Consider the following 328,735-nt stretch of genomic DNA (forward strand, 5'->3'; position numbering starts at 1 on the left):
TGAACTGCCGGCGCCTTTAATCGGAGCGGGCCGGGGCGCGTTCATTCCATCTTTTTGGCGCTCGGCCAAAAAGTGACTCGCCGGCTACGCCGGCGAAACAGCCGCGCCCGCCAAGAGCGATCCCAGCCCAAAATGCCGAAGATGGGCACCCTTACACCGTAGCAACCGGCGTAACCGGCGACCCAACCGCCCCGGGCAACCGCAACGGCGGCGCCGTCAACTGGAACCGCGTACGCCGATTCCCCCTCAGCCAGTCCGCCAGCTCCCGCAAGTACCACAGCTCTCCCAACGGCAACCCCAGCTTGAACAGGCAATGGTGATGCAGCGGCAGCAACGGATGGTGCGATTCGCCGTCGGGTGCCGGGCGGGCAGGGTAGCGCTCCACCGCATAGTTATCGGCGATCAGTGCCGCGATGCCAGCATCGGTGATCCAGTTCAGCAGCTTGTCATCACGCCCGTCGAGCGCGCAGCAACTGTGATGCAGCACGGCCTCGTCCGGCTCGCGCTGCATCGACAGCACCACTTCGGCAAAGCCGGTGCGCAGCAGCAGCATGTCGCCGCATTCGACTTCCACCCTGGCGGCCTCCATTGCGCGCATCAGGTCGTCGTAGCCGACATTGCGGAAGTCCATGCCGAAGACATGCGCCAGGTCCACCAGCACGCCGCGTCCCTGCATGCCCTTGACCGCGAAGTTCTCGATGCCGAGCGCGTGCGCCGCGCTGTGATCGTGGCCGCAGGGGTGCGCCGCGAAGTTGTCGTCCTCGGCATAGTCGACCGGGCCGACGATATGCTCGTTGGCGCGGTAGCCGTTGTAGTAGACCCGCTCGGCGCGGCCATCGCCGTCGGCGTCGAAGAGCGCGCCCACATGCGCCAGCGCGTCCCATTGCGTGCTGTACTGCAGGCACATCAGCACCTGGTCGTCGCTGATCACATCAGTGGCGGCAGGATCCATCTTTGCCAGCGGGAAGTTGGTGTACGGCGCGTCGTCACGGAAGGTCGGCCGCAGCACCGGCGGATGACGGCGCGGATTGAGCTTGTTGCCGCCAGGGTAGTCCAGCGGCAGCGACAGGCAGAAGCTCAGGCCGGCCTGCACCTCGCGCGCGCCCTTGATGACCTGCTCGGGCCCGATCAGGTTGATGCGGCCGAGCTGGTCGTCGGGGCCAAAATCTCCCCAGTTGGAACCTTGCGGACGTTGCTTCCAGCGCATGAGTCATGCCTCCTGTCGTGTATCTGGCCGTGCTGAACGACCAGCGATGCGGAATGGAACGGGGAGCCGGACCATACGTTGCGCATGGCCGGCGCGTCGATTCGCCGGCCTCGTATGCATGAAACCGGTTGCACCCTTATAGGCCATGCTGGCGGTGACGGTCATTATGCGGTGCAGCACAAGCCCCTCGCGTAGGGACGTGGTGCGCCTTCTCTTCATATGTTGTCATACAACATGACGCGCATGTGAGGAGGTCTTCCCCCGGAAATGCCGGGGAATTTAGGGATAACCCGCACCCAGATTGGAGTCGAACCGGATAGAATGTTGTCAGACAACGTAACACATGCTCTGATCACGTTTCGGGGCTGGAGAGAACATGGCAGCAGCACCTACAGTGGCCCCGCAGGCGGCGCGCCCCCTCTACATTGCGATGCACGCCGCCGACAACGTCGCCATCGTCGCCAATGACGGCGGCCTGCCGGCAGGCACCACGTTCCCGTGCGGCCTGGTGCTGGCCGAAGCCGTCCCGCAAGGCCACAAGGTCGCGCTGGCCGACCTGCGCGAAGGCGACGCGGTGTTCCGCTACAACGTGGTGATCGGCTACGCGCTCAAGTACCTGCCGCGCGGCAGCTGGGTCAATGAGCGCGTGATCCGCATGCCGGACGCGCCCGGGCTGGAGGACCTGCCGGTCGGCACGCGCGTGACGCCGCTGCCGCCGCTGGAGGGCTATACCTTCGAGGGCTATCGCAATGCCGACGGCTCGGTCGGCACGCGCAACATCCTGGGCATTACGACCACGGTGCAATGCGTCGAGGGCGTGGTCGAGTTCGCGGTGCGACGCATCAAGGAAGAACTGCTGCCGCAGTACCCCAACGTCGACGACGTGGTCGGCCTGGAACACACCTATGGCTGCGGCGTGGCCATCGACGCGCCCGACGCCGGCATCCCGATCCGCACCATCCGCAATATCGCGCTGAACCCCAACTTCGGCGGCGAGGTGATGATCGTCAGCCTGGGCTGCGAAAAGCTGCAGCCGGCGCGCCTGATCGGCGCCGGCACCATTCCGATCCAGAAGGCCGGCGAGCCCGACGTGGTCTGCCTGCAGGACGAGCAGCACGTGGGCTTCGCCTCGATGATCGAATCGATCATGGCCACGGCGGAAAAGCATCTCGCGCGCCTGAACGCGCGCCGGCGCGAGACCTGCCCGGCGTCGGACCTGGTGGTGGGGGTCCAGTGCGGCGGCAGCGATGCGTTCTCCGGCGTCACCGCCAACCCGGCGGTGGGTTTTGCCACCGACCTGCTGGTGCGCGCCGGCGCCACGGTGATGTTCTCCGAGGTGACCGAGGTGCGCGACGGCATCGACCAGCTCACCGCACGCGCCGCCACGCCCGAGGTGGCGCAGGCGCTGGTGCGCCAGATGGCCTGGTATGACCAATACCTGGAGCGAGGGCAGGTCGACCGCAGTGCCAACACCACGCCGGGCAACAAGAAGGGTGGCCTGTCCAACATCGTCGAAAAGGCGATGGGCTCGATCGTCAAGTCCGGTACCGGGCCGATCCACGGCGTCAGCGGCCCGGGGGAAAAGGTCACGCAGAAAGGCCTGATCTATGCCGCCACGCCCGCCGGCGACTTTGTCTGCGGCACGCTGCAACTGGCCGCCGGCATGAACCTGCACGTGTTCACCACCGGACGCGGTACGCCATACGGCCTGGCGGAAGTGCCGGTGGTCAAGGTCTCCACCCGCAATGACCTGGCGCGGCGCTGGCACGACCTGATGGATATCAACGCCGGCCGCATCGCCACCGGCGAAGCAACCATCGAGGAAGTGGGCTGGGAGCTGTTCCACACGCTGCTGGCCGTGGCCAGCGGCAAGAAGTCATGGGCGGAGCATTGGCAGATCCGCAATGCGCTGGTGTTGTTCAATCCGGCGCCGGTGACTTGAAGGCTGGATTTACTCGGGCGATGCGTGGCCCCGCAACGGCTTCAGCAAATACGCCAGCCCGTTGTGATCCAGTTCATGCATCAGCGCCAGCAGCGCGCCGATCTGTCCCGGCGGAAAGCCTTCGCGCGCGAACCAGTTCAGGTAATTGCCAGGCAGGTCGGCGATCAGCGTGCCTTTGTGCTTGCCAAAGGGCATGGTGACGGTGACCAGCCGTTTCAGGGCGTCGGCGTCGAAATCGGGCATGGGAGCAAGCCAGTCGGAAAGCGCCACGCTACCACAGTCGCGCCCGCGGTAGCCGGGCTCAGGAAGCGCGGGGGCGCGCACGGGCTGAGGCGGCGGTTGCCTCCGCCACGGCGGCGCGCACGCATTCGGCCAGCAGTTCCGACGCACGGGACCGCGTGGCGCGCGCCGCGCGGGCGATCACCAGCGGCTGGCGCACGGTCTCTTCGCGTATCGGTTTTTCCACCACGGCGGCGATCTGGGATGACGCGGGCGCCTGCGTGATCAGCAGCGCCACGCCCAGGCCATTGGCGACCATGCCGCGTGCCAGCTCCAGCGAGGTCGCGCGGTAGCGCACCTCGGGCTGCAGCCCGTATTGCCAGAACGGCGCCATCAGGAATTCGCGGCTGTGCGGCAGGTCGATCAGGATCAGCGGCTCCTGCGCCAGGTCGTGCAGCGAGATGCTGCCACGGCGCCGTGCCAGCCGCGAGCCGGCGGGCACCAGGCCGTAGGGCCGCAGCTCGGCCAGCCGTTCGCGCTCGAGGTCCTCGGGCATGCCGACGTCGTAGCTCAGCGCCAGTTCGATCTGCCCGCCAAGCAACCAGTCTTCCAGCTGGGCCAGGTCGCCCTCGACAAAACGCACCGCCAGGTTCGGATAACGCTCGCGCGCCATGCGCAGCACCACCGGCAGGTAGACCGGCGCCAGCGTGCGGAACACCCCGATCTGCACTTCGCCGGCCGCGCCGTCGCCGCGCTTGTCGACTTCAAACGCCGTGGCCGCGCCCAGGATGTGGCGCGCTTCCGCCAGCTTGCGCGCGCCGAAGCGGGTCAGGGTCATGCGCGCGCCGGCGTCGCGGGCGAACAGGGCTTCCTCGAACAGCGTCTCCAGCTCGCGGATGGCCACGGAGATGGACGGCTGCGACACGTTCAGCAGCCGCGCCGCCGCCGTGGTGCTGCCGGTTTCCGCGGTCGCGGCGAAGTAGCGCAACCGCCGCAGCGAGATGCGGGAGACAGGCATCAGGAAATCCTATAGGTGCTAGTCGAATTCCATATTTTACTTGATAGCTTGCGCTGCGCAGAATCTAGGCACTGAAACGCAAGCCCATGCGCTTGCAAGCCATCGAGGAGCAAGCCTTGGACCCTTCCAGCAATTCCAACCATTCCAACCTGCCGCTGGCCGGCATCCGTGTGATCGACTTTTCGCGGGTGCTGGCCGGCCCTTACTGCACGGCGCTGCTGGGCGACCTCGGCGCCGAGGTGATCAAGGTCGAGCCGCCGGGCGGCGACGACTACCGCGCCGTCGGGCCCTTCGTCGATGGCAGGAGCGGGTTGTTCTCGGCGATGAACCGCAACAAGCAGAGCATCGTCATCGACCTGAAGACCGCAGCGGGGCTGGAACTGGCGCGCAAGCTGTGCGAGCGCGCCGACGTGGTGGTGGAGAACTTCCGCCCTGGCGTGGCGGACAAGCTCGGCATCGGCTACGAGGCGCTGCGGGCCCTGAATCCGTCGCTGGTCTACGCCAGCGTGTCGGGCTTCGGCCAGACCGGGCCGGAATCGCACCGGCCGGCCTACGACATCATCCTGCAGGCGATGTGCGGGCTGATGGACGCCACCGGCGCGCCGGACGGCGCGCCGACCATGCTTGGCGAGGCGGTCTCCGATGCGGTCAGCGGGCTCTTCGCCTCATGGGGCGTGCTGGCCGCGCTGCTGGCGCGCGCAAAGAACGGGCGCGGCACGCATGTCGATGTGTCGATGTTCGACGCCACGCTGAGCCTGAGCGCGACGCTGGTGGCGCGCTATGCCGCCACCGGGCGGGCGCCGCAACGGGTGGGCAACCGCCATCCCTCGTCCGCGCCGTTCGGCGTGTACCGCGCCGCGGATGGCTTCTACGTGGTGGCGGTGCTCAACAACAAGCTGTTCCACACGCTGGCCGAGACCATCGGCTGTCCGGAGATGGCGCACGACCCGCGCTTTGCCGATGACGAATCGCGCTGCCGCTTCGAGCCCGCGCTGCGCGCGGGCCTGGAAGCATGGTCGTCAGGCCGCTCCGTCGCCGAGGTGAACCGCCTGCTGGGCGCGGCGGGCATTCCGGTCGCGCCGATCCGCAATGTCAGGCAGGCGCTGGAGAGCGAACAGGCCGTCCATCGCGGCCTGCTGACCGAAGTGGCCGGGCCGGATGGAAGCACGGTGCGGCTGCCGTCGCAGCCGGTGAAGTTCTCGGGCTATGGCCCCAACCGTGTCACGCCCGCGCCTGAGTTGGGGCAGCACACCGAGGCCATCCTGGCCGCGCACGATTTCAGCAAGGAGACACAACATGCTTAAACGTTTGGGCGTCGAGCCGGGCGACCTGGAAATCGCCGATGCCATCGGCCGCTTCGCGCAGAGCGAACTGGCGCCAAAGGCGGCCGAAGTGGACCGCGCGGAAACGTCCACCACGCGCTATGTGCCGCAACTGGCCGAACTCGGCCTGATGGGGATGAACCTGCCGGAACGCTGGGGCGGCACGGAAACTTCGCCGGTGGCGCTGATCCTGTCGCTGGTGGAGGTTGCCAAGGCCTGCGCGTCGACGTCATCGATGCTCGGCGCGCACTACCTGGCCACCGATTCCATCCTGATCGGCGGCGACGACAGCCAGCGTGCACGCTACCTGCCCGACGCGGCGGCCGGCACGCGGCTGGGCGCCTTCGCGCTGACCGAGCCGCGCGCCGGGTCCAACCCGGCCGACATGGCCACGCGCGCCACGCCGGAAGGCGATGGCTACCGGCTGCGCGGGGTCAAGCACTTTATTTCCAATGCCGAGGCGGCGGACTTTATCGTGGTCTATGCCAAGACCGATCCGGCCGCAGGCACGCGCGGCATCAGCGCCTTCGTGGTGGACCGCCGCAGCGACGGCGTACAGGTGGCGCCGGCCGAGAAACTGATGGGCATCCACGGCGCACCGGCCCATGAAGTTGCTCTCGACTGCTTCGTGCCCGCCGCCAACCGGCTCGGGCCGGAGGGCACGGGATTCCGCACCGCGATGAAGGTGCTGGACAACAGCCGGCTCGACGTCGCCGCCACCAGCCTGGGCATTGCCGAGGCGGCACTGGCCTGCGCAGTGGACTGGGCCCGGCAGCGCCTGGTGGGCGGCGAGCCGCTGGCGCGCAAGCAGGGCCTGCAATGGATGTTCGCGGACATGCGCACGCGGCTGGAGGCGGCCTGGCTGCTGACACTGCAGGCCGCGGCGCGGCGTCGCGACGGCGAGCCCTTTACCGAGCAGGCGTCGATGGCCAAGCTCTATGCCTCGGAGATGGTGGGATTCGTCACCGATGCCGCGCTGCAGATCCACGGCGGCTATGGCTTCACGCGCGAAATGCCGCTGGAGCGCCTGGTGCGCGATGCGCGCATCCTGCGCATCTACGAGGGCTCGTCGGAAATCCAGCGGACGGTGATCGCGCGCGCGGTGCTCGGATAGGCGCCGGCGGACGGCCGGCGGCGCGGATCAGGGCGTTTCCGGGGTATCAGGCGTAGCCGGCGTTGCCGGTGCCTGCGCCTCGCCAGGCGCCTCGTTCGACTCCGCCGCGGCCGGCGCGGCAGGAGCTGCAGGAGCGGCTGTCGCTGCAGCCTTGCCCTTCTGGCGCGCGGCGCCGGCGCGGCGCGCCTTCAGTTGCTGGGCGCGCTTGGCATCCGCCAGCGTGACCACGCCGGCCTCGTTGCCATCCAGGTCCAGCCGCTTGGCGCCTTCCACCATGCACGACCAGTAGCGCGCGCCGCTGCACCACGTGCGGATTGCCTCGCGCAGCTCGGCCTCGTCCAGGCCGAGCTTGCCGGCGTGCTGGGTCAGGTCTTCGAAGGTGCCGATCTTCAGCGGCACCTTGGGGGCCGGGTTCTTGGGGAAGGCCTTGGGGAAGTGCTTCTGCAGCCGGGCAATGGAATGCACCACCGGATCGACCTGCTTGGCCGGCGCCGCGGCAGGCGCCGCGCGGCGGCCCTTGGCGCCCGCGGGCGTGTCCGCGCCGGCGCCGGCACGCTCGCCGTCACGGGGGCGCTTCGGCGCGCCCTTGGATGCGCCCTTGGACGTGCCCTTCGATGCGTCGCCGGTGGCGCCGCCGGTCGCGCCTTGGCGCGGGCCCTTGCGCTCGCCCTTCCTGGATTCGGCGGCCGCCTTCTTGGCGAGTTGGTCCCTGAGTGCTGCCAGTTGTTCGAAGCCCATGATGTCTGCCGTTGTGTGAACCGGGATTGTATCAAGGCCGGGAGGCGGGCATGCCCGGCGGCGTCGGGCGGCTTTTGCAGCGGGCGCAGCACACGGCGCCTACGGCCTGGCGCGGGCTTGGGCCGCGAAGGTCCGCCACTCCCGGAACACGGCGTCCAGGCAGGCGGCCGTGTCGCAACGGTCACGCTTGTTCCGGAACGCGGCGATGTCTGCGTCGGTGATGGCGCCCGCCTTGAGCAGCCGTTGCTGGTCGGCGTAAATGCGTTGGTAGCCCATGGAAAACAGCGCGGATTCGCAGACCAGCCGCTGCGCCTGGGTGGCGACGGCCGGTCTGGCGGACGGGTCGCAATCGATATCGGTGGCCCGGGCGCTGCCCAGGCTGAGCAGACCGGCTGCGACCACGCAAAGGCGGGCGAGGGGGGAGAGGGAAGGACAGCGGTTCATGGCGGGCTTGCAGGAGTCGCCGGGCCACGCCCGGCGAGGTGCCCGCCATGTTACAGCGCAACCGGCCCCGCAGGCTTGCCGCGGGGCCGCCGGCATCACATCCTGCCCTTCCAGGGCACCAGCCACTTGGCCAGCTTGCGCATCAGCAGGTCGAACACATAGGCGATCAGCCCGATCAGCACGATGCCCATGATCACCACGTCGGTGCGCAGGAAGTTGGATGCATTGAGCACCATCTGGCCCAGCCCGGCCGTGGCCGCGACCATCTCGGCGGCGACCAGCGTGGTCCAGCCAAAGCCGATGGCGATGCGCATGCCGGTCAGGATATCGGGCAGCGCCGCCGGGATCACCACATGGCGCACCACCTGCCACGGGCTCGCGCCCATCGAATAGGCGGCGTTGATCTGCTCGATCGTAACCGAGCGCACCCCGGCCTGCGCCGACATCGCCAGCGGCGCGAAGCAGGCCAGGAAGATCAGCAGCACCTTGGAGGTCTCGTCGATGCCGAACCAGATCACGATCAGCGGCAGGTAGGCCAGCGGCGGCAGCGGGCGGTAGAACTCGATCGGCGGATCGAAGATGCCGCGGGCGATGCGCGACACGCCCATCATCACGCCGATCGGCACCGCGGTGGCGACCGCCAGCGCGAAGGCGCCGAACACGCGCAGCATGCTCGCGGCGAAATGCTCGGTCAGCGGCTGGCCGCCCTGCAGGTTGCCCTGCCAGGCATCGATAAAGGCGGTGAAGATCGACTCGGGCGTGGGCAGGAACAGCGGCGGCAGCCAGCGCAGGTGGCTGGCCAGCCACCACAGCGCCAGCAGCAGCACCACGGTGATGGTGGAAATGCGCGAGCTCGATCCTTCCCCAGGCAGGCGGTAGCCCGACACGGTCTTCATGGGGCGGCTTGGTGCGGCCGCGGACGCCGCGGGGGCATGCGGCGGCGGCTCGATGCGTTGGACGGTAGCGGACATCTGCTTCTCCTCAGGCGGTGGCATGGATCAGGTCGACGATCTCTTCGCGGTAGCGGATGAACTCGGGGTCGGACTTGACCGCGCGGGCGTCGCCGCATTCGATGAAGCGGCGTGCGAACGGCAGTTCATAGGTGTGGGCGATGCGTCCGGGCGAGGGCGTCATCACGATCAGCCGCGTGGCCAGGAACAGCGCCTCTTCCACGCTGTGCGTGATGAAGAAGACGATCTTCTGCTCGCGCGCCCACAGCTTCAGGATCAGCGCCTGGATCGACTCGCGCGTGAGCGCGTCGAGCGCGCCCAGCGGCTCGTCCATCAGCATCACCGCCGGATCGCAGGCGAGCGCGCGGGCAATGCCCACGCGCTGCTGCATGCCGCCCGAGAGCTGGTAGACCGGCTTGGCGGCGACGCTTTCCAGCCCCACCGCGGCCAGCTTCTCATGGGCGATGCGCAGCCGCTCGGCACGGTTGACGCCGCGCAGGCGCAGGCCCAGCGCGACGTTGTCCTCGACGCTGAGCCACGGCATCAACGCATGCTTCTGGAACACCACGCCGCGCTCGGCGCCGGGGCCGTGCACGGGCTTGCCGCTCAGCCGGATCTCGCCCTCCGACGGCTCCATGAAGCCTGCAATGCACGACAGCAGGGTGGTCTTGCCGCAGCCCGAGGCACCCAGCGCGACCACGAAATCGCCGCGCTCCATGGTGAGGTTGACCTGCGACAGTGCCAGCGTCTTCGCGCCGCCGGCCGTGCCGTAGTTGACACTGACATTATCGATTTCGAGTTGGTACATGATGGGCTTCCGCAACAGGATCTACGGGACCGCCGCATGCAACAGGGGGCGCGGCGGCCAGCTTCAGCGACTTGGGGGCCGGGGTCAGCGCAGCGCCCGCTTTGCCCATTCCGCGTTGACGCCGGGGCCGTAGTCCGGCAGCACGGTCTGGATGGTGCCCTGCTCCTTGAGGAACTGCGCCGCCGACTGCAGCGCGCGCGCCGCGCCGCCGCCGAGCCAGCGCTCCGAGACCTGCTCCTGCAGCGTGGGAAAGCTGTACAGCGCCATGCTGGCCGGCACGGTCTCGGGCTTGGCCCCGGAGACCTTGGCCACGGCCTTCACCATGGGCGAATCCGCGGTCCACGTCGCCTTGTTCTTGCGGTAGTTCTCATCCGCCGCGGCCAGCACGCGCACCAGCTTGACCATGAACTCGGGGTTCTCGCGCGCGAACTTCTTGTTGGCGATCATGCCGTCGAAGGTCGCCTTGCCGGTGTCGGCGGCAATCTGTCCCGAGGTGGTCAGCACCGTGCCGGACTGCTTGAGCTTGGCCAGCACCGGATCCCAGATAAAGGTGGCGTCGATATCGCCGCGCTCCCAGGCTGCGGCGACCTCGGGCGGGCGCATATTGACGATGCGCACGTCCTTCGGATTGATCTTCGCGCGCTCCAGCGCGACCAGCGTGTGGTAGTGCGTGGTCGACACGAACGGCACGCCGATGCGCTTGCCCTTCAGGTCGGCGACGCTGGCGATCTTGCTGCCGTTGCGCGCGACCATGGCCTCGGCCGCGTTGATATCGTCCAGGATCCAGAACAGCTCGACATCGAGTCCTTGCGACAGTGCCGAGGCGATCGGCGAGGTGCCGGCTTCGCCGATGGCGATCTGGCCCGAGGCCATGGCGCGGATCACATCGCCGCCGCCGCCGAACTGCCGGAACGAGACCGTGTAGCCGGTCTGCTTTTCCAGCTCCTTCATGTCCTGCGCATAGCGCCAGGGCACGACCATGTCCTGGTAAGCAATCACTACATTCTTGCTTTGGGCATGTGCGGCCGGCACCAGCGCCGCCGCCAGCGCGAAATACATCGCAATCTGCTTGATCCACCGCATGGTTGTGCTCCTCGGATGAGAAATGGGTTTGGGGGTCACGGCTTTATAGGTGAGCCCGATTCCGGGCCTATAGGACCAGTTGCCGGAATTCGGTGGGGCCAGAACCGGCCGCGCGCGCGCAGGCCGCGCCGGACCGCGGGGAGCGGTGGCGCGGGGCTGCGTCAATCATGGAATTCCTTTACCGGCCGGGGCCGGTGCCGGGATCGCGCCAGCGCCACTTGCGGCGTCAACGCGCCAGGCGCGGGCGCTCAGGCGCTCAGGGAGAACCCGGAGTCGAAGGTCTGGCGCACATCGAGCCGCTGCCTGAGCAGGCCGGCCTTCAGGTAGAAATCGGCGGTGCGCTGCTGCTCGGCGATCAGCTCTGCGTCGATGCCGCGCCACTGCGTGCGGCGCCGCTCGAACTGCAGCCGCGCCGCCTGCGGCGAGATGCCGATGATGCGGGCCAGCGTCGCCGAGAACTCCGGCACATGCTGGTAGGACCATTGCTGCGCGCGCACCACGCGGTGCAGGAAGTCCTGCAGCACCGCGCGCTTGTTTGCCAGCGCGGCATCGGTCGCGGCCAGGTAGCTGAGGCCGGACCACAGCCCGCGGCCGTTGACCAGCACGCGCGCGTGCTGGCTGGTTTCGGCCATCGCGGTATACGGCTCCCACGTGGCCCAGGCATCGATCGAGCCGCTGCTCAGCGCCAGCTTGGCATCCGCGGGCGGCAGGAAGCGCAGGTTGGCGTCTTCCGGCTTCAGTCCGGCCGATTCCAGCGCCTTGAGCGCGATCAGGTGCCCGATCGAGCCGCGGTTGGTGCCGATGCTCTTGCCTTTCAGGTCGACCGCCTGCCGCAGTGGCGAGTCGGGCCGCACCAGCACCGCGGTGCCGTAGGGGTCAGAGCGGTTTGCGCCGATCAGCCGGATGCGCGTGCCCGCGGCCAGCGCGAAGATGGCCGGCGCGTCGCCGATCGGGCCGCTGTCGACGGCGCCCGCATTGAGCGCCTCGGCCAGCGGTGCCGCGGCGGGAAATTCAGTCCATTGGATGTCGTAGCCCAGGCCCTCGAGCGCATTGGCGGACTCGAGCAGGGCGCGCAGGCCGCCCTTCTGGTCGCCGGCCTTCAGCACCCGGCGTCCCTGTGCGTGCGCGTGGCCGGCCGCGAAGGTGGTGAACTCAAGGAGAGGGCCGGCGGCAAGCGCCGCCGTGGTAGCGGCGCCGCGGCGCAGGAACTGGCGTCGGGAAGCGGTCATGGTGTTCGGGGCGTTCGAGGTCAGAACCCCCGAACGTACGCGGACCGCGCCCCTGCACCAACGAATAAATCCGCGCTTCGATATGCGGGCACACGGCGCGCCAGGGCCGCCGTGGATGGGCTCAATCGAGTCCGGTGGACTCCGCCGGATCCCGTTGCGAACGGATGTCCTCCGGACTGAGCAGGATGTAGCCCAGCGACTTGAGCAGCTGCACGGCCTCCAGTTCGGCGTCGAGATACACCGGGCGTTCCAGGGTGCGCGCGCGCTGCGCTGGCAGCGGCCCCGGGGCGCTGCCGTACGCGGCCAATGGCGCCAGTGGCGCCGAGTCCTGCAGCCAGCGCGCGGTCAGGATGCGGCAGTGCTCCAGGTTGGGTTTCCACGATACGTCGACGGCCGCATTGAACCGGCCGGTGCAAAGGCGCAGCCGCTTCAGCGCTTTCAGCCAGCCGACGAAGGCCTCGGGCTCGGCCGGCTGGTAGCCGCGCAGCAGGGTCGCGAGATAGTCCTGCGCGGTGCCGCCGTCCAGCGCCGGGTCGTCGTCGAGCAAGGCAATTTCAAGCGCCACGTGCTTGCGGCCGTCGTGGTCATAGATGGTGCATTCGCTATCGACCACGCCTTCGCGCAGCAGCTCGCACAAGAGCGCCCAGGCCCTGGGGTTCTTGTCGAGCCGGTTCTCCAGCGTGGGGTCGATGCGGGCGAGCAGTTCCGGCATGGCGCGCATCTCGCCGGACTGGGCTGCTGCCGCAAACGCCATCGCGTTGGCCGAAGGCTTGTCCCCGTGTGCAATCCGTTGCAGCGAGGCATCCTTGAGTTCGCCGATTTCCGCGGCGGTGTCCACCGCGTGCATCCACGCATAGTCTTCCAGGCTGGCGCACAGCTTGCGCGCGGCCCGCGCCAGCTGGCCGGCCAGCGACTGGACAAAACTGGTGCACAGCGCGCAGCGGCATTCGAGCCGGCCCGCGTGCAGGAAGCCGGCATAGAGCCGCTCCTGGTGTCCGCAATGCGCGCATTCGAGCGAAAAGCCGCCCTGGCGCACCGGCCGCTGCGATGCCAGCAAACCATCGACCTGATACTGCGCCCGGCCGCCGCAGCATGGACACAGCCATTGCAGCTTGTGCGCGCCGTCGCGCGCGGCGGCGGCGCGCTCGAACTGGCGCGCGATGGCGCTGCGCGGGATGCCCTGGGCGCGCCCGACCACATCGGCGCAATAGCCCCAGTAGCAGTACGAGTGGGCCAGCGCGGCCTGGTCCGCGGATAGCTGCCGCAAAGCCGGCAGCACGGCCGGGCTGCGGCGGATCTCGGGCGCGAGGGCGTCGATCAGCTCCGGCCCGCCCGGCATCGCGGCGTCCAGGGCGGCGCGGCTTTGCTCCAGGAAATCGGGCACGTAGACCCGACGGATGAAATCCTCGTTCTCCAGCCAGAACAGGTGGCCCGGAAGCGCTTCCAGTGCCTCGATGCCGTCCCTGACTTCTGTCATGCCGGCGCAGGCGAGAAACGTGAACGGCTTACTAAACAGGAATTGGTCTGTCATGTTGTCGTCAACGGCGCATCCCGCCCACGAGCCCCCACATGCTCGTGTGCGATCGATCCACCCCGTGACTCAGGCCAAGGCAATGCGCGGAAGGCGCCAGCCGTGCGGCGCGCTCCCCCGCTTGGGGGACTTGCCCCTTGTTGTTGTTCATTGTGCGAATGCGGTGCGGATTTCTCCCCGCCGCATTGGCAAGCATAGGCGACACCGCGGCTTCGACCCAAAGGAATCGAGAAGCGTTGCGCCATGGCCAGCCCCGCGCAGCCAGGGCGAGCAGTGATGATCTCGGCGCCCGGAGGCCCTGGCGACTCGGCCCGGCCGAGTCGCCGGCGCGCCGCTACAGCGGTGCAGGCTGGGGCGGTGCCGCGGTGGCCGCCGTGGCGGGCTGCTTGCCGCCGCCGCTGTAAGAGAAATACCGGGCCTTGGCGCCCCTGGCCCAGTAAGCCACGGTGAAATGCCTGCTGTCGCGCCCGTAGAGCAGTTCCAGGCTGCCATTGGCGGCACTCCATTCGGCATAGCCGTTCTCCGCCGCGCCTTCGGTCTTGCGCACGGCGGCATAGCGCTCGTCCAGTTTCCTGCGCACTTCTTCCATGGCGGGGCGCTCGAAGGTCATGGTGATCAGCGCCACCGCATCCTGCGCATCGCAGTTCAGCACTACGCGCGACAGGCCGGGTAGGTGGAAGCGCTCCAGGTGCTTCAGTTCCACCGTATCGCCGCCGGCCCATTCGGAGGTGCCGGTTTTTGCATGGTTGTGCGGCGGCGACAGGCGCGAGCACCTGGCCTTGCCCAACTCCAGGCCCAGTGGCGCTGCCGTATTGCCGGCGGCTTCGGGCTGAGCAGGGGAGGCTGCGTGGGTGGAAACGGACGCCAGCAGTGCGGCGCAGGCCAGGATGAACGGCTTCATGTTAAGGCGGGAAAGGACTTTCAAGGTCTTGATAAAAGTTGTCAGGGGGGATTCTAAGGCCTTCGTGCCGACGGCCGTCCACCGAGGCGCCTGCAAATGGCCTTGCACCTCCGGGGTGGCTGCCATATAGTTCTATACATAGAACTATAGAAACAAGACAGGAGCAAGGATGGAGACAGGCACAGGGGCGCTGGCTGGCGTCAAAGTCGTGGACATCACGGCGGTATTCATGGGGCCCTCCGCCACGCAGATGCTTGGCGACCTGGGTGCGGACGTGATCAAGGTGGAGCCGCCCGCAGGCGACAGCACCCGCGGCATCGGGCCCTGTGGCAAGGACAAGATGGGGCCGCTGTTTCTGGGACTGAACCGAAACAAGCGCAGCATCGTGCTGGACCTGAAGTCGCCGCAGGGGCGCGAAGCGCTGCTGCGGCTGGTCGAGAGCGCGGACGTGCTCGCCTACAACGTGCGACCGCAGGCCATGCAGCGCCTGGGCCTGGACTACGAGACGCTGGCGCAGGTCAATCCGCGCTTGCTCTATGTCGGCATGTTCGGTTTTTCGCAGCGCGGGCGCTATGCCGCCCACGCGGCGTTCGATGACCTGATCCAGGCGGCGACCGGCCTGCCGCAGGCCGTCGCGCTGGGAACCGGCGACATGCCGCGCTATCTCCCGCTGACCATCGCGGATCGTTCGGTGGGGCTCTATGCCTTCGGGGTGATCTGCGCCGCCCTCTATGCGCGCGAGCGCACCGGGCGCGGCCAGCGCGTCGACGTGCCGATGTTCGAAACCATGGTGCCCTACGTGATGGGCGACCATCTCTATGGCGAAACCTTCGTGCCGGCCAAGGGCGGATTCGGCTATCCGCGGCTGCTGTCGCCCGAGCGCCGGCCTTACCGGACGCTGGACGGACATGTCTGCTGCCTGATCTACCACGACCACCACTGGCGTGCCTTCCTGGAAGTCATCGGCAAGCCGCAGTTGTACGACAGCGATCCCCGCTTCGCCGACATCACCAGCCGCACGGCACACATTACCGAGCTCTACGGCATGGTCAGCGACGAACTGGCCAGGCGCACCACGCAGGAATGGCAGCAATTGCTGAAAGAAGCGGATATCCCGGTATTTCCCATGCATACCTTTGCATCGCTGCTCGATGACCCGCACCTGCATGATATTGGCTTCTTCCATGAAGCCGATCACCCGGCGGTGGGCCGCATCCGCGAAATGGCCGTGCCCAGCGAATGGCACGGCACGCCGCCGGCGCGGCGCCGCCACGCGCCCTCCCTCGGCGAGCATAGCCGCGAGGTGCTGCGCGAGGCCGGCTACAGCGAAGCCGAGATCGACGGCCTTATGGCGTGCGGCGCTTCCCGGCAAGCGCCGCCGGCAGCGGCGCCATCCGGAGCGGAACATGCATGAAGAACTCCTGAGCGAAGTCCGCGGGGAAGTACTCTGGCTGACGATCAACCGGCCCGAGCGCCGCAACGCCATCAATCCTGCGGTACTGGACGGGCTGCACGCCGGGATCGAGCGTGCCAATGATGACCCCGGCATCCGCGCCGTGGTCATCACCGGCGCGGGCGAGCAGGCTTTCTGTGCGGGCGCCGACCTGCAGAGTGGCAAGGCCTTTGCGTTCGACTACGCGCAGCCGGGCCAGCGGCTTGCCGACCTGCTGCGCCGTGCCAGGCGTTCCAATGTGCCGCTGGTCGCGCGCGTCAATGGTGCTTGCATGGCCGGCGGCATGGGCCTGATGGCCATGTGCGACCTGGCGGTCGCCAGCGATCGGGCGGTGTTCGGCCTGCCCGAGGTCAAGGTGGGCGTCTTCCCGGCGCAGGTGCTGAGCGTGCTGCAGCACCTGGTGCCGCGGCGCGTGCTCAATGAACTCTGCCTGTGTGGCGAGCCGCTGTCCGCGCAGGAAGCCCTGGCGGCCGGACTGGTCAACCATGTCAGCGCGGACCTCGACGGCAAGCTCGACTGGCTGCTGCGCCGGCTGATGGATAACTCGCCCGCGGCGATCCGGCGCGGCCTCTACACCCTCAAGCATATCGACACCATGTCGTTCGAGCAGTCGATGGCATTCACGGAAAGCCAGATCGGCCTGTTCGCCATGACCGAGGACGCGCGCGAGGGGCAGCTCGCCTTCCGCGAAAAGCGCAAGCCGAACTGGACTGGCAGGTAGGCAAGGAGAATGAACCATGCATGACAAGACCGTCCGCATCGGCGGTGCCTCTGGCTTCTGGGGGGACAGCAGCGTGGGCGCGCCGCAACTGGTGCGCCATGGGGACATCGATTACCTGGTGTTCGACTACCTGGCCGAGCTGACCATGTCGGTGCTGGCCGCGGCGCGGCTGCGCAAGCCGGAACTCGGCTATGCCACCGACTTCGTCACGGTGACGATGAAGAGCCTGCTGCGCGACATCGTCGCGCGCAATATCCGCGTCGTCAGCAACGCCGGCGGCATCAATCCGCAAGGCTGCGCGCAGGCGCTGGCGGCAATCGCCGCCGAGCAGGGCATCGACGTGCGCATTGCGGTGGTCGAGGGCGACGACGTCATGCCGTTGCTGCCGTCGCTGCGCCAGGCCGGCATTGCGGACCTGCAGAAGGGCCTGCCGCTGCCGGACCAGCTGGTCAGCGCCAATGCCTACCTTGGCGCGCTGCCGGTCCGCCAGGCGCTGGACCAGGGCGCGCAGATCGTCATTACCGGGCGCTGCGTGGACAGCGCCGTGACCCTGGGCGTGCTGATGCACGAGTTCGGCTGGCAGGCGCACGACTATGACCGGCTCGCGCAGGGCAGCCTGGCCGGCCATATCATCGAATGCGGCTGCCAGGCGACTGGCGGGCTGCATACCGACTGGGAGCAGGTGCCCGACTGGCCGAACATCGGCTATCCGGTGCTCGAGTGCCGGGCGGACGGCAGCTTCCTGGTGGGCAAGCCGCCGGCCACCGGCGGGCTGGTCAGTACCGCCACGGTGGGCGAGCAGGTGCTGTATGAGATCGGCGACCCCGCGGCCTACCTGCTGCCGGATGTGACCTGCGATTTCACGCAGGTGACGCTGCGCCAGGCCGGGCCGGACCTGGTCGAAGTGCGCGGGGCACGCGGGCGGGCCCCCAGCCACTGCTACAAGGTCAGCGCCACCTATCTGGACGGCTTCCGCTGCAATGCCCAGTTGACCATCGTCGGGATCGATGCCGTGGCCAAGGCGGAGCGCACGGCCGAGGCAATCCTTGCCCGCACGCGCCGGCTCTTCGCGGAAAACGGCTGGGGCGACTACACCCGGACCCGGGTCGAAGTCCTCGGCGCCGAATCCTGTTTCGGGCCCCATGCGGCCACGCGCCATACCCGCGAGGCCATCATGCGGCTGGCGGTCATGCATGCCGAGAAGGCGGCGCTGGAGCTGTTCGCGCGCGAGATCGCGGCAGCCGGCACCAGCTGGGCGCCGGGCACCACGGGATCGGGCGGCGGACGCGCCAGTCCATCGCCGTCGATCCGGCAATACGCATTCCTGCTGGACAAGGCCGCGTTGGCCCCCACAGTGGTGATGGATGGCGTGCGCACCGCCGTCGCCAGTCCCGCCGCGCGCATGCCGGAAGAGGATGCCGTGCCGGCAGCGGCGCAAGCGCCGGCTGCCAGCGCCGGGCCGGCCCGCGGCGACTGCATCGAGGTGCCGCTGATCCGGCTGGCCTACGGGCGCAGCGGCGACAAGGGCGATATCTCCAATATCGGCCTGATGGCACGCCGGCCGGAGTACCTGCCCGTGCTGCGCGCCGAAGTCACCGCCTGCCGGGTGGCGGACTGGCTGGGCCACCTGGTGAAGGGCAGCGTTGCACGCTACGACTTGCCGGGCCTTGACGCGATGAACTTCGTTTGCGAATCCGCGCTTGACGGCGGCGGCATGGCATCGCTGCGCAATGACCCGCTGGGCAAGGGAATGGCGCAGATCCTGCTGACCATGCCTGTGCGCGTACCGCGGAGCCTGCTGCCATGACGCGCGCCACGCAAAAGATCGCGGCCAATGACGGCGTTGCACTGGGCGACGACAATGCCGGCGGCGTGACCCGCTACCGCCAGCTGGCCAGCGTGCTGCGCCACAAGATCGTCTCGGGCGAGTATCCGGTCGGGCAGCAGCTGCCTACGGTGGAGCATCTTGCGCACACCTATGGCATTGCCAAGGTCACGGTAAGGCAGGCCTATGCCCTGCTGACCGAGGAAGGGCTGGTCAGTAGCCAGCGCGGGCGCGGCACCCACGTCATCAGCGCGCCGTCCGGACCCGGCGAAGGCATGCGCTCGGCGATCAACGATGTCTCGGTCGGCGCCAGCGATCTCGAAATCCGCATCCTGGAAAAGCGCAAGGGTGTGAGCCTGCCGCCCGGGCTCGCCACTTGCGGCGTGTTGATGGATCGCTACGTGATGCTGCGCAAGCTGCATGTGCATGACGGCGTGCCGTTCTGCCTGATCGACCTGTATGTGGCGGAACCCGTGTTCGCCAGGTTCCCGCGCGGCGCCGAGCAGCACCACAAGATCGCCCACCTGTTGCGGCAGCAGCTGGGCGACCGCCTTGGCATGATGCGCCAGACCCTGACCGTGGAACCCGCCGACGCCATGCTGGCGCGCGCGCTGGACTATGCCTTCGCGGCACCGGTGGCGCGCATGGTCCGCACCACGCTGGATATCGATGGCAACGTGCTGACGGCAGGCCGCTTCTGGTATCGCGGCGACCGCTTCATCCTGGACGTGGAAATGCCCGCCCAGCTCACCGAGCGCTACCCCGAGCTGGCCATACCGAAGGCCGCCGCCCGGGAAGAGGACTAGCCAGGAGACCAGCCATGACATCGTCATTCGTACGGCGCGCGGCCGATGTGCCCGCTTATTCCCCGGCGAACCATACCGGCACCGCCAACCAGCGCGTCATCGGCAGGGAGACCGTCGGCGCGCGGCGCGTCGAAGTGCTGCTGGGCACGATCTCTCGCGGCCACGGCGCCTTGCCTCATGCGCATCCGAACCTGGAGCAGGCGTCGTACCTGCTGCAGGGCGAGGGCATCGGGGAGAGCGCGGGCCGCTCGCACATGCTGCGCGCTGGAGACTGGAGCTTTAACCCGATGGGGGTATTCCACCGCTTCGAGGTGGTCAGCGAAGCGCCGGTTCGGGTCATGGTGGTCTACGCGCCGCCGTACAGCGAAAACCCCGACGCCGCCACGGTGGCCGATGGCGCGAACGACCCGCGCTGCCGCGTCCACGCGGACACCGTGCGCGAGGTGCCGATGCACGCCGCGGCGCGCAGCCTGCCTCACTACCACGGAGCGCTTGCCCGGCCCGTTATCACGCGCGAGACGGTCAATGCGCGTCACCTGGATATTTGCCAGCTTGGCGTGCAAGCCTCTGGCGGTGCCGAAGCCCATACGGTGCCGGGCACCGAGCAGGTGCTGTTCCTGCAGTCGGGGTCGATCAGCGGCGAGATCAACGGCCAGGGCTTCACCGCGGATTCCGGCGACTGGGTCTTTGTGCCGGAGGACGGGCGTTTCAGCTTCGCCGCGCTGGCTGGCGGGTGCGAAGCCATCCTGGTGCGCGCGCACGACGCCTCAGGCTGAGCCGGACCACGGCCAGCGCACCAACCATCAATAGATGCCAAAGGCACGAGGAGACAACCATGATGCATCCATGCATGCGCAAGGCGGCGGCCAGCCTGCTGCTGCCGCTGGCGGCCGCGACGGCAACGATCGGGGCCGCGCGGGCCGCCGACGCCGGCCAGTACCCTGAGAAGGCGATTCGCGTCGTCGTGCCGTTCCCGGCGGGCAGCGGCACCGATAGCAGCGCCCGCTTCATCGGCGAGCGGATCACTGCGCAGACCGGCAAGCCCGTCGTGGTCGACAACCGCCCGGGCGCCAACGGCTTCATTGCGGCCAAGGCGGTCGCCGGCGCGCCGGGCGACGGTTACACCATGCTGGTGACGACCAATACCACGCATGCCGCCAACGCGTCCTTGTTCAAGAAGCTTCCTTATGATCCGGTCAAGGACTTCGCGCCGGCATCGCTGATCGTCAAGAGCGGGCTGGTGCTGGTGGTGCCGTCCGACAGCCCGGTGCGCACGCTGGCGGACCTGACGGCGCTGGCGCGGGCCCGGCAAGGGGCACTCACGTTTGCCAGCGGCAGTTCGTCGACCCGTATCGCCAGTGAACTCTACAAGATGCTGGCCGGCGTGCAGGCCCTGCACGTGCCGTACAAGGGGGTGCCGCTGGCGCTCAACGACCTGATGGGACACCAGGTCGACTTCATGATCAGCGACGTCTCGCCAGCCATGCCGTTGATCCAGGGTGGCAAGCTGCGCGCCATCGCGGTGACCACGGCGCAACGCAATCCGGTGCTGAAGGAGGTGCCGACCATGGCCGAGAGCGGCCTGCCGGGCTATGAGATGGTGGCGTGGGCGGCAGCCTTTTTCCCGGCCGGGACGCCCAGGGCTGTGGTGGATCGCATGAGCGGCCTGATGCGCAACGGGCTGACCGGTCCGGCTGCCGCGGAATACTTTGCCCGCAGCGGCGGCGAACCCTCGCCGTCCACGCCCGAGGAACTGGCCGCCTTCGTCCGCAGCGAAACCCTGAAATGGGCCAAGGTGATCAAGGCCGCGGGCATCGAGCCAGAGTGAACTGGCCAGGCACTGCGCCCCCGCTGGCACTGGTCAGCAGCGCGCCGCCATCCATCGCCGCGTGCCGGCCCAGAACCACAGCGCCAGCAAGCTGACGCCCGCGCCCAGCAGGCAAACGCCGCGCCAGCCGGCGGCGTCATAGGTCGCCGTGGTGGCAAGCGCGCCCAGGCCGCTGCCGGTCGCATAGAACAGCATGTACGCGCCGACCAGCCGGCTGTGCGCGGTGGCGTCGGCGCGGAAGATCATGCTCTGGTTGGTGACATGGATGGCCTGGCCGCCCAGGTCGAGCAGCACGATGCCCAGCGCCAGCGGCCACAGCGAGCTGCCCAGCCATGACAGCGGCAGCCAGGCGGCCACCAGCAGCACCAGCGCCGCGCAGGTGGTGCGCTGGCCGAGGCCCTGGTCCGCCCAGCGCCCCGCGCGCGCCGCGGCCAGCGCACCGGCCGCGCCGACCAGCCCGAAGGCGCCGATGGCGGTGTGCGACAGCTGGTAGGGCGGGGCGCTCAGCGGCAGCACCAGCGCGCTCCAGAAGATATTGAACGCGGCGAACATCAGCAGCGCGATCATGCCGCGGATCTGCAGCACCCGGTCGCGGCGCAGCAGCGCGAACATCGACCACACCAGGCTGGCATAGCGCATCCGCTGCGCGGGGCCCGGCAGCGGCGGCAGCGAGCGCCACAGCAGCAAGGCCAGCACCAGCATGGCAGCGGCGGCGCAGACATAGACGCTGCGCCATCCGGCCAGGTCGCTGACGCCGCCGGCGACCACGCGCGCCAGCAGCAAGCCGGCGAACACGCCGCCCTGCGCGGTGCCGACCACGTGCCCGCGTTCCCGCGGCGCCGCCGCGGCGGCCGCGTAGGCAATCAGTCCCTGGGTCATGGCGGTGCCGAGCAGGCCGGTCAGCAGCATCCCCGCCAGCAGCATCGGCACCGATGGCGCCAGCGCCACCACGGCCAGCGCGCCGGCCAGCGCCAGCACCTGCGCCAGCATCAGGCGGCGGCGCGGCAGCAGGTCGCCGAGCGGCACCAGCAACAGCAGCGCCAGTGCACAGCCGGCCTGGGTGGCGGTGACCACGCCGCCGATGGCGGCGGCGCCGATGTGGAAATCCACCATCAGCGCGTCCAGCAGCGGCTGCGCGTAATAGACGTTGGCCACGCTCAGCCCGCTGGCGCAGGCGAACAGCAGCACCGCGGCGCGCGGCAGCGGTGCGGGCAAGGCCGCCGGGCAAGCGGTGGGGGCGGTGGGCGATGCCGTATCCGGCGCGCGCGAGCAGGTTTCCATATCGCTTCCAAGTGGTTGCAAATTAAAACCAGTTGAAGCGTAAGCCTGCCGGTTTTAAAATGCAACCACTTTTGACGGCGGGCGATGCGCCCAAGGCTTACCTGACATGGTCACCCGCAAGGACCCGAGCGAAGACACTTGCCCCGTGGCGCGCGCGCTGGCGCTGGTCGGCGACCGCTGGTCGCTGATGATCGTGCGCGATGCCTTCGACGGCATGCACCGCTTCAGCGACTTCCAGCGCAGCCTGGCGGTGGCGCGCAATATCCTGTCCGATCGCCTGCGCCGGCTGGTGGAAGCCGGCATCCTGGCGACGCGGCCGGCCTCGGACGGCAGTGCCTACCAGGAATACGTGCTGACGGAAATGGGAGAGAGCCTGTTCCCCATCGTGGTGGCGTTGCGCCAGTGGGGGGAACACCACCTGTTCGCGCGCGGCGAGCGCCGCTCGCAACTGGTGGAAAAGCGCACCGGCAAGCCGGTGCCGCCGATGATGCCGCGCGCCGGCGACGGCAAGGTGCTGTCGCACGACGAGGCGGAGGTGCGCAAGCCGCGGTAGGCGCGGCCTGTGCGCTGGTGCTCAACTGCCGCGATAGGTGCCGAAGCTCCACGGCGAACACAGCAGCGGCACATGGTAGTGCTGCGCGGCATCCGCGATGGTGAAGCGCACCGGCACGATGTCGGCGAACACGTCGGGGGTGCGGAAGTAATCCGCCACCCAGAAGCGCAGCTCGAACTCGCCGGTGCGCGCCTGCGCCGGCGGCAGCATCGGCGCGTCGGTGCGGCCGTCGTGGTTGGTGCGGGTGCGCGCCAGCAGCCGGGGCGGCTGCACCGCGACGTCGAACAGCTCGACCTGCATGCCGGCCACCGGGCGGCCCCGCGATACGTCGAGCACATGGGTGCTGATACCTGCCATGATGCGATCTCTCCGGGTTGGGCCGCGCGCTCAGCTGCCGCGGTAGTAGTTGTAGCTCCACGGCCCGAACAGCACGGGCAGGTGGATGCGCTGGCCGGCGTCGGTGACGCGCACGCGCAGCGGGATCTTCGACAGGAACGACGGTTGCGGCAGGCTGGCCTTGCGCGCGGCGAAGTACTCGTCGGCGTGCAGGATCAGCTCATAGGTGCCGGTGCGGTAGCTGTCGCCGATCAGCAGCGGCGGCTCGCTGCGGCCGTTGGCGGCCAGCGTGACGGTCGGCAGCGGCACGCGCTGGCCATTGTCGATGCGGAACATCTCCACGCGCATGCCGGCCGCGGGGGTGCCGTGGTAGGTGTCCAGCGCATGCAGCGTCAGGCGCGGGCTCAGGCCGCCTTGCTGCACCGGCGCCGCGGTCTGGTTCGGCGCCGGCGCATGCGGCGTGGCGCCCCAGCTGGCGCCGGCCAGCAGCGCGCCGCCGCCCAGCGTCATCGATTGCAGCGCGAAGCGCCGGCGCGCGGGATCAAAGGTATGGTCGTCCATCTCAGGCTCCTTAACGTACAGGTGCCGGTGCGGTCTTGCCGCGCAGCTGGCGGATGCCCACCAGCACCAGCACCGCGGCCAGCACTTCGATCACCGCCACCAGGTACAGCCCGGAGGTGAGCTTGCCGGTGGTGTTCTTGACCAGCCCCATCACGTACGGCGCGCCGAAGCCGGCCAGGTTGGCCACCGAGTTGATCAGTGCCACGCCCACCGCGGCGGCGCTGCCGGCCAGGTAGCGGTTGGGCAGTTGCCAGAACACCGGGATCGCGCTCATGGTGCCGACCAGCGCGGCGGTCATGGCCAGCAGCGCGATCACCGGCGACAGCACCTGCGCGCCCAGCAGCACCGCCAGCACGGCCATGGCACCGCCGCCGACCAGCGCCGCGCCGCTGAAGTGCCAGCGCACTTCATTGCGGCGATCGGAATGCGCGCCGTTGAGGATCATGCCGGCGGCGCCGCACAGGTACGCCACCGCGGCGATCCAGCCCACCGCCATCGGCGTGGTGAAGCCCACGTCCTTGATGATGGTCGGGATCCAGAAGGTCAGCGTCGAGTTGGCGCACAGCAGGCAGAAGAAGATCGCGATCAGCAGCCAGACCTTGGGGTTGGTGAAGAGCGTGCGCCAGTCGTGGCCGCGCTCGCCCATGGCGGCGTGGTCGCGCTTGAGCGCGTCCTGCACCACGCGCTTCTCGGCGTCGGACAGCCAGTGCGCCTGCTCGGGCTTGTCGGTCATGTAGAACCAGGCAAAGATGCCGGCCAGCACCGACGGGATGCCTTCCAGGATGAACAGCCACTGCCAGCCGTGCATGCCGCTGACGCCGGCCATGCCGGTCATGATCCAGCCGGCCAGCGGCCCGCCCAGCACGCCGGCGATGGCCGATGCCGACATGAAGGTGCCGAAGGCGCGCGCGCGGCGCTGCGACGGGTACCAGTAGGTCAGGTACAGGATCACGCCGGGGTAGAAGCCCGCTTCGAACGCGCCCAGCAGGAAGCGCAGGATGTAGAACTGCGTGGGCGTGGTGACGTAGCTCTGCAGCATGCAGATCACGCCCCAGCAGATGGTGATGCGCATGATCGTCTTCTTGGCGCCGATCTTCTGCAGCAGCATGTTCGACGGCACTTCGAAGAAGAAGTAGCCCAGGAAGAAGATGCCCGCGCCCAGCCCGTACACGGCCTCGCTGAAGCGCAGTGCATCCAGCATCTGCAGCTTGGCGAAGCCGATGTTGACGCGGTCCAGCCAAGCCAGCACCCACAGCACCCCGAGGAAGGGCAGCAGGCGCCAGGTAACCTTGCGGTAGACGCTGTCCTCGGCGTCCTCGGCGGTGCCGGCGAAGACCGGTACCCCTTGTTTCGTGATCGACATGATGTCTCCTGTCTTGTGGTGTTCTGCCAGGCCGCGGCCTGGTGGCGGTTTGCATGCGGTCCGCCGGGTTGGGAGCAAGTATATGAATGGCCCGCCGATGCGAAACGAGGGGGCTGGTATAGGCCCCATAGCAGCGTCGATATGGGCCGCCATCCCTTGCCTGGCGCGGCTTTGCGGGCATCGGCGACGGCTGCCGCCGGACCTATGGATTACCCTGATCGGCGCGCTGCGGCGATGCCGCGCGCGCGGCGCGGCGGCGCCTGTGCGGGTTCCACCGGTTGCCGTGCGGTGCGCGACACGCTACAAAGTCGCCATGGCCCGGCGTGCCGGCGCCGCCGCGAGCGGCGGCAGCCGCACCCGCCATGCATTCTTTGTTCCCTGCCTTTGTTCCCCTGCCACGGACCCAACATGATTCGCGCCGACGACCCGTTCGACACTTACCTGCTGCGCGTGCTGTGCATCCTGATTGCCGAGCAGAGCGTGTCGCGCACGGCGATCCGCCTGAACCAGTCGCAGCCGGCCATCAGCGCCGCGCTCAAGCGCCTGCGCGCGATCTTCAACGACCCGCTGCTGACGCGCGAAAAGAACGTGATGGTGCCGACCGAGCGGGCGCTGCAGCTGGCGCGCAACGCACAGGCCGCGCTCAGCGCGCTGGACAACCTGCTGGTCTCGGACGACCGCTTCGATCCGGCCACCACCGAGCAGAGCTTCGTGGTGGCGATGCCGGACTACCTGGCGCCGCCGTTCTTTGCGCATGTGGTGCGCGCCGTGCGCCGTGCCGCGCCGCATGCGCGGCTGTCGGCGCTGCCGCTAGGGGCCACCTTCGACTATGAGCAGGCGCTGTCGGCGGGCGCGGTCGATATCGTGATCGGCAACTGGCCCAATCCGCCCGAGCACCTGCACCTGTCGGTGCTGCTGGAGGACGAGGTGGTATGCGTGGTGGCGCAGGACAGCGTGCACGCGCAGCCCGGCAAGTTCACCGCGCAGGCCTACCTGGGCGCATCGCATATCGTGCCGACGCCGTACTCGCGCGACCAGCGCGGGCTGGTGGATGCGGGCCTGAGCACCATGCGCGTGCACCGCGACAACCGGGTCAGCTGCCCTTACTTCAACCTCGCGCCCAGCCTGATTCCCGGCACCGACCTGATCCTGACCACGGCGCGCCACTTCGCCAACTATCACGCGCAGCATGTGCCGCTGGCGGTGCTGGAGCCGCCGATCGAGTTCCCCTTCATGCGCTTCTACCAGCTGTGGCATCCGTCGCGCCATCGCTCGGCCGCGCACGTGTGGCTGCGCGGCATGCTGACCGCGGCCTCGCAGGAACTGCGCGACCTGCGCGACATGCACCGCTAGCGGTATCGGTTTCTGTTATCCGATCTATAGGGCGCCGGCTCTCGCCGCTGCGGCGGGGCGTTCCTATACTCGGCCCCGTATCCAACGATTGCCCTTGCGGGAATCCCTACGGGAGAAGCTTCCATGTCTCACCCCCTCGACCTGGCGTCGGTCAATGCGCTGGACGAAGCGGCCTTTGCCGAGGCCTTCGGCAGCGTGTTCGAACACTTTCCGCAGGCCGCGGCAGGCGCCTGGGCACAGCGGCCGTTCGCCTCGGTGGCGGCGCTGCATGGCGCGATGATGGACGTGGTGCGCAAGCTCGATGCGCCGCGCCAGTGCGATTTCCTGAACCTGCACCCGCAGCTGTCGGCGCGCAATATCCGCGCGGGCACCATGACGGCGGATTCCAACGCCGAGCAGAAGAGCGCCGGCCTGGATGCGATGTCGGTGCAGCAGGAAGCCGCGCTGGACCAGCTCAACGCGGACTACCAGGCGCGCCACGGCTTCCCCTTCATCATCTGCGTGCGCCACTACACCCGCGAAGGCATCTTTGCCGCGTTCGAGCGCCGCATCGGCCGCAGCACGCAGCAGGAACTGGACGAGGCGCTGGCCCAGATCGCGGCCATCACGCGCGGGCGGCTGGCGGCGCGGCTGGCCGGCTGAGCCTGGCGCCTAGCCAAAGGCTTCAAGCCCCAGCGCCAGCATCCCCATCAGGATGAGGCTGAGGGCCCAGACCGCCTCCAGGTTGAACCAGCTGCGCGAGACGAACTGCAGCCCCAGGTAGCGGTAAACCAGCCACGCCATGCCACCGCCCATGGCAAACATGGCCAGCGTATGCAGCAGCGCGACGGCCAGCGCCATGCCCAGGTTGGCGCCGGCAAGCGTGGCGGCCGCCTGGTGCCCCGGCTCGCTATCGGTGCGGCACAGGCCAAGATAGATCGGCACCAGCATCAGCCCGGCGCCATGCGCGATCGCCACCGCGAACGACCACAGTGCCAGGCGCGACGGCGCGATGCGCACCAGTGCGCGCGGATGGCCCCGCCTGAGCAGCAGCGCGATGCCGCCGGCGATCAGCAGCACGCTGGCGCCGATGCGGATCTGCGCCTGCCAGGCGACCAGCGCGGCCAGCACGCCGAACGGCAGCGTCACCGCCAGCACCGCCAGCGCGTGCCCGGCGGCCAGATACCCCAGCGCGGCAACGAGGGCCCGGCCGCTGTGCGCCAGCAGGCCGTTCGATACCGCCAGCGGCCATCCCATCGCCGGATTGACGCCGTGATAGAGCCCGCTGGCCAGCACCGCCGACCACAGGCCGAGTTGTTCCCAGTCGTGCCCGCTCAAGCCCTGGCCGAGGGATAGCAAAACGAATCGGTCGAGCAGTCGCCGCCTTCCAGCCGGATCTGGTGCGCGCGGTAGCCTTCGGGAAATTCGACCCAGTAGTCGTCGGCCAGCTCCAGGCCGCCGTCCGCTCCGGCGCGGGCCATGACCTGCGCGCCGGGAATGCCGTCGGGGTAGAACTGCTGGTCCCAGGTGGAATACAGCGAATTGGTCCAGTAGACGCGCTGGCCGTCGCGGCTGATCTCCACCATCTGCGGGCCGCCGGCGAAGGGCTTGCCGTTCGGGTGCGGGGTGCGGCGGACCATGCCGCCGAGATGGACCGAGCCCGCGAGCCTGGGCTTGCGCGGATCGGTGACGTCGTACTGGCGCATCTCGCCCGTGCCCCAGCACGACACATAGAGGAATTTGTCGTCCAGCGACAGGTCGATATCGGTCACCAGCGGCGGCACCGCGCCGAAGCCTTGCAGCAGCGGCGGCAACTGGCTTGCGTCGGCGGCTTCGGGCGGGATCGTCGCCGTCTTTTCGGCGTGGAACTTGCCGCCTTCGCGCCACCAGGTCCAGATCGAGCCTTCCAGGTTGGTGGTGTCGACCACCACGCCGACGAAGCCGTACTCGCGCACCGGATCATGCGCGGGCCGGACTTCCAGCGCCATCTGGTGATTGGCGCCCAGGTCGATGGTCTGCACGTTGCGCCGTGCGCGCAGGTCCCAGAAATGCAGCTTGTGGCCGTAGCGGTTTCCCAGCAAATCCTCGGGCACCAGCCCGTTCTCGAACTGCGGGGGCAGGGCCCATTCGCTCGACACCATGTAGTCGCGCGGCAGGTTCCACCAGAAGTCGTAGTGCTTCTGCTGCTCGCCGCGGTCGATCTCCCAGCGGCCCAGCACCTCGAAGGTTTCGCAGTCCATGATGAAGATGCCGGGCGCGCCGTCGGTGCCGTCCGGCCCGCCGCCGCCCAGCGTGCTGACATAGATGCCCTCGGGGCCGCAGTGCACGGTATGCGGCCGCGAATAGCCGGTCTTGCGGAAGATCTCGTCCGGCTCGACGATCTTGTGGATGCGCGCCTGGGTCGGATGCGGCTTGGTGTCGACGATATACAGGCGCGACGAGCGCATCCCCGGAATGATCAGGTAGCGCCGCTCCAGGAACGCATGTCCGGTCAGCGGCGACAGCGCCGACGAACACGCATTCCAGCCGAAGTGATGGAGTTCATCGCCCTTGTGCGTCATCGGCACGGTGTGCACCACCTGGCTGTAGGTCGGCGATCCGGGTTTGACGTCGATCACCGCGAGCGCGTCGGGCTGCGCGCCGCCGGGGCTGAGCAGCACCGTGTAGGCGAAGGATTCCGCGGGCGCGTGGATCGCAAGCTCCGGCGAGGCGTGAAACGTCGGATCTGGCCGCATGTTCATGGTGTGCCCTCCTGGTCCTGGCGGACCTCGCGACATCGCCGGTACGTCACTTGGCGGGTGGCCGAGTGCGCGCTAAGCCTACCTAGCCTAGGTCGTTCTGCAAGCCGAGTCAAAGCCGTGCGTGCCGCGCCGCATGCGCGGATTCATGCCGGCGGAAGGTCCGGTTTGCGAAATACAGATTGTCGGAAACACGCAGATCACGCAGAAAGGAGGCTTGATCAAGCAAAGGGAAATCCGGGCGATGGACGCGGCAAAGGCAGCAAGCAAGGGCGAGGCATACAGCCTCGACAATCCGGCACTGGAAAGCATCGGGGTCAGGATCACCCATTGGCGCGACGACCATGTCGAGCTGGAACTGCCGCTCGCGCCCAGCATGCTCAACCGCAGCCGCGTCGTGCATGGCGGCACGATCTGCACCTTGCTCGATGCCGCCACCGGCTATGCCGGCCTCTACGCCGCGCCGCACGAGAGCCCGCGGCATGCGGTCACGCTGTCGCTGACATCGAACTTCCTCAGCAACGGGACCGGAAAAATGCTGACGGCGAAGGGGATGGTCGACCGCCGCGGGCGTTCGATCTTCTTTTCGCGGGCCGAGGTGTGGCTGGATGGCGAGCTGCTGGTGGCCACCGGCGTGGCCACGATGAAGTACCTGAAGTAGGCGCCCCGCCTCAGGCGCCGTCCTGGCGCCAGCGCGTCGGCGACTTGCCGAACTGCGCCGCGAACCAGCGCGAGAATGCGCTCGGTTCCGAAAACCCGAGCAGCGTGGCGACCTGCGCCAGCGGCCGCCGCGGATCCTGCAGATGGCGTTGCGCCAGCTCGCGGCGCACTTCATTGACCAGTGCGGAGAACGTCAGGCCATCCTGTTCCAGCTGGCGCTGCAGCGTGCGCGGGCTGGTGCCCAGGCTTTGCGCGACCTGTTCCACCGCACCGCGTCCGCGCGGCAGCAACTGGCTGAGGGTGCGCCGCACGTCCGCGGCCAGGGATGGCTTGCCGGCCCCCGGCTGCAGGTCGAGGAAACCCCGCGCGTACCCGGCCAGGCTGGCATCGGCCAGGGGATTGACGCGATCCAGGTCGCCGCTGGCAAGCACCAGTCCGTCGAAGTCCGAACCGAATTCGATGCGCGGCCCGAACAGGCGCCGGTGGATGCGCAGGTCGGCCGGCGCCGCATGCGCGAAATGCACGCTGTGCGGCATCCACGACTCGCCCAGGATGGCGCGGATCAGGCTGTGCAATGCGGCCACGGTCAGTTCCATCGCCTGCCGGCCGGGCTGTTGCCGCCCGGTCTGCAGCGTCACGTGCAGCACCGCGACACCGCGATGCTCGGTGACCAGGATGGCGATGGAGTCGCTCAGCCAGTGGCGGTAGCGCTCGATCTCGGCCAGCGCGTCGCGCAGCGTGGGCTGGTGCTGCAACAGCAGGCTGACCGGGCCGAAGTCCGACAGGCGCCACGATTCCCCCACCATCAGGCCCAGCGAATGGCAACTGGTCTCGCGCGCCGAGGCCTCCAGCACTTGCGCAAGGCGCTGCTCGGGAATGCGCAGGTCGGGCGTGTACAGGCACGCCTGGTCCAGGCCGGCCCGGGCCACCATCTGCACCGGATCCAGGCCCGCGCCCCGGGCAATGCCCAGGTATTTGGTCAGCGATGCGCTGCGAACAAGGACGGTCATGGGGCTGCCGCGAGAGTGGGTGGGGGCGTCGGTCGTGTCCGTCGTCAAATGGCAAATCCTGGCGCGATCGGTCAAGGGCGCTGCGGCCCGGCTGTCTCACAATCGACTGCGCCGCGCCAATGATAGCGGCGCGGGCAGGACACCACAATCAGGAGACAGCCTTGGCCAAAGCCATTCGCATGTATGAGACCGGAGGCCCCGAAGTCCTCCGCTACGAGGACGCCGAGGTCGGCGATCCGGGCCCGGGCGAGGTACGGATCCGCCACGTCGCGGTCGGACTCAACTATGCCGACACTTACTTCCGCAACGGCACCTACCCGGTGCCGCTGCCCAGCGGCATGGGCGTTGAGGCTGCCGGGGTGGTGCAGGCGGTCGGGCCCGGCGTGACCCAGGTCGCGGAAGGCGACCGCGTCACATATACGGGCTTCACCAACACACTCGGCGCCTACAGCACCGAGCGCCTGGTGCCCGCCGCGCCGCTGATCCGCCTGCCGGATGCGATTTCCTTCGAGACCGCCGCGGCGATGACCATGCGCGGCCTGACCTCGGCCTACCTGATGCGCCGCATCTATCCGTTCCGCGGCGGCGAAACCATCCTGCTGCACGCGGCCGCCGGCGGGGTCGGTTTGATCGTCTCGCAATGGGCCAGGCTGCTCGGCCTGACCGTGATCGGCACGGTCTCGACCGAAGCCAAGGCCGAGCTGGCGCGCGCGCATGGCTGCGACCACATCATCGACTACAGCCGCGAGGACGTGGCAACGCGGGTGCGCGAACTGACCGACGGCACGGGCGTATCGGTGGTGTTCGACAGCGTCGGCCGCAGCACCTTCCAGGGCTCGCTGGATTCGCTCAAGCGGCGCGGGCTGATGGTCTGCGTCGGCACCGCCTCGGGCACGATCCCGCCGTTCGATCCGCAACTGCTGGCGCGGAAGGGCTCGCTCTACCTGACCCGTCCGGCGCTGGCCGACTACATTGCCGACCCCGCCGAGAAGGCCGAACTGGCCGCGGAAGTGTTCGGCCACGTGGCCGCCGGGCGACTACGCATCGGCATCAACCAGCGCTACGCGCTGCAGGATGCGGTCCAGGCCCACCGCGACCTGGAGTCGCGCAAGACCACCGGCTCATCGATCTTCGTGCTGTAAAGGAGCGTCCTCATGCGAGTCCAACAACTTACCTGCAGCATCGGCGCCGAATTGAGCGGCGTCAGCCTGGCCGATGCCGCGCGCGATGCGGCGCTGTTTGCCGAGATCAGGTCGCTGCTGCTCGAGCACAAGGTGCTGTTCCTGCGCGGCCAGGAGATCTCGCGCGCGGACCACGTGGCGTTCGCGCGGCGCTTCGGCGACCTGGAAGACCATCCGGTGGCGGGCAGCGATCCCGACCATCCCGGCCTGGTGCAGATCTATCGCAGCGACAAGCGCGAGAACTACGAGAACAGCTACCACACCGACGGCAGCTGGCGCGAATGCCCGCCGATGGGCTGCGTGCTGCGCTGCATCGAGTCGCCGCGCGTCGGTGGCGACACCATCTGGGTCAACATGGCCGCGGCGTATGAGCACTTGCCGCAGGAAATCAAGCAGCGCATCGCGGGCCTGCGCGCCAAGCATGGCATCGAGCATTCCTTCGGCGCGGCGATGAGCCCGGAGAACCGCGCCAAGCTGGCGGCGCAGTACCCCGCGGTCGAGCACCCGGTGGTGCGCACGCACCCGGAAACCGGCGAGAAGGTGCTCTATGTCTGCGGCTTCTCCACCCACTTCGTCAATTTCCACACGCCCGAGAACGTGCGCTACGGGCAGGACAAGACCCCGGGGGCGAGCCATCTGCTGAACTACCTGATCAGCCAGGCGGCGATTCCCGAATACCAGGTGCGCTTCCGCTGGCAGCCCAACAGCGTGGCGATCTGGGACAACCGCTGCACCCAGCACTACGCGGTGCAGGACTACTGGCCGGCGCCGCGCAAGATGGAGCGCGCCGCCATCATCGGCGACAAGCCGTTCTGAGCCGCGCCAGCGCCGCAGGCCTGGCCACGCCACGATCAATGGAGACATGCCGTGCACTACCTAGATGGATCCCTGTTCCCTGAAAACCAGCAGCCGCTGATCATCACCGCGGCCCCCTACGCGCCCGGCTGGCTGCCGTCTGACTTTCCGGAAGATATCCCGGTGACGATGGAGGACCAGATCCAGAAGGCCGTTGACTGCTACAACGCCGGCGCGACCGTGCTGCACCTGCACGTGCGCGAACTCGACGGCAAGGGCTCGAAGCGCCTGTCCAAGTTCAACGAACTGATCGCCGGCGTGCGCAAGGCGGTGCCTGAAATGGTCATCCAGGTCGGCGGATCGATCAGTTTCGCGCCGGAAAACGAGGGCGATGCCGCGAAGTGGCTGTCCGACGACACGCGCCACATGCTGGCCGAACTCGATCCGGTGCCGGACCAGGTCACCGTGACCGTGAACACCTCGCAGATGAACGTCACCGAGCATGCCGAACTGGCGGATTTCCGGGGTACCTCGCGCGAGAATCCCGCGATCTTCAACGCGTACAAGGAAATGACGGTGCCCGCGCAGCCCGGCTGGGTCGAGGAGCATATCCGCCGCCTGTCCGCCGCCGGCATCCAGAGCACATTCCAGTGCTACAACATCAATAGCTTCGAATCGGTCGAGCGGCTGATCCGGCGCGGCATCTACAAGGGCCCGCTGGTGATGAACTGGGTCGCCATCAGCGGCGGCATGGATGCGCCGAGCGTATTCAACCTGGCCAACATCGTCCGCGCGGTGCCGGATGGCGCGGTGCTGACCGTCGAAAGCTCGGTGCGCAACGTGCTGCCGGTGAACATGATGGGCATTGCGCTGGGGCTGCATGTGCGCTGCGGGACCGAGGACTGCCTGTGGAACCAGTCGCGCACGGCCAAGATGAGCACCGTGAAGCAGATCGAGCAGCTGGTGCGCATTGCCGGCGAATTCGGCCGCAAGGTGGCAAGCGCCGGGGAAGCGCGCGAGATCCAGAAGATCGGCGTGTTCTACGACACGGTCGAGGAGACGCTGGCGGCCAACGGCTTCGCGCCCAACCGCAACGGCGGCAACCAGGGCTTCCTGCGCAAGGCCGCCTGAACCGGGCCGGCTGCCACGGCTGGCGGCCCGCAGAAGGGCAGGGGCGGCGGCTGGCTGCCCCGAACCCTCGCACATTCGGAGACAAACATGAAGCAAGCACAACCGTCGGCGCGCCGCAGGGCGCTGCTGTCATGCATGCTCGGCCTGGCGCTGCCGGCCGCGTTCCCATCGGCTGCCCATGCCCATGCCCAGGCGTGGCCGGCCAAGGTGGTCAGGATCGTCGTCGGCGGTCCGGCCGGCGGCACCGCCGACATCCTCGCGCGCCTGCTCGCCGAGGGGCTGACGCAGTCGCTGGGCAAGCCGGTGATCGTCGAGCAGAAGCCCGGCGGCGCCGGCGCGATCGCGGTCGGCACGCTGCTGTCGACGCCGCACGACGGGCATACGCTGCTGCTGATCCAGGGCGGCATCGTCTCCGAGACCCCGCTGGCGCTGAAGGTCTCGTTCGATCCGTTCAAGGACCTGAAGCCCATTGCCCAGGTGGCACGCACCGGCCTGGTCCTGGTCGGCAACCCGAAACTGCCGGCGAAGAACTTCAGCGAGCTGCTGGCCTACATCAAGAGCAAGCCGGGGCAGATCGACTACGCCTCGTATGCCGCCGGCATGCGCGGCCAGACCCTTGGGGTCCAGTTCAACCGACTGGCGGGGGTGAACATGAGCCACGTCGGCTACAAGGGCTCGCCGCCCGCGCTGCAGGACGTGATGGGCGGACACGTGCCGCTGATGTTCGACGGGCTGGCCACCTCGCTGCCGCTGATCAAGGCCGGCAAGCTCAGGGCCTATGCCGTGGCCTACCCGAAGCGCATTCCCGCGCTGCCGGACGTGCCGACCTTCGCCGAGGTCGGCTTCCCGGCGATGACGGAGCCGGGCTGGATGGGCTTGTGGCTGCCGCCGGACGTGCCGGCGGCGGTGCAGGAGAAGATCCGCAACGCCACGCTGGCGGTCGTGCAGCAGCCGGGCTACCGCAAGCACGTGGAAGACATGGGCATGGACAACGGCCAGCCGCTCGGCAGCGAAGCGCTGTCAAAGGAGGCCCGCGCGGCCTATGAGCGGCAGGCGGAGCTGCTGCGGTCGATTGGCTTCGTGCCGGAGTAGCGGGCCACGAGCCGCTCGGGGGGGGCGGGCCGCGGCCTATCGCTTCCGGCGCCGGCGGGCGCCGGCGAACATCGACATGTCGCGCAGGATGCAGTCGAGCAGCGTATTGGCTGCCACGCCCATCGGCCGGCCCGCCTTGACCAGCAGGCGCGCCTTGGCGGCTTCGAACAGCGGATGCGCGATCGGCAAGGTCACCAGTTCGCCGGACTGTAATTCCCGGTAGGCCGCAAAGCCGCCGATCAGCGTGATGCCGTCATGGCGCTTCACGAAGTGGCGCAGCACCGCCAGCGAATTGGTGGTCAGCGTCGGGCGGATCTGGATGTTCTCCGCGTAGGCCAGCATCTGCACCACCTGTCCCAGCCCGAAAGCCGGCGGCATCATCGCCAGCGGATAGTCGGCCAGCTCCTGCACGCCGACCTTGCCGCCGCGGCGCGCCAGCGGATGCCCGGCATGCACCAGCAGCACCACCGGCTGCGATGACGTCGCCACCCAGGCGATGTCGGCATGGCCGGGCGGGTTGTAGGCCAGGCCGATATGGGCGCGGCTTTCGGCCACCTCCTGCAGCACGTTGTTGACCGGCAGGATGTCGACGGTCACGTCCAGCCGGGGATAGCGCGCGCAGAAATCCGTCAGCACTTCATCCATCAGGCCGTCGACATAGCCCTCGCTGGTGGCGATGCGCACCTGGCCATGCTGCAGCCCGCGCAAGGCCTGCAGGCGGTCTTCGAACAGTTCCTGCTGGGCGCGGCAGCCGCGCCAGTACTCCAGCAGGTGCTGCGCGGCTTCGGTCGGCTGCACGCCGCGCGCATGGCGGTCGAACAGCGGCGCGCCCACCTCTTCTTCGAGCAGGCGGATCTGGCGTGTGATGACCGACGGCGAGGTGTTGATGCTGTCGGCTGCGCCACGGATCGAGCCGTGCGTCAGTACCTCGTGAAAATAGCGCAGCCTGCGCTGGTTCAGTTCCCGCATGTCGGATCTCGCTGTCTGGCGTGAAGGGCGCCGCGTGCCGTGGCGTTGCCTAGAGGGCAACGATAGCCGACTTAAGTTGCTCTTGCTCTGTTTTTTCAGATGCCAGACGATCAACGCCTGCCATCGAAAGACATCGCGTCCACAAGAGCCGACCACCACGGGAGAGATCGACATGTCCGCAACCCTGCCCCCACGCCATCTCACGGAAGGCGCCGGCGCCGCGCAGCAGGCGCTGTACCGCAAGCTGAACTGGCGCCTGTTGCCGTTCCTGCTGCTGTGCTACACCTTTGCCTACCTGGATCGCGTCAACATCGGCTTCGCCAAGCTGCAGATGCAGAGCGACCTGGGCTTTTCCGACGCGGTGTACGGGCTGGGCGCGGGCATCTTCTTCTTTGGCTACGTACTGTTCGAGATCCCGAGCAACCTGTTGCTGCCCCGGATCGGCGCGCGCAAGACCATCAGCCGCATCCTGGTGCTGTGGGGCCTGACCTCGGCGGGCATGATGTTCGTGCGCGACGAAACCACGTTCTACGTGCTGCGTTTCCTGCTTGGCGTGTTCGAGGCCGGCTTCGCCCCCGGGATGATCTTCTACCTGACCTACTGGTACGGGCAGCAACGCATGGCCCGCGTGATGGCGGTGGTGATGCTGGCGGGCCCCATCGGCGGCATCTTTGGCTCGCCGCTGTCCACCTGGCTGATGACGGCGCTGTCCGGTGCGCACGGGCTGGCCGGGTGGCAATGGATGTTCCTGGTCGAAGGGCTGCCCTGCGTGCTGCTTGGCGCGCTGGCCCTGCGCGTGCTGGCCGACCGCCCGGCCGACGCAAGCTGGCTCAGCGACGCGGAAAAGCGCATGCTGGCCGCCGAACTGCAGGCGCCCGCGGGCGGGCATCACTCGTTCGGCCAGGTGGCGCGCGATCCGCGCGTGTACTTGCTGGCCTTTGCCTACTTCACCATGATCTGCGGCATCTACGCGGTGAGCTTCTGGCTGCCGTCTATCCTGAAGGCGGACGGCGTCACCGACACCATGCAGATCGGCCTGTATTCGATGATTCCCTATATTGCCGCGGCGATCGCGATGCTGGTGATCGGCCGCAGCTCGGACCGCCGCGGCGAGCGCCGCTGGCACAGCGCGGTGCCCGCGTTTACCGGCGCGGTGGCGCTGGCCCTGGCCACGCAGTCCAGCGGCAACCTGCCGGTGTCGCTGCTGTGCATGACCATTGCCACGGCGATGATGTGGGCCGCCTATACCGTGTTCTGGGCGATCCCGTCGCAATACCTGAAGGGCGATGCCGCGGCCGGCGGCATCGCGCTGATCAACACCATCGGCCTGATCGGCGGCTTTCTCAGCCCTACCATCATCGGCACCGTGCGCACCGCCACGGGCAGCATGCAGGCCGGGCTGCTGGTGATGGTGGCGCTGCTGCTGGCCGGCGCGGCAGTGCTGGTGGCCAACCGGATGCCGGCGCCGCAGGGCGCGGTGTCGCCGGCGTGACGCCGGACTTTTGTTTCACGGAGAAGAACCTTGGCAACACGGATCCTGGTCGCCGGCTTCCAGCACGAGACCAATACCTTTGCGCCGTCAAAGGCAACTTACGCCAGCTTCGAGCGCGGCGAGGGCTTTCCCGCGATGGTGCGCGGCGACGACATGCGCGCGCTGCGCGACGTCAACATCCCGGCCGGCGGCTTCATGGCCGCCGCCGAACGCTACGGCTGGACGCTGCTGCCGGTGATCTGGGCCGGCGCCAGCCCGTCGGCGCACGTGACCGAGGACGCGTACGAGCGCATCGCCGGCGAGATCGTCGGCGCGGCGCGCGCTGGCGGCTTCGACGCGGTCTATCTCGACCTGCACGGCGCCATGGTGGCCGAGCACACCGACGACGGCGAGGGCACGCTGCTCGAGCGTATCCGCGCGGCGGTGGGCCCCGGGGTGCCGGTGGTTGCCTCGCTCGACCTGCATGCCAACGTCACGCACGCCATGCTGCAGGCCGCCGATGCGCTGGTGGCCTACCGCACCTACCCGCACGTAGACATGGCCGAGACCGGCGCGCGCGCCGCGGCGCTGGTGCAGCGACTGCTGGCGCGCAAGGGGCCGTTGCACTGCGCGGTGCGACGGCTGCCGTTCCTGATCCCGATCAACGGCATGTGCACGATGCTGGAGCCGGCGCGCGGCATGTACGCGCTGTTGCAGCAGGGCGAACGCGGCGACGTGGTGTCGCTGTCGTTCGCGCCGGGCTTCCCGGCCGCCGATTTCCCGGAATGCGGTCCGGTGATCTGGGGCTATGGCGACGACGCCGGCGCGGCCGAAGCCGCGGTGCAGGCGCTGTACGACCGGATGCTGGCCGACGAGCCCGCCTGGGAGGTGCCGTTCCTCTCGCCCGACGAGGCCGTGCTCGAAGCCATGCGGCTGGCTGCGGGGGCCACGCGGCCGGTGGTCATCGCCGACACGCAGGACAACCCCGGCGCGGGCGGCGATTCGAACACCATGGGCATGCTGCGGGCCTTGCTGCGCCACGGCGCGCGGCAGGCGGCGATCGGGCTGATCTGGGACCCGGCCGCGGCGGCCGAGGCGCACCGCGCCGGCGTGGGCGCGACCATCGACGTCGCGCTCGGGGGCGTATCCGGGGTGCCCGGCGACGCGCCGCTGCGCGGTCGCTTCGAGGTGCTGAAGCTGTCCGATGGCGTATGCCGCTACGGCGGGCCGATGATGCACGGCATGCAGGCCGATGTCGGCCCGGTGGCACTGTTGCGCATCGACGATGTGCAGGTGGTGGTCAGTGCCGGCAAGGCCCAGATGCTCGACCGCAACCTGTTCCGCGTGGGCGGGGTCGAGCCCGAGGCGATGAAGATCCTGGTCAACAAGAGCTCGGTGCATTTCCGCGCGGATTTCCAGGGCATCGCGCATGCCGTGCTGGTGGCCAAGGCACCGGGCCCGATGACGGCCGATCCTGCGGACCTGCCCTGGACCCGGCTGGCGCCGGGCATCCGGCTCAAGCCGATGGGCAGGCCGTTCGAGCCGTAATGCCGGAGCCGGGCCGGCAGGAGGCCCGGCCCCTCATGCCTGGCGCCGCGCCAGCGCCAGGAAGGCGCCCAGCCCCACCATCGTGACGCCCGAGGCACGGGTCATCAGCCGCGCGCGCGCCGCGCTCGCGGCGCCCGACCTGAGCAGGCGATGCGCGGCGAAGACCACGACCACGTCCACCAGCGTGTTGAGCGCGACGCAGATGCAGCCCAGCGGCACCAGTTGCGACACGGCCGCCTGGCCCGGCGCGACGAACTGCGGCAGGAACGCGAGGAAGAACAGCGCGGTCTTGACGTTCAGCACCTCGACCACCACGCCTTCGGCCAGCGCGCGGCGCGCGCCCCGCGGCGGCACGGCGGCGACCGCGGCGGGCTGCTCCTTGCGCCGCAGCAGGCGAATGCCCAGGAACACCAGGTACGCCGCGCCCAGGTACTTGAGCAGGCTGAACGCCATCGCCGACTGGGCGATGACCAGTGACACGCCCGCGGCAGCGGCAAGCACATGGAGCAAGCCGCCGATGCCCGTGCCCAGGCATGAGGCGAGGCCCTCCGACCGTCCGCCGGCCGCAGTCCGCGCGACGACATAAGCAATGGCCGGGCCGGGGGTAATGGCGAGCACGACGGCGGCGATCAGGAAGGGAATCAGCGACATGGTCAGGCTCCTTGACGGTGAGGCAGGGTCGAGCGGCGCGGCGGCGTCCGGACCGGGCCGGCGCACGCGCGGATACAGGCGGGACCGGATCAGACCGCGTTGCGCATCGACTGCGCCAGCTCGGCGCAGCCGCGCGCGTGCAGCGTGTCGGCCGCGCCGAGGCGGTCCCGCGTGTCCTTGTTCTGGCCGAGCTTGCGCTTGCCCACCAGCGACGTCACGGCGATCTCGAGGCCGACGATGCCGCGCAGCATGGCGTCGAGGTAGTCGGGCGGGGCGTCGCCCATCTTCCACGGGCGCGGTTCGGCGGCCTCGTGCCGCCGCGTCAGGCGCGCTACCAGGCCGCGCACGAAGCGCTCGTCGTCGCGCACGGTGAGGATGCCGTGCGCGTGCACCAGCTCGTAGTTCCAGGTCGGCACCTGGCGATGCGTCTCATGCTTGCTCGGGTACCAGTTCGGCGAGACATAGGCCTCGGCGCCGCGGAACACCACCATCACCGGCGTGCCGGTCGGGCACCGCTGCCAGACCGGGTTGGCCCGCGCCACGTGCGCGGTGAGGACGCCGTTGGCACCGGCGCCGGGGTCGAATTCGAACGGCAGATGGTCGGCATCCAGGCCGTGCTGGCCGTGCGTGACCAGCATGCCCAGCGGGTGCGCATGGATGATGCGGGCAAGGGCGTCGGGGCGGGTTTCGGCGAAATGTTCGGGGAGGTACATCGTTGGGGCTCGGGGCGATCGGATGCTCGATACTGTCGCCGACAACTGGCACAATCGGAAGGTCCAGTTTCAAGGAATCTGAATGGGCCAGTTTGACGAACCCGCCGGCACCCGCCCCGGCGCCACGGGCGCCGGACGCCGCATCTATGACCTGCTGCGCGCCCAGATTGCCGACGGCACCCTGCTGCCGGGTGGGCCGGCGCCGTCCACGCGCGGCCTGGCGGCCGAGCTGGGGGTATCGCGCACCACCGTGACCGCCGCCTACGAACAGCTCGCGGCAGAGGGTTTCCTGGTCACGGCCAGGGGGCGGGCGGCCCGCATTGCCAGCCCGCTGGCGGCTGCCCCGCCGGCCCGGCCGGATGTCGCGCGGCACGCCAGGGAACCGGCGCTGTCGCAGTTCGGCCGCCGCGTGGCGGCACTGGGGCTGCCGGCAGCGCCGCCGGCCGAGCCGGTGCGCTTCGATTTCCTGTACGGCTCGGTGGCCTGGCGGGACTTCCCGGCGCTGGCGTGGCGGCGCGCCTGGCAGGCCGAGCTGCTGCGCCAGCACGACAGCCTGTGCTACGCCGCGCCGGAAGGCGAGGCAGCCCTGCGGCGCGCGCTGCAGGGCTACCTGCGCCGCGCGCGCGGGCTGGCCTGCGACGCCGGACAGATCGTGGTGGTGCATGGCTCGCAGCAGGGCATCGACCTGTGCGCGCGGCTGTTGCTGGATGACGGCGATACCTTCGCCTTTGAAGAGCCCGGCTACCTGATGGCCAGGCGCTGCTTCGAAGCCACCGGCGCCCGGTGCCTGTCCGTTCCGGTGGACGGGCAGGGCATGGATACCGCCAGCCTGCCGGCGGACGACCGGGTCCGGCTGGCCTACGTGACGCCGTCGCACCAGTTCCCGCTGGGGGGCGTGCTGCCGATCGGGCGCCGGCAGGCACTGCTGCAATGGGCCCGGCGCCACGACGCCTGGATCGTCGAGGACGACTATGACGGCGAATTCCGCTACGGCCAGCGGCCGATCGATACCCTGCGCGCGATCGACACCGATGGCCGCGTGATCTATGTCGGCACCTTCTCCAAGGCGCTGTCGCCGCAGCTGCGGCTGGGGTACCTGGTGCTGCCGCCGGAACTGGTGCCGGTGTTCGGCCAGGCCAAGCGGCTGGCCGACCGCCATGCCCCCGTGCTGGAACAGCGCGTGCTGGCCGCACTGATCGACAGCGGCGCCTACGAGCGCCACGTCCGTCGCATGCGCCGCGAGAACGAGCGCCGCCGCGCGGCGCTGCTCGATGGCATTGCGCGCCACCTGCCCGGCGATGCCGAGGTCAGCGGCACCGCCGCCGGGCTGCACGTGGTGCTGTGGCTGCCGTCGCTGCGGCCGCGGGACGAGCCGGCACTGGTGGCCGCCGCGCGCGGCGCCGGCGTGGGCGTCTACCCGGTCTCGGCGCTGTATGCCCGGCCACATGGGGCGGGCCGGCCCCGTGCGGCCGGCCTGGTGCTGGGCTACGCCAGCCTGACCAGCGCGCAGATAGAGCAGGGCGTGCGCGTGCTGGGCACGGTGGTCGCGGCGATGGCGGGTTGACCGGCGGCACGCCCGGCGCTGCGTGCCGGGCATTTCTGCCAATGACATTGAACAGAACGGCAATTGGCCCACCTGGCGCAACGCTCTAACGTCTGTCGAAAACGACCGCGGCCGGTACGCCGGGCGGCAACAGAACGACAACCAGGAGACAGCGCATGGCTATCACAAGGCGTGGCATGGGAGGGCGTTTGCTATCGGTCGTGGCAAGGGCCATGGCGGCAATGGCGATCTGCGCGGCGGCAGCGCCGGCCGCGACGGCAGCTGGCGATTTCCCGGCCAAGCCCATCGAGTTCTGGATTCCGTTCCCGCCCGGCGGTCCCACCGACGGCTCGCTGCGCACGCTGCTGGCAGCCGCCGGCAAGGAACTGGACCAGCGCGTGGTGCCGATCAACAAGCCCGGTGCGGGCGCCACGCTGGCGGCCCAGGTGATGTCCCAGACCGCGGCGCCGAACGGCTACACGCTGTCGATGGTCGCGGCCAATATCTTCCGCATGCCGCACCTGCAAAAGACGCCATACGACCCGCTCAGGGACTTTACCTACATCATCGGCCTGACCAACTACCGCTATGGCCTGGTGGTGCGCGCCGACGCGCGCTGGAAGACGCTGGAAGAATTCCTTGCCTACGCGAAGGCGAACCCTGGCAAAGTGACCTACGGTGCGGTCGGCATCGGCAGCTCGGGACATATCTCGATGGAGAAGCTGGGCCGGGCCGCCGGCGCCAAATTTACCTTCGTGCCTTACAAGGGCGGCGCCGAGGAAATGATGGCGTTGATGGGCGGCGACATCGATGCGGTGCTTGACCCGGGCTGGGGCCAATTCGCCGTCGCCGGCAAGGTGCGGCCGCTGGCTATCGTCGGCGACGCGCGCTTTGCTCGCTTCAAGGATGTGCCGACCCTGAAGGAGCGGGGCTACGACATTACCGCCAGCTCGCTGGTGGGCATCGTCGGCCCGCGCGGCATGGATCCGGCGGTAGTCAGGAAGCTGCACGATGCGTTCTTCCGCGCCGCGCAGGACCCCGCCTACCTGCGCTCGCTCGAGGCCATCGACCTGGAGCCCGTCCACCTCAACAGCGCGGACTACACCAGGTTCGCGGCCGAACAATTCGAGCGCGAAAAGCGCGTGGTGCAGCAGCTCGATATCAGCCTGCAGTGATCGGCGTGCGATCATCGCGCGACCGGCTGCACTGTCTCAGTGCAGCGGTTCATGCCGGGCCATCCGTGGCTCGGGTTAGCGCAACTTCTTTGGTACGCTGGTGGTATGCCTGCCGCTGCCATCGCTGCTTGCGCCCCGAGCGCGTGACTTCCGCACTCCTCCGGCTGGCAGCGGCCAAAGGAGTGATCATGCAAGAGCTGAGCTTTAGCGCCCTGCTGTACCGCTATTTCTTCTTCGGCTGGCTGTTCCGGGACGCCAGCCGCGGCAACCGCGCCGAACGCACGCGCGCCTGGCACTTCAACCAGGCGCGCGCGCATTGGCTGCTGACCTACATGCGGCGCTGGCTCTGGTGCGGCGTGTTGTTCTACGCGCTGGGCAGTGTGGTGGAGCTGATGCTGTCCGCGCCGGCGCTGTCGGCGCTCTTCTATGTGCCCGGCGCGCTGTGCGTGCCGGTCAACGTTGTCATCGGCGTGCTGTGGCTGGGCCTGAAGACGCTGCCCGGGCCGCTGTGAACATGACGGCCGTATTCCTGCCCGCGGCAATCGCGCAGCAAGTCCGCCTGGCCCATGCCGTGATTGCACGTCATCTGGACGGCACGCTGCTGGGTGTCCACCTGTTCGGTTCGGCACTCGATGGCGGGCTGCGGCCGCACAGCGATATCGACCTGCTGGTGACCACGCGCGGCGGGCCCGACGATGCCCTGCGGCAAGCGCTGCTGCGCGACCTGCTGGAGGTCTCGGCTCCGCCGGGCAGCGACGGGCCGTGGCGGCCGCTGGAAGTTACCGTGGTGGCGCGCGGCGAAGTGGTGCCATGGCGCTACCCGGTCACGCGCGAACTGCAGTTCGGCGAATGGCTGCGCCAGGACATCCAGGCCGGCATGTTCGAGGGCCGGATGCCGGACCACGATCTCGCCATCCTGCTGACCCAGGTGCGGCAGCACAGCATCGCGCTGCTGGGTCCGACGGCCACGACGTGCTTCGAACCTGTTCCCCGGCAGGACTTCATCGCCGCGCTCGCCGATACCGTCGCCCAATGGCAGACCGAAAGCGACTGGGCCGGCGACGAGCGCAATGTGGTGCTGGCAATGGCGCGGATCTGGTACAGCGCCGCCACCGGCCGGATCGCACCCAAGGACGTCGCCGCCGCCTGGGTGCTGGAGCGCCTGCCGGCCGCGCAACGGCCGGTGATGGCAGCGGCGCGGGCGGCGTACCTGTCGGGCGGGCCGGATGATCCGGTGCTGCGTGGCGCGGCGGTTGCGGTGTTCATGCGGTACGCCGCAGGCGTGGTCAGGGCGCTGCTGGCGCAGCCGGCCGGGCACAGTCCCATGCGGTGAGGACCGGTATCGCCCGCGCCAGTCGGCGGCCGCCAACGGCTTGCTGCTCTCTCTGCTATGGTTAACAGGCCTTTCCGTCACGCGTGCCCGCCCCTGGCCGGCATCGCACGGCGGTCCACGGCAACCTTGAAACCAGGGAGAACGGCATGAAACCCGGCAAGCTAATCGTGGCGGCGGCGCTTGCCGCCGCGTCCGCTACAGCGCTGGCGCAACCCGAGACCCGCGTCGACTCGGTTTCCGGCGTGGGCGCATCGCGCACCACCGGCACGGTCAAGGCCACGGCCACGGTGGCGGCCATCGATGCGGCCACCCGCACCGTTACGCTCAAGGACGAGCAGGGCAAGCTCACCGACGTGCAGGTGGGCGACGACGTGCGCAACTTCGGGCAGCTGCGCGTGGGCGATGCGGTCACGGCGGAATACACGCAGGCCTTGTCGGTCAGCCTGAACCGCCAGAGCGGCATCCGCTCCAGCAGCGAGCGCGAGATCACGCAGCGCGCCGCGCCGGGCGCGAAGCCGGGCGGCATGGTCGGGCGCGAGGTCACGGTCACCGCGGACGTGGTGGCGGTCGACACCAAGACCGGCATGGTGACGCTGAAGGGGCCGCAGGGCCGGATGGTGGACGTGCATGTCGCCGACCCGAAGCAGCTGAAGGCGGTGCGCGCCGGCGAGCAGGTGCAGGCGGTCTACACCGAGGCGATCGCGATCTCGGTCACGCCGCGCAATGCGCGCTGATTTGCCGTCGGCCGTCCGCTACATCACGCGCCCGAACCACCACAGCGACAACAGCCCCGCGCACGCCGCCAGCAGCGCGCCCAGCGCGGCGAACAGCGCGGTGATCTCGACCTGGCTGCGCTTGTCGAACGCCAGCCGCGCGTTGAGCGCGCGGTACACCCGCTTCAGTTCGGTGGCATCCTCCAGCCGAAAGTACTCGGCACTGGTGGCGTCGGCGACTTCCTTCAGCACCTTCTCGTCCAGCCTGACGCGGGCCGACCAGCCGTCGACCGAGAGCACCACGCCTTCAGGGGTGCCCACGCCCACGGTATAGATGCGCACGCCGTGCTCCGCGGCAAGCTGGGCCGCGCGCATCGCCGCCGGGCCGGCGTTGCTTTCGCCGTCGGAGAACAGCACGATCGCGCCGGCGGTATAGGAGCCCGGCTGCACCGGCTCGCTGTTGCCGGGCGGATTGGCCAGGCCCCGTGATCGCCTTGGCGGCGGCGTGTCGTCGTTCATCAGCCGCTCGGCATCGGGCGTGAGCTCCGGCAGCAGTGTGGTCAGCGCAATCAGCATGCCGTTGCCCAGCGCGGTGCCGCCCTGCGGCTGCAGGCGCTCGATCGCGGTGGCAACGGCCTCCCTGGCGCGGGTGGGCGCCTGCGCCACGGCGGCGGTGCCGGCCATCGCAACCACGCCGACGCTGACGCCTGCGGGTTGCGCCTCCAGCAGGGTGGTGGCGGCCTGCTGGGCGGCGCCCAGGCGGCTGGGCTTGACATCCTGGGCGCGCATGCTGCCGGACAGGTCCATCACCAGCACCACCGTCTCGATGCGCGAAGGCAGCATCATCACCGCCTGGGGCCGCGCAATCGCCGCGATCAGCGCGGCCAGCGCCAGCAGGATCAGCAACGGCGCCACGTGGCGGCGCCAGCCACTGCCGCCCCGCGTCGCAACGCCCGCTGTCTTCAGCGCCGGGTAATGCCCGGCCGCGTGCCGCCTGCGCCGGTCGAGCCAGACATAGCCCGCCGCCAGCCCTCCGACCAGCGCGAACAGCCACAGCATGCCTGGCCACAGGAAGCTGAACACGGGCAGGCGGCTGAGCGCGTCGATCATGCGGCCCCCCTCGCGATGTTGGCGGCCCTGGCGCTGCCTTGCTGGCGCCGGCGCTGGCGCGCGAAGCTCAGCAGCGCCAGGTCGAGCCGGGCGTAGGTCGACAGCGTCAGGCATGCCACACCGGCGCGCGCGAAGGCCTGGCGCAGCTCCGCCTCGCGCGCCTCGGCGGCGGCTGCGAAGCGCTTGCGGAAGGACGGGTCATGGGTATCGACGAACAACTGCTCGCCGGTCTCCGCATCCTGCAGCACCACCAGTCCCAGGTCTGGCAACGCGGTTTCGAGCGGATCGACCAGCCGCACCGCGACCACTTCATGGCGCCGCGCGAGCATGCCAAGCGACGCCTGCCAGCCCGGCGCGCTGATGAAATCCGACACCACGAACACCACCGAGCGCCGCCTTGCCACCGCGCGGGCGCGTTCGAGCAGGTCGCGCAGCCGGGTGTCGCCCGGCGATGCGGCCGGCGTGGCGCGCATGCGGTGCAGCAGGTGCAGCAGCTGCCGGCGCCCGGCGCGCGCCGGCACCACCGTGGCGTCGGCATTGGCGGCGGCGCCATAGAGCACGGCGCCCACCCGGTTGCCATAGCGCGTCAGCAGCAGCGCCATCACCGTGGTGAAGTCGCTCAGCAGGTCGCGCTTGCGCACGCTGCCCGAGCCGAAGTCGATCGAGCCGCTCAGGTCCAGCAAGAACCAGGCCGCGACCTCGCGGTCTTCCTGGTACTCGCGCACATGCGGCGTCTGCAGTCGCGCGGTCACGTTCCAGTCGATATGGCGCACGTCGTCGCCGGCGTGGTATTCGCGCAGGTCGGCAAAGTCCAGGCCGAAGCCGCGGAACAGCGTGCGGTAGTCGCCTTGCAGCAGCCCGTCGAGGCGGCGCACCACAGTCCATTCCAGGCGCCGCAGCAGGGCATCGGTCTGGTTTGCGCCGGCGCCGGCCAGCGCCACGCCGGATACAACGCCGGAAGCAATCCCGGGCGCGGTGTCCGGGGCGTCCCGGGGCTTAGTCCGCCGCCGCCCGAACATGGGATTCCATGGGCCGCTCGGGAACCGGCAGCGCCTGCGAGATGCGGGAGATGAGCTGGTCGGCGGTCACGCCGTCGGACATGGCCTCATACGAGAGCGACAGGCGATGGCGCAACACGTCCGGCACCAGGTCGGCCACGTCCTCGGGCAGGGCGTAGTGGCGGCCGCGCAGGTAGGCCAGCGCGCGCGCGCCTTCGACCAGGCCGATGGTGGCGCGCGGGCTGGCGCCGAACGACACGTAGCGGTCCAGGTCCGCCAGGCCGTAGTCGCCCGGCTTGCGCGTGGCCGCGACCACGCGCACCGCGTACTGGACCAGGCTGGGATCGACATACACCTTGCGGCAGGCCTCCTGCAGCGCGGTCAGGTGCTCGGGCGTGGCCACCGGGCTTACGCTGATGCGCGGGCCGGTGACGCGGTTGACGATCACCACTTCTTCCTCTTCCGACGGATAGCCCACCAGCACCTTCATCATGAAGCGGTCGACCTGCGCCTCGGGCAGCGGGTAGGTGCCCTCGGTCTCGATCGGGTTCTGCGTCGCCATGACCAGGAACGGCGCGGGCACGCGATGGGTCTCGCCGGCGATGGTGACCTGCTTCTCCTGCATCACTTCCAGCAGCGCGCTCTGCACCTTGGCCGGCGCGCGGTTGATCTCGTCGGCCAGCAGCAGGTTGGCAAAGACCGGGCCGCGCACCGTCGAGAACTCGCCCGTGCCCTGGTTGTACATGCGCGTGCCGACCAGGTCGGCCGGCAGCAGGTCCGGCGTGAACTGGATGCGCTTGAAGGTGCCGCTCATGGTCCGCGCCAGCGTGTTGACGGTCAGGGTCTTGGCCAGCCCCGGCACGCCCTCCACCAGCAGGTGGCCGCCGGACAGGATGGCCACCAGCACCCGTTCGAGAAAATGGTCCTGCCCGACCACCACGCGTTTTACCTCGTACAGCAGGCGTTCCATCAAGTTGGCGCTGTCGGCTGCGCCCCTGGCTTGGTCGTTCATAGGTCCCCGCGTCAGAAAGGAGAAGTTCCGATGGATACGCCGGCGCTTTCGATCGTGGTGGCGAAGCCGATGCCGATGAAGGTGCCGCTGTTGCCCGGGTTGAGGATGGCGGTGACGATGCCCACCACCTCGCCATTCATGTTCACCAGCGGGCCGCCCGAGTTGCCCGGATTGACCGCGGCGTCGAACTGGATCAGCTTGTCCAGGGTCCGCTTGTTGTCGGACGCGACGAACTCGCGGTCCAGCCCGGACACCACGCCGGCGGATACCGACGGCCCGATGCCGAACGGAAAGCCCACCGCGACCACTTCGGACCCGGGCAGCAGGTCCCGGCTGGAACCCAGCGTTGCCGCCGGCAGGTCGTCGGGTATCGACTTGGCCTGGATCACCGCCAGGTCCTTCTCGGGAATCGTCTGCAGCACGGTGGCCTCGGACGTGTGCCCGTCGTGGAAGGTCAGCTCGAGGCGCCGCGCTCCGGCAATCACGTGGAGGCTGGTAAGGATCACGCCGCGCTCGGTCACCACCACGCCCGAGCCGATGTGGCGGGATTCCGGCTTGTTCTCCGCGCTGTTGCCGGGCGGACGTTCGTTGGGCAGTGGCGGGGCGGTGGGGGCGGGGGGAGTCGACGGTGAGGCTTCGGGCGGCGTGGTCGGGGCGTCACGTCCGGCCTGCGGCGCGGAAGCCGCATCGGCGGTTTTTGCGGGCGCGGGGTAGTTGCGGATTTCGACCACCGATTCACGCACCGCCTCGGCCGCCATGGCGGTGCGCGAGGGCAGGGGCTTGGTCTCGAGCGTGTGCAGCACGGCCGCGTCGATGTCCTTCTGCGTCAGCGCGCGCGGCTTGGGCTGCAACAGCCACGCCGAGCCCACACTGGCGGCAAGAACCAGCGCGACGGTCGCCGAGACCCATCCGTAGATCGTCACCCGTTTCATCGCAGCCCCCGAGGTCCCGTCCCGCCTTAAAAAATACAGTACCATCCTCTTACCCACGCGCCAAGGAGCAGGGCATGCAGTTTCTCTGGCCGCAGATGCTCTGGTTGCTGCTTGCGCTTCCGGTGCTGGCAGCCGCCTACCTGTACCTGCTCGCGCGGCGCAAGAAGGCGGCGGTGCTGTATGCAAGCCTTGCATTGCCGCGCGCCGCGCTCGGCCCGCGCCAACGCCTGCGGCGCCACATTCCACCGTTGCTGTTCTTCTTCGCGCTGGCCGCGGCATTGCTGGCCTGCGCGCGTCCCAGCGCCACCATCACGCTGCCGGCCGATACCGTGACCCTGGTGCTGGCGATGGACACCTCGCGCAGCATGGAGGCCGCCGACGTGCCGCCCAACCGCATCAGCGCCGCCCAGCAGGCCGCGCGCGACCTCGTCGTGGGGCTGCCGGCCAGCGTGCGGCTGGGCATCGTTTCCTTCGCCGGCACCGCGGCGGTGGTGCTGCCGCCCACCGACAACCGGCAGGACATGCTCGACGCGATCGATCGCTTCCAGCTGCAGCGCGGCACCGCCACCGGCAGCGGCCTGTTCCAGGCGCTGGCGGTGCTGTTTCCGGAAGACGGCATCGACCTCGAAGTGATCCTGTTCGGCAGCCGCTCGGACCGCGCCGGACGCGGCACCTCGCTCGACGAGGCCGCCGCGGCCGACGCCGCGCGCCGGCGCGAACAGAACCAGCAGGCGGCGCAGCCCGGCTCGTACCCGCACGGCGCGGTGATCCTGCTCAGCGACGGCCGGCGCACCACCGGGCCAGACCCGCTCGACGCCGCGCGCATGGCCGCCCAGCGCGGCGTGCGCGTCTACACCGTCGGCTTCGGCTCGCAGCAGGTCACGTCCGCGCCGGAGTCCAGCCTGGCGTACTTCATGCAGCTGGACGAACCGGCGCTGCGCGCGGTCGCCGCCATCACCGGCGGCGAGTACTTCCACGCCGGCACGGCGGCCGACCTGAGCCAGGTCTACCGCCAGCTCAGCGCGCGCTTTGCGCTGGAGCGCAGGGAAACCGAATTGGGTGCCTTGTTCGCCGCAGGGGCGGTGGCGTTGCTGGCGCTGGCGTGTGGGTTGTCGATGTTGTGGTTCAGGCGGTGAGGTGGCAAGCGATGGCGGAGTCATGTGAGGAGGCGACGGCCGCCTCTATTGCCTACTGGTCTGCCTTCGCGCCCGAACGGCGCACGATTTCCGCCCATTTCCTGCCCTCAGCTGCGTTGTAGCGGGCAAAGTCGGCGGGCGACGAGCCCACAGGCTCAGCACCCATGTCCGCGTATTGCTGGCGCACATCGGGCCGTTTCAGCGCGGCAGCCGCATGCGTGGCAAGCTTCTCGACCACTGCTGCCGGCGTGCCTCGCGGCGCCCACAAGCCATACCAGGTACTGATGTCGAAGCCGGGCAAGCCGGACTCCGCAACGGTCGGGATGTCGGGCAACGCGCTCGCGCGGCGCGGGGTGGTAACAGCGATGGCACGTAGCTTGCCGGACTTGATAAACGGCATGGCGGACGGCATGGAATCGAACATCAGCTGGATCTGGCCGCCCATCAGATCCGTCAGCGCCGGCGCGCTGCCCTTGTATGGAACATGCTGCATCGGCACCCTGGCCGCCAGCTTGAACGATTCGCCGGCCAGGTGCTGGGCCGAGGCATTGCCCGCCGAGCCGAAGTTAAGCGCGCCGCCCTCGCGCCTGGCATAGGCAATCAGGTCCTGCACGGTCTTCACCGGCGAGGCGTTGTTGACCACCAGCACCAGCGGTACGTCGGCCAGCTGCGTGATTGGCACGAAATCCTTGAACGCGTCATAGCGCATCTTCGGCTGGATGCTGGGGTTGATCACATGCAGCGAGGCATTGGCGAGGATGGTGTAGCCGTCAGCGGCCGCGCGCGCCACGGCTTCGGCGCCAATCATGCCGCTGGCGCCGGGTTTGTTGTCGACCACCACGCCCTGGCCCAGGCTTTCGCCCATCTTGACCGCCACCACGCGCGCCAGCAGGTCGGTGGGTCCGCCGGCCGGGTAGGGCAGCACCATGCGCACCGGATGTTGCGGAAATTCCTGCGCGCCGGCGGCGGCGGGCAGCAGCGCGCTGGCGGCCGACAGCACCAGCGCCGCGCGCAGCCGCGTCCATATCGCATGTGGTTTCGGATATCGGGTGTTCACGTCTCTGTCTCCTTGATTTTTATCGCTACCTTGCCCACCACCTGGCGGGATTCCAGCGCGGCCAGGGCATCGCCCAGGCCGGTGATCGGATACGTCGCGGACACGGTCGGCGCCAGCTTGCCCTGCGCGGCCCAGTCGAACAGCGTTGCCATGACGTCCTGCAGCGCCGCGGCGTGCTGTGCGCGCTCGTTGGCGGGCGTCCAGCCGATATAGCGGCCAAAGAAGAACCCGTGCAGCGTCAGGTTCTTGACCAGTAGCAGGTTCACCGGTGCCTGTGGGATGGTGCCGCTGGCAAAGCCGATGCTGAGGATGCGGGCGTTGGCCGCCGCCGCGCGCAGCGCCTGCTGGAACAGCTCGCCACCGACGGGGTCCACCACCACGTCGGCACCGCGGCCGCCGGTCAGGGCCTTGACCGCGCTTGCCAGGTCCGCCGGCGCCACTGCGTGCGTGGCGCCGCGCCGCAGCGCGTCGGCACGCTTGGCCTCGGTGCTGGCGCAGGCGATCACGGCGGCGCCGAGCTCGCGCGCAATCTCCACGGCGGCCAGGCCCACGCCCGCGCCGGCCCCCAGCACCAGCACGGTATCGCCGGGGCGCAGCGCGCAGCGCCACACCAACCCGCAATAGGCCGTGCCGTACGAAATCGGAACCGGCAGCGCGACCGTCGAGGGCAGCGCGTCCGGCACGCCATAGACCGTGTATTCGGGCACCGTGACCCGTTCGGCAAAGCAGCCCCAGTCCGCGATCGCCACCACGCGGTCGCCCGGGCGCAGCCGCGTGACGGCATCGCCGCAGGCGACCACGCGGCCGACGGCCTCGGTCCCCGGCACGAAAGGCAGCAGCGGGCGCCTTTGGTACTGTCCGGCAATCATCAGGCCGGTGGCATGGCTTACGCTGGCATACTCGACCGCGATCGTGACCGCATGCGGGTCAGCCAGCGCCGGCTCGGGAATGGATTGCACGGAGACGTCGTGCACACTGCCAAATTGTTCGCACACCAGCGCCTTCATTGGACACCTGCCCTGGCCGCAGGGGCCTGTCGCGCCACGCCCTGGCGCAGCCAGTCGTCGATGGCCAGCTGGCTGAAGCCCGCCTCGCGCAGGATCTCGACGGTATGTTCGCCGTTGGCCGGCGCCGGGCCGGGATCCCGGCGCAAGCCGCGCGCCGGGATCCCGGCAAAGGGCAGCGGCCCCAGCCCGGGCTGCGCGATGGCCTGGAAAGTTTGCCGATGCGCGGCCTGCGGATGCGCGAGCACGTCGTCATAGGTGCGCACCGGGGCATGCAGCACGTCATGCCGGCTGAGGATTTCCTGCCATTGCGCGGTGGTGTGCGTGGCGATGCAGCGCGCCACCAGCTGGTTGAGCAGCGCGGCATGGGCCATGCGCGCGGCGTTGTCGGCAAAGCGCGGGTCTTCGAGCCAGTCGGAATGGTCCAGCGCCCGGCACAGCTTGCCAAACTGCGCGTCGTTCAGCGCCAGCAGCGTCAGGCTGCCGTCGCGGCTGGCATAGACGCCGTTGGGCGCGCTGACTGGCCCCGCGGCGGCCGGGCCGCCGATGGCATGCTCGAGCAGGTTGTTGGCCTGCAGCGCGCAGCAGGCCTCGAACAGGTTCAGCTCGACATGGCCGCCGCGCCCGGTGCGATAGCGCCGGCACAGTGCCGCGGCGCACGCCTGCGCGGCATAAAGGCCGGTGGCGGCATCGGCCAGCAGCATGCCGATGCGGCGCGCGCTGCCATCGGCGTCCCGGTTGGCGAACATCAGTCCGGAATCCGCCTGCATGACAGAGTCCGACGCCGGATAGTCGGCATACGGACCATCCGCGCCATAGCCGCTGATCGACACATAGACCAGCTCAGGGCGTTGCGCGGCCAGCGCGGCATAACCCACGCCCAGCCGTTCGGCCACCTGCGGGCGAAAGTTCTGCACCAGCACGTCGGCCTGCAGCGCCAGGTCCAGCAGCACGGCCTTGCCGGTGTCGGTGGTGGCATCGATGCAGGCGCTGCGCTTGCCGCCGTTATAGGCCAGTGCCAGCGCGCTGGTATCGCCGCGCACGACACCGACCTTGCGGCCCCAGTCGCCCGCGGGCGGCTCGATCTTGACGACTTCCGCGCCTTGCTGCCACAGGATGTGAGCGCAATACGGGCCGGCAATGCCCTGGCTGATGTCCAGCACGCGCAAGCCGGCAAAGGGCAGGTCGGTGTCGTCCGGTCTGGTGGTGGAGAGTGAGGGCATGAGCTCGTCGGCAGGGATAAACACGAGCTTTATGCTAGGGTTGGCCTTCCGCCGAAACAATCCCCCGATTTGTGCCAATGGTGTTGACTGATGATTGACAATGATTTCGATCTCAACCTGGTGCGGCTCTTCGTCACCATGGTCGAGTCGCGCACGCTGACGGCGGCGGCGCAGCGCAGCGGCATGACGCGCTCGAACGTGTCGCGCCGGCTGAAGCTGCTGGAGCAGCATCTGGGCGCGCAGCTGATGCGCCGGACCACGCGGCATGTCGAGCTGACCGAAGCGGGACAGCTGCTGTATGCGCATGGCTTGCGCATGCTGGATGAACTGCAGTCCGCCAATACCGCCATCGACAGCCTCGGCACGGTGGTGCGCGGCGATGTGCGGATCCGCCTGCCGACGGGGCTGGGCCACCTCTACCTGACGCCGCTGCTGCTGGAATTCGCGCGCAGCTATCCGCAGATTTCGCTGCGCGTGGTGATCAACGACAACATTGGCGACCTGATTCCGGCCGAGGTCGACGTGGCGCTGAAGATCACTTCGCAGCCGCCGGACGATCACGTGGCGCGGCGCATCTGCGAGGTGGGCTGGTGCCTGTGCGCATCGGCATCGTTTCTGGACCGCCACGGGCCGGTCCGCACCGTGGCCGACCTGGAGCGCTGCGACATGATTGCGCCGGCATCGCTCGGACGGCGCTTTACGCTGAAGGTATGGCTGGCCGGCACGCCGATGACACTGCGCGTGTCGCCGCGGATCCAGTCAGGCGACTATCCGTTCCTGTTCGAATCGGTAATGGGCGGACTGGGCGTGGCGCTGCTGCCGCGGTATGCGGTCTGGCGGCAATTGCAATCGGGACAGATGCGCGAGGTGCTGGCCGAGTGCGAAGCCGAGGGCGTGGGCGACAGCGTCTACATGCTGACCGCGCCCAACCGCTATCCGACCCTGGCCACGCGCACGCTGATGGACTTTATCCGCCAGCACCTGGAGCGGCAGGCCGAGAACTGGGGCAGCCGCCACGCCGCTGCGGCGACTGCCGGTTGAGCCAGGGTCGGCACGGGGGCGCCTTGCGGCGTGGCGGCAACGCGCCTATTTCTCCTGCATCTTCGCCGCCTTGACGATCTCGCCCAGGCGACGGCGTTCCGCGTCGACGAACTTGATGAAGTCCGCGCGCGTGCCGCCGATCGGTTCGATGCCCACTTGCTTGAGCTTGGCGGCGGCGGCGGGTTCTTTCATGGCGTTGTCGACCGCCGCGGCGACCTTGTCGAGGATGGCGTCGGGCGTGCCCTTGGGCGCATGGATGCCGGCCCAGTGCGCGATCTGCAGGTCCGGAAAGCCTTGCTCCACCGCGGTGGATAGTTGCGGGTAGGCAGAAATGCGCTGGGTCCAGGTGGTGGCCAGCGCCTTGAACTTGCCGTCGTGCAGGATATGCGGCAATGCGATGATGCTGGCCTCGGAGGTGCCTTCGACCTGGCCGCCCAGCACGGCCGTGGTGCTTTCCGATCCGCTCTTGTAAGGCACCGGCTGCAGCTTCGCGCCGTACTTCACGTTCAGGATCTCCGCCACGAAATGCGGGGTGCTGCCGGTGCCGGCGGTGGCGAAATTGAAGCCATTGCCTTTCTTCGAAGCCTCGACGAAGTCGCGCAGGTCCTTGTAGGGCGCGTTCTTCGGCACCACGATCACCGACGGCGCCAGTCCGATCATCGCCACCGGCACCAGCGCGTCGTCCTTGAACGGCATCGACTTCTTGATCATGCTGTTGGAGATCACGCCGGCGGCGCTGATCAGGAAGGTGTAGCCGTCCGGCGCGCTCCGCGCCACCAGGTCGGCGCCCACGGTGCCGCCCGCGCCCGGCCGGTTCTCGACCAGCACGGTCTGGCCCAGCGCCTTGCTGGCGCCTTCGGCGGCCGCGCGCGCCATCAGGTCATTGGCGCCGCCCGCGGCGAACGGCACGACGAAGCGGATGGTCTTTGCGGGCCAGGAGTCTTGTGCGTTGGCCGGGCTGGCAGCAACGAGGGCTGCCGCGGCAAGCAGGCCGAGCGTGAATCGGTATGGGATCGTCAAGTCATGTCTCCTCAGGGTTGTGCAAAGGCTGGCGCTGGCTCGCTGCGCCGGCACGGGTGAAACCGCGGCCAACCTAGGCTGGCTCGACCGGCGGCGCGGTGGTGCCGCGCTGTACCAGCGCGACCGGCATTTCCATCCGGCCCGGCTCGATGCCGTCCTGCAGCCAGCGCAGCAGCGCGAGCGCGGTCTGCCGGCCCAGTTCGCTGCTTTCCAGCGCAATGGTCGTCAACGCGGGCGTGACTTCGGCGGAGATCGGCAGGTCGTCGCAGCCGACGATGGACAACTGGCGCGGCACCTCCAGGCCCATGGCCGTGGCCTCGAACAGGCAGCCGAGTGCGAGCACGTCGTTGCCGCAGAAGATCGCCGTCGGCGTTGCCGGGGCATGGGCAAGCACCGCGCGCAAGCCGGCCCGGCCGCCGGCGAAGGTGTAGGGTTGCTCGCATACGGCGCCAGGAGGCAGCGGCGCGCGCAGCGCACGCAGCGTGCCGAGGAAGCCCTCGGTGCGAAGTCGCGCGCGGTCGTTATGGGCGCCGATGCCGGAAATCATGCCGAAGCGGCGGTGGCCCAGGTCGTACAGATGGCGCGCGGCCTGCGCGCCGATCTCGAAATTGTCGAAGCCAATGCAGGGATACTGGCTGGACAGGGACCAGGTCAGGATGGTGCGCGTGCCGGATTGGCGCAGCAGCGCCAGCGTGTCCGGCGCATGGTCGGCGCCGACCAGGACCATGGCATCGACCGCGCGCTCGGACAGGGCGCGTACCACGTCGGTCTCGGTGTCCGGATCGTAGTTGTGCGAGCCCAGCAGCAACTGGTAGCCGCCGGCCGCCAGTACCTGCTGCATGCCCTGGATCGCATGGGAGAAGATGGCGTTGTCCAGCGTCGGCACCACCGCGGCGACGGTGCGCGAACGCCCTGATGCTAGCGTGCGCGCCGACGCATCGGGGACATAGCCGAGCGCGTCGATCGCCTGGCGCACCCGCTGCAGGGTGTCTTCCCGCACCAGCGAGGGCGATGACAGGGCGCGCGACACCGTCGCCATCGATACTCCCGCTAGCTTCGCCACGTCTTCAAGTCTGGTCCGCCGCACGTTTGCTGTCCTGGTTGCCGTTGCGCCATTGTCACCGATCTGTGCGGTACACACGACTATGCCGGGGGACGGTGGCCCTGACTTGCAAGTCTGCCGAGGGAAAACCCTGCCTTGCACTCCGTGGTTCTCCGACTAATCTTGCGTGAAAGCGCTTTCATTTGAAAAATGCGAGGAAATTTGAGACTCGCAGTTTTACCTCGCACAGAAATGATAGCGCTTACATCCGAAATCAAAGCCGAGGACGCCCGATGATCACGTACCTGAAGCAAGCCGAGAAAACGCCGCAGACAGAGACCGCCACCGCGCAGAAAGTGGTAACCGACATGCTGGCCGAGATCCAGGCGCATGGCGAGGCGGCCGTGCGCCAGTACGCCAGCAAGCTCGACGGCTGGGACGGCGAGATCGTGCTGACCCCGGACCAGGTCCGGCAGCAGACCCGCGACGTGCCCGCGTCCGTGCGCGCCGACATCGATTTCGCGATCGCTCAGGTGCGGGAGTTCGCGCTGGCGCAGCGCGAATCGCTGCGCGAGTTCGCGGTCGAACTGCACCCGGGCGTGACGGCGGGGCAGCGCGTGATCCCGGTCAACGTAGTGGGCTGCTACGCCCCGGCCGGGCGCTATGCGCATATTGCCTCGGCCTACATGGGGGTGGCGACGGCGAAGGCCGCCGGCGTCGGCACCGTGGTGGCGTGCTCGAGCCCGTTCCGCGGCCAGGGCATCCACCCGCACGTGCTCTATGCCTTTCAGGCGGCCGGCGCGGACGTGATCATGACGCTCGGCGGCGTGCAGGCGATCGCTGCGATGGCCTATGGCCTGTTCAGCGGCAAGCCCGCCGACGTGGTGGTCGGTCCCGGCAACAAGTTTGTCGCCGAGGCCAAGCGGGCGCTGTACGGGCAGGTAGGCATCGACGTATTCGCGGGGCCGTCCGAAGTTGCCGTGATCGCCGACGACAGCGCCGATCCGGCCATCGTTGCCAGCGACCTGGTGGGTCAGGCCGAGCATGGCCACGAGTCGCCTGCCTGGCTCTTCACCACCTCGCGCGCGCTGGCGGAACAGGTAATGGCGCTGGTGCCGGCGCTGATTGCTGCATTGCCGCCGACCGCGCGCGACGCGGCCACGGCGGCATGGCGCGACTATGGCGAGGTCATCGTCTGCGACAGCCGCGAAGAAGTGGCCGCGGTATCGGACCGCTATGCCTCCGAGCATCTGGAGGTGCATGCGCGCGACCTCGACTGGTGGCTGGCCCACCTGACCTGCTACGGCTCGCTGTTCCTTGGCGAAGAGACCACGGTGGCCTTTGGCGACAAGACCAGCGGCCCCAACCATGTGCTGCCGACCAAGGGCGCGGCGCGCTATTCCGGCGGGCTCTCGGTGCACAAGTTCATGAAGACACTGACCTGGCAGAAGATGACGCGCGAGGCGACGCGGCAGATCGGGCAGGTGACCGCGCGCATTTCGCGCCTGGAGGGCATGGAGGCGCACGCGCGCACCGCGGACGACCGCATGGCAAAGTACTTTCCGAACGCCCGCTTCGAGATGGGCGCGCCGGTGGAGGTGTGACGATGGCGCCCATGCACAACGCGGCCGGCGCTGCCGGACCGGACCTGCGCGGCCGGCAGGCGCTGGTGACCGGCGGCAGTTCCGGTATCGGCGAAAGCCTTGCCGAGGCACTGGGCCGGGCCGGCGCCAGGGTGGTGCTGGCGGCGCGCCGCCAGCCGCAACTCGATGCGGCGGCTTCGCGGCTCGACGCGATCGGCATCGCGGTCGACACGCAGGCGCTGGACGTGTCCGACCTCGATGCGATTCCCGCCGCCGCAGCGGCCTTGCAGCGCCGCTGCGGCACCATCGATATCCTGGTGAATGCCGCGGGCATGAACCTGCGCCAGCCCTTTGACAGCGTCACGCCGGCGTCGTGGCGGTTGCAGCTGGACACGCATCTGGGCGCGCCGTTCTTCCTGACGCAGGCGCTGGCGCCCGCGATGCAGGCGCAAGGATGGGGGCGGGTGCTCAACCTCGCGTCGCTGCAGTCTTATCGCGCCTTCGCCAACAGTGCGCCCTATGGCGCGGCCAAGGGTGGCATCGTGCAGCTGACGCGTGCCTTCGCCGAGGCGTGGTCGCGGCACGGCATCACCTGCAATGCGATCGGACCCGGCTTTTTCCCGACCGCGCTGACCGGGCCCGTGTTCGCCGATGCCGCGCTGGCCGATTACCATGCCGGGCGCACCTGCATTGGCCGCAACGGCGCTTTGCCGGACTTGCATGGGCTGGCCGCGTTCCTGGCCAGCGACATGGCCGCGTATATCACCGGGCAGACCTTCATGGTCGACGGTGGCTACACGGCAAGATGATTCCCGCCGCGGGGCGCATCGATTCGCCCCGCGCGCCTTGACCGATATCCAGAGCGCCATACGCGCCGCCTCGGGACCAGACCCGACAGGAGACAAGCATGACGAGACAGGTAGCGGCGCAGCCGCCGGCACAAGACCCCGGACGCAAGCTGAGGAAGATCGTGACCTCGAGCACGATCGGCGCGATGGTGGAGTGGTACGACTTTTTCCTGTACGGCGTGGTCGCCGGACTCGTGTTCAACAAGCTGTACTTCCCGTCGACCGACCCGGTGGTCGGCACGCTGCTGGCCTACGCCACCTTCGCCGCCGGGTTTGTCGCGCGCCCGCTGGGCGGCGTGATCTTCGGCCATTTCGGCGATACGCTGGGACGCAAGCGCATGCTGGTGCTGACGCTGATGATCATGGGCATCGCCACCACGGCCATCGGCCTGATCCCGACCTACGACCAGATCGGCATCTGGGCCCCGGTGCTGCTGCTGTTGTGCCGCATCGCGCAAGGCATCGGCCTCGGCGGCGAATGGGGCGGCGCCGTGCTGATGACGTTCGAGAGCGCGCCGGCGGGCCGCCGCGGCTTCTTCGCCAGCCTGCCGCAGACCGGCATGTCGCTGGGCCTGGTGCTGGCCAGCGGCGTGATTGCGTTGCTGTCGGCGCTGCTGTCGGACCGGGACTTCCTGGCATGGGGCTGGCGCATCGCCTTCCTGCTGAGTGCGGTGATGGTCTTCATCGGCTCCTACATGCGCACCCATGTCGAAGAGTCGCCGGAATTTGCCGCGGCACAACGCCACCCGCCGCGCCAGCAGCCGGATGCCAGCGCCTTGCCGTTCCTGGCCATGCTGCGCCAGTACCCCCGCGTGGTGCTGGCGTGCATGGGCGCGCGCTTTATCGACGGCGTCTTCTTCAACGTGTTCGGGGTGTTCTCGCTTGCCTACCTGACCCAGACCCTGAAGCTGTCGCGCAACGAGGCGTTGCTGGGCGTGCTGCTGGGCGCCGGCGTGATGACGCTGTTCATCCCGCTGTGGGGCGCCGTGTCCGACCGCCTCGGCCGGCCGCTGGTGTATGGCACTGGCGCGCTGCTGGCGGGCCTGTCGGCGTTTCCCGCGTTCTGGCTGATGCAGCATTCGGGCGGCAATGTGCTGCTGGTATGGGCGGCAATCATCATCCCCTTCGGCATCTTCCATGCCGCCGTGTTCGGCACCATGTCGTCGATGTTCTCCGAGGTCTTCGATGCGCGCGTGCGCTATACCGGGATTTCCTTCGTCTACCAGTTCGCGGGCGTGTTCGCCGGCGGACTGACGCCGATCATCGCCACCTGGCTGAATGCGCAGGGCGGCGGCGAGCCCTGGTACCTGTGCGCCTACGTGCTGGCGATCGGCGTGCTCAGCGCGGCCTGCACGCTGTGGATCGGCCGGCGCCAGGGCCCGGCCGGCGCGCGTGCGCTGGCACCGTCAGAAGCCGGCGCCTGATTCCTTCCTTCGGGCGGCAATTGCGCCGCCCGTCCTTGTGGTTCCCCTCCCATGTCCACTACTGGCAAGGCCATGAAAGCGATCGTCTATACCGAACCCAACGCCGTCGCGGTCCTGGAGCGCGACATGCCGGCCCTGGCCCCCGGCGAAGCCCTGCTGCGCATCGATGCCAGCGGCATCTGCGGCTCCGACCTGCATGCCTACCACGGCCACGATCCGCGCCGCAAGCCGGGACTGGTGCTTGGCCACGAGTTCGCGGGCACGGTGGTGGCCTCGTCCGACCCGGCCCGGCTGGCCGTCGGACAGCGCGTGACCGCCAACCCGCTGGTGACCTGCGGGCATTGCGACTATTGCCTGCAAGGGCGCGATAACCTGTGCGCGCACCGGGGCATGGTCGGCATGAGCCGGCCCGGCGCGTTGTCCGAATACCTGGCGATTCCGATCCGCTGCGCGATCCCGCTTCCGGACGCGCTGCCCAGCGTCAGCGCGGCTCTGACCGAGCCCGCGGCGACCGCGCTGCATGCGGTGAACCTGACCATGCGTGCGCTGGCCAGGCCGCTGCCCGAGTCCCGCGTGCTGGTCATCGGCGGCGGCGCGATCGGCATGCTGGCCGCCGCGCTGGTGCGGTCCTATGGCTGCGGCGAAGCCCAGGTGGCCGAGACCAATGCGCTGCGCCGGGCTTCGGTGACGCGGCATCTCGGCTGCGAGGCGGTCGACCCGCTGGCCGGCCCGCTGCCGGAATCAGCCTTCGACGTGGTCATCGACGCGGTGGGCGCGGGTGCGACGCGCAAGCTCGCCATCGCCGCCGCGCGGCCCGGCGGCGTGGTCATGCATATCGGCCTGCAGGACTGGGCCAGCGAGATCGACATGCGCAAGCTGACCCTGGCCGAGCTGACCCTGCTGGGCACCTATACCTACACCATGGCCGACCTGCGTGCCACCGTGGCGGCGCTGGAGCGTGGCAGCTTCGGCACGCTGGAGTGGGTCGAGACGCGCGCGCTGAGCGATGGTCCGGCGGCCTTTGCCGATCTGGCCGCAGGCCGCGTGGCGGCCGCCAAGGTGGTGCTGATTCCCGAAACCGTCTGACTGCGCCGCGGCGCGCGACCGGCACGCTGACCAGGACGTCTATCGAAATTCATATATATGAGTTGGTTGACATGGATGAATTCAACGCCTACCATGATTTCACGCACGACCCACAGAGAGGAGACAACGATGATTCACGTAGTGCTTCATGACGCCAAGGACACCGTCGCGGTAGCCGTGGTGGAAGGGATCCAGCCCGGCACCCAGCTAAATGCATGGATCATGGACGAAGACAAGATCGTGACGGTGACCGCGCTGCAGCCGATTCCCATCGGCCACAAGGTGGCGCTGCGCGACATGGATGTGAACGAGACGGTCTACAAGTACGGCATCGACATTGGCAAGGTGGTGGCGCCGATCAAGGCCGGGCAGCACGCCCACGTCCACAACATCAAGACCAAGCGCTGGTAAGCGCCGCGCCTGCGTTCCATTTGCCTTCATTCCGCTTCAATTCCGCTTCCATCGCGCATCCAAGGATCCACGTCATGTCCGTGATCGACCAAAACACCACCTTCTGGGGCTACCGCCGCGACAACGGCCGCGTCGGCGTGCGTAACCACGTCATCATCCTGCCGCTGGACGACCTGTCCAATGCCGCCGCCGAGGCCGTCGCCGCCGCGATCAAGGGCACCATGGCGATTCCCCACCCATACGGCCGCCTGCAGTTCGGGCCGGACCTGGACCTGCATTTCCGCACGCTGATCGGCGCGGGCAGCAACCCGAACGTCGCCGCGGTGGTGGTGATCGGGATCGAGGAGGGCTGGACCAAGAAGGTGGTCGACGGCATCGCGCAGACCGGCAAGCCGGTGGTGGGCTTCGGCATCGAGGGCCACGGCGACCACGACACCATCATGCGTGCCTCCAGGGCCGCGCGCGAGTTCGTGCAGTACGCCACCGCGCTGCACCGCGTGGAGTGCCCGATCAACGAACTGTGGGTCTCGACCAAGTGCGGCGAATCGGATACCACCTCGGGCTGCGGCGCCAACCCGACTGTCGGCAACGCCTTCGACAAGCTGCATCCGCTGGGCACCACGCTGGTATTCGGCGAGACCTCGGAGCTGACCGGCGGTGAGCATATCGTCGCGGCGCGCTGCGCCAACGACGACGTGCGCCACCAGTTCATGGCGATGTTCGAGCGCTACCAGGGCATGATCGACCGCTGGAAGACCTCCGACCTGTCCGAGTCGCAGCCGACCAAGGGCAATATCGCGGGCGGCCTGACCACCATCGAAGAGAAGGCGCTGGGCAATATCCAGAAGATCGGCAAGAAGTGCACCGTCGACGGCGTGCTCGACAAGGCCGAGGCGCCGACGCATCCGGGGCTGTGGTTCATGGATTCGTCGTCGGCCGCGGCCGAGATGGTCACGCTGTGCGCGGCCGCCGGATATGTGGTCCATTTCTTCCCGACCGGGCAGGGCAACGTGATCGGCAACCCGATCGTGCCGGTGATCAAGCTGTGCGCCAACCCGCGCACCGTGCGCCTGATGAGCGAGCACATGGACGTCGACTGCTCGGGCCTGCTGCAGCGCGAGCAGACCCTGGACCAGACCGGCGACAAGCTGCTGGAATGCATGCTGGCCACCATCAACGGCCGCTGGACCGCGGCCGAGGCGCTCGGCCACCGCGAGTTCGTGCTGACCCGCATCCACGAGTCGGCATGATGAAGCGCATCTGCATCAGCGAGTTCATGGACCCGGCCGCGGTGCAGGCGCTGAGCGCCGGCTTCGACCTGCGCTACGAGCCGGGCTGGGTGGACAGGCGCGGCGAGCTGCTCGAGGTCCTGGACGGGGCGCACGCGCTGGTGGTGCGCAACCGCACCCAGGTGGACGCGGCGCTGCTGGCGAGCGCGCCGGCCTTGCGCGTGGTGGGGCGGCTTGGCGTGGGGCTGGACAATATCGACGTAGCCGCCTGCCGCGAGCGCGGCATCCGTGTGATTCCCGCGGCCGGGGCCAATGCACGCTCGGTGGCGGAGTACGTGGTGACCACGGCCGCCGTGCTGCTGCGCGGCGCCTACCTGTCCAGTGCCGAGGTGGCTGACGGCCAGTGGCCGCGAGCCAGGCTGTCCGAGGGCCGGGAAGCGCTGGGCAAGACGCTGGGCCTGATCGGTTTCGGCGACATCGGCCGGCAGACCGCGGCGCTGGCGCGCGCCTTCGGCATGCAAGTCATTGCCAGCGATCCGATGCTGCCCGCAGACGATCCGGTCTGGACCGCCACCGGGGTAGCCTGCGTGCCGCTCGACGCGCTGCTGGCGCAGGCCGACGCGGTCAGCCTGCATGTGCCGCTGGTGGCCGCCACGCGCAACCTGATCGATGTCGGCCGTCTGGCGGCGATGAAGTCGGGCGCGGTGCTGATCAATACCGCGCGCGGCGGCGTGGTCGACGAGGCGGCGCTTGCCGATGCGCTGCGGGCCGGGCATATGGCCGGCGCCGCGCTGGACGTGTTCGGCAGCGAGCCACTGCCCGCGGGCAGCGCGCTGCGGGGCGTGCCCAACCTGATCCTGACACCGCACGTTGGCGGCGTGACCCGCGAAGCCAATGCGCGCGTATCGATGATGATCGCCCGCGAGGTGCGGCAATCGCTGGAGCAGATGCCATGAGCCGGATCGCATTGCAGGAACTGGAACGAGTGGCCGCGGCGGGCCTGCGCCGGGCCGGGGCCAGCGCCTTGCAGGCGCAGGCGACGGCGGCGGCGCTGGTGCGGGCCGATGCCGCGGGGCTGCCGTCGCACGGGGTCTCGCGCGTGCCGATGTACGTGGCGCACCTGCGCCATGACCGGGTCGACGGCAATGCCAAGCCGACGGTACAGGGCACGCGCGCCAGCGCGGTGCTGGTCGACGCGCGCTGCGGCTTTGCCTTCGCGGCGTGCGAGCTGGCCATCGCCGAAGCCGTGGCACGCGCGCGCGCAACCGGCGTCGGCGTGGCCGCGGTTACCAACAGCCATCACTTCGGCGCCGCAGCGCTGCCGCTGGAGGCCGTGGCGCGCGCCGGCATGGTCGGCATCGCCATGGGCAATTCGCCCGCGGCCATGCCTGCGTGGGGCGGCAAGCGGCCGCTGTTCGGCACCAACCCGATTGCGGCGGTATTCCCGCGGCAGGGCCACGCGCCGGTGGTGATCGACCTGTCGCTGTCGGAAGTCGCGCGCGGCAAGATCATGGTGGCGGCGAAGCAGGGCAAGCCGATTCCGCCCGGATGGGCGCTGGATGACGCCGGCCAGCCCACCACCGACGCCCAGGCCGCGCTGCGCGGCTCGATGCTGCCGGCGGGCGGCGTCAAGGGTGCGATGCTGGCGCTGCTGGTGGAACTGCTGGTGACGTCGCTGGCCGGGGCGCAGTTCGGCGCCGAGGCCGATTCCTTTTTCAGAGATGCGGGCAACCGTCCGCGCATCGGCCAGCTGTTCTTCGTGCTGGACCCCGGCGCCTTCGCCGGCTCGCAGGTCTACGCCGCACGCGTGGAAGCGCTGCTCGCGGCGATGCTGGACGACGAAGGCACGCGCGTGCCGGGTGCCCGCCGCGAAACCGCGCAGGCGCAGGCGGCAGTGCACGGCGTCGACGTGCCCGACGCGCTCTGGCGCGAATTGCAATCGCTTGCGGGCGAGGAGGCTGGCGCGCCGCATTGATTTCCTCACAACGGACCCACGCTTAGATGGGCCGGCTACAACTACCGGAGACAAACCATGGATCGACGCTTGATGTGCGGCGCGCGCAGGCACCTGAACCGCGTGCTGCTAGCCTTGTCAGTTGTATCGGCCCTCGCGGCATTGGCGCCGCGGCCTGCCGCCGCGCAGGGCGGCAGCGATGCCGCGGCCGCGGACTTTCCGGGCAAGCCGATCCGGTACGTGGTGCCGTTCGCGGCCGGCGGCCTGACCGACATCATGGCGCGCATGGTCGGCCATCAGCTCTCGGAAGAGTGGAAGAAGCCCATCGTGGTGGAAAACCGGCCGGGCGGCAATGCCAATATCGGCGCCGAGCAGGTCGCCAAGGCGCCGCCCGACGGCTACACCTGGCTGGCGGTGACGCTGACGCACGCGTCTAACGTGACCTTGTTCCCCAAGCTGCCGTTCAGCATGCAGAAAGACCTGGTGCCGGTGGCGCGCATCGCCTCGTCGCCAATGATGGTAGTGGTGCCGGCGAGCTCGCCGATCATGTCGATGAAGGACCTGGCCGCGGCGGCGCAGAAATCCAAGCTGAACGCGGGCTCCAGCGGCAACGGCACGCCGCCGCACCTGACGCTGGCCCTGTTCGAAAGCCAGACCCGGACCAGCTTCACCCATGTGCCGTACAAGGGCGGCGCGCCGTCGATGACCGACCTGATCGGCGGCCAGATCGACGTGGTGTTCTCCAACTTCCCCGAGTCGCTCGCCTATGTGAAAGGCGGCAAGCTGCGCGCGCTGGCCGTGACCACGCGCGAGCGCCATCCGCTGCTGCCCGACGTGCCCACCGTGGCCGAGGCCGGCTATCCGGAACTGATCGTCGAGAACTGGACCGGCCTGATGATGCCGGCCGGCACGCCCCGGCCGATCGTCGACAAGGTGGCCGCCTCGGTCGCGCGCATGCTGGCCGCCGAGGCGGTGCGCGGACGCATCGTCAGCGCGGGCTTTGCCCCCGCGGCCGGAGGCCCCGCGTTTGCCGACTACTTCAGCGGCGAGGTGACGCGCTGGGCCCGGCTGATCGAGGAGAAGCACATCCGGGTCGAATAGCGGCGCGGCGCGCCGCCGCGCCCGGGAGGCCGGCGTGCGGGCGTGGCGGCCGGCTTTAGTATGATTCGTCTTATCTATATGAGTCAGTCATGGATCGGCCGGCCGCCCCGCAGGCGGCATTGCAAAGGACACTAACGTGGGTTCCAGATTCGATGCCGGCGCAGCCATCGGCGGCGTGCTGTACAAGGACGTCAAGCACGCCATCCTGGCAGCCCTGGCCGAGGGCGAGTGGAAGCCGGGCGAGGCGATTCCGTCGGAGCGCAAGCTGATCGAGCGCTTCGGCGTCTCCATCGGCACGCTGCGCAAGGCCATCGACGAACTGGTGGCCGAGAACATCATGATCCGCCACCAGGGGCGGGGAACCTTCGTCGCGACGCACCGGCAGGAAGACCATTTCTTCCGCTTCTTCCGCATCGTGCGCCAGGACGGGTACCGCGAGTTCCCCACGGTAAAGCTGGCAAAGTTCCGCCGCGCCAAGGCCGACAAGGAAGAAGCCGCGGCGCTGGGGCTGCCGCTCGGCGAAGCCGTGTTCCGCTTCACCAACGTGCTGTCGCTGGAGGGGCGCGCGGTCATGATCGACGCCATTACCGTGCCGGCGGAACGCTTCAGGACGCTCACCGAGAAGCTGCTGCGCGAGCGGCCGAACACGCTCTACAACTTCTACCAGGACGCCTTCGGCATCAACATCATCCGCACCGAAGAGCGCCTGCGCGCCGCGCTGGCCGACGAGGAGGACCACGAACTGCTGGGCGTCCCCGTCGGCACGGCGATGCTGAAGATCCTGCGGGTGGCTTCGTCGTACCAGAACGAGCGCGTCGAGTACCGCGTCTCCAGGCTGGATACATCGGATTACGAGTTCGCGCTGTCGCAGCCGTGAAAGGGGCTGCGACTCGCTGAATTGCGCTGCGATCCTGCGCCCGCTGCCTCAGGCCCGACCGATCATGCGCAACACCGCGGCGGCCAGGGCGCCCTCGGCGTTGCCCAGCAGGTCGACCGCATCGAAATGGTGGCCGCGCTCCTGCACCACCACCTGCACGTCGAACCCGCATTCGCCCAGCAGCGCCTGGTATTCGCGCTGCAGCCGGTGGTACTCCGGCGATTCATCGCCGCCGACGGTCAGGATCATGGGCAGTTTGGCTTTCGGGACATGATGGATCGGACTGTAGCGGGCAACGTCCGCTTCAGTCAGCCCAACCACCTGGTTGAGGTAGCACAGCCGGATCGGCTCCAGGTCATACAAGCCGCTGATCGCGCAACCTCCCTTGAGGATATCCGCCGGTACGCCGAAGGCAGGCCAGTCCGTTGCCGCCAGCGTGGCGGTGAGATGGCCGCCGGCTGAGTGGCCGGACAAGAAGATGCGATCCGGATCGAATCCCAGTTCGTTGGCATGCCGGTAGAGCCATGCCACTGCTTCCTGATTGTCGCGGACAATCTCGGCCATGCCCACATCCGGAGCCAGGCGGTAGTTCACCACCGCGACGTTGATATCGCGCTGCAGGTAGGGCGCGGCAATGAAGCTGAAGTCGGACTTGTCCAGCGATTGCCAATAACCGCCATGAATGAAGACCAGCAGAGGGCGCTTTGGGGTGGCCGCCGGGAAGAAGTCGAGCGCCTGCAAGGCGTGTGCGCCATACGCAAGATCCGGCTTGACCAGATGGTTCCGACGGAACGTGGCGCTGGTGTCGGCCCATCGCTTGAAGATGTCCTGGAACCCGGGGATTCCAGCCCTGACGTTGTACTGCTGGTCCAGTTTTTCCTGGTTGAAGTTTCGATACACTGACATTAAATTTGGCTCCAGACGTTGGGATCGATGCGTCGATTCCATTGGGTCGTTGCGACGCTTGTCGCGTCCGGCCAAAGATACGTATCCGCGTTTAGCAGCGCGCGCCGCGGGATGACAACCACTATCGCAAAGACGCCATGTTCGGAAAAAGCGAAAACCGCGATGACTACCAGGCGATAGCGCAGCCGGTCGGCGGCATGGCGCGCAAGCTGAAGGATGGCTTCTATATCGCCCCGCATTCGCATCCGCGCGCGCAGCTGATCTATGCCTATGTGGGGGCCATCCTGGTCACAACGGACTTCGGTTCGTGGGTGGTGCCGCCCCAGCGCGCCGTCTGGGTGCCTTGCAACGTCAAGCACGCCATGCAGGCGTGCGGCGATGTGGAGATGCGAACCGTCTACGTTCGCGAAGATGCCGTACCGGGCGAGTTGCACGGCTGTTGCGTGGTCGCGGTGCCACCGCTGCTGCGCGAGCTGATCTCGGCCGCCGTGCGCATGCCGCTGGCCTATGACGAAGGCAGCCGCGACGGCTTGGTGGTGCAGCTTCTGCTGCAGGAGTTGCGTCCGCTTTCGGTGGTCCCGCTGCATCTGCCAATGCCAAGGGACCCACGCCTGGGCAAGATCTGCGCGAAGATCCTCGACGATCCCTCGGACGAGACCTCGGTCCAGACGTGGAGCCGCTCGGTTGGCGCCAGCGAACGGACCATCATCCGTCTGTTTCCGGAAGAAACGGGGATGACATACAGCCGCTGGAAGCAGCAGGCGCGGCTGATGGCCGCGGTTCGCCTGCTTGCCGAGGGTTGCCATGTCACGGACATCGCGCTTCAGCTTGGATACGAGAGTCCAAGCGCATTCAGCGCCATGTTCAGACGAGCGCTTGGCATGACCCCCACCGAGTATTTCCGCGACCGCAGCGGCGACTAGGCCTCAGGCTGCCGGTTGGCATCTGCGCGACATCAACTGGCGTCAAGGCGCGAATCGAGGCCTGGGCCCTGCGGCACAGTCTAGGTGCCGCCGGATGGCCAGCACCGTGCTTGCTCCGTCGGCATTTGTCCAAGTCGAGGAGTGAGTATGTCAGTGATGGATCGTATCCAGGCAGCGGGCATCGTCCTGCCTGCCGCCGCAATGCCCAAGGCGCTTTATGTCCCGTACACGCTGCACCGGGGCTTGCTGACGATATCGGGACAGCTGCCGCTGCAGGACGGCAAGCCCGTATTCGTCGGCAAGGTTCCCGGCGCGGTCAGCGTCGAGGCAGCGCAGGCGGCGGCCCGGCTTTGCCTGGCCAACCTGCTGGGCTGGGTGGCCGCCGCGGTCGATGGCGATTTCGAACGGATCCGGGGCATCGTGCGGGTAGGCGGCTACGTTGCAGCGGATCCTGGTTTCGACGATGCGCCACTGGTGATCAACGCCGCGTCGGATCTTCTCAACCGGATTTTTGCCGAGCGCGGGCGCCACGCCCGCCTTGCGCTCGGCGTGGCGAGCCTTCCGTTCGGTGCCCCGGTTGAGATCGAGGCAACCTTCGCACTGGACGCCTAGGCGATGGGCGCCGCGACAAAGGCCGGCTATGCCGACGTCCTGGTAGGCCTGCAATTTGGCGACGAGGGCAAGGCCCGAATCGTTGATCACCTGGCTGCCGGGTATGACGTGATTGCGCGTTTCAATGGCGGGGCCAACGCCGGACATACCATCGCCACGCCCGCCGGTGCGCTGCGGCTGCGGCAAGTGCCTTCTGGCGTGCTGCACCCTGGCGTTGCGCTTTACATCGGCTCGGGCTGCGTGGTCGGGTTGCAGCAGCTGGCATCCGAGATTGCGATGCTGGCGGCCCAAGGTATCAGCCTGGAGGGACGGCTGACAATCAGCGACAGGTGTCCGCTGGTTCAGCCGCGGCATGTGCTGGCGGACCGCCGCGATGGCGCACGGATCGGCACCACCGGCAACGGCATCGGCCCGTGCTACGCCGATCTGGCGGCCCGGATGCGGGGCGCCGAGCGGGTGGCGTTCCAGTTGCGCGACCTGCGCCGCGACGAGGACCATGTGTTCGAGCGGATGACCCGGCTGGCTGCGCAGGCCGATGACGATAGCGAGGCTATCGCGGCGATGGTCGACGGTATGCGCCGCGCGTGGACAGTGGTTCGGCCGTTCGTGACGGACGATGCGGTCGCATTGCTACGTCGGGTCGAGGCCGGTGCAAGGGTACTGTTCGAGGGAGCGCAGTCGGTGATGCTGGATGTGGTGCATGGCGTCCAGCCGTGGGTCACGTCCAGCCATACGCTGCCCGCCTACGCCTACGTGGGAGGAGATCTGCCGTGCCGCTATCACCGCAAGACCATCGGCGTGGCCAAGGCCATCGTTTCCCGGGTCGGCAACGGCCCGCTGCCGACCGAACTGGGCGGGCAGCGTTCCGAAGCCTATTGCGCCGCGGCGGCACATGCGGGCCGCGGCCGCGCCGACGAAGCGGCAAACCACGATCCGCTGACGTTGCTCGCCGAAGCGGATGCATTCTCGACCGGCGTGGCCATCCGGATGCTGGCGAACGAGTACGGCACCGGCACCGGCCGGCCACGGCGCGTGGGCCTGCTTGACGTTGCGCAACTGCGGCTCGCGATACAGCAGGCCGGCGTCGACGAGGTGTATCTCAACAAATGCGACAGCCTGGCCGCCTTTTCCCATACGCCCGAGCGTTGCATTCCGGTAGTCGTCGCTGGCGAGGCCGGTAGCGCAAGCCAGCGCGTGCTGCAATTTCCCGCGTTCGCGCAGGGCGCCATACCGACGGATGCCGCCTCGCCGCTGCCCCCGCAGCTTGAAGCGCTGCTCGCATGGCTGGCGCAGGCGATCGGCCGGCCCCTGCGCGGCATCGGACTAGGACCGGAACGCGCGCAAATGCGGCTTCTTGAACCCAACCAGCAGACCACACCATGACAAGTTCAACCCCCGCCTACTTGCGCGGCGAGATGCGCAGGACCGACCTGGCCTGGACCGACTGGCCGGCCATCGAAGCCTTCCTGAAGGATGAGCTGATCTGCCGCGTGGCGGTGCATGACGAACCGTACCCCTATGTCACGGCGCAGAGTTTTACCTTCACCGGCGACGCGTTCCTGATCCACAGTTCCAGGTTCGGCAAGCTTGCCGCCGCGATCCGGGCGAACCCGCTGGTCACGATCGAAATCGATCGGCCCGTGGCCTTGCTGAAAGCGCCGAAGGGCCAGAACACCAGCCTCGAGTATTTCAGCGTCATCGCGCGCTGTGAAGTCCGGCTGCGTGACAGTACCGAAGAGGTGCGCGCGCATCAGTACCGGGCGCTGGACAAGTTCCGGCCCGAGAAGGACTACTCGCCGATCGAGGATGGCGCGGCCAGCCAGATCGTGGCCTATCGCTGCGAAATCCGCGAGTTGAGCGCGAAGAAGCGCATCCTCGCTGACGGACAGTATTCGCCGCCAGGGCAGCCGCGCGCGCCGTACCTGCGCTATCCGTTCCAGTCCGGCGCGACGCTGTCCGGCCTGCCGCCGGAAGCGTTCGATCCCCATCGGTTTGGGGAGAAGTAGGGCTCGCAATCGCATGACATGAAGAGGTGCTTCGGCACCTCTTTTTTATGCTCGGTGGCTCGACACAAGCTCCTCCAATGCATTGGCGCCTGCGAGACAGACCTTGGCGTTCCGGCGCGCGTCGCGCACTTGGCCGCAAGCGACAGTAGCGAGCGATAGCGCAACCACGCGTTATTGCTTGCGCCAGCGCCATAGAGCACTGGCACTAGAACGACTGGAGACAAGATGAAGCACACCCCTCTCGAGCTGATGCGCGTGCGCACCGGCGACCGCCTGGAACGGCTGCCCGTATGCGGGTATCACCGCCTTCTGTTTGCAATCATTGCGCTGGCCTTCTTCTTCGACAATCTCGACCTGGCCATGATGACGTATTTGCTGGGTTCGATACGCACGGAGTTTGGCTTGACCGCTGCGCAAGCGGGCATGCTCGGAAGCGCCAGCTTTGTCGGCATGGCCGTCGGCGCGCTCAGTTCGGGAGTGCTTGCCGACAGGTTCGGACGCAAGCCCGTGTTCCAGGTCAGCATGATCATCTGGGGCGTGGGCAGCTATCTCTGTTCGACCGCGAGCAACCCCATGGAACTGGGCGCATACCGGCTCTTGCTCGGCATCGGCATGGGCATGGAACTGCCACTGGCACAGACGCTGATGTCGGAGTTCATCCCGGCGCGGCAGCGCGGCAAGTACCTGGCATTGATGGACGGCAACTGGCCGATCGCGTTCATCTGCGCTGGCCTGATGTCGTACTACGTGCTGAGCGCCTATACCTGGCGCACGATGTTCCTGCTTGGCGCGGTGCCGGCGCTCTTCCTGATCGTGGTTCGGCGCTTCGTCCCCGAGTCTCCGCGCTGGCTGGAATCGCAGGGGCGCCATGCCGAAGCCGCAGCGATCGTCGAACGCATCGAGCAGTCGGTGATGCGGCGGATGAAGCTTGATGCATTGCCGGAAGTCACTCCGGCGGCTGCGGCGGCGGAGCCGGAGGCAACGGGATTGCGCGTGCTGTGGTCGCGCGCGTACCGCAGCCGGACCCTGACTGTCTGGGGGCTGTGGTTCTTTGCCCTGCTGGGGTTCTACGGCCTCAATACGTGGATCGGCGCGCTGCTGCAGCAATCGGGACTGGATGTGACCAAGTCCGTGTTGTACACGGTGTATATCTCGATCGGCGGGATTCCGGGCTTCCTTTGGGCGGCGTGGGTGGTGGAGCGCTGGGGACGCAAGCCCGCCTGCGTGGCGACGCTGGTCGGCGGGGCGTGCATGGTCTTTATCTATGGCCGGGTCGCTGGCTCGGCGTCGGAGCCGCTGGCGCTATTCCTCTCCGGCGGCATGATGCAGTTCTTCATGTTCGGCATGTGGGCGGTGCTCTATACCTATACCCCGGAGCTCTATCCCACGCGCGCTCGCGCTTCTGGCTGTGGCATGGCTTCGACGGTGGGGCGCATCGGCTCGCTGCTGGGGCCGACGCTGGTGGGCCTGGTGCTGCCCGTCGCGGGGCAAGCTGGCGTGTTCTGCCTGGGCGCGCTGTGTTTCCTTGCCGCGGCGGCAATCGTGCTCCGGTTCGGCATCGAAACCCGCGGCAGGGCGCTGGAAGCCATTGCCGACTAAGGTACTGCCGGCGCGTCGTGGCGGCAGGTATCGGACGAGCTGCGTCATTCCACCACCGCCACGACGCTGGCAATGCCTTGCCGGGCCATCTTCACATAGGGGCAGAAGCGCTCGGTATTGCGCACCAGTTCTTCGGCCAGCGCCCGGGCCACGCCCGGCATCCTGACGCGGAGCTCCGCGGACAGCGCATAGGCGCCGTCCACGGGGTCGCGGCCGAAGGCGACTTCGACTTCCACGGCGAGGTGGTCGATACGGAGGCGGGCGCGCCGGGCCAGCAGGTGCAGGGCGCCATGGAAGCACGCGGCATAGCCCGCGGCGAACAGCTGTTCCGGGTTGGTGCCGTGGCCCGGGCCTCCCAGCGCGGCCGGCAGCCGCAGGTCGATGACGAGGTTGCCGTCATCGGAGCGGGCCACGCCGGAGGCGCGCCCGTGTCCGGTTTCGCCACCCGTGACGGTGACGGTGGTGGTGTAGAGCGGATCGAAGCCGGGCCCGCGATATTTGTCGAGCAGGCTCAACGGCGGCGCTTGCAGCTTCCGGTTCGCCATGGGCCGGCCCTGGGGTCAGGCGCGCGCTTGCTGGCGCTGTCGCAGCCATGCCTCGAAACTGGTCCTGCCCAGCCGCGCGGGGCCCTCGGGAACCAGCGTGCCATCGTCCAGCTCGGCGCCGAAATAGCGGGCCCTGGCGTCGACGACCACCTTGCGCGGATCACCGGTGGCTTCGAGATAGCGTTGCACCAGGTCGCTCAGCGCAAAGCGCTGCGGCCCGGCGATTTCGACGATGCCGTTGGCGGGATCAGCAAGCGCATGGTCGGCCACGGCCTCGGCCACGTCGTCGGACGCAATCGGCTGGATCGACGCGGACGACAGGCGGATCGTATCGCCGTCCGTGCCCGATTGCGCGATGCCGCCAAGGAACTCGAGGAACTGCGTGGCGCGGACAATGGTGTAGGGGATGCCGGCGTTGCGGATCAGGGCTTCCTGCGCGATCTTGCCGCGGAAGTAGCCGCTCTGGGCGAGCTTGTCCGTGCCGACCACCGACAGCGCCACATGGTGCGCGACGCCGGCCGCCTTCTCCGCCGCCGCCAGGTTGCGGCCCGAGGTCTCGAAGAAATGCAGGACGGCATCGTCGGCGAACGACGGAGAATTGGCCACGTCGACGACCACCTGCGCGCCCGCCAGCGCCTGGTCGAGGCCGGCGCCGGTCAGTGTGTCCACGCCGGTCTTTGGCGATGCCGCCACCACTTCGTGGCCTTGCGCGGCAAGGCGGGACACGACCTTGCTGCCGATCAGCCCGGTACCGCCAATTACAACGATCTTCATCATGCACCTCGGGTTCAGTTGGATGGAATGGGCAGGCGACCCATGTCCCATGCTAGGTGAACGAGGCGCGACGCGGTAGCGCCGCTGGCGGATGCGCGGTGTTTCCCGTCCGGCACCAATCGCCCGGCCGCGCGGGCGATGCCCGTCAGCCGATGATCCCGGCGCGGTACGCGCTGGGCGAGACGCCCAGGTGGCGCTGGAAGGCCAGGCGCAACCGTTCCTCGCTGCCGAAGCCACATTGCCTGGCGATCTGGTCGACCGGCCGGTGCGGGTCCTGCAGCAGCCGCCGCGCGGCTTCCAGCCGGAAATGCTCCACCCCCTTGGCCGGCGTGCGGCCGGTCTGCTGCTTGTACACCCGTGCAAAGTTGCGCGGGCTCATGCCGGCCTGCTCGGCAAGCTGCTCCACCGACAGCGTTTCCCGCGACAGGTTCTCGACGATCCAGAGATGAAGGGCCTCGAACAACGGCACCTGCCGGCTCTGCGTCAGCAGCATTTCGCTGAGCTGGGGCTGGCCCCCGGGGCGCTTGATGAACACCGCCAGTTCCCGCGCCGCGCTCAGCGAGATGTCGTGGCCATAGTCCGCTTCGACCAGCGCCAGCGCCATGTCGATGCCGGTGGTCACACCGGCCGAGGTCCAGATCCGATCCTGGCGCACGAAGATGGCGTCCTGGTCCAGCGTGACCGCGGGAAAGCGCGCGCGGAACGCCGCATGCATGGCCCAGTGGGTAGCCGCGCGCTTGCCGTCGAGCAGGCCCGCCTGCGCCAGCAGGAAGGCGCCGCTGCAGACCGAGGCGACGCGGGGCACCTGGGCGGCGGCCTGCCGCAGCCAGGCGACCAGGGACGCGGCGCTGTCCAGCAGCGTGATCATCTCGGGCGCGCCGGGCAGGACGATGGTGTCGATGCGCCGCAGGTCGATGGCATCAAGCGGCAAAGTATCCACGGACGTGCCTTCGGCTGACGCGGTCAGGCCGCCATGCTCGCTGGCCAGGTAAATGCGGTAGCCGGCCAGGCCGCGTTCGCGCGCGTGGCGCGACGCCGCCCAGAACGCGGTTTGCGGCCCGGTGAGGTCAAGCACGCTCATGCCGGGAAAGGCGACGAACAGCAGGCCCCGCGGGTGGTGGTCGAACGGCAGGGCAGAGTCGTGTGCGGCGGGCGCAGATGCGGAACGGGCCATGGCAAGGATCGCGAAAGTCGGTCGATGTTATGCCAGGCGCGCGATCCGCTGCAAGGCGCGACGGCCGCTGTCGCGGGGCGTGCGACGCCTGCGCCACGAAGCGGCTGCGGCCTGGGTCTGGCGCATCGCCATGTCTGCATTGTTGCGTGCTGCAGCGGCCGGCTGGCAGAAATCGAGGGGCATCTGGCATTTACCCGGCCCGTGGCGGCTCATTAAGATCCCGGCATGGTCATGCGCCGCGCAGCGTGGACCCGAACCCCGGCATTGCGCCGAAAGGCATTGACATGGACATCGTCGTTCCCGATCTCCGTCCGGCGTCCCCCGCCAGGCGCGCCGGCCCGGACATGGGCACATCCGGCCAGTTGCAACGGGGGCAGCAGCACGGCCGGCGCGAGGGCGTGCCCGACCGCGCCCCCGACCGCGCCGACGGCTTGTCCGCCAGCTTCGCAGCCAGCTATGCCGGCATCATCGCCTTCATGGCGGTGGCCACCGAAGGCAGCTTCTCCAGGGCGGGCGAGCGGCTCGGCATCGGCCGCTCCGCGGTCAGCCGCAATGTGCAGAAGCTGGAAACGCAACTGAGCACACGGCTGTTCCTGCGCACCACGCGTTCCACCCGGCTGACGCGCGAGGGCGAGCGGTTCTTCGAGAACTGCCACCAGGGCGTGGCGCAAATCGTCGAAGCCATGAACGACATGCTCGCGCTGCGCCAGGGGCCGCCCCGCGGCCTGCTGCGCATCAGCGCGGCCACCGGCTTCGGGCGCAAGGTGGTGGCACCGCTGCTGACGCGGTTCTCGGCGGCCTATCCGGAGATCTCGCTCGACCTGCTGCTGGACGACCGCCCGCTGGACTTCGCGGCGGAGAAGATCGACGTGGCGTTCCGCAACGGGCGTATCGAGGATTCCAGCATCATCGCCAGGCAACTGATCCCGATGCAGATGGCGGTGTGCGCGTCGCCGGCGTATGCCGCGCGGCACGGCTTGCCGCTGACGCTGGACGATCTTGTCCGGCATCAATGCATCCATACCCGGGTCGGCGGCGCGCGCGTGCTGGAATGGGAGTTCAAGGTGGACGGCCACCTGCGCAAGCTGCTGCCTGCCGGCAGGCTGACCTTCAACGATCCGGATCTGGTGCTCGCGGCGGTGCTGGACGGGCTGGGCCTGGCGCAGATGGCAGGCTATCAGGTGTGCGAGCCGATCGCCCGCGGCGCGCTGGTCACCGCGCTGGGCCGGCATGCGCCGGACGATCGCGGCCATTATCTCTGCTACCTGAGCCGGCAGCACCTGCCGTCGCGCATCCGCGTGTTCGTCGACTTCATGACGGACGCGATCCGGTCGCAGAACCTGCACTGCCTGGCGGACTTCGGCATGGACTATGCGAAGGCGGGTCCGGGTGGCTGATGCCGGCAGCGGTGCCGGCGCATCAGGCTGAGCCTACGCCGCGCCATCGCGGTAGCGCCGCTGGAGCTCCTCGAACGACACCAGTTCCCCGCAGATCGCGCTGGCCGCCACCGTCGGCGGGCTGGCCAGCCAGACCTGTCCCGGACCGGAGCGCCCCGGGAAGTTGCGGTTGATCGAGCTGACCGTCACCTGCTCCGGCCGCTCCGACGACCCCGGGCCACAGTTGGCGCAGGCGCCGCACGACGGCTGGAGGATGCGCGCGCCGATGGCCTGGAACGTCTCCAGGTAGCCCTGGCGGATGCAATAGTCGCGCACGTCGGTGGTGCCGAACTGCAGGTAGAGCGTGACCTGCGGCGCAAGGCGCAGGCCGCGTTGCACGGCCCAGTGCAGCACTTCGTGGTACCGGTCGAAGTCCTCGCGCTTGCCCGCCGTGCACGAGCCGCCGTAGGCAATGTCGACGGCCACCCGCTGCGTCAGCGCGGCGAGCGGCATGCCGTTGCCCGGATCGCCGGGGCGGGCCACCATGGGCTCGAGCGTGCCGCAGTCGATGTCGAGGGTGGCGGCGAACGTGGCGTCGTCGTCGCTGCGCATCCAGGGCTCGATCTCGAAATCGATGCCTCGCCGTTCCTTCAGGAAGCGCACGGTCTGCGCATCGGGCGCGACGATGCCGGTGAAGCCGCCCAGTTCGGCGCACATATTGGTCAGCGTGGCGCGTTCGTCGATCGACATCGCGCTGACGACCGGTCCGCTGAACTCGAACACCTTGCCGACGCCGGCGCCGGCCTTGATGTCGGCCCGGGCCAGCAGGTGCAGCACCACGTCCTTGGCGGTGACGCCCGGCGCCAGCACGCCCTGCAGGCGCACCAGCAGGCATTGCGGCAGGGTCATGCGCACCGCGCCGGTGACGAAGGCGTTGGCCATGTCGGTGGTGCCGACGCCGAACGCCACGCAGCCCAGCGCGCCGCTGTGCGGGGTGTGGGAATCGGTGCCGACCACGACTTGCCCCGGCAGGGCATAGCGCTCGGCCATCATGGCGTGCGAGATGCCGGCCGCACGCGCGACCGCGGCGCCGCGGGACTCGGCCTCGGTCAGCGTGCGATGGCACCGGAGCTGGTAGTCGCGCACGAAGTCACGCTGCGCCGCGCACATGCGCGCGACGTTGTCGACCAGGCCGCCGCGCACGTGGGCCGGGCTTTCGCCGACATAGGAGGTGTGGTCCTCGAACACCACGATGCGGTCCGCATTCCTGAGCCGCAGCGGTTTGCCGAACGCCGCGTGCAGCATGTGGGCGCACATGCCGGTGTAGTACTCGTGGATAAAGCGCCAGTCGGCCCGCACGAAAATGCCGTCGCCCGCGACCGGGCGCTCCGGCGTCACCGGCGTTGCGAGCAGATGCCGTTGCACGATTTTCTCGAACAGGGTCTGCGGGCCGGTGGGGTGGCCGCAGGGCGCGGGTTCCACGTTGCTCAGGTACGCCTGGCCGAACCTGAGCAGGCCGCCATGCCGCAGGATGGCGGCGGCGAGGGCGTCGCGCCCGGCCACCAGCGTGTCCGCGTCGATGGGCTCGCCTTGCTCCAGCCGGGTGAGCAGGCTGAAGTTGGTCGAGGTGAACAGGCCGATGTTGTCGGCATTCTGGCGGTAGATGCGCTCGAAGCTGCGGGCGATGACGAGGCGGATGCCGGCCAGCTTCTCCGCTGCCGGACTATGCTCGCGCGACGAGCCCTTGCCGTAGCGGTTGCCGGCAACGGTTACGGCGAAGCCGCCTTCGCGGATCGCGCCGGCCGGGACCGGGCAGACACCTTCGACCTTGTAGCCGGTATAGGGAAAGCGGCCGAGCGCGTCGTCATAGTGCGTCAGGATCGGCACCGGCGTGATCTCGTCCGTGGAAACGTCGTCGCGCAGAGCGCCGGCGGTGACCAGCGTCATCGGCTGCCCCTGCAGCTGTGCCGTCATGGCCGACGCCGAGTCGGCGAGGAACAGGATGCGGGCCGTGGCCCCGATGGCGCTCATGCAGGATCTCCGAAGGCATTTCGGCGCAACTCTACCGGCCCTGGCGCGCGCGCACGAAGCGCTGATGCGGCATCGCGGCTATCTGCGCCAGGCATATCAGGGTAAACGCGGTGGTCATGCGTGACGCTCGCCGCAAGGTTAGTATCGGGCGACATTCCGGCCTGCCCACCCGGGCGCACTGACCCATGCACCGCATCGATCCCGTCAACATCCAGCTGTTCCTGGCCGCGGCCCGTGAAGGCTCGATCAAGCGCGCGGCTGAAACCGAGCATATCGCCCAGTCGGCGCTGAGCCGGCGCATCGCGGAACTGGAGCGCAGCCTGGGGGTGGTGCTGTTCGTGCGCTCGCCTGCCGGCGTGGTGCTGACCGATGCCGGCGCCCGCGCGCTGGAACTGGGGCGCAAGCTGAACGAGGACATCGCCAGCTTCGCGCGCGAGGTGCAGGACCTGGGCGACCGGGTCGCCGGCGTGGTGCGTGTGTCGGCCAGCCCATCGGCCATCATCGGTTTCCTGCCGGAGCGCCTGCATGCGTTCAAGGCGGCGCATCCGCTGGTCGAGATCGCGCTGTACGAGCGCTCCACCGCGGAAACGCTACGTGCCTGCCTCGATGACCGCGCCGACGTCGGCATCGGCGTCGCGGCCAAGACGCCGGGCGGGCTGGAATCATGGGCCTTCGCCAGCGATCCGCTCAATGTGGTGGTGCCGTCGTCGCATGCGCTGGCCCGGCGCAAGCGCATGCGCTATGCCGAGGTGCTGGAACATCCGCTGGTGGTGGTGCAGCCGGGCGGCGCGCTCGACCAGGACCTGCGCGAGCAGGCGGCCAACCTGCGGCTGCCGTTCAACCAGGGGGTGGCGGTGTCGAGTTTCGAGGCGGCCTGCCGCATGGTGGAGGCGGGACTGGGCATCGCCGTGCTGCCGGCCAGTGCCGGCGCGGCCTATGCCGGAACGCGGCGCTTTGTGCGCGTGCCGCTGGATGAACCGTGGCGCCAGCGCCAGTTGCGCATCTATGCGCCATACAAGCAGCCGCGGTTGCGTGCGATTGCCGCGATGATCGAGGCGCTGCAGCCAAAGGCTGGTACCGATGCTATGCCGGGCTGAGATACCCGGTGCAGCGGATTAGCACTCGGCCACCGCGGCGTCGCAACCCTACACTCCGTGCCAAAGCCACCGTCCACGGTGCGATTCGACCCACGGAGACAACACATGCAGACCTCGCTGTTTCGACAGGCGTGCAAGGCGCTTGCGGCCCTGATCACGCTCGCGGCACTGGCCGTCCAGGCCGTTCCAGTCCATGCGCAGGATGGCAAGCCGCTCAGGCTGATCGTGCCGACCCAGCCGGGGTCGCAGGCCGATGCCGTGGCCCGCGCGCTGAGCCAGCCGCTGGGCAAGCAGCTGGCCCAGTCGGTGGTGGTCGAGAATATCGCCGGCGCCGGCGGCGTGCCGGGCACCCAGCAGATCGTGCGCGCGCCGAAAGACGGCTCGACGCTGGGCCTGATCTCGTCGAACCACGTCATCAACCCGTTTATCTACAAGAGCCTGCCGTACGACGCGCTGCAGGACATCACGCCGATCACCGTGATCGGCACGCTGCCGCTGGTGCTGGTGGTCAATCCCGCGGTGAGCGCGCACAACACCAGGGACCTGCTCGCGCTGCTGAAGTCGAAGCCGGGCGAACTGAACTACGGCTCGTCGGGCAACGGCACGGTGCTGCACCTGGCCGGCCAGCTGCTGGCCAGCGAAGCCAAGGTGGATATCCGCCATGTGCCGTACAAGGGCGCCGGCAACTACACTACGGACCTGGTCGGCGGCCAGGTGCAGATGGGCTTCCTCACCGTGCAGGCGGTGCTGCCGCTGATCAAGGCGGGCAAGCTGCGGGCGATCGCCGTGTCCACCGCGCAGCGGGTGCCGGCGCTGCCCGAGGTGCCAACGCTGGCGGAGTCGGGCGTGCCGCGCTACAGCTTCGACGCGTGGCTGGCGATCGTCGGTCCCGCGGGCATGCCGAAGCCGGCTGTGCAGGACCTCCAGGCGAAGATCCAGGCCACGCTGCGCGAACGCGAGGTGCAGGAGCAGCTGTCGGCGCAAGGGCTGGTGGTGACAGGCACCGGCGCCGACGCGGCGGTGCCGTTCTTCAGGAGCGAACTGGACAAGCATGCGCGCATCGTCAAGCAGGCTGGCGCCACGCTGAATTAAAGGCTCCGGGCCGGGGCAAGCCGGCCCCCCACACGCTTGCCCGCTTCAGCTGCCGCAAGCGTGGATCAGGAATTCCCGCAGTGCATCGGCGGGTTTGCCCAGCTTGCGGCCGGGCTGCCACAGCATGCCGACCTCCATGTCGGGCACCGCATTGGCAATCGGCCGGGCCTCGATCTGCTTGCCTTCCAGCGACCACGGCCGATACACCATGTCGGACAGCACGGTGACGCCGAAGCCATGCGCCACCAGCCCGCGCAGTGCTTCCATCGAGCCGGTGCGGAAGGCGATATTGGGCGCGAGCCGGTGGCTGCGCCAGTAGCGCAGCGTCGAGTCCTCGGCCTCGTCGACGGTGATGAGCAAGTACGGATACGCCGCGATATCGCGCAGCGAGGGTCGCTCCACCTCAAGCAGCGGATGGCTGGCCGACGTCCACAGCTGGCGCCGCGAGCGCATCAGCGTATGGCGCTGGAAGCGCTGTGGCTTCTCCAGGTTGGACAGCAGCGCGATGCCGAACTCGATCTCGCCCGCCAGCACGGCGCGCTCGATGTCGGGGCGGTCCATGTCGAGCAGGTCCAGTTCGATATCCGGATAGTTGGTGCGGAAGCGCGCCAGCAATCCCGGCAAAAAGTATCCCAGCACGGTGTAGGACGCCGCCAGCCGCACGCTGCCCTGCAGCCCGTGCACCTGGAAACGCGGCTCGCGCAGCGCGTCTTCGACCGAATCCAGGATCTGGCGCGCATGCTGGAAGAACAGGTGGCCTTCGGCCGTCAGCGTCACGCCATGCGGCCGCCGCTCGAACAGGCGCACGCCCAGGCGCTGCTCCAGCGCCAGCACGGCATTGGTCACGGCCGACTGCGACACGTGCTCGGCGGTCGCCGCCATCGAGAACTGCCCGGTTTCCGCCGCCGCGACGAAATAGCGGAACTGCCGCAGCGTGACTTCCTTGGCCAGTCTTTCCGAACCTTCGCGCGCCTTGAACATGATGTCTCCGAGGTATCCGTTTTGCAGATATCAGGTGTTGGAATTCATGATTTTACGATGACCGCGCCGGTTTCTACACTCCTTCGGACAGCAAATAAAGCACCCAGAACAAAGCCCGGAGACCCACATCGTGAATGCCCCGCTCAATCCCGCCTTGCTCGAAGCCCTGGCCAGCGCCAGCCTGGACGACAAGTACACCCTGGACCAGGGCCGTGTCTACCTGAGCGGCGTGCAGGCGCTGGTGCGCCTGCCGATGCTGCAGAAGGCGCGTGACCGCGCCGCCGGGCTCAACACCGCCGGCTTTATCTCTGGCTACCGCGGCTCGCCGCTGGGCGGCGTCGACCAGGCGCTGTGGAAGGCCAAGCAGCATCTCGCGGCCAGCGACGTGGTGTTCCAGCCGGGCGTCAACGAAGACCTGGCCGCCACCGCGGTCTGGGGCAGCCAGCAGGTCAACCTGTTCCCCGGCGCCAAGCGCGATGGCGTGTTTTCGATGTGGTACGGCAAGGGCCCGGGCGTGGACCGCTCCATCGACGTGCTCAAGCACGCCAACTCGGCCGGATCGTCGCGCCATGGCGGCGTGCTGCTGCTGGCCGGCGACGACCATGCCGCCAAGTCCTCGACCGTGGCCCACCAGTCCGAGCACGTGCTGCAGGCGGCCGGCATTCCGGTGCTGTATCCCGCCAACGTGCAGGAATACCTGGACTACGGCCTGCATGGCTGGGCCATGAGCCGCTATTCCGGCCTGTGGGTGGCGATGAAGTGCGTCACCGACGTGGTCGAGTCGACCGCCTCGGTCGAGATCGACCCAAACCGCGTGCAGGTCGCGCTGCCGCAGGACTTCGCCATGCCGGCGGGCGGCCTCAATATCCGCTGGCCGGATTCCCCGCTGGAGCAGGAAGCGCGGCTGCTCGACCACAAGTGGTATGCGGCGCTCGCCTACGTGCGCGCCAACCGCCTGAACCGGGTGGTGCTCGATTCGCCCAACGCGCGCTTCGGCATCATGACCGCCGGCAAGGCGTACCTGGACGTGCGCCAGGCGCTGGTGGACCTGGGCCTGGATGACGACACCTGCGCCCGCATCGGCATCCGCGTCTACAAGGTCGGCTGCGTGTGGCCGCTGGAGGCCCACGGCGCGCGCGAATTCGCCACCGGCCTGGAAGAGATCCTGGTGGTCGAGGAAAAGCGCCAGATCCTCGAATACGCGCTGAAGGAAGAGCTGTACAACTGGCGCGAGGATGTGCGGCCCAAGGTGTTCGGCAAGTTCGACCAGCGCGGCAACGACGGCGGCGAGTGGTCGGTGCCGCGCGGCGACTGGCTGCTGCCCGCGCACTACGAGCTGTCGCCGGCGCTGATCGCCAAGGCCATCGCGCGCCGGCTGGAACGCTTCGACCTGCCGGCCGAGGTGCGCGCACGCATCGCCGCGCGCGTGGCGCTGATCGAGGCCAAGGAGCGCGAAGCGGCGCAGCCGCGCATCGCGGTGGAGCGCAAGCCGTGGTTCTGCTCGGGCTGCCCGCACAACACCTCGACGCGCGTACCGGAAGGCTCGCGCGCGCTGGCCGGCATCGGCTGCCACTACATGACCTTGTGGATGGACCGCAATACCGAGACCTTCAGCCAGATGGGCGGCGAGGGCGTGGCGTGGACGGGCCAGATGCATTTCACCGACGACAAGCACGTGTTCGCCAACCTGGGCGACGGCACGTACTTCCATTCCGGGCTGCTGGCGATCCGCGCGTCGATCGCGGCCCGGGCCAACATCACCTACAAGATCCTGTTCAACGATGCGGTGGCGATGACCGGCGGGCAGCCCATCGACGGCGTGCTGACGGTGCCGCAGATCGCGCACCAGGTGCTGGCCGAGGGCGCGAAGAAGCTGGTGGTGGTCACCGACGAGCCCGCCAAGTACGGCGATGGCGCGATGCTGCCGTCCGGCGTGGCGGTGCTGCATCGCGACCAGCTCGATGCCGTGCAGCTTGAGCTGCGCGACACCGAAGGCGTCACCATCCTGATCTACGACCAGACCTGCGCCACCGAGAAGCGCCGCCGCCGCAAGCGCGGCACCTATCCGGATCCGGCCAAGCGCGCCTTTATCAACGATGCGGTGTGCGAAGGCTGCGGCGACTGCTCGGCCAAGTCCAACTGCCTGTCGGTGGAGCCGCTCGAGACCGAGCTCGGCACCAAGCGGCGGATCAACCAGTCGTCGTGCAACAAGGACTTCTCCTGCGTCAACGGCTTCTGCCCCAGCTTCGTCACCGCCGAGGGCGCGCAGGTGCGCAAGCCCGCGGCGGCGGCTGGCAAGGGCAGCGGCGCCGACTTCGCGGCGCTGCCGCAGCCGCGGCTGCCGGCTTTGGAGCGGCCGTACGGGGTGCTGGTGACCGGCGTCGGCGGCACCGGCGTGGTCACCATCGGCGGGCTGCTGGGCATGGCCTCGCACCTGGAGCGCAAGGGCGTGACCGTGCTCGACATGGCCGGCCTGGCGCAGAAGGGCGGGGCGGTGATCAGCCACGTGCAGATCGCGCCGGTCCCGGAACACCTGCATGCGACCCGCATCGCCACCGGCGAGGCGCGCCTGGTGATCGGCGGCGACGCCATCGTCTCGGCCTCGGCCGAAGTGCTGTCCAAGGTCCGGCACGGGCTGACCGCCGCCGTGGTCAACAGCGCCAACACCCCCACCGCGGAGTTCATCAAGAACCCCAAATGGAAGTTCCCCGGCGCCAGCGCCGAGCAGGACCTGCGCGCCAGCGTGGGCGAGGCCTGCGCCTTCTTCGACGCCAGCGCCTGGGCCGTGACCCTGCTGGCCGACGCGATCTATTCCAACCCGCTGCTGCTGGGCTTTGCCTGGCAGAAGGGCTGGATCCCGCTGCAGCACGCCAGCCTGGTGCGCGCGATCGAACTCAATGGGGTGTCGGTCGACAAGAACCGTCTCGCCTTCGAATGGGGCCGTTACCTGGCCCACCACGGCGAGGCCGCGGTCAAGGCGCTGCTGCCGGCTGCGCCGGCCGCCGCCAGCGCGCAGGTGGTGGCGATGCCGCAGACGCTCGACGCGCTGATCCGCAAGCGCGAGGCGATGCTGACCGGTTACCAGAACGCCGCCTATGCCGCGCGCTATCGCGACGCCGTGGCCCGCATCCGCGCCGCGGAGCAGCAGCTGGGCATCGACCGCAAGCTGCCGCTGACCGAGGCCGTGGCCCGCAACCTGGCCAAGCTGATGGCGTACAAGGACGAGTACGAGGTGGCGCGCCTGTACACCGATCCCGCCTTCCTCGACAAGCTGCGCGCGCAGTTCGAAGGCGAGCCCGGCCGCGACTACCAGCTCAATTTCTGGCTGGCGCCGCCGCTGCTGGCCAAGGCTGACGCCAAGGGCCATCTGGTCAAGCGTCGCTTCGGTCCCCGCACCATGACGGCATTCCGCCTGCTGGCGCGCCTGAAGGGCCTGCGCGGCACCGCGCTGGATGTGTTCGGCAAGACCGCCGAGCGCCGCGCCGAGCGCGCGCTGGTCAGCGACTACCTGGCCATGGTCGAAGAGTTCGCGGGTTCGCTGAGCGCGGACAACTTCGACACCGCCCTGGCCCTGGCCACGCTGCCGGACGATATCCGTGGCTACGGTCACGTGAAGGAGGCCAGCATGGCCGCGGCGGCGGTGCGGCGCGAGGCGCTGCTGGCGCAATATCGCGGCGCGGCGCGGCGGAATGCGGCCTGACGCGGCAGCGCCTGCGGGGATCCCCGCCGCGACGTGAGGTCAAAGGCGGCGGGAAATTCTGCATGGGCGCCGCACCGGCGCCGCGGCGCGGTTGCGGCCAGGGCCACGCCCCATGCAGAATGGCAGCAAAACTACCTGCCCCCGACATGGAAACGCCAGACCGCCTGCTGCGCAGCTTCTTGCGTATTGCTTCGCTCAAGTCGCTGTCGAAGGCTGCGGATGACCTGAACCAGACGCAGTCCGGCGTCAGCAAGCAACTGGCCGCGCTCGAAACCCACCTTGGCAAGGCGTTGTTTACGCGAACGGGGCGTGGCGTTGCCCTGACCGAAGCCGGGCAAAAGCTGCAGGAAGCGATCGAAGGGCCCTATCGCGCCATCGATCACGCCGTGGACATAATCCGCGACGCGCATGGCAGTACCGAAGGGACAGTCAGGCTGGCCCTGGTCCATACGGTCAGCTATTACTTCATCGGCGATGTGGTGGCGAGTTTCGTCAGTGCGCATCCCGGGGTCAACCTGTCGATGATGGGGCGCAGTTCGCCGGAGGTCGTGGCCCTGGTGGAAAGCGGCAAGGCGGATCTGGGCGTGGCCTACGATACCGCGGTGGACACGGCCGCGCTGGTGGTTTATCCGCTCTTCGACGATACCATGTGCCTGGTGGAACGGGGCAGCACGGCCCCGGCTGCGGACGATCCCGGCGTCGACCTGGCCGGCCGCGACCTGCGCCTGGTTGCCTTCCCGCATGGCTATGCGCTGCGACGGATGCTCGATAGCGCCGGCCTGAAGGGCGCTTATGTCGCCGAGGCGGAAACGGTGGATGCCATGCTCAAGCTGGTTTCCGCCGGGGTAGGGTCCTGCATCCTGCCGAGCCGCCTGCCCGACAAGCTGCTGGCCGAGTATGGCCTGTGCAAGGTGAAGATCCATGCGCCGCTGTTGAAGCGGCGCATGGTGGCGGTGGCGCATCCCGAACGCCAGTCCTTGCCGCTGGCCGCCGCGCTGCTTTCATGTGCGCTCCAGGTTGCCAAGGCACTGGACACGTGAAGCCATGACATAGCTGCTATGAAGCCGGCTCCGTAGCTCGCCTGGAACCCCAATCCCATACTGGATCCCGATCCTTTCGACCTCTCGTCGCAGGGAAAACCCGGAGAAAACCAGTATGAACGCCCCCCTCAGAGACAAGTCGTACTTCGACCAGCGCGCGTCCAGCGACATGGCGAAGCACCTGCCGCGCCAGTCGCGCACCACGCAGGAGACCATGGCCTATGCCTGCCGGATCCTGGCCATGACGGAGCAGGAAGCCGGCCTGGCGGGCCAGATCAGTGTCCGTTCCGAACGTCCGGGCGCTTACTGGACGCTGCGTTTCGGCCTCGGCTTCGACGAAGCGACGCCGGCGGATTTTATCGAGGTCGATCGCGATCTCAACGCGCTCAGCGGCGGCGGCATGGCCAACCCGGCCACGCGCTTCCACCTGTGGGTCTACGACGCCCGGCCGGACGTCAACGCCATCATCCATACCCATTCGCCGTGGGCCAGCGCCCTTGCTGCCGCACGCCAGCCTCTGGTCATCGCGCAGATGGACATGACCCCCCTGCACAACGACTGCGCGTTCCTCGGCGACTGGCCAGGGGTCCCGATCGCAGACCAGGAAGGCGTGATCATCTCGGAAGCGCTGGGTGACAAGCGCGCGATCATCCTCGCGCACCACGGCTATCTGACCGCAGGCAAGACCTGCGAAGAGGCGACCTACCTCTCCGTCTATCTCGAGCGCGCTGCCCGGATGCAGATCCGCGCGCAGGCTTTCGGTCCGCTCACGCCGGTCGATGACGAGCTGGCCAGGGAGGCTCACGACTACTTGCTGAAGCCGTCCATCGTCAACTCCACGTTCGCGTACTGGGCGCGCCAGACGCACGGCATCGCGCCGTACGTCAAGCCGTGACGCGCTGGCAGCACGCATCAGAACAGACAAGGAGACAAGACGATGACCACGCAACAAGGCATGCGCTCGCGCCGCCACTACATCACGGCGGGCCTCGCCAGCATGATGGGCACGACCATCGAATGGTATGACTTCTTCCTCTACGGCACCGCCGCGGCCCTGATCTTCAACAAGATCTTCTTTCCCTCGTTCGATCCGCTGACCGGGACCCTGGCGGCTTTTGCCACTTACTCGGTCGGCTTCTTTGCGCGCCCGCTGGGTGGCATCGTCTTTGGCCATTTCGGCGACCGGGTCGGACGCAAGTCCATGCTGCTGATCACGCTGTTCATGATGGGCATCCCGACCATCCTGATCGGCCTGATCCCGTCCTATGACAGCATCGGCTACTGGGCCGCGGTCGCGCTCGTGCTGCTGCGCTTCCTGCAGGGCGTCGCGGTCGGGGGCGAGTGGGGCGGTGCGGTGCTGATGGCGGTCGAGCACGCGCCCGAAGGCAAGAAGGGTTTCTTTGGCAGCCTGCCGCAGGCCGGGGTGGCACCGGGCCTGATCCTGTCCTCGCTGGCGATGGGCATGGTCGCGACGCTGCCGGAGCAGGACATGCTGACGTGGGGATGGCGCGTGCCGTTCCTGGCGAGCGTGGTGCTGCTGGCGGTAGGCTGGTTCATCCGGGCGAAAGTGAGCGAATCCCCCGACTTCGAGCAAATGAAAAAGTCTGGCGACAAGGTCGAGATGCCGGCGCTGGTGGTGCTGCGCCGCTATCCGCGCCAGGTCCTGACCGTGGTCGGCGGCCGCCTGGCGGAAGTCACGTGGTTCTACACCGTGGTGACCTTTGCCCTGGCCTACGCCACCGGCACGCTCGGCATAGCCAAGACCGTGATGCTCGATGCCACGGTGTGGGGCGCCGCGGTCGCGATGTTCACCATGCCGCTGTTCGGCATCCTGGGTGACCGCTTCAGCTTCAAGTGGGTATTCATGGCCGGTACCGTGGGGATCCTGGTCTTTGCGCCGCAGTTCTTCGCGCTGCTGCAAACGCTCGATGCAGGCAATGTCACGATTGCCATGGCCGTCGCGATCGGCCTCGTCTATGCATGCCTGTACGGCCCTGAAGGCAGCCTGTTCTCCGCCCAGTTTCCGCCCGAGGTCCGCTATAGCGGCATCTCGATCGCGGTGCAGGTGTCCGGTGCGATCGGCGGAGGCCTGGCGCCCATCGTGGCCACGTCGCTGTTGAATCATGGCGGCGGCGACCCCGCGTACATCGTCTGGTACCTGGGTGCGCTCAGCGTGATCGCCTTTGTCAGTACGGCACTGATGCGCGATGTGAACCGGGCCAGGCACGCGGTCCCGCTGGCAAAGGGGGAGCGGGTATGAGCGCCGGTGCCTGTCCTTCACGCGTTACCCGGCGCGGCGACGCATAGCACCAGTTTGCTCGCCGCCTGGCCTGACCGCACCAGCTCGAGCGCGTGCCCGGCTTGTTCCAGCGGCAGGCATTCGATGCGAGGTGGCCGCAAACGGCCGTCGTTCATCAGCGCGGCGATTTCCGCGAGCCGTGCGCCGCTTGGCATCCTGCTGAACGCGACGGCGGTGCGCATGCCGCGCCGCGCGGCTTCGGCGGGATCGGGGCCGTGGTCGCCGCTGACCAGCGTCAGGATAGCCACAAGGATGCCGCCGGGCCGGAGCAGGTCCAGCCCCATCGGCAAGGTGCCGCATCCCACCGCGTCGAGCACCAGGTCGACGCCGTCCGGCGCCCAGGCCCGCACGGCGCCACCGATATCGCTTGCGCGGTAGTCGATGGCCAGGTCGCAGCCCAGCGCCAGCAGCGCGTCGCGGCGGGCCGCGCTGCAGGTGGCGGCGACGGCGGCGCCGGCGGCCCTGGCCAGTTGCACGGCGAACGTGCCGACCGCGCCCGCGCCCCCGTGCACCAGCACGGTCTGGCCCGGGCGCAGTCCGCCATCGTCGAACAGTCCGGTCCAGGCGGCCAGCGCCGGGGTCGGCACCGCCGCGGCTTCGGCGAATCCGACGTTGTCGGGAATCGGCACCACGCAATCCTGGCTGACAGCAACGTATTCCGCATACGATCCCCACTGGCCGGCGCCGACCCCGGTTTGCGCAAACACCCGCTGTCCACGCACGAAGCCCGTGACCCCGGCGCCGACCGCGGCCACCACGCCGCTGGCATCGAAGCCAAGCACGAAGGGAAAGCCGGCCTGCATGAAGTCGCTCAGATAACCCTCGCGGCATTTCCAGTCGGCGGGATTCACGCCGGCGCAAGCGACGCGGATCAGCACTTCGCCGGCTGCCGGCGCCGGCGTTGCGACCTCGCCAAGCCGGATGACCTCGGGGCCGCCGTGACGGTCGATCAGGAGCGCGCGCATGTTTTCTTGCATGAGGCTTACCTCGCCGACAGTTCGGGCTGGCCCAGCGCCGGATGCGCCCAGGCCGGGATGACGGGCGGCGGCAGCACGCCTTTGCCGTCGAGCGTGCGGACCTGCAGTCCATGCGCAACGGGAAAGTGCAGGCTATGGGCGATCTGGCCGGTGTGCAGTCGCGCCGGCACGCTGCATAGCGCCAGCGCGGTTTCCACCAGGTATTCCACAGGCTCGGTGGGATAGCCGTCGGGGATATAGCGCTCGCTGCCCGGTGTGAGGATCGCGGTGCTTGGCGCCACCGAATTGACGGCGATGCCGTCGGCCTCCAGTTCCGCGGCCAGGCCCTCGGTGAACCGGTTGACGGCGGCCTTGACGGCCGCGTAGGCCGTGACGCCGCCGGCGCGGTCAAAGTCCTGGTAGGGACGCGCCGGCGACAGCGCCGTGACCGAGCCCAGGTTCAGGATCCAGCCCGCGCCGCGCGCACGCATCAGCGGTATCGCGGCGCGGCTCAGCACGAACGGGATGCGCAGGTAGTGATCCACGGTACGGTCGAAGATGTCCAGCGGCATCGCGTCGATGGGGCTGTATTCGGCCAGGCCGGCGTTGTTGACCAGGATGTCCAGGCCACCCGCGGCCTCGGCGGCCCGCAGCACAAGCTGGTCGCGCTGCGCGGCATCCTCGAGATCCGCCGCCAGCGCCATGGCGCGGCCGCCTTGCCGCGTGATCAGCGCCACGGTCTCGGCCAGCGTGCCAGGATCTTCCCCGGAGTTGCCGGCGCGCCGTGCGCTGACCACCACCAGCGCGCCTTCCGCCGCGAAGCGCTGCGCGATGGCACGGCCGATGCCGCGGCTGGCGCCTGTCACTAGTGCGATCTTTCCTGTCAGTGTTCCGTGTGCGGTCATGATGCGCTTTCCTCCTTATGGTTGTGGCTGGCAATCTGGCTGACAATCAGGCTGGTCGCGAGCGGGCAGAAGGCATGGGAGATCGCCTCGACCGTCCATTCCGGAAACTCCGGGTCGAACCAGCGGTCGACCCGTCCCCAATGGAACGGGTGCATCAGGTATTCGCCCAGCAGGTCGTCCGCGCTGGCGAATTCCTGCTGCCAGACATGGGTCCATGTGGCCGGCGACAACACGCGGGCCAGCCGCCAGTTGCGGATCGCGGGCATGTACGTCGGCATCCGCAGCAGATCGTGCTCCAGTGCGTGGACCTGCCAGGGCGGCGCTTCAGGGCGGACCCGGAACATCAGCGTGCGCCAGGTGCCGTCACGCAGTTGCGGCGCACGCATGCCGTCCGCGATCGCCCGATAGGCGACGTGATCGACCGTTGCGATGCCGTCCAGCGCCGCGGCGAGACCGGCGCCATCGGCCTGCGCGCCGGACGAGCCGGTTTTGAATTGCAGGTCGAGCGTGTAGTCGCCGGCGCCCCAGCTTCCCGTCAGGTTGCGGCCGAGCGCCACCCGGTGCAGGCCAGGCAGCCTTTCAACGCGGTCGAGCAGGGCTGGCCCGGGGTCGGGCATCCCGTCGCAAATGCCGGTGTGCAGGCGCAGTTGCGCGGTCTCAAGGCGCATCGCAATGCTCCTTCGGCTGCGGCAGCACGGGTGTCGCGGCAGCCATCACATGGCGGCGGCGGGATTGGCACAGGGAGTCGACCGTCGACCAGAAGGCGAGGGCGGGACCGTCAATGCCGGCGCGCATGGCGTAATAGGCCGGCGCATCCGGCACTTGCCACAGCAGCCACAACGTATTGGGCGCATCTTGCAGCGCCACGGGTGGCGACACCCAGCAATGCAGCAGCGTCAGGCCCCTGGCGGCGCTGCCGGGCAGGTAGCGGGATTCCAGCAGGTCAAGCACCGCGGGCAGCTGGCCGGGCGCGAGCACGATTTCATCGAGTACGTGGATCATGGCTGTGTGGCGTCCTCTCATGGGTTGTCCCGTATAGGCATGGCGTTGCGCGCATGGCAACCTCCATGGCCGCCGGGACGATTATGGAAGCCCCGTTGGCCACGCACCCCTACCCGGACGATCAATCACCGTTACCGAAGCAATCACGACCAGCGCCCATGAATGCCCACATCCCGGGGAGTCCCGTCCCTGTTCCGCACGGCATGGTGCAGCGCTTGCTGGATGAGCTGAAACGGCAGGGCGTGGAGGTACCGGCCGCCGGCACGGAACCGCCGCGACCCGCACAGTTCACCGCGCTCTATCGCGCCGCGATCGAGCGGCTGGAAGCGCTGGTGGCCAAGGGCGACGGCCACCCGCCGATGTGCAGGCAGGAAGTGGATCTGCTGTGCCGCTGCGTGTTGAGTTGCCAGACGCTGCGCGAGGCGATCCACTGCGCGGCCGATTTCTGCGCGATGCTGTATCCGCGCGCCGGCGCGCTTAGCCTGGGCGAGCGCGCGGGCCAGGCGGTGTTTCGGATGGATTCGCTGCGGCGGGTGAAATCGTCGGCCGCCTGCCTGGTAGACCTGACCGGGCTGTTTTTCTACCTGCTGCTGTTCGGCTGGCTGGTGGGCCAGCCGATACGACCGACCCGGGTCAGCCTGGCGCATCCGCGGCGCGAGGACGCCTTGCCGTTCCTCGGCCTGTTCCATGCGCCGGTGACGTCCGGCAACCCGGCCTACGGCTTCGACTTCGACCAGGCCTTGCTCGACCGTCCGGTGGTGCGCCGGGCAGCGGAGCTTCAGGCATTCCTGAAGGACCTGCCTTACCGGCTGGTCGGGGCGCCGGTCGAAGTAGTGTCGCTGAGCCAGCAAGTGCGCGGCACGCTGCACGCGGCGCTGGTGCATGGCGCGCGGCTGCCGACGCTGGCCGAGCTGGCAGTGCGCTTCGATGTCAGCGAACCGACGCTGCGCCGCCGGCTCGCGGCGGACGGCAGCAGCTACCGGCAATTGCGCGAGCGCAGCCTGCAGGAATACGCCGAGCAATGCCTGCGGACCACCCGCTGGAGCATGGGCAGGATCGCCGAGCAGCTTGGCTTTGCCAGCGAGGAAGCCTTTCGCCGCGCCTTCCAGCGCTGGACCGGGCACGCGCCCACGCAGTTCAGGCGCGCCAGCCAGGGCAAGGCCACAGGGTAAGCCCACGACAGTGCGGTAATTCGTGCACGGCGCCGGCGGCAATATATGCAAAGCCGGCCGGGACGGCGGCACGCGCCGCTCGTCGGATGCGACGTGGTGAAGCCGGCGAAGCCTGATGGCATGACGCTTGCTGCCTTCGTTCCATTCCCCCACGAACATGACCCAGCGGAGGCGCCCATGGCACTGGAAGACCCGCTTGCTCCCCCGGCATCCCAGGCCGGCGCACTGCAACAGATCCCCACCACGCTGCACATCAACGGCATCACCCACGAGCTGCTGCTGGCGCCGTGGGTGATCCTGCTGGACCTGCTGCGCGAGCAACTGCAGCTCACCGGCACCAAGAAGGGCTGCGACCACGGCCAATGCGGCGCCTGCACGGTGCTGGCAGGCGACAGGCGCATCAAGTCGTGCCTGTGCCTGGCCGTGTCCTATGACGGCGCCGACATCACCACCGTGGAGGGGCTGGCCGATCGCGACACGGGTGCGCTGCATCCGCTGCAGCAGGCCTTTATCGACCACGACGCGTTCCAGTGCGGTTATTGCACGCCGGGGCAGCTGTGCTCCGCCGTGGGACTGCTGAACGAGCATCCGCCGGCAAGCCGAAAGGAGATCCGCGAGCGCATGAGCGGCAACCTGTGCCGCTGCGGCGCGTATGCGCAGATCGTCGAGGCGATCGCCGAGGTCGCCGGGCTGACTGACCACGACCAGGAGCCATCATGAACCCGTTCCGCTATGAGCGCGCGGCCACGGTGGAAGCGGCGCTGCAGTCGATCGCCGCCGCGCAGCGGGACGCCGGCGTGCAAAGCCTTGGCGACGACCACGCGCCGCACTTCCTGGCTTCCGGCACCAACCTGATCGACCTGGTGAAGGGCGGCATGATGCATCCGGCCGCGCTGGTCGATGTCAGGCAACTGCCGCTGCGGATGATCGAGGCCACGGCGGAGGGCGGGCTCAGGCTCGGTGCGCTGGCCAGCAACGCCGATACCGCGCAGCACCCGCTGGTGCGCGCGCAATATCCGCTGCTGCGCGCGGCAATCCTGGCCGGGGCCTCGGCGCAGATCCGCAATATGGCGACCAATGGCGGCAACCTGCTGCAGCGCACGCGCTGCTATTACTTCTACGATCCGGGCGTGCCCTGCAACAAGCGCGATCCCGGCAGCGGCTGCCCGGCGGCGACCGGGCTGGCGCGCCAGCATGCCATCCTGGGCGCGAGCGAGCATTGCGTCGCCACCCATCCGTCCGACATGTGCGTGGCACTGGCGGCGCTGGGCGCGGTGGTGCACGTGGCCTCGGCCAGCGGCCGCCGCGAGATTCCGTTCCATGAATTCCATCGGCTGCCGGAGGACCGCCCGCACATCGACACCACGCTGCGCCCCGACGAACTGATCACCCACATCGTGCTGCCTCCCGCCGCCGAGTTCGCGCGCCGTGCCTGTTACCTGAAGATCCGCGAGCGCGCGTCGTTTGCGTTCGCACTGGTGTCGGTGGCTGCCGCGCTGGACCTTGCCGACGATGGCACCGTGCGTGCCGCGCGGCTGGCACTGGGCGGCGTGGCCCACAAGCCGTGGCGCGATCCCGAGGCCGAGGCGCACCTGCAGGGCCGGCCCGCCACGGCCGAACACTTTGCCGCCGCGGCCCGCTTCCTGCTGCGCGATGCGCGCGCCTGGGGCGGCCCGGCCGTGCCCGAGAGCCTGCCGGGCAACAGCTTCAAGATTGCGCTGGCCGAGCGCGCGATCGTGCGCGCGCTGGAAATGGCGGTCGCCGGCGTGCTGAGCAATACCGGCGAAGACGCCTTCAGCGAGGAGGAGCAGCCATGAACGATCCGATCCCGCAATGCACGCCGCGCGCACGCCCCGGCACGGGCCCGGTCGGCATCGGCACGCCGGTCCCGCGCCTCGATGGCGTGGCCAAGGTCACCGGCACGGCGCGCTATGCCGCCGAGCATCCGGCCTTCGACCTTGCGCACGGGGTGGTGGTGAACAGCACCATTGCGCGCGGACGCATCGTGTCGATCGATTGCAGCGCGGCGCTGGCGGTGCCGGGCGTGCTCGAGGTGCTGACCCATGAGCGCCGCCCGCGCGTGCGTTCGCTCGACCTGTTCTACAAGGACATGGTCGCGCCCGCCGGTTCGCCGTTCAAGCCGCTGCACGACGCGCGCATCTGGTACAGCGGCCAGCCGGTCGCGCTGGTGGTGGCCGAGACCTTCGAGGCGGCACGCCATGCCGCGACGCTGGTGCGCGTGCGCTACCAGGCGTGGCCGCACGAGACCAGCCTGCTGGAGCACCTGGGCCGCGCCGGCAAGCCGATGCGCTTCAAGGCGGGCTATTCCGGCCCGCCCAGGGCGCGCGGCGATGCCGACGCCGCCTTCGCGCGCGCGCCTTTCCAGGTCGACGCGGAGTTCTACAGCGGCGTGGAACACCACAATCCGATGGAGATGCACGCCACCACGGTGATCCGCGGCGGCGACGGCCACCTGACCATCTACGACAAGACCCAGGGCTCGCAGAATTCGCGCTGGATGGTGTCGCGGGTGTTCGGGCTGCCCAAGCGCAAGGTCACGGTGCGCAATGAATACGTGGGCGGGGCGTTCGGCTCGGGGCTGCGGCCGCAGTACCAGCTGATCCTGGCGGTGATGGCGGCGCTGGCGCTGGAGCGCTCGGTGCGCGTGGTGCTGACACGGCCGCAGATGTTCACCTTCTGCCACCGGCCCGAGACCTGGCAGCGCGTCCGGCTGGGTGCCGACGCCGATGGGGGGCTGGTGAGCCTGATCCATGAAGCCGTGGCCGAGACCTCGCGCATGGAGCACTACGTCGAGGTGGTGGTCAACTGGTCCACGCAGCTCTATGCCTCCGAGAACAGCCGGCAGGACTATCGACTGGTCGACCTGGACCAGCCCACCCCGGCCGACATGCGCGCGCCGGGCGCCGCGCACGGCGTGCATGCGATCGAGGTGGCGATGGACGAGCTGTCCTATGCGGTGGGGATGGACCCGCTGGCGCTGCGGCTCAAAAACTACGCCGAGCGCGACGGCGCCAGCGGCCTGCCGTTCTCGAGCAAGGCACTGCGGGAATGCTACGCGCAGGGCGCGCAACGGTTCGGCTGGGCCGGACGGCCACCGCAGCCGCGTTCGATGCGCGCTGGCCACGAGCTGGTCGGCTGGGGCATGGCCAGCGGCACCTGGGACGCGCTGCAGATGTTCAGCCGCGCCCGCGCGGTGTTCCGCGCCGACGGCCGGCTCGAGGTAGCCAGTGCCGCCACCGACATCGGCACCGGCACGCTGACGGTGATGAGCCAGATCGCCGCCGCGTCGCTGGGCCTGCCGCTGGAGCAGGTGACGTTCGTGCTGGGCGATTCGGAGCTGCCGGTGGCGCCCGTGGAAGGCGGCTCGTCGCATGTGGCCACGGTCGGCAGCGCGGTCGACGGCGTGTGCGACAAGCTGCGCCGGATGCTGTGGCACATGGCGCGGCGCATGCAGGGCTCCGGCTTCGAGCGCGCGCGCTACGAGGACCTGGTGTTCGCGCACGGCCAGGTCAGCCTGCGCGGCGGCCCCGACCCCGACGCGTCGTTGCCGCTGACCGGCATCATGGCAGCGGCCCGGCGCGAGCAGATCGAGGCATCGTTCCTGCAATTGCCCAATTTGTTCAAGCAGAAGCAGTACACGCGCGCCGCGCACTCGGCCGTGTTCTGCGAGGTGCGCGTCGACGAGGCGCTGGGCACCGTGCGCGTGACGCGCGTGGTCAGCGCGGTGGCGGCCGGGCGCATCATCAACCCGAAGACCGCGCGCAGCCAGATCCTGGGCGGCATGGTGTGGGGCATCGGCCAGGCGCTGCACGAGGAAACGCACAGCGACCATGCGCTCGGCCGCTTCATGAACCGCAATATCGCCGAGTACCACATCGCCTCGCACGCCGATATCCAGGACCTGGACGTGATCTTCGTCGACGAGGACGACCGCGTGGTCAGCAGCCTCGGCGCCAAGGGCGTGGGCGAAATCGGGCTGGTCGGCGTTGCCGCCGCGATCAGCAATGCGATCTATCACGCCACCGGCAGGCGCTTGCGCAGCACGCCGATGACGCCGGACAAGGTCATGGCGCGCTGAACGGGGCTGGCCGCCGTCAGCGCCGCTGCGCCAGCCAGATGCCCGCCGCGATCGCGGCCAGGCCGACGCCGTGGTACCAGCGCGGCCAGTCGCCCAGCAGCACCGTCGACAGCAGCGCGGCGAAGACCGGCGTCAGCGTGATGAAGAACACCGGCAGCTGCGCGCCCGCGCGGGCGATGGCGCGGTCCCAGGCAAAGTAGGCCAGCAGCGACGGGATGGTCGCGACATAGAGCAGGATGCCCGCGACCTTGCCGTTCCATTGCAGCGGATGATCCAGCGTCAGCAGTTCCCATGCCGTCACCGGCGCGCTGGCCAGCACGCCGGTGACGATCTGTGCGAACAGCAGCACCGGCAGGGGCAGCGCGGGACGCTGCTTGCGCAGCAGCCAGGTGTAGGCGCTCCAGGCGATGGTGGCCGCCAGCATGAACAGGTCGCCGGGCACCAGGTCCAGCTGCGCCAGCCGCGCCAGTTCGCCGCGCACCAGCACGAAGGTCACGCCGACCATGCACAGCAGCGCGCCGGCGACATGCCAGGGCCGGACCCGTTCGCCGAAGCACAGCGCGCCGATCACGATCAGAAACAGCGGCGTGGAGGCGCCGATCAGGGTCACGTTGATCGGCGTCGAGCTGGTCAGCGCCAGGTACTGCAGCGCGTTATAGCTGGCGATCGACAGGATGCCCATGGCGGTGATCACGCCCGCGTGCCGGCGCAGCACCGCGCGGTGCTCGACCACGCCGCGCCAGGCAAACGGTGCCAGCAGCATGCCGGCCAGCACCCAGCGCGCCCAGTTCAGCGCGACCGGCGGCACCGTGCCGGCGGCAAGCCGGCCCACGATGGCATTGCCGGCCCAGCTCAGCGGGGGAAAGGTCAGCAGGAACAGGGTGGTCCAGTCGATGCGTCGGGGGCTGGGGCTGCTGGCGGACATGAGGCGAGGTCGATGGGTGGATGGCGCATTATCCGCGATGGCGATGCTTTAGGTGCCGCCACGCGGCGCGGGCACTCACCGGCGCTGGCGCGCGATGCGCGCCAGCGGCAGCGTCGCCAGGCGCGCGGTGACGACCTCGCGGATGGCCGGCGGGGCGTCGAGCTCGTCCAGCAGGCGCGGCCAGCGGGCATGCGCCAGCGCCACCGCTTCCCTGACCGCGGCGGTGGCGATGCGGCGCGGCACGCCGGCTTTCTCGGCGATCGCCTCGTACATGGCCAGGGTTTCCTCGCGCTGCAGCCGGTCGATGGCGACGTTCTGGCCGTACGAGGCAAAGCCGGGCAGCGCGGCCACGCAGACGATGTCGTACGCCGGCGACAGCACCGGCAGCACGCCGTTGGGGTAGATCACCGAGAAGTTCTTCAGGTGCGCGTCGCTGTTGCCGATCAGCGTATTGACCGCCTGGCGCAGGAAGAACTGCCGCACATGCTCGACCCCGCTCGGGCTTAGCCGGTACAGCGTGGCCACCAGCTGCACGTAGCCGTCGATGCTGGCGTACTTGCGGGCCGGCATCCGGCCCAGCATCTGGCAGCCGTCCTCGGCATGGACGCGCCCGGACGGGGTACGGTCGAAGCGGTCGACGGCAAGGTAGTGCAGGTCCTCGCCCAGGGCCTCGGCCAGTCCCTCCACCGCGATGGTCGACATGGGCAGCACGCGCGTGGCCGCGACATGCACGCCGGCGGCGGCCGCGAGCTGCATCGAGACCGATTCGTTGAACACCTGCGCGTCGTCGTTCCGGGCCGGCAGCTTGGCGATGATGTCGGACAGCTTGCCGTGGCTCGGCAGCGTGTAGCGCTTGCCATCCTGCACCGTCGACAGCGCCAGCTTGTTCTGCACGCCGGACACCGATGCGGCCCCTTGCGTGGCGCCCTCGACCACGGCGATCTCCAGGTTGTCGGCGCCGCCGGTCACGCCATAGGCGCGGGCATAGGCGGGCAGGGCGCCGATGTCCGCCGGCCGCACCACCACGGCCCCGGGCAGGTCGTTGCCGGCCGAGGCCAGGATGCCGAAGTCGTCCTTGTCTTCGGGCTGGCTGCGGGTGGCTTCCAGCCGCTTGCGCAGCTCGCCTTCGGGCAGCAGGCCGGCAAAGTAGGGCGGCAACTCATGGCCGGTGTTGTAGACCGCGGGATGGAAGGGGTTGTCCAGCACCTCGGCGGTGGCGCGGCGGCCGGCTTCGGTCGGCACCGTGATCGACAGGCTCAGCGTGGGGCGGTCGGTGTCGCCGCGGAATTCATCGGCGGGCACGAAGCGGACATTGCCGCCGGCCTCGCACAGGTAGCCGCAGAGCCGGTCATATAGCCGAACCTCCAGAAAGCGGGGATGCAGGGCGTAGCTCATTCCTGTTCCAGGAAGATGTCGAGCGCGGCGCGGGCGCCGCGGTCGGGGCCGCCGCCCTTGCCTTCCAGCACCTGGCGGACTTCGGCAAGGCGTTCGTTGGGCACCAGCACCCACTGCGCGTCGAGCGCGGCGGCCAGCGCTTCGAGCGTGGAAGCGCGGCTGTCCTTCTTGCCGAGCAGGATGGCCGACAGGTTTTGCGCCGCCATGCCGAGGATCCGGCCGAGTTCGCCCAGGCTCTTGCCCCTGGCTTCGCGCAGCTGGCGGCATTGGGAGATTAATGACATAGCATTAGTCAACGAGAAAAATCATTCTTTGGAATGATACCTGCCTTGATGGACCTCGTGCATATCATTCGATAGAAGCTTTTTTATAAGATAATCATTCTATGGAATGATAGTGCATGGCAACTTCAGTGGCCAAAGACCTGCGTGCGCGAGTGGACTTGGCGCCTCGTCGAGAGGCTCCGCAGTGCCGCTGCCTCCACCTCCTTCCGTTACCCCTTGCCTTGTCACCGATACTGTATAAATATACAGTCATCGTAAATATCCTAAATCCTCGCCCTGCCGGCGAGCGACGCTAACTTCATATGACTGCGCCATTGCATGCAGCCCCGCCCAGGGCGGCGGAGGGTCTGCCTTTCCCTGCGCCGGCGGCCTCAGGGCCCGCCTGGCCTGCTCCGGCCGAGCGCCAGCAGGCGCTGTCGGCGCTCGAGCAGCGCTATCCCGGGCTGTGGCGGGCCGGCCAGCTGGGCCGCGCCGGCGGGGCCGCGGTGTGCCCGACCGGGTATGACGCGCTGTCGGCGGAACTGCCCGGCGGCGGCTGGCCGGCCGGCGGCCTGACCGAACTGCTGACCACGCAGGGCGGCGCGGGGGAAATGCGCCTGCTGCTGCCAGCCCTGCGCACGCTGGCCGCGGCGGGGCGGCGCATTGCGCTGGTGGCGCCGCCTTACCTGCCCAATGCGATGGGGCTGGCCGCGGCCGGGCTGCCGGCGCGGCAGTGCTACTGGGTGCGTGCTCCGGCCGAAGCGGCCAGGGCCGCGCAGCAGGCCGACATGCTGTGGGCCGCCGAACAGGTGCTGCGCAGCCAGGCCTTTGGCGGCGTGCTGGTGTGGCTGCCGGCGGCGCGCCCCGAGGCGCTGCGGCGGCTGCAGGTGCTGGCGCAGGCCGGCGACGCGGTGGCCTGGGCATTGCGCCCGGCCACGGCGCTGCGCGAGTCGTCGCCCGCGGTGCTGCGGCTGCTGCTGGCGCCGCTGCCCGGCAACATGCTGTCGATCACCTTCCACAAGCGCCGCGGGCCGGTGCGGGACACGCCGCTGCTGCTGCGCCTGGACGGCATGGCGGCGGCCACGCGCGCGGCCGCCTGGCCGGTGCCGGCAGGGGCAACTGCGGCGGTGCCCGCCGGGCCCGAACCGCTGGCGCAGTCTTCTCAGCTTTCATCCGATGCCGTACTGGATCGCGGTGCACCTGCCGCGCCTGCCCCTGGACGCGCTGCAGCCCAACTGGCCTGAGCTGGCGCCCGCGAGCGTGTCCACCGCCACCCTGCACCATGCGCTGCCGGTGGCGGTGATGGCGCGCGAGCAGGTGGTGCTGGCCAATGGTCCGGCGATGCAGCTGGGCGTGCGCTATGGCATGCGCCGCGGTGGCGTGCAGGCCCTGTCGGCCGATATCGTGCAGCTGGAGCGCGACCCGGCCGCCGAAGCCGCGCTGATGGAAGCGGTGGCGCTGGCGCTGCTGCGTTTCACCCCGGGCGTGACCGTCGACGAGGAGCCGGAGTCGGCCACGCTGATGCTCGATGCCGGCGCCAGCCTGCGCCTGTTCGGCGGCCATCGCGCGCTGTGCCGCGCGGTGCGGGCCTGCGTGCGCCAGCTGGGCACCGTGGCCCAGGTGGGCTGCGGCCCGACCGCGCACGGCGCCGCCTGGCTGGCGCGCCAGCCGCTGCGGCGCACGCGGCGCGGCGTGGTGCGGCCCGGCCGCCGGGCGGTGGGCATGGCGCGCCTGCACCGGCTGCTCGACCGCCTGCCGGTGGAGGCGCTGCATACGCTGGCCGATCCGGCCTGGCTGGACGGCATCGGCTGCCGCACGCTGGGCGAGGTGCGGCGCCTGCCGCGCGCGGGCCTGACGCGCCGGCTGGGCCCGGCGCTGCTGGCGCGGCTGGACCAGGCCTATGGCGAGGCGCCGGCGCGCTTTGTCTGGTTCGTGGCGCCGCCCGCGTTTGCGCAGCGCATGGACCTGCCGGGCCGGATCGAATCCGCCGAAGCCGTGCTGGCCGGCGCGCAGCGGCTGCTGCTGGCGCTGGCGGGCTGGCTGGCGGTGCAGCAGGCCGGCGTCACGCGCTGCGTGCTGGTGCTGGAGCATGAGCGCTACCGGCGCGGCGCGGCGACCGAAGGCACCCCGGTGCCACTGGGCCTGGCCCAGCCCAGCCGCGATCCCGCGCACCTGTCGCGGCTGCTGCGCGAAAAGCTCGACCAGCTCAGCTTCCATGCCCCCGTGACCGGCCTGGCGCTGCGCGTGGAAGCCATGGCCGCGTGCGTGCCGCAAAGCGATGCGCTGTTCCCCGAGCCCGGCGGCACGCCGGAAGACCTGGGCCGCCTGCTCGATACGCTGATGGCGCGGCTGGGCCGCGACAACGTGCTGCAGCCGCGCCCGCTGGCCGACCACCGGCCCGAGCGCGCCAACCGCTGGTGCCCGGTCGACGAGCCCGCTGGCAAGCCCGCCAGCCTGCCCGAGCCGCAGCCGGAGCGCCCGCTGTGGCTGCTGCCGCAACCGCTGCCGCTGCCGGTGCAGCGCCACCGGCCCTGCCACGGCGGCCCGCTGGCGCTGCTGAGCCGGCCCGAGCGCATCGAGGCCGGCTGGTGGGACGGGGCCCTGGCCACGCGCGACTACTTTATCGCCGAGCGCGCCGACGGCCTGCGCTGCTGGATCTTCCGCGAGCGTCCGGGCCATGCCGCGCAGGACGATGGCGGCGAGTATCGCTGGTTCCTGCATGGGTTGTTCGCATGAGCGCGCCGCCCTTGCCCCCCTCGTTGCCTGCGTCCTTGCCGGGTTTGCTGCCGGCGCTGCCGGATTACGTGGAGCTGCACTGCATCTCCAACTTCACCTTCCTGAGCGGCGCCTCGCACCCGGGCGAACTGATCGAGCGCGCCTTCGGCCTGGGCTACCGCGGGCTGGCGCTGACCGATGAATGCTCGGTGGCCGGCACCGCGCGCGCGCACGATGCCATCGAGACCCTGCGCAAGCGCCTGCACGACGCGGTGGCGCGCAGCGCGGCACGGGTCGCTGAGGGCGTGGATGAAGGTGTCGATGACGGCGCCGATGACGGCATCGATGAACCGCTGCTCGACGACGCCGATGCCTTCGGCAGCGGCGACGACGATCCCGGCTTCCACGCCAGCCGCCACCAGCGGCTGCAGGCGCTGGCCCGCGCCGCCGATGCGTTCTCGCTGCTGATCGGCAGCCGCTTCAGCCTGATCCCGGCCAATGGACCGGAACAGGCGCCGCTGCGGCTGGTGCTGATCGCGCAGCACCGCGAGGGCTTCGGCAACCTGAGCGAGCTGATCACGCTGGGCCGCCGGCGCGCGCAGAAGGGCAGCTACCGGCTGCATCCCGAAGACCTCGCCGCGCCGGCCGGCGACATCGCCCACCTGCGCGGCATGCCCGGCTGCGTGGCGCTGCTGCTGCCCGACTATTGCGCCGAGCCGGAACGGCTGCTGGAGCAGGCCGAGTGGTGCCGCGCAGTGTTCGGCGAGCGCGCCTGGATCGCGCTGGAACAGTTGCAGGGCCATGCCGATGCCTTGCACCGCGCGCGCCTTGAAGCGGTATCGGCGCAGACCGGCGTGCCGCTGGCCGCGGCCGGCGCGGTCACCATGCATGTGCGCTCGCGCAAGCCGCTGTCCGACGTGCTGACCGCGATCCGGCTGGGCCAGCCGCTGGCCGAATGCGGCATGGCGCTGGCGCCCAATGCCGAGCAGCACCTGCGCATGCGCCAGGTGCTGTCGCGCCTGTACCCGCGCGAGGCGCTGGCGCAGACGCTGAAGATTGCCGAGACCTGCGATTTCTCGCTGGGCACGCTGCGTTACGAGTATCCCGAGGAACTGGTGCCGCCCGGCGAGACCCCGATCTCCTATCTGCGCAAGGAAGTCGAGCGTGGCAAGCGCGAGCGCTTTCCCAACGGCCTCAAGCCGGAGTGGGAAGCGCAGTTGAAGGAAGAGCTGGAGCTGATCGAGGAAAAGCACTACGAGCCGTTCTTCCTCACGGTGCACGACATCGTGCGCTTTGCGCGCTCGCGCGGCATCCTGTGCCAGGGGCGCGGCTCCGCCGCCAATTCGCTGGTGTGCTTCTGCCTGTATGTGACCGAGGTCAGCCCCGAACAGGCCAACCTGCTGTTCGGCCGCTTCCTGTCGCGCGAGCGCGACGAGCCGCCCGATATCGACGTGGATTTCGAGCACCAGCGGCGCGAAGAGGTGATTCAGTACATCTACGACAAATACGGCCGTCATCGCGCCGCGCTGGCGGCGTCGCTGATCACCTACCGTTCGCGCAGCGCCCTGCGCGACGTCGGCCGCGCGCTCGGCATCGACGCCAGCGTGGTGGAGCAGGTAGTCAAGGGCCAGGCATGGTGGGACGGCGGCCCGGGCTTTGTCGACAAGATCGCCCGCTACGGGCTCGATCCCGAGTCCCCGGCAGTGCAGCAGTGGGCCAGCCTGACGGCGCAGCTGCGTGGCTTTCCGCGCCACCTGTCGCAGCACGTGGGCGGCTTCGTGATCGCGCGCCACAAGCTGTCGCGGCTGGTGCCGATCGAGAACGCGGCCATGGCCGACCGCAGCGTGATCCAGTGGGACAAGGACGACCTGGAGTCGCTGGGCCTGCTCAAGGTCGACGTGCTGGCGCTGGGCATGCTGTCGGCGATCCGGCGCGCGCTGGAGATGATCCCCAACCCCAGCCGCGATCCGGCGCGCGCGGGCCTGCCGGCGCGCATGGAGGACATCCCGAAGGAGGACAAGCCGACCTACGACATGATCTGCCGGGCCGACACCATCGGCGTGTTCCAGATCGAGTCGCGCGCGCAGCAATCGATGCTGCCGCGGCTGCAGCCGCGCGAGTACTACGACCTGGTGGTGGAGGTGGCGATCGTGCGGCCCGGCCCGATCCAGGGGGGCATGGTCCATCCGTACCTGAAGCGGCGCGAGGCCTTTCGCCGCACGCAGAAGCCGCCGGTCTACTTCAACCAGGTAATCGAGAAAGTGCTGGGCCGCACCCTGGGCGTGCCGATCTTCCAGGAGCAGGTGATGCAGCTGGCCATCGACGCGGCGGGTTTTTCGCCGGGGCAGGCGGACCAGCTGCGCCGCTCGATGGCGGCATGGCGGCGGCGCGGCGACCTGCGCCAGCACCAGGACGCGCTGGTGCGGGCGCTGACCGGCAAGGGCTATCCGGAATCCTTCGCGCTGGCGATCTGCAAGCAGATCGAGGGGTTTGGCGAATACGGCTTTCCCGAAAGCCATGCGGCCAGCTTCGCCAAGCTGGTGTACGTGAGTTCGTGGCTCAAGTGCCACCATCCGGCGGCCTTCCTGTGCGCGCTGCTGAACAGCCAGCCGATGGGCTTCTATTCGCCCTCGCAGCTGGTGCAGGACGCGCGCCGCCATGATGTGGAGGTACTGCCGGTGGATGTCACCATCAGCCGCTGGGACAGCACGCTGGAGCCGGTGGCGGAGTCCGATGCGGCCATCATTCGGCAGGAGCGGCCGCCGCATCCGCGCGTGCGCCTGGGCCTGGGCCGGGTCAAGGGCATGCGCGAGGCCGCGGCGCTGCGCATCGAGGCCGCGCGCGCGCAGCGTGCCTTCGACAGTGTCGAAGACCTGGCGCTGCGCGCCGGCCTGGACCGCCACGACATCGACGTGCTGGCCGCCGCCGACGCGCTCGCGCCGCTCGCCGGCAACCGCCGCCAGGCCCGCTGGCAGGCGCGCGCCGCGGCCGCGCATGCCGCACACCGCGACCTGCTGTATGAAGCGCCGCCCGCCGAGGCCGCGCTCGCGCTGCCGGCGCCGCGCCTCGGCGAAGATGTGACCGCGGACTATGCCAGCCTGGGGTTGTCGCTCAAGTCGCACCCGCTGGCGCTGCTGCGGCACAAGCTGGCGGCGATGCGCTTCGTCACTGCCAGCCAGCTCGAACGCTGCGCCAACGGCCGCCGCGTGCGCGCCTGCGGCATCGTCACCGTGCGCCAGCGCCCGTCCACCGCCAGCGGCACCATCTTCGCCACCATCGAGGACGAGACCGGCAGCATCAACCTGATCCTGTGGCCCGACCTGGTCGAGCGCCAGCGCAAGGAGGTGCTGGGCGCCACGCTGCTGGGCGTGGTCGGCACCTGGCAGCGCCAGGGCGACGTGCGCCACCTGGTGGCCAAGGAACTGGTGGACCTGAGTCCGATGCTGGGACGGTTGATGGTGGGGAGCCGGGATTTTCATTGAGACGCACGGCGCCAATGAGGGGGATGCAAACGGCGCGAGACCAGTTGGCTCGCGCCGTTTGCTTTTCAGCGCTGCTCATCCGTCGGGCGGGTAAGCAGGCTCTCCCTGGTCAGACCAACGCCTGCAGGCGATCTGCGCTCTCGTCCAGCTGTTGCTTGAGCGGCAAAAGCAGGGCGTGGAGGCCGATGCCTTGGAGAATGGTGTCGCTCTGCAGGTCCAGCAAGGTCAGGAAGGACTGAAGGCCGGCGCTGACGCGGAGGATGTCGTCAGTGGCCTCGAGGATTTGCTCCTCCAGGGTGACGGCTTTGCTGGGTGGGGGCGGAGCGGCTTTGGCGCGGGGGCGGGCCTGGGCGCGGTCCACTTTGGCCACGTTTTCGGCCAGTTGAGCTTTTTGGGCGAGAGTGGGCTCCTGGGGAGCCGGGGTTGTGCTTTGCATTGCAACCTCCAAGTGTGAGTGACGGAGGCTCGCGGTCCGCTGCTAATCGGGTGGGCGAGCACAGGGCAGGGTTAGCAGACCGGGACACTCGGAAACCCGGCGAGCCCGAGGGCTCCCCAGCCAAGGCTCGCCCATTGTGCATGGGCGTGCGAAGGCGTGTAGAAGAGGGCTTGCTGCGCAAGCCCTCTTCTGTGAGTGTCCAAGCAGGCTGCTAAACCTGGTCGCCGTTGTCTGGCGACGAACCATTCTCAAACACCCGCACATGACCGGTCAACGAAACCGGTCGATCGGAAACGAATTTTGACATACTGGCCGGGTATGCAGGTCAGAGCGCGAGCGCAGGTTTGTCCGGAACGTTACCGAACCCGTGTCCCTGCGGGGCGTAGTCATGACGGCCATGAGAGCATTTAAGCTTAGGGCGACAAGAGCTGATCGAGTAGCGACCGGCGGAGGTCACCTCCCGGCCAAAAGCCGTCTGCCACAAATGAATTCAGCTCTGACCGAACATCGTCAATTTACAGACGTTCAACTAGCGCCCATCCTCCTGCGTAAGAGCAAACGCAAGGCCAGTCTCTCCAATGCGCGCTTCGTAATGGCCACTCCCGGTAACATCCACAGGGGCAGTCACCGTACCAGTGGTGACCATGGACCCTTCCTCAATCTTGTGACCCTGCTGGGCAAAACTCTTCCAAAGGAAGCCGAGGGATAGGAATGGCATTGTCCGGTCTGATCCCAACCAGGGAGTTGGCAATCCGCTCGCCATCGCGCCAGAGCGCGGCAACTTTCTCAAAGGCGGTGCTATCGGCCTGAGTGAGCTTGCCGCCGAGAACAGTGCGTGAAACCCAACGTTATCCGCGATAAAGCTGGGCTGACCCACCGCTTTCCGATCCAGGAATCTGCTACAGCCTACTTCGACAGCCAGGCTGCATACTCGATCATCGATGCCGCGTCGAACGCTTCGTCTCGTGGCGAAACCGTACGAGAAAAGCAAAAGGCCACCTCAACCTCCAAAGTAGCGCTTCGTCCAGCAGGTAGCTGCACGACGGCACCAGACTGGATTACACGAGAAGGAATCAAGACCCCAGTAGCCGGCGGGTTCGGCAACCGTTAAAGCTTGCGTCGCTCATTTTGCGATCAGCTTTGCAGAATATTGGGGTCCTTGTCGCGATCACTCGCCTCGGCGACCAGCAGCGCAGCGACATTGACAATGCGTCGTACCGTCGCGGACTCGGTGAGCACGTGAACTGGCCGGGCAGCGCCGAGGAGAATAGGACCAATCGCCACGTTGTTACCCGCGGCCGCCTTCAGGAAATTGTACGAGATGTTGGCGGCATCGATGTTCGGCAGGATGAGTACATTGGCATCACCTTCGAAACCAAGCTCGAAGCTACCCGTGCGCAGGCTGGCATCCAGCGCAATGTCACCATGCATTTCGCCGTCTGCCTGCAACTGCGGAGCGCGCTCACGCAATGCTTGAAGAGCCCTACGCATCTTCTGGGCCGATGCCGAGTCGCTGGTCCCGAAGTTGGAGTGGGAAACGAACGCAACCTTGGGTTCAATACCGAACCGGCGCACCTGCTCCGCTGCCATGACGGCGATGTCGGCCAGTTGTTCGGCAGAGGGATCGATATTGATGTGGGTGTCGGCCAGGAATATCTGCCGTCCGGGCAACACCAGGCCGGTCAATGCAGCGAACACATTGGCACCTGCTCTCTTGCCAATGACTTGATCGATGAAATGCAGGTGTCGATGCGGTGTGCTTACCGTTCCGCAGATCATGCCATCGGCTTCCCCTTTTTCGACAAGCATGGCGCCGATCAAGGTGGTGCGGCGCCGCATTTCCAGCTTCGCCATTTGTTCGCTGATGCCTCGTCGGGCCATGATCCGGTAATACGACTGCCAAAAATCCTTGTAGCGCGGGTCGTGTTCGGTATTGACCACGGCGAAGTCGCTGTCCGGGCGCAGGCGCAAGCCCAACTTCTCAATGCGCTTCGCAATGACATCCGGTCGCCCGACGAGGATTGGCGTTGCCAGTTGTTCGTCGACGACGATCTGTACCGCCCTCAGGACGCGCTCTTCCTCGCCTTCTGCAAACACGACGCGCTTTCTGGCAGAAGCGACGCTCTTCGCTTGCTGGAAGACCGGCTTCATCAGGTTGCCGCTGTGATAGACGAACTGTTGCAGATGCTGGCGATACGCTTCCATATCCTCGATGGGCCGCGTGGCAACCCCGGAATCCATGGCCGCCTGTGCTACCGCAGGGGCAATCTTCACGATCAGGCGCGGGTCGAACGGCTTCGGGATCAGATATTCGGGTCCGAAACTCAGCTCCTTGATGCCGTACGCTGTCGATACGATGTCGCTTTGTTCCTGCCTCGCCAGCTCCGCAATGGCGTTGACGGTGGCGATTTCCATTTCCCGCGTGATGGTCGTCGCCCCGGCATCCAGCGCCCCCCGGAAAATGAACGGGAAGCAAAGCACATTGTTGACCTGGTTGGGATAGTCGGCCCGGCCTGTTGCTAGCACGGCGTCGGGACGGGCGGCAGTCGCGATCTCCGGCGCAATCTCGGGTGTCGGATTGGCCAGGGCGAAGATCAAGGGCTGCGGTGCCATGGCCTTGACCATGTCTTCCTTCAACACGCCACCGGCTGACAGCCCAAGAAAGATGTCGGCGCCGTTAATGACTTCCCCTAGCCTGCGGGCGGGCGTGTCCTGTGCGAAGCGCTCCTTGTGCGGATCCATCAACTCCTTTCGTCCATGGTAGACGACGCCGGCGAGATCGGTCACGAAGATGTTCTCAAGCGGCATCCCCATGTCAACCAGCAGATCAAGACATGCCAGCGCCGCCGCCCCCGCGCCGGAAGCCACCAGCTTCACTTCGGCGATATGCTTGCCCACGACGCGCAAGCCATTCGTAATCGCCGCTGCCACGACGATGGCTGTACCATGCTGATCGTCGTGGAAGACGGGAATCTGCATGCGCGAGCGGCAGCCCTGCTCGACTGTAAAGCAGTCGGGGGCCTTGATATCCTCCAAGTTGATGCCGCCAAACGTCGGCTCCAGTGCGGCAATCACTTCTACCAGCTTTTCAGGGTCACTCTCGTTGAGCTCGATGTCAAAGACATCGATGCCGGCGAACTTCTTGAACAGCACAGCCTTCCCTTCCATCACGGGCTTGGCAGCCAAAGGGCCGATGTTGCCAAGTCCCAGCACGGCACTGCCGTTCGTGACCACGCCTACCAGATTGCTTCTGGCGGTATAGCGGGCAGCGTTGAGGGGGTCTGCGACGATCTCCTCACAGGGGTAAGCAACCCCCGGAGAGTAGGCAAGGGATAGGTCGCGTTGGTTAAGCAATTGCTTCGTCGGCGAGACGGTCAGTTTGCCCGGCGAAGGAAACTCGTGATATTCAAGCGCGGCTTCGCGCAAGCTCGGTGCAGCAGTCCTGGTGTTCATGTGAAGTTCCGGCAGTGCTTCGTTCCGACGGCGTTGGCGGCCGGGACCCAGCTATTAGTGGTTGGGACGTGGTGCAAGTGCGGGCTCGTTGGCCTCACTTGGAGCGTCGTCAAGTAGCTCATCTCGACGTCCGTCCAGGACGTCTCGTGCCTTCTGCATGTCAATGGCGCCTTCCCATCGTGCAACGGCAATCGTTGCCACGCCGTTTCCGATCAGGTTAGTGACTGCGCGCGCCTCGTTCAGGAAGCGATCAATACCGAGCAACAGCACAAGTCCCGACACAGGAATCTTGTTCATCGAAGCCAGTGTTGCAGCGAGCGCGACAAATCCGGCGCCAGCCACCCCCGCTGATCCTTTTGACGTCAGCAGCAGCACACCGAGGACGATCAGTTGGTCCCAGATGGTCAGGTCAATGTTCATGGCTTGTGCCACGAAGATCGTTGCCATCGTCAAATAGATCGCGGTACCGTCGGCGTTGAAGGTGTAGCCAGTGGGCAAGACCATCCCAACCACGGGCCGGGCGCATCCCAGCCTTTCAAGTTTGACCAGCATCTGCGGAAGAACCGCTTCAGTGGACGCGGTTCCCAGCGTCACGAAGATCTCATCCTTGATGTATCGGATGAATTTCCATAGCGACAGGCCCGACGCCCGCATCACCGCACCCAACGCCAGGACGATGAACGCGATGGACGTCAGGTAGAGGCAGAGCATCAACTCGCCGTAGGAGGCCAGCGTACCGATGCCGTACTTGGCAACCGTGAACGCCATGCCGCCGAACGCACCGATCGGGGCCACATGCATCACGATCCTGACCACGCCGAACATGGCGTGAAGGAACATATCAAGCATGTCGACGAAGGGGGCCGTGCGGGGACCCAGCCGTGCCAACGCAATGGCCAAGAGCATCGAGAAGAAGATGATCGGCAGCATCTCCCCATTCGCGAACGCGCCCACCACAGTGTTAGGTACGATGCTCATCAGGAAGTCGAGCATCGTGTGGTGCTCTGCCGCAGTCGTGTAGGCTTTGATCGCACCGCCATCGAGCTGTGTGGGATCGATATTCATGCCATGGCCGGGCTTGAACACATTGACGACGATGAGCCCGATGGCAAGCGCTACGGTCGACGCAATCTCAAAGTAAATGACCGCTTTCACGCCAACGCGACCGGCCTCATGGATATCGTTCATCCTCGCGATACCGACCACAACCGAGGCGAAGATGATGGGCGCCAACAGCATCCGGATCAGCTTGATGAAGATGTCGCCCAGTGGCTTCAGTTGTTCACCAAGATCCGGCATGAAGTGGCCGAGAAGAATCCCGGCAACGATGCCGATGAGAACCTGAACGTACAGCTTCGATAGGTGTTTCTTTAGAAATGAAGGCCGCACTGTTGTCTCCTGCAGGTGCGATTCGTGGTGCAACCGCCAAGCTTCGGACGCACGGGGCCCTATGGCAGCTCCAGTACATCGGAGCCGCCTGGCGATCAAGAATGTTGGGGAAAGACGGGACGGCACCGAACCAGGTGCCCCGTCCCGTGGGAAGCGCTATGCAGTCACTCCGGGTGAATGCCAGCGTCCGTGATGACTTTCGTCCACCGATTAACTTCTTCGTTGAAGAACTTCTTATGGCCTGCCGGTGAGAGACGATCGTCGGTGACAACCGTGATGCCCAAGGCCTCTTCACGTTTGATTAGCGCCGGATCCTTCAGCGCAGCGCGCAGGGCCTTGTTAATCTTCTCAAGTACGGCTGGCGGGGTACCGCGAGGCGCATACAAACCGTGCCAGACGGTGAAGTTGAATCCCGGCAAACCGGCTTCGTTGAGTGTCGGGATGTTCGCCAAAGCCGGTACGGTCGAGCGTTGGGCGCTTGTCACCCCAAACGCCTTGACCTTCTTGGCTTCAATCTGCGGCGTACTGTTGGTGGCCTGCTCGCACATCAAATCGACTTGCCCGCCCATGATGTCGGACATCGCGGGCGCCGTTCCCTTGTACGGTACGAAAGTCATGTCGCTTTTCAGCGTGCTTTGCAGCAGCAAGCTGCAGAGGTGCGACGCCGAGCCCACGCCTGCGTTGGCCAGGTTCAGCTTTCCGCCATTCGCCGCAATAAACTTCTTGAGTTCGGGCAGGTTGTTGGGCGGTAGCGCCGTCTTGCCGATCAGTGTCGACGGAGCCTCGTTGATTAGCCCGAGGAATTCCAGGTCCGAGGTCTTGTAGCCGAGCTTCTTGTACAACGCCGGCGCCGTCGCGAGACCGATATGGTGAACCAGCAGTGTATAGCCGTCCGGGGTCGCCCGGGCGACACGCGCCGTGCCGATGGTACCGCCGGCACCAGCGGTGTTCTCCACGACGACTGTGGTGCCGAGCGTTTTGCGCAGCGATTCGGCGACGTCGCGCGCGATCTTGTCGCTCGGGCCGCCAGCCACGAACGGGACAACCAGGGTGACAGGCTTCTCCGGATATTCGGCACGTGCGTAGCCGGATGTGACGAAGAGACCGCTAACAATGCATAGGGTGGCGGCGCGGATTGCCGCTTGCTTAATCCACATGGTTGTCTCCGTTTATGTTTTTGAAATGCTGTGGCTTACGCCGACAGTTGCTGCATCACGCTATACAGGTCCGACTTGCCTTCGAAGCCGATCCCGGGCAGGTCCGGCATCGTCAGGTAGCCCTTCTCGACCTTGACGCCATCGGGGAAGCCACCGAATGGCTGGAACAGGTCAGGGTAGCTCTCGTTGCCGCCCAGGCCCAAGCCCGCGGCAATGTTCAGCGACATCTGATGACCGCCGTGCGGAATGCAGCGGCTGGCTGACCAGCCGTGCTGCTTGAGCATGTCCAGTGTGCGCAGGTATTCCACCAGGCCATAGCTGAGGGCGCAGTCGAATTGTAGGTAGTCGCGATCCGGACGCATGCCGCCGTAGCGAATCAGGTTGCGGGCGTCCTGCATCGAGAACAGATCTTCGCCGGTGGCCATCGGTTTGTCGTAGTAGTTGCGCAACGTGGCTTGCAGTTCGAAGTCCAGCGGATCGCCCGGCTCCTCGTACCAGAACAGATCGTACTGGGAGAGCGCCTTGGCGTACTGGATGGCGGTATCGAGATCGAAGCGGCCATTGGCGTCGACGGCCAGCTTCTGACCATCCTGCAGCACGCTCAGGATCGAATCGATGCGGCGCAAATCCTCGTCCAGCGAAGCGCCGCCGATCTTCTTCTTGACCACGGTGTAGCCGCGGTCAATGTAGCTGCGCATCTCGTCCTTCAGCTTGCCGTGGTCCTGGCCGGGGTAGTAGTAGCCGCCGGCGGCGTAGACGAACACCTTGCGGTCGGGCTGCCCATTGCCGTAGCGGTCGGCCAGCAATTGGAACAGCGGCTTGCCTTCGATCTTGGCGACAGCATCCCAGACCGCCATGTCGATCGTGCCGATGGCCACCGAACGTTCGCCATGGCCGCCCGGCTTCTCGTTCTTGAACATGGTGTCCCAGATCTTGTGCGGATCCAGGTTGTTGCCGGTGGCGTCGATCAGCGACTCCGGATCGGCTTCCAGGATGCGGGGAATGAAGCGCTCGCGCATCAGGGTTCCCTGGCCATAGCGACCGTTGGAATTGAAGCCGTAGCCGACGACCGGCTTGCCGTCGCGGATCACGTCGGTGATCACGGCAACCAGGCTGAGGGTCATCTTGCTGAAGTCGATGTAGGCGTTACGGATGGGCGAGCTGATGGGGAAGGTCTTCTCGCGAATTTCTACGATTCTCACAATGTGTCTCCTGACTCATATGACATGAACGCTGGGGGCGTCGGAGTACGTAGCTTAGGCGCGGAATGGCGTACTACAATTGAACCACTTTCATTTCATTATTCTCCCAAAGTGAAGACTGAGATCGCGTCCGAACTGGAGTTCTTCGTTCTGATCGCTCGGCACGGCTCTTTAGCCGCAGCGGCGCGCGAACTCGATCTGACGCCTCCCGCAGCGACAAAAAGGCTGGCCCTGATGGAAAGCCGCCTTGGTGTACGCTTGGTGAACCGCACCACACGGCGCATCAGCCTGACGAACGAAGGCGAGACATATCTGGCGTATGCGCAAAGGATTCTGGCCGACCTCCGGGAGATGGAGAGCGTTGTGGCGAGCAGCGGCGCCGAACCGCGTGGACTGCTCCGCGTCAATGCGACCCTCGGCTTCGGACGGACCACCATTGCACCTCTGGTTTCCGAGTTTGCAAAGCGCTATACGCAGGTGGAGGTGCAGCTTGAAGTCACGGACCGCCCTGTAGACCTGGTGGACAGTGGTGTCGACCTGGCGATCCGGTTTGGGACGCTGCCGGATAATCGGTTGAGCGCTAGGCGCATCATGTCGAACCGTCGCTTTCTATGCGCGTCGCCGGTCTACCTGGACAAATTCGGGCCGCCGGCATCCCTGTCCGACCTTCACAATCATCGCTGCATCATTCACAGGCAGAACGACGAAGCGCATGCAATCTGGCGATTCGAGCATGATGGCCATCATGATAGTGTGAAGGTTGCTGGCGCGCTCTCCAGCAACGATGGGGACATCGTGCTCGGCTGGGCCCTCGATGGTCATGGCATCCTCATTCGTTCCGAATGGGATCTGACGAAGTACCTCGAGAGCGGCCGCTTGCGAGTCGTCTTGCCTCAATTTAAGTTACCGTCGGCAGATCTGTTCGTTTATTACTCACAGCGCCGAAATCAGACGGCCCGCGCGAGGGCCTTCATCGACTTCCTGGTTGAGAAGTTCCAGAAGCCGACCTAAGTTCAGCTCCATCCCATCGGCACGAACAATAGCCGGCATGAAGTTACTGCAGAACTGAACGCGGATCTAGCGACTAAGGCACGATCGAAGCGAACTCGCAAGGAGCCGTAGCGACTGGCGCGGGAGGCGGTTGCCGCGGCAATCGCGGCAAAAGCGGGAATGGGCACCGGCGCCTGCGCCAGTTCTGCTACTTCAGGTTACGCCTAGCCGATCTCGGGTGCGGCGCGCGACGTCCTGGGTCCACGGAAACGTAGACCAGTATTTGTCGGCAAACGCCTTGATCTCGGCGCGGTGCTTTAGCGACAGGCCGATCATGTCGAGCCCTTCGATAAACATGCGGCGATGCCGCTCAGACAACTCGAACGGATGCTCGCCGAGGGGCGTCTTGACGTGCATCGTTTCCACATCGATGAAAACGGTGTTATTGCTGTCAGCATCGATGGCGTTCATCAATGCTTCGATGACATCGCGCGGAAGCATCACTAGCAGCAGCCGATTGTTCATGGCATTGGAGTAGAAGATCTCGCCATAGCTGGGCGCGATAACGGCCCGCACACCGAACTGCTGCAAGCCCCAGACGGCGTGCTCGCGACTGGATCCGCAACCGAAATTCGCGCCACCCACTAGGATGCTCGTTCCCGCATACTCGGGCCGGTTCAGTACGAAGTCAGGGCGCAGATTGCCGTTTCCATCGAAGCGGTGGTCGTACAGAATGCCCTTGTCGAGACCCGCCTTGTCAATGCCGCGCAGAAACTGCTTCGGGATAATTTGGTCGGTATCGAGGTTCTCGAAGCGGATGGCGGCCGCCTTGCCGGCGATATAGGCGTATTCAGACATGATCGATCTCCAGCTTGCGGACGTCGGTGATCTTTCCCGTAATGGCCGCTGCTGCGGCCATGGCCGGGCTCATCAAATGCGTAATGGCGCCGCGCCCTTGCCTGCCTTCAAAGTTCCGGTTGGTGGTGGACGCACAGCGAACGCCCTCGGCCAGCACGTCGTCGTTCATGGCCAGGCACATGGAACAGCCGGGTTGTCGCCACTCGAATCCGGCCGCCGTGAGGATCTCCGCGATTCCTTCGCGCTCCGCTTGCGCCTTGACGGCGCCAGAGCCCGGAACGACCATTGCCCGGACGCCCTTCGCGACCTTCCTGCCCCTTGCGACCTCGGCCACGGCACGCAGATCTTCGATGCGGCCATTTGTGCATGAGCCAATAAAAACATGTTGAATCGCCGTGCCCGCCAGTACTGAGCCAGCAGTCAAATGTGTGTAAGAGAGAGCGCGCTCGACCGAGCGCTGGTCTGCTTCATCGATTTGATCTTCGGGAAACGGAATACGCCCTGAAACGGGCACGACCTGATCCGGGCTAGTGCCCCATGTCACGTAAGGTTCGATATCGCTGGCATCAAACACGAAGTCGAGATCGAATGTTGCTTCCGGATCGCTCTTCAACGTGTCCCAGTACGCCAGGGCGGCAATGCGCTGTGCATCGTCCATGTCGGGGGCACGGCGCAGCACGTAATCGATCGACGCGTCATCGGGTGCAATCAGGGCGCCCCGTGCCGCCGCTTCCACGGTCATGTTGCAAAGCGTGAAACGGGCTTCGACGCTCAGGTCCCGGATCGCCGACCCGCAGTACTCGACGACGTAGCCGCGCGCGCCCTGGGCGCCGATCCTGCCGATGATCATGAGGATCAGATCCTTGGCCGTCGTACCGACAGGCAGTTTGCCATCCACGCGGATGCGCATGGTCTTCGCCATCCGGTACACCAGCGTCTGCGTTGCCAGGACGTGCTCGACCTCCGACGTACCGATGCCGAAGCCCAGCGCACCGAGTGCGCCGTAGGTGGTCGTATGACTGTCACCACAGATCACGACCATACCCGGACGAATCATGCCGTGTTCGGGGGCAATGACGTGTTCGATGCCTTGGAGCGCATCGTTCGTATCGAACAGCGGGATGTTGTGCCGCTCACAGTTATCCCGCAGGTTCGTCGCCTGGAGCGACGAAGCCGGATCCGCGATCACGCGGATCTTCGTCGGATGCGTCGGAATGATGTGACTGACGACGGAAACATTCTGCCCCGGGATCAATACCCCGCGGTTCTGCTCGTGCAGCCCTGCAAAGGCCTGAGGACTCGTGTACTCGTTCATCAAGTGCAGGTCGCAGAAAAGCAGAACGTTGTCGTCGTCGATTCTGGTGACGGTGTGAGAGTCAACCAGCTTGTTGTAAATTGTTTTGGGGGGCATGGAGACTACCTGTTTTCACGATCACTCGGCGGTGATACCGCGCTGCTTGATTAAACCGGCCCACATCGGCATCTCTCTTTCAAGACGCTGGCGGGCTGCCTCCGGCGTCGAAGGCGTCGGTTCAAAACCTTCCTTCAGCATCCGGTCTTTTGTCGCCTGCGCCGTCAGGGTCGAATTGAGCGCGGCGTTCAACTTGTCGATGATGGGCTTCGGCGTGCCCGCCGGCGCAAAGACCATGAACCACGTCTCGAAGTTGTATCCGGGCAGACCAGCTTCGGTCGCGGTGGGCACGTTTGGCAGCAAGGATGAGCGTTTCGAGCCCGTCACGGCGAGCGCAGTCAATTTGCCTGCCAGCACGTGCTGCTGCGCGGCTGAAATCACCGGGAAGCTCATATCGACCTGTCCGGCGATGGTGTCGACCAGTGCGGGGCCGCCACCGCGATAGGGCACGTGGACGATTGATACATTGGCGACCGACTTGAACAGTTCGGCGGACATATGGAACGTACTGCCATTACCTGCCGAGCCATACGTCAGCTTGTCCGGCCTGGCCTTGGCAAGCGTGATGAGTTCTTGCAGGTTTTTGGCCGGGATCTTGTTGTTGATGACAAGGACGTGCTGTGAACCCGCCACCATCCCGATGGTCGCGAGATCCTTCAGCGTGTCGTAAGGCATGCGGGCGAACAGGCCGGGATTGATGGCCAGCGAAACCGTTTGCAGGCCAATGGTGTAGCCGTCCGCCGGCGACTTCGCGACGGCATCCACGCCGATGTTGCCACCCGCCCCGGCACGGTTCTCCACGACGATGGTGCCGCCAAGCGCTTTCGACCATGCGTCGGAAACGAGGCGTGCGGCGATATCGGCACTGCCGCCCGGCGCGTATGGCACGATCAGACGGATCGGGCGCTGCGGGTAGGTTTGCGCCGAAGCCGTTCCAAGAACGGCGGCGCAAGCGAGGAAGGCAACAAGGCGAGGCATTTTCATGGAGTCTCCTTCAGTGCGGTTTTTATGGAACGGATGCTAGCACTTGCCTACAGAAACATAATTTAGGCAGAATCACTTCTTTCTTGCCTACAATTCAGCAATGGACGGGTTCTCGGATGTGGCCTTTTTCATGGCCATCAACAAGCTCGGCAGTCTCGCTGCCGCGGCCCAGGAGTTGGGGGTCACCCCGTCCGCCGTCAGCAAACGGCTCATCGCCCTGGAGTCGAGACTTGGCGTCAGGCTACTGAACCGTACGACCCGACGCATCAGCCTCACGCCCGAAGGCGAGAATTACCTTGTGGAGGGCGCGCGCATTCTCGCTGAGCTCGAGACGCTGGAGCGATCCGTTGGCGGCAACAGTGGGACACCTCAAGGTCTCGTTAGAATTGGCGCAACGCTTGGCTTCGGCCGCCGACATATCGCACCTGCCTTGGCGGCGTTTTCGCGAGCATTCCCGAAAATCGAGATTCAGCTCTATCTCAGCGAGCGGCCGCTGAATCTGACCGAACTTGGGCTGGACGCCGTCGTTCATTTTGGCGAGTTACCTGACGTACGGCTGACGGCGCGCCTGCTGGCGAACAACCGTCGCGTGCTTTGCGCTGCCCCCTCGTACCTTGCACGGGCAGGGTTGCCGGCAAGTCCGCGCGATCTCGCCCGGCATAGCTGCATCTTCATTCGCGAAGCTGACGAGACCTTTGGCACCTGGCACATGCGCAATGGCTCTCAACACGAGACCGTAAAGGTGCGCGGAACCATGAGCACAAACGATGGCGAGTCCGCCGTTGCTTGGGCGCTGGAGGGCCAAGGACTCGTGGTCCGGTCCGAGTGGGACGTCGCAGAGCCACTGAGAAGCGGAGCGCTATGCAGGGTGCTTCCGCAATGGCAGTTCGCTCCGGCCGACATCTACCTGGTCTACCGCGGCAGCAAGACGCGTCCTGACAAGGTTGGTGTGCTCGTCGATTTCCTCCTTGCACACTTTGCCAATCATCGGCAGGCAAAGCCAGGCAGCGATGGTAGGTGGTAGCTGGCAGGCACGGTGATCGGGCACCAAATTAGAATTCGTCCTGAGTCCGCGGTAGGCATAGTAATCGAGGCGTGCCGGATGGCCGCTAAAGGCCTGAAAGCAGGCCCCCAAGGTGAGAAGAGCGAATGACGGCAGTGGGTCGGTCTGGGACATCGGCGATCGATGCCCGCGCAGGCCGCATCAATCGTGGTTGATGGAAGATTGGTCTATGCTCTCCAGTTCGTCAAAAGCCTCGCCATTCAATCAATTGGCATCTCGGCAACAGCGGGGCAGCCGATGAGAAAAGCGCCGCAAGAAGCATTCTGCTTGAGCGCCTCACGGGCTTCCTTCAGAAGCAGGGATTTCCAGTTCTTGCCCGCGCGCGGAAAGAGCCGGTTGACCGGCATCTGCTCGCCAGTATGAGCAGTATCTCGACCTCTGCCAAAACTGTTCGATAAGTTGTTGTGCCCGGGGCAGTGCACGAACTTCCGTAGACCGCGATCGGTAGGCCACTGGCATGCTTCCTGCTGCCTTGCAGCATCGGCACGCCGGCTGTGTCCCAAGGAGCATGCGATGAAGAACCCCTGGCTCAAAAAGAACCCGATGCTGAGCATGTGGCTCAGCGGCGCGAATGCGGTGGCCGGCGCGGCGCGTGGGCGCGCGGTGGCCGAGGGCAGGCGCCAGACAGCCACGGCCGCCGCGGCGATGACCAAGGCCGCAACGGACGCGTGGATTGCGGCGCTGACGCCGCCCAAGCCCGCCCGCAAGCGCGCGGCCAGGCGCCGCAGCAAGTAGCCGGATGTACATGGTCGCGGCCGGCAATTTGTGCAAGCGAAGGCGCGCATGAGCGCCGATATCCGGCCACCCCGGCGCAAGGACCGCGCGGGTCGGGAGGCGGACCAGGTCCCCACGGACTCGGACAACTTGGTCAGGGTGCGCGGCGCGCGCGAGCACAACCTCAAGGATGTCGATGTCGATATCCCGCGCAATGCGCTGGTGGTGTTCACCGGCGTGTCGGGCTCGGGCAAGTCGTCGCTCGCGTTCGGCACGCTCTACGCGGAAGCGCAGCGGCGCTATTTCGAATCCGTCGCCCCCTATGCAAGGCGGCTGATCGATCAGGTGGGCGTGCCCGAGGTCGACAGCATCGAGGGCCTGCCGCCCGCCGTGGCGCTGCAGCAGCAGCGCGGCACGCCGAACGCGCGGTCGACGGTGGGCAGCGTCACCACGCTGTCGAGCCTGGTGCGCATGCTGTACTCGCGCGCTGGCACCTATCCCGCGCGGCAGCCGATGCTTTACGCCGAGGATTTCTCGCCCAACACCGTGGAGGGCGCCTGCCCGGAATGCCATGGTCTCGGGCGTATCTACGATGTCACCGAGCAGTCGATGGTGCCCGACGATTCGCTCACCATCCGCGAACGCGCCGTGGCCGCGTGGCCGCCGGCCTGGCACGGGCAGAACCTGCGCGACATCCTCGTCACCCTCGGCTATGACGTCGATACGCCGTGGCGCGACCTGCCGAAGGAGGATCGCGACTGGATCCTCTTCACCGAGGAGCAGCCCACCGTGCCGGTTTACGCTGGCTTCACGCCGCGCGAGGTGCGCGCCGCGCTCAAGCGCAAGCTGGAGCCGAGCTACCAGGGCACCTTCACGGGGGCACGGCGCTACGTGCTGCAGACCTTCGCCACCACGCAGAGCGCGCTGATGAAGAAGCGCGTGGCGCAATACATGATCGGGCGCGAATGTCCGGCGTGCCACGGCAAGCGGCTCAAGAAGGCGGCGCTGTCCGTGACGTTCGCCGGGCTCGACATCGGCGAATTCACGCACCTGCCGTTGGCCCGCGTGGCCGAGATCATGCTGCCCATCGCGCAAGGCAAATCGCCCGGCCGGGCCGGTGCCGCCGGCGCCGTGCTAAGCCGCAAGGCGGCGCGTGCGGACACGGCGCGGCGCGTGGCGGCCGGCGGCTCGGCGCACAAGGCCGCCCCCGACGTGCGGCGCACACCCAACCTCTCCGAGGAGAAGCGGCTCGCCTCGCAACGCATCGCCGAGGAACTGATGGAGCGGTTGTCCACGCTGATCGACCTGGGCCTCGGCTATCTGTCGCTCGATCGCAGCACGCCAACGCTGTCCTCGGGCGAGCTGCAACGGCTGCGGCTGGCCACGCAGATCTCGTCGCAACTGTTCGGTGTGGTCTACGTCCTCGATGAACCCTCGGCCGGGCTGCATCCCGCCGATGGTGAGGCGCTGCTCGTGGCATTGCGCCGCCTGAACGCGGCCGGCAATTCGCTGTTCGTCGTGGAGCACGACACGCAGACCATGCGCCAGGCCGACTGGATCGTCGACGTGGGGCCCGCAGCCGGCGAGCACGGCGGGCGCGTGCTCTACAGCGGCCCGCCCGACGGCCTGGCCGAGATCGCGGCCTCGCGCACCGCGGCCTACCTGTTCGGGCCGCCGGAGATGCAGCAGCGCGCGCCGCGAGAGCCGGCCGGGTGGCTCAGGCTGGCCCATGTCTCGCGCAACAACCTGCATCGCGTGGATGCGGATATCCCGCTTGGCTGCTTCACCGCCGTAACCGGGGTTTCGGGTTCGGGCAAGTCGAGCCTGATAAGCCAGGCGCTGCCCGAACTCGTGAACCGGCACCTGGGCCGCGCCGACGACAGCGATTCCGAAGACGAGCGCGACCCGCTGTTCGCGGTGACCGATGCCCCGACCGAAGGCCGCATCGCTGGTGGCATGGAGTCAGTGCGCCGGCTGGTGCGCGTGGACCAGAAGCCGATTGGCCGCACGCCCCGTTCGAACCTGGCGACCTATACCGGATTCTTCGACCATGTACGCAAGCTGTTCGCCGCGACGCCCGCCGCGCGCAAGCGGCGCTACACGGCCGGCCGTTTCTCGTTCAACGTGGCGCAGGGACGCTGCCCGACGTGCGAAGGCGAGGGCTTCGTCAGCGTGGAGCTGCTGTTCCTGCCGAGCGTCTACGCGCCCTGTTCGGCGTGCAACGGCACGCGCTACCGGCCGCAGACGCTGGAAATCACCTGGAAGGGCCGGAACATCGCCGAGGTGCTGGACCTGACCGTCGACGCGGCCTGCGAGGTCTTCGCCGACGAGGCGCCGGCGATGCGAGCCCTGACGGCGTTGCGCGATATCGGGCTCGGCTATCTGCGGCTCGGGCAGCCGGCCACGGAACTGTCGGGCGGCGAGGCGCAGCGCATCAAGCTGGCCACCGAATTGCAGCGCGCGCAGCGCGGCGACTCGCTGTACGTGCTCGACGAGCCCACCAACGGCCTGCATCCCGCCGATGTGGATCGCCTGCTGGTGCAGTTGCAGGCGCTGGTGGACGCCGGCAACACCGTGGTCGTGGTCGAACACGACATGCGCGTGGTGGCGCAGGCGGATTGGGTTATCGACATCGGACCCGGCGCCGGCGACGAAGGGGGGCGCATCGTGGCAAGCGGCCGTCCGGCCGTCATCGCGGTCTCCATCGCAAGCGTGACGGCGGCCTACCTCGCGAAGGAGTTCGGCTGAGCCGATCCCGGAACGGCTTCGGGTTCGGTAATAGCCTGGCAATGCGGCGAACTGCGGCAGAACGGTCGAGGAAGAATTACGCGAGCTAGACAATATGGATGGAACCACCATTGGCCGAAGGCCCACGGTGATACGCAGTGAGTAGAAAGCGAGCTAATTTCCCGATGCTGGGTTGGGAGGTTGCAGGGTCAAGACCAGAGAGGGCCGAGACCGGCCAGAAGCAGACATTCGACGACCGCATGCATATTGTTGACAATCCCGCATGTACGACCTAGCGTAGGTATCCTTCCAAGGAGTCGTTTGCGAAAATGACAAGTTCGACGACGTCTGGCAGTGCAGAGCCTTCCACCGCGCATCGGCTTGTGATCGTCGAGGGCATTATGGGTTCAGGCAAGTCAACGACGATGCGCCTCATTGCGAAACATCTGCAAGAGGCCGCGCAGCCAGTGTTGCCGGTCCACGAGAGGACAGAGCCCCACCCGGTGCGCGCGACAGACGAACTTGAACACTGGTTTGAACCGTGGCGGGACACGACACCAAAGCATCTCGCGGACCGTGCCCTAGCTAATTGGAAAGCCTTTGTCGAGACGACACAGGCCGAGACCCCAATCCCAGTAATAGACGGCCAACTGTTTCATGGAGACCTGACTAACCTGCTGCTGATGGAAGCCGAGTCCGCGTTGATTTTCGACTACGTACAAGCGCTGACAGCAGTCACTGCTCCGCTCAATCCGTTCGTCCTCTACCTTTGGCAGGAGGATGTCGAAAAAGCTATACGGAGTGTCTGTGCGGAACGCGGCGATGAGTGGATCGAATATCAGGTGAACTGGAAGCTCGCGGCCCCTTATTGCGTGCGCAGGGGTTACAAGGGATTGGAGGGGCTTATTTGCCTATATCGCGATTACCGCCGAATCACCGATGATTTGTTTCGCCAGCTACCGTTAGCCAAGCTCGCGATTGAGAACTCTGCAAGGGACTGGCCAGCCTATGAGAGCCAAATTCTGCGTGAGTTGCGACTGCCGGGTGGATTAGCTCATGGTGTCGACGCCAATTGATACGGTTATTGTGCAGTCATTGTATGACTGTCGATGCCAAGTAGACTCTCCCAACGATCGCTTATCGTTGCGCTGGACTTGCCCCTGCGCGTGCTGGTGCGCGATGACTGCCAGGGCAGCACTTGGATGAGCAGCCACACCGCCGCGCCGCCGGCTGTGGCGCAGCGGCTGATTCTTGACACGGGTGGGCGCGCAAGGCGCCCCGCGGTGATTTACCCGGCCAGGCCCTTGTTGGGGTTGATCAGGTATTTCTCCCCCGTCGCGCGCTTGTTGTAGACGGCGATCAGCTCCAGGTCGAGCACCTCGGCCAGCGAGATCTCTTTCGAGTAGTGGCTGGCAAAGGTGGTCTTCAGCTCCGAAACCACGCGTTGCTTCAGCGCGTTGGCCCGCTCGCGCCCGATCTTCTGCAGGAACGGGAACAGCAGCCAGCCGCCCATGCCCCACGCCATGCCGAAGTTGCGGTTGAACTCGGTCGGGCTTGTGTCCAGGCCGCCGTAGAGGTAGACCTGCTTGTGGGTGGTCGAGCCATAGCGGCTGTACTCGCGGGCCGTCTTGTTCAAGGCCGCTTCCATGCAGGTGAGGATCTGGCCGGCGAGCTTGCCGCCGCCCGTGGCGTCGAACGCGATCGTTGCGCCAGTGGCGGCGAGTGCCTCGGTGAGCTCCTGCATGAACGTGGGCGACGCGGAGTTGCAGACGTGGACCGCGCCTTGTGCCTTGAGCAGGTCCACCTGCTCCTGCTTGCGCACGATGTTCACCAGCTTGATGCCATCCTTGAGACAGATCTGATTGAGCATCTGGCCCAGGTTGGAGGCCGCGGCGGTGTGCACCAGGGCGCTATGTCCTTCGAGCCGCATGGTCTCGACCATGCCCAGTGCGGTGAGCGGGTTGACGAATGACGACGCGCCGTCAGCAGGCGTGGCGCCTTCGGGCAAGACCAGGCACTGGTCCGCGGAGATGCAGCGGTACTGCGAGTACATCGCGCCGCCGATGGCGGCGACGGTCTTTCCCATCAAGGCTTGCGCCGCAGGGGACGAGCCTGCATCGACGACCACGCCCGCGCCCTCATTGCCAACCGGCATGGACACATTCAGGCGGCCCGCCATGCTGCGCATCGCGCCTTCCGGAACGCGCGCGGTGACTATGGGCCGCTCGGCCGTGCCGCTGGCCTTGGCCGTGCTCATGTCGGCCGCACCGAACAGCAGGCCGAGATCGGACGGGTTGAGAGGAGAGGCTTCAATGCGGATGAGCACTTCATCCGGGCCAGGATGCGGCGTGTCGATGCTGTCTAGCGATAGCTCGAGTTCACCGCTGCTCTTGATTTGCGAACGAAGTTGAAGTGCGGTGTGCATTCGATGTCTCCTTGGCCTGTCGGTTTGCGGTGAGCGGGGCAGCTGCCTGGGGCTGTTTTCGCCAGCAGTCAGCAATGTAGCAAGTTCCTGCGAATCCCGTACTGGCCGGAAATTCAGAGATGGCCGGGGCGGGATTTCCATTGACGTGCCGGCGGTGCGGGCGCTGGCGGTGCGCGGCGCATTCGTCAATCCATGGCACGGTGCCCTTTGTTGTTCACGCAACTGTCATCAAGCGCGGTTAAGGTAGCGTCCGTCCACCACGGATGACCCCAGGGCGCTGCGCCCGGCCCGCGCCACCTACATCGGCGCTGCCGGCGCATGCGCGCCGCCAGCCTCACCGGGCTGCCCGCAGTAACTTGCCTGCCGCGCGGGCACGCTTCGCCCGCATTCCTGACCCACTCAGACCTGCCACCGACATGAAATCCCGCCTGATCGCCGCGGCCTTGCTGGCCGCCACGGCGAGTCCTGCCTTCGCCCTGAACATCCTGCTGAGCAACGACGACGGCCTGACCAGCAACCTGAAGGCGCTGTACGACGCGCTCAAGGGCGCTGGCCACAACGTCATCGTCAGCGTACCCTGCACCGGCCAGAGCGGCCGCGGCGCCGGCATCGTGATGTACAGCACCACGGTCATCGTGCCGGACAACGACAAGACCCAGGTCGAGGCCGAAGGCGGCTGCCACAACGGCGCGGCCAAGACCGGCGAGCCGGCGGTCGGCCCCTTCACCAAGGCGGGCTACACCAATGGCGACTACCACTACGCCCACGGCACGCCGGTGATGGCGACCATGTACGGCCTGGACGTGCTGGCGCCGGCGCGCTGGGGCAAGGCCCCGGACCTGGTGCTGTCCGGTCCCAACGAAGGCCAGAACGTTGGCCGCATCGTCAACAGCTCGGGCACGGTCAGCAATGCGCAGTTCGGCGCAGCGCGCGGCATTCCATCCATCGCGTTGAGCGCGGGCACGGACTCGGTCGACAATGCCGGCCTGGCGAGCCCGGTGTCCGGCGTGGTGGCGCAGCTGACCATCAAGCTGCTCGGCACGCTGCAGGCCAAGGCCAACGGCGGCCCGCTGCTGCCGGCGGGGCTGGCGCTGAACGTCAACTTCCCGAATGCGCCGACGGCGGCCACGCCGTTTGCGTTCTCGCGGCATGGCACCTTCGACGCCTATGCGCTGAAGTTCAGCGGCACGGCGCCGTACGGCCTCGGCATCGGCGCCGGCGGCGGCACGCCGACGGCCGCGCAGGCCGAGGACGAGTCGGTGGTCTACAAGACCAAAACGGCCGTTACCGCCATGCAGATCGGCTTCGACCAGCGTCCCGCCGGCCAGCAATGGCTGCGCCTGCGCCTGGGTGAACTGTTCGGCCAGTGAGGCAGGTCCCGATGAAACGCCTCATTTCCCTGTTTCCCCTGGCAGTCGTGCTGGGGCTGGCCGCCTGCGGCGGCAACGACGCGCCCGGCAACGGCGCACCGCCCGCGACCGCGACCTTGTCCGTCACCGACCTGGATCCCGGCGCCTACGTCGTCAGCGTGGGCGATGCCGACAACCCGACCGTCGGCAAGTACTACGCCGGCACGGACGGCAGCCGCTACCTGGCCCTGGCCGATGCCGAAGACAAGGCCACGGCCATCTACCGCCGCGACAAGGGCGGCAGCTGGGTCGCAGCGCCTGGCGCGGACGCGTCCGCCAGCGTCAAGCTGCTGAGCCAGGCCGCGGTGTCGGCCGCGAGCGTCGATCCCGCCAGCGTGGCCGGCACCTACACCACGGTGCTGCCTACGGGCGCCAGCGCCATCTTCACCGTCACCGCGGAAGGCAAGATCGCGCCCGGCGCTTCGGCATGCCAGCTGTCGGGAACACTGGCTGCGCAGGCCATGCCGAATACGCTGAGCCTGAAGCTGTCGACGTCGGCCTGCGGCACGCTGCCTGCCAGTGCCAGCGGTGTGCTCGCCATCGATACGGACTACCAGCCGGCCGCATTCCGCCTGATCGCGGACGATGGCGGCCGCGTGGTGGACCTGTGGGCGTATCGCGACTGAGCGATGCAGCCTGGCGTGCTAGCGCATCGCCAGGCTGCCGGCCAGCATTTGCTGCTCTGCCGGGAGTTCGCGCATGGCCTGGTTCAGCGTTGCGGTGGTGGTGGTGATGGCGGCGCCCAGGCTGGCGATTTCCTGCTGCAGCACCGCGATGCGGATGCGCTTCTGGTCGGGCGTGCCGGTGGTGGCGTTCTTCGCCGCCTCCAGCTCCTGCAGCTTGCGCGCCAGCTGCGCGCGCAGTTCGCGCAGGCGCTTGATCGCATCCCTGGCCTGGTCCGGCAGGCCGCTGTCGTCGACATCGCTGTTGTCGCGCACTGAAGCGGCCTGGTTGCCGCCCGCCAGCGCGTGGCCAGGGGCCGAAATATGGATCTCGGCACTGGCCGCCGGCCGGGTACGAATCCCCGGCGCGTCGCTGGCGCTTTCGCTGGAGGCGGCGGGTGGTGCCGCAGGCGTATCCATCGACACGGCAGCCGCTGCCTTGGCTGCAATCGGTTCGATCATGGTCACGGTGGTACTTCTCCTGGTTCGCCGGCGATGGGCAATTCGTGCTCGGAAGCGGCCGGCTCCAGGCGGATATCGGCTGCCTAGAGCGCCGACTTGAGCTTGCCGCGCGGCCATCGAGCCACGGAAACCGGTGTCGAGACGCGCTGAAACGCTGACGCACAGACCGGATTTTTGCGAAAGGCACGATGACGCGCCGAGAGCGCGCCACCGCGCACGCACGGCTTCCGCCAGGCATGGATTGGCGGCATCCGTCCTGACTACTGTGCTGTTCATGACTTGATCATCCTCAGGCATCGTGGCGACCGGCTTGACCCCGGCGTGGCCGGCGCCGGGCTTGAGCCTGCCCGACGGGCATGGCAGGATACGCCGATGCCTGCCGCGACCCCCGATACCGTCCTGCGCGACCTGGCCCGCCTGCGCCGGGTCCGTGACCGCATTGACCGTGACTATGCCCAAGCCCTGGACGTCGAGGCGCTCGCACGCGACGTCCATATGTCGGCGGGCCATCTCAGCCGGCAGTTCCGGCTGGCCTATGGTGAGTCGGTCTATGCCTACCTGATGACCCGGCGCATCGAGCGCGCGATGGCGCTGCTGCGACGGGGCGACCTGAGTGTCACCGAGGTCTGCTTCGAGGTGGGGTGCTCGTCCCTGGGGTCCTTCAGTTCACGGTTTACCGAGCTGGTCGGCGTCTCGCCCAGCATTTACCGGCGCGACTGCGCGCGCCAGGCCGAGGGCATCCCGTCCTGCATCGCCAGGCAGGTGACGCGACCGATCAGGAATCGAGAAGCGCCGGAACCGTCGTCCGACTAGACTGGCTTCCATGCCTTCCGGGCCAACGCCGCGACGGCCGCGGCCACCGCTTTCTCACCCCTCACCCCTTACGGAGACTGATCATGGACCTCACCATTCACTCGACCTTTCTGCCGCATTCCGATCCGGCGGTGTCGCTGGCGTTCTACCGGGACGCCCTGGATTTCGAGATCCGCAAGGATGTCGCCTTTGGCGGCCACCGCTGGATTACCGTCGGCCCGAAGGACAAGCCCGACACTGCCATCGTCCTGTACCCGCCAAACGCTACCCCGGGCGTCACCGACGAGGAGAAGCGCACCATCGCCGAGATGATGGCCAAGGGCACGTTCGCCATGCTGCTGCTTGGCGCGAAAGACCTCGACGCCGTCTTCCAGCGCCTGCAGGACCGCGACGCCGAGATCGTGCAGGAGCCGACAGACCAGCCTTACGGCGTGCGCGATTTCGCGGTGCGCGATCCGGCCGGCAACATGATCCGGATCCAGCAACTCAAATAAGGGCGGCGCCGGCCGTGCGCCGGCCTCGGTTCGCATTGCACTTCATCTCTCGCGATCGGTTTATTCGATGGTGACTTTGCCATCCCTGACCAGGACGGCGAACTTGTCGGTCTCGTCGTGGATGCGCCGGGCAAACGCTTCGGGCGTGCTCGACATCGGCTCCGCGCCCGCGGCCAGCATGCGTTGCCGGAAGTCGGGCGAATTCACAATCTTGACGATCTCGGCATTCAGGCGCATGAGCACAGGCTTGGGTGTGGCGGCAGGGGCAAGCACGCCGAACCACGTGCCGATATCGAAGCCCTTGAGTCCGGCCTCCTCCATGGTCGGTACCTCGGGCAACGCGGTGGAGCGTTTTGCCGTGGTCACCGCCAGCGCCTTGAGCTTGCCGCCCTTGATGTGTGGCAGCACCGTGGTCAGGGTGTCGAAGGACATGGATACCTGGCCGCCAAGCAGGTCGGTGGTCAGGGGGCCGCTTCCCTTGTAGGGAACATGCAGCAACTTCACACCGGTGGTGCTCTGGAACTGGGTGCCGATCAGGTGCTGGGCGGTGCCGTTGCCATTGGAACCGTACGACAGTTCCGGCGAAGCCTTCCTTGCCAGCGCGATCAACTCGGCTACGTTCTTCGCCGGCGTCTTGGCGCTGTTGATGACCAGAACATTGGGCACCATCGCCAGCGTGGAGACCGGCGCCAGGTCCTTCTGGAAGCTGTAGGGCAGCTTCTTGTAGACGGAAGTGGCGATGGTATGGTGCACCGCGCCGATCAGCAGCGTATAGCCGTCGGGTTTCGCCTTGGCGACGTAGTCGGCGCCCACGGTGGCGCCTGCGCCGGGGCGGTTCTCGACGATGACCGGCTGGCCCAGGGTTTTCGTCAACTGGTCCCCGAGAGCGCGCGCCAGCACGTCGGTGGTGCCCCCCGATGGGAATGGCACCACCAGGCTGACGGGTTTGGTCGGCCAGTCCTGTGCCATCCCCGCGGTAGCGCCGCAAAGTCCGATTGCGCAGAGCGACAGGCCACAGATGCGGCGGATAGTCATGGTGAATCGATGCATGGTTGTCTCCTTGGTGTTTGGTGGCGTCAATGCGTGAGGGTGACTGTGTCGATAGCCGTCCCTCACTGAACCTGCGCGATGCGCAGCAGGTTGGTGGTGCCGGCCACCGTGAACGGCAGGCCGGCGGAAATCACGATCGACTGGCCGCGCTCGCCAAAGCGTTCCCTGACCACCGTCCGGCTCGCCAGCTCGGTCATTTCCAGCACGTCGACGACTTCATGGCACAGCACCGCGTGAACGCCCCACGCAAGCGCAAGCCGGCGTGCCGTGGCCATGCGCGGTGTCATGCCCAGGATCGGCACCCCGGGGCGCTCGCGCGCCATGCGCAGCGCGGAATAACCTGAGCTGGTGTAGGCCACCGCGGCTGGCATCTTGAGCAGTGCCGCCACGTGGCGCACCGCGTAGCCGATGGCGTCGGCGGCCTCGGCGCGCGGCGGCGTGTGCGAAGCCTGGATCGCTTCGTGATAGAGCGGATCGGACTCGGTGCGCGCGATGATGCCGTTCATCATCTTCACGGCCTCCACGGGATACCGGCCCGAGGCCGACTCGGCGGAGAGCATCACCGCATCGGTGCCGTCGTAGACGGCGGTGGCCACGTCGGAGGCTTCCGCGCGCGTGGGCACCGGCGCGGCGATCATCGACTCCAGCATCTGCGTGGCCACGATCACCGGCTTGCCCGCTTTGCGGCAGGCGCGCACGATGTGCTTCTGCAGCGACGGCACTTGCTCGGCGGGCATTTCCACGCCGAGATCGCCACGCGCCACCATCACCGCGTCGGCTTCGGCAACGATGGCATCCAGGCTCTGGATCGCGGCGGGCTTTTCCAGCTTGGCGACGATGCCGGCGCGGTCCTGCACGATGGCCTTGATCTCTTCTATGTCTTCGGGGCGCTGCACGAACGACAACGCAATCCAGTCCACGCCGAGCGCCAGGCCGAATTCGAGATCGCGGCGGTCCTTGTCGGTCATGGCCGAGAGCGGCAGCACCACGCCAGGCACGTTGACGCCCTTGCGGTCGGACAGTGCGCCGCCATTGACGACCGTGGTGTCGGCGAAGTCGCCGGCGCATCGGTTTACGCGCAGGCGTATCTTGCCGTCGTCCAGCAGCAGCTCGGACCCTTCGCGCAGCGCCGCGAAGATCTCCGGGTGGGGCAGGCTCACGCGGGCCGCGGAACCGGGAACCTCCTGGTCCAGGTCCAGCCGGAATGATGCCTGCGCCGCAAGCTGGACCGCCCCCCCGGCAAAGGTGCCGATGCGCAGCTTGGGGCCTTGCAGGTCGAGCAGCACCCCGATCGGGCGGCCGCGTTCCCGCTCGATGGCCCGGATCGTGTCAAGTCGCTGCCGGTGGTCGTCGTGACTGCCGTGGCTGAAGTTCAGGCGGAACACATCGGCACCGGCGTCGAACAGGGCTTCGATGATCTCGGATGAGGTGCTGGCGGGCCCCAGCGTGGCCACGATCTTCGCATTGCGAAGGCGTCTCATGGTGATGCTCCATCAGGGCGCGATCAGGATCGCGCGGAAATCGTTGACGTTGGTAAGGGTGGGGCCGGTGATGACGGCATCGCCCAGCGCTTCGAAAAAGCCGTGCCCGTTGTTGTTCGCCAGGGCATCCTGCGGACGCAGGCCCAGCGCCCAGGCGCGCTGCAAGGTATCGGGCGTGACCATGGCGCCCGCAATCTCTTCCTGGCCGTCGACGCCATCGGTGTCGCCCGCCAGCGCATGGATGCGGGCATCGCCGCGCAGTGCCAGCGCGAGTGCGAGCAGGAATTCCACATTGCGGCCGCCACGTCCCTGGCCCCGCACCGTGACGGTGGTCTCGCCGCCGGAAAGCAGCACGCATGGGGTGGGGAAGAGCTGGTGGCTGGCCGATTCGAGGGCAAGCGAGCCGAGTACCAGCCCGACATCGCGCGCCTCGCCTTCGATGGCATCGCCGAGGAGGTGCACGTGGAATCCTGCTTCACGCGCGACGCGGGCAGCCGCTTCCAACGCCATGCGCGGCGTGGCGATCAAGGTGGTGTCGATGCGCGGCAGCCGTGCATCGGCGGGCTTGATGGTTTCCGCCGCTTCGGACTCCAGCACGCGCATGACGTGCGCAGGTACCGCCAGGCCGTAGCGGCGCACGATGTCGAGCGCATCCTGGCGGGTGGTGGGGTCCGGCACGGTCGGACCCGATGCGATGTCGACGGGGTCATCGCCCGGCACGTCGGACAGCAGCAGGTTGCACACCCGGGCGGGGTGGCAGGCCGCTGCCAGGCGCCCGCCCTTGATCGCCGAGAGGTGGCGCCGGACGCAGTTCGTCTCTGCGATCGTGGCGCCGGACTTGAGCAGCGCGCGGTTGATGGCCTGCTTGTCCGCGAGCGCAATGCCGGCCAGCGGCAGCGGCAGCAGCGAAGACCCGCCGCCGGAAACAAGGCTGACCACCAGATCGTCCCCGGTCAGGCCGGACACCCGTTCCAGCATGCGCCGCGCCGCGTCATGCCCGGCGGCGTCTGGCACCGGATGCGCGGCTTCCACGACCTCGATGCGCTCGCACGGTACCGCATGGCCGTAGCGCGTGACGACCAGACCCTCCAGCGGCCACGGCCAGGCGGACTCGAAAGCCCGCGCCATGGCTGCCGATGCCTTGCCCGCACCGATCACGATGGTGCGGCCCCGCGGACGCAGGGGCAAGTGGCGCGCGATGGTCAGCGATGGCTGCGCCGCGGCAATGGCGGCGTCGAACATGCGGCGCAGCAGTGCCGACGCTTCGTTTGTCTGGATCTTCATCGTCATCGACCTCAGTGCATCGGTCCGGCGTGCGCATCGGCGGCCCGGTCGGAACCGGGACGCGAAGGTGCTGCAACGAAGGCGGGGGCTGCAAGGCAGCCGCGTGGCGGACCTCAGGCGGCCTTGGGCTGGCTGCTTTGCGCCAGGAACTTGCAGACGGCCCTGGTCACGTCGATGGTTTTCGCCTTGCCGCCCAGGTCCCCGGTATGCAGCAGCGGATTGGCGGTGACGGCTTCGATCGCCGCCATCACGCGCTGCGCGGCGGCATGCTCGCCCAGGTGTTCGAGCAGCATCACCACCGACCAGAACGTGCCCACGGGATTGGCCAGGCCCTGGCCCATGATGTCGAAGGCGGAGCCGTGGATCGGCTCGAACATCGACGGATAGCGGCGCTCCGGATCGATGTTGCCGGTGGGCGCAATGCCGAGGCTGCCGGCCAGCGCGGCGGCCAGGTCGCTCAGGATGTCGGCGTGCAGGTTGGTGGCGACAATGGTGTCGAGCGTTGCCGGACGGTTGACCATGCGCGCGGTGGCGGCATCGACCAGTTCCTTGTCCCAGGTGACATCGGGAAAGTCCTTCGCCACCTGCACCGCCACTTCATCCCACATCACCATGGCATGACGCTGGGCGTTGGATTTTGTGATCACCGTCAGCAGCCTGCGCGGCCGCGACTGCGCCAGCCTGAACGCGAAGCGCAGAATGCGCTCCACCCCGACCCGCGTCATCATCGACACATCGGTGGCGGCCTCGATCGGATGGCCCTGGTGCACGCGGCCGCCGACGCCGGAGTATTCGCCTTCCGAGTTCTCGCGCACGATCACCCAGTTCAGGTCTTCCGGCGCGCAGCGCTTGAGCGGGCCGTCGATGCCGGGCAGGATGCGGGTCGGCCGCACGTTGGCGTACTGGTCGAAGCCCTGGCAGATCTTCAGGCGCAGGCCCCAGAGCGTGATGTGGTCGGGGATCTGGTTGTCGCCGGCGGAGCCGAACAGGATCGCATCCTTGTCACGCAGCGCATCGAGACCGTCCGCCGGCATCATCACGCCATGCTGGCGGTAGTAGTCGCCGCCCCAGTCGAAGTTCTCGAACTCGAAGCGAAAGCCGGCGCCATGGGCAGCCAGCGCTTCCATGACCTCGCGGCCGGCGGGCACGACCTCCTTGCCGATACCGTCGCCGGGGATGGTTGCAATCTTGTACGTCTTCATCGTTCGTCTCCTGTCTGGTCTGGAAATGCTGTGGCGCGTCGCACCGCTGCCAAGCGCGTTGGACGAATTCTGGTGGATGGACGAGGTTTTTGATCGGGGCTAAAGTTAAACCATTCTTAACCTAAAGTTTAAGGTGTTGCATGGCGGCCAATAGTGCGATCCAGCCCGCGGAGCTGGGCTTTTTCACCGTGCTGGCGACGGCCGGCAGCCTGAGCGCGGCGGCACGCGACCTCGGTATCACCACCGCGGCGGTCAGCAAGCGGCTGGGCCAGATGGAGGCGCGCATCGGCATGCCGCTGGTGATCCGCACCACGCGGCGCATGAGCCTGACCCCGGAGGGCGAGGTGCTGCTCGAGCATGCGCGCCGCATCCTGGGCGAGCTGGACGACCTGGAGCAATTGCTGACCAGCGCCAAGGGCCGGCCCAGCGGGCTGCTGCGCGTCAATGCCACGCTCGGTTTCGGGCGCATGCACGTGGCCCCGGTCATCTCCGATTACAGCCGCATGTATCCCGAGGTCGACGTGCAACTGCAGCTGTCAGCCGACCCGCCACCGCTGTCGGAGGATGCGTTCGACGTTTGCGTGCGCTTCGGCGAGCCGCCGGACGCCCGCATCGTGGCGCGCAAACTGGCGCCGAATCGTCGTTTGCTGGTGGCGTCGCCGGGTTACCTGCGCAAGCACGGCACGCCCCAGGTGCCGGCAGACCTGCCGGGTCATAACTGCATCGGCATCCGCCAGGGCAGCGATGCCTATGGCGTCTGGCGACTGACGCCGGTCAAGGGAGCCCGGGCGCGCACCGAGGCTATCCACGTGCGCGGCAACCTGACCACCAACGATGGCGAGATCGCCGTGAACTGGGCGCTTGAGGGACACGGCATCGTCCTGCGCGCCGAATGGGATGTCGACCGCTATCTGCGCAGCGGAAGGCTGGTGCAGGTATTGCCGCAGTATGCGACCCCGGAAGCCAACATCTATGCCGTGTATCAACAGCGGCATCAGCTGTCGTCGCGGATCCGGCTGTTCGTGGAGTATCTGGCGGAGAAATTTGCCGCGTTTGGCAAGTAGGGCTGTGTAGCGCGCCATGTGGCTGGCACAGGCCAGCAGGGTCCGTCGGCAACCACGATTCAGCCGTAAGGTCGGAGACGCTCAGGGTCAGGCGCGACAATACGTTGCTGGAGGTTAGCTGTGTTGGTGCCTGACGATGAAGGCTTCTACGGCGTCGTGCAGTATGACCGGCTTCTCCAGGAAGATGAAGTGACCACCGTCCAGGATGGAAAACTCCGTCCCCGGAATCCGGCCTGCCAGTTCCTCGGAGAAATATGGCGGCGCGCAGAAGTCGCGTTCGCCCACCAGCACCAGCGTCGGCGTGGTGATCGACGGCAGGTCATCGAAGGCGTCATGCCCGGCGATCATGTCTATCCGGGCGAAGACGATCTCCGCTTCGAATGGACAGGCCGATGCAGTGTTCACCCAGGCCTGCACCTGCTCCGGGTGTTCGCGCTGGAATTCCGGATCGAAGAGGAATAGCGCGTTGGCCTCGGTAGACGCGCGCAGGCCGGAATCAGCTAGCATGCGTCGCCGCATGTCGAACTGGCGACGATAGAACGCATCCGCGCGTGCGATCGAAGAGAGGATTGTCGCGCTACGCAAGCGTTCGCGGTGATGGATCGCCAGCCACTGTACGATGGCCCCTCCCGTCGATGAGCCGATCGCATGAACCGGCCCGCAACCGACCGCCTCGATGACCCGCGCCATGTCAAGCGCGTGCTGCGCAATGGTCATGCCGTGGGCGGTGTGCTCGGAAGCTCCGGTGCCGCGATGATCCGGTACGATCACCTGGTGATGCGCGGCGAACAGATCGATCTGCGGACCCCAGGAGGCACCGACCCCCGCCAGCCCGGCCAGCAGCAGCACGGGCGATCCTTTGCCCTTGACCTCGTAATGGATCGAAACACCATCGGACGCTACGCACGGCATCTTGTTTCTCCGGCTTCAGGGCGACGCGAAGCAGCGCTGGGTCACGTCGACGGTCATGCCTGCGAGATGGATATTAGTGCCTGCAGGCCAACGTTACGAGCGCTGGCTCAGGCGAAGACACTACGTCCGTTAGAGTGCCCGATTGCCATGGCGTAATCCGAGAGTCATCGTCATCCGCTGTAGCCCAGGCACGGACGCGATGGCTGCGCAAGGTGGCGCTCGAACCAGTCCGCCGTGAGCGTCGCAACCTCTGCCAGGGCCTTGCGGTCATCGAAGCCGCAGCTACTGGCCGGCACCAGCCTCAGTTGCCGGGGACCATGCATCTGTTCGAAGGCAAGTTGATGGATCCGGATGCTCTGCGCATTGCCGCTTGCACAGATCAGCAAAGCAGGTGTCTCCAGCCGTCGCAGGATCGCGTCGCCGGCCAGGTCGGGCCGTCCGGCCATGCAGGCGATGGCGCCGGCTTGTGACGCGCTGTCCACGGCCGCGCGCAGCGCTGCCGCCGCGGCGGTACCGGCGCTGAGCAAGCCGACGGGCAAGCCCGCGAACGGCGTGCCGGCCCGCAGGAACTTCAGGGCCTGGACCAGTCTTGCGGTCAGCTCATCGACGTCCGATGCGGCCGCGTCGTCGACCTGGCTGTCAGGCTTGAGGTCTACCAGCATGGTCGCGAGTCCTCGCGCCCGGAGCTTGCGTGCCAGGTATTGGCTGCGGGCGGCGCGGCGCTGCGCGCCCCCGGCATGCGCCATTAACGCGACGCCGATCGGGTTGGGCGCGGATTCCAGCATGGCCCGCAGGCGCGTCGTGCCGTAGGGAATCAGCATGGCCTTGCTCAGCGATGGCACGCTTGCCACGGCGCCCGGTCCCGCGCGGAGCGGGGATGGCGCTGACGCCATGCCTGTCAACTGCCGGACCCGGTCATCGCTGACCAGCTGGAACTCATGATAGAAGTGCGCCAGGTTTTCAATGCGGTCCGGCGTGTCCAGGCAGACGATCTCGTCAGCCAGCGCACGCACTTGGTCCAGTCCGGCCCGGGTGGCGATCGGCAGCGCGCAGACCAGGCGGGCGGGGCGGCGCTTGCGCAGGCTGGCGAGCGCGGCGTGCATGGTCGCGCCGCTCACCAGGCCATCGTCCACCACGATCACCACGCGGCCGCCCGGGTCCATCGGCTTGCGAACCGGCCTATACACCGCGCGCTGCCGGCACAGCTGGTCGAAGTGGGGGTCGCGCAGGCTGCCGGCGCTACTGCCCGTCTGCGCGCCGTTCGTATGCCAGGTCCTGCCGGTGTCGTCCAGCGCCACCCCTGCATCGATCCTGCGCGCCATCACCAGGTCGAAGTCCGCGCCCAGGGCGTCGGCCACGACCCGTCCGACCGGCACGCCGCCACGCGGAATCGCCAGCACCAGCGCGCCGGTTGCGCGATAGGCGTGCAACGCCGAGGCCAGTTCCGCGCCGGCATGCGCGCGCGTCAGAAAACGAGTCTGGTATCGGCTCATCGGTGGGTTCTGGCGACGATCTATTGACGGATATTCAGCACGGCGGCGCCGGCCAGGCGGCCCTCGCGCAGCGCGGCCAGTGCCTGGTTGGCTTGCTCGAGCGGATAGGCGGTGGTATGCGTATGCAGCGGAGTCCGGGCGGCAATGTCCATTAGCGCGTGGCCATCGGCGCGCGTCAGGTTGGCCACGGAATACAGGCGCCTTTCTTCCCAGAGCCATTCGTAAGGCATGCTCGGGATATCGCTCATGTGAATCCCGCCGCAGACCACGACGCCACCCTTGTCCACGTCGCGCAGCGCCTTGGGAATCAGCGCGCCCACCGGAGCGAAAATCAGCGCCGCGTCCAGCGGCACGGGCGCCTGCAGGTCGCTCGAGCCGGCCCAGCATGCGCCCGTCTGAAAGGCGAGTTGCTGGGCGGCGGTATCGCCCGCGCGGGTGAAGGCGTAGACTTCGCGGCCTTGCGCCACGGCGATCTGCGTCACCAGGTGGGCCGCGGCGCCGAAGCCGTAGATGCCGATGCGGCGTGCCTGGCCGGCTGCGCCAGCCATGCGCAGTGTGCGATAGCCGATCAGGCCCGCGCAAAGCAGCGGCGCGGCGTGCTCGTCATCGTAGGCGGGCGGGATGCGGAAGCAGAAGTCGCTGTCGGCCACCGCATACTCGGCATAGCCGCCATCGCGGGTATAGCCGGTGAAAAGCGGCGCGCTGCACAGGTTCTCGCGATGCCGCAGGCAATAGCGGCACGCGCCGCACGCATGTCCCAGCCATGGCACGCCGACGCGTTCACCCGCGCTCAAGGCACTGACGCCGGCGCCGCAGGCATCCACCCGTCCGACGATTTCATGCCCCGGGACGAGTGCCGGCTTGGGATGGCGCAGTTCGCCATCGACGATATGCAGGTCGGTCCGGCACACGCCGCAGGCGGTCACGGCGATGCGGACCTGGCCGGGGCCGGGTTCCGGCACCGGCAACTGACGAAGGCGCAACGGCAGGCCGGCGCCCTCGAAGACCATCGCTCGCATGCTTTGGCTGGACATGGGGCAGGGCGGCGCAAGGGTTATCCTTCGATTTCGCTGCGGACCAGCAGCACGGGCTTGCTCGTTTTGGCGAGCACGCCTTCCGACACGCTGCCCATCAACAGGCGCCTGACGCCGCGGCGCCCATGCGTGCCGAGCACGATCAGGTCGGCATTCCACGCATCGGCGTCGGCAACAATGGTCGACGAGATCTTGCCCGGCGCCACCGGCTTTTCATCCAGTTGCACCAGGTTCGGCACGCCTGCCTCGCTGAGCCGGACCGAGGCCGCATCCAGCGCCTTGCGGCCATGCGCGATGATGCTGTCGACCAGCTCCTTCGGATTGAAATAGCTGGCCTCGAAGAAGACATCGGTGTCGTCCGCCACGAACAGGGCCTTGACCTCGGCGCCGGTCGCCTTGGCGATGATGATGGCCTGGCTTAGCGCCAGGTCCGAGGAGCGGCTGCCGTCGACGGCGAGCAGGATGCGCTTGTACATGATGGGTCTCCTGAAATCGATGTGCGGGATCGCATTGCGAGGCGTCGCATTCAGGGTAGATGCCGGCGTGGATACGCGTTTGACCTGCGTCAATTCGAAGCGGCAGGGCTGGCGCCTCTTTGAGGTAAACCGGGAGCGCGGTGCTGACAGCACGACATTGGCTCGGCGCGAGCATGCGATGCGGCACGCCGGCTACCCCTCGTGCCGGTGCCGGGCATACCCATCCGGCGCGATGGCGGCCCCGTTGCCATCGGGGAAGGGGGCGTCGTGACGGGGCTTACGCGCCAGGCGCGTGGCAAACCACTTCGATATTGTGCCCGTCAGGACCAATCACGAACGCCGCATAGTAGTCCGCGTGGTAGTGCGGTCGCAGACCCGGCGCACCGTTGTCCCTGGCGCCGGCGGAGAGCGCGGCGCGGTAGAAGGCGTCGACCTGCTGCCGGGTCGCGGCAGTAAACGCCAGGTGCAGGGGCGCAGGCTTTTCCCCGCTCTGGAACAGGCACAGCGAAGCCTTGCCGCCGGCGCTGAGCTCGACCCCATACGTCGGCGGCCCCTCGGACGCGACCGCTACGCCGAGCGGTGCCAGGGCCTCGAGGAAGAACGCCTTGCTGGCGGCATAGTCGCTGACACCGAATTTGACGTGGTCGAACATAGGGTTTCCTCAGTCGCTTGTGAGGCCGCGTCGCGCCGGGCCGCCTGGCATCGGGTGACGCTCAGGCAAGCAGGGCCAGGGCGTCGGCCAGCGACAGCACGGTCGTGCGCGAATCGAAGGCCGTGGCAAAAAGATGATCGTGCACGACCTCGTCAGGGTCATAGCAGCAATCCTTGACCGTGAACAGGCGGAAGTCCGCGTCACTCGCATACGCCACCGATGACAGCACCACGCCGGTCGACGCAATGCCCACCATGATCAGGGTATCGATCCCCTGCGCGGACAGCCGTACCTGCAGGTCGGTGCCAAAGAACACGCTGGCGCGATGCGCGGTGATCAGCGGCTCGCTGTCCTGCCGGCCAAGCTCGGGCGAGACCTGGTCGTCGACGAACAGGCCCAGCCGCTTGATGCCTTGTCCATTCCGGTTCAACGGGCTGACTTCCGGATAGCCCGGGCTGAAGTGGATCCTGGCGAAATAGACGCTGACGCCCGCGGCCCGCGCGGCGTCGCATAGCTTGCGCGTATTGGCAAGCAGGGTAGGGGCGACGCCGGGGAAGAGGGCCAGGATGTCGGTCTGGTAGTGCATCACGACCAGAGCCGTCTGCGACGGAACGAGTGGCGGGATCTGGGCGGTCATGCTGTGCGTGCGGCGGTGCCTTCCAGGCGTGGTGGGTGGCCGGCCGGATGGTCTGGTCCATGTGCAACGAGTGGCGACATCAGGCTGGGGCGACAGCGGATGAAAAGGGACTCTATCACGGCAATCCGCGCCAGGCGCGTTCGCGGTACAGGCTGCGAGCGCCGCGCCGTTTGCGTGGAAGACATGCTTGCTAACACAATCGCGAATCATTATCATTCCCGGTTTTGTTACAAATCATCAGGACGCTGCGCGCGCGCCTGCTGCCACCATGCAACCCCTTCCGGCCTTCTCTGCCCGTTCCGCTTTCCGTCCCCGCCCTTTGTCCGTGCTGATTTGTGCCATCGCGGGGACGATGCCGATGCTTGCCGTCGCCCAGGCGCAGGCCCCGGGGGCCTCGGTGGACGGGGGCAGCCTGAATGCCGTGGAGGTGCGGGTCGACCGTATCAAGAGCGACCTGGTCAACCCGATGCGGCAGGTCACGGTGATCGAGCGCGAGGAGCTGGACGAGCTGCGCACGGGTTCGACCAACCTTGCCACCATGCTGAGCAAGGTCATTCCGGGCATGGCCGATTCCAGCCGCACGGTGACGGATTTCGGCCAGACCCTGCGCGGGCGCAGCGCGCTGGTGCTGGTCGACGGCATCCCGCTGAATACCAACCGCGACTCGGCGCGCAACCTGGCCACCATCGATCCCAGCAATATCGAGCGCATCGAGGTGCTGCGCGGCAGCAGCGCGCTCTACGGGGCGGGCGCCAGCGGCGGCATCATCTCGATCACCACCCGCCAGGCCGGCGGGCCGCCGAGCGCGGATACCACGGTGACGCTGGGCACGCCGCTGACGCGGCTGAGCAGGGAAGGGCTGAGCGCCAACGTGCAGCAGCATTTTTCCGGCAGCCAGGGGCCGATCGACTATGCCTTCCACCTGGGCGCGCAGCGCATCGGCAGCCCCTACGATGCCGAAGGCCACCGCATTGCGCCGGAGCCCAGCCAGGGCGATCTGTTCGATTCCAACGTCTACAACCTGAGCGGCAAGCTGGGCTGGCGCATCGATGGCCAGCAGCGCCTGCAGCTGAGCGTCAGCCGGTACCAGGCCAAGCAGGACACCGACTATGCGTCCGATCCGTCGGTGGCCCGGGCGCCGGCCGGCTCCACCGCCGCGCGCGCGATTCGCGGCCTGCAGCTGGAGAACCAGAACGAGCTGCGCAATACCGTGGTCAACCTGGACTACCAGCACCAGGACCTGTTCGGCAGCACGGTATCGAGCCAGTTCTACTACCGCGACTACTTCACGCGTTTCCCGCCCTTCGACGCGCGCGCGGTGGCCACGCGCGGCGGCAATATCGACCAGATCAGCCAGAACAGCGATGTCTTCGGCGGCCGCCTGACCATCAGCACGCCGCTGGGCCAGGCCAAGGCCACCAAGCTGCTGTGGGGCGCCGACTACAACCAGGAGCGCAGCGACATGCCGCTGGACCTGTTCGATCCGCGCGCCTACGACAGCAGCGGGGGGCTGGTCTTCAACCGCATCGGCACGGCCACCTACATGCCGCCGCTGACCACGCGCAGTGGCGGCATCTTCGGCCAGCTGCAGCACAAGTTCAGCGAGCAGTGGTCGGCCGAGGGCGGCCTGCGCTATGAGCGCGCCAGCGCCAGCTTCGATGATTTCGTGCCGCTGTCGCAATCGCGCGTGAGCAACCCGGCCACGGTCAAGGGCGGCACGGTCAACTATGGCGCCTGGCTGTTCAACCTGGGCGCGGCCTATGCGCCGGTCAAGGGCCAGGAGTTCTATGCCTCGTTCAGCCAGGGCTTCCAGCTGCCGGACATCGGCCTGCAGATCCGCAATGCGCGCGCCGGCTTCGATATCAATTCGTCCAGCCTGGACCCGGTAAAGACCAACAACTATGAAGTGGGCTGGCGCGGCGCGCTGGGCAATACGCTGGCGAGCGTGGCGCTGTTCTACACCACCTCCAAGCTTGGCGACGTGCAGAGCTTCAACAACGGCCTGATCCTGACCCGCACCGAGGAGCGCATCGCGGGCGTGGAAGCGGCCGCCGACTACCGCTCGGACGACGAGCGCTGGGGCGCGGGCGGCACCATCACCTGGATCAACGGACGCGAGCGGCCGCAAGGCAGCGCGGACTTCCAGGACATGACCGGTTACCGCATTCCGCCGCTCAAGGTCACGGCGTACCTGCAGTTCCGTCCCGTGAGCCAGTGGAGCAACCGCGTGCAGCTGAGCTACTACGCCAGCCGCGACTACCGGCTCAACGGCCAGAACAGCTTTGGCCGGCGCGAGGTCAGCAGCTATACCACCGTGGACCTGATCAGCCGCTATGAACTGACGCGCAAGGATACGATCACGGTCGGCATCGAGAACCTGTTCAACCGCAACTACTACCCGCTGTACAGCCAGCTGCTGCGCAACAGCAACAACACCAGCCGGCTGCCGGCAGCGGGCATCACGCTGACGGCGATGTACCAGCACCGCTGGTAAGCGCGGTGCGGCGTGGCTGGCGGCGCCTGCCGCCGCCAGCCCGCGCTCTTTAGTCGAGCGTGATCTTGCCCGCCTTGACGATCTCCGCATAGCGCCTGGTATCGCGCTCGATCAGCTTGCGGAACTCCTCGGGCGTACCGCCCACCGGCACAAAGCCGAGGTCGGTCAGCTTCTTCGTGACTTCAGGGCTGCGCGTGGCCGCGGCGATTTCCCGGGCCATGCGCGCGACGATCGGCTGCGGCGTGCCGGCCGGCGCCAGCAGGCCCGTCCATGAACTCATGACGAAGCCGGGGAAGCCGGCTTCTTCCATGGTCGGGATATTGGGCTCGCCCGGCCAGCGTTTGGCCGAGGCGACGGCCAGCACGCTGATCTTGCCGGACTTGACGTGCGGCATCGGCACCAGCAGCGGGTCGAACGCCACCGAGACCTCGCCGGACACCAGTGCCGGCAGGATCGGCGCGCTGCCGTTGTAGGGCACGTGGGTGAGCTTGAGCTTCGATTCCATCGCCAGGCGCTCGCCGGTCAGGTGGGCGGAGCTGCCGACGCCGCTGGAGCCGAAGGTCAGCGTGTCGGGATGCTTCCTGCCGTAGTCGACCAGCTCGGCCACGGTCTTGACCGGCAGCTTCTTGCTGGCGAACAGGAACAGCGGCAGCTCGGCCATTTCCGCCACCGGCACCAGGTCGGCGGGTTTGTAGCTGAGTTTGGAATACAGCGACATGTTGGCGCTGTAGGCCGCCAGCACCGAGACAAAGGTGTAGCCGTCCGCGGCCGAGCGCGCGGCCACGCCGACGCCCAGGGTGCTGTTGGCACCGGGCTTGTTCTCGATGATGATGGGCTGGCCCAGCCGTTGCGAGACCTGCTCGAACACGACTCGCGAGACCGTGTCGGTGGAGCCGCCCGGGGTGTAGGGCACGATCACCTTGATCGGCTTGGCCGGCCATGCGTCGGCGGCGAGGGCGGTGGGGGCGGTGTGGAGGGCGGCCACGCCGGCAACGGCGATGGCGATGGAACGCGCGCGGCGCGCGGCGCGATGCTTGATGCTGGACTTCAACTACGTCTCCTTCTTTGGCATGCCTGGCAATCCCCTGGCGGGGCTGCGGCCGGGACTCCGGCCGGCCAATTATGCGGGACGCAGTCTGCGCGGTGCCGCGCCAACGGCAGCCGGAACACGGGCGCGGGCCATCCAATGTGCGATAGTCGAACCAGGCTGGCCGCGACGATCGTCAGAATTCGTAGTTGACCGACACGTCGAACACTGCATTGGTCCGCTTGCGCGTGATCGGGCTGTCGGCCGCGTCGCCAGCCAGCTGCGATACCGCCACGTCAGAGCTGGCAAACCAGTGTTTGGCGAAGTACCACACCGAGGTCACGCCGAAGCCGTATGACTTGATCCCGCCGCGCGCGTGGTACTGCGGCCGGCCGGCGCGCGCCTGCGCGGCGCTGACGCCGTACCAGGCGTTCATGTAGCGCGAGTCGGCCAGCGTGACGGTGGGGCCGGCGAACCAGAAGAATTTCTCCGAGCTGCCGGGCAGCGGCATATAGGCGCCGATATCGCCGACCCAGCCGTCGCTGCCGCCCAGGCTGCGGCGCGCGTCGATGCGCAGCACCAGCGGAAATTCCTTCGAGACCGCGTATTCGGCGAACAGCTTGCCTTCCGGCGCCGGGTTGATATTGCCCATGCCGTCCAGGTGCGGCGAGTCTTCCTGCCCGCGCCGGCCCAGGTTGTAGGTGAGCGCGATGCCGGCGCGCCAGTTCCTGCCGCGCAGCAGGTTCACGCCCAGCCCTTCGCCGATCGACGCAAAGGCAAGGTCGCGGTAGCGGATGTCGATGCTGGGGCCGCCGATCACGATGTACTCGGACGAACCGTCGTAGCGCGGCCGCAGCATCGCCGCGGCGCCAAGCCGGACCTGCCAGTCGGGGATGTCGTCCTGGAACAGCTTCTGCAGCGGAATGCCGGCGGAGAACTGCCATTCGGCCAGCGGTGCCGGCGTCTGGGCGCCGGCCCGGCCGGCGGCCAGCAGCGCGCCGGTGGCCAGCAGCAGGGCGATGCACGAGGAAGTACGCGGTGGAATTCGCTCGGTCATGGCAGCCTCCGTGCCCGCATGGCGGGCAGCCAGGTTGCGGGCGCTGGGCCCGTGGGCGACATCTTTCCACCGGATCGCGGCCGGCGCAACCACTGGCGCAGCCAGCGCGGTGCCTGCAGATCCCTGCCTGGTGACGAAAAGGCGTTTCAGTCGAGCAGCTTGTCCAGCGTGATCGGCAAGTCGCGCACGCGCCGGCCGGTGGCGTGGTATACGGCATTGGCAATGGCCGCGGCCACGCCCACGATGCCGATCTCGCCGATGCCCTTGGTGCCGAGCGCGTTGATATGCGGATCGTCCTCGTCCACCACCGTGATCTCGATGGTGCCGATGTCGGCATTGACCGGCACGTGGTACTCGGCCAGGTTGGCGTTGGCGACGCGCCCGGTGGCCAGGTCCAGCTCGGTCTTCTCGTGCAGCGCCATGCCGATGCCCCAGACGATGCCGCCCATCAGCTGGCTGTGCGCGGTCTTGCGGTTCAGCAGCCGGCCGGCGCCGTAGCTGGCAACGACGCGGTGAACGCGGATCTCGCCCAGGTCCGGATCGACGCGGACTTCGGCAAAGACCGCGCCGAAAGCATGCATGGAATACGCCTGGCGCTCCTTGCCGGGTTTGGTGCTGGCGCGGCCCTCGATTGCTCGCCCGCCCGCACGCCGGATCGGCGCGGACATCGGTTCGCGCTGTGCCGGATCCGAGCGGCGTTGCAGCCAGCCTTCGACGATTTCGACATCCTCCACCGGCGCGCCAGACAACGGCGAGGCGGTATCGGCCACAGCCTGGCGGACCAGGCGCAGCCGTGCCGCTTCGGCCGCCTGCTGCACGGCGGGCGCGACGCTGGCCACGGACTGCGAGCCGCCAGACACCGGGGCTTCCGGGAAGGCCGTGTCGCCCAGTTCAAAGCGTACGTGCTCCGGCGGCAGGCCCAGCGCATCGGCGGCGACCTGCGTCATCACCGTATAGGTGCCGGTGCCGAGGTCCTGCGAGCCCGAACGCACCAGCGCCGTACCGTCCGGCAGCAGGCGTACCATCGCGCTGGCCGGCGAGCGGTAGGTGGGGTAGGTGGCGGTGGCCATGCCCAGTCCGACCAACTTGCCGTCGGCCTGCATCGAGCGCGGGGCGGGATCGCGGCGGGCCCAGCCGAAGCGCTCGGCGGCGTCGCGATAGCATTGACGCAGCGACTTGCTCGAGAACGGCAGCTGCTTGTCCGGATCGGTGTCGGCGTGGTTGCGCAGGCGCAGTGCGAGCGGGTCGAGTCCCAGCCGCTCGGCCAGTTCGTCGAGCGCGCATTCCAGCGCAAAGCTGCCGGGCGCTTCACCCGGCGCGCGCATGAAGGTGGGCGTGCCGATGTCCAGCTCGACCAGCCGGTGGCTGGTCTGCACGTTGGCGCAGGCGTAGAGCCGGCGCGTGAGCAGCGCGGCGGATTCAACCCATTCCTCGATCATGGAAGTGCATGTGGTCACGTCATGGCGTAAGGCTTGCAGCGCGCCGTCGGCGGCCGCGGCGGCAACCACATGCTGCTCGGTAACAGGCCGCCCGCCCACCGGGCCGAACATCTGGGTCCGTTCCACCACCAGCCTGACCGGACGGCTGACCTGCCGCGCCGCCATCGCGGCCAGGACCACGTGCGACCACACCGAGCCCTTGCAGCCAAAGCCGCCGCCCACGTACGGGCAGATCACGCGCACCTTGTCGGCAGCGATGCCGAACGCGGCGGCGACGGCCTTGCGCACGCCGGTGACGTATTGCGTCGCGTCGTACAGGGTGAGCTGGTCGCCATCCCACGCCGCGAGGGTGGCATGCGGCTCCATCGGGTTGTGGGTTTCCATCGGCGTGGTGTAGACCGCGTCGATCACGGCGGCGGCGCCGCGCCGGCCCGCATCGGGATCGCCGCGGCGGCTGTCGGCGGATTCGTCCTCGTCAGGCTTGCGGGCCCGCGCGCGCGCCTGCGCGAAGTCCAGTACGGCATCGCCCTGCCGGTATTGCACCGGCACGCAGCGCGCGGCGTCGCGGGCCTGCTCGAGCGTATCGGCCACCACCACGGCGATGGGCTGGTTGTTGTAGTGGACCGTGGTGTCCTGCAGCAGGCTCATCACGTGGCCGGCGGTGGGGATGTCCGCGGCCGCCTTGCCGGCCCTGGGCAGGTGCGGGGCGTTGAACGGCGTCAGCACCAGCCGCACGCCCGGCATGCGTTCGCACGCGGCGGTGTCGATGGCGACGATCTCGCCGCGGGCGATGGCGCTGGTGACCATCACCGCATGGACCAGTCCCGGCAGCGTGTGGTCGGCGGTGTAGCGGGCGCGGCCGGTGACCTTGGAGATGCCGTCGACGCGGTCGAGCGGGGTGCCGGTTATGCTCATGCCGAAGCTCCTGACGGGCCGCTGGCAACCTTCAGCGCGAGGGCGACGGCGCGCTGCGCCAGGCCGATCTTGAACGCGTTGTGCGCATACGGGTGCGCGCCGTCGAGCAGCAGCCGCGCCGCGTCGGCCGCGCTGTGCGCGCTCAGCGGCCGGCCTGCCAGCGCGCGCTCCGCCGCGGGCACGCGCCACGGCTTGTGCGCCACGCCGCCCAGCGCCAGCCGCGCGCTGTGCACCAGCTTGCCGTCGAGTTCGAGCGCCGCGGCCACCGAGACCAGGGCGAAGGCAAAGCTGGAGCGGTCCCGCACCTTCAAGTAGTGCGCATGGGCGGCGTAGGGCGAGGGCGGCAGGTCGATGGCAACGATCAGCTCGCCGGGGGCCAGCATGGTGTCGCACTGCGGGGTATCGCCGGGCAGGCGGTGGAAGTCGCCGATTGGGATGCGGCGCTCGCCGGTGGTGGCGCGCACCACGATCACGGCCTCGAGCGCGGCCAGCGCCACGCACATGTCGGACGGATGCACAGCGATGCAATGCTCGCTGGCGCCGAGGATGGCATGGATGCGGTTGATGCCGTCGCGCGCGCCGCAGCCCGAGCCGGGCTTGCGCTTGTTGCAGGCCGGGAAGCCCAGGTCATAGAAGTAATGGCAGCGGGTACGCTGCAGCAGGTTGCCGCCCACCGTGGCCATATTGCGCAGCTGCCCGGACGCGCCCGACAGCAGCGCCTGCGCCAGCAGCGGATAGCGTTCGCGCACCAGCGCATGGTTGGCCGCATCGGTGTTGCTGGCCATCGCGCCCAGGCGCAGGCCGCCATCGGGCAGCGCCGCGATCTGGTCCAGCGGCAGCCGGCTGACGTCGACCAGCAGCCGCGGCGCTTCCACGCCGGCCTTGACCAGGTCCAGCAGGTTGGTGCCGCCGGCCACATAGCGCGCGCCCGGCTGGCTCCCCAGGCGCATGGCCTCGTCGACCGAGCCCGGCCGTTCATAAGCGAAAGGATTCATACCCAGCCTTAGCTGCCGCCCTTGCCGCAGGCGGCGCGGACCGCGGCGACGATATTGGGGTAAGCGCCGCAGCGGCACAGGTTGCCGCTCATGCGCTCGCGGATCTCGTCGTCGCCGAGCGGCAGCGGCGGCGCGCCCAGCGGCCGCACCGCGCTGGCATGGCCGGCCTGCGCCTCGGCCAGCATGCCTACCGCCGAGCAGATCTGGCCGGGGGTGCAGAAGCCGCACTGCAGCGCGTCGTGGGTGACGAAGGCCTGCTGCATCGGGTGCAGCGTATCGCCGCTGGCCAGGCCTTCGATGGTGGTGATGTGGCGGCCTTCCTGCATCACCGCAAGCGTCAGGCAGGCGTTGATGCGGCGGCCTTCGACCAGCACCGTGCAGGCGCCGCACTGGCCGCGGTCGCAGCCCTTCTTGGCGCCGGTCAGATGGAGGATTTCACGCAGCGCGTCGAGCAGCGTGCAGCGCGGTTCCAGCTGCAGCGTGCAGGGCTTGCCGTTGACATGGAGCGTCACTGCGCGGGTGGCCGCGCCTGGCGGGGCGGTGGTGCTGCAATGGGCCGGTACGTTGTCTTCGGACATGGGCGAGCCTTCTGTCGGCGTCCCGGCATGTCGTCGGAAGGCGCCGGGAATACCGGAAGGCTGCAAGTTCAGTGCCGGGCAGCGCCCCGGCCATGGCGCCGCAGGCGGTACGGCTACACGGGGGCGCAAGCGTCAAAAACGCCACGCGGTGCGTGTAGAAATTACGCTGGGTGAATCCGCGCGCCACAAAACAAAAACGGCGCCCGGAGGCGCCGCCATGAGGCCGTGTGGAACCGGGTTCAGCCCTTCAGCACGCTGCCGATGGCCTTGGCCACGATGCCGACATTGCCCTCGTTCAGCCCGGCCACGCACATGCGGCCCGAGCGCAGCAGGTACACGCCGTGCTGCTCGCGCAGGCGCCCGGCCTGGTCGGCGGTGAGGCCGGTGTAGGTGAACATGCCGCGCTGGGTCAGGTAGCGCGACAGCGCCTCGCCGCTGACATGGTCGCGCAGATTGTGGTGGATGGCCTCGCGCATGCGCGCGATGCGGCCGCACATCTGGGCCAGTTCCTGTTCCCACAGCTGGCGCAGCTCGGGCGTGGTCAGCACCTTGGCGACCACGCGCGCACCGTGCGTGGGCGGGTTGCTGTAGTTGGCGCGCACCGCGCCGGTCAGCTGGCCCAGCACGTTCGATGCTTCGGCCGCGGTGTTGCAGAACACGCTCAGGCCGCCGCAGCGCTCGCCGTACAGCGAGAAGTTCTTCGAGAACGAGTTGGCTACCAGGCAGGGCACGTCCTGCGCCACCAGTTCGCGGATGGCGAAGGCGTCGTCTTCCAGGCCGGCGCCAAAACCCTGGTAGGCCATGTCGACGAACGGCAGCAGCTGGTTGGCCTTGAGCAGCGCGATCAGCTGGCGCCACTGGTCCTGGTTCAGGTCGACACCGGTCGGGTTGTGGCAGCACGCGTGCAGCAGCACGATGCTGCCGGCCGGGATCGCGCGCAGCGCGTCCATCATGGCGTCGAACTTCAGGCCGCCGGTGGCGTCGTCATAGTACGGGTAGGTATTGACGGTAAATCCGGCGCGCTCGAACACCACGCGGTGGTTTTCCCAGCTGGGGTCGCTGATCCACACCTGCGCCTGCGGGTAGTAGCGCTTGAGGAAATCAGCGCCCACGCGCAGCGCGCCCGAGCCGCCCAGCGTCTGCAGCGTGGCGATGCGGCCGGCGGCGCGCGCCGGCGAGTCCTCGCCGAACACCAGCGCCTGCACGGCGTTGCGGTAGGCCGCCAGGCCCGACATCGGCAGGTAGGGGCGCGGACCCATGTCGGCCAGCAGCGCGGCCTCGGCCTGCGCCACCGCCTGCATCACCGGCAGGCGGCCGTCGTCGTCAAAGTAGATGCCGATGCTCAGGTTGACCTTGTCGGTGCGCGGGTCACGCTGGAAGTCCTCGTTGAGCGAGAGGATCGGATCGCCGGGAAAGGCCTCGATGTGTGCGAACATGGGATGCGATGGAGTTGGGTCGGGGGCGGCTGCCGCGGCGCAAGGCGCCGCGCAGCCTGGGATTTTAACCGGCGGCGCCCGCGGCCTGCAGGCGCCAGCCTGGCTGGGGGGCGGTCAGCGCAGTTGCTGCGCGGCCACACCGGCTTGCAGCGCGGCGCCGGCCTTCTTCTGGCGCACCAGGTAGCTCACGCCGAGCACCACCAGCCACACCGGGATCAGGTACACCGAGAGGCGCAGGCCTTCGGTCAGGTACATCACCACCAGGATGCCGGCCAGGAACACCAGGCACAGGTAGTTGGTCAGCGGATAGCCCCAGCTCTGGAACGCCGTGGCCTGGCCGGCCTTGCGCTTGTCGGCGCGGAACTTCAGGTGGATCAGGCTGATCATGGCCCAGTTGATGATCAGCGCCGACACCACCAGCCCCATCAGCAGCTCGAAGGCCTTGCCCGGCATGAAGTAGTTGATCACCACGCAGGCCGCGGTGGCCACCGCCGAGAACGCCAGTGCCGTCAGCGGGATGCCGCGCTGGTTGACCTTGAGCAGCGCCTTGGGTGCATTACCCTGCTTGGCCAGGCCGTACAGCATGCGGCTGTTGCAGTACACGCCGCTGTTGTAGACCGACAGCGCCGCGGTCAGCACCACCACGTTCAGCACGTTGGCCACCCAGTTGCTGTTCAGCGCGTGGAAGATCAGCACGAACGGGCTGCCGCCGGTGACCACGTTCTCCCACGGGTACAGCGATAGCAGCACCGCCAGCGCGCCCACATAGAAGATCAGGATACGGTAGATCACCTGGTTGGTGGCCTTGGGGATGGTCTTCTCGGGCGAGTCCGCCTCGGCCGCGGTGATTCCTACCAGTTCCAGGCCGCCGAACGAGAACATGATCACCGCCATGGCCATCACCAGGCCGCCCATGCCGTTGGGGAAGAAGCCGCCGTGCTGCCAAAGGTTGGCCACGCTGGCCTGCGGGCCGGCGTTGCCGGACAGCAGCAGGTAGCCGCCGAAGCCGATCATGCCGATGATCGCCGCGACCTTGATGATCGAGAACCAGAATTCCATCTCGCCGAAGGACTTCACGCTGGCCAGGTTGATCGCGTTGATGATGACGAAGAACGCCAGCGCCGAGACCCAGGTGGGAATCTCGGGCCACCAGTACTGCACGTAGATGCCGACGGCCGAAAGCTCGGCCATGCTCACCAGGATATACAGCACCCAGTAGTTCCAGCCCGACAGGAAGCCGGCGAAGTGGCCGCAGTACTTGTCGGCAAAGTAGCTGAACGAGCCGGCGACGGGCTCGTCCACCACCATCTCGCCGAGCTGGCGCATGATGAAGAACGCGACGATGCCGGCGATGGCATAGCCCAGCAGGACCGAAGGTCCCGCCATCTTGATGGTCTGGGCGATGCCCAGGAAAAGTCCGGTGCCGATGGCGCCACCCAGGGCGATCAGCTGGATGTGCCGGTTCTTCAGCCCGCGCTTGAGCGAGCCGTCATTGTTGCTGGAATGCATGCAGTGTTTCCTCTACCCATTCTCATGGAATGCGGGCCCGCGTCTCTGGCTATTGTCGGAGTCGGACGCTTGGGCCTGGGGGTCGTCGCCGCGCGCGCGGCAGGGTGTCTGCCGCGCGGGGCGTGCGCGTTGCCGGACCGGCGCGCCGACGAAGGCGGCCGGTCAGTGCTGGCCGATGCCGGTCAGGCCTCGACCTTGAGCGTGCCGCGTTCGATCTGGTCGCGTTCCAGCGACTCGAACAGTGCCTTGAAGTTGCCTTCGCCGAAGCCTTCGTCGCCCTGGCGCTGGATGAACTCGAAGAACACCGGGCCGAGCGCGGTCTTGGAGAAGATCTGCAGCAGCAGACGGGGCTTGCCGCCTTCGGTGGTGCCGTCCAGCAGGATGCCGCGCGACTTCAGTTGCTCGACGGGCTGGCCGTGGCCGGGCAGGCGGGTGTCGAGCGCCTCGTAGTAGTAGTCGTTCGGTGCGGTCATCAGCGGCACGCCGGCCAGTTGCAGGCGGTCGATGACTTCGATCAGGTTGTCGGTCAGGAAGGCGATGTGCTGGATGCCTTCGCCGTTGAAGGCCATCAGGAACTCTTCGATCTGCCCGGCGCCCTTAGACGATTCCTCGTTCAGCGGAATGCGGATTTTACCATCCGGCGCGGTCATGGCCTTGGAGGCCAGGCCGGTGTATTCGCCCTGGATGTCGAAGTAGCGGATTTCGCGGAAATTGAACAACTTTTCGTAGAAATTGGCCCAATACGCCATGCGGCCACGGTAGACGTTGTGGGTCAGGTGGTCGATCAGCTTGAGGCCGTGACCGACCGGATGGCGGTCGACGCCCTCGATGAACTCGAAGTCGATGTCATAGATCGACTTGCCTTCCTCGAAGCGGTCGATCAGGTACAGCGGCGCGCCGCCAATGCCCTTGATCGCCGGCAGGCGCAGCTCCATCGGGCCGGTCGGGATCTCGACCGGCTGCGCGCCCAGTGCCAGCGCGCGCGCATAGGCCTTGTGCGAATCCTTGACGCGGAAAGCCATGCCGCAGGCGCTGGGGCCGTGCTCGGCGGCAAAGTAGGCGGCGTGGCTGTGCGGCTCGCGGTTGACGATGAAGTTCACGTCGCCCTGGCGGTACAGCACCACATCCTTGGAACGGTGCTTTGCCACCAGCGTGAAACCCATCTGCTCGAACAGTGGCTCAAGCACGTTGGGGGTGGGCGAGGCGAATTCCACGAATTCGAAGCCCATCAGCTGCATCGGATTGTCAAACAGGTCGGCCATGGCTTTCTCGGTAAGAACGTAGGGGCGGGAAATAATATTGTGGCTTCAGCACTTGCTTGCGCAGTCGCGCCGGGGCCAGCCGGCTCGGCACCGGAGCCCTGTCTGCAGGGGTTTGCGGTGCGCTTGCTTGGGATGCAGTGTATATTCGGGGCGGCAAAATTGGATTTCGTAAAACAGGCAGGGAAACCCTAGATTATGAAATTTGATTTCCTGAATGCGTAAGATGAGGAAACCAAAGTGCAATCAATCGAGCTGGACCGCACCGATCGCCGCTTGCTCGGGGTGCTGCAGGAGCACGGGCGGGCATCCAACCTGGAACTGGCCGAGGCCATCGCGCTGTCGCCGGCGCAGACCTTGCGGCGCCACCGCCGGCTGGAAGAGGCCGGGCTGGTCAAGCGCTACGAGGCGCGGCTGGACGCCGCGGCGCTGGGCTTCGGCGTGGTGGCCTTTATCCATGTAACGATGGAGCGCGGGCATATCCGCGACCTGTCCAACTTCAAGCGGCTGGTGGCGGAACTGGCGCAGATCCAGGAGTGCTTCTCGGTGACGGGCGATATCGACTACGTGCTGAAGGTGGTCGCGCGCGACCTGAAATCGCTGTCGGATTTCCTGCTGGATACGCTGATGCGCATTCCGGGCGTCAGCGGCGTGAAGTCGAGCGTGTGCCTGGACGAGATCAAGTGCACCAGCGCGGTGCCGATGGAGTCCTGAAGCGGACCGGTCAGTCCTCGGGCAGATCGATGCGGTCGCACTGCACGTTCATCGCGCGGCAGACCGCACACCACGATGCCCGCGCGCCGGGGGCGGCTTCGTCGCGGGAACTGTCCTCGCTCACCATGCCGGCAGACGGCGCCAGGTCTTGCCCCTGGCCGGGGCCGGCTGGTTCCGGCTGCGGCGTCCTGGACGGCGGCGGCCGGCCGCCGCACGCCTGCGACACGGCGGCATCCAGGGCCTGCAGGCCCACCGGCTTGACCACCACGGCGTTCATGCCCGCGTCCAGGGCCGCGGCATGGTCGCTGGCGGCGGCACTGGCGGTGCAGCCGACGATGGGCACGCGGTGGTGGGCGTCGCCGCGGGCCCGCACCGCGCGCGTGAAGGCGAGGCCGTCCATCACCGGCATGGCGCAGTCGCAAACGATCACGTCGAATTTGTCGCGGTCCAGCGCGGCCAGCGCTTCGCAGCCATCGCACGCCGTGCTGACGCGGTGGCCCAGGTGTTCCAGCTGGCGTTGCAGCAGCAGGCGATTGGGGGCGTGGTCATCGATGACCAGGATGCAGGCGCCGCGCCGCGGACAACCCGCCACGGGCAATGGCGGCGCCGGCTCGGCCGGCTGCGGTGCGCTGGCGATTTGCAGCGGCAGCGACACCAGCACGCGCGTGCCCCGGCCCGGCTGGCTGGTGAGCGTGATGCCGCCGCCCATGGCAGTGGCCAGGCGCCGGCAGATGGCCAGTCCCAGCCCGGTGCCGCCGGCGTGGGTGCGCGCGCAGCCATGCACCTGCTCGAACGGCTGGAACAGCCGGACCTGGGCCTCGAAGGGAATGCCGACACCGCTGTCGGAGACCGTCAGCATGACGTGCTGGACGCCGTCGCAGGGCGCCTGCGCATCCAGGCGGACGTGGACCGTGCCGCTGTCGGTAAAGCGCACCGCATTGGACACCAGGTTGGCCAGGATCTGCCGGAAGCGCAGCGCGTCGACCTGATGCAGCGGCGCCAGCGCGGCGCTGACGCCGCTGGTCAGGGGCAAGCCCTTTTGCGCTGCCACGGGTCCGAAGATCAGCAGGGTATCGTCGACCAGCCCTGACAGCGACGCTGGCGCCGGGTGGATGCTGAACTTGCCGGCCTCCAGCTTGGACAGGTCGAGGAGGTCATCGATCAGCGCCAGCAGCCCCAGTGCCGACTTGTGCGCGGTGACCAGCTGCAGCCGCTGCTCGTCTGGCAACTGGCATTGCGCCAGCGTCAGCTCGAGCATGCCGGTGATGGCATTCATCGGCGTGCGGATCTCGTGGCTGACCGACGCCAGGAACGCGGACTTGGTGCGGTTGGCGGCTTCCGCCTCGGTCTTGGCCTGGGCCAGCTCGGCCAGCATCTGGTGGCGCTCGGTCAGGTCGACGCAGCCGCCAGCCAGGCCCTTGATGGAGCCGTCGGCGCCGCGCAGCGGGGTCAGCCAGTTCAGTACGTGCAGCGTGCGGTCGCCCAGGTGCAGGCACCGGTCCGCGTGCAGCGGTGCGCCGTCTTCGACGACCTGGCGGTAGTCGCGAGCCAGCTCGGCCATATCGGTGGCAAGGGGGTGTGCCGACAGCACGGCGTCCAGCGGCTGTCCCAGCAGGCTGCCGCGCGTGGCGCCAAGCAGTTCCTCATAGCTGCGGTTGCAGGCGATGAGCCGCAACGCCGCGTCGCGCAGGTAGACCGGCTGCGGAATGCCGTCAAGCAGCGCGGTCTGGATGGCAACGCAGTCTTGCAGGGCGGTTTCGGCGGCACGGCGTCGGCGCACCTCTCGGTACAGCGCGATGATCCACGCCAGCAGGCATGGCGTGATGACGCAGAGCACCCCGGTGGACCAGCCCAGCAGGTGCGCATGCGAATGCGCCGCTGGCGCGGACGCCGGCACGGTCGCCGCCAGCGCCGCGGTCAGCGCGCCATGCGACAGGCCGATGGCCACGGCCATGGCGCACGCGAGTCGCCGCGCACGCGCGCTCCGGCCGGCCCTTGCCGGGGCCGGGGCGGGTTGGGTGGAATCGACAGCAGCACGAAGCGGGCGCGTGGTGACGGGTGGCGAAGCAGAAGAGAGCGGACGGAGCGGCAAGCGGGTCGGCGAGGTCGGTGAAGTGCTTTCACTCTAGGGGCGCTGGCCCGCCATCTCATTAGGACGAATCTGAAATTGATACGGAAATTTCGAAATCGCGGGCACTTTGCCGTCGGCTGCGCCACATATAGAACACAATCTGGGCCCGCTTGCGGCGTGGTGGGAGGCATGTCGGCGGCACTGCAATGCCAGCACGTTTGCGGTGCATCACATGAACGGCACCGCCGCTATGGCAGGCGCGGCCTTTCGGAAGAAACCACCCGAGCCTCGGAAATTTCTGGTTTCGTAAGGCGCAAAGGCTTAGCACAATGATGTGCCCCCTCGCGCGGAAAACGCGATGTTTGCAACGGAGTACAGCTTGACCACAATCCTGATTGTCGATGACCACCCGCCCGTGCGTGCCGTACTCAAGACGCACTTTTCCCAGGTGCTGGGCATCACCCACGTGCTCGAGGCGGACAATGGCCAGGCGGCCATCGAGATCGTGCGGCAATACATGCCCGACGTGGTCATCCTGGATCTGGATATTCCCAAGATCAACGGGCTGGACGTGATTCCGCGCCTCAAGGCCAGCCATCCCACGGTGCGCATCCTGGTGATCTCGGGCCAGGACCAGAACGCCTTCGCCCCGCGCGCGCGCCATGCCGGCGCCCATGGCTTTGTCAGCAAGACGCAGGAGCTGGCCGAAATCGTGCGGTGCACGGAGTCGGTGCTGGCGGGCTATACGGTGATGCCGGAAATCGACCACGGCAAATCCGGGCTGGCCGACGAAGCCGAACGGCTGGCCTCGCTGTCGGACAAGGAACTGGTGGTCATGCAGATGCTGGCCAAGGGCATGTCGAACAAGGAAATTGGGCAGGTTTTGTTTATTTCCAACAAGACCGTCAGCACGCACAAGACCCGGGTGATGGAAAAACTGGGGGCAAAATCGATTGTCGATGTCATCGATTTTGCGCGGCGCCACCATATTGCGGTGGGATAGCGTGGACGCGGCCGAAGCGCAGTCCGGCCCCAGAGCCTTGCTCCTTGCACCCGCCGGCGCCCCGGGCCGGCTCGCGGATACCGCCCGGATCCTGCATGACCTCGGCTTTGTGGTGCGGATCGACGTGGGCGCGCCAGAGGCGGATATGGCCGCCGATGTCGAACTGGTGATGGCGAGTGCGGCTGCCGGGGTGCCTTCCTCGCTGATGCACACATGGCGCGCCCGCGGCGCGGTTTGCGCCGTGGTGTTGCCGCCGGGCGCGGTACCGGCGGCTGGCACAGACGCGGGCGTGGCCACTCTGCCCGCGCCGGTCACCGAAGCGTCCTTGCTCGCCATGCTGGCCGGCCAGCACTACGTGGCGCTGTCCCCGCGCGAGGGCGCCGGCATCGCCGGGGCCATTGCCGCGCAGACCTTCGGCAACCCGGCATTCGCCAGGGAACTGCTGCATGCGCTGGTGACCTCGACCCGCGATGACCTGGCGCAACTGCGCCGGGCCGGGCCGGACCTGGAGGCGGTGCGGGGCGTAGCGCACCGGCTCAAGGCCTCCGCCCACTATGTCGGTTGCCATGCGCTGCGGCTGACGGCGCAGCGGCTCGAGCATGCCGCCGGCGACGGCGATGCAGGCATGGCCACGGTGCTGGCAGCGATCGTGGCGCCAACGGCGGCACGGCTGCTCGCGCTGCTGGCCAGTCTGCCTCCCGCAAATCACTCCGATAACGCCCCGCAAAAATAGCACAGCGGGAATACACCGAATTGGCGCGATCCCGGCGCTTGATTATTCTGGTGGCTTGAATGGAAATAAGGCGTGCATTATTGATTATCGGGAATAAATCCCGCCGATTCATTTTGTTCGGGACTGGAATGCCGGATGCTGCTGGCCCTTGCCGGCCGTGGCTTCAGGCATTTACGGGGAGGAGGGCAGGGATGGCCCATATCATGGCGTCAATGCCGGATTCGGCGGTCTATTTCCACCTGGCCGCGGTGGCGCTGCTGTTGCTGGGACTGGCCGCGTTCCGCGCGGTGGCTTATGTCATGGCATCGCCGCATGGGCGCCCGGCGCGTGCCCGGCGCATGCTGCTGGTCAGCGCCGGCCGCGTGCTGGCGGTCGGCGCGATCTGGACCGCCATCGTCTACGGCCACGGCGTTACCGAGCGGGCCGGCGCGCACAACTGCCGCCGGGTGCCGATGGTAGATGCCGCGGCCCGCTACGCCGCCGAATACTGCTACCTGGGCGGCGAGCGGATCCTGCTGCGGATCTACGGCGCCGAACGCGACCGGGTGCTGGCCCATCGCACCTTCACCAGTACCGGGCCGGTGCGGCTCAGCTGGGACGGGCACGCCGTGGTGTTCGATCCGGCCGCGCCGGGCCGCAAGGGCAGGCTGGCATTGCCGCCCGCGCTGCACGACCGGCTGCTGGCGCGGCTGCCTTGAGCGTGCAGGTCAGCGTGCAGGTCAGCACGCTAGCGCGGCTGGGCCTGCATCCGGGCCAGCACCGCGTCCAGGCCGTCGGGCCGTGGCAGCTGCGCGATCAGCCAGCGCACGGCCTCCGACAGTTGCCGCGCATCGTAGTCCGGCGCGAAGCTGTGCAGGGTGGCGCCGTGCAGGAAACAGCGCAGTGCCAGCCATTCCGGCTGTGGCGGTGCGTCCGGCGGCTGGCCGAACAGCCGCTGCGGCACCGCCGCCAGCGGTTCGTGCACGGCGCGGGCAAGACGGATGTCGCCGCGCGTTGCCATCCACACCTCCAGAATCGCCAGCGAGGCATGCCGTTGCGGCCGGTGTGCCAGCACATGCAGCATCAGGTGCAGGCGCAGTGACGGGCCCAGCGGCCCGAGCGCAGCCAGGCGCTCGGCTTCGCGCTCGAGCAGCAACTTCAGCATGGCCGGCAGCAGGTCGTAGCGCCCTTCCGGAAAGTGGTGGCGCAGCGAGCCGCGGCTGGTGCCCGCCAGCTCGCACACGCGCGCTTCGGCAAAGGCCGCGTAGCCTTGCTCGATGAGCAGGGTCGCGGCGGCTTCGATCAGGGACTGGCGGGTACTGGCGCTGCGTTCGGCTTGGCTGGGCATGGGCCGGATTGTAGCAACGGCGCGGGGGGCGGCTTGCCATCCCCGCGGTACTTCGGCGCTTCGATCCATCCGGCAATGCAGGCCGGCGCAGTGGAGTCGCGGCGGTGAGCCCGCGCTTCAGTGCGGCGCCGCCGCCGGAATGTCGGCACTGCAGCTCGGTGCCGTCTCGTCATGCGAATGCGGGGCGAGGGCGCCGGGGATGCGTGGAGTGTCGAGGCCCTTGGCGCGCAGCCACTCGGCCGTGGTGGCTGCAGCGCGGTCGATCAGTTCGCCGCAGCGTGAGTAGTCGTAGGGCGAGATGTCGAGCGGGCACAGCGGCGGAACCACGCTGATCTGCGCCTGGCTGGAGAAGTGCTGCAGGTCGTGCACCAGCTGGCGCGCCACCAGCAGCGAGAGCGCGTTGAACGCATGCTCCAGCGCGCCGCGCGGCGGACGGCGCTCGGCGCAGGTAAAGCCCGCCGGCAGCACGATCACGCGGGTGGCGCCCAGGCGGATCGCGGTCGACACCGGCGTATTGTTGGCCACGCCGCCGTCGATCAGGGTACGGCCCCCGAACTGCACCGGCGGAAAGACGCCAGGGATGGCGGCGCTGGCCAGCACCGCGTCGACGATGCTGCCACTGGACAGCACCACCTCGTCGCCGCTCTGCATGTCGGTCGCCACCACGTGCAGCGGCAGTTCGGCGGCTTCCAGCTTGCGCGGCCCGAAATGCCGTGACAGCAGGCTGCGCAAACCCGTCGCCTCCACGAGATGGCCGCGGCTGCCGCCGAACATGTTCCAGACACTGCGCCAGCTCCACGGCAGGATGTCCGTGCGCCGGATCGCGCGCCACAGTTCCTCTAGTCGCTGCGCGCCGCCCAAGCCCGGGTTGCAGGCAAAGTAGGCACCGTTGATGGCCCCGGCCGACGCGCCGATCACGATATCGGGCGATACGCCCCAGGCCGCCAGTTCACGCAGCATCCCGACCTGGATCGCACCCAGGCTTCCGCCGCCGGCGAATACAAAGGCTGTCTTGTCCATGGCTGCGGCGGTCTCCCCTGGCTTGTCGGCTTCCTGTGCAAAAGGATAGGCGACGTACAGGCCATCCGACAGTTCGGCCCGCCACCGCGGCGGGCGCGTTCTTTTTTGTAATAGCGCAATTAACCGCCTTGAATTTACCCCAACCCGGAAGTGTGGGCCAGCAAGGGCGGGGGCGGAACTTCCGGCGGGATGGTCGGTACTCGGGATCAGCCGAGAAACTCGTCCGCGCAGATGCCTAGCTGCGCAGCCATATGTTCGACCAGGCCCTGCAGCCTGGCCACTTTTTCGGTGAGTGCCTGCTGCTCGGCGCGCAGCTGTTCCAGCTCCGCCGACGGTGCGGCGTCGCCGTCGGCGCCACGCCCGCTGTCTTCGGCCGCCGCGGCGGCGCTGGCTTCGCCGCTCAGCAGATGCATCCAGCGGTTTTCACGGGCGCCGGGGGCACGCGGCAGGCGCACCACGCGCGGCGGCGCCTGGCTGGCCAGCTCGTCGAGGAAGGCCTCGACCGAGGAAATGTCGGCAAAGCTGTGCAGGCGCGCGGTATTCAGGCGCAGTTCCGCGGCCGTCTGCGGGCCGCGCAGCAGCAGCATCGCCAGCAGCGCGACCGACTGGCTCGGCACGCCGAGCGCCCGCTGCATGTTGTGCTCGAAGCGCGGCACGCGGCTGCTGCTGCCTTCGAAGACCAGGCTCAGGCCCTTGAGGCCGTCGATGGCCTCAAGGATCTCGGCCTCGCTGACGTTCATCACCGGCGCGCGCGCGGTCTTCTGGTTGCAGCCCGAAGCCAGCGCGTTGAGCGACAGCGGGTAGGTATCGGGTACGGTGTGCTGCTTTTCGACCAGCACGCCCAGCACGCGTCCTTCGACTGGCGTGAGGGCGCGCAATGCCGCGCGCGCGGGACGGTCGTTGGACGGGGTCGGATCGGATTCAGGGGTGGATGGCATCAAGTCTTCAGTGTTCTGACAGTGGCGGCGCCGGTACAGGCTTGCCGGAGCGCCGAGGCGAACATTCAATCCCAAGCCGGCGCAATGCGCAACTGTCGGCGCCCATGGCCTCGCATTCCTGGTCGTGCCGTCTACTATCGATAAGCCGCGCCGCGGCAGCCGGGATATGGGCGATCCGGCAAGTACCGATGTCATCAGGGGGCAGCATGACGAACTTGCAGGCGGAGGCAGTGGCGGCCGAAACGGAGCCGGGCGCGGAAGCCGGTGGCGGCCTGGACGCACCGTACTCCACGCTGGAATCACGCTGGCACCAGATGTTCCCGCAACTCACTGCCGACGAGATGGCGCGCGTGCGGCGTTTCGGCACGCCGCAGAGCTGGCACGCGGGCGAAAAGCTGTTTGCCATCGGCCAGTCCGGGCGCGGTATGTATCTGGTCACCAGCGGCCGCGTACGCGTGATGCGGCGCGACGGCCTGGGACGCGAACACCAGATCACCGAGCAGGGCGCCGGGCACTTCCTGGCCGAGGTCGGCACCCTGGCCGGCCGCCCCGCTCTGGTCGACGGCGTCGCCGTCACCGAGACCCACGGCTACGTGATCATGCCGGACCGGCTGCGCGCGCTGCTGGTGGCCGAGGCCGAACTGGGCGAGCGCATCATGCGCGCCCTGATCCTGCGCCGCGTGGGGCTGATCGAGTTCGGCAGCGGCCCGGTGCTGGTTGGCCACGGCACCGAGCCGCAGCTGCTGGCGCTGCAGGCGTTCCTGCGGCGCAACGGCTACCCGCATACGGTCATCGATATCGACGCCGACCGCGACTGTTCCCTATTGCTCGACTACGCCAACGCGCCCGCGAGCGACTTTCCGCTGGTGATCTGCGCCGACGGCCGCGTGCTGCGCGCCCCGGACGAGGGGCAACTGGCGTCGTGCCTCGGACTGCTGCCGGAGTTCGACCCCGACCACGTCTATGACGTGGTGGTGGTCGGTGCCGGGCCGGCAGGGCTGGCCACGGCGGTCTATGCCGCCTCCGAAGGCCTGTCGGTGGCGGTGATCGATTGCCGCTCGCCGGGCGGGCAGGCGGGCGCGAGCGCGCGCATCGAGAACTACCTGGGCTTTCCGACCGGCATCTCCGGACAGGCGCTGGCCGGGCGCGCGTTCGTGCAGGCGCTCAAGTTCGGCGCGCACATCGCGATTCCGCTTGAGGTCAAAGCATTGCACTGCGGCGCCGACCCGATACGACTGGAGCTGACCGACGGCCGCATGGTGCCGACCCATACCGTGGTGATCGCCACCGGCGCGCAGTACCGCCGCCCCGACATCGCAGCGCTCGAGCATTTCGAAGGCCGCGGGGTCTACTACTGGGCCTCGCCGGTGGAGGCCAAGCTGTGCAAGAACGAGCCGGCGATGCTGGTGGGCGGCGGCAATTCGGCCGGGCAGGCGGCGGTGTTTCTGGCTTCGCATGCGGCACACGTGCATATGCTGGTGCGCGGCCCGGGCCTGGCCGCCACCATGTCGCGCTACCTGATCGACCGCATCGCAGCGCTGCCCAATATCACGCTGCATACCCACGCACAGATCAGCGCGCTCGACGGCGACGGCTGGCTCAGCGCGGTGCACTACGATTGCCGCGCCGAGCATCCCGCGCCGGTCACCATGGCGGTGCGGCACCTGTTCCTGTTCATCGGCGCCGACCCGAATGCGGCGTGGCTGCGCACCTGCCATGTCGAGGTCGATGACAAGGGCTTCGTGCGCACCGGCGGCGGCTCGCTGGGGTGCGCGTCGGCGGTGCCGTATCCGCTGCAGACCAGCGTGCCGGGGGTGTTCGCCATCGGCGACGTGCGGGCGGGATCGACCAAGCGCGTTGCCGCCGCGGTTGGCGAAGGCGCGGCGGTGGTGGCGCAGATCCACGATTACCTGGCAAAGATCCAGGCGCCCGCTATGGGCTGAGCGGCGCGCGGCTTCAGCCCTGCGCCTCGCGCTCCAGCAGTTCGCGCTTGCGCGCCACGCCCCAGCGATAGCCCGACAGGTCGCCGTCGCTGCGCACCACGCGATGGCAGGGAATCGCCACCGCCAGGTGGTTGGCCGCGCAGGCCTGCGCCACCGCGCGCACCGCGCGCGGCGCGCCGATGCGGGCCGCGATCTCGGCGTAGCTGGCGGTGCTGCCGGCGGGGATTTCACGCAACGCTTGCCATACGCGCTGCTGGAAGGCGGTGCCGCGCACGTCCAGCGGCAGTGCCAGGCCGATCGAAGGCGCTTCGATCAGGCCCACCACCTGCGCCACCAACTGCTCGAACTGCGCGTCGCCGCCGATCAGGTTGGCACGCGGGAAGCGGTCCTGCAGGTCTTGCAGCAGCGCTTGCGGATCGTCGCCCAGCAGGATCGCGCAGACGCCGCGCTGGCTCTGCGCCACCAGGATCGCGCCCAGCGAGCATTCCCCGATGGCAAAGCGGATATCGATGTCGGCGCCGCCGGCGCGGTAGTGCGATGGGGTCATGCCGAGCACGGCGTCGGCGCTCTCGTAGAAGCGGCTGTTGGAGCCGAACCCGGCGTCGTAGATGGCTTCGGTCACGGAGTCGCTGGAGCCCAGTTGCTCGCGCAGTTTCCTGGCCCGATGCGCGGCAGCGTACGCGCGTGGGGTCAGGCCGGTAGCGCTCTTGAACAGGCGGTGGAAGTGATAGGGGCTGATGCCCGCGGCGCTGGCCAGCTGCGGCAGCGTGGGCACGGCGTCGGCGGCCTCGATCCGGCGGCAGGCCTCGGCCACCATGGCCGCGTGCCGTGTCGCCAGCGCCGGCTGCGCGGCACGGCGGCTGGGCCGGTAGCCGGCGGCTTCGGCCGCGGCGGCGTTGTCGAAGAATTCGACATTGGCCGGATGCGGCAGGCGCGACGGGCTGCTCGGCAGGCAATACACGCCGGTGGTCCTGACCGCATAGACGAAGTCGCCGTCGGCGCCGGGGTCGCGCGCCAGCACGCGCGCCCAGCGCGGATCCTGTTCGACCAGGGCCGCTTCGGCTGCTTGTGCGGAACGGATGGATCGGGTCATGGCTGCCTCACGTAGCGTCGTGAAAGATGATGCCGAGCGTGTAGCGCTGTCCGGCATGCAGCCGGCTGACGCCATGCCGCAGGTTCACGCGATAGCTGCCGCGGCTGCCCTGCACCGGCCGCTGGCTGACCGCGAACACCACGGCATCGCCCTGGCGCAGCGTCACCACCTCGGCGCGCGACTGCATGCGCGGGCGCTGCTCGGTCAGCACGAACTCGCCGCCGGTGAAGTCGCGGCCGGGCTCGGAAAGCAGCACCGCCACCTGCAGCGGGAACACGTGCTCGCCGTACAGGTCCTGGTGCAGGCAGTTGTAGTCGCCCGGGCCGTAGCGCAGCAGCAAGGGCGTCGGCCGCGACTGGCCGGCGTGGTGACAGCGGGCGATGAAGTCCGGGTGCGTGGTGGGGTAGCGGACGTCGATGCCCATGGCGGCATTCCAGCGGTTGGCCACCGGCACCAGGTGCGGGTAGAGCGCCGTGCGCAGTGCCGCGACCAGGCCGGGCAGGGGATAGCGGAAGTACTTGTATTCGCCCTGGCCGAAGCCGTGTCGGCGCATTTCGATGCGCGAGCGGTACAGTGCATCGTTGCCATAGCCGGCGGCCAGCGCGTCGCATTCGTCGGCGGACAAGAGGGCGGGGATGGCGGCGCAGCCGAAGTCATCGAGCTCGCGCGCGACCGCGGCCCAGTCGACGCCGTCGACCCGGGTCGCCACGGACGCGTCATGCCGCCGCCCGACAGCCGCGCCACGTGGCTGCGGAACCGGCCGGCGCGGCCCGGCGACTGCCATTTCGGGCCGCTGAATCTGGCTGGTGCTCACTGCGAATCTCCTGTCCTGTGCTTGCATGGTGCCAACTTTAGGGCGTGCCGGTGCGTGGCGCACTCCGCCTCTTGCTTTCAAATTCTCTCGCCATCCTGCCTTGACAAGACAGATCTGTCTACCAATAATGAGACAGATCTGTATCACCCCGTGGTTCTTCTCAGTTCAATGCCAGTCCCTTAAAGGAGCTTTCATGTCCTCACCATCTGAAATCCGGCCGCCGCTGCCTCCGTTTACCTACGAAACCGCCATCGCCAAGGTCCGCGCCGCCGAGGACGGCTGGAACAGCCGCGACCCGCAACGCGTGGCGCTGGCCTATACCGTCGACAGCGCATGGCGCAACCGCGCCGAGTTCGTCAACGGCCGCACTGATATCGTCGCGTTCCTGCAGCGCAAATGGCAGAAGGAGCTGGATTACCGCCTGATCAAGGAGCTATGGGTGCACGAGGAGAACCGCATCGCCGTGCGCTTTGCCTATGAATGGCACGACGATTCCGGCAACTGGTACCGGTCATATGGCAACGAGAACTGGGAGTTCGATGAGGCGGGGCTGATGCGCAGGCGCTTTGCCTGCATCAACGACGCGCCGATCCGGTCAGAGGACCGCAAGTTCCACTGGCCGCTGGGCCGGCGCCCGGACGGGCATCCGGGCTTGAGCGAGCTGGGGCTGTAATGAATCTTGCCCCTGTCCCGCGCGCGGGACAGGGGCAAAAACGAAAAGCCAGCTTACTGCATCTTGTCCAGGTTGCCGATCCGCACCAGCATCTCGGTGAACATCTGCATATCGAGATTGAGGTCGGCCACTTCCTTGTACTCGCGCGCGTTGTGCGCGGTGTACTTCTTGCCCGGCATGGCCGGCCCGAAGTTGATGGCGTTGGGCATCAGCTTGGCGGTGGTGCTGCCGGCGGTGGAGACCGGCTTGGCTTCGAGCCCGGTGGTGTCGCCAAAGATGTTAAGCAGCGTGGACAACCACGCGCCCTTCGGATCGCGCGCCATCCAGTTGCCCTGGTCGTACTTGATCTCGACCGGCCCATGGGTGGCGGCCCAGCCGAAGATGCGCTTGGTGATCTTGCCGCCCAGATCGTCCGGCGTGCGCCCGCGCGGCATGCGCACGTTGGTGACCACATCGACGTATTCGCCGCGCTCGCGCACCAGCGTGGGCGACATGGTCAGCGGGCCCATGAACGGATCGCGGTAGGCCACGTCCATGCGGTTGCCCAGGTAGTCCAGGCCGTACAGGTCGTTCAGGTAGCGGACCGCGTTCAGGTAGTGGTTTTCGGCAAAGCGCACGCCGCTGGCCTGCAGGAACAGCGCCAGCCGCGGCAGCGGGTTCACGCCTTCTTCGGGCCGCGAGCCGTGCGCCGAGGCGCCGGTGACCTTGACCTCGACCTCGTTGCCGGCGCGCTTGACCTCGATCGAGAACTTGCCGCGCGGCGTGTAGCGGCGCACGAACTCGGCGCGCGCCTGTTCCAGCGCTGCGGCCACCGCGGCGGGATCGCCGCCGGCGATGCGCGCGGTGGCGGTTTCGGGAATGGCGTTGGCCGAGGCCGCGCCGCGCATCGCGACGATCGCCGGGCCCTTGCTGTCGGCCTGGCTGGGCACGCGCTTGTCGTCGGCCGCCTTGATGCCGAACGAGACGGTCAGCGTGCCCGCGCCTTTCTCGGCCACTACGGCCGGATACTTGCTGTCGAGCACGACGTTGTACTCGGGCAGCGTAGTGTGCTGGCGGTAGTACTTCATGCCGTCGCCACCGGTTTCCTCGGTGGTCTCGATCATCAGCCGGATGCTGCGCTCGAGCGGCACGCCGCTTTCCTTGACGGTCTTCATCGCGTACAGCACCGCCGCGATCGAGCCCTTGTCGTCGATGGTGCCGCGCCCGTACAGCAGGTCGCCGATGCGCGTCATGCGGAACGGGTCAAGCCTGGTGCCGTCGTCCAGCACCCATTCCTCGGCCACCGCCGGCACCACGTCGGCGTGGGTCAGGATGCCGAAGGTGTCCTTGCCGCCGCCGGGCAGGGTCACCTCGAACACGCGGTTATCGACATTGCGATAGGCCAGCCCGAACTCGCGCGCCATGCCTTCGATCATCTTGCCGAACTCGATGATGGCGGGATTCTCGTGCTGGGCGATCTTTTCCTCACGCACGGTGCGCAGCGCCACCATCTTGCCGAGCACGTCGATGGCCGCGGCCTCGTTGCGCAGCCGGTTGTAGACCCCTAGCAGCCGGGCGACATTGACCAGGTTGTCGCCCGACAGCGGCGCCTTCGACTGCCACGCCGCCACCGCGGGCGCGACCGTCGGCTCGGCCTTGGCCGCCGCCGCCATGAAGGCCGGCAGGTCGGCCTGGGCCGCCTTGGCCGCAGCCTGGCTGTTGCCGGCCAGTGCTTCCAGCGCCGGCTTCTTCAGCGTCTGGGCGTGCGCGGGAAGGGCCAGCGCAAGCGACAGCGCGAGCAGGGATGCCCACCGATGGCGGTACGGCAGGCGGCAAGGTCGGGTCATTGCGAAGAAGGGAATCGGAGGAGATGCCGCATGATAGGGCACTCCCCGGGGTTTTCCCGAAAAAATATGCTTTTTCGTCCGCGCGCGCCGGAGGTTTCCGACCGATAAGTGGCACCTATGAGCCAATCATAGTCTTTGGCAATCATCGCTGTTGATACGATGAATTGTACAAATCACATCCCGGTCTCCAGAATAGGGCCTTCGCTGCAACCCGCAGCCGAAACCAACCCGATCCAGAACCAGGAGTGAACTGATGCTGCAATCCCGCGAAGGCCAACGCGTTCCCAATGTCGCTTTCCGTGTGCGTGAAGACAACGAGTGGAAGACCGTCACCACCGGCGAGCTGTTCGACGGCAAGACCGTGGTGGTGTTCTCGCTGCCGGGCGCCTTCACCCCGACCTGTTCCTCGACCCACCTGCCGCGCTACAACGAACTGGCCCCCGTCTTCGCCAGGCATGGTGTCGACGACATCCTGTGCGTGTCGGTGAACGACACCTTCGTGATGAACGAATGGGCCAAGGACCAGGAGTCCGCAAACATCACCATGATTCCCGACGGCAACGGTGAATTCACCGAAGGCATGGGCATGCTGGTGGACAAGGCCGACCTGGGCTTCGGCAAGCGCAGCTGGCGCTATGCGATGCTGGTCAAGGACGGCGTGGTGCAGAAGATGTTCATCGAGCCGGAGGAGCCGGGCGACCCGTTCAAGGTGTCCGATGCCGACACCATGCTGGCCCACATCGCCCCCGGCGCGCGCAAGCCTGACCAGGTGGTGGTGTTCTCCAAGGTCGGGTGCTCGTTCTGCGCCAAGGCCAAGCAGCTGCTCGACGACAACGGCTTCGACTACATCGACGTGCCGCTCGACAACAAGGTGCGCGGCAAGGTGCTGGGCGCCGTGTCGGGCGAGATGACCGCGCCGCAGGTCTTTATCAACGGCAAGCTGATCGGCGGCGCCGAAGCGCTGCAGCAGTACCTGGCCGCCTGAGCTGCAATCAGCTGATTCCCATTCTTGCCCCGAGCCACGGGGCCGGCAGTCGCCGGACCCGATGGCGCCGCCTTGCCCGCGAATCCGCGCCTGGCGGCGCCATCCAGCCCGCTGATTGACCCAGCCTGACGCTTCAGAACACAAAGGAACCACCGCCATGACCACCATCCAGACCGACGTCGCCGTGATCGGCGCAGGCACCGCCGGCCTTGCCGCCTACCGCGCCGCGATTGCGGCCGGCAAGCGCGCCGTGATCATCGAAGGCGGCCCCTACGGCACCACCTGTGCCCGCGTGGGCTGCATGCCCTCCAAGCTGCTGATCGCCGCCGCCGAGGCCGCGCATGAACTGCGCCACACCGCGCCGTTCGGCGTGCATGTCGACGGCCAGATCCGCGTCGATGGCCGCGAGGTGATGGCGCGCGTGCGCAGCGAGCGCGACCGCTTTGTCGGCTTCGTGGTGCGCGGCGTGGAGAACATCGCGCCGGCCGACCGCATTCGGGGCTATGCCCGCTTTATCGACACCACCACGCTGGAGGTGGATGGGCACACCACCGTGCGCGCCAGCCGCGTGGTCATCGCCACCGGTTCCACGCCGGTGCTGCCGGCGCCGTTCAAGGTGTTCGGCGACCGCCTGATCGTCAATGACGATGTGTTCTCGTGGCAGGACCTGCCTGCCAGCGTGGTGGTGTTCGGCCCCGGCGTGATCGGGCTGGAGCTGGGCCAGGCGCTGTCGCGGCTGGGGGTGCGGGTGCGCGTGTTCGGCGTCAGCGGCTCGCTGGGGCCGCTGACCGACCCGGTGATCCGCGCCGACGCGGCGCGCAACTTCAACCAGGAGTTCTATCTCGATCCTGACGCGCAGGTGACCGACATGGGCCGCGACGGCGACCAGGTGCTGGTGACCTACCTCGACCGCGAAGGCCGCAGCGTGACCGAGCGCTTCGACTACGCGCTGGCAGCCACCGGCCGCGCCCCCAATGTGCGCGGCCTGGGCCTGGAGAACACCGGCCTGGCGCTGGATGCGCGCGGCGTGCCGCTGTTCGACGCGCACACGCTCCAGTGCGGCAACGCGCCGGTCTTTATCGCCGGCGATGCCAACAACATCCTGCCGCTGCTGCATGAGGCCGCGGACGAGGGCAAGGCCGCCGGCGAGAACGCCGCCAGCTATCCGCAGGTGAAGCCGCTGGCGCGTCGCGCGCCGATCGCGGTGGTGTTCACCGACCCGCAGATCGCGATGGTCGGTCAGCGCTATGCGGACCTGGCCGAGGGCAGCTTCGTCACCGGTGAGGTGAGCTTTGAAGACCAGGGCCGCAGCCGCGTCATGCTGAAGAACCGGGGGCTGATGCACGTCTATGCCGACCAGGCCACGGGCCGCTTCCTGGGCGCCGAATGGACCGGCCCGCGCGCCGAGAACATCGCCCACCTGCTGGCATGGTCGTACCAGCAGGGGCTGACCATCGCGCAGATGCTGACCATGCCGTTCTACCACCCGGTGGTGGAAGAGGGCCTGCGCACGGCGCTGCGCGATGCTGCCGCCCAGCTGGAAGGCTGATCGGGCGATTGCTAGACAGGTCTGTCTGTCATAGTATCGAAGCACAGGCCCGGGGCGGCGCTTAACGCAGCCCCGGGCGTTCTCCTGTTTTCGCTACTCCGCCTGCACCACATGGCTACGCCTTCCGCCCGCGACCGCATTCTCGACACCGCAGCCCGCCTGTTCTACCAGGAGGGCTACCGCGCCACCGGCATCGACCGGATCATTGCCGAATCCGGCGTCGCCAAGATGTCGCTCTACCGGCATTTCGCCTCCAAGAACGCGCTGATCGCGGCGTTCCTGGCGCGCCGGCATGACGAGTGGATGGCGTGGTTCCGCCAGGACGTGGAAGCCCGCCTTGCCGAGCGGCCCCGCCTTGACGTGATCGCCGACGCGCTGGCCGACTGGTTCGGCCGCGACTTCCGCGGCTGCGCTTTCATCAACGTGGTGGCCGAGGCCGGCGGCGACGCCGAGGCGCAGCAGCAGGCGGCGGCCCACAAGGCCGACCTTGAGGCGTTCGTCGCCGACCTCGCGGCGCGCCTCGGCCTGCGCGCGCCACAGGCGGTGGCGGCGGAGGCGATGCTGTGCATCGAGGGCATGATCGTGCGCTACCAGATGCAGCCGGACAGCGCGGTGATCGAGGCGGGCAGGCGGTTCCTTGGCCGTTTGCAGGGCGAATGACGGGATCGTCCGGCACTAGCGCCGGGGCAGCATCCGGCGCGCCGCCGCATAGTCGCGCAGGGCCTCATTCATCAGTGTTTGCCAGCCGCTGCCGGTTGCCTTGTAGGCGGCCAGCACGTCGGGATCGATGCGCAGCGTCTGATTGACCTTGCGCTCGCCGGCCGGTTTGGCAGGCCTGCCGCGACGTTTAGCCAGTGCATCGGCTTTATCGTTGCCGAGCAGTTCCCGTGCCGGGCGCAACTTCCCGAACTGCTCTGTCGGCACGGACGTCGCATCGGGGTCTTGCGCAATCCCTTGCGAGATGGCGGCGTCTTCTTCCGGGGTGGGGCGGATGAGGTCAGGTTTCCTGTTCATAGTCTCGCAGCTCTCTTGAGTTGGCTTTACGCAGGCTGATTGCCCTGAGTGTGTCGCCACGCATCGTGAATACCAGGCAATACAGGCGCGTACCAATTGGTCCATATGCGATGTAACGGGCTTCGCCGTATGGCTTGCGGTCATCGATTTTCAGGAGGGCGTTATCGAAGTCAGTCAACCCTGCAGCGGCCAGTGACAACCCGTGATGACGTTGGTTGATGGCGTCCTTTGCCAAGTCAAACTCGATTTCCATTCGGATTTACTGTAGCAGCAGAAAATAAGGCGAGCAATATTTTTATGCTACAGCGTAAAAATGCGTGGCTGACATCGTACAAAGCGGAAAATCGGTCACCCGGACAAAGAATCCCACGAAAAATGCGGATCATATGTCTCGTGTCTGACACATTCAGCTACAATTCTGATGTAATCACGAATCATTCCTATTCGTAATTCAGAATTTTCCACTTGTGATGCCGCTTGGCGGCACCGCCACAATTTGACCCCCTAAGTGATGTCTCTGCACCCGAACCGTCGGGCGAAGCCGCGCTTTGCCCGCTCCGCGCTTGTCACCCCATGCCGTCTTTCCCTGACCACCCTCGTGCTGAGCCTGCAGGCCGGCGGCGTGTTTGCGCAGTCCGGCGAAAGCCCTGTGCCTGCCGCGCCGGCGGCCGCAGCCGCGGCGGAACTGCCGGCGGTCACGGTGCGCGCCAGCAGCGAGGATGAAAGCGCCACCGGCCCGGTCCATGGCTTTGTGGCGAAACGCAGCGCCACCGCCACCAAGACCGACACGCCGGTGATGGAGACGCCCCAGTCGATCACCGTCATCACGCGCGACCGCATGGAAGCGCAGGGTGCGCAGACCGTGCAGCAGGCCATCGGCTACAGCGCCGGGGTCTATGCCGGCCCGTTCGGCAATGACGCGCGCGGTGATTGGGGCAAGTTCCGAGGCACGGACTTCACGCAGTATCGCGATGGCTTGCTGAACCAGGTCGGCTTCTACAACAACGTGCGTGCCGACGTATACGCCCTGGAGCGCATCGATGTGCTGCGCGGGCCGTCGTCGATGCTGTTCGGCCAGGGCGCGGTCGGCGGCATCCTGAACCTCGTCAGCAAGCGTCCGCAGGCGGAAGCGGCGCGCGAGATCGGGGTGCAGTTCGGCAACTACAACCGCAAGCAGGTACAGGCGGACGTGACCGGCCCGCTCGATGCGGACGGCAAGTGGCTGTATCGCCTGGTGGCGCTGGCGCGCGACAGCGACACGCAGGTCGACTACGTGCAGGACAACCGCTACCTGCTCGCGCCGTCGCTGACATGGCGGCCGACCCAGGACACCTCGCTGACGCTGCTGGCCAACTTCCAGCGCGACGTGAGCGGGACTTCGGTCGGATTCTTCCCGTGGCGCGGCACGCTGTACCCGAACCCGGGCGGGCAGATTCCCGACCACCTGTTCATCAGCGAACCCGGCTTTGACCGCTACACCGCTGAGCAGCAGTCGGTCGGCTACGAATTCCAGCACAAGTTCAACGACACTGTGACGGTGCGGCAGAACCTGCGCTACTCGCACAGTTCGGTGGACTACCGCAGCATCTACGCGCGATTCAACGATGCCAATCGCGGCTGGGTGCCGGGCAGCAACACGCTGATGAACCGCACCGTCTACGTGAATCAGCCGACGCTGAATTCGTTCGCGGTAGACACGCAGGCACAGACCAACTTCCGCACCGGCCCGATCCAGCACACGCTGCTGACGGGCGTTGACTACCAGCACGCTGAAATCACGGGGACCACCGGCGTGGGCGGTTCCGCCGCGCCGCTCGATGTGTTCAACCCGGTCTACGGCAATTTCACGCCGCCGGGCACGCGCTCGCTGAGCCCTGCCACGCAGGCGCAAACCGGCCTGTACGTGCAGGACCAGCTGGCCTGGAACAAATGGCTGCTGATGCTGGGGCTGCGCTATGACTGGTCGCGCGCCGCGCAGGACAACACGCCGTCGGCCAGCCGCGACGACAGCGAACTGACCAAGCGCGCCGGCCTGATGTACCGCTCGGACATCGGCCTGAACCCGTACGTCAGCTACTCCGAGTCGTTCCAGGGGCTGGCCGGCTTCAACAAGGCCAACCAGGCCTTCAAGCCGCTGCGCGGCTCGCAATGGGAGGCGGGCATCAAGTACCAGCCGCCCGGCAAGAACGCGACGCTGACCATCGCGGCATTCGACATGCGCGAGAAGAACCGCAAGACCGCCGGCGTGGTCAACGGCATTCCGGATTCGGTGCAGGTGGGCGAAGCACGCACGCGCGGCATCGAGGTGGAGGCCCTGGCTTCGCTGACGAACCGGCTGGACCTGATCGCGACCTACACCTACCTGGATGCGCGCGTGATCGACGGCACCCCGGCCGAGGTCGGCAAGAAGCTGGCGAGCACGCCGTCGAACATGGCGTCGTTGTGGGCCAACTATCGCTTCAAGCTGTTCGGGATCCCGGGCTTCGTGGCCGGCGGCGGCTTGCGCTACGTCGGGCCCAGCTATGACGGCAACGACCAGAACCGCGTTGGCGGCGTGACGCTGTACGACGCCATGATCGCCTATGACCACGGCCCGCTGCGGGTCGCGCTGAACGCCAACAACCTGTTCGACAAGCAGTTCCTGACCACCTGCCTCGCCCGCGGCGACTGCTACTTCGGCGCGCGCCGCACGGTGGTGGGCACGGTCACCTATCGCTTCTGAGCCGGACCGGCGCAAAGAATCGAGCCCCCGGCCGGGGTGGTCGGGGGCCCGATCAGCAATCAGACGCCCGTCGGCGTCCAGCAACGAGTGTAGTCGGGAAAATCGCCATGACAAGGGCAGCGGCGGATCGAGCCTTGCCGCCGCCGCGCCGGTCGCGCTAATCCGCGTCGGGAATGGGCGCTCCCTGCACTTTGGGCGCCGGCTCGGCGTGCAGGGCATCGGCGGGCAACAGCCGCAGGAAGGTACGCGCGATCTCGGGGTCCCGGCACGCCAGCCAGTCGTCCCACTGTGCGCGCGGCACGATGACCACGGCGCGCTTCTCGTCGCCCGGCTTGTGGAAGCGCTGCAGCAGCGGGTGCTGCGCCGAATTGACCGTCAGCATGGTGAAGGACAGCGCCTGGTCCGGCCAGCCGCGCCACAGCCCGGCAATGCCGAAGGCCGGCTCGCCGGGCAGCCACACGCGCCAGCGCACCGGCTTGCCCGGCGCGGCACCGTCCGCCACATTATCGGGGTACGCAAACTCGTAGAACGCCGTGGCCAGTATCAGGCAGAGCTGGCCCTGGCGCCAGTAGCGTGCAAAGGCGGGGCGCTCGCCCACGGTTTCGCTGCGGGCATTGGTGGTGTCGTAACGCCGTGCGCCGGGTGGAATGCGCGCGCGCGGCACCATGCCGAACGCGGCCAGGTCGGCGCTGCGCGCACCGCCGTCATCGGCACGCACGATCGGCGCCGCATAGTCGGGGTAGGTCTCGGCCTTGTACACGCCCGCGGGTGGCTCCACGCCGAAGATCTCCCGCAGGATGCGGCGCTGGACCGGGGCATAGTTGGTGCACATGCGCTGTCTCCCGTAGGTGATGCCCGTATCGTGTGGGGCCGGCGGCGCCGCGTCAAGCGCGCCTGGGCGCGCCGTTGATGCGCATGGCAGGGATGGCAAAAACCGTCAGCCGCGCTGGCGGAATCGGTTATTGCCGGATCGGCGGGCCGTAGCGCACACTCTTGCGGCAGCCGTGGCGCGGCCAACGCGCACGGCCACCGACTACAAGGCACAAGCCGGATCCAGGAGACCCAATGCGCGACTACGCCCAAGCTTTCGACGGATTTTCCTATGACGACGCCGTGGCCCGGCAACTGCACGGCAGCCTGGCGGCAATGAACGCCTGCGTCGAATGCTGCGACCGGCACGCACAGCCCGGCCGCATTGCGCTGAACTGGGAAGGGCGCAACGGGGACGCGCGCAGTTGGACCTTCGCCGAGCTGCAGGCGCTGTCGGCACAGTTCGCTGGCTTCCTCACGGCGCAGGGCGTGCAGCCGGGCGACCGCGTCGCGGGCCTGCTGCCGCGCAACGCGGAACTGCTGGTGACAATCCTCGGCACGTGGCGCGCCGGGGCCGTGTACCAGCCGCTGTTTACCGCCTTTGGGCCCAAGGCCATCGAACACCGGCTCAATGCGTCGGGGGCAAAGGTGGTGGTCACCGATACGGCCAACCGGCCCAAGCTGGACGAGGTGGGCGGCTGTCCCGCCATCGTCACGGTGACCGGCACCCAAGGGAGCGCGGAGCAACACGCTCTGAGCGCGGGCGACTTCAGCTTCTGGGCCGAACTGGCACGCCAGCCGGCATCGTTCGCACCGGTGATGCGGCGCGGCGACGACCCCTTCCTGATGATGTTCACCTCCGGCACCACCGGCCCGGCCAAGCCGCTGCTGGTGCCGCTCAAGGCCATTGCGGCGTTTGCCGGCTATATGCGCGATGCGGTCGACCTGCGCGACGACGACGCGTTCTGGAACCTGGCCGATCCGGGCTGGGCCTACGGCCTGTACTACGCCGTCACCGGCCCGCTGTCGCTGGGCCATGCCACCACGTTCTACGACGGCCCGTTCACGGTCGACAGCACCTGCCGCGTGATCCGCAAATACGGCGTCACCAACCTGGCCGGCTCGCCCACGGCCTACCGGCTGCTGATCGCGGCGGGCGAGGCCGTGTCCGGCCCGCTGCGCGGGCAGCTGCGCGCCGTCAGCAGCGCCGGCGAGCCGCTCAACCCGGAAGTGATCCGCTGGTTCGCCAGCGAGCTGGGCGTCACCATCCACGACCACTATGGCCAGACCGAGCTGGGCATGGTGCTGTGCAACCACCACGCCCTGGCCCATCCGGTGCGCATGGGCGCGGCCGGCTTTGCCAGCCCCGGGCACCGCGTGGTGGTGGTCGACGACGCGCTGCGCGAACTGCCGGCCGGCCAGCCGGGCACGCTGGCGCTGGACCTGAAGCGCTCGCCGATGTGCTGGTTCGGCGGCTACCACGGCACGCCCACCGGCGCCTTTGCCGGCGACTACTACCTGACCGGCGATTCCGCCGAGCTCAACGACGACGGCAGCATCAGCTTTATCGGCCGCGCCGACGACGTCATCACCACCTCCGGCTACCGGGTGGGGCCGTTCGACGTGGAAAGCGCGCTGATCGAGCACCCGGCGGTGGTCGAGGCCGCGGTGATCGGCAAGCCCGACCCCGAGCGCACCGAGCTGATCAAGGCCTTCGTGGTGCTGGACCCGCACCACCAGGGGTCGCCCGAGTTGGCCGAAACGCTGCGCCTGCACGTGCGCCAGCGCCTGGCCGCCCATGCCTACCCGCGCGAGGTCGAGTTCGTCGCCGAACTGCCCAAGACCCCCAGCGGCAAGGTCCAGCGCTTTATCCTGCGCAACCAGGAAGTCGCCCGCGCGCGCGCGGCGGCCGGCGCCTGAGACCTGCCGGCACGGCGGGCGCGCCGGTGGCGGCAGGGCCAGCGGCGCACCGCTTCCTATAATGAGGAAGCGGTTGCCGGGTCCCGGGGGTGAAGGAGGCCGCGGCGCCGCTCCCGCGCGCCTGCTGGCAGGGGCGCGCATCCTTCCATCTCCAGACCAACCGGCGAGGCGACAACATGCAGAGTAGCGAAGCGGTGCTGACGCAGGCGCGCGCAGCCCTGGCCCATGTGCCTTATCAGGGCCATGTCCTCCATCCCACCATCCAGTTGCGGCTCTCGGACGGGGCGCTGATCCTCGAAGGCGAGGTGGCCGATATCGTCGACAAGACCCGGGCCGCGGCGACGCTGCGGCGCGTGGACGGCGTCACCAGCGTGATCGACCACCTGCGCGTGGCCAACGGCGGCGCACCGGTTGGCGACGGCGAGCTGCGCGATGCCGTATGCGAGCGCCTGCTCAATGCCGTCGAATTCCACAATTGCAAGATTTGCGCGCGCGTCAAGGGCAAGCCCGAGGCCATGCGCGAACCGGTGAACGAACGCAACGGCTGGATCGAGGTCGCGGTGCAGGACGGCGTGGTGACGCTGTGGGGGCAGGTGATCAGCCTGTCGCACATGCGCCTGGCCGGCGTGCTGGCGTGGTGGTCGCGCGGCTGCCGCTGCGTGGTCAATGAACTGGTGGTGGCGCCCGCCGAGGCCGACCGTGACGATGAAATCACCGAGGCGCTGATGCTGGTGCTCGAGACCGACCCCTTCGTCGATGCCGCCCAGGTCAGCGCGCATACGCAGGACCGCGTGGTCACGCTCGAGGGCTGCGTCAGCAACGAGCGCACGCGCCGCCAGGCCGAGCGCGATGCCTGGTACGTGCAGGGCGTGGAGGACGTGGTCAACCACATCTCGCTGCGTCCCTGAGCGCAGCAAGCGAGCGGCTATCGCTGGGCGCCACGCTGCGCGGCAGTGTCTTCCATGCGCCAGTAGCGCCGCCGCGCCCGCAGCGCAAAACGGGCGCGGTAATCCGACATCGACATGCCGGCGGCACGCTGGAACAGCCGGCGGAACGCCGCGGCGTCGCTGTAGCCGCAGGCCTCGGCAATGGCATGGGTGCCGTGCAGCGTGACCTCCAGCAACATGCGGGCACGCTCCACGCGCAGCGTGTGCAGGTAGTCCAGCGGCGTCATGCCGGTGACCTGGCGGAAATGCCGCAGCAGCGTGCGTTCGCTGACCGCCGCCGCCTGCGCTACCGCGGCCAGCCGGTAGGGCTCGGACACATGGTCGCGCAGCCATAGGATGGCGCGGTAGACCGGGCTGTCGGCGGTGCGGCCGAGCCAGCGTTGCGACACCAGCGCCGGCACGCTGCGCTGGCGCTCGGGCTGGAACAGCATCAGCCGCGACGCCGCCTGCGCCAGGTCAGGGTCGTGCAGGTGGCCCAGCACGCGCAGCATGAATTCCACCTGCAGCGCGGGCGCCACGCACGAAAACACGTGCCCGTGCACGCTCATGGCCGCGTCGCTGGTCAGATCGCAATGCGGGTACTGGCGCGCCATCCAGCTCTGGAACATCCACGGCGCCCCCACGCTCGCGCCATCCAGCAGTCCCAGCTGCAGCGGCAGCACCATCCCCGACGCGCACGCGGCAATCCAGCCGCCGGCGCGCGCATGGCGCTCCACCAGCCGCAGCGCCGCGGCATCGCGCAGCACCAGTTCGCCCAGCTGCGGCGCATTGCTGGCCAGCAGCGCGGGAATGACCAGCAGCGTGCGGCTGCCCGGCACGCGTGCGCGCCGCGTCGACGATACCAATCCCGGTAGCTCGGTGGCCAGTGTGCGCCCGTTGGCGCGGCACAGTTGCCAGCTCAGCGTCGGCGCGGTGCCGGGGCGCTGCAGGCTGGCCACGCCGGCCACCGTGCGCAGCACGTCGAGCGTGGTGAACAGGCTGCCGGGCATGGCTTGCGGCAGCCAAAGCAGGCGCACGTGGAGCGGGACGTTCTGTGACGAGGGCGCGATGGCGGCGGTGGGGGCTGGCATGCCTCGAGGCGTTCGAATGGTTGAAGATGGGCCGGATGCCGAACGCCGTGGCGGGATCGGCATCCGGATTGGCGATATTGAACCTCCCCATAGTGGCTGGCAAGGACTAGCATCGTGCCGTTGTGCCGCGGCGAACGGCCATGATCGCGGCACCGCCAACAACACCACACCGAGGAGATTCCATGCCGTTTTCCGTTCGCCACGTTGCCATTGCCGCTGCCCTGACGCTTGCCGGGGCCGGCACGCCGGCCATTGCCGCGCAGCCCGATGCCGCGCTGCTGTCCGCAGCGCAGGCCGCGCAGCCCAGGGTCGTGCAGTCGCTCAAGGAGATGGTGTCGATCGAATCCGGCAGCGCCAATGCCAAGGGGCTGGCGCAGATGGCCAGCTATACCGAGAAGCGCCTGCAGGCGCTGGGCGCAAAGGTGGAGCGGCTGCCCGTGACCAAGGGCCCGGGTACCATGGTCAAGGCCACCTTGACCGGCACCGGCAAGCGCCGCGTCATGCTGATTGCCCACCTGGACACCGTGTACCCCGACAACACGCTCGCCACGCAGCCGATCCGCGAGGAAGGCAACCGGCTCTATGGCCCGGGCATCGCCGACGACAAGGGCGGCATCGCGGTGATCCTGCATTCGCTCGAGATCCTGAAGCAGCAGGGCTGGCGCGACTACGCGCAGATCACGGTGCTGTTCAACCCGGACGAGGAGGTCGGCTCGGTCGGTTCGGCCGAAACCATCGCCACGCTGGCGGCGCAGCATGACGTGGTGCTGTCGTGCGAGCCCACCGCGGCCAAGGACGTGGTCAAGGCCGAGGCGCTGCTGCTGGGCGCCTCGGGCACCGCCACCGCCACCATGCAGGTCAAGGGCCGCGCCTCCCACGCCGGCGCCGCGCCCGAGCGCGGCCGCAATGCGCTGATCGAGCTGGCGCACCAGTTGCAGCAGACGCGTGACGCGGCCAGCCTGGTGCCGGGCTCGCAGCTGAACTGGACCCAGGCCCAGGCCGGCACGGTGCGCAACCAGATCCCGGAAAGCGCCGTGGCCTATGGCGACGTGCGCACCACGGCAGCCGGTGCCGCGGAAAAACTGAAGGTGGCGCTGCAGGACAAGGTCAAGTCCAGCCAGCTGGTGCCCGACACCCACACCACGGTGACGATGGAAGAGGGCCGCCCGCCGTTCGTGGCCGACGCGCGCGGCCGCGCGCTGGCCAAGCGCGCGCAGGAAATCTATGCCGAGCTGGACGGCCGCACGCTGGCGCTGGCCGAAGGCACCGGCGGCGCCACCGACGCCAGCTACGCGGCCCGCTCGGGCAAGCCCGCGGTGGTGGAAAGCTTCGGCCTGGCAGGCTTCGGCTACCACGCGCGCGACGAATACATCGAACTGGATTCGATCGTGCCGCGCCTGTACCTGATGACGCGGATTCTGCAGGATATCGGCCGCAACTGAGCCGCCGTTACCGAGCCCGCCCCCGGACTTTCCCCCATCCCGGCAAAGGTCAGCAGCAGGCCTGCTACAGTGTCATGGCCGCCATGCAGGCGGCCATGACAAAAGAGCTTTCGGGGAGACAGCAGATGAATCGCAAAGGCCTGGTCGACGCCGCCATGGCGCTGGAAGACCTGGCGGCCGGCAACACGCCCGCGCCCGCCCAGGTGGCCGCGGGGGCCGCCGCTCTGGAGAAGATCCACGCCGATTTCCCGGCCTGGCGCGACGTGGGCGATGCACTGTTCGGCCTGAAGGCGCTGGCCGGCGGCAGCGGCATGGGGCTGGACGAGAAGGGGCGCCAGCGCGCCGGCCGGCTGGCCGATGTGGTACGCAGCCTGATCGACCAGATCTGACCGCCGGGCCCGGGCGGCCACTCCTACAGCATCGACTCGATCGGCAGGATCGACAGGAACCAGATGCCGAGACGGCGCCACCAGCTGGTGTTGGGCTCGGTATCGTGGCGGATCACTTCATCGCCGCGCCGTTCCAGCCAGTACAGCTGGCCGGTCTCGTCCAGCCTGACCTGATAGGCCGCTTGCGGGACCACGCTGGCGAAGGTGGATTCGATCCGGCCCGCCAGCGCGGGGCTGTCGATGATAAAGCCGAGTTCGGTGTTGAGCATGGCCGAACGCGGATCGAAGTTGAACGAACCCACGAAGACCCGGCTGCCGTCGACCGCGAAGGTCTTGGCGTGCAAGCTGGAGCCCGAGCTGCCGAAGGGGCCGGCGCGCTCTTCCTTCTTGGGCGGCGCGGCCGCGCGCCGCAGTTCGTACAGGTCCACGCCGGCCTCGAGCAGGGCCTTGCGCCGCTTGGCATAGCCCGAATGCACGGCGGCCACGTCGGTGGCCTCCAGCGCATTGGTCAGCACGCGTACCGCGACGCCGCGCTTGGCCATGTCGGTGAAAAAAGAGGTGCCGCCGCTCGAGGGCACGAAGTAGGGCGAGATCAGGTCGAGCTCGCGCTGCGGCTCGCCCAGGATCTCGCGCAGCTGATGCGCCACCAGCGTGCGGCGCGAGGCTTCGCCCAGCGCCTTGGCGGGGTTGTCGCTGACCATGCGGGTGCTTGCCCACTGGAATTGCAGCGTGCCGTCCAGCATCCGCTGCACGTCGGGCAGTTCGCGCACCGCGGCCAGGTAGGCCGTCGCCGCCGGATTGCGCTCGACCTCGCGGGCGTGCCCGGCCAGCGCCTGCAGCCGTTCCACGCTGACCGGCGGCAGCAGACGGTCGACCGGGTAGGCCGAGGCGCTGGACCAGTAGCGGTCGAAATCCTGCGCCACCTCGCCGGCCGCGGGGCCGACGGCAATCACGTCGAGGTCGGCGAACAGCACGTCGTTGGTGGCGCCAAAGTATTCGTCGCCGACATTGCGCCCGCCGATGATGGTGGCAACGCCGTCGGCGGTGAACGACTTGTTGTGCATGCGCCGGTTCAGGCGCCGGAAATCCGTCAGGAAATTCAGTGCCTTGGGGTGGCGGATCACGAACGGGTTGAAGAGGCGCACTTCGACCTGCGGGTGCGCGTCCATCGCGGCCAGCAGTTCGTCCATGCCGGCAATGCCGTTGTCATCGAGCAGCAGGCGCACGCGCACGCCGCGATCGGCGGCCTCGTGCAGGGCCTCGAGCAGCAGCGTGCCGGTCAGGTCGTCGCGCCAGATGTAGTACTGCACGTCAAGCGTGCGCTGCGCGGTGCGCGCCAGCTGCACGCGCGCGGCAAAGGCGGCGTAGGCGTTCTGCAGCGGATGGATGCCGCTCAGCCCCGGGTGGCGCGCCACTTCGCCGGCCAGCGCCTGGCCCAGCCGCGTGGCCTGGGCTTCGGCCGGCGTCAGCGCAGAGGATTCGGTGCGGGGATTCAGCGGCGGCAGTGCGCAGCCGCCGAGCAGGGCGGCGCAGCACAGCATCAGCGAACCGGCGCCCAGGCGGCGGTGGGGGACGAATGCGGCGTCGGTCGGCAATGGCATTGGGCGTCGGGACGGCCCCTTTGCGGAGCCCTATGTGTTGCGGCGATGGCGCCATGTTGCCATGCCGCGCCGCGGGCGTCGCGATTCGGGCAGCCCGGCGAGCCCGGACACATCTGGTCCAGGCCCGCTGACCGCAGCGCGCTCAGGACGCCGCCACCACGCCGCAGGCAATGCGGCCGCCGGCATTGCCGGTGGGCTGCGTCTTGTAGTCGTCCGGATCCTTGTGCACCACGACCGCGCGGCCGATCACGCTGTTGGCGCCGGTGCCTACCGACAGCGACGGCAGCAGCATGCTGACGCGCACGTTGCCGCTGGCATCGGCGGTGACGTTGTTCATGTCGCCGGCATGGTGGTCCGGCATGGTCATCTGCCCGTGGGCCTTGCCAGTCGGGTTGAAATGCCCGCCCGCGCTCATCGCGTCAGGCGCGGAGCAGTCGCCTTTCTCGTGGACGTGGAAGCCGTGGACCGAATTGGGCGGCAACCCGGTAATCGCGGCGGTCATCATCACGCCACCGGGTTGCTGCTGGAAGGTGACGGTGCCGGCGGTATTGGAGCCGCTCTTGGGCTGCAGCGTGGCCGAAGCCCTGGCACCGCTGGCGGCGCCGGTGGCGGACGGCTGGGCCGCGGACGACGAAGGCATGCCGGAGCCGGCGCAACCGGCCAGTGCCAGGGTTGCGGCAATGCACGCCGCCAGGGGGAGGAGCACTTGTTTCATCGGAATCCTCTTCTTGTCGTGATTTCGGAAGAAACAGTATAGGTCGGCGGCCGCTGAACGGATTTCCGGTTTTGTCCTACATGCCGCCTGGCATACGCGCCGCTGGCGGATCGCCCCAGCGCAGGTTGGTCACGCAGGTCGGCCACGCAACCATTCAGGCCGCCACGGGCAGCGGCTGCTGTGCCGCACCAAAATGCGGATGGCGCGAGAACAGCTCCGCAGCCCAGTTTACGAACACCCGCACCTTGGCCGACAGGTGCCGGTTCTGCGGATACATCGCCGAGATCGGCAGTTCATCGGTCTGCCAGTCGGCCAGGATTTCCACCAGCCTGCCGCTGGCCACATAGGGCTCGGCCATCGCGCGCGAGATGCGGGCGATGCCGTGGCCTTCCAGCGCGCAGCCGAGGTAGACATCGGCGTCGTTGGTGGAAATGGCGGAGGGCAGCAGCACTTCGCTGCGCTCCATGCCGCGCGCCAGCGGCCAGGGCATCTCGCGGCCGGTGCGGTTGGACAGGAAATTGACCGCCTTGTGCTGCGCCAGCTCGGCCAGGTCACGCGGGGTGCCGGCGCGGCTCAGGTAGATCGGCGACGCGTAGAACGCCAGCTGCACGTGGCCGATGCGGCGGGCCACCATGGCTTCGTCCAGCGGCACGCCGACGCGCAGCACCACGTCGACGCCTTCCTGCAGCAGGTCGATCGGCTTGCCGTTGATGGTCAGTTCCAGCTTCAGGTCCGGATAGGCCTGGAAGAATTCATGCAGGTGCGGTACCAGCACCAGTTGCGCCAGCCCGGCGGTGGTGTCGACCGACAGCGTGCCGCGCGGCGAATTGTTCTGGCGCGTCAGCGACTGCTCGGCCTCCTCGACATCGGCCAGGATGCGCACGCACCGTTCGTAGTACGCGGCGCCATCGTTGGTCACGCTGATGCGGCGCGTGGTCCGGTGCAGCAGCTTCACGCCGAGGTGGGTTTCCAGGTTCTGGATCAGGCGGGTCAGCGTGGCCTTGGGCAGGTCCATCGACTCGGCGGCACGCGCAAAGCTGCCGACGTCGACGACCCGGGTGAATGCCTGCATTGATACGAGACGGTCCATGATGAGGTTCCGACGATAGATCCGAACGGCGCGCCGCCCGCGCTCGTGGCGCACGCGGCCTGTCTTGTTGTTGTGATGGGGAGTCTGCCGGTTGCTGGTACGGGACGCGCGCTGGCTGGGCGCGCTGCCGGCATGGGTTCAGTCAGGCGTACGGCGCCGCGGGCGTTCACCCACGGGCCGGGCGCGCAACGGCCTGGCCAACCGCCGCGCGTGCCGAGAGCGGGAGTGAATCACAAAATCCAAGACCTTGTCATGCGTGGGGATTTCGGTTTTCAGACGCATAACAGGCCGGTTTGCGATTATTCCAATCCCGGAACAGTGCATTGGCGATCTCTCGCTTTATCCCATCCTCGTCAATCACCATAATCCGTTGCATCGCAACACTCAAGCGCATTGTCTATGCCGTGCGCCGATGCCATGTCACAGAAGCCAGGCCAACGCTCCGCAGCCGCCAGCGCCGCCACTGCCCCAACGGCAGCCGGGTCGGGACAGGCGCGCGTGGCCGAGCATACGGTGACCAGCGACGGCCGCGAGATCCTGGTGCGGGTGTGCTATCCGCCGGGCTACCCGGCACCGGGCATCGACAGCGCCGCACTGCTGCCCTGGCTGGTGTACCTGCACGCCGGCGGCTTCGTCGACGGCGGCCTGGAGCATGCCTGCCACCTGGTGCAGGACCTGGCCACGACGGTGCCCGCGGTGGTGGTTACGCCGGCGTATTCGCTGGCGCCCGACCACCCGTTCCCGGCGGCGCCCGAGGATGCGCACAGCACCGTGCAGTGGGTGTTGCGCAATGCCCGGCGCCTGAAGGTGGACAAGACCCGCTTCGCGCTGGTGGGCGAGGAAGCCGGCGGCAACCTGGCGATCGCGCTGGCGCAGATGCTGCGCGACCGCGGCACCGCCCAGCCGCGCGGCCAGTGGCTGATCCGCCCGGTGACCGACCCGTGCCTGCAGCATGCCTCCTGCGCGGGTTTTGGCGGCGGTACGGTGCCGATGGAAACGCTGCGCCGGCTGGCCGACAACTATCGCGATTACCTGCCGACGCCGGCCGATACGGTGCATCCGTATGCGGCCCCGGCACTGGCCTCGCGCCTGGCCGGGCTGCCGCCCACGCTGGTGCAGGTGGCCGAACACGACGCGCTGCGTGCCGAAGGCGAAGCCTTCGCCGGGCGCCTGGGCAAGGCCGGTGTGCCGGCCCAAGCCATGATCATGCCCGGCGCCTGCGGCGACGGCGTGGAAGAGGCCCATGACAGCTGTCAGGCATGGGTCGACGAAGGGGCGCGGTTCCTGCGGCGATGTCTGGCCGTGGCCGACGCTACCTCACCTTGACTGAACGCTGCGCTGGCGGGAGCCAAGCCCGCCGGCTGAGCCGCTCCAGACAACCGCCAGCCGGCTCTGTTTCGGCCAGAGCCAGGACCGCAGCGCGCGCCGTGATGCGCGCGGTCCCAAGTCCGACCATCAGTTTGACCATGGTTCCGATCCGCTCGCGCGGACCGGCAGGCGGCGTTCGGCCATTTGCTTTTCCGGTTGAAGAAAACCCGATCCAGGAGTTTGAGAAATGCAGCAGCAGAAGCGACGTACCCTGATTGCCCTCGCCATCGTCGTGGTGCTCGGTGCCGGCGTGGCCGGTTCGATCCTGCGCCCGTGGCACAGCGGCGAAGCCCACGCCAACACGCCGCCGCCGGCACCGGCCATCGAGGTGGCCGCGGTGGTCGGGCAGACCATCACCGAGTGGGATGAATTCTCCGGCCGCCTGGAAGCGGTGGACCGGGTGGAAATCCGCCCGCGCGTCGGCGGCACCATCGACGCCGTGCACTTCCGCGAAGGCGCGCTGGTGAAGAAGGGCGATCCGCTCTTCACCATCGACCCGCGGCCTTATGCCGCGGAAGTGGCCCGCGCCGAAGCCGCGCTGGCCGCGGCGCAGGTGCGCGCGGCGCATGCCAAGAGCGAAGGCGAACGCGCACAGCGCCTGCTGGATGACAACGCCATCTCGCGGCGCGAGTTCGACGAGCGCATCCATGCCGCGCGCGAAACCGGCGCCAACGTGCGCGCCGCCCAGGCGCAGCTGGAAACCGCGCGCCTGAACCTGGCCTACACCCGCATCACCGCGCCGGTGTCCGGCCGCGTGTCGCGCGCCGAGATCACGGTGGGCAACCTGGTGGCCCCCGGCGCGGCGACACCGCCGCTGACCACGGTGGTGTCGGTGTCGCCGATCTACGCCAGCTTCGAGATCGACGAGCAGAGCTACCTGCGCTACACCGCTCCCGGCGCCGGTGGCGGGCAGGCCAACCTGCCGGTCTACCTCGGCCTGGCCAACGAAGACGGCCATCCGCACCAGGGCAAGATCCAGTCGGTCGACAACCGGCTCGATACGCGCAGCGGCACCATCCGCGTGCGCGCGGTGTTCGACAACGACGACGGCCGCCTGCTGCCGGGCCTGTACGCCAAGGTCAAGATGGGCGGCGGCGCGCCGCATGCGGCGGTGCTGGTCAACGACCGGTCGGTCGGCACCGACCAGGGCAAGAAGTTCGTGCTGGTGGTCGACAAGGCCAACAAGCTGGTCTACCGCGAAGTCGAACTCGGGCCCAACTATGAAGGCCTGCGTGTGGTCCGCAAGGGGCTGAAGCCGGGCGAGAACATCGTGGTCAATGGCTTGCAGCGCGTGCGGCCGGGCGACACGGTGCAGCCCAAGGTGGTGGCCATGGCCTACCGCAGCGAACTGGAGCCGCGCCCGGCGGCGCCTGACCGCAAGCAGGCCGCGAGCGAGAAGGGCGATGCGGACGTGAAGCCGGTGAGTTGAGCGCCATGAACGCTTGCTGAGGGTTTGCTCCCCGTCCCCGTGAGGGGAGAGGAAGTACAAGGCCCAGACAAGCCCGGGCGGCGTTGGAGCATCCAAAAACCGCCGGCCTTGCTTGATGTGGCGTGTTGCCAGCGCCCCTAGTTTTGCATCGCTCCCCAGGCAGTTGATGGTGCCCGCCACAAGCGGGCCGCCAGGGGAGCGCTTTTAGCAGAGACCAACATGAATCTCTCGAAATTCTTTATCGACCGCCCCATCTTCGCGGGGGTGCTGTCGGTGCTGATCTTCCTGATCGGTGCCATCTCGATGTTCAAGCTGCCGATTTCGGAGTACCCGGAAGTGGTGCCGCCGTCAGTGGTGGTGCGCGCGCAGTATCCGGGCGCCAACCCCAAGGTGATCGCCGAAACCGTGGCGTCGCCGCTGGAAGAGCAGATCAACGGCGTCGAGGACATGCTGTACATGTCTTCGCAGTCCAACAGCGACGGCCTGCTCACGCTGACCGTGACCTTCAAGCTGGGCACCGACCCCGACAAGGCGCAGCAGCTGGTGCAGAACCGCGTTTCGCAGGCCGAGCCGCGGCTGCCGGAAGACGTGCGGCGGCTTGGCATCACCACGGTCAAGAGCTCGCCCGACCTGACCATGGTGGTCCACCTGGTCTCGCCCAACGACCGCTATGACATGACCTACCTGCGCAATTACGCGGTGATCAACGTCAAGGACCGGCTGGCGCGCCTGCAGGGCGTGGGCCAGGTGCAGCTGTTCGGCTCGGGCGACTACGCCATGCGCGTGTGGCTCAACCCGGAAAAGATGGCCGAGCGCCAGCTTGCCACCGGCGACGTGATCAAGGCCATCCGCGAGCAGAACGTGCAGGTGGCGGCCGGCGTGATCGGCCAGTCGCCGTCGCTGCCGGGCGCGGACCTGCAGCTGTCGGTCAATGCGCAGGGCCGCCTGAGCACGGTGGAAGAGTTCGGCGATATCGTCGTGCGCACCTCCGCCGACGGCGCCGTGACCTACCTGAAGGACGTCGCCCGGATCGAGCTGGGCGCGTCGGAATACGCCTTGCGCTCGCTGCTGGACAACAAGCCCGCGGTGGCGATTCCCATCTTCCAGGCGCCTGGTTCCAACGCCATCCAGATCTCGGATGACGTGCGCAAGACCATGGAAGAGCTGAAGCAGAACTTCCCCGACGGCATCGACTACAGCATCGTCTATGACCCCACGCAGTTCGTGCGCCACTCGATCGAGGCGGTGACGCACACGCTGTTCGAGGCGATCGCGCTGGTGGTGCTGGTGGTGATCCTGTTCCTGCAGACCTGGCGCGCGTCGATCATCCCGCTGCTGGCGGTGCCGGTGTCGATCGTCGGTACCTTCGGGCTGATGCACCTGTTCGGCTTTTCGATCAATGCGCTGTCGCTGTTCGGGCTGGTGCTGGCGATCGGCATCGTGGTCGATGACGCGATCGTGGTGGTGGAGAACGTCGAGCGCAATATCGAGGAAGGGCTGACGCCGAAGGAGGCCACCTACAAGGCCATGCGCGAGGTCAGCGGCCCCATCATCGCCATCGCGCTGACGCTGATCGCCGTGTTCGTGCCGCTGGCCTTCATGACCGGCCTGACCGGCCAGTTCTACAAGCAGTTCGCGCTGACCATCTCGATCTCGACCATCATCTCGGCGTTCAACTCGCTGACGCTGTCGCCGGCGCTGTCGGCGCTGCTGCTCAAGAGCCACGACGCGCCCAAGGACTGGCTGTCGCGCTGGATGGACCGCGTCTTCGGCGGCTTCTTCAAGCGCTTCAACAAGTTCTTCGGCCGCAGCGCCGAGAGCTACGGTCGCGGCGTGAAGGGCGTGATCCGCCGCAAGGGCTCGGTGTTCGGCGTGTACGCGGTGATGCTGGCGCTGACCTGGGGTGTGTTCCAGCTGGTGCCCAAGGGCTTCGTGCCGGCGCAGGACAAGCAGTACCTGGTGGGCTTTGCCAAGCTGCCTGACGGCGCCACGCTGGACCGCACCGAAGACGTGATCCGCAAGATGAGCGACATCGCGCTCAAGCATCCGGGCGTGGAATCGGCGGTGGCCTTCCCGGGCCTGTCGATCAACGGCTTCACCAACAGCCCCAGCGCCGGCATCGTGTTCGCCACGCTCAAGCCGTTCGAGGACCGCAAGAGCGCCGAGCTGGGTGGCGCGGCCATTGCGGCCGAGCTGAACCAGAAGTACGCGGCGATCCAGGATGCCTTCATCGCGGTGTTCCCGCCGCCGCCCGTACAGGGCCTGGGCACCATCGGCGGCTTCAAGCTGATGATCGAGGACCGTGCCGCGCTGGGCTATGAGGCGCTGTTCGAAGCGACCAACGCATTCGCCAACAAGGCGCGCGCCACGCCCGAGCTGAGCGGCATCTTCAGCAACTACCAGGTCAACGTGCCGCAGCTCGACGTCAGGCTGGACCGCGTCAAGGCCAAGCAGCTGGGCGTGCCGGTGACGGATGTGTTCGACACGCTGCAGACCTACCTGGGCTCGGCGTACGTCAATGACTTCAACAAGTTCGGCCGGACCTACCAGGTCAAGGTGCAGGCCGACGCACCGTTCCGCGCCCATGCCGAGGACATCCTGCAGCTGAAGACGCGCAACGCCGCCGGCGACATGGTGCCGCTGTCGTCGCTGGTGCAGGTCAAGCAGGGCTTCGGTCCGGACAGCGTGGTGCGCTACAACGGCTTTACCGCCGCCGACATGAACGGCGGGCCCGCGCCCGGCTTCTCGTCGGGCCAGGCACAGGCCGCCGCCGAGCGCATCGCCGCCGAAACGCTGCCCAAGGGCATCAAGTTCGAATGGACCGAGCTGACCTACCAGGACATCCTGGCGGGCAATGCGGGGATCTGGATCTTCCCGCTGTGCGTGCTGCTGGTGTTCCTGGTGCTGGCTGCCCAGTACGAGAGCCTGACGCTGCCGCTGGCGGTGATCCTGATCGTGCCGATGAGCCTGCTGGCGGCAATGACCGGGGTGTGGCTGACGCAGGGCGACAACAACATCTTCACGCAGATCGGCTTCATCGTGCTGGTCGGCTTGTCAGCGAAGAACGCGATCCTGATCGTCGAGTTTGCGCGCGAGCTGGAGCACCACGGCCGCACCGTGGTGCAGGCCGCGATCGAGGCCAGCCGCCTGCGCCTGCGCCCGATCCTGATGACGTCGTTCGCGTTCATCATGGGCGTGGTGCCGCTGGTGATCTCCACCGGTGCCGGCGCCGAGATGCGCCATGCGATGGGCGTGGCGGTGTTCGCCGGCATGCTTGGCGTGACCTTCTTCGGGCTGTTCCTGACGCCGGTGTTCTACGTGGCGCTACGGCTGCTGGCAACGCGCGGCCAGCGCCGCGCGCAGCCGGCGCAGGTCGAACACCAGGCCGTGGCTTCGGCTGAATAACGCATGCTTGCTCCCTTCTCCCACTGGGCGAAGGGAGCCATCTGGACGGGACCGACCCGCCAGAGCACAGAACAGTCAAGGAATGAACATGATTGCCCAGATCTCAAGGCAGCTGCCCCGAATCGCCACGCTGGCCGCCGCGCTGGTGCTGGCCGGCTGCTCGCTCGCGCCGACCTACAAGGTGCCGGAGACCGCCACCGTGCCGGCCTTCAAGGAAGCCGAGGCCGCCCAGGCCGAAGGCGCGCAATGGAAGACCGCGACGCCGGCCGAGGGCCTGCATCGCGGCGAATGGTGGAAGATCTTCGGCGACGCCGAACTGGACCGCCTGATCGCTGCCGCCGGTGAATCCAACCAGGATCTCGCCATCGCCGCGGCGCGCCTGAAGCAGGCGCGCGCCTTCACCGGCGCCACCGAGGCGGACCTTTACCCGCAGCTCAGCGTGGGGCTGGACCCCACCCGCTCGCAGCCGTCGGCGGCGTCGCAGGGCCTGCCCGACGGCACCCGCGTGCCGCCGCAAACGGTGCTGAAGGCGCGTGCCTTTGCCAGCTATGAGCTGGACTTGTTCGGCCGCGTCGCGTCGAGCGTCAACGCTGCCCGCGCCGACGGCCAAGCCGCGGAAGACCTGTACCGCTCGGTGCAACTCGCACTGCAGGCCGACGTGGCGCAGGCGTATTTCGCGCTGCGCACGCTGGACAGCGAGCGCAACCTGCTCAACGCCACCATCAAGCTGCGCGAGGATGCGCTGTCGCTGCTGAAGAAGCGCTATGACGCCGGGGAAACCACCGACCTCGATCCGGCGCGTGCCGAAGCGGAACTTGGGACCGCGCGTGCCGACCTGGCCGGCATCGAGCGCCGTCGCGCCAACCAGGAGCATGCCCTGGCGGTGCTGACCGGCGTGCCGCCGGCGGCGTTCTCGCTGCCGGCGAGGCCGTTCGATGCCGCGCCGGTGGCGGTCCCCGCCGGGCTGCCGTCCGAGCTGCTGGAGCGGCGCCCGGACATCGCCGCGGCGGAGCGCCAGATGGCAGCGGCCAACGCGCGCATCGGCGTGGCCAAGGCCGCGTTTTTTCCGCGCATCACGCTGACGGGGCTGTTCGGCTTTGAATCGGCCGACCTGTCCAACCTGTTCAAGTGGTCCTCGCGCACCTGGATGCTGGGCCCGCTGATCGGATCCAGCATCGCGCAGACCGTGTTCGACGGCGGCCGCAACAGCGCCAACCTGGCCGGCGCCCGTGCCGCCCACGAGGAAGCGGTGGCGAGCTACCGCCAGACCGTGCTGGTGGCCTTCCGCGAGGTGGAAGACAGCCTCGCGGACGTGCGCTGGCTCAGCCAGCAGGCCGGCGCGCTGGACAGCGCACTCGGCGGCGCCAGGCGCGCGGCGCGCATCTCGCGCAGCCGTTACGATGCTGGCGCGGTCGACTACCTGACGGTGATCGATGCCGACCGCACCGTGCTGCAGTCGCAGCGCGAGGCCAACCAGGTTGCCGGCCTGCGCGCGGCCGCCACGGTTTCGCTGGTGCGTCGCCTGGGCGGAGGCTGGGGACCGCTGCCGGCATCCGTGGCCGCGGCGCCTGCGGCCGAGGGCGCCGCCGCCCCGGTGGCGCGCTGAGCCACGCACGGGACTGGCGCGATGCCGGGCAGTCACTACACTGTAAGCATCGCGCCATGCGCCAGGGATGCACGGGTGCGTCCCGGTTGCGTCCGGTCCCGCTGCCATGCTTGTCCGACACAGGAAACTGCTCTGGGGTTTCGTCTTCGCCGCGGCCACGGTGGGCGCGCTGCTGGCACCGCTGCCGGGGCTGGACCGCACCGCCATCCATGACGAGGTAGTGATCGCGCGCCCGCTGGCGCTGGTCTTCGATTTTGTCGCGACCCCGCGGCACTGGCCCGCCTGGCATCCGGCCTCGCTCGGCGTGGCGGGCGCCACCGACCATCCGCTGGAGCGCGGCGAGCGCGTCGCCGAAACGTTCATGCTGGCGCGGCGCGGCGGCGTGGTGGTGTGGACGGTGATCGAAAGCCAGCGGCCGCGCACGTGGTCGATCGAGGGCGTGGCCGCGGGGCGCCGCGTCGGCACCATCACCTACCGGCTGACGCCCGCCATCCCCCCCTCGCTGACGCCGGCGGCCGAACGCACGCGCTTCGAGCGCGAATTCCACTACCGTTCGCCGACGTTGCTGTTTGCGCTGATCAATCGCCTGATGCTGCGCGACCAGTTGCAGGCCGAGTCCACCGAAGCGGTGCGCCGGCTCAAGGCGCTGCTCGAGGCCGAGCCGCCGCCATCGCAGCGCGGCGCCTTGCGCGCGGCACCGATCCGGCCTAAGTTGGAGCCATTGCGCATTGCCTCCAGGGAGGCCCGTATGCCGTTCCAGCTGCAATCGACTGCATTTGCCCCGGGCGGCGCGATCCCGGCCCTGCACACCTGCGAGGGCGCCGATATCTCTCCGCCGCTGGCCTGGAGCGGCCTGCCGCCCGGCACGGCAAGCCTGGCGCTGATCGTCGACGACCCGGACGCGCCCGACCCGGCCGCGCCGAAGATGACCTGGGTCCACTGGGTGCTCTACAACCTGCCGGCCGACACCGCCGCGCTTCCCGCCGACATCGCCAGGGCGGGGCTCCCGGCTGGCACGCGCGAAGGGCTCAACGACTGGCACCGCGCGGGCTACGGCGGCCCGTGTCCGCCGGTCGGCCGGCACCGCTATGTCTTCAAGCTCTATGCCCTGGATGTGGCACTGCCCGACATCGGCAAGCCGGACAAGGCCGCCCTGGAGCGATCGATGCAAAGCCACGTGCTGGCCAAGGCGGAACTGATCGGCACTTACCAGAAGTCACGCCCGTAGGCGGCGCGCCCGGGGCCCACCCAGCCCTCGCGTTTGGCGATATTGCACAATACCGGCTTTGCAGATCTTGCATCGACCGGAGATACCGCATGGCAAAGCAGGGCGCACTCGGCCTCAGGAGCATTGCGTTGTTCGAAGCGGCCAAGGGGCTGCTGGTGATCGTGGCCGGGCTGGGCCTGGCTGCCCTGCTGCATCGCGATGCCCAGGCGCTGGCCGAAGCCATCATCCAGCGCTGGCATGTCAATCCGGCCAGCCGCTATCCCACCATTTTCCTGTCATTGCTCGAGCATCCCGACAATGCGCGCCTGTGGGCCATCGGCGGGTCCGCCGCGGTCTATGCGCTGATGCGCTTTGCCGAGGCTTATGGGTTGTGGCGCGGGCTGGCCTGGGGCAATTGGCTTGGGGTATGGTCGGGCGGCATCTACATTCCGCTGGAACTGTACGAGGCCCTGTTCCATCCCAGCTGGCTGCACGGCACGCTGGCCGCGGCCAACCTGCTGGTGGTGCTCTACCTGGCGCGCGGGCTGCTGGCGAAGTCGACCACCAAAGGGTCGTGATCGGAAGACCGGTACGGGTCGGGCGCATAGAAGGCCGGCGCGGCGCTTGAGCCCGGGGCTGTGGCATAGGAGAAGGCCACGGGCTCGTCGGCATTGATATGCCACGCATGTACGGCCACCACGTGGGCCGCGGCCGTGGCGTCGGCGAGTACATGGTCCAGGTAGCCGGCCTGCGCCGCGTAGACGTAGCTGTAGGCGTTCGGACCGGCAAAGCGCGCCACCAGGTCGGCGTAGCCGCGCCGCGCCAGCAGGCGTATCGGGTCTTCCATCGCGTAGCTGTTCAGGTCGCCGATCACCAGCACGCCCGCGTCGGCGACGCCGGTCGGCGCGGTGCCCAGCCAGCGGGCCAGGGTGTCGGCGGCCTGTACGCGCGCGGGATTCCAGCAGCCCTGGCTGTCGCCCTGGTCGGCTTGCGCGCCGGCAGCCTCGACGCAGTTCTTGGATTTGAAATGGTTGACCACCACCGTCACCGTCGCGCCACCCGCCGCGGCGCGGAAGGTGGCCGCGAGCGGCTGGCGGCTGCGCTCGCCCAGCCATGTGGTGGCCACCCGGCCGGCGGGCAGCGCGGTGCGCGCGTTGTACAGCAGCCCCACGGCGATGGCATCGGCGCCTAGCGCGGGGGTGCCGGGAGCGGCCACGCGCCAGTCCGGCCCCAGCAGCGTGGCCAGCTGGCGGATCGCGCCGGACCGGCCGTAGCCATTGTTCTGGACCTCCATCAGGCCGATCACGTCGGCGTCCAGGCCGCGCAGCGCGGCCACCAGCTTGGCCTGCTGCCGTGCCAGCGCGGCCGTGTCCTGCGCGCCGCGGTTGCCGGGCGCATCGAGGCCACCGCCGTGGCCATCGCCATTGAAGTAGTTCTGCAGGTTGAAGGCCGCCACGCGCAGCCCGGTGGCGGGATGCCGCGGCGGGGGAGCGGGGCGCGGGTTGGCGCGTTGGTACCCCAGTGCGCCGGTACCGCGCGCCGGCTGCAGCCGCCACTGTCCGTGGCGTCGCTCCAGCACGCCCTGCACGCCGGTGACGGTATCGCCGGCGCGCAGCGGATGTTCGGCCGACAGGCGCGGGGACGGGTAGGGCACCACGGCGGGAAACTGGCGTGTCGAGCCATCGTCAAGCAACAATCGGTTGCGCGCGTTGGCTGCCGCGGCTTGCCGCGCGGCTGGTCCCGGCAGGGCCTGTTGCGTGGGTGCGAGCGGGCGCCCGTGGCTCAGCACCACCGTGCCATAGCGGCCCAGTTCATGGGTATCGCTGACCGTCAGCGTCTGCGGCAGGCGAACCAGCATGCCCTCCATTGCAGCCAGGTCCGACTCGCTGGCAAGCGGCAGCGTCAGCGTCCGCGGCGCCACGGACAGGCCCTGCGCGCACACCACGGGCGAACCTGACAGCACCAGCTGCGTTTGTCCGAATCGTTCTTCGATCCTTCCGGACACGCGCACCATGTCGCCCGCATTGGCCCGGGCGCGTGGCGCGTAGACAAACAGTCCCTCGGGCAGGCCCGGCCGATGCACGCGTTGCGCGTCCGCGGTCTGCAGGAAGAAGCCGCGCAGGCCGCCGTCGCCGCTGAAGTCTGCCGTGACGATGGCCTGGACTTCGACCGTGCGACCGGCAAGCGGCGAGACCTGGCCGGGGCTGCGGATATCGGCCAGCGCGGTCGCGGGGCTGTCGCATGGCTGCATTGCAGCATCCGCGCCGGACGGCAAGCCCATCAGGCAGGCCAGGTACAGGGCGGGCAGCACAATGCTGCATTCAGGCAGGGGCGGACGCATGGCGGTTTCGGCAGGTCGAGGCAAGGTGGACGATGCTAACCCCTGCTTGTAACGGAATGCTTGCCGCGGGCAAGTGACGTCGCGATCGTGCTAAGGTAGTAGAGACTCGCCGGTACCCGACCGGCGCCGGCAACCACTTCATCGCCACGACGACATGATCAAGGAAATCGCGCAAATCACCATCAAGCCCGGCATGGACAAGCAGTTCGAACAAGGTGTGAGCCAGGCCACGCCGCTGTTCCTGCGCTCGCACGGGTGCCACGGGGTGCAGTTGTTCCGCTCGATCGAGCAGCCCGACCAGTACACGCTGGTGGTGGATTGGGAAACCGTGGACGACCATATGGTGCTGTTCCGCGAATCGCCGGAGTTCCAGCAATGGCGCGGCCTGGTTGCGGAAACCTTTGCCGCGCCGCCCAACGTGCACCACGAGTCCAAGGTCCTGTAAGCCCGCGCCATGAACACCCGGCCCGAACGCCCCCGCCATTTCTCGATGCTGCGCGAACTGCAGCTGGCCGATGTCTTCACGCTCGGCAACGCGGCCTGCGGCATGGGGTCGGTGTTCTTCGCGATGTTTTTTGTCGCGGAGCAGCAGCTGGCGCATTTCTATACGGCCGCGGCGCTGGCGCCGCTGGCCTTTATCTTCGACGTGCTGGACGGCCGCATCGCGCGCTGGCGCCATGCGCATTCGGCACTGGGGCGCGAGCTGGACTCGCTGGCCGACGTGATTTCGTTCGGCGTTGGCCCCGCCACGCTGGCCTTTGCCGCCGGCATGCGCGGCGGCTGGGACCTGGCGGTGCTGATCTATTTTGTCTGCTGCGGCGTCAGCCGGCTGGCGCGCTTCAACGTCACCGCCGAATCGCTGGCGGCCGGCAGCGACAGCGGTAAGGTGGCGTACTTCGAAGGCACGCCCATCCCGACCAGCGTGCTGCTGACTGCCGTGCTGACTTGGTGCGCATCGCAAGGCCAGCTGGGCGGTGAACTGCCTGGCGGCGCATGGGTATTAGGCCCCGCCGTGCTGCATCCGCTGGTGCTGCTGTTCGCGCTGTCGGGCACGCTGATGGTCAGCAAGACCCTGCGCATCCCGAAATTCTGAATGGCCGGCGCACATGGCGCCGGCAATCTCTCATTTTCGTCCTTCTCTGCCAGCTCTGAGGCGAACAGCGCCTCGCCTTGCTCAGGCGCGCGCACCCTCCGTGGCCACCCCCGCACGCTGGCGGCTGACCATCAGCGCCATCAGCGCGGCCACCAGGCAGGCCGCGCCTGCCGCGTAGAGCGCCGGCGTATAGGTCAGCAGCAGCGTACGGCTCAGGCCCGCGCCGAACGCGGCCACCGCCGCGCCGATCTGGTGTGCCGCGAAGATCCAGCCGAATACCATCGGCGCGCGCTCGCGCCCGAACGCCGTGGCCACCAGCTTGACCGTCGGCGGCACGGTGGCAATCCAGTCCAGGCCGTAGAACATCGCAAAGATCGACAGTCCGTACAGCGTGAAGGTGGAATGGGGCAGCCAGAACAGCGACAGGCCGCGCAGCGCGTAGTACCAGAACAGCAGCTTGCGGCTGTCGTAGCGGTCGGAGAGCCAGCCTGACAGGATGGTGCCGACAAAATCGAACGCGCCCATCATCGCCAGTGCCGAGGCCGCCGGTACCGGACCCATGCCGAAGTCGCCGCACAGCGCGATGAAATGGGTCTGGATCAGGCCGTTGGTGCTCAGGCCGCAGATGAAGAAGGTGCCGGCCAGCACCCAGAACGCCTGGGTACGCGCTGCGTCGCGCAGCACACGGAACGGGCCGCTCAGCGTGAACGGCACAGCGGGCTGAGGTGCGGACGGCACTGGCGTGGAGGCCGGGACTTCGCCGAACGCGGCCAGGCCGACATCGGCGGGGCGGCTGCGCATCAGGCCGAATACCAGCAATGCCAGCACCGCGCACGCCGCCAGCACCGGCAGCACCGCCACGCGCCAGCCCATTCGTTCGATCAGCCAGGCCGCCACCGGCAGGAACGCCAGCTGCCCGGTGGCGGCGCTGGCCGTCAGGATGCCGATGACCAGGCCGCGCCGCGCGCTGAACCAGCGGTTGGCGACCACGGCCGCCAGCACCAGCGCAGTCAGCCCGGAGCCGACCCCCAGCATCAGGCCCCATGCCACAAAGAGCTGCCACAGCTCGGTCGACACAGTGGCCAGCGCCATGCCGCCCGCAATCAACGCCAGTGCGGCACAGACTACGTTGCGCACGCCGAAGCGGTCCATCAGCAGCGCCGAAAACGGCGCCATCAGCCCGAACAGCGCGAAGCGGAACGCCAGGATCGATGAGATCTGGTCGGTGTTCCAGCCCATCTCCCTGGTCAGCGGCTGCAGGAAGGCTCCAGGCAAGCCCAGCGCGGCCGAGGTGGTGAGCATCACCAGGAAGGTCAGGGCGGCAACCAGCCACGCGTAGTGGATGCCGCGCCGGTCGAGCCGGCGGGAAAGGGCTTGCGCAAACATGGGGCTCTCGTAGTGGGGAATCGCGGGACGGTTGAAAAACGCAAAGGAAGGGCAGTCCAGCCGCGCGCGGCGGCGGGATGCCTGTCTGGTTTTGGGGAAAGCGCGGGACTAGCCGGTGCTGCGCAGCAGGTGGGCGCGCGCCGCATCCAGCATTTCGTCGGAGAGCGGATCGCCTTCCGTTGCGCGCGCGAGCGTGAGGGCGCCGACCAGCAATGCCATGCGCACCAGCGCCTGGTCGTGGCGTTCTTGCGGGTCGTCCGACGCCACGGTCTGCGCCATGTCATCGACCATGGTTCGCAGGCCGTCCGCATAGGCCTGGCGCACCGGCTTGCCGGCGGGCTCGCGGGCGACATCGACAGCCAGCGCGGCGGCCGCGCAGCCGATGCCGGGATTGGCGCAATGCCCGGCGCTCAGGTAGGGCTCGACCAGGTTGGCGAGCATGGCCTTGCGGTCACCGTCCGCACGGGCGAGACGACGCTCCCAGCGCGCGGTCGACTCCTCGAACGCGCGCTTGCAGGCCTGCGCGGCCAGGGCGTCCTTGGACGCAAAGTGGCCGTAGAAGCCGCCATGGGTCAGGCCGGCACTGGCCATCAACTCCGCCACGCTGACGCCGCTGAGGCCGCGCTCGCGGAACAGCCGCGACGACGCTTGCTCGATCGCCTCGCGGTTCTTGTCGGTTTGCTCACGTGATGCGCGTGCCATCTGTCCACCTCGCTTTGGATCCGGCTTTCGCGAAGTTTAGATGATGCCCATCATTTATTCAATAGATGTTGAGCATCATCTATTCTGGTGTCGACCACGACGGCAATGTACATACATAGGAAGACGTCTTCAGCAAGGTGAAGGGTTTTCCCGTATCGTCTTGCCTGTTAAGCGCCCCTGGCCCAGGGCGACGCCCTTGCGCCGCCGACCCAGCCGCGGCGGCAACCGGTAAAGACAGTGTCCAGCACAGCCCCTCTCCAGTCCGCCTCAGCGGCGGACGCCATGACCTCGCGCGAGCGGCGCGGCATGGCCGCCATCCTGATTGCCGTCGCCCTTGCGACCCTCGATACCGCCATCGCCAATACGGCGTTGCCCTCGATTGCGGCGGACCTGCGTGCCACGCCTGCCGCCTCGGTGTGGGTGATCAACGCCTATCAGCTGGCGATGGTGGCAACCCTGCTGCCGTTCGCGGCGTTGGGCGGGGTGGTCGGCCACCGGCGCATCTACCTGGGCGGCGTGCTGCTGTTCACGGCCGCCTCGGTGGTGTGCGCGCTGGCGTGGTCGCTGCCGACGCTGGCGGCGGCGCGGGTGCTGCAGGGCATCGGCGCGGCCGCCATCATGAGCGTCAATACGGCGCTGATCAGCGCCATCTTTCCGACGCATCGGCTTGGCCGCGGGCTGGGGCTGAATGCGCTGGTGGTGGGCGTTTCGTTCGCGGTGGGGCCGACGGTGGCGTCGGTGATCCTGTCCGTTGGCACGTGGCCGTGGCTGTTTGCGGTCAACCTGCCGATCGGCCTGCTGGCGCTGGCGATCGGACGCGGCTCGCTGCCGCAGACGGCGCGCAGCACACACGGCTTCGATCGTGTGGCAGCGGTGCTCAGCGTAATTGCCTTCGCCGCGCTGATCCTCGCGCTGGGCGAGGGCGCGCAGCGCGCGCCGCTGCACTTGTCGCTGGCCGCGGCCGGCGTCTTCGTGGTGGCGTTCGGCCTGCTGCTGTGGCGCGAGCGTGGCCATCCGGCGCCGATGCTGCCGGTGGACCTGTTCCGGCGGCCGATGTTCGCGCTGTCGACGCTGACCGCGGTGTGCTCGTTCGCGGCGCAGGGCCTGGCCTTTGTGTCGCTGCCGTTCTACTTCCAGCACGTGCTGGGGCGAGGGCAGGTGGAAACCGGCTTCCTGCTGACGCCCTGGTCCGTGGTGGTGGCGCTGATCGGGCCGTTGGCCGGGCGCCTGTCCGACCGTTACCCGCCGGCCGTGCTCGGTGGCGTGGGCCTGGCCGTGCTAAGCGCGGGCATGCTGTCACTGGCGCTGATGCCGGCCAACCCCAGTGCGCTCGATATCGGTCTGCGCATGTGCCTGTGCGGCGCGGGGTTCGGCTTCTTCCAGTCGCCCAATCTCAAGGCCTTGATGACCAGCGCCCCGCGCGAGCGCAGCGGCGGCGCCAGCGGCGTAGTGGCCACGGCCCGGCTGCTGGGGCAGGCCACGGGGGCGGCGCTGGTGGCATTGTGCTTCGGCATCGCCGGCGACCATGGGCCGGGTCTGGCGCTGGCGTTGGGCGCGGCGTTTGCCGGGGCGGGTGCCGTGGCCAGCTGGATGCGGCTGGCCGCTGACACGCCGCGGCCATAGCGGCGCGGGCCGCCGCTCGCTCCTTCAGTTCAGGCGCGTGATCCGGTTCGCTGCGCCGGGACTGACAGGGGATTTTGCCCTGAAGTAAGCTTCGAAGACGTCGATATCGACCGGCCCGGCCTGCTGGTTCGTACCCTGCTTCAGCACGGTGAAATTGTCGCCGCCGGAGGCCATGAAGTTGTTCACCGTGACGCGGTAGGTCCTGGCCGGGTCGATGGCGACGCCGTTGAGCCGTAGCGATGCCGGGTCGACGCGATTGCCCTGTCCCGCGGCGGCGCCTGCCGGCTTGCTCGCGTCCCAGGTATAGGTAAAGCCGCTGGAAACCTGCAGCACGCGACCGCCCGCAGGTTGCGGCGCCTCCCATTGCTGTTCCAGCAGGCGCAGGATCTGCGCGCCGGTCAGGTCCATCGTCACCATGCTGTTGCCGAAAGGCATGACGGCGTAGAGCTGCCCGAACGTGGTCTGGCCATTGGTGGCGGCGTCGTACGTCAAGTTCTGGCGCAGCCCGCCCGGATTGGTGAAGGCGATCACCGCCGGCCCGAACGACGCATCGGAGGTGCCGGCCAGGTAGGCGTCCGCCACCAGGTCGCCCAGTGCCGACTCGCCCGCCGCGGTCTGGGTGCGATCGATGCTCGCGGTGATGGCGCCCACCACCGCATTCTTGATCGGCGCGGTCAGTTCCACGTAGCGATTGACCATTGCGTCGACCGCGCTATCCCTGGCCAGCGCCGTATAGCCCGCGGGCAGCGGGATCGGCTTGCCCTGGCTGTCCTTGATCACCAGATCGTTGACCGCCACGCGGTTGTTCGCCAGCTTGGAGGAGACCCGGCGCGTGGCCGGATCGATGGTGATATCGATTTCCGAAGCCAGTCGGCCATAGAAGCCCGTCTGCGTCAGCAGCTTGCCGTCCGGCCGGGTGCAGACATATTCCTGGTGGGTGTGGCCGCTGACCACGATATCCACGGCGGGATCGAGCTTGTCGACGATCGACACGATGGCACCGTTCAGTCCGGGGCAACTCTTGTCGTTCACCGTGCCCGCCGTCGTGGCTCCGCCTTCATGCAGCAACACCACGATCGCATTGACGTTCTGCTGCCGCAGTTCCGGAATCAGCTTATTGACCGTATCCGCCTCGGACTCGAACGTCAGGCCTGCCGTGCCCGCGGGCGTCACCACCGACGGCGTGTCCTTCAGCGTCATGCCGATAAAGGCCACCTTGGCCCAGTCAAAAGTCTTGATCCGGTAGGCCGGCAGCAGCGGCTTGCCGGTCGCCTGGTCAATGACATTGGCGGCCAGGTATTGGAATTTCGCCCCGGCATACGCGCCGTTGGTCATGCATGTGTCCACGCCGACAATGCCGCGCCGGCCGTCGACCGACCGCGGAAAGCAGCCACCGTTCTGCAGCCGCAGCAGTTCATCGCGGCCCTTGTCGAACTCGTGATTGCCAACCGATGAAATCTCCAGGCCCATCTGTCCCAGCACATCGATCGCCGGCTCCTCATGGAAGGCTCCGGAAACCAGCGGCGATGCGCCGACCATGTCGCCGGCAGCCACCACCACGTTGTTCGGGTTCTTCGCCTTCAGGCTCTGGATCAGCGCGGACAAGTACGCAGCCCCGCCCGCCGAAACCCGCGTGCCTGCCGGGTTGGCGGCATCCTCCACCACCACGCTGCCGCCCGGCGCTTCCAGGTTGCCGTGGAAATCATTAAGGCCGATGATCTTGACCGATACCGGAGCATCCGCCACCGGAGCGGGGCTTGACGGCGCCGAACCGCCCTCATCATTCCCGGAACCGCAGGCGGCAACGATGCCTGCAAGAGCGAGCGCACCCAGGCTCGCGACGAGATACCGTTTGCGTGTCATGTGGCCAATCCTTTGGGAAGCGGCTGCAGGCAGCCACTCTATGGGCCCATCGTGACTGCTTCATGACGCGGGGATGTCATGCCATGGCGCTAACCTGAAACGCCATCAATGCCATGCACCGAACGCCAATGCATCCCTACCTGATCGCCTGCGCACTGGCCGTGTGCGCGGGCATTACCCAAGCCGCCACCACAGAACTTCCGCCAGCCGTGGCGCAGGCAAGCCGGCATGCCATGGCGGCTTGCCAGGAATACATGCATGACGACGCCGACGAATACCGTTCCTGCATCGACGCCGTCGCCCGCGAGATTCCGCGGGGGCGCAGGGATACGACGGCGCGGTTGCTCGGGCATTACTACTACGCGTGGGTTGGGGCCAATAGTTCGGCGCGATTGTCGTTGCCAGGTGCCGAGGCGGCGGCGCGGGTCTATCTGCGGGAGTTTCGTGCCTTGCAGCGCGAGCTGGGGGTGGATGACAAGACGCTGTGCAAGGCGGTGGAGGGGGATTGTGGGCAGAGGGTGGGGGTGATTGAGAAGATGGAGCGGGAGAGGGGGCGGTGAAAGGCTCGAGGCGTAGCTGCGCGCGAAAGTTGCACGCGGACTATTCGCTGTACGCCCGGAGCAAGTCGCGTATCTCTTCCTTGGTCAATTGGCCCGAGCCGAGCACAGCTGAAAAGTCATGCTTCCCTAGTGGAAAGCGTGTGAGCAGCGCATGCAGGCTGTCTTTATCGAAGGGCGTTGCAGTGAGTGGGTCTAGCCAGAATTTTTCCGCGGCGTCCCGAGGTTCCAGCTTTGTGCCCTCCACATTGATGTAGACCTTGTATCGGACAAAACCCTCGGGGAAGGTGCGATCGAAATATAGAGACGTCCCCCGGGGCAGCATTGCGGCAGGGCTATCCGAGTTTCCGCCGGTAAGCATCAACGGATACTGCAGCTTGTGCACCTTCGGAGTTTCTTCGTGCGCGAGTTGGTGTACCACGATTGCGCCAACTATGGCTCCGAGGAGTGCGGAGAGGACCGGGGATAGTAAGCGCTTCATGGTGCTATCCATCCTTGCGGATGCTCATTCGTTCTCGCCAATTGGCGCGTCCAAGCTGCTGGTGACGAGGTTCGCGTCACGCAAGCGTTTGGCGTAGGCCCGCGGTGTACTCCAACTTCCAAAGCCAGAAGGTATTGAGGTAGACGCTCGCTTGAGCGCTAACGCGATAGCGAGGTGAGAGTTCGTGACGCTGAATGCTGTCGAGGCAAATTACAATACTCTCCACCAGATCTTTTCGTACATTTTTGTACAGGTCGGGGTAGAGGAACTGCTGGCGAGCTTCGCCAGGCAGATCTGATATTTCAGCTAGCAGCAATGGTGGAGTTTTTCTTGCCATGTTGATTGGCCTTCGTGCGTGGTGGGCCCGGATATGATCTAAACTCGATCAAGTCACCATCGCTTCAGTAGCGTTCCGCAACAGCATCCTGAGCAGTCTCACTGTGTCTTCGCCCAAGAGACCAACTCATTTGGATAGTAAAGACAAGGGTGGAGACTGCTGTCGTCCTCAATACCGAGCAAGAGTACCGCTGCCGCTGCTTCAAAGGACCAATAGCCGTAGTAGCCACTGGTACGTCCTTGGGCATCCGGTTTGTGAGTGTCGTACCACGGCGCTCCGACGAGGTCCTTGTACCAGCGCTTAAGAAATTTCTGTAGGTGCCTGAGCGCATCATCATTGTCGGCGGCGTCCATCGCGTCGGCCAAGGATTCGAATGGCTTCGTCGCCAGCAAGGTGTGACTCTCGTAGCGATCCATGGGTGCATACGAGAGAAATTCTTCGATCAGAAAATCCGCAGCGACATTCGTGTTGTCCGGGCCGTCCAGCAACCCGGCGATCCTGGGGAGCAGATCCCGACGACGCAGAAGGTAGCAGAGACTTATCAGGCCCAGGCAAGGGCAATATCCATCGAAAGAATCGACTCGAAAGCCGATGGCGTTCGGGTCTTGATGGTAATCGCGAAGTTGCCGGGTTGCGGATTCGTGAGCCACCACGACCCGTTCAAGATCGTCGCAAAGGTCTTCGAGAGGCTCACCACCGGTATATTTCAATACCAGGAGGTTGAACAGATCGGAAGCTATCATGCGATAGGAAATCAGCCAGCCCTCCGCTTGGGAGGCGCCGGAGCCGGCGGGGCCCGATCTTAATAGTTCGATTCCCTGCGGAATCTCGGCGAGGGCGAGGTGATAATTCTCTTCGCTCAGGAACTTTTGACGGCGCTTTGCTTGAAAATTCATAACGCTTATCGTCCCCGATGCTACTGCCCCGTAGATAATTTCGAATCGCTCGTGAAGCGGCCCTCTTGTCGCATTTTCTTTGCGTAATTCTCGAGGTCTGATTAGCTGCGGCCGGACTGGTCCATATCCCATTGCCATATCGTTGCACCGAAGTCGCTATCCTTGATGTCCGGCATCATCTCGTCCTTCGCAAACCAACGCCGACTCTTTATTTTTGCCGGTGTCATCCACCACCCCGCTTGTGGGCACGGCTGGCCCGAATCACAGCGCAGCCGACTAAGCGGGTAATCGTTTGAATCAAGGGGGGTACTGAAATCGCTGGTGACAATATTTTTTTCGCGAAGCTGCCTGCCGTAGGCTACGAGATCATTGGGGTACACCATATGATCGATGCCGCTGTCATCAATATCTAACAGATAGCTCGTCGCGCCAGCTTCGAAAGCCCAATATCCATAATAAAACGATTCGTCATTTTGGATTTTCTTGTGTCCATCGTACCATCGGGCGCCGTCCTGGTATCGGTACCAAGCCTTCAGGTAATGTTTTATTAGTCGAATTGATTCCGTGGGATCTTGTTGAAAGTATGCTTCGACGAGGGTCGCATACGGCTCCGCGAAGATCACTTCGTCCATGTCGTCCTGTGGATCCGGGACGAAGTCGACGATCAACTGCTCATACAAGGCATCGCGATAGCGGTTGCTTGCCATTGCTGCAATGATTCTCTTGATAGAGCGTCCGTCACGGATGAGGATGGCAATGCTTAAGAGTTGTAATGCGTTTTCGTATTCGATCTGATTGAAAAAGTCAACCGAGCAAATTGTCAGTTCAGTGTCACCGCGGTCCTTGAATTTTTCTTTCAGATAAAGGCGGTACGGGATATTGAGTTCGTTCCATCGGCAAAACTCTTCAACAATAGAGGCGAATTCCCTTGCAAGGTGGTCGAGATCGGCTCCGGCAGTGTAGTCAAGCATCCATAGCCAAAACATCTCCTCGTAGAGACCCCCTTGCGCATCCCGAAGATAGCCAGGATGCGGATGATTCTGCTTGAGCCGAACATTATCCTTGCAGGCTTCTATGCCTTCAATCAGTCGAGCCCTAACGTTCTCATACAGCGGCTCGTACAAAAATTGTTGACGGCGGGAATTTTTAAAGGAAGCCGACGACGGCAAGAGAGAGGGTTGTTTCCGTTCTGCCATAAAAATGCTTTAGGGGTTCCGTCTTGTGCTTGAATTGCGCCTTGAGAGCGTGCCCGATGTCTGTCTTCCTCGATTGCGCGTGCCGACTAATTTTCGCTCGCGCTCAAAGATATCGTTGAGCTCATCATGCTCATGATATGAGAACTGGTCTGATAATCCGTGTGTCGGCTTGTGTTCGTCGTGTAATGCTAGGTCATACACGTCACCACCCGATAAAGTGATGGCTCCGATCTTCGCGCTGGCAGCTACATGCTCAATAATGCCAGGCGAAACTCCTTTTTCTAGGGCGCGACCTGCCCCGGGTGCGTAGCCCTTCGGAGGGCTGGCACTCGGAATGGCGAAAAATACATAGGTAAAGCGGTGTTCTTCATTTCCTCGAAGCATCGTTGGTGAGACGCTCCGCCGCAACCATGGGAGGGACATTTGTAGACCCTTGCGCGGCTGTGACAGCATGCACCAAAGCGCATACTGACGCTCTGTCAGACCAGCCGGTGGCGGAATTCTTGCTGAGCGCTTTCCATCAACTCTTTCACGCCAGCTTTCTGCCGCCTTTCCGAATAGTGCCCCGGCGGACTCACTTGCTTTTGCCTCAACAAAGTGGAAAACGTTGTTACCCATCGACCATACCCCGTCAACCCCGTTTTGATTGACTCGCACCAAATGATCAGGTATCAGTTCTGTAGGAGTAGCAGGCATATTTTGCTCAGTGACTAGGCGTTTCGGGCCTTTCCATTCTGCGCCCTTATGTCGCCCCTCCACCTTCCCATGCGGCCAAGCCTCGGGCGCATGCAATCTCATGTGGTAATAGTGTGCCATGTGTTCGCCAATCAGCCCCTTGTAACGGTTGCCGATGGCTTTCCAGGAGGCGCGGGTGACCCGGGTGGCCGTTGTCATTGGCCCACCGCCTCGTTCAACCTGTTGCCGATTGGTATCTCTTTGTTGCTTATGCTTCGCTTGCTGCTGCTCCGCCGGCGGTGATGAACGACGTTGCGTAGGGGCATCGCTTCTTGCCGCAGGCGCTTGCCTTGATTGAGAACTGGAACGGGACGGCCCGTTGCTGCCCCGAGCCCCAGCTTTGCGGCTAGCAGGCGAAGAGGAAGACGACGCTGCGGCAACCGCGAGTTGTGCAACGCGATAGCCATCCTCTCCAACCAACTCAGTCACGAATTGACGTAACGCCCGAATCCCCTGCTGGATGCCGGTATGGAGTGGGCCACGGATGGACTTAAGGCCGGGGCGCAAGTCCCGGGCAAGGCCCTCCAGGGAATCCGGCACCCACCACCTCGATTTTTCCAGTTCTGCCAGGAATTGGTCACAGGCGGTAAGGGCTGCATCCATCTGCTGGATGGCCAGTTGAGTATTGCCGGCCCAATCAAGCGTTTTGATGAAAGTGATCGCCTTGCCCTTGGCTTTCCCAAGCATGGCGCTGATGAAAGCCTCTCCCCGCATGGTCCCGCGCAAAGCGGCCCGCCGTTTCCACAGCGGCTTTACGATGGTTTTGAACAGACTGCCCAGTTCGGGCACGCAGCCAAACGCGGCAAGCGACAGGTCTACCCAATCGTCCGTCTTACAGTTATTGGCGCCCTTGTTAGAAACGCGGTAGATCATGCCGGATAAGTCCCGGACGTCCAATACCTGGTCTGCGATCGGAATCAGGGAGATCAATCCCCCGACGATCATCGCGGCATTCCCCGGTTCCTCCTCGAAGTCACCGAGCACCAAGTCCTTGCAAAACTTGCTGATATCGTCTGTCAGGCTCATTGTCAGCTCTTCTCGGCCGCGCGCAGGTCGCCAGCGGCCACTCGCTCCAATCTCTCTGCTTCGATTAGTCGTTCGGCTTCTGGTTGTGCCTTCTTGTACTCTGTCGATTTTTCGAGCGGTGGCGCCTTCCAGGGACGCTCATCTTCGCCAAACTCAACGTAGTAGGGCAAGTTTGGCACGCCTTCAACCCTCGCAAAGCCTTGTTTATCGAGCTTGCCTTCGCGAATCGTGTTGTCGCTGAAGACAATTTTGTAAGGCGCGCCTTCCACGGGCTCAAGATCGTCGTATTGGAAGTTGAGGTCGATGGCGTTGGACAGAGTGGAGGTGCCCACCGGCAGCGCCGCCAACTCCGCCGGACTCCCCCCAGCCCCCACCAACGGATGCCCAGCCCCCTTCACCGACAACAACCCCGGCGTCTCAAACGTAATCGCATTCCCATCCAGCACGATCCGCGACGAGCCACCGTGCAGCACTACCTTCTTCTGCGCCAGCACCTCGATGCCGTCGGTCGATGAAGTCACCGTCACGGCCTTGTCGGCCATCACTGCCAGCGCATCGGTATGGGCCTGGATGGAAACCGGTCCGCCGGCCGCAATGGCGCGAATCCCGTTGTGCTGACTGAACAGGCTCACGCCCTTGGCCGCGGCCGCGGCGACTGTGTTGCCGGCGCCGACATGCCAGTCAGCCTGCGCCAGGCCCAGCAGATGGCGTCCGGCAAAGATACTGGTGGTGGCTTGCGTGGCCAGCGCAATCGAGCTGGGCGATTCCGCGACAAGCCATGGTTGCCCGAAGTGCTCGGCAGCGGTGCCGGTATCCGGGCGCTTGGCGTCCTGCTCGTTGACGCGGTCCGGATAGCAGCCGTCCTGCTGGGGGTCGATGGCCTTGGTCAGCGGCTCGAAAGCGGCGACGGCGCCCAGCGGCAGCGCCTGCTGCGAGGTGGCGGCATCGGACAGGCGCTGGGCGGTACGCTCGGCGGCGGTGATTTGCCCGCGGGCTTCCCGGATGTCGAGCATGGTGCCGGCGGCCCTGGCCTGGACCGTGGTCGACAGCAGCAAGCCGTTGCCGGCGCGCACGATGGCCCACGCGTCGGTGCGCAGTTCGGCCCCGGTGCCGCGCCAGGCGCCGCGTTCACCGCTGGCGGGAGCTTGCGCGATCACGTAGCCAAGGTTGAGCTGGGTGTCGGCGGCCGAACTGGCCAGGCGCATGCGCAGCTGGCCGGTGTTGTCGTCGACGATCCACTGGTTGTAGCCGCCGTCGCCAAGGTTGTGCGAATGCCAGCCGGACAGCGCTGTGTTCAGCGGGGCATCGGTGGTGGGCCAGGGCAGGGCGTCCTGTTCGTTGTGCAGTTGCGCCACCACCATTGGGCGGTCGATGTCGCCATCGAGGTAGGTCAGCATGACCTCGGTGCCGGCGCGGGGGAGGTGATGCGCGCCCCAGTTGGGGCCGGCCGCGGCCGTGGCCACGCGCACCCAGGCGGTGACCTGGCTCAGGTCGTCCTGGGCCGGGTCGGCGGCGGTGTCGGCTCTGGGGTCGGCCATCGGCGCACGCAGCCAGGGCAGGCGCACGCGCACGCGGTGATCGCGCTCGGTGGTCAGCGGGGCCCCGCCTTCGGCGATGACGACGGCAGGCTGTCCTTCCGGTGCGGTGGGCTTGGGCGAGTACACCGGCACGATCGGGGCATCGGCGCGCACGGCTTCGAAGCGGTTGCGGTAGCTGCCCGCCTCGATGTCGGACAGGCCCAGCAGCAACGCCACCTCGGCCCCCAGGTTGTTGGCCGCTTCATGGCGCACGGCCAGCGTGACGAATTCGTTCGCGGCGGTGTCGAAGTGCCCGGTCAGCGTGAAGCGTTCACCGGCGCCCAGGGCGCGGACGCTGCCTTCTCCCTCGTAGCGCAGGTAGCGGCTTTCATGCGCTTGCGCGCGCAGCTGCGCGGCGCGGCGGGCGGCGTCGGCGTCGGGGAAGCGGTACGTGCCGCGCGATTCGAAGGACTCCAGCGTCGGCCATTCGCCCAGGCTTTCGCTGCCGGCGTCGCCGGCGGTGGCGGCCAGGGACTTGTAGTCCCATGAAGCGACGGTAACGGCGTTGGTGCCAGTGGCGGCCTGCAGCGACCAATGGTCGATGGCATCTTCGCGCTCGGTGGCGTCGCTGCGGTGGAAGCGGATGCTGGGCTGCGCGCAGGCGGGGCGTTCGGCCTGGTTGTCGAAGATCACCAGGCAATGGCGGGACTGGGCCTTGTCGTCCTGGCCAGACGCCTCCGCGTTGTCCTGCTGATGCTCGAAGCGATAAGACAGGCCTTCTTCCGCCAGCAGCCGCGTGACAAAGGCAAGATCGGTTTCGCGGTACTGGCAGCAGACCGAGCGCTTGCGCAGCGGCTGGCTCACCGCCGTGCGGAATTGGGCCAGCGGGTAGTCGGCCAGCACGTCTTCGACGATCTCCAGCGCGGTCTTGTCCTGGTAAACATAGCAATCGGTGCGCGCGCGCAGGCGATCGAACCAGGTCCCCACTGTCAGCCGGTAGCGAGCCAGGCCGCCGTCGCCGCCGATGGCCGCGCAGCTCTGCACATAGCCGTGCCAGGCGCGGCGCGTGCCGTCGGCCAGCATCAGCCGTAGCGTGATTTCCTCGGTGGCCAGGCGCGCGGTGTCCAGGTGTGCCGACGGGCTAAGGCAATCGATCTGCAGCTGGAACGGTGTGCAGACACCCTCGCGCGCGACGAAGCGCTCCACTACCAGGTCGTCGGCGGTAAGCGCCGTCTCCAGCGTGATCTGGCGCGTGCGCTGGCCCAGCAGCCCGGACAGGGCGGCCATCACGGATGACGGGTAAGAGGGCAAGGGCTTCATCGGAGCAGGGTCGCGCTAGAGGGTTCGGCATGCGGGCCTGGATAGGGCAGGACCGCCTTCGATGGCATCAACGCGGCATCAGGGCAGCGAGATGGTCAGGTGCGAATAACGCGGCCCCAGCTTGATCACCTGCGAGTAGCCCTGCAGCGTGTCGCTGGTCTGCGAGCGCAGCGTGGTCGACAGCCCCAGGAAGGCCAGCAGAGCGATCAGTGCAAAGACCGCGCCGAAGATCCACAGCGGGGTCTCGCGCTTGAGCGCGTGCGAGATCTTGTCCGGGATCGGCCATTGCGGGGCAAAGGCGGCGCGCTTGCCCTTGATCGCCGAGATCTCGTCGCCCAGCCTCGCGGTCAGATAGGCCAGTTTTTCGGGGCCCTCCAGAATGTACTTGCCGCGGAACCCCAGCAGCAGGCACATGTGGAAGACTTCGAGTGCTTGCAGCCGTGGCGCGCCGTGCGCGCGCAGTTCTTCCAGCTTGGCGAAGAAGCCTTCGCCGGCCAGTTGCTCGCCGAACAGCACCAGTTGCAGCGGCCGCCGCTCCCACGTGCTGCGGATGCTGAAGCTTGACGCCAGGATGGTTTCGTCGATGGCTGCGCAGAAGGCGTACTTGGCATCGAAGATGTCTTCGGCCGCCACATTGAGCCGCTTGGCGCCGCGCTCGAAATCATCGAGGAAGTCGCGTACCTTCTGCAGGAACTCTTCGGCGCTGCCGGGCTGCTGGCCATTGCGCAACAGGAACAGCATGAAAAAGCCATCGTAAAGCAGGTCCAGCAGCGTGCGGGCGTGCATGGCGCCGTCGGCGGAACCCGCGGCGGCGGGAGAGGGCTGGCCGGCCGGCGAGGCGCCGAACAGCGAAGGCGTGGAGGTAGCGCTCATGAGGTCACCGCGATCAGTTCAAGTTTGAGTTCCCGGATGCCGGCCGGGGTGTAGATGGTGATGGTCTGCGCCTGCAGCATGCGGTCGTAAAGCGCGCCGCGCGCCTCGATCGCGAAATAGCACGCGCCCGGACGCACCGGGATCGCGGGCGGCACCTGCGGCGTGTAGGTCAGCGGCACGCCCGGCATCGAGGACAGCACCAGCTTGTCCACATCGTCCGGGGCGCCGACCTTGAAGCGGCTGGGGATGGCCTCGACCAGTTCGGCCACGGGCATGTCCGCGCTGACCGACAGGTAGAAGCTGGTCTTGTCGTCGATCTTGCCGGAATCCAGGCGCCCCAGATGGAACGAAGGACGGGTCTCGTCCAGCGCGATCGAGAAGTAGCGCGTGGAGATGACGGTATCGAGCAGGTCGCGGATGATGCTGTCCAGCCGCGCAAAGACCGGGCCGGGACTGTCATGGTCATAGACCGGAAGATCGGCCAGCGTGTGGCTCTTCGAGAAGGTCATCAGCGCGCCGGCCAGGCGCAGCATCTCCTGGAACAGCCGCTCCGGATGCAGTTCGGGATGGTGGAACAGGTGCGCCAGCGCAGCGAAAGAGGCGTTGGCAGTGTGCAGCAGCCAGAACGACGCGATATCGCCCGAGCGGAACTCGATGATGTTCTTGGTGGGCTCGCGATGGAAGCCGTACAGCGCATTGACCTTGGCCTGCAGCGCGTCGATCAGCCGGCGAAGGCGCAGGTACAGCACGGCCGAGGCATTGATCGACAGGCTCGGAGCGACAAAGGTCTCGTCCAGTTCAAAGCCGCCGGTCGCGGTACGCCGGATGCGCACGACCGGCAACGAGATGAACTGGTCGCGCGGCTCGGTTTCGGCCACCAGCCGCACCGCCTTCTTCAGGTAGGTGATGGCTGCCGGCTCCGCTTCCGTGAACAGGTCCGACGTTTCGGTCTGCAGGCCGACATAGCGGGACGACAGCGATCCTTCCGCGTCGTCGCGGTAGTTGCCGCCGGCATCGTGCAGCGGCTGCAAGGCCAGGTAGAAGGTGAGTTCCGAGGTGCCGGCGGGAATTGCGTCGAGTACCACGGGCGGTGGCAGTTCGTCGGCCTGGGGCGCGGAATACAGTTCGCCGTCGGGAAAGAACAGCGCCAGCTCGGTCACGCGCAGCACCCCGCTGGCGAGCGCATCCGTGTCAAAACTGGCATTGCGCACGCCCCAGCCGTAGGGCTGGATCACTTGCGCGGTGGCGTGCAGGCGCGACTCATGGTATGCGTCCTGGCGCTGGAAATGCTGGGGCCGCAGGAACAGGCCTTCGCCCCACAGAATCTTGGCGGAATAACTCACGTTTGCCTTTGTTGTCCTTGTTGGTGCCTGTCGGCTACATCAGGTACGGCAGCCGGCTGCCGAGACCAGGTTCAGGTTGCTGCTGGCTGCGGCGCCCGCCGGCGTGATGGCATCGCCCACGGTCAACGTCATGGCGCAGGCGTGCAGGCCGATGGTCACGCCGGACTTTTCGCTCCTGGCGCTGTCGAACGCGAATTTCCAGCGCTGCGGGGCAGGGCTGCGAAACAGCGCCACCACGCCGAAGGTGCCCGCCTCGCGCGTGATCTTTTCCACGATTTCATAGCGCTGGCCGGGAATTAGAGTCATCTCTCTAACTTGTACCAGGTCAGCGCCGAGTGTCTTCTGCTCTCGTTGCGGATCGATGAAGGTATCGAACGGTGCCTGCAGGAAGCTGGTGGGATCCTTCAGCTTGTAGAGCCGCACCACGATGGCAGCCGGCCGGTTATCGGCTGCCGCATTCAGGTTGTTGCCGGCGTACAGCTTCAGCGGGACTTCGCGCGGCGGCTTCTGGGATTCCGGCAAGTTGGACGGCTTGAGGCCGACAGCCTCCAGCGCGCCGCTGGCTGCGCCCGCCAGCAGCGTGCCGCCGACCGAGCAGCCTGTCAGCGCCGCGATGCAAACGGCCGCAGCCAGGCCCGCGCCCATCCTGGCGGGCTGGCCCGTGGCGTGGCGGGGCGGGGCTTGAACTGCAGGCTCGCTGTACGGCCCCCGACTGAATTCAATGTGTCGCATGACAGAAGTAAGAACTATCTAATTCAGCAGACGGAGACTTATCCGACAAAACGATAGAGAACTACCAAAAAGTACTAATGCTGACAATATCCGCCGATCTGTTGTCAGCCGTAAGCGGCAGAGTGTACTATTCCGGCCAATTCGGGTTCAACACAGTTCTGACATTATTGGCATTTGGCACTTTTCCCCGGAGCGATCTTTGCCAGGGCCAGCCCGAATCGCCCCGCCGCAATCTTGAACTTTCACAGAGACTCGCCGTGAACGACTACAAGCCCAAGTCAGGAATCCATCGCACCCTGGTGATGCTGGCCAGCACCGCCGTGCTGCTCGCCGGCTGCGCAACCTCCAACCCGGGGCCGCAGAGCGATGAGTCGTTCAAGCAGAGCATGTCCGAGGCCGAAGCGGCCCTGGCCAGCGGACAGCGCGATCAGGCCATCAACCTGTTCGAGCAGATCGCCAAGAACAATCCGACGCGCGAAGAACCGTGGTCGCGCATGGCGCAAATCGAGTTTGGTGCCGAGCACTATCCGCAGGCGATCGTCGCGGCTGAAGAAGCTTTGCAGCGCGACGCCACCGACCGCAAGGCCAAGAGCGTGCTGGCGGTCAGCGGCCTGCGCGTGGCGCGCCGCTCGCTGCAGGAACTGCGCGCCGACAGCGCTCTGGCTGGCGACGTCCGCTCCGACGCCCAGTTGCTGGCCCAGATGCTGCGCGACACGCTGGGCGAGCAAGTCCTGTTCCCCCGCGACAAGAATGCTGCGCCCGCGGCGAAGCCGGTGCCGCGCCGCCGTGCCGCGCCTGCCAAGCCGACCGCCGCCGCGGCCCAGCCGGCACAGCCCGCGGCTGCGGGCGGCGGCAGCGCAGACCCGTTCGGCGCCCTGCGCTGATTCCCAGACCGGATTCCGCCAGATCGGAGAGTAGTGATGGCCAAGAAAGAAAGTGTCCAGAAGCGCCTGCAGAAGGTGCGTCCCCCGCGTGTGCAACTGACGTACGACGTCGAGAAGGGCGATGCCATCGAGCAGAAGGAACTGCCTTTTGTCGTGGGTGTGGTGGCTGACCTGTCGGGCCAGTCGGAAGTGGCGCAGCCCAAGCTGCGCGATCGCAAGTTCGTCAATATCGACCGCGACAACTTTGACGACGTGATGGCCGGCATCGAGCCGCGAGCGGCATTCCAGGTGCCGAACACGCTCTCCGAAGAGGGTGGCAAGTTCGGCGTGGACCTGAAGTTCCATTCCCTCGAAGACTTCAATCCGGAAGCCGTGGTCGAGCAGATCGAGCCGCTGCGCAAGCTGCTCGAAGCCCGCTCCAAGCTGGCGGACCTGCGCAACAAGCTGGCCGGCAACGACAAGCTGGAAGACCTGCTTTCGGAAGTGCTGACCAATACTGAGTCGCTGCAAAAGCTCGGTGCCAATGCCAGGAACGGTGGCGACGATGCTTGATAACCAGTCCGCTGCAGTTGCCCAGCCCGGCGTGGCTGTCGGCACGTTGAACCTGCTCGACGAGATCGTCGAGCAAAGCAAGGTTGCAAAGTCGGATTCCGAACATGCGCGCGCCAAGGACATCATCGGCGAGCTGGTCAGCCAGGTGCTGGACGGCACCGTGGTGGTGTCCGACAACCTGTCGGCGACGCTCGATGCGCGCGTGGCCGAGCTGGATCGCCTGATCTCGGCCCAGCTCAGCGCCGTGATGCATGCGCCGGAGTTCCAGAAGCTGGAGAGCACGTGGCGCGGCCTGTCGTACCTGGTCAAGGAAACACAGACCGGCACGATGATCAAGATCAAGGCATTGAACGCGACCAAGCGCGACCTGGTGCGCGACTTCAAGACCGCCATCGACTTCGACCAGAGTGCGCTGTTCAAGAAGGTCTACGAAGAAGAGTTCGGTACCTTCGGCGGCGCGCCGTTCGGCGCGCTGATCGGCGACTATGAAATCACGCGCCAGCCCGAGGACGTGTATTTCATCGAGCAGATGTCGCACGTGGCCTCGGCCTCGCACGCTCCGTTCATTGCGTCGGCGTCGCCGGAGCTGCTGGGGCTGGAGACCTTCGCCGACCTCGGCAAACCGCGTGACCTGGCCAAGGTGTTCGACACGGTCGAATATGCCAAGTGGAAGTCGTTCCGCGAATCCGAGGATTCGCGCTACGTCGGCCTGACCATGCCTCGTTTCCTGGGGCGCCTGCCGTACAACCCGAAGGACGGGACCACGGTCGAGGGCTTCAATTTCGTCGAGGACGTGGACGGCACCGACCATGGCAAATATCTGTGGTGCAACGCCGCCTGGGCCTTCGGCGCGCGGCTGACCGCGGCCTTTGAGGATTTTGGCTGGTGCGCAGCCATCCGCGGCGTCGAAGGCGGCGGCCTGGTCGAGGACCTGCCGACGCATACCTTCAAGACCGACGATGGCGAGATCGCACTCAAGTGCCCGACCGAGATCGCCATTACGGACCGGCGCGAGAAGGAGCTGAGCGACCTTGGCTTCATCCCGCTGGTGCACTGCAAGAACTCGGACTATGCCGCGTTCTTCGCCGCCCAGTCGGTGCAGAAGCCCAAGAAGTACAACACCGACAGCGCCAACGCCAATGCCGTGCTGTCGGCACAGCTGCAGTACATCTTCTCGGTGTCGCGCGTGGCGCATTACCTGAAGGCCATGATGCGGGACAAGATCGGCAGCTTTGCTTCAGCGCAGAACGTGGAGAGCTTCCTGAACCGCTGGATCTCCCAATACGTTCTGCTGGACGACAACGCCAGCCAGGAGCAGAAGGCGCAGTTCCCCCTGCGGGAAGCCTCGATCCAGGTGTCGGAGGTACCCGGCAAGCCGGGCACCTACCGCTCCGTCGCCTTCCTGCGCCCGCACTTCCAGCTTGATGAACTTTCGATCTCGCTGCGGCTGGTTGCGGATTTGCCCAAAGCGGCAAACTCCTGACCGCGATCCCTGCGGGGGAATGCGGGCGCAGTACCTAGCAATGCCGGGAAACTGGCAAGAAGCCTAAATAGCGATTTTCATCGAGGGTCTTTCCATGAAGGATATCTACGTCAAGTTCGGCAGCCCGGCAATCAAGGGCGAATCGCAAGACAAGGACCACAAGGACTGGATCGAGGTCAACACCTGGAAGCACAGCATCACGCAGCCGCGTTCGGCCACCGCGTCGACCGCAGGCGGCCATACCGCCGAGCGTTGCGAACACGGTGAGATGGTGTTCACCAAGGATCTGGACGTGGTCAGCCCGTTGCTGTACCAGCACGTGTCGGGCGGCACCACGTTCGACGAAGTCACCATCGACTTCCTGCGTGCCGACGGTGAAGGCAAGCGGGTCAAGTACCTGGAAATCAAGCTGAAGAACGCCATCCTGGGCGCGGTGTCGGCCAACGTCGTTGCCGAAGGCATCCCCAGCGACAGCTTCACGCTGAAGTACGCTGCCGTGCAGTGGAAGTACACGCAGCAGAAGATCGGCGGCAACCAGGGCGGAAACTCGCAGGGCGCCTGGAGCCTGACCAAGAACGACAAGACCTACTCGGTCTGACGTTCCTGCAGTCAAGTATCGCCGCGGCAGCGTTGCCGCGGCATTTTGCTTGTTCACGCCCATGAAAGGCTTTGAGCCCAGCCTGCTCGACAAGCTCTTCGACGACGAGCCGCACGCGCCGCTGCCCAGCGCGTTGCGGCAATTGTCGCTGGAGGAGCTGAAAGCGACGGTGGCCCGCGACATCGAGGCGCTGCTGAATACGCGCATCGTCCATGAGGATGCCGATTTCAACGGCTTGCCCGAGTGCCGCCGGTCGCTGCTGACCTATGGGCTCAATGACTTTGCCGGGCTGAGCCTGGCCAGCTTCGATGACCGCCAGTACATATGCCAGTCGTTGCGCAATGCAATCGAGCGTCATGAGCCGCGCTTGCAGAACGTCAGCGTCGCGCTGTCGGTCAACGAGCGGGCCACCAGCGTGCTGTGCTTTGGCATCAGCGCGGTGCTGCTGGTGGGCCCCGCGCGCGAGCCGGTCAGCTTCGATGCCATGCTGCAGCCATCGACGCTGCAGTACTCGGTCACGCGAGGGCGGGGCTGAGGCGCGGCGACCGGATCAGGTTGCTGCGGGCACTGCCCGCCGCCCGACTGCCAACGCGCGCCACCTGCGTCACTAGTGCCACCACCGGCCACACAGAATGGAAGACTTGCTGCCATATTACGAACGAGAACTGGCCTTTCTGCGCCGGTACTCGCGCGACTTTGCCGAGCGCTATCCGAAGATTGCGGCGCGCCTGGCAATGTCGGCGGATGGCTGCGACGACCCTCACGTCGAGCGGATGATCGAATCGTTCGCCTTCCTGTCTGCGCGCATCAGCAAGAAGCTCGACGACGAGTACCCCGAATTTACAGAAGCGCTGCTCGAGGTGCTGTACCCCCACTACCTGAGCCCGTTCCCCTCCTGTTCGATTGCGCATTTCGACGTGGCCGGCATGGCTGCGCAACTGAGCGCACCGGTCACGGTGCCGCGCGGCACGTTGCTGACCACGCGGCCGGTGCGCAAGGTCGAGTGCCGTTTCCGCACGGCCTATGACGTGACCTTCCTGCCGCTGCGCGTCGCTGCGGCCGGCTTTGAGCGGGCGGTGTCCGCGCCGTCGACGGTCAATCTGCCCAAGGGCGCAACCGGGGCCATCTCGATCGAACTGGAGTACGTGGGCGAGCAGGGTGGCTTCGATGCGCTGGGCCGCCAGGCCGTACGCGTCTACCTGGATGGCGAGCCATCATTCGTGGCGGCGCTGGGGGACGCACTGTTCCTGCATGTGGCCGCGGCGTACGCGGAAGAGCGCCCCGGAGTGTGGAAGCGCCTGCCGCGTGTGCCGCTGCGCGAGGTCGGTTTTGGCGCGGATGAGGCGCTGATCGACACCCCGGCGCGCTCGCATCCGGCGTACCGGTTGCTAAGCGAGCATTTCGGCTTCGCCGAGAAATTCAATTTCTTCGATCTCGACCTGGATCCGGTTCAACGGGCGTTGTCGCCCGGCGCCGCCGCGGCAGCGCGCCGCGTGACGCTGCACCTGGTGCTGACCGACGTCCGCAGCGACAGCAACACCGCGCGCCTGCTTGAAGGGCTTGGCGCTGGCCACCTGCGACTGCACTGCACGCCGGTGGTCAACCTGTTCCGGCAAAAGGCCGACCCGATCCGCATCGAACACACCGCCACCGCTTATCCGGTGGTGGCCGACAGCCGCCGCGCGCACGGCTTTGAGATCTATTCGATCGACCAGGTGCAACTGGTGCGTGAAACTGCCGCCAGCCACGACGTGGTGGAGTTCCGGCCGTTCTATTCCCTGCACCATGGCGAAGAACCGGGGGAGGCCGGCCACTACTGGATCGCCCGCCGCAATGCGCTGGTGGCGGAACGCAGCCCCGGCTTCGAGACCGAGATCTCCATTGTCGATTCGGACTTCGATCCCGCCAGCCCGCGCACGGAAACGCTGAGCCTGAGCGTCACCTGTACCAACCGAGACCTGCCCGCGCTGCTGGCGTTCGGCCAGCCGGATGGCGACCTGACCATGGAGGGCAGCTCGATCGCTCGCCGCATTAGCTTCCTGCGCAAGCCGACGCCGTCGATGCGGCTGAGCAGCGGGCGCTCGTCGCAATGGCGGCTGGTATCGCTGCTGGCGCTGAATCATCTGTCCCTGGTGCAGAACGGCCTGACGACGCTCAAGGAAATGCTGCGCCTGCACGACCTGCCGCGCAGCGCGATTTCGGCGCGGCAAATTGAAGGCATCGTCGGCCTGGACTACAAGCCGACGACGCAGTGGCTGGCCGGCAAGCCGTTTGCCACCTTTGTGCGTGGCCTTGAGATCCAGCTGACGCTGGACGAGGATGCCTTCGTCGGCACCGGCCTGCATCGCTTCATCCGGGTCATGGACCATTTCTTTGGCCTCTATGTCCACCTGAACAGCTTTGTGCAGCTGGTCGCGGTATCGCGCCGCGGCGGCAAGGAACTGGCAAGATGCGCACCCCGCAGCGGCGAATCGATCCTGGTGTAATCCGCGCGCTGCTGAGGCAGCCCTACCGCTACGAGTTCTTCCAGGCGGTGCGGTTGCTCGAACTCCACTATGCGCGCGAAGGTGCGGGCACACCGGAGCAGGTGCTGGCCACGCGCGTCGCCTTTCGCAATACCCTGTCGCTGTCGTTCCCGCCGAGCGAGCTGCAGTCTATCGACGCCGCCACGGCGCTGAATGGCGAACTGGATAGCGATGCGGCTTTTGCCCAGGCCCTGGCCGATGGTGCGCTGGATCAGGTGTCGATCACGCCCACCTTCTTCGGCATGCTGGGGGTGCAGGGCGCGCTGCCGCTGCACTACACCGAGATCGTGGCGGAGCGCGAAACCCTGCGCCGCGACCGCGCCGCACGTGCGTTTTTCGATATCTTCTCCAATCGCGCCACCGCGTTGTTCTACCAGGCGTGGAAGAAATACCGGCTGCCGTTCCAGCATGAAGTCGACCGCAACCGGCATTACCTGCCACTGCTGCTGTCGCTGGCCGGCATGGCGGACAAGTCCATGCGGCGCGGCTTGTCGGCCACGGCCGGGGTCGTGCATGACGAAGCGCTGGCCGGATATGCCACCGCCGTGCGCCATCGGCCGGTGTCGGCTTCCTATTTGCAGCAGGTGCTGTCCGATTACTTCCAGGCGGAAGTGCGCGTGGAGCAATTCGTCGGCGGCTGGTACCAGGTGCCGCCGTCACAGTATTCGCGTCTCGGCGGCACCAACAACTTGCTGGGCGCCACCGCTCTTGCCGGCGCGCGCGTCTGGCAGCGGAACCTGCGCGTGCGCATCTGGATGGGGCCGCTGGGGCGCGAGCAGTATCGCAATTTCCTGCCCGGCGCCGAAGGGGCGCTGGCCTTGCGCAAGATGGTGACGGTGCTGTGCGGCGCGACGCTGGAGTACGAAGTAGGCCTTGTCCTGCGCGCCAGCGACGTGTCCGGATGCGCACTTGGCGCCCAGGGCAGCGGCAGGCTTGGCTGGGATACCTTCCTCAGTACCAGGCCCGCACGCCATGACCGCAGCGATGCGCGCTACACGCTTGCGCCGGTGCACTGAGCAGCTTTGACTTCGTCCCGATTTCGCCACTAACGCGCGCTACCAACGCGATTCACACCTACCGGAGCCCAAGCCGCCATGGCCATTCCCCTCAAGACGTTGATCGCCAAACTGAATGCAAGCTGCCGGCAGGCCGCGGAGCGCGCCGCGTCGCTGTGCATGGCGCGCGGCAACTATGAGGTCGACCTGGAGCACCTGTTCCTGGCGTTGCTGGAAAACGCGCGCAGCGATTTCTCGGTGGCGGTGCGCGCCAGTGGCATCGATCCTTCGGCGCTGCAGCGCGACCTGGAAGCGGAAATCGCGCGCTTCAAGGACGGCAACACGCGCACGCCGGCTTTTTCGCCCTATCTGCCGAAGCTGTTCGAACATGCGTGGCTGATTGCGTCGCTCGACTCACAGACTACCCGCATCCGATCCGGCCATCTGCTGCTGGCCTTGCTGACAGAGCCGGCGCTGGCGCCGCTGGCGGTACGCGGCTCACATCGCTTTGGCGAGTTCGATGCGGACCGCCTCAAGCATGATTTTGACAAGCTGACCGCCGGTTCCGAAGAGCGGGAGCAAGCGGTGGACATTGCCGATGGCAGCGGAACCACGGCAAGCGCCAGCGGCGCCACGGCGGCGCCCGCGCTGACCGCGACGCCGGCACTCGACCAGTTCACCGTCGACCTGACCCAGTCGGCCCGCGATGGCCGCATCGACCCGGTGATCGGGCGCGATGCCGAAATCCGCCAGGTCATCGACATCCTGATGCGGCGCCGGCAGAACAACCCGATCCTGACCGGCGAGGCCGGCGTCGGCAAGACCGCGGTGGTCGAAGGCCTTGCGCAGCGTATTGCGGTGGGCGACGTGCCGCCGCCGCTGCAGGGCGTGACCGTGCGTACGCTCGACATGGGGCTGTTGCAGGCCGGTGCCAGCGTCAAAGGCGAATTCGAGAATCGCCTGAAGAACGTCATCGAGGAAGTCCGCAAGAGCCCCCAGCCCATCATCCTGTTTATCGACGAGGCTCATACCATCATTGGCGCGGGCGGGCAGGCCGGGCAGAACGATGCCGCCAACCTGCTCAAGCCGGCGCTGGCGCGCGGCGAGCTGCGGACCATCGCCGCGACCACATGGAGCGAGTATAAAAAGTACTTCGAGAAGGACGCCGCACTGGCGCGGCGCTTCCAGGTGGTCAAGGTGGATGAGCCCAGCGAAACGCTGGCTGCGGCGATGCTGCGCGGCATGGTGCCGCTGATGGAGCGCCATTTCGGCGTGCGCGTGCTGGACGAAGCCATCACCGAGGCGGTGCGCCTGTCGCATCGCTACATCAGCGGCCGCCAGCTGCCGGACAAGGCGGTCAGCGTGCTCGATACCGCTTGCGCCAAGGTGGCGCTGGGGCAGAACGCCACGCCAGGTGCGATCGAGGACGATCGCAAGGCGCTGGAACGCCTGGGCGTGGAGCTGGCCGCGCTGCAGCGCGAGCAACGCGCTGGGGCGGCGCACGCGGAGCGTCTGGCAGCGTTGGAAGCACAGCGTGCCGAACTGGAACAACGCGTGGCCGCGGCCGATGGGCGCCTGGCGCAGGAGCGCGAGCTGGTGGCGCGTATCCAGGCACTGCGCACGGCACGAGAGCAGGGCAACGATGCCGAGGCGGAAGCATCCGCCCCGGCCATGGCCGCCAACAGCGATGTGGTGACGATGCCGCGCAAGGGCAGCCGCAAGGCAGCCGCCGCGGCTGTGGAATCCGACGAACTCAACCGGCTGCTGGCGGAACTTCGTGCGCTCCAGGGTGAAGCGCCGATGGTGCCGTTGCAGGTGGACGGTCACGTGGTTTCGGAGATCGTATCGGCATGGACCGGGATTCCCCTTGGCCGCATGGTCAAGGATGAGCTGCGCACGGTGCTGAACCTGAAACCATTGCTGGCCGCGCGCGTGATCGGCCAGGACCATGCGCTGGATGCAATCGCCCAGCGCGTGCGCACCGCCACCGCGAACCTGGAAGATCCCAACAAGCCGCGCGGCGTGTTCCTGTTCGCCGGCCCGTCCGGCGTGGGCAAGACCGAAACCGCGCTGGCGCTGGCAGACATCCTCTATGGCGGCGAGCGCAAGCTCATCACCATCAACATGAGCGAGTACCAGGAAGCGCACAGCGTGTCGGGGCTGAAGGGATCGCCGCCGGGCTATGTCGGTTATGGCGAGGGCGGCGTGCTGACCGAGGCCGTGCGCCGCAACCCGTACAGCGTGGTGTTGCTGGATGAAATCGAGAAAGCCCACCCGGATGTGCTGGAGATGTTCTTCCAGGTGTTCGACAAGGGCGAGATGGACGATGCCGAAGGGCGGCCCATCGATTTCCGCAACACCATCATCATCCTGACATCGAATGTCGGCTCGTCGGCCATCATGCAGGCTTGCCTGAACAAGCCCGCAGAGGAACTGCCTGACGCCGATGCCCTGGCCGAGGTGTTGCGGCCGACGCTGTACAAGGCCTTCAAGCCGGCCTTCCTGGGGCGTACCAAGGTCGTGCCGTACTACCCGATCCCGGATGACGTGCTGGTCGAAATCATCACGCTCAAGCTCGGCCGCATCCGCGACCGTGTGGCCGCCAACCACCAGGCGGAATTCCAGTGGGACAACGCGCTGGTCGAGGCGGTGCTGGCGCGCTGCACCGAAGTCGATGCCGGTGCGCGCGCGGTCGACCATATCCTGAACGGCACGCTGCTTCCGGAAATCGCGCAGACCGTGCTGGTGCGCATGGCCGAGGGTGGCGGCGTCGACAAGATCAAAGTCACCACCGGCAAGAACGGTGAGTTCAAGTACCGCATCAGCTGATATCGGCATGCGCAGACTCGTGACATCGCGGGAGTAATTCATGGTTTCAGCGACCGACCTGGCCAAACTGCTTGGCGCCGCTTTCTCGCAGGCCAACCGCTTGCTGCGCCTGCAGACGCCCCTTGGGCAAGACGCGTTGATGCCGGAGCAACTGCAGGCGGCAGAGCAGCTGGATGGTGGCGGGTTCCGCATCGAACTGACGGCGGTGTCGGATAACGCCGGCATCGAGGTGCAGAGCCTTCTGGGCCAGGCGGTGCGCGTTGACCTGCTGACCCAGCGCAGCCGCGCCACGCTGCGGCCCTTCCATGGCCACGTTACCCGCTTTGAGCGCGTGGGCGCCAACGGCGGGCTGGCGCGCTACCGGATCGTGGTGGAGCCCTGGCTGGCCTTCTTGCGCCATCGCCGCGACAGCTTCCTGTTCCAGGACATGTCGGTGGTAGACGTGGTGGACAGCGTGTTCGGCGACTACAACGGCCAGGGCAAGCTGGTGCCGGCGTGGCGCTGGGCGCTGCGCGATGCTGCGGCCTATCCGCGCCGCAGCATCGTCACGCAGTACGAAGAAAGCGACTTCGATTTCGTGACGCGCCTGCTTGCCGAAGAAGGCTTGTTCTATTACTTCGAGCATGAAGCCGCCGATGGCGAGGCACTCGGCACGCACCGCATGGTGATCGCCGATGCCAACGATGTCTTCCAGGACAACGAACAGGCCAGCATCCGCTTCGGCCGCGCCGATGCCACCGCTGCCGAAGACGTGATCGACCGCTGGCAAGGCGTGCGCAGGCTGCAGACCAATGCCGTGGCCGTAGCCAGTTGGGACTATCGCGCCAAGGCGGTGCGCAGTGCCGAGGCCGGTGCGCCGGCCGAGGGCAATTCAGCCGTCCCGGCCCTGCAGGATACCGACTATCCCGGCCAATACTGGTTCGAGGACGGCGATCGGGCACAACGCCAGGCAAGGCAACTGGTGGAGGCGCTGGAAGTCCGGCGCCTGTCGTTCTCTGGCGAGGGCAGCGTTCGCACGTTGGCGCCCGCCAGCCGCTTCATGCTGACCGGCCACTTCGACTACGAGCGCGTGCAGGAAGACGACGAGCGCCGCTTTGTGGTCCTGGCGGTGACGCACGCGGCCCGCAACAACCTGAACGAGCGCTTCCGGGGCGTCATCGATCAATTGCTCGGGACAGGCCAGCCTGCCGCTGCGCCAGCCGACGGTACGTCGGCCGCCGCGGATGTGCCGTTCTACCGCAATCAATTTACGGTAGTGCCGGCAAAGATCCCCTACCGCCCGCAGCGGCTTGACGGACAAGGGCGGCAGCTACACCCGCGTCCCACCGTCACCGGCGCACAGACTGCCATCGTCGTCGGCACGGACGGTCCCGTGCATACCGACCGCGACCATCGGGTAAAGGTCCAGTTCCACTGGCAGCGCGGGGCCCGCTCGGCCAGCCGTCTCTCTCATCCTGCGGGCGACGACAACGCCCGCGCCGAAGCCGGTTTGGGCACCTGGGTGCGCGTAGCGACCCCGGTTGCAGGCGCAAACTGGGGCGGCGTGGCACTGCCGCGCGTCGGCCAGGAAGTGGTGGTGGAATTCCAGCACGGCGACATCGACCGCCCGGTCGTGATCGGTGCCGCCTACAACGGCCGCGGCCAGGCCAGCGCCCAGTACAACCAGAACCAGACCGGCGCTGCCAATGCGACCGGCAACGCACCGGCGTGGTTTGCCGGCAGCAATGAGGCCTCCGATGGCAAGCAGGACGGCAACGGCAAGCCCGACGGCCAGCAAGGCCATGCCCACAAAGCGGTGCTGTCCGGCATCAAGACCCAGGCCCTGGGCCACAGCCAGGACGGTACCGGCGGTTACAACCAGCTGGTCTTCGACGATACCTCGGGACAAAGCCGCACCCTGCTATCCACCACACAAGCGGCCTCGGCCCTGACGCTGGGTCACCACCTTGAACAACGCGACAACGCCCGCCAGGCAGCACTCGGTCACGGCGCCGCGCTGGAAACGGCGGACAGCGGCGCCTTGCGAGGCGGCGCAGGCATGCTGCTGACCGCGCACGGCGCCGGTACCAGCGTGCCCTTGCTCGACAGCGAGGGCGCCGCGACGCAGGTGGAAGCCAGCGCCGAACTGCTGACCTCGCTGGCCGATGTCGCGCGCAAGCAGAAGGCGGACTTGCCGGACGAGCCGGCTCCCGCCGAACTCCCGGCCATCGCCCAACTGAAGCACACCACTGAAGTGCTGCGTCATACGGAAGCCGGGGGCGATGGCAAGGCCAGCGCCACTGCCTATAACGAGCCCCACGTGCAAGTCTCCGCACCCAAAGGCATTGTCGCAACCACGCCAGCCGATGCGGTGCTGGTTGCGGGTACGCAGCTGACGGTGGCAGCGCAGAAGGATGCCAATGTGGCGGCGGGTGGGAATCTGTCGGTGGCGGTGGCTGATGGGCTTAGCTTGTTCACGCATGGCAAGGCTGGGGGTGAGTCCGCGGCTGGGATCGCCATGCATGCGGCGAGCGGGAAGGTGGGTGTTGCCAGCTTGCAGGGCCAGGGTCGCATTGCCGCCGAAAAGCTGGTGACGGTGTCCTCGTCTCAGGGGGCGGTCAATGTGCAAGCGAAGGAGCATGTGCTGTTGAATGCGGCCGGGGCGCAGATCCGGGTGCTTGGCAACACGATCGAGGTGCATGCGCCGGGGATGACTACGTTTAAGGGGGCGCAGCATTTGTTTGTGGGGCCTGGGGGGAGAGGGGCGAATACTAGCCTGCCCAAGGGCGAGCTACCCTTGTGCGAGTATCAGACGATGGGCGCCGAATCGACCGGTGCCGGCATCGTTCCGATTCAGTCGTGATCCGGTAGTCATGTCCGTGCAAGATCGCCATCTGATGAATCAAGCTGAATCCGGGAATGGGGAGGGCGCCGCCGACACGCCTGCTGGCCGCTCCGCTTTTTCTCACCGGTGGTTATCAGATTTCGCCTACGCGCTTCTGAATCCGCTGCGCCTTGAACGTGAAGAGTGGGAAGACCTTCCGCTTACCAGGCTGGCACCGCCAGGACTGAAAGTGCAGGCGGAGTTCATGCCGTTACTGTTAAGTTTCCGTGATTTGACCGCGCCGCAACGCGCTATCCTGCTGAGTCGTATAGAAGCGAGGGAACAGCAGGGGGACTCATATCTTTGCGGTCTCCTCAACAGCGATGCCGAGAACTCAGTGCTGAGTGCCCATCTTAGCCGCCTCCTGGTGAGGACGCGACAGGACAATGGACAGCGTTACCTGCTTCGCTATTACGACCCGCGTGTCATGCGCCACTTGCAATGGTTATTGACTGACAAGCAGCATGTGGCATTTTGCGGGCCGATCAGCGTCTGGTCGTGGCCAGCATCCAGCGGCTGGAATACCAGTCGCCGTCTCGCGCAATACAGTCCCGGGCAGCAATTGGTCTTGCGTCCCCATCAGTGGGCGACGCTCGAGCGCCTGGCCCTAATCAACCGGGCACTGACGGAACTTGAGATTCTGGCGCCCGATCTACCGCAGAACGACGCGCTGTTTCAGCGGCTGGATGCGGCACTGGTGCAGGCGAGTACAGAACTCGCGCTCACCGATAGCGAGGAGTGGCTGTTTTGCGCGATCCAATCCGTCCGCTTTCATCCGCAGATCCATCATCATCCGCAGCTATTGGAACGTCTTGGACAAGCAGCTACCAAAAGGGGAAGCTATGCTGCCGCATGTGCGGACCTCGACGATTCCGCTTGGCTCGGTATGGCGGAGGAGCTGAACAGCCGAATGCCGACAGCGTAATGAGACAACCATGACCCAATCTGGTACGACTCCGAAGAACAACCAAGCCGGTTGCCCATTCTGCCTAAAGAAGGGCCTGCCGATCTTGCCTGTCCGGTATGCGATCGCCCGCGATGACATAGGCAAGGGCAAACCGGCGCCACGGCTTGGTGGTCCTTTTGGTGACGGCGTCCAAGCGAATGATCTGCCGGGAGGGCAGCACTATACGTTGCGTCTCATGCGGCCTGGCTACCTCTATGTGTGCAATGAAAAGCGTGGCAGTTGGGATGCTTACGTGGTGACGGAAAAAGGGTACTTGTACCCCTTTGCGAGCGAAATCAAACACAGTGTCCTGGAAAAGATGGACACCAACAAGGTGCAGACCATTGACTCATTGCTGCAGCCGCCAAAGGAAGCCATCGAATTCAGTTGCCAGCGCGAACCAGATCATCCCTATCTGGCCCGTTGCATCATGATTCCAGACGCGAGTTCCGCAGAAAGAATCTGGCTTGGATTCTCGGATACGCCGTGGACAAAACGTGTATGGAAGGCGCATACCAATGCCAAGGAGCGTGCGCGCCATATGCGCGAACTCCGTTTGGATCTTTGGAAAGGGGGAAGCCACCGCCACGCCGATTCGTTGGAAAAGCTAGGTGGCCATTTGTCCGAGGCGGGCTATACGATCAAGGAGACCCGTCCCGAAGCCGGCAAGCGCGGCACGTATCCAAGCGAAATGGCGGGACAACCATCCGTATTTTCTCACTCGCCACAGGCGTTTTACGGCTTGAGGGAACAGCTGCCCGGTCTTGTCAATTGGGCAAATTCGCAAGCAAAGCGGATGGGCATGATTGCCCCAATGCTGGCAGTTGACGACCCGGTCGGATTGGCTTTGGAAGCCGCGCAATTGCTGCGTTTGCGCGTAGAAATTTTCGAACGCGACAAGGGCCGAGACTGGAAACACGCCACATCCACGACCATTGTTGGCATGCGCCATGCCATTGAAGAGCAGGCCGTGCGGGAGGCGCTCCAAGTCAAAAGAAACACTTCTGGCGTTGCCGTCTACACGTACGCCGATGGAATGCCGGTTGCGAGGCCCTATGACCCGGACCTGGAGGAAAAGGTATGGGAGCAGAATGGGCTGAAGGCCCTGACGCCGGATGAAGAGAGGCGCGCTCGCCGAAATGCTTGGAAGGAGTATCTGAACGATTACAGCGAGCCCAATCGAGAAGCCTTCGATAAAGAGCTCGAGCGCGATATGAACGCGTACGCCAAGAACACCCTGGCGCCGCTGGCGCGAAGCTTTGTGAAATGGTACGGAGGAACACCATATCGGGAGGCGATGGCCTGTAACCACGATGACACCGATATCAAGAGCGGCGAAGCCATGACCAGCTTGGTCATGGCTTGCTTGTATGACATCGTTGGTATCGAGCCGGTATCCGACATCCTTCTCAAGGAATTGCAGGGCTCCTTTACGGAGCGCAAGAACACGGTTCTGCGGGCACTTGTGCTTGACAACTCCGAGGCGGCTAAGAAGCTAGAGAAGGCAGCCACTGCTGAGTTGGAAGTAGGCAATCCCGGGGCTTGGAGCAATGTATTTAAGGCCTTTGCCCACGTGGTGGAGAAAGGCCATGCCAACGAACTGGCAGGCGCGATGAGTAGTGTGGCGCGGATGGCGTACACAATTTCGGCGCCTATCGTGACTTTGCTGGGCCGCTCGGGTAGAGCGGCAGCAGGGAAAGCGGGAGATGCTATGGTTACTCTTGCCACGCGTTATCGCCACGTGGCTTTACTTGGCCTTCTTGCTAACAAGCCACTGCGACAGCTCAAGATTCGGGCATCTGAAGCTGAAATGGCGCATATCATCGTTGATGAGTTGGCACGCGCGCTTCCCAACGTCGATAGGCAGGCTCTGCGGCGGCAAATCGACAACCACGTCCGGACTGAGTTGTCCGAACGTACGGGCGCGCGCGCTAGCGTGCCGGAGGCGCGCAATGCGAGAGGGAGGCGCGTCTTTCACTGGACCGTGTTTTGGGACGAGGACAATAAGCGCTTATTCGGTGGCGCAAATCTTGATCAGTTAGACAATGTGCTTTTGCGCGAGGATCAGCTACGTGCCGCGTTGCGGGGCAGGGCTGCAAGTGCCATTAAACTCGATATCGGGCTGGGAACGGCGGGACTGATTCTGGACGGATGGAATGTCTACAAGGCGTGTGTCGAGTTACCAGACCCGAAGAAGGGGACCCCGGGACAACGGCAGTTGCAGTTAATTGGAGCGCTGACAAGTCTTGCGGGTAGTGCCGTTGAGTTGGCTGGCAAGGGGTTTGAGCGGTCGGTGTGGGGTAAGACCTCGCTCGCGCGGCCATTCAGGTTGTTCATGACAAAGGTATCCAACCGGGCCCTGCTGGTCGGCTTCTTTGGCAAGCTAATCGGCACGGCTGGGGCATTCTTGGGAGCTGTCCTTGACTATTGGAAAGCCAAGGAAGCGGAGAAACAGGGTGACGTGCCCATGTACTATCTCTATATGACTACGTCCATTGCGGGCGGAGCCATTGCACTTCTTGTGCTATTTGGTGTGCTAAGCGCTGGTCTAGGATTTGTACTGATGATCGCGTTGGCATTGGTGTCCATGCTCGGAGAGTGGCTAATAAATGTCATTAGAGATAACAAGGTCGAAGTGTGGTTGGATAAAACGCCATTCGGCAAGCACGCACACGGGAGGTTTCTCAGGCTGGACGAACAAGAGGCCGCCTACGATGCGCTACTCAAGGCATAGATGGAGTAAGGAATGAAAGAAGGTCAATACGCGGGGTGGCTGACGCGTTACAAAATCAATCGCCCGCTGTTGGCGTACGAGGAAGAGGAATATCTAGATCCAAGGGCGCCGGTCCTTGAGTTGCCGCCGATGGATCACGGTATCCTGAGGATGAACTCCTCCTACGCGGAATATATGGATCGATTTTTCCTTGAGCGAGGTTGGGCTGCCATGGGCGGAGCGCCGTTTGTCGCAATGGGGCTTACGTTTGTGTGGCTCATCGCCTCGACAATGTACGCGCCGCGGGAAGATGGGACTCCGCGCGATCCTTCGTTCATTACTGCAGATTGGATATTTCTAATCGCGTGGTTGTTGTTCGCGCTGTGCGTTATAAGATTCATCTGGCTCAAAGACTTCTTTCGCTACACCCATTACCCGATTCGCTTCAATCGCAAGAACAGGACCGTCTACGTTTTTCGGCACAACGGCCCAGGTGGCGTAATGACCGTACCTTGGGACAAAGCCCATTTTTTTATCGGACGCTCCAGCCCCGCCATGGGCGGGCAGAGCACCTTTACTTTCGACTTGCGCTGCAATGTCCTGGATGAACAGCGGATTGTGCGCGATACGTTTGCCGTTGGCATGGATGGCAGCAGCAGCCGCGGGGCAGTACTTGAGCATTGGGAGATGGTGCGCCGTTACATGGAAGACGGCCCACAGAGCCTCCCGTTTCCACCACTGGCGCTTACAGTTTCGACGGAAGCAACGTTGCGAAATATGGTCATCACTCAGGTCAGCGGACAGTTTTCGGGTCTTTTAAGCATCCTGATGTTGCCCATCACGTTGCCTTGGGCCCTGTTTCGTTACCTGGCCATGAAAACCTGCCAACGGCCTGCCTGGCCGGCGGATGTTGAGGCGGCGTGCGCAATCGACCCGAATGATCCCTTTGTCCTTGAGGAGCCGCGCTACGCAGGCGATGCCAAGACAGGCGGTCCTGCGGGTGACGAGCGGTTTTTGGCCTACCGCGAGCGAGCGCTGAAGATGGCCCTTGAGTACGATGCAGAGCGAAGGAGTCGTCTCGGTCCGGATGGGACAGCTGCCTAAAGGGATTCTCGTGCTATTGGATGCTGGCGATCTGGGCCTTGGCCAATTTGACGACCGCCTCCCATTCTCCCGGTTCAAATTGCCGGACGGAAAAGCAGAAACAGGCAAGGGGGGTATCATGTTCGGTCGCGAATACGAATACGCACGCGCAAGGCGTCGGTCCGTCGCCAAGGGCCGTGAATTGTTGAACATTGAAGGACAGCGCCGCTGGCGTGTCAACGAGGCGGGCGCAGCTGAAGGGGTGTTTGTCCCTGGCCGATGCGTCTATGCGCAGAACGATGCCTACCTGGAACTTGCCAACCCGGGCTTCGGTGTGCAGAGCATGGTGACGTCATGGGCGTTGCTGGTACTGCTTGGCTGCCTGTTCACGGTTTGGGTCTGGTATGGCCTGGCTCTCCACCCGCTGCTGTCTGGCAGGATATTTTTCCTGGGCTGGTCCGAGCCCTATGAATCGGCGATGCTTCCGTTGGTGATCGGAGGCTGGACGATTTTGTTGTTCCTCTCGGCCGGCTTCGTGTTCCTCGTAATCATGATGTTCGTTGGTCTGGGAGGGCGTACGGCATTCTTCGGCCCCCTGCGCGGGCGTATTCGGTTCAATCGCAAGACGCGCCAGGTCTATGTCTTGCGCCCAGACTATTGTGGCGGCAACAAGGTGTTTGCATGGGGCCGGCTGGAGGCCGTGCTGAAGCCCTTTCCCGCACGCATGGAGCCCAAAGTGGTCCGCTACAAGCAGGCCCAGCCACTGGCGCTTTACCACCCGCCATTCAAGGCTGAGGATCCCGCCGCGGAGGGCGAGGACGTTATCTTTATCGAGTCCGCGACGACCGCGTACTACCCGGACGGCGTTGCAGGCCTGTGGGAATACATTCGCCAATATATGGAGGAAGGTCCTTCGGTCGACGTGATCCCACCCAATGCGCCGACGACATTCAAACAGGTACCCCGCTACCTGCCACCTGCCTACAGCACCTACTGCGGAATGCCAAGCGCTGCGCAATGCAGGCTGGAGATGGATGCGTCGTTCTATCTACCCCTGTATATGGCCCTGGCGCAATCCACTTGCGCGTGGCCGCGCTTTCCGAAGGCCTGGGAGAGCGATTCGGGTATTGGAGAGCCAGAGGATAGGCCGGTGCAGACAGGTGCTGTGATGACTGCGATGGTGTATCGCGCAGAAGGCAAGCTGGCCCAGGCAGATGAAGTGGAGTTCATGAGGCGCTGGGGTACTGCAGAGGGCCTCGACGAGGCGATGGTGCGTTAGCTTCGTTGTTTGTAATTTGGATACGATGGGTAACTCTTTGAGACTTAGATGGCCCCTTCCAGCGGTACACTTCCCCCTTGTTTCCAAAGCTGATTGACCATCATGGCTTCCCTCCAGTTCGACCGCCTGCTTGCCCCCCTTCCTGGCGACCAACCCTGTGGTGAAGACCTGCTCTTCTCTGCTGAATTCGACCGCATTCAGGAGGCGCGCCGCTTCGATGACCCGTCGCTGGACCAGGGTGACTGGGTGACGGATATCAAGGAGGCTGACTGGCGCGAGGTCATCGGCATCGCCACCACGCTGCTGCAGGACCGAACCAAGGACCTTCGCCTTGCGGTCTGGCTGACCGAGGCGCTCTCCAAGGAACGCGGGCTCGCCGGGCTGCGCGACGGCTATCACCTGACGGCGGAACTTTGCAGCCAGTACTGGGATCACCTGCACCCGGTGATGGAAGCCGATGATGTCGACTACCGCACCGGCAGCGTAACGTGGCTGGCAGGGCGATCGAGCCAGCTGATCCGCGAGATTCCGCTGGTCGATGAATCGGCCGGCGGCTACTCGTACGTTGACTGGGAGGTTGCGACGCATCTGGCCGAAGCGATCCGCCGCGACCCTGAGCAGGCGGATGAACTGGCACAGGGCAAGGTCAGCCAGGAGCAGTTCGAGGCGGCGCGGAAGAAGACGCCGGCGGCATTCTATACGGCGCTGCATGCGGACCTGGTGTCCTGCGAGGCAGCCCTGAAGCTATTGGGCGATGTGCTGGACGAGCGGGCCGGCGAACATGCGCCAAGTTTCCGCCATGCGCGCGAGGCGCTGGAGGCAGTGCGTATGCTGGTGGAGCGCTTCGTCGGCAAGCCGGTGGAGCGTCCCGCCGGCGCAGAGGCAAACCAGGCATCGTCCTCGCCTGCGCAGAGCGGGCATGCAAGCGTGTCGGCTGACGCTGCCGATGCCATGCACTCCGGTCCCATTCGCACGCGCGCCCAGGCACTGGCGCAATTGCGTGAGGTCGCGGAGTTTTTCCGTCGCACGGAACCGCACAGTCCGGTGGCTTATCTGGCCGCACGCGCTGCGAAGTGGGGGGACATGCCGCTGCACGCGTGGCTGCGCACGGTGGTCAAGGACGATGCCACGCTGTCGCAGATCGAGGAGCTGCTCGGCGTTACCTCAGATCCTTCGGCTGATCACGACGCGTAATTCCAGGCCACGCCGGCAGTATCGATGCGCCGGCGTGACGCACAGCAATGCCGGATTACTGCCCCGCCCGGAACTCGATCCTCCGGTTCTTCGCCCGTCCTTCCTCTTTGTCATTCGGCGCCACCGGCTGGTCCGGACCCACGCCCACCGCCGTCAGCATGCCGGGCTCGCCGCCCTTGCCGATCAGGTAGTTCTTCACCGTCTCCGCGCGTGCCTGGCTTAGCGTCAGGTTCAGCGCGCGGCTGCCGGAGTTGTCGGTGTGGCCGACAATCTCGATCTTGCGCCCGCTCAGGCGCGGCAGCACCGCGGCCATTTCATCGAGGATGGCGCGGCCCTTGGGCGTCAGCGTGGCGGCACCGGTCTCGAATTCGATGATCCGGTTGGCCAGCGTCTGGTCCAGCAGGTTCTGTTCGGAAGCCGGCACGCGCAGGCCGTTCTTCACCGTATAGCTCTGGCCCAGGCCGGTGGCCATGTCGCTGGCGATCTGCTGGCGCTGGGCTTCGTTGCGCACGTCGCCGTGCACGGATACCTGCGTGCCATCGATGCTCAGCTGGCCGCGGCTGACCTGTTTGATCTGCGGCGAGAGGATCTTCTGCACATTGGCCGACCAGTTCGGGGGCGAGACCACGTTGCCGACTTCGATCTGGTCCACCACGTTGGCGCTGCCATACAGCTCGCGCAGGCGCGCCAGGACACTGGCCTTGGTGGCTTCGTCAGGGACCGCGCCGCCTGCGACAACGCGGCCTGAAGGGGCCGCTGCGGACGCGGCAGGCGTGGCGGTGGTGCCGGGATCGCCCGGCGCGGCATGGCCGGGCAGCATGACCAGCGCCGCGAGCAAGCCCGCAGCCAGTGCAGGCGTGCGTGTTCCAACGGCGGCGGAGGCAGCCTTGACGTGGGCCACCCGGTTGCGTACTGCATTGACACCCATGCTCATTCCCCGGCAAAGACTTCACGGAAGGTGTCGAGCGCCAGGCGCAGCGACAGCTGCGGCTGGTCCATGTAGCTGACGAACTTGGCCATGCCGTAGTCTCCGTTGACGTGTTGCTCGACCCATTCCGGGTCATCGATATTGATGTTCTGCTCGGCATAGGCCAGCGGCGAGATCACGCCGTGCAGCGTGCGTGACGAGGCACCGTTGAAGCCGATCACCAGCCGCTCGTTGCCGCCAATCTGCCCGAGGAAGATCGACAGTTCAAAGTCGGCCCGGTGCAGGAAGCGCGAGACCAGTTCCAGCCAGAAGCTCGCCACCAGGCTGCGGTAGAGCGGGTCGGCGGGCAGCGGCAGGGTCAGGCCCTTTTCCAGGTGCGAGGAGCCGGACGACATCAGCGGCTGCAGCAGGATGCCGAGCGCCAGCAGCGTGCGGCGCAAGCGCACATGCTGGCCCTGGCCGGCCAGCATGTGCTCCAGGCCGGCCACGGTCTGGAAGTCGATGAAGTCGGCAAAGCTTGCGTCGTGGCTCTGCGCGCCGGCACCGGTTTCCACGCCCAGCTGGGCCTGGGCCAGTTGCTGCAGGCCTTCGGTCGCATCGGATGCCTGTGCGAGCGCATGCATCTGCTGCCCGGCGCGCGTCCACAGGCGGGCCAGCGCCAGCGGGCTGCGGGCGATAAATTGCAGGGGGCGCTCCACCTCCATCGCCGCTGCCGTCAGGAACGGAAAGCGCCGCGACGACAGATCGCTGCTGGCCATCAGCGCACCCGCGATGGCGAGCTTGCTTTGCGAGCCCAGGAAGGCAAAGTGCATCGGCTTCCACGCGTCATAGCAAGCCTTCCAGGCCGGGTCTTCGGCCAGCAGTTCCATGCCCTGCGCGAGCCAGCGGTCCAGCGTATCGAGCAGCTGGGTATTATTGGCACTCTTGACGAAGTCGCCCCGGGACGGGATTTTGCCGAAATAGGACAGCTGCAGTTGGGTCGGCTGGCTCATTGCGCCGTACCTCCTTGGTTGACTTGGGCCGAGGCCTGCGCGCTGCCCTGCATGCTGGCCTGCGGGTTCGGAACAGGGGGTGCGGACGGAGGCGCCGCGGGGGAAGTCGACGGCGAAGCGGCCGGGGGCGTCGCGGTGTTGAGTGGCGCATTGGCGTCGGCGATCGCGGTCGGCAGGCGCAATCCGCGCAGGCCCTGGCTCTGCGGCGAGTCGGAAGCGCTGGCATTGCCCGCGGTCTGCGGGCTGCTGATGATGCGCAACGCCACGCTGACCGCGATGTTGTCGCGGCTCCAGGTCAGGTCGAAGGCGCCATCGGGGCGGCGCTTGCGTGCAGCGGTCGCAATCAGGCGCTCCAGGCCGAAGCGGCCGGGCTCGTTGAGCAGCTCGACGGAGCGGCCGTCGAAGGTCGTCGCCGTGATCTTTGCACCGGGCGAACCCTGCGGGTTGGGCCAGACAAAGTTGGCCCACTGCGCCGGCGTATTGCGATAGCGCAGCTGCTGGCCGTCGATCTCGACGGTGTACTCGGTGGTGCCGGTCGCGGGCGTCGGCAGGATCTGGAATACGGTCTGCTGCGCCGCAGCAGCCGTGGCGCCGCCACCGCCGCCCGCCGCGCCGCCGGTCAGCGGCGCCACCCAGCGCGTGAAGTTGGTGGTGAACTCCGGCGCCAGCGTCAGGCCAAGGTCGCCCCAGGTGCGCGCGGCCAGCATGTCGCCGCGGCGCACCGACAGCGGGCCGATGGTGGCGGTGGTGAACTTGGCGATGGCGCCCTCCGGCCCGAAGATCTGGCCGATTTCTGCCGCGCTGGCTTCGATCTTGGCATCCGAGGCAAACGGATACTTGGTCGCCAGGGTCTGGCTGAATGGCTGGTACACCTGTGCGTTCCAGACCTTGTTGATCTCGACACTGGCCGGGCGGATCACCACGGCGTAAGACTGCAGCAGCGGGCGCACCAGCAGCGGCCGCAGCGCCTGGCGCTGGCTGTCGGTGAGGCCGGTCATCATCTGCTCGTCGACATACTTCAGCGCATCGGCCAGCTCCGAGCCATTGCCGTCCAGCGTCTGCTGCATCAGCTGGCGTGCGCCGGGGCCGGGATCGCCCTGGTTCTTGAGCTGGTTGAAGCGCGTGCGCACCTTCGACAGCGATTCCATGTAGCCGCGCAGCATCGAGTTGTTGTCATGCATGACGACGATGCGCGCCAGGCCCGAGAACTCCTTGCCGACCGGGCCCATCGGGATGGTGCCCGCCGCAGCGCTGGCGCCGCTGACATCGACATTGACGCTGACCTGCGAGGGCGTGCCGCGCGAGATCAGGCGCTTGAACCAGTCGAGCATGCCGGACTTGGCTTGCTTCAGGCCGGCATTGAGCAGCGAGGGGTTGTCCCACGAGGTCTGCTCATACGCGGTGTCCAGCACCTTGCGGATCGGCGAGTTGGCCGGGTCGCCCAGCAGGTTCATGCTGGCCACGGCCTGCTCGAAGCTGCCGAAGTCCTGGATCGTCACGCCCTGCATGAAGCGCTGCCATTCCCGCGCGTACTCGGTCTTGTACATGGTGACCAGCGTCTTCTGGATCTGCTCCGGGCTGCCTTCCAGGGTCAGGTCGTCGCGCGCGGCGACGTTGAGCACCCAGTCCTTGCTCTGCAGTTCCTTGCTGGCGGCCTCGCGTATGGCGGGCTGCACGTAGCCGAGCCAGGCTTCGCGGGTGAAGGTGCCGGGCACGGCGTAGCTGCCGGCGACCACGGAGGCGCCGGTGTCGCCCACGATGCGGGCGACGGTCATCGGGGCAAAGCGGGTGGAGGCGCGGGCCTTGATCTCGGCGTAGGCGCGCTCGCGCGCTGGCATGCCGCGCACCACGCGGCGCAGGTTTTCGCGGGACTGGTCGACCAGCGACAGGTTGCCTTCCAGCAGCGGCCAGTTGTCGTCGTTGACACGGGCCAGGAAGAACGACAGGTTGCGCTCCGCCGATCGGATCAGCTGCTCGCGCGGCATGTTGCCGCGGTTGTCTTCCAGCCAGCCGCGCCAGAAGCGCGTCATCTGGTCAGTCAGGTGCGCGACCTCGACGTGGCGCTTGTCGGCCAGCATCAGGTAGGTCTTGAGCGCGTTGTACGCGTCTTCCACGTTGGTGGGGGAGGCGTCGGTGTAGCGCTTGCCAGCGGCGGGCGTGGCGGCGCTTGCCGTTGCCGTGGCAGCGGGCGCGGAAGCCGGTGCTGACGACGGCAGCGACGTCGCGCCCACTGCGCCGGTTTCCGGCGGGCGCACCATTGGCGCAAGCTGCTCGGGATGCGCGTTGACTTCCGCCAGGAAGGTCTCGATGGCGCCGCCGACCGGTTTCAGCATCACCTGGCGCAGGCCGTTGTAGTACTCGTCCAGCAGCTTGTGCTGCAGCGTGTCGCCCTGGTACAGGCCCAGCGACAGCGCCAGCGGATGGTCGGCGCGGAAGCGTTCCAGCTGCTCGATGCGGTCCTGCAGGATGTCCAGCGCTTCCAGCCGCGCCTGCAGGTCGACGCGGTTCTGCTGCATCTTGACGATCTTGTCCAGGTCCGCCTGCACGTTGGCGGTCAGCTGCCGGTTGCCAAGGAACGACCAGGTCCAGCCCCCCAGCAGCAGGCCCAGCACCAGCACCAGGCCAAAGAAGGTGGCAAAGCGCAGCCGCGTCTTGGCGGGGCTGGCGAACTGGCGCACGGTGCGGCGGTCGGCAAAGATGACCTTGGAGAACAGGTCGCGCAGGAAGAATCCATTCTTCGAGAACACCTCCCGGTTGCCGGCCACGCCCTCCAGCTTGAGTCCGAATCGGCGCGCGATGCGCTCGGCCGAGACGCTGGTGGTGCTGGCCTCCTGTACCGCGCTGGTGAAGTAGAAACCGCGGAACACGGGCTTGTACTGGAACGGGTTCTCGTCGAACAGCGTGACCAGGAAGGCGCGCAACGTGGGCTTGACCGAGGCGAACTCCAGCGGAAAGCTCAGCAGCCCCGGCGACAGCTTGCCGTTGCGGTGCTGCGCGATCTGCGCCACGCTGATCTCTTTCAGGCCGTCGCACAGTTCGTCGAAGCGCTGGTCGAACACGGCTGCGACGTCGCGGCGCTCTTCGGGAGCGAAGGGCAGGGTGGCGCCCCAGACCCGGTCGCGCTCCTGCTTCTCGTTGTCGCCGAAGAATTCGGTAAAGCCGGTGATCAGGTCGGCCTTGGTGAACATCACATAGACCGGCGCGAACACTTCCAGCCGCTCGGTCAGTTCCTGCACGCGCTGGCGCAGGTTCTTGGCCAGGTTGATGGCGAACTCGGGCCGGTTCTGCGTCAGTTCCGGAATGCTGACCGTGACCACGATGCCGTTGATCGGCGCCTTGGGCCGATAGCGCTTGAGCAGGTCCAGGAAGCCCAGCCATTCGCGCCGGTCTTCCTCATGCACGGCATAGCGGCCCGCGGTATCGAGCAGGATGCCTTCGGTGGTGAAGAACCAGTCGCAGTTGCGCGTGCCGCCAATGCCGTGGATCACGGCGCTGTTCTTGTCGGCGAACGGAAACTGCAGGCCCGAGTTCAGCACGGCCGTACTCTTGCCCGCCGCGGGGTTGCCGATCACGATGTACCACGGCAGCTCGTAGAGCGCCTCGCTGCCCGACATCTGCCCGAGCTTCGAGGTTTTGATGGTCTTCACGGCGCTGGCCAGGCGCGTGCGCAACGCCTCCACCTCGTCGCGCTTGTCGGGCGGGGCGGCCTTGGTGGCCATGTCGGCCTGCTGCTCGAGGATGCCCTCGAGCTTGCCGCTGGCCCGGCGCGCGCGCCAGCGCTTCCACAGGTAGGTGGCCAGCCACGCCAGCAACAACACGCCCAGGACGATGGCGACCCAGGCCAGCCCGATTTCGAGGGTCTGCGCCATCAGCAACAGGAAGACGGTCAGCACGACCACGCCGAATACCGACAGCGTGCGTGTGTGGGTCAGGAAGTTAAGGATGCGATGCATGTTGCCTTTGGCTCGGGAGCAATACGGGATTCGGGGGCGCGGTGCGGGTCAGGCTCTGGATCACGCCGGCAGGATCGCGACGGCGCCACGCTGCTGCGCGTCGCCGGCGCTCAGTGCCAGCACGGGCCGGCCGCCATCGAGCGCCAGATAATGGGCCACCACCACCGGCAGCAGCGCACCGGCAGCGCCGGCGTAGCCGCACGGCAGGCCCAGAGCCAGCAGGTCGGCAACGGGGTCCAGTGTGGGGAAACGGGTGCTGACGACCTGGGCGATCTCGACGGTGCGCACGGGGTGGACGCCGGTGTCTGTGACGATGGTTGCCACTGCCGCCGGGGCTTCTTCGGACTGCGGCGCGGTGTCTGCTGCATCCTGGGGCGCGGCTTCGGCCTTGCCGGCAATGATCTCGATCGCCTGGGTGACAGCCTGGACCAGTGCCTCGAGTCGTGGCTGGCCGTGGTCTGCCGTAGGCGCTTCCAGGCGGGCCATTGCCGTGCGCGTGATGAGGATCGGTGCGCTATCGGCTAGGGCGTCGGCATCCTCGTCCGTGCCGGTCTTGGCCGCCCCGGCGGCAGGCTGGTGCGCGCCCAGCAGCACGCCGGCGGCGGCCTCGCCCGGAGTCCGGCCGTGCGGGCAGCGCGCACTGAAGAGCTGGTCTTCCTGTTCCAGCGCTTCGACGGCATTGGCGCCGATCAGCGAATCGGCGGCCACCAGCATGCGCAGCGCCGGCTGGCCGTCCACCGGGCGGTTCACGGCCTGGGTGGCGCGATCCAGTAACAGCAGGGCATCGCCGTCGCCGCGTGCGGCCGTGGCTTCGAGTGTGAGTCGTGCGGCTGGCCAATACTGGGACAGGCGCTCGCGCAGCCAGTCCCCTGCCGCGGCCTGCCGCGTTTCCGGCCAGCCGCGCGGCAGCAGCATCGTGACCACCAATGGCGCGGTGCTGTCCGGCACGGTCATGTCGTGGCCGGCAGGCGCGTAGACCGCCGCCTGCATGGCGAGTTCGTCGGTGACCTCGGCTGCCAGCGCGAGCGCCCGCAGGGCCTCGTCGTCCCAAACAAGATCAGGCGTGCGCGCGGCGAATTCTGTGTGCAGGCTTTCGATATCGATCGACTCGATCTGGGCAGCAAAGACAGGTGCGGGCAAGCCATCCATCGCCACCAAGCCAGGCCGGTTGCCGGCCTTGGCGGCCTCCGCCAGCGCATCGGGCGCGTTGCCGGCGGGTGTGCGCACGGCAGTGGCAAGCAGCGCCGCGCGCCAGTTACGGGTCGGATCGTTGGCCTCCGCATGCGCCCCCTCCGCGGCATTGCCGGCTTCTCCCGGCGCCGCAGTGGCGGGCGTTTGGCTGGCGGCCGCGACATTGGTACGGATCCCGTCCAGGGCACGCTTGATGACCAGGTAGGCAGCCACCATGCCCGCCGGCATCAGCGCCAGGTGCGTGACGATGTCCGTGGTGGTCGGCATCCGGTTGATCGACTGCCACCAGGCAATGGTCGCGACCCACACCACGGCGAACACCGCGAACAGGATCAGCGTGGACTTGATCAGTCTTGGAAACATGGTTTCGTGTCGAGAAGCGGCGGAAACGCGTTTGAAACGGCCGTTCGTTGCCGGGACTTCATGCGCTGCCGGTCACGCCCTGGCTGGACAGCAAGGTTGCGCCACAGGCGGTCTTGTCGCCGTGGCGCGCGGCGGCACGGCCGTCGATGATCACGTTGGGGTCGCCGGTGACGATGACGGTTGTGCCGCCATGGCCGGAGCGAGGGCAGGTAACGCGATCTCCCACGCACGCAATGCCCTTGCCGTTGGTGCTGGTGTTGCCCGAGGCCGTGATCACCACGCCGCCGTGGTCGGTCTTGTCGCCCAGCAGAATGAAAGGACGTGCCACTACGCTCTCCCCAAATTGCGCCGGCCAACCGCTGCCGGTCCTGTATCCATGTTCCTGCCAGCCCCGCCATGCGGGGCGATCGTGCCGCTATTGCTGCGCCGGCCGTTTGCCAAGCACTCCCGGCCGGCGCAGCTCGACGTGCCCGAGATCCATCATCTTCCAGCGGCCGCCCCAGACCAGACCGGCAGACTCGGCGGCACGGCCATACAGCTCGTAGCCGCGCATGGCCCACGGGTCTTTCTCGCTGATCACCAGCTTGCCGTCGCGGTAGAAGGCACTGTCCGCGGCCAGCCCGAACTGGTGGTAGCTGTGGTAGGCGCCGGCCTGCGTCACATGGCTGCCCATCGCCGCCAGCTTGGCCTGCCGTTCCGGGCTGCGGTAGCCCTCCAGCAGCGCCATTTCATAGCCGTGCTCGTCGCGCATGATCTTGTAGACCAGCAGCAGCCTCTGCCTGAATTCGGCATCCAGCTGTTCCCAATCCCGGCTGGCTTCGCGGATCGCGGGGCGGATCAGCTCCACCTCGCGCGTGGTGAACACCTCCGGCGGCAGCGGTGGCGGCGGCACCAGCCGCTCGCCGTTGAGCAGCGCGGCGATCTGCGGGTCCGGCTCGCGCACGCCGTCATCGTCCTCGAACTGGAACACCTGCCGGTGACGCAACGCCAGCGCCAGCACCGGTGGCAGCGTCACCACCCCTGCAGCCGCCAGCACCAGCGCGCGGCGCTTGGCCAGGAAGTCCCGGGCTGAGGCCAGCGTCGAGGTGGCGTTGCCGACCGAGTGGCGGATCGAACTGGCCGATTGCGAGCCTGCCGTCGCCGCACTTGTGCTCAGGCGGCGCCATTGCGAGCGCGCCATCGCAAAGCAGCGCTGCCGTACTGCGGGAAGAAGCAGCACGGCAGCAGCGGCAACCATCAACACGAAATAGAGGACCAGTGCGACAAAGACCATGCTTACCTACTTGACCGGGCTGGCCCCGGGCGGTGAAGGTCCGCAAAGGGCGCCGAGCATATTCAGTATTTTTTACATCTGTATTCGATTTGATCTCAATCCGCGGTGACGTGCCCCGTATCGGGTTTGTCTTTCGACGATGCCAGCCGTAGAATCCGGGAGTCTAAGGCCAAAATGATCGAATCTGCCATATATGACACAACGGGTCGGTAATTGTAAATCCGGCCGGTAGCGTCCGCCGCGCATTTTATTTCAAATTTCTTGATGACAGATGAGCAATAGCGACGATGTGAAGCCGTCAGCGCCACCAACGCTCTTTGGCAGCGAGCCTGGCGCCGACGCCGCCGGGCAGACCCGCATCCTGGCCAGCCTGGAAGGCCGCGTGCCGATGGCGGCCAAGGCTCCGGCCAGGAAGCCCGCTGGGCGCTACCTGGGCGCGGGCCTGGTCGCTGTTGCCGCGACGGCCGTGGCCGGCTGGCTGTGGCTGGACACGGGCGCCGACGCGCCCGTATCGATCCAGGCGGGCAATTCGGCGGTCCCCGCACAGCCTGTCGCTGGCGCAGCAGCGCCCGGCGGGCAGACGCTGCCCGACAATGCGCCGGCGGCGGCGCCGGTCGCTTCCGCCGCGTCAGCGGAATCCGCTCAATCAGTTGCCGAGAATTCCCAGCCGCAGGCCGCAACCATCGTTGATGCCGATAACAGTGACCCTGCGCTGGATCGGTTAGGCAAGGTGGACAGCGCGGCGGTTGCTGCAGGTGCTTTGGCGGGAGCGACGACGCTGGCCGCGCTGACTTCCCTGGGTAGCCAGCCAGCCGTGGCCGGGTCGAAGACTGCTGAAGTCAGCAAAAATACCAAAAAGACAGCGACGTCGAAGACAGCGGCGGCGGTGGAAAAGGGCACTACCAGTACCGCTGCGAACAGCAAAGAGAAGAAGACCGTCGCCAAGACCAGCACCTCCGCCAAGTCGAAAACGACACGTCGCAAGCCATCTGCCACGGCGGCTGACCCCGATGCCGAAGTCCTGGCGGCACTGCTGTCGCAACCCGAGGGCAAGCCGATCAGTACGGCGACGGCCAGCACGCGGTCTACCGCCAAGGCGCGCAACTGAACCCCGCGGCGGTTCGATCGAAGTACAGAGAATCGGTGTGGCGGGCCGGCATGCGCCACACTGTGCTTGCAATCCAGGCGGGCGCCAGCAACGGTAGCCCTGCGGGCATGTCGGGCCCTGAAGCAGTTGCGGCTGCACGAATGGACAGCGAATGGATGTAACCACTCTTTACCAACATCTTTTCAGCGCGGCGCACCGCCTGTATGCGCTGGAAGGTGAAGGCGCGCTGGGCGAGCTCGCCGTCGAAGCCTGGATCGGCCGCGAAGGCGTTTCCGCGCTGGCCGAGTCGCGCATCGTCGCGGTCAGCGCCAACGCCGATATCCCATTGGACAGCCTGCTTGGCCAGCGGGTCACGTTGCTGACCACCCTCGCCGGCGGCGGCCAGTCGCGCCGCACCGGCCTGATCCGGCAGGCCGAGAAGCTCGGCGCCGACGGCAGCCTGGCGCGCTATCGCCTGACGGTGGTGCCGTGGCTGTGGCTGACCACGCAGCAGCGCAACAGCCAGGTGTTCCAGAACCGCAAGCTCGACAGCATCATCGAAAGCGTGCTGCAACCCTATGCGCCGCATGCGCAATGGCGCTATGCAGCGGGCGCCGAAGCGCGCATCGCCGCCATCGGCGAGCGTACCCATGTCGCGCAGTTCCGCGAAACCGATTACCACTTCCTGTCGCGTCTGCTGGCCGAGGCCGGGCTGAGCTATACCGTCGTGGAAGACGAGGAAGCCCCTGGCGGGCATGCCGTGGTGATCTTTGCCGACAGCGCGCAATTGCCGGAAGATGAAGAATCTGCGGCGGGTGGCGGCATCCGCTTCCATCGCGCGCACAGCCAGGAATCGGCCGATGCCATCCAGCAGCTCGCGTGCGAGACCCGCGCGACCGTGGGCGGCGTGGCGGTGACGGCATGGGATCCGGAGGCCAAGCGGGCCATCCGCGGCCACGCCCCGGCACGCTATGTTGGCAATGCGGGCCGGGCGGTCAGCCCGGATCCGTACCTGTCCGTCAGCCTCTCCTTGGCGCCGGACGCGGCGAGCGCGCAGCGCGTTGCCGAGCAGGTGATCGAAGCCGTCGAAGCCCGCGCGCTGCTGTTCACCGGCCGGGCCTCCGTGCGCACGCTGCGCAGCGGCACGCGGCTGACCGTCAATGGCTGCCCACACCTGCCGCCGCAGCAAGACGATGCGGCAGGCTACCCGCTGCTGCTCGATGCGGTGGAGCAGTGCGGCATCAACAACCTGGCCGCCGACACGCGCGCCGCACTGGCCGATCGCATGGGGCCGCTCGAGGCGGCCTTGTGTTTCGACACACCCCCGGCCGCACCGGACGCCGCAGAGGCAACGCCCGGCTTGCTGGGCGTGTTGCCGGATCAAGAGCCCGTGCGCCTGGCTCCCACGCAAGCGCTGCAGACGGCAGCACGCGAACAGGGCTACGCGGCCATCTTCCGCGCCATCGACGCCCGCCGTCCCTGGCGCGCCTGCGTACTCGACGTCAATTGTCCGCGTCTTTACAGCCGGTCCGGTCCGCTGGGGGTGCATAGCGCGATCGTCGTCGGTCCTGACGGCCAGTCCCAGGCGGATGGCAACGCCGAACACCACGCCAGCCCCGCGGGCGAGATCCGCGTGCGCTTCCACTGGCAACGCGGCGAGCGCGCCGACGACCGCAGCAGCCGCTGGATCCGCGTCGCACAGCGCCAGGCCGGCGCCGGCATGGGCTGGCAATGGCTGCCGCGCATCGGGCAGGAAGTGCTGGTCAAGTTCGCCGACGACGACATCGACCAGCCATTCGTCATCGGCGCGCTGTACAACGGCCAGGGTGAAGCGGGCCACGCGCCCACGCCAGGCGGCAAGACCGCAGCGGCGGGCGGTGACAGCCAGTCCCTGTACGCGCAGGGCACGGACAGCGCAGCCAGCGCGCAAGGCAACCTCGCCGGTGGCCACAGTCCCGCCTGGCACGGCCTGGGCGCGCAGCCCGACGGCCACCGCAATGCCGCCGCGCTGACGGGTTTCAAGAGCCAGGAGCACGGCGGCAAAGGCTACAACCAGCTGGTGCTGGACGACAGCGACAGCCAGCTGCGCACGCAACTGGCCACCACGCTGCAATCGACCCAGCTCAACCTTGGCCACCTGATCCACCAGCAGGACAACCGGCGCGGCAGCTTCCGCGGCCAGGGCTTTGAGCTGCGCACCGACGGCCACGCCGCCGTGCGCGGCCAGGCCGGCCTATTGCTGACCACTTACCGTGACGCCGCCACCGGCCGTGCGCTGCCCACCGGCGACAACGCCGCCGGCATCGCGTTGCTGCGCCAGGCGGGCGATCTCGTCAAAACCCTGAGCCAGGGCGCGACCACGCACCAGACGCAGGCGCTGTCGACCGGCAAGGATGACGAAGCCCCGTTGCCGAAGCAGACCCAGGCTGCGTCCGGCATGGTCGATGGTCAAGCGCTGGAAACGGCCAAGGAGGATGCGTCCAGCGGCAACACCACGACCCCCGGCAAGGTTCCGCACCAGGGCGCGGCCATGGTCCACCTCAACGGCCGCGCCGGGCTGGCGGTGGTTGCCGGCCAGGACCTGCAGATCGCCAACGGCGAAAGCGTGGTACTGGCCAGCGGCCAGGACAGCAACATCGCGGTAGCCGGCCAGGGCCGCGTGCACGCCGGGCAGGCCATCGGCGTGGCGGCAGGACTGTCGGGCGCGGGGGACCACAACATCGGCCTTCAGTTGACGGCGGGGCAGGATGATATCGATATCCAGGCGCAGCACGATCTGCTGAAGCTGGCGGCACGGGATGACCTGACCGTGGTGTCGGCCAACATGAACGTGGATTTCGCCGCGGCGAAACGGATCCGCATTGCCACGGCGGGCGGGGCGTCGATATTGATCGAGGGCGGGAATATTACGGTGGAGTGTCCGGGGGCGATTACTTATAAGGCGGCGCAGAGGAAGTTTGATGGGCCGGTGAATAATGCCTACCCGCTCCCGGAATTTCCGCAAGCTCCGATGTCTTACAAGCCCATGGAATTCCGCATGCGCCTTGCAAATACCCCGGGCGAAGGCGGGCACGCGCTGGCTCACGCGCCCTGGAAGATCGCTGTTGGCGAAGCGCCGCTGGGACTCGGCATGGTGGCTGACGACGAACTGGTGGCACATGGCGTTACCGACGCCGATGGCAACGTGGTCCTCAGCCAGGCCCAGCAAGAAGCCCTGGCGCGGGCCTATTGCGCCAGTCCAGCCAACACCTGGCTGGTATATCCCGGCCAGACCGTACGCGTGCACGTTGCCGAGCAGGATCCGTCGTGGACGGACGAGGAGGCAGCACGCCACGCGCTCAATGCCGGTGATTTCAGCGGTGGCTTGCCGCAATCCATGTCGGACGACAATACCCAGCAACGCCTGCGCTATGCGCGCGATGCGCTGACTGCGGGGTCGCCCAATCAGATCTACAAAAAAACTCAGTAAATAAGAAGCTATGGGTGCGCCAGACAAGCAGGTGTATCAGATCCTTGGTGAAGACCAGAAGGCCGCAAAGACGGCGACGTCTGCGCCCGGCTGCTTCGTGCACGGCAAGGACGTATTCTCCGAGCCCGTGAAGGGCAACGCGGTGCAGTTCTTTGTCACGGGGACAGAGTACTTCGACAACGTTGCCAAGGCGATAGAAGGCGCGCAGTCGAGCGTGTTTATCACCGGCTGGCAAGTGAATTTCGATGTCGTGCTGACCGGCAAGAAGACGCTCTGGACATGCCTTCGTACCGCCGTCCGAAACGGGGCCAGCGTTTATGTCATGCCCTGGATGTCTCCCAAGGTCGGCGTCGACACAGGAGACCTGGAGACCGCGCTAACGGTGATTCAGCTCAACGCCGGGCTGCCCGCTCCGCGAGCCTTCGTCCTGCCGGCTGTATCGCAATGCGATCAACCCGGTGCATTGGGCATTGCCTTCTCGCATCACCAGAAGCTGGTGGTCATCGATAACAAGTCTGCGTATGTGGGCGGCATCGACCTTGCTTACGGCAGGCGGGATGATGGCAAGTATTCGCTTAAGGCAGACGGGCGGCAGGGCAGCGAGTTCTATAACAGTTGCGTACCACCGATTCATAGCCTCAGCAGCGTAGAACAAACGGCATACCTGACACGCGCCGAACTGGTGGCGGCTTGTTTCGATAACAAGGCGGGTCGTGCGGCGCAATTCTTTCTATCCGCACCAATGAAGCCGCTGGCTGGTGCGATGGACGTGTATTCCGCGGCGAGCGATAAAGTCAAGGACGTCAACAAGCAGATCTCTGACTGGTGGGTGACCAGCGACGTCGTGCCGGAATTCGTGCGAAAGGCCCAGGACAAAGTCATCGACGCCGCACAGGAAACCGTAGCCAGTGCAAGCAAGTGGGCCCACCAGCAGCTGGGAACGACCCTTCAGACCAAGGTCGAAAAATTGCGCGAGTACGGCGGCGCGCAAATAGCGGACGCCACCACCGCGCTGATGGCGTGGCTGAACGGCGCCACGCTGGACAGCTTGCCGCCCAGCCTCCTGCAAAATACAGCCGATACGATCCAGGCCTTTGTCATGCGCCTGGTACTCGCCCTGCAGGCGGAAGGCAGCCAGCGCAAGCAGTGCTATGCGAACCTGGAAAAACTAGGAAAACTCTTGCCGGCCGGCGGAAAGTGCCCCGACAGCAGTGTGCAGCCTCGCATGCCATGGCATGACGTGCATTGCAGAATCGAAGGACCATCGGTGTATGACCTGAGCCGCAATTTCGTACGGCGCTGGAATGGCGTGGCGCTGCAGTATGAGCGCAGCGATGGCAAGACGGTCGACGCGCTGCTGCGGCAACTCGGCATCGCGGCCCGTCTCAAGGCCCCCCGCATCGGGGCTGCACACCGGCCTGTCCGATCCAAGACCCAGCCAGGGTCATGCTGGGTCCAGGTCCTCCGAAGCGCCCCGAAGAAGATGCGGGTGGCCGAGGCTGCCGGAGAGGCGGAAAAGACTACGCCGAGCATTGCGGAAAGCAGCTGCCTGAGCGCAATGCTGAAGAACATCGAGGGCGCGTCGCATTTTATTTACATCGAGGGTCAGTTTTTTCAGTCCGATTATGGGAGCACCATGATCGGAAACGAGGAAGCGGGCGGCGGTGCCCCGGCCTCAGGACCGATGCATGCGTTGATGGACGTCAAAGGGTCGCCGGGATATCAAAAATATGCCGCGCAACTCGGCATACTTGGTGTGCCGCCCGGACAGATCTATAAGTCCCTCAAATGGAGCCAGATCGACGACGTGCAGCGGGACATCAGGGGAGGCGGCGCCGACTTTGTCAATGACCTGAAGCGGGTCATGGCCACGCAAGCGCAAATCGCAGGATTCAGTGCCCTGGGACCGTCTCAAAAGTCCCTGAAGAATCCGATTTGCAAGGCGTTGGGTGACCGGATTACACGGGCCATCTACGACGGCAAGCCGTTCCATGTCTACATGGTGTTGCCTGTACATCCCGAGGGGACACTTGACACGATCAACATCATGACGCAACAGCATCTGACGATGCAGTCGCTGGTGTTTGGCAGCCATAGTCTGGTGAATAGGATTCGGCGTGCGCTGTTGGCGATGAAGTATGTGCGTGAGCGGAAGATGGAGGTGAAGAGGGCGAGGGATTCTGCGGAAAGCGCCGCTCCGGACGAGCTCGATAGAAATATCCTTCAGGCAGATTGGGAGCAATACCTTACGCTGCTCAACTTACGAAACTGGGACGTAGTAGGTGGACGGCCCATTACGGAGCAAATCTACGTACACAGTAAGTTACTGATTGTTGATGATCGCGTCGTGGTAATTGGAAGTGCAAATATTAATGATCGTAGTCAGTTGGGTGATAGAGATTCGGAGCTTGCAGTAGTCATTCACGATGACAAACCGATGTCGGTTAGATTGAATGGTAAAAATTTTCAATCTGTCGGAACCTTTCCATACAACTTGCGAAAGGAATTATGGAAAAAGCATTTTGGCTTACTTGGCGGTGCATCGCCAGCGGCAAATCTCGGTAATTCCGTCGTGCTAGACGGGCCCAGTGACCCCGCTACTTGGCAGGCAATCAAGCAAGTTGCATCACTGAATGCGAGGGCCTATGAAAAAGCTTTTTCATTTGTCCCAAAAGTGAGCGCACCTACGTCAATTTGGCCCAGTTGGCATGCGAGTCAGCATAAATTAGGTGGTTATATGCCATTTAATGAGCGTTTTTGGCGTAGCCCACAGCCGCGCGACGAAGGTTTTACGTGGGATGCCAATAAGCTGCTACCTGAGAAAAATCCAGTCGGGATTCTTGGCTTCATTACTGCGTTTCCCATCTTGTGGACGTTGGGGGAGAATAACGACTCCAAGATGAACTTGACTACACTGGCTAATGTTGAGCCAAAAGTGGAAATTGATAAGACGCAGCAAACGGCAGCGCTATCTTCGCCAGGTTCAGAAAGAGTCAGTGTATAAACACGGAGATTTATTGGTGAGAAATAGAATTTTCATGGGTAGATCACGTTTTGTAGCCATTTTAAGCGCTGCAGTGACATTGAGCGCCTGCGGACAGCAGGGGCAAGCGGAAGAAGCGGAAACCACGTTCGGTGCAAACGGTTCCGGCAATCGTGTGGAAACTCCCGATCCCAGTAATAATGATAAACTGGCAGCAATATCTTTGGGATATGTCAGCTCTGAAAATAACCGAGTGGAGTGCTTTGGGCGATTGATGTTCGATGTGCCGGGTGGTATGCCATTTGATTGGGCGATTCCTTATAAGGCGAGTAATCAAGATACTTTCGATAACCTAATCCAGTACTTTGAAAATGGAACTGGAAAGGGGCGTATCGAAATAGAGACTAAAGAATTGCTCACCACCTTCGCTATCTACGGCCCAGTAACACAGGAGTTGCGCGAAAAATTTCTAGGCTATAGAGCACGTATGAATGCGGCGTCGTTGAGTGGCTTGTTAAGCGCACTCAAGCAACAAAAGAAGACCGAGGACATGTACAAAGAGCGGCCGGAACTTCTCGGTCCTGGTATTAAAGAGCATGTTGCGGAGGAGCGAGCAAGGCTTGAGAAAGACGTTGCTGAAATTAAAGCCGATCGCTACCAAAAAGCGATCGACCTTGGAAGGGAAAATAGCATGGCACTGCGTCACGATCAGCGTCGTGGAGGAGCTTCTTACCTGCGCGGTGCCATCGTATTAGGCAACCATTTGGTCGCCTTTGAGTCGATGCTGAAAGGAGATATCCCGCAGTTCGAAGAGCCAAGCGAGGTTCAATGGCAAGTCGCCGAGAACGCCCTTCGCAAACTAGTCGGTCAACTTCAACCTCGCAATCTCTACGAGATTCCCAAGGATCGCGGATTTTGCCTGCCCTATGCGTTCCTGCGCGACGATGGCACCTATGGCAACAAGATCTCCACTTCCTTTCGCTTTGGTGACAGCCCCGCTGTCATCTACACGCTCAGCGTTGCCGCGATTCCTGGCGGTGGAGCATCGGAGACGACGATATTGAACGCGACCGGTCGCTCGGCGACCGGATTGCTGAGCAAGTTGCCTGAAAACACAACAGTGAAGCAGCGCCTGGGTCCTCGTCCCGCAAAGATTGGGGCACTGACCTCAGAGCAGGGAGGAATCGTGGTGGAAGCAAAGCGTCCGGGCCAGCCATCGCGGGAGGGCTATCACGTGTACACCGGATACGCCGGCTGGGCGGGTTCGCAAATCTTGCCGACCATCGAGGTGGTGATGGAGTCGGCAGCCCGTGCTTCCTACCCGAAACTGACGAAGGACGCACCACCTTACGAGCAAGCCCGCCCGCGTTTGGATGCCTTGCTCAAGAGCATCCGCTTGCGGCCCACGACACCGCCAATGCCAGAACTAGTTGGGATCCAATAGCGGGGAAGCAGGGCCCTTCCGTGCCCGAGGGGTCCTTGCGTTTTGTATCGATCGCTCTATAATCTCATTCCATAGCGAGCGATACAAAACCCACGACCCATGCCTCGTCCCCGCAAATTCAACGAACAGGCCGCCCTCACGGCGGCCCTGGACGCTTTCTGGGCCCGCGGCTACCAAGCCACATCCACCCGTGACCTGACCAGCGTCATGGGCATGACCCAGCCCAGCCTGTACAACGCCTTTGGTGACAAGCGTTCGCTGTTCCTGGCGGCGTTGGATGGTTATCTCGACGGTACGGTGCGGGAACGCATGGCGAGGCTGGAGGCGGCGTTGTCCCCTGCCGCCGCCATCACGGCTTATTTCTCTGAAAGCATCGAGCGATCACTTGGCGATCCGCTGCACCGTGGCTGCCTGCTGGTGAACACGGCGCTTGAGGTGACGCCCGACGCCCCGGACGTGCAACAGACCGTGGCGAGTGCCTTCGAGGAAATTCGTGATTTCTTCCGTCGCCAGTTTACCGCCGCCCAGCAGGCCGGCGAGGTGGACGTGGCTCTCTCCGCAGACGAGGTTTCCGCGCAATTGCTGGCCGTCCTGCTCGGCATGCGCGTGCTGGCGCGCGCTGCGCCGGAGCGCGAATTGCTGGAGGGCGGTGTACGGCCGACGCTGGCATTGCTGGGGTTGCCGCCGTTAGGTACCGGCACCGGCTGATCTCTGCCGGCATTTTCCTGATTTTTCTTCCGTAGACACCTTGCACGCGGCCCGGCCGTGTGCGGGTGAGCTGCATCCCTTTTCCGGCCCCATGCACGGGGGGCGGTGGCCCCGTCTTGCCTGCCGCAAGGCAAGCGGTTACTGGAGAACATCATGTCTCGCCCTGTCTCTGCGCCGCAGCAGTGCGCCATACCCGCAGCACCGCTCAGCATGCGCGACCTTTACGCGGCCTTTGCCGGTCTTTGTGCCAGCCTGGTGGCGATCGGTCTTGCGCGATTCGCCTATACCGCGCTGGTGCCTCCGCTGATCCAGGCGCACTGGTTTCCCGCGGCGCAGACAGTGGCGCTGGGCGCGGCGAATTTTGCGGGCTATCTCGCAGGGGCCTTGCTGGGTCGGCCGCTGGTGTCGGTCTGGTCGAACCGGGCGGTATTGCGCGGGTTGATGGTAGCGGCGACGGTGGCGTTCTTTGCCTGCGCGTGGCCGGTGTCGGTGGCCTGGTTTTTTGCGTGGCGTTTTCTTTCGGGGCTGGCGGGCGGCGGCATCATGGTGCTGGTGGCGACGTCGATCTTGCCGCATGTCCCGGCGCCGCGGCGCGGCCTGGTGATGGGGACAATTTTTCTCGGGCTGGGCCTGGGTATCGCGGCCTCCGGCACGCTGGTGCCGCATCTGCTGCAGTTTGGCCTGCGTGAGACGTGGCTGGGATTGGGGGCGTTGTCCCTGGCACTGACGGCGTTGAGCTGGTTCGGCTGGCCAGGCCAGTTGCCCAGTGCCCCGGCGAGCGCGGGCACTGCGACAAGCGCTTCGGCTGCGATCTTGCCGGAAGCCCGCCGCAAGCTGCGGTGGCTTTACGCCCAGTACGCGATCAATGCCTTCGGGCTGGTGCCCACGATGCTGCTGCTGGTGGACCTGGTGGCACGCGGGCTCGGCCGCGGCAGCAGCGTGGGCGCGTCTTACTGGGTGCTGTATGGCATCGGCGCGATTGCGGGGCCGCTGGTCTGCGGCTTTGCCGGCGACCGGATCGGCTTCCGGGCGGCTTACCGCGGCGCGCTGCTGCTGCAGGGGCTGGCCACGGCGGTGCTGGCGCTTTCCGGTCATCCGGTGGCGATCGGCGTGGCGGCGGTGGTTCTCGGTGCGTTTACGCCGGGTATTGCCCCGCTGGGACTTGGTGCCATCCAGGAAACGCTCCCGCACGACCCGGTCGCGCAGCGCGTGGCGTGGAGCCATGCGACCAGCGCCTTTGCGCTGTTCCAGGCGCTGGCGGGGTATGGCTATGCGTGGATGTTCGCGCATTCCCGGGAGAACTACGCGCTGATCTTTGGCTGCGGAGCGGTGGCAGTGGCGCTGGCGCTCGTGTTGGGATGGGTTGCGCAGCGCCCTGCGCGAGCGTGAGCCGCTGCCTGCAGCCACGCCGGCATCGGCCTAGAATCAGAGTTCCTGTCCGCAACGGCAACAAGATTCCCGCTAGGAGCACAACGCATGAGCCAACTGTTCGAGCCGCTAGCCATTGGCGGCCTGACCCTTGCCAACCGCATCACGATCGCGCCGATGTGCCAGTATTCCGCGCACGACGGCAATGCGGGCGACTGGCACATGATCCACCTGGGTTCGCTGGCGCTGTCGGGCGCGGGCATGCTGATCGTCGAGGCCACGGCGGTGTCTGCGGAAGGGCGCATCACGCCGTATGACCTGGGCCTGTATTCGGACGACAACGAGGCGGCACTGGGCCGCGTGGTCAACGCGATGCGCGCGCATTCCCCGATCGCCATCGCGATCCAGCTGGGGCATGCCGGCCGCAAGGCGTCGAGCCAGGCGCCGTGGGACGGCGGTCAGCAGATTGCCCCGGACGCGCCCTTGGGCTGGCATGCGGTGGCGCCTTCGGCGGTGCCGCATGGCGCAGCGGAAGCCGCGCCGGTGGCGCTGGACCGCGCGGGGATGGACAAGGTGCGCGATGACTTTGTCGCCGCGGCAAGGCGCGCAGCGCGGCTGGGGCTGGATGGCATCGAGATCCACGCCGCGCATGGCTATCTGCTGCATCAGTTCCTGTCGCCGCTGGCCAACCACCGTGACGATGAATACGGCGGCAGCCTGGAGAACCGGATGCGCTTCCCGATTGAAGTGTTCGACGCCGTGCGCGAGGCGTTTCCGGCGCAGCGGCCAGTATGGATGCGCATCTCGGCAACCGACTGGGTGCCGGGCGGATGGGATATCGAAGGCACAGTCGCCTTGTCGAAGGTGCTGAAGGCGCGCGGTTGCGCGGCGATCCACGTGACCACCGGTGGGGTCTCGCCGCAGCAGGCGATCAAGCTCGGGCCCGGATACCAGGTGCCCTACGCGCAGCGGGTGAAGGCGGAGGTGGGACTGCCGACCATTGCAGTCGGCCTCATCACCGAGCCGGAGCAGGCCGAAGCCATCATCGCCAATCAGGAAGCCGACGCGGTATCGCTGGCCCGTGCCATGCTGTATGACCCCCGCTGGCCCTGGCATGCCGCCGCGCGGCTGGGTGCGAGCGTGCAGGCGCCGAAGCAATACTGGCGTTCGCAGCCGCGCGAACTGAAAGACCTGTTCGCCGGCGCGGCGTTTGGGCAGCGCTAGGCAATCGATGATAGTGGAGGACCGCCATGAAACCGAGGATTACGCTGATTACGCTGGGTGTCGATGACTTGCAGCGTGCGGTGCGCTTTTATCGCGACGGGCTCGGCCTGCCCACCGCGGGCATTGTCGGCGAGCAGTTCGAGCACGGCGCGGTGGCGTTCTTTGACCTGCAGGCCGGCCTCAAGCTGGCGCTCTGGCCGCGCGCCAGCCTGGCGCATGATGCCGGACTGCAGGTAACGCCGCGCGCGCTGAGCGATGTCGCGCTGGCCCATAACGTCGCCGACAAGGCCGAAGTCGATGCGGTGATGGCGCAGGCACTGGGCGCGGGTGCCAGCGTGGTCAAGCCGGCACAGGACACCTTCTGGGGCGGATACGCCGGCTACTTCCACGATCCGGACGGGCATCTGTGGGAAATTGCATGGAACCCCGAGATGCTGCCGGCCGATTGAGCCGAGCTGCCCGCTGCTGGTGCAGCGCCGCAGAGGGATTTCCATAATTGCCACGCGCCGCCGAAGTGCGGACTATCCTTGCAACAGACAGCCATAGCATGCTGTCAACGGAGCGCCCCCACGCAGTTCCGCAATACCCCACGCATCCCGCCCCGTTGGCAGCCCACCGAAGTAAAGCAATAAGAACAATGGCAAGGGAGACGTCCATGCAAGTCTATGACAGCCTGCTGTATGTGACTGCGATGGTGCTGGTGTGTTTGTATGTGTATCTGGGCATACTGTCCCGCAGCACGGCGATCAGGCTCGGCTCGCCGGCGATCGTGGCGGGACTGGTGCTGGCCTATTCGCTGTCGCCGTTGCATTCGGGCGGTTGATGGCCTTGGCCCCGGCGTGACCGGGGCGTCGTTCACTACGTCACCGCCGCCTGGCGGTCCGCTGCGCCTCTGCCCTGTGCCGGGAATTCCCGCAGCAGGGTGTCGATGGCCGCCTGCAATTCCTGTGGGACCACCGGCTTGTGCAGCAATGCCGTGCCGGTCGCGTGCGCGGTGCGCAGGCGGTCGGCCGCAGTATCCCCCGTAATGATGATGGCCGGCACGTGCCGGCCCAGCCGCTGCCGGATCGCGTCCAGCGCCTGCTGGCCGGTACGGTGTCCGCGCAGGCGGTAGTCGGCCAGAACCAGCCCCGGTGTGAACCCGGCCAGCGACGCCAGCGCCTGTTCTTCGGATTCGACTGTGCGGCACTCGCAGCGCCAGGCCGACAGCAGCTCGGACATCGCGCTGCGGATGGCCTCGTCATCATCGATCACCAGCACACGGAGCCCATCGAGCGCGCGCGCTGCCGGCACCAGCGGGCTCTCTTCCGGCGGTTCCCATGCCTGCCGCAGGCTGAAGCGAAACACGGAGCCGCGCCCCGGGCTGGACGCGAGGGTCACGCGCGTCTGCATCGTCCGCGCCAGTCCTTCGACAATGGCCAGCCCCAGCCCGAGCCCCTTGCGCTGGTCACGCTCGGGATTGCCCAGTTGATGGAATTCCCGAAAGATGTCGCGGTGCTGTGCGGCGGGGATACCGATGCCGGTGTCCCAGACTTCGATGGTGGCCAGCACGCCGCGCTGGCGGCAAGCCACCAGCACGCCGCCTTGCTGCGTGTAGCGGATGGCATTGGCAATCAGGTTGCGCAGCACCAGTTCGACCAGCGTGGGGTCGCCATGCAGTGTGACGGTGGTATCCCGCGTGCGATACACCAGCCCGCGCGCCTCGGCCTGCGGTGCGAACTCGTTCTCCAGCTTGTGCAGCAGGGGCTGGAGTCGGAACGCGCGCGCGCGCGGGGTGATCACGCCGGCCTCGAGCTTGGAGAAGTCCAGCAGCGAGTTCAGCATCTCGCGCGCGGCCCCGGAAGACGCTTCGATATGCGCCAGCAACTGGCGCTGGCGTTCATCCAGCCAGGTGCGGCCCAGCGATACCAGGAATAGCCCCATCGCGTGCAGCGGCTGGCGCAGGTCATGGCTGGCGGAGGCCAGGAATACCGATTTGGCGCGGCTGGCGTCCTCGGCCGCGTGCTGCGCGGCCTCGGCGCGCGCGGTCTGTTCGCGCAGCTGCGAGATCAGTTCCACGTTCTCGAAGCGCAGCGCAATCGATTGCCGCGCCACACGCGCATAGTTGCGCGCGAAGACCAGCAGCACGCACAGGTACAGCGGCGTGCCGAGGAACATCGGCAAGTATTCGATATCGCCGGTGGCCAGGAAGGTGATCCATACCGGTACGATCGCCGGCACGAAGAAACCGATCGCCACCGGCAGGCATGCCGAGAATACCGCGAGCGCGGCAGCGCTCATCCCGGCGATCAGCGACAGGATGCAGATCACCACCGCCGGCATGCGCACGTCCAGGTATAGCCACGCCACCAGTCCCCACAGCGCGCCGATCAGCACCAGCATGGCGGTCATGCCGCGCGCATAGCGCGGGGCGCCGGCCTCGGTCAGCCGCCCGGGCAAGCGCAGCCGTCCAAAGTAGGCCACGGCGCAAACCAGTACCATCGCGCCCGCCCAGGGCAGGGCACCGGGGCGGTCCCCGTTCAGGGTCAGGCCGACCGCCAGGATGAGGGCTGCCAGCGAACAGCCTGCCATCGCGCAGCCGAAGCTCTGGTCGATCAGGTTCATCTGCGCCGCGAGCAGGCGCGGCGCATCGTAGCGGGGCAGCCAGCGCAGCGGGCTGCGCGCGGGGGCGGCCGGGTCGTTCGTCTCCACCGTCATCGCACCGCCTGTACCAGGCCGCGCCGCTGGGCTTCGAGGATGGCTTCAACGCGGCTGACCACGCCGAGATGATTGAGAATGGCCGCCACATGGACGCGCACGGTGTTCTCGGACAGGCCCATATGGTAGGCAATGACCTTGTTCGAGCGGCCGAGCGTCAGCTGATGCAGCACCTCCAGCTGGCGCGGTGTGAGCGTGCTCGCCGCGTAGGCTTGCTGGGGCGGTGCCGCGGCATCGGCCTCGCCGGAAAAATGGGTGCCGCCGGCCAGGCAGCACGCGATCGCCTCCTCGATCTCGCGTGCGTCGGCGGACTTGGGCAGGAACCCCGAAATCTCGCGCCGTACTTCCGGCGGGATGGTTTCCAGCCCCGAAGTGCCCGAGACGATCAGGATGCGCGCCGCCGGGAAATGCCGGCGCAACACCTTGACGCCCTCGATGCCGTTCAGGCCCGGCATCTGGATATCGAGCAGCATGATGTCGAGCGCCGCGCCGCCGTGGTCCTGCACCGCCTGCATGACCGAACCGGCCTCGAAGATATGCGCCACGCTCGGGCTGTCAGCCAGCACCAGGCGCAGGCCGGTGCGGAACAAGGTATGGTCGTCGATCAGCAGCAGGCGGGCGTGGGGCATTGAACGGAGGGGGCGGAGGAGCGATCCATTGAACAAGAATCGCGGGCGCTTGTCCATGCAACCAGTGTGGGGGCGCAACTAGTCCGGAAAGATTATTGGCGCGCGGGAAACCCGGTGCAAAGATGCGAGCGTGGGCAGTTCCGCGACGTGCCCGCACCACTTTTGTTACCCACTACCACCCGGCTGTGGGTATTTTTTTTGAGCGCGCCACGCCAGGTGCCGGTGTAAAAGAAAAAAGCCGGCACCGCATGGCGGCACCGGCTTTACCAGGCCCGGGCATAACACGCCCGGGCCGGCGCCCCGCGGGGCAAGTTACGGGCGATTCACAGAGATATCGTAGAACGATCCGTTCACGGCGATTCCCAGGCCCAGGCCGGTATTGCCCGGAACCAGCGAGATCATCTCGGAAGCGTTGCTGCTGGCGGCACGATAGCGCAGGCCGTTGGCCGGGCTGTTCACCTTCCAGCTGTCCAGGCGGCCGTCTTCCACGCGCTTGCGCGTGTAGCTGCCGGTCTGCGCATCCACCACAGTCACGACGGTCGACCACGTGCCGGCGTTTTGCAGCGTGGGCACCAGGCCGCCAAGCATGACCGTGTCCCAGTACGAATTGGTCGCACCCACCACCGGCAGGGGACGTACCACCTGCTTGGCGGCGAACATGAAGCCATCGTCGTGGGTGATGACGACCGTCACCTGGCCGTCGGTGCCCTTGAATGCATAGGCCAGCTGCGAGCCGAAGCTGTCGGTGATCCTGAAACTGCCGTCGGCGTTGGCGCTGAGCGTCGGCAGTTCTTCCGGCAGCCATGCCTCGCAGGTGTTCACGCCGGAGCAGTCGGCACCCTTGGTCAGCTTGCCCGCGGCATCGATGCTGAAGGTGACGCGGCGCGATGCGTAGGGGGTCCCGCCGTGGTCCCGCTCCATGCCGAGACCGTTCCAGTCGCCTGCCAGGTCAGCCAGGGCAACGGCCTGTGCGGGCAGCAGCAGGGTGGGCAGATCGCTCATCGGGCCTGCGGGCGGCACTGCCAGTGCGATGCCCGACTTGGCCACCATGACGGTATTGGTGGTCCCGTTCGTGCCCGGCACGGTGAAGCGGCAGTTGTCGTTGGCAACGGCGGTGAAGGGGACGCTCTCGTTGCCGACCTGCAGCTTGAGCGCGGCCGCGTCGAGGTCGCCGGCTTCCGCTGCCGCGGAGCCCAGTCCGATCACATGGTATTTGCCCGTCTTCAGCCCGGCGCAGCTCGACGCCGCCGGCTGCAGCGCGGTCTGGACCGCCGCGGCGTCGGCATTGGCAGCCACCGCGGAGGACAACTCACCCAGCGTGGTCTGCGACGCTTCCAGGCGATCGCCCAGCTGGTCCAGCAGCTTGTCCTGGGCATTGCCGGCGTTGGCGCCGTTGGCGGCCACCAGCGGATCCTTGAGCGGGTCGACGCTGGTCAGGTCCACCACGCCGGTCAGCACCAGGCGCACCGCTTCTGTGGCGCTGGTCAGGTTGCCGGAGGTCAGCTTGGCCTGCGCGGTGGCGTCGAACTGGTCGAAGAAGGCCGTGGTGCTGCCCTGCGCCAGCGATGCGGTTACCAGTTCGGTCAGCGGGGTGATGTTGGCCACGGCGGTGGTGCCGGTGCCGGCCTCGACCACTGAATGCAGCGTGGTGCCGTCAGGCGTCTTGACGCTGAGCACGCATGGGCGCGTGGCGCCACCGATGCTGAGCGTGAAGGTTCCGTCCGCGGCGGTAGTGGCCGTGCCGCTGCCCGTTGCGCATTTGGCCTGGACCGTGGCACCGCCCAACGCCGCGCCCACGGCTGCGGTGCCGGTGATCTTTGTAGCGGCGGGTGCCGTGGTCGTGGAGTCTCCTCCGCCGCCTCCGCAGGCCGTCAGTACGGCCGCCGCCAGACCCGTCAAAAACAGATGTTTTGTTTTCATCCCTGTATTGATTTCTGTGGTTTTTGTTATGGCAGGGCGCTGCGTGATGGAGCACTGGCTCATGCTGGACCCCGCCCACGGGGCGGCTTACCCGCCCCGCGGGCGCGATTTTCCGTGAGGTGCCTGATGGCGGCCAACCCGCGTTGAGGTGATTGACAAACCACGCGCGGCGTGGCGGGCGGCTTGCCGCCAAGGAAGGACCAATCAGGCAGCCGCCCGTACCAGCCCCGGCCAGGTTGCCGTGGGCGCGAGCGTGCGGCCGCCAGCGCCGCAATCTTCGAGCAGCCGCATGGCGTCGATGCCGAACCAGTCGTGCCAGGCGCGCGCCAGCGCGTTGGCTGAACGCAGGCCCGCATGCGTGGCCAGCTGGTCCAGCGCGGGCACCAGGCCGCCGGCGCTGGCCAGCGCGTGCAGCGCATGCGCGGCGCGTTGCTCGCGCAGCAGCGGATGCAGCGCCTCGCCTTCGGCAAAGAGGCGCGCGCGCACCAGGCGCGCTGGCACTTGCCATTGCGCCGCCAGGCGCTCGGCGTTCCAGTCGGTGTCGGGGCGGGAAAAGACCAGGCCGGCGAACTGGCGCGACCACGGGCGTTCGGCGGGCTTGCCGGCCAGGCGCGGACAGTCGCTGTCCGGCACGGCGGTCAGGACGACGGCGCAGGGTTGCTGCCAGGTGCCAGGCAGGTCGCAATCGAAGTGGGCGAAGGCGTGCACCACGAACGGATCGCCGGGCCGCACTTCGCGCCGCGCGTTGGCATCGCGCAGGCTGGCGGTGCCGTGCAGGGCTTGCACATGGACGGCAAAGGGAAAGCGCAGGCGGGCAAAGCGGACGTGGTGACGGCTGACAAGCGGCATGCGGAAAACGACCCGGAAGCTGGCGGCGGTGCGGCGGGTAACTGTCGCAGGATTCCGCGGGCGGCGCAAGCCGCGGACAGCGGTTTAAGGCCGGCCCGGCCCCTGGTTGGCGGCCGCGTTACAGGTCAGACATCCCGAAGTGGCGCAGCCGTGGCAGGTCGGTCACGCGGATGCTTTGGTACGACAGGTGCACCATGCCCGCATCGGCCAGCCGGCGCAGCGCCTGGTTGACGCGCTGGCGCGAGAGCCCGGTGAGCAGGCCGATCTCTTCCTGCGACAGCTCCAGGACCGGGCTGGTGCGCGGATACAGGTCCGGATGGAACAGCTGGGCGATGGCCTGCGCCACGCGCGCATCGGCACCCAGCAGGCGGTCGTTCTGCACGGTGGCGATGAACTGGCCCATGCGTTCGTTGAGCTGGCGCACGACAAAGCTGGCGAATGGCAGGCTCTGCGCCAGCAATGTGTTGAAGACCGGCTCGGGCATCAGCAGCACCTGCGAGTCGCGGATCGCGATCACGTCATAGCGGCGGTCTTCGCGCTTGATCACGCTGCCTTCGCCGCACCAGCCGCCGGCCGGCACGCCAGAGAAGGTGCAACCACGGCCATCCGGCGTGTACACCGCCAGCTTGATCAGGCCGCTGTCGACGCCGATCCAGTGGCGCGAAGGCTCGCCGCGCCGGGCGATGAAGCAGCCCGCGGCAAAGGACTGCAGCAGGGTTTCGCGCGCGGCAAGGGCTTGGTGTGCCGCGGCCAGTTCGCCGAACCAGGCATGGCCGGCGAGCACCGCGGCGGGCGCCGGGGCGGGGAGGGAAGTGGGGTGTGCGGGTTCGCTCATGGCACGGACGGGCGGGCTGCGCCGCATCCTGTAAGAATCGTGTAAGCCTTGCCTGGCGCGGGTTTGCGGCAGCTTTGTCGTCTCGACGACAGTGCGCCGGCGTGTGCGATGATAGCCTTGTGCCGGAAAAAGTGACAGCGCCGCAAGGCGCCCGAATGACAGCGCCCGATTGACCCGACAAGGCGGAGACACCAGCAATGCCAACCGATTTCGACAGCGGCCTGGCCCGCAACGCGGCCAATTTCGTGCCGCTGACTCCCATTGATTTCCTGGTCCGCGCCGCCGAGGTGTATGGCGACCGCCTGGCCATCGTGCACGGCCCGCTGCGCCAGAACTGGCGCGACACCTATGCGCGCGCGCGGCGCCTGGCCAGTGCGCTGGCACGCGCCGGCGTCGGCAAGGGCGATACCGTGGCCGCGCTGCTGCCGAATACGCCGGCGATGGTGGAAGCGCATTTCGGCGTGCCGATGGCCGGTGCCGTGCTCAATGCGCTGAATATCCGCCTCGATGCCGCCAACCTGCTGTTCATGCTGCGTCATGGCGAGGCGCGCGTGCTGCTGGCCGATACCGAGTTTGCCGACGTGGCGCGGCAGATGGCGCTGGAGCTTCCGGGGCTGAAGGTGATTGCCGTGCACGATGTGCTGGGTCCGCAGGCGGCGCCGTTCGGCGAGACCGATTATGAAGCCTTCCTCGCCGGCGGCGACCCGTCGTACACATGGCAACTGCCTGCTGACGAGTGGGACGCGATCGCGCTGAACTATACGTCGGGCACCACCGGCGATCCCAAGGGCGTGGTCTACCATCACCGCGGCGCGGCCATCAATGCCATCTCGAACATCCTTGAGTGGGACCTGCCCAAGCATCCGGTCTACCTGTGGACGCTGCCGATGTTCCACTGCAACGGCTGGTGTTTCCCGTGGACGGTCGCGGCGCGCGCGGGCGTCAACGTGTGCCTGCGCAAGTTCGAGCCCAAGCTCGTGTTCGACCTGATGCGCGACGAGGGCGTGACCCACTACTGCGCCGCGCCGATCGTGCATACCGCGCTGGTCAACGCGCCCGCTGCGTGGCGCGAGGGCGTGCGCGGGCCGGTGCGCGGCATGGTGGCCGGCGCCCCGCCGCCGGCCGCGGTGCTGGCGCAGATGGAGGCGATGGGCTTCGAGCTCACCCATGTCTACGGCCTGACCGAGGTCTATGGCCCGGCCGCGGTCTGCGCCGAGCAGGACGACTGGAGCACGCTGTCAGAGCAGGACCGCGCGGTCAGGAAGGCGCGCCAGGGGGTGCGCTATCACCTGCAGTCGCAGGTGGCCGTGCTCGATCCCGATTCGATGCAGCCGGTGCCGGCCGATGGCGAGACCATCGGCGAGATCATGTTCCGCGGCAACATCTGCATGAAGGGCTACCTGAAGAACGAGAAGGCCACGCGCGAAGCCTTCGCCGGCGGCTGGTTCCATACCGGCGACCTGGGCGTATGCATGCCCGACGGCTACATCAAGATCAAGGACCGCAGCAAGGACATCATCATTTCCGGCGGCGAGAACATCTCGAGCGTGGAAGTGGAAGACGCGCTCTACCGGCATCCTGCCGTGCTGGCCGCCGCGGTGGTGGCGCAGCCCGATGCCAAGTGGGGCGAGACGCCGTGCGCCTTTGTCGAACTGAAGGACGGGGCCAGCGTCAGCGCAGAAGAACTGATCGCGCATTGCCGCACGCTGCTGGCGGGCTTCAAGGTGCCCAAGGCGGTTTACTTCGGACCGTTGCCCAAGACCTCCACCGGCAAGATCCAGAAATTCGAGCTGCGCCGCAAGGTGAAGTCGGATTCGGCCATCGACGTCTGAAACGCAAGCGGCGCCATACGGCGCCGCGTCCGTTCAGCGCGCCCGCACCTCGGGCGGCGTTGCGGTCCTGGGCGGTTGATGCCAGTCCGGGCCGATGTCGGGGAAGACCTCGCATTCGCCGCGCACGATGCTCTCGATGGTGGCGCATACGCATTCGGTGCCGCGCGGTCCCACGCAGACCAGGCTGCGCGGATGGTCGCTGTGCTGCGGAATGGCGTAGACCCGCATGCCCTCGCGGAACAGCGGGTGCTTGGTGAGGCGTTCGTTCATCAGTTCAACGAAGCGCTGGGGCGTGACGACCGGCTTGTCCATTGCATGCTCCTGCGGCCCTGGCCACCGTACCCGTTTCTTGGGGCGGCATGGCGACCAGGTCAGTAAAGGCCAGGAAGATGACAGGCAGGTGGCAGAAAAGCGCACCGGGCAGCAGCGCGTGCCCGGGACGTGGCCGGAATGAAGAATCGCGGGCAATGCATCGCCCGCGTTGCCACTGCCACGCTTCCAGACTAGGTCACGCGGCGCGTAGTGCAAGTGAATCGCGGAATTTCGCGGGTATCAGGTGATGCGCAGTTCGCCTGCGGCGCGTGGGCCGTTCAGGATGCCGTTGCCGGCGGCCCAGCACGCGGCTTCGGCTTCCGCATAGGACCGGTAGGTGCCCGGTGCCGCGACCGTGCAGTCCTCGTCGGCGGCGCCGCACCGTTCTTCCATGACGATGCGCCAGGTGAACTGGCCCGGTGCGTCCTCGAGGACATGGAGCACCAGGGTGCGGTGATTGTCGGTCAGCGTGAGAGGCAAAGTCGACATGGGTGTCTCCCGTTCGCAGGTAGGCGCATTGATGCTAGCAAGTGCCAGCCGCAAATGCCATGAGGCATTGCGGGCGCGCCATGGCAAGATACGGCCTTTGCGGCAATCGCCGCGCCGGATCTTGTCGCCTGAACATGCCTCTCTCGCCCGAGCTCAACCAACGGATCGCCGCCCTGACGGCACATTACGATGCCGTCGTGCTGCCGCTGTGGACCGCCTCCGGCTGGAATCCCGACCTGCTGCTGCCCTATGAAGCGCTCGACGGCGCCAGCGCCGCGCCGCTGCCGCCGTTGCGCTATCGCGCCATGGCGTGCGCGCGCCAGCTGTACGTGTTTTCGCTGGCGGGCCAGCAGGGGCATGCCGATACCCTGTTCGGCTCGTTGCAGGCCTACTTCGGCAATGGAGAGGGCGCGTGGATCTACAGTGTCGACCCTGCCGGCACGCCGCTGGACAGCACACGCGACCTCTATACCCATGCCTTCGTGATCTTTGCCTGCGCCGCGTATTACGCGCGCTTCGGCAACGCGGATGCGCTGGAGGTGCTCGATGAAACCGTCGACATCGTCGAGGATCGCTTCGCCGACGGACAAGGCCTGTACCACGCCGCACTGACCGAACACTTCCGGCACAAGGGGGCGGGCGTGCTGCAGAACCCGGTCATGCACCTGACCGAGGCCTACCTGGCCGCGCTGGATGCTACCGGCGACGAGTGGTATGCGGAACGGCTGCGCGAGATTGCGATGGCGGTGCACGAGCGTTTTGTCGATACCGCCAGCGGCTGCGTGGCGGAGCTGCCGCAAGGCAGCGCGGATAACTGCATCGAACCGGGGCACCAGTTCGAATGGTTTTCGCTGGTGGCCGGAAGGCCCGCGCTGTTTGGCGATCTGCCGCTATCCGATGCCCTGCGCCGCGCTTTCGCGTTCGCGCAGCAGCATGGCGTGGCGGCGGGCACGCTGGGCGTCTGCGCCGCGCTGGATGCGGGCGGCGCGCGGATCGACGGCACCGAGCGCATCTGGGCGCAGACCGAGTTCGCGCGCGCGCTGGCAGTGGAAGGCTCGGCGCAGTCGCTGGCTACGCTGGCAGACTGGGCCGCGCAGTTCCGCAACCGTTTCCTGTCCGCGCAAGGCTGGCATGAGTGCCTGGCGCCGACCGGCGACGTGGTGCGTGCGGAGATGCCCTCGACCTCGCCCTATCACCTGGCGACCTCTTACCAGGCGCTGGCTGCGGCGGCAGGGCTGCAATGGCCCGCACCGGCTGCATGACCCACGGGCCAGGGCGTTGTCAATTCTTTGCAGTTGCCGGGAAAGCGCGCGTCTACACTCAAGCCCGCGCTCCGGCCCGCATCGCAATCCTTCTCAACTACGTGGTCGTCGTTCTGAAGTTGCGGGCCGGGGCGCGCCTGCCCTGGCTCAGCGCGCGCTAGCCTGCTGCAGTCGTTCGGAATGCCGGGCCGGCTGAGGGCGCTGCGACGAGGGTGAAGGGGCATTGGCCTGGATCAGGCCAGCGCCGGCCGGCTTGACGCGGACAGCCATTTGCTCGACGCGCTTCTGCGCCTGGGTCTCGGCGTGGTCGTTCAGGATCAGGCACAGCAGCGTCAGCAAGGCTGCCGCGATCATGCTCAGCGCAATCCAGGCCAGGCAGTGCTTGCGTTCCATGGTGGCGGACAGTGGGGCGTCATTGGTGCGCGAAGTTTAAGCGCGCGTACGCCGGGCGATTGTCAACCTTTGCAAACGCAGCCGCTTTGCAGGCCTTCCGGCCGTCGTCCTTATTCCGTGACGCCGTGCTCGTGCAGCAGCCGCTCGCATTCCTCGAGCATGTCGTAGGCGAACGCGGACTGGTAGTTGGGGTCTAGCGCTTCCATCATCTCGTGCGCGGCATAGAGGCCGGCTTCGCGCGACAGGGTCTCGGCGAGCTGCCGCGCAAACTGGTCGCTCAGTTCGGACAGCAGGCGCCGTTCCGACAGCGGCAACTGCAGCTTCGAGCGCGACAGCCATTCGCCGGCCAGCGTGGCGCCCTGGGCATCGGTCATCCACTTGCGGTGTTCGTAGTAGGCCGACAGGCGTTCGGCGGCCAGCGCGAACAGCAGCGCCTTGCGGGTATTGAAATCGATCCGGCGGGGTGGGGCGAGGGTCATGCTTGCAGCTGGGTGCGGACCGGCGCAGCGGGCCGGCCGTGGTCATGTCGAAGGCGGTCAGGCGGGCGCGGCGCCGGCCTGCGCAAAGCGCGAAGCCAGCCAGGCGCCGATCTCGGCAATCTCTTCCAGGCAGACCGCATGGCCCATCGGATAGGTGTGCCATGTCACCGGATTCGGCCGCGCCTGCACGAAATCGCGTGCGGCCACGCCCATGGCCAGCGGCACCACGTCGTCCTGCGTGCCATGGGCGGCGAACACCGGCGTGGCCGCGTTGGCCGGGTTGGCTTCGGCAGCGAGCGTCGCCGGTGCGGGGATGTAGGTGGACAGCGCAACGATGCCGGCCAGCGGCTCCGCGTGGGTCAGTCCGGCGGTGTAGGCGATGGCGCCGCCTTGCGAGAAGCCGGCCAGCACGATGCGCCCGGTCGGGATGCCGCGCGCATTTTCTCGTGCGATCAGCGCGCGGATGGCCTCACAGGATGCGCGGATGCCGGCCTCGTCGGCGCGGCGGCCTGCCTGGTCCAGGGAAACGATGTCATACCATGCCGGCATGACATAGCCGCCATTGCAGGTCACCGGTATTGCCGGCGCATGCGGGAAGATAAAGCGTACGCCCGGCGCGGCCGGCAGCCGCAACTCGGGCACCACCGGGGCGAAGTCGCTGCCATCGGCGCCCAGTCCGTGCATCCAGATAACGGCGCAGCCGGGATTGGGCGCGGTTTCAATTTCGATCGCGGGCAGCAGTTCGCTCATGGGGCCGGTTCCTGTGGAGGGTTTGCCTGCGCCACGCGGACGTCAGGCAGCGCGAGTATCGCACAGGTCCGGACCTTCATTGGCGCATGCCCGGGCACGCGCCAATGCATGGGGGCGGCTTCAGGCCGCGGACGGAACGATCGGCACCGTGGTCAGGCCGGGCGTGCGCGCCGGCAGCTCGGGCATGGCGGGCGGTGTGGCGCGGCGCTTGTCGACCACGTCTTCGACGCCCTTGGCCGCGACATCTTCCAGGAACGCCACCATGTCGCGGTAGTAGGCGACCTGCATCTGTGCCTCGAGCAGGCGCCGTTCGGCCTGGAATAGCGTCAGCCTCATGTCTTGCAGTTCCCTTTCGGCGATTTTTTCCGGGGTCGGCGGACTGAACAAGTTTGCAAGCCAACGCATGGCAGTACCTCCAGTGCTGTCAACAGCGAGTTTGCGGGCTTTCGCCATGAGGACAAATATAGACAAGAAATCGCGACAGCGTCCCTCGGACACTTGGCCGTGGCGCCTCGCCCACAAGGATGATTGCCGCTTGCGGGACTCTACGTTAGATTAATCGGCCATGATGTGCCCGGCATCACGCGCTTGCTTCAATGGCGCTTCGGGGCCGGTTGCGTGTGCGTGCATGAAGCGCAGGATCGGCGGCCAGAAGGTGTCGATATGCTCCGGCAATATGGCCGCATCGTGCGGCATGGCATCGTGCATGACCAGCGCATGCAGATGCCTGGCGGCGCTTGCCACGCGCTCCGCGTGGGGCGGCACGATGACCACGTCGTCACGGCTGTGCACCACCAGCAGCGGCCGTTCCAGCTTGCTGGCGCGCGCCGCGTTGTTCCACGGATCCGGCAGCAGCCACGCAGCCCATGCGGGAATGCGCCCGGTCTGCACCGCGGCCAGCCGCGCCGAGCTGAAGCCCGCGGCTATCACATAGCCATCCGGCTGCGGATCGAAACGCCGCGCCACATCGAGCAGGATGCCCGATCCCAGCGAATGTCCCAGCACCACGCGCCGTTTCGATTGCGGGGTGGCGGCGATGAACTGTCCATAGGCAACCAGTGCATCCTGCCGCAGCCGGCGCACGCTTGGCCGCCCGGTGCTGCGCCCATAGCCGCTGTAGTCGAACACATAGGAAGCGATGCCCGCATCGGCCAGCATGGCCTGCACCGGCGCCCAGTCCGGCAGGGATTCGTTGTCGCCATGGCACACCATCAGGGCCGGTGCCTCGGGGTCTGCCACCGGCATGAAGGCCGCGTGGAGGATGCGGTCGCCGCTGGCGAAGGTGGCGTGCCGCACCATAGGGGCTGAATTGTCGGGGGGCTCCGCCAGGCTTGTCTCATCCGTCGGCGTGACAAAGGCTTTGCGCTCCAGCGCACGAAACAGCAGATGCCGCGCGACCCCGGCCACCACGGCCATGCCTGCTGCCGCGGCCAGCCATCGGTGACGCGCGCTTTGAGAAGGGGGGCGGGGGTCGGGATTCATTTTCTTCAGGCTAGCAGGCCGGGCTCTGCAAGTGAAGAATTGTTCATTCGGAAGCGCTTTTCCCGGGCGGGTGCGAAGCGGCTATCCCTTCGATAGAAATCTTTTTCCTTGACTATCTACCTATCAGTAGATAGCATTCAATCCATGGCACCGCTGCACCGCCAAAGAAAGCAACAAGGCGCGGAAAGTGGCGATTCCATTGCATGACCTGAGTGGTCATTTTTTCAGGCCCGGAAGTCTATCTACTAGTAGATGCAAGCCTGGAAAGCGACCCACTGAATCGCCACCAACACAGAATTTGACGCGATCCCGAACCATCGCACCCCAGGAGCCCATCATGACCAAGACCGCCAAGACCCTGATCACCGCCGCCACCCTTGCCGCCGCGCTCGTCGGCGGTGTGGCGCAGGCCGCCAGCGTGAACGCCAACGCCGGCGACAAGTACGGCTACAGCTATCGCGTCGGCAGCGCCGATGCCTTTACCGACGGCGCCCGCACCGGCAAGTTCGACCCGTTCACGGAGGGTGCGCGCAGCGGCAAGTTCGATCCGTTCACCGAAGGCGCACGCGTCGGCAAGACCGACCCGTACACGGACGGCTTCCGCACCGTGGCTGGCCTGGACCGCATCGGCGTCTCGGCCGAGCCGGCCCGTAGCTTCGACCCGTACACCGGCGGTGCGCGCGTCGGCAAGGCTGATCCCTACACCGACGGCGCCCTGGCCTGATTGCCGCCGGCATCGGCCGGCGGCCCACAACTTACGATGGCGGCACGTGGCCGCCGTCCGATGGAGTCCATCATGAGTTTGCGTGACAGCATCCTGTTGCTTGGCGGATGGCTGGTACTCTGCGTGACGAGTGGCTCGATGATTACCTTCGCCGCGCAGGTCCTGCCTGGCTAACGCCCATGTAGTGCACTGTGCCCCGAGGCTAGGGAATTACCCCAGCCCCGGGGCATTTCAACTTGAGCGTCTATCTTCGCGTAGATAAACTGCTTGCATGAAAACCCAATCCGTACGCGAGCAATTGCTCGAGCACACCCTGATCCTGATCCGGCGGCGCGGCTTCAACGGCTTCAGCTACCGCGACCTGGCGGAACTGGTAGGCGTGAAGACCTCCAGCATCCACTATTACTTTCCGACCAAGGAAGACCTGGTCCAGGAAGCGGTGAAGGAATACAGCGCCCGCCTGGCCGAGCGCATCAACGGCATCGATACGACGCTGCCGGTCACCGAGCAGGCCGCCATCTATCTGGCGCCATTCCGCGCCAGCTGCGGCTCGGACCAGATCTGCCTGTGCGGCATGCTGTCGACCGAGACGCTGTGCCTGCCCGAATCCGTGCACAAGATGCTGCAGGGCTTCTTCCTGCTGAACGAGAAATGGCTGGCCGGGCTGCTGGAGCGGGCCCAGCCGCATCGCAGCACGCCGTTCCCGGTGCCGCCGGCGCGGCTGGCGCAGGTGGTATTCGGCTCGCTGCAGAGCGGGCTGATCGCGGCACGCCTGTTCGGCACATCGGACCGCGTTGAAGCCGCTGCCGACACGCTGATGGCTGCGGTATCCGGTTGAGTTTGCGCGCGATATCAGTGGCGCGTCTGAAGCCGTCATGTGGCTAAAGCCGCATGGCGGTTTTTTTATGGGCCGCCGCGTGGCCCGCTGCCTGCGGAAAATCAGTTAAAAAACAAGGGAGTAACGCGTCATGCGAAACACCTATCGGATCGATAGAAATGTTTTTCCTTGACTCTCTACCTAGTAGTAGATAGTATCAAGTCCATGGAAGCGCTGCACCGCCACCGACAAGCAAGACCAGGCGGAACGCAGGGTCCCATTGCACGACCGGAAGCGGTCATTTTTTTGAGACCGGTTATCTATCTACTGATAGATGCGGAATCGAAGAACGACTGCAACAGCCACTGATACCGAATTGACGCGATCACGAATCATCGCACCCAGGAGCCCATCATGACCAAGACCACCAAGACCCTGATCACCGCCGCCACCCTTGCCGCCGCGCTCGTCGGCGGTGTGGCGCAGGCCGCCAGCGTGAACGCCAACGCCGGCGACAAGTACGGCTACAGCTACCGCGTCGGCAATGCCGATGCCTTTACCGACGGTGCCCGCACCGGCAAGTTCGACCCGTTCACGGAGGGTGCGCGCAGCGGCAAGTTCGATCCGTTCACCGAAGGCGCACGGGTCGGCAAGACCGACTCGTACACCGACGGCGCGCGCACGATCGCGGCCACGGTGCCGGCCGACAGCTACGGCTACAACTACCGCAGCGGCAACGTCGACCCGTTCACCGAAGGCGCCCGCGTCGGCAAGCCCGACCCGTACACCGACGGCGCCCGCACGGTCGCCGGCCTGGACCGCAGCGGCGTGTCGGGCGAACCGGCGCGCAGCTTCGACCCGTACACGGACGGTGCGCGCGTGGGCAAGGCTGATCCGTACACCGACGGCGCCCGCACGGTAGCCGGCCTGGACCGCAGCGGCGTGTCGGCCGGGCCGGCCCGCAGCTTCGACCCGTACACCGACGGTGCGCGCGTCGGCAAGGCTGATCCCTACACCGACGGCGCCATCGCCTGAGAGCCGGCCGGCCTGGCGCCGGCCATCGACATACACCGGGCCGTCACGGTGCGGCCCCGCTTCAGGAGTCGATCATGCGTTGGCGTGACACTGCGCTGATCCTGGGCGGATGGGTAGGGCTTTGCCTGGCAAGCGGGTCCCTCATCACGCTGATCGCACAAACGCTGCCGGCCTGAATGGCCCGGTGGCAAGCCGAGGAGTGGATGCCATGACTACCCCAACCGTACGCGAGCAACTGGTCGAACACGCGCTGGTGCTGATCCGCCGCCGGGGGTTCAACGGCTTCAGCTACCGCGACCTGGCCGAGCTGGTCGGCGTCAAGACCTCGAGCATCCACTATTACTTTCCGTCCAAGGACGACCTGGTGCTCGAAGCGGTGCGCGAATACAGCGCGCGCAAGCGGGCAAGGCTGCAGGCCATCGATACCAGCCTGCCGTGCGCCGAGCAGGCGCGGCAATACCTGCAGCCGCTGCGCGATGGCGCCTGCACCGACCAGGCCTGCGTGGTGGGGATGCTGTCGGCCGACGTGCTGGCCATGCCTGACACCGTGCGCGCCGCGATGCAGGACTTTACCCGCCTTAACGAGCAATGGCTGGCGCGCCTGCTCGAACAGGCCGCCGCCCGGGGCGCGGCGCCGTTCTCGCTGCCGCCGCAACAGTTGGCGCAGGTGGTATTCGGCGCCCTGCAGAACGGGCTGATCAGCGCGCGGCTGTTCGGTACGTGGGATCGCGCAGATGCCGCGGCGGCGCTGCTGGTCAGCGCCATGCCGGTGGAAGAGGCGCTAGCCGAAGCGTGATCCGGCGCGTGCGACCGCATCGCATACCCATTGCGGATCGTCATGCGGCAGGTCATGCCCGGCCCAGTGGTGCGTCAGCAGGGGCACGTCCCAGGCCTGCGCGATTCGCGCCGAACAGGCCGGGTTGACCAGGCGGTCCGCCGCCGAGGCCAGCAGCAATACCGGACAGCGCGGCGGCTCCGCCGGTGCGCAGTAGCGCGCGGCGGCCAGCAATTGCGCCAGCGCCGCCTGCCGGCTGACCGGGGCGTCCGCCGCGATGGCCTGCCACTGCGCAACATCGGCGGCCTGCGTGTCGGTGCGCGCGCAGGTGATGGCGTGGATGGTCGGCTCGCAATACGCGCGATCCCGCCAGCGCTGCGCCACGCGCAGCAGCCTGCCCCAGTTGCGCGGACGCAGGCGTTGCACCGGCGTGCAGAAAGGCCGCATGCTGGTGTTGACCAGCACCAGCCCGCTCACTTCCTCCGGATACGCGCTCGCCCACTCGGTCGCAGCCATCGCCCCCAGCGACATGGCCAGCACGCGGTACGGTCCCGGCGCGCCGGCGGCGCTCAGCTGGCGCCGCACCGCCGTCACCATGTCGCGCACGCGCCACGGCGCGGGCTGCGCCGACAGCGCGCCATTGCCGGGCAGGTCAGGCAACAGCGGGCGTCCCAGCCCGGCCGCCTCCCAGCGCGCCGGCAGCGTTCCCCAGTGACGCGATTCGCGCGTCAGTCCCCGCAAGAATACCCATCGGCTCATGGCGGCTCCGTGTGCCAGTGCGCGCGTGCCTGCTGCAGCAGTTCGTCGCGCTGCGCGCCGCGGGGCAGCCAGCGGTCCGACGCAAAGGCGATGCGGCCCAGAAAGTCGAACAGGCTGACATGCCGGCGCAGCACGCGCGCGGTGCGGTGCGCCTTGATCGGGTTGAAGATGCCCTCGCGCGAGAACAGCTGGCGCGGGTTTTTCTTGATCCACAGCCACGAGCCCAGCTCCAGCGTCATCGGCAGGAACAGGTTGCCGCGCGGGGCCAGGTCATAGGCATGGTCCCACAGGTCGCCGTGCAGCAGGTACTGGTGGCTCTGCGGCTCGAAGGTATAGCCATGATGCGGGTGGGCCTGCTCGAACAGGGTCTTGAGCAGGTACATCTCAGCCAGGTGCGGCATCGGCCGGCGCGTGCGCGCGTACGGAAACCAGATGCTGTCGCGCCAGCCGTAGCCGGAATGGCAATCCACCGCAAAGCTGAGCGGGCGCGGCAGCAGTTCCTGCCGGACCACGCGCAGCAGGGCGCTGCTTTCGAGCTCCATCGGCGCGCCGGCGGCGCCGCGGTACCACGGCAGCCAGGCGCCGATGCGCTGCCCGCCGGCCAGGAAGGGCACGCGCGCGTCGGCATCCTGCGGGCCGTTGCGCATCAGGTCGACGCCGTTGGGGTTGGCGCGCGTGCCGGCCCACATGCCGCCCGGGTTGACGATGGGCATGAACACCAGCCGCACCGCTTGCAGTTCGCGGTGCAGCAGTTCGTCCCAGGCGAGGCGCGACAGCACCGAGCGCAGGTAATCCAGCACCAGCTGCGTGCCGATGCGCTCCAGCCCGTGAATGCCGCCGAAGATGCCGATGGCCGGCGCGAGCGGGTCGCGGCTGCCGAGCGTGGCGACATGCACGCCAAAGCGGTGGCCCTGGACGGTGGTTTCGCACACCACCTGCGTATCGAGCACGTGGCTCCCGGCATCCAGCAAAGTCCGCAACTGGTCATATTCCGGGAAGTCGGCGCGCGGGTGCATGGGTCAGGCGGCCGGCACGCCTGCCGCCGCGAACAGCTGCATGACCGGCCAGCCACGCGCCCCGGCTGCGTCGCGCAGGGTCGGGTCGGGATTGACCGCGACCGGGTGGCCGACGCTCTCCAGCAGGGGCAGGTCGTTGCGCGAGTCGCTGTAGAAGGTGGCGTTGGCCAGTTCCGCGTGCGCAAGGCCAAGCGTATCTAGCCACGCCAGCACGCGCAGCACCTTGCCCGGCCCATAGGCAGGCACCCCGGCCAGCGCGCCGGTGAATTCGCCGTGCACGTCGTGCTCGGCCTCTACCGCCAGCAGGTGCGGCACGCCCAGCTCGCGCGCGATCGGCTCGGTGATGAAGCGGCAGGTGGCGGTGACGATGCAGCACAGGTCGCCGGCACCGAGATGGCCGGCCAGCAGGTCGCGCGTGGCGGGCGGAATGGCGGGCACGATCACGTCGCGCATGAAGTCTGCGCGCCATTGCGTCAGGCGCTGGCGCGGATGGCGTGCCAGCAACCCCAGCGCAAAGCGCGCATGGGCGGCAAAGTCAAGGCGCCCGGCCTGGTAGGCGGCCAGCCAGCGCGCGTTGTGCGCGTCGATCTCGGCCGCGTCGGCGCCGCCGACTGCGACCAGGTAGCGCGCCCATTCGTACTCGCTGTCCAGCGGCAGCAGGGTGTGGTCCAGGTCGAACAGGGCGAGGCGAGGTGCGGCAGGCATGCGGGAGGGCTCCGTAGGCGAAACCGCCAAGCTTGGCGCGGCGCGGTGACCGCGCGGTGATGAAGGACCGAAGTTTTCCGATGCCGGCATCGGCGGCTGCAATGCGGCAGGCCTGGGCGCTTTTTCCACCATGCGTTGCTTCAGGCAGCCTGGACCGCGGCGGCCGGTTGGTCCAGCGCCACGCAATCCAGGAAGGCGCCGACCAGCCGCGTCTGCCGCCGGCTCTGCAGGCAATACAGGTATTCATGCAAGACCGGCGCGCCCGACGCAAACGGTACCACGCGCAGCAGCGGGTCGCGCGGCACCTCGCCCAGAGGCACCACGCTGGCGCCCAGGCCCTGGCGGATCGCCTCGTAGATGGCCTCGCGGCTGCCGATCACGGTGTGCGGCGGCAATTCCAGCCCGCAGGCCGCCAGCGCGGTTTCGATCGTCTTGCGGGTCATCGAGCCGTGCTCGCGCACCAGCAGGTGGTAGCCGCGCAACTGCGGCAGGTCGATCTGCGCCAGCCGCGCCAGCGCATGGTCGGGATGGACCACCAGCACCATCGGGTCGCTCGCCAGCCGGATGCAGGCCAGGCGGTCATCGTCCACCGGATGCGAGGACACCGCCGCGTCGATGCGGTACTCGAACAGCGCTTCGAGCATCTGTTGCGAGTTGCCGATATCCAGGCTCACGTCGATCGCCGGGTAGCGCTGCCGGAACGCCGCCACCGCGCGCAGGATGTAATACGGCCCGGTGGCGCCGATGCGCAGGTTGCCAAAGCGCAGGTTGCCCGCGTTGCGCAACAGGTAGTCGGCATTGCCTTCCTGCTGCATCAGTTGCTCGACCACCGGCATCAGGGCCACGCCTATGTCGCTCAGGTCGACGCGGCTGGCGCGGCGATGGAACAGCTCCACCCCGTAGCTTTCCTCGAGCTGGCGGATGCGTCCCGTGACCGTGGGCTGGCTCACGCGCAACTGCCGCGCCGCCATGGTGATGCTGCCCTGGCGCGCCACTTCGAAAAAGGTCATCAGCAGGTCGCCTAGCATGGTCATCCGCGCGGAGTTGGGGGGAAGGGTCCGGACCGGGCCGGACGACCGCGCAGTCTAGCGGCCCAATATGACAAAACGGCTACGCCCGCCCGGGCCGGTCCGCTTGGGACCGGCCGGGGCGGGGCCTGGCGTTGTGCCGGGTCGACGGGTTGCGTCAGCCGGCCGCACCCATCGCCGGATCCGACACGCCGTCCTTGCCGGTTTCGATGCGCCCGGCAAAGCGGCGCGTAAAGCCGCCTTGCGCGGCGGTGACGGTGAAGTCGTACCAGTTGCCCTGGCGCGCCACCGGCCAGTGCTGCTGCAGCTGCATGCCGGCGGGCACCTCGTAGGTCCACGGGCCGTCCGTGCGATAGGCGTTGGCCTGGACCGTGAACGTGCACGGAGCGCTGCCGGTGTTGATCATGTCCACGTACACCGCGGCGTTGGCGATGTCATAGCAGACCCGGATCTCCGGCGCGCTGGCTCCGGCCGCGGTCACCGCCGCCACGTCGCCGCGGAAGGCGCGGTGGAATCCGTTCGGGCCCAGCACCCACAGGTCGTACTTGCCGCCGTCGCTGGCAAAGACGTCCCAGCTGCCATGCAGCTCCTTGCCGGGCTCGACCATATAGCGGCGCGGCACGCGGTCCAGGTGCAGCCGGTCGTAGACGTGGAACACCGCCGCCGCCGTGCCGGTGTTGCTGAACAGCAGCCACACCGCGCGCTGGTCGCGGGCGTCTTCGCGCGCGCTGACGTGCAGTTCATAGGGCAGGGCGCGCGACGGGCGCGTGCCGGAGTCCTGCTGCGGCATCTGCTGGCTGCCGGCCGGGGGCAGCGGCACCTGCGGCAGAACGCCCTGCGCGGTGCGGATGGCGTCGGCGCTGGCCTTGTCGCGGCTGGGCAAGTCCGGCAGGGGGTTGGTGTTGGGGCTGACGAAATTGAAGGCCGAGGTCAGGTCGCCCGCCACCGCGCGACGGAAGCCGCTGATATTGGGCTCCGCCACGCCGAAGCGCGCTTCCAGGAAGCGCAGCACCGAGGTGTGGTCGAACACCTGCGAGTTGACCCAGCCGCCGCGGCTCCAGGGCGAGACCACGTACATCGGCACGCGCGGGCCGGGGCCGTAGGGGCGCTTGTCGACGTGGTACTCCGGCTTGAGTTGAGCCGGGTCGAGGGTGGTGGCGCCAGCCAGCGTGTCGCCGTCATAGGCCGGCGCGCACGGCGGCGGCAGGTGGTCGAAATAGCCGTCGTTCTCGTCGAAGTTGATCAGCAGCACGGTCTTGCTCCAGACCGCGGGATTGGCGGTCAGGGCGTCGAGCACTTCCTGCGTGTACCAGGCGCCCTGCACCGGGCTGGACGGTCCGGGATGCTCCGAATACGTGGCCGGCGCGACGATCCACGACACCTGCGGCAGCTTGCCCGCGGCGATATCGTCGCGCAGCGCCTGCAGGAAGCCGCCGTCGGGCATGGTGTTGGCCACGCCCTTGAGCAGCGGGCTGACCGCATCATCGGCGCTGGTGTACGGCGGATACGGGCTGCCGTTGGGCTGGTTGCCGCGCGCGGCATTGGCGTCGCGATATTGCTTGAAGCCCGCGAGCGGGTTGTCGGTGAAGTTGTCCGGCATGTTCTGGTAGACCTTCCAGCTCACGCCGGCGGTTTCCAGCCGCTCCGGGTAGGTCTTCCAGGTGTAGGGCGTGTTGGAGCCCGTGAACGAGTCGCCGCTGTTGTCGATCACCGGGCCGCCGAAGTCACCGGCCGCATCGTTGGTGCCGGTCCAGTGGAACAGGCGGTTGGGGTTGGTGCCGCCATGGAAGCTGCAGTGATAGGCGTCGCACAGCGTGAAGGCATTGGCCAGCGCCACCTGGAAATCCAGTTCGGCCTCGGTGTAGAAGCCCATCGACTGCGTCTGCTTGTAGGTGGGCCACTTGTTCATGCGGCCAAGGTCCCATGCGTTCTGCGCGTCCGGATAGGAGTGCGGGGTGCCGCTGACGCGCTGCGCATTGCCGGCGCTGCTGTCCAGGTGGTAGGGCAGCACGGTGCGGGTGGTGCTGCCGTTGGCATAGGTCTGCTGCCAGACGTTCAGGCCGCCCGCCAGCGGGATCGGGAAGCGGTCGCCAAAGCCGCGCACGCCGCGCAGCGTGCCGAAGTAGTTGTCGAACGAGCGGTTCTCCTGCATCAGGATGACCACGTGCTCGACGTCGCGGATGGTGCCGGTGGCGTTGTTGGCCGGGATCGCCAGCGCGCGGCGGATCGACGGCGGGAAGGCCGCCAGCGCGGCGGTGGCGGCGGCGCTGCCGCCGGCGAGCTTGAGGAAGTTGCGTCTGCTTTGGGGGTTCATTGGATTCGTGCCGGATGGTTGCGGGGAGGTAGACAGGCCAGGCCGGATTCAGGGCGCGCAGCGCAGCTGCGGCTTGACGGCCGGGGTCTCGCCAGGCTGGTCGCTGCCGTTCCCCTGGCCGGGGTTGCCGCCGGTGCCGGGCGCGCCGGGGGTGGTCGGCGCCGCGGCCGGAGTGCCGCTGGTGCCTTCGCCGGAGTCGCCGCCGCAGCCGGCGAGCGCCGCGCTCAGCAGCAAGGCGGCCAGCCAGTGCGGCCGGGCCAGGATGGAAGGTCGGAAGGTCATGGTGTCAATCTCCTGCAGGGGGATCGGGGTGTGGAGAGGGTCAAGGCCGGCCGGCACCCCGTTTCCGCCGGGGAAACGGGGCGCTGCCGGATTCGGGGATTCAGGGGTTCAGCGTCGACAGCGGCTGGCGTGCGCCGGTGATGGCCTTCAGCTCGTCGAGCGTCAGCACGCGCGTCCACATCGCCAGGTCGTTCAGGCCCATCACGCCCTTGAGCGCGCCCGGGTTGTTGCCGACGTAGTTGTGGGTGGCATCGTCGTTGACGCCCCAGCCGGTGCCGAGGCCAACCAGCTTGGTCACGTCGGTATTGGCGATCGCCTTGTTCTCGGTCTTCTGCAGGCCCAGCACCGGGTCGACGACATAGGCGCTGAAGCGCTTCGCCGCTGCATCCACCGACAGCGCCAGGTAGGCCCACTGGTTGGCCGATACCTTCATGCCGTTGATGTCGTCGCGCTTGCCGCTGCCGCTGCCCAGGTTGAAGCGGATCTCGCAGCTGCCGAACAGGGCGATGGCGATGCCGGCATTGCCGCCCGAGATGTAGTTCTTGTTCGACAGGATCGGCTCGCCGGTGCCGTTGCCCTGGCTGCAGTCGGTGCGGAACCAGAGGCCGATGGTGAACTGCGGGCTTTGCGCGATATCGGCCGCGTTGTGCTTCAGCAGGTAGCTGTCGATGCGCGAGTCCAGCTGCAGCGACTGGCGGCCGAAGTTGTCGGCGGCGAGCGTGCCGCCGTCGAGGCTTGCCACCCACGGGCCCAGCGTGGCCGCGTTCCTTGCGTCGGCGAACGGCTTGCTGTCGAGGCTGAAATACGACGCCAGGCCAGTGAGCAACGACGGCATCAGCGTGACGGGTTTGACGTAGTGGATCTGCGCCAGGTACGACACCGGCACGTCGTTGCGCACCAGCGTGTAGTTGAACTGGTACAGGCCCGTGGGCATGTCGAAGGCCTTGTCGGTGAAGGTCCGCACCTCGGGTCCCAGCGCGGCGATCTGCACGCCGTCACGCAGCACGCGCGTGACGCCGTAGGCCGGGCTCGGATTCTGCCAGCTCAGCGTGATGGCGTCGTTGTACTGGCTGATGCTGGCGCCGACGGCGCGCACACCCGCTGTGCTGGTGGTCAGCGCGGAGCCGTCGAGGCGCGTTGCCGCGGGGTCGAGCGCGACGCCGGCGTGTGCCAGCACGGTCGGGACGATATCGGCTTCGGTCGGCAGCGCGGACAGGTCCGCCGGGGTGTCGGGGGCCGGGGCGCCGGGCCGGGCCAGCGCGCTGTTCAGGCTCTTGTTGGTGGCGAGGAACGCGGTGCGGTTCTCCACGGTCGGCACCGTGGTGGTGGCGCCGGTGGCATCCAGGCCGTGGCTGGTGGTGACCAGCACCAGCCAGTCCTCGCCCGGCTGCGCCTGGCGCCGCGCGGCCACGGCGGCGAGCAGTTCGCCCAGCGCCTGGTCGGTCTCGCCGAGCGCCGTGGCATAGGCGCCGTTGCCGAAGCCGCTGGCTTGCGCGGCCTGTGCCGGGGCGCTGTACTGCGCGAACACCACGCCATAGCCGGATTGCACCTGGCGCACGGCATTCTGCGTGACGCAGCGGTCGACGTCCGCGCAATCGACCAGCGTATCGAGCACGCCGGCTTCCTGGTCGGTCTTGAGCAGCACGGGCAGTGCCGGCGCACTGACCACCGCGCCTTGCTGCCCGCCGGCTTTGCCGGCTGCGCGCAGGTAGTGGAATACGGTCGGCGCGCGCAGTGCGGTGCTGCCGGTGTCGTCGTCGATGCCATGGCGGTTGGCCCAGGCGCCGGTCAGCACCGTGGCCCAGCTGGGCGCGTCGAGCGTGGGCTGGGCCGTAATGGTGCCGGGCATGCCGCCGGTGGCGGTCGGCACCAGGTTCAGGCTGGCCAGGTTGGGCAGCTCGCGCCGCAATACCGCGCCTTGCACCTGCGCATACGTGGCGCCGTCGACGCCGACCAGCAGCACGCGCGGGCCGCTGGCGCGGTCAGGCGCCGGAGCAGGCTTGCTGGTGTCGGTATCGTTGGGCGCGCCGGACGGCGCGCTGTCTTCGCCGCCGCAGCCTGCCAGCGTCGCGGCCAGCATGACTGCAACGGTGCCGGCCAGCGCACGCGCGCGCCCCATTCCCGCCAGCCAGCCCGGTGCAAGGTTTCCTGCCATCGTTCATTCCCCTGTTCATCTGCGTTGTTGTGCGCCGGCGGCAATGGCCGCGCGGTGGATTGCGTGTGCCGCAATGCGCTCGCAGAGTAAGAAGCGGGGTTGTCACCGTGGTGACAGCGGGGCAAAGAATGCTGATGGGGCTATTCGGATTCTTGAGGCGGTGCTGGCAAGTGCGGGCTAGGCCTGCGGCGTGCCGCCGGCTTCGTCGCCCACGCCAGCCTGCATCAACAGCACGGCGTCGCGCTTGTCCAGCAGGTGCTGGCGCAGGATATCGGCCATGCGCTTGCCGTCGCGGGCTTCGAGTGCCGCCAGCATCTCTTCATGGTCATGGATGGCGCTGTCCCATTTGGGCTTGCGGTAGTTGGAGCGAAAGCGCAGCGCCTGCAGCCGCCGGTTCACCGACAGGAGGTCTGGCGCTGCGCCGCATTGCGCGCCGCCAGGTTGATGCGGTCATGGATCTGGTGGTTCAGGCGGTAGTAGGGCGGTTATCACATCCCGCGCAAGCGGGTGCTGACCGTCGGCGCGGGCCTGGCCTGCGCCGCAGGGCTGTGCTTCGGTTTCCTGACGTATAACGTGGCGCTGGTGCTGCTGTTCGGCGCGGCCTTTACGTTCTGCGTGGTGTTGCTGAATACCTCGATCTGGATCTTCGCGCCGGAACAGTATCCTACCCATGTGCGCGCGTTCGGCACCTCGCTGATCCTGGCGCTTGGCACGCTGGCGGGGGCCCTGACGCCGCTGGTCAGCGGGCGCGTGTTCGAGACCTACGGCGTCGGCGGCATGTTCAGCATGCTGGCGGCCATGTATGGCGTGTTTGCGCTGGCGGTGCAGTTCGCGCCGGAAACCTTCGGCCGCGCCATGGGCGAGACCGACGATGACGCGGATGGCCAGCGCGAGGTCCGCGCCGAGACGGCCAACGCCAGCGCTTCCTGAAGCCTGCTGCACCCGCCAGTGTGCGGGCGCGGCTTGCCAGGCAATATTCTTGATCCAAAAGGAATCACCCAAGTCATGACAACCACCGATATCGACCGCGTCGCCCAGGCCTTGCTCAGCGGGCGGCGCGAACACCGCTGCGCCGATGCGCAAGCATTCGCCACGGCGCTCGCGAACGCCGAGCAGGCCTACGCGGTGCAGGCCATCGTCGCGCAGTCACTGGGCTGGCAAGCGCCCGGCGCCGCGTACTGGAAATCCGGCGGCCCCTCGCGCGAAGCCACGCTGACCCATGCGCGTCTGCCGGCGGCCGGGGTCTGGAACAGCCCAGCCAACGCCGGCGAGTGGCCCTTTACATGGCGCGGCATCGAGGCGGAGATCGCGCTGCGGCTGAGGCAGGGCGTGGACGCGGCGCAAGCCGCCAGCCTTGACTACGCGGGTGCGGCTGCACTGGTCGAGGCGATGGCGGTGTCCATCGAGATCGTCGATTCGCGCTGGCAGCAGTACATGAAGGCACCCGCCTTGCTGAAGCTGGCGGATCTGCAGGCGCATGGCGCATTGGTACTGGGGGCGTGGCGCGACTATGCCGCGCGCGACTGGGCCAGCCAGCGCTGCCTGGTGCAGATCGGCACGCAGACCTTCGAGCGCCGCGGCACCCATGCGCTGGGCGATCCGGCCTACGGACTGGCTGAATGGCTGCGCCATGCCACGCGCGACGGGGCCCGCGTCGAGGCCGGCACGGTGGTCACTACCGGCACCTGGGTCGGCATCCTCGATGCTGCTGCCGGCGACCTGGTGACGGTGGCGTTCGATGGCATCGGCGAGGCTTCGGTCCAGCTCTGAGGCCCATTCAGCGGTGCGCGGGGCGTCAGCTGTGGAAGCCGACGCCTCGCATGATCAGCCGCAGCACCCACGCGGCCACGCCCAGCGCTGCCACGCTCGCGGCCCAGATCAGCACCAGCCAGCCGACGCGGCGCAGCCAGGTGCCGGTGCGGGTGCCGCTGTCCGTGTGCGGCGCGCCCATCAGTGATAGCCCTCGCCGTGGCGGACCTTGCCGCGGAACACGTAGTAGGCCCACACCGTGTACATCAGGATGAAGGGCACGATGAAGAGCGCGCCCACCAGCGCGAAGCCCTGGCTTTGCGGCGGGCCCGCGGCCTCCCAGATCGAGATCCCCGGCGGGATGATATTGGGCCAGACGCTGATCGCCAGCCCGCTGTAGCCCAGGAACACCAGGCCCAGCGCATACAGGAAGGGCGAGATATCGGGCTCGCGCCGCAGCGCGCGCATCAGCATGACCATGCACAGCGCCACCAGGATCGGCACCGGCGAGAACCAGAACAGGTTGGGCAGGCTGAACCAGCGCTCCGCAATCTCGGGATGGGTCAGCGGCGTCCACAGGCTGATCACGGCGATCACCGCCAGCAGCAGCCACGCCAGCGTGCCGGTCAGGCGGATCATGCGCTGCTGCAGGTCGCCCTCGGTCTTCATGATCATCCAGGTGCTGCCCAACACGGTATAGGCCACGATCAGGCCCACGCCGCAGAACAGCGGGAACGGTGCCAGCCAGTCGAGCGGGCCGCCGGCAAAGCGGTGGCCCTCCAGCTTGATGCCGTCGATATAGGCGCCCAGCGCCACGCCCTGGAAGAACGTGGCGGTGGCCGAGCCGAGGATGAAGGCGGCGTCCCACACCGGGCGCTCGCGGTCATTGGCCTTGAAGCGGAACTCGAACGCCACGCCGCGGAAGATCAGGCCCAGCAGCATCAGCATCAACGGCAGGTAGAGCGCGCTCAGCACCACCGAATACGCCAGCGGGAACGCGGCCAGCAGCCCCGCGCCGCCCAGTACCAGCCAGGTTTCGTTGCCGTCCCAGACCGGCGCGACGGTGTTCATCATCACGTCGCGGTCATGCCGGTCGGGCACGAACGGGTACAGCATGCCGATGCCCAGGTCGAAGCCGTCCATCACCACGTACATCATCACGCCGAAGAAAATGATGACGATCCAGAGAAGCGAGAGATCGATGCCCATGGTGTCAGCTCCGGGTGCTTGCGGTGGGGGTGGGGGCGAGCACTTCATCGTCATCCACGGCCGACAGGGGGCGTGCCGGCGTATGCTCGCGGCCAGGGCCGCCATGCGGCTTGGGCTCTTCCAGCAGCGGGCCCTTGCGCACCAGCCGCATCATGTAGGCGATGCCGACGCCGAACACGAAGAAGTACGCAACCACGAAGATCGCCAGCGTGGTCGCCAGCTCCGGCACGCCGTGCGGCGACACCGCATCCGCGGTGCGCTGCAGCCCGTACACCACCCACGGCTGGCGGCCGATCTCGGTGGTGTACCAGCCGGCCAGGATGGCGATCACGCCTGCGGGCCCCATCCACAAGGCCATATGCAGGAACGGACGTACGCGGTAGATACGGTCTCGGCGCCGCAATATCAGGCTCCATACGCCCAGCAGGATCATCAGCAGCCCCAGGCCCACCATCACCCGGAACGACCAGAACAGGATCGTGGCATTGGGCCGGTCCTCCGGCGCGAACTCCTTCAGGCCCTGGATCTGCCCGTCCCAGCTGTGGGTCAGGATCAGGCTGCCCAGATGCGGCACTTCGACCGCAAATCGCGTTTCCTCGCGCGCCATGTCAGGCCAGCCGAACAGCAGCAGCGGCAGGGCCTCGTTGCCCTTGTTTTCCCAATGCCCCTCCAGCGCGGCAATCTTGGCGGGCTGGTGCTTGAGCGTATTGAGGCCGTGGAAGTCGCCGATCACCGCCTGGATCGGTGCAACGATCAGCAGCATCCACATCGCCATCGACAGCATCTTGCGGATGGCCGGATTGTCCCGCCCGCGCAGCAGGTGCCAGGCCGCGGACGCGCCGACGAACAGCGCCGTGGCCAGGAACGCCGCCACGCTCATATGCGCCAGGCGGTACGGGAACGACGGATTGAAGATGACGGCGAACCAGTCGGTGGGCACCACGCGGCCGTCGATGATCTCGAAGCCCGCCGGCGTCTGCATCCAGCTGTTGGAGGCCAGGATCCACGTGGCCGAGATCAGCGTGCCCAGCGCCACCATCACCGTGGAAAAGAAATGCAGCCCCGGGCCGACCCGGTTCCAGCCAAACAGCATCACGCCGAGGAAGCCCGCTTCCAGAAAGAAGGCGGTCAGCACTTCATAGGTCAGCAGCGGTCCGGTAATGCTGCCGGCAAACTCGGAGAAGAAGCTCCAGTTGGTGCCGAACTGGTAGGCCATCACCAGGCCAGACACCACCCCCATGCCGAAGTTGACGGCAAAGATCTTGGACCAGAAGTGGTAGAGGTCGCGGTACAGCGGCCGTTGCGTGCGCAGCCAGCAGCCCTCGAGCACCGCCAGGTAGGCGGCCAGGCCAATGGTGATCGCGGGAAAGACGATGTGGAAGGAAATGGTGAAGCCAAACTGGATGCGGGCGAGGTCGAGCGCGGTCAAACCAAACATGTCGTGTTCTCCGTGGCGCTGGCCTGGCGCATGCCCTGGACGGATGCGGACCGCCTTGGAGAGTCCCTGGCAGTTCGACCCGTGGGCAGGAGCGCGCCGGGGGCGCGGGGGCGCAGGCGCGTGCGGTAAGCGTAGTGTACGCCGCGCGCGCAGCAAAGGGCAGCGTCAGGCCCGGTGGCAGCCGGGCGACATATCGCCGCACCTTCGGGGCGCGCGACCGTCGTGGCGCCGCGCTGGCCATTGCCGATGCACAGATCGTAGCGGACCCACGGCAGGCGGAACAGAATCAAGTCCGGGGAAAAACACCGTATCAGATTGGCGCGTTGCAACAGGGATGAGGGCTGACAACGCGGGCAGGGAAGTGCATAGTTATGCGCCCTGCATCGTCCGCCTCTAGCGTCCTTCCCAGTGCCCTTCGATTCCACCTTGCTAATCGTCATTGCCGGCGCCGCCGTGGCCGGTTTCGTCCAGGGCCTGTCCGGCTTTGCCTTCGGCATGGTGGCGATGTCGTTCTGGGCCTGGGCCATCGAGCCGCGGCTGGCTGCGGCGATGACGGTGTTCGGTGCGCTCACGGGTCAGTTGCTGGCGGCCGCGTCGGTGCGGCGCGGCCTGTCGTGGCGGCGCCTGTGGCCGTTCGTTGCCGGCGGCGTGGCCGGCATCCCGCTGGGCGTGGCGGTGCTGCCGCTGCTCGATGCGCAGTGGTTCAAGGCGGTGCTGGGTGCCTTCCTGACGCTGTGGTGCCCGGTGATGCTGATGGCGCGGCGGCTGCCGCATATCGGCGTGGGCGGGCGCGTGGCCGACGGCATGGCCGGCGCCGCTGGCGGCGTGATGGGCGGCATCGGCGGCTTTACCGGCGTGATTCCCACGCTGTGGTGCACGCTGCGCGGCTTCGACAAGGACGAGCAGCGCGCCGTGATCCAGAACTTCAACCTCGCCACGCTGGCCATGACCATGGCCGCCTATGTCGGCAAGGGCATCGTCACGCGCGACATGCTGCCCATGTTCCTGGTGGTGGCGCCGGCGATGCTGGTGCCCACGCTGCTGGGCACCCGGCTTTACCTTGGTATCAGCGAGGCTACGTTCCGCAAGATCGTGCTGTCGCTGCTGACCGTGTCGGGCGTGGCGCTGCTGGTTACTTCGGTGCCGGTGCTGGTGGCGCGTGGTGGGGGCTAGGGCTTCGCCGGAGCCGCCTGGCGCAGGCACGCCACCAACTGGTCGGTGCCGATCGATGGCGCGCGTTCGCGCAACGTGATGATGCCCACCGGTGGCAGGTCGACCGGCACCTCCATCTTCAGTACCTGCAGCCGGCCTTCCTCCTGCATCGCCATGGCGACCGATGCGGCCATGAAGGCGGCGGCCCCGCGCTGGTCGATGAAGGTGGCCTGGGCCAGGTACGAGGAGGTCTCAATCACGTCCTGCGGCGGATGCAGGCCGTGGCGGAAGAAGGCTTGCTCGATCTTCACCCGCAACGAGGCCCACGGCGGCGGCAGCACGCACGGCATCGCGGCGAGATCGGCCCAGCCTGGCCGTGTCTTGCGTGCCAGCTCGTGGCCGCGCCGCACCACGACCACCATGCGCTCTTCATAAAGCGCTTCGGTCAGCAGGTCCGGCGCGGCATAGCCGGGCTCCAGCCGGCCCACGATCAGGTCCAGCTCGCGCAGGCGCAGCTTGGGCAGCAAGTGGGTCAGGTCGCCTTCCTCGACCAGCACGGTGGCATGCGCGTGGCGCTGCTTGAGCGCGCCTACCGCCTGCGCCAGCAGCACCGGCAGTGCCGCACCCATCGAGCCCACGCGGATGCGCCCGGAAGCGCCGCTCTGTACCGCGGCAATCTCGTCGCGCGTCTGTTCGTACTGCGCCAGCACCGAGCGCGCAAAGCGCACCAGCGATTCGCCGGCGGGCGTGGGCTCGGTGCCGCGGGTGGAGCGGGTGAACAGCGTCAGCCCCAGCATCTTCTCGACCTCGGTCAGCACCTTGGACACCGCTGGCTGGCTCACCGACAGGAACTCCGCGGTGCGCCCGAGATGGCGGAACTCGTCGAGCGCCACCAGCAGTTGCAGGTGACGCAGCTTGATATTGGAGCGCAACGCGCGGTCGATCTGTACCATGCCCGCAGTCTAGCTAACCAGAAGGTTATGAAGCAATGCCAATTTGCGATTGGATTGTTATGCTGGGCGCCGACAGAATGCGGGCATGACGAGGCCGGCAGCGCCGGCCGCGCCGATAATCAAAACATCGGAGACACCCGCAAATGACTCAAGCATTCCCCATCGATGCCAAGCGCCGCCGCCTGCTCATCGGAGCCGCCGCGGGTGCCGCCGGCGTACTGTTGCCCGCCACGCGCGCGTTGGCCGACCAGTACCCCGAGCGTCCCATCACCTTTATCTGCCCGTGGCCGGTCGGCGGTACCGCCGACCAGTCGATGCGCGCGCTGTGCCAGGTGGCCGGCGGCATCCTCAAGCAGTCGATCGTGGTGGAGAACCGCGCTGGCGCGTCCGGCATGATCGGCACCAAGGCGCTGGCGCGCGCCAATCCGGACGGCTATACCATCGGCCAGATCCCGATCTCGGTCACCCGGTTCTCCCAGCTCGGCATGCTGCAGCTGGACCCGCGCACCGAGCTGACCTATCTGGCACGCACCTCGGGTCAGACCTTCGGCATCGCGGTGCCGGCCAACTCGCGCTACAAGACGCTGCAGGATGTGGTTGCCGCTGCCAAGGCCACCCCCGGCAAGATCACCTATGCGCACGCCGGCATCGGCGGCGCCACCCATGTCGGCATGGAGCAGTTCGCGCTGGCCGCGGGCATCCAGTTCAATGCCATCGCCTACAAGGGCGGCGCGGCCGCGTTGCAGGACGTGCTGGCCGGGCAGGTGGAGCTGCTGGCCGATTCCAGCTCATGGGCGCCACACGTCGAAGCCGGAAAGCTGCGGTTGCTGGCGACCTGGGGCGAACAGCGCGCGACCCGCTTCAAGGACACGCCCACGCTCAAGGAGCTGGGCTACAACGTGGTGGTGGAAGCCCCCAACGGCATCGGCGCGCCCAAGGGCCTGCCGCCTGCCGTCGAGAAAAAGCTACGCGACGCCTTCCGCGCCGCGGTCGCCAGCAATGAGTTCAGGCAGGTCGCGGCGCGGCTGGACGCGCCCGTGATGTACCTGGATGGGCCCGACTACAAGAAGTACGTCGCCAGCGTCTATGAACAGGAAACCCAGCTGATCCAGCGCCTCAAGCTGAAAGAACTGCTGCAGCAAAGCTGATGGCCCGAGAAGCCCAAGACCCAGTGAACTCCAATCCCGTCATCCGGCTGCACCCGAACGATAACGTGCTGGTCGCACGCAGCGACCTCGGCCTGGGCCAGCAGCTGGCCGATCCCGCCATGCGCGTGCGCGCGCAGGTGCCGGCCGGCCACAAGATCGCCGCCTGCGCCATCGCGGCCGGCACGCCGGTGCGCAAGTTCGACACCGTCATCGGCGTGGCCGCGCGCGATATCGCGCCGGGCGACCACGTGCATGCGCACAACCTGACGCTGGTCGACTTCTATCGCGATCCGGCTTTCTGCCAGGACGTGCGACCGGTCGACTACGTGCCGCAGGCGCAGCGCGCCACCTTCAACGGCTTTGTGCGCGCGGATGGCCGCGTCGGCACGCGCAACTTCATCGGCATCCTGTCGTCGGTCAATTGCTCGTCCACCGTGATCCGCCAGATTGCGGCGTATTTTACGCCGCAGCGGCTGGCCGATTTCCCGAATGTCGATGGCGTGGTCGCCTTTGCGCAGACCAGCGGCTGCGGCATGTCGTCGCCCAGCGAGCATTTCGACGTGTTGCGCCGCACGCTGGCCGGCTATGCGCGCCATCCCAACCTTGCCGGCGTGCTGATCGTGGGGCTGGGCTGCGAGCGCAACCAGGTGGACTCGCTGGTGGCATCGCAAGGCCTGGAGCCGGGGCCCGCGGTGCATACGCTGGTAATGCAGGATACCGGCGGCACGCGCGCCACCATCGCGGCCGGCATCCGCGCCATCGAATCGATGCTGCCGGCGGCCAACGCCGCGGTGCGCCAGCCCGTGCCCGCCAGCCACCTGAAGATAGGGCTGGAGTGCGGCGGTTCGGATGGTTTTTCCGGGATCAGCGCCAACCCCGCGCTGGGTGCGGCCATGGATATCCTGGTGCGCCATGGCGGCACCGCGATCCTGTCCGAGACCCCGGAGATCCACGGCGTGGAATTCATGCTGACGCGCCGCGCGGTCACGCCGGAAGTCGGCCAGAAACTGCTGGACCGGCTTGCCTGGTGGGAGCGCTACACGGCGGGCCATAACGCGCAGTTCAACGGCGTGGTCGGCCACGGCAACCAGCAGGGCGGCCTGGCCAATATCTTCGAGAAGTCGCTGGGCTCGGCCATGAAGGGCGGCACCACGCCGCTGCAGGCGGTCTATGAGTATGCCGAGCCGATCGACCGGGCCGGCTTTGTCTTCATGGATTCGCCCGGCTATGACCCGGTCGCCGTTACTGGCCAGATCGCCAGCGGCGCCAACCTGATCTGCTTTACCACCGGGCGCGGCTCGATGTTCGGCTCCAAGCCGGCGCCGACGATCAAGCTGGCCTCGAATTCCGCGATGTACCACCGGCTAGAAGAAGACATGGACATCAACTGCGGCCTGGTGCTCGACGGCGAACTGAGCGTGCCGCAGATGGGCCAGCGGATCTTCGAACACATCCTGCGCGCTGCCTCGGGCGAGCCGACCAAGAGCGAGCTGCTCGGCCTTGGCGACAACGAGTTCGTGCCCTGGCACCTCGGCATCGTCAGTTGAGCGCGCCACCAATCTCTTTCCACAGACATCGATGCTGAAGCTTTCCGAGCCCGCGCTGCTGCGCAGCCAGAACCTGATCGACGGCCAGTGGCGCGATGCCGGCCTGCGCGCGCGCCTTGCCGTGACCGATCCGGCCACTGCGGAGGCCTTTGCCAACGTGGCCGACAGCGATGCCGGCGACGCCCGCCTTGCCGCCGACGCCGCGGCGGCGGCGTTCCCGGCATGGAGCCGCCGGCCCGCGCGCGAACGCGCGCAATTGCTCAAGCGCTGGCATGCGCTGATCCTTGACCACCAGGAAGACCTGGCGCGCATCATTTCGACCGAACAGGGCAAGCCGCTGAAGGAGGCGCGCGGCGAGGTGCAGTACGGCGCCTCGTACGTGGAGTGGTTTGCCGAGGAAGCCACGCGCATCTGCGGCGACATCGTCGCCGAGGCCGTGCCGGGCCGCAAGCTGCTGGTGCTGAAGGAGCCGGTAGGCGTGGTCGCGGCCATCACGCCATGGAACTTCCCGCTGGCGATGATCGCCCGCAAGATCGCGCCCGCGCTGGCAGCCGGCTGCACGGTCGTGGCCAAGCCCGCGGAAGACACGCCGCTGACGGCGCTGGCGCTGGCGTGGCTGGCGCAGCAGGCCGGCGTGCCGGCGGGCGTGATCAACATCGTCACGGCCTCGCGCGAGCACACGCCCGGCGTGGTCGACGCCTGGCTGGCAGACAGCCGCGTGCGCAAGGTCACGTTCACCGGCTCCACGCCGGTCGGCAAGCACCTGGCGCGCGAATCCGCGGCGACGCTGAAGAAGCTCTCGCTGGAACTGGGCGGCAACGCGCCGTTCATCGTCTTCGACGATGCCGACCTCGATGCCGCGGTCGATGGCCTGATGGCATCCAAGTTCCGCAATGGCGGGCAGACCTGCGTGTGCCCGAACCGCGTCTACGTGCATGATGCCGTGCACGACGCCTTCGTCGAACGCCTGGCGCAGCGCGTCGGCGCGCTCCATGTCGGCCCCGCCACCGAGGACGCCGCACAGATCGGCCCGATGATCAATGCGCGCGCCGTCGACAAGATTGCGCGCCATGTCGAGGACGCGGTCGCCAGGGGCGCGCGCGTGGTCACCGGCGGCAAGCGCGTGCGCAGCGCCGACGGCCCGCACTACTACGCGCCGACGGTGCTGGTCGATGCCACGCCGGCAATGGAACTGTCGTGCGAAGAGACCTTCGGCCCGGTCGCACCGATCTTCCGCTTCCGCGACGAAGCCGAGGTGATCCGCGACGCCAACGACACCCCTTTCGGCCTGGCCGCCTATTTCTACTCCAGCGACATCCGCCGCATCTGGCGCGTGGCGCAGGCGCTGGAGACCGGCATGGTCGGCATCAACGAAGGCGCGATCGCGGCCGAGGCGGCGCCGTTCGGCGGCGTCAAGGAATCCGGCTACGGGCGCGAGGGCTCGCGCCACGGGCTGGACGACTACATGCATACCAAGTACCTTTGCCAGGGCCTGCTAGGCTGAAGCGCCCGGCGCATCCTCTTCGCACCAGGAAATCCCCATGCCCGCAAACAATCCTTTCAAGACCGCACTGGCCGCGCGCCAGGCGCAGATCGGCCTGTGGCTGTCGATGGCGACACCGTACCTGGCCGAAGTCTCGGCCACCGCAGGCTTTGACTGGCTGCTGATCGACGGCGAGCACGCGCCCAACGACCTGCGCTCGACGCTGCACGCGCTGCAGGCCGTGGCGGCGTATCCGGTCCAGCCCGTGGTGCGCGCCGTGGCCGGCGAAGTGCCGCTGATCAAGCAGCTGCTGGATATCGGCGCGCGCAGCCTGCTGGTGCCGATGGTGGATACCGCGGAGCAGGCGCGCGCGCTGGTCAGTGCCACGCGCTACCCGCCCAATGGCATCCGCGGCGTGGGCAGCGCCATTGCGCGCGCATCGCAGTGGAGCGCGCGCAGCAACTACCTCGATGTGGCCGACGACGAAATCTGCCTGCTGGTGCAGGCCGAAACCGTCACCGCGCTGCAGAACCTGGAAGCGATCTGCGCGGTGGACGGCGTCGACGGCGTCTTCATCGGGCCGGCCGACCTGGCTGCCTCGATGGGCCACCGCGGCCGCCCCGGCCATGCCGACGTGCAGGCCGCCATCGAAGGCGCAATGCGCACCATCATCGCCAGCGGCAAGGCCGCCGGTACGCTGACGTCAGACCCGGTGCTCGCGCGCCGCTACCTCGACCTGGGCTGCACCTTCGTGGCCACGGGCGTGGACGTGGTGTTGTACGCCAATGCCGCGCGCAAGCTTGCCGCTTCATTCCGCGAGCCGCAGGCGGACGCTGCTGCCAGCAAGCCTTCCGCCGCGTACTGACCCGACTTTTCTTCGCCTTATCGCCATGACCGCCGAGCTACCGACCCCAGACACCACCTTGCGCGCGATGCAGGCCATTGTCGGCGCCCACGCCTGCCGCAGCGGCGACGCCGATACGCAAGCCTACGTCACCGACTATCGCGGCATCTATCGCGGCCAGGCCCAGGTGGTGGTGCTGCCGGCTTCGACGGAGGAAGTCAGTCGCGTGCTGCAGTGGTGCCATGCGCAGCGCGTGCCGGTGGTGCCGCAGGGCGGCAATACCTCATTGATGGGCGGCGCCGTGCCGGATGACAGCGGCACCGCCGTGGTCGTCAACCTGAGCCGCATGAACCGCGTGCTGGGCATCGACCCGGTCAACGACACCATGACCGTGCAGGCCGGCGTCACGCTGAGCGCGGCGCGCAGCGCCGCCGAGGCGCAGCAGCGCCTGTTTCCGCTGCGTATCGGCTCGGAAGGGTCGTGCCAGATCGGCGGTAACCTGTCGACCAATGCGGGCGGCACCGCGGTGCTGCGCTACGGCAATATGCGCGACCTGGTGCTGGGCCTGGAGGTGGTGCTGCCCGATGGCCGCATCTATTCGTCGCTGCGCGGCCTGCGCAAGGACAACACCGGCTACGACCTGAAGCAGCTGTTCGTCGGCGCGGAAGGCACGCTCGGCATCATTACCGGCGCCGTGCTCAAGCTGATGCCGCAGCCGCGCAGCAGCGCCGTGGCCTTCGTCGCGGTGCCGGATCCCGCCGCTGCCGTCGCCTTGCTCGGTGAGGCGAAGCGCCTGTCCGGCCAGGCCGTGACCGCATTCGAACTGGTCTCCCGCCCGGCGCTGGAGCTGGTGCTGGAATACCTCGGCAACGTCGCCTCGCCGCTGCAGGGCGGGCACGACTGGATGGTGCTGGTCGAGCTGACCTCAGGCAGCGACGCCGAAAGCCTCAACGCCACGCTGATGGAGATCCTCGAATCGGGCTTCCGCCAGGCCCTGGTGCTGGACGCCGCCGTGGCCGCCAGCCTGTCCGACGCGCAGACCTTCTGGCGCATCCGGGAAGAGATCTCCGACGCCCAGACCCGCACCGGCGGCAGCATCAAGTGCGATGTCTCGGTGCCGCTGTCGCGCATCGCCGCGTTCGTGGAAGAGGCGTCGGCACGGGTGCGGGAACTGGTGCCTGATGCGCGCATGGTGATCTACGGCCATATGGGCGACGGCAACGTCCACTTCAATCCGCTGCGGCCCAAGGATGAGCCCGCGCGGGACTTCCTGGCGCAATGGTATGAACCGGTCTCCGCGCTGGTTGACGGCATGGCCCACGCGGAAAACGGCTCGATCTCCGCCGAGCATGGCATCGGCGTGGCCAAGCGCGACGACCTGATGCGCTACAAGTCGCAGGTGGAACTGGAACTGATGTGGCAGGTGAAGCAGGCACTGGATCCGCTGAACCTGCTCAACCCGGGCAAGGTGCTGCCGGCCCCGGGGCGCTAGCTTAGTGGCGTGGCAAGCGGCGCAACGCGGGGCAGGGCGCGCGTAGCAGGAATCGCCCATCTGGGCTAAGGTGTCAGCTATCCAGAACGCAGCCGGGCCGGGGCATCGCTGCCCGCAGCCACGGCGCACAGCACGGCCGGCCCACCGGCCCAGACACCGATGACCGCCCAATCCCCCGACATCGCGCTCGCAGCTGCCCCCATCTCCCTCGAAAAGCCCGAACTCGACTACCCCTGCGGTGACGCCCCCGAACCCGGCCGTGCGCGCGAAGTCGCACCCGGCGTACTGTGGCTGCGCATGCCGATGCCGCTCGGCCTGAACCATATCAACCTGTGGGCGATCCGCGACGGCAGCGGCTGGGCAGCGGTCGATGCCGGCCTGCAGACCCCGGAAACCGCTCAGGCCTGGCGCGCGCTGTTCGCCGAAGGCGGCGCGCTGGACGGCGGGTTGACCCGCCTGTTCGTCACCCATATGCATCCCGACCACATCGGCATGGCCGGCTGGCTGACCGGCAAGTTCGACTGCCAGCTGTGGATGACGCGGCTCGAATACCTGATGTGCCGCGTGCTTGCCGCCGACACCGGCCGCGCCGCGCCTGACGACGCCATCGCGTTCTATCGCAAGGCCGGCTGGGACGACGAGGCGATCGAGGTGTACCGCACCCGCTTCGGCGGCTTCGGCAAATATGTGCATGCCTTGCCCGAGAGCTTCCGCCGGCTGTCCGACGGCGATACCGTCCGCATCGGCGCACACGACTGGCAGGTCATCGTGGGCACCGGCCATTCCCCCGAACATGCCTGCCTGTACTGCCCGGCGCTGAAGCTGCTGGTATCCGGCGACCAGGTGCTGCCGCGCATCTCGTCCAACGTATCCGTGTTCCCCACCGAACCCGACGCCGACCCGATGGCCGACTGGCTAGCCTCGCTCGACAAGGTCCGCGCCGCCGTGCCGGACGACGTGCTGGTGCTGCCGGCGCACAACGAACCGTTCCGCGGCCTGCATGCGCGGATCGACTATCTGCGCGCCAGCCAGATGCAGGCGCTGGACCGGCTGCGCGGGGCGCTGGCCGAACCCAGGCGGGCGGTGGATGTGTTTGGGGAATTGTTCTCGCGGCCGATTACAGGGAGTGGCGGGCTGCTGGGGATGGCGACGGGGGAGAGTGTTGCGCATTTGAATTACTTGCTGGCGCGGGGGGAGGCGGTGCGGGAGGTCGGGGAAGGGCAGTGCTACTGGTACCGGATAGCCTGACCCGCGCGGTCGCCAGGGCAAGGTAAGGTTGCAGTGTTGGCGCCCTGCAACGGGGCGTCCTCCTTGTTGCGGCAGACGGCAACCGCCGTTGACCGGGCCGCCAATGGTTCGGGCGCGGATCCATGTGCCTATGTGAATCCGATTGCAATTGGCGCTCGTTTCACCGCCGCCACCAATAGCGTCCGTGCGGCGCATTGCCGGATGCGGACCTCGGACAAATGGTGCGCATGCATTCTGCACGCGGTTCACCGCTACTCGCCCCGCTGAGTCCTTCCAAACAAGCTCCGGCTCTTCCACCGCGGTTCCCTGTACCCGGGAAATATATTAACAAATTCGTTTCTATGGAAACGAGTGGCCCCCGCCGCAGCACAATTACCGAGCCGGATTTATTGGAGGTTAGGTTTATCCACTTTGTGGGATTATATTTTTGGGTTGTTAATGTATTTTATAAAGGACATTGTGGAATATAACTCTTCAAATGTTGATCTGACGCAAAGTTAGTGGTGTTGCGCCGGAACAGGTATTTACCTACTTTTTGTTACATAATTCCCGGAACCCTTCTGCCGCGTGGCTTCCCGGGTGAGCAATAGGTCTCACATTAAGCTCGGAAGGGTCGACCAAAAGCCACAATCTCCCTGTTCAAGTGGCGTCATCCCCCTTGTGGGGGAGGAGTGGTATTTTGTTACCGGATGTTGCGTACCGAGCCCCGGGCGCTTATTATTGCGCCCTGCAAAAAGTAAGTGGCCGCAGAAAAGCGGCCAGGGTCACCAAAAAAACAGAAGCCGATAATGAGCGCAGCGGTTCGGGAAAGCGTTGAGCGGGCGGTGGCAGGGCGCTGGGTGGCGGGCATGTGTCTGCACCGGGCAAGTGCCATGGCGGGAATGCTCTATCAGGTCATGCCAGGGGCGGCGCAGGTCACCTTCAGGCAGCAATCGGTTGCAGTGGGCAGCCTTGTCCACTTTCGCGTCGACATTTTAGATAGTCGCGACCGCCTGCAATGAGCCGGACATCGGTCCGGTCGGACGTCTCCATCGCAGTTTCCGTATGGCGAGCACTGTTCCTGCGCGAGGCCAGCGCTCGCCTGGCGGGGGCGCGCGCGGCCTGGATCTGGATCCTGCTCGAGCCGGCCGCACACATCGTTTTCCTGATGGTGGTGTTCGGAGTCATTCGGCATCAGGTCCGGCAAGACGCAAACATTGAAGTGTTTGTCTTCGTTGGAGTCTGGGGCTTCTTTCTCGTACGGAATATTGCTCAACGTGGAATGGAAGCCATCAACGCTAACCAAGCCCTATTCGCGTACCGCCAGGTGCAACCGGTCGACACAGTGCTGGTACGCGCCACGGTCGAGGCCTTCCTGTATGTCATCGTCGGCGCCGTACTGCTCGCCGCCCTTGCGCTACTCGGCATCGACGTGCGGCCTGCCGATCCGCTGCTCGTCCTATGGGCGGCGTTCCTACTGTGGGCTTTCGGGTTGGGCCTGGGACTGATGTTCTCAGTCATCGAGACGCTTCTGCCGGGGCTGGGTAAAGTCATCCGCATTGTCTTCACGCCGCTCTACTTTCTTTCTGCGGTCATGTATTCGGTATCGAGTCTGCCGCGCAGTATGCGCGAGGTGGTGCTGGTCAACCCGATCACACACGGCCTCGAAGCCATGCGCAGCGGCTGGTTTGCCGCCTACCACGGAGAAGCGCATATCAGCTTGGGTTTTCTCGCCTTCTGCGCGCTGGCCACAGTATTCCTTGGCTTGGCCATGCACATGCGGTATGCAACCCGGTTGACCGCACAATGATCGATATCACCGACGTTCATAAGCGTTATCGCACCGCTCATGGCTCCAAGTGGGTGCTACAGGGCGTCACGCTTAAGATTCCTGAGAGGGGCCGAGTCGCGCTGATCGGCGCGAACGGTGCTGGCAAGTCCACCCTGCTGCGGTTGGTGGGCGGCATCGACCAGCCCAACCGCGGAAGCATCGTCCGCAACTGCCGGGTGTCGTGGCCCCTAGGCCTGAGCGGTGGATTCCAGGGCTCGCTGAGCGGGCGTCAGAACACCAAGTTCGTCTGCCGCATCCACGGCATCCACGGCGCGCTGGCGGAGAAGCTTGAGTTTGTGCGCGAGTTCTCGGAACTGAATAACGCCTTCGAGGATCCGGTCAAGACCTATTCGTCGGGCATGCGCTCGCGGCTGGCATTCGCCATGTCGCTCGCCTTCGACTTCGATACTTACCTGGTGGATGAACTGACGGCCGTCGGCGACGCAGCGTTCAAGCGCAAGTCGCAGAAAGCCTTCGAAGACCTCGCCGGCCGTGCCGGCCTGGTGATGGTCTCGCACAGCGAATCCACCCTTAAAAATTTCTGCCAGTCGGCAGTCTGGCTGCATCAGGGCCAGGCGCTCTGGTTCGATTCCGTTGAAGAGGCCCTGCACGCGTACAGGGACAGCATTCCAGCATGATGAAGACGATTACGTCGGGCGCCGCAGGGCAGATCGGGCGCCTGATACGAGTAAACGCCCTGAACCGGATCTGGCAAGTGGCCGTAGCCGCGTGCATGCTTGCCGTTGTGTACTGGAGTGTGATCGCATCAGACCTGTATGTATCAGAGGCCCGAGTCGTGGTTGAGCGCAGCGGCGGCATAGGTGCCAACGGGGCGGATTTCACATCGCTGCTCATCGGTAATACCGCCCCTCACGACTTGCTGCTGCTGCGCGAGTACCTGCTGTCGGCTGACATGCTCAAGAAGCTCGACGCCAAACTTGGGCTGCGCAAGCACTACGCAGACAACGGCCGGGATCCGCTGTCGCGCCTGTGGTTCGAGGATGCTTCGCTCGAACGCTTCCATGATTACTACCTGAAACGCGTCAGCGTTGAATACGACGACTTCGCGCGCGTCCTCGTGATCCGGGTGCAGGGCTACAACTCGGAGATGGCGCATGCCATCGCGCAGGAGCTGGTCGCCGACGGCGAACGCTTCATGAACGAGATGACGCATCGGATCGCCAGCGAACAGGTGGTCTATATCGAGAAACAGGTGCACGACCAGGGCGAACGGCTGAAGGCAGCCCGCCAGGCGCTGGTGGCCTACCAGAACGCCAACGGCCTGGTGTCGCCGCGCGGCGAGGTGGAAAGCCTGTCCACCGTGGTCGCCAACGCCGAGGCCACCCTGGCCGAACTGCACGTCAAGCGCAACTCGCTCAAGGACGTCTTCACGCCGCAGTCGCCGGCGATACAGCAGATCGACGCCCAGATCGCCGCGGTCGAGCGCCAGATGGCGGAGCAGCGCGGCCGCATGGTCTCGACCAAGGGCCGCGGCCTGAACCGCGTGGTGGAAGAACACGACCGCCTGCAGGCCGCCGCGGAGTTCGCCTTCGACATCTACAAGACCGCGATCGGCGCGCTGGAGAAGGCGCGCATCGAGGCCACGCGCAAGCTCAAGAACGTAGCGGTCGTGCAGAGCCCGACCCGGCCGGAGTATCCGCTCCAGCCCCGGCGAATCTACAACATCGTGGTGTTCGTCCTGATGACGCTGATGCTGGCAGGCGTCGTGCAACTGCTCAGCGCCATCATCCGCGACCACCGAGATTAATCCATGCTTCGAAGAATCCTTGCTATCGCGGTCGCCGCGGCCAGCCTTGCCGCCTCCCACGGCGCGCATGCCCAGGGCGGCATGCGACTGCCGCAGTCGCCGGCCGTCGGCCAGATGGAATACGCCGCGCTGGCTGCGCAGGGTGCTACCACCCCCAGTGGCGCAGTGGTCGGCAATCCCGGCTCGATCGGCGGCGTTGCCACCATCCCGGCACGTGCCGACACGCCGCTGCCGGACAGCGCGCCGCAGAACAACGACTACACCGCCAACATGGCCAGCGACGCCTTTGGGGCGCAGCTGTTCACCGGCGCCTTCAGCCGCGACAGTGCTTCCGTCTTCAACCCCAGCCATGTCATCTCCGTCGGTGATCGCATCCAGCTGCGCATCTGGAACGGATACAACGTCGATACCGTGCTGACCGTTGACGCCGGCGGCAACATTGTTTTGCCGGAAATCGGGCCGTTCCGCGTGCAAGGCATCACCAACGGCAATCTGCAGACCGCCGTCGGCAATGCACTGCGGCGCGTCTTTGCCAGCAAGGTGTCGATCTACGCCAGCCTGCTGGCCGCGCAGCCGGTGCGCGTCTACGTTACCGGCGCGGTCCGCCGCCCCGGCATGTACGACGGCACCTCCAGCGACAGCGTGCTGCGCTACCTCGACCAGGCCGGCGGCATCGACCCTGACCGTGGCTCGTTCCTGGACGTTGCGATCAAGCGCGGCAACCAGACGCTGGAAGTCGTCAATCTCTATGACTTCCTGCTCAAGGGCGACCTGACCTCGCGACAGTTGAACAACGGCGACGTCATCTTCGTCCAGTCGCGAAAGAAGACCGTGAAAGTTGGCGGGCTGGCAGAGAACTCCAAGCGATTTGAGTTTCTCGGAGATCAGGCCCCTCTTGACCAGATCGTGCAGTTGGCAAAACCGCTGCCACAAGCAACCAATGTACGCGTGGTACGAAATACTGGCATCGTCCGCAATGTGGAATATTTCCCCATTTCGAACGGGAATCAGATCCGCCTCCATGATGGCGATGAGATTGAATTCACTGCCGACAAACGACCAGGCACGATTACTGTTCGCGTCGAAGGCGAACATACCGGGCCTCAGGAGTACGTGCTGCCTTATGGCAGCCGAATGGGTCAGCTGCTCAGCCAGATTCATTTTACAAAGGAATCTGACGCGGAAAGCATCCAGCTGTTCCGTCTGAGTGTAAAGGCACGCCAAAAGACGCTGCTTGGTACGAGCCTGAGAACCCTTGAGTCGAGCGTCCTGACCGCCAGGTCGGGCACCGCCGAGGAAGCGCAGCTTCGCAAAGAAGAAGCTGCACTAGTTCTGCAATGGGTCGAGCGCGCGAAGAAGATCGATCCGTCAGGACAGACGCTGATCGCGAAGTCCACGACACGCAACGACTTGCTTCTGGAAAATGGAGACATCTTGCGGGTGCCAGTCAAGGACGGTCTGGTTCTTATCAGCGGCGAGGTGTTGTTCCCCAATGCCGTGGCGTATGACAAGAGCCTGGCCCTTGATGATTTCATTCAGCAGGCCGGCGGATTCTCGCAGAACGCAGATACATCACGAATCGTCATTGCGCATCGGGATGGGAGTTTCTCGGACGGCAAGAAGGATGATGCCGTGCGGCCCGGCGACGAGATCATGGTGTTGCCGAAGGTTGATTTCAAGACGCGGCAGTTTGCTAAAGATGTGTTCCAGATCCTTTATCAGATCGCGATTAGTGCGAAAGTGGTTTTGGGCTTGTAAGAATGCCCTGGCATCTGCGCAAACATAGCTAGACATCAAGGAACAGAACCGACCATGCTCGGCGTCTTCTCTCGCGGCATTTACCGCATCAAACACCTGCGTGCCTTCTTGGAGGAAGACGTGGTTCTGATGCGTCCGGTGCTGAGTCGGTCCCAACCTGATGGGGTGGCCGCGTGGGGTCGCCGGCCGAGCGCGGTTCGGGCCGAGGAGTACGCGCGCAAATACGCGGTGCAGCGCTTTTTGCGCCTGGAGGACGGATTCATTCGTTCGATAGCGCCCGGCACGGAATCCATATCTTGCTCTATGGTTGTAGATGATGTCGGCATCTATTACGACGCGACTAGGCCGTCATTGTTTGAGCGTCTGGTCCAGCTTCCGCTGAGTGCGGACGAGGCTAGCCGTGCTGACGCGTTGATCCATGCATGGCGCGAGTCCGGCATCTCCAAGTACAACCACGCGCCGGATCCGCACATACTACAGGATCGTCCGTATGTGCTTGTTATCGACCAGACAGTAAACGACGCGTCCATTCAATATGGCATGGCAGATGCCGACTGCTTCGAACGCATGCTGTCAACAGCGCAGGAGGCGTATCCCGGCTGCGAGATCCTTGTCAAGGAACATCCCGAGGTGTCACTTGGTCGCAAGCGCGGCTACTTGGGTGCGTTGCTGGACAAGGGCGGGTTTCAGCGGGTACGTCGGCTCCAGGCAGATGTGCACGTGGCGCCGTTGCTGCGTACGGCGACCGCTGTATTTACCGTGACCTCGCAGGTTGGTTTCGAGGCATTGCTGCATGGTCGGCCTGTCCACACCTTTGGCATGCCGTTCTATGCGGGATGGGGCTTAACGCGCGATGCACAAGTTGCACCGACGCGGCGCAAGCAGATCACGCTGGCGCAACTGGCGTTTGCTGCGCTTGTACGCTACACGCGCTATGTAGACCCGCATAGTGGAAAACGTTGCCAGCCGGAGGATGCAATCGCATACCTTGCTCTGCAGCGCACCCTACGTCAACAGTTCCCGGCACGGGTACATGCAGTCGGCTTTTCACGATGGAAGCGCCCCATCTTGCGTGACTACTTGCAGGGCTGCCACGTGCGTTTTCATCGCAGACTGGAAGCCGTTCCGACAGGCGCGACGGTGCTGCAATGGGGGCGAAGGCCGGGTCAACGGACGCGATCAGACGTAAGCACTGTCACGGTGGAAGATGGCTTTTTGCGCTCCGTGGGCTTGGGGGCGCATCTTGTGCGCCCGGTATCCTGGGTATTTGATCGCAGTGGAATTTACTACGACGCCACCACGCCATCAGAGCTGGAAGAACTACTTGCCACTACAGAATTTGATCAGCCACTGCTGCAACGTGCGCGCGATTTGCGTGAGTCGATAGTCCGCTCTCGGCTGACCAAATACAACGTAGGGCAAGGCGTATGGCAGCGACCCGCAGGCAATCAGAAAGTTGTTCTGGTGGTTGGTCAGGTGGAAAGCGACGCTTCACTGCGTTATGGCGCGTTGGGAATCCGTGCGAATCATGAACTACTCCGGGCAGTGCGTGCCGTCGAGCCTGACGCATACCTCGTTTACAAGCCCCATCCCGATGTTATGGCGGGCCTGCGAGGTAGCCGCGCTGAAGAGGTAGCACTTGGCGCATCTTGCGATGAACTAGTGATTGACTATCCCATGTGCCAATTGATTGATGCCGTTGACGACGTGCATGTGCTGACGTCACTGGCCGGATTTGAAGCTCTGTTGCGCGGTAAGCCGGTGACAACGCACGGGACACCATTCTATGCGGGCTGGGGACTGACCATAGACCGATATCCTGTGCCGCGCCGCCGTCGAGAACTGACGCTGGACATGCTCGTCGCGGCAACGCTGATCTTATATCCACGCTATGTCTTGCGAAGCGCTGAAGCGGGATTCGCCACGCCAGAGCAGGTTGTCAGCCACGTGCTTGCATGGCGGCTGGAACCCGCGCCGGTCAGACTTGGAAGGCTACGCAACCTCGTGCTGCCCTTGTTTCGCTATTGGGCTGTTGCGAGGGAAGGTAAGACCTAAAACATCCAGTTTCACCAGCGTGGCAAGAGGGGTGCCACGGCGCACAACCAACAGAGATTTGAGCACAAGGGAACGGGCAATGCTGATGTTCAGGGAAGGTGGGCGTGATCGCGGCAATCATGTCACGTCATCCGGGCACACCATGACTGGAACTTTCGAACGGGCCTCACTTGAAGGCTCGAAAGGGACGGAGCGGGCCGGCTTGCATCAGTTGGTTCGGTACCAGCATGTGCTCCTACTGCAAGGCCCAAATGGACCCTTCTTTGCCCGGTTGCGTGACTATCTGGAGTCGGCGGGGAGGCGTGTCAGCAAGGTCAACTTCAATGGCGGCGACGATTACTTCTATCGACGAGGAACGATCGAGCGCTTTACACAGCCTATGCCTGCTTGGCAGCCGTTTCTGCGCAAATTATTGGTCGAGCGTTGTGTCGATGCGATTGTGGTATTTGGCAGCAGTCGGCGCCATCACCGAATCGCAGCCCGTCTTGCCAAAGCGATGGGAATCGCATTCTGGGTGTTTGAGGAGGGCTACGTACGTCCTGACTACATCACGCTGGAGGCAGATGGTGTGAATGCAGACTCTCCGATTGCCGCTTGGGATATGAAAACACTGCCGGCCGCCCCTCGCCCCGCTCATAAAAGACACTTTAAGCGTGCCTTCGGGAAGATGGCTTGGTATTCGTTCTTGTACTTCAGCGGAGGCATTAGCAGGAGCCGGACTTATCCGCATTATCGACATCACAAGCCATTTGGTCTCCATGAGATCGCTCTATGGTTGCGTGCAGGGTACCGGAAGCATCGCTATCGTGCGGAGGAGCGTGAGATAAAGGCACGCTTGCTTGCTGAGAATCACCCACCATTTTTCCTTGTGGCGCTGCAGGTCTATAACGACAGCCAGATCCGTGTGCATAGCCCGTGGCGACGCATTGAGGATTTCATTGAGTGGACAGTGTATTCGTTTGCCCATCATGCCCCAGCCGACTGTCTCCTTGTGATCAAGCATCATCCGATGGATCGCGGCCATACCAATTATGCAAGAGTAATAGCTGACTGTGCGGCACGCTTTGGTTCGGCTGATCGGGTGCTCTATATCCATGACGCACACCTGCCATCGCTGCTCCACCGATGCAGTGGCCTGGTCACAGTAAACTCCACTACTGGTTTGCAGGCTCTATATCATCGTGTTCCTGTTATTGCTCTAGGGCGGTGCTTCTATGCAAAAACGGGCATTACATATCAAGGTGCGTTAGACCAATTTTGGTGGGATTCGCCACCTGTCGACACAAGGGCCTTCACGCGATTTCGAAATTTCCTGATTCACTGCTCACAAATTAACTCATCATTCTATGCCGATTCGAGTTTCGTCGATGCACCGACGAAGGGGTTCGGGCTTAAAGGGCTGTACGTTCGAATTATGTCGGCATGTGGTCTTGTGGCTGTTGACGTATCTGGTTTTGACCACGTGGATCTCTCACCTGTGATGCGCTGGGCATCAGGGCTGGTCCTGGCACTCGTCGGCTGAACAGCATTCGACACATTATTCAGCTACAAGTCGCCAAACTTCTAATAACGTTCTAAACGATCCCGTCATGAACAAGATACTCATAGTCGGTCACCCAACGTCACGCTATTCTGACGTGGAAAGTTTGCTCAACGCCTGTGGGATGAAGTCGGCAATGCCGTCACGCCGTGAAGGGCTCTCTCCGGCGGAGATCGGTGCGGTGCTCCTCAAGGCGCACAGCGTACCTTTGCTGACGCAGTTTGATCAAGCGAAGAATCCACAGCAAATTGATCCCGGCCCGATCTGGCATGGAATGGCGCTAGACCTAATGCTGGGAAATATTGATCAGCCGCTGTGGGGTTGGTCTGACCCACACGCCGCTTATCTTCTCGACTATTGGAGTGCATTGGATCCGAATATCGCGTTCATTCTCGTATACGGCAGTCCGCACAGCCTCCTCACTGATGCACCTGATGTTGCGAGAGATCTGTCGCCGGACCTACTTACAAAGCTTATTGGCGGTTGGTGCGCCTATAACCGTGAGTTGCTGCATTTCTATCACCGAAACATGGACCGCGCATTACTGGTGCATGCGCAGCAGGTAAAGTTATCCTCCGTGCGATATGTCCAGCAGGTTCGCTCCAGGATAGGTGCGCAGCTACATCTTCCACTGGACATCGAAGCAAACAATGTGGAATGTGATCAAATTCAATCAGTAAAGTTAACCCAACCGGTTTCCAAAGCATGTAAGGAGTCTCCTGAGCAAGTCGACTCTTCAAGTCTAAAAGAATATATTGCTGATTTCCTGATTAAAAGCTCTCCTCAAGCAGCGGAAATTTATGAAGAACTGCAGGCCGTTGCGGCATTGCCGCTCTTGGCCGTCTCGGAGCCGTCGGCGCTTGATGCTTGGCGAATCGCCACACAGCAAGAGTGCGAGCGAGAAGAGTATCAACGAAAGATCCAGATCCTTGTCTCTGCGGAGGAAACTACCGTAGCAATGAGGTCACGCCTTGATTCTATGTGTCAGGAGTTGGCGACCCAAACGCGAAATGCGGAACTGACTGCGGGCAAGCTTCAAGAAGCAGAAGCAAGACTCGCCATGCTTCAAGGCGCCGACCGAGACAATCAAGTTCTGCTCTCGCAGGTACATGTCCTTCAGGAGGAATTGGAAGACCGCCATCTTGAAGGGAATTGTCTAAACACGCAGATCAAAGAATTACGAGACCGTTTAGGTGCTCAGGGACAGATTGAAGAGCGAAATACACGGCTGCTCCTCCAACTTCAACAACTTCAGAAAGAACTTCAATCTCGCGAGCTCGAATGCGACAAATACTTGAAGCAAATTGAGTCACTCGCGATGAGTGAGAAGGTCGCAAGCGGCCGCGCGCAGAAGGCTGAACTTCGCGCTGAGGAACAGCAGGAACTTGCGGAAGAGAATTGCCTTCTCCTTGCTCAACTCCACCATGTTCAGCAAGAGTTGGAGCGTCACCACTTGGAAGCCAGATCTCAGATTCTGAGAGCCTCGACAAAATTGCCAACAGCGGAGCCGGAGACAGCTAAATATTACGGTGCAGCGGAGCGAGTCAAGAAGCAATTAACCTACCGCTTGGGCGCAACGATCATCGGTCACTCACGCTCGCTGAGCGGCTGGCTTAGTATGCCATGGGCTCTTAGCCGTGAAACCCGACAATTTCGAGCGGAGCGGCGGGCCGAAGCGAGAAAAGAAAAATTGCCGCCGATAGCAAAATACTGTGATGCATTTGAAGCGGAACGAGTAAAACGGCATTTGTCTTATCGCCTTGGCGAAAAGCTGCTTGCTAACGTAAACACTCCGATTGGATGGCTAAAGCTGCCGTATTTGCTTAGAAGAGAAGTTGTGGCATTCAGACTGGAAAAGAATGATCAATGATGAAAATGAATAAGAACACAACTTCCATCCTATCATGGTGCGAGCATCTTGTGACAATGTTAGCTCCTGAAGGTGCTCTATATATCGGAGCAGGCGCGGGGATGGGGCAGTTGATTCGATGGCTTTACCAAACGAATATCCCGAGCGTAGTTTTGATCGAGGCAGATGAGGAAAAATTCGCACATCTTGACAAAAGCCTACCACATCGCAATGGCTGGCATTTCCGAAAACAAGCCGTGGCAGCTGTAGCCGAACCCACAACCTTCTTCCGTGCAAGCCTCAGCTCGGCGAGCGGCCTATTAGACCCTGACACTCTCCGCGGGCTCTGGCCAAATATACAGAAGTGCCAGGAGTTGATTCTGGAGGCTACATCGATAGAGCGGCTTCAACATGAATGCAAAACTAGGGCATCATGGCTAATAGTTGATTGTTTTTCTGCGCTACCAATTATATGTGGCGCCGGCGAAAGGTTGAATGACTTCGATGTCATATTGGCTCGCGTTATTTTAGGCGAATCGTTTGAACTGACCGCTGGCTCGAGCGAGGAAGAGGTGGTGCACTTCCTAACCGTGAGAGGTTTTCGTCATCTCGTCACAGATCCCGATCCTCACCCAGGTATTGGCCACGCGCTGTTCGTCCGTGATGCACGTGCTGCGGAAAAAATAGCAAGATCCGACCTTTGTGAATTGAGAGATGCGTTTTCTGCTCAAAACCGGCTTCTCGGGTATGCGCAAGGACTTGCTAACGAACTTAGATTAAAGCATCGCGAAGAAATCCAAGAGTTGGAGATCGCTGCTGCGACAGCTGAAAGGAGGGCTTTTGAGTATCAGCGGCAGGTAACCGAATTGAACGCTGCCGTTTGTGAGCTCGAGATCCGTGCCGAGCGGGACTTGCGAGAAGAGTCGGAGCAATACGAAGGTAAAATAGCGGAGCTAAAGCAATCTTGCGAAGAGCATGCCAGGCAAGCCGGCGAATACGCTGAGCAACTTGAGAAACTAAATATAGATAGGTTGCATGCTGAAGCACGCATCTCGGCCCTCGCTAACCAAGTGAACGAAATGCAAAGAGCTGCTTCGCAAGCTGAAGTATTGCTGAGGGCCAGCGAAGAGAAAGAGCTAAAGGAAATTAACGCCGACAAAAATTTGTGGGATAAGGAGAAAGCTCTATTATTAGAGCAACTCGACGCCGAACACAGATTTTCTGTGGATGCCGCCGCCAAGATTGTGTCTTTAGAGCGCTATGTGCAATTAGTCATTTCGCGCGCTCCCGAGGCGTTGGGGCAGCACCAGAAGCTTGATGAAGGTGTACCGCCGCCTATTTCAGGTAAAGGGGTGCCGGCGTTCGGGGACGCCAATGTTGAGCAGATGCTTCGGGATATCGCACCTTACTTTCGAGGTCGATCGCTGACATATGTTGATATCGGTGCTTTTGTTGGTGAAGTGTTTATACGACTCAAAGAATCTGGTTGCATAAAGATTCGCGAAGCACATTTATTTGAGCCTAATCCAGTCAGCTATACGACTCTTAAGGCCAAGTTAGAAAATTTTAGCCTGCCGTCGCTTCACTGCTATAACATCGGCGTCGCCTCATCCCAAGGCGCTCGGAGATTTATTTCTGCGGGATCGATGACCAAGATGGTTGATGCAGAAGTAAAAATCGAAAACGTAAGTAGTTCCTTCGTTGCCGAATGTCGACCTTTAGATAGTTTTAGGGAGTTTTTTACTGATTCGCGAATCGATATTCTAAAGATCGACGTGGAAGGAAAAGAACTCGATATTCTCAACGGTGCTCGTGATCTATTGGGTGATCAAATGATTGATTTGATTTATCTCGAGGTCGGCATGAATATTAAAGGCACTCAGCAAACGTATTTCGGCGCAATAGACGCAACTCTTCAAGGCTTCGGGTACCGGGCGTTTCGGATATATGAGCAAACACATGAGTGGCAAAGGGACTCTCCAGTGCTTCGGAGGTGTAATGTTGCGTACATGAGCGATCGATTTGCGGCGGCAAATCCCTATAGTGCCACTATGGAGATTGATCGGCTGAAAAGAGAGGCGCAAATGGCCAAGGTTTCAATGGCAGTATGAGTCTGAAGGGCGAGAATGGTCGGAACAATATCCGACGAGGTCTCTGACGGGCTGAAATTTGTTTCTGTATTTTTAACGGCTCGACTTCTTTGAATAGATCAGAATGGATGATTGTATGAAGGTTCTTGGTGAGGCGATTGAGCAATACCAAAGGAAGAATTATGCGCATGCACTGGAACTATTTGAGCGCGCCGCAGGCCTTTACGGCCATGAACTGGTAAAGGCTAATATCCATCTTTGCAAAAAAAGGTTGAACCACATATCGCATGATGCCGCTGCCACAACAGAACGAGCAGGCGATCTTGATCCAGCAACAGTTATTATGTTGGATAATGCGAAGAAAATTTCTATTAAACAGTCGCAAAGAAGTAGGTATTTGCAGCAATATAAACTAAATACAAAAAAGAAGTCGGAGGTAGCCGAAATAAAACCGGTCAATCCAATCCCGGGGGATTGGCCGAAGGATTTGAAGCTAGCGCCGCTTCCGGCTGGTACTAATGATTACTCGTGGGCTACGAGGAGACGAGTCGAAGCATCCGTCGCTGCAAGGAAACCGCAACCTTGCCTGAGTGTCATTATCCCAACCTTCAATCGAAGTCGGATTCTTGATATCACACTTGCATGCCTACTTAATCAGAAAACTGATTATAAGTTCGAAATTATAGTTGCGGATGACGGTAGTCGGGAGTCTGTGGGTGACGTCGTAAGGAAATATGAGGATAAGCTCGACATAAAATATGTCCGTCAGCGCGACTATGGATATCAGTTATGCGCTGTACGAAACCTAGGCCTAAGGGTTGCTAAGTATGACTTTGTGGCGATTCTCGACTGTGATATGGCGCCGAACAAAAACTGGGTGCAAAGTTATGTCTCCTTGTTGATGGAGAATGATGACGTTGCTTTGATTGGTCCCCGTAAATACATTGATACAAGCAATAGCGTCGCAGAAGATTTTAGCGCGGACGACCTTCTGCTTGAGCAATTTCCGGAGGTGGTAACTAATAATGACCAGGCGGGAAAAGTCGAAAACTTAGTGTCGATCGACTGGCGCTTGGATCACTTTTCTAAAACAGAAGATTTAAGACTATGCGATACGCCGTTCCGCTTCTTCAGTGGCGGTAACGTGGCGTTTGCCAAAAAATGGTTGGATATTGCCGGTTGGTTCGACGAGGACTTTACACATTGGGGCGGTGAAGATAACGAATTTGCGTACCGCTTGTATCGGCATGGATGCTTCTTCCGTGCTGTGGAAGGGGGCTTGGCTTATCATCAAGAGCCTCCAGGTAAAGAGAACGAAACCGATCGATCTGAAGGTAAGAAGATCACAATCAATCTGGTAAAAGAAAAGGTTCCGTATTTTTATCGGAAGCTGGAGCCTATAGAGTCGGCGCGGATACAGAGCGTGCCACTTGTTTCTATATATATTCCGGCTTATAACTGCTCTGAACATATTGTTCGGTGCGTAGATAGCGCGTTGAACCAGACGGTAACTGATCTCGAAGTTTGCATTTGCGATGATGGATCGACCGATAATACACTCGAAGTCATTCTCAAAAAATACGGTCATAACCCCAGGGTTCGAGTTGAGCGAAAGGAAAATGGCGGAATTGCCTCCGCATCAAATCATGCGCTGCGGATGGCTCGTGGGTATTATATTGGGCAATTAGACTCTGATGATTATCTTGAGTCGGATGCCGTCGAGTTGTGTTTGTCGGAATTTTTCAAGGACCGGAGACTGGTCTGCGTGTACACAACCAATAGGAATGTGAATCAGGCTGGTGAGCTCATTTCGCTTGGCTATAATTGGCCGGAGTTTTCACGTGAAAAGCTGACGACGGCTATGATTGCGCATCATTTTCGCATGTTTACGGCTCGTGCCTGGAATTTGACCTCTGGCTTTGACGAAAGTATTGCTAATGCAGTCGACTATGATATGTATTTAAAGTTAAGTGAGGTGGGTTGCTTTAAGCATATCAATATGGTGGCCTATAATCGGGTGCTGCACGGCGAGAATACATCTATTAAAAAATTGGGATTGCAGAAAGAGAACCATTTTTTGGTAGTGAATCGGTCGTTGCAACGACAATCTCTGAGCGGAACCACGTATATAGCACAGAACCCGAGTGATGCCGCTTGTCGTAAGTACTCGTTCGGTCGCGCTAATTGAGCTATTGGGTAGCGCTGTTAAATCAATTTTCAAATGAGGTTCGCTTGAAAGCTTTTACTTATTGGGAAACTCTTCCTGGAAAAAGGGTGCCGCCCTACGTTGCGCTCGGGATCGTTTCAATGAAGATTGCGTATGGGGAGAATTTTGTTCTATTGAATGAGGAGAACGTTTCCGAGTATATTTCTGGGTGCGAGGAAAAAAAGTGGGCGTTTTCAAAATACAACAGTAACTTGACCCCCGAGATGGCCGCTGTGGTTGCGAAGAGCGACTATGTCCGAATGAGATTCGTAGCCGAGCATGGTGGATTTTGGAACGACGCAGATACCGTTGTGTTGACTGATATGTTGCGGCGAATCGAGATCCAGGGCGATGAGTTGCATTGGCACTCAGAGGCGGTTTTTGCTGCGAGGCGTGGAAATCCAATTTTGTCCGATGTCGCCGAAAATATGTTGGTTTCAGAATTCCAGACTTGGGGGAATCCCGGCGGTATTAAGGATGTGCTGAAGGGCGGTAAGGTGGTGCCAATTCCGTTCAAGTACGTTGATCCGGGTGTCGTGCCGGTTTACTCATTTAGGAATAGTGAGATCATCTTGGATGAGGAGATTTCGGTAAGCGACTTTCTGGTTAATCGGGATGTTTGTCTTTTGAAATTATATAATACCGATTTTGGCGCTAGAAAGGTGGGGCAAATGTCCGTTGCCGACTTCCTGGATTCTGGGCTAATGCTATCGAGAATTTTTTTGTCGATAAATTCGGATAAGCGATTCTGGGCTTCCGAGGTCGGAAAGATTTTTTCTAATGTGGCGTAGATTTGGAGTTGCGATTCCTATTGTTTGAAATTTGTTTGGTGGTGTGAATGATTTCGCAATCTATTGGTGCATAGTTCTATGATCGGTGAGGCGGCGTGGATCATTTCCTATGTATCTGATTAATGTGTTCGCTTGTTATTTCCTACGCTAATTTTTTCGTCGCATGAAGAAGATTGCTGTCGTTGGTACCGGTTATGTTGGTTTGTCTAATGCCGTTCTTCTTTCCCAGCACCACCGGGTTGTTGCAGTGGATGTGGACTCAAAGAAGGTCGGGCTCATTAATGAGCGTATTTCACCCATCATTGATGCGGATATTGAGGAGTATCTAGGGCGAAGATCCCTAAATCTCTTAGCGACGTTGGACAAGCGGCGTGCGTATGTGGACGCGGATTTTGTGATAATTGCCACTCCGACCGACTATGACCCGGTAACTAATTTTTTCGATACTCGTTCGGTAGAGAATGTCATTCGAGATGTGATAAGCATCAATCCTCATGCGGTGATGGTGATCAAGTCTACTGTCCCGGTTGGGTTTACGGCGCGCATGCGCGAAGCACTCGCCTGCAGCAATTTACTCTTTTCTCCCGAATTTCTGCGTGAGGGGAAAGCGCTGCATGACAATCTGTATCCTAGTCGTGTTGTGGTTGGAGAACAGTCGGATCGCGCACAGATGTTCGCCAATCTATTGGTGGAAGGAGCGGTAAAGAAGAATGTGCCCGTTCTGTTAACCGATAGTACGGAGGCAGAGGCAATCAAGCTGTTTGCGAACACATATCTAGCCATGCGTGTAGCATATTTTAATGAGTTGGATACATATGCTGCAGTGCACGGACTGGATACCCAACATATCATCCAAGGAGTCTGCTTAGATCCGCGCATAGGATCCCACTATAACAATCCTTCATTTGGTTACGGAGGTTACTGCCTGCCAAAGGATACGAAGCAGTTGCTCGCAAACTATCGAGACGTTCCACAGAACCTGATTCATGCGATTGTCGAGGCAAATCGTACGCGAAAGGATTTCGTTGCTGAAGATGTTATCCGACGCAAGCCGAAGGTCGTGGGTATCTATCGCTTGATCATGAAGGCGGGTTCGGATAATTTCCGTGCTTCTTCGGTTCAGGGAATCATGAAGCGCATCAAGGCAAAAGGCATCGAGGTTGTCGTTTACGAGCCGGTGCTGAAGGAGACTGAGTTCTTTAACTCCAAGGTTATGGATAACTTAGAGGAGTTCAAGCGCTGCGCGGACGTCATTGTCGCAAATCGCGTTACTGAGGAAGTTCGCGACGTCGCGCAGAAGGTTTATACACGCGATTTATTTGGCGGTGATTTTTGAGGGTTAAAGATGTTAAGCCGAATCTTGGCTTCGTGGCACATGCGCAGGGGGCGCTTTGCGCACGCTTTAGCTCGAACAAGAAACAATTACGCTTCGGATGAGGATTGGCAAATAATGGCTTATTACGGTCTGGGCATGTATGCGACCGTGGTAGGCATGGGTTGCAGCCTTTCCACAGTACGATCTGTGATTGCGAAGTCCGTTGCGTTCGCTGCATGTGGGCGGTCGGACGAGGCGGCATTTTTGGCGAATGACTCGCTGGGGCTTTTTAAATGCGATGCAGAACGCACAGCGTTGGCATCTGGCTTGGCTCCGTTTTTGCCTGAGCTTGCTTTGCATGTGATAGAGGGGTGGAATGCACCAGAGACGCTTCGCATTGCGTTGTTGCTTAACACAGGCCAAGTAGAGCGCGCCCGCGGCGTTCTAAACGCTTCTTTTGCCCGAGGGCTGGGGGGGGCGCAGCCTGAGTTGCATCTTTACGAGTCAAACGCAGAGCCCGGCACACCTAGGAAGAAACTACGGCAATTAAACGCTTTTTTGCGAGCATACAGTGTGCCAGAAGTGGAGCTTCGTGTCCCGCATCTTTCTCCGTCTCCGTGCAATGTAAGGTCCGCTACACCAATTTTTCCATGTTCGAATGGCCCTTTAGTAAGCGTGTTAATGACGACGTTCGAGGTTGGAGAGCGGGTCGATGTGGCTATCAAATCCGTCCTCGACCAAAGTTATCAGAATATCGAATTGATTATTGTTGATGACGCAAGTCAGGACGGCACGTGGCAGATAGTGCAGGCATGGGCCAAGCGAGATCAGCGCGTAAAGTGCTTGCGGATGGGCAGGAACGGGGGCACCTATGTCGCCAAGAATATCGGATTGTGTCATGCCAAGGGGGCGTTTGTTACATGTCATGATTCGGATGACTGGTCTCATCCATTAAAAATTGAGCGCCAGATCAAGCCGTTGCTGGCTGATTCCCGTCTTGTTGCTAGCACATCGCACTGGCTTCGGATGCGGGACGATGGTGTTTACTTTGCGCGCGCAGTTCACCCCTTGCTACGCATGAATCTGTCATCAACTCTGTTCAGACGAGAACCCGTGATATCAAACATGGGTATCTGGGACACTGTACGTACTGGAGCAGACAGCGAGTTCCTGGCCCGACTGCGCCTTGTATTTGGCCGATCATCCGTGCATCGTATTGCGCAGCCGCTCTCGCTTGGTTCGCATAGACCCAACTCGCTAATGACAGCAAGGGCTACGGGATACTCATCGGCGGGAGTGTCGTCGCAGCGGTTGGCATACTGGGAGGCTTGGTCAAGGTGGCACATTAATGCATTGCGAAGTCGCTGCATGCCGCGGCTGCCGTCGGATATTGCTAGCCTTGCCGCCGCACGACCGTTTTCTATCCCGCCTGAAATTGAGTTGGCAGATACTGAGATCGCCGCTTGTCTTAGAAGTATTGAAGGCGGTTGACGGCGCAAGGGGATGGGTTGATCTCATATTTTTGCTGTTTATTCAGTCGCCCTCGCTTTGTTTCGGCCAATTATAGGGCGCTCAAATATGATCGTCTTGCCAGTCCTCCGCAGCCGATGCAATAGGAACAGTGACAAACGCGATAAACGTCAGAGCAAGGCTGAGTGCCAGCATACGTGTCCTTTATCGTGCCTCGAATGGCTCATGTTCGATATAACGACCGTTATGGGAGAGACTTAAATTGGATGAAACCCTTGTATTGCAGAAACGCTACGCCATTTGAGCTCATATCGCTTGTGCTGACGGCGCCAGTACCTTTGGAAGGAAAGGCTGCGATTTCATCGGTTCTGTTGCGAAAACTACAGCAATGGAGACAGTAATATCACACCCCCGGGGTTCATCAGCTGAACGACAGTCGGTTTTTGCCCCCATCTCTCGCTATACTATGCAACGCTTGAGGTCCCGCAGTCGGCTGCTCTGACGAGCAGACGCGCGTGAAAGCGCCGCTGTGCCCCGAGTTTCACGCCCCCAGCCCCCATTCTTCGCCCCCGCCATGAGAGAACGCATCGCCGGCTTCCTGCTGATGATCTTTATCGTCCCGTTGGCCGTCCTCGGATACCTCCTGATCGTCTATATCGGTTTTTTCGGCAAGACCGAGCGCGGCCGGGCAGGGGTGCGGGCACTCGATCATTTCGTCAATGCGACGCTCTTCAATGGCTATGCCTGGGAGTCGGTGTCTTCGCACGCCTGGCGCGAACAGCATCGCTGGTGGGCGCGGTCCATCATCTGGTTTACCGACAAGTTCCAGCAGGACCATTGCCGGCGCGCCAACAAGCGTGAGCAGCCGATCGTGGACCTGGTACTGAAGAAGAAGCTGCACCACCGGACGCAATGATGAGCGCAGCCGTTCAGGAAACACCGGCGCAGGCCGCTTCGGCCAGCGTAAGGCGTCGCAAGGTCTATTACGTCAGCGGCTTCGATCCGCGTGGCGCGGCGTTCTATCACCGCCTGTATCGCGAGGAGTCGGCGAAGCAGGCCGTCCATCATGGCGGTTCGGTCGCCGTGGGAGGCCGCTCGCGGCTGGGTGAGCATGTCAGCGCCTGGAATGTCGACAGCGAGTGGGACGGGCATTCGGTCACCACGGAGTACCAGTTCCTGCATTGGGACGACCTAGTGCGCCGGCACTGGGAGCCGAGCCTGCCGCGACTGGTATGGTCGACGCTCGCCAGCTATGCGGGCTATATCGGTTGCGGCGCGTTCGGCCGCCTCAGCAAGACCTTCCGCGGGCCTTTCTTCAGTGCGTTGTACCCGCTGGTTTATCTGGCGCTGCTGGTGGTGCTGTCGCTCGGTCTCGGGATTGGGGCTTCGGCGGCGCTGTCAGCGGTGGGGTTGCATGGATGGCTGGCGGTGGCGGGCGGGATGGCCGCCGGCGCCGTGCTGTTCGGCGGCGGGGTTGCGCTGGCGAACCGCCTGGCGGTGTTCTGGCTGCTGCGGATCTACCGTTTCGTGCAGGCGTGGGGCGAGCGCGAGCCCGAGGATGTCCGGCAGCGCATCGATGCGTTTGCGGACTGGATTCGCCGCGACCTGGAAGCATCGCCCTGCGATGAGGCGCTGGTGGTGGGCCATAGCGTCGGCTCGATCGTCGGCGTGTCGCTGGCCGCGCGCCTGGCGGATGCGCTGACACCGGCGCAGCGCCGCGGCCTGACGCTGGTGACGCTGGGGCAATGCATTCCGCTTTTGAGCCTGATGCCGTCGGCCACTGCGTTCCGCCGCGACCTGCAGCGCCTGTCGGCGGAGCGTGAGATGCAGTGGCTGGACATGAACGCCCGTGCCGATTCGCTGTGTTTCTCACAGGCCAATCCGCTCGATATCTCGGGCATTGCCGGCGCGGCCGCGGGCCGGCCCATCGCACAGGTGGTGCGCCCGTTCCGCATGTTCGGCAAGCAGGAATACGCGCGCATGAAGCGCAGCAAGCAGCGCTTGCACTTCCAGTACCTGATGGCAAGCGCCTTGCCCAACGAGTATGACTATTTCCGGATGACGGCCGGCCCGCGCCGCATCCAGCCCTTCTGATACCCGCCGTTCGCCCCCATGAATTTCCAGCCCCCGTACCCCAGGCCGCATGTGCGCAAGAGTTCGTTCCTGTTGCGCTTCCTGCGTGGCTGGAATTCCTGGATCGATGTGCTGTTCGAGCGCAGCTATTCGATGAAGATGGGCAAGATCTCGCAGCCCGGCATGGACATCTTCATGGTGAACGATGCCGACTGGGTGCGCCGGATCCTGGGGGATGCGCATGCGTATCCCAAGCACAAGCTGATGCACCGGATGCTGGAGCCGCTGCTCGGCACCAGCATCTTCACCACCAACGGTGATCTGTGGGAACGGCAGCGCCGCCTGGTAGAGCCGGCGTTCGCGCAGGCGCGGCTCAGACTGGTGTTCGCGCTGATGGCCGATTCGGTGGCGGGCATGACGCAACGCCTGGATGAGGTGGCGGACGGGCGTTCGTACGAGGTCGACGGCGAGATGACCTACGTGACGGCGGACATCATCTTCCGCACCATCTTGTCGGAAACCCTGGAGGAGTCCGCGGCGAAGGAGATCTACGACGCCTTCCTCGAATTCCAGCATCACGCGCAACGGGCGATGATCCTGATGATCTATCGGTTGCCGCCGGTTTATTCGGCGTGGGCCAGCAAGCGTGCGGCAAAGAAGATCCGGGCGATCCTGTCGGGAATCATCGCGCGGCGGATGGCGGAGCGCGACAGCGGGCAGGGCAGCGCAAGGCAGGACATCCTGGCCGCCATGATGGAGGCAGTCGATCCGGTCAGCGGCGATCGGTTTACGTATGAAGACCTGGTGGACCAGGTCTGCATGCTGTTCCTGGCCGGGCATGAGACTTCGGCCAGCGCGCTGACATGGGCGCTTTACCTGATTTCGCAATGCCCGCACCTGCAGGACCAGATGCTGGCGGAAATCCAGGCCGCGGTGGGGGAACGGGATTTCGAGCTGAGCGATATCAAGAGCCTGCCGACCGTGGGCAACGTCTTTCGCGAAACACTGCGCCTGTACCCGCCGGTGGGTTTCTTCGTGCGCGAGGCCGCGCAGGCGCAGTGCATCCGCGACAAGTCGGTGAAGGAAGGCTCGCCGATCCTGATTTCGCCGTGGCTGCTGCATCGGCACCGCACGTTGTGGGAGCGGCCGGACGAGTTCGATCCCGGACGTTTCGACACGCCGGCCGGCAAGGAGTCGTCGAAGTGCGCGTATATCCCGTTCAGCAAGGGCCCACGCGTATGCATCGGCGCTGCTTATGCGACGCAGGAAGCCGTGCTGATACTTGCCAGCATTGTTCGCCGGTATCGCGTCGAAGCCGATCCGGGGCATGTGCCAAAGGTAGTGGGGCGCGTGACAATCCGTTCTGGCAACGGGGTGCGCGTCCGCCTGCAACGCCGCTGACCGGCATTCTCGCGGCGGCTAGAACCCGCTGATCCGCAAGCCGATCGAGAACAACCCATAGGTCCGGTCAAGCCGGCTTGCGGTGACCGGGTTGTACAGCATCGGCACATAGCCCATCAGGCTGTTCTGCGCCCCTTGTCCGCGCACGAACACGTCGACGTGCCGGTTGATCGTGTAAGACGCCTGCAGCAGCACGGTTTGGTTGAACTGGGCCTTGGCCGAGCCATAGGCCATGTAGCGGTTGTCCAGTTCGCGGAAGAAGTACTGGACGTGGTAGCCCGCGGTCAGGCTCCATGCGCCCAGGCCCCAGCGCCATGAGCCGCCCGCGCCGACGAATGCGCCGCTGTCATTGAAACTGCTGCCGGCGTCGACGCCGACATCGGCGGCATTGAGGCGGAAGCCGCCGCTAGAGACGGTGGCGCGCCCCATGCGGCATGGCGCCGCCAGCGTTCCAGTCGCCATGTTGTCGGCACCGACCCTGACGTTGTACAGGCAGGAGCCTTGCTTGAGCGTGCCCTGGATATCGCCGGCCCGGACCCAGCTATAGCCGCCGCTGAGGAAGCCGGTCAGCGCGTGGCCGGGCCAGGGCCGACCGGTGTAGATCAGGTCGGCCTGCACCTGCGTGTCGTTAGGATGGGCGATGCTGTAGTCGTCGAGCTTGCTGCCCGGCATTGCGCCGGATTTGCGCAGGCTGCCGGTGTAGTTGCCCCAGGCCGACAGGCGCAGCGTAAGCTTGCGGCCGGCGTCCGGCGTCGTGATCAGGCCATAGCTGGTCGACGCCAGCCAGCTGTCGATGCCGGCGGAGTCGTCGCCGTGGCTTAGGTGGCGGCGCCAGTAGCCTGCTTCGAGCGACCAGTCTGGCGACAGCTTGTAGCCGAGCCGCAGATGGCCGCCCTGGTAATGGGTGCCCATGTCGTACGCCGGTTCGGCGTAATAGCCCCGCGCCGCCGCCCCCACCGGTTCCGCGCTAAGCAGCGCATCCTCCATGGCGCCGAACGCCGCTCCCGCTGGCGCCAGCATCATGGCGCCGATGCAGGCCCCCAGCCTGCGCTGAATCCTGGCGTCCATCTTCGTCCCCCGGTTGGCCTGTTGTTGTTCACTGTCGTGCCGGCCGCTGCACCGTCTGTCGCGATGCTTGGCGTTAAATGAATGTTGGAAAGCGGCAGGACGATAGACAACCCGGGTTGGTACGCCAGCGCACGCACGGCAGTCCACGCGGCGAGTTGAGCAGGAAATCGGCCAGCCTTGACTTTAGCTCGTACGATATATATCGTAAGATATGTCTAGCGACATAAAGGAGAGCCTCATGCATCACCATCCCCCGCATCACCGCGGCTTCGGTCCCTATCCGGAGTTCCTCGGCCGGGCTCGCCATCTCATGATGCGCCTTGCCCCGCACGTAGCTCATCACGCCATGGGCCGCGGCCATGGCAGCTTCTGGGGCGGTCGCGACGATGACGCCTTCGGTCCTGGAGGTCCCGGCGGCTTCGACGAGGAAGGCTGGCGCCGCGGGCGCAAGTTCAGCGCCGACGACCTGCAGTTGCTGCTGCTGTCGTTGCTGGAGGAAAAACCCAGTCACGGCTACGAACTGATCAAGGCGCTGGAAACGCGCACCAACGGCTTCTACAAGCCCAGCCCCGGCGTGGTCTATCCCGCGTTGACGTACCTGGAAGAAGTCGGCTATGCCACCGTCGACACCGAAGGCAACAAGAAGCGCTACCAGTTGTCGGAGACCGGCAAGGCGCATCTGGCGGCCAATCGCGAGCGGGTCGACGTGATGGTGGCGCGGCTGCGCCATGTGGCGCGCAAGATGGAGTGGATGCGCCGGGCGATGCGTGGCGAGCAGCAGCCCGAGCCGGAGCAGGGCGGCTGGCTGCCCGAGCTGATGCAGGCACGCGCCGCGCTGAAGCAGGCGCTGGTGATGCGCAGTGAAGCCAATGCCGACGAGCAGCGCCGCATTGCCGCGATCATGGCGCGCGCGGCGGCAGAGATCGAAGCGGGCCCGCGGGCCTGAACCATGGCGCTGACCCTGGCATCGGCCTTCGGCAATCGTGCCCGGCAGGCGCGGGGCGCGCAGACAAGGAATTCCGATATGACGACCAACGCTACTGAACCCGCACGCAACCTGACCGTCGAGCGCGTGCGCCATCCGCTGAAGATGCGCCTGCTGCAGGTGCTGCGCACCACGCCGGTGTCGCCGCAACTGCTGCGCGTGACGCTGGGCGGCGCCGACCTGCAGGACTTTGTCTCGGCGTCGTTCGACGATCACGTCAAGGTGTTTTTCCCGGCTGCCGGCGATGACAAGCCGGTGCTGCCGCAGGTCACCGCGGACGGCATCGTGTTCCCCGAGGGCCAGCCGCGCCCGGCGGCACGCGACTATACGCCGCGCCGCTACGATGCCGCGAAGCAGGAGCTGGACCTGGAATTCGTGCTGCATGGCGATGGCCCCGCGTCGACGTGGGCGGCACAGGCGCGGCCGGGCCAGTACCTGGGCGTGGGCGGGCCGCGCGGCTCGTTCGTGGTGCCGACGGGGTTCGACTGGCACCTGCTGGTCGGTGACGATACGGCGCTGCCGGCGATTGCGCGAAGGCTGGAAGAGCTGGGCGCCGGCACCCATGCCATGGTGGTGGTGGAAGTGGGCGATGCCGCCGCGCAGATCCCGCTGCCGAGCGCCGCGAAGGCGGACGTGCACTGGCTGCATCGCGGCGATGCGCCCGAAGGCAGCCTGCTGGAAGGCGCGCTGCGCAAGCTGTCGCTGCCGCGCGGCGAGGGCTATGTGTGGGCTGCCGGCGAGGGCGCGGCGATGAAGGCCGTGCGCCAGTACCTGGTCACGGAACGCGGCATCGACAAGAGGCGCATCCGCGCGTCGGCCTACTGGAAGCGCGGGGCGTCGGCGGTCCACGAGACGCTGGACGACTGAGCAACGCGGGCGGCCCGGTGTACGCGGGCGATGTGTTGCCATAAGATGGCAGGCATCGCTACTGCCTGAGGGGACTGCCGTGCTGACTGCATCCAAACCGTTGCGCGCTGCGGGCGCCGCGGCGGCATCCATAGCGCTGCTCGCCGCCTGTGCGCCGGACGCCGTGCGCAACCGCCAGGCCACCGACTTCAATGCTTATCTCGATTCGCTGAAGACCGCGTGCCCGAACATGATCGTCGGGACGAACAATGTCAGCGAGTGGCTGCGCGCCAGCGGCAGTCGCGGCGACGACGACTACGTCTACTGGCTGGACCAGACCTCGCGCCTGTACTACCAGCGCATCTCCGCGCAGCAGTACCGCGATTCGGTCAGTGCGGCGCTGGGTGGGCGCTCCGATTCCCCCGCGCTGGACTGCATCGTGCGCCATCTGCCCGCGAACCGGCCGACCGGTCTGCCGGGCGGCAGGCTCTAGGCAATCTGCACATGGCCGTTGTGCAATCTTTGCATCCCCGCTAACATGAGTCCCCGGCAGACGAGACAAAGTTTGCCGACGTCGCTCGGACGGTTCCGGGCGCTTACGTAAAGGACTCCCTCATGACTGCCGCTTCCTCCGGCAAGCGCCGCTTTGCGCGCATCGATCGCCTCCCCCCGTACGTTTTCAATATCACCGCCGAGCTGAAGATGGCCGCCCGCCGCCGAGGCGAGGACATCATCGACATGAGCATGGGCAATCCCGATGGCGCCACGCCGGCGCATATCGTGGCCAAGCTCACCGAAGCGGCGCAGCGGCCCGACACGCACGGCTATTCGGCATCCAAGGGCATTCCCCGACTGCGCCGCGCGATCTCGCACTGGTATCGCCAGCGCTATGACGTCGACATCGATGCGGACACCGAGGCCATCGTCACCATCGGTTCCAAGGAAGGCCTCGCGCACCTGATGCTGGCCACGCTGGATCGCGGCGACACCGTGCTGGTGCCCGATCCCAGCTATCCGATCCACATCTATGGCGCGGTGATTGCCGGGGCCGATATCCGCTCGGTGCCGCTGGTGCCTGGCATCGACTTCTTTGCCGAGCTGGAGCGCGCCATCCGCGGCAGCTATCCCAAGCCCAAGATGATCGTGCTGGGATTCCCGTCCAACCCGACGGCGCAATGCGTGGAGCTGGACTTCTTCGAGCGGGTGATCGCGCTGGCGCGCAAGCACGATATCTTTGTGGTGCACGACCTGGCGTACGCGGATATCGTCTTCGATGGCTGGAAGGCACCGTCGATCATGCAGGTGCCGGGCGCCAAGGACATCGCGGTGGAGTTTTTCACGCTGTCCAAGAGCTACAACATGGCGGGGTGGCGCGTGGGCTTCATGGTCGGCAACGCGGACCTGGTGGCGGCGCTGACGCGCATCAAGAGCTATCACGACTACGGCACCTTCACGCCGCTGCAGATCGCGGCCATTGCCGCGCTCGAGGGCGACCAGCAATGCGTGAGCGAGATCGCCGCGCAATACCAGTCGCGCCGCGACGTGCTGGCGCGCGGGTTGATCGAGGCCGGCTGGCCGGTCGAGATTCCGAAGGCCTCGATGTATATCTGGGCGCGGATTCCCGAGCCGTACCGCGCGCTGGGCTCGCTGGAGTTCTCGAAGCAGTTGCTGGCCAAGGCCAAGGTATCGGTGTCGCCGGGCATCGGTTTTGGCGACTATGGCGACGAGTATGTGCGCTTTGCGCTGATCGAAAATGAATCGCGCATCCGGCAGGCGGTGCGTGGCATCAAGGCGATGTTCCGCGCGGACGGGCTGGTAAAGCCGGCGACGGCGGCACAGCCGTGATTCGGCGCGGCTTTCAGTAGCGACGCAGCGCGTCCAGGTCGAGCACATGCACGGCGCCGTGCTCGACCGCCAGCAAGCCTTCGGCCTCCAGCACCTTGAGCGCGGCATTGGCCCGCTGGCGCGAAATCCCGGCCAGCAGGCCCACTTCCTCCTGCGTCAGATGCAGCGCCGGACCCAGACCCGGGCACAGCACCGGATTGAACAGCGTCGCCAGCGCCCGCGCGACGCGGCCCTCGATGCCATGCAGCCGTTCATGCTCGACGGTGGCGATAAACAGGCCGAGCCGTTCGTTGAGCTGGTCGAGCAGGTAGCGGTTGAAGGGCAGGCTGGTCTCCTGCAGCCAGCGGAACGTGGCACCGGGCATGCAGGCGATGCGGGAATCGCGCAGCGAGACCACGTCATAGCGCAGCGCCTCGCGCTTGAGCAGCGAACCCTCGCCGAGCCAGCCGCCGGCCGGCACGCCAGTCAGCGTGGCACGCTTGCCGGACGGCGAGGCGCAATGCACCTTGACCAGGCCTTCGGCGACGCCCAGCCAGCTGTCGGCCCGGTCGCCCTTGCGGATGACATAAGCGCCTTGCGGCACCGCGCGCTCGCGCACCTCGGCGCGCACGCGGTCGCGTTGCTCCGGTGTCAGTGCCGCGGCCCAGGGGCTGCGCGCCAGCAGCGCGTCGAGGCTCACGGCAGCGCATCCGCTCAGCGGTGCAGGGCCAGCGGCTGCTCGCCCGGCGCCCACCACGGGCGGAACAGCGCCTGGACCTGGGCATCGTCGACCGCGTCATAGCTGGTGACGCGCCAGCGCGGGGCGTTGTCCTTGTCGACGATCAGCGCGCGTACACCCTCGACGAAATCGCCTTGCGCGAAGGTGTTGACCACCACCGCCAGTTCCATGCGGAAGCAGTCGGCCAGGTCCATCCTGCGCCCGCGCAGCAGCAGTTCGCGCGTGGCGCACGCGGACAGCGGCGAGCGGGTGCGCAGCACGTCGATGGTACGGGTGGCCCATGCGGTGTAGGCGGGGTCGTCCTGGCAAGCCAGGCCGGCCAGGATCTCCGGCAGCGTGGCGTGCCCCGTGAAATGCTGCAGCAGGGCCGGCAGCACTTGCAGCAGCGGTGCTTCGGCGGCGCTGGCAACGGACTCGCGCACCAGCGCACGGCGCAGGTCCGCGAGCGTGTCATGGCCCCATTCGATGCCGGCAAGGGTTTGCTCCAGCCCGGCCAGCGTGGCGCTGTCCACCGCCGCATCGGCCAGTCCGCACAGCAAGGCGTCGGCCGCGCCGATGCTCACACCGGTCAGGCCCAGGTAGAGCGCCAGCGGCAGCGGCAGCTTCGACAGGAAGTGGCTGGCCCCCACATCCGGCACCAGGCCGATGCCGGTCTCGGGCATGGCCACGCGCGAGCGCTCGGTCACCAGGCGCAGGTGCGCGGCCTGTGCCAGCCCCATGCCGCCGCCCATGACGATGCCGTCCATCAGCGCCACCAGTGGCTTGGGATAGCAGTGCAGGCGGTAGTCCAGCGTGTATTCGTCGATAAAGAAGCGCCGGTGCAGCGGCGTGCCGTCGCGGTAGCTGTCCGTCAGCGCGCGGATATCGCCTCCGGCGCAGAAGGCCTTTGGGCCCGCGCCCCGCAGCACCACCGCGCGGATGGCATCATCGTTGGCCCAGGCATCGACCTGCGCACCCAGCGCAACGATCATCGGGTACGACAAGGCATTGAGCTGGCGCGGCCGGTTCAGCGTGGCGATGCCGACGCCGTTGACCACCTGGAACAGCACCTCGGGCTCGGCCACATCCAGGTTGGCAGCCTTGGTTTCTTCGGTCAGGCGCATGGCGCGCTCCTAGGCGTTGCGCCATTGCGGCGCGCGTTTCTCGAGGAAGGCGTTGACGCCTTCGCGCTGGTCGGCATCGTCGAACAGGTCGACAAAGCGCTCGCGCTCCAGCGCCAGCGCGGCCTGGCGCGGCACCCCCTGGCGCGCCAGGTGTACCAGCCGCTTGCTGTGCGCGGCGGCACGCGGGCTGACGTTGCAGGCGCGTTCGGCCATCGCCAGCGCGGTGGCAAGGGCCTGGCCGCGTGGCACGACTTCCTCCACCAGCCCGATGCGCAGCGCGGTGGCCGCGTCGACCCGCTCGTTGGTCAGGATCATGCGCTTGGCCCAGCCTTCGCCTACCAGCCACGGCAGCGTCTGGGTGCCGCAGCCGCACGGCAGCAGCCCTACGGCGGCTTCAGGCAGCGCCATCTGTGCCTGTTCCTCGGCGATGCGGATATCGCAGGCCAGCGCGCATTCCAGCCCGCCGCCCATGGCATAGCCGTTGATCGCGGCAATCACCACCGGCCGCGCGTTCTGCAGGGCCTCGAAAGCGCTGCCGAACTGCTGCGCCATCGCGCGCGCGTGGGCGCGGTCGCCATCGGCAAAGCCGTTCAGGTCGGCGCCGGCGCTGAAGAATTTCTCGCCGGCTCCGGTGACGACCACCGCGCGGACTTCCGGGTTGCCATCGATCCTTGCCACCAGCTCGCGCAACTGTTGCAGGCCTTCGGCGGTGAACGCGTTGGCGGGCGGGCGGCTCAGCGTCAGCGTGGCGACGTGGCCGTGCAGGGCAAACTCGATCATTGCTGGCTCTCCTTGTCCGCGGCGGACTGGTACTGGCGGATCACGCCGGAAAAGTCGAGATGGCCATCGCCGGCATGGCTTACCGCCTGGTAGACCTGCTGCGCCAGCGCGCCCAGGAACAGCGGCTGCTTCACGCTGCGCGCGGCGTCATTGGCCAGGCCCAGGTCCTTGAGCATCAGGTCGGCGCCAAAGCCGCCGCTGTAGCCGCGGCCGGCCGGAGCGGTTTCGATCACGCCGGGCCATGGGTTGCAGGTATCGGAAGCCCAGCAGCGGCCGGTGGAGGTATTGACGATGCCCGCCAGCACATTGGCATCGATGCCGAGCTTGACGCCCAGCGCCATCGCCTCGGAGACGCCGATCATGGAGATGCCCAGGATCAGGTTATTGCAGATCTTGGCGACCTGGCCGGTGCCGGTGCCGCCGCAATGGACCAGGTTGCGGCCCATGCCGGCCAGCACGGGGCGCACCTGCGCGAACAGCGCCTCGCTGGCGCCGACCATGAAGGTCAGCGTGCCGGCCTGCGCGCCGACGGTGCCGCCGGACACCGGCGCATCGGCCAGCGCATTGCCGTGGGCCTGCGCCGCGGCAGCCAGTTCGCGCACGGTGGCGGGGTCGATGGTGCTGGAATCGACCAGCGGCACGCCGGGCCGCACCCCGGCCAGCACGCCGTCTTCGCCGAGGTAGGCGCTGCGCACATGCGCGGCCGCCGGCAGCATGGTGATGACGAAATCCGCCTCGGCCACGGCCTTGCGCGCCGAGTCGGCGCTGCCGGCGCCCTCGGCGCACAGCGATGCCACCGCGGCGGCGTTCAGGTCGAATACGGTCAGCGTGTGACCGGCCTTGAGCAGGTTGCGCGCCATGGGCGCGCCCATGTTGCCCAGGCCGATGAAGGCGATATGCATGGGGTGTCTCCTTGCTACGGTTGTTCGCGTCCCGCGTGTTTTCTCCCCTCTCCCGCTTGCGGGAGAGGGGCGGGGGTGAGGGCGGGGGTGTCAATGGCTACAGCGTGAGTTCGATGCCAACGGGCCTTCGCATGCGGTGGGTTTGCGCTCAGGTTGCGGTACCGCATGCGCCGGCCCTCACCCCCGGGCCCTCTCCCGCAGGCGGGAGAGGGGAGAAAACCGGCGGGAGGCGAGAATGCTGCCAGCCACTCATTACATCTCAGCGCTTACTTCAAGCTGATCGTCGTATTCACCCCATCATTCACCGTGGCGTCGTCAAACCAGCGCGCCGTCACCGTCTTGGTCTGCGTGTAGAACTGCACCACCTGCTTGCCGTACGGCCCCAGGTCGCCCAGCTTGGAGCCGCGCGAGCCCGTGAAGCTGAAGTAGGGCACCGGCACCGGGATGGGAATGTTGATGCCAACCTGGCCGACGTCGATCTCGCTCTGGAACTTGCGCGCCGCGGCGCCGCTCTGCGTGAACACACCGGTGCCGTTGCCGAACGGGTTGCGGTTGACCAGCGCGATGGCGTCGTCCAGCGTGTCGACGCCGATCACCACCAGCACCGGTCCGAAGATCTCTTCCGTGTAGATCGACATGTCGGTCTTCACGTCGGTGAAGATGGTCGGGCCGATGAAGTTGCCCTGCGGATATCCCGGGACTTCCACGCCGCGACCGTCCAGCACCAGCGTGGCGCCTTCGCGCTCGCCGGCGGCGATCAGGCCGAGGATGCGCTCCTTTGCCGCGACCGAAACCACCGGGCCGACATCGGTGCCGGGCTCGGCGCCGGCACCGACCTTTAGGGTCTTGGCGCGCGCCACCAGGTCGGGCACCCAGTCACGCGCCGCGCCCACCAGCACCACCACGGACGTGGCCATGCAGCGCTGGCCGGCCGCGCCGAAGCCGGCGCCCGCCAGCGCATTCAGGGTCTGCTCCTTGTGCGCGTCGGGCAGCACCACCGCGTGGTTCTTGGCGCCCATCATCGACTGCACGCGCTTGCCGTGCGCGCCGGCGAGGTTGTAGACGTGGGTGCCGACGGCGGTGGAGCCGACGAACGACACCGCCTTGATGTCCGGGTGGGTGCACAGCGCGTCGACCACGTCCTTGGCGCCGTGCACCACGTTCAGCACGCCCGGCGGCACGCCGGCTTCAAGCGCCAGCTTGACCAGCTCCATGGTCGACAGCGGATCCTGCTCCGACGGCTTGAGCACGAAGGTATTGCCGCAGACGATCGCCATCGGGAACATCCACAGCGGGATCATCGCCGGGAAGTTGAACGGGGTAATGCCGGCGCAGACGCCGATCGGCTGCTGCAGCGTGTAGGTATCGACGGTCGCGGCCACGTTCTCGGCAAAGCCGCCTTGCTGCAGCGTGCCGATGGAGCATGCGTGCTCGACCACCTCCAGCCCCCGGAAAATGTCGCCTTCTGCATCGGCCAGGGTCTTGCCCTGCTCGGCGGTCAGGATCGCGGCGATGCGCTTGCTGTGTTCGCGGATCAGCGCCTGGAAGCGCAGCATGACGCGCAGCCGCGCGCCGATCGGCGTGTGGCGCCACGTAGCAAAGGCGCGGTGCGCGGCGCCCACGGCTGCCGCGACTTCGCTGGCGGTGGCGAGCGGCACGCGCGCCAGCACCTGCTGCGTCGCGGGGTTGACCACGTTGCGGAATTCGGTGGCGGACGAGTCCACCCATTCGCCGTTGATCAGCAGCGGTACGGTCGGCACGGCGGTGGCGGTGTTGGGCACGGCAGTCATGGTTGTCTCCGGAGGGTGTCGTTGTGCAGGGGAAGAGGGGAGTAGAGGGGGTCAGAGGCTGCGCGCGATCAGCATGCGCTGGATCTCGCTGGTGCCTTCGTAGATCTGGGTAATGCGGGCGTCGCGGTAATGGCGCTCGACCGGATAGTCTTCAAGGTAGCCATAGCCGCCGTGGATCTGCAGCGCCTTGGAGCACACGCGCTCGGCCAGTTCCGACGCATACAGCTTGGCCTGCGAGGCTTCGGACAGGCACGGCACGCCGTCGCTGCGCATGCGTGCGGCGCGATGCACCAGCAGCCGCGCGGCATTCAGTTCGGTGGCCATGTCGGCCAGCATGTTGGCGATGGGGGGATGCTCGCGCAGGGCGCGCCCGAACTGGATGCGTTCGGAGGCGTAGCGGCACGCGGCCTCGAAGGCCGAGCGCGCGATGCCGATCGCCTGCGCGGCGATGCCGATGCGTCCGCCTTCCAGGTTGGACAGCGCAATGCGCAGGCCCTCGCCAGGCTCGCCCAGCAGCGCGTCGTGCGGGACCACGCAGTCTTCCAGCGTGATGGCGCAGGTGTCCGAGGCGCGGATGCCCAGCTTCTTTTCCGGCGCGTGCACGATAAAACCCGGCGTATCGGTGGGCACCAGGAACGCCGAGATCCCTTTCTTGCCGCGTTCCGGTTCGGTGGCGGCAAACACCACCGCCACGCCTGCGCGCTGGCCGTTGGTGACGAACTGCTTGCTGCCGTTGAGCACCCAGCCGTTGTCGGTGAAGCGGGCGCGGCTGCGCAGGTTGTGCGCCTCGGAGCCGGCCTGCGGTTCGGTCAGGCAGAATGCGCCGATCAGCTCGCCGCTGGCCAGCCGTGCCAGGTAGCGCTCTTTCTGCGCATCGGTGCCGTAGTGCAGGATCGGCCCGCACCCGACTGAGTTGTGCACGCTCATCATGGTCGCACAGGCGGCGCAGCCGGCGGCAATCTCTTCGATGGCGAGCGCATAGGCGACGTAGTCCGTATAGGTGCCGCCCCATTCTTCGGGCACGATCATGCCCAGCAATCCCAGCGCGCCCATTTCGGCGACGACCTCGTCGGGAAGGCGGCCGTCGCGGTCCCATTGCGCGGCGCCGCCGGCCAGCCGTTCGGTGGCAAAGGCGCGCGCGCTGTCGCGGATCATGGTTTGCTCTTCGGTGTAGTCGCTGTGCATGGCAGATTGGGTTGGCGTTTGGAGCCGCGCTGCAACTCAGGCAGAATGCGCGCTCGGCGTTTGACCTGCGGGCAGTGTAGGAACGCCCGGGGCCGGCTCCTATGCCAAAATCCGCCAATCTTCGTGAACTCGTTTGCCACCCGCCAGCGCCATGGAAAAAGGCAGTGTCGCCATCTGTTTCGTCCACCACGCCATTGCGGGGCTGCGCGCGCGCGGGATCGACCCGGATCCGGTGTTGCGCAGCGCCGGGATTGCGCCGGCGCTGCTGGCCGTGCCGCAGGCGCGGGTTTCGGCGGCCAGCTACAGCGAGCTGTGGCTGGCCGTGGCCGCGGCGCTGGATGACGAGTTCTTCGGCCAGGATTCGCGCAGCATGAAGTGCGGCAGTTTTGCCATGCTGTGCCATGCGGTGGCGGGCAGCCGCACGCTGGCGCAGGCACTGGAGCGCATCACGCGGTACTTCCGGCTGCTGCTCGACGATATCGGCGTGCGGCTGGAGCGCCATGGCGACGAGGCCGCGCTGGTGCTGACCGCACCGGGCGCGCACCTGGGGCGGCAGCCCGGCGTGTTTGCGCAGGAGACCATGCTGATCATGCTGCATGGCCTGATGAGCTGGCTGCTGCGGCGGCGCGTGCCGGTGCGGCTGGCAGCGTTCGCCTATGCCGAACCGCCGTACAGCGCGGAGTATCGCGTCATGTATTCGCGCCAGCTGGCATTCGCGCAGCCGGCCACGGCGCTGGTGTTCGACGCGGCGCTGCTGGACCAGCCGGTGCGCCAGGACGAGCGCAGCCTGAAGGCGTTCCTGCGCGACGCGCCGCACAACGTGGTGGTCAAGTATTCGGACCGCAGCAGCATGGGTGCGCGCGTGCGCCGGCTGCTGCGCAACCAGCGTCCGGATCAATGGCCGACCTTCGAAGACCTGGCTGTCAGCCTGAACCTGTCGGCCTCGTCATTGCGGCGCCGGCTGATGGAGGAGGGCGTGAGCTACCAGGACCTGAAGGATGCGCTGCGGCGCGACCTGGCGATCGAGGCGCTCAGCCATTCCGGTCGCCCGGTCGCCGATATCGCGGCCGAACTCGGCTTTGCCGAGCCCGGTGCGTTCCACCGGGCCTTCCGGCGCTGGACCGGGTCGCGCCCGGGGGCCTACCGCCGCGTGGCGGAAGGCTGAGTGCGGGGCTACAGCTGCGTGGCGTGGTGCCGGATGTGGTCGGCGATAAAGCTGGTGATGAAGTAGTAGCCGTGGTCGTAGCCGCTGTGCCGGCGCAGCGTCAGCGGCTGGCCCACGGCCTGGCAGGCCGCGGCGAATGCGTCCGGATGCAGCTGGCTCTGCAGGAACTGGTCGTCCAGGCCCTGGTCGACCAGGATGCCGGCCGGGAACGGCGCACCCGGCTGGCGTGCCATCAGCTCGCTCGCGTCATACTGCGCCCAGGCGGCGCGGTCGCTGCCGAGGTAGCCGGTAAAGGCCTTCTCGCCCCACGGGCAGCGCGACGGCGCGGCGATCGGCGCGAATGCCGACACCGAGCGGAAGCGCTGGGGATGGCGCTGCGCCAGCACCAGCGCACCGTGCCCGCCCATCGAATGCCCGAAGATGCCGACGCGCGCGGCATCGCCCGGCAATGCGCTGGTCACCAGTTCGAACAGTTCTTCGGCGACGTAGCTCTCCATGCGCCAGTGCTTGTGCCATGGCGCCTCGGTGGCATCGACATAGAAACCCGCCCCCACGCCGAAGTCCCAGGCATCCGCTTCGCCCGGCAGGCCCGCGCCGCGCGGGCTGGTATCCGGTGCCACCAGCATCAGGCCGTGCTCGGCGGCAAACCGCTGCGCGCCGGCCTTGATCATGAAGGTCTCTTCGGTGCAGGTCAGGCCGGCCAGGTAGAACAGCACCGGCACCCGTGCGCCGGCCTGCGCCTGCGGCGGCAGGTAGACCGAGAAGCGCATCGGCAGCCCGATCGCCACCGAGTCATGGCGATAGAAGCGCTGCACGCCGCCGTGGCAGCCATGTTGAGAGATCAGTTCCATGTCGGCGCCGTCCTCAGTACAGCACTACCGAGCGGATCGACTCGCCGCGCTTCATCAGGTCGAAGCCTTCGTTGATGCGCTCCAGCGGCAGCGTGTGCGTGATCAGGTC

287 protein-coding genes and 2 pseudogenes are annotated in these 328,735 nt (G+C 66.4%); 151 read left to right on the forward strand and 138 right to left on the reverse strand.

Annotation, left to right across the window (positions count from 1 at the left end):
• Positions 1-151: 151 nt before the first annotated feature.
• Positions 152-1,207, reverse strand: coding sequence for a cyclase family protein (locus tag U9J39_RS11180; RefSeq protein WP_326347059.1), 1,056 nt, complete (start codon positions 1,205-1,207; stop codon positions 152-154).
• A gap of 376 nt (positions 1,208-1,583) precedes the next feature.
• Between U9J39_RS11180 and garD the strand changes: the two genes are divergently transcribed.
• Positions 1,584-3,149: a galactarate dehydratase gene (gene garD, locus U9J39_RS11185; RefSeq protein ID WP_326347060.1), complete on the forward strand. Its 1,566-nt coding sequence runs from the start codon at positions 1,584-1,586 to the stop codon at positions 3,147-3,149.
• A 9-nt stretch (positions 3,150-3,158) separates the two neighbouring features.
• Here the strand turns inward: garD and U9J39_RS11190 are convergent, their stop codons facing one another.
• Both U9J39_RS11190 and U9J39_RS11195 read right to left on the reverse strand, forming a co-directional pair.
• Positions 3,159-3,392, reverse strand: a complete 234-nt coding sequence (locus tag U9J39_RS11190; protein ID WP_326347061.1) for a DUF3820 family protein — start codon at positions 3,390-3,392, stop codon at positions 3,159-3,161.
• A gap of 58 nt (positions 3,393-3,450) precedes the next feature.
• Positions 3,451-4,386 carry a LysR family transcriptional regulator gene (locus U9J39_RS11195; protein WP_326347062.1) on the reverse strand — a complete coding sequence of 312 codons (936 nt, stop codon included), beginning with the start codon at positions 4,384-4,386 and terminating at the stop codon, positions 3,451-3,453.
• 86 nt (positions 4,387-4,472) lie between these two features.
• Here U9J39_RS11195 and U9J39_RS11200 point away from each other — a divergent pair, with 86 nt between their 5' ends.
• Positions 4,473-5,690, forward strand: a complete 1,218-nt coding sequence (locus U9J39_RS11200; protein WP_115713586.1) for a CaiB/BaiF CoA transferase family protein — start codon at positions 4,473-4,475, stop codon at positions 5,688-5,690.
• The gene (locus U9J39_RS11205; RefSeq protein ID WP_116314205.1) at positions 5,683-6,822 is read left to right on the forward strand and encodes an acyl-CoA dehydrogenase family protein; all 1,140 of its coding nucleotides are present in this window, start codon (positions 5,683-5,685) and stop codon (positions 6,820-6,822) included. The genes U9J39_RS11200 and U9J39_RS11205 overlap by 8 nt, the downstream gene beginning before the upstream one ends.
• Before the next feature lie 27 nt (positions 6,823-6,849).
• Here U9J39_RS11205 and U9J39_RS11210 read toward each other — a convergent pair whose 3' ends face one another.
• From U9J39_RS11210 to U9J39_RS11245, 8 genes are all read right to left on the reverse strand, one after another.
• Positions 6,850-7,560: a ProQ/FinO family protein gene (locus tag U9J39_RS11210; protein WP_326347063.1), complete on the reverse strand. Its 711-nt coding sequence runs from the start codon at positions 7,558-7,560 to the stop codon at positions 6,850-6,852.
• 99 nt (positions 7,561-7,659) lie between these two features.
• Positions 7,660-8,004 carry a hypothetical protein gene (locus U9J39_RS11215; protein ID WP_115700087.1) on the reverse strand — a complete coding sequence of 115 codons (345 nt, stop codon included), beginning with the start codon at positions 8,002-8,004 and terminating at the stop codon, positions 7,660-7,662.
• Positions 8,005-8,099: 95 nt separating this feature from the next.
• On the reverse strand, positions 8,100-8,975 hold the full coding sequence (locus U9J39_RS11220; RefSeq protein WP_115683281.1) for an ABC transporter permease subunit: 876 nt from the start codon (positions 8,973-8,975) through the stop codon (positions 8,100-8,102).
• A gap of 10 nt (positions 8,976-8,985) precedes the next feature.
• Positions 8,986-9,762 (reverse strand): taurine ABC transporter ATP-binding protein, encoded by a 777-nt coding sequence (locus U9J39_RS11225; RefSeq protein ID WP_062804169.1) that lies wholly within the window; start codon positions 9,760-9,762, stop codon positions 8,986-8,988.
• 84 nt (positions 9,763-9,846) lie between these two features.
• Positions 9,847-10,845 carry a taurine ABC transporter substrate-binding protein gene (gene tauA, locus U9J39_RS11230; protein ID WP_326347064.1) on the reverse strand — a complete coding sequence of 333 codons (999 nt, stop codon included), beginning with the start codon at positions 10,843-10,845 and terminating at the stop codon, positions 9,847-9,849.
• Between the two features lie 248 nt (positions 10,846-11,093).
• Positions 11,094-12,074, reverse strand: coding sequence for an ABC transporter substrate-binding protein (locus U9J39_RS11235; protein ID WP_326347065.1), 981 nt, complete (start codon positions 12,072-12,074; stop codon positions 11,094-11,096).
• 121 nt (positions 12,075-12,195) lie between these two features.
• Complete coding sequence (locus tag U9J39_RS11240; protein WP_115713580.1) at positions 12,196-13,605, reverse strand: hypothetical protein; 1,410 nt, start codon at positions 13,603-13,605, stop codon at positions 12,196-12,198.
• Between the two features lie 334 nt (positions 13,606-13,939).
• A complete protein-coding gene (locus tag U9J39_RS11245) occupies positions 13,940-14,506 on the reverse strand; it encodes a hypothetical protein (RefSeq protein WP_326347066.1) in 567 nt (188 codons plus the stop codon).
• Between the two features lie 169 nt (positions 14,507-14,675).
• Here U9J39_RS11245 and U9J39_RS11250 point away from each other — a divergent pair, with 169 nt between their 5' ends.
• Genes U9J39_RS11250 through U9J39_RS11275 form a run of 6 tightly spaced genes read left to right on the forward strand, consistent with a single transcriptional unit; the run spans position 14,676 to position 21,139 of the window.
• Positions 14,676-15,920, forward strand: coding sequence for a CaiB/BaiF CoA transferase family protein (locus U9J39_RS11250; protein ID WP_326347067.1), 1,245 nt, complete (start codon positions 14,676-14,678; stop codon positions 15,918-15,920).
• Positions 15,913-16,680 carry an enoyl-CoA hydratase/isomerase family protein gene (locus tag U9J39_RS11255; protein WP_326347068.1) on the forward strand — a complete coding sequence of 256 codons (768 nt, stop codon included), beginning with the start codon at positions 15,913-15,915 and terminating at the stop codon, positions 16,678-16,680. Before U9J39_RS11250 ends, U9J39_RS11255 begins: the two co-directional genes overlap by 8 nt.
• Positions 16,681-16,696: 16 nt before the next feature.
• Positions 16,697-18,487 carry an acyclic terpene utilization AtuA family protein gene (locus U9J39_RS11260; RefSeq protein WP_326347069.1) on the forward strand — a complete coding sequence of 597 codons (1,791 nt, stop codon included), beginning with the start codon at positions 16,697-16,699 and terminating at the stop codon, positions 18,485-18,487.
• Positions 18,484-19,311, forward strand: a complete 828-nt coding sequence (locus tag U9J39_RS11265; RefSeq protein ID WP_115713575.1) for a GntR family transcriptional regulator — start codon at positions 18,484-18,486, stop codon at positions 19,309-19,311. Before U9J39_RS11260 ends, U9J39_RS11265 begins: the two co-directional genes overlap by 4 nt.
• A 14-nt stretch (positions 19,312-19,325) precedes the next feature.
• On the forward strand, positions 19,326-20,087 hold the full coding sequence (locus U9J39_RS11270; protein ID WP_326347070.1) for a cupin domain-containing protein: 762 nt from the start codon (positions 19,326-19,328) through the stop codon (positions 20,085-20,087).
• A gap of 59 nt (positions 20,088-20,146) precedes the next feature.
• Positions 20,147-21,139 carry a Bug family tripartite tricarboxylate transporter substrate binding protein gene (locus tag U9J39_RS11275; protein WP_115713573.1) on the forward strand — a complete coding sequence of 331 codons (993 nt, stop codon included), beginning with the start codon at positions 20,147-20,149 and terminating at the stop codon, positions 21,137-21,139.
• 33 nt (positions 21,140-21,172) lie between these two features.
• On the opposite strand, the gene U9J39_RS11280 is transcribed toward U9J39_RS11275, so the two are convergent.
• Entirely contained in the window at positions 21,173-22,420 is a 1,248-nt protein-coding gene (locus U9J39_RS11280) for an MFS transporter (RefSeq protein ID WP_115713572.1), read from the reverse strand.
• 106 nt (positions 22,421-22,526) lie between these two features.
• On the opposite strand from U9J39_RS11280, the gene U9J39_RS11285 reads away from it, so the two are divergent.
• On the forward strand, positions 22,527-22,973 hold the full coding sequence (locus tag U9J39_RS11285) for a winged helix-turn-helix transcriptional regulator (protein WP_115713571.1): 447 nt from the start codon (positions 22,527-22,529) through the stop codon (positions 22,971-22,973).
• Between the two features lie 21 nt (positions 22,974-22,994).
• On the opposite strand, the gene uraH is transcribed toward U9J39_RS11285, so the two are convergent.
• From uraH to U9J39_RS11300, 3 genes are read right to left on the reverse strand one after another with little or no spacing between them, the layout of a single operon-like run.
• Positions 22,995-23,330, reverse strand: coding sequence for a hydroxyisourate hydrolase (gene uraH, locus U9J39_RS11290; RefSeq protein ID WP_326347071.1), 336 nt, complete (start codon positions 23,328-23,330; stop codon positions 22,995-22,997).
• Positions 23,331-23,360: 30 nt separating this feature from the next.
• A complete protein-coding gene (locus tag U9J39_RS11295; protein ID WP_115683264.1) occupies positions 23,361-23,870 on the reverse strand; it encodes a hydroxyisourate hydrolase in 510 nt (169 codons plus the stop codon).
• A 10-nt stretch (positions 23,871-23,880) separates the two neighbouring features.
• Positions 23,881-25,233, reverse strand: a complete 1,353-nt coding sequence (locus U9J39_RS11300; RefSeq protein WP_115683263.1) for an MFS transporter — start codon at positions 25,231-25,233, stop codon at positions 23,881-23,883.
• A 408-nt stretch (positions 25,234-25,641) separates the two neighbouring features.
• On the opposite strand from U9J39_RS11300, the gene U9J39_RS11305 reads away from it, so the two are divergent.
• Both U9J39_RS11305 and uraD read left to right on the forward strand, forming a co-directional pair.
• On the forward strand, positions 25,642-26,586 hold the full coding sequence (locus tag U9J39_RS11305; RefSeq protein ID WP_115683262.1) for a LysR family transcriptional regulator: 945 nt from the start codon (positions 25,642-25,644) through the stop codon (positions 26,584-26,586).
• A gap of 123 nt (positions 26,587-26,709) precedes the next feature.
• Positions 26,710-27,228 (forward strand): 2-oxo-4-hydroxy-4-carboxy-5-ureidoimidazoline decarboxylase, encoded by a 519-nt coding sequence (gene uraD / locus U9J39_RS11310; RefSeq protein WP_062803363.1) that lies wholly within the window; start codon positions 26,710-26,712, stop codon positions 27,226-27,228.
• A gap of 9 nt (positions 27,229-27,237) precedes the next feature.
• Here uraD and U9J39_RS11315 read toward each other — a convergent pair whose 3' ends face one another.
• On the reverse strand, positions 27,238-27,903 hold the full coding sequence (locus tag U9J39_RS11315) for a hypothetical protein (protein ID WP_326347072.1): 666 nt from the start codon (positions 27,901-27,903) through the stop codon (positions 27,238-27,240).
• Positions 27,900-29,306, reverse strand: coding sequence for a selenium-binding protein SBP56-related protein (locus U9J39_RS11320; protein WP_115713566.1), 1,407 nt, complete (start codon positions 29,304-29,306; stop codon positions 27,900-27,902). Before U9J39_RS11320 ends, U9J39_RS11315 begins: the two co-directional genes overlap by 4 nt.
• A 241-nt stretch (positions 29,307-29,547) precedes the next feature.
• Here U9J39_RS11320 and U9J39_RS11325 point away from each other — a divergent pair, with 241 nt between their 5' ends.
• Positions 29,548-29,964 (forward strand): PaaI family thioesterase, encoded by a 417-nt coding sequence (locus tag U9J39_RS11325; RefSeq protein WP_115713565.1) that lies wholly within the window; start codon positions 29,548-29,550, stop codon positions 29,962-29,964.
• A 10-nt stretch (positions 29,965-29,974) separates the two neighbouring features.
• Here the strand turns inward: U9J39_RS11325 and U9J39_RS11330 are convergent, their stop codons facing one another.
• Positions 29,975-30,973 (reverse strand): AraC family transcriptional regulator, encoded by a 999-nt coding sequence (locus U9J39_RS11330; RefSeq protein WP_116314215.1) that lies wholly within the window; start codon positions 30,971-30,973, stop codon positions 29,975-29,977.
• 161 nt (positions 30,974-31,134) lie between these two features.
• Here U9J39_RS11330 and U9J39_RS11335 point away from each other — a divergent pair, with 161 nt between their 5' ends.
• The 4 genes from U9J39_RS11335 (at position 31,135) to U9J39_RS11350 (ending at position 35,172) form a co-directional block, all read left to right on the forward strand.
• Positions 31,135-32,115, forward strand: coding sequence for a quinone oxidoreductase family protein (locus U9J39_RS11335; RefSeq protein WP_326347073.1), 981 nt, complete (start codon positions 31,135-31,137; stop codon positions 32,113-32,115).
• 12 nt (positions 32,116-32,127) lie between these two features.
• The gene (locus U9J39_RS11340; RefSeq protein WP_326347074.1) at positions 32,128-32,970 is read left to right on the forward strand and encodes a TauD/TfdA dioxygenase family protein; all 843 of its coding nucleotides are present in this window, start codon (positions 32,128-32,130) and stop codon (positions 32,968-32,970) included.
• 51 nt (positions 32,971-33,021) lie between these two features.
• Positions 33,022-34,080 carry a 3-keto-5-aminohexanoate cleavage protein gene (locus tag U9J39_RS11345; RefSeq protein WP_326347075.1) on the forward strand — a complete coding sequence of 353 codons (1,059 nt, stop codon included), beginning with the start codon at positions 33,022-33,024 and terminating at the stop codon, positions 34,078-34,080.
• An 87-nt stretch (positions 34,081-34,167) separates the two neighbouring features.
• Positions 34,168-35,172: a Bug family tripartite tricarboxylate transporter substrate binding protein gene (locus U9J39_RS11350; RefSeq protein WP_326347076.1), complete on the forward strand. Its 1,005-nt coding sequence runs from the start codon at positions 34,168-34,170 to the stop codon at positions 35,170-35,172.
• A 36-nt stretch (positions 35,173-35,208) separates the two neighbouring features.
• Here U9J39_RS11350 and U9J39_RS11355 read toward each other — a convergent pair whose 3' ends face one another.
• Positions 35,209-36,141 carry a LysR family transcriptional regulator gene (locus tag U9J39_RS11355; RefSeq protein WP_115683253.1) on the reverse strand — a complete coding sequence of 311 codons (933 nt, stop codon included), beginning with the start codon at positions 36,139-36,141 and terminating at the stop codon, positions 35,209-35,211.
• A gap of 172 nt (positions 36,142-36,313) precedes the next feature.
• On the opposite strand from U9J39_RS11355, the gene U9J39_RS11360 reads away from it, so the two are divergent.
• Together U9J39_RS11360 and U9J39_RS11365 are read left to right on the forward strand one after the other, a co-directional pair.
• On the forward strand, positions 36,314-37,633 hold the full coding sequence (locus tag U9J39_RS11360; protein ID WP_115713560.1) for an MFS transporter: 1,320 nt from the start codon (positions 36,314-36,316) through the stop codon (positions 37,631-37,633).
• Between the two features lie 30 nt (positions 37,634-37,663).
• The gene (locus U9J39_RS11365) at positions 37,664-39,160 is read left to right on the forward strand and encodes a M81 family metallopeptidase (protein ID WP_326347077.1); all 1,497 of its coding nucleotides are present in this window, start codon (positions 37,664-37,666) and stop codon (positions 39,158-39,160) included.
• 33 nt (positions 39,161-39,193) lie between these two features.
• Here the strand turns inward: U9J39_RS11365 and U9J39_RS11370 are convergent, their stop codons facing one another.
• A complete protein-coding gene (locus tag U9J39_RS11370; protein WP_326347078.1) occupies positions 39,194-39,811 on the reverse strand; it encodes a LysE family translocator in 618 nt (205 codons plus the stop codon).
• A gap of 89 nt (positions 39,812-39,900) precedes the next feature.
• On the reverse strand, positions 39,901-40,524 hold the full coding sequence (locus U9J39_RS11375; RefSeq protein ID WP_326347079.1) for an FMN-binding negative transcriptional regulator: 624 nt from the start codon (positions 40,522-40,524) through the stop codon (positions 39,901-39,903).
• 82 nt (positions 40,525-40,606) lie between these two features.
• Between U9J39_RS11375 and pdxR the strand changes: the two genes are divergently transcribed.
• From pdxR to U9J39_RS11400, 5 genes are all read left to right on the forward strand, one after another.
• Positions 40,607-42,088, forward strand: coding sequence for a MocR-like pyridoxine biosynthesis transcription factor PdxR (pdxR, locus tag U9J39_RS11380; protein ID WP_326347080.1), 1,482 nt, complete (start codon positions 40,607-40,609; stop codon positions 42,086-42,088).
• A 155-nt stretch (positions 42,089-42,243) separates the two neighbouring features.
• Positions 42,244-43,242 (forward strand): tripartite tricarboxylate transporter substrate binding protein, encoded by a 999-nt coding sequence (locus tag U9J39_RS11385; protein ID WP_240987800.1) that lies wholly within the window; start codon positions 42,244-42,246, stop codon positions 43,240-43,242.
• Positions 43,243-43,430: 188 nt separating this feature from the next.
• Positions 43,431-43,754, forward strand: coding sequence for a hypothetical protein (locus tag U9J39_RS11390; protein ID WP_115683246.1), 324 nt, complete (start codon positions 43,431-43,433; stop codon positions 43,752-43,754).
• A gap of 2 nt (positions 43,755-43,756) precedes the next feature.
• Entirely contained in the window at positions 43,757-44,575 is an 819-nt protein-coding gene (locus tag U9J39_RS11395; protein WP_326347081.1) for an AadA family aminoglycoside 3''-O-nucleotidyltransferase, read from the forward strand.
• A 146-nt stretch (positions 44,576-44,721) separates the two neighbouring features.
• Positions 44,722-45,309, forward strand: a complete 588-nt coding sequence (locus U9J39_RS11400; RefSeq protein WP_115713552.1) for a hypothetical protein — start codon at positions 44,722-44,724, stop codon at positions 45,307-45,309.
• Between the two features lie 18 nt (positions 45,310-45,327).
• On the opposite strand, the gene U9J39_RS11405 is transcribed toward U9J39_RS11400, so the two are convergent.
• Genes U9J39_RS11405 through U9J39_RS11420 form a run of 4 tightly spaced genes read right to left on the reverse strand, consistent with a single transcriptional unit; the run spans position 45,328 to position 49,340 of the window.
• A complete protein-coding gene (locus U9J39_RS11405) occupies positions 45,328-46,398 on the reverse strand; it encodes a VWA domain-containing protein (RefSeq protein ID WP_116314221.1) in 1,071 nt (356 codons plus the stop codon).
• Entirely contained in the window at positions 46,395-47,417 is a 1,023-nt protein-coding gene (locus tag U9J39_RS11410; RefSeq protein WP_326347082.1) for a DUF58 domain-containing protein, read from the reverse strand. Before U9J39_RS11410 ends, U9J39_RS11405 begins: the two co-directional genes overlap by 4 nt.
• Positions 47,395-48,408, reverse strand: a complete 1,014-nt coding sequence (locus U9J39_RS11415) for an AAA family ATPase (protein WP_115713549.1) — start codon at positions 48,406-48,408, stop codon at positions 47,395-47,397. The genes U9J39_RS11410 and U9J39_RS11415 overlap by 23 nt, the downstream gene beginning before the upstream one ends.
• A gap of 11 nt (positions 48,409-48,419) precedes the next feature.
• Positions 48,420-49,340, reverse strand: coding sequence for a S1C family serine protease (locus U9J39_RS11420; protein ID WP_116314222.1), 921 nt, complete (start codon positions 49,338-49,340; stop codon positions 48,420-48,422).
• Between the two features lie 74 nt (positions 49,341-49,414).
• On the opposite strand from U9J39_RS11420, the gene U9J39_RS11425 reads away from it, so the two are divergent.
• Complete coding sequence (locus tag U9J39_RS11425; RefSeq protein ID WP_116380400.1) at positions 49,415-50,476, forward strand: VWA domain-containing protein; 1,062 nt, start codon at positions 49,415-49,417, stop codon at positions 50,474-50,476.
• Positions 50,477-50,528: 52 nt separating this feature from the next.
• Here the strand turns inward: U9J39_RS11425 and U9J39_RS11430 are convergent, their stop codons facing one another.
• Genes U9J39_RS11430 through U9J39_RS11440 form a run of 3 tightly spaced genes read right to left on the reverse strand, consistent with a single transcriptional unit; the run spans position 50,529 to position 53,760 of the window.
• Positions 50,529-51,533: a tripartite tricarboxylate transporter substrate binding protein gene (locus U9J39_RS11430; protein ID WP_326347083.1), complete on the reverse strand. Its 1,005-nt coding sequence runs from the start codon at positions 51,531-51,533 to the stop codon at positions 50,529-50,531.
• Complete coding sequence (locus U9J39_RS11435) at positions 51,530-52,540, reverse strand: NADPH:quinone oxidoreductase family protein (RefSeq protein ID WP_326347084.1); 1,011 nt, start codon at positions 52,538-52,540, stop codon at positions 51,530-51,532. The genes U9J39_RS11430 and U9J39_RS11435 overlap by 4 nt, the downstream gene beginning before the upstream one ends.
• Complete coding sequence (locus U9J39_RS11440) at positions 52,537-53,760, reverse strand: CaiB/BaiF CoA transferase family protein (protein ID WP_326347085.1); 1,224 nt, start codon at positions 53,758-53,760, stop codon at positions 52,537-52,539. The genes U9J39_RS11435 and U9J39_RS11440 overlap by 4 nt, the downstream gene beginning before the upstream one ends.
• A gap of 90 nt (positions 53,761-53,850) precedes the next feature.
• On the opposite strand from U9J39_RS11440, the gene U9J39_RS11445 reads away from it, so the two are divergent.
• Entirely contained in the window at positions 53,851-54,801 is a 951-nt protein-coding gene (locus U9J39_RS11445; protein WP_116380397.1) for a LysR family transcriptional regulator, read from the forward strand.
• Between the two features lie 45 nt (positions 54,802-54,846).
• Here the strand turns inward: U9J39_RS11445 and U9J39_RS11450 are convergent, their stop codons facing one another.
• Both U9J39_RS11450 and U9J39_RS11455 read right to left on the reverse strand, forming a co-directional pair.
• On the reverse strand, positions 54,847-55,821 hold the full coding sequence (locus tag U9J39_RS11450; RefSeq protein WP_326347086.1) for a tripartite tricarboxylate transporter substrate binding protein: 975 nt from the start codon (positions 55,819-55,821) through the stop codon (positions 54,847-54,849).
• A gap of 73 nt (positions 55,822-55,894) precedes the next feature.
• The gene (locus U9J39_RS11455) at positions 55,895-56,884 is read right to left on the reverse strand and encodes a LacI family DNA-binding transcriptional regulator (protein ID WP_326347087.1); all 990 of its coding nucleotides are present in this window, start codon (positions 56,882-56,884) and stop codon (positions 55,895-55,897) included.
• Positions 56,885-57,156: 272 nt separating this feature from the next.
• Here U9J39_RS11455 and hisD point away from each other — a divergent pair, with 272 nt between their 5' ends.
• The 10 genes from hisD to U9J39_RS11505 all read left to right on the forward strand — a co-directional run bounded on the left by hisD (position 57,157) and on the right by U9J39_RS11505 (position 67,376).
• Positions 57,157-58,467 carry a histidinol dehydrogenase gene (gene hisD, locus U9J39_RS11460; RefSeq protein ID WP_115713541.1) on the forward strand — a complete coding sequence of 437 codons (1,311 nt, stop codon included), beginning with the start codon at positions 57,157-57,159 and terminating at the stop codon, positions 58,465-58,467.
• A gap of 11 nt (positions 58,468-58,478) precedes the next feature.
• Complete coding sequence (hpsO, locus tag U9J39_RS11465; RefSeq protein WP_326347194.1) at positions 58,479-59,255, forward strand: (S)-sulfopropanediol 2-dehydrogenase HpsO; 777 nt, start codon at positions 58,479-58,481, stop codon at positions 59,253-59,255.
• Between the two features lie 98 nt (positions 59,256-59,353).
• Complete coding sequence (locus U9J39_RS11470; protein WP_115713540.1) at positions 59,354-60,718, forward strand: MFS transporter; 1,365 nt, start codon at positions 59,354-59,356, stop codon at positions 60,716-60,718.
• Positions 60,719-60,790: 72 nt separating this feature from the next.
• Entirely contained in the window at positions 60,791-61,804 is a 1,014-nt protein-coding gene (locus tag U9J39_RS11475; protein ID WP_240072111.1) for a galactitol-1-phosphate 5-dehydrogenase, read from the forward strand.
• A 129-nt stretch (positions 61,805-61,933) separates the two neighbouring features.
• Positions 61,934-62,215: a UxaA family hydrolase gene (locus U9J39_RS11480; protein ID WP_012355675.1), complete on the forward strand. Its 282-nt coding sequence runs from the start codon at positions 61,934-61,936 to the stop codon at positions 62,213-62,215.
• A 74-nt stretch (positions 62,216-62,289) separates the two neighbouring features.
• Positions 62,290-63,465 (forward strand): UxaA family hydrolase, encoded by a 1,176-nt coding sequence (locus U9J39_RS11485; protein ID WP_111520429.1) that lies wholly within the window; start codon positions 62,290-62,292, stop codon positions 63,463-63,465.
• On the forward strand, positions 63,465-64,400 hold the full coding sequence (locus U9J39_RS11490; RefSeq protein WP_326347195.1) for a hydroxyacid dehydrogenase: 936 nt from the start codon (positions 63,465-63,467) through the stop codon (positions 64,398-64,400). The genes U9J39_RS11485 and U9J39_RS11490 overlap by 1 nt, the downstream gene beginning before the upstream one ends.
• A complete protein-coding gene (locus U9J39_RS11495) occupies positions 64,397-65,419 on the forward strand; it encodes an Ldh family oxidoreductase (RefSeq protein WP_326347088.1) in 1,023 nt (340 codons plus the stop codon). The genes U9J39_RS11490 and U9J39_RS11495 overlap by 4 nt, the downstream gene beginning before the upstream one ends.
• Before the next feature lie 57 nt (positions 65,420-65,476).
• Positions 65,477-66,499, forward strand: coding sequence for a Bug family tripartite tricarboxylate transporter substrate binding protein (locus tag U9J39_RS11500; protein WP_326347089.1), 1,023 nt, complete (start codon positions 65,477-65,479; stop codon positions 66,497-66,499).
• Positions 66,500-66,635: 136 nt separating this feature from the next.
• On the forward strand, positions 66,636-67,376 hold the full coding sequence (locus tag U9J39_RS11505; RefSeq protein WP_115713534.1) for a GntR family transcriptional regulator: 741 nt from the start codon (positions 66,636-66,638) through the stop codon (positions 67,374-67,376).
• A 48-nt stretch (positions 67,377-67,424) separates the two neighbouring features.
• Here U9J39_RS11505 and U9J39_RS11510 read toward each other — a convergent pair whose 3' ends face one another.
• On the reverse strand, positions 67,425-68,282 hold the full coding sequence (locus U9J39_RS11510; RefSeq protein ID WP_326347196.1) for an alpha/beta hydrolase: 858 nt from the start codon (positions 68,280-68,282) through the stop codon (positions 67,425-67,427).
• Positions 68,283-68,419: 137 nt separating this feature from the next.
• Here U9J39_RS11510 and U9J39_RS11515 point away from each other — a divergent pair, with 137 nt between their 5' ends.
• The 5 genes from U9J39_RS11515 (at position 68,420) to U9J39_RS11535 (ending at position 73,422) form a co-directional block, all read left to right on the forward strand.
• Positions 68,420-69,205, forward strand: a complete 786-nt coding sequence (locus U9J39_RS11515) for an AraC family transcriptional regulator (RefSeq protein ID WP_115683228.1) — start codon at positions 68,420-68,422, stop codon at positions 69,203-69,205.
• Between the two features lie 147 nt (positions 69,206-69,352).
• The gene (locus tag U9J39_RS11520; protein ID WP_172581837.1) at positions 69,353-69,817 is read left to right on the forward strand and encodes a RidA family protein; all 465 of its coding nucleotides are present in this window, start codon (positions 69,353-69,355) and stop codon (positions 69,815-69,817) included.
• 3 nt (positions 69,818-69,820) lie between these two features.
• Positions 69,821-71,200 carry an adenylosuccinate synthetase gene (locus U9J39_RS11525; protein ID WP_326347090.1) on the forward strand — a complete coding sequence of 460 codons (1,380 nt, stop codon included), beginning with the start codon at positions 69,821-69,823 and terminating at the stop codon, positions 71,198-71,200.
• The gene (locus tag U9J39_RS11530; protein WP_198036076.1) at positions 71,197-71,823 is read left to right on the forward strand and encodes a pyridoxamine 5'-phosphate oxidase family protein; all 627 of its coding nucleotides are present in this window, start codon (positions 71,197-71,199) and stop codon (positions 71,821-71,823) included. Before U9J39_RS11525 ends, U9J39_RS11530 begins: the two co-directional genes overlap by 4 nt.
• Before the next feature lie 225 nt (positions 71,824-72,048).
• On the forward strand, positions 72,049-73,422 hold the full coding sequence (locus U9J39_RS11535) for an MFS transporter (protein ID WP_115713531.1): 1,374 nt from the start codon (positions 72,049-72,051) through the stop codon (positions 73,420-73,422).
• A gap of 44 nt (positions 73,423-73,466) precedes the next feature.
• Here U9J39_RS11535 and U9J39_RS11540 read toward each other — a convergent pair whose 3' ends face one another.
• The 3 genes from U9J39_RS11540 to U9J39_RS11550 form a co-directional block, all read right to left on the reverse strand.
• Positions 73,467-73,967 carry an Ohr family peroxiredoxin gene (locus U9J39_RS11540; protein ID WP_326347091.1) on the reverse strand — a complete coding sequence of 167 codons (501 nt, stop codon included), beginning with the start codon at positions 73,965-73,967 and terminating at the stop codon, positions 73,467-73,469.
• A 15-nt stretch (positions 73,968-73,982) separates the two neighbouring features.
• The gene (locus U9J39_RS11545) at positions 73,983-74,741 is read right to left on the reverse strand and encodes an SDR family oxidoreductase (protein WP_326347197.1); all 759 of its coding nucleotides are present in this window, start codon (positions 74,739-74,741) and stop codon (positions 73,983-73,985) included.
• A 145-nt stretch (positions 74,742-74,886) separates the two neighbouring features.
• Positions 74,887-75,915: a GlxA family transcriptional regulator gene (locus U9J39_RS11550; protein WP_116314235.1), complete on the reverse strand. Its 1,029-nt coding sequence runs from the start codon at positions 75,913-75,915 to the stop codon at positions 74,887-74,889.
• Between the two features lie 344 nt (positions 75,916-76,259).
• On the opposite strand from U9J39_RS11550, the gene U9J39_RS11555 reads away from it, so the two are divergent.
• A complete protein-coding gene (locus U9J39_RS11555; RefSeq protein WP_373429594.1) occupies positions 76,260-77,312 on the forward strand; it encodes a LysR family transcriptional regulator in 1,053 nt (350 codons plus the stop codon).
• 33 nt (positions 77,313-77,345) lie between these two features.
• On the opposite strand, the gene U9J39_RS11560 is transcribed toward U9J39_RS11555, so the two are convergent.
• Positions 77,346-79,322, reverse strand: a complete 1,977-nt coding sequence (locus U9J39_RS11560) for an aconitase family protein (protein ID WP_326347092.1) — start codon at positions 79,320-79,322, stop codon at positions 77,346-77,348.
• Between the two features lie 185 nt (positions 79,323-79,507).
• Between U9J39_RS11560 and U9J39_RS11565 the strand changes: the two genes are divergently transcribed.
• Positions 79,508-80,419 carry a LysR family transcriptional regulator gene (locus U9J39_RS11565; protein WP_115713527.1) on the forward strand — a complete coding sequence of 304 codons (912 nt, stop codon included), beginning with the start codon at positions 79,508-79,510 and terminating at the stop codon, positions 80,417-80,419.
• A 105-nt stretch (positions 80,420-80,524) separates the two neighbouring features.
• On the forward strand, positions 80,525-81,511 hold the full coding sequence (locus U9J39_RS11570) for a tripartite tricarboxylate transporter substrate binding protein (protein WP_116314237.1): 987 nt from the start codon (positions 80,525-80,527) through the stop codon (positions 81,509-81,511).
• A gap of 45 nt (positions 81,512-81,556) precedes the next feature.
• Here the strand turns inward: U9J39_RS11570 and U9J39_RS11575 are convergent, their stop codons facing one another.
• Positions 81,557-82,492 carry a LysR substrate-binding domain-containing protein gene (locus U9J39_RS11575; RefSeq protein WP_018007449.1) on the reverse strand — a complete coding sequence of 312 codons (936 nt, stop codon included), beginning with the start codon at positions 82,490-82,492 and terminating at the stop codon, positions 81,557-81,559.
• 130 nt (positions 82,493-82,622) lie between these two features.
• On the opposite strand from U9J39_RS11575, the gene U9J39_RS11580 reads away from it, so the two are divergent.
• The 4 genes from U9J39_RS11580 (at position 82,623) to U9J39_RS11595 (ending at position 89,492) form a co-directional block, all read left to right on the forward strand.
• A complete protein-coding gene (locus tag U9J39_RS11580) occupies positions 82,623-86,192 on the forward strand; it encodes an indolepyruvate ferredoxin oxidoreductase family protein (protein ID WP_326347093.1) in 3,570 nt (1,189 codons plus the stop codon).
• A 146-nt stretch (positions 86,193-86,338) separates the two neighbouring features.
• Positions 86,339-87,232, forward strand: a complete 894-nt coding sequence (locus tag U9J39_RS11585; RefSeq protein ID WP_326347198.1) for a LysR family transcriptional regulator — start codon at positions 86,339-86,341, stop codon at positions 87,230-87,232.
• A 115-nt stretch (positions 87,233-87,347) separates the two neighbouring features.
• Positions 87,348-88,127 (forward strand): aldolase, encoded by a 780-nt coding sequence (locus tag U9J39_RS11590; RefSeq protein WP_116314240.1) that lies wholly within the window; start codon positions 87,348-87,350, stop codon positions 88,125-88,127.
• A 42-nt stretch (positions 88,128-88,169) separates the two neighbouring features.
• On the forward strand, positions 88,170-89,492 hold the full coding sequence (locus tag U9J39_RS11595; protein WP_115713521.1) for an MFS transporter: 1,323 nt from the start codon (positions 88,170-88,172) through the stop codon (positions 89,490-89,492).
• Between the two features lie 17 nt (positions 89,493-89,509).
• Here U9J39_RS11595 and U9J39_RS11600 read toward each other — a convergent pair whose 3' ends face one another.
• Genes U9J39_RS11600 through U9J39_RS11615 form a run of 4 tightly spaced genes read right to left on the reverse strand, consistent with a single transcriptional unit; the run spans position 89,510 to position 92,394 of the window.
• Positions 89,510-90,508 carry an NADP-dependent oxidoreductase gene (locus U9J39_RS11600; protein ID WP_240987802.1) on the reverse strand — a complete coding sequence of 333 codons (999 nt, stop codon included), beginning with the start codon at positions 90,506-90,508 and terminating at the stop codon, positions 89,510-89,512.
• Positions 90,509-90,513: 5 nt separating this feature from the next.
• Positions 90,514-91,392 carry an SDR family NAD(P)-dependent oxidoreductase gene (locus tag U9J39_RS11605; RefSeq protein WP_326347094.1) on the reverse strand — a complete coding sequence of 293 codons (879 nt, stop codon included), beginning with the start codon at positions 91,390-91,392 and terminating at the stop codon, positions 90,514-90,516.
• Complete coding sequence (locus U9J39_RS11610; protein WP_115713519.1) at positions 91,389-92,060, reverse strand: Dabb family protein; 672 nt, start codon at positions 92,058-92,060, stop codon at positions 91,389-91,391. The genes U9J39_RS11605 and U9J39_RS11610 overlap by 4 nt, the downstream gene beginning before the upstream one ends.
• A complete protein-coding gene (locus U9J39_RS11615) occupies positions 92,050-92,394 on the reverse strand; it encodes a hypothetical protein (RefSeq protein ID WP_326347095.1) in 345 nt (114 codons plus the stop codon). The genes U9J39_RS11610 and U9J39_RS11615 overlap by 11 nt, the downstream gene beginning before the upstream one ends.
• Positions 92,395-92,552: 158 nt before the next feature.
• On the opposite strand from U9J39_RS11615, the gene U9J39_RS11620 reads away from it, so the two are divergent.
• The 4 genes from U9J39_RS11620 to U9J39_RS11635 all read left to right on the forward strand — a co-directional run bounded on the left by U9J39_RS11620 (position 92,553) and on the right by U9J39_RS11635 (position 97,665).
• Positions 92,553-93,566 (forward strand): AraC family transcriptional regulator, encoded by a 1,014-nt coding sequence (locus U9J39_RS11620; protein WP_240991350.1) that lies wholly within the window; start codon positions 92,553-92,555, stop codon positions 93,564-93,566.
• Between the two features lie 177 nt (positions 93,567-93,743).
• Positions 93,744-94,286 (forward strand): (2Fe-2S)-binding protein, encoded by a 543-nt coding sequence (locus U9J39_RS11625; protein ID WP_326347096.1) that lies wholly within the window; start codon positions 93,744-93,746, stop codon positions 94,284-94,286.
• Positions 94,283-95,383, forward strand: a complete 1,101-nt coding sequence (locus U9J39_RS11630) for an FAD binding domain-containing protein (protein ID WP_326347097.1) — start codon at positions 94,283-94,285, stop codon at positions 95,381-95,383. The genes U9J39_RS11625 and U9J39_RS11630 overlap by 4 nt, the downstream gene beginning before the upstream one ends.
• Positions 95,380-97,665, forward strand: coding sequence for a xanthine dehydrogenase family protein molybdopterin-binding subunit (locus tag U9J39_RS11635; RefSeq protein WP_115713514.1), 2,286 nt, complete (start codon positions 95,380-95,382; stop codon positions 97,663-97,665). Before U9J39_RS11630 ends, U9J39_RS11635 begins: the two co-directional genes overlap by 4 nt.
• 16 nt (positions 97,666-97,681) lie before the next feature.
• Here the strand turns inward: U9J39_RS11635 and U9J39_RS11640 are convergent, their stop codons facing one another.
• From U9J39_RS11640 to U9J39_RS11650, 3 genes are all read right to left on the reverse strand, one after another.
• Positions 97,682-98,590 carry a DMT family transporter gene (locus U9J39_RS11640; protein WP_326347098.1) on the reverse strand — a complete coding sequence of 303 codons (909 nt, stop codon included), beginning with the start codon at positions 98,588-98,590 and terminating at the stop codon, positions 97,682-97,684.
• Between the two features lie 75 nt (positions 98,591-98,665).
• Positions 98,666-99,985 (reverse strand): type II toxin-antitoxin system HipA family toxin, encoded by a 1,320-nt coding sequence (locus tag U9J39_RS11645; RefSeq protein WP_326347099.1) that lies wholly within the window; start codon positions 99,983-99,985, stop codon positions 98,666-98,668.
• On the reverse strand, positions 99,982-100,269 hold the full coding sequence (locus tag U9J39_RS11650) for a helix-turn-helix domain-containing protein (RefSeq protein WP_172581835.1): 288 nt from the start codon (positions 100,267-100,269) through the stop codon (positions 99,982-99,984). The genes U9J39_RS11645 and U9J39_RS11650 overlap by 4 nt, the downstream gene beginning before the upstream one ends.
• Before the next feature lie 302 nt (positions 100,270-100,571).
• Here U9J39_RS11650 and imuA point away from each other — a divergent pair, with 302 nt between their 5' ends.
• The 3 genes from imuA to U9J39_RS11665 are packed head-to-tail and all read left to right on the forward strand — an operon-like array spanning position 100,572 to position 106,445.
• Positions 100,572-101,492: a translesion DNA synthesis-associated protein ImuA gene (gene imuA, locus U9J39_RS11655; RefSeq protein ID WP_326347100.1), complete on the forward strand. Its 921-nt coding sequence runs from the start codon at positions 100,572-100,574 to the stop codon at positions 101,490-101,492.
• Complete coding sequence (locus tag U9J39_RS11660) at positions 101,425-102,984, forward strand: Y-family DNA polymerase (protein WP_326347101.1); 1,560 nt, start codon at positions 101,425-101,427, stop codon at positions 102,982-102,984. Before imuA ends, U9J39_RS11660 begins: the two co-directional genes overlap by 68 nt.
• Positions 102,981-106,445: an error-prone DNA polymerase gene (locus U9J39_RS11665; RefSeq protein ID WP_115713509.1), complete on the forward strand. Its 3,465-nt coding sequence runs from the start codon at positions 102,981-102,983 to the stop codon at positions 106,443-106,445. The genes U9J39_RS11660 and U9J39_RS11665 overlap by 4 nt, the downstream gene beginning before the upstream one ends.
• A gap of 109 nt (positions 106,446-106,554) precedes the next feature.
• Here the strand turns inward: U9J39_RS11665 and U9J39_RS11670 are convergent, their stop codons facing one another.
• Positions 106,555-106,881: a DUF1484 family protein gene (locus tag U9J39_RS11670; RefSeq protein ID WP_326347102.1), complete on the reverse strand. Its 327-nt coding sequence runs from the start codon at positions 106,879-106,881 to the stop codon at positions 106,555-106,557.
• Positions 106,882-107,716: 835 nt separating this feature from the next.
• On the opposite strand from U9J39_RS11670, the gene U9J39_RS11675 reads away from it, so the two are divergent.
• A complete protein-coding gene (locus U9J39_RS11675; protein ID WP_145987348.1) occupies positions 107,717-107,992 on the forward strand; it encodes a hypothetical protein in 276 nt (91 codons plus the stop codon).
• A 23-nt stretch (positions 107,993-108,015) separates the two neighbouring features.
• Here U9J39_RS11675 and U9J39_RS11680 read toward each other — a convergent pair whose 3' ends face one another.
• The 4 genes from U9J39_RS11680 to U9J39_RS11695 all read right to left on the reverse strand — a co-directional run bounded on the left by U9J39_RS11680 (position 108,016) and on the right by U9J39_RS11695 (position 114,082).
• Entirely contained in the window at positions 108,016-110,334 is a 2,319-nt protein-coding gene (locus U9J39_RS11680; RefSeq protein ID WP_326347103.1) for an NADP-dependent malic enzyme, read from the reverse strand.
• Between the two features lie 54 nt (positions 110,335-110,388).
• Positions 110,389-111,723, reverse strand: a complete 1,335-nt coding sequence (locus U9J39_RS11685) for a dicarboxylate/amino acid:cation symporter (protein ID WP_025581664.1) — start codon at positions 111,721-111,723, stop codon at positions 110,389-110,391.
• Positions 111,724-111,887: 164 nt separating this feature from the next.
• Positions 111,888-112,880, reverse strand: coding sequence for a tripartite tricarboxylate transporter substrate-binding protein (locus U9J39_RS11690; RefSeq protein WP_025581663.1), 993 nt, complete (start codon positions 112,878-112,880; stop codon positions 111,888-111,890).
• A gap of 35 nt (positions 112,881-112,915) precedes the next feature.
• The gene (locus U9J39_RS11695; RefSeq protein ID WP_025581662.1) at positions 112,916-114,082 is read right to left on the reverse strand and encodes a mandelate racemase/muconate lactonizing enzyme family protein; all 1,167 of its coding nucleotides are present in this window, start codon (positions 114,080-114,082) and stop codon (positions 112,916-112,918) included.
• 111 nt (positions 114,083-114,193) lie between these two features.
• Between U9J39_RS11695 and U9J39_RS11700 the strand changes: the two genes are divergently transcribed.
• Positions 114,194-115,093, forward strand: coding sequence for a LysR family transcriptional regulator (locus U9J39_RS11700; protein ID WP_116347774.1), 900 nt, complete (start codon positions 114,194-114,196; stop codon positions 115,091-115,093).
• Positions 115,094-115,285: 192 nt separating this feature from the next.
• On the opposite strand, the gene leuD is transcribed toward U9J39_RS11700, so the two are convergent.
• From leuD to U9J39_RS11715, 3 genes are read right to left on the reverse strand one after another with little or no spacing between them, the layout of a single operon-like run.
• The gene (leuD, locus tag U9J39_RS11705; RefSeq protein ID WP_116347776.1) at positions 115,286-115,930 is read right to left on the reverse strand and encodes a 3-isopropylmalate dehydratase small subunit; all 645 of its coding nucleotides are present in this window, start codon (positions 115,928-115,930) and stop codon (positions 115,286-115,288) included.
• Complete coding sequence (leuC, locus tag U9J39_RS11710; protein WP_025581659.1) at positions 115,923-117,341, reverse strand: 3-isopropylmalate dehydratase large subunit; 1,419 nt, start codon at positions 117,339-117,341, stop codon at positions 115,923-115,925. The genes leuD and leuC overlap by 8 nt, the downstream gene beginning before the upstream one ends.
• A gap of 21 nt (positions 117,342-117,362) precedes the next feature.
• Positions 117,363-118,325, reverse strand: a complete 963-nt coding sequence (locus U9J39_RS11715) for a tripartite tricarboxylate transporter substrate binding protein (protein WP_025581658.1) — start codon at positions 118,323-118,325, stop codon at positions 117,363-117,365.
• A 100-nt stretch (positions 118,326-118,425) separates the two neighbouring features.
• On the opposite strand from U9J39_RS11715, the gene U9J39_RS11720 reads away from it, so the two are divergent.
• On the forward strand, positions 118,426-119,349 hold the full coding sequence (locus U9J39_RS11720) for a LysR family transcriptional regulator (RefSeq protein ID WP_025581657.1): 924 nt from the start codon (positions 118,426-118,428) through the stop codon (positions 119,347-119,349).
• A gap of 239 nt (positions 119,350-119,588) precedes the next feature.
• Here U9J39_RS11720 and U9J39_RS11725 read toward each other — a convergent pair whose 3' ends face one another.
• Positions 119,589-119,735, reverse strand: coding sequence for a hypothetical protein (locus tag U9J39_RS11725; RefSeq protein ID WP_155892709.1), 147 nt, complete (start codon positions 119,733-119,735; stop codon positions 119,589-119,591).
• 166 nt (positions 119,736-119,901) lie between these two features.
• Between U9J39_RS11725 and U9J39_RS11730 the strand changes: the two genes are divergently transcribed.
• The 3 genes from U9J39_RS11730 (at position 119,902) to U9J39_RS11740 (ending at position 123,905) form a co-directional block, all read left to right on the forward strand.
• Complete coding sequence (locus U9J39_RS11730) at positions 119,902-120,123, forward strand: hypothetical protein (protein ID WP_116314254.1); 222 nt, start codon at positions 119,902-119,904, stop codon at positions 120,121-120,123.
• A gap of 48 nt (positions 120,124-120,171) precedes the next feature.
• Positions 120,172-122,850 carry an excinuclease ABC subunit UvrA gene (locus tag U9J39_RS11735; RefSeq protein WP_326347104.1) on the forward strand — a complete coding sequence of 893 codons (2,679 nt, stop codon included), beginning with the start codon at positions 120,172-120,174 and terminating at the stop codon, positions 122,848-122,850.
• 308 nt (positions 122,851-123,158) lie between these two features.
• On the forward strand, positions 123,159-123,905 hold the full coding sequence (locus U9J39_RS11740; protein ID WP_326347105.1) for a hypothetical protein: 747 nt from the start codon (positions 123,159-123,161) through the stop codon (positions 123,903-123,905).
• Positions 123,906-124,117: 212 nt separating this feature from the next.
• Here U9J39_RS11740 and U9J39_RS11745 read toward each other — a convergent pair whose 3' ends face one another.
• A complete protein-coding gene (locus U9J39_RS11745) occupies positions 124,118-125,254 on the reverse strand; it encodes a zinc-binding dehydrogenase (protein WP_326347106.1) in 1,137 nt (378 codons plus the stop codon).
• A 416-nt stretch (positions 125,255-125,670) separates the two neighbouring features.
• Between U9J39_RS11745 and U9J39_RS11750 the strand changes: the two genes are divergently transcribed.
• Positions 125,671-126,624 carry a 5'/3'-nucleotidase SurE gene (locus U9J39_RS11750; protein ID WP_116314258.1) on the forward strand — a complete coding sequence of 318 codons (954 nt, stop codon included), beginning with the start codon at positions 125,671-125,673 and terminating at the stop codon, positions 126,622-126,624.
• 11 nt (positions 126,625-126,635) lie between these two features.
• A complete protein-coding gene (locus U9J39_RS11755) occupies positions 126,636-127,289 on the forward strand; it encodes a hypothetical protein (protein WP_326347107.1) in 654 nt (217 codons plus the stop codon).
• 18 nt (positions 127,290-127,307) lie between these two features.
• On the opposite strand, the gene U9J39_RS11760 is transcribed toward U9J39_RS11755, so the two are convergent.
• Complete coding sequence (locus U9J39_RS11760) at positions 127,308-127,787, reverse strand: hypothetical protein (protein WP_326347199.1); 480 nt, start codon at positions 127,785-127,787, stop codon at positions 127,308-127,310.
• 372 nt (positions 127,788-128,159) lie between these two features.
• On the opposite strand from U9J39_RS11760, the gene U9J39_RS11765 reads away from it, so the two are divergent.
• A complete protein-coding gene (locus U9J39_RS11765) occupies positions 128,160-128,600 on the forward strand; it encodes a helix-turn-helix transcriptional regulator (protein ID WP_115713482.1) in 441 nt (146 codons plus the stop codon).
• Between the two features lie 83 nt (positions 128,601-128,683).
• The gene (locus U9J39_RS11770) at positions 128,684-129,094 is read left to right on the forward strand and encodes a VOC family protein (protein WP_115713481.1); all 411 of its coding nucleotides are present in this window, start codon (positions 128,684-128,686) and stop codon (positions 129,092-129,094) included.
• A 60-nt stretch (positions 129,095-129,154) separates the two neighbouring features.
• On the opposite strand, the gene U9J39_RS11775 is transcribed toward U9J39_RS11770, so the two are convergent.
• The 4 genes from U9J39_RS11775 to U9J39_RS11790 form a co-directional block, all read right to left on the reverse strand.
• A complete protein-coding gene (locus U9J39_RS11775; RefSeq protein WP_326347108.1) occupies positions 129,155-130,144 on the reverse strand; it encodes a tripartite tricarboxylate transporter substrate binding protein in 990 nt (329 codons plus the stop codon).
• A gap of 62 nt (positions 130,145-130,206) precedes the next feature.
• Positions 130,207-131,625 (reverse strand): pyruvate kinase, encoded by a 1,419-nt coding sequence (gene pyk, locus U9J39_RS11780; RefSeq protein ID WP_326347109.1) that lies wholly within the window; start codon positions 131,623-131,625, stop codon positions 130,207-130,209.
• A 12-nt stretch (positions 131,626-131,637) separates the two neighbouring features.
• Positions 131,638-132,909: a glycerate kinase type-2 family protein gene (locus tag U9J39_RS11785; RefSeq protein WP_240987806.1), complete on the reverse strand. Its 1,272-nt coding sequence runs from the start codon at positions 132,907-132,909 to the stop codon at positions 131,638-131,640.
• A gap of 113 nt (positions 132,910-133,022) precedes the next feature.
• Entirely contained in the window at positions 133,023-134,111 is a 1,089-nt protein-coding gene (locus U9J39_RS11790; RefSeq protein WP_115713478.1) for a tartrate dehydrogenase, read from the reverse strand.
• A 140-nt stretch (positions 134,112-134,251) separates the two neighbouring features.
• Between U9J39_RS11790 and U9J39_RS11795 the strand changes: the two genes are divergently transcribed.
• Positions 134,252-135,175, forward strand: a complete 924-nt coding sequence (locus U9J39_RS11795; RefSeq protein ID WP_115713477.1) for a LysR family transcriptional regulator — start codon at positions 134,252-134,254, stop codon at positions 135,173-135,175.
• Positions 135,176-135,289: 114 nt separating this feature from the next.
• On the opposite strand, the gene U9J39_RS11800 is transcribed toward U9J39_RS11795, so the two are convergent.
• From U9J39_RS11800 to U9J39_RS11825, 6 genes are all read right to left on the reverse strand, one after another.
• Positions 135,290-136,024: an alpha/beta fold hydrolase gene (locus tag U9J39_RS11800; RefSeq protein WP_326347110.1), complete on the reverse strand. Its 735-nt coding sequence runs from the start codon at positions 136,022-136,024 to the stop codon at positions 135,290-135,292.
• A gap of 233 nt (positions 136,025-136,257) precedes the next feature.
• Entirely contained in the window at positions 136,258-137,580 is a 1,323-nt protein-coding gene (locus U9J39_RS11805) for a phosphoribosyltransferase (protein ID WP_115713475.1), read from the reverse strand.
• Positions 137,581-137,600: 20 nt separating this feature from the next.
• On the reverse strand, positions 137,601-138,599 hold the full coding sequence (locus tag U9J39_RS11810; protein ID WP_373429568.1) for a zinc-dependent alcohol dehydrogenase family protein: 999 nt from the start codon (positions 138,597-138,599) through the stop codon (positions 137,601-137,603).
• Positions 138,600-138,634: 35 nt separating this feature from the next.
• Positions 138,635-139,090, reverse strand: coding sequence for a universal stress protein (locus tag U9J39_RS11815; protein ID WP_115713473.1), 456 nt, complete (start codon positions 139,088-139,090; stop codon positions 138,635-138,637).
• Between the two features lie 277 nt (positions 139,091-139,367).
• The gene (locus tag U9J39_RS11820) at positions 139,368-139,742 is read right to left on the reverse strand and encodes a VOC family protein (RefSeq protein WP_116314266.1); all 375 of its coding nucleotides are present in this window, start codon (positions 139,740-139,742) and stop codon (positions 139,368-139,370) included.
• A gap of 61 nt (positions 139,743-139,803) precedes the next feature.
• On the reverse strand, positions 139,804-140,379 hold the full coding sequence (locus U9J39_RS11825; protein WP_116314267.1) for an isochorismatase family cysteine hydrolase: 576 nt from the start codon (positions 140,377-140,379) through the stop codon (positions 139,804-139,806).
• Between the two features lie 268 nt (positions 140,380-140,647).
• Between U9J39_RS11825 and U9J39_RS11830 the strand changes: the two genes are divergently transcribed.
• Positions 140,648-142,873, forward strand: coding sequence for a TonB-dependent receptor (locus tag U9J39_RS11830; protein WP_326347111.1), 2,226 nt, complete (start codon positions 140,648-140,650; stop codon positions 142,871-142,873).
• Between the two features lie 49 nt (positions 142,874-142,922).
• Here the strand turns inward: U9J39_RS11830 and U9J39_RS11835 are convergent, their stop codons facing one another.
• From U9J39_RS11835 to hppD, 8 genes are all read right to left on the reverse strand, one after another.
• Positions 142,923-143,924 carry a Bug family tripartite tricarboxylate transporter substrate binding protein gene (locus U9J39_RS11835; RefSeq protein WP_326347112.1) on the reverse strand — a complete coding sequence of 334 codons (1,002 nt, stop codon included), beginning with the start codon at positions 143,922-143,924 and terminating at the stop codon, positions 142,923-142,925.
• Between the two features lie 172 nt (positions 143,925-144,096).
• A complete protein-coding gene (locus U9J39_RS11840; RefSeq protein ID WP_373429566.1) occupies positions 144,097-144,957 on the reverse strand; it encodes a MipA/OmpV family protein in 861 nt (286 codons plus the stop codon).
• 146 nt (positions 144,958-145,103) lie between these two features.
• On the reverse strand, positions 145,104-147,311 hold the full coding sequence (locus U9J39_RS11845) for a xanthine dehydrogenase family protein molybdopterin-binding subunit (protein WP_326347113.1): 2,208 nt from the start codon (positions 147,309-147,311) through the stop codon (positions 145,104-145,106).
• Positions 147,308-148,306, reverse strand: a complete 999-nt coding sequence (locus U9J39_RS11850; protein ID WP_326347114.1) for an FAD binding domain-containing protein — start codon at positions 148,304-148,306, stop codon at positions 147,308-147,310. The genes U9J39_RS11845 and U9J39_RS11850 overlap by 4 nt, the downstream gene beginning before the upstream one ends.
• Positions 148,307-148,314: 8 nt before the next feature.
• A complete protein-coding gene (locus U9J39_RS11855; RefSeq protein ID WP_116314272.1) occupies positions 148,315-148,884 on the reverse strand; it encodes a 2Fe-2S iron-sulfur cluster-binding protein in 570 nt (189 codons plus the stop codon).
• Positions 148,885-149,123: 239 nt separating this feature from the next.
• Entirely contained in the window at positions 149,124-150,320 is a 1,197-nt protein-coding gene (locus tag U9J39_RS11860) for an amino acid aminotransferase (protein WP_326347115.1), read from the reverse strand.
• A gap of 114 nt (positions 150,321-150,434) precedes the next feature.
• Positions 150,435-151,829: an amino acid permease gene (locus U9J39_RS11865; protein WP_115713463.1), complete on the reverse strand. Its 1,395-nt coding sequence runs from the start codon at positions 151,827-151,829 to the stop codon at positions 150,435-150,437.
• 182 nt (positions 151,830-152,011) lie between these two features.
• Positions 152,012-153,091 carry a 4-hydroxyphenylpyruvate dioxygenase gene (hppD, locus tag U9J39_RS11870; protein WP_116298045.1) on the reverse strand — a complete coding sequence of 360 codons (1,080 nt, stop codon included), beginning with the start codon at positions 153,089-153,091 and terminating at the stop codon, positions 152,012-152,014.
• Positions 153,092-153,328: 237 nt separating this feature from the next.
• Between hppD and U9J39_RS11875 the strand changes: the two genes are divergently transcribed.
• Complete coding sequence (locus U9J39_RS11875) at positions 153,329-153,802, forward strand: Lrp/AsnC family transcriptional regulator (protein WP_115683172.1); 474 nt, start codon at positions 153,329-153,331, stop codon at positions 153,800-153,802.
• 10 nt (positions 153,803-153,812) lie between these two features.
• On the opposite strand, the gene U9J39_RS11880 is transcribed toward U9J39_RS11875, so the two are convergent.
• The gene (locus U9J39_RS11880; RefSeq protein ID WP_326347116.1) at positions 153,813-155,756 is read right to left on the reverse strand and encodes a PAS domain-containing sensor histidine kinase; all 1,944 of its coding nucleotides are present in this window, start codon (positions 155,754-155,756) and stop codon (positions 153,813-153,815) included.
• 496 nt (positions 155,757-156,252) lie between these two features.
• Here U9J39_RS11880 and U9J39_RS11885 point away from each other — a divergent pair, with 496 nt between their 5' ends.
• From U9J39_RS11885 to U9J39_RS11895, 3 genes are all read left to right on the forward strand, one after another.
• Positions 156,253-156,876 (forward strand): response regulator transcription factor, encoded by a 624-nt coding sequence (locus tag U9J39_RS11885; protein ID WP_062804161.1) that lies wholly within the window; start codon positions 156,253-156,255, stop codon positions 156,874-156,876.
• A 37-nt stretch (positions 156,877-156,913) separates the two neighbouring features.
• On the forward strand, positions 156,914-157,609 hold the full coding sequence (locus U9J39_RS11890) for an Hpt domain-containing protein (protein WP_326347117.1): 696 nt from the start codon (positions 156,914-156,916) through the stop codon (positions 157,607-157,609).
• A gap of 191 nt (positions 157,610-157,800) precedes the next feature.
• Positions 157,801-158,307 carry a hypothetical protein gene (locus tag U9J39_RS11895; protein ID WP_116314275.1) on the forward strand — a complete coding sequence of 169 codons (507 nt, stop codon included), beginning with the start codon at positions 157,801-157,803 and terminating at the stop codon, positions 158,305-158,307.
• Between the two features lie 29 nt (positions 158,308-158,336).
• On the opposite strand, the gene U9J39_RS11900 is transcribed toward U9J39_RS11895, so the two are convergent.
• The 3 genes from U9J39_RS11900 to U9J39_RS11910 form a co-directional block, all read right to left on the reverse strand.
• Entirely contained in the window at positions 158,337-158,936 is a 600-nt protein-coding gene (locus U9J39_RS11900; protein WP_115713459.1) for a TetR/AcrR family transcriptional regulator, read from the reverse strand.
• Positions 158,937-159,053: 117 nt separating this feature from the next.
• Positions 159,054-159,956, reverse strand: coding sequence for a patatin-like phospholipase family protein (locus U9J39_RS11905; RefSeq protein WP_115713458.1), 903 nt, complete (start codon positions 159,954-159,956; stop codon positions 159,054-159,056).
• Positions 159,957-160,162: 206 nt separating this feature from the next.
• Positions 160,163-160,894, reverse strand: coding sequence for a YceH family protein (locus U9J39_RS11910; protein WP_326347118.1), 732 nt, complete (start codon positions 160,892-160,894; stop codon positions 160,163-160,165).
• Between the two features lie 206 nt (positions 160,895-161,100).
• Between U9J39_RS11910 and U9J39_RS11915 the strand changes: the two genes are divergently transcribed.
• Positions 161,101-162,837 carry an FAD-dependent oxidoreductase gene (locus tag U9J39_RS11915; RefSeq protein ID WP_116314278.1) on the forward strand — a complete coding sequence of 579 codons (1,737 nt, stop codon included), beginning with the start codon at positions 161,101-161,103 and terminating at the stop codon, positions 162,835-162,837.
• A gap of 13 nt (positions 162,838-162,850) precedes the next feature.
• Here the strand turns inward: U9J39_RS11915 and ada are convergent, their stop codons facing one another.
• Together ada and U9J39_RS11925 are read right to left on the reverse strand one after the other, a co-directional pair.
• Positions 162,851-163,930 carry a bifunctional DNA-binding transcriptional regulator/O6-methylguanine-DNA methyltransferase Ada gene (gene ada, locus U9J39_RS11920; protein WP_326347119.1) on the reverse strand — a complete coding sequence of 360 codons (1,080 nt, stop codon included), beginning with the start codon at positions 163,928-163,930 and terminating at the stop codon, positions 162,851-162,853.
• A gap of 7 nt (positions 163,931-163,937) precedes the next feature.
• On the reverse strand, positions 163,938-164,744 hold the full coding sequence (locus U9J39_RS11925) for a 2OG-Fe(II) oxygenase (RefSeq protein ID WP_326347120.1): 807 nt from the start codon (positions 164,742-164,744) through the stop codon (positions 163,938-163,940).
• Positions 164,745-164,937: 193 nt separating this feature from the next.
• On the opposite strand from U9J39_RS11925, the gene U9J39_RS11930 reads away from it, so the two are divergent.
• Positions 164,938-165,417 carry a nuclear transport factor 2 family protein gene (locus tag U9J39_RS11930; protein ID WP_116314280.1) on the forward strand — a complete coding sequence of 160 codons (480 nt, stop codon included), beginning with the start codon at positions 164,938-164,940 and terminating at the stop codon, positions 165,415-165,417.
• 53 nt (positions 165,418-165,470) lie between these two features.
• Here the strand turns inward: U9J39_RS11930 and U9J39_RS11935 are convergent, their stop codons facing one another.
• Entirely contained in the window at positions 165,471-167,243 is a 1,773-nt protein-coding gene (locus U9J39_RS11935) for a dipeptidase (protein WP_326347121.1), read from the reverse strand.
• Positions 167,244-167,496: 253 nt separating this feature from the next.
• Here U9J39_RS11935 and U9J39_RS11940 point away from each other — a divergent pair, with 253 nt between their 5' ends.
• The 3 genes from U9J39_RS11940 (at position 167,497) to U9J39_RS11950 (ending at position 170,437) form a co-directional block, all read left to right on the forward strand.
• A complete protein-coding gene (locus U9J39_RS11940) occupies positions 167,497-168,228 on the forward strand; it encodes a glutathione peroxidase (protein ID WP_115713451.1) in 732 nt (243 codons plus the stop codon).
• 157 nt (positions 168,229-168,385) lie between these two features.
• Positions 168,386-169,777 carry a dihydrolipoyl dehydrogenase gene (locus tag U9J39_RS11945; protein WP_326347122.1) on the forward strand — a complete coding sequence of 464 codons (1,392 nt, stop codon included), beginning with the start codon at positions 168,386-168,388 and terminating at the stop codon, positions 169,775-169,777.
• A 111-nt stretch (positions 169,778-169,888) separates the two neighbouring features.
• The gene (locus tag U9J39_RS11950; protein ID WP_115683161.1) at positions 169,889-170,437 is read left to right on the forward strand and encodes a TetR/AcrR family transcriptional regulator; all 549 of its coding nucleotides are present in this window, start codon (positions 169,889-169,891) and stop codon (positions 170,435-170,437) included.
• Between the two features lie 15 nt (positions 170,438-170,452).
• Here U9J39_RS11950 and U9J39_RS11955 read toward each other — a convergent pair whose 3' ends face one another.
• Positions 170,453-170,791, reverse strand: coding sequence for a BrnA antitoxin family protein (locus U9J39_RS11955; protein ID WP_115683160.1), 339 nt, complete (start codon positions 170,789-170,791; stop codon positions 170,453-170,455).
• On the reverse strand, positions 170,775-171,044 hold the full coding sequence (locus U9J39_RS11960; protein ID WP_240072014.1) for a BrnT family toxin: 270 nt from the start codon (positions 171,042-171,044) through the stop codon (positions 170,775-170,777). The genes U9J39_RS11955 and U9J39_RS11960 overlap by 17 nt, the downstream gene beginning before the upstream one ends.
• A 258-nt stretch (positions 171,045-171,302) precedes the next feature.
• Between U9J39_RS11960 and U9J39_RS11965 the strand changes: the two genes are divergently transcribed.
• Positions 171,303-173,513: a TonB-dependent siderophore receptor gene (locus U9J39_RS11965; protein WP_326347123.1), complete on the forward strand. Its 2,211-nt coding sequence runs from the start codon at positions 171,303-171,305 to the stop codon at positions 173,511-173,513.
• Between the two features lie 157 nt (positions 173,514-173,670).
• Here the strand turns inward: U9J39_RS11965 and U9J39_RS11970 are convergent, their stop codons facing one another.
• Positions 173,671-174,345, reverse strand: coding sequence for an SOS response-associated peptidase (locus U9J39_RS11970; protein WP_326347124.1), 675 nt, complete (start codon positions 174,343-174,345; stop codon positions 173,671-173,673).
• A 233-nt stretch (positions 174,346-174,578) separates the two neighbouring features.
• Here U9J39_RS11970 and U9J39_RS11975 point away from each other — a divergent pair, with 233 nt between their 5' ends.
• Positions 174,579-176,243 (forward strand): AMP-binding protein, encoded by a 1,665-nt coding sequence (locus tag U9J39_RS11975; RefSeq protein WP_326347125.1) that lies wholly within the window; start codon positions 174,579-174,581, stop codon positions 176,241-176,243.
• A 176-nt stretch (positions 176,244-176,419) separates the two neighbouring features.
• Positions 176,420-177,151: a BON domain-containing protein gene (locus U9J39_RS11980; RefSeq protein ID WP_115683156.1), complete on the forward strand. Its 732-nt coding sequence runs from the start codon at positions 176,420-176,422 to the stop codon at positions 177,149-177,151.
• 17 nt (positions 177,152-177,168) lie between these two features.
• Here the strand turns inward: U9J39_RS11980 and U9J39_RS11985 are convergent, their stop codons facing one another.
• Entirely contained in the window at positions 177,169-178,260 is a 1,092-nt protein-coding gene (locus tag U9J39_RS11985) for a GlxA family transcriptional regulator (RefSeq protein ID WP_326347126.1), read from the reverse strand.
• A gap of 182 nt (positions 178,261-178,442) precedes the next feature.
• Between U9J39_RS11985 and U9J39_RS11990 the strand changes: the two genes are divergently transcribed.
• Positions 178,443-179,702, forward strand: a complete 1,260-nt coding sequence (locus tag U9J39_RS11990) for a M20/M25/M40 family metallo-hydrolase (protein ID WP_115713446.1) — start codon at positions 178,443-178,445, stop codon at positions 179,700-179,702.
• A 125-nt stretch (positions 179,703-179,827) separates the two neighbouring features.
• A complete protein-coding gene (locus U9J39_RS11995; RefSeq protein ID WP_115713445.1) occupies positions 179,828-180,091 on the forward strand; it encodes a hypothetical protein in 264 nt (87 codons plus the stop codon).
• 23 nt (positions 180,092-180,114) lie between these two features.
• Here the strand turns inward: U9J39_RS11995 and U9J39_RS12000 are convergent, their stop codons facing one another.
• The 3 genes from U9J39_RS12000 to U9J39_RS12010 all read right to left on the reverse strand — a co-directional run bounded on the left by U9J39_RS12000 (position 180,115) and on the right by U9J39_RS12010 (position 183,497).
• Positions 180,115-181,692, reverse strand: coding sequence for a phospholipase D family protein (locus tag U9J39_RS12000; protein ID WP_116314287.1), 1,578 nt, complete (start codon positions 181,690-181,692; stop codon positions 180,115-180,117).
• A 142-nt stretch (positions 181,693-181,834) separates the two neighbouring features.
• Positions 181,835-182,407: a superoxide dismutase family protein gene (locus U9J39_RS12005; protein WP_115713443.1), complete on the reverse strand. Its 573-nt coding sequence runs from the start codon at positions 182,405-182,407 to the stop codon at positions 181,835-181,837.
• A gap of 154 nt (positions 182,408-182,561) precedes the next feature.
• On the reverse strand, positions 182,562-183,497 hold the full coding sequence (locus U9J39_RS12010; protein ID WP_326347127.1) for a LysR family transcriptional regulator: 936 nt from the start codon (positions 183,495-183,497) through the stop codon (positions 182,562-182,564).
• Positions 183,498-183,914: 417 nt separating this feature from the next.
• Here U9J39_RS12010 and U9J39_RS12015 point away from each other — a divergent pair, with 417 nt between their 5' ends.
• The 6 genes from U9J39_RS12015 (at position 183,915) to U9J39_RS12045 (ending at position 193,090) form a co-directional block, all read left to right on the forward strand.
• Positions 183,915-184,823 (forward strand): alpha/beta hydrolase, encoded by a 909-nt coding sequence (locus tag U9J39_RS12015; protein WP_115714255.1) that lies wholly within the window; start codon positions 183,915-183,917, stop codon positions 184,821-184,823.
• Positions 184,824-185,052: 229 nt separating this feature from the next.
• Positions 185,053-186,294: an efflux RND transporter periplasmic adaptor subunit gene (locus tag U9J39_RS12020; RefSeq protein WP_115683149.1), complete on the forward strand. Its 1,242-nt coding sequence runs from the start codon at positions 185,053-185,055 to the stop codon at positions 186,292-186,294.
• 219 nt (positions 186,295-186,513) lie between these two features.
• Positions 186,514-189,699, forward strand: a complete 3,186-nt coding sequence (locus U9J39_RS12025) for an efflux RND transporter permease subunit (protein ID WP_115713441.1) — start codon at positions 186,514-186,516, stop codon at positions 189,697-189,699.
• Positions 189,700-189,787: 88 nt separating this feature from the next.
• The gene (locus tag U9J39_RS12030) at positions 189,788-191,305 is read left to right on the forward strand and encodes an efflux transporter outer membrane subunit (RefSeq protein WP_172581831.1); all 1,518 of its coding nucleotides are present in this window, start codon (positions 189,788-189,790) and stop codon (positions 191,303-191,305) included.
• Between the two features lie 106 nt (positions 191,306-191,411).
• Positions 191,412-192,533, forward strand: a complete 1,122-nt coding sequence (locus tag U9J39_RS29450) for a YbhB/YbcL family Raf kinase inhibitor-like protein (RefSeq protein WP_115713440.1) — start codon at positions 191,412-191,414, stop codon at positions 192,531-192,533.
• Between the two features lie 89 nt (positions 192,534-192,622).
• Positions 192,623-193,090 carry a DUF2127 domain-containing protein gene (locus U9J39_RS12045; RefSeq protein WP_115683145.1) on the forward strand — a complete coding sequence of 156 codons (468 nt, stop codon included), beginning with the start codon at positions 192,623-192,625 and terminating at the stop codon, positions 193,088-193,090.
• Here U9J39_RS12045 and U9J39_RS12050 read toward each other — a convergent pair.
• Positions 193,042-194,853: an ExeM/NucH family extracellular endonuclease gene (locus U9J39_RS12050; protein ID WP_326347128.1), complete on the reverse strand. Its 1,812-nt coding sequence runs from the start codon at positions 194,851-194,853 to the stop codon at positions 193,042-193,044. The genes U9J39_RS12045 and U9J39_RS12050 overlap by 49 nt on opposite strands.
• A gap of 154 nt (positions 194,854-195,007) precedes the next feature.
• Here U9J39_RS12050 and U9J39_RS12055 point away from each other — a divergent pair, with 154 nt between their 5' ends.
• Both U9J39_RS12055 and U9J39_RS12060 read left to right on the forward strand, forming a co-directional pair.
• The gene (locus tag U9J39_RS12055) at positions 195,008-195,298 is read left to right on the forward strand and encodes an antibiotic biosynthesis monooxygenase family protein (protein ID WP_115683143.1); all 291 of its coding nucleotides are present in this window, start codon (positions 195,008-195,010) and stop codon (positions 195,296-195,298) included.
• A 9-nt stretch (positions 195,299-195,307) separates the two neighbouring features.
• Complete coding sequence (locus U9J39_RS12060; RefSeq protein WP_115683142.1) at positions 195,308-195,946, forward strand: CDP-alcohol phosphatidyltransferase family protein; 639 nt, start codon at positions 195,308-195,310, stop codon at positions 195,944-195,946.
• Between the two features lie 81 nt (positions 195,947-196,027).
• Here the strand turns inward: U9J39_RS12060 and U9J39_RS12065 are convergent, their stop codons facing one another.
• Together U9J39_RS12065 and U9J39_RS12070 are read right to left on the reverse strand one after the other, a co-directional pair.
• Entirely contained in the window at positions 196,028-197,332 is a 1,305-nt protein-coding gene (locus U9J39_RS12065) for an MFS transporter (RefSeq protein WP_326347129.1), read from the reverse strand.
• Positions 197,333-197,440: 108 nt separating this feature from the next.
• The gene (locus tag U9J39_RS12070) at positions 197,441-198,034 is read right to left on the reverse strand and encodes a TetR/AcrR family transcriptional regulator (RefSeq protein ID WP_326347130.1); all 594 of its coding nucleotides are present in this window, start codon (positions 198,032-198,034) and stop codon (positions 197,441-197,443) included.
• A gap of 282 nt (positions 198,035-198,316) precedes the next feature.
• Here U9J39_RS12070 and U9J39_RS12075 point away from each other — a divergent pair, with 282 nt between their 5' ends.
• Entirely contained in the window at positions 198,317-199,657 is a 1,341-nt protein-coding gene (locus U9J39_RS12075) for an MFS transporter (protein WP_326347131.1), read from the forward strand.
• A 24-nt stretch (positions 199,658-199,681) separates the two neighbouring features.
• Here the strand turns inward: U9J39_RS12075 and U9J39_RS12080 are convergent, their stop codons facing one another.
• A complete protein-coding gene (locus U9J39_RS12080) occupies positions 199,682-201,520 on the reverse strand; it encodes a bifunctional metallophosphatase/5'-nucleotidase (RefSeq protein ID WP_326347132.1) in 1,839 nt (612 codons plus the stop codon).
• 128 nt (positions 201,521-201,648) lie between these two features.
• Here U9J39_RS12080 and U9J39_RS12085 point away from each other — a divergent pair, with 128 nt between their 5' ends.
• Positions 201,649-202,080 (forward strand): hypothetical protein, encoded by a 432-nt coding sequence (locus tag U9J39_RS12085; protein ID WP_326347133.1) that lies wholly within the window; start codon positions 201,649-201,651, stop codon positions 202,078-202,080.
• Between the two features lie 40 nt (positions 202,081-202,120).
• Here U9J39_RS12085 and U9J39_RS12090 read toward each other — a convergent pair whose 3' ends face one another.
• The 9 genes from U9J39_RS12090 to tssJ form a co-directional block, all read right to left on the reverse strand.
• Positions 202,121-202,558, reverse strand: a complete 438-nt coding sequence (locus U9J39_RS12090) for a hypothetical protein (protein WP_116314783.1) — start codon at positions 202,556-202,558, stop codon at positions 202,121-202,123.
• Positions 202,559-202,634: 76 nt separating this feature from the next.
• Positions 202,635-202,895, reverse strand: a complete 261-nt coding sequence (locus tag U9J39_RS12095; protein WP_147309753.1) for a hypothetical protein — start codon at positions 202,893-202,895, stop codon at positions 202,635-202,637.
• Between the two features lie 98 nt (positions 202,896-202,993).
• On the reverse strand, positions 202,994-203,791 hold the full coding sequence (locus U9J39_RS12100; protein WP_116314293.1) for a PoNe immunity protein domain-containing protein: 798 nt from the start codon (positions 203,789-203,791) through the stop codon (positions 202,994-202,996).
• Between the two features lie 101 nt (positions 203,792-203,892).
• Positions 203,893-204,987: a PoNe immunity protein domain-containing protein gene (locus U9J39_RS12105; RefSeq protein WP_326347134.1), complete on the reverse strand. Its 1,095-nt coding sequence runs from the start codon at positions 204,985-204,987 to the stop codon at positions 203,893-203,895.
• Between the two features lie 9 nt (positions 204,988-204,996).
• Positions 204,997-206,748, reverse strand: coding sequence for a hypothetical protein (locus tag U9J39_RS12110; RefSeq protein WP_147309754.1), 1,752 nt, complete (start codon positions 206,746-206,748; stop codon positions 204,997-204,999).
• A 2-nt stretch (positions 206,749-206,750) separates the two neighbouring features.
• Positions 206,751-209,585 carry a type VI secretion system Vgr family protein gene (locus U9J39_RS12115; RefSeq protein ID WP_326347135.1) on the reverse strand — a complete coding sequence of 945 codons (2,835 nt, stop codon included), beginning with the start codon at positions 209,583-209,585 and terminating at the stop codon, positions 206,751-206,753.
• A gap of 78 nt (positions 209,586-209,663) precedes the next feature.
• Entirely contained in the window at positions 209,664-210,458 is a 795-nt protein-coding gene (icmH, locus tag U9J39_RS12120) for a type IVB secretion system protein IcmH/DotU (protein WP_115713431.1), read from the reverse strand.
• Positions 210,455-211,801, reverse strand: coding sequence for a type VI secretion system baseplate subunit TssK (tssK, locus tag U9J39_RS12125; protein WP_025581590.1), 1,347 nt, complete (start codon positions 211,799-211,801; stop codon positions 210,455-210,457). The genes icmH and tssK overlap by 4 nt, the downstream gene beginning before the upstream one ends.
• Before the next feature lie 39 nt (positions 211,802-211,840).
• The gene (gene tssJ, locus U9J39_RS12130; protein ID WP_326347136.1) at positions 211,841-212,446 is read right to left on the reverse strand and encodes a type VI secretion system lipoprotein TssJ; all 606 of its coding nucleotides are present in this window, start codon (positions 212,444-212,446) and stop codon (positions 211,841-211,843) included.
• A gap of 389 nt (positions 212,447-212,835) precedes the next feature.
• Here tssJ and U9J39_RS12135 point away from each other — a divergent pair, with 389 nt between their 5' ends.
• The 14 genes from U9J39_RS12135 to tssA all read left to right on the forward strand — a co-directional run bounded on the left by U9J39_RS12135 (position 212,836) and on the right by tssA (position 232,477).
• Positions 212,836-213,417: a tetratricopeptide repeat protein gene (locus U9J39_RS12135; protein WP_326347200.1), complete on the forward strand. Its 582-nt coding sequence runs from the start codon at positions 212,836-212,838 to the stop codon at positions 213,415-213,417.
• Positions 213,418-213,453: 36 nt separating this feature from the next.
• A complete protein-coding gene (gene tssB / locus U9J39_RS12140) occupies positions 213,454-213,969 on the forward strand; it encodes a type VI secretion system contractile sheath small subunit (protein ID WP_012355842.1) in 516 nt (171 codons plus the stop codon).
• Positions 213,962-215,452, forward strand: coding sequence for a type VI secretion system contractile sheath large subunit (tssC, locus tag U9J39_RS12145; RefSeq protein ID WP_115700236.1), 1,491 nt, complete (start codon positions 213,962-213,964; stop codon positions 215,450-215,452). The genes tssB and tssC overlap by 8 nt, the downstream gene beginning before the upstream one ends.
• Positions 215,453-215,546: 94 nt before the next feature.
• Entirely contained in the window at positions 215,547-216,050 is a 504-nt protein-coding gene (locus U9J39_RS12150; RefSeq protein WP_012355844.1) for an Hcp family type VI secretion system effector, read from the forward strand.
• A 61-nt stretch (positions 216,051-216,111) separates the two neighbouring features.
• Positions 216,112-216,585 (forward strand): type VI secretion system baseplate subunit TssE, encoded by a 474-nt coding sequence (tssE, locus tag U9J39_RS12155; protein ID WP_115700238.1) that lies wholly within the window; start codon positions 216,112-216,114, stop codon positions 216,583-216,585.
• Between the two features lie 97 nt (positions 216,586-216,682).
• Positions 216,683-218,536 (forward strand): type VI secretion system baseplate subunit TssF, encoded by a 1,854-nt coding sequence (gene tssF, locus U9J39_RS12160; protein ID WP_326347137.1) that lies wholly within the window; start codon positions 216,683-216,685, stop codon positions 218,534-218,536.
• Positions 218,500-219,591, forward strand: coding sequence for a type VI secretion system baseplate subunit TssG (tssG, locus tag U9J39_RS12165; RefSeq protein ID WP_115713426.1), 1,092 nt, complete (start codon positions 218,500-218,502; stop codon positions 219,589-219,591). Before tssF ends, tssG begins: the two co-directional genes overlap by 37 nt.
• 78 nt (positions 219,592-219,669) lie before the next feature.
• Positions 219,670-222,399, forward strand: coding sequence for a type VI secretion system ATPase TssH (tssH, locus tag U9J39_RS12170; protein WP_116314297.1), 2,730 nt, complete (start codon positions 219,670-219,672; stop codon positions 222,397-222,399).
• Positions 222,400-222,439: 40 nt separating this feature from the next.
• Positions 222,440-225,241, forward strand: coding sequence for a type VI secretion system Vgr family protein (locus tag U9J39_RS12175; RefSeq protein ID WP_326347138.1), 2,802 nt, complete (start codon positions 222,440-222,442; stop codon positions 225,239-225,241).
• Positions 225,242-225,275: 34 nt separating this feature from the next.
• Positions 225,276-226,187 (forward strand): DUF4123 domain-containing protein, encoded by a 912-nt coding sequence (locus U9J39_RS12180; RefSeq protein WP_172581829.1) that lies wholly within the window; start codon positions 225,276-225,278, stop codon positions 226,185-226,187.
• A gap of 10 nt (positions 226,188-226,197) precedes the next feature.
• On the forward strand, positions 226,198-228,942 hold the full coding sequence (locus U9J39_RS12185; RefSeq protein WP_147299346.1) for a T6SS effector BTH_I2691 family protein: 2,745 nt from the start codon (positions 226,198-226,200) through the stop codon (positions 228,940-228,942).
• A gap of 12 nt (positions 228,943-228,954) precedes the next feature.
• Positions 228,955-230,025 (forward strand): DUF6708 domain-containing protein, encoded by a 1,071-nt coding sequence (locus tag U9J39_RS12190; RefSeq protein WP_115713421.1) that lies wholly within the window; start codon positions 228,955-228,957, stop codon positions 230,023-230,025.
• On the forward strand, positions 229,979-231,283 hold the full coding sequence (locus U9J39_RS12195) for a DUF6708 domain-containing protein (RefSeq protein ID WP_326347201.1): 1,305 nt from the start codon (positions 229,979-229,981) through the stop codon (positions 231,281-231,283). Before U9J39_RS12190 ends, U9J39_RS12195 begins: the two co-directional genes overlap by 47 nt.
• Positions 231,284-231,385: 102 nt before the next feature.
• Positions 231,386-232,477 (forward strand): type VI secretion system protein TssA, encoded by a 1,092-nt coding sequence (tssA, locus tag U9J39_RS12200; RefSeq protein WP_326347139.1) that lies wholly within the window; start codon positions 231,386-231,388, stop codon positions 232,475-232,477.
• 55 nt (positions 232,478-232,532) lie between these two features.
• On the opposite strand, the gene U9J39_RS12205 is transcribed toward tssA, so the two are convergent.
• The 6 genes from U9J39_RS12205 to U9J39_RS12230 all read right to left on the reverse strand — a co-directional run bounded on the left by U9J39_RS12205 (position 232,533) and on the right by U9J39_RS12230 (position 241,177).
• Positions 232,533-233,411: an OmpA family protein gene (locus U9J39_RS12205; RefSeq protein ID WP_115713420.1), complete on the reverse strand. Its 879-nt coding sequence runs from the start codon at positions 233,409-233,411 to the stop codon at positions 232,533-232,535.
• Positions 233,408-234,397 (reverse strand): type VI secretion system-associated protein TagF, encoded by a 990-nt coding sequence (tagF, locus tag U9J39_RS12210; RefSeq protein WP_115713419.1) that lies wholly within the window; start codon positions 234,395-234,397, stop codon positions 233,408-233,410. Before tagF ends, U9J39_RS12205 begins: the two co-directional genes overlap by 4 nt.
• Positions 234,394-238,350 carry a type VI secretion system membrane subunit TssM gene (gene tssM, locus U9J39_RS12215; protein ID WP_326347140.1) on the reverse strand — a complete coding sequence of 1,319 codons (3,957 nt, stop codon included), beginning with the start codon at positions 238,348-238,350 and terminating at the stop codon, positions 234,394-234,396. The genes tagF and tssM overlap by 4 nt, the downstream gene beginning before the upstream one ends.
• A gap of 60 nt (positions 238,351-238,410) precedes the next feature.
• Positions 238,411-239,904 (reverse strand): hypothetical protein, encoded by a 1,494-nt coding sequence (locus tag U9J39_RS12220; RefSeq protein WP_326347141.1) that lies wholly within the window; start codon positions 239,902-239,904, stop codon positions 238,411-238,413.
• A gap of 58 nt (positions 239,905-239,962) precedes the next feature.
• Complete coding sequence (locus U9J39_RS12225) at positions 239,963-240,232, reverse strand: PAAR domain-containing protein (RefSeq protein ID WP_018007548.1); 270 nt, start codon at positions 240,230-240,232, stop codon at positions 239,963-239,965.
• An 87-nt stretch (positions 240,233-240,319) separates the two neighbouring features.
• The gene (locus U9J39_RS12230; RefSeq protein ID WP_115700251.1) at positions 240,320-241,177 is read right to left on the reverse strand and encodes a M15 family metallopeptidase; all 858 of its coding nucleotides are present in this window, start codon (positions 241,175-241,177) and stop codon (positions 240,320-240,322) included.
• A gap of 271 nt (positions 241,178-241,448) precedes the next feature.
• On the opposite strand from U9J39_RS12230, the gene U9J39_RS12235 reads away from it, so the two are divergent.
• From U9J39_RS12235 to U9J39_RS12275, 9 genes are all read left to right on the forward strand, one after another.
• On the forward strand, positions 241,449-242,285 hold the full coding sequence (locus tag U9J39_RS12235) for a hypothetical protein (RefSeq protein ID WP_326347142.1): 837 nt from the start codon (positions 241,449-241,451) through the stop codon (positions 242,283-242,285).
• Positions 242,286-242,436: 151 nt separating this feature from the next.
• Positions 242,437-245,733, forward strand: coding sequence for a type VI secretion system Vgr family protein (locus tag U9J39_RS12240; RefSeq protein ID WP_326347143.1), 3,297 nt, complete (start codon positions 242,437-242,439; stop codon positions 245,731-245,733).
• Positions 245,734-245,743: 10 nt separating this feature from the next.
• Positions 245,744-248,737, forward strand: a complete 2,994-nt coding sequence (locus tag U9J39_RS12245) for a phospholipase D-like domain-containing protein (RefSeq protein WP_326347144.1) — start codon at positions 245,744-245,746, stop codon at positions 248,735-248,737.
• Positions 248,738-248,753: 16 nt separating this feature from the next.
• Positions 248,754-250,160 (forward strand): T6SS immunity protein Tli4 family protein, encoded by a 1,407-nt coding sequence (locus tag U9J39_RS12250; RefSeq protein WP_326347145.1) that lies wholly within the window; start codon positions 248,754-248,756, stop codon positions 250,158-250,160.
• 99 nt (positions 250,161-250,259) lie between these two features.
• Positions 250,260-250,868, forward strand: coding sequence for a TetR/AcrR family transcriptional regulator (locus tag U9J39_RS12255; protein ID WP_116314309.1), 609 nt, complete (start codon positions 250,260-250,262; stop codon positions 250,866-250,868).
• Positions 250,869-251,078: 210 nt separating this feature from the next.
• Positions 251,079-252,257 (forward strand): YbfB/YjiJ family MFS transporter, encoded by a 1,179-nt coding sequence (locus tag U9J39_RS12260; RefSeq protein ID WP_326347146.1) that lies wholly within the window; start codon positions 251,079-251,081, stop codon positions 252,255-252,257.
• 87 nt (positions 252,258-252,344) lie between these two features.
• Positions 252,345-253,460 (forward strand): NADH:flavin oxidoreductase/NADH oxidase, encoded by a 1,116-nt coding sequence (locus tag U9J39_RS12265; RefSeq protein ID WP_115713411.1) that lies wholly within the window; start codon positions 252,345-252,347, stop codon positions 253,458-253,460.
• 26 nt (positions 253,461-253,486) lie between these two features.
• A complete protein-coding gene (locus tag U9J39_RS12270) occupies positions 253,487-253,909 on the forward strand; it encodes a VOC family protein (RefSeq protein ID WP_115713410.1) in 423 nt (140 codons plus the stop codon).
• Positions 253,910-254,115: 206 nt separating this feature from the next.
• The gene (locus U9J39_RS12275; RefSeq protein WP_167330465.1) at positions 254,116-254,283 is read left to right on the forward strand and encodes a hypothetical protein; all 168 of its coding nucleotides are present in this window, start codon (positions 254,116-254,118) and stop codon (positions 254,281-254,283) included.
• Between the two features lie 35 nt (positions 254,284-254,318).
• Here the strand turns inward: U9J39_RS12275 and U9J39_RS12280 are convergent, their stop codons facing one another.
• The 3 genes from U9J39_RS12280 to U9J39_RS12290 all read right to left on the reverse strand — a co-directional run bounded on the left by U9J39_RS12280 (position 254,319) and on the right by U9J39_RS12290 (position 258,463).
• Positions 254,319-256,157, reverse strand: coding sequence for an ATP-binding response regulator (locus U9J39_RS12280; protein WP_326347147.1), 1,839 nt, complete (start codon positions 256,155-256,157; stop codon positions 254,319-254,321).
• Positions 256,154-256,786, reverse strand: a complete 633-nt coding sequence (locus U9J39_RS12285; RefSeq protein WP_326347148.1) for a response regulator transcription factor — start codon at positions 256,784-256,786, stop codon at positions 256,154-256,156. Before U9J39_RS12285 ends, U9J39_RS12280 begins: the two co-directional genes overlap by 4 nt.
• Positions 256,787-257,098: 312 nt before the next feature.
• Positions 257,099-258,463, reverse strand: coding sequence for a hypothetical protein (locus U9J39_RS12290; protein ID WP_326347149.1), 1,365 nt, complete (start codon positions 258,461-258,463; stop codon positions 257,099-257,101).
• 22 nt (positions 258,464-258,485) lie between these two features.
• Here U9J39_RS12290 and U9J39_RS12295 point away from each other — a divergent pair, with 22 nt between their 5' ends.
• The gene (locus tag U9J39_RS12295; RefSeq protein WP_326347150.1) at positions 258,486-258,824 is read left to right on the forward strand and encodes a hypothetical protein; all 339 of its coding nucleotides are present in this window, start codon (positions 258,486-258,488) and stop codon (positions 258,822-258,824) included.
• 86 nt (positions 258,825-258,910) lie between these two features.
• On the opposite strand, the gene U9J39_RS12300 is transcribed toward U9J39_RS12295, so the two are convergent.
• Both U9J39_RS12300 and U9J39_RS12305 read right to left on the reverse strand, forming a co-directional pair.
• Positions 258,911-259,555 (reverse strand): AraC family transcriptional regulator, encoded by a 645-nt coding sequence (locus U9J39_RS12300; RefSeq protein WP_326347151.1) that lies wholly within the window; start codon positions 259,553-259,555, stop codon positions 258,911-258,913.
• A gap of 118 nt (positions 259,556-259,673) precedes the next feature.
• Positions 259,674-260,390, reverse strand: coding sequence for a Crp/Fnr family transcriptional regulator (locus U9J39_RS12305; protein WP_326347152.1), 717 nt, complete (start codon positions 260,388-260,390; stop codon positions 259,674-259,676).
• 197 nt (positions 260,391-260,587) lie between these two features.
• Here U9J39_RS12305 and U9J39_RS12310 point away from each other — a divergent pair, with 197 nt between their 5' ends.
• Positions 260,588-262,222: an acyl-CoA synthetase gene (locus tag U9J39_RS12310; protein WP_326347153.1), complete on the forward strand. Its 1,635-nt coding sequence runs from the start codon at positions 260,588-260,590 to the stop codon at positions 262,220-262,222.
• Between the two features lie 33 nt (positions 262,223-262,255).
• On the opposite strand, the gene U9J39_RS12315 is transcribed toward U9J39_RS12310, so the two are convergent.
• Positions 262,256-262,534, reverse strand: a complete 279-nt coding sequence (locus U9J39_RS12315) for a hypothetical protein (protein ID WP_062803237.1) — start codon at positions 262,532-262,534, stop codon at positions 262,256-262,258.
• Positions 262,535-262,774: 240 nt separating this feature from the next.
• On the reverse strand, positions 262,775-263,023 hold the full coding sequence (locus tag U9J39_RS12320; RefSeq protein ID WP_115713404.1) for a hypothetical protein: 249 nt from the start codon (positions 263,021-263,023) through the stop codon (positions 262,775-262,777).
• A gap of 134 nt (positions 263,024-263,157) precedes the next feature.
• On the opposite strand from U9J39_RS12320, the gene U9J39_RS12325 reads away from it, so the two are divergent.
• Positions 263,158-264,285, forward strand: a complete 1,128-nt coding sequence (locus tag U9J39_RS12325; RefSeq protein WP_326347154.1) for an AGE family epimerase/isomerase — start codon at positions 263,158-263,160, stop codon at positions 264,283-264,285.
• 147 nt (positions 264,286-264,432) lie between these two features.
• Here the strand turns inward: U9J39_RS12325 and U9J39_RS12330 are convergent, their stop codons facing one another.
• From U9J39_RS12330 to U9J39_RS12350, 5 genes are all read right to left on the reverse strand, one after another.
• Positions 264,433-264,678, reverse strand: coding sequence for a hypothetical protein (locus U9J39_RS12330; RefSeq protein ID WP_115713402.1), 246 nt, complete (start codon positions 264,676-264,678; stop codon positions 264,433-264,435).
• Between the two features lie 110 nt (positions 264,679-264,788).
• A complete protein-coding gene (locus U9J39_RS12335; RefSeq protein WP_062803234.1) occupies positions 264,789-265,157 on the reverse strand; it encodes a hypothetical protein in 369 nt (122 codons plus the stop codon).
• A gap of 57 nt (positions 265,158-265,214) precedes the next feature.
• Positions 265,215-265,907 carry an alpha/beta hydrolase gene (locus U9J39_RS12340; RefSeq protein ID WP_326347155.1) on the reverse strand — a complete coding sequence of 231 codons (693 nt, stop codon included), beginning with the start codon at positions 265,905-265,907 and terminating at the stop codon, positions 265,215-265,217.
• Positions 265,908-266,027: 120 nt separating this feature from the next.
• Positions 266,028-266,312, reverse strand: coding sequence for a hypothetical protein (locus tag U9J39_RS12345; RefSeq protein WP_010812500.1), 285 nt, complete (start codon positions 266,310-266,312; stop codon positions 266,028-266,030).
• A gap of 150 nt (positions 266,313-266,462) precedes the next feature.
• Positions 266,463-267,389: an alpha/beta hydrolase gene (locus U9J39_RS12350; RefSeq protein ID WP_326347156.1), complete on the reverse strand. Its 927-nt coding sequence runs from the start codon at positions 267,387-267,389 to the stop codon at positions 266,463-266,465.
• 337 nt (positions 267,390-267,726) lie between these two features.
• Between U9J39_RS12350 and U9J39_RS12355 the strand changes: the two genes are divergently transcribed.
• The 4 genes from U9J39_RS12355 to U9J39_RS12370 all read left to right on the forward strand — a co-directional run bounded on the left by U9J39_RS12355 (position 267,727) and on the right by U9J39_RS12370 (position 270,761).
• Positions 267,727-268,113: a hypothetical protein gene (locus U9J39_RS12355; protein ID WP_326347157.1), complete on the forward strand. Its 387-nt coding sequence runs from the start codon at positions 267,727-267,729 to the stop codon at positions 268,111-268,113.
• 271 nt (positions 268,114-268,384) lie between these two features.
• Complete coding sequence (locus tag U9J39_RS12360) at positions 268,385-268,951, forward strand: TetR/AcrR family transcriptional regulator (RefSeq protein ID WP_115713397.1); 567 nt, start codon at positions 268,385-268,387, stop codon at positions 268,949-268,951.
• 393 nt (positions 268,952-269,344) lie between these two features.
• Positions 269,345-269,965, forward strand: a complete 621-nt coding sequence (locus U9J39_RS12365) for a copper resistance protein CopQ (RefSeq protein WP_326347158.1) — start codon at positions 269,345-269,347, stop codon at positions 269,963-269,965.
• Between the two features lie 208 nt (positions 269,966-270,173).
• On the forward strand, positions 270,174-270,761 hold the full coding sequence (locus U9J39_RS12370; RefSeq protein ID WP_115683091.1) for a TetR/AcrR family transcriptional regulator: 588 nt from the start codon (positions 270,174-270,176) through the stop codon (positions 270,759-270,761).
• Here U9J39_RS12370 and U9J39_RS12375 read toward each other — a convergent pair.
• The 8 genes and pseudogenes from U9J39_RS12375 to U9J39_RS12410 form a co-directional block, all read right to left on the reverse strand.
• Positions 270,747-271,499, reverse strand: a complete 753-nt coding sequence (locus U9J39_RS12375; protein ID WP_115713395.1) for an alpha/beta fold hydrolase — start codon at positions 271,497-271,499, stop codon at positions 270,747-270,749. The genes U9J39_RS12370 and U9J39_RS12375 overlap by 15 nt on opposite strands.
• Positions 271,496-272,515 (reverse strand): M14 family zinc carboxypeptidase, encoded by a 1,020-nt coding sequence (locus tag U9J39_RS12380; RefSeq protein ID WP_116314322.1) that lies wholly within the window; start codon positions 272,513-272,515, stop codon positions 271,496-271,498. Before U9J39_RS12380 ends, U9J39_RS12375 begins: the two co-directional genes overlap by 4 nt.
• 3 nt (positions 272,516-272,518) lie before the next feature.
• A complete protein-coding gene (locus tag U9J39_RS12385) occupies positions 272,519-273,220 on the reverse strand; it encodes an HAD family hydrolase (protein WP_115683088.1) in 702 nt (233 codons plus the stop codon).
• Between the two features lie 140 nt (positions 273,221-273,360).
• On the reverse strand, positions 273,361-274,248 hold the full coding sequence (locus U9J39_RS12390) for a LysR substrate-binding domain-containing protein (protein ID WP_326347159.1): 888 nt from the start codon (positions 274,246-274,248) through the stop codon (positions 273,361-273,363).
• Positions 274,249-274,405: 157 nt separating this feature from the next.
• A complete protein-coding gene (locus U9J39_RS12395; protein WP_326347160.1) occupies positions 274,406-276,562 on the reverse strand; it encodes a phosphocholine-specific phospholipase C in 2,157 nt (718 codons plus the stop codon).
• Between the two features lie 48 nt (positions 276,563-276,610).
• Complete coding sequence (locus U9J39_RS12400) at positions 276,611-276,844, reverse strand: hypothetical protein (protein WP_115683086.1); 234 nt, start codon at positions 276,842-276,844, stop codon at positions 276,611-276,613.
• A 100-nt stretch (positions 276,845-276,944) separates the two neighbouring features.
• A complete protein-coding gene (locus tag U9J39_RS12405) occupies positions 276,945-278,999 on the reverse strand; it encodes a LamG-like jellyroll fold domain-containing protein (protein WP_326347161.1) in 2,055 nt (684 codons plus the stop codon).
• 177 nt (positions 279,000-279,176) lie between these two features.
• Positions 279,177-279,484, reverse strand: a pseudogene (locus U9J39_RS12410) (FCD domain-containing protein); the annotation flags it as partial.
• A 22-nt stretch (positions 279,485-279,506) separates the two neighbouring features.
• On the opposite strand from U9J39_RS12410, the gene U9J39_RS12415 reads away from it, so the two are divergent.
• Positions 279,507-279,929 (forward strand): hypothetical protein, encoded by a 423-nt coding sequence (locus U9J39_RS12415; RefSeq protein ID WP_373429565.1) that lies wholly within the window; start codon positions 279,507-279,509, stop codon positions 279,927-279,929.
• Between the two features lie 75 nt (positions 279,930-280,004).
• Positions 280,005-280,769: a fumarylacetoacetate hydrolase family protein gene (locus U9J39_RS12420; RefSeq protein WP_116314325.1), complete on the forward strand. Its 765-nt coding sequence runs from the start codon at positions 280,005-280,007 to the stop codon at positions 280,767-280,769.
• Between the two features lie 25 nt (positions 280,770-280,794).
• Here the strand turns inward: U9J39_RS12420 and U9J39_RS12425 are convergent, their stop codons facing one another.
• The 3 genes from U9J39_RS12425 to U9J39_RS12435 are packed head-to-tail and all read right to left on the reverse strand — an operon-like array spanning position 280,795 to position 283,395.
• Positions 280,795-280,950, reverse strand: coding sequence for a DUF2474 domain-containing protein (locus tag U9J39_RS12425; protein WP_115713389.1), 156 nt, complete (start codon positions 280,948-280,950; stop codon positions 280,795-280,797).
• Positions 280,950-281,957 (reverse strand): cytochrome d ubiquinol oxidase subunit II, encoded by a 1,008-nt coding sequence (cydB, locus tag U9J39_RS12430; RefSeq protein ID WP_326347162.1) that lies wholly within the window; start codon positions 281,955-281,957, stop codon positions 280,950-280,952. The genes U9J39_RS12425 and cydB overlap by 1 nt, the downstream gene beginning before the upstream one ends.
• A 4-nt stretch (positions 281,958-281,961) precedes the next feature.
• The gene (locus U9J39_RS12435) at positions 281,962-283,395 is read right to left on the reverse strand and encodes a cytochrome ubiquinol oxidase subunit I (RefSeq protein WP_115713387.1); all 1,434 of its coding nucleotides are present in this window, start codon (positions 283,393-283,395) and stop codon (positions 281,962-281,964) included.
• 408 nt (positions 283,396-283,803) lie between these two features.
• Here U9J39_RS12435 and U9J39_RS12440 point away from each other — a divergent pair, with 408 nt between their 5' ends.
• Positions 283,804-284,568, forward strand: coding sequence for a sulfite exporter TauE/SafE family protein (locus U9J39_RS12440; RefSeq protein ID WP_326347163.1), 765 nt, complete (start codon positions 283,804-283,806; stop codon positions 284,566-284,568).
• On the opposite strand, the gene U9J39_RS12445 is transcribed toward U9J39_RS12440, so the two are convergent.
• Positions 284,565-285,500, reverse strand: coding sequence for a LysR substrate-binding domain-containing protein (locus U9J39_RS12445; protein ID WP_326347164.1), 936 nt, complete (start codon positions 285,498-285,500; stop codon positions 284,565-284,567). The genes U9J39_RS12440 and U9J39_RS12445 overlap by 4 nt on opposite strands.
• Before the next feature lie 143 nt (positions 285,501-285,643).
• Between U9J39_RS12445 and U9J39_RS12450 the strand changes: the two genes are divergently transcribed.
• The 22 genes from U9J39_RS12450 (at position 285,644) to U9J39_RS12555 (ending at position 315,388) form a co-directional block, all read left to right on the forward strand.
• A complete protein-coding gene (locus tag U9J39_RS12450; RefSeq protein WP_326347165.1) occupies positions 285,644-286,648 on the forward strand; it encodes a tripartite tricarboxylate transporter substrate binding protein in 1,005 nt (334 codons plus the stop codon).
• Positions 286,648-288,195 carry a UxaA family hydrolase gene (locus U9J39_RS12455; protein WP_326347166.1) on the forward strand — a complete coding sequence of 516 codons (1,548 nt, stop codon included), beginning with the start codon at positions 286,648-286,650 and terminating at the stop codon, positions 288,193-288,195. Before U9J39_RS12450 ends, U9J39_RS12455 begins: the two co-directional genes overlap by 1 nt.
• A gap of 31 nt (positions 288,196-288,226) precedes the next feature.
• Positions 288,227-289,699, forward strand: coding sequence for an NAD-dependent succinate-semialdehyde dehydrogenase (locus U9J39_RS12460; RefSeq protein WP_326347167.1), 1,473 nt, complete (start codon positions 288,227-288,229; stop codon positions 289,697-289,699).
• Positions 289,700-289,736: 37 nt separating this feature from the next.
• On the forward strand, positions 289,737-290,543 hold the full coding sequence (gene hpaI, locus U9J39_RS12465) for a 4-hydroxy-2-oxoheptanedioate aldolase (protein WP_326347168.1): 807 nt from the start codon (positions 289,737-289,739) through the stop codon (positions 290,541-290,543).
• 25 nt (positions 290,544-290,568) lie between these two features.
• The gene (locus tag U9J39_RS12470) at positions 290,569-292,014 is read left to right on the forward strand and encodes an FAD-binding oxidoreductase (RefSeq protein ID WP_326347169.1); all 1,446 of its coding nucleotides are present in this window, start codon (positions 290,569-290,571) and stop codon (positions 292,012-292,014) included.
• Positions 292,015-292,173: 159 nt separating this feature from the next.
• Positions 292,174-293,262, forward strand: a complete 1,089-nt coding sequence (locus U9J39_RS12475) for an MBL fold metallo-hydrolase (protein ID WP_326347170.1) — start codon at positions 292,174-292,176, stop codon at positions 293,260-293,262.
• A 788-nt stretch (positions 293,263-294,050) separates the two neighbouring features.
• Complete coding sequence (locus U9J39_RS12480; protein ID WP_326347171.1) at positions 294,051-294,263, forward strand: hypothetical protein; 213 nt, start codon at positions 294,051-294,053, stop codon at positions 294,261-294,263.
• Positions 294,260-295,051: an ABC transporter permease gene (locus tag U9J39_RS12485; protein ID WP_326347172.1), complete on the forward strand. Its 792-nt coding sequence runs from the start codon at positions 294,260-294,262 to the stop codon at positions 295,049-295,051. The genes U9J39_RS12480 and U9J39_RS12485 overlap by 4 nt, the downstream gene beginning before the upstream one ends.
• A complete protein-coding gene (locus U9J39_RS12490; RefSeq protein WP_326347173.1) occupies positions 295,048-295,710 on the forward strand; it encodes an ABC transporter ATP-binding protein in 663 nt (220 codons plus the stop codon). The genes U9J39_RS12485 and U9J39_RS12490 overlap by 4 nt, the downstream gene beginning before the upstream one ends.
• A gap of 239 nt (positions 295,711-295,949) precedes the next feature.
• A complete protein-coding gene (locus U9J39_RS12495; RefSeq protein WP_326347174.1) occupies positions 295,950-296,840 on the forward strand; it encodes a chain-length determining protein in 891 nt (296 codons plus the stop codon).
• A gap of 3 nt (positions 296,841-296,843) precedes the next feature.
• Positions 296,844-298,598: a polysaccharide biosynthesis/export family protein gene (locus tag U9J39_RS12500; RefSeq protein WP_326347175.1), complete on the forward strand. Its 1,755-nt coding sequence runs from the start codon at positions 296,844-296,846 to the stop codon at positions 298,596-298,598.
• 54 nt (positions 298,599-298,652) lie between these two features.
• On the forward strand, positions 298,653-300,653 hold the full coding sequence (locus U9J39_RS12505; protein ID WP_326347176.1) for a capsular polysaccharide biosynthesis protein: 2,001 nt from the start codon (positions 298,653-298,655) through the stop codon (positions 300,651-300,653).
• A 79-nt stretch (positions 300,654-300,732) separates the two neighbouring features.
• Positions 300,733-302,175, forward strand: a complete 1,443-nt coding sequence (locus U9J39_RS12510) for a capsule biosynthesis protein (protein WP_326347177.1) — start codon at positions 300,733-300,735, stop codon at positions 302,173-302,175.
• Between the two features lie 67 nt (positions 302,176-302,242).
• Positions 302,243-304,063, forward strand: coding sequence for a hypothetical protein (locus U9J39_RS12515; protein ID WP_326347178.1), 1,821 nt, complete (start codon positions 302,243-302,245; stop codon positions 304,061-304,063).
• Positions 304,060-306,153 (forward strand): FkbM family methyltransferase, encoded by a 2,094-nt coding sequence (locus tag U9J39_RS12520; RefSeq protein ID WP_326347179.1) that lies wholly within the window; start codon positions 304,060-304,062, stop codon positions 306,151-306,153. Before U9J39_RS12515 ends, U9J39_RS12520 begins: the two co-directional genes overlap by 4 nt.
• 115 nt (positions 306,154-306,268) lie before the next feature.
• Positions 306,269-308,320 carry a glycosyltransferase gene (locus U9J39_RS12525; protein ID WP_326347180.1) on the forward strand — a complete coding sequence of 684 codons (2,052 nt, stop codon included), beginning with the start codon at positions 306,269-306,271 and terminating at the stop codon, positions 308,318-308,320.
• 44 nt (positions 308,321-308,364) lie between these two features.
• Positions 308,365-309,129, forward strand: coding sequence for a capsular polysaccharide synthesis protein (locus tag U9J39_RS12530; protein WP_326347181.1), 765 nt, complete (start codon positions 308,365-308,367; stop codon positions 309,127-309,129).
• Between the two features lie 163 nt (positions 309,130-309,292).
• Complete coding sequence (locus U9J39_RS12535; RefSeq protein WP_326347182.1) at positions 309,293-310,465, forward strand: nucleotide sugar dehydrogenase; 1,173 nt, start codon at positions 309,293-309,295, stop codon at positions 310,463-310,465.
• 660 nt (positions 310,466-311,125) lie between these two features.
• Positions 311,126-311,935 carry a glycosyltransferase family 2 protein gene (locus U9J39_RS12540; RefSeq protein ID WP_326347183.1) on the forward strand — a complete coding sequence of 270 codons (810 nt, stop codon included), beginning with the start codon at positions 311,126-311,128 and terminating at the stop codon, positions 311,933-311,935.
• Positions 311,936-312,488: 553 nt separating this feature from the next.
• Complete coding sequence (locus U9J39_RS12545; protein ID WP_111520266.1) at positions 312,489-312,830, forward strand: hypothetical protein; 342 nt, start codon at positions 312,489-312,491, stop codon at positions 312,828-312,830.
• A complete protein-coding gene (locus tag U9J39_RS12550; RefSeq protein WP_326347184.1) occupies positions 312,830-314,008 on the forward strand; it encodes a hypothetical protein in 1,179 nt (392 codons plus the stop codon). Before U9J39_RS12545 ends, U9J39_RS12550 begins: the two co-directional genes overlap by 1 nt.
• 18 nt (positions 314,009-314,026) lie before the next feature.
• Positions 314,027-315,388, forward strand: a complete 1,362-nt coding sequence (locus U9J39_RS12555) for a cytochrome P450 (RefSeq protein ID WP_326347185.1) — start codon at positions 314,027-314,029, stop codon at positions 315,386-315,388.
• Between the two features lie 18 nt (positions 315,389-315,406).
• Here U9J39_RS12555 and U9J39_RS12560 read toward each other — a convergent pair whose 3' ends face one another.
• Positions 315,407-316,456, reverse strand: a complete 1,050-nt coding sequence (locus U9J39_RS12560; protein ID WP_326347186.1) for a hypothetical protein — start codon at positions 316,454-316,456, stop codon at positions 315,407-315,409.
• A 238-nt stretch (positions 316,457-316,694) separates the two neighbouring features.
• Between U9J39_RS12560 and U9J39_RS12565 the strand changes: the two genes are divergently transcribed.
• The 4 genes from U9J39_RS12565 to alaC all read left to right on the forward strand — a co-directional run bounded on the left by U9J39_RS12565 (position 316,695) and on the right by alaC (position 320,132).
• Positions 316,695-317,402, forward strand: coding sequence for a PadR family transcriptional regulator (locus U9J39_RS12565; protein ID WP_326347187.1), 708 nt, complete (start codon positions 316,695-316,697; stop codon positions 317,400-317,402).
• A 78-nt stretch (positions 317,403-317,480) separates the two neighbouring features.
• On the forward strand, positions 317,481-318,308 hold the full coding sequence (locus U9J39_RS12570; protein WP_326347188.1) for a siderophore-interacting protein: 828 nt from the start codon (positions 317,481-317,483) through the stop codon (positions 318,306-318,308).
• 79 nt (positions 318,309-318,387) lie between these two features.
• On the forward strand, positions 318,388-318,780 hold the full coding sequence (locus U9J39_RS12575; protein ID WP_115683057.1) for a hypothetical protein: 393 nt from the start codon (positions 318,388-318,390) through the stop codon (positions 318,778-318,780).
• 122 nt (positions 318,781-318,902) lie between these two features.
• On the forward strand, positions 318,903-320,132 hold the full coding sequence (gene alaC / locus U9J39_RS12580; RefSeq protein ID WP_115713365.1) for an alanine transaminase: 1,230 nt from the start codon (positions 318,903-318,905) through the stop codon (positions 320,130-320,132).
• Positions 320,133-320,145: 13 nt separating this feature from the next.
• Here the strand turns inward: alaC and U9J39_RS12585 are convergent, their stop codons facing one another.
• The 6 genes from U9J39_RS12585 to U9J39_RS12610 form a co-directional block, all read right to left on the reverse strand.
• Positions 320,146-320,811, reverse strand: a complete 666-nt coding sequence (locus U9J39_RS12585) for a Crp/Fnr family transcriptional regulator (RefSeq protein ID WP_326347189.1) — start codon at positions 320,809-320,811, stop codon at positions 320,146-320,148.
• 14 nt (positions 320,812-320,825) lie between these two features.
• Complete coding sequence (locus tag U9J39_RS12590; RefSeq protein WP_326347190.1) at positions 320,826-321,953, reverse strand: enoyl-CoA hydratase/isomerase family protein; 1,128 nt, start codon at positions 321,951-321,953, stop codon at positions 320,826-320,828.
• Between the two features lie 9 nt (positions 321,954-321,962).
• Positions 321,963-322,733, reverse strand: coding sequence for an enoyl-CoA hydratase (locus tag U9J39_RS12595; RefSeq protein WP_326347191.1), 771 nt, complete (start codon positions 322,731-322,733; stop codon positions 321,963-321,965).
• Positions 322,730-323,635, reverse strand: a complete 906-nt coding sequence (mmsB, locus tag U9J39_RS12600; protein ID WP_115713361.1) for a 3-hydroxyisobutyrate dehydrogenase — start codon at positions 323,633-323,635, stop codon at positions 322,730-322,732. Before mmsB ends, U9J39_RS12595 begins: the two co-directional genes overlap by 4 nt.
• A gap of 266 nt (positions 323,636-323,901) precedes the next feature.
• Complete coding sequence (locus U9J39_RS12605) at positions 323,902-325,425, reverse strand: CoA-acylating methylmalonate-semialdehyde dehydrogenase (RefSeq protein ID WP_115683051.1); 1,524 nt, start codon at positions 325,423-325,425, stop codon at positions 323,902-323,904.
• Between the two features lie 51 nt (positions 325,426-325,476).
• A complete protein-coding gene (locus tag U9J39_RS12610) occupies positions 325,477-326,610 on the reverse strand; it encodes an acyl-CoA dehydrogenase family protein (RefSeq protein WP_326347192.1) in 1,134 nt (377 codons plus the stop codon).
• Between the two features lie 151 nt (positions 326,611-326,761).
• On the opposite strand from U9J39_RS12610, the gene U9J39_RS12615 reads away from it, so the two are divergent.
• Positions 326,762-327,775: an AraC family transcriptional regulator gene (locus U9J39_RS12615; RefSeq protein WP_116314346.1), complete on the forward strand. Its 1,014-nt coding sequence runs from the start codon at positions 326,762-326,764 to the stop codon at positions 327,773-327,775.
• Positions 327,776-327,783: 8 nt separating this feature from the next.
• On the opposite strand, the gene fghA is transcribed toward U9J39_RS12615, so the two are convergent.
• Together fghA and U9J39_RS12625 are read right to left on the reverse strand one after the other, a co-directional pair.
• Positions 327,784-328,626, reverse strand: coding sequence for an S-formylglutathione hydrolase (gene fghA, locus U9J39_RS12620; protein WP_326347193.1), 843 nt, complete (start codon positions 328,624-328,626; stop codon positions 327,784-327,786).
• Between the two features lie 13 nt (positions 328,627-328,639).
• A pseudogene (locus tag U9J39_RS12625) lies at positions 328,640-328,735 on the reverse strand (zinc-binding dehydrogenase); the annotation flags it as partial.

Origin of the sequence: Cupriavidus sp. SS-3, assembly GCF_035818815.1 — a bacterium.
Classification (GTDB): Bacteria; Pseudomonadota; Gammaproteobacteria; order Burkholderiales; family Burkholderiaceae; genus Cupriavidus; species Cupriavidus taiwanensis_C.

Excerpts from the sequence above, each read along its gene's own strand:
- U9J39_RS11605 (WP_326347094.1), bottom strand. The coding sequence starts at position 91,392 with ATGACCGCACACGGAACACTGACAGGAAAGATCGCACTAGTGACAGGC.
- U9J39_RS11845 (WP_326347113.1), bottom strand. The coding sequence starts at position 147,311 with ATGAGCATAACCGGCACCCCGCTCGACCGCGTCGACGGCATCTCCAAG.
- U9J39_RS11350 (WP_326347076.1), top strand. The coding sequence starts at position 34,168 with ATGAAGCAAGCACAACCGTCGGCGCGCCGCAGGGCGCTGCTGTCATGC.
- U9J39_RS12545 (WP_111520266.1), top strand. The coding sequence starts at position 312,489 with ATGAGAGAACGCATCGCCGGCTTCCTGCTGATGATCTTTATCGTCCCG.
- U9J39_RS11625 (WP_326347096.1), top strand. The coding sequence starts at position 93,744 with ATGGCACTGGAAGACCCGCTTGCTCCCCCGGCATCCCAGGCCGGCGCA.
- U9J39_RS12315 (WP_062803237.1), bottom strand. The coding sequence starts at position 262,534 with ATGGACAAGCCGGTCGTCACGCCCCAGCGCTTCGTTGAACTGATGAAC.
- U9J39_RS11570 (WP_116314237.1), top strand. The coding sequence starts at position 80,525 with ATGCAGACCTCGCTGTTTCGACAGGCGTGCAAGGCGCTTGCGGCCCTG.
- tssJ (WP_326347136.1), bottom strand. The coding sequence starts at position 212,446 with ATGGGCGCGGGCCTGGCTGCGGCCGTTTGCATCGCGGCGCTGACAGGC.
- U9J39_RS11375 (WP_326347079.1), bottom strand. The coding sequence starts at position 40,524 with ATGTACCTCCCCGAACATTTCGCCGAAACCCGCCCCGACGCCCTTGCC.
- U9J39_RS11280 (WP_115713572.1), bottom strand. The coding sequence starts at position 22,420 with ATGGAAACCTGCTCGCGCGCGCCGGATACGGCATCGCCCACCGCCCCC.
- U9J39_RS11775 (WP_326347108.1), bottom strand. The coding sequence starts at position 130,144 with ATGCATCGATTCACCATGACTATCCGCCGCATCTGTGGCCTGTCGCTC.
- U9J39_RS11250 (WP_326347067.1), top strand. The coding sequence starts at position 14,676 with ATGGAGACAGGCACAGGGGCGCTGGCTGGCGTCAAAGTCGTGGACATC.
- U9J39_RS11435 (WP_326347084.1), bottom strand. The coding sequence starts at position 52,540 with ATGAAGGCGCTGGTGTGCGAACAATTTGGCAGTGTGCACGACGTCTCC.
- U9J39_RS12500 (WP_326347175.1), top strand. The coding sequence starts at position 296,844 with ATGCTTCGAAGAATCCTTGCTATCGCGGTCGCCGCGGCCAGCCTTGCC.
- U9J39_RS11245 (WP_326347066.1), bottom strand. The coding sequence starts at position 14,506 with ATGAAGCCGTTCATCCTGGCCTGCGCCGCACTGCTGGCGTCCGTTTCC.
- U9J39_RS11500 (WP_326347089.1), top strand. The coding sequence starts at position 65,477 with ATGGATCGACGCTTGATGTGCGGCGCGCGCAGGCACCTGAACCGCGTG.
- U9J39_RS11760 (WP_326347199.1), bottom strand. The coding sequence starts at position 127,787 with ATGATCGAACCGATTGCAGCCAAGGCAGCGGCTGCCGTGTCGATGGAT.
- hpaI (WP_326347168.1), top strand. The coding sequence starts at position 289,737 with ATGCCCGCAAACAATCCTTTCAAGACCGCACTGGCCGCGCGCCAGGCG.
- U9J39_RS11195 (WP_326347062.1), bottom strand. The coding sequence starts at position 4,386 with ATGCCTGTCTCCCGCATCTCGCTGCGGCGGTTGCGCTACTTCGCCGCG.
- U9J39_RS11210 (WP_326347063.1), bottom strand. The coding sequence starts at position 7,560 with ATGGGCTTCGAACAACTGGCAGCACTCAGGGACCAACTCGCCAAGAAG.
- U9J39_RS11565 (WP_115713527.1), top strand. The coding sequence starts at position 79,508 with ATGCACCGCATCGATCCCGTCAACATCCAGCTGTTCCTGGCCGCGGCC.
- U9J39_RS11730 (WP_116314254.1), top strand. The coding sequence starts at position 119,902 with ATGAAGAACCCCTGGCTCAAAAAGAACCCGATGCTGAGCATGTGGCTC.
- U9J39_RS12400 (WP_115683086.1), bottom strand. The coding sequence starts at position 276,844 with ATGACCTTCCGACCTTCCATCCTGGCCCGGCCGCACTGGCTGGCCGCC.
- U9J39_RS12075 (WP_326347131.1), top strand. The coding sequence starts at position 198,317 with ATGACCTCGCGCGAGCGGCGCGGCATGGCCGCCATCCTGATTGCCGTC.
- U9J39_RS11905 (WP_115713458.1), bottom strand. The coding sequence starts at position 159,956 with ATGGACAAGACAGCCTTTGTATTCGCCGGCGGCGGAAGCCTGGGTGCG.
- U9J39_RS12480 (WP_326347171.1), top strand. The coding sequence starts at position 294,051 with ATGAGCGCAGCGGTTCGGGAAAGCGTTGAGCGGGCGGTGGCAGGGCGC.
- U9J39_RS12000 (WP_116314287.1), bottom strand. The coding sequence starts at position 181,692 with ATGCCATTGCCGACCGACGCCGCATTCGTCCCCCACCGCCGCCTGGGC.
- U9J39_RS12050 (WP_326347128.1), bottom strand. The coding sequence starts at position 194,853 with ATGCGTCCGCCCCTGCCTGAATGCAGCATTGTGCTGCCCGCCCTGTAC.
- U9J39_RS11575 (WP_018007449.1), bottom strand. The coding sequence starts at position 82,492 with ATGTTCAAGGCGCGCGAAGGTTCGGAAAGACTGGCCAAGGAAGTCACG.
- U9J39_RS12395 (WP_326347160.1), bottom strand. The coding sequence starts at position 276,562 with ATGAACCCCCAAAGCAGACGCAACTTCCTCAAGCTCGCCGGCGGCAGC.
- U9J39_RS11490 (WP_326347195.1), top strand. The coding sequence starts at position 63,465 with ATGAAGCGCATCTGCATCAGCGAGTTCATGGACCCGGCCGCGGTGCAG.
- U9J39_RS11200 (WP_115713586.1), top strand. The coding sequence starts at position 4,473 with ATGCGCTTGCAAGCCATCGAGGAGCAAGCCTTGGACCCTTCCAGCAAT.
- U9J39_RS12105 (WP_326347134.1), bottom strand. The coding sequence starts at position 204,987 with ATGGCAGAACGGAAACAACCCTCTCTCTTGCCGTCGTCGGCTTCCTTT.
- U9J39_RS12280 (WP_326347147.1), bottom strand. The coding sequence starts at position 256,157 with ATGACGGTGGAGACGAACGACCCGGCCGCCCCCGCGCGCAGCCCGCTG.
- U9J39_RS11540 (WP_326347091.1), bottom strand. The coding sequence starts at position 73,967 with ATGGCGAACCGGAAGCTGCAAGCGCCGCCGTTGAGCCTGCTCGACAAA.
- U9J39_RS11400 (WP_115713552.1), top strand. The coding sequence starts at position 44,722 with ATGAAACCCGGCAAGCTAATCGTGGCGGCGGCGCTTGCCGCCGCGTCC.
- U9J39_RS12420 (WP_116314325.1), top strand. The coding sequence starts at position 280,005 with ATGACAACCACCGATATCGACCGCGTCGCCCAGGCCTTGCTCAGCGGG.
- U9J39_RS11880 (WP_326347116.1), bottom strand. The coding sequence starts at position 155,756 with ATGGCCGTGGCCATCGGCCTGTCGCATGGCGCGCTGACCGCGGCGCTG.
- pdxR (WP_326347080.1), top strand. The coding sequence starts at position 40,607 with ATGGGCCAGTTTGACGAACCCGCCGGCACCCGCCCCGGCGCCACGGGC.
- U9J39_RS12490 (WP_326347173.1), top strand. The coding sequence starts at position 295,048 with ATGATCGATATCACCGACGTTCATAAGCGTTATCGCACCGCTCATGGC.
- U9J39_RS11425 (WP_116380400.1), top strand. The coding sequence starts at position 49,415 with ATGCAGTTTCTCTGGCCGCAGATGCTCTGGTTGCTGCTTGCGCTTCCG.
- tssM (WP_326347140.1), bottom strand. The coding sequence starts at position 238,350 with ATGCATCGCATCCTTAACTTCCTGACCCACACACGCACGCTGTCGGTA.
- U9J39_RS12005 (WP_115713443.1), bottom strand. The coding sequence starts at position 182,407 with ATGAAACAAGTGCTCCTCCCCCTGGCGGCGTGCATTGCCGCAACCCTG.
- U9J39_RS11445 (WP_116380397.1), top strand. The coding sequence starts at position 53,851 with ATGATTGACAATGATTTCGATCTCAACCTGGTGCGGCTCTTCGTCACC.
- U9J39_RS11770 (WP_115713481.1), top strand. The coding sequence starts at position 128,684 with ATGGACCTCACCATTCACTCGACCTTTCTGCCGCATTCCGATCCGGCG.
- U9J39_RS11900 (WP_115713459.1), bottom strand. The coding sequence starts at position 158,936 with ATGCCCAGCCAAGCCGAACGCAGCGCCAGTACCCGCCAGTCCCTGATC.
- tssH (WP_116314297.1), top strand. The coding sequence starts at position 219,670 with ATGGCCATTCCCCTCAAGACGTTGATCGCCAAACTGAATGCAAGCTGC.
- U9J39_RS11985 (WP_326347126.1), bottom strand. The coding sequence starts at position 178,260 with ATGCCAGCCCCCACCGCCGCCATCGCGCCCTCGTCACAGAACGTCCCG.
- U9J39_RS12385 (WP_115683088.1), bottom strand. The coding sequence starts at position 273,220 with ATGCCTGCCGCACCTCGCCTCGCCCTGTTCGACCTGGACCACACCCTG.
- U9J39_RS11630 (WP_326347097.1), top strand. The coding sequence starts at position 94,283 with ATGAACCCGTTCCGCTATGAGCGCGCGGCCACGGTGGAAGCGGCGCTG.
- U9J39_RS12185 (WP_147299346.1), top strand. The coding sequence starts at position 226,198 with ATGACCCAATCTGGTACGACTCCGAAGAACAACCAAGCCGGTTGCCCA.
- U9J39_RS11325 (WP_115713565.1), top strand. The coding sequence starts at position 29,548 with ATGGACGCGGCAAAGGCAGCAAGCAAGGGCGAGGCATACAGCCTCGAC.
- U9J39_RS11360 (WP_115713560.1), top strand. The coding sequence starts at position 36,314 with ATGTCCGCAACCCTGCCCCCACGCCATCTCACGGAAGGCGCCGGCGCC.
- U9J39_RS12055 (WP_115683143.1), top strand. The coding sequence starts at position 195,008 with ATGATCAAGGAAATCGCGCAAATCACCATCAAGCCCGGCATGGACAAG.
- U9J39_RS12295 (WP_326347150.1), top strand. The coding sequence starts at position 258,486 with ATGCTGAGCGTGAAGGTTCCGTCCGCGGCGGTAGTGGCCGTGCCGCTG.
- U9J39_RS12360 (WP_115713397.1), top strand. The coding sequence starts at position 268,385 with ATGAAAACCCAATCCGTACGCGAGCAATTGCTCGAGCACACCCTGATC.
- U9J39_RS11765 (WP_115713482.1), top strand. The coding sequence starts at position 128,160 with ATGCCTGCCGCGACCCCCGATACCGTCCTGCGCGACCTGGCCCGCCTG.
- U9J39_RS12195 (WP_326347201.1), top strand. The coding sequence starts at position 229,979 with ATGCAGAGCGAAGGAGTCGTCTCGGTCCGGATGGGACAGCTGCCTAAA.
- tssC (WP_115700236.1), top strand. The coding sequence starts at position 213,962 with ATGCTTGATAACCAGTCCGCTGCAGTTGCCCAGCCCGGCGTGGCTGTC.
- U9J39_RS11470 (WP_115713540.1), top strand. The coding sequence starts at position 59,354 with ATGACGAGACAGGTAGCGGCGCAGCCGCCGGCACAAGACCCCGGACGC.
- U9J39_RS12365 (WP_326347158.1), top strand. The coding sequence starts at position 269,345 with ATGACCAAGACCACCAAGACCCTGATCACCGCCGCCACCCTTGCCGCC.
- U9J39_RS11395 (WP_326347081.1), top strand. The coding sequence starts at position 43,757 with ATGACGGCCGTATTCCTGCCCGCGGCAATCGCGCAGCAAGTCCGCCTG.
- U9J39_RS11995 (WP_115713445.1), top strand. The coding sequence starts at position 179,828 with ATGAATCGCAAAGGCCTGGTCGACGCCGCCATGGCGCTGGAAGACCTG.
- U9J39_RS12565 (WP_326347187.1), top strand. The coding sequence starts at position 316,695 with ATGCATCACCATCCCCCGCATCACCGCGGCTTCGGTCCCTATCCGGAG.
- U9J39_RS11965 (WP_326347123.1), top strand. The coding sequence starts at position 171,303 with ATGTCTCTGCACCCGAACCGTCGGGCGAAGCCGCGCTTTGCCCGCTCC.
- U9J39_RS11820 (WP_116314266.1), bottom strand. The coding sequence starts at position 139,742 with ATGTTCGACCACGTCAAATTCGGTGTCAGCGACTATGCCGCCAGCAAG.
- U9J39_RS12150 (WP_012355844.1), top strand. The coding sequence starts at position 215,547 with ATGAAGGATATCTACGTCAAGTTCGGCAGCCCGGCAATCAAGGGCGAA.
- U9J39_RS11440 (WP_326347085.1), bottom strand. The coding sequence starts at position 53,760 with ATGCCCTCACTCTCCACCACCAGACCGGACGACACCGACCTGCCCTTT.
- U9J39_RS12570 (WP_326347188.1), top strand. The coding sequence starts at position 317,481 with ATGACGACCAACGCTACTGAACCCGCACGCAACCTGACCGTCGAGCGC.
- U9J39_RS11975 (WP_326347125.1), top strand. The coding sequence starts at position 174,579 with ATGCGCGACTACGCCCAAGCTTTCGACGGATTTTCCTATGACGACGCC.
- U9J39_RS12485 (WP_326347172.1), top strand. The coding sequence starts at position 294,260 with ATGAGCCGGACATCGGTCCGGTCGGACGTCTCCATCGCAGTTTCCGTA.
- U9J39_RS11830 (WP_326347111.1), top strand. The coding sequence starts at position 140,648 with ATGCAACCCCTTCCGGCCTTCTCTGCCCGTTCCGCTTTCCGTCCCCGC.
- U9J39_RS11525 (WP_326347090.1), top strand. The coding sequence starts at position 69,821 with ATGGGCGCCGCGACAAAGGCCGGCTATGCCGACGTCCTGGTAGGCCTG.
- U9J39_RS11235 (WP_326347065.1), bottom strand. The coding sequence starts at position 12,074 with ATGACCGCTTCCCGACGCCAGTTCCTGCGCCGCGGCGCCGCTACCACG.
- U9J39_RS12180 (WP_172581829.1), top strand. The coding sequence starts at position 225,276 with ATGAATCAAGCTGAATCCGGGAATGGGGAGGGCGCCGCCGACACGCCT.
- U9J39_RS12305 (WP_326347152.1), bottom strand. The coding sequence starts at position 260,390 with ATGAGCGAACCCGCACACCCCACTTCCCTCCCCGCCCCGGCGCCCGCC.
- U9J39_RS12100 (WP_116314293.1), bottom strand. The coding sequence starts at position 203,791 with ATGAATTTTCAAGCAAAGCGCCGTCAAAAGTTCCTGAGCGAAGAGAAT.
- U9J39_RS12605 (WP_115683051.1), bottom strand. The coding sequence starts at position 325,425 with ATGACTGCCGTGCCCAACACCGCCACCGCCGTGCCGACCGTACCGCTG.
- U9J39_RS12335 (WP_062803234.1), bottom strand. The coding sequence starts at position 265,157 with ATGACCCTCGCCCCACCCCGCCGGATCGATTTCAATACCCGCAAGGCG.
- U9J39_RS11560 (WP_326347092.1), bottom strand. The coding sequence starts at position 79,322 with ATGAGCGCCATCGGGGCCACGGCCCGCATCCTGTTCCTCGCCGACTCG.
- U9J39_RS11615 (WP_326347095.1), bottom strand. The coding sequence starts at position 92,394 with ATGATCCACGTACTCGATGAAATCGTGCTCGCGCCCGGCCAGCTGCCC.
- tssF (WP_326347137.1), top strand. The coding sequence starts at position 216,683 with ATGGAAGACTTGCTGCCATATTACGAACGAGAACTGGCCTTTCTGCGC.
- U9J39_RS11220 (WP_115683281.1), bottom strand. The coding sequence starts at position 8,975 with ATGTCCGCTACCGTCCAACGCATCGAGCCGCCGCCGCATGCCCCCGCG.
- U9J39_RS11990 (WP_115713446.1), top strand. The coding sequence starts at position 178,443 with ATGCCGTTTTCCGTTCGCCACGTTGCCATTGCCGCTGCCCTGACGCTT.
- U9J39_RS11275 (WP_115713573.1), top strand. The coding sequence starts at position 20,147 with ATGATGCATCCATGCATGCGCAAGGCGGCGGCCAGCCTGCTGCTGCCG.
- U9J39_RS11555 (WP_373429594.1), top strand. The coding sequence starts at position 76,260 with ATGGGCACATCCGGCCAGTTGCAACGGGGGCAGCAGCACGGCCGGCGC.
- U9J39_RS11825 (WP_116314267.1), bottom strand. The coding sequence starts at position 140,379 with ATGACCGCCCAGATCCCGCCACTCGTTCCGTCGCAGACGGCTCTGGTC.
- U9J39_RS11865 (WP_115713463.1), bottom strand. The coding sequence starts at position 151,829 with ATGCATTCCAGCAACAATGACGGCTCGCTCAAGCGCGGGCTGAAGAAC.
- U9J39_RS12470 (WP_326347169.1), top strand. The coding sequence starts at position 290,569 with ATGACCGCCGAGCTACCGACCCCAGACACCACCTTGCGCGCGATGCAG.
- U9J39_RS11415 (WP_115713549.1), bottom strand. The coding sequence starts at position 48,408 with ATGAACGACCAAGCCAGGGGCGCAGCCGACAGCGCCAACTTGATGGAA.
- leuD (WP_116347776.1), bottom strand. The coding sequence starts at position 115,930 with ATGTCTGAATACGCCTATATCGCCGGCAAGGCGGCCGCCATCCGCTTC.
- U9J39_RS12325 (WP_326347154.1), top strand. The coding sequence starts at position 263,158 with ATGCCTCTCTCGCCCGAGCTCAACCAACGGATCGCCGCCCTGACGGCA.
- U9J39_RS11330 (WP_116314215.1), bottom strand. The coding sequence starts at position 30,973 with ATGACCGTCCTTGTTCGCAGCGCATCGCTGACCAAATACCTGGGCATT.
- tagF (WP_115713419.1), bottom strand. The coding sequence starts at position 234,397 with ATGAGCCAGCCGACCCAACTGCAGCTGTCCTATTTCGGCAAAATCCCG.
- U9J39_RS11960 (WP_240072014.1), bottom strand. The coding sequence starts at position 171,044 with ATGGAAATCGAGTTTGACTTGGCAAAGGACGCCATCAACCAACGTCAT.
- U9J39_RS11860 (WP_326347115.1), bottom strand. The coding sequence starts at position 150,320 with ATGTTCGCACACATCGAGGCCTTTCCCGGCGATCCGATCCTCTCGCTC.
- uraD (WP_062803363.1), top strand. The coding sequence starts at position 26,710 with ATGTCTCACCCCCTCGACCTGGCGTCGGTCAATGCGCTGGACGAAGCG.
- U9J39_RS12265 (WP_115713411.1), top strand. The coding sequence starts at position 252,345 with ATGAGCCAACTGTTCGAGCCGCTAGCCATTGGCGGCCTGACCCTTGCC.
- U9J39_RS12515 (WP_326347178.1), top strand. The coding sequence starts at position 302,243 with ATGAACAAGATACTCATAGTCGGTCACCCAACGTCACGCTATTCTGAC.
- U9J39_RS11340 (WP_326347074.1), top strand. The coding sequence starts at position 32,128 with ATGCGAGTCCAACAACTTACCTGCAGCATCGGCGCCGAATTGAGCGGC.
- U9J39_RS11510 (WP_326347196.1), bottom strand. The coding sequence starts at position 68,282 with ATGTCAGTGTATCGAAACTTCAACCAGGAAAAACTGGACCAGCAGTAC.
- U9J39_RS11190 (WP_326347061.1), bottom strand. The coding sequence starts at position 3,392 with ATGCCCGATTTCGACGCCGACGCCCTGAAACGGCTGGTCACCGTCACC.
- U9J39_RS12300 (WP_326347151.1), bottom strand. The coding sequence starts at position 259,555 with ATGCCGCTTGTCAGCCGTCACCACGTCCGCTTTGCCCGCCTGCGCTTT.
- U9J39_RS11205 (WP_116314205.1), top strand. The coding sequence starts at position 5,683 with ATGCTTAAACGTTTGGGCGTCGAGCCGGGCGACCTGGAAATCGCCGAT.
- U9J39_RS12355 (WP_326347157.1), top strand. The coding sequence starts at position 267,727 with ATGACCAAGACCGCCAAGACCCTGATCACCGCCGCCACCCTTGCCGCC.
- U9J39_RS11690 (WP_025581663.1), bottom strand. The coding sequence starts at position 112,880 with ATGTGGATTAAGCAAGCGGCAATCCGCGCCGCCACCCTATGCATTGTT.
- U9J39_RS12380 (WP_116314322.1), bottom strand. The coding sequence starts at position 272,515 with ATGCACCCGCGCGCCGACTTCCCGGAATATGACCAGTTGCGGACTTTG.
- U9J39_RS12030 (WP_172581831.1), top strand. The coding sequence starts at position 189,788 with ATGATTGCCCAGATCTCAAGGCAGCTGCCCCGAATCGCCACGCTGGCC.
- U9J39_RS12405 (WP_326347161.1), bottom strand. The coding sequence starts at position 278,999 with ATGGCAGGAAACCTTGCACCGGGCTGGCTGGCGGGAATGGGGCGCGCG.
- U9J39_RS12065 (WP_326347129.1), bottom strand. The coding sequence starts at position 197,332 with ATGTTTGCGCAAGCCCTTTCCCGCCGGCTCGACCGGCGCGGCATCCAC.
- U9J39_RS12135 (WP_326347200.1), top strand. The coding sequence starts at position 212,836 with ATGCTGGCCAGCACCGCCGTGCTGCTCGCCGGCTGCGCAACCTCCAAC.
- U9J39_RS11480 (WP_012355675.1), top strand. The coding sequence starts at position 61,934 with ATGATTCACGTAGTGCTTCATGACGCCAAGGACACCGTCGCGGTAGCC.
- U9J39_RS11735 (WP_326347104.1), top strand. The coding sequence starts at position 120,172 with ATGAGCGCCGATATCCGGCCACCCCGGCGCAAGGACCGCGCGGGTCGG.
- U9J39_RS11750 (WP_116314258.1), top strand. The coding sequence starts at position 125,671 with ATGAAATCCCGCCTGATCGCCGCGGCCTTGCTGGCCGCCACGGCGAGT.
- U9J39_RS11475 (WP_240072111.1), top strand. The coding sequence starts at position 60,791 with ATGAAAGCGATCGTCTATACCGAACCCAACGCCGTCGCGGTCCTGGAG.
- U9J39_RS12285 (WP_326347148.1), bottom strand. The coding sequence starts at position 256,786 with ATGCCCCACGCCCGCCTGCTGCTGATCGACGACCATACCTTGTTCCGC.
- U9J39_RS12510 (WP_326347177.1), top strand. The coding sequence starts at position 300,733 with ATGCTGATGTTCAGGGAAGGTGGGCGTGATCGCGGCAATCATGTCACG.
- U9J39_RS11940 (WP_115713451.1), top strand. The coding sequence starts at position 167,497 with ATGCTGCAATCCCGCGAAGGCCAACGCGTTCCCAATGTCGCTTTCCGT.
- alaC (WP_115713365.1), top strand. The coding sequence starts at position 318,903 with ATGACTGCCGCTTCCTCCGGCAAGCGCCGCTTTGCGCGCATCGATCGC.
- U9J39_RS11550 (WP_116314235.1), bottom strand. The coding sequence starts at position 75,915 with ATGGCCCGTTCCGCATCTGCGCCCGCCGCACACGACTCTGCCCTGCCG.
- U9J39_RS12520 (WP_326347179.1), top strand. The coding sequence starts at position 304,060 with ATGATGAAAATGAATAAGAACACAACTTCCATCCTATCATGGTGCGAG.
- U9J39_RS11485 (WP_111520429.1), top strand. The coding sequence starts at position 62,290 with ATGTCCGTGATCGACCAAAACACCACCTTCTGGGGCTACCGCCGCGAC.
- U9J39_RS12350 (WP_326347156.1), bottom strand. The coding sequence starts at position 267,389 with ATGAATCCCGACCCCCGCCCCCCTTCTCAAAGCGCGCGTCACCGATGG.
- U9J39_RS11955 (WP_115683160.1), bottom strand. The coding sequence starts at position 170,791 with ATGAACAGGAAACCTGACCTCATCCGCCCCACCCCGGAAGAAGACGCC.
- icmH (WP_115713431.1), bottom strand. The coding sequence starts at position 210,458 with ATGAGCGCTACCTCCACGCCTTCGCTGTTCGGCGCCTCGCCGGCCGGC.
- U9J39_RS12235 (WP_326347142.1), top strand. The coding sequence starts at position 241,449 with ATGAGCAATAGCGACGATGTGAAGCCGTCAGCGCCACCAACGCTCTTT.
- U9J39_RS11385 (WP_240987800.1), top strand. The coding sequence starts at position 42,244 with ATGGCTATCACAAGGCGTGGCATGGGAGGGCGTTTGCTATCGGTCGTG.
- tssE (WP_115700238.1), top strand. The coding sequence starts at position 216,112 with ATGAAAGGCTTTGAGCCCAGCCTGCTCGACAAGCTCTTCGACGACGAG.
- U9J39_RS11645 (WP_326347099.1), bottom strand. The coding sequence starts at position 99,985 with ATGAGCTACGCCCTGCATCCCCGCTTTCTGGAGGTTCGGCTATATGAC.
- U9J39_RS11715 (WP_025581658.1), bottom strand. The coding sequence starts at position 118,325 with ATGAAAATGCCTCGCCTTGTTGCCTTCCTCGCTTGCGCCGCCGTTCTT.
- U9J39_RS11320 (WP_115713566.1), bottom strand. The coding sequence starts at position 29,306 with ATGAACATGCGGCCAGATCCGACGTTTCACGCCTCGCCGGAGCTTGCG.
- U9J39_RS29450 (WP_115713440.1), top strand. The coding sequence starts at position 191,412 with ATGCTTGTCCGACACAGGAAACTGCTCTGGGGTTTCGTCTTCGCCGCG.
- U9J39_RS12190 (WP_115713421.1), top strand. The coding sequence starts at position 228,955 with ATGAAAGAAGGTCAATACGCGGGGTGGCTGACGCGTTACAAAATCAAT.
- U9J39_RS11535 (WP_115713531.1), top strand. The coding sequence starts at position 72,049 with ATGAAGCACACCCCTCTCGAGCTGATGCGCGTGCGCACCGGCGACCGC.
- U9J39_RS11945 (WP_326347122.1), top strand. The coding sequence starts at position 168,386 with ATGACCACCATCCAGACCGACGTCGCCGTGATCGGCGCAGGCACCGCC.
- U9J39_RS11600 (WP_240987802.1), bottom strand. The coding sequence starts at position 90,508 with ATGCAAGAAAACATGCGCGCGCTCCTGATCGACCGTCACGGCGGCCCC.
- U9J39_RS12270 (WP_115713410.1), top strand. The coding sequence starts at position 253,487 with ATGAAACCGAGGATTACGCTGATTACGCTGGGTGTCGATGACTTGCAG.
- U9J39_RS11620 (WP_240991350.1), top strand. The coding sequence starts at position 92,553 with ATGAATGCCCACATCCCGGGGAGTCCCGTCCCTGTTCCGCACGGCATG.
- tssA (WP_326347139.1), top strand. The coding sequence starts at position 231,386 with ATGGCTTCCCTCCAGTTCGACCGCCTGCTTGCCCCCCTTCCTGGCGAC.
- U9J39_RS11265 (WP_115713575.1), top strand. The coding sequence starts at position 18,484 with ATGACGCGCGCCACGCAAAAGATCGCGGCCAATGACGGCGTTGCACTG.
- U9J39_RS12475 (WP_326347170.1), top strand. The coding sequence starts at position 292,174 with ATGACCGCCCAATCCCCCGACATCGCGCTCGCAGCTGCCCCCATCTCC.
- U9J39_RS12010 (WP_326347127.1), bottom strand. The coding sequence starts at position 183,497 with ATGGACCGTCTCGTATCAATGCAGGCATTCACCCGGGTCGTCGACGTC.
- U9J39_RS11935 (WP_326347121.1), bottom strand. The coding sequence starts at position 167,243 with ATGACCCGACCTTGCCGCCTGCCGTACCGCCATCGGTGGGCATCCCTG.
- U9J39_RS11370 (WP_326347078.1), bottom strand. The coding sequence starts at position 39,811 with ATGTCGCTGATTCCCTTCCTGATCGCCGCCGTCGTGCTCGCCATTACC.
- U9J39_RS12310 (WP_326347153.1), top strand. The coding sequence starts at position 260,588 with ATGCCAACCGATTTCGACAGCGGCCTGGCCCGCAACGCGGCCAATTTC.
- U9J39_RS12425 (WP_115713389.1), bottom strand. The coding sequence starts at position 280,950 with ATGGGCGCGCCGCACACGGACAGCGGCACCCGCACCGGCACCTGGCTG.
- U9J39_RS12080 (WP_326347132.1), bottom strand. The coding sequence starts at position 201,520 with ATGACACGCAAACGGTATCTCGTCGCGAGCCTGGGTGCGCTCGCTCTT.
- U9J39_RS11410 (WP_326347082.1), bottom strand. The coding sequence starts at position 47,417 with ATGTTCGGGCGGCGGCGGACTAAGCCCCGGGACGCCCCGGACACCGCG.
- U9J39_RS11585 (WP_326347198.1), top strand. The coding sequence starts at position 86,339 with ATGGAAACGCCAGACCGCCTGCTGCGCAGCTTCTTGCGTATTGCTTCG.
- U9J39_RS11980 (WP_115683156.1), top strand. The coding sequence starts at position 176,420 with ATGCAGAGTAGCGAAGCGGTGCTGACGCAGGCGCGCGCAGCCCTGGCC.
- U9J39_RS11225 (WP_062804169.1), bottom strand. The coding sequence starts at position 9,762 with ATGTACCAACTCGAAATCGATAATGTCAGTGTCAACTACGGCACGGCC.
- U9J39_RS11545 (WP_326347197.1), bottom strand. The coding sequence starts at position 74,741 with ATGAAGATCGTTGTAATTGGCGGTACCGGGCTGATCGGCAGCAAGGTC.
- U9J39_RS11725 (WP_155892709.1), bottom strand. The coding sequence starts at position 119,735 with ATGCCGGTCAACCGGCTCTTTCCGCGCGCGGGCAAGAACTGGAAATCC.
- U9J39_RS11840 (WP_373429566.1), bottom strand. The coding sequence starts at position 144,957 with ATGACCGAGCGAATTCCACCGCGTACTTCCTCGTGCATCGCCCTGCTG.
- fghA (WP_326347193.1), bottom strand. The coding sequence starts at position 328,626 with ATGGAACTGATCTCTCAACATGGCTGCCACGGCGGCGTGCAGCGCTTC.
- U9J39_RS11805 (WP_115713475.1), bottom strand. The coding sequence starts at position 137,580 with ATGAGCCGATACCAGACTCGTTTTCTGACGCGCGCGCATGCCGGCGCG.
- U9J39_RS11610 (WP_115713519.1), bottom strand. The coding sequence starts at position 92,060 with ATGCGCCTTGAGACCGCGCAACTGCGCCTGCACACCGGCATTTGCGAC.
- imuA (WP_326347100.1), top strand. The coding sequence starts at position 100,572 with ATGACTGCGCCATTGCATGCAGCCCCGCCCAGGGCGGCGGAGGGTCTG.
- U9J39_RS11270 (WP_326347070.1), top strand. The coding sequence starts at position 19,326 with ATGACATCGTCATTCGTACGGCGCGCGGCCGATGTGCCCGCTTATTCC.
- U9J39_RS12115 (WP_326347135.1), bottom strand. The coding sequence starts at position 209,585 with ATGAAGCCCTTGCCCTCTTACCCGTCATCCGTGATGGCCGCCCTGTCC.
- U9J39_RS11355 (WP_115683253.1), bottom strand. The coding sequence starts at position 36,141 with ATGCGGGAACTGAACCAGCGCAGGCTGCGCTATTTTCACGAGGTACTG.
- U9J39_RS12320 (WP_115713404.1), bottom strand. The coding sequence starts at position 263,023 with ATGTCGACTTTGCCTCTCACGCTGACCGACAATCACCGCACCCTGGTG.
- U9J39_RS11495 (WP_326347088.1), top strand. The coding sequence starts at position 64,397 with ATGAGCCGGATCGCATTGCAGGAACTGGAACGAGTGGCCGCGGCGGGC.
- U9J39_RS11305 (WP_115683262.1), top strand. The coding sequence starts at position 25,642 with ATGATTCGCGCCGACGACCCGTTCGACACTTACCTGCTGCGCGTGCTG.
- ada (WP_326347119.1), bottom strand. The coding sequence starts at position 163,930 with ATGACCCGATCCATCCGTTCCGCACAAGCAGCCGAAGCGGCCCTGGTC.
- U9J39_RS11520 (WP_172581837.1), top strand. The coding sequence starts at position 69,353 with ATGTCAGTGATGGATCGTATCCAGGCAGCGGGCATCGTCCTGCCTGCC.
- U9J39_RS12070 (WP_326347130.1), bottom strand. The coding sequence starts at position 198,034 with ATGGCACGCGCATCACGTGAGCAAACCGACAAGAACCGCGAGGCGATC.
- U9J39_RS12450 (WP_326347165.1), top strand. The coding sequence starts at position 285,644 with ATGACTCAAGCATTCCCCATCGATGCCAAGCGCCGCCGCCTGCTCATC.
- U9J39_RS12390 (WP_326347159.1), bottom strand. The coding sequence starts at position 274,248 with ATGCTAGGCGACCTGCTGATGACCTTTTTCGAAGTGGCGCGCCAGGGC.
- U9J39_RS12090 (WP_116314783.1), bottom strand. The coding sequence starts at position 202,558 with ATGAAGCGCTTACTATCCCCGGTCCTCTCCGCACTCCTCGGAGCCATA.
- U9J39_RS11795 (WP_115713477.1), top strand. The coding sequence starts at position 134,252 with ATGGCGGCCAATAGTGCGATCCAGCCCGCGGAGCTGGGCTTTTTCACC.
- U9J39_RS12555 (WP_326347185.1), top strand. The coding sequence starts at position 314,027 with ATGAATTTCCAGCCCCCGTACCCCAGGCCGCATGTGCGCAAGAGTTCG.
- garD (WP_326347060.1), top strand. The coding sequence starts at position 1,584 with ATGGCAGCAGCACCTACAGTGGCCCCGCAGGCGGCGCGCCCCCTCTAC.
- U9J39_RS12175 (WP_326347138.1), top strand. The coding sequence starts at position 222,440 with ATGGTTTCAGCGACCGACCTGGCCAAACTGCTTGGCGCCGCTTTCTCG.
- U9J39_RS12085 (WP_326347133.1), top strand. The coding sequence starts at position 201,649 with ATGCATCCCTACCTGATCGCCTGCGCACTGGCCGTGTGCGCGGGCATT.
- U9J39_RS12540 (WP_326347183.1), top strand. The coding sequence starts at position 311,126 with ATGACGACGTTCGAGGTTGGAGAGCGGGTCGATGTGGCTATCAAATCC.
- tssG (WP_115713426.1), top strand. The coding sequence starts at position 218,500 with ATGCGCACCCCGCAGCGGCGAATCGATCCTGGTGTAATCCGCGCGCTG.
- U9J39_RS11215 (WP_115700087.1), bottom strand. The coding sequence starts at position 8,004 with ATGAACCGCTGTCCTTCCCTCTCCCCCCTCGCCCGCCTTTGCGTGGTC.
- U9J39_RS11740 (WP_326347105.1), top strand. The coding sequence starts at position 123,159 with ATGACAAGTTCGACGACGTCTGGCAGTGCAGAGCCTTCCACCGCGCAT.
- U9J39_RS12255 (WP_116314309.1), top strand. The coding sequence starts at position 250,260 with ATGCCTCGTCCCCGCAAATTCAACGAACAGGCCGCCCTCACGGCGGCC.
- U9J39_RS11720 (WP_025581657.1), top strand. The coding sequence starts at position 118,426 with ATGGACGGGTTCTCGGATGTGGCCTTTTTCATGGCCATCAACAAGCTC.
- U9J39_RS12025 (WP_115713441.1), top strand. The coding sequence starts at position 186,514 with ATGAATCTCTCGAAATTCTTTATCGACCGCCCCATCTTCGCGGGGGTG.
- U9J39_RS12020 (WP_115683149.1), top strand. The coding sequence starts at position 185,053 with ATGCAGCAGCAGAAGCGACGTACCCTGATTGCCCTCGCCATCGTCGTG.
- U9J39_RS11530 (WP_198036076.1), top strand. The coding sequence starts at position 71,197 with ATGACAAGTTCAACCCCCGCCTACTTGCGCGGCGAGATGCGCAGGACC.
- hppD (WP_116298045.1), bottom strand. The coding sequence starts at position 153,091 with ATGGCCGACCTGTTTGACAATCCGATGCAGCTGATGGGCTTCGAATTC.
- U9J39_RS12110 (WP_147309754.1), bottom strand. The coding sequence starts at position 206,748 with ATGAGCCTGACAGACGATATCAGCAAGTTTTGCAAGGACTTGGTGCTC.
- U9J39_RS12595 (WP_326347191.1), bottom strand. The coding sequence starts at position 322,733 with ATGATCGAGTTTGCCCTGCACGGCCACGTCGCCACGCTGACGCTGAGC.
- U9J39_RS12205 (WP_115713420.1), bottom strand. The coding sequence starts at position 233,411 with ATGAGCATGGGTGTCAATGCAGTACGCAACCGGGTGGCCCACGTCAAG.
- U9J39_RS11420 (WP_116314222.1), bottom strand. The coding sequence starts at position 49,340 with ATGAAACGGGTGACGATCTACGGATGGGTCTCGGCGACCGTCGCGCTG.
- U9J39_RS11260 (WP_326347069.1), top strand. The coding sequence starts at position 16,697 with ATGCATGACAAGACCGTCCGCATCGGCGGTGCCTCTGGCTTCTGGGGG.
- U9J39_RS11855 (WP_116314272.1), bottom strand. The coding sequence starts at position 148,884 with ATGTCCGAAGACAACGTACCGGCCCATTGCAGCACCACCGCCCCGCCA.
- U9J39_RS12535 (WP_326347182.1), top strand. The coding sequence starts at position 309,293 with ATGAAGAAGATTGCTGTCGTTGGTACCGGTTATGTTGGTTTGTCTAAT.
- tauA (WP_326347064.1), bottom strand. The coding sequence starts at position 10,845 with ATGCGGTGGATCAAGCAGATTGCGATGTATTTCGCGCTGGCGGCGGCG.
- U9J39_RS11970 (WP_326347124.1), bottom strand. The coding sequence starts at position 174,345 with ATGTGCACCAACTATGCCCCGGTCCAGCGCCGCATCCTGCGGGAGATC.
- pyk (WP_326347109.1), bottom strand. The coding sequence starts at position 131,625 with ATGAGACGCCTTCGCAATGCGAAGATCGTGGCCACGCTGGGGCCCGCC.
- U9J39_RS12240 (WP_326347143.1), top strand. The coding sequence starts at position 242,437 with ATGGATGTAACCACTCTTTACCAACATCTTTTCAGCGCGGCGCACCGC.
- U9J39_RS12340 (WP_326347155.1), bottom strand. The coding sequence starts at position 265,907 with ATGAGCGAACTGCTGCCCGCGATCGAAATTGAAACCGCGCCCAATCCC.
- U9J39_RS12615 (WP_116314346.1), top strand. The coding sequence starts at position 326,762 with ATGGAAAAAGGCAGTGTCGCCATCTGTTTCGTCCACCACGCCATTGCG.
- U9J39_RS12375 (WP_115713395.1), bottom strand. The coding sequence starts at position 271,499 with ATGAGCCGATGGGTATTCTTGCGGGGACTGACGCGCGAATCGCGTCAC.
- U9J39_RS11815 (WP_115713473.1), bottom strand. The coding sequence starts at position 139,090 with ATGTACAAGCGCATCCTGCTCGCCGTCGACGGCAGCCGCTCCTCGGAC.
- U9J39_RS11670 (WP_326347102.1), bottom strand. The coding sequence starts at position 106,881 with ATGCAAAGCACAACCCCGGCTCCCCAGGAGCCCACTCTCGCCCAAAAA.
- U9J39_RS12275 (WP_167330465.1), top strand. The coding sequence starts at position 254,116 with ATGCAAGTCTATGACAGCCTGCTGTATGTGACTGCGATGGTGCTGGTG.
- U9J39_RS11405 (WP_116314221.1), bottom strand. The coding sequence starts at position 46,398 with ATGATCGACGCGCTCAGCCGCCTGCCCGTGTTCAGCTTCCTGTGGCCA.
- U9J39_RS11240 (WP_115713580.1), bottom strand. The coding sequence starts at position 13,605 with ATGACAGACCAATTCCTGTTTAGTAAGCCGTTCACGTTTCTCGCCTGC.
- cydB (WP_326347162.1), bottom strand. The coding sequence starts at position 281,957 with ATGGGCATCGATCTCTCGCTTCTCTGGATCGTCATCATTTTCTTCGGC.
- U9J39_RS12455 (WP_326347166.1), top strand. The coding sequence starts at position 286,648 with ATGGCCCGAGAAGCCCAAGACCCAGTGAACTCCAATCCCGTCATCCGG.
- tssB (WP_012355842.1), top strand. The coding sequence starts at position 213,454 with ATGGCCAAGAAAGAAAGTGTCCAGAAGCGCCTGCAGAAGGTGCGTCCC.
- U9J39_RS11295 (WP_115683264.1), bottom strand. The coding sequence starts at position 23,870 with ATGGACGACCATACCTTTGATCCCGCGCGCCGGCGCTTCGCGCTGCAA.
- U9J39_RS12460 (WP_326347167.1), top strand. The coding sequence starts at position 288,227 with ATGCTGAAGCTTTCCGAGCCCGCGCTGCTGCGCAGCCAGAACCTGATC.
- U9J39_RS11910 (WP_326347118.1), bottom strand. The coding sequence starts at position 160,894 with ATGCCATCCACCCCTGAATCCGATCCGACCCCGTCCAACGACCGTCCC.
- U9J39_RS12505 (WP_326347176.1), top strand. The coding sequence starts at position 298,653 with ATGCTCGGCGTCTTCTCTCGCGGCATTTACCGCATCAAACACCTGCGT.
- U9J39_RS11650 (WP_172581835.1), bottom strand. The coding sequence starts at position 100,269 with ATGTCATTAATCTCCCAATGCCGCCAGCTGCGCGAAGCCAGGGGCAAG.
- mmsB (WP_115713361.1), bottom strand. The coding sequence starts at position 323,635 with ATGCATATCGCCTTCATCGGCCTGGGCAACATGGGCGCGCCCATGGCG.
- U9J39_RS12060 (WP_115683142.1), top strand. The coding sequence starts at position 195,308 with ATGAACACCCGGCCCGAACGCCCCCGCCATTTCTCGATGCTGCGCGAA.
- U9J39_RS11790 (WP_115713478.1), bottom strand. The coding sequence starts at position 134,111 with ATGAAGACGTACAAGATTGCAACCATCCCCGGCGACGGTATCGGCAAG.
- U9J39_RS11300 (WP_115683263.1), bottom strand. The coding sequence starts at position 25,233 with ATGTCGATCACGAAACAAGGGGTACCGGTCTTCGCCGGCACCGCCGAG.
- U9J39_RS12015 (WP_115714255.1), top strand. The coding sequence starts at position 183,915 with ATGTCACAGAAGCCAGGCCAACGCTCCGCAGCCGCCAGCGCCGCCACT.
- U9J39_RS12260 (WP_326347146.1), top strand. The coding sequence starts at position 251,079 with ATGCGCGACCTTTACGCGGCCTTTGCCGGTCTTTGTGCCAGCCTGGTG.
- U9J39_RS11850 (WP_326347114.1), bottom strand. The coding sequence starts at position 148,306 with ATGAATCCTTTCGCTTATGAACGGCCGGGCTCGGTCGACGAGGCCATG.
- U9J39_RS12245 (WP_326347144.1), top strand. The coding sequence starts at position 245,744 with ATGGGTGCGCCAGACAAGCAGGTGTATCAGATCCTTGGTGAAGACCAG.
- U9J39_RS12220 (WP_326347141.1), bottom strand. The coding sequence starts at position 239,904 with ATGTTTCCAAGACTGATCAAGTCCACGCTGATCCTGTTCGCGGTGTTC.
- U9J39_RS12045 (WP_115683145.1), top strand. The coding sequence starts at position 192,623 with ATGGCAAAGCAGGGCGCACTCGGCCTCAGGAGCATTGCGTTGTTCGAA.
- U9J39_RS12435 (WP_115713387.1), bottom strand. The coding sequence starts at position 283,395 with ATGTTTGGTTTGACCGCGCTCGACCTCGCCCGCATCCAGTTTGGCTTC.
- U9J39_RS11640 (WP_326347098.1), bottom strand. The coding sequence starts at position 98,590 with ATGTCCGCCAGCAGCCCCAGCCCCCGACGCATCGACTGGACCACCCTG.
- U9J39_RS11680 (WP_326347103.1), bottom strand. The coding sequence starts at position 110,334 with ATGAACACCAGGACTGCTGCACCGAGCTTGCGCGAAGCCGCGCTTGAA.
- U9J39_RS11390 (WP_115683246.1), top strand. The coding sequence starts at position 43,431 with ATGCAAGAGCTGAGCTTTAGCGCCCTGCTGTACCGCTATTTCTTCTTC.
- U9J39_RS12550 (WP_326347184.1), top strand. The coding sequence starts at position 312,830 with ATGAGCGCAGCCGTTCAGGAAACACCGGCGCAGGCCGCTTCGGCCAGC.
- U9J39_RS11595 (WP_115713521.1), top strand. The coding sequence starts at position 88,170 with ATGACCACGCAACAAGGCATGCGCTCGCGCCGCCACTACATCACGGCG.
- leuC (WP_025581659.1), bottom strand. The coding sequence starts at position 117,341 with ATGCCCCCCAAAACAATTTACAACAAGCTGGTTGACTCTCACACCGTC.
- U9J39_RS12370 (WP_115683091.1), top strand. The coding sequence starts at position 270,174 with ATGACTACCCCAACCGTACGCGAGCAACTGGTCGAACACGCGCTGGTG.
- U9J39_RS11665 (WP_115713509.1), top strand. The coding sequence starts at position 102,981 with ATGAGCGCGCCGCCCTTGCCCCCCTCGTTGCCTGCGTCCTTGCCGGGT.
- U9J39_RS11180 (WP_326347059.1), bottom strand. The coding sequence starts at position 1,207 with ATGCGCTGGAAGCAACGTCCGCAAGGTTCCAACTGGGGAGATTTTGGC.
- hisD (WP_115713541.1), top strand. The coding sequence starts at position 57,157 with ATGATCACGTACCTGAAGCAAGCCGAGAAAACGCCGCAGACAGAGACC.
- U9J39_RS12095 (WP_147309753.1), bottom strand. The coding sequence starts at position 202,895 with ATGGCAAGAAAAACTCCACCATTGCTGCTAGCTGAAATATCAGATCTG.
- U9J39_RS12330 (WP_115713402.1), bottom strand. The coding sequence starts at position 264,678 with ATGGAACGCAAGCACTGCCTGGCCTGGATTGCGCTGAGCATGATCGCG.
- U9J39_RS11930 (WP_116314280.1), top strand. The coding sequence starts at position 164,938 with ATGTCCTCACCATCTGAAATCCGGCCGCCGCTGCCTCCGTTTACCTAC.
- U9J39_RS11810 (WP_373429568.1), bottom strand. The coding sequence starts at position 138,599 with ATGCGAGCGATGGTCTTCGAGGGCGCCGGCCTGCCGTTGCGCCTTCGT.
- U9J39_RS12230 (WP_115700251.1), bottom strand. The coding sequence starts at position 241,177 with ATGGTCTTTGTCGCACTGGTCCTCTATTTCGTGTTGATGGTTGCCGCT.
- U9J39_RS11915 (WP_116314278.1), top strand. The coding sequence starts at position 161,101 with ATGACGAACTTGCAGGCGGAGGCAGTGGCGGCCGAAACGGAGCCGGGC.
- U9J39_RS12345 (WP_010812500.1), bottom strand. The coding sequence starts at position 266,312 with ATGCGTTGGCTTGCAAACTTGTTCAGTCCGCCGACCCCGGAAAAAATC.
- U9J39_RS11660 (WP_326347101.1), top strand. The coding sequence starts at position 101,425 with ATGCCGTACTGGATCGCGGTGCACCTGCCGCGCCTGCCCCTGGACGCG.
- U9J39_RS12445 (WP_326347164.1), bottom strand. The coding sequence starts at position 285,500 with ATGGTACAGATCGACCGCGCGTTGCGCTCCAATATCAAGCTGCGTCAC.
- U9J39_RS11785 (WP_240987806.1), bottom strand. The coding sequence starts at position 132,909 with ATGAAGATCCAGACAAACGAAGCGTCGGCACTGCTGCGCCGCATGTTC.
- U9J39_RS11895 (WP_116314275.1), top strand. The coding sequence starts at position 157,801 with ATGGCCCATATCATGGCGTCAATGCCGGATTCGGCGGTCTATTTCCAC.
- U9J39_RS12610 (WP_326347192.1), bottom strand. The coding sequence starts at position 326,610 with ATGCACAGCGACTACACCGAAGAGCAAACCATGATCCGCGACAGCGCG.
- U9J39_RS11590 (WP_116314240.1), top strand. The coding sequence starts at position 87,348 with ATGAACGCCCCCCTCAGAGACAAGTCGTACTTCGACCAGCGCGCGTCC.
- U9J39_RS11755 (WP_326347107.1), top strand. The coding sequence starts at position 126,636 with ATGAAACGCCTCATTTCCCTGTTTCCCCTGGCAGTCGTGCTGGGGCTG.
- U9J39_RS11255 (WP_326347068.1), top strand. The coding sequence starts at position 15,913 with ATGCATGAAGAACTCCTGAGCGAAGTCCGCGGGGAAGTACTCTGGCTG.
- U9J39_RS12525 (WP_326347180.1), top strand. The coding sequence starts at position 306,269 with ATGAAGGTTCTTGGTGAGGCGATTGAGCAATACCAAAGGAAGAATTAT.
- uraH (WP_326347071.1), bottom strand. The coding sequence starts at position 23,330 with ATGGCAGGTATCAGCACCCATGTGCTCGACGTATCGCGGGGCCGCCCG.
- U9J39_RS11745 (WP_326347106.1), bottom strand. The coding sequence starts at position 125,254 with ATGCACACCGCACTTCAACTTCGTTCGCAAATCAAGAGCAGCGGTGAA.
- U9J39_RS12590 (WP_326347190.1), bottom strand. The coding sequence starts at position 321,953 with ATGCGCCTGACCGAAGAAACCAAGGCTGCCAACCTGGATGTGGCCGAG.
- U9J39_RS11635 (WP_115713514.1), top strand. The coding sequence starts at position 95,380 with ATGAACGATCCGATCCCGCAATGCACGCCGCGCGCACGCCCCGGCACG.
- U9J39_RS11950 (WP_115683161.1), top strand. The coding sequence starts at position 169,889 with ATGGCTACGCCTTCCGCCCGCGACCGCATTCTCGACACCGCAGCCCGC.
- hpsO (WP_326347194.1), top strand. The coding sequence starts at position 58,479 with ATGCACAACGCGGCCGGCGCTGCCGGACCGGACCTGCGCGGCCGGCAG.
- U9J39_RS11515 (WP_115683228.1), top strand. The coding sequence starts at position 68,420 with ATGTTCGGAAAAAGCGAAAACCGCGATGACTACCAGGCGATAGCGCAG.
- U9J39_RS11285 (WP_115713571.1), top strand. The coding sequence starts at position 22,527 with ATGGTCACCCGCAAGGACCCGAGCGAAGACACTTGCCCCGTGGCGCGC.
- U9J39_RS12560 (WP_326347186.1), bottom strand. The coding sequence starts at position 316,456 with ATGGACGCCAGGATTCAGCGCAGGCTGGGGGCCTGCATCGGCGCCATG.